The following is a 457,323-nucleotide window of genomic DNA, read 5'->3' on the forward strand; positions in this document are numbered from 1 at the left end:
GAAAGAAGGTCTCACGGCGCCCAAGCTTTCCGGGACCATCGTGTACCAGGCCCACTGTCACCAGAAAGCGTTGTTGAATCCGGAAGCCGGACACGAACTGTTCAAGCAGATGGGGCTTACCATAGTAGAGCCCCAGCAGGGATGTTGCGGTATGGCCGGCTCCTTCGGTTTCGAGAAAGGGAAATACGAGATATCGATGCGAATTGGGGAGATGGGGCTACTCCCCGTAGTCCGGCAGGCCACGTCCGGCGACTATATCGTCGCCGACGGTTTCAGTTGTCGCACCCAGATTCTGCAAGCCACCGACCGCAAGCCGCTGCACCTCGCCGAGCTGCTCCTGCTCGCGATGAACCACGCCAAGTAACCGGGACAGGTAACGGGACAGGTAACGGGACAGGTAACAGGACAGGTAACAGGACAGGTAACAGGACAGGTAACGGCGGCAGGTAGCTGCAGCAGGTAGCTGCAGCAGGTAGCTGTAGCAGGTGCTGTAGCAGATAGCCTCAGCAAGTAAACCTCAGCACTTTCACCGCCAACAGGTTGCGGGCCTCCCGGCCCGCAACTGTGCTCTTACCTCTTCCGTATCTCCCCCCTCTGTCACACAGAGGCTCACCAAGCCTCACACAGTCCCTCCTGACCTCCCATCATCCCCATGTCTCCCATCATTCTCATAACTCCCATTTTTCCCTTCACTCTCACCTTCCCATCACAGCCATTATAGTGTAAACTTTTTTACCGAACGATCGTTCGATTAACGGCCCGATGCCTCACTCCCAGCACGTTGCAGCATGAAACGGTGAAGCACCGCCCGCAATGTCACAACAAAGAGAGGAGTCAGACATGTCATCGAGAGCAAACACGACGGTACGGATGTTCGGCCTGCTGCACACCTTCAGGAAAGACCATGGTCTTCCTTCCCAGGCCGAGGTAGCAGTCCCCGAAGAAGGCTGTCCCGCATCAGCCATCGCCCAAGACCTCGGTCTTCCCATGGAGAAGATCGAAGCGGTGTTCGTCAACCACAAGGCGTATGCCCTGGACCACGAAGTGCATCCGGGCGACCAGGTTGCCTTCGTCCCCACCGGCGTTCCCGGCCCCGGCCGCATGATGCTCGGCATCCGTCACGCCCACAAGTAGACGTACACAGTGAAAACCGGCCGCCCATACAGCGGCGGCCGGCACCACTCCCCTCCCCTACAGCAAGTACTTTTTGCCTTTTCTCACTCCCGGTTTGCTTCCTTTCCTCTGATGTTCTCGAGCCTTGGCGCTGACGCGCTATGGCCGCAGGCCCTGTGACAGGTTTACCTTTCGTCTTTTGGGGTTGTTCTCAGATTTCCTCAGATTTTCTCCGTGACTAATGGTTTGCGTCTTTGATCCCCTGTCGTGATGTGATACCGTTGCTGCCCATGAAAGAGTTCCTGCTCCCCCATCTGATCTGTCCCACCTGCCTCCCCAAGGAGCACCGGCTTGAGCTGTCGGTCCGACGGCAGACCGGGGATGACATCATCGACGGCAGCCTCCGCTGTCCGGGGTGTGGGCGCCGCTTTGCCATTGAGGACGGCGTCGCCATTCTGCTTCCCGGCGCCGAGAACGAGGGGCACTGGCGTTACGAGGAGAGCGAGACCCTGAACCGCTATCTCTGGAGCCACTACGCCGACCTGCATGGCGCCGACGGCAACGCCGCGGCGATCGCAGCCTGGGCAGGCGCGCTGGGCCGTACCGGGGACATATCCCTCGACGCAGGATGCTCTGTAGGAAGGATTGTCTTCCAACTGGCGGCAGCGGGCGGCCCGGCCGTCGGCTGCGACCTCTCACTCAGCTTCGTAAAGGCCGCCCGCCGCCTGGCGCGCGACCGCCGGCTCAAGTATTCGCTCCCCCTGGAAGGGAACCTGCGTGAGACCTTCGAGATAGTCCTGCCCGAAACCCTCCCTTCCGACCACGTCGAATTCGTCGTCGCCGACGCCCTGCGGCTTCCCTTTGCCAAGGGGAGCTTCGGGCAGGTTTCCTCGTTGAACGTGCTGGACCGGGTCAGCTATCCACTTGCCCACCTCTACGAGATGAACCGCGTCAGCCGCGAGCGCGACGCCCGTTTCCTGTTGGCCTCCCCTTTTTCCTGGACCAGCAGCGACATCCCCGAGGAAAGGTGGCTGGGCGGCACCGCGACTGGCCCCTACGCGGGAAGGGCGGTCGACAACCTCCGCGCGCTCCTGGAAGGTAAGGGGAAAGTCCTCGCACCCCCCTGGCGCATCGCCGAGGCCATATCTGTGCAGTGGCACATGCGTTCCCACCGCAACCACTGCGAGACCTTCACCAGCGATACCCTCCTCGCCGTCCGCTGACCACTGAAAAAGTTCCGTAAAGAAGTAAGCGTTCCCACCTCTACCCCTTTCCGCCCGATGGTTCTCAGCTTCCCCTTCTGAGGGATTGCAGTTAGCCTTTTGGTTTTCTCAGATTTCCTCAGATTTTCTCGGGCCTCCGCGCTGAACGCTACGGTCCGCGAGCCTTGCCATTCGTTTGTGCTAGACTTGAACCTCGTGTTTTCATTCCGGGTGTCAAGGGGCTGCCAATGGCCAAATGGAGTGACATGGATGCCGTAGTGGTGGGTTCCGGGCCCAACGGCCTCGCCGCCGCCATAACCCTGGCCAGGGCCGGCATCTCGGTCACCGTCGTGGAAGGAGCCGCCACCTTCGGCGGGGGAACCCGCAGCGAAGAACTCACCCTCCCCGGCTTCCTGCACGATGTCTGTTCAGCCATCCATCCCTTGGGCGTCGCCTCCCCCTTCTTCAAATCGCTGCCCCTGTCCGAGTACGGCCTCGAATGGATCTATCCCGAAGTGCAGCTGGCCCACCCGCTCCCTGACGGAGAGGCCGCCCTGCTGTTCCGCGACCTCGATGAAACCTGTTCCATCTTGGGCAACGACGGTCCCTCCTATCGCCGTCTATTCCAGCCGCTGGTAACGAGCTGGGATGACCTCGCTCCCGACCTGCTGGCGCCGCTGCACTTTCCCCGGCACCCGATCGCCGCCGCGCTCTTCGGCGTCAAGGCGCTCTTCCCCGCGCACCTCCTGGCCCGGTTCTCCTTCCAGGAAGCCCCCGCTCGCGCCCTCTTCTGCGGCATGTCGGCCCACGCCTTTCTCCCCCTGCAGCATCCGCTGACCGCCGCCTTCGGCCTCATCCTCGGCACGCTCGGTCACGCCGCCGGCTGGCCGGTCGCCAGGGGTGGCTCGCGCAACCTCGCCGCCGCCCTGGCGAGCTACCTGCGCACGCTCGGGGGCGAGATAGTGACCGGATGCCAGGTCAAAAGCCTCGCTGACCTCCCCGCAGCCCGCATCGTCATCCTCGACGTAACCGAACGGCAATTCGAGTCCATCGCGGGGCCACGCCTGCCGTCAGGGTACCTGCGCCGGCTACAGCGCTACCGCTACGGCCCGGGTGTGTTCAAGATCGATTGGGCCTTGGACGGCCCCATCCCCTGGACCATGGCCGACTGCCGGCGCTCCGCCACCGTCCACGTCGGCGGCACCGCGGAAGAGGTTACCGCCGGTGAGGCCGAGGTATGGCGCGGTATTCACCCGGAGCGTCCGTTCGTGCTGGTGGCGCAGCCCACCCTTATCGATCCGTCCCGGGCACCGCGGGGCAAGCATACCGCCTGGGCCTACTGCCACGTTCCCAATGGCTCAACCGTGGACATGACAGCCCGGATCGAGGCGCAGCTCGAGCGCTTCGCGCCGGGATTTCGCGACCTCGTCCTCGCACGCCACACCCGCAATTGCCTGCAGTACGAAAGATACAATGCCAACATAATAGGAGGGGACATCAACGGCGGCGTTCAGGACCTGCGTCAGTTCCTGGCCCGCCCCAAACTGCTGGCACCGTACCGAACCCCGCTTCCCGGCGTGTACCTCTGCTCCTCGGGGACCCCTCCCGGCGGAGGCGTGCACGGCATGTGCGGCTACCATGCCGCGTCGCTGGCACTCAAAGACTTGGGGTGACTCAAACGCGTTTATGCGAAGAACGCAAGTCCCCGAAGGGCACGAAAAAAGGCAACACGGATTCGGTGCAATAGGTTTTGCGGTTCCAATCAAAGTGTTTTCTCGTGCTTCGCAAATACTCAGCGTACTTGGCGCCGTTCAGCCCACAGCATTGCACGGAGGCCGGATCCCCAGTGGAACCGGCCTCTCTTATTAGCGGCGGGCACCCCGTCGCTTAATGCCTTAGCCGTTGCTTCAATTTTATTAGAAAAATATAATCACAGTATCGGTGCACGACTGACAGCAGCAAAGGAGGTCACACATGAGAACCAAGCTTCTCGCCGCTGCGCTTCTGGTGCTGTTACTGTGGCCTGTATCGTCGTACGCCCACCTCTACGATTACGAATATGTCGGGCTCCCCTTCGACTGGTTCAACGGTTCCACCTACACACCCGCCGACCACGTCACCATATCGCTGCTCACCAACCATCCCTTGAGCTTCGGCGAACGCGGTTTCGCCGAAAACCAGAGTTCGGAGATGGTCTCGTTCATCATGTCGGACGGCTATCAGACCATGAACGTCGCCAACACCGGATTTTGCCAACTGCAGATCTTCGACGGTCTCAAGGCCGACGGAACCCCCTACGGCTGGTGGATCTGGCTCTCCGACACCTCAGACGGTACCGGAAACACTGTCTATTCTGAGAACTCGGTGGACGGATCCTATGATATCGGCATGTATGGAACCGATTTCGGCCGCAATTTCAACGATGGGACCTGGACTGTGTCCGTGAAATGCGACCCGAGCCCGGTTCCCGAGCCCACGACTGCGCTGCTGTTAGCCACTGGTTTCGCCGGCATGTGCGGCGCGACGTGGTGGCGCAGGAAAAGCGCGCGCAGATAACAGCCCCGAACACCGGGGCCGTTACCGCCAGTTTCCTCAAAGGAAGCTGGTTTTTTTGTGTTTTCTGGTACACTCGCGAGGTGGCGCCGCCACGGCGCACGGTCTGGGCATTCAATAGGAGGGATGAACAATGAGACGATCGATCTTGGGAAGCATGGCAACGTCGGCACTCGCCGCCATTGGCAGTATCGGTTCCCAGCTGCCGCGAGTGGGGGAAAAAGCGCCGGAATTCGAAGCGCAATCGACCCTCGGAACCGTCAGCCTCGCCGACTATGCCGGCAGGAAATACGTGCTGCTCGCCTTTTACTACGCGGACTTCACGCCGGTCTGAACCAGCGAAATGCAGGCTTTTCAAAAAGAGCTGTCCCTTTTTGAGGAGCAGGACGCCCAGGTCCTGGGCGTGAGCAGCGACACAGTGGCGACGCACGCGGAATTTGCCAGGGAGCACGGCCTCGCATTCCCGCTTCTGGCTGATGAAAACGGCACGATACAGAAACTTTACGGCGCGGGCCGCGCCACCTTCGTCATCGACAAGGCTGGCATCATCCGCCACATCCAGCGCGGCTTCCCCGACACCGCCAAACTCCTGGCCAACCTTGCTAAACTGCGGCAAGAAGAGGAAGTCACGCAATTGTAAAACTTCACTAAACAGCCTGTAACGTTCCTCTGTTACCTTCGCTGCAAACACGCGAACATGAACAGAGGAGAGTCGAATTTATGTGGAGAGACAACAGTGTCGATTTGAGGTTGAACCGGTTTTACGAGATGTCGGCGCGCGCCGTGCTGTGCCTCTTGATCATCGCCATCCTGCTTGCCATCGTAGCCGGCGTTGGCTGCACGCTCTACGACCTGCGCCTGGTTTTCCAGCAGGATTTCCACAGCGCGTCGAAACAGATCATGGTGGACCTGCTGACCGTGCTGGCCATCATCGAGGTACTCCGTACGGCCCTCGCCTATTCCACAGAAGGGCGGGTAAAGGTGACCTACATCATCGACACCGTGATCGTTACGGTGCTGACCGAAGTGATGGCGTTCTGGTACAAAGACATCGACTGGCAGGAAGTCGCCATGACCATTTCCCTGGTGCTTTCCCTGGCGCTGATCAGGATCGTGGCGGTGCGATTTTCGCCGGCGGGGTCACGGAGGGAGTTGTAACAATGACAGATCACGCGGGAGACAAGCGATCGGGAGGGGATCCGATAACCGTAGCAAGCTATGCCGGCTATAAGGCCGACGAGCGTCCCACCAGCTTCACTTGGCGGGAGCGCAGCTTCGAGGTAATCGACATCATAGACCGTTGGTACTACCAGGACGGTAACTACTTCAAGGTGAGAGTGGCAGACGGAGGGCAGCACCTGCTCCGGCACGATCTGAACCAAGACCGCTGGGAACTGGTGCCGCCCCGCGAGGAATGATCAACAACAATCAGCCCCTTTCATCGTCCCGGCTTGCTGATTAATTTCAATGTCAACTCCCTGAGCCTCCTGCGCGCCTCTTCGTCGTACGCCTGTTCCGCCGCCCGTTTCGGAGTCCCCTGGTCGAAGTAGAGTCCCGTCTTCCCCTGCAACTTGTCGTCCACCGCCAACCGCTCCAGGTAACGCGCCCCTTCCTCCACCGTGGTCCGTGCCGCCCCGAACCACTCCCGCACCATTTTAGTATCCATCAGCGATGCCGGATGCATGGCGTTGACCGCGATGCCTGTTCCCGCCACTTCATGGGCCAAGTCGAAGCTGAACATGATCAGCGCCAGCTTGCTTTGGGCATAGGCACGCATGCCGTCGTATCCCCTTTCCAGCATCACGTTGTCGAACTCCACTTCCTGCTGGGCGACCGAGGCGACGTTCACGATGCGCGCGGCGCCCACCTCTTCGGCACGAAGGCGCAGCAGCGGCAGTAGCCGGTAGCTGAGCAGAAACGGCGCCAGGTAGTTAACCGCAAAGCGCAACTCGAAGCCGTCCCGGCTGAACTCGCGCCGCTTGGGATCAGGCCCCGCGCCGACGCCGGCATTGTTGATAAGGACATCCAGGCCGCGCCAGTCGGCGGCGATGGAGTCGGCCAACGCCTCCACCTCGGCCAGCAAGGAGAGATCGGCATTGTAATAGTGCAGCCGGTCACTACCGGTGCTCGCTTTGATTGACTCGGTTACCCGCCGCCCTTTCTCCGGATCCCTGCCATGCAATAACAGCGTCGCCCCGAGGGCGGCGAAATCGGTGGCGACCTTTTCACCCAGGCCGTCGGTCGCACCGGTGATCAAGATGACGTATCCTTCAAGATCCTTCATGGCGGACCTCCTCGTTGAGGCCTACTGCTCCTAATTTATGTCGTTGCCGGAGTGCCAGACTGCCAGCCATTGCTGTTGCGGGGTCAGGCTGTTGCCGTACTGGACCATGACGCCGTCCCCCCGTTGATAGCTGCAAGACCAACCCGGCTTGTCGGCGCCGGGAAAGCTCGGGTAATCCCCCGGGTGCTCCTTGGCATCGTAGGGCGCCGAGTAGGTGCCGTCATCCTTGGGAGGCCGGCAGTGTTCGTCCCCCGTGTACCAGGTGGTTTCGGCCCCGGCACCCTGCGCTGCCATGAGCAGAGTGAATGCAACTACGTGCAACATGCTCTTCATGATAGACAACCTTTCCTGCCGCTGCCGGCACCCGCGCTGGCACCGCCGATGGCGAAGCCCTGCGGAGCGCCGGCAGCGGCATCACGAGTTACGATTTGATTTCCTTGGGTACTTGCGCGAAGGCCGCTTTAGCGCCTTCCCTGATCTCTTCCGGGGTCAGATCCCTGGTGTGAGTCGCCAACATCCAGTTGTAGCCGAACGGATCCTGAAGCGAACCCGCCCGGTCTCCCCAGAACATCTCCTGGACCTCCATTTTCTCGGTTGCTCCCGCTTCCAGGGCGCGCCTGAAGGCGGAGTCCACATTCTCCACGTAAAGGTAGAAACTGATCGGCGAACTGCCGAGAGTTTCCGCACTCTTGCAGTTTTCGCCGGGGAACTCGTCCCCCATCATGAGGATGGAGTCGCCTACCATGAGTTCCGCGTGCATGATCCCTTCTCCATCCGGCCACGGCATGGCGTATCTCTCCACGGCCCCGAAAGCGTTCTTGTAAAACTCGATCGCCTTGCGGCAGTCCTTGAACATGAACATAGGTGTGACACTGTGGAATCCTTCTGCAATAGGCTTAGTCATGACAAACCTCCTATCTGTCGGGCATTTCCCACGTCCCAACCTACTCAGGATAGGATTCGGTCAACACTATGTCAATAGTTGCGCCAGGGGATGCCGCCCCCCTGCCGCCGCTCCCCGGGCGCAGTTACGCCCCCGCCCGTTTCCGCACTGCTTCTTGTTGCGGTACCGACTCGACCAGTGCATGACGCCAGCTCAAAATCACGTGTAAAGGTTATTGCCGCATCTGCCGAAAAGGGATGCACTGTTACCCGGCCCCGTGACGCGTCTTCACCCAATGAAGGAATGCCACATGACTTGTATCCGATTGGCTGTAACAGCTGTCTTCCTGCTCGTGACTGTCCTGTCGACGCTCCTTTGCGACGCCGGCATTGCACAGACGAAGGTCCAGCTCAGCCTCGAGGAGCAGCAATGGCTCCAGCGACATCCGGTCATCAGGCTCGCCCCCGACCCCGATTTCAAGCCCATCGAGTTCTTCGACGAACAAGGCCGGTACCAAGGCGCCTCCGCCGACATGGTCCGGCTTTTGGAACAAAAACTCGGCATCACCATCACCGTGGTCCACCTGAAAAACTGGGACGAGGTGCTGGAAAAATTCAAGGCACACGAGGTCGACCTCCTCGGGGCCATGGTACGGACCCCCAACCGGGAGAAGTTCGCGCTGTTCACCGACACCCTGGTGACCGTCCCCGGCGGCATCTTTAGCCGCAGCGGTTCGCGGACCGACCTCACCCTGGCCGGCCTCAAGGGCAAAAAGGTGGCGGTGGTTTCCAACTACGCGTCCCACGACATCCTGAGGACCAGGTTCCCGGAGATCAAGCTCGAAGTGGTTCCCGATGTCGCCACAGCCCTGGCGAAGACCTCTCTGGGCATGGTGGATTACTACGTGGAAAACATGGCCAACGCCACCTTCTACGCGCAGCAGGCCGGCATCACCAACCTCCAACTCGCCGGCAAGACCGACTTCGATTACCGCTGGGGGATGGGGATACGCAAGGATTGGCCCGAGTTGCAGGGGATTCTTAACAAGGGGCTCGCTGCCATAGGCAAGGAGGAGCGCAGCCTCGCCCTGCAGAAGTGGCTCTTTGTCGACGCCCAGGGCTGGCGTCCCACCAGGACCTTCGTCATCGGCACCGTCGCCACCCTGCTCGCCCTGCTCCTGGCCGGAGCCGCCTACACCAACTACGCCCTGAAAAAAGTGGTGCGCAGCCGTACGGCGTCGCTGCAGGCCGAACTTGGCGAACGGAAAAAGGCGGAACAGGCACTGAAAGCCTTGTCGGTTGAGCTCGAGGACCGGGTCCGATCGCGCACCGCCGCACTGGAACGGGAGATCGCGGAGCGGACCAAATCGGAGCAGGAGGTCGCCGCCAGCGAACAGCGCTTCCGGCAGTTGTTCCAAAACGTTGCCGATCCGGTCTACATCGCCGACGCGGCCGGTAGGATACTCGCCGCCAACGACCAGGCCTGCAGCGAACTTGGTTTCACCAGGGAAGAATTGACCGCCAAAAAAATCGGCGACCTGGACGCCATCAACAACGACGACAAGAAGGTGGTCCAGCAGATCGAGAGTTTCCCAACCTCTTCCTCGGTCACCTTCGAAACGATGCACCGCCGCAAGGACGGCACCACGTTCCCGGCGGAAGTGAAGGTAAGACGCATCGATTTCGAGGACCGCCCCGCCATTATCGGCGTGGCCCGCAACATCTCGGAGCGCAAGAAGGCCGAAGAGGAGCGCATCCGGCTCGAACAGCAGTTGCTGCACGCCCAGAAGCTGGAGAGCCTCGGCGTCCTTGCCGGCGGCATCGCCCACGACTTCAACAACATCCTCACCTCTATCATCGGCAACGCCGAACTCGCCCAGCTCCGGCTCGCGCCGCTATCGCCCGCCGCGGAAAACCTGCAGCGGATCGAGGCCTCCGCCGTACGCGCCGCGGACCTGGCCCGGCAAATGCTGGCCTACTCCGGGAAAGGGAAGTTCATCATCGAGTCCATCGACCTGAACCGGCTGCTCCAGGAGATGGGGCACATGCTGCAGGTCGCCATCTCCAAAAAGGTGGTGCTGCGCTACAACCTGGCCGGGGAATTGCCGGCTATAGAGGTCGACGCCACCCAGATCAGGCAGATCGTAATGAACCTGGTCATCAACGCCTCCGAGGCCATCGGCGACCACGACGGCGTCATCGCCATCTCGACCGGCTGCGTCGAATGCAAAGAGGAGTACCTGAAGGAACCCTGGCTGATCGACCCCATCGCCGAAGGCTCCTACGTCGCCCTCGAGGTCACCGATACCGGTTGCGGCATGGACAAGGAAACCCTGGCCAGGATCTTCGATCCCTTCTTCACCACCAAGTTCACCGGCCGGGGCCTGGGCATGGCGGCGGTGCTCGGTATCATCCGCAGTCACCAGGGCGCCATCAAGGTTTACAGCGAGCCCGGCCGGGGGACGAGCTTCAAGGTATTGCTCCCGGTCGCGCAAGGCGCTGTTGCGGACGGGATCCCTGAGCCGAAAGCCGATAACTGGCTCGGCGAGGGGGTCGTGCTCTTGGTTGATGACGAGGAAACCATCCGGAGCACCGGCGGCGAGATGTTGCGCGAACTGGGCTTTGAGGTGATCACCGCCACCGACGGCTGCGAAGCCATCGAACTGTACCGGGATCACCCCGAAATCGTGCTGGTGCTCCTGGACCTCACCATGCCTCGCATGGACGGTGAGCAGTGCTTCCGTGAGTTGCGCCAGATGGACCGGTCGCTCCGGGTCATCATGTCCAGCGGGTTCAGCGAACACGAGGTGTCGCAGAAATTTGCCGGCGAGGGAATCGCCGGGCTAATCCAGAAACCGTACAAACTCTCTTCGCTGCGCGATACCATCCGGGCCACCGGCCTGGGCGCGTGCCCTGCGTGAGCACGCGTTTCCCCACCGTCCTCATCCGCCCCCCTGAGCGCATTGATTTTGGGAAAAACTCCAGTAAAGTTAAACATCCTGGCCTGTAAGGCCGGGACACCCACACGTGAGCAAGCCGGGGTTTATCGATGCCGACAGACAGTGTCCAAACAAGGGCAGGTGCCGCTTCGCCGCTTCGCGGCGTTTCCACCTGGGGAAGAGCGGTAAACCTGCTCCCCTACCTGGTGCTGACCCTGTCGCTGCTCATGACCCTTTTCTTTTGGCGTCAGTACGAACGCAGCCTTACCTCCCGCTTCCAGATCGCCTTCCATGACAAGAGCGTTGAGATCGTGGACCGGTTCATGAACCGGATGATCGATGACGAGCAGGTTCTGCGCGGAGCAGTGGGACTGTTCGACGCCAGCGACAGCGTCACCCGCGACGAGTGGCACCGCTATGCGCAGGCGCTCTCCCTGGATCGCAACTATCCCGGCCTGCAGGGACTCGGCTTCTCCGAGGTGGTGCATCCCCGGGACATGGGACGCCACGTCCTGCGCATGCGGGCGGAAGGGTTCCCGAGCTACCGGATCTGGCCCGACGGCGAGCGCCCCATCTACTCCGCCATCGTCTACCTGGAGCCGTTCGACTGGCGCAACCAGCGCGCCTTCGGCTACGACATGTTCTCGGAGCCCAACCGGCACAACGCCATGGCCCAGGCGCGTGATACCGGGGAAGCCGCCCTCACCAATCCCGTGTTCCTGGTGCAGGAAACCGAAAGGGACCGTCAAAAAGGTGTGCTGATGTACCTCCCGGTCTATGACCGGATGCTGCCGGCCGCAACGGCGGAGCAGCGCAAGGACGCACTGCTGGGTTGGGCCTACAGCCCGATCCGCATCAGGGATTTCATGTGGGCCACCTTCCCGAGACCGCTGCAAGGCATCGCCTTTCGCATCTACACCGAAAACAAGGTCAGCGATGCCACCCTGCTTTTTGACAGCAACGCCGACTGGAAGGTCAATATCCCACGGGACTACCGCCCCGCTTTCGAGAGCAGCCGCACCGTGAAGAAGTTCGGCCGCGAGTGGCTGTTCACCTTCCAGTCGCTGCCGAGCTTCGCGCTCGAGCAGGGCAAAAGCCAGTCGCGCAGCTACCTCGCCGGTGGGCTGGTCGTCAGCGCCCTTTTGACCGTAATCGCCTTCATGCTGCGCCATGCCCATACCAGCGCCATCAAGGCAGCGCAGGCCCTGAGGGAAAGCCAGGAGCGCTACCGCAAAATCTCCGAGGACAGCCCCGCCTACATCTGCACCTATCTTCCCGACGCCACCCTCACCTACGTCAACCCCGCCCTGGCCAAGGGCGCCTACATGGCCCAAGCCGAGATGACGGGCCGGAACTTTCTCGAGTTCCTGCTCCCCGAATACCGCTCGCCGGTACGTGGCTTCCTGGCCGAACTGAGCCCGGAGCACCCGACCGACACGCGGGAACTTGCCTTCTTTGGTCCCCGGAACAGCGTACTGTGGCATCAATGGACCAACAGGGGGATCTTTGACGAGCAGGGGAGACTGATCGAGGTGCAGGCGGTCGGGCAGGACATCACCGAGCGTAAAAAGGCTGAAGAAGAGCGGGTCCGCTACGAGCAGCAGTTGCTGCACGCCCAGAAGATGGAGAGCCTGGGCGTACTGGCCGGCGGGATCGCCCACGACTTCAACAACATCCTCATGGCCATCATCGGCAACGTCGACCTGTCGCTGATGAAGCTTCCGGAGGATTCCCCCATCGCGGCCAACCTGAAGAACATAGAAACGGCGGCTAACCGGGCAGCCTATCTCGCCAAACAGATGCTGGCCTACTCCGGCAAGGGCAGGTTCCTGATCGAGAAGGCAGACCTGAACCAGCTCGTCGAAGACCTGCGCCATGTGCTGGAAACCGCCGCCGGCAACACCGACCTCAAGCTCGACCTGGCCCGCCCGCTTCCGGTGGTGGAGGCTGACCTCAACCAGATGCGCCAGATACTGATGAACCTGGTGCAAAACGCCGCCGAAAGCATGGGCGAACCACAAGGAGAAATCACCATCCGCACCGGATCGGCAACGCTGGACCAGGAGAGTATCAAGGACCTGATCCTGGGCGAGAACATGGCGCAAGGGCTCTACGTGTTTTTGGAGGTGGTGGACAACGGCAGCGGCATGGAACAGGAGGTGGTGCAGAAGATCTTCGATCCCTTCTTCACCACGAAGTTCACCGGCCGAGGCCTCGGTCTGGCAGCGGTACACGGCATCGTGCGCGGACACCGGGGTGGCATCAGGATCTACAGCGAGCCGGGACGGGGCACCACCTTCAAAGTACTGCTGCCGGCAAGCGAGTCAGTCACCGAACCGGATCAGGCGGAGCCGGTGCAGGACAATTGGCGGGGCGAAGGGAAGGTACTGCTGGTCGACGACGAGGAAACGGTGCGCAACATCGGCACGAGGATGCTCAGGGAACTGGGCTTCACCCCCTTGACGGCCGCAAACGGCGAAACGGCCCTGGCACTTTACCGGGAGAACCCCGACGTGAAGGCCGTCCTCCTCGACCTCACCATGCCCGGGATGGACGGCGAGGAGGTTTTCCGGCAGTTGCAACAGCTCGACCCGAAAGTGCAGGTGATCATGTCCAGCGGCTTTAGTGAACAGGACGTAGTACAGAAGTTCGATGGCAAGGGCCTGGCCGGCTTCATTCAGAAACCGTACACGCTGAACGTACTAAGGGAAGTGACGCGAAAAGCGTCCTAGTGCCGGATTGAAGGCGAGCTGTGCCCCCCTGTGCACCGCCGGCGTCCCGGTGAACATTATCCCCTGGGATGCTTGATCCTGTTAGCCTCATTCTTATGGTAGATATCGAAGAAGATCACGCTGTTGTCGCCAACCTCACGGCAAAAGACGCACCGATCCTCCAGCTTCTTTCCCTCCTTCCGGCACTGTTCACACCAGTGGTAGATGAGCCGGTAGTCACGGCGCCCGACGTATTTCTTCAGCTTCCCCTGGTACTCGCCGTGCATCCAGCCATCGGCATCAGCCGGGTTGTCCAGGAGCCGGTCGATGACGTGAAGGATCCGGTCGTGACCGGGCGGGTCATGTTTCTGAATCTTGTCCATCTTGGCAGCGAAGCCGGGAGTGGGGAAAAAGGAAAAGCTAGGCATAGTCTCCTCACCTGCAAGAGTTTGGGTCGCTTTGGTGTGATTAAGCGGTTGCACCTGGAGTATGTTTCCCACAACGGATTTGCTGTGCCAGAGAAAGCGGAATCTGCCACGAAGCACCGAAGCTGCCCCGGCGCCCCCCCTTGCGAAGGGGGGACAGGGGGGATTTGAATTTCCCGAGAAAGCAAAGTTATGTGCCACGAAGCACTGCAGGTGCCCTCGAGTCCCCAAGGGGGATTTTGCCGTAAAGCTCCCGCCTAAGAAACAGTCACCAGCAGCGGGTGGTCAAACCCAGCCTCGGCGATAACGCGCTCAGCCTCCCCGCGTCCCTGCAAAGCGGCCCCAGCCAGATCATGGGCCCGACACAGCTGCACCAGCACCCCGAGGTTGCCGTAGAGCGAAAAGTCCAGCAGTGACCCCATCTGCTGTGCCCCCGCCTCTTCCAACTCCTTGCCGCTGTCCTGGAGCACCGCCACATAGTGGCTCGGGAACGAGACCACCTTGCGATCAAGTCCCGCCAGAAAAGCTTCCCGCTCCTGCGGCGCGACCTTGGAGAAATCGGCGCCGCACCAGGCACTGTCACGGGTAGATATGAGCGAACGGCAGGTGAGCGGGCGCACCGGGTAAACGCTGCAGGCTCCTTCGCCATTCAACAGCGGGCATCCCCCCATCTCGTCCCGGTGCAGGCGCAGGTACTGCGGCAGTTCAGCTACCCCCCGCACCAGGTCACGCAACTTCGCCGCGTAGGTCTCGACCGCCCGTCCCCGTTCCTCGTCCAGCACTCTCGCCACCGCCAGCGCCTCGGCGAAGCCGGTATGCACCGCGAGTCTGCAGCAGTTGCTGCATCCCTTGCCGCAGAAGACGGTACCGCCGCCGGAGCGGTAGTCGTCTACCCAGGATCGGACAAACATCTCCAGGAACATTTGCTGCTGCTTCGCTTGGTCGATCAGTTGCTGCAGGGTATCACCGCTTTTTGTCATACCATCCCTTCATTCTCAGTCTATGGAGCAGACTCTTGAGCAGTTGTCATCGCTTAATGGGTGGACCGCACTGCATCTGTGCAAATAGCATATCGGGCAGGATACGGCAAGCAGGAGCTGAGGAGAAGGCCAATCAACAAAAAGGCGCCGGATGCCAGCGCCCTTGTCGTCAGTTTGTTAGCAATGTTGACCACGAACGGAACTCGTGGCATCGCGTCCCCCCCTTTGCGAAGGGGGGACAGGGAGGATTTGCCTTATCCCCCCTCACCTCCCGACACTCATGCCGGCCTCAGGCGATCCCCCTGCCAAGTGCTTCTGCCCTGCTCAGCCCATCCGTCTTCAAAACGTCATCCTTGTCATGCAGCCCCGGCACGATCAGCGTGCCGCTGTCCTGCCAGCCCAGGAACTCGGCGATGAGCTGGTACGACTTGACGATCCCCTCAAACTTCCTCTCTTCCTTGTCCCCGCCGCTCACCAGCAGCACACACTCTTTGATTTTCAGCGGCCGTTTTCCAACGAAGAAGGAGTAGAGCTTGTCGATGGCCGGCTTCAATTGGGCCGGGAAGGAGTACCAGTACAGCGGGGTCGCCAGCACCAGGACGTCGGCCTGCTCCAGAAGCGGTGCCAGTTCCGCGAAATCGTCCGGGACGGAACAGGCGGTCCCCTTGCTGAAACAGGTCTTGCAGTCAATGCACCCCTTGATGTTTTTGTCCGCCGTCCTGAACTTGACTACGGAGTGCCCCGCCCGTTCCGCACCGGCGGTGAAGGCGTCGGCCAGTTTGTCCGTGTTGCCACCTTTGCGGGGGCTTCCGCTCAGTACGAGAATGTTTTTCGACATCTGAGATCTCCTGTAATCAATATACATGGTTTGGCTTGGTAACTTCTCCACGCTTACATTCGCAGGAAAAGCCGCAAAGGTCCACCTGAGAATATCGGAGTCTGTGCAGTGCCGACCACTAGCGGGTCAGATGGACTCGCGTCCCCCCCTTTGCGAGAGGGGGGACAGGGGGGATTTGCATTCGACAGCGGGGATTTGCTTTGTTTGATGGCGGCAGCCGCTTGCGCAGCCATGCCGGCCTGCTAACATTGGCCGTGGCTCATTTTTCACACGATACGCTACGGGAGGTCGCCATGAAAAAGCTGGCTCTGTCGTTATTGCTGCTGATGATCTGGTGCGGTCCGGCACGTGCCGACGACTGCCAGTGTCAGCCCATCGAGTATGAACAGCTGCTGGCCATGCCGGTGGGGGAGATCAAGGCCAAGATGGAGCAGTATGAAAGGCTAAGCCAAGAGTATATCCATGGCTCCTCGACCAACTGCTATTACACCTGCGTCACTGCATACGAGCGCTTGCACGCCGCCAAGGCCGAAAAGGACAGGGAACAGATGAAGGCGCGTGCCGCCAGGCGTGCAGCCCCGCCGGTGAGCGTGCCGCCGCAACGCCCGTTCTCATCCGAACCGGCTGGGCCGCCGTCCCGCCTGATCACCGGTCCAGCATCTCCCTGACCTTGCGCAGCAGTTCCAACGGCTGCACCGGTTTCATGATCAGCTCGATGCCTTCTTCGGACACCCCCCGGTTCTGGATGAAGTCCGCGGTATATCCGCTCGAATAGAGCACCTTCACCCCAGGCTGCAGCAGCGAGATCTCCTCGTAGGCCTCCTTGCCGTTTTTTTTCGGCATGATCATGTCCATGAGGATCAGCGCCACCTTGTCCCTGTTGGCAGCGAACTGCTCGACGACATCCCGCCCGTCCACCGCCTGGATCACCTGGTAGCCGTACAGGCTGAGGATGGAGACCACGAGCTCGCGCACTTCGGCATCGTCCTCGGCAAGCAGGATGGTTTCGCTCCCGCCGACCGGGGCCTGAACCTGCGCGTCCTGGACATCCGCCTCGCCCGCTTTGGGCTGCTGCAACGGCAGGTAGATCCTGAAGGTGGTGCCATGCCCGAGCTCGCTATAGACGTTGATGATGCCGCTATGCTGCTTGATGATGCCGTAGACGATCGCCATGCCGAGACCGGTCCCTTTGCCGACCTCCTTGGTGGTATAAAACGGTTCGAAGATCCTCTTGCGGGTAGCTTCGTCCATGCCACTGCCGCTGTCCGACACGGTCACCACGGCGTATCTTCCCGGCTCGGCCCGCCCCGACTCGTGATCAAAGGGCGACTCCACCGCCTGCAGCCCGGTCTCGATGGTCAGCATGCCCCCCTTGGGCATGGAATCGCGCGCGTTGGTGGCCAGGTTGATCAGCACCTGTTCGAGCTGTCCCACGTCGGCGTGCACGATAAGCTGGTCGCCGTAGGTCACCGTCTTTAAGTGGATGTCCTCCCCGATCACCCTCAGGATGAATTTCTTGAAGTTCTCGATGACCCCGTTCAGGTCCACTGATTCCAGGTGGATGACCTGCTTGCGGCTGAACGCCAGCAGCCCCTGGGTAAGCTGCGCCGCCCGTTCGGAAGAGGACAGGATGTGATCGACCCACTCCTCCTCTTTGTCGCCGAGGCTGTCGTTCATCTTGAGCATGTTGCCGTAGCCCGTGATCACCTGCAGGATGTTGTTGAAGTCGTGGGCGACGCCGCCGGCCAACTGTCCCACCGCCTCCATCTTCTGCGACTGGCGCAGCTGCTCTTCCAGGTGGATGCGCTCGGCAAGGATGCGGGATAACTTGATCGAGCTGAAACTGAGCGTGGAAATAACCTTGGTGAGTTCGGCGTAGAACTTCATGCCGGCCTCGGCCGCTTCCCTGCTGAACCGGGGCACACGCTCCAGCGCAGCCAGGTACTCCTTTTCGTCAAACCCGTAGCGCATCGCCTGTTCCCGGAAAACTTCCAGGTTGGGCGGATCGTCATCGTAGAAGAATTGCCCGATGAAAACGTTGCCGACATGCTTTCCCCCTACCTCGATCGGGGTCACCATGTCCCACATATTGTTCTTGCAGCGATAGAGTTTGTGGGTACCCACCGCAACCCCCCTCGTCAGCACGGTGTCGCTTTCCAGGCAGTTCTTGCAGGCCTCGGGATGAACCCGGTGGAACTTGGTGCAGATGTCCTGCCACCCTACCGATACCAGCACCTTGCCCGAAACATCGAGGACGGCCCCCAGCATCCCGGTGATCCGGTAAAAATCCTCCATCATGGCCTGCAGCGTCTCGGTGTCGATGATGTCCGACAGTTCCAGGGCGCCGATGTCACCTTCCGGTTCCAGGATCGCCTGCAGCTTGTGCCGGACCGTCTCCTCGCTCTCTTTGAGCGCGACCTCGGCCCTGCGCCGCTCCTCGACCTCCTCCTCCAGCACCGCGGTCTGCTCTTCAAGCAGCGCCGTCTGCTCCTGTAGCGCCTCCTGCGTCAGTTCCCGCTCCGCCAGCTGTTCCTCGAGCTCGGCACCTTTTTTCTTCAGCTCGTCTTCGAGCTGCTTGAGTTCGGTGATGTCGGTGGAAATACCGCAAAGCCCATATATGACACCATCTTCATCCTTAAGCGGGAGTTTCACGGTCCAGTAGCTGCGCGGCTGTTCATTCTCGGCCGCCAGGTTGGTTTCTTCCCTTTTCACCGTCAGCCCTTCCTCCAGCACCGGGGCATCACTCACGACGATCTCACGGACCGACTCCGGCGAGAAGAAGGCGGCGTCGGTCTTGCCCACGATCTCATCCTCGGGCTGGCTGAACAGCTCGCACACCTTGCGGTTGGCGTAGGTATAACGATACTGGGTGTCCTTTATGAAGATATAGGCGCCGACGTTGTCAAGTATGGTGTCCAGGCGCAGCTTGCTTTCGCGCAGGGCAGCCTCGGCCGCTTTGCGTTCGCGGTTGCGTTTGTAGAAGAAATAGACGGCAAGGCACGCCACCAGCAGTGCGAAGGGAAGCAGGTACTGCAGCATGTCCCGAAAGCTCGGTTCCTTGGTCTCGTAGACCCCGAACCACTTCTGGTACAGCTCGTCGTAATCCCCGTCAGCCTTGGTCAGCGCCAGTCCCTCATTCAGCGCGGCCAAAAGGTCCGACTCCCCCTTGTGAACGCCGAAGGTGAACTTCTGGGCGTAGCCGGCCTTGACATCGAGGGCCCGTACGTTGTCGATGTGCAGCTCCCGCAGCGTCTGCACCCCGACGAGCTTGCTGACCAGCATGGCGTCATGCTTGCCCGAAGCAAGGAGCTGCAGACCTTCCCGGGCGTCGTTGACCAGCACCAGTTGCTTTTGCCACCCCCTGGACACCGCGTACTCGTTGGCCAGGTCCGCTTTGAAGACGATGATGGACTTTCCCGCCAGGTCCGCCTCCGACTTGATGCGGGAATCCCCCTTGCGCACGAAGATGGCCCCGTTCACGGTGACATGGGGAACGCTGAAATCGGTGTAGCGGTGGCGCTCCTCCGAGGTGGCGATGTTGACCAGCACATCGACCTTGCCGTCCTTGAACTCCTGGAGCAGCTCGCCCCACGGCCTGACCCTGATGGTATATTTGAGCCCCGCCTCCCGGGCTACCTCTTTCCAGAGTTCCACGGCGAAGCCGCCAGCCGTATCGTCGGTACTGCCGGTGGAGAACGGTGGGAAATTCTCCTCGCTGCCGACCACCAGCGTTTTTTGGGAGTAATCGGCGGCCGGTGCCGTGGTGACGCAGGCGAGAAGGCATACGATGAGGATCAAACGTTTGAACATACCCAACCCTTTAGTCGATGCGACGTTGTAGCGACTAACGTACTGTCTCAGGGACTGATATAATCAGAGAGGTTTAAATCTTAATGAATTACCAACATAAGATAACAGGAAAAGCGAACTCGTAAAGCAAGTTCGCTTTTCCTGATTGAGAAAGAGGACGGGTTAATTATTTACAGGGAAGAAGGGATACAGGGGATACGCCATGACCAAAAAGTTTCTGTGGTTGAGTTGTTTGCGTGACTGCTTTTCAAAAGAGGTAGCGTGAAGAACTCCGCGTACCAGCCGAGAACGTGGAGAAGCCTCTCGGATAACAAACAAAAACCTCTCAAGGCGACATCGCGCCATCTCCGCGTACTTTGCGGAACTGCGTTCAAGCCATGCCTGGTTTACCCATAAGCCTTATTCCTTTCAACCCCTTCATCCCCTTCATCCCCGGTATGTGCGCCTTGTTCCTGGCTGTTGCCGAGTTGCGGGGAGGGACGGCCGAGGTGGAACCCCTGGGCGTAGTCGATGCCGACGCTTTGCACCGCCTGCAGGATTTCCTCCGACTCGATGTACTCGGCGATGGTGCTGATGTTGAATTCCTTGGCGAGAATGGCGAGCGTCTTCACGAAGGCCATGTCGCGGTAGTCGTTGAGCATGTTCCTGACGAAGACCCCCTCGATCTTCACGAAGTCGATGGGGAACTGCCGTATGTATTGGAACGAGGAGAAGCCCGATCCGAAATCGTCGATGGCGAACTTGAACCCCTGCGATTTCAGGTCGTAGACGAACTTCTCCAGCAGGGTCAGGTTCTTCACCGTCTCACGCTCGGTCAGTTCAAAGACCACCCTGCTGCGGTCGATGCGGTACCGGTCCGCGAGGGCGATGATGTTGGGCAGGAATTCGTTCAGGATCATCGACTTCGGAGAAAGGTTCACGAAGAGGTTGCCCTGGTATCCCTGCTCCTCGACCATGGCGAAGGCCTTCTCCAGGAGGATCGCGTCCAGCCTCCCCACGATGCCGAGGCTCTCTGCGGTTTCGATGAAGTCGCTGGCAGCGATCACCTCCCCGTTCATCTCGATGCGGCACAGCACCTCGCAGCACTCGGGCTGGCCCGGTCCGAGCGCGACGATGGGTTGGAAGTACGGCACCACCCTGCGCCCGTCGACCGCGTCCTGCACCATCCTGGCCTTTTCCCCAACCATCCTGAACACCTCGACGACGTCGTCGGCTGTGGGGATACTGACCCGGTTTTTCCCCTCCCCCTTCGCCTTGTAGGTCATGTTGTCCGCGAACAGGAACAGGTCCTTCTCAGTCACCGCGTGCAGCGGGAACATGGCCAGTCCAATGGAGGCGGTCGCCCTGGCCTTCGCCGCATCAGGAGTGGTGACATAGAGGTCTTCGGTGATGTTCCTGATCCGCGACGCCACCAGGGCCGCCTGCGTCTCGTCCGCCTCGGGAAGCAGGATCACGAACTCGTCGCCGCCGTAGCGGGCGAAGATGTCCCCTTTGCGCAGGGCCTGCTGCACCGCGTCGGCGAAAGCGGCCAGGTAGCGGTCCCCGATGGAGTGCCCCCAGGTGTCGTTGATGTGCTTGAAGTTGTCCAGGTCGATGACGAGGAGCGCGAAACTGTAGCCATGCCGGTCGGCCCGGCCAACCTCGTACGAGATCAGTTCCCAGAACACCCGTTGATTGAAGAGGTTGGTGAGGGGATCGCGGGTGGCGTAATACTCGAGGTCCTTGGTGTACTTGTGGATCGCCTTGATGGAGCCGATCACGTTCAACAGCGTGGTCAGGATGCTGTCGATCACCAGGCTGCGGGTCGAGTTCCATGCCGACTCGGACTGGACCCCGATTCCCACCACCCCGCCGATCTGCGGGGAATCGAGGATCAGCGACTTGGTCTGCAGCTCCAGGTCGCCATGTTCCAGGGTCAGCGGCGTGTGGTCGCAGGCCACGTTGTGGATCACCTGCAGCCCCGAGCTCTCCGCCAACCGTGCGTTCTCGCGCCGTATCTTGCGCAGCACCTCCTGCTCGACGTGCTTCTTGGTCGCCTCGCTGGGCTGGGAGCGCCAGAAGATCTCGATATCGTAGAGCTCCTCGTCAACCTGGAAGATGCAGAACAACATGTAGGCATCGACCACCTGGTTGATCTCGAGCAGGAGGCACGCAACGTGCTCCTTCCAGTCCCGGATCACCTCGGAGGTGATGATGAACTTCTCCAGCATCTGGATCTCGAGCTCCAGGATCTCCTTGTCCACCGACACCGCCCGTATCTTGTCCACCAGTTTGGACACCTCGCCGAAAATCCGGTCCAGTTCGGTGAAGCCTGGGGCCACGTCGGAAAACTCCAGGCGGGTCAGGTCGCGGATGCTGTTGACCTGGATCACCTTGTCCCCGAGTTCGTTGATGGAAGGAACCACCCGGGCGTTGACCAGGCGCGCGATGAACAGCGCCATCAGCACCGGGATGGGGGAAAGCAGCAGGAAGAGGAAGAAGAGTTTGTGCCGGGCCTCCCGCAGCATGGGCCCGATATCCTGCCGCACCTTGAGCGCGCCCAGCAGGGTTCCGGTACGGGCGTTGCCGTGACAGCCGAGACAGTTTTTCGTGGCGACCAGGGGGAAGATGGCCTCGACCACCCGCCCCTCCCCCCGTTCCAGCACGTTGCCGCTTTTGAACACCTGCTCCACGCCCGGGTCCGCCGGAAGCTCGACCCGCCCGTAAAGCGCCTCCACGACCGGCGTGCGATACAGTTCCACGGAATGATTCCCCAGCGCATCCGACCCGCCTGGTGCGTTGTAGAGGCTTAAGAGCTCCTGCCGGGTGGCCCCCTTCCCCATCAGCAGGGGAATGGAGTGATGGAACTGCTGCGCCTGGTCGTAGGCAAGCCTGATGGCGCCGCGTTTCACGGAGTCGAGATATACCAGTGAGGAGATGCCGAGGACGGTAGCGAAGCTGATGAAGGAAACAGCGAGAGACGATGCCAGTATGAAGGTGCGCAGTGACAGCCGGAAACCGCGCCTCTGCGCGGAGGACGACGGGCTACCAACATGCTCTGCAACTTCAAAGTTTTCTTCCAAGGTAATACAGGATGCGTTTTCCAATTTAAACAGGACCTTTTTTGTCTTATTTGAAACTGGAAAGGTTTATATCACGCGACCAACCTCATAGCAAGGAATTCCTATATTCAGCAATCATACTAAGCGGATATCTGGCAAAGTCTTGTTTTTTTTAGGGAGGCCTAAGCAGTGTTATTGCCCATCAACCGCGCGCTGCCCCCCCTGTCCCCCCCTTTTGCACAGGGGAGACAGGGGGGATTTGCCTTTAAGTAAACCCCGAGATTTACGGTGCCTTGACTATCTTCGTGAACAGGTAATCGTTGCCCGCCACGGGCGTATGGCAGCCGAAGCACTCCGCCACGAAGCTTTTATCTTTGCCGTACGGCTGCAACTTGTCGCCGACGAAACGGGCGAAGCCCCACCCTCCCGTCTCCTTGTACTTCTTAGCGTCCTTCACCATGAACTCGACCTGCGCGAACGCGCCCGGCTCAGTCGCCACCGGGAAGTTGGGGTGCTTCTCCGCCTTCCAGGCCACCTTGGCCAGCACGCTGCCGTCGGGAAGCGGCTTGATTCCCGCCTTCAGTGCCGCCACCGCGGTATCGTTTCCCGTTATCACCCTGATCTGCCCCTTGTCCTCCCGGTAGGAGGGAGCGACCACTTTCCAGGAGAGGTAGTCGGGATACAGCGCGATGCCGTTGGGAGCAACCGGGCGATCGGCGGCGAATACCGAACCAGCTACCGACAGGATTACGGCACAGACAATCAAGTTTTTCCTCATAGCGTCCTCCTTCATGCAAGATGGTGAGCGTGCACCTGACATAGGAGAGCAGTCGGATCGGGGTCGCCAGACACAGCCAACTTGGAAACAATAGCAAAAACTTCCCATGCGTAAAGAAGTCACTACTAAATCACCATGTACCTGGACTGCCCGCTTGATCATTACTTGAGCCACAACTCTCCTTTTGCATGTTGCAGTGCTTGGCGCCTCTGCGATCCGCCTCCCTGCGTTGAGGGTGAAGTTGAGGAGCCGTCTGCCCCTGCTGCAGTCTGTGTGGAAGTTGTGAACGGCAAAGTGCTAAAATACCGTCATAGATCCACACCTGAAGTCATTGCATTCGAGGAACAAGAGGGATGAAAACATGAAGACGACCACGTGTGCACAACTGAAGGAACTGTTGACCTCCGGCGCGCTTGTCATCGACGTCATGACGCCCGAGGATTACGCCGCCTGCCACCTCACAGGCGCCCATAACGCCTGCATTTACGAGATGGTGTTCCTGGACCGCATCGCGGAACTGGTACCGGACTGGAACACCGAGTTGATCCTCTACGACGCTACCGGGAGCAGTCTCACCGCCGAGGTGGCGCGTGAGCGCCTGGTCCAGGCGGGATATCACCATGTTTCCGTGCTGGAAGGAGGACTCGCCGCCATCAAAGATGCCGGTTTCCCCGTCGCGGCCGGTACGGAAGTTTGTGGCGACGCAGCGGTAGCGGACGGCAGTTATGTCATAGATGTACAGAAGAGCACCCTGGAATGGATCGGGCGCAACCTCAACAACCGCCACCACGGCACCATCGCCATGCAAAGCGGCGAACTGGTCATGCGCGGCGGCAGGCTGACCGCCGGTTCCATCGTACTGGACATGACCAGCATCGAAAACCGCGACCAGCAGGATCCGTACTGGCGCGATCTCCTGGTCAGGCACCTGAAGTCGGAAGACTTCTTCGCCGTCGAGCGCTTTCCCACCGCCACCTTCCGGCTCACACGCTGGGAGACCGAAAACGCCGATTTTTCCGAAGCCCCCGAAGGTACCGTGATCGGTGAACTCACCATCAGGGGCGTCACCCGTCCGGTCGGCTTTCCCGCCGTAGTGGCGCCCCAGCCGGACGGCAGTGTCAAGGCCCATGCCCACTTCGACATCGATCGAACCCTTTGGGACGCCGGCTATGGTTCCGCCAAGCTCTACGAACGTCTCGGCATGCACCTCGTGCACGACCTGGTCACCCTGGAGCTGTTCATCCTGGCGCTAAGAAAGTGATTATCGTGAGGAAGGAGTAGCGGAGAAAGAGTTGAGAACAGGTGAGGTTGATGTAGAGCGGTTTACAAATACCGCGAGCCACCGCTATTGCAGCCGAAGAACGCCGCACGTGAATCAGCGTCCCCCCCTTTACGAAAGGCGGGAGGGGGGGATGTGCATTTGCCTCTAGCCACAACAAACTAACTTCAACTTCCTACTGCGCGTCACTAGGATCGCTGACCGAAGCCTCATTCACGCCGCACCGGACCCCGTTGCAACTGCACCCCTTGCATCCCCCCTCATCGGAGCAGGGTCGACGCACCACGTTGTACAGTACGAACAGGATGGTCCCCATGAGTACCGCCGCGAGCAGGTTGGTCACCCCGAGGAGGCCTTCAGCCTGGAACATGTGTCCCCCCACCGACACCCCGCGTACGTCCGAGGCAGCGGCGGCGAGTTTTCCCAGCCCGAAGTAAGAGATAGCACCGATGGCTGCGATGGTGCAGGCGTTCATCAACTTGGTCATCATGTAGTGGCAGGAGAAGATGGAACGGCTGTCGGCAAGGCTGATGAGAGCACCGGTGGTGATGCAGAAGGCGGCGCTGGGAAGTAAAAGGTACTGGACCAGTTCGATGGTGGACTGGTTGAGGACGGCCGTCTCTATCCGCTGTGACGACGTCGTGTAGATGTGGAGCAGGTAAAGGAGACAGGCGCCGCTTCCGGCGAGGATGGCCGAGGAAAGCATGTGGGCCTGCTTGAGGGCCGCCTGGAGGGCGGCATACAGTGGCGATGGCAGAGAACGCATCATGGCATCCCTCAACGCCGTCGACCTCAATCCGCGTGCGACGGCTGCAGAACCGCAGGCCCATCCTGGGCCCAATTGACTTCGATTCTTCGCGTACGGGAATTGCGCGGATGCATCGGCTGGTGCAGGTTCCCTCTCGCCTTGCCGATAGCGTATACACTATCAGCTTTAATAAGTAAACAACAAACTGACTTCTCCAACCAAGGCCCCCTCCCCCACCGGCTAGAACCCGTTGTAGACGAGGTAGATGCCGACCAGCGCGACAATGGCGCCGCCGACCCGCTTGGACCAGGCCGAGAACCTCAAAACTCCTCTCGCCTTGGCAAACGACTCCACGAAGCCGGTAAAGGTGCCCGCCGCCAGCATTAACATGCAATGCCCCACCGCGTAGGTAAACAGCAGCGCGACGCCGTAAAGGACCTCTCCTTTCGTGGCGACTACCGTGAGCAGAACAACGAGGACCGGAGTGGCGCAGGGCGAAGAAACGACGCCAAAGAAAAGGCCCAGCAGGAAGGCGCCGATTGCTCCCCCCTGCCTGGGCCGGTAGTCGAACCGCAGCGGAAGCCGTAACTGGTAGAGCCCCATGAGTTGACCGCCCATGACCAGCGCCACGATGCCGGCAACGACGTACCACCGCCCCCCGACTGTGCCGAACATGGTACCGAACCAACCAGCGGCAGCTCCGAACGCGGTGAAAGTCAGCGACAGCCCCAGCACGAACGCGAGCGACAGCATGAAGGCACGCCGCCGCTCCCCGTCGGCATAACCGCCGACAAAACCGACCACGAGCGGAATGGTCGCCAGCACGCACGGCGACGCCGAAGACAGCACTCCTGCCAGGAACACCGCGCCGAAGGCGACCAGCGGATAGGCGGAGATGATCAGCCCGACGTCGTCGAGGATGGTCACCGCAGTCCCGCCGCCTTCAACTCTTTGACGATCTCCGCCTTCTCCAGCGCACCGACGTGCCGTTTCACCTCGCGCCCCTTGGCGTCGAAGAAGATCTGGGTGGGAATCATCTGGATCCTGAACCTTTCGGCAGCGGCCTGGTCAGCGTGGACGTCGATGAAGAGCACCGACGCCTTGCCCCGGTATTCGGTGGAGAGCTGCTCCAGCACCGGGGCCATCTTGCGGCATGGGATGCAGGTGCGCGCCCCAAGGTCGATGACGGTCGGTTTCCCCGATGCCAGCGCTTTGCGGATGACCTCGTCGGAAGCGGAAGGAAGTTCGGCATGGGCGGTTGCGGTGACCAGGAGCACTGCCGCGACGAGAAGCTGCCTCATGACAGCATCCCGACGATTTCGGCGACGGATGCAACCTTCCCCGAAAACTTGACCTGGCCGTCGACGACCAGCGCCGGCGTGCTCATCACGCCGTACTTCATGATGGTGGGAATATCCTGAACCTTGACCACCTCGGCGCTCTTGCCGCTCTCCTGCAACGCCTGCTTGGTGTTCTCGTACAGCGTCGTACACTTGGCGCAACCGGTCCCCAGCACTTCGATTTTCATCTTATTCTCCTTTTACAAAATGGCGTTGAACAGATAACCGACCACGATGATGGCCACCGCGACGGTACCGAAAAAGGTGGCCAGCAGCCGCGTTTTCAGGACGTTCTTCAGGATGACCGCCTCAGGGAAAGACAAGGCAGTGACCGCCATCATGAAGGCCAGCACCGTCCCGATGGGGAGCCCCTTTTCCATGAGGGCCTGAACGATGGGAATGATGCCGGCCGCGTTGCTATACAGCGGCACCCCGATGACGACGGCGACCGGCACCGCTAACGGGTTGCCCTTGCCCGCGTAACGAAGGAGGAGTTCCTCCGGTGCGTAACCGTGGATGAAGGCCCCAAGGCCGATGCCCACGACGACGTACGGCCATATCTTCTTGAGAAGTCCGATGGTGTAGTCGCCGGCATCGGCGAACTTCTCTTTCAAGCTCCGCTCCTGTATCTCGGAGGCGCCCACCTTGATCTCCCAGACGTAGTCCTGGACATAGCGTTCCATCTTGAGCCTGCCGATCACGATGCCGGCTAGGATGGCAACCACCACCCCTGAACCGATGTAGAGCGTCGCGATCTTCCAACCGAACAATCCCCACAGCATGATGAGCGCCACCTCGTTCACCATCGGCGACGAGATGAGGAACGAAAAGGTCACCCCCAGGGGGATGCCGGACTCAACGAAACCGATGAACAGGGGGACAGCAGAACAGGAGCAAAACGGTGTGACTATGCCCAGGAGAGCGGCAAGAATGTTGCCGACGTACTCGCGATTGTGGGACAGGATGCGCCGGGTGCGCTCGGGAGAAAAGTAGGAGCGAATCACCGCGACGGCATACACGATGGTGGTGAGCAGCAGGAATATCTTCACCGTGTCGTAGATGAAAAAGTCGAGCGCCTCCCCCAGGGAACTCCCGGGGTCCATCCCCAACGCGGTGAAAACCAGGTAGTCTGCTAGATCTTTGAGCATCTACAATCCTTGCCGTTCCATGGGATCGGAATTTCGTAAAATTCTATCCATCCGAATGGACGGATGTGTTGCGACAAAAAAAATCAGGCGCAGCTGGCGCCTTCGGAAAACGAGGCGAGTCTCTTGATGTCGTCCGCGATAGCCGGAATTTCCGGAAGCCGTGCGCGGAGCACCTCGGCGATGTCGTACTGCAGACTGTTGTCGGTGCAGATGGAGTAATAGATCCAGACCCCTACCCGCCTGTCGTTGACCCACCCCGCGCCTTTCAGGTAGGCGAGATGCCGTGACACCGTGGACTGGGGCAACTGCAGTGTCGCCGTGAGGTCGCAGACGCAGAGTTCACCGGCGCTGAGCAGGAGCGCCAGGAGCCGGAGTCGCGTTTCGTCGGCAAGGGCCTTGAACTGTTGCATCTGTTTTTTCATGATCGCTATTATATCCGGATATCCGGATATGTCAACAATACATCTTGGTTCACCAGCAGCCTGGAAACTCACGGGCAAATTCTGCCTCGGGAAAATATGAATCCGCCAGGAGGAATTGTAGACTAAAGTACCCACAATAAAGTGACGATAGGTATGGGTGGATCACTATGACTGAAAATTTCATGTTCGTTGCTACCAGGGAGGATTTATGACAAACCTCACAATCGCAAAACGGTTACTGCTTGGCTTTGGAACCGTGTCGTTGCTTCTGTTCATCGTTGTGGGGGCGGGAATGAAAGGGCTCTACAGCAGCGCCGACCAGTTGAGCAACGTCAACCGCATCAGCGGGCTCACGGCAAGTGCCGGCCAAGTGCTGCTCAACCTGCAAGGGATAGACGAAGAAATCAAGGGACTCATGCTGGCCGAGACACAAGCGGATCGGGATAAGATTGTTAAACACATTGAGGATCACCGCAAAGCCTACCAACAGGCACTGGACGCGCTGAAAAAGAACACGAAGACGCCCGACGGCAAGAAGCTGGTAGCGGAGTTGGACAGCGCACTTAAAGCCGGCACAAAGGTGAATGAAACACTTATGACCATTGCGGCCTCGGGAGACACCGCCAAGTTCAAGGCCGCCATTGCCAGCGAGGGAGAGCCGGCCCGGCAAAAATACGTAGCAGCGGCCGAAGCGCTGATGGACTACTACGCCAAGCGGACCGACTTGAGGGTCAAGTCTGCACAAGAAGCGGGTACTGCTGCCATTACCACCATGCTGATCACCGGGTGTATCGCCTTTTTACTCAGCGTCGGCATTTGTGCCTTCCTCACCTCGGGGATAAATTCGGCGCTGAAGCAGATAAGCAGCGCCATTGCCGTCATAACCGGTGGTGATCTCACCCGGCGCATCACCTACCACTCCAAGGATGAACTGGGCCGGTTAAGCGATCACATCAACGATTTCGTCGGCAGGATCCAGTCCATCATGCAGGATTTGTCCGGCGATGCCCACAGGGTGGCCACGGCGTCGACACAGTTGCAGGCAACGGCGCAGCAGATGGTTCAGGGAACCGAAGAGATCGTCGCCCAAGCCAATACCGTTGCCACCGCAGGAGAAGAGATGGCGGCGACCTCCAACGACATAGCGCAGAACTGTCACCTCGCCGCCCAGGGCGCCCAAGGCGCCAACCAGGCAGCGGTCGACGGCGCAGGGGTTGTCGAGGCCACCGTGGCCGTTATGGGAGTAATAGCCGACCGGGTGCAGGGGGCGGCGAGGACCGTGGAATCGCTCGGCGAGCGCTCCGACCAGATCGGGGCCATCGTCGGAACCATTGAAGACATCGCCGACCAGACCAACCTGCTCGCGCTCAACGCGGCCATCGAGGCGGCCAGGGCGGGTGAGCAGGGACGCGGATTTGCCGTCGTCGCGGATGAGGTGAGGGCCCTGGCCGAGCGCACCACGCGCGCCACCAGGGAGATCTCAGAGATGATACGCACCATCCAGGGGGAAACCCAGAGTGCGGTCCAGGCCATGGAGGATGGCAGCAAGGAAGTCGAGCGCGGGACGCAGCAGGCTTCCCGTTCCGGGCAGGCGCTGGAAGCCATCCTCGAGCAGATACACGCCGTCATGATGCAGGCGAACCAGATTGCCACAGCCGCCGAAGAGCAGACCGCGACGACGAGCGAAATCAGTTCCAACATGACCCAGATCACGAATATCGTGCAGGCAACCGCCCAAGGTGCCGACGAAACCGCCACCGCCGCTACGGCACTAGCCTCCATGTCGGTCAGGCTCCAGGACATGGTCCGCCAGTTCAAGGTGGCCTAGCCTTTATGGTCGGTATCGGCGACTTTTAGTCCAAGCTGATCTTAGCCGGGATTTGCGGACGAACCCTGAGCAGAAGTATGAAAGTGGCGAATGAACATCCTTCGCCACTTTTTTGTGCCTGCTTTTTGCCAGTTTGTATTTTTTTCTGAAGTCAGGGTGGGTTAAAACACGGTCCGTGAAATTTTCGCACTTTCATGTGCGCGTGAAATGCACTTACATATCGAAAAAACATCTTTGCGAGGTGAAATTTCAACTAAGTGTGTTTCAAACACCAGTCCGATAATTTTCCGCATTTTCACATGTGCGAGAATTTCACTCACCTGCGTTTAAAAAACATTTACATGACGTAAATTCAACTCAGTTTGTTTTTAGTTCCGGTCACTTTCGTTTTCGAATTTTACTCGTCGGGAAATTTCACCTGAGGTGAGCTTGAAAACAACTTAGTTGAAATTAAATGCAACTAAGTGTGGTTCAAATTCATGTCTGGGTGATTTCTGAATTATTAGGTGACCGGAAATTGAACTGACCTATGGTTAAGAAACTTTCTTCCGCCATTGATCACCAATGAGTGGGTTTCAAAAGGAGGTCTGAGAGGTTTTTCAATTATTTCTGCGGGAAAATTCGCTTTCAGTTGCTCGAAAGGCTTTAACCGGTTCTCCTAGTAATTCGTGGGGGCATAAAAGATGAAGCCCACGCAGCAGAACCGGTGGCACCACGTCCCCCCCTTTGCGAAGGGGGGTCAGGGGGGATTTGCTTTTTAAATTTAGATGCTTTTGGTGTGGAGAGCGGGGAGACGAGGCAGCTTCGGCCCGCCGTTGTGGCGGCAGGCCGAAGCAAGGGAGAAGGTAAAGCTTACAACACGATGATGGATACCGGCTGGGACCAAGGCCCCAGTCCCTCGGGACGATCGCTCCTCATCCTGACGTAATACTTGTTCGCGGGTTCCAAGTTCTTCTGGACGATCTTGCTGCAAGTATTGTAATGCCCCCCCGGGTTGTACCAGCTCTCTTCCGAGGTTGGTTCCCCTTTACAGAGGTTGATGAGGTACGGCCCGCCATTCCTGACGTGGGTTCCGATAATGGTGATGGCTCCAGACTCGTTTCTGACACGCCTCAACTCCAGACGGATCTCGACTTGAAGCGGAGACAGCGACCTCTTCCCACTCTTTTGGTGAGTTTCCCTCTGGGGCAGGTTCAGTTTACGGAGGATGGAGGGGTCCTTCTTGTGGATCGCAATGGTCTTCATGTAGCTGACGGAGGAGTGCATTTCCAGCTCTGAGAGATCCCGAATTGCCTGGCGCTGTTGCTGGAGCAGGCTGTCCCCGCGATCAGCGCCGATGCTCAGTTCTTTCATGGTTACCACATGATCCCGGAACCTCTGCCCGGCGTAGATGTGCCCCGGCCGGTTCTCGTTGTACTCTTTGCTGGCATCAAGCCCGTCCGCAAAATCATGTAGGGTCACGAAGTACTGGGCGTAGCTCTGCCTTCGAAAATTCAAGTCGAGGAAGTCGTACTGTTCTGGCATAGACACCTCCCAAGCAGGATTTATTAGCAAGTGCCAATATATCGAATCCCGCTGGGGTGTCAAGGAACTGAGTAGCACCTCCTCCGCCTTACCCCAACCTGCGATGCACCGGCAGCCCCCCCCCTAGGCTGTCAGGGCACACTCCACTCGAAACTCTGCATCCAATCTACGCCGCCGTCACCGCCGTCGGAACCGTTGTACTTGTAGGTGAACTTCAGCAGCATGCCAGGCTCCAGCGGTACCGGGAGTTTAACGCTGAAGGGAAAGGTCCCATCTTGCCTCACCTGGCGAGGTATGACGAAGCAGACCTTGCGCGCTCTGGTCGTGCCCGCGGCATCGACTGCCGCAATCCAGATCTCGATCCCTTCCATGAAGGCGTAGCGGAGATTTTTGCCGACTCCCTCCACCACCGTCTCCATTCCCGCCAGTTTGATCTCCCACGCCAACGCCATGTCGAACTGAGAATATCTATACGGCAGGGATTTCAAACGCTCGCTGTCCACATCGCTGGACGTGGTGCAACTGCTGCCAAAGATCGTTAACAGAATCAGCCAAAGCTTTCGCATGTACCTGTACCTCCTAGGCCAAGGCGACGGTAGCCAGCCTTACCCCTTCTGATTCTTGCTGGCCAGGAACCGGTACAGCGGAACCGGCATGAAGACCTTGCCGATTCTCCGGGCAAGATAGGCGGCCAGCAGGAAGGGAATGATGAGGACGTGCTCGTCGGTCATCTCCATGATGATGATCACCGCGGTGAGGGGTGCCTGGATGGCCCCGGAAAAGAACCCGACCATGCCGAGGAGCCCGCACACCTTGAAATTCTGCAGGTGGAACAGCTTAGCGACGGTGAATCCGAAGCCCGCCCCGATGGAAAGACAGGGAGAAAAGATGCCGCCAGCCATTCCGGAGAGGTAGGACAGGACAGTGGTGGCAAACTTGGCAATCCCTAGCCCGATGGGCCAGTCATCGATGGTGGAACTCTCGAGGAAGCTGCGGGTGACTTCGTATCCCGAACCGGCAGAGGCTCCATCGGTGAAGAAGCCGATTGCGGCGCAGACAATGCCGCAATAGAGGGCCCTCTTCCAGGGCTGAGCGGGGAGACCGAAGATCTGCGGGAAGGCAAGCAGCCGGGCAAATGCCCCTCCCATGATCCCTCCGACAACGCCGAAGACCAGGGTTTCCGGAACGAGCAGGTTGGGGGTAAGCGTGACGGCAGGATGTCCAAAGTAGAGGTAGTTCCCGGAGAGAGACAACGCCGCGATACCGGAGAGGATAACGGCGAGCATCACCATTTCCCGGAAACGCCCGAACGCCCCCTCGGTCACTTCCTCCAGGGCAAAGGCGATACCGGCCAAGGGCGCATTGAACGCTGCCGCGACTCCCGCCGCGGCACCTGCAGTCAGGAAGGTCTGGAAATCGACCTTGGGCAGAACCCTCCGTGTAACGCGCCCGAAAAAGGCGAAGACAGAGGCTGAAATCTGGACAGTTGGGCCCTCGCGCCCGATGGAAGCCCCGGCAATGATGCCGACGCAGCTCGATATCACCTTCACCACGGCGGTGCGCAGCGAAACCAGCGGGCTGTGCCATGGCGGCTCGACCTTGTCGCCGTGCGCACGGTCGATCGCTTCCAGCACCTGGGGGATGCCGCTGCCGCGTGATTCGGGCCCGAACTTTTGCACGATGAGCGTCGCAGCGACGAACAACAGCGGTGTGGCTGCGGTCATGAGATAGGTGTGGCTGTGAAACAAGGTGAAAAAGTAGGCCTGCGAAACGGAGATGAGACGTGCAAAGAGAACGGCAGCACACCCGACCAGCACGGCTGCCGTCCAGATGGTGAACTGCATGTAGCTTTTCTCGCGCAGCTTCCTCAGGTAGCGCAGGTAGTCCCTGGCTTGTTGGGGCTCTTTCCCCCCTACCCTCTCATGCTCTTCATTGTTCATAGTTCGACCTTCTGATTCCAGAATGAAAGTGGCAACGAGTTCACGCCACCTTGGCGCTGCTCCTCAACTGTATGACCAGGTTGCAGAGTTCGGAGCAGAGGATGCCGGCAAGCATCAGGACACACCCCAACAACCCGCGGGCTCCCAACACCTCGCCGAGGAAAAACCAACCCCAGATGGCAGCGAAGACGCCTTCGGCGCTCAGGATCACTGCGGTGTGCGCGGGATGGGCATCGCGTTGCGCCACCACCTGCATGGTGTAGGCAAAGCCCACGGAGATCAGGCCGCCGTAGAGGATGGGACGCCAGGCGGCAAAGACTGCAGCAAGGGTCATCGACTCGAAAATGAATGCGGTGATCAGGCTAAGAACCGAGCAGACCGCGAACTGCAGTGCGGAAAGTTTGAAAGGGTCCAGGCGTGGCGAGAGCCAGCCGATGAGGAGCACGTGCCCCGCCCAGAAAACGGCGCCGATCAGTTCCAGCAGATCACCAATGCCGATGGTGAAGTGGTCGGTGACGCTGAGGAAGAACAAGCCAATGGCAGCTAGGACGGCCCCGAGCCAGGTGCCGACGCCGGGCCGCTGTCCCCAGAACATCCCCAATAAGGGAACGAGGACGACGTAGAGACCAGTGATGAAACCTGCGTTACCCGCCGTGGTGTAGGCGATGCCGACCTGTTGCAGCGAAGCGCCCATGAACAGTGCGCCTCCCGCCATCAGGCCGCCGTGAAGCAGCGCGCGGTTACCCGCTTGCGGTAGGCTGCCGTGGTAAGGCCCTTGCCGGCGGCGATTCAGGTAGACCAGGGGGAGCAAAGAGAGGCTACCGAGCGCGAAGCGGACGCCGTTGTAGGAAAAGGGGCCCAGGAAATCGAGCCCCTTGCGCTGCGCGACGAAACCGCCGCCCCAAATGGCGGCGATGAGAAGGAGTAGGAGATCGGACTTGATGGTTTTGGACTGCATGCTGTTCCTTAGGCGGTAAAAGTGTCGCGGCGCGGTCGGCTAGTGTCCCCGCTTTTGCCTGTAAAGTCAAGGGGGACCGGGAGGGATGTCCCGGGGATCAGAAGTGTTTTTTTCTGAAGGCTTGGCCAAAGCCGGTTTTCAGGTAGTTCTCGAACGCGGCGGCTTTGGCGTCGTCGGTGAAACCGAGATAGGTGATGAGCTTCCAGGGGAGGTATTTGGAGGTGTGGGGGGATTAGCCAGCGTTGTGAGAGGCGAGGCGTGATTTCAGGTTTTTCGTGAGGCCGACGTAGTGCTCGTTGGGGTGGAAGAGGCTTTGGAGGAGGTAGACGTATTTCATGGGGGTGAGCCTCCGGGGTTGGGGGACGACGGAAGTTTACCCGATATAGCTTGAACGTCTAGGTGCTGTTGGGTTAGGCGGCTGCCTTTGCTTCGCTCGGCTTGCGGGGGAACTGAAAGGAACGACTGTGGGGGGTGCGGCATCACTTCGTGGCAAGGGTCCGCCTTCGCTAAACGCCGGCCTTCGTTTCACTGCGGAAGGCAGCTACGGTGGACAACCTTCGCCAAAAACAAAAGGCTTCGGATGACACTGGCGTGCCAACCGAAGCCTTGGCGAAGGTTGGTGGTGGCGTCTATAAAACAAATCACACAAATATCGGTTTTATAATGGTTAATTTGTTGGCGGCAAGGCAGCATACCCCCATTTATACCCCTAATATTTGGAGGCTAAAGCTCTGCAGGCGAGGGTAATAGCTGCTGCTGTGTCCATAATGGTGAATTTCTGTCATAGAAACTTCGCATTCCCTGATGATGGCTCCTAGGTACAACCCCACCCTATAGAGCGCACTACCCGGTGCCTCCCCGGTATGGCGTATATCGCTTGGCCTCATCCAATCCCCCCCGGTAGGACTTTCAAAAACTTGCTCTTTCAGCGCACTTATCTAAAAAAATTGAAATTTTGGGTCTCCAAATTTGAGTGTGGAATAGGGCTATAGCTAGCCGTCCTTGATGAAGGCTAACAAGGTGGAAATGTCCACTCCGTAGTTGATGACTAGCTCCTTGCTACTTTGGACCGTCCAACGGTTGAAGGATGACCAGATAGGTTCTGGTCAATCCGTATGTTGGGTACGCCGTTTAGACATTGAATGCATAGACATAATTATTGAAATAAAACCTATGGCTGTTAAAAATGCGCCAACAGATATGCTTAATCTGTCTCTATATGCCAGAACTACTAATATGCCAAGAAGGAAAAGAGTAGTTCCACTAATCACTAAGAACCAGTTAGTGAAGACACTAAATGTCATTATTTTACTAAAATTACTTTTGCCTTCATCAAATATTTCTTTGTAGGTAATGCGTACATCTGAAATTGGTAAATTTTTTATTATTAGATATGTGGAGATATATTGGGCTAAACTCAAAAAAAACATAACTATAATTAATAATTTCCATGAATGCTGTTTCATAAGGCCTGTTAGAAGCGGCACACTTCCTAGAGATAAAAATATCCACCTGCTGATATGAGAGACAACTTTTTGGTAAATTTGCTCCGAAACGACAATGCGCCCTTTGCCAAAACATCCGAAAGGATAATAGATACGAGTTCCTTCGGGGCTAGTTCTAAAAGCAGATTTTATTCTCATATCAACTAGATTCATATTTTTCTCCAAACTACTTATTGAGCGGCGTCTTTTCTGAATTTGGAGAAGCCTTTACGTGCGCAAGGGAGTCCAAGTTTTCTCATAGATACGCGCGCGGAGGCTACAAACCATAGTTAGAGATACTCACTTTTTTTTGGGTTTGGACCGCTTTGCATAGGAACAAACTACATTTAAGTTATATTCAGCAACCGTCTCTGGGAGAGCAGGCTCAAAATTAGGGTTTGGATTTGTATTTGAAACCGCTGTATTGTCATTACTATAGTCATGCACTGATAAATATCGGTACTCTCCAATGTCACAATTATATTCAATTTGGGACATTGTGTGGCTATAATTTTCATATGGTATACTTACATTGTCTGCGGAATGTCTTTCACGGCTCAAAATCGTCTTAGTATAAATTATGATAGTTCCACGTCCAGTCTTTGTCACTCTCGATGCATCAAAATACCCATTATACAATTTTTTCCAATCAGCAGCGGAGGATTCGGTAGCAATGAATAATAAACTTAACAGCAGCAAAAGAAATTTGTAGTTTAAGCTCATTTACTCCCCCTAAAGTATTACGGACGACAGATTTTACAAGGGACATATCCATTTTTGATAGCTTGATCGCGAGAGTCGAAACGTACTTTGTTGGCAGGGTTTATCCGTTTTGCTGAAGGGCAGTCATCATTATGGAATTTGTGCGTTTTTTTATTACCAACAAAAGCAAATGCTGAAGTTACAAAAAACAGCATGATGACAGTTGCTATGATAATTTTATGCATGCCACCTCCTATTTGAGTTTCTCGCTGCACACTTATGTGAAATTAGTTAGAGTAGTCCCATCTGGCAACTACATAGGATACTTTTTCCATTGCCCCACGCGAAATGCCAGATATCTTGCCAGATACTGTTGCTATTGTAGAACTATTAAGTAACTTAGCTGTACCAGTGGCTGTACCAAGAACCACGCCACTCTTTGACTTTGCTTCAAATATCATGTCACAGTAGTAAGGTGCATAGACCTCTCTATTAAATTTATAATTTACCATTGAAGTAACAGCAATATCATACGTTTGTTCACTATGTTTTGTGTCAATAACATTAGTAGTTGGAATGCATTCGATTGATACTGATTCAATTTGAGCAGTCGCTGTTTCGCCACTAACTCCAAATACTATTCCAGACTCTATTTTTGATGGGAACGCTTGTATTTTTGTGACATCTATGTTGCTTGTTAACCTTTCGATGTAATCGCATCCGAAAAAGAGCAGCAAGCAAGCGAATGTGGCAAATAGTCTCATCATAATTGCCTCCTTCTCCTATAGTACAGGGCATGGGCATTGGTAGCTTTATATCCTTGCCCATTCTCATTAACAATAAAAAACCGACTTACCTGTGAGAGGTAGCCGGTTTTTAGTGGTGTTTTGATGGTTAGCGTCCCATCCACACTTGTCAGGGTATTGGACCTAGATAAATATTTTCCTACTCAAGAGCGTTATGCTCACTCGCTCAAGATGCATTGAGTACGAATATTGTCATTTACCCTTGCGTGCTGCTCACTCGCTCAAGAGGGCTTGAGTGCTTTAGGCGCTCTCCCACTCAAGGCAGCTTGAGTCTTTATATTTCTATGCCATACCCTCCCATTTATAGGCGGGTACTCAGGCAGGGAATAGATAGGTTAGCCATGATGATTTCAGGTGGTATGCGCGGTTGCTCCGATTCTGGCTTTCTTGGCAGCTCTTGCCTTTTCAATGTTGGCGGTGTTCTTCAGTGGCGGCGTCCAAGTCTTCCAGCCGTCTTGCAGTTGGTAAAGGTTAGGTATTCCGTCCCCATTTGCAGTCCCTCCAGGTCGTACAACACAAATGAATCCCATTGTTTTTAAACCGTCTATGGCATTCTGAAATGACTGCGGGTTCATACCAAGTGTACGTTTAGCTTCACTGAAAGGAAACGGGAACACTGGACGCCCCGGAAGTCTGTCTTTCTCTGCGGCAGCAGCGTCAGATTTGGCAAGGGCTACAGTCAGCACATCGGTTTGCGATTTGGAAAGGTGCCTATATGCTGGGAACGTTACCATGTCAAAAATAAACACCCTTGCATACCAATTCAGCTTATGAGGTGGAGTTTTCTTTTTGCCCATTGTCACCCCCTCACGACTAAAAGCTGCTGTTTTAGGGTTTTGGTCATTGCCGTCCCCCCTTCGCCTGCCGATACAGCCAAGCCCGACAAGCTGAAAAGCGTTTAACAGGTTGTACAAGTTCGCCTGTGGCATAGGTGAAGACAATCGCCCTAGTAGCATCGTCATCACTGAATTCAAATGTCACAAGTGCTTTACCCGGTTGGCGTAATATCGCGGGCATCTTACCAGTTGCCGTCATAATGGTGGCGCTAAGGTCAATATCTGTGGTTTGGAATTCTGCCGGTCTGTTGGTCATGGCGTCTATACCTCCTCAACTGTTTCAATCAGTTTGAGAATGTCGGCGTAACGCCAAGCAGTTGTGCGTGGCCCTAGCTTAACTGATGCAGGGTATTTGCCGGATTTCACCCCTGCCCACCATGAGCTTTTGCATACGGGAATGAGCGTCAGGACTTCTTTGAGCCGGAGTAACCGGCAAGTGGCGGGATAGTTCAGTTCTGCGGTGTGCATGTTGTTGACCTCCAAAAGGCTTTTTGTGTCGCTTGGAAGTCAGGGTAATTCAGTAGTGTCCAAATAGATAAAGGGGGGGATTCCGTGGAAATTGAGGGGATTATTCCCCCTTGACATGGTGCCGTTTCTCCACCATTGCAACTCCATCGCGTAAAGCGTCACGCAGGTCGCTCACCAATATCTTTGACTGTTGGAAACAAATCTGCGCAACTCTCCAATAAATTGAAGCCTTCTCGGCTCCTGCCTGATTGTACGACGGGCGGCTAGCGTGAGTTGGGACGTGGATATTTTGAAGAGCTTGTGCAATGTCTGCTGCTAAAGTCGCTGGTATGTCAGAACGGTCTGCACCTCTTCCCGAGAGTTCTTCATTCGCCATATCAGAAGCTATCCGCACTATTCCAGCCAAGATCCGCGCCTGTTTCTCCGATTCAGCTTTAGAAATCCCTTGGCGCAGAAAGTAAACAGCACCTGCTGCGATGGGGATTTCTTCTAATCTTTTGGCAAATTCTTCTGCACTTTTAGCCGCTCTTGCAAATGATTTTTTTAGACCTTCTCGGCTAAGTTTGTCTTCCATTTCTTTAGTTGCCTTTGCCCTGCCTACAGCCATGTTAAGTGCTGCTAGCAGTTCAGACGCTTCTTCGCGTTGTAAGCCAACCGTAGCTAAAATTTCATCCTCTACCTCGGCAGATAAGGGGTTCTTTTCGAGTTCTTCAGTCCCGTAAGGCAGTCCCACAGATCACTCTCCTCCTGTTTTAGGCTTCAACTCGCTTCAGCGGCAACACCTTTGCCTCTGTTTTCAGACCTTGAAGGTAATCCGCCCAAACCTGCATCATCTTTTGGCGTTCGGTAAGGTGGGCCGTTCTGTTATAAGCTCTGCCGTTAGGATCTCGTACAGCATGAGCAAGTTGATGCTCAATGAAATCAGGACGGAACTGCAACACTTCATCGAGAATGGTACGTGCCATTGCACGGAAACCGTGACCTGTCATTTCGTCTTTGTCAAACCCCATCCTTCTTAAGGCAGCGTTTATAGCGTTGTTCGACATAGGACGCGCAAACGACCTCCCTGAAGGGAATAGGTAAAGACTTCTGCCTGTAACGACTTGCAGTTCTGTGAGTATGGCTATTGCTTGCGTGGAAAGAGGCACAATATGGGGCTGCTTCATCTTCATCCGAGAGGCGGGGATGTTCCATAATTTGCTGTCAAAGTCGATTTCAGACCACTCAGCTTGCCGCAACTCTCCGGGTCTAACAAAAAATAGTGCTGCAAGTTGCAAGGCGCATTTTACAGGGAACGTACCTTTATAATCATCTATGGCACGCAATAACGGTGCAACGGCTTTAGGGTTCGTGATTGCCGAAAGGTGGCTTTTCTTGTATGGGGGTAATGCTCCTTTGAGGTCTGCCGCACAATTTCTGTCTGCGCGTCCAGTGGCAACCGCATAACGGAAGATCTGGCCACAAATTGTCCTAATACGGTGAGCAGTTTCAAGCGCTCCCCTTGATTCTATGCGCCTTAGCATTGCAAGAACTTCAGGGGCTTTGATTTCAGAGATTGGCCGCGCCCCGATAACAGGGATAACATCTGCATTCAAGCGACGTAGTGTTGTAACAGAATGAGTTTCAGACCAGTCTGCAGAAAACTTATGGTGCCACTCTCGTGCAATCACTTCAAAGCTGTTTTCAGACGTGGCAACCATAGCTGCTTTTTTAGCCTTTTTAGCTTCAGAAGGATCAATACCATTCGCCAGCATCTTCCTTGCCTGTAAACGTTTTTCACGGGCCTCAGAAAGCGATATTTCAGGATAGGTGCCTATAGCGAGAACCTTCTCTTTACCGAGAAACCGATATTTGAGCCGCCAACACTTCCCGCCACTCGGAGTCACCAAAAGGTACATTCCGCCACCATCCGAAAGCTTAACCTGCTTCTCTGCGGGCTTTGCGGTTCTTACCTTCACTTCTGTCAACGGCATTGTCTTGCCCTCCTTTTGGGGGTATCCGTGGCGGGGTGGGGGTATTTAGTCGCAATTAATACCCCCGATACCCCCGGATGTCAATGCGTAATAAGATGTTTTGTTGGACGTAAAAAAGAAAAAAGCCCTCAATTTCTCAAGGGCTTTTCTTCTTCTCTGGTCCTTGGTGGACCTTCAATTGGTGGAGGTGGCGGGAATCGAACCCGCGTCCGAGAATCGTACACATAAGGCGTCTACATGCTTATACCTGTTTTTACTTTAGCCGCTCGGGACTCCACAGGCCGGGATTCCCGATTGCCGATTCCGCTAAATTTCGCCGCAGGGCCACGGACGCTCCCTGAAACTATCCCACTGAATGACGTTCTATCCCCACTCGTGGGAGAAGCGGAGTAGAACGTTAGCAGGTTATTAAGCTGCTAAAGCGTAATCGTAATTGTCGGCGCTTAATGCGTCCCGGATTGTTTAACGAGCCACCCGGACCTCGGCATGCAACCTTAGCTTCTTACCCCCGTCGAAACCTTTACACCCCCGTAAAACCTGAATTCTTTTATTTAGTCCCTATCCCTGGATCCGCGGTTTCTTTCTTTCAGCGCGACCACGACGTCGCGCCGCATGTCCTTCTCTTTCATGACTTCGCGCTTGTCGTAGTTCTTCTTGCCCTTGGCGAGCCCCAGCTCGGTCTTGACCTTGCCGTCCTTGAAGTACACCCGAAGCGGGATCAGGGTGTAGCCTTGCTCCCTTATTTTGGAGAAGAGCTTGACGATCTCCTTCTTGTGCAACAACAGCTTCCTCATCCGGTCGGGATCGTGGTTTTCACGGTTCCCGAAATCGTACGGGTTGATGTGGAAGTTGTGCAGGAAGGCTTCGCCGTTCTTCACCATCGCAAAGGAGTCGTTCAGGTTGGCCTTGCCGTTGCGCAGAGACTTTACCTCGGTCCCCTGCAGCACCATGCCCGCCTCGTAACGCTCCTCGATGAAGTAATCATGAAACGCCTTCTTGTTGTTGCAGATCAGCTTCTCACCCATAGCGATCCATAGTACCAGAATCGCCTGCAAAAGGACAGGGGGAAATATATAAGGGGTCTTTGGTCCTGCCTGCGAAAAACAAACCTCAAAAGTGAAATCTCAAGAACGTCTCCCTTTTACTTTTATGGCAACCAGAAACGACTTAAGTAAAAAGGCTTAGATACACCTAAAGAAGTGTGGATCGTAGACCGAAAAGGCAGCAAGCGGCTGGCCACGTACTTCGCTTGGATCCTCATCACCTACCCCACCCCACGCATTGAATAATCACGCACATAATCATATTTTAATTTACAAGCTACTACCCTTATCATATAACTCACTGACATCTTTGCTTAACTGTAATGCGCCGCTATTTCCGGAGGAACTGACGTGAGACGTCCTGCAAAACACGTACTTCTCTTCATACTTACCTTTCTTATCCTTGTCATGGCAGGCTGCGGAGGTGGCAGCGCTCCCACAGGGTCTACTGCTCCCCACACAATCTCTGGCGTGGCGGCCACCGGTGCACCGATCACCGGCACTGTGTATCTTAAAGACGCCGCCACGCGAGAGGTTTCACAAACCATCGCACCGGATGGCAGTTATTCCTTCGATGTCACCAATCTCACCGCACCGTTCATGCTCAAGGCAACCGGCACCGCCAACGGACAAAGCGTTACCTTGTACTCCGAGGCGAGCGGCCCGGGGATAACCAACATAAACCCGTTTTCACACCTGGTTCTGGCCCAGTTCGACCCGGCTGGTGCCTACGACTCAGCAACCGTCTCAAGCATGCAGAATTGGGGCGCGGCGTTCAACGGCGCGCTTCCTGCGCTTAAGACCGCCCTACAGCCAGTGCTATCTTCCTATGGCGTTGCCTCCGTTGACTTCGTACACGCTCCTTTCACTGCCAACCACCAGGGGCTGGATCTGCTCTTCGATACCGTTGCCATCACGTACGGCAACAACAGCCTCACCATGACCGACAAGTCGACCGGCGCCGTCATCCTGAGCACCCCGCTTTCGACCAGCGTAAGCAACTGGCAGTTCAACATGGCCAACGTACCGCGCATCGGGATGCAGCCCATGGGGACGGTGTTCCTCTACCCCGTCAGTACGTCGGTCATAGCCGGCGGGTCGGTTCAGTTTAGAGGCATCATCAAGGGGATGACCACCCCCACCGTCACCTGGAGCGTGGTGGAGGCCGGCGGCGGTTACATCAACAGCAGCGGACTCTATACCGCACCGATTGTCGCCGGGACCTACCATGTCATTGCCACTAACCCGGCTGACCCGGCCCAAAGTTCCACGGCTACCGTGCGGGTCATCGCCAAGAATTATGTCAACCTGCAAAGCGACGCCGGGGATTACATCGGCGGCGGCCAAAACTACAGTTACACCAGCAGCAACGCAATAATCACCGTCACCGGAAGCGGCGGCCTGCTCTCCGTCACGGTCACGGGACAGCAGTCGTGGCGTGGCAACTTCCAAGAATCCAGCTCCTTCAGCCAACTGCACACCGGCACCTACAGCGACGTACATCGGTATCCGTTCTATACGCCCGGCCTCGATTGGTCTGGCGAAGGACGGGGCAGCAACGTCTTGACCGGCTCCTTCACCATAGATCGGGCAGTCTATGTCAACGGCGCGCTCACCGAGGTCGACGCCAATTTCGAACAGCACAGCGAAGGGGCTCAACCGGCCTTGCGCGGACAGATTCACTGGACCAACCTGGACACCTCCACTGCCCCCGGCCCCATTACCCCCGTTCCTGCAGAACTTTGGCAGGCCGCGTCCGGCGCAACCCCGGCAACCGGCAACTACATCTACCTGGAGAGCGAGCCGGGCGACTATATCGGTGCCGGCAAGGCCTACACCTATACCGACACGCAGGTAGCCGTGAGCGCAGCAGGCGGTCATTTGAGCGTCAACACCGTGAATAGTCCCGATTCGTGGTGGGGGGATTTCCAGACGATGAACAGCATCACCCAGCTTCAGCCGGGATACTACGACAACCTGCAGCGCTATCCGTTTAACAACCCGGTGGAAGGTGGGCTCAGCTGGAGCGGGAACGGCAGGGGCTGCAACACCCTGACGGGATGGTTCGTCGCTGACAACGTAACATACAGTGCCGGAGTGCTGACGTCCATCGACCTGCGTTTCGAGCAGCACTGTGAAGGAGGCACCCCCGCCCTGCACGGCCAGATCCACTGGGCTAAGTGATGCAGCACAGGACTTGAGAGAGTTGCACAAAAAAGCCTCTGATCCCACGCCAGGACCAGAGGTTTTTTTACAGAAGTACAAGTGGCAGTACCCGTGGCAAAGAATCCTATTACGAATCACAATGACAACGACAGGAAGTACTGTATACTCTGACGCTAATCCGTCTTGTGAATTAGTTCAATAGCAGAGGCACCCCCTGGATGCTCAACTCACTACCAGCGCAGACTCCCACCCGCGATAAAGACAGTTTCTTCTCCAGCCTGGTGGTGGGAGTGGTGTTGGTGAATCTCTTTGCCTACCTCATGGTCGGCAACTCCCTCTTCAATAGCCGCAAGCACTATGACAGGCTGGCGGAAGTCTCCACCCAAAACCTCGCCAAATCCCTCGAAGCCAACTTCTCCGACATCCTGGACAAGATGAACATCGTTCTTTACTCAGTCAGGGAAGAGGCGGAAGAACAACTCGCGACGCGCGGCATCGATAAGAGCGTATTGAGCGGTTACGCCAAGCGGCAGATCCAGGTGCTGCCGGAGATCGATACCATCTCCATCACTGACAGCGCCGGCAACGTCCTCTGCGGCAGCGACGGCAGGACCACCTCGGTAAATATCAGCGACCGCGACTACTTCCGAAAACTCAGTAATGGCCCCGATCAGCAACTGGTGGTTTCCAACCTGCTCAAGGGGAAGGTGACGGGGAGTTGGAGGATCATCGCCGCCAGACGCTACAACAAACCGGACGGTTCCTTCGCAGGGGCGGTAATTGGGACCGTCGACGTCGCCTACCTCGACAACCTCCTCGCCCACCTCGATATCGGCAGGTACGGTGCGGTCGGTGTTCGGGATGCGGATTTCAAGCTGGTCGCCCTGCACCCTAAGGGGAAAGAGGCGGCAAGCCAGATCGGCTCCAACGTGATCTCGCAAAAGACCCGCGACATGATCCTGGCCAACCCGGTTACCGCCACCTATAAGACGGTCTTCGCGCGGGACAACAAGGAGCGCATGGTCACCTTCCGCAAGGTTGCCAAGTACCCCTATTACATCTTCGCCACCATTTCGCCGGTCGACTACATGACATCCTGGCGCAAGGAAGCCACGGTGGGACTGGTGCTGTTGTTGCTGTTCACCGCGATGACGGCGCTTTCGGCGCGTTACCTGTACAAGAGCAAGATGAACGCTCAGCTCCACGCCGAGGCGAAACGCTACGGCGACGAGATGAGGCAGCAAAACGAGGAACTCAATGCGGCGCTGATAAGGATCAAGCGCCTGGAGGGAATCATCTCGATCTGCTCCTACTGCAAGAAGATCCGCACCCAGGAAGACTCATGGGAGCAGCTCGAAACGTACTTCAGCGAGCATTCCGACGCCATGTTCAGTCACGGCATATGCCCGGACTGTGCTGGCGAGCAGCAGCGCGTCTTTCAGGAGGCAATTGCGTCACAGAAAGATGACACTAATTCCCCCTAAACCTGCACCAGTTGTCTGCCGATAACATTTCAGACAGTGATGACGTTTCGAAGACTCAGTCCGATTCAGCCCAGGCGGTGACACAGATGTTCTCCCGACTCTTCACGACCAGGCGATACGCCCTCTCTTTATGCTTTATCTGGGTGCTCCTCATCGCCGTATCGCTGGCATGGTTCTACGTACAGCATAAAAACAACCTCGACGAGGTCGCCAAGGCGCAGGCTCGCATCGCCTTCGAAAAGGACCTGCTGTACCGAAAGTGGGCGTCCCAGCACGGCGGGGTCTACGTCCCCGTCACCCCCCAAACCCAACCCAACCCCTACTTGGCCCATATCCCGGACCGGGACATCACGACACCCTCGGGGAAAAACCTTACCCTCATCAACCCTGCCTACATGACGCGCCAGGTTTTCGAACTGGCAGAAACAGAAAAACAGATGGCCCGGGGACACATAACCAGCCTCAATCCGATCAGGGGTGAAAACGCCCCGGATCCGTGGGAGCGTAAGGCGCTCGAGTCGTTTGAAAAAGGGGCCAAGGAGGCGAGCGAGGTGGTCACGGTCGGGGACCACCAGTTCATGCGGCTCATGCGCCCCTTCAAGGTGGAAAATTCCTGCCTGAAGTGCCACGCCGCCCAGGGGTACAAGAAGGGAGACATCCGCGGCGGCATCAGCGTGACGGTACCGCTTGCGGTTTTCTCGGTGGGCTCCGACCGCGTGCTCGCCAGCACTACGGCCACGCTGCTGGTGATCGGTATGGCTGGAGTATGCCTGATCCTGGTGGGGGCGAGAAAGCTTTCGGAGAGCTCGACGCGCCTGGAGGAGAAGAACGCAGAACTGTTGAATGAGGTAACTGAACGAGAGATCGCCCAGGAGCAGCTTCGGGAACAGGCCGTCCTTTTGGAGGAGGAAGTTGCCGAACGCCAGGCGGCCCAGGAAGAGGCTGTGGCCAACCAGAGACGGCTGCAACTGATCATGGATTCCACCCATGCCGCCATCTACGGCATAGACACCTCCGGCAGATGCACCTTCGCCAACCGGACCTGCCTTGAACTCACCGGTTACGACAACCTGGACGAGTTGCTCGGCAAGAACATGCACGACATCATCCACCACACCCTCCCCAGCGGGCTCCCCGCACCGGTGGCGCACTGCAGCATCTTCCGGGCCTTCACTGAAGGAGGGGGATGCACGGTGCGCGACGAGGTGTTCTGGCACAAGGACGGCACCTCTTTCCCGGTGGAGTACTCCTCGTATCCCATCGTGAACGACGGGGTCATCGAGGGGGCCGTGGTCAGCTTCGTCGACCTCACCGAGCGCATCGCCCTGGAGGCGCAACTGCGCCAGGCTCAGAAAATGGAGGCTGTGGGACAACTGGCGGGCGGCGTTGCTCACGACTTCAACAACGTGCTGCAGGTGATCAGCGGCTATGGAAGCATCCTGAAGCTCGATGAGCGGCTCGACGAGCGGCAGAAACAGGAAGTAGACCAGATCCTTTCGGCAGCGGAGCGGGCGGCGCAACTGACCAGGGGACTGCTGGCGTTCAGCCGCAAGCAGGTGATCACCCTGGCGCCGGTCAATCTCAACGACGTCGTGGAAAGCGTGCGCAAGTTCCTGGTGCGCATCATCGGCGAGGACATCCAGCTGAAGACGACGCCCAGCACCGGAACCCTCTACATCATGGCCGACCTGGGACAACTGGAGCAGGTCCTCATCAACCTGGCCACCAATGCCCGGGATGCCATGCCCAAGGGGGGCGTGCTCGCCATAGAAACGGGAAGCCAGGAGGTGGAATCCCCACTGGACCAGGAATCGGGGGAGCACAAGCCGGGGCATTACGCTGTGCTGACCGTCGCCGACACCGGTTGCGGCATGGATACCGAGACCTGCAAGAAAATCTTCGAACCGTTCTATACCACCAAGGAGGTCAGCAAGGGAACCGGGCTGGGGATGGCCATTGTGTACGGCATCGTGAAGCAGCATAACGGCTTCATCAACGTCTACAGCGAGCCCGGCCAAGGCACCACCTTCAGAATCTACCTCCCCATCTACCACTCCGACGGGGTCCGTGACCACCGTGACGGCAAGCCGGCCGCGCCGCCGCAGGGAGGGAGCGAGACGATACTGGTCGCCGAGGACGACGAAGGGGTGCGCGACCTGGTGCTGTCGGTATTGACGCGCTTCGGCTACCGCGTCATCCAGGCGGTGGACGGCCAGGACGCGGTGGAGAAGTACCTCGCACACCGGGACGATATCGACATGATCCTGATGGACCTGATCATGCCGCGCAAAAACGGCAAGGAAGCCTACGACGAGATCGCAGCGCAGGCCCCCGAGGCGAAGGTGTTGTTCGCCAGCGGCTACACGGCGGATTTCATCCAGAAGCGCGGGGTACCCGAGGAGGGAATCGACCTGATCATGAAACCGATCCAGCCGATAGAGCTGTTGCGGAGTGTACGGGAGATCCTGGACGCCTGACCGCAGGGCCCGGATTTACTGCAGGGGTACTCCGGCGAGATAAACCTGTTCCAGGCGTCCCCTGGCCAGAACGGTTGCCTCGATACCGGCGCCGGCATCGACGTTGCAGCCACCGAGGACCTGGAAGTCGGCGCGCTTGCCGGTTTGCAGCGATCCGGTTTCGGCATCGATACGCAGCGCCCGGGCGCCGCCCATGGTGGCCATGGCGAGAAGTTCCTGGCTGCTGAAGACGCCGGGGGCTACCTGCTGGAGGAAACGGAGTTCATCCCACAGGGAGAGCGAATCGTTGCTGGCCAGCGAATCGGTGCCAACCGCAAGTGGCAGCCCGGCTTCCTTCAAGAGTTTGTGGGGAGCACAGCCGACGAAGAGGCGGTCGTTGCTGCGCGGGCAGAGCACGACGCTCACGCCGCGCTCCTTGAGGATGGAGACATCGTTGGGGGTAACGTGGACCGCGTGCACAGCCAGGGTGGCAGCATCCAGCACGCCGAGTTCGTCGAGATAGCGGGTCGAGGTGGTGCGCATCGGGTGCGGCAGGTACTGTTCCCAATGGGCCATCGGGTAGAGCAGTTCGGCGATGTCGCCGGTGCTGTCATGCATGAAGGCTGCTTCTGCCGCCGTCTCGGAGAGATGAACCGCCTTGGGTGCGCCGAGCTTACCGGAAAGATCCTGCAGGCAGCGGAACAGCTTCGCCGAAACGGTGTGGGGCGTGTGCGGGGAAAGACCAGGCAGCAGCCCTCCCTGCAGGTTCGCAAGCGTTGCTTCCATGCGCGCCACCACCGTATCACATAACAAAGGATCGTGCCCGATCGCCTCCAGGAACAGCCTCCCGGTGAGTGCCGTGTCGCGGTACAGTGGCACTAGGGAAAGATCCGAGAGAATGTCCCCCACCGCGGTGGTGCCCGATTCCACACACATCCGCATCCCTTCACGCGCCGAGTGTTCCAGTTCTCCCGGCTCCAATGCCCGCTTTATTTTCACCACCTGCTGAATCCATTCCACGTAGCGCTTGGGGAGGTAGTCGAGCTCCTTGCGGACTTTCCAGGCGGGAAAGTGGGTCAACTCGAGATGGGTATGCGCGTTCACCATGCCCGGCATGATTACCGACTCGTGCAGGTCGGTGACCGGGGCGGAAAACTGTGCCCGCAACTCGTGCACCTTGCCCACCGCGACGATGCGCCCGTCTTTAACGGCCAGGGCGCCTCCCTCTATGGGCGGAGATGAAATGGGGAGCAGGTAGGAAGCAGCGTAGATTCTCATTTTGAAACCCCACAAAGCAAATAAGCTTTACCACAGAGGACGCGGAGGAGCACGGAGGGCACAAAGAACAGCCCACGAACAGATGCAGTTTAACAGGTACTGGGGATTTAGGTAAGACGAAGTTCAGGGGGGAGAGCAAATCCACCCAGAAAGGCAAATCCCCACTGCCCCCCCTTCCGTAACGGGGGGGAGCGCCGGGGGCATCGGCTGCGGGTTATGGAAAGTTAGTGGCGCTTGCAGACATCGCTGCGAGATGCAATGAAAAGGACGCTGAGGAATTTCCTTCCATCAGCGTCCTTCTTTTTCTACCTGGCGGTCGCGCGGCTAGTTCTTCCAGTGCACGCTTTTCAAGGTCGCCTGGCCGGCGGCTTCTTTGCGGGTGGGGAGCATCTTGTTCTTGTCGTCGACAAAAACCAGCTTGGGCTCGTGGGCAATGGCCTCGGCGTTCTCCATGTTGACGAAGCTGGCGATGATCACCAGGTCCTGCGGAGCAACCAGACGCGCCGCAGCGCCGTTGATGCAGATAACGCCGGAACCGCGCTCACCCTCGATGGCGTAGGTCTCGAAACGGCTGCCGTTGGTGACATCCCAGATGCACACAGCCTCGTACGGGATGATGTCGGCCGCTTCCATGAGGTCGAGATCGATGGTGATGCTCCCCTCGTAGTGCAGGTCGGCACCGGTGACGGTCGCGCGGTGAATCTTGCTCTTCAGCATCTTTCTATCCATATTCTTATTCCTCCCCTAGTACAGTGTTGTCGATTAATCGTACCGAGCCAACCCGCACGGCCAGTGCGAGCAGCGTTCTCTCATCTGCTGTCTGCAACGGAAGCAGGGTGTCCTGATCCCTGAACTCCAGGTAATCGATCTGCGCAGCGCTCTCGCGCTCGATCGGCGCCAGTGCCTTCTCCCTCAACACGGCGACGCTCTTCTCGCCGGCCCGGAAGGCGTCACGGGCGGCGGCGATGGCGCGGGACAGGCACAAGGCAGGCTCGCGCTCTTCCGGGCTGAGCCGGGCGTTGCGGGAGCTGAGTGCCAGGCCGTCGGCCTCGCGCACGATGGGCATCCCCACGATCTCGACATCGAAGTTGAAGTCCCGCACCATGCGCCGGATTACGGCGAGCTGCTGGAAATCCTTCTTGCCGAAGATGGCGACGGCCGGCATCACGATGTTGAAGAGCTTGGCGACCACGGTGGTGACGCCGCGGAAATGCCCGGGGCGGCTCGCGCCGCACAGCTCCGTGGTGAGCTCTTCCACGTTCAGGTAGCTCTGGTAGCCCGCCGGGTACATGTCGGCGGCCTTGGGAGCGAAGATGACGTCGACACCGGCGGCCTCGGCGACCTTCCGGTCGCGCTCGAAGTCGCGGGGATAGCTGTCCAGGTCCTCGTTGACGCCGAACTGGGTCGGGTTGACGAAGATGCTGACCACGACGGTCCTGGCGCGCTTACGCGCCTCCACCATGAGGGACGCGTGCCCCTCGTGCAGGTAGCCCATGGTGGGCACCAGGGCGATTTCGCCCCGCCTTTGCCGCGCGAACTGCTGCATCTCGGCAACGCTTTCGATGACTATCATTTGAAACAATGCCTCTCTTCGGGAAATGTGCCGCCCTTGACGTCAGCGATGTAATTGGCGACCGCCTCGCCGATGATCGGCGCAAGCTCGGCATAGCGCTTGACGAACTTGGGGGAGTACTTGCTGCACAGCCCCAGGATGTCGTGGATCACCAGCACCTGACCGTCGCAATGCGGACCGGCGCCGATGCCAATGGTGGGTATGGTGAGTTCCCCGGTGATGCGCTGGGCAAGCCCCATGGGGATTCCTTCCAGCACGATGGCGAAAGCGCCGGCCGCCTCGACGGCACGGGCGTCTTCAATCAGTTTCTCCGCCTGGGCGTCGCCCTTGCCCTGGACCTTGTAGCCACCCATGCGGTGCAGCGACTGCGGTGTGAGGCCGATGTGCCCCATGACGGGAATATCCATGGCGGTGATGGCGGCGATGGTTTCGGCGACGTTGACGCCCCCCTCGATCTTGACCGCGGCGGCGCCGCCGTCCTTCACCAGGAGCCCCGCGTTGAGACGGGCACTCTTCAGGTCGGTCTGGTAGGAGAGAAAGGGCATGTCGGCCACCACGAAGGCCTTGGGGCGCGCCCGCATCACGGCCCTGGTGTGGTAAATCATGTCTTCCATGGTGACCGGCAACGTGTTGTCGAAACCGGCGACCACGACGCCCACAGAGTCCCCCACTAGGATCATGTCGATCCCGGCAGCGTCGATGAGGCCGGTCATTGGGAAGTCGTAGCTGGTCAGGACCGTTATCTTTTCCCCTTCCGCTTTCATCCTGTGAAAGTCGAGAACGGTTTTGGCTTTGTGCATCTGCTATCCTGCTCCTCTGGTGGCGGTCGAATTTTTCGTATACAAGTAAACAGAACGAGGTACTAGCAACCGTAAACATCCCGCCCGGTTCGGCACCGGAGCACGCCCAGCCGCCCTTTGGGCAAAAAAAAGCGCCTTCGGTGAGGAAGACGCTGTAAAAAGGAGAGCGCGCACATAATTATGGCGCGGTTCTGCTCTGCTTATCGCTTCCCGTACCGGTTCCTTGCGAAATCCAGGCGGTATGTACGTACTGTCGGCGCTCTTGGCGGCTCCACTTATCTATAGCGGGCCAAACGCCGTTAGAAATTACCACAAACGTTTCGAGAAAGTCCAGACTTTTCTGCCTACTCCGCGCTCGCCCTGATCTGCTCGAGCTCCTGGACCACCTGGCCACTCTCCTGCTGGCGCTGCTCGATACCGTCGAAGATCGCTTCGGCCATCCTGGTGACGTAGTCGATGCTCCCTTTGATCTCGCCGCTGTCCGCGCTCTGACGCCCGGCGGCAGTGACCATGTCGTGGGTCATCTCCTTGACGTCCTCCAGGGCGCGGGCCACGGCCTTGGTCGCCTGTCCCTGTTCCTTGGAGGACTTGAAGACCTGCATGGTCATCGAGCTCACGTCTTCGATGGAACGAGTGACCATCTGCACGCTGGTAGCCTGCTCCTCGGTGGCGAGCTTGATCTGCTCGGTCATGTCCAAGGCCTTCTGCGAACTGTCGAGGATGCTCCCCAGGGAAGCGCCGGTCTGCTGCCCCAGCTTGACCCCTTTCTTGACCAGTTCCTTGGTGGTGGTGACGTTGTCCGCCGCGGTGCGGGACTCGGACATGATCTCCTCGATGATGCCGGTGATCTCGCCGGTGGACAGGCCGGTCTGCAGCGACAGGTTCCTGATCTCGTCGGCGACCACGCCAAAGCTCTTGCCATACTCGCCGGCCTGCGCCGCGATGATGGAAGCGTTCAGTGCCAGGAGGTTGGTCCTCTTGGTGATGTCGTTGATGACACTGACGAACCCTTCGATCCTGCCGCTGTTGGCGCTCAGGCGCTTAATCCCCTCGTAGGAGAGATCGACGGAGCGCTGGATCTCCGCCAAGGCCGATACCGTCTCCTGCACGATGTGGCTCCCCTGTTCGGCGTGTTCCTTGACGCGGTTGGAGAGGCTGTGGGAGTGCCCGGTGTTCTTCTCCACCTGCCTGAGGGTTGAGGTGATCTGTTCCATGGCGGAGACCGACTTATATACCGAGTCGGAGAGCGCATCCATGTTCTGGGTGATCTGGTCGGTGGCAATCGAGATCTCGGCCGCGGCAGCGCTGGCGCTGTCGACCGACTCCATGACGCCGTGGCTGGCGGTGTCGATCTTGAGGGCGCCTCCGGAAAGGGATTCGGCCGCGTTCATCAGGCGGTACAGGTTGGAGGAGAAGTTATCGCGCTTTTGCGAGAGATCGGAGAAGGTCCTCCCCAACTCCAGGGTGAGCCGGTCGATCGACTGCAAAAGGCTAATGCGCATCAGGGCAGCGGCAGCCTGGTCGGCGAAGAGGCGGATGGTATCCACGTCGGTGTCGTTCAGAGCGCGGTGGCTCTTCTTGTTGTCGAGGCCGAACATCCCGATGGTCTCGCCCTTGAGGATGATCGGGCAAAGGATGAAAGTGGAAGAACGCAGCGGCTCGATACCGTCGTAGGGAGACTGCAGCAGGTAGTCGGCGGGATACTTGGAGATGTCTTCCACGAAGAAGACCTGTTTCTCCGCGAAGCTCTTGTAGATTACTCCGGAACGGGCATCAAGCGGAACGGTGACCTCGGGGCCTACGGTGCTCTCGTTGCCGGCGCTGGCGGCGAAGTACAGGTTCTTGCGCTCGGGGTCGGCCATGAGGACGTTGACCCGCTCGTAGCCTAGCACCTCGTGCAGCCCCTCCACGCAGAGCGCCAGCACGTCGTCGCTGCGCACCGCCTTCTGGATCCGGCTGTTGATCTTGTGGAAGTTCTTGATGTTGTTGTCGAGGACCTTGTAACGGTTCTCGAAGAGTTTTTTCTGTCCGTCCACTTCCTGGACCAGCTGGTCCAGTTTTTCCCCTTTTTGATGCAGTTCGTCGATGGCCTTGCCGATGAAGTAGCCAACCACGGCGAGCACTACCGCGGTTCCGCCGCCCATATATACGTACAGCGCCATGCCTTGGGCGCTGTGGGTCATTTCGGAGAAGATCTGCGCGGAGAGGGGGAGGTTGGGATCGGAGAACATCAAAAGACGCAGGATTATCCAACCCAGGGGGGCCATGGCCCCGAGAAAAAAGCCGGCAAGCGCGTAGAGCTGGCTCCTGTTGGCTCCGGCGATCGGGTTCTTCATAGGTAAACCACCTCGTTGCGTTCTTTGCCGCTAGGTGCGGCCGGAGAAATTTTCCGCAGTCTAGTTCAGAGATTAGGCAAAGTCAACCATATCCTTAATTTACCTGCCGAGCATGATCCCCAATGCCTCCGCGTGGCGCACCATCTCGCCGGAGGGATCGATGAGGTTGAGGTTGCGCACGGCGTCCTCGATGTGAACCGAGGTGATGTGCCGCCCCTTGAGGCAGACCATTTGTCCGAAAGAACCGGCTTCGACCAGTTCCACCGCCTTCACCCCGAACCTGCTGCCGATGCAGCGGTCGAAGGTGGAGGGAGTGCCGCCGCGCTGCAGGTGGCCGAGGACGGTCACGCGGATGTCCATCTCCAGCACGCCCCCGAGCTCGCGCGACAGCGCTTCCCCTACCCCGCCCAGCCTCTCTACCACCGATTTGCCGCCGGCGCCCTCCTTGAGCACGCGGTTGCCTCCCCTGGGGTAGGCGCCCTCGGCAACAACGACCACGCTGAAGCGCCGGCCGCGTTTGCAGCGCGCGATGATCGCTTCTCTGATGCGGTCGATGTCGTAGGGGATCTCCGGGATGAGGATGACGTCGGCGCCGCCGGCAATGCCGGACTCGAGGGCGATCCAGCCGGCGTAGCGGCCCATCACCTCGAGCACCATGACCCGGTGATGGCTTTCCGCGGTGGAGTGGAGTTTGTCGAGGGCGTCGGTGGCGGTCTCGAGGGCGGTGTTGTAGCCGAAGGTGACGTCGGTTTCCAGGAGGTCGTTGTCGATGGTCTTGGGCACCCCCACGATGGGAACGCCGCGCCGCATCATCTCCTGGGCTATTTTCAGGGAGCCGTCGCCACCGACCACGATGAGCGCGGTGAGGTCGAGTTGGGCGATGCGAGAGCATACTTCGTCGGAGACATCGACCAGTTCCACCTTCCCCTCGCGCATGATGGGGAAGGCGAAGGGGTTGCCGCGGTTGGAGGTGCCGAGGATGGTGCCGCCGCGGGGCAGGATGCCGCGCACCTCCTCAAGCCCCAGGGGGCGGCACTTTTCCGGATGCAGGAAACCGTCGAAGCCGTCCTCGATGCCGACCACCTCCCAGCCGCGTCCAACCGCCGATTTCACCACGCCCCTGATCACCGCGTTCAAGCCGGGGCAGTCCCCGCCGCCGGTCAAAATGCCTATTTTCGTCGTCATGTGCCCCCCTTAAAGATGCTCGCGCCAAGGCGCAAAGGCGCCAAGCGGAGCGAGAAAACGAGATCGGTTTAACTTTGCGTCTTTGCGTGAAGCGGTTTACCGCAGCGCGTCGAGGATGGCCTGGGGCTCCAGGCGGTTGCGGGGATCGCTGTCGGCGTAGCTGGTGATGATTCGGCCATCCCGCCCCACGACGAAGGTGCCGGGCATGGGAAGCTCCCATGACTCATCGGCGTTGAACTCCGGAAGGTTTACCCCAAGCTTCCTATAGAGATCCTGGACCCAGTCGGGAAGCCGGTACACCAACCCGTAACTGCGCGCCACCGTGTTGCCCAAATCACTGAGCACCTCGTACTGCAAAAAGTTCTTCAACAAGGTCGCCTGCGACTTGTCCGGGCTCTGCGGCGAAATCGCCATCAGCGACGCGCCCCGCTGCTGGATCTCCGGCAGTATCTTCTGGTATGCCCTCAACTGAAGGCTGCAGTAAGGTCACCAGATGCCCCGGTAGAAGGTGACCACGGCCGGACCGCGCGCGAGGGCATCGGCCAGCGCCACCGGGATCCCCACGGCGTTGGGGAGGACGAAGTCGGGGGCGACGTCGCCCTCCCTGGGGACCTCGGCGGTGATCACCTTTTGCGCGATCTCAGCGTAGGCGCGCTCCAGTTGCTCCTTCACCTCCGGGGACAACCCCTTGCCCTGTTCCAATCGTTCGATCTGAGATCTGAGGTCCTGTTCCATGACACACCTCCGATTTTTTTCACCGCGGCCGGCACTTTCCGGCGACCGCGCCAGCGTTCCATTCTACGCGGATTCGAAAAAACGTCAATGTTTCTCCGTAATTCCACCTCCAAGGCACAGATTCAGACAATTGTATATTTTTGACCCAGGTCATAAACAATTTGGAGCGGGAGGGGTATTGTCAGATCATCAAGAACACGGGAGGAAGCAGATGGAATTCAAAAACGGCTTGGGCGATACGGCGATTCAAAACGTGATAGCGACTCACCCGGAGGTGGGGGAGATCCTGAACCGCTACGAGATCGGATGCGTCACCTGCAAGGTCGGCATCTGCCTCTTGAAGGATGTGGTTTCCATCCACGGTCTGTCGCAGGAGCAGGAGGCAGCGGTGGAAAAAGAAATAAATGACTATTTGGACGCAAAAGAGGAAAATCGCAGCGTCGCCTAAAAAAATCGAAAAGGCACACGCCACAACCAATAACGAAGACAACCATATACAAAAGGGAGAAGTGAACATGGCACATGCAGGATGCGGCTGCCCCGGCAGCATGGCAAGGGTTATCGAGAGGAACGAGGCAACCGAGCAGGAGAACACCGTGAAGGCGGCTTCCGAGCTGAGGCAATGGCCGGTGCAGCTGCACCTGGTCCCGCCGACCGCCCCCTGGTTCCAGGACAGCGAGGTTTTGATCGCCGCGGACTGCGTGGCCTTCGCCCTGGGGAGCTTCCACAGCGACCTCTTGAAAGGCAAAGCAGTGGCGATCGCCTGCCCGAAGCTCGATGACACGGCCCCGTACGTCGAGAAGCTGGCGCGGATCTTCAGCGAGAACAACGTGAAGAGCATCACCGTCGCCATCATGGAAGTCCCCTGCTGCCGCGGTCTGGATATGATGGTGCGCCAGGCGCTGGCACAGTCCGGCAAGGAGATCCCGCTGGAAACCGCGATCATCGGCATCAATGGCGAGAGGAGAAACTAGGCAATGAAACAGGACATCACCCAGAGGCTGAAGGACGAGCACCAGCTGATCTTAAGGATGCTCACCCTTTTGGAAAGAAACGCACGGCTCACCGAGGAAGGAAGCTTCAAGGATTACCAGTTCTACCTGGACGGCGTGGACTTCATCAGGAACTACGCCGACCGTTTCCACCACGCCAAGGAGGAGGATGTCCTGTTCGAAGCGCTGGTGGCCAACGGCATGCCCCGGGAGAACAGCCCGGTGGCGGCCATGCTGATGGAACACGACCTGGGGCGCGCCTACGTGAAGGCGATGGAAGAGGCGGCTACCAGGGCCTTGAACGGCGAGGCAGGCCAGGAAGAAGCCATCGTCGCCAACGCCAGAGGCTACCTGGATCTCTTACGCGACCACATCGCCAAGGAGGACGACATACTCTACCCACTCGCCGAGCGAATCCTGCCCGAGGGGGTGCGCCACGGCATCACCGCCGGGTACCAGAAGGCGGAAGAGAAGTCGGAGGTGGGCTTCGAGGAGCATTACCGCACGGTCGTGGAGAAGTACGAGAAAGGGTAAAACCTAACAGCGGAACACGGAGGGCACGGAGTAAGGCCACAGAGAACACAGCGTGAAAAAGGTTTTGGTCCCCCCCTAAACGCCTTTCCTCTGTGTTCTCTGTGCACCTCCGTGTCCTCTGTGTTCCGGGTATAAAAACAAAAAGGGCGGAGTCATTGACTCCGCCCTTTCTTTTTACCATTGCCGATTGCCAGCTATTCGAGGTTGTCCTCGATCCTGATGTAGGTGCTCTTGGAACGGATCACCTCGAAGGTGTCGATCTCGGCCAGAGCCTTCCTCACATCCTCCTCGCGCGCATCGTGGGTGGTGATCACGATGGGAACTTCGTCGGCGCTTCTTGCACTCTGCAGCATGGAAGCGATGCTGATGCCACGTGCGCCGAGGGCACCGGCGATGCGGGCCAGGACGCCGGGGCGATCCAGGGCCTGGAAACGGATGTAGTACTTGTTGACGATCTCGCCGATGGGTTTGATCGGCAGCGTGGTGACCTTGTCGTCCAAAAAGCCCAGCGGGGAGCAGCGGCGGGTGATGCCGGCGCACAGGTTGCGGGCGAGATCGACCACGTCACCGACCACGGCGCTCGCGGTGGCCTCCATACCGGCACCGCGGCCGTAGAACATGACCGGGCCGACGAAATCGCCGGTGAGCCTGATGGCGTTGAAGACGCCATGCACGTCGGCCAGCGGGTAGTCGATGGGGATCATGGTCGGGTGGACGCGCGCCTCGATCTGGCCGCCGTCCATCTTGCCGATGGCGAGCAGCTTGATGCGGTAGCCGAAGGTGTGGGCGAAGTCGACGTCCTCGGAGGTGATCGAGGTGATCCCCTCGGAATAGACGTCCTTCAGGTCGATCTTGGTGCCGAAGCACAACGACAGGAGCAGGCAGAGCTTGTGCGCGGTGTCGACCCCTTCAATGTCGAAGGTCGGATCGGCCTCGGCGTAACCCAACTCCTGCGCGCTTTTGAGGACCTCGGCGAAGTCGGCGCCTTCCTGGGTCATCCTGGTGAGGATGTAGTTGCAGGTGCCGTTGACGATGCCGAGTACGGTGGAGAAACGGTTGCCCGCCATGTTCCCCTTGATCGCGGAGAGGACCGGGATGCCGCCGCCGACCGCCGCCTCGAAGAGGACCTCGACGTTGTTCTTCTTGGCCGCGGCGTAGATCTCCTCGCCATGCACGGCCAGAAGCGCCTTGTTGGCGGTGACCACGTGCTTGCCGTTGCCGATCGCCTTGAGGGCAAAGCTGCGCGCCGGCTCGTAGCCGCCGATCAGTTCGATGACCACCGAGATCTCCGGGTCGGCCAGCACGTCGTCGGCGTTACGGGAGAGCGTGATCCCTTCGGTGGAGACGCCGCGGTCGGTGGTGATGTCCAGGTCGACGATGGTTTTCAGAGAGATCCGAGCGCCGGTCTTCTCGGTGAGGAGGGCGGAGTTTTCCTTGAGCAGCTTCACGACGCCGGCACCGATGGTGCCGAAACCTAGCAGGCCTACCTTAATCTCTTCCATATTCCCTCTTTGATCGAATTTCAGATTTTTAAAGCTAAGGCATTGAACAGGGATAAAAGGGATCAAAGGGATAACAACTGAAGTGAATCGCGCTAAAGCAAATTTCTGAAGCAACTCCCCCCTGTCCCCCCTTCGCAAAGGGGGGGACGTGAGACCCCTTTATTCCTGTTTGTTTTGGTTTATCCGGTTATTCCTTGTCGGTCACGGTGGAGGCGATTTCGTCGAGGATGCCGTTGACGAAGGATGCAGAATCGTCGGCGCCGAATTTCTTGGCGACCTCGATGGCCTCGTTCATGGTGACGTTCTTCGGGATGTCCGGACGGTACAACAGCTCGAACACGGCCAGGCGCAGGATGTTCAGATCCACGCGCGCCATGCGGGCCATGCTCCAGTGCTTCGATTTCTCGGCGATACGGCCGTCGATCTCCTGGAGGTGGCTGGCAACGCCGGCAACCAACTCGGCGGCAAAGGCATAGGCCTTGGAGTTGGTGGAAAGGGTCGGGTCCTCGCCTTCGCCGAAACTCTCGACGATGCGCTTGAGCGTGGTGCTCGGGTCCTGGGTCACCAGGTCCTTGGAGTAGAGCGCCTGCAGCGCCAGTTCTCTACCTTCTCTGCGTGTGGTCAATTATTTCATCTCCCTGAACAGGTTTGCAGTCTCGATCACCGTGACGGCAGCCTCGAAGCCCTTGTTGCCGGCCTTGGTGCCGGCGCGCTCGATGGCCTGCTCGATGGTGTCGGTGGTCAGCACGCCGAAGGCGACGGGGATGCCGGTCTCCAGGGAGACGTGGGCGATCCCTTTGGATACTTCGGATGCGACGTAGTCGAAGTGGGGGGTGGAACCGCGGATGACGGCGCCCAGGCAGATCAGGGCGTCGTAGTTGCCGGTCCGGGCCATCTTCTGCGCGGCCAGCGGGATCTCGAAGGCGCCCGGCACGCGGGCTACGGTGATGTTCTGATCATCGGCGCCGTGGCGCAACAGGGCGTCCAGCGCTCCCTCGAGGAGCCTTTCCCCGATGAAGCTGTTGAAGCGGCCGACCACGATGCCGACCTTGAGCCCTTCGGCGTTCAGTTTTCCCTCTAAATATTTAGGCATAATGACTCCAATAAAGAGTTAGATATTTTCCAGCAGGTGTCCCATCTTCTCCCGCTTGGTCTTCAGGTATTTCTCGTTGGCCTTGGACGGCTTGATCTCTATGGGTACCCGCTCGACGATGTTGATGCCGTAGCCCTGCAGGCCGATCAGTTTCTTCGGGTTGTTGGTCATCAGGCGGATCTTCTTCACGCCGAGGTTGACCAGGATCTGTGCCCCGATGCCGTAGTCGCGCAGGTCGGCCTTGAAGCCCAGGGCCAGGTTGGCCTCGACGGTGTCGTGCCCCTGATCCTGCAGCGCGTAGGCCTTGAGCTTGTTGGTGAGACCGATGCCGCGCCCTTCCTGGCGCATGTAGAGGATGATCCCCTTCCCTTCCTTCTCGATCTGCGCCATGGCGGCATGCAGCTGCTCCGCGCAGTCGCAGCGCACGGAACCGAACACGTCGCCGGTCAGGCACTCGGAGTGGACGCGCACCAGGACCGGCTCGTCCCCTTTAACCTCGCCCTTGACCAGGGCCAGGTGCTCGAGCTTGTCGATGTCGTTTTCGAAGGCGACGGCCCGGAAGTCGCCGAAGGAGCTGGGGAGCGCGACGTCAACGGAGCGCCGCACCAGCGATTCGTGCTTGAGGCGATAGGCAACCAGGTCGGCGATGGTGCAGACCTTGATGCCGTGCTCCTTGGCGAATTTCTTGAGTTCCGGCATGCGCGACATGGTGCCGTCTTCGTTCATGATCTCGCAGATGACGCCGGCCGGTTCGAGCCCTGCCAGGCGCGCCAGGTCGACGGAGCCTTCGGTCTGCCCGGAGCGGACCAGGACGCCGCCGTTTTTGGCGCGCAGCGGGAAGATGTGCCCCGGGCGTGCCAGGTCGGATGCCTGGGCGTTGGGCGCCACCGCGGTCAGAATGGTGTGGGCGCGGTCCGCGGCGGAGATGCCGGTGGTAACGCCCTTCTTCGCCTCGATGGAGACGGTGAAGGCGGTGCCGAAGGAAGAGGTGTTGTCCTGCACCATGGGGGGCAGGTCGAGGCGGTCGCAGCGCTCCGCGGTCATGGTGAGGCAGATCAGGCCGCGGCCGAAACGCGCCATGAAGTTGATCGCCTCGGGGGTCACACACTGGGCCGCCATGGTGAGGTCCCCTTCGTTCTCGCGGTCCTCGTCGTCGACCAGGATCACCATCCTCCCGGCTCTGATCTCCTCAATGGCTTCCTCTATGCTTGCTACAGACATTTATGTAACCTCTCCTCGTTCAGTATCGGTCGTCGGGATGGGAGTTTGATCCTTTCCCGCGGCCAAATTTGGTTGGACAACAAACCTTAGGGCGTTGACCATAACAAAATTTTCGTCCAAGTGGAAGCAAAAGCAGCTAGATAAAGCCGTTTTTAGTCAACAGGTCCATGGTGACACCGCCCGGCTTTGCTTCCTTTCCCGCCAGGAGACGTTCGAGGTAACGGCAGAGCAGGTCGGTCTCGATGTTCACCTCGTCCCCCACCCTCTTGGAGAGGAGCGTCGTCTTGGACGCGGTGTGCGGGATGATGTTGACGCTGAAGCTGTCTGGGCCGACCTCGTTGACGGTGAGGCTGATGCCGTCGATGGCGACCGAGCCCTTGGCGGCGATGTATTTCGCGAACTCCGCCGGGAACCTGAAGGAGAAGACGATGTTGTTGGCCACCTCGCGCCGTTCCGTGATGGTGGCGACGCAGTCCACGTGGCCGGAGACCAGGTGGCCGTCCAGGCGGTCCGACAGGCGCATGGCGCGTTCCATGTTGAGCGGCGCGCCGCTTTTCAGGTTCTTGAACGCGGTGCGGTCGATGGTCTCGGGGGAGACGTCGAAGGTGACCGCGCCGCCGCCTTTGCGCACCACGGTGAGGCAGGCGCCGTTGATGGCGATGGAATCGCCGATCCGGATCTCGTCCAGGGGGAGCGAGGTCTTGACCGTGAGGCTCCCCGACGCGCCGCGGCGCTCGATGGAGACCAGTTCGCCTACTGTTTCAATAAGACCTGTGAACATCAAAACCTCTTAAACCATTGGCCATGGTCCGCAAGCGATGGCTAATGGTTTTGCTTTTTTACCGGTGTTCCTTCCACCAGCAGGTCGACGCCGATGCGCCTTACCTTCACTTCTTCCAGCCGGATGGCGTCGGACATGAGCTGGACTCCCTCGCCGGCGAAGAGTCCCGTGCCGGCGCCGCCGACGAGCTTGGGGGCCAGGAACAGCATGCAGTGGTCGATGAGCCCGCCCCTCACGAAGGCGCCGGCCAGGTGGTGGCCGCCCTCCAAAAGGACCGACTGCACGCCACGCTCGCCGAGCTTCGCCAATAGGTCGTCCAAGTCGACCCGCCCTTCCTTTTCCTTGCAGACCAGCACCTCGACGCCGTGGGCCGCTAGCGCCTCGACCCGCGCCGTGTCCGTGCAACAGGTGGCGATGACGGTGGGCGCCTGCGACTTCAGGCTGAACAGTGCGGCGTGGCGCGGGATCCTGAGCGTCGAATCGACGATGACCCGCAGGGGGTCCTTGCCGCCGGGGACCCGGCAGGTCAGGAGCGGATCGTCCTTGATCACGGTGCCAACGCCGACCATGATGGCGTCCAACCTGCCGCGCAGCCGGTGCACCTCGCGCCGGGCCGCATCACTGGTGACCCACTTGGAATCGCCGCTGGCCGTCGCACTCATGCCGTCCAGGGTGAGCGCGCTTTTCAACACCACGTAGGGGCGCCTGGTCTGGATCCACTTGATGAAGGGGTGGTTCAGCTCCCGGCTCTCAGCCTCCAAAAGCCCCACCTCGACCTCGATGCCAGCGTCGCGCAGCATGCCGATGCCCCGGCCGGAAACGAGCGGGTTAGGATCGACCATGGCGACGAAGACCCGCCCGACACGCGCCTCGATGAGCGCCTTGGCGCAGGGAGGGGTCTTGCCGAAATGGGAGCAGGGTTCCAGCGTCACGTAGACATCGGCGCCCTCGGCGAGGGCCCCGGCCGCACGCAGGGCGTGCACCTCGGCGTGGGGCGTGCCCGCTTTTTTATGCCACCCCTTGCCGACGATGGCGCCATCTTTCACGATGACGCAGCCGACGGCAGGGTTGGGGGCGGTCTTGCCGACGCCCTTTCTGGCCTCGGTCAGCGCCAGACGCATCATTTTCAGGTGCTGTGCGGACATGTGTGCTCGTCTAGGTTGATTTCACTGCCGGGGCTTCCCCCTCACCCCTGCCCCTCTCCCGGAGGGCGAGGGGATGAATGCCACCATGCCGTCTCTGCCAGGAGGATAGCCGTCCACACTCCCTCTCCCCCCGGGAGAGGGTCGGGGTGAGGGCGCTGCAAACATAGCGGGGTTCACCCAGTTACTTCTTCAGCAGGTCCTGCAGCTCGACCATGAACTCGTTGATGTCCTTGAAGGAGCGGTACACGGAGGCGAAACGGACGTAGGCGACCTGGTCGATGCCGTGCAACTCGTTCATGATCCACTCGCCCAGGGTGGTGGTCGGGATCTCGCGCTCGCCGCTTTCCTGCATGCGGGTCTCCAGGCGATCCACCAGCTTCTCGATGGTCTCCACCGAAACCGGCCTCTTCTCGCACGCCTTCTGCAGGCCGTTCACCAGCTTCAGGCGGTCGAACGGCTCGCGCCGGCCGTCACGCTTGGTCACCAGGGGGAGCACTTCCTCGACCCGCTCGTGGGTGGTGAAGCGCTTGCCGCAGGACTCGCACTCGCGCCGGCGCCGGATGGCGGCGCCACCCTTGTCGGGACGGGAATCGACTACCTTGCTGTCGCTGAAACTGCAGAAGGGACATTTCATGGCTGCGACTCCTCGTACTTCTCGACGATGATGCCGGACTCGCGGATCATCTCCTCCGCCAGTTGATCGGGATAGCCGGAGAGGTAGACCACGCGCTTGATGCCGGCGTTGATCACCATCTTCGAGCAGATGATGCAGGGCATGGTGTTGCAGTACAAGGTGGCCCCTTCAATGGAGGTGCCGTGCTTGGCAGCCTGGATGATCGCGTTTTGCTCGGCATGCAGGCCGCGGCAGAGTTCGTGGCGCTCGCCGGACGGGATCCCCATCTTCTCGCGCAGGCAGCCGATATCAAGGCAGTGGGCGGTCCCCGACGGTGCGCCGTTGTAGCCGGTCGCCAGGATGTTCTTGTCCTTCACCAGGACGGCGCCGACCTGCCTCCTCAGGCAGGTGGAGCGTTTGGCAACCAGGCGTGTGATCTCGATGAAATATTCATCCCAACTCGGACGCACCATAACGAGCCCCTCTCATTTGAAATTTTGCCAGAATAGCGGTTTTCGCGAGCCCGGTCAAGCGGCGTGAGAGTACGGGGAGACTGATTCACATGAGGACGTTGCCGCAGCGCAAGTCACCGGGATCGTTTTCGTGGTCGAGCACGGGACACCCTCCGCCCCCGGTTCCATGCTGTGCAGGGCGAAGAGGAGGACGGCGCCAAGCCCGACGGTCCCCGCGGTGTGGAATACGGCGGCAATGCCGAGGCTTCCCTGCAGCAGCGCACCGCACAGGGGACCCGCTGCGAAGCCGAGGTTGAGCGCGGCGTTGAATGTTCCCACCGTCACCGCCATGCCGTGCCGCATCCCCTCTTCCACCAGAAGTGCGCTGCTGGCCGGTTGAGAGACGACGCTGCAGACGCCGATAGCCACGGTGAGTATGAGCATCTGGTAGAAACCGGGCGCCGCCGGGAGCAGAAAGTAGAGCAGGGAAACGGCGCTCCCCCCGGCAAGTACCAGCAGGCGGCGCGGCGCGCGGTCGGAGAGTTTGCCCATGGGACGCAGGAGCAGCGTCATGGCGACGGTACCGGAGGCGAGAATGATGCCGCTGCGCGCACCGGTCAGCCCGAGCTTCGCGGTGAGCAGGATGGGGAGAAAGGAGCCGGTGAGCGAGATCCCGAAGGCCCGGCCGAAGATGAAGGCGAGCAGCGCGCGGTAACTGCCGGGGCGATCCAGCTGCCAAAGCCGGAAAGCTGACGCTGCCTCATGTCGGCGTGCGTTGCCGGTACCGTGCCCACCGCCGGGGATGCCGCGCAGGGCGGCACAGAAAGCGGCGAGACACAAGAGGGCGACCGACATGAAGACGCCTGCGAAGCCAAAGGAGTCCTTGAGCAGGCCGCCGACCAGCGGCCCCAGGCACAACGCGCCGTAAAAGGAAATGTCGAAGGTGGCGAGAACGGTGCCGCGTTTTCCTTCCGCCGTGCAACTGCCGACCAGCGCCAGGAGCACCGGGCGGAACAGCGCGCAGCTCACCCCCTGCAGCAGGCGCAGCACGATGAGCGCCGGGACCGAGAGATTGTAGAGATAGCCCGTCGAGACCAGGAGGTAAAGGGCGAGGCTCACCAGCACCGCCCGGCGGTGCCCAACGCGATCCGACCAAGCGCCGAGCGCCGGGCTGCAGACGATCTTGGCGAGTGAATAGCAGACCAGCGGCAGCCCGAGCATGAGCCCACGCGCGCCGAGACTGAAGAGATAGGTCGAGAAGAAGGCGTCGGCAATACCGAAGCCGAGGGTTACGGCGAAGTTGACCAGGAACAGGATTCGCAGCAGATTGCGCTCCGGCATCTCGTTTACCCCCGCGCGGTGAGGAAGGCCTCGAAGAGCCGATCGTGTACTTCGATGTGCTCCAGCCAAAGCCGGCGGATCTGCTCCAGCTCGTCAGCAGGCGCCCCCTTCCCCAGAGCCAGGCGGTAGCGCAGCTTCGCCGTCCCGATGCTGATGGACTGGTGACACAGCCGGTGTTCCCTCGCCTTGGGGAAGTCCACCAAATCCATGAAGCGCTCCTCCGGCCCGATCTGGGTCAGCGTCGCCTTCACCAGTTGATCGAGCTCACCGCTCACGTCGCTTGAAGGCTGCCGGCGCAACTGGTCGAGCATCCGGTTCAGGTGGCCGATGATGCTTCTGTAGCGGCTGTCCCAGTGCAGGGGCTCGTGGTGCGGGTCACGCACGCTTGCGCTGTGGACCTGGCTGTTCGTTTCCATCCTTTCTTCCCCTTGGTGAAGGCGGGGGGAGAAATCCCCCCGCCGCCATTGCTGCGACGCCCGGCGGCTGCCGGGGCATCGGGATGTTAAAAGGTCATCTGCCACTTGGCGCCGGCGATCAGGGAACGCGGCTCGTTTTGCCCCAGGGAGTTCTTGAAGTCGTTGATGTAGTCGATCTCCGGGACGATGTTGATGTGCTTGCCCAGGGCATAGTTCAGGTTGATGAAGGACGCCATCCGGGCATCGGCATGCGCCATGGAGTTGTCATCGACCACGTAGGAGGCGCCGGCATAGACCATGGTGCGGTCGCTGGCGCGGTAGCCAACCTGGCCGAAGCCGCCAATGGTATGGGAATTCTTGCCGTGCAGGGTGTCGTAGTAGGCACCGTTGGCCTGGCCGGGGTTGGCCAGGGTGTTGCCGGTACCGTTGCCGGTGGCGGTGCTCATCAGGTCGCCGGTATTCTGACCGGTGAAGACGTTGTAGCTGAATTCCACCGGCGCGAGGTCCACCTTGCCGTGGAAGAAGGCGAGGTAGGAATAGATGTCGTGCTTGGTCGGGGTGGAGTTGTTGGTCGAGCTGGTCACCTTGTACACGTTGCCGGCGACGCCGCCGCCGTAGTTCCAGTTGTTGAGTTTCCCTTCGTAGCCTACGACCATCTTGGGGAGCATGGTGTCGTAGTCGGTGTAGGTGGCGGCATAGCTGTTGCCGGTCTGGCTGTAGGCGGCAGTAACGTCGGCGTTGGGCGAGACGTTGGTGGTGTTGTTGGCCTGGTTGCCGACGCGCGGCTGCATGGCGTCGACGTAGAAGCCGTTGTTCATGGTCACCTTGATGTTGGCGTAGCGGCCGTCCCAGAGCGAGCCGTAGCCGTTGAAGCCGCCGTCGCTGTCCCATACCTGCTGGGAACGGAACACGTAGGGGCTCGGCGTCTTACCGATGCGCAGCTTGCCCTCGCCGAAATCCCACTCGCCGTAGAGAAGCCGTACCTCCACCCCTTTGGAATACGCTTTCGGGTTGTACAGGCCGATCTCGGCCACGCCGGAGTATTCACCGTCTTTCACTTTCACCCCAACGAAGCTGTCGCCGAAGTTGTCCAGGCTGAAGTCGCTGTCGCGCCTTGAGGCGCCGGTGGTCGGGCTGTAGAAGGAGTTCTGGGTCCAGAAGGTTCCCAGCTTGATGTTGCCGTAGGCGTTGAGATCGATCGCCAGTGCGGGCGCGGAGCACGCGAGGGCTGCGGCAAAGGTCATGGCCGCGATGTTCATCTTCTTCATGGTACTGTTCCCTTTCGATTGGTAGTCGTTGAATTAGTTGCCATGCCATGCGCTGCCGTGGCGGGGTCACCGCCACGGCAGGTAAGAAGCTACTTGGTCATGCCGGCGTACTTGAGCGCGTTCTCGGCGGCGATACGTCCGGAGTTGATGGCGTAACCCGCGGTGCCGCCTCCCAAGAGCAGGTCGTAGCTGTCGCCGTACATGCCGCCGGAGTCGGTGCCGACCGCGTACAGGCCGGGGATCGGCTCGCCCTTGGCGTTGACCGCCTCGGTGTTGCCGCTGATCTTGACCCCGCCCAGGGTGCCCAGGTGACGCGGCAAGAGCTTGACGGCGTAGAAGGGACCGGTGGCGACGGGGCGCAGGTACTTGGACTTCTTGTTGAACTGGCTGTCCTCGCGCACGGCGGCGGACTTGTTCATGGTCTCGACGCTCGTCTTCAGGATCTTAGGATCCATGTTGAGCTGCTTGGCGAGGTCCTCGATGGTATCGGCCTTGAAGGCGAAGCCGCGCTTCCTGGTCAGCTCCTTGTTGAAGGACTCGTCGAATTTCACCAGCTTGGTCCCCTGCAGCACCCACTCGCCCAGCGGCATCTCGATCCCCTTCTCGACGGCCAGCTTCCTGGTGGCTTCGTCGAAGATGGAGTAGGCGGTGCCGCCGATCCTGGTGATGGCGTTGCCAGCGTAGGGCCAGAACTCGACGCTGGACTCGTCGACGTAGCGCTCGCCGCGCGGGGTGACCCAGAAGTAGGGCTGCACGGCCAGGGCGATCATCTGGTCGGCCGGGTGGAAACCGGGGAGACCCGGGCGGTACGCCTCGACGGTACCCATACCCTCGAGCTGCGCGCCGGCCTTTTCGGCCATCCTGATGCCGTCGCCGTCTTTGCCGATGTTGCCGACCGGGATCACGTCAGGGTATGCGACGTACTTCTTCATCATTTCCTTGTTGTTGGCGAAGCCGCCGGTCGCGATGATGACGGCCTTGGCCCTGACCTTCAGCTCCTCGCTCGACTTGTCCTTGGCCACAACGCCGACCACCTTGCCGTTCTCGGTAATGAGGTCGGTGCCCGGGGTCTCCAGGAGGATCTTGCCGCCGTGATCCACCACGTACTTCTCGAAGACGTTGATCATCCTCTGGCAGTGGAAGTCCCTCGGGTTCTTGTCCGGGTAGTCCGGGCCCGGGGCGATGACGTGCCAGGTGAGCGGGCCGCCGAAGCCGCCGACGCCGACGTACTCGATCTTCACGCCCAGGTTGTCGAGCCAGTCGATGGTCTCGGCGGACTTGTCCACGAAGTTCTTGGCCAGGGCGCCGTTGGCCTTCCAGTGGCTGTAGTTCATGATCAGCTTGAAGGCGAAATCCTTGCTGACGTCGATGCCGATACGCTTTTGCGGCTTGCTCTCCGCGGCGAAGACGCCCTCGCAGAAGCTGCCGGTGCCGCCCACCTTGGCCTGCTTCTCGAGCACAACCACATTCGCGCCCAGCTGCAGCGCCTGAACCGCGGCGGCCAGGCCAGACGTGCCGGCGCCCACCACGACTACGTCGGTTTTCATCTCCTTCTCAGCCATTGCCGGTGCGGCAAAGGCGAGCAGTGCGACGAGCACCGTCGCGATACCTCGAACTCTTCTCATCGATTCCTCCTCTTGATTCCCCTCAGGGGTTGGTGCGACGCGGTTTTGCCGCGTTCGGAACAGTTCGAGCTACTTGTCCTTGAATTCGAAGTCGCTGTGGCACTCCAGGCACAGGTACTCCGAAGGAGCGTGCACCCGGTGACACTTGAGGCAGGCCATTCTCCCCAGGTGGGAGTCGTGCGGGTTGTTGTGCATCCCCTTGGTACGCTCCGCCATCTTGTCGTAGCCGCCGTGGCACTCGAGACAGGCCTCGACGGCCGCAGCCGCCGTAGGTTTGTCCGTCTTGTGGCAGTCGGCGCAGCCGAGCCCCTCGGAGCCGTGTTTCCCCTTGATGTTCGCCGCCGAGGCCTCACCCTGCGGCAGGCACATCCCCGCCCCCAGTGCGACCAGCAGCGACAGCGCTACCAATACTTTCTTCCCCACGTGAACCTCCCATTCCTGTTGTTGGCTGATCATCATCGGGGCCCACTGCTGTGGAGCCGGCCCCGTTGCGTTGATTGTTGGCAAATAACGTGCTTTGCATGTGGGAATAGCAGCGAGCATGCCAGCAAAAACTCGATGGATATTCGGTGAGTTACAGTAAAGGCTCGTATACAACGTGGAAAATACCTATCATTATGATAAGGTGCTTTATTATTCTGATAGGCACAGGAGGCGGGGATGCAATCGGCGGATCTGGATTTACGGGAGCTACTATCCTTCCGTCCCGACGGGGGGACCATGTTTTTCATGGGGCGCAGGGCCATCATCTTCGATGCCATCGCCCTGGGGCTCTTGCGCAAAGAGTTAATCGATTCGCTGGGCGTGGCAGCGGCGCGCAGCATCCTGACCCGGTTCGGCTACGCCCACGGCAGGATGACGGCGGAGAGCCTGAAACTGGAGTTTCCCGACCTGTTCGCCGACAGCTGGACCGGACCCAAGTTGCACATGCTGCAGGGGATGGTCCGGGTGGAAGAGAACAAGCGCTCGGACGGCAGCGACGACGAACCGCTGGTCCAGTCCTTCTGGTACGACTCCTATGAAGTGGAGCAGCACCTGTTGCACCTGGGGCTTTCCGAGGATTCGGTCTGCTGGACCCTGACCGGCTTCGCCAGCGGCTACGTCTCGTACTGGAGGGGGGAGAAGGTCTACTTCATCGAGGACCGCTGCTGCGGCAAGGGGGACGCGGTCTGCCACGTCGAGGGGAGGACCAGGGAACAGTGGGGCGAGGCACTGGAACCGTATCTCCCCTACTTCGAGTCTGAGACCGGGGACGAGGTGTTCCAGAACCTGGCCAAGGCACTGAGGGACACCGAGGAGCGCCTGAAGAAACAGCGGCGCCAGATGTCGTGCCTCAGCCCTGGGGGCGAGGACTTCGGCTGCATCACCGCCCGCTCGGGCGCCATGCGGCAGGTGGTGGAGTTGACCCGGCGCATCGCCCGTGTCGATTCTTCGGTGATCGTAACTGGAGAGAGCGGCGCGGGCAAAGAGCGCATCGCACGGCTGATCCACGAAGAGTCGGCGCGCTCGGGTCGCCCGTTCGTGGCCGTTAACTGCGGCGCCCTCACCGAAACCCTCCTCGAGAGCGAACTTTTCGGTCACGCCAAGGGCGCCTTTACCGGGGCCGACCGGGACAAGATGGGACTCATCGAGGCGGCCCACGGTGGCACGCTGTTCCTGGACGAGATCGGCGAGATCTCCCAATCGATGCAGGTGAAGCTCTTGCGCGTGCTGCAGGAGCGGGAGGTGCGGCGAGTCGGCGAGAACAAGTCACGCCAGGTCGATATCAGGGTGGTCGCCGCCACCAACAGGAACCTCTCCGAGGAAGTGGGTACGGGGAACTTCAGGCGCGACCTCTACTATCGCCTGAGGGTGATCGAGGTGCGGGTCCCTCCCCTGCGCGAGCGCAACGAGGATATCCTCCCCCTGGCGCGCATCTTCCTGGAGCAAGCGTCCAAGCGCGCCGGGCGCAGAGTGACCGGGTTCACCCCGAAGGCTGCCGACCAGCTGTTGCGCTACACCTGGCCGGGTAACGTGCGGGAATTGCAGAATGCGGTGGAGCACGCCGTGGCGCTCTCCCTAGACACGCGGGCCGACCTCGAGGACCTGCCGGAAGAGCTCAGGTCGGCCCTGCCACGGCCGGGGGTCGTGGAGTCGGTGCGACCGCTGGAAGAGGTGGAGCGGGAATACATCCTGGCGGCGTTGAGGGTCACCGGCAACAACAAGGCACGTACGGCGGCCGAGTTGAACATCGGTGTCGCCACCTTGTACCGCAAGCTCGCCGAGTACGAGAAGCAGGGTTTCCTCCCCTGATGGCGGGAGGGAAAGTTCTTGCCCCCGGCGGCCAAAGAGTGTAAGAAGTACCTCTTTTTTCCGGAGGAGACTTTTTGAACATGAGCGCAACAGATACACCACAGTTACTTGAAATAGTTGTAGAAGAAAGCGGACTGCCGCGCGGCGGAGTGCTCGCCACGGTGGCGCTTTTGAACGAAGGGGGCACCGTCCCCTTCATCGCGCGCTACCGGAAAGAACAGACCGGCGAGCTGGACGAGGTACAGATCCGCGAGATCGAGGACCTGCTCAACTACCACCGCGAACTGGCCGAGCGCAAGGCGACCGTACTGAAAAGTATCGAGGAGCAGGGGAAGCTGACCCCGGAGCTCTCGGCACGCATCGCCACCTGCCGCAAGAAGACCGAGCTCGAAGACCTCTATCTCCCTTACAAGCCCAAGCGCCGCACCAAGGCTACCATCGCGCGCGAGCGCGGCCTGGAGCCGCTGGCGCAACTGGTCCTGGCACAGGAACTGACCACCGGTTCAGCGGCGGATGCCGCGGTGCCGTTCATCAACGAAGAACTGGGAGTCGCCGGCGCGGACGCCGCGCTGGAAGGTGCGTCACACATCCTGGCCGAGCAGCTCTCCGAGGACGCCGACCGGCGCGCCATGGTGCGCGACCTCACCCGCGAGCAGGGGGTCTTCTCCTCGCAGCTTCTCAGTGAAGGCGCCGACCGGGACGGCAAGTTCAAGATGTACTACGAGTACCAGGAGCCTCTCAAAACGATACCGTCGCACCGCATGCTGGCGATGAGGCGAGGCGAGAAGGAGGAGGTGCTGCGCCTCACCCTGCTCGCGCCGGAAGAAGAGATCGTGGCGCGCCTCAAGGGCGGGCTGATCAAGCGGGAGAGTATCTTTAAGGGCGTGCTGGAAGCTGTCGCGGCGGACGCCTACAAGCGGCTCATCGCGCCTTCCATCGAGGTGGAGTTGAGGCTCGAGGCGAAGACCAAGGCCGACGAGGCCGCCATTGCCGTCTTCGCGCAGAACCTGAGAAACCTGCTGCTCCTCCCACCGGCAGGAGGAAGGCGCGTACTGGGCGTCGACCCGGGCCTGAGGACCGGGTGCAAGCTCGCCGCCATCAGCGAGACGGGACGCTTCCTGGAGCAGACCACCATCTATCCGCACACCGGCGGCCCCAAGGCGGAAAGCGCCGGTGCGGAACTGGTGCGGCTTGTGGAGCGTCACGACCTGCGCCTGATAGCCATCGGCAACGGCACCGGCGGGCGCGAGACCGAGCTTTTCGTGCGCGAGGCGCTGCGTTCCGCCGGGGTAAAGGCGGAGACGGTCATGGTAAACGAGGCGGGCGCATCGATCTACTCCGCGTCCGAGATCGCCCGCGAAGAATTCCCGGAACTCGACCTCACCATCCGCGGCGCCATCTCCATCGGGCGCAGGCTCCAGGACCCGCTGGCGGAGCTGGTCAAGATCGACCCGAAGAGCATCGGCGTCGGCCAGTACCAGCACGACGTGAACCAGTCGCTTCTGAAGAAGGCGCTGGACGCGGTCGTGGAATCGTGCGTCAACTACGTCGGCGTCGATCTGAACAGCGCCTCGTGGGCGCTCCTCTCCTACGTCGCCGGTCTCTCCGAGAGCCAGGGACGCGCCATCGTGAAGCACCGCGACGAGAACGGAGCCTTCCCGACCCGGCAGGCGCTCCTGAAGGTCGCCCGGTTCGGACCGAAGGCGTTCGAGCAGGCGGCGGGCTTTCTGCGCATCCGCGGCGGAGACAATCCGCTGGACAACACGGCGGTGCACCCGGAGAACTACGCGGTGGTGGAGCGCATGGCGGCGGATCTCAACGTCACCGTGGCGCAGCTCGCCTCCGATCCCGCCCTTTCCGCGGGAATCAAGCTGGAGCGCTACGTCACCGACAGCATCGGCCTCCCTACCTTGCGTGACATCCTGGCCGAACTGAAAAAGCCGGGGCGCGACCCGCGCGAGCAGTTCCAGACCGCGGCCTTCCGGGACGACGTGGTCACCATAGCCGATCTGAAGGAGGGGATGATCCTGCAGGGGGTGGTCACCAATGTGGCGGCCTTCGGCGCCTTCGTCGACATAGGTGTGCACCAGGACGGGCTCGTGCACGTGAGCCAGTTGTCACACCGCTACTGCAAGGACCCGAACGAAGCGGTCAAGGTAGGCGAGATCGTCAAGGTGAAGGTGCTCTCCGCCGACCCGCAGACCAAGCGGATCTCGCTCTCCATCAAGCAGGCTGCGCCAGAACAGGTGCAAAAGAGCGCGGCGCCCAAGCAGCAGCCGAAAACCAAGGAGCAAAAGCCTGCCAACGACCTCTCCGGGTGGGAACGGGCGGGGTTCAGGATAAAGAAATAAAAAAAGAAGGGGCTGCCGGAATCATCCGACAGCCCCTTTTGCTTACTTCTTCTACTTATGCCCGACTAGCAGGCGCTTCTCAGCAGCTTGCGACCGGTCTTGAAGACGACCTCGACTTTGCCCGCCTGGCACGACGCTACGACGCCCGTCCCGAAAGTGGGATGGTTGATCAGCGTGTTGGCCTTGTACTTCCCTTCCATGCTGTAGGGGACCGCAAGATCCGGATCGAGTGGCTGGATCATCTCCTCCCAAATGGCCTCGTCCGATATCGCCGGGGCTTTGGCGGCCCTGGTGCGCGGTGCCTTTACCGCTTTTTCAGCCTTTGCTCCCTTCACGGTGGCGGCCTTTGGTTCTTTCGCAGGACGATGGTTGTGCTCGCTGCCACAGGTGTTGCATTTCACCCGCACCACCTGCCCCGCCACCATCGCCACGATGGTGTGGTTCAGCAGTGCCTTGCAACGCGTGCATTGCGAATCCACCATGTCTCCTGCCGTTAAAGCTCTTCTTTCCATTGGGCCTCCCTGACCTGTTTATGCTCAAACAAAAAAGGGCTTAACCGTCGGCGGCTAAACCCTTTCCATGCGTTATCTGATCGCGGCGGCACTCCCCGCTCATCTGCTACGTATCGTTGGTTTAAGCGTTCATGATATCTTCGATGTGCTGTTGAAATATAAGGGATTTCGGCCGGCGATGCAAGGGAAAAAACGGAAACGAAGGCACTCTGGGTGCGGCCCTACGGGAAAGGGTTTGCTTGATCCGGCGAGGTATGGCGGCGACAAAAAAGCAGGCGTGCTATCATCACGTCGAGCAGGATGGCGAGGTAACCACCAACGACGACGTCGCTCAAAAAGTGATAGTTGGTGGCGATCAGGGCAACGCCAAGCAGAACCGAGAGCAAGATGCCAAAGGGACGGGCCTCGGGATAGAAGCGCCAACCGGCGGCCAGAAGCGCCACGATGACCATCATGTGGCCGGAGGGGAAGCCATCACAGTGCTCTTTCATCTGGAACCAGTGAAAGCCGTAATCGCCGGGGTTGGTGAGCCAGTAGCGCGTATTGGACCTGCCGAAGGCAATCTTCAGCACTGTCTTGGCGACATAGGAGGTGGGCGCGAGCCAGAGAATCTCTTTGGCCAGCAGGGTGGCGCGATCGAGGATGCCCCGACCGGAGCGTAACACGTAAAAGCAGCAGGAGGCGGCAGTGGAGACCAACACCACCGTGAGCAGCAGGTCCGGAAGGTCCGACGTGGCACGGATCCAGTGCCGGTTCGAATAGAGGTGATCCCTGACGAAGACGGCAACCGGAATATCGAGATAGAACAGGCAAACGGCGGTGAAGGGAAGCAGTAAAGCCCCCATCACCGCCAGCCTGCGGGATGTCGCGTCAGTCACATCGGTCATGCAGATCCTGCCGTATCGTCTTGATGTTGAACACGCTACACCTAGCACAGATGCGGTTCAATATGAAGTCGAAACTGCAACACCCCAGCCTAATGGCTGTTGTGGGCGAGGCATTCGAGGCAGTTTCTGAAGGTGCAAACACCACAGGCATGTTCCATCAGCACCGGGATGTTGTTGGCCTTTGCCACCTGCATCGCCTCTATCTTGACGCGGTGCGAAACCTTGTTGGTGAAGATGACCATTGCGTCAGCTTTTCTAAGCTTCGCGGCTATGTTGGTTTCCGAGGTGCTGAAAAACTGAAGTTTAACCCCGGCGCGTTCTGCCTCTTCCAGGTAATGTTTTCCCAAGCGGTCCATTCCGCCGATCAGAGCTATACACATCGTGCCCTCCTCCGAGACACACACCTCGGTTTTGATATTCACTTTCACGATACAGCCAAAAAAGGGGTGACGTTCTGCCGGTACGAATCAGCGGCCGTAGTGGAACAATTCCTGAGGCACTCAAGAGGGTTGCATCCCGAAGCCAGGCGCTCAGACATCCTGCTGCGGCACTCGCGGTGGCATTCGGCCAGGCGCAGGCTCTGTTCAGGCTTGCCAAAGATCTTCCAAGGCCCCTGAACGGTGAAGGCAAGCGGCGCCCACCCCATGAAGCCGATCACGTCCTTCAGGGGGTACCCCAGGAAGACGCCAATCTCGTGCGGGAAGCCCTCACCCGTCACGCGCGTCTCCAGTTCGTCCAAAACGGCGTCGAAGTCGAAGACGTTCCCGTAACCGGCTTTCCCCAGGATGATGCGTACACTCTTCTGTGCGAGCAAAGCGCCCAGTGCCTCCTGCGAATAGAGCAGAAGCAGGACCGACGAACCGCGGTCGTCGAGAATGCGCACCTTGAGTCCGCTCTCTTCGAGGAGCGCGGCACCATGTTCTTTCCAGAGGAGGTAGAGGTTGCGACCGCAGGAACGGTGCTTGTTGGCGAGACAGACGAGGTTTGCGGGTTTGGCGCCTTGCAGCACTTCGGCGAGTTCCAATGCAAGGAAGGAGGCGAGACATTCTTCGTCGGTCGGGTAAAGCGGCGCGAACTCCTGCCAGGCAGCCCTTGACTTCGGGTTTACCCCAGGCGCACCGGCTGCGTTTACCGCCAACAGATCCTCTTTCACTCCAACAGCACCGTTCATGTCCCCTCCGAACTCCTGGTGCTGAGCATGCAAATCTCTCAACACTTTAACCACACTCACAACTAAACCGTCTACCAGAACCAGCCTCAAGATAATGAAAACCGTTATCATTTTTATAAAGAAGATAATCCCCTTTGTCAACAGCAAAATTTCTACGGGAGCTATTTGACTGGATGCTATGGAAGAAGATGAGGAAAGGCGGGACTTTGAGATTTGAAGATCGCCCGGCCTCTGCCGTTCGGCAAAGGCCAAGGCGTTTGTTGCTCTGTCATTTACCCCAAGGCTCAGTGAGCTGCAGGGATTTGTGCAAAGCTTCGTCTGCGGCAGCAATGTTGTCCGGTTGGCCGAGGACAGCCTCCACCCACTGATTGAGCGCATGCACGCGACGCACCTCGGGCACAGGGGAAGTCAGCAGCGACTCCAGCGCTGCGCTCTTCTCCTCGAAGTCGATATCCAGGTACCACAGGGCCAGCACGTAAGAAGCCATGCCCTGTTCGGACTTAAACCCTTTGCTCTCTGCCAGTTCGACCGCGGCCGCCAGGAATTCCAGGCGCTGGTCCCGCCCAATCTTGAAGTAATTGGTCAGGTCGCGCACCAATGCCGCGTCAAGCCTCTCCAGAAACTCCGCGCGCGCCACCTCGTTCATCTGCTCGATTCGAGTTTCCATGACACCTCCCCAGATGATGACTGCGGCCTGGGATCGCTACCGCCCGGACCGGTTCTGTTCAGGTTCTTTGGGGGGCTTTGGTTTCTCAGGTGAGGCCCGCGCAGAAACGGCCGGACTGCCTCCTTGGTTAATCAGCACATTGCTGCCGACGATGTTGACTCCCGCCGGGCTAATATCTATGAAGCTGTCTCCTACTTTCAGGCACACCTGAGTCAGGGATTCGATCACGATGTTTTTTGCTGAGAGGACAACTACCTCCTCCCCTGCCTGCAACGCGCACTTGGTTGCAACCTTTAGTTGCACGTCCGCGCCCAGTGAAAGGGAAAGGGTTCCGCCAATGGTTTCATTGCAGTCGCCTACAATTTCAACGTGCTGATCGCGCGACACCTTCTCCAGCCGGTCCCGGTTGACGATGAGGTGGCGATCCTGCCCAACCCACTCCACGGAGTCCTCATTCACACGGTTCACCTGCTCCCGCTGCGCGTGAAGGTACAGCTGCTCCTCACCTTTCTTGTCCTCGAAGCGCAGCTCATTGTGCCCTTGTCCACCGGGCGTCGAACACGACTTCAGACAGCTTTTGGTCTTCTCCGCGGGCAGTTGGTAGGGTGGCAGGTTCATCCCGTTATGAAGCTGGCCGATGATGACCGGCCGGTCGGGATCACCCTCCAGGAATTGAACCAGCACTTCATGACCGACACGGGGCAGAAATGTAGCGCCCCAACCGTTACCGGCCAGTGGCTGGCTCACCCTGATCCAGCAGGAGCTGCTGTCGTCGCCCTTCACTGCCCGATCCCAGAGAAACTTGACCTTTACCCGGCCGTACTGGTCGGTGTGAATCTCCTCTCCCGGCGGCCCCACGACCACAGCCGTCTGCGTCCCCTGCACGACCGGCTTTGGTGTAAGGCGTGTCGGGCGATATGGGGTCTGATGAGGTATGCAGACGAAGCTGTTGTGATAACTGGAAGAGGAACCTGTGGCGTATGCTTCCATCGCGTCATGCTTCACGGACACCAGGAGCAACTCCTTGCCCTCCCAGTTACTGTTGCAGTGATCTCTAAGCCTGAAGCGATAGCCGCTGGCAAAGGCACGACAATCGCTACTGCCGAACATAACGGTGGCCATTGTTTCTTCTTCCTCCATGCGGATCCTTGCCAGCCTGTCGCCTGCGCTCCTGCTGCCGTAGCAACCCGGAGCGTCATAGACCTCACATTTCGCCGTCTGTGTCTGGGCTACGGCGGGAGCTTCCGCTTTTAATCCCGTCCTTGGAATGGCGAAGTTGTAGTCATTAAGGGAGTACCTGCCGGAATGCATGTAGCGTGTGGTTTCCAGGGCGGTGATCACATCTTCGTTCCTGGTGCCGGTCGCGCTGGAACGCGATGAGGCGTTCTGCTGAAACGGACAAGGCGGATTGGCATCGGGAGAATCTGCGATGATCATCGTGTGCTTGCCGTCCTCATGCCGGAAAAAATAGAAGAGGCCTTCTTCCTCCAGAAGGCGGGACACGAAATTGAAGGCGGTTTCCCGGTACTGGACACAGAACTCTCTCTTGTCGTAACTCCCGCGCAGATCGAAGCGGTACCAGGAAAAACCATGGTTTTCGAATACCTGCTCCACAATCTCCGGGGTAGACCGGTTCTGGAAGATCCTTATGTCAGCACTTTTGCTAAGGGTCCAGAACCAGGGAACGAGTATGCATCTGTAAAAGGAAAAGCGGCTATCCTCACCCTCTTCACCGCCCGACCTGCCCTGGGTGAAACTGGCAATGGTCCCGTTCAGGTATCTCCTCCTGCCGTTAGTGAGGGTGATTGAGACAGTTGCGTTGCTGCCTGGAAGCGTTTGGAGTGGAATGGAGTGACGTTCGGAAAGTAGAGACAACTCAAAGCTGAAACTACGGGAGATCCCCTCCTCCCCGGTCAAATCCGTCAAGAGAAGTGCATCTTCCCCCAAAGTCGTGCGTATGGAAATGAGCCGGTCACGTTGTGTGAATGTCATGCTGTAAACCTCATTTGGTCGGGATCGAAGGTCACGAACGGGTCGGCATCAAGAACGGAGTCTGGCGCTTTGAGCCAGGTGGAACAGCCAAGCCTAGCTGCATCGGAAGTCACAACCCCGAGCCTACACCCGGGAACTTCCTCTCTCCTCAACATGAGCCTGGCCTCGAACTGGTATTCGGGTCCCACCAGGAACCTGACCAGTGAAGCTAGCTCTTTCAGTTTCCGGTCTGACGACAGATCGATGAAATCGTCGAAAGACATTGGCCCCAGACAAAGCCGGAAGGTAGATTCAATGTCGCAGGTCTGGCCGCCGCAGACGGCGTCAACACCGAGCTGGCAATTGTTCTGGCCCAGCATGGTCATCTCCGACGGCTCCAAGCCCACCATACGCGGTACAAACGACTCGACCTGGACATCCACGCTGAGGACATACTGAACGATCTGGGCAATGGTGCCGGCTGATGCTACCTGCCGACTTGCCAGCCCGCAAAACTGCAGCAATGCAGCCTCCGATGCTGAAAGCTTTTCCCGCAGTCCCTCGGTCCCCAGTCCGAGAAAGCTGAAGAGATGATTGGAGAAGACATCGCTGTTGTCGCTTTCCTTCTGTGGCAAAAGCGAGGTGCACTTCCACGCACGATAAAAGAGGGATACGAGGCGGTGGTGAAAGAGGTCGTAGAAGTCGCCCATTGCATGATCGTGCGCCCGTTCCCGCTCCAAAAGCAGTTCATGGTACCAATGCGGCAATACTCCCGCCGGACCGATTAGTCCCATCAGGGTAACTTCGACCTGGGTAGATCCGTCCTCACCGAAGGTAATCCCAGTGACGTCGCCTGCCGGAAAGGCAAATCCTTTCCTCACGGTGAAGCGGATCTTTTCCGTGTCTGGCGACGAGGCAGTTGCTACCTCGTGGCGGCCCCGCTGGATCCGCTCCAGCATACGAACCGTGGCAAAGAAGCCGCGGACAGATGGATTCGGCGCATGTACTCTCACAGCAGCACCTTGTCGCCGGTTCGGGCCGGCCACCGCTTGATGACCGCATCATTGCTTGCGCTCACGGCCACAAGCTGCACGAAGGAATTGATGGAAACGTACTGTCCCAGGAACCTCTCCAGAATCGACGCGAACAGGTAGACGCCGCTGCCGACGTACTTGTCCTCATTGAAGACAACCGTCACTTCCAATCCGCGGCAAAAGGCTGATCCTATTCTTCTGGTAACCGTGCGCGAACTCACTGAGACGATGCCGCTTATCTGGTGACGGGTGATAGAGGACGAGGCAAAGTCATAGAGGGACAGCAGTTGCTTCAGCGCTGCGGCACCTCCTTCTACGATGGAGATGTAATTCAGGGAGAGATGTGAGATCAGGCGACGTTGCTGCGAGCCATCGAGAAACGGACGTAAAGAGGGCGTCGGTTTGAGAAGACAGTTGATCGAGGTAATCGGGGCGGTGGACTCAGTCTCAAAGTCTCCGTTGGAATCGCCGAAAGGAATCCTGACAGGGAGGTCACGGTTGGAGCTGGTGACGCGGACCAAAACCGTTTCTTCCATCGGAACAGTGGCAGCATCGACAGGCTCACAAAGGGAAAGGAAAACCTCGGTGCCGGCGTCGTGCAGGCGCGAAGCCGGCCGCCGTTGAGACTGCCATACCCCTGCACTATCCTCTACGCCGTCCCCTGAAAACACCGGGCGGTAGCACTTTAGCTCACGAAGGGAAGTCGCCTCGTAAGTCATGACTTCATCGACACTCAGTACCTCGAAGGCCCCCTCACCTCTTACGTCAGGAACGATCCGGTACTCACTCTTGCCGTGGTTGTGCCTGATCGGCTCAGCAATCTTTTGGAAACTGTTGACGACGGGGGTCGCATAGAGGCAGAAAGTCTCCGGCCCAACCACCACGGACTCCGGCGCGTGCGTATCCAGGTAAAACAATAAATCGACGGCATCACCGGAGGCAGCACATTTCCAGAGTGCGGAGGTGCCAGTCAGATCGAGGAAAAGGAACTTGTGCGGAAAGGCGAAGTACTCGAGGAGCAGCCGATACCCAGGGAAAGACTGTTCCGGGTATGGCAGAAGTCCCTCATCTGAAGCGAAGCCAACAGGCCGCAGGCAAGCCGATGGCAGTTGCAGGGAATCAGCGGCCGAGGCACCGGGCGGCACATATTCAACAGAGCAAAGGTGATTCAGCAGCAACTGGTACAGCGGGAAAACGTGCTGGGGCTGACCGTTCAGATAAAACCGCAGCCTGTCCCCGGCAAAGGAGGCGCTGTGCAGCAACAAACGAACCCGCACCACCTGCTGCGCGCCTTTCACCAGCTTTACTGGCGCCTGCAAAGAGGCATCGATTACCTCCAACGGGCAGAGGGTGACAGGGTAGGTAGTCCTGAACTGGCAGGACACGCCGTCAACGGGTTTGGAGAAGAGAGGCGTCCCCTTGGGGACCTGGTAGCCCGCCTCCGGCACGTTCCTGAACAGGGGCGCGAACTTCACCACCGACAGAGACGGGATCGGCGCCGTCAATTGCGGATAGAGCACCTGTAACAGCGACTGGGTGATTTCCGGCACGCCGTCGTCGATCTTGCGCTGAATGCGGGCGCACAGGAATGCGAAGGCCTCAATGAGCCGCTCCGTGTGCGGGTCCTCGCACTTGCCGGGCTCGAGCAGTAGTCTCCCGGCGATCTTGGGATACTTTCTAGCGAAGTCGCTCCCCGTCTCACGCAGGAAGCTTAACTCTCTTTCGAAGTAGTCGAGGAAGTCATCGGACATGGGGACTCACGTGAGGATCGTGTAGGAGCCACTGTTGAGGTCGAAGTGGGTATCGAAGGCGGTGGAGACGGCTACCGGCTCTACCTGCAAGACGGCATCGATGAGGAAGCTGAGGCTACGCTCTCCTTGGAATTCGCCAAGCCTTACGGTCACATCCGTCAACCGCGGCTCGAAACTCTCCAGCAGTCGCACTATTTCCAAACGTATCGACTGCTGCACCCGGTGCGAGCGTGGGTTGTCGAGACTGAAATCACGGCTGCCGTAAGTGAGGATGGAGCGTTCCAGATGCGAAGGGAGGAGGACAGCCCCCTGCGAAGCCAGTCCCCGGTGCGACAGTCCCTTGTGCGTGGGGAAGGATCTGGTGTTGAACAGGTTCTCTAGGTCGCGCAGCACCGAGTCGATCAGCGACTTCACGCTGCTGCGGGAGGAGCAGGCGTTGCCAACCGGACCTTCCAGCCCATGGTCGATGAGCCTGTCCAGTAAGGATTGTCTCGGTTCCGGCTGGAATCGCATGTGCCCCCCCGCCACCTGCCACGTTACGATCAGACTTTCTTGTTGGTCTCCAGGTTCCATCCTGCGGCAACCTGTCCTCCGCCGGAGCCGTCGGAGCGGTTTTGCTGGGTGTAGGCGAGTTCGATCTTGCCGTAGTTGAAGGCGATCTCCTCAACCGGAATGGCTTCGCCGCCGTGGGCGCTGCCACCGGGGCGGTTCAGGCTGATGATCACGTTACTGAGCTTGTACTCCATGTATTTCAATTTGTCCCCGCCGGCCCGACAAATCTCCAGGGTTACGCTGGGGATGTGCCTGCCGGTGGCGCAGGCTTCGAACAACTTCGGGCTCGCCTTGTCCAGCACCTTGACGACGCTGAAGTCGGAGAAACTGGCGCGCTCTGCGGAAGCGCCGCCCGCACTGCTGGCGGTGCCGGAGGTGGGCTGGGTGACGGAGAAGTTGTAGGAGAGGACCTCGATCCAGTCCCTGTGCTTGTCGTCGCTGCTCTCTCCCGGTATTCCTTCTATCTTCAAGAATGCATCAAAGGCCATGACGTCCTCCCTTTCATGGTGATCTCAACTTCGGTCAGCTCGTCCGGGGCGAAGGGAGATTGGCGACGAGCCGCAAGGAAATGGTCAATTCATCCAGCTGATAGTGCGGCTTCAAGAAGGCAACCGCACGATAGCATCCCGGCCGCCCCGGCTGGTCAAACACCTCGATCCTGGCCTCCCGCAGCGGGAAGCGCGCCTTCATCTCCTGCCCGGCATCGTCGTCCAGGAGCACATAACGGCTGATCCACCGGTTTAGGTGATCCTCGACGTTCTTCCTGGTCCCGAAGCTGCCGATCTTGTCTCTCATCATTGCCTTCAGGTAGTGGGCGAAGCGCGACACGGAGAGGATGTACTGCAGCTGGCAGGATAGCCGGGCATTGGCGTTGGCGGCGTCGCTGTCGTAGAGCTTTGGCTTGTGGGCGCTCTGGACGCTGAAGAAGGCGGCCATGTCAGTTCCCTTGCAGTGCACCAGGGGGACGAAGCCGAGGTCGGCGAGCTCCTTCTCACGCCGGTCGGTGATGGCTATCTCAGTCGGGCACTTCGCCGCCAGTTCGCCCTCGCCGGTGTCGAAGGTGTGAATGGGGAGATCGGTTACCGCCCCGCCCCCTTCCACGCCACGAATGGCTGCGGTCCAGCCGTACCTGGAGAAAGCATCGGTGATGCGGCCGGCGAGACAGTAAGCGGCGTTGCCCCAGAGATAGTTGCCGTGGTCGCCGGCCACGTTCTCCTCGAACTGGAACGATTCCACCGGGTCAGTGTCCGGCCCGTACGGCAGCCGCATCAGCACGTGCGGCAGACATAGCGCCACGTACTTGGCGTCTTCGGACATCCGGAATGAGCGCCACCGGGCGTAGTCGGCTCCCTGGAAGACCTTGGCAAGATCCCGCGGCCCGTCCAGGTCTGCGTAGCTGTCCACGCCGAAGAGGGGCGACGACGCGGAGGTGATCAGGGGAGCGTGCGCCGCGGCGGCAACTTCAGACATCCGTGTCAACAGCGACAGGTCCTGCGGCGTGTTGCCGAACTCGTAGTCGCCCACAAGACAACCGTAAGAGGCGCCGCCGAAGCTGCCGAACTCCTCCTCGTAGATCTTCTTGAAGAGCGTGGACTGGTCGAACTCGGCCGCTTTCTCCATGTCTTTGGCGATGTCCTGCTTCGAGGCGTTCAGCACGCGGATCTTCAGGTTACTGCCCGTCTCCGCCTGGTGCACGAAATAGGAGAGCCCGCGCCAGGAGGCCTCCAGCTTCCGGAACTCGGGATGGTGAATGATCTCGTTCACCTGGTCGCCGATAAGGCGGTCGATCTCAGCGATCCGGGCATGGATCATTCGCTCGAGGTCGCCGCCGGGGACCATCTCCCCTGCCACAACCTGCTGCACCAGTTCGACCAGCATCTCCTTCGCGTAAGGCTTTTGCTCGTCGCAACGCGCCAGGCGCCCTTCGCTTACGATGAGATCGATCAGATCGGTGGCAGTGCCTGCTTCGGCGCACGCTACGCCCTTTTCTCGATTCAACTCTTCCATGGTTCCCTCCTTTTCAGGCGCTCTCGCCGCCAGCTCCGCTGCCGCCGAAGGGACGGTGGCAGATGGCCTTAAGGGCCTCGCCGCCAGCCAAAAGATCCTGCAGCAGTTCGTCCAACCGGTCGTTGCCGTCCAACCGGTTCAGTAGATCGGAGAGTCTTCCCCGCGCCTCGACCAGCTTCCGAAGCGGCTCCACCTGCTGCACCACGCGCTCGGGATGGAAGTCCTCCAGCGTGGTGAAGCGCAACTCGACCGCAAGCTGGGAGCCGTCGCTGCACAGCGTGTTGTCGACCCTGAAGGCGAGCCGAGGTTGGACAGCTTCCATGACGCGGTTGAAATTGTCCCGGTCGACTTCCACGAACTTCCTCTCCTTAAGCTTGGGCAGAGGAGGGTCCGGGGTTCCGGACAGGTCGGCTAGCACACCCACCACGAAAGGAATTTCCTTTACCTCCACGCCGTCCTCGACCTCGACGTCGTAGGTGATGCGGACCCGGGGCGCCCTCACTCTCTCCAGCCTGTGTTGCAGACTTTCTGAAATAGCCATGGTCTCTCCTCCTGCCGATCCCTAGTGGGGGTACGGCATTGCCTTGGTGACGTCGAGCAGACAGATGCGCTTGAACAGCGCGCGGGCAAGGTCGAGGTCGCTGTCGCGGGGGCCATCGGCTTGAAGACAGCGGTAGTAGGCGGCCAATACTTCGGCGATCCAAAGTGGCGACTCCCATCGCTCCAGATGTAGTTCCTCGATGGTTCCGTGCAACTCCTCCATGATCGGCCGGGCCAGGTCCGCCCTTCCCGCTTCAAGGCAAAGCTTGGCCATCAGGAGCCTGACCCGGTTGCGATCTCGCAACGACTCGGTGCCATTACCGGCGAAGAGCAGCATGGCCACGGCCTCCTGCAGCTGCCCCGCCGCGACCATGGCCAGCGCATCGCGCCACAACGCATGCTCAGGGAGCTCCCCGGCGCAATCGGCTGCAGCGGCTGCAGCAAGGTCCGGCACCGGGTGCAGGGCGGCCTCTTCCCCTTTGCTACCGTTCACAACGCGCGCCGCTTTGGTACGCCCTGCCGTCGGGGCGGGCGCCGCGTTGCCGGCATGGGCCCGGTAGAGCGTATCGACGAGCTTACTGCAACCGTCGATGGCCGCGGCAAGCTCGCCCACAGTCGGCGCCGAGGACACAAACTTATCCTCGAGCACCGTTGCCAGCCGTTGCACTCGTTGACTGCACCTGAGCAGCCCACCGCGCAGCGCGGCGGCATAACCTGCGCTGGAGCGAGCGACTGCGGCATCGAAATCCTCAGGACTCACCGCCGACTCGGCCAGGAGTTGGTCACGGCGGCTCTTCTTACACTCGTCGATTTCTCCGTAGCGGTCCTTGACCTCCGCCTCCGAGCCCACCTCCCGGGATTGCCGCCATTGAAGCCACGAGTAGCCGGGCGTGAGCGCCGGGTCGGTAAGCGGGATCTGCCGAACGTGTAAAGCAACTTTCCCGTCCAGGAACTGGAAAGGGGTGGCACGGTACTCCAGGTCCCCCTCCTCCGTCTGCGGATACACCGTTTCCCAGAAGCGCTCGGCAAGACCCGTGATCAGCTCGAGCCCCAACTCCAGACCGGCAAAACCTTCGGTGACGGTCAGCCCTTCGGCAAGCCACGCCGCTATCTGCAGGTCCTTGGTCTTTTCTCCCAGTGCTGCGGTAGCAAGAGAAATGGCCTTGTCCCAGTTCGCCTGTTTGACGTCGTGCTGCCAGTCCCCCATGGCAACGGCATCCTCGCAGCGGCGGGCCTCCATGATCTCCTCGTAGACAGTCGTGTAGCGGAGGTCGCTCCCGGCAGGGCTTTCTGAAGAGATGGGCAGCAGCAGCTTCTCTAGGCAAAGGTCCCTGATCATGGTGTCCCCCTAGTCCCAGCACTCCGCAATCTTCACTGGGACCCGCGCAGGGAGCGATTCTGCCGGCTGGGCAGCCAAGTCCCCCGCACCAAAGAGCTGGTAGTTGACCTTGATGAAGCGTACCCCCAACCGGTGCAGGGCCTCTTTTTCCTGGGGGAAGTTGGCCGGATAAAAGGTGTGTCGCCCCGCCGGGAAATCGCGCAGGAATTCCGCAAAGCCGCGGCTACCGGGGTATCTCCTGGTGAGCGTGGTGTCGCCGACATCGATCTGCAGCACGACATCACTGCAGGCCTCGGGCATGTAGACAAACGGCCTACTCACCGGGAAGTTCATGTTGACGATGGACTGCACCCCCGTGGCGCAATGCAGCTCCAGCCGCGTCCCCTGGGGCTTGATGCGCGCCTCTGCGTTGGCGTCGGTGGGGAGCCCCTTGATGGTGACGTTGTAGACCGGTTTGGGCGAGGCGGCTGCGGCAGCAAGCTTGGCCTTTCCCCCCTGCGCCAGGAAAGAATAGAACTCCGGCTTGAACGGTATCGAGCCGCCGAGCGCCGACTTCGGGAAGTAGCCCCGTGCCGGGCTCCAGCCGATGAAAGGGTTGACGTAGTCGCCAACGTATTTCCAGACCGGCCCGTCCTTGCCAAGAAGGTACTGCAGGGTCTGGGGATCCCGGCTCCCCTGCACCTCCTTCAGCACCGTCTGCTCCCACTGGGCCTGCAGGACGCAGGCGGTCTCCATGCGGATATAGGTGCCGTAGAAGGTGATGGGGCCGTAGATGAGACGGGTGAAGATCTCGTCGTCCTGCCCCCGCACGAGGAGCTGGTTCAGCCGCTGGGCGGCCTCTGCCGCCTGAAACAGCGGCGACTTGCCGGCCTCGCCAGAATCACTGAAGGCCTGCAGCGCCATCCGGTGCGCCAGCGCTCTCGATTTGGCCACTGGAGCTATCTGCGCGACCGCGTTCAGGTATTCCCTGGCTAGGTTGGCACCGTCGCCGTCGCTGGGGAGATCCTGTTTCTTGCCGCCGAGCCGGCCGATAGTCCCGGCCACCCTGCTGGCTTGCCCGGAAAGGGAAGAGGCAACCCCGGCAGGACCGGCGCTTTTCATGGCTTGGAACCGGTAGAGCTCCGCCACCCAGACCGGCAATGGTTCGGATGGATCGAAGGGCTGTAGCTCCGTAAGGGCGCGTCGCATGAAGTTGAAGTAGGGGCTCTGCTCCCCCGCCATGACGGCCGCCGCACTCTGCCACTCCTTAGGTGGCATCAGCCTTAGCGCACCGCTTGGCAACTGCGACGCGAAGGTCTGCCAGGCGTTGAAAGAAGCCCCGCGGTAGCTGCGCCAGAACTCCGCACGCGCCCGCTCCAGAACGCCGCGATCGGGGTACGCGGAGCTTAGTTCTCCGAGCAGGCTGGTTACCCGCTCTCTGCCGTTACGGGTGAAACAAGGGGCCAGCAGGGGTTCCCCCAGCAGCGTCCTGGACCCGCCCCAGAATTCCTGCAATGCAACCGGCCGCACCGTTTCCTCCCGGTCCGCGTACCCCAGCACCCAACTGAAGTCCGCACCTTTCAGGATCACCAGGCGCTTGAGCAGCTGCTGCAGCCGTTGCAACTCCTCGGACATCTGGGCAGGGTCGGCAAGCCAGGCGACGTAGGCGAGGTAAAGGTTGCCGGCGGCAGGGTCGGCCCATCCCTGTGCTTGCGACGCCAGTAGCTGGTAGGCCGGGGCCGGGCGCGCAGCCAGGTCCGTTTCATCCTCGCCAGCCAGCCTTCCTTTCAGGAGGTTGCAGCGCCGGCTCAGGTGCAGAACCAGGCCGCCGAAGGCGGCATCGGGGAGGGTTGGAGAGAGAGCGTCCAACGCGCCGGTCATCTGCGCATCGAACGGAGCCAACAGGTGTTTTCTGTATGCCAGGCAGTAACGTACTTTCAGGGCCTGCTCTACTTCGCTACTGCGGGTCAGACCGAAACGGGGCACCCACCAGTTCCGGTTCTTTTGTTCGACGTCGACAATAGCGCGCCGCATGGTCTCCAGCACGGCAAGATCGGCGGCGGTGTTCCCCTGCAACTGTGGCATGCCGGCCGACGCGACGGATGCCTGGCGCAACACCCCGACGTTCTTGACGAAGGCGATGGTCAGCATGGCACACAGCGAGACGCCCACCAATAGCCAGCATACCAGGGCCAGGTTGTCGGAGAGGCGTTGCCACTTCAGGGTGCGGGCACTGGGACTCCACAGCCCGCGATCCCGAGGGAGAACTTTTTCGAAGAAATCGTGGAGAAACGGCGCATGAGCCACGGCCGGGTGCTGCCCGTCGGCCATGGGGCGGGTGAGGGTTCGGACCGGTAGCGCGCTGCAGAGGAAGATGCCGCGGAGAAGCGGCGTCTCCTGGTAGTGGTTCTTGCCAAAGGCGGCAGGCATCAAGAGTTCGAGCCCCGGGCGCAACGCGCGCAAACGATCCGGGAAAAGGAGCAGACGGCCGGTCGGAGGCGTTGCCGCAGCACGGTGCAGCAGCAACAGACGCAACATGCGCAGCTGCCCGTCGATCAATTTCCAAAACCGCTCCAGCAAGCGTGGCACATCGCCATCGACCTCGCGATTCAAAAACCCCATCGGCTGGTCCAGGGGCTCAGGCGGCAGCTCCGCGCAGAACTCGCTCATGCCGCTGACCAGGTCGCACTTGGTGATGAGCAGGTATACCGGGAAAGTGACGCCCAGGTGGCGGATCATCTCCTCGATGCGGCTGCGCAGTTGCCGTCCCAGTTCCTCCAGTTGCACGGGGTCCCCGGCCGCCAACTGGTCGGCAGCCACGGCGACTATGACGCCGTTGATAAGCTCGGTCCTGCGGTACCTCTTCAGCAACGACAAAAAGGTGAGCCACTCCTCGTGATCCGAAGCCGGATCGATCGGCAGGGCATAGCGTCCCGCAGTATCGATCACGATCCCCTGATCGTAGAAGTGCCAGGAGCAGTTGGCCGTTGCCTCTCCTTCCGCCCCCTTGGAAAACGGCGACAACAACCTGGCCCCTCGCACCGCACTGGTCTTGCCCGAGCCGCTGGCGCCGACGACCAGGTACCAGGGCAGCACGTGCAACGGATCCCCTTCCTGCTTGAGGTGGGATGCCTTTAGGGCGCGCACCGCCGATCGAAAGTTCTGCTGCAGATCGAAAATCCGTTCCCGCCGCGCCGGTTCCACCGGCGATGGATCCAACCGGGCCGATTCCTCGTGCGCCGGGTGTGCCGACGGGTCTGCCGCGGCGGGTTCCGGCCGCTGTTTCTGCCGCGCGCGCAGAACGAGCTTTTTGAGCCCTTCCAGAGCCCCCCACAGCAAGAGCACGATTAAGGGCAGGAAGATGCCGATGCGCCACGGCCAGGAAAGGAGCGGGATCATCACCAGGGAGATCAGCATGATGGGAAGCAGCGCCGCGCCAAAGAGCACGTATTTACAATAGATGAGCCACTTCACGATGCACCTCCTCCGCTAGAGGTTCGGAAGCACCAGACCGTTCAGCACATACCGGTACACGAGGTACATGATGGCGAAGAGGATGACCGGCGCCGCCAGCAGGCCCGCCGACAGTGGAGTGATGGCGAAGTCGGTCTGCAGCCTGCGCACTGCGGTGACCGGCAGGTCAGGGAGAGCCCCAGGGCAAAGGGTAAGAGTATCCAGCGCGGGCACAGCGTCCGCTGTCCCCAGAAACCGCTTCAGTTGCGCGCACCTCAACTGCTCCAACAAATACTCCCCCTGCTCCCCGATGTAGCGGCCTCTGAAGCCAAGAGCGAGGCAAGTGCAATAGACTTCCAGCACCTCCTGCTGCTCCCCCAGGGCCTCCAAGCGTTGGAAAGCTTCCACGCCGGCATCGGTGGTCTTGTAAAAAACGCGCTGCAACTGCTCATGCTGCCAGAGTTGCCGGTCGGGCCACTGCGAGGCGAGCAGAGTCTCGTCAACCCAGGCGCAGACGATGAACCGGGCCTGGCCGAAGTGGTCGAGGTCGCACCCGGTACCCTGCGCCAGCGTTTCGGATTGTGTCAGGAGTTCCCTAATCTCCCCCTTCACCTGGGCATAGTCGGCTTTGCACTGTGGCAGTCCATTCCGGAACTCCACGACATGGGCCAGCAATGGCATAAAGCAGTCGATCAGTCTCATGGTCAGCCTCTGGTGACGATCATCAGCTCAACCTCCAGGACATCAGGCGCCTGATCCCAGAAAAGAGCTATGTTGTGCCACTTCTCGATTAGGTCCCACTGTTCGGAACGGCTGTCGATGGCGAAGTACAGGGACGAAGCCCGGCGTGGCAGCTCCGGAGGCGGGTTGGACATGGGCTCCAGGGGGACACCCGGCAAGGCCTGCGCGATCAGGAGAGGGAGTCTCTCACGCGCACCAAGCTTGGCGAGGCCGGTGAGGTAGGCCAGTACTGCAGCGGGGTCAGTTTCGGTAGTTACCGCAAGGTAGAAACGGTTCTTTCCTTGGAAGTGGGCGGGGGTGAGGTCCGCGGAATAGTAAGTGCCGTCAAAGCAGAGCCTGAGGGCATACTCGGGCCCGGTGCAAACCTGGTCCAGGAGCTTCAGGATCAGGTCATGCGCAGAGGCGAAGCAGCCGCCGATGTCTAGGTGGTTGTAGCCAGGGAGAAATGCGGCCCCACCGCCCTCCCCGTCCCCCAAGCAGGCGACGGACTCGTCAAAGCATGACAGTTCGGCCACGAGCTGTGCGAGGACGCCGTACACCTGCCAGGGGTGAACTTGGGCCAGGATAAGGTGATCAAGCTGGGCGAGGTAGCGGTTTACCGTCCTGAGGGCAAGGAGGTAAACCAAATCCTTCGAGCCGAATTCCGCCCTCTGGACGCCGCGCTGCTTCTTACAGCTTTCCATCTGGCGGCAACGCACCGCGACCAGGTCCCGTATCCCCAGCACCAACTCATTCAGCAGTGGCACGGCGGCGATGGTGAGACAGGGGGCGATGAAATCGGGGGCGATCTCCAGTTCGGCCCCGCGCCTCTCCAGCCGTGCCACGGGGAGCAGCAGGTAGTCGCCCAGCAGGTCTAGTTCGCTGTCCCAGAAGAGCTTTAAAGCATGGTCCATGTGCCGTACTTCCGCAGCGGGACCGCCAGCGTGCAGGTCGGGGCTGGAAGCGCCCTCGGCGGCTACCAAGTATCGGGTAGTGAATCCACCAGGGGCAACGCCCTGCTGCAGGACCGCCGCGTTTTCCGCCCGGGCCTGCCATTTTTTCAGTCCCAGATACACCGTCAGTGAGGCGCCCTTCCCCGGCGCCTCTTCCGGGATCAGCCGCGACTCGACTAACGCGTTACCGGGGAGTTCGACGTAGGTCCCGTCGGGAAACAAAAAGGCGCCACTGGTAACCTCGATTGATGGCAACCCTTTGGAGCTAGTCCTGACCGTAGCGCGGGAGATCCCCCAGAAGTTGGGCGCCAAGTGGCTCTGGTACGGGATCAGCAGGGAGTGCATGCTGCGGTCGACAAGCTGGAAATGCTGCGGCTGCAGGAACATGCCCTGGTGCCAGAAAATGGGACGCTGGGCCGTGTTCATTCCACCCTCGCACTGGTTATTTCCTGGGCGCCGAGGTCAAGATGAAGTAACCCCTGCGGACCGTTGTCCACAGTGCCAGAAGGTAGAGCGACCACTTCCGTCACCTTCCGCTTACTTGAGCTGTAATAGCCAGTGGCAAGCCCCAGGTAGCGGGTGCCGGCCGCCTTGTCGCAGCTTTGGCTGAGGGTCTGGCCCGGCTGCACGACCAGGAGTTGCGCGTTTACCACTGACGGGTCGAAACGGCCGCACTCCAAGAGTTTCGGCACTCCATCCTTGTGCTGCGCTAACTGCCTAAAACCTTCCGGCTCCCTGAGTTGATACAGGCACAGCAGCAGCGCGTGGGAGTTCCTGTCGTAGCGATTGAGCTGGGGATCCGCCTGAACTTTGAGCCGGATCACCCCGCCCGGTGAGGTGGACGTGCCGTTTTGCGCCAGCCGCATGTTCATCGAGCAACCAGCCAGTAATGCGAGAACAGAAACAGCGACAAGTATCTTAAACATGGCCACCCCCCATCGCACTCGTGGGCATGCCCAGACGGCAGGCTTCGGATGTCGCGCCCGAGGACAACGGAGAGGTTAGCATAAATTTATTAAGTGCAAACACCGGGGCGGGATTTTAATTTCTGCCACCGCCGACGGGACTTATGGTATAAACGAGGCTGGTTTGCGGATCACACAAGGGCGAGCAAAGCGGAGTCAGCAGTGATGCCGGATTTCGTGGCAGACGACATAACGGGCGTAATCCTGGTGGGGGGCAAGAGCCGCCGCATGGGGCGGGACAAGGCGTTCCTGCAACTATTGGGGAGGCCTCTCTTCGAGCGGGTACTCGACCTGTTCAGGGAGAGCTTCCCCGAGGTCGTGCTGGTGGGTGACCGTGGGGAGCGTTTCGCTGGCTATGACGTTAAGGTCCTCCCCGACCTTATCCCCGGCAGCTCCCTGGGTGGGGTCTACACCGCGTTGGCCGGCACCGACAGCGAATGGATCTTTGTATCTTCCTGCGACCTACCCTTCCCCAGCAAGGCGATCCTGCAGCATCTTTGCGCGCTCAGGGAGGGATGTGACGCGGTGGTACCGAAGACCAAGCAGGGATACGAGCCGCTCTTCGCACTGTATTCGAAAAGATGCCTGGCACCGATCCGAAACCTGCTGGAACAAGGTGAGTGTTGCGCCTACGCTTGGTACCCGCAGGCCAAGGTCAAGGAGGTTGGTCCCGAGGAGATTGCGCTTCTCGACCCAGCCGGCACGGCATTCCTGAATCTCAACACACCGGAAGACGTTATCAATACAGGAGGAATTACATGACGGTAAAGGCAGTATCCTTTGTAGCGAAGTCGGGGACTGGCAAGACCACCCTGCTGGAGAAGGTGATTGTGCACCTGAAAGCACGCGGCTACAAGGTGGGGGTCATCAAGCACGACGCGCACCGTTTCGATATCGATCATCCCGGCAAGGACAGCTACCGACTCACCGCGGCAGGCGCCGACACCATGCTGATCTCCTCACCGGAGAAGCTCGCCATCGTCAAGAAGCACACCCAGTCCCCTCCCATCGAGGAACTGATCGAGACCTATTTCAGCGACATGGACATCGTGGTCACCGAGGGTTTCAAGAAGAGCGGCATGCCCAAGATCGAGGTTAACCGCCAGGAGAGAAGCACTACGCTCCTCTGCCGCGGCGAGACCGACGATCCCACCTTGGTCGCGGTGGCCAGCGACGCCGACCTCGACCTCGACGTGCCGGTACTTGACCTGAATGACCCGAGCGCCGTTGCGGATTTCATCGAGGAAACGTTCCTGCAGTAACAGACATTCCCATAGCTGAAATGGAAAAGGGAGACCCGCGCGGGTCTCCCTTTTTGTTGCCACTGGTGCCCCCCGGATGCGGATCCTCCGGCAAGCAGCCGCGGGGGCGGGGCGGTCACCGGAGGGTCTGCTATTCCTGCTCTTCCATCAGTTGCCAAGCGGCGTAGCCGGACTTGCGCTCGGTGAGCCTGCGCCCCGACAACTGGATGGTCTTTCTGACCGGATCGGTCTTGATCGCGATATAGGCGCGTACGATGGCAGCGACAGTGGCCTCCTGGAGGGTGATGGTTGTGCCGTCGGCAAGCTTCAGCGTGGTGCGTAGGTGCCGATGCTGCTCGGGGATCTCAGCCACGACCTGCACCACGTCCTCGGTTCTCAGTACAATTTCCCCTTCGCTGAGCTGCATGGCCACGCTCCTTTGCCGCCGGGCGCAATGCAAAAACCCCGGGAGCCTTTCAGGCTACCGGGGTTTTGTTAATTAATTGGAGCGGGAAACGGGGTTCGAACCCGCGACTTCAACCTTGGCAAGGTTGCACTCTACCACTGAGTTATTCCCGCTCAACAGAGATCCTGTTTATAGCAAAAGCGGCTTCCCCAGTCAACCTCTTTTTTTAATGACATGAAAAATTTCGGCTACCAATGTGCTAAATGTCGTATCATATCGCGGACCATCAGCTATACTGCTCACATGAGTTGAGATGGCAGGGCCATAAAAGGAGATGCACATGGAGAACAGAAAGGCGGAGCTGATCGAGACGCTGCTCCCTAAGGATACCAACTCGTACGGAAACATCTTCGGCGGCGTGATCATGAGCATCATGGACAAGACCGCCGGCGTGGTCTGCTGGCGCTATTCCCGCAAGCGCGTGGTCACCGCCTGTGCCCAGCGCATCACCTTCCACACCCCCATCAACGTGGGAGAGGTGATCTACTCCCGGGCCACCATCATCTACGTGGGGCACACCTCCATGGAGGTCGAAGTGGTGGTGGAAGCGGAAAACGTAACTGACGGTGCCAAGCGACTGGCGGCCAGCGGGGTCTTCACCATGGTGGCCGTGGACGAGAACTGGCACCCCGCGCCGGTACCGCAGTGGCAACCGGTGACCGAGGCGGAACTGGAAAAGTGGCGCGAGGTGGAGAGAAGGAGAAAGAAAGGATGAGCCTGCGCATGCTCCTGCTGCTGCCAACGCTGTTGCTGCCGGGATGCGAGACGCTGAACGACGCCATGATCCGCCACATGCTGAAGGAACCGGGACTGAGCGGAAAGATCAGCGACCAGATCCGCGATGGACTGGAGAGACGGGAGAAAGCCCCGTCGGCGACGATACCGGAGGCGGCTCCCCCGTTCCTAGATCAGGGGTAGAGAAAGGACGCGGGGGTACGGGGAATGGTGGCGACGTCAAGATGGGTGACGCCCCAAGCCAGGAGTTCCACCGGTGCCGCATCTTGCAGTTCCGGCGGCGGGGACTGCCCCAGGAAGCGGAGTGCCGCGAACAGCCGCCTCCCCCCTTCCCGATCCAGGTCACACCCGGCGGCGAGGGAAACCGCGTTGTCGCGCTTGCTGAGCTTGGCGCCATCGGGGCCGGTGACCAGCGGCAGATGGTAATAGGAAGGCGTCGGGAAGCCGAAGATGCACTGCAGGTAGATCTGGCGTGGTGTTGAGGCCAGCAGGTCTGCCCCCCTCACCACCTGGTTGACACCCGATGCTGCGTCGTCGACCACCACGGCCAAGTGGTAGGCATATGGCCCGTCGGCCCGGTGAATGACGAAATCCCCGCAGGACGCAGTGAGGTGCTGGCTGTAGCGCCCCATGATCCCGTCGTCGAAGGAAATCACCTCGTCATAGACTTTGACCCGCAGCGCCCGCTCGACCTTCTCGGGCGGCAACCCCTCGCGGCACAACCCGGGATAGACCAGGCCCTCTTCATGCGGTGCCGAGGCGATCTGGGCTATCTCGCTCCTGGTGCAGCCGCAGGCGTAGGCAAGGCCTCGGTGCTGCAACTCTTCCGCGGCCGCCCGGTAATGCTCGGTGCGCCTGCTCTGGTACAGCACTTCTCCGTCCCAGGCAAAGCCGAGCTTCTCCAGAGTCCTCATCATGTCGTCGGCTATCCCCGGCACCACGCGCGGCAGGTCCAGATCCTCCATGCGCAGCAGCCAGAGACCTCCCGCCTTCTTCGCGATCAGGTAACTCCCAAGCGCGGCAACCAGTGAGCCGACGTGCAGCGGCCCGGTCGGGGACGGCGCGAAGCGGCCGATTATCTGAGATTTATCTGTGGCCATGAAACACCGAAAGCGATCGGCCACGGAGATGCCGAGGAAAACGTGCCCCCGAGGTGGGCTTCTCAGGAGTCCTCAGATTTTCTCCGTGGCCAATAGTCTGGTTTTAGAGGAAAGAGCAGCAGTAGTCGGAGACGGCGGAGACCTTCAGCTTGAAGCTCGAGTTCTCGGGAACCTCGAAAGCCTCGCCCCCCTTGATGGTGACCCAGTCCGGGGAACCGGGAAGCAGCACGGTCATCTCGCCGGACATGATCTCCATCAGTTCCGCGGAACCGGTATTGAAGGTGTACTCGCCGGGCATCATGATGCCCAGGGTCTTGCGGGACCCATCGGCAAAGAAAATGGTACGGCTGGTCACGCCGCCGTCGAAATAGACATTGGCCTCTTTGACGACCGTTACGTTGTTAAATTCAGACATAGCAACCTCCCTCGATGGTATGAAATTGGGCATAGAACCCTGTAGTACGCACTTCTGCTGCGGCTGACCGCCTCTACTGCTCCCACTCGCCGCTCTCCCAGCGCTCCAAGGCGGTTTGAGCTCGAAACCCCATAAGCCCCGGCTCGCGGGCTATGACGCTCAACCTGGCCACGCAGCGTTCGGGGGCCTCCCGCATGGCATACACGGCCACCATGCCGGCAATGACCGGATCGGGATCTTCGAGCAGGCGCAGTAAATCGGGCACGCCGCCTTCACGCTGCAGGGCATGGTAGTAGCGGTTGAGATCTGCAACTTCGGCGGCGGCCAGATCCTCGGCCATGGCTTCGAGAGCCTCGGCATGGCGCAGGGCCGCTTTGGCAAACCATCCCACCAGCTTTGTCACCTTCTCATGTTGCTGCAACCATTCCTCCTGCCCGCCTGTCGTCTACCAGGCCGCGAACGGTGAAGGTATCAGTTTTTCCGCATGCCTTCAAGGATAAAGACTCCGTCTATAGACACCACGAGGACACAACACTCACCGCATGAGACGCGAAAAAGGCGGGGGAAATCCCCCGCCTTTTTTGCTGCCCGTAGGAGCACAACTGCTTAGATGTCGAAGTACAGAGCGAACTCGAGCGGTACCGGACGCATACGGACCGGGTTGACTTCGGCTTCGGTTTTGTACTCGATCCACTTGTCGATGACGTCCGGGGTGAACACGTCGCCCTTGAGCAGGAACTCGTGGTCGTCCTTGAGGGCGTTGAGAGCCTCTTCCAGGCTGCCCGGAGCGGACGGGATGGTGGAGAGCTCTTCCGGGGACAGACCGTAGATGTCCTTGTCCAGCGGCTGGCCCGGGTCGATCTTGTTCTCGACGCCGTCGAGGCCTGCCATCAGCATCGCTGCAAACGCGAGGTAGCCGTTGCAGGACGGGTCCGGAGTACGGTACTCGATCCTCTTTGCCTTCGGGTTGGTGGAGAACATCGGGATGCGCAGGGAGGCGGAACGGTTACGGCTGGAGTAAGCCATGTTCACCGGAGCCTCGAAGCCCGGCACCAGACGCTTGTAGGAGTTGGTGGTCGGGTTGGTGAAGGCGCACAGGGCGCGGGCATGCTTGATGATGCCGCCGATGTAGTACAGAGCCATCTGGGAAAGCCCGCCGTACTTGTCGCCGGCGAAGAGGTTGGTACCGTCTTTCCACAGGGACATGTGGCAGTGCATACCGGAACCGTTGTCGCCGTAAAGCGGCTTCGGCATGAAGGTTACCGTCTTGCCGTTGCGGTTGGCGACGTTCTTGATGACGTACTTGAACCACTGCAGCTGGTCAGCCATGTCGACCAGCGAGGAGAAGCGCATGTCGATCTCGGCCTGGCCGCCAGTGGCGACTTCGTGGTGCTGGCACTCGACGCGGATACCGACCTTCTGGAGCTCCATGACCATCTCGTTACGGAGGTCGTTCTGGGAGTCGGTCGGGGCGACCGGGAAGTAGCCTTCCTTGTGGCGCGGCTTGTAGCCGAGGTTCGGGAACTCTTCACGGCCGGTGTTCCAGGCGCCTTCGGAAGAGTCGACGGCGTAGAAGGAGGAGTTGGCGTTGGAGTCGTAACGGACGTCGTCGAAGATGAAGAACTCGGCTTCCGGTCCGAAGTAAGCGGTGTCGGCGAGGCCGGTGGACTTCAGGTAGCTCTCCGCTTTCTTGGCGATGTTACGCGGGTCACGGGAGTAGCTTTCCTTGGTGATCGGGTCGAAGATATCGCAGATCAGGGAGAGGGTCGGCACCGCGGTGAACGGGTCCATCTTGGCAGTGGTCGGATCCGGCAGGATGATCATGTCAGAAGCGTGAATGGGCTGCCAGCCGCGGATGGAGGAGCCGTCGAAACCCTGGCCTTCCTCGAAGGTATCCTCGCCGAACTCGCTCATGGGCACGGTGAAGTGCTGCCAGATGCCGACGAAGTCCATGAATTTGAAATCGACCATCAGCACGCCGTTTTCTTTGGCAAACTCCACTACTTGTTTTGGTGTCATCTACTGTCTCCTTTCAAATTAAGTAAAGAATCAGCCAATTAGAGAGCGTCTTCGCCCCTCTCACCGGTCCTGATCCGGACTACTTCTTCTACGGGGGTGACAAAGATCTTGCCGTCGCCAATGCGGCCGGTCTTGGCGGCCTGCTCGATGGCGTCAACGACCTTGCTGACCACTTCGTCGGATACGATGATCTCCATCTTGATTTTCGGAATGAAATCGACCACGTACTCGGCGCCGCGGTAAAGCTCGGTGTGCCCTTTTTGACGACCGAACCCCTTCACCTCACCGATGGTGATGCCCTGGATACCGATCTCGTTGAGTGCTTCTTTCACTTCATCAAGCTTGAAAGGTTTTATGATTGCTTCGACTTTTTTCAAGGCAGTTATCCTCCGCTTGTCGTTCAGTGCGCCGCGAATTATAGATACCTTACTATAGAATTGCAAGTTCTAATAAACCGCGGTTTGGTGTTTGACAACTCTATTTGCAAGACTTTGGCCAACCGGTAGACAGCCAGCAGATACCTGACTTTACGGTAATTTAGCCAATCTAAGGGACTCGACGGTATCGATGGCGGCAACGCTGTTGCTTATAACTTAGGCAGGTAGCTGCCTGCAATATATCCGTTCGCCGCAGACATCAGTTAAGCGTTTTTTGTTAAGACGGTCCTACCTGTCGAACCCTACTGGCAAAGCTAAAATAGGAGCCCCTCACGGGGCCCCTACCTTCAGACACGTAAAGATCCAGGGATTACAGAACAAAAAGCATTTCCCTGTAGGTCGGCAGCGGCCAGTACTTGGCAGCGATGATCTTCTCCAGTGCGTCACCAGTGGTGCGCAGTTCGAGCATCTTGGCGAAGACGTTTGCCCTGAATGCTGCAGCCTGCTTCTCGGCATCGGCGATGTTCAGTGCGTCTTCCAGCGCCTTCTCCAGAGCCTTGGTGTTGGCGCTCATCGCGGCCAGCTTGTCACTGAGCTCTTCCAGCAGTTCCTTCTGGGTCGAGACGTCCAGCTTACTGGATACTGCAGTAACCGCATTGATGGAGGATGCCACCGTGGTCGCATACTCAATGGCGGTCGGGATGATGCTGTGGTTGGCCATGTCGATCATGGTCAGGGCTTCAATGTTCAGGGTCTTGACGTACTGCTCGACCATGATTTCGTAGCGTGCGTGAACTTCTTTCTCGTTGAAGACGTTGTGAGCAGCGAACACCTCCATCGCTTCTTTGGAGATCAGCTCCTTGAGTGCGTCAGGAGTGTTGGGAATGTTCGGCAGGCCGCGCTTGGCAGCTTCCTGGACCCACTCGTCGGAATAGTTGTTGCCGTTGAAGATCACGCGCTGGTGCTTCTTGGCGGTTTCCTGCAGCAGTTTGTCCAGGTCGGCGTCGAAGTTGGTCGATTTCTCGAGGACATCGGCGAATTCCTTGAGCGCCTGGGCAATGATGGTGTTGATGATGATGTTCGGGCCCGAGATGGAGAAGGAGGAACCGAGCATCCTGAACTCGAACTTGTTGCCGGTAAAGGCGAACGGCGAGGTCCTGTTCCGGTCGGTGGCGTCCTTGGGCAGTGCGGGAAGAGTGCTTACACCGATGTCCATGTGACCGCTCATTTCGGACGATTTCGCTACGCCTGCGACGATCTGATCGATGATGTCGGCAAGCTGCTCGCCGAGGAATACGGAAATGATCGCCGGAGGTGCTTCGTTGGCGCCCAGGCGATGGTCGTTGCCGGCATTGGCGCAGGAGCAGCGCAGCAGGCCGGCGTAGGTGTCGACAGCCTTGATGGTCGCCATGAGGAAGGTCAGGAACTGGGCGTTCTCGTGCGGGGTATGACCCGGCTCGAGCAGGTTCTGGCCGTCGTTGGAGCTCATGGACCAGTTGTTGTGCTTACCGGAGCCGTTGACGCCGGCAAACGGCTTCTCGTGCAGCAGGCAGACCATGTCGTGCCTGAGGGCGACGCGCTTGAGAACTTCCATGACCATTTGGTTGTGGTCGGTGGCGATGTTGGTGTTCTCGAAAATCGGAGCGATCTCGAACTGTCCCGGTGCCACTTCGTTGTGCTGGGTCTTGGCGGTAACGCCGAGCTTCCACAGCTCTTCGTTCACTTCCTTCATGTACCCCAGCACTCTTTCCTTGATGCTGCCGAAGTAGTGGTCTTCCATCTCCTGTCCCTTGGAGGACATGGCGCCGAAAAGGGTCCTGCCGGCCATCATCAGGTCGGGCCTTTTCAGGTAGAAGGACTTGTCGACCAGGAAGTATTCCTGCTCGGCGCCGACAGTCGAGGTAACCCTGGTGACATCGTTGTTGCCGAACAGTTTGAGAACGCGCACGGCCTGCGTGGAAAGCGCTTCCATGGAACGGAGCAGGGGGACCTTCTTGTCGAGGGCCTCACCGGTGTAGGAGCAGAAGGCGGTCGGAATGCAGAGAGTAACAACGTCAGCCTCTTCCCTCAGGAAGGCAGGCGAGGTGCAATCCCAGGCGGTGTACCCCCTGGCTTCGAAGGTTGCCCTCAGGCCGCCGCTCGGGAAAGAGGATGCGTCAGGCTCGCCCTTGACGAGCTCCTTGCCGGAGAACTCCAGTAGTGCCCCACCCTCCGACGGGGAAAGGAAAGCGTCGTGCTTTTCCGCAGTGATGCCGGTCATAGGCTGGAACCAGTGAGTGAAGTGCGTTGCGCCCCTCTCAACGGCCCACTCTTTCATTGCCGCTGCGACGACATCTGCGATGGAGGGATCCAGCGGCAGACCTTCGTCGATGGTTTTCTTGAGGTTCTTGAAAACAGCTTTCGGCAGTTTGTCTCTCATAACGGACTGGTTAAATACGTTTTGCCCAAACATCTCCACGGTACAGCCTCCTTTTTGTGCAGCAGTGTCTAAAAAATAAGCAGAACGCTTATCTACGTCTATGAAGTTCCAAGGCTTTACAGCATAATCAAGCCAAAGCACCCTATACCTAGCAAGAGAAGTGCCCACTCTGCCCCGCACCTGATTAAACTTAACACACCCCCTGACAGTCACGGGGACGGCGCATGCCAGGCAATGAGCAGCCCCCTCCCCGCGGCACAGTCGCCACTTGCCAAGCAGCGGCTGCCGTACTATAGTACCGGCTGCTGCAAGCATGGGATCAAGCACCAGTTCGGCCCGGGGATTAACGGTGAAGAAACAGGCAATTGCACAACGGCGGCAGGTAACAGCACGGCTGGCGGGTACACTCCTGCCGGCAGCGGCGCTGTGCGTGCTCTGGGTCGCGCCGGCGCAGGCGGACTTTTTCCGCTATACCGACGAGAACGGCGTTGAGGTCTTCACCAACACCCCGACCACCAACGGTGCGGTCCGAGTGCTGCGCGAAGCGAAGAAAACGAAACCCGGCCCGAAGGCGCAGCAATCTTCTAGCTACGAGGCACCTGATCTCTCGGGTATGGACGCCAAGCTTCCGGTACATGGAGTAATCACCTCCGGGTACGGCATGCGGCACGACCCGATCGACGGCGGGATGAGGCATCACAACGGTGTGGACATCGCGGTACCGACCGGCACCAGGGTGAAGGCGATTGCGGCAGGCAGGGTAATAGAGAGCGCCGCGCATGGCGGCTACGGGAACCTGGTGACCATACAACATGCCGACGGCATGGTCTCCATGTACGGCCACAACTCCGAGCTCGACGTCAAGGTGGGGGACCAGGTGGAGGCGGGGCAGACCGTGGCGCTGTCGGGATCTACCGGTAGATCGACGGGTCCCCACGTGCATTTCGAACTCTGGAAAAACGGCGTCAACGTGACGCGGAACTACCTCGACAACGGCGCCGGCATCCCCGAGGTGACCGGCAGCATCAGAAGCTACCTGCACAAGGACGGGTCACTCGTCTTCACCAACATCAACTAACTTCACATTCTCTTCTTCACATGTCTCGTCGCCGGTGCGTTCCAGGGATCGTCTGGCCAGGGATGCCTCGGGTAGCGACCTTTCAACTCCTTGCACACTTCACGATAGGCCCCGTTCCAGAAACTCTTCAAGTCCGCGGTGACCTGGATCGGCCGCCGCGCCGGCGACAAGAGGTGGATCAGGACCGGCACCCTGCCCCGCGCCAGACGCGGCGTCTCTGCTAACCCAAACATCTCCTGGAGCTTGACCGCCAGAAACGGCTCACCCTCCGCCGAGTACTCCAGCGCAACGCGGGACCCGCTGGGCACCTGCAGGTGCGTGGGGGCCTCCCGCTCCACGAATTGCTGCTGCCGATAATCGAGCAACGACTTCAACGGCTGCAGCAGATCTACCTTGGCCAGTTGAGCCAGACTCCTCACCCCCTGAAGGTAGGGAAGCAGCCACTGCCCCATGCTCCCGGCGAGCGCCTCGTCGGACAGGTCAGGCAACTCCTCCTCGGGAAGCGTACGGGCCAGGAAGCGGACCCGGTTGCGGTACTGCGCGGCCTGGCCGCTCCAGTTCAGCCCGTCGATGCCCGCGCCGGAAACAATCCCCTGCAACAGCGCCGCGACCACCTCTTCCTTCTCCGGGACCGCCGCCCGTTCGGAAAGGACCACGGCACCCAGCCGCTCCTCGTCGCGGGCGACCACCCTCCCCTCGCGCTCTTCCCAGAATACCCTGCGCTCACGCGTGATGCCGGCCGCACATCCGGACCGGATTGCCTCCAGCGACACGGAACTCGCCATGTGGATATCGGCCTCCCCCGCCCCACCCTCGACCTCGACGGCGACGATGAAGGGCTGCGCCCTGAGGTTACTGCGTGGGGAGAGCTTGGCGCCGGTGCCGTTGGCCATCAGGTATCGTCCTGATCCGGGGCTCCTCTCCCGGGCAACACGGTCGGGATAGGCCATCAGGAGCAGCCGCCCCACGGTGGCAGCATCGGCAGGCGTGGCGGCATCGGCCACGGCGACGGTGCCGCGAAAATAGGCAGCCAGCCGCTCCACCGTGCGCGCCCCCTGCGGGTCGCGCCGTTCGCGAAACGCGTCAAGGCGGTCCAGCAGATCGCTCTCGGAGATGCTGCCGCTGCCGCGCGGCAGGAGGTCGCGTTCGGAGAGTATGGCGGCAAGCGTGCAGGCAAGCGGAGCGTCCCCCACGGCGAGGGATCCCACCAGCATGGCGGCCAGGCGCGGGTGCATGGGGAGCGTCGCCATCCTGGCGCCAAGATCGGTGAGGGTGCCGCGCGCGTCGAGCGCGCCCAAGGCGCGCAAGAGAGCCCGACCTTCGGCAAGATGGGCGGCGGGGGGCGCATCGAGGAAGCTCAGCGAGGCGGGATCGGCCACACCCCACTGCGCCAGGTCGAGCGCAAGCGGAGCCAGGTCGGATACCTTGATCTCGGGGGGAGTAAAGGGAAGCAGCGCACTCTGGGTGTGCTCGGTCCAAAGACGATAACAGACGCCAGGGGCCACCCTGCCGGCACGGCCGGCGCGCTGCTGGGCGGAGGCCGCGGAGATGCGCATGGTGTCGAGGCGGTTCAGGCCGGTGGACGGGTCGTATCGGAGCTGGCGGGAGTAGCCGGTATCGACCACCACCCGCACCCCCTCGATGGTGAGGCTGGTTTCGGCGATGTTGGTGGCGAGCACCACCTTGCGGTGCTCGCCGGGAAGGATGGCCCGCTCCTGCGCGGCAAAGGGAAGGTCCCCGTAGAGGACGGCGATCATCACCTTGGAGCCGACCTGGGCCTGGAGGATGCTCTCGCAGCGCCTGATGTCTCCAGCCCCGGGCAGGAAGACCAGGACGTCCCCCTCGGTCTCGGCGAGCGCCCTCATCACACCGGCGCAGGCGGTTTCGGCGAGCCGTGTGGCGGGGTCGGCCTTGAGATAGCGGACATCGACGGGGAACTGGCGCCCTTCGCTGGTGATCAGCGGGGCGCCGCCCAGGAGCTTCGCTACCGGGTCGGCGTCGAGGGTCGCGGACATGACCAGCAGGCGCAGGTCCTCGCGCAGCCCAAGCTGGACGTCGCGGCAGAGGGCAAGGGAAAGGTCGCAGGTGAGGCTTCGTTCGTGAAATTCGTCGAAGATGACCGCCGCCACCCCTTCCAGGAGCGGGTCGCTCTGCAACCGGCGGGCCAGGATACCCTCGGTCACCACCTCGATGCGGGTGGCCTTGGAGACCTTGCGCTCGAAGCGGATGCTGTAGCCAACCGTCTTGCCCACCTCTTCGCCCAGACATTGGGCCATGTAGCGGGCGGCATTGACGGCGGCGAGGCGGCGCGGCTCAAGCATGATGATCCTGCCACCTGCCAAGAGCGGTGCATCGAGCAGGGCCAGCGGCACACGGGTAGTCTTGCCGGCGCCGGGAGGCGCCTGCAGTACGGCGACGTTTCCCTTTTGCAGTACCGCGAGCAGTTCCGGGAGTATGGAGTCGATAACGGCAGGTTTCAGCATGGGATCAGACGAGCAGGCGCAGCCCCTCGAGATCGACGCCGGCAAGCGTATCGACCACGCGGCAGGCGCCGGTCAGCCGCTCGGCAGGGTAGCTGTTGGTGACGGCCAGCACCTTCAACCCGGCGCCGGTCGCCGAGGTGATGCCAGCCGGGGTGTCCTCGACGGCAATGGAATCCGCCGCCTCGACCTGCCCCGGGAAACGCTCCTGAAGCCGCTGCACGGCGAGACGGTAACTCTCCGGGTCGGGCTTGCTCGCCGCGACTTCGTCGGCGGTCACCTTGACGTCGAAGGCGTCAGTCAGACCCAACTGGGCCAGAATCGGCTCGATGTCACTCTGGAGGGCGCCGCTGCAAAGGGCAAGCGGGAGATTGCCGGAGATGGAGCGGATCAATTCCACCACGCCCGGATATGGCCCGACACCACCAGAGACAATCTTGAGGAATGCCTCGGCCTTCCCCTTGATAAGCTCCTTGAGCTCCTGGTCGGAAAGGGGCCGACCGTGTACCCGGAAGGCCTCGCGGAAGGCATCGCGATCGTCAAAGCCGATGTAGAGATCGAGGTACTCCTGCCAGGAATAGCCCAGGCCAAGAGGCACTAGCAGTTCCTGGAACGCCTTGTAGTGCAACGGCTCGGTGTCCACGATGATCCCGTCGAAGTCGAAGATGACTGCCTTCAGCATGCGAAGCTCCTTACGTTAAGTGGATTGCGGCGTGTTAGAACTTGCCCAGCAGTGCCAGGGCGGGGGCCCCGTCGATGGCCATCGGGGCCACGGTGACGCTGCCGGCGGGGGCTGAACGATACCTGGTAACGGCGGCACCGGCCAACTCCCCGATGGCAGCACCCAATACTACATCGCTGGCCCAGTGCTTGGTCTGGTACACGCGGGAAAAGCCGGCCAGGCTGGCGGCGGCATAGCAGGCGGCCTGGCCGTAGAAACTGTCGGTCTTGTCGGCGACCACGTGTGCCAAGGCAAAGGAGCTCGCGGTGTGCATCGAGGGGAGGGAGTCGTAGCCTCCCTTGAACTGGAGCGGGCGGTAGCTCGAGCTGCTGTCGGTCTGGTACGGACGGCCCCGCCCGATCACCCCTTTGAGCACGAAGGTGGCGCCGTCGGCCAAAAGCAGTGCCTCCCCCATCTCCTCGCCAAGCTTCATGACCTTCGCCTGATCGGTCACCGCACCGGCGCCGTAGAAGGCGGCGGCGACGCCGAGATGGAGCAGCGGGTTGCTGACAGCGTTGCCGGCATCGGTGATACCCCTCATTACTCCGTGGTGCGGGCCGTCAAACTCGTCCCGGATCTTCTCGTCGAAGAGGTAGGTCAGGCCGAACAGACCGGCGGTCACGACGGTCCCGGTGAGGTAGGGATCGACCGGGCCCTTCAGGAACAGCTTCCCCTCTCCCGCGAAGCGCACCGCCTCTTCCTTGATGGCAGTGGTGCTGGTGAAGACGGTGTCGGCGGCATGAAGCGGCGTGACCAGTGCCAGTTGGCAGATGGTTAGCAAGGCGAGAAATACAGCGAATAGGCCGGCCCGGGGGCGGCGGGTGATGCCGAGAATGGCGGGTGCTGCAGACTGCTGCGCTGGCGAGGTTGTTTCTGAAACGGTCACTGTCCTGGTCATCGACTTTCTCCGTCCTTTATATTTATCTCACTCTTCGAGCAACTCCCGGGGGGAAACGGTGACCTCTGACTTGCGGCAGCACCGGCACAGCTTAAAAAAAAACAGCGCCCTGCTTCTGGCGCTGTTTTTAAGGTGGTGATCCCAAGGGGACTTGAACCCCTGTTACCGACGTGAAAGGCCGGTGTCCTAACCACTAGACGATGGGACCTAACTATGTAGCAGCTTGCAAAGAAGCTGGGGTTGATATGGCTGGGGTACAAGGATTCGAACCTTGGATGACGGAGTCAGAGTCCGTTGCCTTACCGCTTGGCGATACCCCATCGCGAGAGACAAGTTTAATACCAGAACCCGGTTGGCAAAGTCAAGCTTCTTTTTTCGCCCTGGCAGCCTCGGCCCCGGTTTCAATCGCCTTGACGTTGGCGGGGATGAACTTGTGGTTGCGCTCAGGAAGCGCCTGGGAAAGCGCCGCGGCCAGGGACGGGAGCTTTACCGCGTCGGTGAGGGCGGCGTAGGCACCCAGCGCCACCATGTTCACCATGCGCAGATCGCCCAGATCAGTGGCGATGTCGTTCATGGCAACCTGGACGACCTTTATGTCAGTCCGCCCCAGGCCAGAGACGTCGACCAGCGAGGAGTTGACGATAAGGACGCCGCCGGGGCGCACCCGGGCACCGAAGCGCTCCAGGGAGGCCTGGTTCAGCACCACCAGCACCGAGGGCTGCCCGACCACCGGAGAGCCGACCGCGCCGTCAGCGATCACGACCGTGCAGGTGGCGGAACCGCCGCGCTTCTCGACCCCGTAGGCGGGAAAGTAGCTGACGTTCTTCCCTTCATCTATAGCTGCATAGGAGAGCAGGTTGCCCGCCAGAAGTACCCCCTGGCCGCCGAACCCCGCTATCAAGACATCTTTACGCATCCGCGTCCCTCCAGAACATCAGAACCATTTACAGGTTCTATGTTCTACGTTCTAAGTTAGCTGCCCTACGCCTCTTCCTTCTTGAACACGCCCAGCGGGAAGTAGGGGATCATCTCCTCGCCGATCCGCGCATTGGCCTTCAGCGGGTTCATGCCCCAGTTGGTGGGACAGGCGGACAGTACCTCAACAAAGGAGAACCCTTTGCCCTGTGCCTGATACCCGAAGGCCTCGCGCATCACCTTCTTGGCCTCCAGAACGTGCTTGGGCGAGTCCACGGCTACCCGCGCGGAGTAGGCGACGCCGCCCAACTGCGCCATCAGCTCCGCCATCTTGATGGGAGAGCCGTCCTTCGACTTGTCGCGGCCGTAGGGGGAAGTGGAGGTCTTCTGTCCCACCAGGGTGGTCGGGGCCATCTGGCCGCCGGTCATGCCGTAGGTGGTGTTGTTAACGAAGACAACGGTGATGTCCTCGCCGCGGTTGGCGGCGTGGATGATCTCAGCGGTGCCGATGGCGGCCAGGTCGCCGTCCCCCTGGTAGGTGAAGACGAAGCTGTCCGGCCTGGCGCGCTTGACGCCGGTGGCGACCGCCGGTGCCCTGCCGTGGGGAGCCTCGACGACGTCGATATCGAAATAGCCGTACAGGAAGACGGAGCACCCCACCGACGCGACACCGATGGTGCGGTCCTGCACCCCATAGAGGTCCATGGCGTCAGCCACCAGGCGGTGGATGGTGCCGTGGTGGCAGCCGGGGCAGAAATGGGTCTGCACGTCCTTCAAACTCTGCGGTCTTTTAAAAACCTGTTGCATATCGATCAACCCCTTTCCCGGCCTAGCGTGCCGTCTCGTCGTAGTTCTTCCTGATCACTTCGAGCAGCTCCTCCGGTGACGGAAGGGAGCCGGCTCCCGGCGGCCTGCCATAGAAGGAGACCTGCGCGGCGGCGCCTACGCTGAGACGGACGTCCTCGACCATCTGTCCGGTGTTGAGTTCCACCACCAGCACCTTGCCGGCCCTAGCCGCGGTCTGCGCCAGCGCCTGCTCGGGGAACGGGAACAGGGTGACGGGACGGAACAGCCCCACCTTCATCCCCTCGGCCCGCGCCATGGTGACGGCGGTGTGGGCAATGCGGGACACGGAGCCGAAACCGGCGACGATCAAGCGGGCATCGGCCGTCTCGTACTCCTCGGACATGCACTCCTTCTCTTTCATCACCTGGTACTTGGCGTGCAGGTGCCAGTTGTGGGCCTCCAGCTCGCCGTCGCCCAGGAACAGGGACTTGACGACGCGCTGCTCCGCGCCGCTCTTGCCGCGCACCGCCCACCCCTTGGCCGGGAGCTCGCGCACCGGGCGCGGGTTGGGAATGAGCGCCTCCTTCATCTGCCCGATAACGGAATCGCCGAGGAGCATGACCGGGGTACGGTACAGGTCGGCCAGGTCGAAAGCGTGCATGGTGAGGTCGTACATCTCCTGGACGGAGTTGGGAGCAAGCACCGGAATGTGGTAGCCGCCGTGGCCGCCACCTTTCACGCACTGGAAGTAGTCCGACTGGGAGGCGTCGATGCCGCCAAGTCCTGGGCCGGAACGGGAGATGTTGATGATGACGCCGGGAAGCTCAGCTCCGGCCATGTAGGAGATCCCCTCCTGCTTCAAGGAGATGCCGGGACTCGAGGAGGAGGTCATGGCGCGCACGCCGGTAGCGGAGGCGCCCAGGAGCATGTTGATTGCCCCGATCTCGCTTTCGGCCTGGATGAACTCGCCGTTCAGTGGGGGGAGTTCGCGCGAAAGGTATTCCGGAATATCGCTTTGCGGGGTGATGGGATAACCGAAGTAGTAGCGGCAACCGGCTTCGACCGCGCCCATGGCGGCGGCCTCGTTCCCCTTGACAAAAAGCCGTTTAGACAATTGACCCTCCCACAGATCCTGCCTGCCGAGGCACGCCTCGGGCTGTCGACGCCGTCCGGGCCTGCGCCGGGCCGGGTCGATCAATAAGCAGGGAACACATTTTCAGTGTTTGAATTACTTGAAGACAGTTATGGCAACATCAGGACAGATTTCGGCGCAGAGAGCGCACCCGGTGCACTGCTCCTGATTGGGAGCCTCCGCCGGTGCATATCCCTGGATATTGACCTTTTCGCACAGCCTGATCAGCTTCTTTGGGCAAGCAATGGTGCAGATACCGCAACCCTTGCAGCGCATTTCGTCTATTACAATTCTCGGCATGCCTTAAGTCCCCTCATTGTCTCGTGGCCTGCTCAGGCCAAGCAATCAGCGCTGGAAAACTAGCAGAATTTTGTGAAGTCAGTCAACTTTTTTTGTTTACACAAGTGATTTATCACTTGCTTTTAAACCTTTGTATAGTTTAATAATAAGCGTCTCATTTGCGCACCCTAAAACTCTAAAAGGAGGAGCGAAACGATGGCATCATCACTGCTCGAATTGACAGCAACCATTGTCTCTTCACATGCCTCGGTTACAGAGATGTCAGGCGATGATTTGCTTCTTGAACTGCAGAAGGTGCATGGCGCCCTGCAGAAGCTCGAAGTGGAGACCGGCGAGGGGGTGGAAAGGGGCGAAGGCAAGGGCCCTGCCGTTCCCCTGAAGAAGGCCTTCCAGCCTGACCAGATTAGCTGCATGCTCTGCGGCAAAAGTGGGATGAAAACGCTGGCACGCCACCTGGCGCAGGTTCATGGCATCAAGCCCGGCGAGTACCGCAAGCAGTTCGGTATTCCCAGCAACCAGGCCCTGACCGCAAAGAACTTCTCCGAGGCGCGCAGACGGATGGCGCAGGAAAAGGGACTGGCGGACAATCTGGCCAAGGCGCGCGCCGTACGGGCGGCGAAGTTAGCGGCCAAAGGTGGTGCTGAAAAAAAGCCCGCGAAGGTGCCGCGCGCGCCGAAGCAGAAGCAACAGATGAGCGCTTGACCCCAAATGTGATGATACCTGTCTGCTTCCAGTGGGACGGCTCCGGGTTCCCTGAACCCGCCGATGGCGATGCCGAGGGGAGTGCTCCGGCATCGGCCTGAGTCCCACCTGTGCGTGCAGTTTTTAATATATCTATGAAAAAAGCCGCCCTCGGGCGGCTTTTCTTGTTATCACTGCCGGCATAGGTCAAACCTCACCTGCGCGGTGCGACCTTTCTCCTTGCCACGACTCCGGTTTTCCTGGGTCCGCGCCCGGTGCCGCTGGGCACCGTCTTGCGCTTAAGTTTGGACACCTCTTCCGCAGTGAGGTGCCTGAACTCGCCCGGCTTCATCTCACCGATCTCCAGGAAGTCGTAGCGCGATCTCTTCAGACGCACGACGTTCAGCCCCACCGCCTCGCACATGCGCCGCACTTGCCGGTAACGGCCTTCGTGGATGGTGATCGAGATCCAGGAGTTGTTGTCGCTTTCGCTCACCGGGAGCACCTTGGCAGGTGCGGTCATGCCGTCCTCAAGCTTCACCCCTTCGGCCAGCTTCTGGATCTGAGCCGGCGACACGTGGCCGCTCACCCGCACCAGGTACCCCTTGTCGACCTCGTGACTGGGGTGCATCAGCATGTTGGCGAACGTCCCGTCGTTGGTCAGAAGCAGCAGTCCCTCGGTGTTGTAGTCCAGGCGTCCAACCGGGTAGACGCGCTCCTTGACCCCCTTCAAAAGGTCCGAAACGATGGGCCGTCCCTCTGGGTCCTTCATCGTGGTCATGTAGCCGACCGGCTTGTAAAGAAGCAAGTAGACGCGCTTCTCGGCAACTGTGATCGGCTTGTCGTCCACGGTGATGGTGTCGGTGTCCGGGTCGGCCTTGGTACCCAGTTCGGTGACCACGACGCCGTTCACGGCGACCCGCCCCGCAGCTATGATGGTTTCAGACTCACGCCTCGAGGCGATTCCTGCCTGTGAAAGTATCTTCTGCAAACGTTCCTGCATCTATTCTCCTTGCCCGGTTGTCCCGGATTCTTAACGAAGCTAGTCATAACATGCTGCTGTAGCAACCGCAAGCTTTTACCCGACTCCGGCAATCCTTACCAGGCTCCCCCTCTCCACAACCAATCAGTTATTTTAGATTTTCAATCATTCTTTAATACCCCTGGTTGGTTCCAAACCAGGCGCCCCGCACCACGACTGCTACATCCTTTGACACTGCCATGCCCCGGAACAGCAAGCCGCGCACCGGCGTGGAGCTTCTCAGCACGGGAGGGGTTACGGTGAGGTCGCACCCTCCCGAGGTATCCGACCATGTCACGGTTAGCGGACCAGCCGGAGGCATCACCTTATAGAGCAGTGTTATTCTGGTTATTGCCTTGTTTCCGGCAACCTGATAAAAAGGTGGGCCGCCGTCTATGGCAACAGACACGCAAGGAAACAAGGAGTAGCAGCAGATGGATACCAGACAAGCAGCACTTACCAAGAACAAGACCATTGCCGGCGCCCTGTTGGTCGGCGCCGCCCTGCTTTTCATAGTGGCCCGACTCAACCACGGCACCGGCGCCTGGGGCTGGGTAGCCGCCTTCGCTGAGGCCGCCATGGTGGGCGCTCTCGCCGACTGGTTCGCGGTGGTCGCCCTGTTCCGGCACCCGCTGGGGCTCCCCATCCCGCACACCGCCATCGTCGCGGAAAAGAAGGAGAGCATCGCGGACAACATGGGGCGCTTCATCCAGGAGAAGTTTCTTGCCACCGAGGTCCTGGTGGAGCGGATGCGCAAGTTCGACCCCGCCCGGCACCTGTGCAACTACCTGCTCTCCCGCGACAATGCCGAAGGACTGGCGAGAGGGATAACCCGCCTCATCTCCGAATCCATCGACTTCCTCGAGGACGAGCGGGTCAGCAAGGTGGTGAGCGCCGCGCTGGGAGATCGCATCGACCGCTTCGACGCTGCAACCTCCGCAGGCAACCTCCTGGAAAGCCTGAGGAAGGAAAACAGACACCAGGTGGTGCTGGACGAGTTATTGAAGCGCCTCGGCGGATGGCTAGCGACACCGCAGTCGCAGGAAAAGGTAGCGGTGGCGCTCGACACCTGGGTGGAGACCGAGTATCCCCTGTTGAGCAAGTTCATCCCGAATCGTCCCCAGTTTTCCCGTAACGCAGGTGAAAAAATCGTCACGAAGGTGAGCGGGTTCCTCGACGCGGTCAACGCCGACCCAAGCCACGAGCTGCGCCTGGAATTCGACCGGGTCGTGGGGGATTTTATCCTGAAACTCAAAGAGGACGAGGGGATGCGGGCCAGGGTGGCGGAACTGAAGCAGGAACTGGTCAGCAACCACCAGCTTTCCGACTACGCCAAGGGCTTGGTCAGCGACCTGAAGAGTTGGATGGTGCAGGATCTGGGTCGTGACGACTCGAGCATCCAGCGAAAGATTGCCGACGCCGCCGTGGCACTGGGCGATACCCTCTCCCGGAGCGGCGAGCTGGGAGATTCCATCAACGAGCATCTGGAAGCCGTGGTGAGAAGGTACGCCGGCGACCTGAGGAGCGGCCTGGCCAAGCACATTTCAGGGACGGTGAAGGAGTGGGAGAACGAGGAATTCATCAACGAGATCGAGCTCAGCATTGGTTCCGATCTTCAGTTCATCAGGATGAACGGCACCCTGGTCGGTGGCATGATCGGCATCCTGCTGCATGCAGCGTCCTTGGTCTTAGGGTAAGCTGCATTCGTCTGTCCACGTGCCACACATAGCGAATCAGCCACCATGTCTGATCTACGATATGCCGACTCCAACTGATTCCTGTTGTACAACGAGAAGGGGGCATGGCTTGTAAGCCATGCCCCCTTCTCATTTTTTCAAGCTTCTTCGTTTTTACTCAGCGAAGCGGCTCATTTTTCTAAACTTCTGATACCGCTGCTCGATCAGCTCTTCTGCCGGTACCGCCTTCAGTTCCTTCAGGTTCCTGGAGAGCGCCTCGTGCAGATTCTTGGCCATTGCCTCGTGGTCGCGGTGAGCGCCGCCAGCGGGTTCGGGGACGATCTCGTCGATGACGTCGAGGTCCTTGATGTCCTTGGCGGTGAGCTTCAGGGCCTCGGCGGCCTGCGCTCCCTTGGTCCCGTCGGACCACAGAATCGCTGCGCACCCTTCCGGAGAGATGACGGCGTACACGGAGTGCTGCAGCATGAGGATCCGGTCGCCGACCGCAATGGCAAGCGCACCGCCGGAGCCACCCTCGCCCGTGATGACAACGATGATAGGCACGGTGAGGCGGGACATCTCCCTCAGGTTCCTGGCAATCGCCTCAGCCTGGCCACGCTCCTCGGCGCCTATGCCGGGGAAGGCACCCGGGGTATCGACGAAGGTGATGATGGGAAGCTTGAAGCGCTCGGCCATCTCCATCAGGCGCAGCGCCTTCCGGTACCCTTCCGGGTTGGGCATGCCGAAGTTGCGGAACACCTTCTCCTTGGTGTCGCGCCCTTTCTGGTGGCCGATCACCATGACCGGCTCGCCGTCCAGCTTGGCCAGGCCGCCCACGATGGCGTGGTCGTCGCCGAAGTTGCGGTCACCGTGCAGTTCCACGAACTCGGTGAAGATGAGGCTCAGGTAGTCGAGGGTGAAAGGACGGTTGATATGGCGGGCCACTTGGGCCGTCTGCCAGCGTGAAAGGTTGGCGAACATCTCTTCGCGCATCTTCTCGGCTTTCACCTCGAGTTTGGCGACCTCGGCGGAGAGATCGACCCCCTGGGTGGAAAATGCGAGCAGTTCCTGGATCTTTTTATCCAGCTCCGCCAGCGGCTTCTCAAAATCAAGATAGCTCTGCTGCAATGCCATATATCTCTATCTCCTTGCTTTCAAATAAAAATAACCACAACCGTCCTGAGGCTACTCGAAGGACACGGCATTATAGCCGAAGAGGTTACTCACTTCCACTGTTAATTCTTCACTGGCCGCCACTTTGTATACGTCGGAAAGACGGATGGTGACGCGCGAACTGTTCTCTATGTCGAGATGCAGGAAGCTGCGACAGATCCCCTGGTAGCGCGAGATGATCTCTTTGAGTGTCTTGAGCTTGCCGGGATCGGCTTCCTTGGCGTCGATGGTGAAGTTCACCCTGCGCGTCTCGCGCTCCACCAGGTCGCGCAGGAGCACGATGTCGCTGGCCATGATCTTGGCCCCCTTCTCGCCCTGCTCGACGGTGCCGGTGACGTGCACCGGGTCGTCCCCTTTGAGGAACTCGGAGCAGCGCGCGTAGACGTCGGAGAAGACGACCACCTCCAGCGAGCCGACCAAGTCCTCCAGGGTGATAAAGCCCATCCGGTCGCCCTTCTTGGTCATGATCTCCTTGAGACTCGCCGGGACGCCGCAGATCTTCACCTCGCTTTTGTCCTTCGCCTCGTTGATGGAGAAACAGTCCACGTTGGAGAAGCGGCGCATGTCGGCCACGTAGCGGTCCAGCGGGTGGCCGGTGATGAAGAAGCCGATGGCCTCCTTCTCGCAGCCGAGCCGGTACTTCTCGTCCCACTCCGGGATATCGGGGAGCCGGCTGCCGCCGCCGTTGGACCCACGCTGTATCTCGGCCATGCCGAAGAGCGACACCTGGGCGCTCTCGCGCTCCTGTTGCACGCGCTGGCCTTGCGCGACGGCGTCATCCAAGGCGGCCATAAGCTGCGCACGCCTGGCCTTGGTGCAGTCGAAGGCGCCGCTTTTGATGAGCGCCTCGATGACCCTCTTGTTGCAGCGGCGCAGATCGACCCGCTCGCAGAAGTCAAAGATGTCCTTGAAGGGCTCATTGCCGCGCGCCTCCAAGATGGCCTCGATGGCCCCCTCTCCTACGTTCTTGACCGCACCCAGGCCGAAGCGCATGGCAGTATCCAGAACGCGGAAGGAGCGCAGCGACTCGTTGATGTCGGGCGGCAGCACCTCGATGCCCATCTCGCGGCAATCGCCGATGCTCTTGATCACCTTGTCGGTGTTGCTCATGTCCTCGGTGAGGAGGGCGGCCATGAACTCCACCGGGTAGTGGGCCTTCAGGTACGCGGTCTGGTAGGCGACCAGGGCGTAGGCCGCGGAGTGCGACTTGTTGAAACCGTACTCGGCAAACTTGGCCATGAGGTCGAAGATGGCGGCGCACTTCTTGGAATCGAGGCCCAGCTTCTCGGACCCCTCCATGAACTTCAGGCGCTCCTTGGCCATCTGCTCGGCATCTTTCTTACCCATGGCGCGGCGCAGGAGGTCCGCGCCGCCCAGCGAGTAGCCAGCCAGGGAACGGGAGATCTGCATGACCTGTTCCTGGTAGACGATGACGCCGTAGGTGTCCTTGAGGACCGGCTCGAGCTGCGGCAGGTCGTAGACGGTCTGCTTGCGGCCGTGCTTACGCTCGATGAAGTCGTCCACCATGCCCGAACCGAGCGGGCCAGGACGGTACAGGGCGCAGACCGCGATGATGTCCTCGAAGCAGGAAGGCTTCAGCTTGACCAGGAGCTCCTTCATGCCGCTGGACTCGAGCTGGAAGACGCCGGTGGTGTTGCCGGCCTGCAGCAGCTTGTAGGTCTCGGGATCGTCGTCCGTCAGCAGGGTGATGTCGAAGTTGGGATCCTTGCCGTTACGGATGTGCTTGCAGGCGTTGTCGATGACCGTGAGGTTCTTGAGGCCGAGGAAGTCGAACTTCACCAGGCCGACCTTCTCCACGTACTTCATCGAGTACTGGGTGGTCAGCGAGCCGGTCTTCTGGTCCTTGTAGACCGGGCAGAAGTCCTCCATCTGCCGGGGCGCAACCACGAGGCCGGCCGCGTGGGTCGAGATGTGGCGGGCAAGACCCTCCAGGCGCAAGGCGACCGTCATGACCTCGTTCACCTTCGGGTCGGCCGCCATCAGCTCCTTGATCTTGGGTTCCTGCTCGATGGCCTTGTCCAGCGTGATGCCCAAAACCTCCGGGACCAGTTTGGCGATCTTGTCCACGTCGGCGAAGGTGAGATCGAGGGCACGCCCCACGTCGCGAATGACGCCGCGGGCAGCCATGGTACCGAAGGCCGCGATCTGGCACACCTTCTCCCTGCCGTAGCGCTCGACCATGTACTGGATCACCTCTTCGCGGCGGTCCTGGCAGAAGTCGACGTCGATATCCGGCATGGAGATACGTTCCGGGTTGAGGAATCGCTCGAACAGCAGGTTGTACGGCATCGGGTCGATGTCGGTGATCCTGATGCAGAAAGCGACCAGCGAGCCGGCCGCCGAGCCCCTGCCAGGCCCGACCGGGATGCCGTGGTCCTTGGCCCAGTTGATGAAGTCCGCGACGATCAGGAAGTAGCCCGGGAAGCCCATGTGCCTGATGCAGTCCAGCTCGATGCGCAGGCGGTCGTGGTAGGCCTGCTCCTGCTCCGGGGTCAGGTTCGGGTACTTGATCTTGATCTTTTCGAGACGCAGCTTGAGGCCTTCGATGGACTCGCGCTCGAGTTGCTGGTCCAGGGTTTCCCCCGGCGGCGCTTCGTATGCGGGGAAGTGGTAGGTCTTGAAGTCGAACTCGTAGTGGCAGCGCTCGGCGATCTTGACTGTGTTTTCCAGCGCCTCCGGGCAGTAGTGGAAATCCCGCGCCATCTCCTCCGGGCTCTTCACGTAGAAGGCCTCGGTGGAGAAGCGCATCCGGCTCGGGTCGCTCATGGTCTTGCCGGTCTGGATGCAGAGCAGGATCTCGTGCGCCTTGGCGTCGTCCTTGTTGAGGTAGTGGCAGTCGTTGGTGGCGACCAGCGGCAGGTTCAGCTCGCGCGCAATCTCCATCACGCGCCGGTTGGCGATGGTCTGCTCCGGGAGCCCGTTCTCCTGGATCTCCAGGTAATAGCTGTCCGGGAACATCTCGGCGTACCAGATGGCGGCGGCCTTGGCCTCGTCCATCTTGTTCCTGCCGGCCAGGTAAGCGACCTCACCCTGCAGGCAGGCGGAGAGACAGATGAGACCTTCCCGGTGTTTCTCCAGCAGCTCCTTGTCGATACGGGGGCGGCGGTAGAAGCCGTCCTTGTAGCCGGCGGAAGTGAGGTAGCAGAGATTCTTGAAGCCGGTCATGTTCTCGGCCAGCAGGATGAGGTGGTAACTGGTGACCGGATCTGCGGCGGTGGGGGCCTTCTTGTCGAGACGGGAACCGGGGGCGATGTAGACCTCGCACCCGAGGATCGGCTTGACCCCCTTGTCCTGGGCCTTCAGGTAGAATTCGAGCGAGCCGAACATGTTGCCGTGGTCGGTAACCGCCACCGCGGGCATGTGGTATTCCTTGGCCTTCTTGACCAGGTCACCTATGCGGATGGCGCCGTCCAGCAGGGAGTACTGGGAGTGCAGGTGGAGATGTACGAAATTGGCAGGTGAATCCATAAATCCAAGGCCCTAACTATAACCAAACGACTGAATTGAAAAGACAAAAGGAGCCGTGACTCAGCGGGCTCCAGTTGCTGATGATGAATAAAAATAAGGGAAGTTTTAGCACTAGGCGGCTGCCGATGTAAAGGCCAAAGTAAGACATCCTGTTGACAAAGCGGAGACATATAATTTAATATCAAATCATAAGAGGTCAAACGAATCAGCTTTTGCAAGGATTCGTGAAACTTAGGCAGGAGGATGCCATGATCACCATCAGAAGAGCGAACGACAGGGGCCATGCCGACCACGGCTGGCTCAACACCTACCACACCTTTTCCTTTGCCGATTACTACGATCCGCGTCACATGGGGTTCAGGAACCTGCGCGTCATCAACGAGGACCGCGTGAAGCCGGGCGTCGGTTTCCCCACTCATCCGCACCGGGACATGGAAATCATCTCTTACGTGCTGGAAGGGGCATTGGCGCACCGCGACAGCATGGGGACCGGCTCAGTCATTCGTCCCGGGGACGTACAACGCATGAGCGCCGGCACCGGTATAACCCACAGCGAGTTCAACCAGAGCAAGGACGAACCGCTGCACTTTTTCCAGATCTGGATACTGCCGGAGCGGACCGGGATCACGCCGAGCTACGAGCAGAAATACTTCTCGGACGATGACAAACGGGGCAACCTCCGGCTGATCGCCTCACCGGACGGGCGCGACGGGTCCGTCACCATCCACCAGGACGCAAGACTGTACGCCACGATCCTGGATCCAGGCGCGGAGATCGAGCATCGCCTCCCAGCGGGACAGCACTCCTGGGTACAGGTTGCGCGCGGCAAGGTGCTCGTCAATGGTCATCTTTTGGAGGCAGGTGACGGAGCGGCAATCAGTGGCGAAGATCTGCTGCGACTGACCGGGAAGGAAGCAAGCGAGCTGCTGCTTTTCGAACTGCCGTAAGTGGCACACGCGACACATAAAAAGGGGACAGGCCACTTTATTCTGAAAAGTAGCCTGTCCCCTTTTCTTTTCTTGTTTTTATACGAAAGACGTATGCATTGCTCCTCCCCCAGGTCGGGAGGGGGGAAATGCGTCCAAGTACAGGTTCCCCCTCCCTAACCCTCCCCCTCCCCCTCCAGGTGAGGGGACTACTAGACCAGGGAAATAGGGGACGGGCTCTGTGGCCCTAGGAGTTGCTAGGCCCCGCCGGTCATGGCAGCTTGGATGCTGACCGCATCGAGGGTGACCTCAACCTGGCTGCCGCCGTCCATGTTCTTCAAGGGCGCGGTGCCACGGGCCAACTCGTCGCCACCAATGATCAGGGTGAAGCGGGAGTTGAACTTGTCGGCGCGACGCATCTGGCTCTTCAGGCTCTTGCCTTCATAGTCGATTTCCACGGCAAAGCCCAGACGCTGCAGGGCACTCATCAGGCGGAAGGCTTCCGGATGCGCCTCATCGCCGAGAGCGGCAATGAAAAGATCCGGACGGCGGGAGAAGTCCTTCTCAGCCAGAAGCAGCGCAACGCGCTCGACGCCCATGGCGAAACCGATGCCGGGAATCTGCGGACCGCCGATCGACGAGATGAGTCCATCGTAACGGCCGCCGGCGGCGACGGCGCTCTGCGCGCCCAGCATGGTGGTCACCATCTCGAAGGTGGTCCGGGTGTAGTAGTCAAGCCCGCGCACCATGCGCTGATTGATGCTGTAAGGGGTGCCGACCAGTTCCAGATGCTTCCTGGTCTTGTCAAAGTGGTCGCTGCACTCGTCGCAGAGGTGATCGAGCATGGAGGGCGCACCCTGGGTCGCTTCCTGGCAGCCGGTCGACTTGCAGTCCAGCGCGCGCAGCGGGTTGGTGTCGTAACGGCGCTTGCAGTCGTCACAGAGCTTGTCGATGCGGTCCAGCAGGAACTTCTTGAGAGCCTCGCGGTAAGCGGGACGGCAGCAGGGGCAGCCCAGCGAGTTGATCTGCAGAGACGGTTCGGTGAGCCCCAGTTCCTGGAAGAAATGGGTCAGCATGGTGAGCACCTGGGCATCGACCGTAGGGGCCGCAACTCCGGTGATCTCAGCGCCGATCTGGTGGAACTGGCGGTAACGCCCCTTCTGCGGGCGCTCGTAGCGGAACATCGGCCCCATGTAGTACAGGCGCGCCACCGGGTCCAGGGCGTGCATCTTGTGCTCGACGTAGGCACGCATCACTGACGCGGTTCCCTCAGGGCGCATGGTGACCTTGTTGCCCCCCTTGTCTTCGAAGGAGTACATCTCCTTTTCCACGATGTCGGTAGCGTCGCCGATGGAGCGGCAGAAGAGCTCGGTTTTTTCCAGGATCGGGATCCTGATCTCCGAAAGCCCGTAAAGTTCGAAAACCCGGCGCGCCGTGGCCTCGATGTGCTGCCACTTCTCGACCTCGCCTGGGAGGATATCGTTGAAACCTTTAATGCCGGTGATTGCCACGGTTAATCCCTCTCCTCACTCACGAAATAAAACCAAAAAGCTGGATCTCTAACGCAAAGACGCCAAGCGCTAAGAAAATCTAAAGCGGGTAGAGCAAAACCTGCAGGTTCTGGACGTGCTCTTTGCGCCTCCGCGCCTTTGCGTTTAAAAACAAAAAAACCGGCGTAGACTACTGTCCGGTCCGCTGCAACATGCTGTGATCCCTTGCCAGCGTCAGGGCGGAGTCATCAGCCTGTCGGCATGAAACGCCCTGTTCTTGCCGGCGCTCTTGCCGCGGTACATGGCCTGATCCGCCATTTCCAGCAGTTCCGCCTTGGTGGTGGCGTCATCGGGGGCGCAGGCGTAGCCAAGGCTCACGGTGAGCTTGATGGCGAGACCATCGGCCTTGGCGAAAGTATGCGCCTCGATGGTCCTCCGGATACGCTCGGCGACTATGGCCGCCCCGTCCATCCCGGTTTCCACCAGGACTATGGTGTACTCGTCACCGCCGTAACGGATCACCGCATCGACGTCGCGCACGCTTTTTCTCACCAGGGAGCCTACCTCGCGCAGCACGCGACTGCCGATCAGGTGTCCGAAGTTGTCGTTCACCGACTTGAACAGGTCGATGTCGAGGAAAAGGATGCCCAGGTTGGAACCGTATCGCTCGCAGCGCTTAAGTTCCCGCTCCAGCACCACGTCCAGGTAGCGGTAGTTGTACAGGCCGGTTAGCTCGTCTATGTAAAGGAGATCTTTGGCGATGTTGTAACGGGCGGCGTTGTCCAGGGCCAGCGACCCCTGGTCGAGCAGGAAGGAGATGTGTTTGCGGTTTATGTCCCTGGGCAGCAGCACACCGGGGTCGTTAAACAGGATGATCACTCCCTGCAGCTCGGATCTCTGCCGCAGGTAAAGGCACATGGCCTCCGCTACTTCGCTACCGTATTCGGCGTCCTCGGGGAGGAAGTGCCTCAGGAGCATCAAGTTGGCGCTGCCGTCATCGCGCAGGTCGCACTCGCTGATTACGGCCTGGCCCAGCAGGTGCGCGTTCAACTCCTCGATTCCCTTCAACTCGCGCAGCGTGAGCTGCCCGTTGTCCATGAAGTAACCGAGTGCCCGGGTCACGCCGACTTCCTTTACGAGGGCATCGGTGAGCATCGAGTAGATGCGCTCGAGCTCCAGGCAGTTGGCGATGTTCTGGCTCACCTGGAACAGGTTGACCAATCCCTTCAGCTCCAGGTTCTCGTCGAGGAGCCTGCGCTGCTCCATGCAATGGGCAACGATGTGACGGAACTCGTCCGGGTTGATTGGCTTGATGAGATAGTCCGTGGCGCCATTTTTGAGGGCGTAAATGGCGGTCTCCACGTTTGCGTGTCCGGTGACCATGATCACCGCGGTGGCAGGATCAAGCCTCTTCACCTCCGAAAGGAGGTCGAGACCTGACACGTCGCGCATCACCAAGTCAGTGACGACGAGGTGGTACCCTCCCCTACCGATCATTTCCAGCGCATCCTCTCCGGAAGCGGCCACTTCGACGCTATAGCCATCTCCCTTGAGCAGGTCGGTGTAAACCTCTCGGAAAAAGCTGTCGTCTTCGACTAAAAGAATCCTTTCCATGCAAAGAATCTCCTGGATGGCCGGATATTACAGGGGGCAATGCCAGCATAAACTAGCAGATAGGACTCTTAAGTGTCAATTAAAATGCCCCCAAAGAGCCGATAATATTACCTCACCATCCGCATTGCAGACGGCCTCGATGGTGCCTTCGAGGTCGGTCCGGTAGGTCCTGACGCCGTGGCGCTGCAGTCTGACCAGCGTGTCGGCGGCGGGGAGATGGAAGGCGTTGCGGTACCCTGCGGAAATGACCGCGGCCGCCGGGTGCACCGCTGCTACGAAAGAGTCGCAGGAAGAATACCTGCTGCCGTGATGGGCGACCTTCAAGAGGTTGCACCGTTGCACGGCTCCCCGGTCAAGAAGTTCCCGCTCCTCCGGTGTGCCGATGTCACCGGTAAATAAAACCGAGCTCCTACCGTAGACAAGTCTGAATACCAAAGAAGATGCATTTGCATCCGCCTGCGACTCCCCCTCGCCGCCCGGCCATAAAAACTCAAGCAGAACGCCCCCCACCAGCAAAGGAGCCAGCCCCGCACCGACCTCCTGCACCGGAACCTCCCGTGAGGCCAGAATCCATTTCAATTGCTGCGACTCCGAGGCATCGATGGTTTGCCTGTCAACGAGGAACCGCCCCACGTCGAAGTTTGCGGCGAGGTACTGCACCCCCTGCAGATGATCAGGATGCCCGTGCGACAACACCAGGTAATCGATGCGTCGCACCGATAGGGCCCGCAGGGCAGGGAGCAACAAGCGAGACCCTACTTTGGTATCGGCGTCGGTGGCGTTGCCGCCGCCGTCGACCAGCATCCATTTCCCGTCAGGCAGGCGCACCAGCGTGGCATCCCCCTGCCCCACGCTCAGGAAGTACAGCCGTAGGGTTCCATCGGTAGCTTGGGCACCCGGCACGGCCCGCACCACGAGAGCGGCAACTAGCGCGATGACAGTCGGGTAACGCCACCCTCTCGACGTGAAAAAAGTGATGGCGCAAAGCACCAGACATGCCAGCAAGAGGTCCAGGCGGTCCGGGACGTAACCGGTAAAGACCGGGACCCGGGACAGCAACTCCACCACCCGATCCGACCAGCGCACCAGCGTCGCGGCGATGTGCAGCAGCACTGCGGCAGGCGCTTCCCAAAGAGAACCCAGGACGAGGGAGCTGAAGCCGAGGACAACGGCGCCGTAGCCCATCAGCGGCACCACCAGAAGGTTGGCGATCAGCCCCACCAGCGAAATCCGCTGGAAGTAGTAGGCGACATGAACGGAGGTGGCGAGAATAGCCGCCGCGGAAGCAATGAAAAGTAGCAGCATCCAGCGCAACGCTCTCCGAACCCTCTCGGGTGATGCCGGGAACGTCGGCGTCAGCACAGAGAGTCCCCAAATGGCAAAAAACGAGAGCTGGAACGAGACGTCGAATGCCAGTTGCGGTGCGGCGAACAGGATGGCGCAGGCAGCGAGCATGATGGTGTGAACAGGATCAATTTCCCTTTTCATTTGCAGCGCAGTCACGACGACGCAAATCATCAGCACGCTGCGTAGGGTGGCGGGCGCCTGACCGGACAGGAACAGGTAAAAGATCACCATGGGCAAAGAGGCCAGCATGACCAGCGGTCTCAACTTGAGGTGCAGGGCAAGCCACTCGGAGCGCCGCAACAGGTAATAGAGCAACTGGCACAGGGAAAGGAACACGATACCGACGTGGAAGCCGGAGATGGAAAGGATGTGGTTTACCCCGCTGCGAGCGAACGCCTCCTGCAACTGCTCCGGCACATCGCTCCGATCCCCAAGGAGCAGCGCCTTCAACACGCCCCCCTCAGCCCCGGGCTCAATTTTGGTGATGAAGGTTGCCAGCCTTTCCGCCAAGAGGTCGATGTTGTGCAGCCCCCCCTCCCCCGCACGTAGAAGCACCAGGTCATCGGTGGTCAGCACGAAGCCGGTCACGTGCACCTGCTGGTAGGCCAGCCTGCGCACCCAGTCGGATTCGCCGGGCAGCCCCAGGTTGCGCGGCACCCTGATCCGTGATGCGAATTTTATCCTGTCGCCTATGTGCAACGCGGGGCGCCCCTCTTTCACGTAAACCAGTAGCCGCCCCGATACCCTCTGCTCGCGACCGTCCGCTTGCACCCGTTCAACCTGCACATATACCCTGCTCCCCCCTGTGGAGCCGGGTTCCGGCCGGGCGTCCACGACCCCTTCGATAATTAACGGTCGGTCCGAGGCGAAACGCTCCAGACCGGGCAGCGACCTCAGGAACGGCTGCAGCGACAGTTGCCCCCATACGAAAAAGAGCAGGGCCAAAGCTATCAAGAAAGGGGATCGCGAGCGGAGGAAGGACGCGGCCAGAGTCACGCTAAGCAACGCAGGCAGGGACCAGGTCGGGGGGAAGGTATCAAACAGGTGCGTGGTGGCCAGACCCGTGATCAACGCGGCCAGCGGCACCATTAGAGGTCTCTCCAGGGATCACCTCCCTGCTTCCTGGCTGTGAGCGCCATCACCAAACGATTAAAAACAACACACGTTATAGCAGATGGCAAGGGTTGCACAATGGCACCTGTGCATTCCCCTCCTGCTGTTCAGAGTTGGCAACGCGCTTAACCATCTGAATTAAAAGATTATTTTTAAAGGCATCGGAGCCCTTGTGCAGGTTTCGCACAGATGAGCGATTTCCAAACACGTGAAAAAGAGGCGCAGCAACGACAAATTACAACAAAAATTCAGCGTGTTAGAACCCAGAGACCCGTGGAGCCACTTTTGGTACGCCAGTTGAAGAAGCAGGAGAAAACGGCATTACTACCGGGAGGACATCATGGCATATAGAGATCGCAGCACCAATGAAAGGTCTGGCTCTTTCGGTTATACCATCATGGAAGTACGCCTGAGGAAGAAGGGAGCGCCGGAAGGAACCCCGGACGACCTGCGCTTCATGACCGTGGACAGTCACTGGGACACGCTGCGCTTCGTCCAGGACAACATGGACCAGTGCGTGGGGAACGTGGTGCGGCTCAAGCGGAGCGAACCGGTGGGTCATACCGTGAATGAGAGCGCCAAACTGTTCCAGAAGAACCTGGAGCCACTAGTTTCGACCTTGGCAGCAACCCAGGGGCAGGGCGTCATGGACAAGCTCTCGGCCTCGCTGAAGAAGGCACTGCTGCTGATGGTGATGGAGCGTTACCAAAGCGACCGCGAGAAGGCCTGCCGCGTGCTTGGCATCTCCCGGGAGAAGCTGGAGAGCGAACTGAGGCTGTGCGGCGTGGCGAGATAGCGCCTAGTAGTATTCCTCGTGATACGAAGGGATCTCCGCATACCAGCGGGGGTCCCTTTTTGCATCCACAAGGGCGGCGTCCACGGTATCGATGAGACGCTGCCGGTCCTTGGGGTAGCTCCCAGCCAGACTGAGAAAATTGGAGACGTGGTTGGAGCGGAGGATGGTGCCCTGCGGCGCCAGCCGCTCCAGCATGGCGCGGGTCTCCAGCAGAATCTCCCCGTGGCTCAGCGGCTCGATCAGCTTCAGGAAATCGTCGTTGTGGCGCTGGAACATGGTGAGCAGGGAGAAGTATTCCGGCGAGAGTGCCGTGATCCAATCCGCGGTGGCGGCGGCGTGCTCGGCGCTGCGCTTTCTTCCCGCCAGTCCGAGAATCGCGGTGATGGAGAGTTTCATGCCGGCGGCCTTGGCCTTGAGGCACTGCTCGAGCATCTGGTCCGGCCCGAAACCCTTGTCGATTAGGTGCAGGGTTTCCGCATCGCCGCTTTCCAGCCCGTAGTAGAGGATTCGCAGTTTCCTGGCCCGCAGGGAGGCGAGATCCTGCTCGCTCTTTAGGTTGAGGCTGTTGGGCGAGGCATAGGCACCCACCCGGGTCAGCGCCGGGAACACCTCGTTCAGTTCATCAAGTATCCGCTCCAGCCCCTCCTGCGGATAGATCAAGGCATCGCCATCAGCGAGAAAGACGCGCCGGACACCGGGACGGTAGCGCGGCGGGATGGACCTGATCTCAGTGAAGATATCGTCCAGCGATCGAACCCGGAACTGCTTCATCTTGTACATGCCGCAGAATTTGCACCGGTTCTGGGAGCAGCCGATGGTGATCTGGAAGATGAGGCTCGCCGCCTCGGACGGCGGGCGAAAGAGCGGCTCGTGGTAGCTGAAGAACATGTGATGAATCCCCCAATTAGATACCAAGGAATTACACGAACTCCAACAAAACCGCAATTAACAAAAAAGGGGACGATAAAATCGTCCCCTTTTCTTTACTGCAGGAGCGGCCGCTTCTTACTTGAGGCGGTCGGCGTACATCGGGAAGCGCTTCATCAGCGCGTTCACCTGGGTCTTAACGGCAGCGAGTTTGGCCTCGTCATTGACGTTGCCCAGGACCTCGGCGATGAAGCCTGCCACCTGCTCCATCTCGGCCTCTTTCAGGCCGTGGCTGGTGGCCGCCGGGGTGCCGATGCGGATACCGGAGGTGATGAACGGCGAGCGGGTGTCGAAGGGGATACCGTTCTTGTTCACGGTGATGCCAGCGCGGTCGAGCGCTTCCTCGGCAACCTTGCCGGTCAGTTCGGTCTGGGAGAGGTCGACCAGCATCAGGTGGTTATCGGTGCCGCCGGAGGTGAGTTTGAAGCCACGGCTGGTGAGGCCGGCGGCGAGCGCCTGGGCGTTCTTCACGATCTGCTGCTGGTACTGCTTGAACTCGGGGCTGAGCGCCTCTTTGAAGGCAACTGCCTTGGCCGCGATGACGTGCATCAGCGGGCCGCCCTGGATGCCCGGGAAAATGTTGGAGTTCAGGGTCTTGGCCCAGTCCTCGCGGCACATGATCATGCCGCCGCGCGGTCCGCGCAGGGTCTTGTGGGTGGTGGTGGTCACGAACTCGGCGTAGGGGACCGGGCTCGGGTGCAGGCCGGCGGCAACGAGGCCGGCGATGTGGGCCATGTCCACCATGACTACCGCGCCCACCTTGTCGGCGATGCGACGGAAGGCTTCGAAGTCGATGATGCGCGGGTACGCGGAGGCGCCCACCACGATCATCTTCGGCTTGTGCTCGACGGCGAGACGCTCGCACTCCTCGTAGTCGATGGTCTGGGTCTCCTTGGAGACGCCGTAGGGAACGATGTTGAAGAGCTTGCCGGAGAAGTTGACCGGGGAGCCGTGGGTCAGGTGACCGCCGTGGGCGAGGTTCATGCCCAGCACGGTGTCGCCCGGCTTCAGCACGGAGAAGTAGACCGCCATGTTGGCCTGGGAACCGGAGTGCGGCTGGACGTTGACATGGTCGGCGCCGAACAGTTCCTTGGCGCGCTCAATGGCCAGGTTCTCGACCTTGTCCACCTCGTGGCAGCCACCGTAGTAACGCTTGCCGGGATACCCTTCAGCGTACTTGTTGGTAAGGACCGATCCCTGCGCCTCGAGTACCGCCGGGGAAACGAAGTTCTCCGATGCGATCAGTTCGAGGTTGAACTCCTGGCGCTCAGTCTCGTGCCTGATGACTTCCGCCACTGCCGGGTCGAATGTTTCCAGTACTGACATGTCTGACTCTCCTAGTGAAAAAGTGCTGTTGAAATGAGAAAACGGGACTCTGGGAGTCCCGTTCTGTGCTTTAGAATCGTTTGCCTTACCAGTGCCGCTTAGCTGATCCGCTCGCTTTTGGGTGATGCATCATCCCTTGAGCTCGCGCTCCACTTCAGCGATCTTGTCCAGCCGCTTCTGGTGCCTGCCCCCGGCGAACTCGGTGTCGAGCCAGGCTGCCACCATCTCGCGCGCCTTCGCGGTCTCCAGCACGCGGCCGCCCAACACCAGGATGTTGGCGTTGTTGTGCTCCTTGGCCATGGTCGCCATGAAGACGTCGGTGGCGAGAGCCGCGCGGATGCCGGGGAACTTGTTGGCCACGATGGACATGCCGATGCCGGTGCCGCAGACCAGGATCCCCTTCTCGGCGCTCCCCTCGGAGACACGGCGCGAAACCGCGATCCCGAAATCGGGGTAGTCGACGGAATCGCCGTTGTGGGTACCGAGATCTTCGCAGGGAAGGCCGCGCTCCTCGAGCAGTTTCTTGATCTCGTTCTTCAGCTCGAGGCCACCGTGATCGCTACCAAGGACTATCATGCCTAGACCCTCTTGAAGAGCAGCGACGCGTTGGTGCCGCCGAAGCCGAACGAGTTACTCATGGCGTACTCGAGCTTCGCCTCGCGCGCCGTGTTGGGCACGTAGTCGAGATCGCACTCGGGGTCCGGATCGGTGTAGTTGATAGTCGGAGGCACCACCGAGTTCTGCATCGCCATCAGCGAGAAGACAGCCTCAACGCCGCCAGCAGCGCCAAGCAGGTGGCCGGTCATCGACTTGGTCGAGGAAACCATCAGCTTGTAGGCGTGATCGCCGAAGACGGTCTTGATCGCGGTGGTCTCGCCGACGTCACCGAACGGAGTCGAGGTGCCGTGGGCGTTGATGTAGTCGACCTGCTCCGGGTTGATGCCCGCGGTGCGCAGTGCCATCTTCATGCAGCGTGCCGCACCCTCGCCACCCGGGGCGGGAGAGGTCAGGTGGTAGGCGTCGCCGGACAGACCGTAGCCCACGACTTCACCGTAGATCTTGGCGCCGCGCGCCTTGGCAGCCTCGTACTCCTCGAGCACCACGATGCCGGCACCCTCGGAGAGAACGAAGCCATCCCTGCCCATGTCGAACGGACGGGAAGCCGCGGCGGGGTTCTCGTTATTGGTGGAAAGCGCCTTCATGACGGAGAAGCCGCCGATACCAAGCGGGGTCACGGTGGATTCGGTGCCGCCCGCGATCATGGCGTCGGCATCGCCGCGCTGGATCATGTGGTAGGCGTCCCCGATGGAGTGCGTGCCGGTTGCGCAGGCGGAGACGGAGGAGACGTTGGGGCCTTTAGCGCCGTACTTGATGGAGATGTGCCCCGGAGCCAGGTTGATGATCAGCATCGGGATGAAGAACGGGGAGACCTTCTTGTACCCCCCCTCCAGTAGCGCGGAGTGGTAACGCTCAATGGCGGGCAAGCCACCCAGGCCGGCACCCACGAGGACGCCAACGCGCTCGGCGTTCTCCTCGGTGATCTGCAGACCGGAGTCTTCCATGGCGAAATGTGCCGCGGCCAGCGCGTACTGGATGAAGAGATCCATCTTCTTGATCTCTTTCTTGTCGATGAAATCCTCGGCAACGAAGTCCTTAACCTCGCCAGCGATCTTCACCGGCAGGTCGGAGGCATCGAAACGGGTGATGGGCGCGATGCCGGACGTGCCGGACACCAATGCGTCCCAGTTCTTGCCGTTACCGGTCCCCAGCGGGGAGACCACGCCTACCCCCGTGACAACAACTCTTCTCATACTCTGAACTCTCCTTAGGTACTGTTGACTCATGGCCGCCCGAAGGCGGCATGAAAAAGGGGAAGCATAACTCCCCCCTCTCTACTAGGTGTGATCAGTGATGTAGTCGATTGCGTCCTGTACCGACTGGATCTTCTCGGCGTCCTCGTCGGAGATCTCGATTTCGAACTCTTCCTCAAGGGCCATAACCAGTTCCACGGTATCCAGGGAGTCGGCGCCCAGGTCGTCCATGAAGGAGGACTCGTTGGTCACCTGAGCCTCGTCAACACCAAGCTGCTCAGCGACTATCTCTTTAATGCGTTTCTCGATCGAAGCCATTCAATTACCTCCATTTGATTGTAACGTTAGACGTTTTTAGATTTGTTGTGCCCAAGACTGCTATTTCATAGCATGAATCGCACAATTTGCAAAAGGTATTTTTGGCGCTGAAAGTAAAAACAACGCCGTTACCTGACTCACATGTACATGCCGCCGTTAACCGAGAGAACATGGCCGGTGATGTATGCCGCGGCGTCCGAAACGAGGAACAGGACCGCCCCCGCTATGTCATCCGCGCTGCCCAGGCGGCCCATGGGAATCTGCTCCTGGAGCGCTTCCCTGGTCTTCTCGGAGAGTTCCGAGGTCATGTCGGTTTCAATGAAACCCGGGGTAACCGCGTTGACGGTGACGTTTCTCCTGGCGAGTTCCTTTGCCACCGACTTGGTGAGGCCGATCATGCCGGCCTTGGAGGCGCAGTAGTTGGCCTGGCCCGGGTTGCCCATCTCGCCTACGACGGAGGAGACGTTGACGATCCTGCCGAAGCGCGCCTTGGACATGAGCTTTGCGGCCTCGCGGGTGCAGTTGAAGCAACCTTTCAGGTTCACGTCGAGAACCGCGTCCCAGTCCTCTTCCTTCATCCTGAGGAGCAGGCCGTCCTTGGTGATGCCGGCGTTGTTGACCAGGATATCGACCTTACCGAAGGCCTCCACCGACTGTTTGAAGAGGCTCTCCACCTCGGCGACTACCGAGACGTCGACCTTCACCGCGAGGGCCTTGCCACCCGCGGCGACGATCTCGTCGGCGGTCTTGGCGGCGCCCTGCTCGCTGGTGGCAGTCACCACCACGGCAGCGCCCTGTGCGGCGAGTTTGAGGGCGATGGCCCGGCCGATACCGCGGGAGGCACCGGTGACGACTGCTACCTGTCCGTTCAGGCTCATTACGCCACCTCCGTGATTGCTTTTACGCCTGCCGCGTCCTGCACGTTGACGCAGGCCGCTTCCTTGTCGATCCTCTTTACCAGGCCGGCCAGCACCTTCCCCGGGCCGATCTCGATGAAGTTGGTGACGCCGGCGGCGACGATGTTCTGGATGATCTGCTCCCACAGGACCGGTGCGCAAACCTGCTCCACGAGGAGCGGCTTGACGCGGGCCGCGTCGGAGTTTGGTTTCGCCTCGACATTAGTCACCACCGGGGCGGTCAGCGCGTTCACCTGCACCGCCTCGAGGGTCTGGGCCAGTCTCTCTGCGGCCGGCTTCATCAGCGCACAATGGAAGGGGGCGGAGACCGGAAGGAGCATTGCCTTCCTGAAGCCCTTGGCCTTGGCGATCTCGATGGCGCGGTTCACAGCGCCGGCGTGACCGGCGACAACGATCTGGCCCGGGGAATTGAAGTTGGCCGGGGAGACCACTTCACCCTGCGCAGCCTCAGCGCAGATTTCCCTGAGCACGTCGGCCTCGGCGCCGAGGATGGCGGCCATCGCCCCTACCCCAACCGGTACCGCGTCCTGCATGTAGCTGCCGCGGGCACGCACGGTCCTGAGCGCATCGGCAAAGTTAAGAGCGCCTGCGGCGACCAGTGCCGAGTACTCGCCCAGCGAGTGGCCGGCAACGAAGGACGGCACCAGCGGGGACTCTTCTTTAAGCACCCTGAATGCCGCGACACTGGCGGCCAAGATGGCCGGCTGGGTGTTCGCGGTGAGTTTCAGGTCCTCCTCAGGCCCTTCGAAGCAGAGCTTGGAAAGGGAGAAGCCGAGCGCGTCGTCGGCCTCCTCGAAGGCGACCTTGGCGGTCTTGAAGTTATCCGCCAGATCCTTCCCCATCCCGGCGTGCTGGGAACCCTGCCCCGGGAAGATGAATGCATAGGATTGCATAGGTAACCTCTTTTCTTTTGCTGTTGGGCGTGATCTTTCGCCAGATACGTCCGTCCATCCCCTCTCCCTCAGGGAGAGGGTCAGGGTGAGGGCGTCCGCAGCTGCAACTACTCAGTCCAGGGCAACTCCCTCACCCGCCCTTCGGGCACCCTCTCCCGGCGGGAGAGGGGGACTTTTTACCAGCGCACCAGTGCGGAGCCCCAGGTGAGGCCACCGCCGAAGGCGTCGAGCAGCAGCAGGTCGCCTTCCTTGAGACGGCCGGCGCGCACCGCCTCGTCCAGCGCGATCGGGATCGACGCCGCCGAGGTGTTGCCGTAGCGGTCCAGGTTGACGAAGACGCGCTCGCCGGTGATGCCGAGACGCTTGCCGACGGAGTCGACGATCCTCTGGTTGGCCTGGTGCGGTATGAACAGGTTGACGTCGTCGGGGGTGAGCCCGTTGGCCTCAAGTGCCTCCATGGCCACTTCACCCATGGAACGGACAGCCAGCTTGAAGACCTCGTTGCCCTGCATGGTCAGGAAGACCAGACCGTCGTCCACGTTCTGGTGGGTCGCAGGGTTGCGGCTACCGGCACCCTTCTGGTACAGGATCTCCCAGTAGTTGCCGTCGCTGTGCATGTGGGTGGAGAGGATGCCGTTGTCGCCTTCCTGCGCCTCGAGCACTACCGCGCCGGCACCGTCGCCAAAGAGCAGGCAGGTGTTGCGGTCGTTCCAGTCGACGATGCGGGACAGCACCTCGGCGCCGATCACCAGGGCCTTCTTAACCTGACCGGAGAGAATGAACTTCTGTGCGGTGGAGAGGGCGTAGATGAAACCGGAGCAGGCGGCGGAGAGGTCGAAGCAGAAAGCGTTGGTAGCCTTGAGTGCCTGCTGCACGATGCAGGCAGTGGCGGGGAACGGGAAATCCGGAGTGAGCGTGCCCACCACGATCAGGTCGATTTCCTCCGCCTTCACCCCGGCGGCAGCCAGCGCCCGTTCTGCGGCGGCGATTGCGAAAGTCGAGGTGTATTCCCCCTCGGCGGCTATACGGCGTTCCCGGATACCGGTCCTGGTGACGATCCACTCGTCGGTGGTGTCCACCATCTTCTCCAGGTCGAAATTGGTCAGCACTTTCTCCGGTACGGCGGAACCGGTACCGGTGATTCTCGGTCTAATCATGAAGCAACCCTTTCTGTGGCGTCCGGGTTTTGGCCGGTGCGCTCGCGAGTCTCACCGGGGAAGCTCTCGTTGAGCTTTTCAGCCATACGGCCATTGACCCCTTTGAGTGCGTATTCATGGGCAAAGCGGATCGCGTTCTTGATTGCCTTGGTATTCGAACCGCCGTGGCAGATCATCCCCACGCCGTTGATCCCAAGCAGAGGCGCACCGCCGTACTCGGCGTAGTCTACGGTCTTCTTGAAATTGTTGAAAGCCTTGCGGCTTAAGAGGTAGCCGATCTGGCACAGGAAGCTGCGCTTGATCTCAGCTTTGAGCATCTTGCCCACGGCATCGGCCAGGCCCTCGGAAAGTTTCAGCGCGACATTGCCCACGAAGCCGTCACAAACAACGACGTCGACCGAGCCGTTAAAGATATCGCGGCCTTCCACGTAACCAATGTAGTTGATGGGCTTGTCGCGCAGGAGGGCGCTGGTTTCCCGGGTGAGTTCGTTCCCTTTGCTGTCCTCCTCGCCATTGGAGAGCAGGCCAACCTTGGGCTTGTCCACCCCCATGACGAACTTGGCGTACACTTCGCCCATAACGGCGAACTGGACCAGGTGGATGGGCTTGCAGTCGACGTTGCCGCCGACATCGAGAACGAGGGTCTTACCGGTAACGGTGGGAAAGAGTTGGGCGATTGCGGCGCGGTCGATTCCCTTCATCCTTTTCAGAACGAACATGCCGGCCGCCATGGTGGCACCCGAGTTGCCGGCGCTTACCACCGCGACGGCCTCGCCACCCTTGACCAGTTCGAAGGCGACGCGGATGGAGGAGTCCTTCTTCTTGCGCACCGCGTCGGAGGCGGAGTCGTGCATGCCCACGACTTCGGAGGCATGCCAGAGTTCGATGTCCAGCCCCTTGCAGTCGTGGCGGGCCAATTCGGCCTGCACCTTTTCTACGTCGCCGACCAGAGTCACCGGGATGCCGAATTCTCTGGCGGCAGCTACCGCACCTTCTACTTCAACATGAGGGGCGTTGTCGCCCCCCATTACATCGACAGCAACTCTCATATTTCCCCTAGGGAGCGGATTCCGAACAGTCACGGCTTAGGTGAGACGAAATCCTAGAGCTCTTCAGCCTTCAGCACCTGACGTCCTTTGTAGGTGCCGCAGGACGGGCAGACGCAATGCGGCAGCTTCGGTGCCTTGCACTGCGGGCAGGTCGAAACGGTCGGAGCGGTGAGGAAATCGTGTGCACGCCTCATGTTCTTGCGCGACTTGGAGGTCTTCTTCTTAGGTACAGCCATGATGTTCTCCTTTTTACTTTTCTATCTTGATCTTCTTCAGGGCGGCCATTTTCAGATTTATCCCGCCGCGATCGCAGCCGCATTCTCCGGCGTTCAGGTCAGCTCCGCACTCGGGGCAAAGCCCGCGGCACGACTCGCTGCATAACGGTTTATAGGGTACTTCCAGCGCGACCTGCTCGGCGATCTCGGGATCCATGTCGATCTCGTCGCCGCTGTAGGTGGCCGAAATGAGTTCTTCGTCGGAAAGCTCGACTTCCTCGTCCAGCTCCTCACCCTTGCTCTCGGTGTAGAAGATGGTGAAGTCCGAGGAGATCGAGTAATCGTACTCGGCCAGGCAGCGGGAGCAGGTGAGGCGTACCGCGCTCTCCACCTTGCCGGCGGCCCTGACGTGGTCATACTCCCAGATCGCGGCGACCTGGGCGTTCACCGGTGCGGTGAAGACACACTCGCCCGCTTTTTCCATCTCTACCAAGGCCGGGAAGTGTGAGGCAGGCTCCGACTCCGAGAGGTCGAGCTGCTTCTTTTTCACCTTATCTATCTCTATCTTCAAAGGAAGATCTCCCCTTTTTCAAAGTTTCCCAGTATATAGATGGCGGTTTTTTTGTCAAGGTAAATCTAAAGACAGCGGCGGGGCCACAGGCAAGGCTTGAGCCTCTGTCACAACGTGCACTATCGCACCAGTTTCGGGTACCGGATCACTACCAACCGAGCCGGTAGTCAACGCTCACCCCGCTCTCAGAGTCGGAGAGAACGCCGATGCGCTGGGCGGCGCTCTCCACCAGGTAATCGAGGGCGCGCGCCTTCTTCTTAGGCAAGCGGATCAGCCGCGGCTCCCCCTTGATGCCACCGAGACGGGCCGCCTCGTCGATGGCGTCCTGCATCGAGCCAATGCGGTCCACGAGTTTCAGGGCGAGCGCCTGCTCGCCGGAGAAGATCCTGCCGTCCGCGATGCTCCTGACCTGCTCCTCCGGGAGCCTCCGTCCCTGCGCCACCGCTTTCACGAACTGCCCGTGGGTGGAGTCGATCACCCCCTGCAGCATCGCCTTTTCCTCGTCGGTCATGGTGCGCGCGGGAGAGCCGGTATCTTTGAACTTGCCGGTTTTGATGGTGAACGCCTTCATGCCGACCTTGTCCATGAGCCCTTCGAGGTTGGAGAACTTCATCAAGACGCCGATACTCCCGGTGATGGTGCCGGGGTTGGCGTAGATGAGGCTGGCAGGTGCCGAGACGTAGTAACCGCCGGAAGCCGCGACGCTTCCCATGGAGACCACCACCTTCTTGCTCTTGGCCAGGTCTTTCACCGCCGCGTAGATTTCCTGTGAAGGGCCGACGACTCCTCCCGGGGAATCGACCCGGAACACCACGGCCTTGGCGTGCTCGTCTTTCTTCATGGCCCGCAACTGGCGTATGGTTTCCTGGCCATCGACGATCACGCCTTTCAGTTCCACGATACCGACCCCGTCCCCTCCGGAGAGGGAGTCCTGGTCGCCAACCAGAGAGGTGACCACAGCGACGCAGGCGCCGAAAAGGAGGAACAGGCCTACAAAGAAGGCGGCGATCCACAGCAGTAATTTCTTCATGACTCCTCCGTCTCTCTTTTCCGACTGAAGCCTTTGAGAGCAAACACAAGGGCGAATATGTACCAGCCCTACAGGATCAAACGTTTACAGCTTATTTTGCTTGTCTTTTACTGAGACTCTGTCCTATATCTGAACAGTAGGGGGTGACGCAAAGGCATTGAGCGCGCCGCCAACAACTCTACACCATGCGGGTCACTCCGCAAAACCCAAATATCCGGTGGCGGGGGCTCGGCTGAGTGTCCCGCTGTTACCAAAGAGAGCTCGAAGAGGACGTATGAGAGTATTGGTTATCTCCGACAGCCACGGCAACTACGCCCACGCCTTCCGAGCCCACGAACTTGCCGGTCCTGTGGATCTCGTCGTTCATCTGGGGGATGGATGCGATGATGCTCGCATGCTGGAGGAAGTGCTGGAGGTACCGGTGCACCGGGTGGCGGGTAACTGCGATCTGGACCGGCGCGTACCGGCGGAACTCACACTAGAGCTTGGGGAGTGCCGGTTCCTGCTGACCCACGGCTACCGCCAGCACGTGAAAAGCGGTCTGTCGCAACTGATAGGGCGGGGGATGCAACTGGGAGCGTCGGTGGTGCTGTACGGTCACACCCACCTTGCCGACGTGCAGTCGACGGACGGGATGCTGCTGGTGAACCCGGGTGCCCTCAAGGAGGGGCTACCCGGGAGCTACGCCGTCGTCACGGTCGAAGGAGCCACGGCAAAGGCCGAGATCTTCCCTCTCTAGCAGCCACAGCCGCAGTTGTGGCAGACCTTGCGGTTCTCGTCGTCGGGAGCGACGGTTTCTGGCGCGAAAGCCATGCGGTTCACCGCGCGCCGGATGTCCTCCTGGAGGTCGAGGCGCGGGCTCTGGCCGATGACGTGGCCGATGCAGATGTTGCTGATCCCGTCCGACGGCGAAGCGATGCGAATGGAATTCAAAAGGTCGCCATAGCCGTTCACTTCAATCACCTGCCCGGGGTCCGCCCCCAGTTCCAGGGTGATGTCAAAGCGCTGCAGTTCTTGGGCCAGTTCCGCGAAGAAGATATCAAAGGTAAATCCCGAGAGGATCGATTCCCACTCAGGCTTGCTCTTGCTGCGTCCGTAACAGGTAAGTCTCATCTGCTTTGCCATGCTGTGTAGCTCCTAAAAACAGGGGCGAACCCCACTATTAACTCCCCGCTGCCTTTCTCTGCATCGAACTGAAGATCATATCCAGCACAGCCTTCTGCTTGGCCTCGTACTTATTGAGAACAGCCAGACAGGTTCCCATGGGAAACTGCTCGTGCAGGTAATCGGAATCGCGCCCGGACAGAATCACGATCCGGTTCTTGTCGATGCCGACCGAGAGGGCATAGCTAAAAATCTTGGACCCGTCGAGGGTGGGCATCTCCAGGTCGACTAGCAGGAGGTCGACCTTGCCCTGTCTGAGGATGGTCAGGGCGAGCAGGGGTTCGGTACAGGTTATGACGTCCAACAGCGGGTAGAGTGCGTGGATCTTGTCCTTGAGCGCCCCCACGAATGCCGCATCGTCATCAACGATCAAAATTCTTCCCATCAATACCTCTATCTATCTATTTAAGCACCCGGGTGGCGTTGGTCAGCACCGGGAACGGGACATTCAGCTCAAGCAGCCGCGCCGCTTTCAGGTTGACCACCAGGTCCACCCGCTTGGGGGTGATGACCGGCAAGTGAGATGCCTTTTTCCCGCTCAGGATGCGCGCCACGTAATCTGCGGCGAGCTGCCCCTGCTCGACAGGATCTGCCTCCAGCGAAACCAGCGCCCCCTTGTGAGCCGCTCCCGGCATCTGCGAAATCACCGGGATCTTCAACTCGTTGCAGCGATGCACGATCTTTTCGAAGGAGCGACAGCCGGCAGTGCACTCGGTAACGTACACGCAGTCGACCCTGGTGGCAAAGAGGGTGGCCAGGGCCGCGTCCAGCGCGGTCGGGGAGGCGACGTTGGTTTCCACCAGTACCACCCCCGATTGGGCGGCGACCTTGCGCGCTTCCTTTAACTGCGCCAAGGCGCCTTCCTCGCGGTTGGCAGAGATGATACCGAGGGTCTTGATCTGTTTCACTTGCATCGCGGCCTTGATCAGCGTCACCAGGGGGACCTTTGAACTCACCCCGGCGGCGTTGCGCCCGCTGGAGGTCATGCTCTTGGCGATCCCGGTCTCCACCGGACCATAGACGTCGGCAAAGACCACGGGGATGTCCTGCGCCTCGCGCAGGGCGGCCAAACTGGCGGAGGTGCCATAGGTGACGATGACGTCCGCACCGATGGCGTTGAACTTCCGGACGCTGTTGGACCAGGAGATGAGATCCGGGTTCGGGGTCTGGGTGATGACCTCGACGTTGCTCTGATCGTATCCCTTCTGCACCAATGCCTTCACAAACGCCTTGTGGGCCTCGCGGTAGCGCGGCAGGTCGCAGGTCAGCAACGCCGCAACCAGTTTTCCGGCCGCACGGGAGTCCGCCGCGGGGATCACCGCGCAAAGCAGCAGGAGCAGAAGTATGGAACGGACCAGTGTCTTGATAACTACCCCTTGGTCACCACTTTGCCGAGAGGCCGGCAACGATGGTGTGGACAGTGCCGCTGTAACTCTTGTAGGCGGACTTTAACTCGTTGTAGTCGCTCACCGAATACTCGAGCGTGGTGGAAAGGACGCTCGAGAAACGGTACTCGCCCCGTGCCGCAAGCGAGCTGATTACGGTGTCCTGCTCGGAAATCTCCTTGACCCCGGTGGTGCTGCCGGGGATCAGGGTAAAGGTGGTGTCGGTCGGCACAAAGGCAGCCGAGGACCTGATCTGCTGCGCCATCAACGAAAGGTCGCACTTTTCCCCCAGTGAATAGGAGGCATTCACGCCATAGACGTGGGACGTGCTGGTAAACTCCGAGGCGGCCTGGCTGCCGGTGAATACGCCGGTAAAAAGAATTCCCTGCTCCACCTCCTGGTGCAGATAGGAATAATTGGCCCCGACGGTGAGTTTTGGGATGGGCACCCACCAGACACCGATGTTAGCGTTCTCGCTGTCAACGTTGCGGGCTGTCAGTGGAGCAAGAGAGAACGTGTGCCGCTCGAAAGGGACATCTACCAGGTACTTCCTCACTTGGTCGTTTTCGTCACGACGCAGCACGGCATGACTGGTGATGCCCCAGCGATTGTTAAGCGTGTAGGTCAAAAGCAGCTTGGCCTCGTGGCGGGTTTCAAATGCCGCGCCGTAGCCGGGGTGATCGGCGCTGGCATAGCTGTAATGAGCACTGGTCCTGAGCCCCTTAATGGGACGATAGTAGGCCGACAGCGAGCCGGTGTGGGTGGAGGAGTTGTGTGGCAGCCCCCAGGTCGTTTCCGTCGGCACATCGCTCACGTTGTTTCTGCGCAAGAAGTCGCCACGGTACTCGCCGACCAGGGCGAGGTCCAGACGCGGCCGGTAGGAAACGGTGCCGGTGACGAGGTCGCGGGTGCTTTCAATGGGCGGTTTGGCTACCATGACCGGGTCGGCGAACGCAGTGTTGATGAGGGCGCCCCGGTTGCTGTAGTCAATTTCCTGGCGCCGGTATTTAAGGGCGAAGCTGTACTCACGGCTGGGGGTATAGACCAGGTCCCCGGCGGCATTCTGCAGGAAGGTCCTCATGTGGCGCGCACCGATGGTATCGCTCAGATCGGACAGGTTTTCGCGCCGCTCGAAGCTGTACGACCCGGAGCCGACCAGGCCTCCGGCCAGCGATGTGTGCAGTTTCAAGGTGTGGGAAAAGAAACTGCTGTCGGGATTTTCGTTGTGCTGCAGCGATCCGCCGAGGAAATCCGGTGTACCGCTGAAGTCGTTGCGTGCGGCATACGTCCCCACCGGTGTGGCAAGCCTGTCTTCGAAGTAGCGCGCCTTGAAGTCGTAAATCACGTCGACCGGGCCAAGGTGTGAATCCAATCCGACATGCCCTTCCTGAATCTGCTGGTTCACGCTGCGCGGCTGGGCATAGACGGTATTGGCGGCTCCCTCAAAGGCGGTATCTGCGAACCGCTGCTGGATGGTCCCCTCCTTTTGGTAACGCCAGTAGCCAAGATTCACGTGCAGGGGGAAGTTATGCAGCCGGTAGCGGAAGTCGGCCCGGTCCTGCACCACGCTCACCCCGTAGTTCGCCGTCGGGTCCTGAACCGCAGTGTAGGTGGCAGGGGTACCGGCATCGGTACGCCCACTGGTAAAGGAGGGGGAAAAGAGGATCTCCCGGTCCAGGTTGTGGTACAGGGACTCCGTCCTGAGGTGGAGGCGGTAATCACCCTTGTAGTCCATGAGCAAGTCGCCATGGTAGTCGTTCTCGTTCAGGTAGAACCCTTCCAGCTCCAGGTTGGTGTCCTTCTCCATGTGCCGGTAGAAGAGGCCGCCGCTGCGGCTGGACTTGAGAAAGCCGTACTCCAGCGCGCGTCCGCGGTAACCGTCGCCGAAGACAAAGTTGTAACCGAGGAAGCCGCCTTTGCGCTCCAGCACCTCCACCTGGCGGTCATCCTCCGGCAGCGGTGCCCCTTCGATATGCGGCTGCACCGGGGACGCATCGGCGGCCGGGGGCACTTCTCCGCCAACTACTGGCGGCTGCTCCGTGGCCGCGGGGGCCTCCGCGCCGGTCTGCCGCTCCTCTTCCGCGGCGTTGCCGGCCGATTCGTCGAAGGGGGCATCCTTTTCTGCTGCCGCTGTCGACTCCTGGCTCGCCACCGGGAGCGGCTCCTGCTCCGCAGCTGCCACGCCTCCGGTTACCAGCAGCAGAAGCAGCAGAGGCGAGACGACGGTTGATATGAGCGGTTTTTCCACCATCCGGCTCCTTTCCGTTACTGGCGCAGCGTCCCTCTGCCGGTGATGGCAGGCGAAGGGGTATCGGTGCCATGCACCTGGGAGTGACAGTCGGTGCAGCGATTGACGAAGAGTTGCTTCAGCCCTGGCGTGTTGGTGGCCAGGTGCCCGGTGTGGCACTGCAGGCACAGAAACGGCATCGCGGCATTCAGGAGGTTGTTATTCACCGACCCGTGCGGGGTATGGCAGTTCATGCAATTCTCGGTGACGTCCCCGTGCTCGAAGGCGAACGGCCCCTGTTTTTCCATGTGGCACCGGGTGCAGGTCTCCTTGGGGGTGTTGCCCCGGAGCAGGCGGTCCTGCGTCGAACCGTGCACTTCGTGACAGTCCACGCAGAACATCTTCTTCTCCCGCAACGGATGGTGCGAAAAGAGGGAGTTTTCCGCCTGCACCTCGGGATGGCAGCTGAAGCACATCTCGGACATCTGCTGCCGGCTCACCTTCTGCTGCGGTCCCTGGTGCAGCTTATGACAGTCGAAGCAACTTACCTCGTGCAATGCGTGCGGGCTGGCATTCCAGTGGGAGAGCACGGGCATGGAGGCGGCCGAGTGGCACTTCAGGCAGATCAGGGATTGGGCCTGGGGCGGCAGGTGCATGATATCCAGGAAGGTCGAGGTATCGCACTTCTTCTTGAGGCGGGTGTTCTCCTCGCGGTCGTCGCTTAAGTGGGCGATGGCGAGGCTGCCGGGGCCGTGGCACGATTCGCAGTTGACCAGCGGCAGCCCGGTTTCCGGCTTGATCTGTTCACCGTGCAGGCTGTGGCTGAAATCGTCGGTGATCTTGTCGTGGGCGTGGCACTTGGAGACGCAGTTGTTGGTGCCAACGTACTCGGCGTCGAGGCGACCTACGATCATCTTCTCGTAATCGCGGATGGGGAGGATGGGTTTGCTTTGCTTGAGGTCGGCGCAGGAGACCGAAAGAAGGGGGAAAAGCGCCATGAGGATCACGAATTTGCCGCGGCGCAGAAGAAGTGCTGACATCTATTCCCCCCTTATCCCCTTGGTCGTGGTGTAGATGAAACCGCGCACGATGGGATTTTCGCTATTCTTAATCTCACGCGGCGTGCCGACCTCGACCACGGAGCCGCCGTGCATCATGGCAATCCGATCCGAGATGTACAGCGCGAAGTTCAGGTCGTGGGTCACGATGACCGTGGTGTTCTTGGTGCTTTCCTTGAGCTTCAGGATCGTGTTGGCCAGCTCGTCCGTGGTGACCGGGTCGAGTTCGGCCGTTGGCTCGTCGTACAGGATCAGGTCGGGGTTCATCGCCAGCGAACGCGCGATTGCCACGCGTTTTTTCATGCCGCCGGAAAGTTCCGAGGTGCGCAGTTCCTCCTTGCCCACCAGTCCGACCATTTCCAGCTTTTGCTTGATGATCTCGCGAACCTGCAGCTCTTTGCAGACCCTTTTCTCCCTGAGCCACAGTCCCACGTTCTCCCCTACCGTGAGGGAATTGAACAGGGCGGAGGACTGGAACACCATGCTGTAGCGGTAATCGTGAGTCGCGGAGTGCCCCCCCTCGCCGAAGATGGGGAGGTCATCGATGTAGATCTCGCCGCTGTCGGGGGACTCCAGCTTCACAATGTGTTTCAAAAGAACACTCTTGCCGGTGCCGGACGGACCGATGATGCTGAAAGTCTCCCCAGCCTTGATCTCGAGGTTGACGTCCTTGAGCACGTGGTTGGGCCCGAAGGACTTGTTCAACTGTTCGATCCTGATGCCCACCCCCCTAGTGTCGTGCAGGTTCACTGCCCGGTGACCGTTGTCGGGGTGAAAGAAAGAGCCGGGGAGGCCGTGTTTAAGCTTCTCGAACATCAGTATCCTTGTGAGAACGAAGTGTCACGGCGGCCACCGTGATAAGTTCGGCTTTGCCAGTAAATACTGTCACCTGCCATTGCAAAGAAGCGCGCACATACTACCAGAGTTGTAAGCCCGCTGGCAAGGGGGAATATTTGAGGACACTTAACGTTTACACAATCGCACGGGACCGGTAACAGTTAGAAAAGGTAGGGCGAAGGGTTGTCGAACTCCCGCCTCACCCTGAAGATGTAGATGTTCATCAGGATCAGGGCGATGGACGCAAGCAGCGTCGAGGAAAGGAGATCTCCTTCGGGGACGGGGGCCTCGGCCAGGCGCGCGTATTCGGCCGCTGGAATCAGGGAGAGGTTGACCCATGCATTGCAGATGTCGAGCAGGTTGTAGCCGATCAGTAGCCACACGGTGAGACGCTGCCGCTTGAGCACCCCGAGCAGCAGGTACAGCGAGATCAGGCTGTCGCAAAAAACGAAGCGTTGGGCGGTCCCTCCCTGGTACAGAGTCCCCATGAAGGGAAAAGGGTTGCCGTAACTGGAGAAGCAGAGCAGCAGCGAGAACGAGGTGAGCAGGACCAGGGGCCACAGCGAGGCGGGGCGCCTGCCGTTTTCATCGGGCATGGGGCACCCCGCCGTTTTCGCTACCAAAACGAAGCAACAGTATCAACGCCGCACCGCCTTGACGTGCTCCTTCAACATGCAGCGGTCCATCACCACCTCAAGGCCCGCCTCGCGGGCGCGTTGCGCGGCCTCTTGGTGGACCACCCCTTCCTGCAGCCAGACCACCTTGGCTCCTTTGGCAATGGCCTGCTCCACGATTTCCGGCACGAACTCGGAGCGGCGGAACACGTCGACGATCTCGACCGGCTCCGGGATGTCGGCCAGGGTCGGGTAGCTCTTCTCGCCGAAGACCTCCGCGACGGCGGGGTTCACCGGAATGATGCGGTAGCCGGCCCGCTTGAGATAGGCGGCGACCTCGTGACTGGGCTTGCCGGCGTCGGGGGAAAGCCCCACCACGGCGACGGTACGGTACTTGGTCAGTATCTCTTTGATGTCAGGAACTTGCATGAGCACCTCCCTTGGAAACCGAGTCAGGATACATTGTTGTGACTGCGCGATGCCGACAGCTGGCGCCGAGCAAACGAAGCCAGGCGGTCAATTTCTTTCTCTGCGTCCTTCGCTGGTGTTTTGCAATCTTCAAGTAACCGCTTTCCCCGTCTACCGTTTGCGCATACCGCTCAGGGCGACGAAGAAGAAGATTACCGCCATTACGCCGGCGATAAAGATCCAATCTGCCGGGCTGAATCCGAACATGACTCCTCCTACTGTTCCAGTTGCTGCAGTGTGGCCTTGGCCTCTGCAAAATCGGGATTGATCTTCAGGGCCTGGCGCAGGTAGAAGCGGGCGTCACCGGCTGCGCCCAGGTCCTTGCAGCAGAGCGCCAGGAGGTACGGTATCTCGGCCATGGGGAACTCCAGGGCGAACCAGGCGTCGGCCATGACGTCGTTCAGGATGGCGGTCGCCTCCTGGTAGCCGCCGTCCTCACGCAGGGCCATGGCCCCCGCGATCGCCTCCAGGTAGTCCACCGCGGGCACCCGGGGCACCTCGCCCCGCTCAATCCGCTCCAGACGCGCCCTCAGCTCGGCCTGGGCTTTCGCCTCGACCTGGGGCAGGAGTGTGTTCCAGAGCGCGGCAGCCTTGTCGTACTTGCCCAAGAGGAACGAGACCTCGGCAAGGGTGGTGAGGCAGCGCGGCTGGTCACCACCCAGTTCACGGGCCCGGTCCAGGTACCCCTCGGCCTTGAACAGGGTGACCGTGGAGAGGTGAAGGGCGGAGAACCGGCAGGCCTGCTCCAAAAGGGTGGCACCGATCTCCAGCGGGAAGTGCGCATTCTCCGGCTCAATCAGGGCGAAGATGCGCAACAGCTTAACGCGCCGCTCCAGGTAGGGAACCTCGACGTCCTTTTCACCAAGCATCAGGATGTGGCTGGCCAGCTCGGACACGTAATGCGGGTATCCCTTGAGCATCTCCGCGTAGAGTTCGCAGCAGCGGCAGCCGGGGTCCATGCGTAAGGCCTGGTACACGCCGCGCCCGACAGCGTCGTAGCCGGGTAGTTGCCCCTCCAGCGCCTTGTAGTCGTCGTCCAAAAGCGGGATCTGCTCCGGCCCGATGGTGAAGGACACCTTGCCGTCCAACCCGCTCACCGTGGTCCCCGCGGGGGGACGGTAGTAGGTAATGCCAGTGAGGGGGGTCATCTCTCTTTCCATGAAACGCACTCCTTTTTCCGCTAACGCTCCCGCCCGGGAAACGTGTTGACACCGGCATGCACGCCGATGGTCTTGTAGATGCGCACCTCGTCCCAGGGCTCGTCGAGGATGCCGTCGTGGATGGCCCAACTGCGCCCCAGTACGCTTTTTTCCATTCCCGGCCGCCGGAACGGGGTGGAGCCGTCCAGCCTCCGGTACAGGATGCCGCCCGGTGCAAAGCCGGCGTCGATCTCCTGCATCAGTCTCTTGCCCACCGTATAGTCGAAGCCGTACTTCTCGTAGCGGATCGCGTTGTCGTAGGTGAGGGGCTCGCCGACGATGAGCTGCATCCCGAGCGCCTCAGTGAAGCGCTCGAGAAGAGGCAGAAACTCGCCAAACATCCTCAGGCCGCGCCGGGTCTGGTTCGGGAAGAGCCCTGCCTCCATGGCGCGTTCCTCTTCCGCCAGGTTGCGCCCGAGGGTCGCGAAGATGTTGTTTTTCCCGTGCTCGTCGAGGTCCACGTCGTAACGCGGCGCCGTCGGATCCGCTATGGTGCAGAAGGAGAGCTCCATCTGGCCGTGATGCGTATCGCAAAGCTCCAGGAAGAACACCGGATCACGGTCCTCGCAAGCCCGGCGGGCTACCAGGCGCAGAAAGCGCAGTCCCTCAGGTGCGATCACCTCGACGCTGCCCCGGTCCCGGATCAACTCCAGCAGGCGCTCGGGGAGAAGTGACCGGTAGATCGCCTCCTTCTCCACGGCAGGCAACCGGTTAATGTCGTACAGGGAGAAAAGCTGCCTTCCCCCGCTGTCGATCAACACCTTATGTCCGGTAGTGTTTGCCATAGTCGCCGATCAGGACCGGGAAGATGTGGTCGCGCACGTAGGCGATGCTCTTTTCCACCGCGTCGAGCGCCCGGTTGCGGTCGTCTTCCTCGGCCCAGTGCATGGCGTCGAGGAGCATCCGGTGCGGGTAGCCAAGCTGTGAGATCAATTCGACAAAGGAAGCGGGTAGCCGCGGGGCAAGCTCCCGGTCGTTCATGATGCCCCAGGCGATGGTCCAGGCCCGCGCCACGTTCATCTGGTCGTACCCCCCTCCCCCCACGGCGACCCAGGGGATCTCCAGGGCGCGCAGTTTCCTCATTATATAGGAATAGGCGTGGGTGGTCACCTCGAGACGGGTGAGCGGGTCAGTCCTGAAGGTATCCGCCCCAAGCTGGGTAAAGAGGACGTCCGGGTCGAAAGCGGCGATCAGGGGGAAGGCGACCTCGTCGAAGGCCTTCATGAACAAGGCATCGTCGGTGTGGGCCAACAGCGGGAGGTTAACCGAGTACCCCTGCCCCGCTCCCTCGCCGGTCTCGTTCTCGAACCCGGTCCCGGGAAAGAAGTAGACCCCGCTTTCGTGCAGAGAGATGGTGAGCACGCGGTCGTCACCGTAGAAGGCGTTCTGCACCCCGTCGCCGTGGTGGGCGTCCAGGTCCAGATAGACAACCGTCTTTCCCTGTTCCAGGAGGTAGTTGATGGCGACTACCGCATCGTTCAGGTAGGAGAAGCCTGATGCCCGCCCCGCCTGGGCGTGATGGTAGCCCCCCAGCGGGTTGAAGGCGGCATCGTACCCTTCATCGGCAACCAGGCGCGCCGCCTCCAGCGTGCCGGAGACCCCGAGGCAGGCCCAGTCGTAAACGCCAGGAAAGACAGGATTCTCCACGTCGCCGAGGCCGTAGCGGAAGTCCGCTCTTGGTTCCTCCGCCGCGCTGAACTCCCGCAACCGGTCCAGGTAGTCGGCGCGGTGCGCCCCCAAAAGCTGCGATTCGTTCACCGGACGGGGCCGCACCTCGGTCATGCCGGGGAGGCTCAGCAGTCCGTAAGCGCCCATCAGGTCACGCGCCAAGCGGTAACGCTGCACCTTGAACGGGTGCTGTTCACCATAGCAGTACCCGGACAGGTCGGTACAGGCGATGAGTGCGGTTTTGCGCGACAACGGGGAACCTCCGGCGAAAGTGTGGACAAATTTACCCGTTGGCTGTTTACAGGTCAACCTTTAAATCCTGCCCACGGCTTAGGCACTGCTGCCCATTTTACAGGCAAACTAGCGCGACGCTCTCATTAGCGAAGAACTGCCACCAATGTTATTTCAAAGAGATATCGGCTTGGCAAACTGCTTGCTTGTGTGTGGCGTTCTCCAACGACGGGGAGCGAGATACCAACGGAGGTAGCAAATGAACGGGATGTCGACGATGACGACTCTGGCCAACAGCAGTGATGTACTTTTCCTGATGCTCGGCGCGGTAATGGTGTTTGCCATGCACGCCGGATTCGCCTTTCTCGAAGTGGGAACGGTACGTCAGAAGAACCAGGTAAACGCCTTCGTGAAGATCCTGACCGACTGGTCCGTTTCGACCGTGGTCTACTTCTTGATCGGCTTCCCCATCGCCTACGGCATCAGCTTCCTCAGACCGGTAAAGGAACTGCTGGGGCCGAACCAGGGCTATGACATCACCCACTACTTCTTCCTGCTCTGCTTCGCAGCCTGCATCCCGGCCATCATCTCCGGCGGCATCGCCGAACGCGCCAAGTTTTGGCCGCAGGTCATTGCTGGCGCCATCTTCGCCGGCCTCACCTATCCCCTCTTCGAATCCCTGATCTGGGGGCAGAACTGCTCCAGCCTGCAGGGGCTCTTCAAACAGTTCGGCGGTGCCGAGTTTCATGACTACGCGGGTTCCGTGGTAGTGCACTCCATCGGCGGCTGGCTCGCCCTTCCCGCCGTCCTCATCCTCGGACCGCGCATGGGACGCTACATCAAGGGCAAATCTCATCCGATCCCGATCAGCAACATCCCCTTCCTGGCCCTAGGCTCCTGGATCCTCGCCATCGGGTGGTTCGGCTTCAACGTGATGAGCGCCGGACACCTGGACAAGATCTCCGGCATCGTCGCGGTCAACTCCCTGATGGCCATGGTAGGCGGCGTGCTGGCAGCCCTCATCGCCGGCAAGAACGACCCGGGCTTCGTGCACAACGGCGCTCTCGCCGGCCTCATTGCCGTCTGCGCCGGGTCCGACATCATGCATCCGCTGTTTGCCTTCGTGACCGGCGCCATCGCCTCGGTGATCTTCGTGTACGGCTTCCACATCGAGCAGGAGAAACTCAAGATCGACGACGTGCTGGGCGTGTGGCCGCTGCACGGCATCATCGGCTCCTGGGGCGGCATCGCCGCAGGCATCTTCGGGCACGAGGCCTTGGGCGGTATGGGCGGTGTCACCTTCGTCTCCCAGTTGCTCGGTTCGCTCTCCGCCATCGTCTTCGCCCTGGTCAACGGCTTCATCGTCTACGGCGTGCTCGCCAAGACCGTGGGGATCAGGCTGAGCCAGGAGGAAGAGTTCGCCGGTGCCGACCTCTCCATCCACAGCATCGGCGCCTACCCGGAGCAGCACATCCGTTAAACCACCGTCGCACGTTGCGCAACCCAATGAGGCCCCGAAACCGGGGCCTCTTTTTTTGTTTTGTATTTTTTAAAGAAGAATGTATTATTTGCGATGTTAATAAATTCTCATTACCGTAAAAGGCGTACCTTATCATGAAGATACCCTTGGGACAGTTGCTGGTTCAGTCCGGCATCATAACGGTAAAAACATTGGATCGCGCCCTGGCGCGGCAGCAAAGCTGCGGCCTGACGCTTGGTGAAGCGCTTCTGGAGATGGGAGTGATTACCGAGGATGAGTTGCGCGAGGCGCTGGGCCAGCAGGCCCAGGCACTGGCAGAGATGAAGATCCTGCTGGTGGACGACCACTCCGCCATGAACTGCGATGTGGAAGGTGCCCTGAAGAAGGAGGGATACCAGGTTTTCATTGCGCGGGACGGGGTGGAAGGGCTAAAAATCGCCTTCTCGCAAAAGCCTGACCTGATCCTGTGTGATGCCAGTTCCCCCAGGATGGACGGTTACGCCCTGATGCGCGCCATCAAGGCCAACCCGGCCAGTGCCGGAACTCCCATGATCCTACTTACCTCGAAGGCGTCCCCCGAGGAGGAGCACCGCGCGCTGAAAGCCGGGTTCCACGACTTCATCGCGAAGCCGGTGATGACCATCCGCGTGGTGTCCCGGGTGAAGCGCGCCTTCGAGATCATGGACAAGTACCACGAACCCGAGGTGGCTCCCCCCGCCTGATCAGATCGACCTGCTCACCCGGCAGCACCGCCTGTCGCTGCCGGGCCCCGTCATTTCAACTCTTCCTCCTGGTCAACTCAACCAACGCATCGGACAAGATCCCCAGCGCCTGTTTCAGTTCGGCATCGCTCACGTTCAGTGGGGGGATCAGGCGGACCACGTTACGCTGCAAGCCGCAGCCGATCAGGATCAACCCCTTGGCCAGACACTCGTCAATCAGGTTTTGGCACAGCCTGCCGTCAGCGGCGCCGGCCTCGTCCACGAATTCCACCCCGATCATGCACCCCATCCCCCGGACATCGCCGATGCTCGGGTTGTGCATGGCCACTTCCTGCAGGTAGGAAACCATCTTGGCGCCGGCCGCGCAGGCACGGTCTAGAAGCCCCTCTTCCTTGATCGACTGCAACGTCGCCAAGGCGGCCGCGCAGGAGACAGGGTTCCCCCCGAACGTGGAACCGTGCGCCGGGGAATCCCACTTCTTCATCAGTTCCTTGGATGCGACCACTGCCCCGAGCGGCAGACCGGAGGCGAGTGCTTTGGCGGTCACCAGAATGTCCGGCTTGACCCCGGCATGCTCGCAGCAAAACCACTTCCCAGTCCTGCCGACTCCGGACTGCACTTCGTCGAAGATGAGCAGGATGCCGTACTCGTCGCAGATCTTGCGCAACCCCTTGAGGTAAGTCCTAGGGGCCGGGTAGTAGCCTCCTTCCCCGAGGAAGGGCTCGACGATGATGGCGGCCACCTCCTCCGGTGGCACCTGGCGCTGGAAGAGCCGGTCCAACTCCTCCAGGCATCTGCCACCGCACGCCTCGGCGTTCATGCCGCACGAGCAGATGAAACAGGCGGGGTAGCTGACTTGGTACACGGAGGGAACCAGCGGATGGTAACGCCTGCGGTAGGCGGAGGAGCTGCTGGTGAGGGAGAGGGCCCCCATGGTGCGCCCGTGGAATCCCCCGGTGCAGGAGACGATTGCCTGACGGCCGCTGGTGTAGCGCGCCAACTTGAGGGCTCCCTCGACCGCCTCGGCACCGGAGTTGCCGAAGAACAGCATGTCCAGTCCGGCGGGCGTGACCGAGGTCAGTTCCTCGGCGGCCGCTACCGTTGCTTCGCTGTAGTAGATACCGCCGGCGTGGAGGTAGTGGTCCACCTGTTTCTTGACCGCCTGGATCACCTTGGGATGGTTGTGCCCCAAGTTAAGGACCGCAAGTCCGGAGGAGAAGTCGAGAAAGCGCCTGCCGTCGATGGAGACGACTTCCGTCCCCTTACCGTGGGCGATGGTGATCGGGTAATAGTGATGCGCCGGCGGAGCTATGACTGCAAATGCCCGTTGCACCATCCTGTCGTCTTCGGTCATCATGCACCCCCAGCTTTACATTAATAGTAACAAATGAAGGTTAGATGATAGCAGAGTCATGAGGGTGCGCAAGACGGACGCTAATGCTGCCGGAGAACTTTTTTTGCGGTTGTTGCAAATAAAAAAGATTAGACTACACTAACGTCTGCGCCGAAATCGCCGTTCAAAAAACCAATGAAGGACTAAAAAGGAGGGGCGATGTACAAGGAAAAAAGAAACTTCGCCAGGCTGGCCTTACACGCGAAAGCGAACCTTCACCAGGGCGACCGCACCATCGAGGGAGAGGTTGAAAACCTCAGCATGAAGGGGGTCTTCGTGACGGCGGCACACAAGCTGGAGCAGAACGACATGGTAGCCGTGACCATCTACCACACGCTGACGCCGCAGGTGCTCTGCGACCTAAAGGCGAAGGTGGTCAGGATCACCGACCAGGGGATGGGACTGCAATTTGAAAAGACCCTTCTCGACTGAGAAGGGTCCCGATATACCTGCCAAAAACAGGGGAGTTGGTCGAGGCCGCCGCGGCCTCAACAGATGCGGGGCAGCTGCTCTCCCGCCAGCATCTCCACTCCCCTCACTCCACCAACCAGGGTTTCCATCTGCACCTTGCCGGCTGAAGTCTCGGTGACCTCGCCGATGATGGCGGCATCCTTCCCCAGTGGATGGCGGTGCATCCGCGCCAGGGCTGCTTCAGCCTGGTCCGGCGCCACGAACGCCAGCAGTTTCCCCTCGTTTGCAACATAGAGCGGGTCGAGCCCGAGGATGGAGCAAACTCCCTTGACCCCCGGGTTGATCGGGAGGCTCTTCTCGTCCAGCGTGATGGTCACGCCCGACTGCAGGGCAATCTCCTTGAGGGTGGTCGCCACGCCGCCGCGGGTCGGGTCGCGCAGCACGTGGAGCGCGGGACCAAGCGGCAGAAGGTCCGCCACCAGCCCGTTCAGGGGAGCCGAATCGCTCTGGATACCGCTGTCGATCTCCAGCCCTTCACGAGCCGAGAGAACGGCGATGCCGTGGTCGCCGATGCAGCCGTTGACGATGACCTTGTCGCCCACCTGCGCCGAGGCGCCGTCTATATGCAGGTTGTGCTCCACGGCCCCGATGCCGGAGGTGTTGATGAAGATGCGATCCCCCTTCCCTTTCGGCACCACCTTGGTGTCTCCGGTGACGATGGCGACCCCGGCTGCTTCAGCAGCTTCGCGCATCGACGCAAGAATCTTCGCCAGTTCGGCCTTGGAGAAACCTTCCTCGAGGATGAAGCCGACGGAGAGGCACAAGGGGCGGGCGCCCATCATGGCCAGGTCGTTGACCGTGCCGTTGACGGCGAGGTCGCCGATGTTGCCGCCAGGGAAGAAGATCGGGTCCACGACGTAGGAGTCGGTGCTGAAGGCGAGTTTGATGCCGCCGATATTGAGCAGGGCCGCGTCGTTTTGGCCGGCGACCGGCACGCTGGAGAGCTGCGGGATAATCAGCTCGTCGAGGAGCTGGTGCGAAAGCCTCCCGCCGCTGCCGTGGCCCAGGAGGATGAGGTCGTTGTTCAAAGGGGGTCTCCTTTTTGGTCAGACTTGTCGGACCAGTCGGACTTGCCGGACTGGTCTGACAACAGAGTTTTTTCTTACCGGCCGTACTTGAAGGCGGCTGCGCAGGTTCCCTCGGAGGAGACCATGCAGGCGCCTACCGGCGACTCGGGGGTGCACTTGCCGCCGAAGAGCGGGCAGTCGAAGGGGGAAACCTTACCCTTCAGGATCTCGCCGCACAGGCACCCCTTGTGCTCCTTGAGCTCCTCCACCTGCACCGGGATGGCCAGTTCGGCATCGAACTCGGCATACTTGTCGGCGATCCTCAGCCCGCTGCCGGGGAGCACGCCGATGCCGCGCCAGGGGGCGTCGAAGGGAGTGAACACGTCGGCAAGCATCGCCTGTGCCTTGGCGTTACCTTCCCAACGCACCACGCGCGAGTACTGGATCTCCACCTTGCTCTCACCGGCCAACGCCTGGCGCACCAGCATCTCCACGCCCTGCAGGACGTCGGTCGGCTCGAAGCCGGTCACCACGCAGGGGACCCTGTACTCCTCGCACAGGAAGCGGTAAGCGTCGGCGCCGATGATGGCGCTGACATGGGCCGGGCAGATGTAGCCGTCCACCTGCAGGTCCGGGTCCGCGGACAGGATCGCCATCGGCTGCGGCATGGTCTTATGCGAGGCGAGCACGAAGTAGTTGGTAAGTCCCTGCGCCTTGGCCGCCAGGATGCTGCCGGCGATGGTCGGGGCGGTGGTCTCGAAGCCGACACCGAGGAAGACGACGCGCTTAGTTGGGTTCTTGGCGGCGAGCTGCACGGCGTCCAGCGGCGAGTAAACGACACGGATGTCGGCCCCTTTGGCCCGCTCTTCCATTAGCGAGGAGCTTGAGCCTGGTACGCGGAGCATGTCGCCGAAGCTGGTGATGATAACGTCGGGGAGGCGGCATAGCGCGATGGCCCGATCGAGGTAGCTGTTGGGGGTGACGCAGACCGGGCAGCCCGGGCCAGAGATCAGCTTCACCTGCGGCGGGAGCAGGCTTCTCAGGCCGAACTGGTAGATCGCCATGGTGTGCGTGCCGCAGACTTCCATGAAGACCAGGGGCTTCTCCACCCCCTTGGTCAGCTCGGCGATACGCCGCGCCAATCCCTGCACCAACTCTTTATCGCGAAAGCTGTCGGAGTAGTTCATCCCATCAACTCCGGCGAGTAGACTTCACGCATCAACTCCAGGGTTGCCTTTGCATCTTCCTCGTCCAGCTTGGAGATGGCGAAGCCGGCGTGAACGATGACGAAATCGCCCACTTTAACTTCCTGGTCCAGCATCATGAGGCTCGCTTCGCGCTTCACGCCATCGACCTCGGTCATGGCAAAGTCGCCATCAATGCTGATCACCTGCATCGGTACACCTACACACATCTTCGGACTCCTTTTTACAATATCCGCGTTCGTATCCGTTTCGTCTTTCAAGGTTTGCCTGGGTCCCCGCCCCCGGAGGGGGAGGAGCAAAAGCATTACTGTCTCCGAAAAAGGTTGCCTGCGATGACAGCTTGGCCGAGGGCGAGGCCGCCGTCGTTGGGCGGCACCAGCCGGTGGCAATAAACTCTAAATTCCTCGGCCGCCAACCGCTCCGCGACGTCCTCGGTCAACAGCCGGTTCTGGAACACCCCGCCGGACAGGACCACCCGATCCAGCCCTCTTCCGGTTCTGATCCGTCCGCACATCTCAACGATCCCAGCCGCGACGGTACGGTGGAAAGCACGGGCAATGTTGGAACAACTCCTGTCGGCGGCAAGGTCAGCGCAGATGGCGGCGATGGTCGGGCCGAAGTCAAGGACCTCCCCCCCCTCCCCTGTCACCACATACGGATACGGCTCGCTCGCACTCCCCGTTTCCGCCAGCGCCTCCAGCTCGATGGCGGCCTGCCCCTCGTAGCTGATCCGGTGCCGCACCCCAAGCAGAGCCGACACGGCATCGAAAAGCCTGCCGCAGCTCGAGGTGAGCGGCGCGTTGATTCCCTTCTCCAGCATCTTCAAAAAGAGCGATCGGTCAGCCTCCTGCACTTCATCGCAGACGGCCAGCGGCTGCCGGAACAGCTCGTCACCGTGTAACCGGTACAGCGCCGAGAGCGCCATGCGGTACGGCTCCTTGACCGCTGCATCGCCGCCGGGCATGCGCATCTGGGCTAAGTAACCGCGCCGCTGGAAACTTTTATAACCGCCGACCAGGAACTCGCCTCCCCAGATAGTGCCGTCGCTGCCGTAGCCGGTCCCGTCCAGGACCACGCCGATCACGTCGCCGTCAAGGCCGTTCTCGGCCATGCAGGACGCCATGTGTGCGTGGTGGTGCTGCACGGCGATGCACGGCAATCCCAGCCCCTGCCCGTACACCGTGGAGAGGTAGTCCGGGTGCAGGTCATGGGCTACGACGTCGGGAGTAATCTCGAGCAGCCGCTGCAGGTGCCCCGCGCTTTCCTCCAGCGACGACATGGTCGCTGCGTTCTTCAAATCGCCGATATGCTGGCTCATGAAGCCTTGGGGGCCGCGGGTGAGGCAGAGGGTTGCTTTCAGCTCCGCACCCAGCGCCAGCACGCTCGCCTGTTCGCCCGGAAGTGCCAGCGCACGCGGCACGTAACCACGCGAGCGGCGTAAAAAGAGTGGCTCGCCCCGGTACAGGCGAATTACCGAATCGTCGGTCCGCATGTGGATTTCGCGGTCGTTGGTCAGGAACAGGTCCGCGATGCCGGAGAGCATACGGAGCGCCTCGTCATCCCGGTAGGCGATGGGCTCGTCGGACAGGTTGCCACTGGTCATTACCAGCGGACGACCAAAGCCACGCGCCAGCAGGTGCTGCAAGGGGTTCCCCGGCAGCATGAACCCGAACCAGCCGTTGCCCGGAGCCACCAGCTCCGCAATCGGTGTCTGCAGCCGTTTCCTCGTCAGGACGATGGGCCGTTCCACCCCGGCGAGCAACCGTCCTTCCAGATCGGAGCAGTGCACGTAGCGGCGCACGGAGTCGAGGTCGGCGGCGAGCATGGCAAAAGGCTTCTCGTCCCGCTTTTTGCGCCGACGCAACAACCCGATCGCAGCCTCGCTGCAAGCGTCAACGGCGAGATGGTATCCCCCCACCCCTTTCACGGCAACGATGGCACCTTCTTTCAGTGCCTCGATTGTCTGCCGCAACGGATCCCCAGTCACGGCAACTCCCTCGCGATCGTAAAGGCTCAGGCGGGGGCCGCAGACCGGACAGGCATTAGGCTGGGCATGAAAGCGGCGATGCAGCGGATCGTGGTACTCGGCCAGGCAGTCATCGCACATGGCGAAGCCGGCCATGGTGGTGGCGGGACGGTCGTAGGGGATGCCAGTGATGATGGAATAGCGCGGGCCGCAGTTGGTGCAGTTGATGAATGGGTAGAGGTACCGGCGGTTGCCCGGTTCGAAGAGTTCGGCGAGGCAGTCGTCGCAGACGTCGCAATCGGGGGATATCTCGCCGCCCTTCCCCGCCTTGGCGCTGTCGAGGATGACGAAGCCCTCGCCACCGGCTGTCGTGATCTTCTCGAACTTGAGCGAGCCGATCACGGCCAGCGGGGGTGCTTCCTCGCGCAGTGCGTGGCTGAAGGCTAGCAGGTCATTCCCATCCCCTTCCGCCTCGATCTGGACTCCTTTGCCGGTGTTGCGCACCCAACCGGAGAGCCCAAAACGCAGGGCGAGACGGTACACGAAGGGGCGGAAGCCCACCCCTTGCACGATGCCGTCGATCTCCAGGCTGGCACGCTCGCGTGAGGTCATCTCGTTACCGAAAGGTCCGGACTAGGCCTTGGACCGCTCCATCCCTTTCTTGAGCCAGGCGTACCACTCGTCCATCCCCTGGCCGGTCTTGCTAGAGACCTCGAGGATGTGGATACCCGGGGAGACCCGGCGCGCCATCTCCTTGCACTTCTCGACGTCGAAATCGAGGTAAGGAAGCAGGTCGACCTTGTTGAGCAGCATGATGTCGGCGGCGTGGAACATCTGCGGGTACTTGAGCGGCTTGTCCTCGCCCTCGGTGACGCTCAGGACGACCACCTTGTGGTGTTCGCCCAGGTCAAAGGAAGCGGGGCACACGAGGTTGCCAACGTTCTCGATCAGGAGCAGGTCCAGGTTGTCCAGGTCGAAGCTCTCCGTGGCGTGCAGCACCATGTGCGCGTCGAGGTGGCAGCCGGCGCCGGTGTTCACCTGCTTGACCGGCACGCCGGTTGCGGCGATACGCATGGCGTCGTTGTCCGTCTGCTGGTCACCCTCGACCACGGCGCAGCGGCAGGTGTCGGCCAGATCCTTCAGCGTCCGCTCCAGGATGGTGGTCTTGCCCGAACCGGGAGAGGAAACGAGGTTCAGTACGAACAGCCCCTTCTCGCGGAACAAGGCGCGGTTGCCCGACGCCATCCTGTTGTTCTTGGCGAGGATGTCGGTCTCGATCACCACCTTCCGGGCAGGCTTCTCCTCGCCGGTATGCTCGTGGTGATGGTGGTGCTTATGCCCCTCTCCGTGGTGATGGCCATGGTCATGGTCATGCCCGTGATGGTGGTCGTGACCGTGGTGGTGCCCATGACCGTGTCCGTGATGGTCGTGGTCGTGGTCGTGGTCATGATCATGATCGTGGTTGTGGTTCGGGCCGCAGCCGCAGTCTACGCACATATCGTTTCAACCTCCGGATTAGGCGTCTTTCTTATCGCTCTTCTCGTTGATCTGGACCACGTCCTCGCCGTTCATGGCCTTCTTGAAGCCCCTGATGCTGCTCCCCAGCGCCTGGCCGAACTGCGGCAGTTTGCAGGGACCGGCCACCACCAGCAGGATGACGGCTACGATGATCAACTCGGGCAAACCAAATCCAAACATATCGTTCTCCTTTGCAACGCTGACCCGGAGCGCCGGATCAGCCGTTTTTCCAAAATCCCCTCTCCCTCCGGGAGAGGGCTAGGGTGAGGGCTTTGGCACAGGGCACATGATCAGAGCCGGCAGCTCCCTCACCCGCCCTTCGGGCACCCTCTCCCGGGGAGAGGGACGAGAGCTAGGCATCTTTCCTTTTCAGTTCAACGCCCACCTTGGCCAGTTCCTCGACCACCAGGGCCGCCACCTTCTCGAGCCCTGCCTCAAGGGGCGGGGTGAGCTGGTCGCCCGGGTCGAGCGACTTGGCAACGATACCAAAGAAGGTGAGGTCGGGCTTGGGTGCGTCGCGCATCTCAGAGATCAGCAGCATCTCCTGCAAACCGATCTGGTGCGGCGACATCTTGACCGGTATGTTCTTGAGCATGATGTCTTCGCGCTCGTAGCGGAAGATGTCACCCGGTTCGCCCTTGGCCTGCACCACGTCTACCAGGATGACCTTGTCGGCCTCCTCGAACTTGAAGTGCACCATAATGCCTAGGGTACCGCCGTCGTAGAGTTCGACGTTCTCCGGGATCTGGTAGTGCTTCTCTAAATGTCGTACGAAATGGACGCCGAACCCCTCGTCGGAGAGGATCAGGTTGCCAGCGCCATAGATGAGGACCTGCATGTAACCTCCAGAAAAAAGAAAAGGCCGGGGGGAAAACCATGGCTTGGAACTAGGGACTGGGGGCTAGCAAAACCAGGCTCTAAATTAAACGAGTACCGGCGGCGGCACAAGCTTTTTTCGCTGGTGCGCGCCCCTTAAGCCTTTTGGAATTGCCGATTTTTTGCAGCCCCCAACCCAAACTTTCCTAACCACTGTCTTCCGGTCCCGGCCCCTGATTCGGGAACGGAGGGGCCGGGAGCCAAGCAGCCGTTTTACCAGCCCCTACCCCCGGCACCTAGTCCCTGTTTTGCTACAGTACCTTGACCTTGGTGATCTCCGCCCCTTCCGGATCCACGGTGTGGACGGCGCAGGCGATGCACGGGTCGAAGGAGTGGATGGTACGCAGCACCTCGAGCGGCTTGCTGGCGTCGGCGATGGGGTTGCCCATCAGCGATGCTTCGTACGGACCCATCTCGCCCTTGTCGTTTCTCGGTGCCGCGTTCCAGGTGGAAGGAACGACGGCCTGGTAGTTCTCGATCTTCTTGTTCTTGATCACGATCCAGTGGGACAGGGTGCCGCGCGGAGCCTCGTGGAAGCCGACGCCGCGGTACTCGCCTTTCGGGATCACGGTGTGGTTAGCATAGGTCTGGTCGCCGGAAGCGATGTTGGCGATCAGCTTGTCCAGGTTCTCCAGCGACAGGTCGGCCATGACGTGGGCGCGAGCACCGCGGCAGAAGAGACGGCCCATGGTGGAGTGGATGTCCTTCATGGAGATGCCCAGGGTGGAAACGGCGCCGTCGACGAGTTTCTTGACCTTCGGGTTGCCCGCAGCGTAAGCGGCCATGATCTGAGCCGGCGGACCGACCTGGACCGGCTTGCCATCGAGGGTCGGAGCCTTGCACCAGGAGTACTTGCCGTTTTCTTTGAAGTCGGTGTAGTCCGGCTTGGTCTCGCCGTCCCACGGATGCAGGGTGCCGTTACCCTCGTACCAGGCGTGGGTGACGTTCTCCTTGATGTTCTTGATCAGGTAGTCGTCGCGGTGATCCTTGACCATCCTGATGCCGCCGATGTTGCCACCCATGACCACGCCGCCCGGGAGCTGGAACTTGGTGTTCTTGGTGTCTTCCGGGAACTCCGGCACCGCCATGTAGTTGGTGACGCCAGCGCCGTACTTGAACCAGTCCTTGTAGGCACCGGCTATGGCGAGGAGGTCCGGGTAGTAGACCTTCTGGACGAAGTCGCGGGTCTCTTCCATGAGGGTCCGCAGGTAGATCAGGCGCTCCATGTTAAGGGTCGCGATGTTCTCGGTGTTGATCGCGGTGGCGACGCCGCCAACCACGAGGTTCTGGATGTGCGGGTTCTTGCCGCCGAGGATCGCGGTGGCCTGGGAAGCCTTCCTCTGGTAGTCGAGGGCCTTCAGGTAGTGGGCGACCGCCATCAGGTTCACTTCCGGGGAAAGTTTCATCGCCGGGTGGCCCCAGTAGCCGGTAGCGAAGATGCCGAGCTTGCCGCCGGCCACGAAGGCCTTCAGCTTGTCCTGCACTGCCTTGAACTCCTTCTCGGAGTTGCCCGGCCAGTCGGAGATGCTCTGCGCGATCTGCGCGGTCTTCTTGGGATCGGCCTTCAGCGCGGAGACGATGTCAACCCAGTCCAGCGCGGAGAGGTGGTAGAAGTGGACAATGTGGTCCTGCACCGAGTGCTGGGCGATCATGATGTTACGGATGTACTGCGCGTTCAGCGGCACTTCCACATCAAGGGCGTGCTCAACGGCACGGATGGACGAGATGGCGTGTACGGTGGTGCAGACGCCGCAGAAACGCTGTACGAAGCTCCAGGCGTCCTCGGGGGCGCGCCCCTTGAGGATGACCTCGATGCCGCGCCACATCTGGGCGGAGGACCAGGCGTTGGTGACCTTGCCGCCGTTTGCTTCGACATCGATCCTCAGATGTCCTTCGATTCGGGTGATGGGATCAAGCGTGATTCTAGACATTTATTCCTCCAAAAGGCTAATTGCTTAATTAATGTTAGTGCGCGTGCGCCTCGGTCTGCGGCAGCTTCTCGGCTGCGCCCCCTTTGTGCTTCTTCGCGTGTCCCTTCTTCTTGTGGGCGCCGTGCAGGTCCATGTTGGGCAGAACCGGGAACAGGGCCACGAAGACCTTGTAGCCCAGGATCTCAAGGGCCACGATGCCGACCGTGATCATCACCTCGGCGAAGGAGGGGAAGTACTTCCACCCCTGGCCCGGGTTGAAACCGATCAGGTACACGTTGAAGCGGTACAGGGCGCCGCCTAGGACGATCATGGAGGCCGAGATGAAGAGCCAGCGTGCCGACCTTCTGCACTTCTTGACGAAGAGGATCAGCGAGCCGCAGGCGACCAGCAGGAACTCAGTCATGAACCAACCGGAGTAGAAGTCACCCTTGAGCGCCGCGTGGATCTGGCCGCGGTAGGAAAGATCGCCGATGACGACGGTCAGCCAGATCACGGTCACGAACGGGATCAGCCCGGCCAAGCCGGAGAGTTCCTCGATCTCATAGGGACGCTTGAAGGAGTAGCTCGAGATGATCGACTCCAGGATGGCGATGGAGTAGCCGATGAAGACGCAGTTCAAGAGGAACAGCAGCGGCAGGAAGCCGGTGTGCCAGAGCGGATGCAGTTTGGTCGAGGCGATGAGGAGCAGGCTCCCCAGCGAAGACTGGTGCATGGTCGGCAGCGTGATGCCCAGGACGATGAAGAAGATGAGGACCTTGTTCAGACGCGGGTTGAGCCAGGCAGCGCCCAGACGCACCATCTCCAGCTTGTCCTCCATGGTCTTCTTGTCCGGCGCGATCTTCGGGTGCAGCCAGTTGCGGATCGCGTTCATGCGGTCCCACTTGCTCTTCTCGATCGAGGTCAGGATCGCCGGGAGGAACTCGAGGATGAGGACCGTGGAGTAGGCCATGACGCAGAGCGCGACCTCGAACATGGCGGAGTTCGCCTGCCACTTGCTCGGGATGAAGAAATTGTAGGCGTTCCACGGACGGCCCAGGTCGACCATGACCGAGAAGCCGGCCAGGCCGTAGCCGAACATGGAGGTGAGGATCGCCGAGCGGATCATCGGGTGGTACTGCATCCTGTTCCTGATGTAGACCAGGATGGCGACCGCGTAGCCGCCGCAGGCGATGGCCGTGCCGGTAGCGACGTCGTAGGTGATCCAGATGCCCCAGGGGTAGCCGTCGCTCATGTTGGAGACGGCGCCGATGCCTTTCACGTAGCGCACGCCCACGAAGTAGAAGCCGAGCAGCACGATGGAGAGGAGGATGAAGAAGGATTTGGTAAAGATCTTACCTTCCAGCTTTTGGTATTCTTCACTGTGTCCCATTACTTACCCCCCTTCTTGTGATCGTCGTCGTGCCCCTGGTGTTTCTTCATGTTCTTCACCGCGATGAAGCAGAGGGTGCTGTACAGGGCCACTGGGGCGATGAAACCCTTGTAGATGGTGTGCTGGATCTTCTCGGAGAACTCGGCCGGGGCTTCCGGCTTGATCTCGGGGAGACCGAGCTTGTTGAACGGCATGGAGGCCAGGTAGAGGTGGTTGGTGCCCCCCCCTTCGTGCTCGCCGTAGACGTGGGCGACGTACTTGTCGGGCGCGTCCTTGAGCCTCTGATGCGCTTCCTCCAGCAGGTCCTTCCTCTTGCCGAACTTGATGGCGCCCGCCGGGCAAGTCTCGGCGCAGGCCGTGATCCCCTTCTCGCGCAGGTTGGTCGCCTTGCACAGGTCGCACTTGACGATCTGCGGCACCGCCTTCTCCCACTGGAATTTCGGAATGTTGTACGGGCAGGCGATCTGGCAGTAGCGGCAGCCGATGCAGGTGTTCTTGTTGTAGTCGACGATGCCGGAGACCTTCTCCTTGGTCATGGCCGAAACCGGGCAGACCGAAACGCAGGAGGGTTTTTGGCAGTGCATGCAGGAGTACTTCACGTAGCTCCAGCGCTTCTCGCTCTCCTTGAAGAGCTTGATAAGGGTACGGGTCGAGCCGGAGAGGTCGCTCGGGGCATCCCACAGGCCGTCCTCGTCGAACTTCGCCTTTTCGTAGGAGAGTGAGCCGTAGTCGGAATTGACCCTCTTGCAGGCCGACATGCACGCCTTGCAGCCGACGCACTTGGTGGCGTCGTAGAGCATGCCGAGTTCGTCGTTGTTGACCTGGAGTCCCTCGTTGGCCAGAGCGTTACCCGTGCCGCAGGCCAGAAGGCCCGCGCCGGTTGCGCCGGCCAGCTTCAGGAAATCGCGTCTACTTGTCTTTTTCATGGGCATCCTCCTGCGCCTCACCGCCCGGAAGCTTCTTGGCGAGCATCGCGCCGGCGCCAAGTGCCGCACCTGCCGCGAGACCGACGAAGCCGGTGGTCAGCGGGTCCGGACCCTTTCCTTTTTCCTTCAGGTCCACCGGGGCGTAGCTGTCGAACGGCGTCGGCTCGTGGATCTGCACCTTCTCGGCGATAGCGGTCTTGAAAAGGATGTCCGGCTCGGTGCAGCCGATGCAGGGGTGACCGATGGACACCGGCCAGGCGCCCACGTCGTTGAAGCGCTGTACGGAGCAGTTGGCGTAGGTGGCGGGACCTTTGCAGCCCAGCTTGTAGAGGCAGTAGCCCTGGGCGTGGGTCGGGTCGCCGTACGCCTTGGCGAAGCGGCCGGCGTCGAAGTGCGGGCGACGCTCGCAGTGCTCGTGAATCCTCCTGCCGTAGGCGAACTTCGGGCGGCCCAGCTGATCGAGCTCGGGCAGCTTCTTGAAGGTCAGGTAGTACAGCACGGTGGACAGGAAGTTGTAGGGGTTGGGGGGGCAGCCGGGGATGTTGATGATCGGCTTGTCCTTGATGATGTCCTTCACGCCGACCGCGCCGGTCGGGTTCGGGGAAACGGACTGGATGCCGCCGTAGGAAGCGCAGGTGCCGATGGCGATGATGGCCGCGGCCCCTTCGGCCGCATGCTGCAGCGATTCGAGGGCGGTCTTGCCGGAGACCTTGCAGAAGATGCCGTTCTGCTTGGTCGGGATGGCGCCTTCCACGACCAGGATGTACTTGCCGTGGTTGGCCTTCATGGAGTCATGGAGCGCCTGCTCGGCCTGGTGACCGGCGCCAACCATGAGCGTCTCGTGGTAGTCCAGCGAGATCATGTCCAGGATCAACGTGGAGATGGTCGGGTGGGACGAACGCAGCAGCGACTCCGAGCAGCCGGTGCACTCCTGGAAATGGAGCCAGATCACCGCAGGGTTACCGTTTTTCTCAACGGCCTCGGCCACCTGCGTATGCATGGCGAAGGGAAGCCCCATCATCGCGGTGGCGGTGACACAGGCCTTCATGAAACTCCTGCGGGTGACCCCTTCGCAAAACATCTCTTCTTTCATAACAAGCCTCCTCGAGATAAATCAAACCGCCCGTATACGGCAACACCCGTGCCAACCCGGTAAACAAAATTTGAAATTGTAATACATTGTAATCATTGGACAAAAAAAATGGCGCCTGCGGAAGCTCTCCGCACGGCGCCTTTGGTTGCTTCATTTTGTTGGGTACTTCTGTCCCGGTTTTGTATCATTTTGTCCCAAGGGCGGGACAAAAGGAGAAAAGGGTACGGGCACCTGAGGAGCCAGTCCCCGTCAGGCCAGCTCCAGTTCCTTCACCCTCAACTCCTCACCCGATACGATGGCGAGGCCGAAGGCGCCGCACCCGGGACAGGGGGAGAAGAGGCTTTGCAGGGGAAATTCGCCGTGGCAGGCGGGACAGGTCCCCCGGCCCGGCACCTCCTCGATGGTGAGCTTGGCTCCCTCCAGCAGGGTGCCCTTGGTGCAGGCCTCGAAGCAGAATTCCACGCTCTCGGGCACCACCCCGGACAGCTCCCCTATCTCGAGAACCACCTCTATAACTTTGCGCCCTGCGGCGTGTCCCTCGCATATCTCCACCACGCTCTGGGTTATGCTCATCTCGTGCATGCCCGCCTCCGATTTTAATGTGGAGGGATGATAGCAGATCGGACCGCGCAGCAAAAGGGGCTTTTCATGTGATGCACGACTGCAGCGTGAAGAAGAAGGTCGCCCCCCTGTCCACCTCCCCTTCGGCCCAGATGCGCCCGCCGTGGCGGTTTATAATACGCTGCACGGTGGTGAGGCCGATGCCGTTGCCGGGGAACTCGCTGGAGCTGTGCAGGCGCTGGAAGGCATGGAACATCCTTTCCGCGTTGGCCATGTCAAAGCCAATGCCGTTGTCCTTCACGAAACAGGTCTTGTCCGAGGCACTCTCCTGGGCTCCGAACTCGATACGGGCTACATCGCGCATCTGAGTGAATTTCCAAGCGTTTCTCAGTAGGTTCTTCATGGCGATCTCGAGCAGGTTCTGGTCGCCGAAGGTGCGGATCCTGGGCTGGATCAGGAACTCCACCTTGCGCTCCGGGGTCCCCTGCGCCAGGTCGGCCGCGGTGTCGCTGACGATCTCGGAGAGATCGACCACCTCCCGTTTCAGACTCAGGTAGGAGAGCTGCGAAAGTTGCAGCAGCGCCTCGATCAGGTCGTTCATGTGCTGGCTCGACTTGAAGATGCGCTCCAGGTAGTCCATCCCCTCCAGGTCGAGCATGCCGGCGTACTGCTCCTGCAGGGCACGGGTGAAGCCGCAGATCCTCCTTAAGGGAGCACACAGGTCGTGGGCCACCGAGTAGTTGAAAGCCTCCAGATCCCGGTTGATCGATTCCAGCCGTTCGGTCTGCTCGGTGAGCAGGCGTTCCACCTGCTGGGTCAGCAGGCTGATCTCCTCATTGTTGGGCCGCTCCTGGAGCATGTTGCGTATCGTCTCCAGGGAGGTGTGGACTGCCGATTTGAGATCTACCGCGTAAGAGGCGTTCAGCATGCTGGACGCTATTTCCTTATCTATGGTCAAATACCGGCCCTCCCCGTTGTTTCTCTTTGCCTTGTACGCATCGGTCATGGGGCACCCCCTGTTGACCTGCACCCCCCAAGGGGGCTCGCCCGGGGACGCCTGCCCGTGCACCTGGAACCGGCCGCTGCCGGTCTCCCGGGACGACGTCCCTACAAACTCAAAATCCCATTCCTCGCCACTGCCGCAGGCTCCCTCCTGTTACTTCAGCAGCAACCATGCCCACCTCCTCCGCCTGGCTACTCCCTGCTCTTTCAGCCACTTATTCGGATCAGCCTCGCAGCGGCACACCGGGGGCGGCAATAAAGGTTTACCTCTTTCATGGCGGATGGCGCCGGGGCCTTGCTGTGGGCGGGTGTCAGGCAGGCAACGTTTGTGGCAGGTGCAACGTTTGTTGCAGACGGGTCAGGCCGATTTCCTCCTGAGCCGGTTGTTGAGGGCTTGCCTGGAGATTCCTAGCAGACTCGCGGCCTCGCCCTGGTTACCGTTGGACATCCGCAGCGCCTCGCTGATCAGGTGCGATTGCGCTTCCTTTATGCTAGGAAAACCGTTGAAGATGACGGTGACGACCTCGTGCCCCTCCACGGTGAGCCCTTTGCCGAAGGGGACGCTCATGTTGGAACGGAAAGCCGCCACGGTAAGCGGACCCTTCTCGTGCAGGGCGACCGCGTCATAGACCATGGCCTGCAGCTCGCGCACGTTGCCCGGGAAGTGGTATTGCTGCAACAACCGCGGCAGCTCCAAGGGGTACCAGGGGCGTTTTTTGCCCATTTGCCGGGAAGCCAGGGTCACGAAATGCTCCAACAGCAGGGGAATGTCCCCCGGCCTCTCCCTGAGCGGCGGGATGTGGAGCCGGTGGCAACTGAGCCGGTAATAGAGGTCTTCGCGCAACTTTCCCTGTTCCAGGAGCAGTTTCAGGTCCCGGTTGGTGGCCACCACGATACCGGCGTCCGTTTTCGCCGCCACATCTGACCCCAGCGGCAGGTACTCGTGTTCCTGGATCAGCCGCAGCAGCTTCACCTGGGCCTCCTCGCGCAGGTCGCCGATCTCGTCCAGGAACAGGGTCCCCCCCGCGGCCTTCCTAATCAGCCCCTCGCGGTTTTCCTGCGCGCTGGTGAAGGCCCCCTTGCGGTGGCCGAAGAGGGTGTCGGAGAAGACGGCGTCGTCGAGTCCCGCCACGTTCACCGTCACTAGCTCTCCTTTCTTCCCCGAACAGCGGTGTACTGCCTCGGCGAACAGTTCTTTGCCGACGCCGGTCTCCCCGGTGATCAGCACTGGCTGGCCGCTGTGGGAGACTGCCTGAGCCCTTTTCATGAGCCTCAGCATCTGCGGGTCCTCGGTGACGATGTCGGGGAACGGCATGCGCCGCCAGCGCAGCCGGTGCTCCTCCGCCGGGGGACCGAGGGCACGGTCAATTGCCGCGAGGAAGAGCGCGTTGTCGATCGGTTTCAAGAGGTAGTCGCAGGCACCGGCGCGCATGCAGGATACCGCCTGCCCCACTTCCGCCATGCCGGTGATGATCAGTACCGGCAGGTGCGGGAACTCTTCCACCAGGCGCGGCAACAGGTCGCGGCCGGTCACGTTGGGCAGCGCCAGGTCCAGGACCACCAGGGCCGCTTCGTTGCGGCGCAGGTAGGGAAGCAGCCCATCGCCGTCATCGAAGGTCAGCACCGGCCCGACACCGTGTCCCTGCAAAAGTGCCCGGTAGATCTGCAGCATGTCCTGATCGTCGTCCACCACCACTACCGGCAGCGTCGCGTCCTTGCTTTTCATGACCAGCCTCTCTGCACGTATGGCGTCGCTAGACCTGGAAGTAGAGGGTCGCCCCCTTCCCGGCCTGCTCCGCGCTCCAAATGCGGCCCCGATGCAGGTTGCATGATGCGCTGTACCGTGGCCAAGCCGATACCGTGACTCCCCCGCTCGCTAGCGCTGCGCCCGGCCACTTCACGCAGGCTGGTGCTCAACCGGGGGCCGTTGTCACTCACATAGTAACTGCGCTCTCCCTCGACCTGCGCGGTGCCGAACCTGATCACGGGGTGTTTCACACCGATGGTGCAGTGCCATGCGTTTTCCAGCAGATGCTCCATCGCCAACCGCAGCATCTCCTTGTCTCCGGTAACGGTGACCCCGTCCTCGATCCGGAAGTCGACCGGGTGCTGGGTCTGGTCGCTGAGCTGAGCAGCAATCTCCGAAGCCATGGCGCTCAGGTCCACCTCCACCGGCTGCAGTTCCCCCGCCGTCACCGCCGTCATGCGCTCCAGTGCGGCGATGGATCCGGAAAGCTCGCACGCGACGGTGCTGATGCGTTCCAGGAGCTCCCGGCCGGGAGGGTCGAGCTGACCTTTATTGAGCTTTTGCAGTCTGCCACAATCGCTGGTAATCCGCTCCAGGCGCGTTCCCAGGTCCTGGGACACCGCCTGTCCAATTGCCACCAGTTCCGCGCTGCGCGTCTCCAGCTCCACCTTGAGGACCCTGAGCCCGCTCTCGGCCTGCACCCGCGAGGTCATGTCCAGCCCGACAATCCAGTTCACCCAGCCGGTGATGGGGACGTAGCGCGAGATGTTGGACCAGGAGATGAGCTTGGGGGAGCCGTCCTTGCAGCGCAGGTTCCATTCCCGCCCCCGGTAATCCCCCCCTTGCGGCGGGTGCGCCGATACCACGTCCTCGCGCAGTGCTCCGTCGACCTGGAGCAGCTCCAGCATTGGCTTGCCCATCACGTCCTCGCTCTTGAAGCCAGAGATGCGCTCGAATTCGTGGTTACAGGCGGCCAGACGATCGCCATTATCAAAGGCCATCATGATGACTGGCAGGTGCTGCAGGATGGTCTGCAGGCGCCTGCGGTTGGCCAGGAGCGCCTCGTCCTTCTCGTGGATCTGCTGCTCGTTGGCGCGCAGGGTATCCTCTTCCTGCCAGTTTTCGTAGATCTTGCGAGCGAGGGCCGCGTAGGCCTGCTCCAGTTCCTGCTTGACCCGTCCACTTTCCGCCTCCACCATGGTCATGCGCTGGGCGGCGGCGAGGAAGACGTCGAGCTCGCATACCGCCGCCTTCTTACGGTGGGGCAACCCCGGCGAAATGAAGAGCGGGTTCTGGCACACTCTGCCGCCGCTGACCACCCCCGGGTGGATGCGAGCCAGGTCCAGAAGCAGTTCCGGACTGAACAGGCGCCGATTGTACAGGCAAAGCAGGGCAGTGTCCTGCTCCTCGGCAAAGGTGGTCAGGTCACGTTCGAAGCGGTGCAGCAGCTCCAGCGACTTGGGATCTTTAAGTGCCCACCCCATGTCGCAGATGATCCGCGTTCCGCTGAAACCCTCGCTGGCGGCACCTGAGCAGATGTTGTGCAACAGCTCCATGACCCTGTCCTGCTTAAAGGTCCCTCCGGTCAGCCAGGCCTGCTTGATCGGTAGCAGGACCAAGGCGCCGGTGTCCTGTTTTTGCACCTCGACCACGCTTTGCAGCAGCCGCTCCAGTCTGTCCTGTGCGGCATGGAGGTAGACACAGCGCTCCCCTATCGCGATTCCCTTCTGGATAAAGGGGAGCACCAGGTTCAGCAGCTCTGTTTCGTCCTGGTACAGCAGGCAGAGGTGATCGTGGCTGTTGACGACTCCGATGTCCGCAATTTCAGGTGCGCTTTTCTCTTCTTCCATCGGGGTTATCTCCTTGCTCGGATTAACATTAAAAAATACCAACACAATATACTGGAATGGAACGTCTTTGCAATACGGCCACCGGCGAATTTAGTACCTGCCGGGGTCGGAACTCTTGTGGTAAGCGCGTTTTTTTGACCGAGGTCAAGGAAGGGGGAAAGGGTGTCGTGCTAGCTTGCGGCACGCTGGTGATCCAAAAGTAACGAGGGAGGAAAGATGTGCGATTGCGGTTCGGGTAGCTCCAGGGCTGGTGGCCCCTACGCTACCGGCAGGGAACTGGTTGAGTTTGTGCTGGCGGCGCACGGTGGGCAGGTGGCGTGTTCGCCGCTGCCGACAGCGCTGGAGGTGAGCTGCCAGGAGTGCGGCAGGGATTTCGTACTGCAGACCTTCGTGCAGGGTTGCCCCTCCTGCGGCGGCGTGCACGCGGTGTCACCGCCTAGGGCGAACGACCCTACGGCGGTGCAGTATGCGGGTGCCGACTTCGGTGCCGCAGCCTGAGTCGAGGCGATACGTGAAGACGGGGGCGAAAATTCGCCCCCGTCTTTTATTGTGTACCAAGGTGGCGGCTTGTGCCGACCGTGACTAGCGGCGGGGTGAGCGCTTCTGGCGCTGCCCGGCCCCGGGCTCCGGGCGGGACGCCAGGCGAGCCAGGAAGACTACGTGGCGCAGCCCCCCCCGGCCGGGACGGTCGCAGGTGACCGAGAAGCCGGCCTGGCGCAGGCGCTTTTCGAAGCCCTGGTCGTAGTTCTCGCCCCAGACGGCGAAGACGCCGCCGGGCTTCAGGGCCCCCTTGCTCAACTCGATGGCGATCTCGCCGTAGAGCGGGTCCATGATTTTGTCGGTCTTCGCGTGCGGCCCGGTGTAAAGGTCGAGCACGATGGCGTCGAAGCGGTTGTTGTTCATGGCGCTGCGCCTGATCACGTCCGCGACGTTGGCGATTTCCACCTCAACCCTCGGATCGTCGGCCGCCCCGTTGGTCAACGGCGCCAGCGGTCCGCGGCACCACTGCAGCACCACCGGGTTCAGTTCCGCGACCAGCACGCTCGCCTTCTCCGGCAACTGGTCCAGCACCGCCCGCAGGGTGATCGCCATCCCCAGCCCCCCCACCAGCACCCGCGGCGCCGCCGCATCCTTCAGGTGACCGCAGGCCACTTCGCCAAGGGCGACCTCGGAGCGATGCAGCGAGCTGTTCATAAGGACCAGCCCGTTCACGGTGATCAGGAAGTCCCGCTCGCCTCGTTGTCTTAGTTCCAGGACCCCGTCGCCGGTGGTCACGCTTTGCACTACTTTCCAGGGTACGGCCATGTATCTCCTCTTCTGATTATTTTTTCCAGTTGCGCCGCTGCGCCGCCTCTTCCAGGGCTTCTACCTCGTCCAGGAGTACCAGGTAGGTCTGGTACCGCTCCTCGCTGATCCCGCCCGAAGCGACCTCGTCGCGCACCGCACATCCCGGCTCCTGGCGATGTCGGCAGTCGTTGAAGCGACAGCGATGGTCCTGCAGCGCCTCGAAGCCGGGGAACCAGGCGGCGAGCTCGGGGACGGGTATGTCCACCAGCCCGAAATCGCGGAAGCCAGGGGTGTCGACCAGTTCGCCGCCGCCGGGAAGGGCGTGCAGGGAAGAGACGGTAGTGGTGTGCCGACCAGTCCAGTTGTAGTCGGAAAGCGCTCCCACCTTCAGGTTCAGCTCCGGGCAGAGCGCGTTCATCAGCGAACTCTTGCCCACCCCGGTGGTGCCGACGAAGGCACCCCGGTGCCCCTGGCGCAGGAACTCCCGCAGCGGCTCGATGCCGGCGCCGGTGACGGCACTCAAGGTGAAAAGTGGAACGATGCCGCCATAGACGCGGCCGGTGGCGTCACTCAATTCGGTGGATTCCGGGAGGTCGCACTTGTTGAAGACCACGAAGGGGGAAAGCCCTGCGGCACGGGCGGCGACGATGGCGCGGTCCAGGAATCCCGAGGGTGTGCCGGGAGCGAGCACCACGCCGAGCACGTCGAGGTTGGCGGCGAGAAGGTGGACGCCTCCCCTGGCGTCGCGCCGACTCAACTCGGTCCTCCTGGGCAGCCGGTGCAGGACCTCACCGCTTACCGTCACCTGGTCCCCGACGACGTGGCCGGAGTTGCGCTTCACCTTCACCATGCGTCGTTCGCCCGTCCCGAAAAGCACCTCGACGGCCACCCCGAAGTGGGAAACGATCAGCCCCTGTTCGGCCCCGCTCTTCCCCTGCTGATTCTTGTTCCCCATACCCCTCCATTTCGAAGTTTCAGGCAGTTGCGCCCCATCTCGTTTGCGGACAGGCTCCGAGAGTACGGCACGAGCGAAAAGTTGTCAACTAAAGCAAATTTGTGCCGATAAATGCGACAGATGCATCCAGTGAGAGCGGTTGACACCGGAGTCGTTTTGCACCATAGTTTGCCTTATGCAAGAGGCCCGATCCGCCGGTGCCAGAGCCCATTTTCACTACTAGATCCGAAGGGCGAATCAACGCCCCTCACATAGAGATCCAATCGGACGCAGGAACATCACTACCAGGCGTCCAAAGGTGGCTGCCATGAGTAAAGAGACAGTGGATGAAGCTATCGACATGTACGTGAAGGAACGGATGGTGAGAGGGAAAGAAATGGCCATTACCCATTTTCTGGCCAGCCTGTACCTCAAGGAACAAAGTGAAGGGATCATCGACTGCATGCGCAGGGTGCGGGGGCTCACCCGCTACTACATGGACCTCACCAAGGTGATGCTCAACCCCTTCAAGGGGCCGGAAGTAGCCTGGCTCTTCTCCATGGTGAACATCGCGGTCTACGCCTGCTTCCTGCTCTCGGTGGACGACCAGCGGATGCTCGGCATCGCGCTCCTCTCCGGGACCCTGGTGAACGGCGGCTACCTGATTCACAACATGACGAAAAAGTGGTGCGACATGCACGTCATGCTGGCCATCTACGACGAGATCGTGCAGATAGCCGACCACGAGCTGGAGACGTTGGCCTGAAGCGCCTGCGCCAGCTCGGCCAGGCTCCCCACCGCGATGTCGGTCAGCTCGGGCCAGCGGAAGGCGCGGGCAGGGTCGACATGAACGGTGCCGGCGCCGGCCGCGCGACCGGTCTGCAGATCGAAGGCGTAATCACCTACCATCACCAGTGCCGCTGCGGGAACTCCCCAGCGGCACGCCAGTTTGTGGATACCGTCCGGGTCAGGCTTGGCCCGGGCTTCGTCCCGCCCCAGCACGTCAGCCTCCCCGATGTAGTTCATGAGCCCGATATGCGCCAGGGTGGTCAGCGCGTTCTCCCTGGTATTGCGGGTGAGCACGCCGATGCGGGTGCCGCGGCCGTGCAGGAACTGCAGCAGCTCCAGTGCCCCTTCGGCCGGTTCGGTCCGCTGCGCCAGTTCCTGCTCGATCGACTGCAACAGCGCCCGCGCCCGCAGCCCCTCAGCCTCGGGGAGACCTTCCAGGTGCCCAAGAATGTCGCTCCCCTGCGGGACCCCCAGCACATTCCTGATGTGGGCGAAGTCGTGGATGGCGATGGTCAGCGTGCCGTCCAGGTCGAAAACCCAGTGTCGTTTCTGCAATATCCCTTGTGAGATGTCGTTGTCCATACCACCTTTGTAACAGATCCCGACAAATCTGGAAAGCCCGCTATCCCTGCACTGGGGCCTCTGCCGCCGCGCCGCTTTCGGACAGGGTTTCCAGGAAGCCCCCCACCGCGGCGTGGACGTCCTCGGACCCCGGGCCGGCCAGGATGCCGTGGCGCTGGAGCGGAAACCTCTGGTAGCTCTTCTGCTCGCTCCCCAGCATCTCGAAGAGCCGCTGCGAGCCGCGCGGGTCGACCACCGGGTCCCCCTCGGCCTGCAGCACCAGGACCGGCGTCCGGATCCCGGTCAGCTTGGGCTCCAGTTCGCTCATGAAGCGCTCCATGGCGCGCAGCGCGCGCACCGGAATCTTGCTGTAGTTCAATTCCGGGCGCTCCGGCACGCTGTCCACGAACTCCTTCTTGGCCCACTGGTAGCTGAAAACGTCCATGACCCGGTTCCAGACCGTGACCGCCGGTGCAAAGCGGGAGGAGATGTCCAGAAGCCGCTGCGGCGGGCAGACGGCGAACACCCCCGCCGCGTCCCCCACCCGGCTGGCGCAGTCGAGCGCCACGCCGCCGCCGAAGGAAAAGCCTCCCACCACCACCCGGTCGCACAGCGCCTTCATCAGGGCAAAGCCCAGGTCCACCGATTGCACCCAGTCGCTGCCGCTGCGAAGGGCAAGGTCCTCGGGGGAAGTGCCGTGCCCTTTCAGGCGCACCAAGTAGACCCAGAGCCCCTTCCGCTGCAGATAGTGCGCGAGCTCCAGCATCTGCGCTGGCACCGAGAGGAGCCCGTGCACCAGCACCACGCCCAGGCGGCGCGATTCACCCTTGAGCAGCACGGGCATCCCCACCTCGCTCTCCTTGCTTTCCCCCTCCCGGAAGTACTCGCGGTAGTCGGCGTCGAACTCCTCAAGGGCCTGGCGCTCAAGGAGCTGCGCCACCTTCCTGCGCACCAGCCAGACCGGCAGCCAGGCGGTCAGGTGCACATCGCGCTGCAACTGGGTGAGCGGGAGCACCTCGTTGGCGATGACGCCGATGGGGTTGTCGATCCGGGCGCGCTGCATCTCGAAGGGGGCCGAGAACTTGGCCCGGTCCTTCACCAGCATGCCGTCCCTGCACACCACCACCCCTTTCTCCAGCGCCAGTTCGCGGAACTCCCGGTACTTGTGATAGCGGTCGTCGGTCAGAAGCGGGACCTGGTCAGTGCTGAGGCTCTGGTGCAGCTTGCAGGCGGTATCGTGCAGGCAGACCTTGGTCAGCAGGAACACCCTGCGCCGGAAATCGTCCTCGTCGATAGCCTTGTAGGGATAGGCGCGCAGGAGGGAGGCGAAGAGATGGTCGTGGTTGACCGTGGTGAGGTCGTAGATGCTGCTCATGTAGCGCTGCATGAGGCGGTTCGCCTCGTGCTTCATCTCGTTGATGGACGGGAGCCGGTCATCGAAGCCGTAGCTCGCCGTGGAGACGATGTCGGCCTCGACCTCGCGGCTCCTCAGGTAGGTGGAGGGATCGATGGGGCTACCGAAGCGGATGTCGATGTCCACGCCGGAGAGCAGCATGCTCCCCTCGGTGAGGACCTCCTCCTTCAGGTGCTGGGGCGCCTCGCGCAGGAAGAGCTCAGTGAGCCTGCTGATCGCGTTTTCCCGGGCGCGCAGCGGGTAATAGGTGATGTTCACCGGGACAATGTGGCACTTCCCCTTCTTGAGAGGCCCAAGGTCGGGGATCTGGAACAGCCCCTGCAGCCGAGCCACCTCCTCCGGCGCCACCCCCTGCAGCCTCAGCATCCTCTGCCGGTAAAACTCGGTGCGCAAGGCGAGCGTCGCGGCGCCGGAACGGGGGCGCACCCCGCTGGAGGGAAGCAACAGTCGCTTGCGGAACAGCTCCTTGTCCTTCACCATGCGCCCCTCGGGGAAGATGATCCAGGAGGCCTCGCCGGTCAAGAGGGTCTTCACGATGACCCGGTCGCGGTCCGGGTTCCTGGTGGACACCGCCCCCATCAGGTCCAGGAAACGCCCAAGGGGGCCGGCGAACAGCGAGGCGTCAGCCAGGGACCAGACCGGGATCCTGGTCAGGCGATAGATGTGGTAGGGGAGCAGCACGGTCTCGATGCGGGTGAAGTGGTTCACCACGAAGATGACTGATCCTTCCGGGATGTGCTCCTTGCAATGGACGTTCACCCGCAGTTTGGAGAACCCCTGCAGCATCGCGATCATGCGACCGGTGGCGAGGTATGCCTTACGGTTCATGCTCTCTCCCGGGGAAGCTCCAGGGCGCGGCGCAGCCATCCCGGGCGGTTGGTCATGATAGAGTCGACGCCGAGGTCGACAAGCCGTGCCGCGCCCCGCGCCGAATCGACGGTCCAGACGTGGATCTCCAGCCCGCGTGCCCGCAGCTCACCGACCAGGGCGGCATCGAGGATGGCGCGATCACGGCTGGCCAGCCCGTCGGCGCCGATCTCGGCCAGGCGCGTCAGGACCTCACCGGCGGAAGGGTGCCAGCCGCCGCGCCAGCGGTAGTCGCACAGCCAGCAGGCGCGGTATGCCGGGAGGCGCTCCCTGAGCGCGGCCACCAGCAGGTGGTCGAAGGCGAGAAAGCGGATCTGCGCCGCGGCGACGCCGCTGCGGGAAAGGTCGGCGGCCAGGGGCTCGATGATCTCGGCGCCGCACTTGAGTTCGATGAACAGCCGCTTGCCGGCGGGGAGCAGTTGGAGCACCTGGGCCAGGGTCGGGATGGCCTCGCCCTGCCACGGGTCCCCCTTCCAGCTCCCGGCGTCCAGGCGCTGCAACTCGGCCAGGGTGGACTCGGCGACCTGGAGCTCCCCCCCCGTGGTGCGGGAGGTGCCGGAGTCATGCAGGCAGACGATGCTGCCGTCGCGAGTGAGCCGGAAGTCGGCCTCGATACCGTCCGCCCCTTGCGCGAAGGCTAGCCGGAACGAGGCGAGGGTGTTTTCAGGAGCGTCACGGGAGGCGCCGCGGTGGCCGATGATGAGCGGGGTGCTGGGCATGCTATCCTCACGTCGGAGTGATCAAACGTTCATTAGCATACCCGGCCACTGTCGGGAAAGCAAACGGCAAAGGGAAGGCCGTCCCTTTCACCCCTCACGCCGCAGGTAATGGCCATAGAGGGAGCTGGCGCAGATGGTGAGAAACTTGGTGAGGTCGCTGTCGCTCCTCGAGGTGAGGATGATGGGAGCGCGGGCGCCCAGCACCACGTTGGCCACCTCGGCACCCATGGTGAACACCCAGCTCTTGTAGAGGAAGTTTCCCCCGGAGATGTGCGGCACCACGATGATGTCGGCCTGGCCGGCCACCGGGTTGCCGGTGAGCCCCTTCTTGCGGACCGAATCGGGATAGAGGGCTAGGTCGTAGGAGAGCGGGCCGTAGACATCGGCCTGCGGCCAGTGGCGCTGGGAAAGTTCCTGTTCCAGCATGGTGGTGGGGATATTGGCGGAGGGGACTTCGTTCGCCTCCAGCAACGCCACCTTGGGGCGCTCGACGCCCAGGGCGCGCGCCACCTGGATGGCGTTGTCGATGATGTCGATGGCGGAAGCGGCGTCCTGGTGTGCGAAGAGTTCGGGGTTGATGGCGGGGTCGGTCAGGAAGATGAGCCGCTCCACGCCGGGGAGCTCGAAGATGCTCACGTTGGAGAGCCTTCTGCCGGTACCGATGCCGGTCTCCTTGGCGAGGACCGCCTTCATCAGGATGGCGGTGTTGATCCCCCCCTTCATGAGGAGATCGCCCTGCCGGGTCGCCACCAGCTCCACGCCGGCGCGTGCCGCCTCCCGCTCGTGGTCGGCACAGTCAGACACCGGGACGAAGTGGTACTGCTTCTCGAAGATCATGAGGTCGGCGCAGGAGTGCCGCACCCGCTCCGGGTCCCCCACCAGGAAGACCGACTCCAGGATTCCTTCCTCGATCCCCTTGTTCACCGCCTTGAGGGAGCCTGCGTCCGGGCAGACCAGGACCACCTTCTGGCGCGGGGCCAGTCGCGCCGCCTCGATCAGGCTCTTCATGCCGTGCCCCTTGGTGAGCTGCAGCATGGACTCGCCCTTGTAGAGCACGGCGACCAGCCGACAGGAGTCGCTGAGCGCGGTGAGCACGTGGGGCAGGAGGGAATCGAAATAGAGGGAATCGCCGGCCTCGAGGTGGAACGGTTCGCCGTCCACGGTGACCTGCAGCTCGCCGGAGAGGACGAACAGGAACTCCTCACCGGGGTGGCGGCTCAGGTCCGGCTCGCAGGCCGGGTCGCGGTACAGCTCCACCACGAAGGGCTCCAGGTGCCGGCCGGCGAAGGCCTGGGCCAGGCTCTCGTAGTGCAGGGCGTTACGCCGGTCCACGCCGACCCGCTCGTCCTTACCGGTCTTGACTGCCCGTTGCCGTGACTCCTGGTCCCCTCCCAGAAGGCGCGAGATGCCAACGCCCAGGAAGGTGGCAAGCCGCAGCAGTTCGGAGATGCCGGGGGACAGCTGGTCGGCCAGTACCCGGTCCAGGGTCTCCCGGTCCCACCCCAGCGCCTCGCGCACCTCGTCCATCGGCACGCCCTTGGCCGCTACCACCGCCCTCAGATTAGGCCCGATCTTCATCGGTTTCTCCCTGGTAACGGCGCGCCTCTTCGGTGCCGGCGAGTACCCTGAGCGCGCCGTCGACGAGCGCCTCGATCTCGAATTCGCCGGGGCGAACGAAAAGCGGCGCGATGAACTGCACCCGCTGCCGTATCCCCTCCATCACGGTCGCGCTGAAGGCAAGCCCGCCGGTCAGGACGATGCCATCCACCTCTCCGGACAGGGCGGCAGCCAGCGCGCCGATTTCCTTGGCGATCTGGTACACCATCGCCTCCAGCACCAGGGCCGCCCAGTGGTCCCCCTGCCTGGCGCTTGCCTCGGCCTCGCGCAGATCCACCGTCCCCAGGTAGGAGAAGACGCCCCCCTTGCGGGCCACGATGCTCTTCAACTGCTCGGTGGTGAAAGCGCCTCGTTCCACGAGCTGCAGCACCCCGATCACGGGCAGCCCGCCGGTGCGCTCGGGGGAGAAGGGGCCGTCCCCGTTGAGGCCATTGTTCACGTCCACCACCTGCCCCTTGCGGTGCGCGCCGACGGTGATGCCGCCTCCCAGGTGCGCCACGATCAGGTTCAGCTCCTGGTAGGGCCGCCCCAGCTCCCGCGCCACCTCGCGCGCCACCGCCTTCTGGTTCAGTGCATGGAACATGCTGCGCCGCTCGATGCCCGCCATGCCGGAGACGCGCGCCACCGGCCACATCTCGTCGATGACTGGCGGGTCCACCACGTAAGCGGGAACATCCAGGCGCGACGCCACGGCGTGGGCCATGACCCCGCCCAGGTTGGCGGCATGCTCCCCGTTCACGCCACGCATCAGGTCCGCCAGCAGGGGCTCTTCCACCAGGTAGACACCGCTGGGTACCGGTCGCACCAGTCCGCCCCGCCCCACCACCGCGTCCCAGCGCACCTGCTCCACACCGATCTCACGCAGGTAGCGGACCAGGTGCTCCATCCGGTAGTCCAGCTGTTCCATGACAGCGTGGAAGGTCTCGATCTCCCGGCGCGGGTGCTCGATGGTCGCCTTGACGAGCTTCCCCGCGCGCCGCACCCCTACCTTGGTCGACGTGGAACCGGGATCTATGGCCAGGATGTTCATGCGAACCTCGCTTGCCGAGCGTCAGTGGTCGCTCGTGGCGGTCAATGATTGCTTGTGGGGCCAGAGGCTGTTGTGGCGGTCAACCGTTGTTGGCGATCATAGGTTGCTTTTGGCTGCCATGGAGGAGATGTCGACGGCAAACACCGTCGTCGCGGCCAGGGTCGCCTCAGGGAACTTGAAACTGCCCGGGGCGTACTGAGCCATGATTATACCGAGCGCTTCGCACTTTTCCTGGTAACCGTCGATCACCCGCGCGGTGCCGAACCCAACCACGCTGCGGAACTTCATGGTGAAGTCGCAGGCCTTCTCCGCCGGCAGCACCGCTCCGTGCTCGACCACGGTGAAGCAGACCCGGTTGTTCTGCCCGATGATCTCCAGCTTGCGCCCCGCCGCGGCGCAGTGGAAGAACAGGGTTGAATCGCGGTAGCCGTAGTTCATGGTGACCAGGTACGGCTCCCCCTGTACCGCCAGCGCCAGCTGGCAGATGGTGCCTTTTTCCAGGATATCGTTGGCAACCTTTGCCGAGAGCTGACGATCCTTTCTTCTCATCATGTCATCCATCTCGTCCTCCTAGTTAATGCATCTTTATAGCGGCAGGCCATCCGGCGCAGTCACACCCAGCAGTCAGGGCGCATGATGCCTTCATTCTTCAATAATGTCTAGGCCTTTTGGAACAGCAACGGTACAATGGGGCTACCGCACAGCACCCCTTTCGTGCCCATAAAAGTTCTCGAACGCCTCGTCACCCAGTCGCACTTCACGGCTTTCGGCGCGGAGTGGGTACACTCAACGTCCCTCGCCGCCGGTAACGCCACCTGCCGGCGTGATTATAACTTTCCAATACATTTTTTTTGACTCAATTAAGCGCGTGAAGTGTCGATACATTGCATGGGTCCCGACTGCACAGCGGACCCTGGTCCAAGTCTAGCCTGATTGGTCGTTACCCATAGAGGACGCACCGACAGTCACCACTGAGAGAGGAGAGCAAACATGGCGGTCGAGACAATCACGGAAACTACCCAGTATCTGACCTTCAAGCTGGAGGACGAACTTTTCGCCCTGGACATCGGCAAGGTCCGCGAGGTGCTGGATTTCACCTCCATCACCAAGGTGCCGCAAACCCCCGACTACATGCGCGGTGTCATCAACCTGCGCGGCAGCGTGGTCCCGGTGGTGGACCTGCGGCTTAAGTTCGGCATGGCGATGGCGGAGCAGACGGTCAACACCTGCGTCATCATCGTCGAAGTAGAACTCGAGGGAGAGAAGGTAGTGATGGGAGCCATGGCCGACGCGGTCCAGGAGGTAATGGACCTGGAGCCGGACCAGATCGAACCGCCGCCGCGCATCGGCACCAAGCTGAACACCGACTTCATCAAGGGGATGGGCAAGCACAACGAGCAGTTCATCATCATCCTCGACATCGACAAGGTGTTCACCAGCGGCGAACTGGAGATAGTCCAGGAGCTGGAAGGGGCGGCAGCCTAACAGGCCTCCCGGTGACAGTGGGAAAAGGGCAGTCGCATCATGCGGCTGCCCTTTTTAGTTGGTCCCAAACAATAAAAAAAGCGCCGTCCCGAAAGACGGCGCTTCAATGGCAGGTCATCACAGGCGGCCCTCAGGCTGCCGATAGAATCAAAACTAGTACTGCTCGAAGTCGGCATCGCTGCCGTGCTGGTCGCCAAGATCGAAGTCATGCCCGCCCACTACCTTCTGTACGGTTTTAGTGCCGGGGGCGACCGGTTTGGAATGGGTCAGCCGCTTCCACTGCGTAGCAGCCTGCGGCAAACGCCCCGCCGCCTTGACTGTGGCCGGTCCCTTTTTCACATCCTCGACGCCCATTTTGAAGAAGGCGATGGCGCTCTGGAGCTGTTCGGCCTGGCTGGAGAGTTCCTCGGCGGTCGAGGCCATCTCCTCCGATGCACCGGCATTGTTCTGGATCACCTGGTCCAACTGCTGGATGGCCCGGTTGATCTGGTCAGCTCCCGTGTCCTGCTCCCTGCTGGCCGCGCTGATCTCCTGTACCAGCTCCGCGGTTTTCTGGATATCCGGAACCATCCTCGCCAGCAGGTCGCCGGCCTTGACGGCAATTTCCACGCTGCTGGCCGACAGTTCGCTGATCTCTGCTGCCGCCCGTTGGCTGCGTTCCGCCAGTTTTCTCACTTCGGAGGCGACCACGGCGAAGCCCTTGCCGTGCTCCCCTGCCCTGGCCGCCTCGATGGCCGCGTTCAGGGCCAACAGGTTGGTCTGGCGCGCGATCTCCTCGATGATGCCGATCTTCCCGGCGATCTCCTTCATGGCGGCCACGGTCTCCTGGACCGCAGCTCCCCCTTCCCGGGCGTCGTCGGCCGACTGCACCGCGATTTTCTCGGTCTGCATGGCGTTGTCCGCATTCTGCCGGATGTTGGAGGACATCTGCTCCATGGACGAAGACGCTTCCTCGGCAGATGCCGCCTGCTCGCTCGCCCCCTGCGACATCTCCTCGGCCCCGGCAGAAAGCTGCTGGCTGCCGGCAGTGACGTTGTCCGACGCGCTCTTCACCTCGGCTACAATTCCTTTCAGACGTACCACCATGGCGTTCAGCGCCGCTGCCAGCTGCCCGACTTCGTCCTTCTGGTCGATATCGACGCTCTGGGTCAGGTCCCCCCCTGCCACGGCAGTGGCGAATTCGACCCCGCGCCTGAGCGGCACGCTGATCATCCGTGCGATGACGATGCCCAGGGCCAGCCCGACCAGGACGCCTCCCGCCACCAGCGCTACCATCACCTTCAGGCTCGCCGGGTAGATCCTCGAGGCCTCAAGGGAGGAGTTTTTGGCGTGCTCCTCCTTGATACGTGCCAAATCGCTCAGCGTATCGTCGACGACCTTCTGTTTCGTGCGGGCCTCGCCAAAGGAGAGAATCACCGAGGGGGTGCTGTCGTTGAGCTTATCCCGAATCCCCAGGTCCATGACCTTCTGCTGCAGTGCGAACCACTCTTCGTTGGCGGCCTCCAGCTTCTTCATGGTCTCCTTCCCCTTCTCCGAGACAAAGAGCGGCCGCGCCTTGTCCAGCCATTCCCGGTACCCCGCCTTGTACTTGGTGAGGTTCTCGAGGTACTTCTCCCGCTCCTGCTGAGAAGTGGCGAGGAGGAAGTTCTTTTCCGCCCGCGACATGTAGACCAGGTTGATGTTGGCCTCCTTGATGTAGGAGACCCCCAGCAGTTCGTTCTGGTACATCTCATCGGCCATCTGGTTGATTGTCCCCATGTTGCGGATCCCGATGGCGCCGACCACCGCGGTTATCAATGCAACCGCTGCAAACGACGAGACAAGCTTGCTACCGACTCTGAGATTGGTGAACCATTTCATGATGCGCTCCGTCCTGCGGATGTGATGTAGCCGGCAAGGTACCTGCTGCGCGTGCGGTCGCGCCGACTGTCTCATGCTTCATCGACGGGAAGAGCACACGGTGAATCAGAAATGGGCCTGCTTCAGGCGGCATTTTGGCCTAGACGGCAGCGGACACAACGGAGGACGGGAACCGCAGGCGACGAGAGGGAGCAAGCGACAGCGAGGGGGCATGGGAGAGCGCGAAGAAAACGTGCAGCGCCGTGGAAGAAACCGGAAGTGGGGAGCGGCAACCGCCCCCAGGATCAATCGAGGGGAAGCAGCCCCTCCCGGATGGCAAACTTGGTGAGGCTGGCGATGTTGGTGAGGTTCAGCTTTTTCATGAGGTGCATGCGGTGGGTTTCCACCGTCTTCGGGCTGATCTGGAGCTGGGCGGCGATCTCTCGGGAGGTCTTCCCCTGGGCCATCAGCACCAGCACCTCTTCTTCACGCGAGGTGAGCGGCACCTTCCCCGCTGCCGTCTGCAGCTCGTGTTCGAGGACCCCTTGCAGGTGGGAACTGAGGTAGAAGCCGTTATCGGAAACGATGCGGACGGCCTCGAGGATCTCGTCGGAGGGGCAGCTTTTGACCAGGAATCCTTTGACACCGGCATCGAGAGCCTGGCGTACGGAACGCGCATCGCCGTACATGGAGAGCATCAGCACCTTCATGTCGGGAAACGCGTTCAGGATGCAGCGGCTTGCCTCGATGCCGTTGCCGTCGGGCATGACCAGGTCCATGAGGACGATGTCCGGCTGCACTTCGTAGGCGAGTCGCACCGCCTCCATGCCGCTGGCAGCTTGGGCAACGACTTCCAGCCCGGGTGTTTTCTCAAACATCGCGATCAGGCATTCGCGGATCAACGTATGGTCGTCGGCAAGGAGGATTTTGGTAGTCCGCATCGTGTCCCGGTAGTTGCTGCTTCGCGAGGAAGTTCAAGATCGCAAATGAGAGGCAACTCTAACAAATAGACACGGGTCTCGATATCAGGGTTTATATGAGATGCGGCGGAAATTTTCCTGAGGTAGTCAGTTGTCCAAGCTGGTGAACCCTTCCCGGATTGCGAACTTGGTCAGCTCGGCCACGGAGTGCAGCTTCAGTTTCTTCATGATCTGCTGGCGGTGGGTGTCCACGGTCTTGACGTTAATCTTGAGCAGGAAGGCGATGTTCTTGGCGTTGTTCCCCTCGGCGATCAACTGGAGCACCTCCCTTTCCCGCGGGGTCAGCGCCGCCTCACCCTGTTGCAGGGTGTCGGGAATCCGCTTGATGTAGTCGTCGATGACCACGCCGATGATGCCCGAGCAGACGTAGATCTCCCCCGCCGCCACGGACCGTACCGCATGCACCAGCTCCGCGGAAGTGCAGTCCTTGAGCAGGTAACCACGAGCACCGGCCCGGAATGCCTGGGCGACGAAACGCTTGTCCTTGTGCATGGAAAGGATCAGCACGCGCGCCGACGGGCACTCCACGCTGAGCCGCTGGGTCGCCTCGATGCCGTTCATGCCCGGCATGCTGGTGTCCATCACCACCACGCCGGGCGATGCCTGCGCGGCCACCTCGAGCGCTGTCCTGCCGTTGTCGGCGTCGGCGACCACCATGAGGTCGGGGAACTTCTCCAGGAGGATGCGTATCCCCTCCCGGACTATGCTGTGGTCGTCGACTATCATCACGCGTGTCATCGCGAACTCCCTGTGTAGATCGGATCGGCGCAGGCAAAGGGGACGCGGACCGTTACCTCGGTTCCGCCGGCGCCGGAACTGAATTCCAGTTGACCGCCGAGATGCTGCACCCTTTGCCGGATGTTGAACAGGCCGAAGCCGGACATGGCCCGGTCCCCCTCCGCCTGGGTCGGAAACCCCTTGCCGTCATCGGCGACCGTCAACTCCAGGTAATCGGCGCCTTGCCTGTTGGTAATGGAAACCTTGCCCGCCTCAGCGTGCTTGACCACGTTCACCAAAAGCTCGCGCGCCACGTGGTACAGGGTCCCCCCCAACTCCTCGTTGAGCTGACAAGTCAGGTCGCTCCGGACGGTTACCTGCAACTTGTGCTTGGCCTGGAACTGCTCCGCCAGCCAGTCCAGCGCGGCCTCCAGCCCGACCTCGTAGAGCAACGGGGGGCTGATCTGGAAGGTCAGGCTGCGCACCTCCTGGATGGTCCGTTCCAGCAACTGCTCCAACTCCCGTACCGTCCGGCCCGCCGCTGCGGGGAGTTTGAAATCCTGCCGGCAATCGCTGAGCTTCCGCTTGGCCAGGGCCAGGTTCTGCCCGATCTCGTCGTGCAACTCGGCCGCGATGCGGCGGCGCTCCTTCTCTTCCGCCAGCGACAGCTCGATGGCGAGGGAGCTCAACTGCTCCTGGTTGGTCAGCAAAAGTTCCTGCGCCTGCACCTGCTCGGTGATGTCCCGCGAAATGCTGTAGATGCCGCTTACACTGCCGTGGCGGTCGAAGAGCGGCCCCTTGGTGGAGAGAAAAACGCACGAACGGCCCGAGCGGTCGACCACCTGCTCCTGGAGCGTGGTACTGGTGGACGACGCCATAACCAGGTGGTCGTTTTCGCGCAGCACCTGCGCTATCTCGTCGGGGAAGAGGTCGCTGTCGTCCAGCCCCAGGATCTCTTGCACCGGTCTGCCGTACCACGTGGCGGCCTGGCTGTTGATGAGCAGGTAACGCCCCTCCAGGTCCTTGGCGTAGATCAGGTCCGGGGTGCCGTTCACCACGGCGTTGAGCAGGTCCTGTGTTGTCCTCGGCTCATGGTCCAACAGGTGAGACATGTTACGATGCTCCTGCCTTTGGGGTTGCCAGCAGATTCTCGATCGCCGCCAGCCCGGATACCGATGCCTGGCCCCGCTCGCGCGACAGGTCCAAGGCCACGCGGCCCAGGGCGCGGTAGATGAGCGCGAGTTCGTCATCGAAATTGTCCAGCGCGTCCAGTTGCCGGGCCACCACACCGGCGTCGCCGCGGGCGATGGGACCGGTCAGGGCGCGTGCGGTGCCGACGCGAAAAACGTTGTCCACCGTGCCACGCACCAGGGGCTCCATTACCAGCAGCGCGGTCTCGCGGGGTACCCCCCCTTTTTGGAAGGCCCTGAGCCCCGCCTCCATGAGGGCGGTGAGGTAGTTGCAGACCAGCACGGAGCCGGCATGGTAGACGGTCTTGAAGCGGGGATCGATGGGGAAGATCCTCCCGCCGATGGCGCCGAAGAGCTCTGCCAGGAACTGGCACGTCTGCGGGTCTCCCTCGATGCCGCACCAGGTCCCGGCGAAATCATCGACACAGACGGCAGGGTCGGCGAAGCTTTTCACCGGGTGAACACTGGCCACCTGTGCCCCCATGGCTCGAGCCGGCTGCAGGATGTCGCTTGCCAGCGAACCACTCAGATGGCACACCGTGGTGTCCGAGTCCAAAAGCCCGGCGCGGCACAGCCCTTGGGCACAAGCGGCAATGGCGTCGTCGGGACTGGCCACCAGGTACAAGTCGGCGCGCACGAGCTGGTCGAAATCGGCCACGGGACGCCCTGCGCCGATGAAATCGGCCGCGGCCTGCGCGCTCGCCGCTGAGCGGGTCAGGATGTCTTGAACGGCCGCCACTCCCGACTGCTGCAGCAGGCGCCCCGCGGTCTTACCGACGGCGCCACAACCTATCATGCTGAAGGTTTTCATCACCTCTCCCCCAAGTCCGGACAACTCGCTCAGGGTACGATACATCAAACGAGGATGTCAACGGTACCGGCGCTTGCAGCAGGTGAGTTACGCAAAGGATGAGAAAAGGGGACGCGAAAAGAAAACTCCCCCTCCGGTCGGAGGGGGAGTTTCTGGATGATGGGACAGGGGAGAGGCGCGGGGCCTAGGGCTTGCCGTCCATGTTCAGGCTGTAGTCGTCCCCCTCGACGCACTCGCTCTCTACCTGGAGAAACGACTCGGCCTGGGGGTCCTTGACGATCTCGACGACGCCGTGGTTGGCGGACCAGACCGTGCCGCAGACGCTGCATTCCGTGATCCCTTCGTTGAAACCTTCCGTGTGTAGGTTGGTGTCGACCTGCGCATGGTTCTTACATACCGGGCATTTCATGGCTCTCCTCCTCCCGCGGCAACTGCGGTCGCTGATCTCATGAGAGAGATTATGACGGTATTTCCCGGCGTGGCAAGCGAGAATTATGCGGTTTCCCCCTGCCTGGTACGTGCTGACTGGGGTGCTGCCTGGTGGGTACCGAGTGGTCGCCCGCGGTGCCGGCCGATGACGTCATCCTGTCAGGGCTGCACCACGGCCGGGGCCGCCGCTTTCTTGGGGCGGGGCGTTTTAGCGCGAGGGGCACCCGTGCGCCCCTTCCCCCTCCCCTTCTGCGCTTTCTTCACCGGCGGATGGTAGCTGGCCGGGTCGGCGGGGTGGAGGTCCTCGAAATGAGATGCAATGATCTTCCTGACCATACCGTCGCTGAAGCGGATGGTCGCCCTGACTTCGTCCACCTCGACAACCTTGCCGCTACCCCATTGCTGCGCCATTGCATGACTCACCACGCTGCCGCGTTTGACGATCATGATTTTACCCTCGCTGGTGACGTAGTTCGGTCCAGGGCGGACGCGTCGACACGCTCGGCCGGAACGGTCGAGGCTGCTGGCTGCGAACTTGGATCGATTGTTGGAAAGACTGATCAAGTGATCAAGAGACGTGACGGCTGCTGCAGAGAACTGGTACCCCGGAAAATGGGCACCATGAGAATATACACCGGAAACGGGAAATGGACAGGGGACGGGGATTTTTTCAAGGGACCCGTCAGCGCCCCGGTGCCCCGGCCTCGGCAGGCGACACGACGGTGGAGGTCGGGACCGGCCGCAACTGTTCGGGCGGTATCTGCGGCTCGCCCATGATGACCACCGCAGGTCCGCGCAGCCTCTGCAGGGCGCCGGTATCGCGCGCGCCCACCGCCCACTGGTAGAGCTTCTTGGCGTCCATGAGCAGGGGCTTGGCCGGCTCGCCGTAATAGGCCAGCTGCATCTCCTCGTCGGAGAGCCCAATGCAGCCGTGGGAGGCGGGATAGCCGGGGAGGTCGCGGCCATGGATCCAGTAGGAGGTCCAGCCGTCGTCCTTCTTGTCCACGTAGAAGCGTAAGCCGTAGTGCATCGGGTAGGGACGCTCCGTCCCCTCCACCGGGTAGAGGCTCGACTCGTGCACCGGGTCCACGGTATCGACGCGGTAGGTGCCGTTTCTGAGGCGGTACTCGTCCACCCCCACCGCGACCGGAGCGGAAAAGACCAGCACACCGTACTCGTAGGCGCCCAGGAACATCTCGTTCTGGTCGATGAGGATCAGCTGCGGCTCCTTCTCCGCCTCGTAATAGAACGGGGGCATCGGGTTGAACTCCTTGATGTCCTCCATGTGCTTGGGTACTTTGACCGACATACCGACCAGGAAATGGCGCCGGTCCATGCGGTTGAAGCGCAGCCCGTCCTGCCACTGCTTGCCGAAGATCTTGTACGGGCTGTCCTTGGCGGTGACTTTGACGCAGTCCCACTCGTAGAGGTAGTCGGTGGGGTAATGGATTTCGCAAAGGGATCGGACCTTGTCGGCGGCATGAGAGGGGAGGCCGGTAATGCCGAGGAGGATCAGCAGGGTGCAGAGTGTGCGCAGCAGCGGTTTCATCGTGCGCCTCGGTCCTTGGCCAGTGAAGCGGCTGGCCGCCGGTTGTGAGACGACTTCATTATACCAAACCTCTCATGAAACTTGAAGCAGCACCTGTAGTCATGAGAAACAAGAAGCCCCGGACCTGGACCCGGGGCTTTCGTTTGCGCAGGGTACCGCCGACCGGTCAAACGGTCGAGCGCAGCAGACGGTTAACCTGGCCCCAGCCGCCCTGGGCGCCGGTTGCCGCCATGAAATCTTTCACCGCCGGCTTCATATCCTTGGCGATCAGGCTCAGTTCGTTGTCCAGGTGCAAGACGCCCTTTCCGGTTACCGCAGGGCTGTCGGCGCTGGCGGCCAGGGAGAAACTGAAGCTCCTGCTGGTGAGTTCCGCGGCGTCCCCCTGGTAGCTGAGCGAGATCCCGTCCGGGCCCGCCTGGAAGGTCGCGGACTGCTGTTGAACGGCGACGTGGTCGTACTGAAGCTGCAGGCCGAAGCTCACTTGCTTGCCGTCGCTGGTGGCTATGGTCCCGCTGTACGACAGGGAGGCGGACTGCGCAGCAAGATCCGTTTCCTGGTAGCTCAACTGCTGTACCGTGCTGCCGGTGACCTGGTTTAAGAGGTCGCCCAGCATGTGCAGCGTGCTGTCCGAGACGGCAGAGGAATCCGCCGTCGCCTGCCTGGACGACGCCAGTGCCTCGTCAGACACGCTTACCTGGTCTTTACCTGGGTGACCGGAGGTCGTTTTTGCTGAAGGGGAGATACTTGCCTGCGGTGTCTGGGTGGCAAGGGGAAGAGTTGTTGCATTGCGCATGGTGGAAATTTCCATACCCTGTTCCTCCTTACGGTTTTGAGCACTACCATGCGTATCGGAAGAACCGGCCAACGGCTTAAACACTTTAACCGAAGGAGTCCATTGCCAAGGCAACGCCCTCACCCCCGCCCCTCTCCCGGAGGGCGAGGGGAGAAATGCTTGTTTAAGTAAAAAGCCCCGCCGGCAATAACTGCCGTGGGGCTTTTCCTTTGCTGGTACCGGCGTTCAGGTTACGGCGGGCACTGGGCGCACATCGACTTGAAGAGGTTGGTGCTCAGGTAGCGGTCGCCGCGGTCGGGGAGAATCACGACGATGGTGCCCGACTCCAACTCTTTCGCCAGCTTGAGCGCGCCGAAGACGGCGGCGCCGCCGGACATGCCGCAGAAGATACCGTGCTGGGCCGCCAAGAGCCTGGCCGTCTCGAAGGCATCGTCATCCTCGACCACGAGCTTCCTGTGGTAGGCATTGGCGTCGTAGATGGGAGGGACGATGGCCTCCTGCATGTTCTTGAGCCCCTGGATCTTGTGCCCCAGCACCGGCTCGACGCCCACAACCTGGACCTGCGGCGCCGTCTCGCGGAAGTACCGGGACAGCCCCATCAGGGTCCCCCCGGTCCCCATGCCCGCCACCATGTGGGTGATGGAGCCGTCGGTCTGCCGCCAGATCTCCGGCCCGGTGGTCTCGTAGTGGGCCAGCACGTTGTTGGGGTTGGCATACTGGTTGGGCATGTAGTACTTCTCGGGGTGCTCCTCGAAGATCTTGTGTGCCAGCCGAATGGCACCGTCAGTCGCCTCGCAACCGGGGGAAAGGACGATCTCGGCGCCGTAGGCCTCCAGCACGCTGCGGCGCTCCATGCTGACGCAGGCCGGCATCACCAGCTTGATGCGGTACCCCCGCGCCGCGGCGATCATGGCCAGGGCGATGCCGGTGTTGCCCGATGTGGGCTCCAGGATCACCTTGTCCACCGTCAACTCGCCGCTTTTCTCGGCCGCCAGGATCATGTGGCGGGCCGGGCGGTCCTTGACCGAGCCACCGGGGTTGTTCCCCTCCAGCTTGGCCATGATCCGTACGGCGGGGTTGTCATAGAGTGAGTCGATCTCGATCAGCGGCGTGGAGCCGATGGAATTTATCAAGCTTTGCCCTTTCAATGTACGCCTCGCTTTCAATCAAGGAATCGGACTATACCGGTTTACCGGACAGCACGGCAGCATAACACGCCAGCTCAGCATTCAACAAACTATAATTTCACTATCTTCTCCAGTATCAGCCCCGGTTGACACAGACTCATCTAACATCTTTTAATTTACAACACCTCAACCTTGCCATATATTCCCCACGTGCGGGCGCCGGCAACCGTCTCCGGAATCGTGGGGCCGTGTCAGCCGGGCTGCAAAGAGCCAGCAACGTGACTGGAGAGAAACCGCGGACACGGGTGTCGGTACCACGCGATGAGACAAAGGAGCGTTCGTGCAGGTGAAACGTTACAGATGGATGATGGCATTGTCGCTGATTGCCCTGGCCGGTTGCGCCGGTGGCCTGTCGGACTCCAGGGGGTCCTGGCCATGGGAGTATGACGGGGATTACGGGAAAGTCCGGACCGGCAACTACATTGGCCTGAGCGGCGCGGTGGCAACGTTCGATGCTCCGCCTGCCGCGGTGGCCAAGGCAGTGACCGCCAACGGCATGACGCCCGGTCTCGCCGCCGAGGAGAAGGTGGTGCCCCCAGAGCACGCAGCAGTCTCTACCGGTTCCTTGCCGGGGCAGCCCACGCCTGCCCGGTCCAAGCAGCTCTATGACTTCACCGTGCGGGACGTAAAGAACGTCCCTCCCGACTACCTGCCGCAAGGTTCGGCCGACACTACCCATGCCATTACGGCGGTCAACCACGGCATGGCCCCCGTCTCTGTCATCCTGAACATCGACCGGGAGCGATCCGAGAACCTGAAAATCGACATGCAGGTGCCGCTGTACGCGGTGGTGCCGCCTCAAAGCGAACAGGTCCTTTTCCAGGCCAGGCCCGAGCAGCGAGGGGCTTCCTACCGGGCGCGCGACGCCTACTCCTGGGGCATCGGTGTCTACAACGCCAAACATGACTGCCCGGAACGCTACCGTTTCCCCTTCAGCAGCGGCACAAAAGCCCGCGCCGTAGTGACCGAAGGAGAGGACACTTACGGGGACCGCTTTGCCATCATCTTCACCATGCCTGCTGGCACCACCGTTCTGGCGGCACGCAAAGGGGTCATCAGCAGGATCAAGGACAACAACACCATCGACATCCTTCACGACGACTCCACCATTGCCACCTACGAGCACATCGGCACGATCGGCAAGGACATCAGCGAAGGAAAGGCCGTCCCGGTCGGGGCGCCTTTGGGCGTGCTCAAGCAGATTGGGCAAAGGAACGAAGCCTACCTGCGCTTCGTGGTGTGGCGCCCGGAACCGCAGCATACCCCCAGCGGCGCGGCATCAGGCTCCTCCCCCGGCTTTACCGTGGTCTCCTTTCCAGTCGAGTTCTGCGCCGACACCGGAGCATGCTCGGTGTTGACCAGGAACCAGCCGGTACCGTTCGCCCCCCCAGCCAAGGGAAAACACAAGGCAAAGTCGTGAGAACTCTCTATTTGTTTTGTGTTTTACATTCGGTAAACAATACCTTATATTCCAACGATTGAATGTAACATGGGGGTTGAATGAAGGGTGTTGTCTTAGCCGTTGTTTTGTACGTTGCGATGTGTGTTCCGGCTTTTGCCGATGAGATCAAGATCGAGGGGGGCGGTACCGCAATCAGCACGGTGTTCCTGCCCATCAAGAAGAGATACGAGAAACTGCACGGCGATTACCTTACCATCGTGCAGTCTTCCGCGGTCAAGGGGCTGATAGCCCTGAGCGAGGGGAAAGTGGACATCGCAGCGGGCGCGCACCCGCTGGAGGACATTATCGCCGGGGCAGCGAAAGACGGCGTCATCCTGGACCCGTCCCAGTTTGTCTCCACCCAGGTCGGTGACAACGAGCTCGTGGTGATCGCTAACCGTGACAGCGAGGTGTCCCACCTGTCCAAAAAACAGCTGAAGGGGATCTTCACCGGCAAGATCAGCAACTGGAAAGTGGTGGGAGGCAAGGACATGGCCGTCACCGTGGTGTGGGGAAAGGAAACCGAGGCGCAAAACGTGCAGTTCACCCGCCTCGCGCTGGATGGGGAGCCGGTCACCGCGACCAGGCACGCAGCCACCACCTACCGCAATATTGCTGAAACCGTGGTGGCCCTGCCGGGGAGCGTGGGCGTGGTGTCCCACGAAATGAGCACCGCCGCCACCCGAACTATCGAGACCATCGCCATCGCCAGCCCGATCTACGCCATCACCAGGGGGAACCCCAGCCCCAAGGTTCAGTCAGTGATCGACTTCTACAAGACCGAGTACGGCTTCCTGAAGTAGGGGAGCCGGCGCTCAGGTACGGCGTGACAGCACCCGGTCCACCGACCATTTCCCGCCACCACCTATCATCAGCGCCAGCGCCATCCCCACCACCAGCAGGTGGTACTCGAACCCTTCGCCGGCCTGCTTGCCGGTCCAGTTCATGAAAAAGCCGTTGTGCAGGTGTATCAGTACCACGGCCACCACCATCTCGCCTGCCATCACCAGGGCCGCCACCCTTGTGGCCAGTCCGGCGATCAGCAGAAACGGCCCGACGAACTCGGTCAGCACCGCCATCAGACCGAAGAGGTAGGGGATGCCCATCATCCTGGTGAACATGTCCATGGCGCCGGAAAATCCGGGGCCTCCGAACCATCCCAGCACCTTCTGCGCACCGTGAGGGAACATCACCAGCGCAAGGAACAGTCTCAGTACCATCAAGCTTGCCGTATCCTCCGTTGCCAACACTCTTGCCCACATAGAGCCTCCTGTCCTTTAAACAAGTTAAAGAACACCAACGATACCATTCTCACTACTACCTGCAAGATGACAGATTGCCCCTCATGAATCATTCGGGCGCTGTCCGCCCCCTGCCCACAGCAATCACTCAAAAACACCATTAGCAACGCCACATTACTCATTAAAAACAACACCTCGTCTATCATCGTAGCATGAATCTTATTTCCCTTGGTCATTGAAAGCCGCAAATTTAATTTTTATAGGATAAAATTGCCATGACACACTAGAAATTCCTATATGGGATGATATAGGGATTGTCGTTTTGATAGATTTCTTCTCCGGGACATAGTGAGCAGCATGATGACCGACCACCAAAGACAGTCCCCACCAAAATGCAGACAGAAAACGCCCCTGGCGTTGTTTCTGAGACGACTGATCTGGCTCAGCATCCTGCCACTCATGCTGTTGTCGCTGTGGCTGGTGGTGGACACGCTGCGCGCCCGCCACCAGCAGGACCTGCGCCATGCCGCCATGCTGGCCGGCAACTTCGCCACCGACCTGGACCAGTTCCTCGCCTCCCGGATCGGCGCGCTCCAGATGCTGGGCAATTCGCCGCTCATGGAGGACAGGAGCCGATGGCCGGAGTTGTACCAGGAGGCCCGCGCCTACCAGAGCTTCTTCGGCAGCCACGTCATCCTTGCCGAGATCGGCCGTCCCATGCCGATGCTGTTCAACACGAAGCTCCCCCTGGGCAGCAAACTGCCTGCCTTGCCGATCCCCAAGGGGAAGGCCGCCGCCCCCGCCGCCGTCGCCTCGGGCAAGCCGGAGGTGGGAGACGTCATCGTGGGGCCGGTGAACAAGGTCCCGCTCTGCTCCATCGCGGTCCCGATACGGCGCGGCAACCACACCCAGTACGTGCTGCTCACCCTGCTGGAAACCTCGCTTTTGCAGCAGCGCATCGACCGGCGCCTCCTGCCCGCGGGGTGGTCTATTGCGGTGAAAGACAGCTCAGGACAGCTGATCGCGCGCCGCAGCGGGGCCAATCACCAGGAAACCGATGCGGCGAACCGGGTGGTGGTGAAGTCCGAACTCGCCCCCTGGACGGTGGAGCTGGAGATCCCGAAGGTCGCCTACCGAGGTCCCTGGGTGCGCTTCGCCATCCTGCTGGTGCTGGGGCTCCTGGTCACCACCGTCGCCGGTGTGCTCGGCGGAAGCATCGCGGCCGGCCACTTAGGCCGTGCGGTCCGGGGGCTGGTCCAGCCGGGCCCGGCACCGCCCACGAAAGTCGCGGAGATCGCGGAGATTGCCGAGGCGCGCGAGTTTTTGGAACAGGTGGCAGCTGCGAAACGTGAGAGCGAGGAGCGCCAGGAAGTCTTTATAGAACACGCCCCCGCCGCCCTCGCCATGTTCGACCGGCAGATGCGCTACCTCCATGTCAGCCAGCGCTGGCTCAGAGATTACGGCATGGAAGGACGCGACATCATCGGCATGTCGCACTACGAGATCTTCCCGGAAATCTCCGCGGAGTGGCGCGAGTTCCATAAACGCGGCCTGGCCGGTGAAGTCATACGCTCCGAGGCGGATCGCTTCGACCGCGCCGACGGCTCGGTGCAGTGGGTCCGCTGGGAGATCCGGCCCTGGCGCCTGGCAGGAGGGGGCATCGGCGGCATCGTCCTCTTCTCCGAGGACATCAGCGATCTCAAAAAGGCCCAGGACGAGATACAGAGCCTCAACACCGACCTGGAGCGGCGCGTCGAGCTGCGCACGGCCGAGCTGAAGGCGGCCAACCAGGAGCTGGACGCCTTCGCCTACGCGGTATCCCACGACCTGCGCGCGCCGCTGCGCGCCATGATTGGCTTCAGCGAGGCGCTGCGGGAGGACTGCGCGGCGCAACTATCCGAGGAGGGGCTCGACCACCTGCATGAGATTCAGACGGCGGGGTACCGGATGGGGGAACTGGTGGACGGGCTCCTGGTGCTGTCCCGCAGCCTTCGGGGCACCCTGGAGTGTCAGCTGGTCGACGTGAGTGCCCTCGCGCAGCGACTGCTCAAGGACCTGGAGCGCGCTGAGCCCAACCGGATGGTGCGGTGGCAAATCGAAGAGGGACTTCAGGTGAACGGCGACCCGCGCATGGTCGAGATGCTGCTGACCAACCTTTTGTCCAACGCCTGGAAATATTCCGCCACGGCGTCAACGCCCCGGATAACGGTCAGTTCCGAGCGACGCGACGGCAGGCACTTCATCACGGTAGCGGACAACGGCGCCGGCTTCGACATGCGCCACGCCGAACGTCTTTTCAAACCCTTTCAGCGGCTGCATCGCCAGGATGAGTTCCCCGGTATCGGGATCGGCCTGGCCACCGTGCAGCGCATCGTAAACCGCCATGGCGGCGCCATAGAGGCGGACGGGGAACCGGGCAAGGGCGCCACCTTCCGGTTCTGGCTCCCTTCATGACAGGAGGCATCGATGGCAGAACATAAGACCATTTTGCTGGTGGAAGACAACCCGCAGGACGAGAAGCTGATCCTGCGCACCTTGAACAGGATCAACCTGGCCAACGAGGTATTCGTGGTGCGCGACGGCCAGCAGGCGCTGGACTACCTGTTCCGTGAGGGGGATTTCGCCGGGCGCGCCGGGGGCGACCCCACCGTCGTAATGCTCGACGTGAATCTTCCGCGGGTGAACGGGCTGGAGGTGCTGGAGCGCCTGCGCCAGGACCAGAGGACCCGCCTGCTCCCCATAGTCATTCTCACCTCCTCCGACGAGGAGCAGGACCGCGTGAAGAGCTACCAGGAGGGCGCGAACAGCTTCGTGCGCAAGCCGCTCGATTTCGCGGAATTCGCCGAGACGGTGGCCCAGTTGGGGGTATATTGGCTGGCCGTGAACCAGGGGCCGAAGGTGGAGGCATGACAGGGGAGACGCTGAACATCCTGGTGATCGAGGACTGCGCAACTGACTTCAAACTGATCAAGCTCCAGGTGGAGGGGCAGGGTTTCGCCGCGACCTTCACCTGGATCGCGGACCGCGACCGGCTGGCGGAGTCCCTGCAGGAGAGCTGGGACCTGGTGCTCGCCGACTACAACGTCCCCCACATGGAGTTTGAAGAAACCCTGGAGACGATCAGGAGCCGGTACCCGGCGTTGCCGGTGATCCTCGTTTCCGGCAGCGTCGGCGAGGAGCAGGCGGTGGAACTGCTGAAGCGGGGTATGTCCGACTTCGTGCACAAGGACAACCTCCCCCGCCTCGCCCCCTGCATCACCCGCGCGCTCAAAGAGGCGCAGGAACACCGCGGCCGGGTGCAGGCCGAGGAAGCCCTCTTCAGCAGCGAGCGCAAGTACCGCTGCATGTTCGACAACGCCCCGGTCGGGGTGGGCATCGGCGAACTGGCCACCGGGCGTCTGGTCGAGGTGAATGCGGCCTGGCTCGAGATTCTCGGGTTCAAGCACGAGGAAGTGGTGGGCAGGACCGCGGTGGAGCTGGGCATCTACCTCAACAACGCGCAGCGCCTGGCCATCGTGCAACACCTGAAGGAAAACGGGCGCATGATCAACCAGCCCCTCAGGCTGCGCCGCAAGTCAGGCGAGATCGCCGACTTGCTCTGCTCCGCCGAGATCGTCGACATCGGCTCGACACCTTACATGCAATTCCTGCTGATCGACGTGACCGAAGAAATGAACATCAAGCGGGCCCTGGCTGCATCGGAGGAGACGCTTCGAAAGCTCTACGTGGCGGTCAACCAAAGCCCCACCGCCATCGTCATCACCGACCGCTACGGCACCATCGACTTCGTCAACCCGCGCTTCTCGGAGATGACCGGCTACAGCGCCGAGGAGATGGTGGGCAAGAACCCGCAGTTGTTGTGGGCGCAGCTGTGCAAGGGGGAGGTGTGGCAGGGGGACTTCTGCAACACCAGGAAGGACGGCACGGTGTTCTGGGAGCACGACATCATCTCCCCGATCAGGAACCAGGCCGGAGAGATCACCCACTACATGGCGATCAAGGAGGACATCTCGGACAAGCGCACCATGGAAGAGCAGCTGCGCCAGGCCCAGAAGATGGAGGCGGTGGGCCAGCTGGCCGGCGGGGTTGCCCACGACTTCAACAACATCATGCAGGTGATCACCGGTAACGCCTACCTGCAGAGCATGGAGAACCAGCTGCGCGGCATGGGCACCCAGCACCTGGACGAGATCATCAGGGCGGTGGAGCATGGCTCCTCGCTCACCAAGAGCCTGCTCGTCTTCAGCCACAAAAACGCGGTCGAACTCACCTACTTCGACCTGAACGAGCTGCTCGGCCAAAGCCACAAGCTGGCCAGCAAGCTGGTCACCGAGGAGATCGTCATAGCGCTGGAGCTGTGCGCCGAGCCGCTGCATATCCTCGCGGACGCCGGACTGGTGCAGCAGATCGTCTTCAACCTGGTCACCAACGCCCGCGACGCCATCTCCGGGCGCGGCAGCGTCACGATCAGAACCCGGCAGGTGGAGGCGGGGGGGGCTCCCCTGCCCTGCGGCTGCAGCGCCATTAGTGGCAGTTACGCCATGCTCTCGGTACGCGATACCGGGCACGGCATCCCCGAGGAGATCAGGGGGCGCATCTTCGAGCCCTTCTTCACCACCAATGAGATCGGCAAGGGGACCGGCCTGGGACTCGCCATGATCTACGGCACCGTGCAGCGCATGAACGGCTTCATCGCGGTCCAAAGCCCGGCTGAAGGGGGGACCGAGTTCGTTATCTGCGTTCCGCTGACGCCCCCGCCGGCAGTCGCGCCCCATTCCGAGGAGCAAGGCGCGGTGACCGGCAGCGGCGAGTTGATCCTGGTCGTCGAGGACGAGGAGGCCGTGCGCAGCGCCCTGACCCGCACCCTGGTTTCCGCGGGGTACCGCGCCGTTGCCGCCGGCAGCGGCGAGGAAGCCCTGACGCTGGCCAAGAGGAGCACCGGCATCGCCCTGGCCCTGATCGACATGATCCTGCCCGGGATCAACGGGATCGAGTGCAGCCAGGGGCTCAACTCCCTGCACCCGTCCCTGCCGGTCATCTTCCTGACTGGCTACGACAACGACATGCTGGCAGAACGGGGTATTTCGGCGAACGTGCTGCACAAGCCGATCCAGAGTACCCGGCTGGTGCAGCGCATCAAGGAAGTGCTAGAGGCGAGGGAGGAGCAGGGAAGGTAAAGGCTCTGCAGACATTCAGGGAAGCGGTGACTATGCAGCTACGAAGTGCCGCAGGAGACCTCGCGTCCTCCCCTTTGTAAAGGGGAGACAGAGGGGATTTGCTGTTCGGGTGGCAGCTAAGAGAAAAGCAAATCCCCCCTGCCCCCCCTTTTACAAGGGGGGAACGCTTGTTCACGTGCATCGGTTAGTGGGCTGTCTTCCCCGCGATTATCTGATGAACCGCGCTAATCAGGGGGTGGGGTCGGAGATGCCATATTCGTGCATCTTGCGGTACAAGGTCTTGCGGTCAATGTTGAGGGCGCGGGCGGCGCGGGATTTGTTGCCGGCATTGCGCGCCAACGCCTCTAGGATGCGCTCACGCATGGTCGCTCCGTCCGCGACGGCGGCAACATGAAACACCGGCGGCAGATGGTCGGGAAGGATCATCCTGCTCGGGCACATGATAAAGGCATGCTCCAGCGCGTGCTCCAGCTCGCGCACGTTGCCCGGCCAGGGGAAGCGGGTAAGCAGCCGCAGCGCCTCGTCGGAAACCCCGCTGATGTTGCGGCCAAGTTTCGCGTTCAGCCTACTGACAAAATGCTCCACCAGTAGCGGCAGGTCTTCCGGCCGCTCCCGCAAGGGCGCCACGATCAGTTCCACCACCTTGAGACGGTAGTAGAGGTCCTGGCGGAACCTCCCCTCATCCACGTCGCGCGCCAGGTCGCGGTTGGTCGCCGCGATGATGCGGACATCCACCTTGACCGGCGTTGCCCCCCCCACCCGCACCAGTTCCCGCTCCTGCAGCACGCGCAACAGCTTCACCTGCATCTGCGGCGAAATCTCGCCGATCTCGTCCAGGAACAGCGTCCCCCCATCGGCCTTCTCGAAGAGACCGGCTTTGTCGCGCAAGGCCCCGGTGAAGGCGCCGCGCACGTGACCGAAGAGCTCGCTTTCTAGAAGCGTTTCGGTGAGGGCCGCGCAGTTCACCTTGATGAAGGGGCGCTCGTGGCGACCGCCGTTGGCGTGCAGCGCCGCCGCCACAAGCTCCTTGCCGGTCCCGTTCTCACCGCGGATCAGCACCGTGGAAGGGACGCCGGCCAGGCGCTCGATCATCGAGTAGAGCATCTGCATCGCCCCGCTCCTGCCGATCATGCCGGAGAACGAGTTGCGCGGCGCCTGCTTCTTCTCCAGCTGGTACAGCGAACTCTCGTCCCTGACCACGATCACCGCTCCCTCGACCTGGCGGTCGGTGACCCGGCGTGGCGTGACCGACACGCTCACGTACTGCTCGTTGCCGAGCCCGCCGCACCTGAAGTAGCGGGTCTGCACCGGTTTCCTGGTGTGGATGGCGGTCTCAAGGGCACCGCGGCATTTCTTGTCGCAGCGTAAGGGGAGATCGTAAAAGGAGGTGCCGGCGGCGCCACTGTTGATGCCGCAGATAGTGGCGGCCGAGCTGTTGAAGTTGAGCACCTTGAGGTCCCGGTCCACCGAGATGATGGCATCCTGGACGCTGGTAAAGATGGCCTCAAGGTCGTTACGGAACCTGTCGTTTTCCTGAGACACCCGCCTGAATTCCAGGGCACGCCGCGCCACGTGGACGATCTGCTCCTTGTGCACCGGCTTTGAGATGTAATCGAAGGCACCCAGCCTGAGCGCTTCGGAAGCGCTCTCCACCATGGGGGAACCGGTGATCATGACCACCGGGCAGGGGTTGTCCCGACCGCGCACTGAGCGCAGCACGTCGATCCCCGACCCCTTGGGCATCATGATGTCGGTCACCACGAGGTCGTACTCGAAGGCGTCGAGCAGGGCCAGGGCCTCGGCCACGTCGGCCGCTTGGGTGACGAAACAGCCGAGCTCTTCGATGAACCGGGACAGTGTGGCACGGATGGCAGGCTCATCGTCGACGAGCAGTACCTGTAAAATCACGTTGCCTCCGCAACTACTCCAGTACAGGGTTTACAGTCATAGCCAAGGCATTTTCTGTCATTGGCAGCCGCTTCACTGCCTGTACCAGTAAGGCCAGCCGCCACGCCCTCTATCTGGGGTTAAAAGTCCGCAAAATCAGCGGGATGTATTACTCTTCGGCCATGCTTCCGCATCACTTTAGCCTTGGTATACGATTTCTATCAGATTGATGAGAGAAAACGGGTGTGGCATGCTGTGGCGCGCCCCAGCTTTGTGCGCCACAGTGTGTGGCGTGCCACGCTTTTGTATACTTCATTAGAAAGCCGTCGAGCCCGCTTTCACCCCCTGCCCATCTTTTTTCCCTACAAACACGCACAAATATTTCAACAACTTGGCGACCACCACGCGGTGGCACTCCCTCATTTTTTCCCACACAGTCAGCCGCGGGAGCGGATCTTGTACCATGCCGGGTAACCAAGGCAGCAAGCCTGAGACAAGAGAACGGGTCGAGAGCGAGCCATGTGCCGCCGACCGCAAGAGGAGGAAACCATGTTGACCGACGCACGCTGCTACCTGGAAGGGGAATGGACCATGGACCACGTCAAGGCACGTTCGCTCCAGCTGAGAAACCATCCGCTGTTCACCTTACCCTGCGACGGGGAGAAGGCGGCCTCCCGGCTGGTCATCAACGTAGAAGGGGTGACCACAATCGATGCCGCCGGCTGCCAGCTGCTGACCGTGTGGCTCTCCTGCCTGGAGTTCTTCGGCGTCAATCCGGCGCTCGAGAACCCGCCAGAGGCGCTGCTCGAAGCGGCTCGCCGCATGGGGTTCGACTACACACTCGAGCAGTACCTGGGCGACAAGTAAGGAGGAGGTGACCCGTGGTCGACCTGGCGCAATTTCACCAGCTCTTCTTTGACGAGAGCGAGGAACACCTGGCCGAGATGGAAAGGCTGTTGCTGTCGCTTCCGGCGGCGGGCTTCCCCGAAGAGGACCTGCACGCCCTGTTCCGGGCCGCGCATTCCATCAAGGGGGGGGCGGCCACCTTCGGCTTCCCGGAAGTAGCTGAGTTCACCCACGTGGCGGAATCGATCCTGGACCGGGTCCGAAACCACGAGACGGCGCTGGATACCCAGCTTTTCCTGGAAGCGCGCGACGTGATCGGCGAGCTGATCTCTTTCCACCGCGACGGTCGTCCCATCGACGGGATTCGGCTGAAAGAGGTGCGGGGCCGGCTGGTCGATGCCTCGGCAGAGAGCGAAAGTGAGCCGGCCCCGAAGGCCGAGCCGCCGCGCGAGTCGGTATCGGCTCAGCCCCAGTCCCTGACCCTGCTTTATTCCCCATCCCACGATATCTTCCGGCGTGGCGTCAGGTTCGACATGATCTTAGATGAACTGCGCGACATGGGGGAGGTCCAGGTCACGGCCGAAGGGACCCTCGCCCCGATCCTCACCCTGTGCGCCCCGGAACTTTGCCAGACCAGGTGGCGTATCCACTTCGCAGGGAGCGCCTCGGAGGAGGAAATCCGCGAGCTATTCGCCTTCTTCGCGGAACCGGAAGAACTGGCCTTCCTTTCGGAGCTCGAAGCGGCGCCCCAGGCTGTCGCGGTGCAGGGATACGGCGCAGGCCAGATCTCCGCACCGCAATACGCGGCCGGCAAGGGAGCCGAGACGACCACCGGCGCTGCTGCCAGCGAGGGGGGGAGCTTCCGGGTCGGCACCGCCAAGGTGGACGAACTGGTGAACCAGGTCGGGGAGCTGGTGATCACCCATGCCATCGTCAAGCAGCGGCTCTCCCTCATGGAGGGAGCCCAGTACCGGAACCTCCTCGATGACTTGTCCGCCATGGAGCGCACCATGCGCGGGCTGCAGCAGAGCGTGCTCTCCCTGCGCATGGTGCCGGTGGCGCAGCTCTTCGGGCGCTTCCCGCGCGTGGTGCACGACCTGTCCAGGAAACTGGGCAAGGAGGTCGAGCTGAAGACGGTCGGCGACGCCACCGAGCTGGACAAGACTTTCATCGAACTGCTCACCGATCCCCTGACCCACCTGGTGCGCAACTGCATCGACCACGGCATCGAGGGGCCCGAGGCGCGGCTGGCGGCGGGGAAACCGGCGAAAGGGACCGTGACCCTGAACGCGGCACACCAGGGTGGTCGCATCGCCCTCGAGGTCTGCGACGACGGCGCCGGTCTCAACCGGGAGCGCATCCTGGAGAAAGCGACCCTGCTGGGGCTCATCCCCGAGGGGAGCGAGCTCCCCGACGAGGAGGTCTGGAAGCTCATCTTCCTCCCCGGCTTCTCCACCGCGGCCGAGGTCTCCGACGTCTCGGGGCGCGGGGTGGGCATGGACGTGGTGCTCAGGAACGTGCAGAAACTGGGCGGCCGCATCACGGTCGCCTCCCGCCAGGGGGAAGGGTCGAGCTTCACCATCAGCCTGCCACTCACCCTGGCCATAATGGAGGGGCTGCACGTCCAGTCCGGCGCCGAGACCGTGATCATCCCGCTGGACGTGATAGTGGAATCTATTCCCCTGGACCACGGCTGCAGCCGCATCACCGGGGAGAGCGAGGTGGTCGAGTTGCGCGGCGACTTCATCCCCCTGGTCCCACTGGGGCCGCTGCTGAAGCTGCGCGGCGCCGAGGAGAGGGAGCGCATCGCGGTGGTGGTCGACGTCGGCGGCGAGCGGGTCGGCATTGCGGTGGACGGGTTGTTGGGAGAGCACCAGGTGGTCATGAAGAGCCTGGAGCAGAACTACGGCAGGGTCCCGGGGATGGCCGGCGCGACCATCCTGGGCAACGGCCGGGTCGCCTTCGTGGTCGACGCCGCCGAGATAACCGAACTTTGGAGAAGCAAAGGAGGATTCCATGATTACCAGCAATGACCGCCTGGCCGAGTTTCTCACCTTCACCGTCGGTGCCGGCGAGTACGGCGTCGACATCCTGAAGGTCCAGGAGATAAGGGGCTACGATCCGGTCACCGAAGTCCCCAACTCCCCCGCCTACATAAACGGGGTGATCAACCTCCGCGGCACGGTGATCCCCATCATGGACCTGCGCACCCGGCTGCAGCGCCGCGCTCCCGAGGTCACCCCGACCACCGTGGTGATCGTGGTCAACGTCGCCGGCCGCGTGGTCGGGATGGTGGCCGACGCGGTCTCGGACGTGGTCGGCTTCGCCCAGGGGGAGGTAAAGCCCCCGCCCGAGGTGGCGCCCGGCAGCGAGAGCGGCTTCATCAGCGGCCTCGCCAAGAACGGCGACAACCTCACCCTGCTCATCGACGTGGAGAGACTGCTCAACGAACCGTGCCCGGCGCACGCACCCAACTAAAGGAGGCATCACATGAACTGGACCAGGAATATGCAACTGAAAACAAGGCTCACCTTTTCCTTCGGCGTTCTCGGCGTTATCGCCGCCATCATCGCGGCCGTCGCCGTGTTCCAGATCCAGGCGCTGAACAAGAACCAGGCCGACCTGTACGCGGTCAACACCAAGCCACTTGGCGACCTGATCGAGCTCGGCATCCCCTACCAGCGCATGCGGGTCAACGTGAGGGACATGGCCCTGGTGCGGGAGCCCGAGATCAAGCAGGCGCGCCTGGCCACGGTGCACGAAATGGAAAAGCTCGTGGAAAGCAACCTGGCTGAATTCGGCAAGACGGTCAAGGCACCGGAGATCCGCAAGGAATACGACAACCTGAAGGGGGCACTCACCCGCTACGCCCCCTACCGCGAGGCGATCGTCGCCGCCGCCATGGCGGGGAACCAGGAAAAGGCGGTGGGCATCATGAACAACCGCGCCGTGCACAGCCTCGCCCTGGAGATCGACGCCTCCATCAAGCGTCTCACCGACCTGAAGATCAACCAGGCCCGGGTTAAGGCCGAGCAGAACGAGGCGGCAGGCGCCATGGCCATGAAGATCGCACTGGTGCTCGCGCTCGCCGCCTGTATCGCCTGCGCCATCTTCGCCATGCTCACCATCCGCTCAATCACCGCCCCCATCAACTACGCGGTCCAGGTGGCGAAAAAGGTGGCCGCCGGGGATCTATCCGCGGAGATAGTGGTGGACCGCGGCGACGAACTGGGCGTACTGCTGCAGGCCCTGGCCGACATGAACGCAAACCTTTCGCGCATCGTCTCCGAAGTCCGATCCGGCACCGATGCCATCGCGGCCTCCACCGGCCAGATCGCCGCCGGTAACACCGACCTCTCCCAGCGCACCGAGGAACAGGCTTCGGCCCTGGAAGAGACCGCCTCAAGCATGGAGGAGCTCACCTCGACGGTGCGCCAGAATGCCGACAACGCCCGCCACGCCGACCAACTCGCCGCCGAGGCGACCGCCGTGGCCGCCAAGGGTGGCGGTCTCATCGCCGAGGTGGTGCGCGAAATGGACCAGATCAGGGAGAGCTCGCGCCGGGTTACCGACATCATCACCGTGATCGACGGCATCGCCTTCCAGACCAACATCCTGGCCTTGAACGCCGCCGTGGAAGCGGCTCGCGCCGGCGAACAGGGGCGCGGCTTCGCGGTGGTAGCCGGCGAGGTGAGGAACCTGGCCCAGAAAAGCGCCGCGGCAGCCAAGGAGATCAAGGCACTCATCGAGGAGTCGGTGGCCAAGGCGGAGTCCGGGAGTAACCTCGTGGCCGGCGCCGGCCGCACCATGAACGAGATCGTCACCGGCGTGAAGAGGGTGAGCGACATCATGGCGGAAATCTCGGCTGCCTCGGCCGAGCAGTCTACCGGCATCGAGCAGGTCAACACCGCCATCAACCAGATGGACGACGTCACCCAGCAAAACGCCTCGCTGGTCGAGGAGTCGGCCGCGGCAGCGGTCGCGCTGGAAGAGCAGGCGCGCACTCTGGCCGAGATGGTGCGCCGCTTCAACGTGAAGGAAGAGGCAGCGTCGGTCTTTCAGGCGGCAGCGGCGATCCAGCCGGTGCCGGCAACGCAGGCCGTCCCGGCACGGGCAGTGCCGGCGCAGGGGGCCAAGGTACAGAAGCTGACCAGGAGCGTGCGACCCGTCGCCGTCGAGCCCGAAGCAACCGCGGTAGGCGCCGACTGGAGCGGGTTCTAAGAAAGCGAGGGGGCCATGGCGAACGAATTCCGGTTTACCGACAGCGACTTCCAGAAGATACGCGGCATGATCCGCGACCGGGCCGGGATCAACCTGGGCGAGCAGAAGAAGGCCCTGGTCTACAACCGCCTGGCGCGCCGGCTGCGCGCCACCTCGACCACCAGCTTCGCCCATTACATCCAGATGCTGGAGGCGGGCAACGGCAGGGAATGGACCGAGTTCACCAACGCGCTCACCACTAACCTGACCTGTTTCTTCCGGGAGCCGCACCACTTCCCGGTGTTAAGGGAGCACCTGCGCCGGCTGCACCGTTCCGAGATCCGGCTCTGGAGCTGCGCCGCCTCCACCGGGGAGGAACCCTACTCCATGGCCATGACGGCCCTGGAGGCCCTGGGCGGGAGGGCAAGCAGCGCGGTGAAGATCCTCGCCACGGACATCGACAGCGCCGTGCTCGAGGTGGCGGCACGCGGGGTCTACCCGGCCGAGCGGGTGGACCATGTCCCCCCCTACCTACGCCAGAAGTACTTCAGCCGGGTGGCGGGGGAAAAGGACCTGTACCAGGTGGCCCCCGAGGTGCGCAACCTGGTCACCTTCATCCCCTTCAACCTGACCGAGCGGAGCTGGCCGCAGAAAAGCAGGTACGACGCCATCTTCTGCCGGAACGTGCTGATCTACTTCGACGGCAGCCTGCAGCAACACCTGGTGCAGCGCATGACGGGGCTGCTCCGGGAGGACGGTCTCTTCTTCTCGGGGCACTCGGAGGCCTTCCTCGGTTTCGAGTGCCGGCTCCAGGCCCAGGGGCACACGGTGTACCGAATGAAACAGCAACAGGGAGCGTACCTATGACAAGGGTTCTGATAATCGACGATTCCGCGGCGATCCGCTGCGTGCTGCAAGAGATCATCAACGGCGAGGACGACCTCGAGGTGGTGGCCACGGCCACGGACCCGATCAACGCCCTGGACAAGATCCGCAAGTTCCGGCCGGACGTGCTCACCCTGGACGTGGAGATGCCGCAGATGGACGGCATCACCTTCCTCTCCCGACTCATGAAACTGCATCCCCTGCCGGTGGTGATGATCTCCTCGCTCACGAAGGAGCGCGCCGAGATCACGCTGAAGGCCCTGGAGCTGGGCGCGGTGGACGTGGTCGCCAAACCGACCCTGGGCATCCGGGAAGGGATGACCGAGATGGGACATGAGATCGTGGCCAAGGTCAGGGCGGCGGCAAGGGCGCGCCTGCCGCGGCGCAGCATGGTGCCGCCCCACCACGCCAGCGGAGAGGAGCGCCACTCGGCCGACGTCGTGCTCCCCTCAAGCCTCCCCCCGCTCATCTCCACCGAGCGCATCCTGGTGGTGGGCGCGTCGACCGGGGGGACCGAGGCGTTGAAGGACCTGTTGACCCCACTGCCGGCGACGCTCCCCCCCATCCTGATCGCCCAGCACATGCCCAAGAACTTCACCAGGAGCTTCGCCGCGCGACTGGACTCGCTGTGCCGCATGACGGTGCGGGAGGCCAGAGACGGGGAGCGCCTGCAGCCGGGGCACGCCTACGTGGCACCGGGAGACTACCACCTGATGGTGCAGCGCTGCGGCGCGGTCTACAACGTGAGCCTCTCGCAGGGGCCGGCGGTGAACCGGCACCGCCCCTCGGTGGACGTGCTGTTCCGCTCGGCGGCCAACAGCGCCGGGAAAAACGCCATCGGGGTGATCCTGACCGGCATGGGTGACGACGGCGCTGCCGGCATGAAGGAGATGCGCGACGCCGGGGCGGTCACCTTCGCCCAGGACGAGGCGAGCTGCCTGGTGTACGGCATGCCCAAGGAGGCGGTGCAGCGAGGGGGCGTGGCCGAGGTGGCCCCCCTGAACCTGCTGCCGCGCAAGGTGATGGCCGAACTGGCCCAGAGACGGATGTGAGGACAAAGGAGAACGACATGCCCAAAACGATACTGACCGTGGACGATTCGCAAAGCATCAGGCAGATGATGCGCTTCACCCTGTCGCAGCAGGGCTACCAGGTGATCGAGGCCGCCGACGGCGTCGAGGCCCTGGAGAAGATGAAGGGGGCCAGCATCGACCTCGTCTTCACCGACCTCAACATGCCGCGCATGGACGGGCTGGACCTGATCCGGAAGCTAAGGGCCGGCGGCACCAACCGCAATCTTCCCATCGTCATGCTCACCACCGAGTCCCAGGAGGTGAAGAAGGCGGAGGGAAAGAGTGCCGGGGCCACCGGGTGGATCGTGAAGCCGTTTCGCCCGGAACAGCTGCTCCAGGTGACCACGCGCCTGCTGGGTTCCTGACTCCCACCTTCCCTCTTCGCTCTTCCATCTTCCCTCTGCAGTCACTCCTCCCCCCGGAGGGGGGAGGTTGGGAGGGGGGAAGGCCTTCCCTGCACGCCGCTGCGGCCCCCCCCGCTCCAAAGCCCCTTCCCATCGCCCCTAAGCGCTCTTTTACCGGCTCTTTTTAATTTACATCACATAAATATTCACATATATTTCCCGCCAACGATCGAACTGCGGCATTGCGGAGGGCAGATATGGCACAGAACGCGATTGCGTTTGAGGAATACCTGAGGGGGCAGGAAATCACCCTGGAGAAAAACACGCACGAGGACAACACCCTGTACGTGATTCGCGAAAATATCGAGGAAGTGGGGCCGGTCTCTCTCATGGCCCTGTTCAATGACAGCGACAGGTATGTTACTCTTATCTGCTACAAGTATTTCGCCTTCCCGCCGGAGAAGAAACCGGTGCTGCTGGAGATGATCAACACGCTCAATGCCGAATACACCATGGTCAAGTTCGTCGAAACAGGGAACGCCGTCTCTGTCCAGGTGGTAGTTCCTTTCCATGACAACTTCTCCAGTGAAGTGATCGTCGACATGATCGCACTCATCTTCCGCGCCATCAAGGAAGAGCACCCGCGCATAGTGAAAGCTATCCAGTAATCACGAGTTGCCCCCCCTCCCAGCCTCCCCCCTCCGGGGGAAGGAGCCATGTCGGGGGCCGTCTTTCATAGTCAGTTTTCAGTTGTCCATTGTCATTGCCTTGCTTCTCAATTGCCTTACTGGTCTCACTTGTTTTTATGTTCCGCACTACTACGAGCTTCGACAGGAAACCGACCGCCCCCGGAGGAACATTGATATGGAGAAGGTCTCCTTTGTAATAGATGATGCGCTGGCGTCCATCGTTCGCGCGCCGCTGGTGACGCCGTTTCGCATCTCCACCGGCCAGCACGACGAACTGGAAAACGTCTTCATCCGTCTGCACGCCAGCGACGGCACCTGCGGTTTCGGCGAGGCCGCCGTCGCGACGCATATAACCGGCGAGACGGTTCACGAAACCCTGGAGAACCTGCAGTGCGCCGCCTCGGCTCTGCGCGGACGCAGGATCAGCGACCCCGCCGCGGTCTGCCGCGAGTTCGCCCCGGCGTTTGCCGGCAACCATGCGGCACTGGCAGCGCTGGAGATGGCGCTGCTCGACCTGTCCGCCCGGGTCCAGGGGATCCCGTTCTACCGGCTGTTCGCCCCGGTCGGCCCCATGCCGCAGCTCTCGTTCAAGACCGACATCACGGTGGTGATCGGTTCGGTGGCTGAGGCCCGCGCCACCGCACAGCAGTACGCAGAGCGCGGCTTCAACTCCTTCAAGATCAAGATCGGCAGGGACGAGGCAGAGGACCTGCAACGAATCCTGGCGGTGCGGGAAATGGCGCCGGGATGCGAGCTCATCCTCGATGCCAACATGGGCTTCAACGCGCAGCGCATGCTCGCCTTCCTGGAGCGCCTGGACACCCACGGGGCACGCCCGGTCCTTTTGGAGCAGCCGGTCCCGAAACAGGACTGGGACGGGCTTACTGAGATCACCGCGGCCCTGGAGGGAAGCGGCACCCTGGTCTGCGCCGACGAGAGCGTCGGCTCCCTCGCCGCGGCCCGTCGCGCAGTGGAGACCAACGCGGTCTCGGCCATCAACATCAAGTTCATGAAAAGCGGCATCCTGGAAGGGGCCGAGATCGCACGCCTCGCCGCCGCCAACGGCAAGCGGCTCATGCTGGGGGCCATGATGGAGAGCGCGCTCGCCATTACCGCTTCGGCCCACTTCGCCGCGGCGCTGGGCTGCTTTGACTTCATCGACCTCGACACCACCTTTTTCCTGAAGGGCGACCTGTCCCGTTCTCCCTACCTCGACGACAGCGGCAGGTTCGACCTGACCGCGGCGGGTAGCGGCATCGGCGTGGTGCTCGAGTTGCCATGATCAGCCATCCGCTGCTCATCGTCCTGACGCTGCTCGGCATCGAGGCCCTGGTACTGACGCTGTCGCGCCACGAGCGCACGGCGCGCTACTTCGACCTCTTGCCGGCCGTGTTCTGGATCTACTTCCTCCCCATGCTGGCGGCGACCTTCGGCATCATCGCCACCGACAGCCCGGTCTACGGCCTGATCCGGACCTGGCTGTTGCCGGCGAGCCTGGTGCTGTTGCTGCTGCCGGTGGACGTGAGGGCGATCCTGAGGCTCGGGCCGACGGCACTGGCCATGTTCTTCATCGGGGCGGCCGGCATCATCGTGGGCGCTGCGGCATCCTTCGCGCTGTTCCGGCCGGTGATCGGGTCGCAGTTCTGGTCCGGCTTTGGCGCCCTGTCCGGGTCGTGGACCGGGGGGAGCGCCAACATGATCGCGGTTAAGGAGGCGCTCGCCATCCCCGACGCAGTGTTCGCCCCCATGGTCATCGTGGACACCGTGGTCCCCTACCTCTGGATGGGGTTCATGATCGCCATCGTCGGACTGCAGCCGGCCTTTGACCGATGGAACCGTTCCGAGCGCGGCGTGCTGGAGCACTTGGGGGAACAGGCGGTGCAGCACCTGGCCAGTAAAGGCGGGCGCAGAACGCTCGGTGGCATCGCCGCCACTCTCGCCATCGCGCTGGCCGGAGGGGTCTTCTCGCACCTGTTAGCCGGGCAATTGCCGCAGATCCCGGACGTGATCACGCGCTACACCTGGACCATCATGATCGTCACCCTGCTCGGGATACTGCTCTCCTTCTCGCCGGTGCGCAAACTGGAGCGCGCCGGGGCCTCCCGCACCGGGTACGACCTGCTCTATTTCGTGCTGACCGCCATCGGAGCCAAGGCCTCGGTTGCCAGCATCGGCTCCGCGCTGGTACTGATCGCCGCCGGACTTTTGATTGTGGCGATCCACGCCGTCTTCCTGCTGGTCGGCGCGCGGCTTTTGAAGGCGCCCATGTTCCTGGTGGCAGCTGCCAGCCAGGCCAACGTCGGCGGCGTTGCCTCAGCGCCGGTCGTGGCCGAGGTGTACCACCCCGGCCTCGCTTCGGTGGGACTTCTGCTGGCCATCCTCGGCAACATCGTGGGCACCTGGCTCGGCATCCTGGCGGCACAGTTGTGCCGCATGTTCGTATGATCACACTGCGCCGCATGAAACTGCTTCTTGCCGGGACGGAGCTGGCCTGTGCCGCGGTGTCGCTCGCGGCCGCCTGGCAGGCCGAGGCTGCCATGGACAAGAGTGGTCTGGGCGACCTGGACCAGTTTGCGTTCTGGAACAGCATCGTGGGGCTCAGCCTGATGCTGTTCTTCCTGCTCTGGGTGGCGGCGGTACTGCTCGCGCTGTTCACCAGGCAGCGGGAACAGTACGCGAGCGCCCGACGCTACTGGAAAGAGTTGATTCCCGACGTGCTGGCCCCGCCGCTTCTTCTCGGCGCGGGATGGCTCGCATTCGCGTTGCTCCAGTGAGCACGATGAGGTTTGCATATGCACATGGTTAGGCTTGTACTGGCGGTGTTTTCCCTGCTTTGTCTGACGGCGACAACTTCCCACGCCATCTGGCCGGTTTATCACGAACCCGCCTTCGACGGCAGGGTGCTGGACTTCGACACCAAGCAACCGTTAGAAGGAGCGGTGGTGGTGGTCGTCTACAACAAGAGGTCGATCGGCGCGGAAAAAGGACAATCCTCCACGGTGATCAACATCAAGGAGGCGCTTACCGACAAGGATGGCAAGTTCCACATCCCCTCGTACACGACCATCATGGCCCAGCCCTTCACCCGGCAGGACCGCACCGGTTTTTTGATCTACAAGCCCGGCTACGCCAGCATCCAACTCCCCCTCAAGAACCATTTCATTGGCAAGGCGGCCGCCGACCGCGAGCTCTCACCCTGGTACGATCCGGTCCTGAGCGGGAAGTACAAGATCAGGCTGCGCAGCCCCGGCATCATTGAGCTACCGAGGCTTGCCAGCAAGGACGAGCGGCTCAGGAACCTGCCGGAGCTGCCGGATCAGTTGGATAACCTGGGCAAGCAGAAGAACCTGACCAGGCTGATCAACGAAGAGAAAAAGGAACTGGGTGAGCCTGCGTTCAACCCCTACAAGGTACGCCAGGACCTGCTGGCACCCGCCAAGGGGCAGAAGTAGACCAGAAAGCTTTTTCCACCGCAGCTATTTGCCCACAGCCATTCATGGAGCACCCCCGCCGCATGATCCGCCCGCATCTTTGCCGCCCCCTGTCCGTTCTCATCGTCACATTGTTGCTTGTCACCGCCCTCTTCCCGCAGGTAGTACTGGGCGCCGACATGGCCAGGCTGCGCGCCCTGGCCCTGGAGTTCGACGCGCTCAATACGCGCATCCGCGACAACCAGGTGGGCAAGGCCGAGGCCAGGGAACGCTTCACCGGCCTGGTCCAGGCCCTGTCGCAGGAATACCGCGCGGCGGGAGCTGCAGAGTACCCGGTAGAGAGTTGGTGCTTTCCGCTCAAGGGGTACGGCTACCGCGCTATCGGGGGGCGTGGCAGCGGCTACCAGCCGGGCGGCTACGACTACTTCGCCGGCAACCGGCACAGCGGGCACCCATCGCACGACATCTTTATCCACGACAAGAACCAGCGCGGTCTCGATGACCGGACCGGGGAGCCGGTGCAGGTACTCTCCATGACCGGCGGCGTGGTAGTCGCCGCCGAGAACGAGTGGCAACCCGGCAGCCGTCTGCGCGGCGGGAAGTACCTGTGGATCCTCGACCCGGCCACGCAGTCGCTGGTCTATTACGCCCACAACGCAGCGCTGCACGTGGCGGTGGGCGACCTGGTGCGTCCCGGCGACGTCATCGCCGAGGTCGGTCGCACTGGCTTCAACGCCTATAAGAAGAGATCGCCCACCCACCTGCACCTGACCCTGCTCTCCGTCGCCCGCGGTCTCCCCGTCGCCAGGAATCCGTACCGGACACTACTGACAACGAAGTCGACTGAGTGATACTTTCTCTGGAGCTTTTTACTCACTATCGGGTAAAATACTGCTCGACATAGCACACAGAGGAGGTAGTCGGATGATCTCAGCACTTTCGGCATACAAGGCGATGATACTGGAATCTGCCAACGGCAAGGAACCCGCCAAAGGGAAGAGCGCCGTTGCCGCCGCCGCTATGCCTGTCGGCAGCGAGGAAAGTTCTGCAGCCGATGCCGACCTGGTCAATATATCCACCTCCCAGGATGTCTTCAGCGCCGTCGACAGCTTCTTCAACCTGGGTGCCTCCAACCGCTTCGACGCCTTCCACAAGCTCTCCCCGCAGGACAAGGAACAGTTCGTACAGATCGTCGCCGACCTCGCCAAGGCGGGCTACATGGGGTACGAGGAGCTCGTGGTCAACAACAAGGTCGAACGGCACGATCTGGAAAACAAGATCGGCGACCAGCGCATCCGCGGTGCCAAGGTCTACGACAACGCCAAGGATAGCCACAGCTGATGAATGAAACCTTCATGACCGAGAAACCTTTGACCGTGTACCTCGCCTCCCCACTGGGCTTCAGCCGCGAAAACAACCCGTACCGCGAGCGGATCAAGGAGCGCTTGGATGGCCTCGGGTGTAGCGTCTTCGACCCCTGGGAGCAGGAGGAAGTGGCGCAGCGGATCGAGCAGGCCATGTCTATCGAGGACGGGGCGGAGCGGGCGCACGCGATCCAGGAGGCGGCCCGCTTCACGGGCGCGGTCAACGCGCGGGGACTCAAGGGAAGCGACGTCGTGCTGGCGGTCCTGGACGGCACCGAGCCGGACAGCGGCACGGTGGCGGAATTGGGCTACGGCGCCGGGATCGGGAAAAGGTGCTACGGCCTGCGCACCGACTTCCGGGACTGCGGCGATTTCCCCGGTGTGCCGCTGAACCTGCAGGTGCTCCACTTCATCGAAGAAAGCGGCGGCCGGCTGTTCAGGAAGATCGAGGAGATCGAGCTGTAACCCTGCGGCAACTTTCGGGGATTTTTCTCATTGACAGCGCTCACCGTTGCGGCTAGCTTGGCCGGACCATGAGCGACACCCACCACGATAGCAATCTTACCGGGCAGTTCCGCCCCCCCAATCACCGGCAGAGCATGCAGGTGCTCGCCTGCTGTGTCATCGGCTTCATCTGTTTCCTCGGGGCCTACATGCGCATCCCGGTGCTGCCGCTGCTGGCCAGCAGCATCGGCGCCGGCACCGCGCAGATCGGGCTCATCAACGCCGCCTTCATGCTCTCCGCCGGTATCCTCGCCGTGCCCTCCGGGCTACTCTCGGACCGGATCGGCATCAGGCCCGTTCTCATCACCGGCCTCGCCCTGATGAGCTGCGCCTCCCTCGTCATCCCGTTCTGCTATACCCCGCTCCTTTTGGGTGCCGTCTACCTCGTTTTCGGCATGGGGCTCTCCGCCTTCACCCCCACCATGATGTCCTCGGTGGCCCGCGTCGTGCCCCGCTCCCACGTCGGGCGCGCCTACAGCTGGTACACGACGGCGGTCTACCTCGCCATGACCTTCGGGCCCGCCAGCGGCGGCTGGTTCGGCAAGATGCTGGGGATCCGCGAAGTCTTCTTCGTCTCCGGAGGCCTCATCGTGGCTGCGCTCACTGCCGTCCTCTTTTTCCTCCCCCGCGCGGAGGAGCAGCCCCACGACGAGCACGCGGACGAGCTCCCGAGCGGTATCTTCTCTAACCGGCGGCTGATGGCGGCGCTGGTGGGAACGCTCGGGGGATGCTTCGGCTTTGGCATGTTCATCTCCTTTCTCCCCCTGCACGCCCGTGCCCTCGGTCTCAACGTGGGGCAGATCGGCGTCATCTTCGCGGCGCAGGCCCTGGTGAACGTGCTCCTACGCATCCCGTTCGGCCACCTGAGCGACCGGGTCGACCGGGGACTCATGTCGGGCATCGGCCTCGTGCTCTGCGCGCACGCCGTGGGCGCCGTTGGCTTGGCCCACGGGATGGCGACACTGCTGGTCTGCGCCTGCGTCCTCGGTGCCGGCATGGGGATCGGGTTCACCGCGCTTAGCGCCCTGGTGGTGGTCGTGATGCCGCCCAAGCAGCGCGGTCTCGGTCTGGGACTGTACAACAGCTGTATCTACCTCGGCATGATGTTAAGTTCAGCTACCATGGGCATGGTCATCAAGGCCGCGGACTTCGCCACAGGCTTTTTCACCGCCGGTGCCGTCACTTTTGTACTGGCAGTACTTTTCTCTTATCTGTACCGTGATACCATGTTGAGTCTGGCAAGGAAGGATCAGTAACAGTCCCAGACAGGAAGGATGGAGCATGCAACAGTACCTGGAGGCTACGAAGTACATCGACTGGAAACATCCAGCCATACTGGACAAGGCACAGAGCCTGTCGGCCGGAGAGCTGAACAAGACCGTGATCGCCCGACGCTGTTTCGAGTTCGTCCGCGACCAGATCAAGCACAGCTGGGACTACAAGTTGAACCCGGTCACCTGCCGCGCCTCCGAGGTCCTCGAGCACGGCACCGGCTACTGCTATGCCAAGAGCCACCTACTGGCCGCGCTCCTGCGCGCCAATGGCATCCCCGCCGGGTTGTGCTACCAGCGCCTGTCACTGCACGACGGCGGTCCCCCGTACTGCCTGCACGGCCTGAACGCCATCTGGCTGCCAGACCACGGCTGGTACCGCGTCGATCCCCGCGGCAACAGGCCCGGCATCGACGCACAGTTCGCGCCCCCCGACGAACGTCTTGCCTTCTCCATCAGCGAGCGGCTGGAAGCCGACCTTCCCGAGATCTGGCCTGAGCCGCTGCCGCTGGTGGTACGCGCCCTCACCGTGCACCAGACCGTCGCCGAGGTGTACCACAACCTGCCCGACATCGAACTGATCGGCAACTTCAATTCCGAGTCCATCACCTTCTGAATAAGGAGACCGAGATGAAACGACCCGCAGTATTGAGCGTAGTCGTCCTCGCTTTCACCCTGCTCATGGCCCAGGCAGCCTGCGCCGAACTGACTAGGCTCGCCGACCACGTCTACTCCTACGTCGGGAGCAACGATGCCTCCCCGGGGCACAGCTTCGCCGCCAACGCCGGTATCGTCATCGGCAAGGATGGCGTGCTGGTGGTCGACACCCTGATCTCGGCCAAAGAAGGGCAACGGTTCCTGGCCGACCTCCGCAAGGTCACCGACAAGCCGATCAAGTACGTGGTGAACACCCACACCCACCTGGACCACGCGCTGGGCAACTGCGTCTTCGCCAAGCTGGGCGCCACCGTCATTTCCCACGAGGCCGACCGCACTTACCTTGCCGCTAACGGCGCCGGCCTGTTGCAGCGTGCCGCCAACTACGGGCTCAAGCCCGAGGACATGGCGGGCACCGAGATCGCCGTCCCCACCCTCGCCTTCAGCAACGAAATGCTGCTCGACCTGGGCGGCGAGGAAGTGCGCCTTGTTCGCACCGCCCCCTCTCACACCGCGGGGAGCCTGGTGGTCTACCTCCCGGCGGAAAAGATCCTCTTTGCCGGCGACATCCTCTTCACCGACTTCCATCCCTTCCTGGCCGACGGCGACTTCGGCGGCTGGATCCGGAGCATAGACTCCATGCTGGCCATGGACGTCGACAAGGTCGTCCCCGGTCACGGTCCCCTTTCCAGCAAGAAGGATCTGCGGGACATGAAGGAATACATCCAGGTGTTCGACAAGAAGGCGACTGAGCTGGCAGCCAAGGGGAGCGACGCCGACGCCATCAGCGCCGAACTGTTGAAGACGCTCCCCAAGCGCACTATGGCGGAATGGATGGTGAGCTACAACGTGAAGAGCCGCTACCTCACCAAGAAGTAGCGACGGTTTTACAGAATTGAAGCGCGAAGGGGCGGCCTAATCGGCCGCCCCTTCGCTTTTACAGTCTGCTTGTCTGCTATCAGGTTCCACACCGGAAGGTGATCAATGTTTATCGCGTCAGAAGGCTTCCGTGGCGCAAGCTGCTACCTGAACTCCAGCTTGTAGTACAGGTCGACGCCGGACTCGGAGCCGCTCTGGGTCTCGAGCTGCAGGCGCTTGAAGATGTCGTAGCGCAGCCGGAACAGGTTCTGCCCCGTGATCAGGGAACGGCCGTAGCTGAGATAGAGCTCAGGGGTCAGGTACTTGCCGACGGAGAAGACGGACTCGCCGGCGGCGGGAGTCTTGGCGGAAATGGCGCCGGTCGGGGTGGTGGCGATCTCCTTGTATCCCATCCGGCCGGTCGTGGTGGTGTCGACCTGCTCCAGCCCCAGCGTGCTCAGGCCGAGCCGGTCCTTGATCTGGTCCTGCAACGACTCTGACTTGCCGAACGAGAACAGGCCGGCGGCCGCGGTGGCCAGCGCGCCCCCTTGCTCGTTGCTGGTCCCCATGGGGTGCCCGAGCACCATGTAGGCGAGGATGTCCACCTCGGGCATGGTGGGCTCGGAGTAGAGCTTAACCACCGGTGCGTTCAGGAAGCCTCCCACCGTCACCCCCGCCTTGACGTCCCCCACCGTGCGCAGGGCGAGCACATCGAGGGTGGGACGGGTCACCGGGTCGTTGACGTAGTAGATCCGGCCGCGCACGATCTCCAGGTTCATGCCGTAGGCGCGGTAGCGTCCCTTGACCACCTTGATCTCCCCGGAACTCTCGATCTTGTCGATGCCGTTAAGCACCAGATCCATGCTGCCGCCGAGCTGGGCGTCGATACCGGATGCCTCCACCCGCACCTTGTCCCCGAGCACCACCTTCACCTTCCCCTCCATGAGCAGCGGGATGACGGTCTCTTTGCCCTTGGGGGGAGCACCCTCGAACACCACGTCCTCGCTGGGCGCGACCACGTGCTGGGCCGGTGAGCCGGAAATGAGCATCTCGGGGATGCCGATCTCGCCGTTGATGGTGGCCTTCTTGGCGTCGCCGGCAATGGTCAGCTGGGGCGAGGTGTACATGGTGAGTTCGGGCAGGTACACGGTCTGGAACCGCTGCCCGCTCAGGGTGCCCTTGTAATCCTGCACCTGCCACCCCTTGAGCCGCATGAGCAGGTTGCCGACCAGCTCGCCGCCGCCGGAGAGCGCCCGCAACCGTTCGATGCGCATCTCATCGCCTTCCAGGCGCGCCAGCAGTTCCACGCCGGTGAGGGTGATCCCGGCGCTGGGGAGATAGGCGCCGGCATCGGCCAGCTGCAGGGTCCCGTTCAAGGTGGGATCGCCCCAGGTCCCCCCCGCCTTCAGGTCAACGCTGAGCGTGCCGCGGGTCTCTTGCACCAGCCCGGGGAAGAAGGTGTTGAGGAAGCCGTGCTCCTGCAGCGTCCCGGACAAGCTCACCTCCACCGCGCCGTTGGGGTTCGGTGCCACCGGCAGCCGGGCCGGGATGGGGAGCAGTAAGTCCCCCTTGGCCTGGCCGTAGTCGGCGAGGGAAAGATCGAGGTTGCCGGTCAGGGTCTCGCCGCGCCAGGCGAAGTTGAGCAGGGCCGAGCGGATCGCGGCGCTCGCCTCGCCGGTACTGCCCTGCCACCGGGCGATCCCCTGCGAGAAGCCGGCGTCGCCCGCCACTTCCAGCCGCTTGCCGGGGAGGAGCCTCCCCTTGGCGCTGCCGTGCAGTTCCCCGTCGATGTTCACCGTCCCGGGGAGCCACGGGCGCAGCAGGGCGGGCTTGATGTCGCTCCACTGGAGGCTGAAGTCGCCGGTCTCGGGAAGGGCGCTGCCGGCGGGGGAGTCGGAGGCGAGTGCGGCCTGAAGGCTGCCGCCGGTGTCGAGCCAGATGTCGGCGGCGGCACGGGTCCCTTTGCCGTCGGCGTCGACACGGAGGGTGAACTGGCGGCCGCTCACCTTTTCGCCCTGTGAGCGGTAGGCCCCGGTGGCATCGGCGCTGCCATGAAGCACCAGCGCGCCGCCGGGCTTGCCGGTGTCGCGCCGCTCGAAGGAAAACTGGGCCCGGTCGATGGAGGCATCGAACTCGTCCCCCTTGGCCCGCCAGAGGACACGGCCGCCGACCAGGGCGGTGTTACCGCTCAGGTCCAGGCGCCGCCCCGGCCGCAGCCGCCCCTGCACCTCCCCGGCGAGCCTCCCCTCCAGGGCCAGGTCGGGCGAGAGGTAGGGACGCAGCAGCGCGAGGTCGAGGTCGGCCCAGGCGAGGGTGAGGTCGCCGCGCGCGGGGACGGCGAGTCGGGCGGGTTCCTCGGAGTGGAAGGTGACGTGGGCATTCCCTTCCCCTTTTTCGAGTGCGAGATCAACGGCGGCGTCGACGCCTTGTGCCCCTCCCTGCAGCGTGGCCTGGAAGCGCTCCAACCCCACCCGCTTACCCTCGGTGACCACGGCCCCGGTCGCCTCGGTACGTGCCGTGACGGTGGCCCGTCCACCGGGGGCGAGGCGCAGGTCGAAGCTGCCGGACGAAGCCCCGGTGACATTCCCCTTGGGAAGCCAGACGTCGGCCCGGGCCAGGTTGAGGCCGCTCCAGCTGCCGGTAAAGGCGCCCGAGCGGTCGCGCTCCAGATGTCCGGCCAGTTCCAGCCGCTCGCCGGGGGCACCGTCGATGACCAGCGGCGTGGTGCTGAAACGCCCCTGTCCGATGGTGAGCCGCGCCGGTGCCGCGAGCGCGAAGGGGCCGACGCCGTCGCTGCCCGCAAAGCGGGAGAGTTCGCCGCGCCAGACGCCGTCGGCGTAGCCGCCCGCGGCGGCAAGATCGACCTTGGCCACGCGGGAGCTAAGCTGCGCATCGACGGTGTGCCGCTTGGAGGTGCCGCGTAGCGCGAGGGTGGCGCCGTCCACCGCGACCTCCCCGGCCCGAACGGTGGTCGCCGTTCCACTCAGGGAGACCGGGAAATCCTTTCCCTCCCCGAGGCTTGCCTGCAGGTCGACGCTGCCGGCTCGGACACCGCCCAGCACCAGGTCGTGCCCCTTGGCAGCGGCCGCGCCGGAGAGCATACCTTCGCGCCAGCGCAGCCAGCCGTCGGCGGCAACCGCCCCGGCACTCTGCGGGACCAGTCCGGAGAGGTCGGTCACGTCGGCTGTGAAATCAAAGCGCCGGTCGGGCTCGCCACTCCCCCGGAACCGGAACCCTTTGCCAGCCAGCAGCAGGCGCCGCACCGCGAGCTTCGCGCCGGCAAAACTCCCCTCCACTTCCCCGCTCAGGTCGTGCCCCTTGAGCCTGCTGTCCAGAAGGCGCGCCTGCACGTTCCCCGTCACCGGCCCGTGCTCCCGCTGCCCCACGACACCGGTCAGGTCGAGGTTCACCGTCCCTTTCCAGTCGGCGGCCAGCGCTTCCGGGTCGAGCCCCCGTCCGGACAGTTTCCCGCTCACCCGCCAGCCCCGGCTCCAGTCCACGTTGACCGCGCCGCGCACGCTCCCCTTGAGCCACTTGCCGGAGAGCGAGTTAAGGCGCATCCCGTTCTGGTCGCCGCGGTAGCGCGCCGCGAGCCCCATGCTCTCCCAGCCGGGTCCCTGGTTGGTGAGGTTGAAGGTGCCCAGGTAGCGGGACGGGCTCCCGGAGAAGGTGACGTCGCCGTCGAGCAGGGCGGGGTGATCGAGCTCCCGCTCCAGGTCGAGGTGGCCCGCGTGCAGGGCCAGCGCGAAGAGCGGTTCGTCCTTGGTGAGGGTCATGCTGCCGTTGCCGGTGAGAAGCCCACGGCGGTCGGGGCGCAGCAGCCGCAAGCCCCTGAAGTTGAAGCCGGTCCGGGTGATGCCCACTTCGCTGGTCACTTCCAGGCGCCCCTTGCCGCGGCGGCTGCCGGAGAGGGCGACGGGACCCGTCATTTGCTCGGGAGCCCGTCCCGGCTCAAGGCGCGCCTGCACCGACACCGCATCCAGGTCAGCCACCGGCTGCGAAGGCGCAAAGCGCAGGTCGAGACGCAGCGACGGACGCCGCAGGCCGGCGCTGAGCTCTACCGATGCCGTCCCCCGGGCCTCGGAGAGGCTCCCCCCTGAGACGGTGAGCACGCCGTCGCGCAGGGTGAGCCCCGCGGCAACCTCGCTCAACAGGAAGGGCTCAGCCTGCAGGTGGCGGTAGCTCATCTCCTTCAGGCTGAAGTGCTCCACCCGCGCCTCCAGGCGCAGCAGCTTTTCGTTTACCTGCGGCCAACTCAGTTCCGGGGCCTTGGCAACCAGCGGGGTATCATCCTGGATGCGCAGCGCCGTGAGGGAGAGGTCGTGCACCAGGAGCTTGCCGTGCACAAGGCGCACGGGCTCCCAGGAGAGGTCCAGGCGCTCGAGCTGCAGCGCCACCTTGGGGCGGTCCACTCGCACGCCCGTCAGGCGCACCCGGTCCCACAGCCGCCCTTCCACCTGGCGCACTGAGACCTTGGCGCCGGCAAGCCCCCCGAGGGTGGTGACGGCGAACCGGGCGCCCGAGCTGGTATCGAGCAGCCAGAACAGGCCGGCCGCCGGGACGACCACCAGCCCCAGCAGGGGGACCCCTATGTAGAGTGCCAGCCGCTTCAAAATTCAAACCCCACGGTGAAATGGACGCGGATCGGCGGTGAGTTTGGCTCGAGCGGATGGGCCAGGTACAGGTTGAGTCCCCCCACCGGTGTGTAGTAGTGGGCGCCTATCCCCACCCCCTGCATGAGCCTCATGTTGGCAAAATCGTTGAAAGCGTTGCCGACATCGTCGAAAATCGACACGCCCCAGTTCTTGAAAAGGGCCCGTTCCAACTCCAAGCTTCCCACCAGCAGGTGTTTCCCCCCTACCACCCGGCCGGAGGAGTCCTTGGGGCCAAGACTTTGATAGGCGTAGCCGCGCACGCTCTGGTCGCCACCGGCGAAGAAGCGGATCGACGGGGGGAGTTCCGCAAAGGGATCGGTCAACAGGCTGTATCCCGTGTTGATGCGGGCATGTAAGGTAAGGCGCCCGGGGATGGGGATCAGCGCGCTGGCGTTGCCGATGCCCTGGATCAGGCCGGTGTCGGAGCCTAAGTAGCGGTGGGCGCCGCGCAGGTCCAGGGAAACGCGGTAGCCGCTGGTCGGGCGGACCAGGTCGTTGAAACGGTCCTTGGAGAAGCGGAAGCCCGGCAGCACCAGCCTGGCCTGCGAGTTTACGCTCCCCACCTGGTAGTTTTCCTGCTGGATCTTGAGGTAAGGAGTGGCGACCTCGCCGCGCCCCAGGCCGAAGTTGTGGTCGACTTCCATGGCCGCCAGCCGGCTTTGATAGGTGGTAACAATTTCGCGCTGCAGGTTGAGCTGAATCGAGGTGGAGCTCCTGAGATCGCTGGCGCTGGGCATGGTGTAGCGCCCTGCAAAGCCCTGCAGGCGCTCCGCCACGTAGAGGCTCATGTCGAGGTCGTTGCCCTCGTGGGCGAGGTTCAAATCGCGATAGTGCACCGAGAACCTACCGCCGGTGTCGGTACCGTAGCCGAGACCGGGCCGCAGGGTGCGCCGCGGCGCGGCGGTCAACCGTACCAGAACCGGGACCTTGTGCTCCTTCGCCTCCTCGCGCTGAGGTGTCACCACTACCTGCCGGAAACGCTCGGAATTGGCGAAGTTGAGCTGGGTCTCCCCGAGCTTGGCGTACGAGAAGGGGTCACCCTCCTTGAAAGCGACGAACCGCTTCAGGTACACCTCGGGATACTCGGAGCCCCCCTCGATGTGGGTACCGTCGAAGTAATAACGCCCTCCGGTATCCATGGTGAGGCGGATACGGGCGGTGGCAAGATCAGGGGAAATTCGGATCTCGTGGCGTGGAAAGCCGGCGTCCAAGTAGCCTAAAGTCTGGGCCTGCGCCTGCAGCGCGCTCTTGCCCCGCTCGTAGTCGGGCTGCGACAGCACCTGTCCCTGGCTCACCGGAAAGGAGGCGGCCAGGCGGCGCAGTTCCTTCTGCTGCGCCCCCTCCCCCTCGAGCTTCAGGTCGACCTCGACCACGCGCACCGGCTCCCCGGGATCGACCGCAACCTCGACCCGGGTTTTACCGTCTTTTTCATCCCGCACCGCGGCGGTCACCTTGGCGCGGTAAAAGCCATACGGCTGCAGGGCGACCCGCGCCTTTTCCGGCGCTTGCCGTGCGAAGCGCTCCAGCCAGAGCCGGTCCACCTTGCCATCGCGCACAAGGCCATGCGGCAACTCGAGCGCCTGGCGCACGTTGTCCTGCGCGTCCCCCTCGACCCCGGAGACGGCGACCTCCACCGGCTCGGCAGCGCGGGCCGGCGCGGCCAGGCACGAGAGCAAGGCGAGCCCCAGGGCCAGACGGAGGTATGTAGCAAGGGTTCGGGACATGCAGCTCCCTGCACGATGGCAGCTCTCCAGCCACGTCATGGCGGCAGAAGATGGACTAGATGGGAAAGGCCTAACCTCTCCAGATTACGAACCCATGAAGTTTACCATGTCGAAACGCGATGTTGTGCTTTTGCAGACAATATCCGGCAGGCAGAGCTAAACCACGGGTCAAAACCATGACAGCGCGCCTCTTGCCTGTGAAAGCTCCACCCTATTCAAGGCTGGATAAGCACCATCACGACTGAGGTTACACAGTCACATGCCGCGTAATCCCCTTCCCTCCCCGCCCTCCATGTCAGAAGCGGGTGCGGCTGTCACAGTCTGCCGCCGCGCAACTCTGCTATAATGTGAGCAGCAGCCCAATATGCCGTTCACGAGGTAGGTCATGTCGCAAACAGATCCGCACGAGGAGGAGGCACCCCGTATCCGGCAGATGATCATCGAGGACCTGCCGGAGGTGTTTCACATCGGGGAGGAGGTCTTCACCGCGGAATACTCGCAAAGCCTCTACCGCACCTGGGACGAGTACGAGATCACCACGCTGTTCAACTCCGACAACGAACTGTGCATCGTGGCCGAGCACGAGGAGCGCATCCTCGGCTTCGCACTGGGTACCACGGTGAAGAAGCACCACTCGCCCTGGAAGTACGGCTACCTGGTGTGGCTCGGGGTGCGCCGCGAGTTGCAGAAGATGCAGGTGGGGGCCAGGCTTTTCAAGGAGCTGAAGAGGCGCTTTAAGGAACAGGGGGTACGCATGATCATCATCGACACCTCGGCCGACAACGAGCCGGCCATCCGGTTCTTCAAAAAGCACGGTTTCGACAACGTGCAGGAGCACCTCTACATGACGCTCAACCTCTCCAAGCGGCATAAGAAGAAAGCGGTGAAAAAGCCATGAGCAGCCGTCTCGAAGAGGTCATGGCCGCCATCGACCCGGTCCGGCTCAAGGGGATTCTCACCGACCTGATCGACATCTACTCCCCCTCGGGGAAGGAGGAGGACATCCAGCTCTACCTGGAGGACCTCCTCTCGCGGGCCGGCTTCACGGTCGAGCGCCAGGAGGTGGAGGAGGAGCGCTACAACCTGCGCGTTACCATGGGGGAGGGAGAGCCGAGGCTGTACCTGGTGGGGCACGTGGACACGGTCCCGGCCTGGGACCTGGAGGAGTTCGGGGCGCGTGAGGAGGGGGACCAGATCAGGGGACTGGGGAGCGCGGACATGAAGGGGGGGTGCGCCGCCATGGTGGAGACCTGGCTCGCCCTGGCCCAGGCGCTCAAACCGGCGCGGCGCCCGAACGTCGGGCTGCTGCTGGTGGTGGGTGAAGAGGAGAACGGCGACGGCAGCGCAGCGTTTTTGCAGGATAACCAGGCGCCGTGGGCGGTGATCGGCGAACCCACCGGCCTGTCGGCCTGCTTCGCGCACTATGGCTACCTCGAAGCGGGCTTCGTCACCCGGGGGGTGCGCAGCCATTCTTCGCTGCCGGAGTTGGGGCACAACGCCGTAGAGTCCATGCTGCGTGTGCTCCTGCACCTGGGCAAGGACACCCTGTTCAAACGGGGCGAGTCGGAGATCGTCTACTCCATCAGGGAGATGCGTTCCTCCCAGAAGGGATTCGTGGTGCCGGACCGGTGCGAGGCGTGGATCGATCTGCACCTCCCCCCGGAACGCGGCCCGGATTCCGTGGAGCAGGCCATCCGACGTATCACGGCCGAGGCCGGGCAGTTCATTCCAGGGCTCGATCTCTCGGTCGACTTCGACTTCGCCTCGGCCGGGTACAACCTGGGTACCGACAACCAGCTGGCCTGCATCCTGGAAGAGACCTACCAGCGCTTGGGCCTCACCTTGAAGTTCGAGGCTTTCCGCTCCCACTCCGACGGTAACCTGTTCCACGCTGCCGGATGCCGGCCGCTCATCCTGGGGCCGGGCGCGCTGGAGATCTCCCACACCCCCGAGGAACTGGTGAGTTTCCCGGAAGTGCTGGCCGCGGCGAGGATCTACGCGGCACTGTGCCTGGGGATGGACCAGTATGCGGGGCTCAGGCTGGAGCGCCGGGGAGCGCTGAACTGCTTCGACCGGCAGGCGAGCTGGATAGGATGTTCAGCGGAAAGGTGACCTGCCACATGGCGAAGTTGTTGCTCATCCCCTTGTGGCCACACCTGCAGTGGTTCATGGAAAAGCGACCAGCATGCGGCAGGCGCTGCAGAAGTCGCCATAGATGCTGGTGTCCATGGTGAAGGCGGTGATCGACTTCACCTTGATGCTGAAGGTGTCGAGATGTCAGCTGTTTTCAGCACTCCCTCCCGGTCATGTCTGACAGCTGGGAAGACATGATTATGTCGCGAATAAGCCATTCAAAATATGCCAATAACACCGCTGCTTGCCCACAAGACAAGACCAATGCCCCCCCAATATCCCGCCTTGTGATCCACCTCACCGAAAAGCCGCATGGGGCTTGCCTTCGCGCAAACTTGTGAGGTAAGCTCCCCCATCATCTCAACCAGAAGGCGGTACGCTGTGTCTCGAGTTTCATCCTCCGTTGTCGCACTATCCCTCATGCTGTTGCTGCTGTTTCCCGGATTTTCACATGCCGAGATCGTCAAGACCGGTGCCGAGGTCCTAAGCGAGCAGGGGTTCCTGCCGCTGCAGGGCAAACGCTTCGCCCTGATCACCAACCAGTCCGCCATGGTGGGAGACGTCCATCTGCTGACGATCATGGAGCACAAAGGGGTAACGCCCACGCTGATCTTCTCTCCCGAGCATGGCCTCAAGGGGAACGCCGAGGACGGCGTCAAGCTGGCCGACGACAACCAGGCCCCCATACCGGTTAAGAGCCTCTATGGCGCGGGCAAGAAGCCGCGCCCGGACGACCTCAAGGGGATTGACCTAATGGTGTTCGATATCCAGGATGCCGGGGCGCGCTTTTACACCTACATCTCCACCATGGGACTGGCCATGCAGGCCGCCGCCGAGGCCGGCATCCCGTTCCTGGTGCTGGACCGCCCCAACCCGCTGGGAGGGGACTACGTGGCAGGCTTCGTGAGGGAGAAGATACCGGGCAGCTTCACCTCCCTCTACCCCATTCCGCTGGCACACGGCCTGACGGTAGGGGAACTGGCGGAGATGATCAAAGGCGAGCGGATGCTCCCCGACCTCGACAAGCTGGACTTGCGGGTGGTGCGCATGCAGGGGTGGCGGCGGGAGATGCGCTGGCAGGACACCGGGCTGCGCTGGGTGGCGACCAGCCCCAACCTGGCCGCCATCGAGTCGGTACTGCTCTACCCCGGCACCGGCATGCTCGAGGGGACCAGCGCGTCCGAAGGACGCGGCAGCATGAGGCCCTTCCAGATCGCGGGGTGGCCGGGCATCGACGCCAACGCACTCGCCCTGCGCCTGAACGAGGAGCAGCTCCCGGGACTGCATTTCGAGCCGCTGCAGTTCACCCCGATCCGGCTCCCCGGCATCTCCAGCGCGCCCAAGTACCGCGACCGCCTCGTGGCCGGGGTGAGCATCGAGATCACCGACTACCGCAAGGTCGAGCCGGTGCAGACCGGGGTGGCGGTCATGGCCGCGCTGCAGGCGGCGCTTCCGGAGGCAAACCGCGCGCAGTTCTTCCGCGGCGGCATCGACGATATGGCGGGCTCCCCCGAACTGCGCAAGGGGCTCCAAGCAGGCGAGACGCCAGCCGCCATCGAGGCACGCTGGACTGCGGGGGTGAAGCACTTCCTGGAGCAGCGCAAGCCGTACCTGCTCTACTGATCCATCGATTCCTACGCTACGGCAAATCCCCCCCTGTCCCCCCTTCGTGAAAGGGGGGAACTCTTGTTCACGTGCCGTACTTCGTGGGCCAGCATACTCCTCGCTCCCCGTGTAACTCAAGGGAATCACTTGGGGAAGATACGCTGAACCTCCCACCTCTCACTTCTCTGAAGAACCAGAACTTCTTATCCACAGCACATATCCTTGGCACACCTAGACTTGCGGCAATGGGCCCAAAAAGAAGGGGTACCCTCTCAGGTACCCCCGGTGCAACTCTCATCGGTATCGGCCGCTAAAAAGCACCGATCACATGGCAGAAGGGAACTGCGTGCCCTAGGCGCCATTCTGGCACCGGTCCGGCCCTAGCCCGGCCTGCGCACTTCTGTGCCCCGGCATCCCTTCCATGTCAACGCTGTCACCTTTATCGCCAGGGTTGCGCCGGACTTGAGACTTTTCTGCACAGTCAGTGCAACGTGCGCCGGTGCTATTTGGTGGCAAATAATCCTCAATCTCTGGCCGAAAGTGCCGATATGGATGGCGATAAAAGAATAAGGCGACGGCGCCTTAGAATGAGGAACCACACATGAACCAAAAAACGAGACTGTCCTTTCAAACAAAGATACTGCTATTGGTCCTGGTGAGCTGCTGCGTACTGGGGGCCCCCACCGGTCTGACAGTGATGAAGCAGTTCTATGACCTCACCACCCGCTTCCACGAGTCCTACCGCGAGTCCCTCTACGCCAACTCCGATCTGCTGGCCAAGGCCGAGGTCCAGACCGCGGTCAGCCTGCTGCAGGAGATCAGCGACCGGCAGCAAAAGGGCGAGATCACCATAGAGGAGGCCAAGAAGCAGGGGGCCGACCTGCTCCGGGGGCTCAAGTTCGGCAAGGACGGCTACTTCTGGGCCGACACCTCAGACGGCACCAACGTGGTCCTCCTGGGTAAACCCGCGGAAGGGAAAAACCGCATGAACCTCCAGGACGCCAAGGGGAAATACCTGATCCGGGAGATCATCAAGAATGGCAAACAGCCCGGCGGCGGCTACACGGACTACCACTTCCCGCGGCCGGGGAGCGATACACCGGCTCCCAAACGCGGCTATTCCCTCTACTTTGCCCCCTTCGACTGGGTCATCGGCACCGGCACCTACGTGGACGACCTGGACGCCCTGGTGCAACAGGCCGCCGACGCCAACAAGCAGCTGATCCTCAAGGACGTGTACCTGGTGATAGCGCTTACCGTGGTAATCCTTGCCAGCATCTGCGTGGTCGCCATCCTGGTGGTGCGCAGGCTGATCGCCCATATCGGCACCGAACCGGAAGAGCTGGAGGAGATCGCCCAACAGGTGGCAGCGGGAGACCTTACCGTGCGCCTGGAGACCGGCAGGACCGGCATCTACGAGGCGATGCGGCGCATGGTCGAGGGGCTGCGCGACGTGATGGAAAAGGTGAACCGCAGTGCCCTGGACGTCTCCGCCGCAGCGGGGGAACTCAACGCCAACGCCCGCTGCATGGCCGACGACGCGGGCGCGGTGGTGAATCAAGCCGAGACGGTGGCGGTTGCCAGCGAAGAGATGTCTTGCACCAGCAACGATATATCCCGCAACTGCCACCTGGCCGCCGGCAGCTCCGGGCGGGCCAACGAATCGGCGCAAAGTGGCGCCGCCATCGTCAGGGAAACCGTTCAGGGCATGAACAGGATTGCCGACCACGTGCGCAACTCCGCCAACGTTGTCGAGCAGTTGGGGACGCGCAGCGACCAGATTGGCGCAATCGTAGCCACCATCGAAGACATTGCCGACCAGACCAACCTGTTAGCGCTCAACGCAGCCATCGAGGCGGCCCGCGCCGGAGAGCAAGGGCGTGGTTTTGCCGTGGTCGCGGACGAGGTCCGCGCCCTGGCCGAGCGTACCACCAAGGCCACCCGCGAGATCGGTACCATGATCAAGAACATCCAGCAGGAAACCAAGCTCGCGGTACGTGCCATGGAAGAGGGGGTCGAGGAAGTGACCCGCGGCACCGGTGAGGCGGCCCGCTCCGGCGAAGCGCTGGAGGACATCCTGGCCCAGATCAACGAGGTGACCAGCCAGATCAACCAGATCGTGACTGCCGCCGAGGAGCAGACCGCCACCACCCAGGAGATCACTAACAACATCCACCAGATTTCCGGCACCGTGCAGCAGAGCGCACGCGGCTCGCAGGAGATTTCCGCGGCATCGGAACGGCTCTCCGCGCTCTCAGGCGAGATGCAGCAGATGGTACAGAGGTTCAGGTTGTAACCGCAACTGGAAGGGGACTGGCTCCGCCAGGTGCCAGTCCCCTTCCCCTCCGCTGTACCCTTCCCCAACTTTCCCCACCTTTCCATTGGCATTCAGGCTCAGTCGTGTATCATATCCGCTATGCCAAATGCCAACCGTCACACTGACTCCCGCCTCAACATCGAAGAAAACGTGCCCCTGGCGCCGTTCACCACGTTGCGGATCGGCGGCCCGGCCCGCTTCCTTATCGGCGCCCGCACGCTGCGCGAACTCCAGGAGGCCTTGCGCTTCGCCCAGCAGGTGCACCTCCCCTTCTGCATCCTCGGGGGGGGAAGCAACCTCCTGGTCAGCGACGAAGGCTTCCCCGGCGTTGCGATACGGCTGCTGATGAACCGGGTCACCCGGTCCGGCGGCATGGTCCAAGTCCAGTCCGGCTTCGACCTGACCGCCCTGGTGCACCGAACCGTGGCCTGGGGACTGTCCGGGCTTGAGTCGCTGGCAGGCATCCCGGGTACCGTGGGAGGCGCGGTCCGGGGTAACGCGGGCGCCTACGGCGGCTCCATCGGCGACGCAGTGGCCACGGTCTCCGTCGTCGACACCGCGACGCTGAAGACGGTGACGTTGCGCCGCGACGAGTGCACCTTCGGCTACCGGGCCAGCCGCTTCAAGGGCGATACGCGGCTGATCGTAGTAGGCACACTGCTGGCGCTTACCCCGGGAGACCCGGAGGAGATCGGCGCCAAGGTTGCGCAAACGCTGGCGAAGCGGGAGGCGAAACAGCTTTCCTGCGACCAGAGCGCCGGCTCCTTCTTCATGAATCCGATAGTGGATGACGCGGAACTGATCAGTCAGTTCGAGGAGGACCAGGGGGGGCGCTGCCGGGAATGCCGCATCCCCGCCGGGTGGCTCATCGACCGGGCCGGGCTGCGCGACTTGAGGGTGGGGGGGGCGGCGGTGAGCCACAGGCACGCCAACTACCTGGTCAACACGGGATCGGCCACGGCGGCGGACATGGTGCAGCTGGCCAGGCTGGTACGCAAGGAAGTGCAGGTGAAACTGGGGGTGGTACTCAAGGAGGAGGTGAGCCCTCTCGGTGTGGTGATCTAAACGATGATGATCTAAACCGGTGCGGCCACCCGTCTGAACTCCGCCAGGGCCCGCTCCAGCGCCTCGAACAGTTCCGGCAGCCCCGGACGCTCCTGCTCCAGTTGCGCCGCCTGCTCCATCCGGAACGAGACGGCGCGCATCACCTCGGCCCCGATACTGGCGGCCGCCCCCTTGATGCTGTGGGCCTGCAGGCGCACCTCGGCATAATCCTCCACCTCGATCGCATGTCGCAAAAGAGTCATCAGCTTGTCCGTGCTTTCCAGGTACTTCTCCACGAACATCTCCACGAACTCGGCATCTCCCACCCGCCGTACCAGGCCTTCGCGGTCGAAGACGAGAACTTCCCCTTCAGGCGACTCCCCCTTTAGCGGCCTGCCCCCTGCGTGCTGCGGCTCGTCCTGCTCCGGCGCGTCGACCGGCCTCGCAGGCTGCACGGCGCCGGTGACTGGATCCGTCGCCGTGCAGCCTTCAGGACAGCTCGTGGCCCGTTCCGGGATCCAGCGCAGCAGCACCTCTGCCAGTTGCCGGCAGTCGAAGGGCTTGCTCAGGTAGTCGTCCATCCCGGCGGCGAGGCAAAGTTCGCGGTCGCCGGAGAGTGCGTTGGCGGTAAGTGCGACAACCGGCAGACGCCCTCCCCCTTCGCTCTCCTCACGGGCCCTGATGGCGCGGGTAGCTGCGTAGCCGTCCATGTGCGGCATCTGGCAATCCATGAAAATCAGGTGATACTTCCCCTCTCCCGAGGCGGCGACCGCCAGTTCGCCGTTGGCCACGATGTCCACCCGGCAGGCAAGCTGCCCCAGCATGTGACGCACCACGTCCTGGTTTACAGGGTTGTCCTCGGCCACCAGGATGCAGGCGTCGAAACATGGCTTCTCCCCGCCTTCCAACAGCACCGACTGCTGCGCCAGGCATTCCGGTGCTTCCGCGAGCACCTCCAGCCTTACACTGAACCAAAAGGTCGAGCCGACCCCATACTCGCTGGCGAGCCCCAGCTCCCCTTCCATAAGCTGGGCCAGTTGCCGGGAAATGGCCAAACCGAGGCCGGTGCCGCCGAAGGTCCGCGTGGTGGAGTAGTCCGCTTGGGAGAAGCTCTCGAAGATGTGCGCCTGGGCTTCCGGACGTATGCCGATGCCGGTGTCGGCCACCTCGAACTTCAGCCACCCTTCCCCCTGCTCCACCAGGGGGAGCACGGTCAGGCGCACCTCGCCGCGGCTGGTGAACTTGACCGCGTTGCCCAACAGGTTGACCAGGATCTGACGCAGGCGGACCGGGTCGCCGACCACGTAGCGCGGCAGGTCCGGGTCAATGCGCAGAGAAATGTCCACTCCCTTACGCTGCGCCACTGCTGCGAACATCTCCAGCACCCCTCCCAGCATGTCGTGCAGGTCGAATGGGGCAGGTTCGAGCTCCATGCGCCCCGCCTCGATCTTGGAGAAGTCGAGGATGTCGTTGATGATGGACAACAGCGACTCGCCCGAGTTCCACACCGCTTCGGCGAAACGGCGTTGCTCGCCAGCCAGCCCACTTTCCATGAGCACCCTGGTCATTCCCAGCACCCCGTTCATCGGGGTCCGGATCTCGTGGCTCATGTTGGCCAGGAACTGCGACTTGGCCAGACTCGCGGCCTCGGCCGCCTCCTTGGAAACCAGCAGCTCGGCCACGGTCTGGTTCAGCTCGCGGTTGGCTGCAGAGAGCTGCGCCGTGCGGCGCTGCACCTCCCCCTCGAGCTCCTGGCGCTGTGCCTCCAACTGCTGATCGCGCCGCTGGATCTGGACCAGCATCTCGTTGAACCCCTCGATCAGCGTCCCCAGTTCGTCGTTGCCCTCCTTTTGGGCGCGCATCGAGTAATTCTTCTCCGCCGAGACCGCCTTGATCACCTGTGCCAGGTGCGTGATGGGTGCCGAGATGAGCCGCTGCAGCCGCGTGGCGAGGAAGTACACCAAAAGCAGGGCGCTCAGCATCACCCCGGCCACCAGGAGGAAGAAGCGCGCCAGCCGGTCGGTGAACTCGCGGGGATCGGACTGCAGCACCACGGTGCCGATCTGCTGGCCGTCCAGCAGGATTCGGTAGACACCGTAGATGTCTTCGCCTATGGCCAGGGGGGAGCGGGAGTGTTCGAGGGTAGCACGGAAGCGGCCCGGGTCGATGCTGACCCGGTTCCCGGCGGTGACGGTGAAGGGAAGCTGATGTGCCGGCCGCCCCGGCGCCAGGTAACGGACCAGGACCGTGTCGTCCTGCATCACGATGAGGGCGGTGCGTATGTAGGGCTTGGCCCGCAGCGCGGCCAGGGTTTCCCCGGCGGCCTGCCGGTCGTTGAAAGCCACCGCGGCCGAGCTGTTGTTGCCGATGATCTCCGCCAGCGCCGTGAGTTCGGTCTGCATCTCGCTGCGGAAGCGGTTCGCTTCGTTGACGACGAACGCCGCTGAGACCAGCGCGAGCACCACGGCGTTGGTGAAAAGCAGCATCGCTATCAGTTTTCGTCGGATGGAAAGGTCGCGGAGCCGGTTGATCATCGAGTTTCCCATGGTGCCCAGGGCGCAACGCAGGGTGCGCCGCCCGGGGAGCTTGCTAATCCTTAGCTCATTAGTCGGCATCAGTCGCGGATTCTTTAGCGGCAAATGCCCGGCACCACGCTATCGAGAGGGTTCAGTTGGGGGCGACCTGCTTCAGCCATTCGACCTGCCGCGACGACAGCCCCTTGTCGAACATGACGCCAATCCCGGGTATGCTGCGGCACCCTCCCCAGGGGATACTCCAGCAAACGCCGGCTTCGATGGCCGGATCCCCGCCAAGTTCCGGAAAGCTCAACCAGACGCGGTCGGCCTTGGCGAAGGGGTTGGTGGTGTGCACGAAGGCGCCACCCTGGGAAATGTTGACGGTGAAGGTCTTGACCGTGAGGGCTCCGGGCAGGCCGTCCCGGGCGGAAAGAAGCAGGTTCAGGTAGCTGTCCTTCCTGGCGAAACGCCTCAAACAGCGAGCGGAGAAGGTGCCGCAGCTGTCCTGGACGAAGCGGGTCAGCGCGGCGTCGGGGTCGGCTGCGGCGGGGGAGTTTTCCTGCGGCCCCATGGTGATGCTCTGCAGCCTGGGGTCCCACTTGATGCGCAAGGTCGGATAGAAGTTGATGCAGTCGTACGCGATGCTCTTTTCTTCCTTGGAGCAGCGCACCAGGGTCAGGATATCGACCAGCAGCCCGTTGTAGGCCGACTCCACGGTCATGCGCAGCACCTCGTTGAAGTCGCCGGCGGTGTGGTAGCTGACCCCGATCCGGTCCAGGATCTGCTCGTAAGCCGACCTTGCCCCGGGCTCTCGCACCACCATCAGTATCCTGGTATCTGCCATCACGTCCGATCGCCCCTGTAACTGGGCCGGTGCCGGGCGCGCCTCTGCCCGGACACCGGCGCTGGAGTCCACGTCCCGGCCCGCTCTTATTTCTCCTCGGTAGCCTTGCTGAGTTCCAGGCGCAGCCACATAACGATCGAGATCTTCCTGGTGATCCCCATGGTCTACCTCCTTTTTGCCCCAGCCGTGTCGGCCCGCAGGCCTTATGTCCCGTCTAGTGCTCCGCCTGGGCCGCGCCGTAGTGAAACGACGACGTCATGCCGCGATCCTTGGCGACGACATGCCCCACTACCGCGATCCCGGCCACGATGACTGCAATGCAGCAATACCTCGTCCTCCTGGTGATCTTCATGAAAGCGCCTCCCGTTAGATTAATTTTGACCAACAATGAATATCACAGGGGGGAAGGTTGTCAACGGACGGCGCCGGTTCCAGCGCGGCGGGACGGGGGGGAGAGTTGTCGGGAAGGAGGCAAAAAAAAAGTCCCGGATTGCTCCGAGACTTTCATTACAGCGTTGGACGAGACCTTTTTAGACGCGGGTCACGTTGGCAGCCTGCAGCCCTTTGGGGCCTTTGACCACTTCGAAGGTGACGCTATCGCCTTCAGCCAGGGATTTGAACCCGTCGCCGGTGATGGCGGAGAAGTGAACGAACACGTCGTCGCCATTCTCCTGCTCGATGAAACCAAACCCCTTGCTGTCGTTGAACCACTTTACAGTACCGTTAACCATTTACTTTTACCTTCTCCATGCTTTCTGCTTGTTTTTATTGTCCGGGCCATTCCGGACCTTGGCCACCTTAGCAGCTTGCCTGTGACAATGCAAGCTATTTAAATTTTCTTGTTTTCCGGACCGACGGCTACGGCACGGTCAGGTTCACCACGGTGTCCCCCCCCTGTATGGTGAGGGTAGTGACCGCCAAAGCGTTGCTGGCCAGGTTGCGCACCCAGATCCTCTTGCCGGTTAGGGTATAGCTCTGCGGCTGGATGGTGAACAGGTTCGGGTCCGGGTTGATCACCGCGATGTCGGTGACTTGGTACTGCGCGCCGGACGGGTTGGCCGTGTCCTTGATGCTGACGGAGACCGGTACGGCCACGGCGTCGCTGACATCGGTATAGGTCATGGTGTAGGCCCCGTTTACCGTCGGGGGGGAGAACGCGCCCAACTGGACGAATTTCGTGGTGCTGACGAAGTCGGCGCTCTGATCCCCGATGGTGAGGGTGCTCGTGGTCGAGGTGCCGAGGACGGTCGAGGACTTGTGGGTCACGGTGACGGTGTCGCCGTTTTTCACGGTGCCGGCGCTGCTCGTGGCGGTGCCGCCGTTGATGGAATAGGTGCTGCCGGTCGCCCCGCTGACGCTGATGGGACTGGTGGCCGCGGTCAGCCCGCTGACCGTGATGGGGGCGGAGGTGACATCGACGTTCTTCTCGGTGCCGTTTATCGCCCCAATGGTGAAGGGATCGGGGGAGGTCGCGGACCTCACGTAGGGGGGAAACCACTCGACTCCGCAACCGGCGAAAGCAAACAGCAGCAACAAGGGGAGCATCCGCGCAAGGAATCGTAACAAGGAAAACTTCATGGCATGCCTCCCTGGTTAGTTTTTCGCAAAGCTCGGATAGTACTCAAAGGATGAAACGTTGACAAGAGATTTAACGGAGCTGGCGGGCGCTCTCCCAGTCCAGCGATGAGAGGACCTCACGCAACGCCGAGAGCTTGTAGGGCTTCTGCACGAAACCGGAAATCCCTTTGCCCAGGAACTTTCGGGACACCTCGTGCTCGCTGAAGCCGCTCGACATCACGACCCTAACCCGCGGATCCATCCGGCGCAGTTCCATCAAGCACTGTTCCCCGTCCATCTGCGGCATGGTCAGGTCGAGCAGCACCAGGACGATGTCGTTGCGGCTGCGGAAGATCTCTATTCCTTCGTACCCGTCCGCGGCGGTCACCACCTGGAACCCCAACTCGCCGAGCATGTCGCTACCGAGCGCCCGGATGGTGTCCTCGTCGTCGATCAGGAGGACGGTCCCGCTGCCGCGCCAGGTCTGCTGCGGTGCGGCAGCAGCATGTTGGAGCAGGGCCGGCTCGTCTTCCGCCGGAAGCACCACGGTGAAGGTACTCCCCTGCCCCGGCTGGCTGTCGACGCGGATCGCGCCCAGGTGGCCGCGCACGATGCCCAGTACCGCTGCCATTCCCAGCCCCCGCCCGGTGAACTTGGTGGTGAAGAACGGCTCGAAGATTTTGGCCATGAGGTCACGGTCCATGCCGCACCCGGTGTCGGACACCTTGACGTAGACGTAGCGTCCGGGCTGGAGCGCATCGGAGAGCCAGCCGCCGCCAGGGAGGGAGTCGGTGCACTCGACACTGCCGGTGGATACGGTGATGGTCCCGCTCTGGTCGCCGATCGCCTCCGAGGCGTTGATGACCAGGTTCATCAGCACCTGTCTGATCTGGGTGGCATCGGCGGTTACCGCAGGCAGAGGGCGACACAGATTGTAGACGAGTTGCGACTTCTTAGAGACGGAGACGCTGAGCATGTGCCCCATCTCCTCCACCAGTCGGTTCAGGTCCAGTTCCTCGGTTATGAAATGCCCCTTGCCGGAATAGGCGAGCATCTGGTGCGCCAGGTCCGAAGCCCTGGTCGCCGCCAGCTCGATGCGGTGCAGGTTGTCGACCACGGGGGAATCGGGGGTGAGCCGCATCAGGGCCAGGTCGGTGTTGCCGACGATGACGGTGAGGATGTTGTTGAAATCGTGAGCGATACCGCCGGCCAGGACGCCCAGGCTTTCCAGCTTCTGGGCATGCAGCATCTGCTTTTCCAGCTTCAGGCGCTCCTCCTCGGCCCGTCTGCGCTGGGTGATGTCGTGGGCGGACCAGATCACCCGTCCGCCCGGCATGGGGGTGACGTTGCCGGTGAACCAGACCTCCTCATCGTCGAGGGTGAGGGCGTAGTCGACCGTCACGGTCTTCCCGGAAGCGAGCGCCCTGCCGATGGTGGTGATGAAGAGATCGGACAGCTCCTTGGGGAACAGATCGGGAATTTTCTTGCCCAGCAGCTCGTCCGGGGGAAGATACAGCCTCTTGGTGCTGGTGGGTGCGATCTCCAGGTAGCGTCCTTCGGCGTCCAGCACCAGGATGACCTCGGTGAGGGAGGCAAAGATGGAGCGGAGCTTCTCCTCCGAGGCCTGCAGCGCCTCCTCGGCATGCCTGCGCTCGACCACCTCGGTCTGCAGCCTCGCGTTGGTTGCCTGGAGTTCGCGGGTCCGCTCATCGACCATCCGTCTCAAAACGATGGGCTGGCGTACCAGCCAGTAGGCCGTCAGCGCGCACAGGGAACTCAAGAGCAGTACCAGGGCCGCCTCTCCCAAGACCACCCGTTGCGCGTACCATCCCCCCACCGGTTCGACGGACAGGAGCCACTCCCCATTGGGGAGGGCGATGTGCTGGCTTACCGGGCGTTCCAAGGGCGCGCCATGGCTCCAGAAGACGTCCAGGGCCCCGGTATCGGGCTTGATCCGGCTGATCCGGTAGTTCAAGTCGGGAGTGAGCGTGGTCTGCAGGTGCACCGCCTCGAAGAAGCTCTCCAGGCGGATCATGGCGGCGGTGAAGCCCCAGAACTGTTTCTGCCCGTCGGAACCCTTGAGGTATACCGGGAGCCGCCCCATGAGCGCGAGTCCCCCCTGCACCAGTTGAAACGGGCCAGCAAGGGTGAGCGAACCGTGGCGCAACGCCTCGACGGCCTCTGTGTTGGCGTGGGACTTGTCCAGGAGGTTCAGGCCGATAGCCTTCTCGTTCCCCTGCAACGGGACGATTTCGGTGATGATGCCGCCGGGAACCAGCTGCAGAGCGGAAAGCCCAGGGTAGAGATCGAGCATCTCCCTGGCCAGTTCCTGAAAGTTATCGATGCGTCCGTTCCCCTGGCGGATCACGGCGGCGAGGGCGTAGGTGGAGGAAATGGAGCGGTTCAGGTACTCCTGGATGTCGTGGGCGGCGTTGGTGGTGAGGTCGGAGACAGCCTGGCGGCGGCTGTCCTGGCGCGTGGTCTCGAACAGCAGCATGGTGGAGCCGGACAGGAACAGGCCGACCAGGAAAGCAAGGAGCGTGACAGTCCAGACCCGGACAGTGTCCGCGGATGGCGGTGGTGACGGGGGGGGTGACGCGGTAGGCGCATGGCTCATGCGAGCGTTGTCCATGGGAACTCGACTGCTACGGGTTCGGTGCGGCAAAAAAGCGGCAACTTCCTGAATAACCGAAACTTCGCAGGAGTGCAAGCCTTTTCGGAGGCAAGCCCGTTCAGCCCATGCGGTCCAGAAGGCGCAGCAGTCCGTCGAGGATGGTCACCGGGTGGGGCGGACACCCCGGGATGTAGAGGTCGACCGGCAGCAGGCGGTCGACCCCGTCGTGGGCCGCGGGTGAGCCGATGAAGGGGCCGCCGTTGATGGCGCAGGCGCCACAGGCGACGACGAGCTTGGGTGCGGGGATGGCCTGGTAGGTCTGCAGCAACGCCTCGCGCATGTTCTCGGTGACGGGGCCGGTGACCCACAGGGCGTCGGCGTGGCGCGGGCTGGCGACGAACTGCAGTCCGAAGCGCCCGATGTCCCAGCCGATGGTGGAGAGGACGTTGCTGTCGGCCTCGCAGGCGTTACAGCCGCCGGCGACCACGGAGCGGAACTTGAGCGAACGGCCGAACAGGGCCAGCATCTTCTCGTCGAGCGCCTGGGCCAGCCTGCGCTCCTCCCCTTCCCGCACCACCAGGTCCTCGCGCCGGTTAACGGCCAGGCGGGCATCGTTGCCGTAGGAGATGGCGCCCTTGGGGCAGGCGTCGGCGCATTCTGCGCAGAACAGGCACTTGCCCAGGTCGACCGAGAGCCCCTTGCCGCACCCCACCGCCCCGACTGGGCAGGCGTCGGCGCAGAGACTGCAGTCCGGGGGGCAGAGGGAGCTTTTCAGCTCCGGGTAGCCGCGGAAGCGCTCCGGCAGCGGCAGCGGCTCTTTCGGGTACGCCATGGTGCGGTGCCCCTGCTTGATGCGGGCGAGGATGGCCTTGATCATGATGCGACTCCTGTCGATCCCCTACAGGTCGAACCCGCAGTAGGAAAGGTTGAAGCTCTTGTTGCACAGCGGGAAGTCGGAGATCTGCCCACCGCGCAGCGCCAACGCGAGCCCGGTCCAGTTGTGGAAGGAGGGGTCGGTCACCTTGTAGCGCTGGAAATTCCCCTTGGCATCGGTGAGTGCCACGTGGCAGATCTCGCCGCGCCACCCTTCAGTGAGCGCGATTGCGAGCTGGTCCCCCGCCACCTCGCGCACCGGGTTGGCCAAGGCCGCTCCGGGCAACTGGGAGAGTTGCTCCTCGATGAAGTCGAGGGACTTCTCGATCTCCAGCCAGCGCACCAGGGTCCGCGCGTAGACGTCGCCGCTCCTGGCGGTCTCCACCGGGATCTGGCTCATGCTGTAGATGCCGAAGGGATGGTCGCGGCGGATGTCCCGGTTCAGGCCGCTGGCACGAGCGGCAGGTCCCACCAGCCCCAGCTCGATCGCAGTCTGCTCGCTCACCACGCCGGTCCCCTCGAGCCGTGCCATTACCGACGGCGTATCCCAGAGGAGATCGATCGCGTTGTGCACCTCGTCACGGGCCACCTTGATCCGGTCGGCAAGCTGGCGCGCCCCCTCGCCGTCGAGGTCGAAACGCACGCCTCCCGGGAGCACCAGGTCGCGGCCGAAGCGGCTGCCGCAGATCCCCGCGGTCATGTTAAGGAAATCACCGCGGATCCTACCGCAGAACGAGGCGGTGGGAAGGTAGCCCACATCGCCGGCGATGGCACCCAGGTCGCCGGTGTGGTTGGCGAGCCGCTCGAGTTCCAGGGCGATGCCGCGCACTACCTGGGCCCGGGCCGGCACCCGCGTCCCGGTGAGCGCCTCGAGTATCATGGCGTAGGCGGTGCCGTGACCGATGGTGGTGTCCCCTGCCACGGTCTCCATCAGCTTGCGCTTGCGCTCGCCCGGGCGCCCCAGCATCATCCGCTCGACGCCCCGGTGCTGGTAGCCAAGCGAGATCTCCAGGTGCATCACCTCCTCGCCGAAGCACTGGAAGCGGAAATGGCCGGGTTCGATGATACCGGCATGGACCGGGCCGACGGCCACCTCGTGCACCTCCTCACCCTCCACGCGGTAGAAGTCCATGACGCCGATGGTGGGGGGTGCCTCGGGAATCTCGCCGGGGAGAGAGCCAAGCGCCGGGGCGAAGCGGACCGGCTTGGGCCAGGGGTGCCCCTCCAGGTCCAGGAAGAACTGCTCGGCGATCTCGCGTTCGAAGAGGTGCAACTGCGGCGCGTCAGCGACCAGCGAGTAGAAGCTTTTGCCGGTGACCAGGGTGCTCATGACGCCTATGGAGGCGTGGCTCTTGAAGGAAAGGAGGCAGAACAGGCAAACGCCGTCCTCCTCCTGCATGCCGAAGTAGGAGACCACACGCCAGCCGCCGGCAAGGGCGGAGAGCAGGGCTTGGGCGAAGCGTTCGGGCGCGTGGCGCGGAATCTCGCGGCGCGGCAGCACGCCGCCGTTCTGGGTGAAGACCATGGCCGGGCTCATGCCTCACCTCCCAAAAGCCGCGCTGCGTCGCGCAAGAGGTCCTGCAGCGGCGTCGGGATCCACAGCCCCAGCACCAGGACGAGCCCCATCAGGACCAAGGGGGGCAACACCGTGGGGACCGCATCCCGGTAGCGGGTCCGCTCCAGGTCCGGCGGCACCTCGCCCAGGACCACAGGGAGCACGGTGGAGGCCATGCCGATGAAGATCAGCGCCAGGAAGAGGAGGAATAGCCCGCCGGTCCAGTGGTTCCCCTGCCCGAAGGCGGAAGAGACAATCAGGAACTCGCTGACGAAGGGGGCGAAAGGGGGCGACCCGGTGATGGCAAGGAAGGCAGCGAGAAAGAGCGCCGCCGACCAGGGTGTACGACGGAGGGCTCCGCGCACAAACTGGGTGCTCTTGGAGTTGAAGGCGCGGTGGATGTTACCGCAGGCGAGAAAGAGCACCCCCTTGGTGAGGGAGTTGTTGATCATGTGCAAAAGCCCGGCGAAGAGTGCCCCCTTCCCCAGCCCCAACGCCACCGCAATGATGCCGACGTGCTCGACGCTTGAGTAGGCAAGCATGCGCTTGAAGTCGCTCTGGCGCGCCATGAAGACGGCGGCGAAGGCCATGGAGACGAGCCCCATGGTGAGGAGCACCTGCTGGAAGAGCGCCCCTTCTGTCGAGGCGGCCGCTACCTGGTACACACGCAACAGCGCCAGCAGGGCGCAGTTGACCAGCCCCCCGGCCAAGAGGGCGCCGACCAGGCCGGGCGCCTCACCGTAGGCGTCGGGCTTCCAGGTGTGCAGAGGGGCGAGCCCCATCTTTGAGCCGAAGCCGACCAGCAGGAAGATGAAAGCGGCATGGCGCCACCCCGGGTGCAGCGCCGCCGCGTCCCGGATCAGGGCCGGGAGGAGGAGGCTCACCTCCTGCTTGGCAACGATGGTGGAGTAGGCCAGGAAGAACAACCCCAAGAGGGCGATGGCGATACCGACCGAGCAGATCAGGAGGTACTTCCAGGTGGCCTCGATGGAGCGGGCGTTGTGGTTGAAGTAGATGAGCGGCGCCATGGTCAGGGTGGTGGCCTCCAGTGCGATCCACAAAAGCCCCAGGTGCTGCGAGATGACCACCAGCGAGGTCGCGGAAAGGCAGACCAGCAGCGAGGCGCACAGGATCCGATTGGGGCGCTTGAGGCGATAGCTCAGGTAGCCGACCGCGTAGAGGGAGCAGATCGTGAACAGCACGCTGTTGGCCATGAGCACGAGCTTGCCCAAGGAATCGAGCCAGATCCATCCCGCCGGGGACGGTGGCGGGGTGTGCACGAGGAGCCCGGCGCTCACGGCGAGGTGCGCCAGCGAGAAAACGGGGAGCACCCAGACGCGCCGGCGGTTGTCCGGGACAAGCCAGGAGAGCGCGGCGCCGAGAAGCGGAAGCAGGACCAGGGCCCACAACATGTCGCTATTCCTCCCTCAGCGCGGAGAGTCTCGAGGTGTCGATGCTCGAGAATTCGCGGCTGATGTGGTTGATGACGATCCCCATGACGAAGATACCGACCAGGAGGTCGAGGAGCGCCCCGGCCTCCACCATGACCGGCATGGCGTCGGCCAGAAGAAGGCCGAACAGGAAGATGCCGTTTTCCATGAGCAGGTAGCCCAGAACCTGCGAGATCGCCTTGCGTCTCCCCATGAGCACCAGAAAGCCGCTCATGAGGGTAGCGGCGGCCGCCGGCACGATCAGGAGCCCCTCGTGCTCCGGGGCGAGCGGGAGTTTGGCCGCGAAGATGAAGGCGAGCGAGGTGAAGAGCGCCCCCAGAACCAGCGACGGGATGTAGCCGATGAACGGAGAGAACTCGCGCTCGATCTCCGCCTTCTTGATGGCGCGGATGATCAGGACCGGGATCAGCCCCCCCTTGACCAGGATGATGCTCACCACGATGAAGCTGACGTGCCAGGAGAAGGGGTGCACCAGCGCCGGGAGCGTGCCGAGCAGCACCCCCTGCACCGCCACACAACGCACCGAGAAGGCGAGCCGGCTGGTGCCCAGGACGGCGAAATTGATCAAGAGACAGAGAACCAGCAGCTGGTCGGCCAGGGAATTCATATGGTCACCTCACAACCAGAACCAGGGAGAATGCGGTCAGGATCAAGGCCGCGACCAGGAGCTGCGGCACGCGGATCAGCCTCAGGCGCGCCATCACCGACTCCACCACCCCGATGGCGACGGCGAGGAGCAGCATCCCCCCCGCGAACACCACCCAATCCACGTAGGCGTTACCCGAGGCGAAAGGAAGCGCGATGTTCACGAAGAGCGCGCCCAGGAGGTAGAGCTTCAACGCGGCGCCGTAGAGGACGCAGCAGAAATAGGGACCACTGTGGTCCAGCACCATCACCTCGTGGATCATGGTGAGCTCGAGGTGGGTGTTGGGGTCGTCGAAGGGGATGCGGCAGTTCTCCGCCAAAAGCACGACGAACAGGCCGGCCAGCAGCAGGATCAGCGAGGCGCCGGTACCCATCCACACCGGGAGCGTCACGTGGTGCAACATCGGGGTGAGGCTCATGGCCCCGGAGAGCCTGGTCAGGGTGATCAGGGCGAAGAAGAGCGTCGGCTCGGCCAGGCAGGAGAAGCTCACCTCGCGGGCCGCCCCCATCCCCTCGAAACTGGAGGCGGTGTCGAGCGCCGCCGTCGTGGTGAAGAAGCGACCCAGGGCGAAGAGGTAGGCGAACAGGATCATGTCCCCTTCGAAGGAGATGGGCGCCGGGTGTTTGCCGAGCGGCACCAGGAGCGCCGCGAACAGGGTGGCCGCCAGCGTCACCACCGGCCCGGCCCGGAAGATCCAGGTGGTGCTGTCGGAGAGGACGATCCCCTTTTTCATGAGCCGTCCCATGTCGTAGTAGGGCTGCAGGAAAGGAGCACCCACCCGCCCGGCGAAGGCCGCCTTGGTCTTGCCGATCACCCCCAGCAACAGCGGCGGCATGGCCAGCACCAGTACCACGTGGAAGATTGTGTCGATCATGTCCAACTCCTGTGCCCCTCTAATGCACCCACAACAAAAGCAGCATCAGCGTCACGAAGATATAGAGAATATAGATCTGCACCTCGCCGTGCTGCAGTCTCCGCACGAAGGCGCAGCCGACGCCGAGCACGTTCAGCACCGGCAGCACCACCCGGTGCAGCAGGGTCTCCTCGGGATGGTAACTCAACCGCACGGTAGCCGGGGTGAGGCCGGTCACGGCCCCCATGGTGATTCGGGTGCGGATCAACGACCCCGAAAGAGAGGAAAAGAAGGCGCCGAAGGAGCTGCCGGTGTACTGGATACGCGGCGACGGCCGGAGATAGCCACAGCCCCAGGTGGAGGCGGCAGCGGTGCACCCACGGGTCTTCGCCTTCAGGAACAGGAACAGGGCCGTGGCGAGGCAGATGACTGAGCCTCCCGCCAGCGCGAACCAGACCGGCGCAATCGGGAGCACCGCGGCGTGGGCCAGGTCGGGGGCCAGCCCCCGGATGGCCGGCCGCACCAGCGCCAGGAAGAGCTGCGGGAAAAGGCCGCCGGTAAGGGCGAGGCAGGCGAGCAGGGCGATAGGGGCGAGCATGGTGCCGCTCGCCTCGTGGGCACCGGCAGCCTCGGCTGTTCGAGGCTCCCCCAAAAAGGCGATGCCGTAGAGTTTCACGAAGGAGATCACCGCGACGCCCCCGACCAGGGCCAGCACCGGCGCGCCAAGGGCCAGGAAAGGTTGCCCGGCGCGGGCCTCGCCGAAGAACCCGAGGTAGAGGAGCATCTCGCTGGCGAAGCCGTTGAAGGGGGGGAGGCCGCAGATGGCGATGGCGCCGCACAGGGTGAAGAAGGCGGTGTAGGGGAGCCGGCGCGCCAGCCCGCCCATCCGGTCAAGGTCGCGGGTGCCGGCGGCGTGCATGACACTGCCGGCGCAGAAAAAGAGCAGCGGCTTGAAGATGGCGTGGTTCAGCACGTGGAACAGGGCACCGGCAAGCCCCAGGAAAGCGAGCCGCTCGTTGCCAGTCCCCTGCCCGACGAGGAACATGCCGATACCGGCGCAGATGATGCCCAGGTTTTCGATGCTGCTGTAGGCCAAAAGCCGCTTGATGTCCTTCTGAGCCGAGGCGACGCAGATCCCCATCACGGCGGAGCTGAGTCCAGCGCCGATGAGCACCCCGCCCCACCAGAGCGGGCGCTCCGGGAAGAACGAGACCACGCGCAGGATGCCGTACACCCCGATCTTCAACATGACGCCGGAGAGAAGCGCCGAGACGTGGCTCGGCGCGTTGGCGTGGGCAGACGGGAGCCACAAGTGCAGCGGCATGAGCCCTGCTTTGGAGCCAAACCCCGCCAAAGCAAGCCAGAAGAGCGTGCCGGCCAAGCCCGCCCCCACCGCGAGCGAACCGGCAGCGGGAAAGCCGAAGCCGCCGGTGATCATGAACAGCGAGGCGAACAGGAACAGGAGTGCCGCCCCACCCAGGTGGCTCGCCACCAAGTACACCGTCCCCGCGCCGCGCACCTCACCCTCGCGATGCTCCGCCACCAGCAGGAAGTAGCCGGAAAGCGCCATGATTTCCCACGCCATCACGAACAGGGCGCCGTTACGCGACACCACCACCAGCGCCATGGCGCACGCCAGCAGACCGTAGAAAAAGGTGACACTTCGTTGGGAGCTGTGCGAGGCGGCGGGCCAGTAACCGAGGGCGTAGAGGGAGCCGGCGGGGAACACCAGGAAGATGGGGATCAGAAAGAATAGAGAGAGAGGGTCGAGGGCGACTTCGCAGGGGCCGAAAGGGAGGTTCCAGTTCAGAAGGAAGCTTGCTTCTCCTCCCCCGAGCAACAGGTAGAGAAGAGACGGTAGCGCGAGAAGTGAGCTGGCTAGCGCGGCTACCGAGGCCAGCCGTTGTCCGAGTGTCCCGTCTCGCAACACGAGACCGGGAAGCCCTGAACAGCCGGCTAGAGCTATTGCGCAAAGGACCAGGAAAGCCGGGTCCCGCATCATGTCAAAAAACAACATAACCCACCCTTTCGAACCAGGAACGGATCGTCATCTGCCCATCGAGTTTCAACCTCCAGCGCAACCGGGGATGCCGGCGACGCAGAAGGGGAGCAAAGCTGCCACAGCTGCCGCTTTTCCATTCAACTGTAACGACAGCGTGTCGATACTGTTTACAGGGGGCGACAGGGACCTCACCATACTCCCTGAAAATGGATTTGTCAAAAAAAGATTTTTAATGTTCTACAGGAGGATATAAAACAACAATACCGGCGAAGTGCCTTGTTTTCAAGCGGGTTGCCGCTATCATTAAACACTAGCTCCGCTTTTTGTTCGAACATTGTTATACAAAGCGAGACAGCGCGACGTTTTTCCCCACGCTGTCGAGAAATGATACATCTGGGTGAAAGGAGGGAGTCCGTGAAGAGTCATGTTTGGCGCCCGCTTTATGTGGTGCTGGTGGTGATCGCCCTGGTGCTGGTTGTCCGCAAGGTCCTGGTCCCGGCGGACTTCGGGATCGGCGCCAGGGGGTACATGTACGGCTGGCACCGCGCCGGCAACGAGCAGCAGTGGAAAGATGTGAAGGTGAAGTACAAGACCGCGGCCTTTTGCAAGGATTGCCATCCCGACAAGTACGATGAGATGAAGGAGTCGCCACATCGCAACATCAACTGCGAGAACTGTCACGGCCCCGCCCTCAATCACCCGGACGATCCCAAGTCGCTGACCATCGACCGCAGCCGCGAACTCTGCGCCCGCTGTCACACCCGTCTCCCCTACCCCAACAGCGGCCGCGGCATCATGAAGGGGATCGATCCCAAGACCCACAACGTCGGCCTGGACTGCGTCACCTGCCACTGGCCGCACGATCCCAGGAAGGAGGGGCACAAGAAATGATTTCGAGACGATCCTTCTGCAAGAAATCTCTCCTCATCGCGGGGGGACTGGCGATCCCGCTCTCGTGCCTGGAACTGTTTGATCCCAAGCGGCTGCTGGCCGAGAAGGACCAGAAGGGGCCGCGCTGGGTCTTCCTGGTCGATACCCGCAAATGCGTGGGGTGCGGCTTCTGCGTCAAGGGGTGCAAGGTCGAGAACGAGGTCCCCTACGACGCCAACGTGACCCGCACCTGGGTGGAGCGCTACGTCGTGACCAACGACGGCAAGACGCACATCGACTCGCCTAAGGGGGCGCGTGACGGCTTCCCCAACAAAGGGATCGACATCGGCCACGGCAAGCTGGAGGAAATCAAGGACGACGACATCGATAAGGCCTTCTTCGTGCCCAAACTCTGTAACCAGTGCGACAACCCGCCCTGCGTCCAGGTTTGCCCCGTGGGCGCCACCTACCAGACGGCGGACGGCGTGGTGCTGGTCGACCGGAGCTGGTGCATCGGCTGCGGCTACTGCATCATGGGATGCCCCTACGGGGTGCGTTTCTTCCATCCGGTGTTCCACGTTGCCGAGAAGTGCAACTTCTGCTACCACCGCATCACCAAGGGGATGCAGACCGCCTGCGTCGACAGCTGCGCCTTCGGGGCGCGCCGCGTGGGGAACCTCAGGGACCCCGAAGACCCGGTAACCAAGGTCATCATGACCGAGCGCGTCAACGTACTCAAGGAAGAGTACGGCACCAAGCCGCAGGTCTTCTACCTCGGCCTTTCCAAGGAGGTGAAATAGCCATGGTGCACGGAGAAGCCTGGACCATAAAAGAGTTTTTCACCTACCCCAACGAGTACATCTACTGGACCATCCAGATCGTCATGTACCCCTTCATGACCGGCCTGGTCGCCGGCGCTTTCGTGCTCTCCTCGCTGTACCACGTCTTCGGCGTGAAGCAGTTGAAGGGGATCGCGCGTTTCTCGCTGGTGTTTTCCTTCGCGCTGCTGCCGGTCGCCATGCTGCCGCTTCTGATGCACCTGCAGCAGCCGCTGCGCGGCATCGAGGTGATGATGACGCCGCACTTCACTTCGGCCATCGCCGCCTTCGGCATCGTATTCAGCACCTACGGCATGATCGTCGCCTCGGAACTCTGGTTCGTGTTCCGCAAGCACTTCGTGGAGACCGCGCTGGCGCTGAAGAGAGTCGAGGGGCGCACGGCGCTGCAGCAAGGGCAGTATGTCCTGTTTAGCGTGCTGACGCTCGGAGCCTGGGATGTCTCGCACGAGGCGCTCGAGGCCGACGAGCGCGCGGTCAAGAAGCTCGCCGCCGCCGGCATCCCGGTCGCCTGCTTCCTGCACGGCTACGCCGGCTTCATCTTCGGCTCAGTCAAGGCGAACGCGCTCTGGATGACCCCGCTCATGCCGGTCATCTTCATCTGTTCCGCGGTCGTCTCCGGCATCGCCCTCTGCATCCTGACCTACATCCTCACCATGGAGATCAGGAAGCAGCTGGCACGGCGGCACCGGCTCGCCCACCCCGAGCTCCCCTCGATGGAGGAGCTGAAGAGTGCGGAAGCCCATGTGGTCGCGATGACCTCGCGCTACCTGCTCATGTTCATGGTGGCGGCCATCACGCTGGAGCTTTTGGACCTGATCTTCAGGGGATACACGGCGGTGAAATCGTGGGACATCCTCAGGAGCGTCATCTACGAGCGGGATTTCGTGAACATCTTCGTGATTCAGTACGGACTGGGCAACCTCGTCCCCTTCGTGTTGTTCATGATCCCGGGACTGACCATCCGCCGGGCTGCGGTGGGGACCATGCTGGTACTGGTGGGTGTCTTCATGATGCGCTGGAACGTCGTCATCGGCGGGCAGGCCTTCTCGTCTTCATTCTCGGGATTCATGCACTACGTCCTGCCGATATGGCCGGACAGCATGGAGACACTAAAGGAAGGATTTTTCGGCGCCATGATCGTGGCGGTGGTTCCCTTCTGCATCTTCTACGTGCTGAACAAGGTAATGCCGGTCTTTAAGGAGACGCACTAAAAGGCAAAGAACGTTCAACGTTCTAGTTTCCAGGTTTTAAGCTTTAGGTTCTAAAGGCAAAACAAAGGCGGGCGAATAACTAATTCGCCCGCCTTGTTGTTAACAAGAGGAAAAACCGCTACCCGCTGGTGATGGCGAGCAGTAGCACCAAGGTCACGAAGGTGTAGAAGATGTAGATGTTCAGCTTGCCATGCTGCAGGCGGCGCACTGGCTGGGCCTTCTCGAACAGGTACTCGAGAAAAGGAAGATACCCCTTCTCAAGCACTGTCTCCGGAACGTGACTCTCGTGACTCGCGTGCCCCGGGAAAAGCTCCTTAACCTCTTCGCGATGCAGCACGGGACGGAGCACCAGCGCGAACCACCCTACCAGGATGGCCCCGAAAGAGGAGGCCGTGTACTGCATCCGCGGCGTCGGTCTGAGGTAGCCGCACCCCCAGGTCGGCGCGACAGGGACCGATAAACGGGCGGCACGCCTGGCGAAGAAGATCCACATAACCACCAGCAGCAGGATCATGGCTACCCCGAGGATCGATATCCAAACGAAGGGAACGTGGTTCGCGATCCCTTGCTGCAACTCGAGCGCACGGCCGTACTCGTGCAGGGCGCCGTTCAGGACCGGGACCACCAGCCCCGGCGCCAGCCCGATCAGGGCACAGCACGCGGCGATTACCCCCATTGGGGCCAGCATGCCGATACCCGCCTCATGCCCCCCCTCGTGTTCCGGCGAGCGCGGCGCCCCCAGGAACACCACCCCGTACACCTTGACGAAGCAGGCCACCGCCAGCCCTCCCACCAGTGCCAGCACCGGCGCCGCCAGCGCCGGCAGCGACGGCCCCAGGCCGACGGCAGCACCGATGGAGTTGAAGGCTCCCAGGTAGATCATCAGTTCGCTGACGAAGCCGTTCAAAGGGGGAAGGCCGCAGATGGCGACGGCGCCGACCAGGAAAAGAAGGGCGGTCTTGGGCAACCGGCGCGCCACGCCCCCCATTAGGTCGATCTCCCTGGTACCGGTGGCATGGATCACGGAACCGGCGGAAAGAAATAGCAGTGCCTTGAACAGAGCATGATTCACGACATGCAGGAGCGCCCCCGCCATCCCGAGCGCAACCAGCGCCTCCCACCCCTGGTTGGCGCCGATCAGCGCCATGCCGAGACCGATCAGGATGATGCCGATGTTCTCGATGCTGTGGTAGGCCAGAAGCCGCTTCAGGTCGTGCTGCCCGATGGCGTAGGCGACCCCGAGCACGGCGGAGATGCATCCCAGCACCAGTACCACGGCGCCCCACCACAGCGGCGGATCGTTGAAAGCGGAGAAGACGCGCATCATCCCGTAGATCCCGGTTTTCAGCACCACGCCGGAGAGAATCGCGGAGACGTGGCTGGGGGCGTTGGCGTGGGCCGAGGGGAGCCAGATGTGCAGCGGCATCACGCCCGCTTTCATCCCAAAACCGAATAGGGCGGTGAGAAAAATGGCCGTGGCCATGGGGCCTGCGGCAGAGAGGGAGCCGGGAGCGGGAAACAGGTAGGCGCCGGTGGCGGCGTTGAGGAGCGAGAAAGTGGCGAAGAGCGCCAGGGCCCCGAGGTGGGCGGTGATCAGGTAGAGCACCCCGGCCTCGCGCACCTCCTGCTTTTCGTCCTCGGTGGTAAGGGCGAAGTAGGCGGCTAGGGCCATCACTTCCCACCCCATCAAGAAGAGCATGGTGCTTCTGGCCACCAGCACCACGGTGAGGGCCGCGGACAGTAGTCCCAGGAAGAACGCAAGCTTACCGCCGTGTTCCGGGTGCTGCGCCACCGGCCAATAGCCGGCGCCGTAGACGGCGCAGCAGCCGGTGACGATGAAAATGGGGAGAAGAAAGAGTGCGGACAGTGCATCGACGCCTATCTCGAGCCCACCGAAAGGGAGCCCTGAGGGAAGGAGCCAGGTTCCGGGGACGGGGAAGAAGACCGCACCGAGGGCACCGGCACAACCGGCCAGCGATGCCATGACCATGAGGGCGACGCCGGCGCGCTGGGCGAGGCTCGATCCTTTGGCCAGCAACAGCGGCAGCCCGGAGGCAGCCTGGCAGCAAACGGCGAGCAACAACAGTCCAAGAGAAGTCGCAGGCTCGCCGGAGAAGGTCATGATCAGCTCCTCTTGCCGCGCTCGCAGCGCCGGGCGGCATCCATGATGGCCGCGGGATCACAGGCGTTATTGAGGATGCCCCGAAATCCCTGGTCGTGCAGGGCGTAGGCGAGTCGGGACAGGAGGTGCAGGTGCACCTTTACGGTTGGGCTGGTGATCAGGAACAGGATGCGCACCGGGATGCCGTCCAGCGCACCGAAGTCGATGGGGTGTTCCAAGAAACAGAGCGAGACCGCGGGCTTCGGCTTGGTCTGCAGCAGGATCGGGTTGCGGACGTGGGGAATGGCGATGCCGTCGCCTACCGCAGTGGTGCCCAAGGCCTCGCGGGCGAGGAGCACCTGGAGCAGGAACTCGGGATCAACCTGTGACGGAAGTTCCAGCAGGTTCACCACGTTGCGCAGCACGGAGAGCTTGTCGTCGCCGGGGACGCCGCAGTGAATGCCGCCGGCCTCCAGGGCCTGGGCCAGGGAAGGGAGATCTATGTCCGCCTGTACCGCCTCGAACAGTTCCGGGGGCACCTTGATGCCGTGCTCGGTCGCCCATTCCAGCAGGTCGATCCTGTTGATCTGGTAGGTGCCATGCACCAGCGTGGCGGGGAGCTTTTCCTTTTTGATCCACTTGACGACCGTGCTCTCGTCCTGGTGCAGCAGCGCGGCCACTTCTGAAGCCTTCATCAACATCGACTGTTACCCCCATTGCAGAACACGGAAAGGTATAGCACCGTTAAGATGAAGATGCAACGCCGTTAATGTCGGAAAAGCGAATGGTACCGCTCGTTTGGCGGCACGTTAGACAACAAAGAAGGTTCTACAGCAAATCCCGTGGGCGTCGGAAAATCTAGCAACCAGCACTACAGCTTACGTCACGTCCTCCCCTGTGCGAAAGGGGAGACAGAGGGGATTTGCCGTATGGTTAACGAGGTCCCCCTTCGGTTGTCAGCTGAACTGCAAGTCCCCCAGTCCCCCCTTCGAGCGAAGTGGGGAACGCCTGGGCAGAGGCATCGCTAGTGAGCAACATCCCCATCAGTTCCCACGAATTACCGGTAGTTCCTGGCAATTCCCGGCAACTCCTCACGGCAACTCACACTGGCTCAATCCCCCCGCTGAAACAAAAAAGCCCCCGGAGTATTCCGGGGGCTTTTTGTTGTCGCTGTTACTTCTTGGCGTGCTTCTCGCCGCCGGGGACGTCCTGGCCGCCTGCCGAGTGGCAGTCGCTGCAGTTCGCCTTGAAGAGCTCGTCACCGATATCGACCGGATGGACGAACTGTTTCACCGGTGCGCTGGTCACCGGGATGTTCTCCTGCTTCTGCCCCAGCACGGTGTGGCACATGTTGCAGTCCTTGGAGATCACCTTGCCCGCCGCGGTCTTATGCTTGCCGTCGTGGCAGCGGAAGCACCCCGGGGTGTAGAAGTGCCCGATGTGGTTCGGGTAGGTGTTCCAGGAGACCTTCATGGCCGGGAAGAAGTTCCTGTTGTAGATGTCCTGCACCACGGTCACGGCGTGGGCAAGCTCCTTCGCCTTGGCCTTGGCGACCTGCGGGTAATTCTTGTTGTAGTACTCAGGGAGTTCCTTGGCGATGGTCGCTTTGGCCTCTTCCTTGTTCTTGTAGGGCCTGGTCAGGATCTCCACCGCAGTCTTCTTCAGGTACGGCAGTCCCTGGTCGATACGCTTGGCCGCGAAGGCCTCGTCCATCTCGACACCCGGGGAACGGTAGACGTGAGCCGGACGGTTGTGGCAATCGAGGCAGTCCATGACGCGTTTCTGGGCCTTGGCGACGTCAGCCTTGGAGAGCGGCTTCTCGGTGTCCATGTACTCGGTGACAGTGCCGTCCTTCTCCTTGACCGCGATGTACGGGATGCTCATGCGCTGACGGTCCAGCGCGATGTAGGAAACTTCCTGGCCGATGTGCCAGTGGATGCCCTTGTGGTGCTCGCTCTTCGGGGTCCCGCCGATGTTGATCAGCATGTTGATCTCACGCGGCGTGTTCTCCTCGTTGGGAGCGTAGTGGTAGAACACCTTCTGGCGCCCGGCGTAGAATTTCTCCGGCCAGTGGCAGTGCTCGCAGGTGTCGCGCGCCGGACGCAAGTTGTCGATCGGCGTTTCAATGGTTTCCGGATAGGTGTGGGTCGCGACGGCATAGAGCTGCCTCATGCCGGAGATCTTGGCCTTGACGTACCAAGCGGCGCCAGGGCCGACGTGGCACTCGACGCATTTCACCTTGGCGTGCGGCGAGTTGGCCCAGGCGACGTGCTCGGGCTCCATGACCTGGTGGCAGAGCTCGCCGCAGAAGGTGGTCGACTCGGTGAACTCGTACCCTTTCAGGGAGGCTACAGAGACGATGAGTACGAAGCCGATGCTGGCGACAACGAAGAAGAGGAACAGATGGCGCTTATGCGCGTCGTTGAAGTCCACCCGCGGGAACGGCGGGATTTCCACGTCGGGATGCCTGCGCCTCTTTTCCCTGACGATGTAGGCGCCCAGCGGGACCAGAATGAGGCCCACGATGAGCATGCCCGGGAAGAGGAAGTAGGTCATCAGACCGAGGTACGGCTTCTCGACGCCGGTGATCCCCTCGTAAGAGAGGAAGCCGATGATCAGGCCCGTCGCGGTGACGGCCAGGATCATGCCGACCAGACTGACCAGGTTCCAGGCGTAGCCGGCATACTTTCTTAATGCCATAGTGTCGTCTCCTTGCGTGTTTACGTATGGTTCCAGGAAAATAGGGCAGAACCTTACTATCCGATATGACTTATGTCAAAAAAAACTATGTTAATGTATACGCGATATTTTAAAACAGCTATCTACAAAAAACCCGCAGAAATCACGTGAGAAACGAGACCACCACTCAGAGACACAGATGAAAAATAAAAAACAATGTTATAGTATCAAACAATCTAATACAATGCAAGCAACTACTCATGAGGAGGCCGACGCGGTGTCCCGACGTGGCTACGAGTCGTAGCCGAACTCCTTGAGCATGCGGCTGTTGTCGCTCCACTCGCCGCTCACCCGTACGAACAGTTCCAGGAACACCTTGGTGTCCAAGAGCCGCTCGATCTCCTGGCGCGCCTGGGAACCGATCTTCTTGAGCATGTCCCCCTTGCGCCCGATGATGATCCCTTTCTGGGAGTCGCGCTCGACGTTGATGGTGGCCTGAATCGCCACCACGCCGGTCTCCCGCTCCTTAAAGCTGTCCACCACCACCGCCGTCGAATAGGGGACCTCGTCGCGGGTCAGCCGGAAGATCTTCTCGCGGATGATCTCTGCCACGATAAAACGCTCCGGCACGTCGGTCAGGATGTCGTCCGGGAAGTAGCAGGGCCCTTCGGGCAACAGCCCGTGCACCAGCTGCACCAGCTGCTCGACTCCGTCGCCGGAAGCGGCCGACACCGGGATAATCTCCTTGAAGGGGTAGGTTTCCCCATAGGCGGCCATGCGCCCCAACAGATCCCCCTTGGGAATGAGGTCGATCTTGTTCAGCACCAGGATCACCGGGGACTCGACGCCCGAGAGGACCTCCTTGATCATGCCCGCTTCTTTCTCGGGATCGAAAGCGCCGTCAACCAGGAACAGGATCAGGTCCACCCCCTGCACCGAGGAGAGCGCCTCCTCGACCATGAACTTGTTCAAGCGGGTTTTGGCCCGGTGGATACCCGGGGTGTCCAGGAAGACGATCTGCCCCCCCGGCACGTTGTGGATCCCCTTGATCTGGTTGCGAGTGGTCTGCGGCTTGTCCGAGGTGATCATCAGCTTCTCACCCAGGATACGGTTCAACAGCGTGGATTTACCTACGTTCGGCCGTCCCACGATGGAGACGAAACCCGAACGGAATATCTTTTCAGACATCTTCTTAATGCCCTCCTGGCTCTTGTTGCGGTAATCGAAGCTCTACAACATACGGGAATTGGTACGGCAAGGAAAGCGTTCTTTGCGTCCGCACCGGTGTAAGGCGCACCGACACAGTATACCTCGAACCGGCGTTCTGCCTAGTGGCGGGGATACGACTCAGAACAGGCGGGCGTGCCGGCTGAGCCCGTCCCACTGCAGGGAAATGACATCGGGGGAGAGTTTGGCGTCCTCGCGAACCGTCGCCGCGACGCCGTAGCGGGTTGCCAACCGCTGCAGGTTGGCCCTTTTCTGCCCCACCAGGTCGGACACGCGGCCCGCCGGGGCGCCGAAGGTGACCGTGCTTCCGGCCGGGACATCCGCGAGCAGCTCGCACATGCGGTCGAAGCAGAGTTCGGACTCGACCAACTGTCCGAAAGCGGGATGGTAGGGGCCCGCCAGCACCACGCCGGGGGAGTCGAGCTCGGAAGTGGGCTGCAGTCCGAAGCGGATCACCGGGATCCCCGCCTGCCCGGCTGCCGCCAGCATCTCCTTGCACAGGGTCACGGCCTCGGCGAGGGATAGGGGCTGGTAGCTTCCCGCGCGGTAGCGCAGCGCCAGTTCGGTCCCGTCGATGACCAGGGTGGGATAGATGCGCAGAAAGGCGGGCGCCAGGTCGAGGGCGCGTCGCAGCGTGTCCAGCGAGCGTTGCGGAGTGTCACCGGGAAGGCCCGGCATGAGCTGGATGCCAACCTCGATGCCGGCCTCCTTGAGGCTTGCAACCGACAGCTCCACCTCGCTTGCGCCGTGGCCGCGTCCCGACAGCATGAGCACCTCGGGGTCAAGCGACTGCACACCCAGTTCTACCGTGGTCACGCCACACTGTTTGAGGAAGCGCGCTGTGTCCGGGTCGATGGCGTCGGGGCGGGTGGAGAGCCGCACGGACTGCAGGATGCCGGCGTGCAAAAGGGGTTGCAAGGGAAAGAGCAAGCTCTCCTGGTCCCGGCGCGGCAGCGCGGTGAAGGTGCCGCCGTAAAAGGCGACTTCCAGTTGCCGTGCCGGTGCCCCCAGGTGGTACTCCTCGATACGCCCCAGCATTTGCCGGGCGGTGGGCAGTGCCCCTGCCGCGCCGGCGACGCGCTCTTGGTCGCAGAAGACGCAGCGGTGCGGGCACCCCTGGTGGGAGATGAAAAAGGGGACCAGCAGCGGTCTCAACGCTCCCCCTTGAGGAGCAGCGTCGCGGCGCGAGCGGCATCCTGTTCAGCTTCCTTCTTGGTTCTGCCCACCCCCTCCCCCATCAATTCCTCGCCCAGGTACACCTCGACGGTGAAGCGGCGGTCGTGGTCGGGACCGGTGGCGTCTTTCAACTGGTAGCGCGGCAGCTCCCGGCGCAGGTTTCTTGCCTGCTCCTGCAGTTCGGTCTTAGCGTCCCGCCCCGAGAGCAGCTCCGGAGCGTCGAGTAAGGGCTCGAACAGGTCGTGCACCAAGCGCCGCGCCGCCTCAATGCCGCCGTCCAGGTAGAGCGCGGCGAGCAGGGCCTCCAAAGCGTCGGCCAAAAGCGAACGCTTGTTGCGCCCCCCACCCTTTTCCTCGCCGCGGCCAAGGCGCAACGACGCCCCCAGCTCCAGCTCCGCCGCGATGCGCCCCAGGCTCACCTCGTCCACCAGTGCCGCCCGCATCTTGGTCAACTCCCCCTCGCGACTTTCCGGGAAGCGCCGCAGCAAGAGATCGGAGAGCAGGAAATCGAGCACCGCGTCCCCAAAAAACTCCAGGCGCTGGTTGTCCTTGCCGCCCGCCTCGTTGACGTAGGTGCGATGAGTAAGCGCCTCCTGCAGCAACTCGGGATTGCTGAACCGGTACTTGATGCGCGCCTCGAGCCCCGCCAGGGTATCGTCCTGCTTTTGGTTCATGATAAGTGCCCGTACCTGTCCTTAATTTGAGGCAAATATAGACAAAGGGTGACGGCATGGCAATAGGGTTCTCCACGGCAGTTGCGCCGCAACGGCAGCGGCCGTACCTGACGGGGTCCCGTAAACCGGCACCAGTGGCGGCCAGGCCTTGCGCCACAGGCCTTCGCGGGGGCATTTAAATCTTGCATAATAATCACCCCTCCCATATAATTCAGTGATTTTATAGGGGATCATGAGACCATAGCCATGGGCTTTTTCATTACATTTGAAGGCGTTGAGGGGTGCGGCAAAACCACCCAGATGAGGCTCCTGAAGGAGCGTCTGGAGGCAGCCGGAGAGAAGGTGGTCGCCACCCGCGAACCGGGGGGATGTCCCATCGCGGACCAGATGCGCGCGATCCTGCTTGACGCGAAGAACAGTGCCATCACACCGCTTGCCGAACTGCTGCTCTATGCGGCGGCACGCGCCCAGCACGTCCAGGAGGTGATCGTCCCGGCGTTGGAGCGGGGCGAAACGGTGCTCTGCGACCGGTTTACCGACGCCACCGTTGCCTACCAGGGGCACGGCAGGGAGCTCGACCTCGACGTGATCCGCCAGTTGAACGCACTTGCCACCGGCGGTGTCCAACCCGACCTCACCGTGCTCATCGACTGCCCGGTCCAGGTCGGCCTCTCCCGCGCCCTGTCCCGCATCGAGGCCACCACCGGCGCACGCGAGGAACGATTCGAACTGGAGTCGATACGTTTCCACGAGCGGGTGCGCGAGGGGTACCTCTCGCTGGCGCAGGCCTTCCCCGAGCGTTTCGTGGTGGTGGATGGTTCCGGCGACGTGGCCCGCACCGAGGTGCTGGTAACGGCCGCCCTCAAGGACCGGCTGCCGCAGGGTGCACGCTAGATGCCCTTCACCGACGTCATCGGACAGGATCGGGCTATCTCCGTACTGAAGCGGTCCATCGCGCTGGAGCGGGTGGCGCATGCCTATCTGTTCTCCGGCATCGAGGGATGCGGCAAGAAAAAGACCGCGCTGGCCATGATACAGGCGGTATTCTGCGGCAAGGAAGACGCCTGCGGTGTCTGCCCCTCCTGCCGTAAGGTGGCCAGCGGCCAGCACCCGGACCTGCACATCCTGGAGCCCGACGGCGCCTTCATCAAGATCGACCAGGTCAGGGAACTGCAGAAGGAGCTGTCCTATCGCCCCTTCGAGGCGCCCAAGAAAGCGTGCATCATCGACGGCGCGGAGAAGCTGAACCTCGCCTCGGGCAACGCGCTGCTGAAGACCCTGGAAGAGCCTCCGGGGAACGCGCTCATGATCCTGATCACCGCCGAGCGCTCCGCGGTGCTGCAGACCATCCTCTCCCGTTGCCAGACGCTGGACTTCCAGCCGCTGCCGGCGGACACGATCGAGGAGCGGCTGGTGCGGGACCAGTTCCCGGCGGAAACGGCACGGGTGGCAGCTTCCCTTTCCGGCGGCAGCCTGAGCCGCGCGCTCGATATCGCCGGCGACGGCGTCATCGAGGGGAGAGTCAGCTTCCTGGAGCGGGTTTTCGCGCTGAACCTGAAGGATATCAACACCCTGTTCGCTACGGCGGAGGAACTTGCCGCGGACAAGGAAGGGCTGCCGGGATTCCTGGAGCTGCTCCTCTCCTTTCTCCGGGACGTGCTCATCTACCGTTCCACGCCGGACGCCCTGGCTAACTCGGACCTCGCGCACCTGGTGGCCCGGGAGGCGGAGCGCTGCACCGAGGCGGTCAGCATCGAACTAATCGAGCAACTGGTGACCCTGCGCCGGATGCTCGTTCGCAACGTGAACGCGAGGCTCGCGCTGGAGGTCTTCTTCATGCACCTCGCGCAGCGGTAAGACAGGCTTAACGCTTTTCAGCAGTACCGGCACACGAACCACAGGTTGACACAAGCCTGTTTTTCTCTTTGGAGGCATTTTTGGCAAAGATAGTAAGGATTCAATTCACCACCGCGGGCAAGCTCTACGACTTCAGCGCCGGCAAGGCTAACGTCAAGGCTGGGGATCGGGTCATCGTGGAGACCGAGCGTGGTAAAAGCATAGGACAGGTGGTCGCGGGTCCCATCGAAGTGGACGACGCGCTGGTCCCGGAGGGGACCAAGCCGGTGCAGCGCCTGGCGGAACTGGCCGATCTGGCAACACTGGCCGCCAACACAGCGAAGGAGAAGGAGGCGCACAAGTTCTGCCTGGCCCGGATCAAGGAGCGGGGCATGGACATGAAGCTCGTCAAGGTCGAGTACCTCTTCGACGGCTCCAAGGCCATTTTCTACTTCACCGCCGACGGCCGCGTTGACTTCCGCGAACTGGTCAAGGACCTGGCCCACGCCTTCCACACCCGCATCGAGATGCGCCAGATCGGCGTCCGCGACGAGTCCAAGATGGTCGGCGGCATCGGCATCTGCGGCCGCGAACTCTGCTGCTCTTCGTACCTCCGTGAGTTCGAGCCGGTTTCGGTGAAGATGGCCAAGGAGCAGAACTTGGCCCTCAACCCGAGCAAGATCTCGGGGCAGTGCGGCAGGCTGCTATGCTGCCTCTCCTACGAGTTCGACACCTACTGCTCGCTCAGAAAGGGACTTCCCAAGTGCGGCAAGCGGGTGCAGTGCGGCTGCCACGACGGCGAGGTGGTCAAGGTCAACGTACTGGAGCAGACGGTCACGCTGAAGACGGCCGACGATTCGCTGGTGACCCTGAAGGGGGAGGACATCGCCCCCGAGAACATCAGTGATCGCATCAAGAAACCGCCGCAGGGCAAAGGTGAACAGCAGGGGGGCGACAAGGGGAAATCCCAGGGCCCCGGCAAGCAACGCCGCAACAGGCCCGTCGACGTCAAGGAGAGAAAAAAGGAGAAACCACAATGAAACCGGCTTTTTACGTCACCACCCCCATCTACTACGTAAATGACGTCCCGCACATAGGGCACGCTTACACGACCCTGGCCGCGGACGTGCTGGCCCGCTACAAGCGGCTCAAGGGGTTCGACGTCTTCTTCCTGACCGGCACCGACGAGCACGGGCAGAAGGTCGAGAAAGCCGCCACCACCGCCGGCGAGACCCCGCTGGAGCTGGCGGACCGCGTCATGAAGCGCTTCCAGTCGCTCTGGGAGAAGCTGGAGATTTCCCACACCGACTTCATCCGCACCACCCAGGAGCGGCACAAGAAGGGCGTTTCCGTCCTATTCGAGCGGGTCATGGAGAAGGGCGACATCTACCTCGGCGAGTACGAGGACTGGTACTGCACCCCGTGCGAGACCTTCTGGACCGAGACCCAACTGATCGACTTCAAGTGCCCGGACTGCAACCGTCCCACCGAAAAGCTCAAGGAGGAGTCCTACTTCTTCAGGATGAGCAAGTACCAGGACCAGTTGCTGGCCCACATCGAGGCTAACCCGGACTTCATCCAGCCCAAGAGCCGCAGAAACGAGATCATCTCTTTCGTGAAAGAGGGCCTGCGTGACCTCTCCGTGTCCCGCACCACCTTCCAGTGGGGCATCCCGGTCCCGGGCAACGACAAGCACGTGGTCTACGTCTGGTTCGACGCCCTCACCAACTACATCACCGCGCTCGGCTACCCCGAAGAGGGGGGCAACTTCGACAAGTACTGGCCCTGCGACGTGCACCTGATCGGCAAGGACATCCTGCGCTTCCACACCGTCTACTGGCCCACCTTCCTGATGGCGGCCGGCCTCCCCATCCCGAAGAAGGTGTTCGCCCACGGCTGGTGGACCGTCGAGGGGCAGAAGATGAGCAAGAGCCTGCAGAACGTGGTCGAGCCGAACATGCTGATCGACAAGTACGGTGTGGACGCGGTGCGCTACTTCCTGCTGCGCGAGGTTCCTTTCGGTCTCGACGGCGACTTCTCGCACCAGGCGCTCATTCACCGCATCAACTCGGACCTGGCCAACGACTTGGGCAACCTCTTGAACCGCTCCACCGCGATGCTGGGCAAGTACTTCGGCGGCGTGCTGCAGACGCCGGGCGAGGAGACCGAGCTGGACAAGGCGTACCGGGAAAAGACAGTGGCCATGATCGAGCAGGTGGACAACTTCATCGAGGAGCTGGCCTTCAGCCGGGCGCTGCAGGCGATATGGGAAGTGATCTCCGCCGGCAACAAGTACATCGACGAGACCGCCCCGTGGACCCTGGCCAAGGATCCGGAGCAACGCGAGCGTCTCTCCACCGTCATGTACTACATGCTGGAGAGCCAGAGGGTGGTCTACACGCTGCTGTCCGCCTTCATGCCCAAGACCGCGCAGAAAGGCCTGTGCTGCCTGGGTTGGCCGGAAGAAGCCAGCGCCGAAGGGCTCGCTTGGGGCGGCCTGAAGCCCGGCACCGCCATCGCTAAGGCCGAGGCACTCTTCCCGAGGATCGAGGAAAAGGCGGAGTAAAACCGGACTCACGCAAAGCCGCAAAGGCGCAAAGAAAGACTGCAAAAACAAACAGGGATAAAGGAGATGCAGGGGAACAAAACCAATGCTTGGTTTTCATCCCTTTTATCCCTTTTATCCCTGTTATTGTTTCTAGCCTTGCTATGCTTCGCGCCTTGGCGGCTTTGTGTGAGGCGCCTCAGTTGTTGCCAGGGATCGGCCTCAACTCTCCCGGCGCGAACATGAAGAAGAAGCGCAGGATGCAGTACTTGTAGAACTCGGAGAACAGCAGCTTGAAGCTTCCCTGGTGGCTCCACCACTCTTCTTTCAAGTTGCTGGAGTCGACCGGGTGCGGGTAGATGGCCACGTCCTTGGGAAGCGCGTTCCGGAACAGGATGGTGGAGCGCTTCATGTGGTAACGCGAGGTGATCAGCTTGATGGAGGTCATCTTGTGCTTCATGATCAGGTCGCGCGCGTAGATGGCGTTCTCCAGGGTGTTGCGGGAATTCTGCTCAAGGTAGACGTTCCCCGCCCCGTCTCCCTGGTACAGTTCGCGCTTCTTCACGGACGGATCGACGCCGATCAGGAACAGCTTCTTTCCCTGCCCGGCCCGGTACAAGCGCACCCCCTCCTCCACCCGGCCGCGCCCGCCGGTCAACACCACGATGGCGTCACTCTTCACGTCGCGCGGCGTCAGGGAGAAGGTCTTGTAGACGAAGTCCACGAAAAGAACACTCAGAACGATCAGTATCAGCAACAACAGGGAGATCAGCCCCTTCAATAAAGCCATGATTTAGCACCTGAAAAAACAGCAACCCAGCCACTTTTCGCTTGCAACGGCTGTGTAATTCTGCTATTAGTAGCGACTTCAGTAATCACCGGAGGGTACAAAGAAATGTCCAGAATATGCGAGATTTGCGGTAAAGGCCCTAGCTTCGGGAACAACGTTAGCCACGCCAACAACAAGACCAGCAAAATTTGGCGCCCGAACCTGCAGAAGATCAAGGCCGTGAAAAACGGTACCGTCAGGAGCATCAAGGTCTGCACCCGCTGCATCCGCTCCGGTCACGTCACCAAGGCTCTCTAAGAAGATCTTCCGCACAGTCCCTAAAGCCGCGGCGCTCTGAGCGTCCGCGGCTTTATTTGTGTCTGCCCCTTCCCTAGCGGCAAAGAGCGGTGACCTCTATCTCCACCAGGACGCCGCGCGGCAACCCTTTCACCTCGACGGTGCTGCGGGCCGGCGGGTTCTCCTGGAAGTAGCCGCCGTAGATGCCGTTCACCGTCGCGAAATCCCCCATGCTAGCCAAGTAGATGGTGGTCTTGACCACGTCCTCGAAGCCCAGGCCCGCGGCCGTGAGCAGCGCGCCGATGTTCTTCATGACCTGCTCGGTTTCCGCCACGATGCCCCCCTGCACCACCTCACCGGTGGCGGGGTCGAGCGCAATGGCGCCGGAGAGGAAAAGGAACCCTCCCGCCTTGACTCCCTGGGAATAAGGACCGATGGCCTTCGGGGCCTGGTCGGTGCTGATGATTTCCTTCATGCCTTCCTCCTTGATGTCTTTTTCAAACTAGCTCTTCAGACGCTCCACCTTGATGACACCCTTCACCTTCATGATGGCAGCGAACACCTTCTTCAGGTGATCGAGGTCGGTCACGTCCACTTCGAACAGGTTCTCGCCCCGCTTGTCGAGCGTGCTCTGGATGGAGGCGCTGGAGATGTTGGCCTCGCAGTTGGTGATGGCGGTGGCGATGTTGGCCAGGATCCCCTTCTCGTCGTTGCACACGACGCGGATCTTGACCGGCAGCGCGCTCTTTTTCCCCTTGTTCCAGGCCACCTCAATGCGCCGCTCCGGCTCCAGGGCCATGGCGAACGGGCAGTCAGCGGTGTGCACGGTTACGCCGCGGCCGCGGGTGATGAAGCCGGTGATCTCGTCGCCGGGAAGGGGGTTGCAGCACTTGCCGAAACGCACCAGCACGTCCTCGACGCCGTTGATCTCGATGGCCGAGGACGATTTCCCCTTCAGGGCCCCGATCACCTTGCCGATGCGGGTTTCCTTCTGTTCCTTGGCCGCCTCTATCTTGTCAGCAGGCACCAGCTTGCCGACCACCTGGTTCGCGGAGAGCTTCCCGTACCCTACCGACGCCATCAGGTCGTCCTCGGTCTGGAAACCGAATTCCTGGGCCACCTTCTTCAGGTCGCCGCTCTTTTGCAGCTTGCTGAAATTTAGTGAGTAGCGGCGGAAATCCTTCTCGCAGATCTCGCGTCCGAGGGTGATGCTCCTCAGGCGCTCCTCGGTCTTCACCCAGGCCCGGATCTTGTTGCGCGCCCGCGAACTCTTGACGATCTTCAACCAGTCCTTGCTCGGGGTGTGGTGCGGCGAGGTGATGACCTCGACGATGTCGCCGGTTTTCAGCTCGTACTTTAAGGGCACCAGCTTGCCGTTCACCTTGGCGCCGACGCAGCGGTGACCGACATCGGTGTGCACCGAGTAGGCAAAGTCGATGGGGGTGGAGCCTTTCGGGAACCCCTTCACGTCCCCCTTCGGGGTGAAGATGAAGACGTCCTCCGGGAAGAGCTCGACCTTGACGGTGTCCATGAACTCCTTGGAGTCGTCCAGCTCCTGCTGCCACTCCAGGAGCTGGCGGATCCAGGTGAAGTGCCGGACCTCCTTCTCGTCGTACCCCTTCCCTTCCTTGTACTTCCAGTGCGCCGCGATGCCGCTCTCCGCAACCCGGTGCATCTCGACGGTGCGGATCTGCACCTCCATCCGCTCGCCGTAGGGACCGATCACCGTGGTGTGCAGCGACTGGTACATGTTCCCCTTGGGCATGGCGATGTAGTCTTTGAAGCGCCCGGGGATCGGCTTCCAGGTGGAATGGATGATGCCCAGCACCTCGTAGCACTCGCGGATGTCGTCGACAGAGACGCGGATCGCGATCAGGTCGTAGATCTCGTCGATGTCGACGTTGCGGCTCTGCATCTTCTTGTAGATGGAGTAGAGGTGCTTGGAGCGGCCGGAGACGTCACCCTTGATGCCGTGCTCCTCGAGCTGCTTCTTGATGATGTCCTTGACCGTTGCTACGTAGGACTCGCGCTCCTGCTTCTTCTTGGCGACCTTGCCGGCCAGGTCGTAGTAGAGCTGCGGCTCCAGGTAGCGGAAGGAGAGGTCCTCCAGTTCGCCTTTGACCCAGGAGATACCGAGCCGGTTGGCGATGGGGGCGTAGATGTCCAGCGTTTCCTTGGCGATGGTGCGCTGCTTGGGCTCGGGCTGGTACTGCAGGGTGCGCATGTTGTGCAGGCGGTCGGCGAGCTTGACCAGGATGACCCGGATGTCGTTGGCCATGGCGAGCAGCATCTTGCGGAAGTTCTCGGCCTGGCTCTCCTCCTTGGTCTTGAAATGGATCTTGCCGATCTTCGTCACGCCGTCGACCAGCTGTGCCACCTCGGCGCCGAAGAGCGACTCCAGCTCCTCGTGGGTGGTCAGGGTGTCCTCGACGGTGTCGTGCAGAAGGCCAGTCACCACGGCGGGAAGGTCCAGTTTCAGGTCCGCCAGGATCCCCGCCACCTCCATGGGGTGGATCAGGTAGGGCTCTCCCGAGAGCCGGGTCTGTCCCTGGTGCACCTTGGCGCAGAAGACGTAGGCCTTGCGCAACAGGTCCAGGTCCGCGCCCGGATTGTAGGAGGAGACCTTATCGAGTATGTCGTTGAGTCGTATCATCGCGTCCGTTTCATGCGGAAAAAGAAGGGGCTAACAGCACCGGGGCAGATGTCCCGTCAGCCGATAGCCCCAGCCGGTTTGAAAAAAAGGGAGACCGTTCATGCGTCTCCCTTTCGTCTGTTAACGACCTTTCTTGCCGATCTCGCAGCCGATCTTGCCGGCGGCGATTTCCCTGAGGGAGACGACCACGTTCTTGTTCGCTGCCCTGTTGTCGATGAGCGGCTTGGCGCCCTTGAACAGCTGCTTCACCCTCTTGGAGGCCAGCATGACCAGGAGGAAGCGGTTGTCCACCTTCTCGAGGCAATCTTCTACGGTAACCCTTGCCATAAGTGAAATCCCCTTTGTGATGTTAAACGTCTAAATCGTGAAGATCCTGGAAAGCCCTTGCAGCAGGCGACCGGTGCGGCACTGCTCGGCGACCAGCACGCTTTTCAGCTGCTCCAGGGCCTCGGAAAACTTGTCGTTGACGATGATGTAATCGTACCAGCGCGCTTCCTTGATCTCGCCGGAGGCGTTGTGGATCCTGCGCTCTATGACTTCCTGCGAGTCAGAGGAGCGGTTGTCCAGGCGGCGCCTGAGCTCCTCGATGCTGGGGGGGAGCACGAAGATGTAGACCCCTCCTTCGAAACGCCCTTTCAGCTGCCGCGCACCCTGGCAGTCGATATCAAGGATAAGGTCGATGCCCTCGGTGCGGGATTCCTTGAGGGTGGCGAGCGACGTGCCGTAGAAATTGCCGTGCACCTCGGCCCACTCGGCGAATTCGCCGGCCTCGACCATCCGGTCGAACTCTTCCTTGCCCACAAAAAAATAATCACGCCCGTGCACCTCTCCGTTCCGGGGAGGGCGCGTCGTGTAGCTGACAGAATGCCGCAAGTTGGGAAAGATGTCAATTATTTCCTTACAAAGCGAGGTCTTGCCCGCCCCAGAAGGGGCCGAAATCACGTACAATACGCCTTCACGTTTCATAGTTCACCCGTTGTACTGTCGGGATCCGCTACGAAAACAGGCCGGCGGAACCCCAAACTGTAAAGTTCCCCTACTCTATGTTCTGCACCTGCTCGCGGATCTTCTCGAGCTCGGCCTTCAACTCCACCACTAGCGCCGCCATCTGGGCGTCGTTACCCTTGGAGCCGATGGTGTTGACCTCGCGGTTGATCTCCTGGAGCAGGAAGTCGAGCTTTCTTCCCACTGGCTCGCTTTTGGCCAGGGTCTCGTCGAACTGGCGCAGGTGGCTTTCAAGACGTACCAGTTCTTCAGTGACGTCACACTTGTCAGCCATGACTGCGACCTCCTGAACCAGGCGCTCCTCGGGAAGGGACGCCTCGCCCAGCAGCTGCGCGATCCGCTCCTTGAGGCGCTGTCCGTACTCGGCCACCACCTGCGGGGCGCGTGCGGCGACCTGGGCGATCAGCTGGGCCAGGGTCTCTCGGCGTCTCTGGAAGTCAGCGTAGAGCGACTCCCCTTCGAAAAGACGCATCTCGTCCACCCGGCGCAGCGCGTCCTCCAGCGCGGACATCAGCTCCTGCGGCATATCTTCGAGGGTCGCCTCAGCCTCGGCCGCCACGGTGACCACGTCACGTTGCGACGCCACCAGCGCGAGATCCACTTCCCCGTGCAGCCCCAACGCCTCACCGATGGTCTGAAAGGCTTTCAGGTAGCCGCGCGCCAGCGGCAGGTTGGCCGTCGGCACGCCGAGCGCCACCGCGTTTTCCACCTGGATGAAGACGTCGATCTTGCCACGTACGAGCTTTTCACCCACCCGCTTCTTGATCTCGTTCTCGAACTGCAGCAGCACGCGCGGGAGCTTGACGGTGATCTCGCCATAGCGGTGGTTCACGCAACGCACTTCGACGACGAAGCGCCCCCCTTCGTGGACGGCCTCGCCCTTGCCATAGCCGGTCATGCTTTTTATCATGCCTTCTCCTTGTCCCGCTGTTTGCAACTTAACGGGATTGCCAAAGTTTTTGTTCCCAGCGCCAGGCGTCGGCGACAATGGTGTGCAGGTCGTTGTAAGACGGCGTCCACCCCAGCACGGTCCGGATCTTGTCCGCGACCGCGATGAGGCTGTCCGGGTCGCCGGGACGGCGCGGTGCCTCGTTGACCTTGAAGTCGACGCCGCTTACGTCCTTCACCACCCTAATCACCTCGCGCACGCTGCTCCCCTTGCCGTAGCCCACGTTGATCACGTCGGATGCGCCGCCGCGTCCCAGGTAGCTCAGTGCGGCCAGGTGGGCCGAGGCGAGGTCTTCGATGTGGATGTAGTCCCGGATGCCGGTGCCGTCGGGGGTATCGTAGTCGGTGCCGAAGATGGAGACACCGTCGCGCCCCCCCAGTGCAGCCTGGCAGGCCACCTTGATCAGGTGGGTCGCCTCGGGTGTTCTCTGCCCCATACGCGCCTGCGGGTCGGCGCCGGCTACGTTAAAGTAGCGCAGCGCCACGTAGGAAAAGCCATGGGCGAAGGCGGCGTCACGCAGCATCCACTCGCTCATCAGCTTGGAAGTACCGTAAGGATTGATGGGGGCGGGGCGGCTCTCCTCTGAGGCGCGCCCCCCTTCGGGCATGCCGTAGACGGCGGCGGTACTGGAAAAGATGAAACGCTCGACGCCGTGCTCCACGCAGACCTGCAAAAGGTTCAGGGTGTTCCTGGTGTTGTTGCTGTAGTACTTGAGCGGCAGGGTCACCGACTCCGGCGCGATGATCGCCGCGGCGAAGTGGAGTACCGCCTTAGCCCCGGTCTCCTTGAGCACCTGGCGGATATTGTCCTGGTCGGCGAGGTCCCCAACGATGAGGCGCTCGCCGTGCACCAACGCGTCGGCCGAACCGGTGGAGAGGTTGTCGTACACCACCACCTCGTGCCCCGCCTCGGAGAGCTGCCTGACCACGTGACTTCCTATGTAACCGGCGCCGCCGGTAACGAGTATGACGCTCATAGCAGGTACCTCCATGACAAAAGATAATGAAAGAGGGTCTAGCCATTGGACTAAACCCTCGGTACGCGGCAACCATACAGGACGGATCGTATTACATCAGCCCCATCGTCGGCCATAGCGCAGCGCTGATCCTCAAACGAGTGATTGCCACAGTTATAGCACCTACCCCACCCCAGCGCAACGCATAAATCTACTGAATAGACTCAGATTCTACTGAATAGACTCAGCATTCGCCAAGACGGGGACTGGAAAAGCTTGAATCAGCCCTCGGGGAGCAGACCCGGTTCATCCAGGCGGTGCACCTTCATCAGGTTGGTGGTGCCGGGGCTGGACAGTGGGCTCCCCATGGTGATCACCACGAGATCCCCCTTTTTGAGCCACCCCATGGCCAGCACCGCCGCTTCCACCGAGATGATCTGGGACTCGGTGTCCCCCTCGATGTCCACCCTGAGCGCGTGCACCCCGGCGTAGAGCGCGAGCCGACGGCGCACCTGCTGCGAGGGCGTCACCGCGATAATGGGCTGAGCCGGGCGGTATTTGGACACCAGCGCCGCGGTGCTGCCAGTCTGGGTGAAGGCGAGGATGGCGGAGGCCTTGACGCTCTCCGCGGCACGGCAGGCGGCCATGCCGATCACCTCGGATATGTTGGGGAGGCTGGTCTGGCCGTTGGGCGCCTTGCAGCACTGCGCCATGAGCTGGGGGTCGGTCTCGATGTCGCGGGCCACCTGCACCATCATGGATACCGCCTCGATCGGGTACTTGCCGGAGGCGGTCTCGGCGGAGAGCATGATGGCGTCGGTACCGTCCAGTATGGCGTTGGCCACGTCCGAAGTCTCGGCGCGGGTCGGGCGCGGGTTGTTCACCATGCTCTCCAGCATCTGGGTCGCGGTGATCACTGGCTTGCCGGCGTCGTTGCAGCTGCGGATGATGCGCTTTTGGATCAGGGGGACCTTCTCGGGGTTCAGCTCAACGCCCAGATCCCCGCGCGCCACCATGATCCCGTCCGAAACCCGCAGGATGGCGGCGAAGTTCAGGACCGCCTCGGGCTTCTCGATCTTGGCGATTATGCGCAGCGGCGAGCCGGCCCGGTCGATGATCTCCTTCAGTTCGACGACGTCCGAGGCCTCGCGCACGAAGGAGAGGGCGACGTAGTCCAGTTCCTGGTCCATGCAGAACTGCAGGTCCTCCTTGTCCTTTTCGGTAAGCGCGGGGGCGGAGACCTTGGCGCCGGGGAGGTTGATTCCCTTGCGGTCCTTCAGGAGCCCACCGGTCACCACCTGGCAGCGCACGTCCTCCCCGGAGACCTCAAGCACCTTCAGTTCCATCAGGCCATCGTCGAGGAGGATACGGTCCCCAGCCTTCACGTCGCGCGGCAGCCCCTGGTAGATGGTCGGTATGACGTTGTCCTGCCCCAGCACCTCCCTCGTGGTCACCACCACCTCGCTGCCGGCCAGCAACGGCATCGCCCCTCCGACCATGAGGCCGGTGCGGATCTTGGGCCCCTGCAGGTCTCCGAGGATGGCCACGGCGTGCTCGTGCTCCTGGGAAAGCTTGCGGATGTGAGTGATGACGGCGGCCTTGGAGGCGTAATCGCCGTGGGAGAAGTTGAGGCGGAAAACATCGACGCCGGCATGAATCAGGGCGTCCAGCATCTGCTCGGAATCTGACGCAGGGCCAACGGTGGCTACGATCTTGGTGCGACGAAACATGGGTTCTCCTGGTCGAGCAGGCGCTGGCGGGGACGGTGCAGGTGGACCGTCTCCCCCGCCTGGTGCCGGCTCGCGAAAGGGGGATGTGCTGTTTGAGGAACGACCCTAAATATCTACCCGAAATCGGGGCGGGACGCAATGCGTATCGGCAGGTTTTTGCTGGGAGTTTTGCCGGTCACCGCTTTTGCAGCTGGCTCCAGCGGAAGCAGTCGACGGTGTGGTCGTTCACCATGCCCACTGCCTGCATCATGGCGTAACAGATGGTGCTCCCCACGAAGCGGAAGCCGCGCCGCTTGAGGTCGCGGCTCAACCGGTCCGAGGTCTCTGTTCTGGCAGGGACCTCGGCCAAGCTGCGCCAGGCGTTCTGAATGGGGGCGCCGTCCACGAAGCGCCACAGGTAGGCGTCGAAGGAGCCGAACTCCTGCTGCACGCCGAGAAAGGCGCGCGCGTTGTCCACGGTGGAGCCAATCTTCAAGCGATTGCGGACGATGGCACGGTCGGCAATGAGCCGGGCTTGGTCGGCTTCCGAAAAACGGGCCACCAGTTCCGGGTCGAAAGAGGCGAAGGCGCGGCGGTACCCTTCGCGCTTTCTCAGGATGGTGATCCAGGAAAGCCCTGCCTGCGCCCCCTCCAGGGTGAGGAACTCGAAGAGGAGGCGGTCGTCGTGCACCGGCACTCCCCATTCGAGGTCATGGTAGGCACAGTAAAGGGGATCGCTCCCGGCCCAGCCGCAGCGGTTGGGGCTAGTCGCGTCCGTGACGGCCACGGTCGGAGTCCCTGTCTTCCCTGCGCTGCTCGTGCTCGTAGCGTTTCTGCTCCTGCCTCTGCTCCTTCTCGAAGCGCTTGTCTTCCTTTCTTTGTTCCTTTTCGAAACGCTTCTCTTCCTTTCTCTGCTCCTTGGCGTACCGCTTCTCGTCCTTTTGCTGTTCGTGACGCGCCTTCCAGTAGCCGCGGTCGCTGCGGTGCCTGCCCTGGTAATGTGCCCGGTCACGCTGGTAAACAACGTACTCGTGCGCCCGGTATTCCCTGATGCGCTCGATGCGGTAGCGGCGCAGCGGCGGCGGGAGTTCGCGGTACCTGACCGGGACCCAGCGGCCCCGGTTATCGGGAGAGCGGTACCAGCGCCCGTCGCGGAAGCTGAAATAGACGTTGTTGAGGTAGAAGAGGTCGTAGGGGACCCCCACCGCCACGTAGAAGCCCAGCGGCTGCGGATAGATGAACTGCACGTCCTCTTCGGGCTCGTCGTAGTAGGGGTCGGGCTGCACCGGCACCGGGGCAGGCGCCACCACGACCGGACGGGGGGCGGGGGCCGGGGCCACCACCACGGGGCGCGGCTCGTTACCGAGGTGAATGTTGACGTCTACTCCGACGTTGCCGGCCTGCGCGTGGGAGAGCATGAGCGGCAGGGCCACGGCCTGCAGCACGAGGGCGCGCGTAATCTTATGTATCATTGACATCTGTTCCTCCTTGGATGATGAGGTCAGCCTGCGACACTCAACGGTTTGCATCCTTCGTCCGGGGCGGCGAACCGCTTCATGTAGCCGGTGAAGTCCTCCCCCGGCATGGGGGAGGCGAAGTAGAATCCCTGCGCCTCGTCACAGCAGCGCTCCACCAGGAATTCGAGCTGGGCGTCGCTCTCGACCCCCTCCGCGATCACCTTGAGCTTCAGGCTGTGGGCCATGGAGATGATCGCCGCGGCGATGGCAGCGTCGTCGCTGTCGGTGACCAGTTCAGCGATAAAGGAGCGGTCGATCTTGATGGCGTCGATGGGGAAGTGTTTCAGGTAGTTGAGCGAGGAATAGCCAGTGCCGAAGTCGTCGATGCTCAATCGCACCCCCATCTGCTTCAGGGCCTGCAGCGCGTCGATATTCTTTTCGGCGCGCTCCATGATGACGCTCTCGGTAAATTCCAGCTCCAGCGAGCTGGGACGAACCCCGGTCTCCTCGATGACGCAGGCCACCGTCTCCAGGAAATCGGGCTGCCGGAACTGCCGCCCCGAGATGTTGACTGCGACCTTGAGCCCCGGGAAGAAGGCGTCCCACTGCACGGCATGCATGCAGGCCTCCCTCAGCACCAGGTCACCAAGTTCGAAAATGAAGCCGCAGGACTCGGCAATAGGGATGAACTCGTCCGGTCCGACCAGGCCGAACTCGGCGCTGTGCCAGCGCAGAAGCGCCTCCGCGCCGGTCAGGCGCAGGGTCTTCAGGTCCCACTGGGGCTGGAAATAGAGGTAGAACTCCCCCCGCGCCAGCCCCTGGCGCATCCCGTTCTCCAGCGCCACACGGCGCATGTTCACCTGGTTCATCTCCTGGGAGAAGAACTGGTAACCGGCCTTTCCCTCGCTCTTGGCCTGGTACAACGCGGCGTCGGCGCTGCGCAAGAGGCTCTCCACGTCGCGGCCGTCCTCGGGGAACAGGGCAATGCCGATGCTGGTGCTGCCGTAAACTTCCTCCCCGTCGATAAGGAACGGCTCGGTGAAGAGCGCCTGCAGCCTGGCGGCTGTTGCCGCCACCCCTTCGTCCCCTGGGACCGGGTTGATCACGATGACGAACTCGTCGCCCCCCAGCCGCGCCAAGGTGTTCGATTCGCACAGGCACCCCGCCAGCCGGGCCGCCACTTCCTGCAGGAACTTATCACCTATTTCGTGTCCCTTGGAGCTGTTCAGGTCCTTGAAGTTGTCCAAGTCGAGAAAGAGAAGCGCCAGCTCGCGCCGCTCGCGCTGGGCAAGGGCAAGTGCCTGGTGCAGACGGTCCATGAGCAGCGTCCGGTTGGGAAGCTTGGTGACGCTGTCGTAATAGGCGAGGGTCTCCAGTTGTTGCTCGCAAAGCTTGCGCTGGGTCATGTCTTCGCAGGCGGTCAGCATGCCCAGGTATTCGCCGCCGGCATTGCGGATCGGGAGCGAGGTGAGCTGAACCGGGAAGATCATACCGTCCTTGCGCAGGTTGAGTCCCTCGCGCTTCCAAAGCCCAGCGGTGCGCTGGTTGATGCGCCGGGCGGCTGTTTGCCCCTCGGGCGCCAGGACGCGCGCCGGCCTGCCGACCAGCTCTTCCCGAGCGTAACCGTGCATCTCCGCCTCGGCACGATTCACGTAGACGATTTTGCCCTCCCTGTCGCTGATGGTGATCCCCGCCGAGATGGGAAGGAAATCGATAGCCTCCTTCAGCATCGCCAGACGCTCCTCGTCCTGCTGCAGTGGGTTCAGCAACTGCAGGGAGCCGGAACCCAGCTGCAAACAGGTTGGTAGGTCGTTAGTCGCATCGTGCATGGGGTCTCTCCTGCCGCCGGCCTGGCCGTGGCATGAACGTCTGGATTGACATAAAAGGCGATGGTGAGGGAGTAGGTGGTAGCCAGCTCCCGTGGCAGGGCGCACGGGGCAGGCTTAGGACAACGTCATTAGAAGCGGGCAAAAAAAAACGGGTTGCCGGTATCTTAGCTGAACCTGTGCTAGATATTTCGGCAACCCGGCTGTCTCAGGGAGACCCTTGGGCTTTCCGTCCCACCCTCGCGGATGGTTTAGTATTATCGTTTATCTTTTTCCGGTGCTGTCCGTTCTGGCGCGCTTCGGAATAGGCGAGCCGCCCTTTCCCGATTGTCTCCGGCAGCCGTTGCTGCCCTTGCCATCGCGTAGAAGGTTTAACCAGATGGGGAGGGAAATGTCAAATGAAATCAACCTTAGGTAGGGAGGACCCTGGGCAGGTTTCCCCCAGGCCAAGATCCTCAAGGCAACCGAGACCAAGCGTTTCCGTCGGCTGGACAGCCAGGAGGACGTCGAGGCCAACGTGCGCATTACCGCGACGCACCAGGTACTCCCTCGGATGGTCACGGACAGCAAGTTCCGCGTCGACCTCTTTTCCAGGCTTAATGTCATGAACATCTGCTTGCCGAGACTTCGGGACCGCAAGGAAGACATCGAGTCGTTGGTGCAGTACTTCTTCGAGACGCTGAACGAGGAGTACGTCAGGTCGTGATCCACGCGGCGCCGGAGGCCCTGGAATCAGGGGACGACATCTCCGGGTTGGCGACGTGGCGCCCTGTGACGCAACAAAAAAAAAGGCCGCGCCTTTCGGTGCGGCCCGAAGGAACCGTAACTGCTAGTTGCTTAGCGTCCTGCTCCGCCACTGCCTCCTGTACCGCTGCCGGTGCCGCCCATGTCTCCGGTGCCGCCGGTCCCTGCGCCGCCGGGGCCCATGGTGCCACTGGGACCGCCCGTGGCCGGGGTACCGTAGTTAGGCTGCAGCCCGGTGGCCCCGGTGCCCGGACTTCTCCTGGTGTGTTTCCTGGTCCTTTTTTTGCTGCTTTTCTTTTTTTTCTTCTTGGTCTTGGTTTTGGGCTTGGCCGTTTCGGCACTCCCCTGGTCACTCTGGGTCCCGGTCGAAATGCCGGTCCCTTGGCCGCCGGAATAGCCCGAATCAGTTCCGGTCGTGTCTGCAGCCCAGACCATTCCAGCGAACGATACTGCTACCAGCGCGGCTACGATGGTGGATAGTACTTTTTTCATAATGATCCTCCTGAGTTTGATAAACAACCGACACACTATAGCACGTCATTAGTTTTTACCAATCATCGATAGGCTTTTTTCGCCAGCCCCGCTACCAGGTTTTTTCGACTCTCCCGCTTGACAGGTTAATCTCTTATAGTTATAAACGTCTAATCTAAATTCGCGCAAAAGGAGAGCGGCACGTTGAAAACGATGAAACCTTTCGATCTGGCCCACGAGCAGTATCAACTATTGATGGCAAAGTTTCAGACCACCAAGGATCTGCGGGAAAAGAATATACTCTTCAGACGGCTCACCAACCTCCTTGCAGTGATGGAATTCCTTATCTCCATCCATAAACCCCACTAACCGGCGTTAATCCAGGGGGCGTGTCAAGCGCTCCTTGGCTTCCGAGCCCACGCTTCTTTCAGACTTGCCTTACCACCAGTAGTGACATCCTAGTCAGAGTTCATGCTATAATGCTGTCAATCTTGGTGACAGGCTATGAGTATTCCCGCCGTTCGCACTACTTCCCCGCAACTTCGGACTGCACGCCTTTGGTTTGCCGCATCGCACTTCATTGCCATACTGCAACAGGAATTCTTCGCCCACTGGCACCGTGCCCTACGCAGGTTCGACCTGGACGAGGTGCATGACCTGCGCGTGGCGTCGCGCCGCCTGCGCGAGGGCCTTGCCCTGTTTTCCCCGATGCTGCCGGGGAAAAAGGTGTCCCGGCTTTCGCGCAAGGTGAAAAAGCTTACCGTTTTGCTGGGTGAGTTACGCAACGTTGACGAGGCGCTGCTTTTTTTCTCTGGTTTGGCCGGGGTGGAAACCGGTGCTGCCCCTGCTGCAACCGCGGAGCTGCTACGAACGCTGTCCAAGGAGCGGGAGACAGCCCAGAAGGATTTGACTGGGGTGCTGGCGGGGTTCAACGCGGGGAAGATGGAAAAGAATGTGACGGGATTGTATCGGAAGCCAAATCCGTTCAAACGGGACGGGGTGGACCCCTTCACCAAGATCGGCCCCTTTGCCGCAGATGCCCTGCACGCGCGGGTCACGCTGGTCGAGGAACTTTTCCCGGCCGCGCTACACGAAGGGGACGCTGTGGCGCAGCACAGGCTGCGTATCGCCTTCAAGAAACTGCGCTACCGGCTGGAGATCCTGGCTCCTCTGTTGGAAGACCAGGGCGAAGAATTGCGCCGAGTCCTCAAACGCTACCAGGACGTCCTGGGCAAACTGCACGATGTGGATGTTTTCGGGGAGATGGTGCTGCAACGGGTGACGACGGGAACGGGACAGGAAGAGCTGCTGCAGGCACTGGCGCAGCACCGGGCCGCGCTCTACGAGAGCTTTACCCAGGCGCACCGCGATCAGCCGCTGCCCCTCCTGATGAATCAGATCAGCGCGGAGCTTCGCCTTCCCCGTCGGTAAGACCCAACAGGAACGCAGCCGTAGCCTCGCAGACCCGGGTGGCAAAAGAGAGGTTGAGGGTGTCGATGGTATCGCTGTGCTGGTGGTAGTGGGGATTGCGGAAGTTGGTGGTGTCGGTCAGCATGATGGCAGGGTAGCCGGCATCCCAGAAGGGTGCGTGGTCTGACCTGCGGGTATCGGGGAGGAGTTCGCCGTTGCCCGGCACAACCAGGGGGACCACCGGGAGAGCAACCTGGAAGCTGTCAGCGGCCAGGGCAAACCGGGTGACCAGTCCCTGCGACAACTCGTTCCCGATCACGGCAAGAAAGTCGCCATGAGGGGGCACCTGCAGCGGCACCCCTGCGGGAGCGCGTTGAGGCACCGAGCTACCGGCGAAAGCCACCGATTCCAGCACCACCACGGCCTCGATTGCCCACCCCTGTGCCGCGGCCAGCGCAGCCAGTGCACGGCTTCCTCGAAGGCCGGTCCCGGTCTCATCCGCACCCGAGTTCTCCTCTAGGTTCACCCCGATGAACTGCAGCGTCACTTCCGGCTGCCACTGTTTGAAGATCGTGGCGAGTTCAAGCAACAGCGCGACGCCGCTTGCGTTGTCGTCAGCCCCCGGCGAACCGGCCACGGTGTCGTAATGGGCCAGCACCAGGACCCGCTGGTTCGGCCGGCGCTTCCCCAGCTTCGTCGCGACCACGTTGTGGTACTGCTCCCCGCCATTCTCGAAGCCATGCAGGTCCACGGCGTAGCCCAACGCCCGCAACGTGTCTTCCAGGTAGTCGCAGGCCCGCTGCAACGCGGCGGGCGCCGCCATCGGATGCCGGACCCCCTCCAGGAACTTCAGGTGCTGCTCGATTCGAGCCCTGGAGACAGCAGGGAGCACGCTACCCTTGCCCGCTCCAAAGGCCGACCTCACTTGAGCGCCTCGAGTTCCCGCTCCAGGTTCTGCACCCGGGCCTCGTCAGAGCGCACGTCCTCCAGTTTCTTGAAATAGGCGGCACGTGCAGCACCGGCCATAGAGAGGGCGCTGTTCTTGGTGACGTAGGGGTTCTTGGCGTCGCGGGCCTTTCCTTCGGCGAGTTCCTTCTGGAACTTCTTGGCTTCTTCCAGCGACGGCGTTCGTCCCTTGAGTACCATCCACCTATGATGCAGCTTCTGCAGTTCCTGCTTTTTACCCTGCAGGCCGCCGCGGATCTTCGCCAGTTCGCCGGAAAGCCTTTCCCTCTGCACGTTCTTCTGGTCGACGGGAACTGCTGTGCCTTCCTTCGCTGTGGACGGGATTGAAGAGGTCTCCTGCTTGGGCGCACTGGTCGCAGGCTTCGCGGCGCTTGCCGGGTCCACCTCCTGGGCACGCTTCAGGTACTTGTCCGGGATACGGTCCGTGTCGTCGGTGAAATGAACGGTACCGGCATCGTCGCGCCACTGGTAGGTGCCGCAAAAAACAAGCGCGGGTGCGGCAATGAGCAATACCGTGGCAACCATGGTCGTGCGTCGCATGTGTCCTCCGGAAGTGCAAGATCTGCAGTTCAAGGCTGAAGATAATATGCATGTGGCGCCATTTGTCAATTTTCTTTTGTCGCGTCTCATCTTCTCGCATCCCGGTGCTGCCGTGCCCGGTTGCCCAAAGCCGCAGGACGCGAAAGGGCCGGGGAAAGTCTCCCCGGCCCAATTCTGTCACCTTATCCCGGTACTTCCCGCAGGTAGCCGTCCCCCCTTCCCTTGCGGAAGGGGGGGACTGGAATAGCTTTATTGTCGCAACCGACTGTTGCTACTGCTTCCCTTCCTCGCCGAAGCTGAGCGCCGCGAGCTTGGTGTAGTAATCGAAGCGGTCCGCCGCCCAGGCGCTCGCTTTCTGCATCAGCTGCTCGGCCGCCTCGGGATTCATCTTCCTGAGCACCTTGTAGCGGTTTTCGCCCCCAGCGTACTCTTCGAAGCTGGTGGTGGGAGCCTTGCTGTCCAGCTGTAGCGGGTTCTTGCCCTGCGCGGCCAGGGCCGGGTTGTAGCGGTACAGCGGCCAATAGCCCGAAGAAACCGCCTTTTTCTGCTCGTCCACGCCGCGGGTCATGTCGATACCGTGCGCGATGCAATGCGCGTAGGCGACGATCAGCGACGGGCCGTCGTGGGCCTCGGCCTCGATGAAGGCCTTGACCACCTGGCCCGGGTTGGCCAGCGACACCGCCGCCACGTAGACGTGGCCATAGGCCATGGCCATCATGCCCAGGTCCTTCTTGGCCATGGACTTGCCGCCTGCGGCGAACTGGGCCACCGCACCGATCGGGGTCGACTTGGAGGCCTGCCCGCCGGTGTTGGAGTAGACCTCGGTGTCGAGCACCAGGATGTTCACGTTCTTGCCCGAGGCGATGACGTGGTCCAGGCCGCCGTAGCCGATGTCGTAGGCCCAGCCGTCGCCACCGACGCACCAGACCGACTTCTTGACTAGGTAGTCCGCGATGGGGAGCAGCTGCGCCGCAGCCTCCTCGTCACAGTTAGGCAGTGCCTCCTTGAGCTTGGCCACCCGTTCCCGCTGGGCCTCGATACCGGCCTGCCCGGACTGGTCCGCGTCGAGGATCTCGCGCATCAGCGGAGCGATGGACGTGCAGCCGCCGCAGCCGCAACCGGCCAGCTGCTCCAGAAGTTCCGTTGCCGCCTGGTGGAACTTGTCCACCGCGAGGCGCATGCCGTAGCCGAACTCTGCATTGTCCTCGAAAAGCGAGTTGGACCAGGCCGGTCCGCGCCCGTCGGCGCGCTTCGCCCACGGCGTGGTGGGGAGGTTGCCGCCGTAGATCGAGGTGCAGCCGGTGGCGTTGGCGATGAGAGCGCGATCCCCGAAGAGCTGGGAGAGGAGCTTCAGGTACGGCGTCTCACCGCAGCCGGCGCAGGCGCCCGAGTATTCGAACAGGGGGCGCACCAGCTGGCTGCCGCGCAGGGTGTCCAGCTTGACCAGCGCCGGGTCGAGATCGGGCAGCCCCAGGAAGAAGTGGTAGTTGGCCGCCTCGGCGGCGCGCAGCGGCGGCTGGAACTGCATGTCCAGCGCCTTGTGCCCCGGGTTCTCCTTGTCCTTGGCCGGACAGTTGTGGGCGCAGGCGCCGCAGCCGGTGCAGTCCTCGGGGGCGACCTGGAAGGTGACCTTGTGTTCCTTCAGCTCGGCGATCTTGGAGTCGGCGCACTTAAACCCCGCCGGTGCGCCGGCCAGAGCGTCGGCCGGGTAAGCCTTGACCCGGATGGCGGCGTGCGGGCAGACGAAGGAGCAGATGGCGCACTGGATGCAGAGCTTTTCGTCCCAGACCGGGATCTCCACCGCGATGTTACGCTTCTCGTACTGCGAGGTCGCGGTCGGGAAGGTGCCGTCGATGGGCATGGCGGAGACAGGGAGGTCGTCACCGAAACCGGCTATGATGCGCCCGGTAACCTCCTTCACGAAGTGCGGCGCGCCCGCCCCTACCGGCGGCGGCATGGTGATCGAGCTCCCCGGTGTGGCGGGGACAGCCACCTCGTGGATGTGCACCAGCGCCTGGTCAACGGCGGCGTTGTTCATGGCCACCACCTTCTCGCCTGCCTTGCCGTAGCTCTTCTTGATGGCTCCCTTGATCTCGGCGATGGCGCTCTCCAGCGGGATGATGCCGGAGATCTTGAAGAAGGCGGTCTGCATGATCACGTTGATGCGGGCGCCCAGACCAAGCTCCTCGGCGAGCTTGATGGCGTTGATGGTGTAGACCTTGAGCCGCTTGTCGATGATCTGCTTTTGCACCTCGACCGGCATCTTGTCCCAGACCTCCTGGTGGTCGAACGGGGAGCAGAGCAGGAAGGTGGCGCCCGGCTTCGCCTTGCCCAGCATGTCGTACTTCTCCAGGAAGGTGAAGTTGTGGCAGGCGACGAAGTCGGCGTTGTCGATCAGGTAGGGCGCGTTGATCGGCTTCTTGCCGAAGCGCAGGTGCGAGGTAGTGATGGTCCCGGCCTTCTTGGAGTCGTAGACGAAGTAGGCCTGGGCGTAGTTGTCGGTCGCCTCGCCGATGATCTTGATGGAGTTCTTGTTGGCGCCCACAGTACCGTCGGAGCCCAGGCCGAAGAACATCGCCTCGTAGGTCCCCTCCATCGCGGTCCGGAAGGAGCTGTCGTAGTCGAGGCTCGCGCCGGTGACGTCGTCCTTGATGCCGACCGCGAAGTTGCTCTTCGGCTGGTTCTCATTCAGGTTGTCGAAGACCGCCTTGACCATGGCCGGGGTGAACTCCTTGGAGCCCAGGCCATAGCGGCCGCCGACGATGACCGGGTAGCCGACGAAGTTGCTGAGGCCGGCCGCCATCCCCTCGCCGATGGCTGTGCGCACGTCGAGGTAGAGCGGCTCGCCCAGGGCACCCGGTTCCTTGGTGCGGTCCAGCACCGCAATGCGGCGCACCGTGGCGGGGAGCGCCTTGACGAACGCCTCCAGCGGGAAGGGACGGTACAGGTGGATCTTCACCACCCCCACCTTCTCACCCTGCGCGTTCAGGGTCGCCACGGTTTCCTGCACCGTATCGGCGCCGGAGCCCATAATCACGATCACCCGCTCGGCGTCTGGTGCGCCGGCATACTCGACCACGCTGTACTTGCGCCCGGTAAGCGCCGCGAACTTCTCCATCTCCTTCTCGACGATGCCGATGGTGGCCGGGTAGAAGCGGTTCACCGTCTCGCGCCCCTGGAAGTAGACGTCCGGGTTCTGGGCGCTGCCGCGGAGCACCGGGCGGTCCGGAGTGAGGCAGCGGGCGCGGTGTGCGTTGACCAGTTCGTTGTCGATCATGGCGCGCATGTCGTCATATGAGAGCGCTTCCACCTTCTGCACCTCGTGCGAGGTACGGAAGCCGTCGAAGAAGTGCAGGAACGGGATGCGCGAGCGCAGGGTGGCCGCCTGGGAGATCAGGGCGAAGTCCATCACCTCCTGCACGTTGTTGGAGCAGAGCATGGCCCAGCCGGTGGCGCGGCAGGACATGACGTCGGAATGGTCGCCGAAGATGGAAAGCGCCTGGGTGGCGATGGCGCGCGCCGAGACGTGGAACACCGTGGAGGTCAATTCACCGGCGATCTTGTACATGTTGGGGATCATCAGCAAAAGCCCCTGGCTCGCCGTGAAGGTGGTGGTCAGCGCCCCCGCCTGCAGCGCGCCGTGCACCGCACCGGCGGCGCCCCCCTCGGACTGCAGCTCGGAGACCAGCGGCACCGTGCCCCAGATGTTTTTCTCCCCCGCCGCGCTCTTCGCGTCCGAGATCTCCCCCATCACCGACGACGGGGTGATCGGGTAGATAGCAATCACCTCGTTGGTAGCGTGGGCCACGTGCGCTGCCGCGGTGTTGCCGTCTATGGTTACCATTTTTCTGCTCATGCTCTCGCTCCTCTTTACGTAATGCAGTAAATGCTGTTGCGGCGGCCGGCTAGGGCGCGCTCTGCCAGGGGACCATGTCCTGCAAGGCCTCCCGCATGAGGTCGGACACCTTCATGTTGACCTCTTTGGATATCTTCTCGATGGTCTCGCGCTCCTCGCGGCTCACCCGCACCGAGAGGACGTGATAGCGTGCATTATCTTTCTTTTTCATGTCGATCTCCGCCGCCACCTCCCGTGGCGCTCTATATCTCTATTTCGGTTGGTACACCTTGAGTAGCGCCTGCGCCATCTCGGCGGGGGTCGCCGCGACGCTGATGCCACACTCCTTCAACACCGCCACCTTCTCGGTCGCGGTCCCCTTGCCGCCGGAGATGATGGCGCCGGCGTGCCCCATCCTCTTGCCCGGGGGGGCGGTTACACCTGCAATGTAGGCCGCCACCGGCTTGGTCATGTTCTCCTTGACGAAGCGGGCGGCCTCCTCCTCGGCGCTGCCGCCGATCTCGCCGATCATGATCACCGCCTCGGTGTCCGGGTCCTCTTCGAACAGGCGCAGGCAGTCGATATGGCTGGTGCCGTTGACAGGGTCGCCGCCGATGCCGACGCAGGTTGACTGCCCGAGGCCGATGCAGGTGAGCTGCCAGACCGCCTCGTAGGTGAGCGTGCCGGAGCGGGAAACGACGCCGATCTTGCCGGGCTTATGGATGTAGCCGGGCATGATGCCGATCTTGCACTCGCCGGGGGTGATCACGCCGGGGCAGTTGGGGCCGACCAAGCGGGTCTTTTTCCCCACCAGGTACTGCTTCACCTTGACCATGTCGAGCACCGGGATCCCCTCAGTGATGCAGCAGACCAGCTCAATGCCGGCATCGACCGCCTCCATGATGGAGTCGGCGGCGAACGGCGGCGGCACGTAGATGACGCTCGCAGTGGCGCCGGTGGCATGAACCGCCTCGGCAACGGTATCCCAGACAGGGAAGCCGTCGATAACCGTCCCCCCCTTGCCCGGAGTCACCCCCCCCACCATCTGCGTGCCGTAGTCGCGGGCGCCCTGCGCGTGGAACAGGCCGGTCGCGCCGGTGATCCCCTGCGTGATGACCTTGGTCTCCTTGCCTATCAATATGCTCATGGCGTCCCCCCCTATGCGGCGGCCGCGACGGCGGCCACGATTTTCTGCGCTCCGTCGGCCATGCCGTCGGCGGCTACTATGTTGAGGCCGCTCTCGGCCAGAAGCTTCTTGCCCAGTTCCACGTTGGTCCCCTCGAGGCGCACCACCAGCGGCACTTGGATGCCGACCTGGCGCGCCGCCTCGATGACCCCGGTGGCGATCACGTCGCACTTCATGATGCCGCCGAAGATGTTGACCAGGATCCCCTTCACGTTCTTGTCCGAGAGGATGATCTTGAACGCCTCGGTAACGCGTTCGATGGTGGCCCCGCCGCCGACGTCGAGGAAGTTGGCCGGGTCGCCGCCGTAGTGCTTGATGATGTCCATGGTGGCCATGGCGAGGCCGGCACCGTTGACCAGGCAGCCGATGTTGCCGTGGAGCGAGATGTAGGAGAGGTCGTGCTGGGAGGCCTCGATCTCGTTGGGGTCCTCCTCGTCGAAGTCGCGCATGTCACCGATCTGCAGGTGACGGAACAGGGCGTTGTCGTCGAAGCCGAACTTGGCGTCCAGGGCAATCAGCTCCCCCTCGGCCGTGACCACCAGCGGGTTGATCTCCAAGAGAGAACAGTCGCAGGCGATGAAGGTGGCGTAGAGGTTGGTAAGGACCTTGACCGCCTTGTTGGTCAACTTTCCTTTGAGGCCCAGGGCAAAAGCGATCTTGCGGCACTGGAACTGGGTGAGCCCGACCAAAGGATCCACAGCCTCGGTGACGATCTTCTCCGGAGTGTTGGCCGCCACCTCTTCGATGTCCATGCCACCCTCGGTAGAGGCCATCACCGTGACGCGCGAGGTGCCGCGGTCGACCAGCAGGCTCACGTAGAGTTCGTTGGCGATGTTGCAGCCGTTCTCCACCAGCACCCGGTGCACCACCTTCCCTTCCGGCCCGGTCTGGTGCGTCCTCAGGGTCATGCCCAGCATGTCGCGGGCAATCATCTGCACTTCGCTCGAGGTCTTGGCCAGCTTGACGCCGCCCCCCTTGCCGCGACCGCCGGCGTGGATCTGCGCCTTCACCACCCAGGGGCCCTCGCCCAGACGCTTGGCCCATTCCCTGGCGCTGGCGCCGTTGTAGCAGACGTGGCCGTCGGGGACCGGCACGCCGAATTTTCTCAGGATCGCTTTTGCCTGGTACTCGTGGACGTTCATATTCCCTCCTTGAAGCCTTTGTTTTATTGAACCTGTCGAGAGAGCAACATTAACCAGTTCTTGTTTTATTTTGGTCGTTTTTCGGGGGTCAACGTCGCACCACACTCATATACTCCCATGATATAATTTTGGCAAACACTTTTATAATACTTTGGCAAAAAAATTGGTAAGACCAGAATTGTGTAATCAGACGCACCAAGACATGTTCTAAACTCCCGAACAATTTCAATCGAACGAATGTTTGAATAATAAGACTTTACGTTGACTTTATTGCAGATTAGGCGGGCCGGAGCCGGCGAGGAAATCGCAGTAGAACACATCTGGCAACGTTATTTGGTTACATTGTAATACAGGCATATTCGGAAGCGGGGTGAGGAGCAAACGACAAAACTCAAAAATAAAACACGCTGTAGACGAAACTGCTTCTTAGCACAAAAAAATCCCCCATCCCACCTCCGGAGAAGGGAACGGGGGACGTAGCGACGAAGCGGCGGCTACGGGTTTTGCGCGTCCACGACAGCGATGGCGGCCATGTTGACGATGTCGTTGACGTCGTCGCCGCGCTGCAGCACGTGCACCGGCTTGTTCATCCCCATGAGGATGGGGCCGATAGATTCGGCGCCGCCGAGACGGCGCAGCAGCTTATAGCAGATGTTACCAGAGTTGAGATCCGGGAAGATGAGCACGTTAGCCGGGGTCTTCAGCTTCGAGAAGGTGAAGCCGTCAAGCAGTTCCGGCACCACGGCTGTGTCCGCCTGCATCTCCCCCTCAACGACAAGGTGCGGGGCCCGCTCCTTGACCAGCTCCACGGCACGCCTCACTTTGCTTGCCTGCGGATGCTCCACAGAGCCGAAATTGGAGAAGGAGAGCATGGCGATCCTGGGCTCCACGTCGAGCATGGCCACCTTCTCGGCGGCGAGGATGGCGGTTTCCGCCAGTTCCTCAGCGGTCGGATCGATGGTGACCGTGGTGTCGGCCAGGAAATAGACTCCCTTCTTGAACACCATCATGTACAGGCCGTGCACGCTGGAAAGCCCCGCCTGCTTGCCGAGCACCTCTAGCGCAGGGCGGATGGTCTCGGGATAGTGAGTATCGATGCCGCCCAACAGGGCGTCGGCATGTCCCTTGTGCACCATCATGGTACCGAAGTGGGTGCGGGACTTGCGGCGCATGATGCGGCTGGCCTCGGAGCTGGTTATTCCCTTTCTCTGGCGCAGACGGTACAGCTCCTGCGCGTATTCCTCGGTGTGCTCGCTCTCGGTTGGGTCAACGATGGGCACCTCGAGGTCGAGGTTCAGGTCGTCCATCTTCTGCTGGATCTTCTTCCGATCCCCCACCAGGATCGGCTGGGCAATCCCCTCTTCCACGATGATCTGGGCGGCGCGCAGGATCTTCTCGTTGTCACCTTCGGGGAAGACCACCTTCTTCGGGTCGCTCTTCGCCTTGTTGATGATGGTGCGCATGATCTCCTTGGAGCGCCCCTGCGAGCACTCCAACTGCTCGATGTACTTAGCCATATCCTCGATAGGCTGGCGCGCCACACCGGTTTCCATGGCCGCCTGGGCAATGGCCGGTGCCACGTGCAAGAGGACGCGCGGGTCAAACGGCTTCGGGATGATGTAGTTCGGGCCGAAAGAGAACTTCTCGTTGCCGTAGGCCTTGGAGACGGAGTCGGGCACCTCCTCACGGGCAAGCTTCGCCAGCGCGTGCACCGCGGCAAGCTTCATCTCCTCGTTGATGGCGGTCGCGCGTACGTCCAGCGCGCCCCGGAAGATGAAGGGGAAGCCGAGCACGTTGTTGACCTGGTTCGGGTAGTCGGAACGACCGGTGGCCATGATCACATCGCCGCGCACCGCGTGCGCCTCCTCGGGCGTGATTTCCGGGTCAGGGTTCGCCATGGCGAAGATGATCGGGTTGGGCGCCATGGAGCGCACCATCTCCGGGGTGAAGGCTCCCTTGGCGGAAAGGCCGAAGAGGATGTCGGCGCCGTTGGCCGCCTCCTCCAGAGTGCGGAAGGGAGTGTCCGCCGCGAAGAGTTCCTTGTACTTGTTCATCCCCTCGGTGCGCCCCTTGTAGATGACCCCCTTGGTGTCGCACATGATCATGTTGTTAGGCTTGACGCCGAGGGCGATGGCGAGTTTCGCGCAGGAGTTGGCCGAGGCGCCGGCACCGTTGACCACGATCCGGATATCCTCGATCTTCTTACCCACGAGCTGCAGCGCGTTTAAGAGCGCCGCCGAGCAGATGATGGCGGTGCCGTGCTGGTCGTCGTGAAAGACCGGGATGTTCATGGTCTTTTTCAGTTCTTCCTCGATGTAGAAGCACTCCGGCGCCTTGATGTCCTCGAGGTTGATGCCGCCAAAGGTCGGCTCGAGGAGCTGGCACGCCTTGATGATCTCGTCCGGGTTCTCGGTGCCGAGCTCGATGTCGAAGACGTCGATGTCGGCGAAGCGCTTGAAGAGGACCCCTTTACCCTCCATGACCGGCTTGCCGGCCAGTGCGCCCAGGTTGCCCAGGCCCAGCACTGCGGTGCCGTTGGATACGACGGCCACCAGGTTCCCCTTGGCGGTGTACTTGTAGGCGTCGTCGGGGTTCTGCTGGATGGCGAGACAAGGCTCGGCGACACCCGGAGAGTAGGCAAGCGACAGGTCTGCCGCGGTCTGGCACGGTTTGGTGGCGATGACTTCGATCTTCCCTTTCCTACCGTTGGAGTGGTAGTCGAGGGCTCCCAATTTCTTGCTCATCTATCTATTCCTCCTCTTTCCGCCGATTTTAGGTTGAAAAAAAGAGGGCAGCAGCAACGGCGGTGCTAGCCCTCTCTCGCAAAGCCCCTCGCGGGGCGAAATGTAGCGGGGGGCGGACCGGCCGCCCCCCCACGCACGAAACTATGCCTCTTCCGGCTCCGGCTCCAGCAGCCCCATCTCGGGCTCTTCCTCGATTTCCTGGTGGTTGAGCACGCGGTTCATGCGCTCCTGATCGAGCTCGTTCTCCCAGCGGGAGACGACCACAGTGGCGACGCCGTTGCCGACCAGGTTGGTCAGGGCGCGCGCCTCGGACATGAAGCGGTCGATGCCGAGGATGAGCGCCAGGCCTGCCACCGGGATGGTCGGGATGGCGGCGAAGGTCGCGGCGAGGGTCACGAAGCCGCTGCCGGTAACGCCGGCGGCACCCTTGGAGGTCAGCATCAGCACACCCAGGATGGTGATGGTCTGGGTCATGGTGAGCGGGGTGTTGGTGGCCTGCGCCACGAAGATGGCGGCCATGGTCAGGTAGATGGAGGTGCCGTCCAGGTTGAAAGAGTAGCCGGTCGGGATGACCAGGCCGACCACGGACTTGGTGCAGCCCAGGTTCTCGAGCTTCGCCATCATGCGCGGCAGGGCCGACTCGGAGGAGGAGGTCCCCAGAACGATCAGGAGCTCTTCCTTGATGTAGGAGATGAACTTGAAGATGTTGAAGCCGCAGATCTTACCGATGGTGCCCAGCACCACGAAGATGAAGAGCAGGCAGGTGAGGTAGAAGCTCCCCATCAGCATGCCTAGCTTGGCCAGAGAGCCAAGGCCGAACTTGCCGATCGTGAAGGCCATGGCGCCGAAAGCACCGATGGGGGCGAATTTCATGATCAGGTTGACCACGCCGAACAGCGCGTGGGAGACGTCATCGATGAACTTGTAGATCGGCTTCCCCCGCTCGCCCAGGGCGGCGAGGGCCAGGCCGAAGAAGATGGCGAAGAAGAGTACCTGGAGGATTTCACCCTTGGCAAAAGCATCGACGACACTGTTGGGGATGATGCTCAGGGCGAAGTCGGCGAAGCTGTGCGACTTGGCGGCGGTGGCGGTGTAGGTGGCGAGCCCCTTGGTGTCCAGCTTGGTGACGTCGGCGTTCATGCCGACACCCGGCTGGATGACGTTGATCACCAGCAGACCGATGCCCAGTGCCAGGGTAGAGACCACCTCGAAGTAGAGCAGCGCCTTACCGCCGACACGTCCCACCTTCTTCATATCGTCCATGCCAGCGATGCCGGTAACCACGGTACAGAAGATAACCGGGGTGATGATCATCTTGATCATCTTGATGAAGCCGTCGCCCAAGGGCTTCATGGCGGCTCCGGTATCGGGCAGGTAGTAGCCCAGCGCGACACCGATCGATATCGCCAGCAACACCTGGAAGTACAGAACCTGGTAGAACTTCTTCGTTTTCATGGTCTCTCCTTTTGAGTGGTTCTCGTGAACCTCGATTATAGATCCGACAAAGGCGCAAGCCGATAACACTGTTTGACACTCCATATCAGCAAGAGAGGTACCAAGTGATCGTATACGGATGCAAGTGACCGTTTTTGCATCAGAAAATAATGTTTTACGATTAAGAGAGACCTGGAAAGGTATTAACCAAAGGAAACATCTTTGTTGTTGCAATGGGGAAAGTGTCTACAATTGCGCCGATTGCGGCCGCTTAACCATGGTTAAGGAGTTAACCAAAGTTAAGACCATTGGCCTCCTGGCGAGGGGTAAGGCGCGAGAAAGGCACCTTTTGTCGGAAACGGAGAGGAAAAAAAATGCGGCGACAGCGGCGAAGAGCGAGGGAACTCTTCGCCGCTTTGGCTACTTGCGCGACATCTTGAGACGCTTGTTGAGTGCTGGCGCGGAAATGCCCAGAAGCCGCGCCGCTATGGCCTGCACGCCATTGGCGCGGCTGATCGCCTCCTCCACCAGCAGCTCCGCTGCTTCCACGAAGGTGGGGAGCCTCTCGAAAGCAGCAAACGGGTTTTGAGTTTGGGAAGCTAGTGGCGCCGCGTCCCGACTTTGCCCGATCGCCTTCAGGAAGCTGTCCATGGAAAGGATGCGTTCCTTGTGCAGGCTGACCGCGTTGTAGACCATGCCGCGCAGTTCGCGCACATTGCCGGGGAAGCTGTAAGTGGCCAACACCTGGGCCAGTTCCTTAGGCGGGGTGGGCTTCTTCTTCCCCAGCGACTTGGCCGCCTCGTTCAGGAAGTAGTCGAGCAGGAGGGGAATGTCCCCCACCCTCTCTCGCAGCGGCGGGATGTTGATGCGGTGGGTGCAGAGACGGTAGTACAGGTCGCGCCGGAACTGGCCGGCGGCCTCGCGGGCGGCCAGGTCGCGGTGGGTGGCCACCACGATGCGCGCGTTCATGCGCTTGGGACGGTCCCCCCCCAGCGGGAAATATTCCCCCTCCTGGAGCAGGCGCAAAAGCTTCACCTGCGAGGCGATGCTCAGGTCCCCGATCTCGTCCAGAAACAGCGTCCCGTTGCCGGCCTGTTCTATCATGCCGGGGCGGGCCTGATCGGCGCCGGTATAGGCGCCGCGCACGTGGCCGAAGAGCGTGTCGGCGAACACCGTGTCGTCGAGGCCGGCCACGTTGACAGCCACCAGCGGTCCAGAACAGCCGCTCAGGGTGTGCACCGCGCGCGCCACCAGTTCCTTGCCCACGCCGCTCTCGCCGGTGACCAAAAGAGGCTGGTGACTCGGGGAGACCGCCTCCACGTAGTTGAACAGATCGTGCATGCGCGGGTCGGCGGTGACGATGTCCACGAAAGCCTCGGGGTGCTTCAGCTCGCGCGACAGCATCCGGTCCGACATGGTGCGAAACTCCTGCTGCAGTTCCAAGATGCGCACGGCACGCAGCACCCCGCTCACCAGGCGGTCCTCCTCGTCGGTCTTGACGATGTAGTCGAAGGCGCCCAGCTTCATGCAGCGCACCGCCGTTTCCAGCTGGTTCATGCCGCTCACGATGATGGCCATGATCCCGGGGTGGCTCTCTCCGATCTGTTGCAACAGCGTCTCACCGCAGGGCTGCGGCATGGTGAGGTCCAGGAGCACCAGGCCGATGCCGCCCTGGTCGAGGATCCCCATCACCTCGCGGCTTTCCTGGCAGGTGACGATGTTGTTGATCCCGGCGCAACTCTTGAGCGTGAGCGCGAACGACTTGAGCCAGGCGGGCTCGTCGTCGACGAGAAGGATGCCGAAGCCGGGGTAGAGGGTTTTTTTCATGATGCCGAACTCCTGTCGGGGACGGGGAAGGAAAGGGTCACCGTGGTGCCTGCCCCCGGGGTGGACTGGAACTGCAGCGAGCCGCCGTGATCCTCGATGATGCCGGCGGAAACGGAGAGGCCGAGGCCGGTGCCGCCGCTGTCGCGCTTGGTGGTGAAGAAGGGATCGAGCAGGTACGGCAGGTGCTCCTGCGCCACCCCCACCCCCTGGTCGGTGACCTGGAGCTGCACCTGTCCCCGATCCTCGTCATAGCTGGTGCCGACGAACACCCCGCACTCGCGGTTGGGCAGCGCCTGGCAGGCGTTGAGGACCAGGTTGACGATGACCTGCTCGATGCGCTGACCGTTGCCCAGGATCTGCGGCAGGGAACCATGCAAGGCGGTCTGGAAATGGTTGGTGGAGGAGCGGATGGTGGGATCGACCAGCCTAAGGGCCGTCCTGGCCACCGCGTCCAGGTCGACGAGCGACTTCTGCCCCATGTCCTTGCGGGCAAAATCCTTCAGATCGTTGACGATGCGCTTGATGCGCTGGGCGCCGTCCTGCATCTCGTCCAGGATACGCGGGATCTCTTCGCGCATCTCCGAGTAGGGCACCCCGCCCAGCATGAAGTCGCCGCGCTCACGGTAATGCTCCTCCAGGATCTCTTCCGCGTCGTCATGCACCCGCTTCAGCACCGGGATGTCCAAAAGGAGCAGACCATTGGGGTTGTTGATCTCGTGCGCCACGCCGGAGACCAGGGTTCCCAGCGAGGTCATCTTGTCGGCCTGGATCAGCTTGTCCTGGTGACGTTTCAACTCCTCCAGGGCCTTGTTGCGTTCGGCGACCTCCTGGGCCAGCGCCGTGGTCCGTTCCGCCACGCGCTTGTGCAGGGTCTTGGACCAGAGCGCAATCGCCGCCAGCACGATGAGCAGCGGGGCCAGGATCATCGCGCCGTACTTGAGGGCGAGTTCCCGGGTCACCCTGGGGGGATCGTTGACGCCCAACCAGCGGTTGTAGATCTGGGCGTACTGGCCGGTCTTGATGACGATGGCGAGCCCCTCGTTGAAGCGGGCCAGCAGTTCCTTGTCGCCGCGCTCCACCGCGTAGCAGTACTGTTCGCTCACCACCGCTTTCGCCACCGGCACCAGGTTGGACAGGCGCAGCTCGCGGATCAGGTAGATGCCGGGCAGTTGCGCCACCACCGCATAGTCCCCCTTCCCGGAAGCGAGCAACCGCAGCGCCTCGGCCGGCGTCGGGGTGAGCACCAGGTCCTTCTCAAAACCCATCTGCTTCAGGCGCTCGTGCATGATACCGGCTTGAAAGACCAGTACCTTCTTGCCGCGCAGTTCCTCCAGGCTCTTGACCGGTTTGGTGTCGCGCCGGGCGAATATGGCGTGGTGCACGATGGTGTGCGGCGGCGAGAATTCGACCGTGTTCAGGCGCTGCGCCGAATAGGAGAGCCCCTGCAGGATGTCGATGCTGCCGTTTTGCAGCCCGGCGCGCATCTCGGACCAGTTGCCGAAGACGAAGCGGACCTTCATCCCCATCACCTCGGCGATGGCGCGGGTCAAGTCAACGTTGTAGCCGGCTGGGTTGCCGTCCTTGTCGATGAATTCGTAGGGGGGATAGGCGCGGTCGCCGCCGACCACCACAGTGGCCGAGGTAGCCTGGTGCACCGGCTCGGGGATAAAATCGGCGCGCACGTAAAGGCACAGCGGGACCAGCAGCAGGAAAAAGACCAGGAGGGTTGTGCCGGGAAGAGCCTGGGTAAGGCGGAGAAACCTTGTGCCGAAGGATTGCTTTTTGCCTGTCAAGGCGCGGTGGACCACTGCTCCGTCCTTAAAGCTGGGATGTGGGCGTGCCGGCTGCCGGCCGGCAACGGGAAAGCCCATCACACTATCGCACGCATGAAGCACACAAGTCAATGAAGCTCATGAGAGCGGGGGCTGAATGAGAGGGGGACTGACTCCGCAGGTGCCAGTCCCCCTTGTGCCAGTCAGAGGTAAAGGGGACAGGCATCAGCCAGTCCCCTTTACAGTCGCGCCGCTACCAGTTCGGCTAGGTCGCGCGCCGCGAGATTCCCTTCCAGTCCGCCGGTCTTGATGCCGTCCTCGAACATGGTAAGGCAGAACGGGCAGTTGGAGACCAGCATCGGGGCATGCGTCTCTCCGGCCATCTGGACCCGCGCCGCGCTGATGCGGGTGCCCACCTTCTCCTCCGCAAGGATGCGCCCCCCTCCCCCGCCGCAGCAAAAACTCTCCATGCGGTTGCGGTCCATCTCCGCGATGTTGCCCCCCAGTCGCTGCAGTATCTCGCGCGGCGGCTCGAAGATGTCGGCGTAACGGCCGATGTAGCAGGAGTCGTGGTAGGTGCAGTCGAATGCATCGCCGGGGTTCAGCTTGAGGCGCCCCTCGTCCACCAGCTCGGCCAGGAAGGTGGTGTAGTGACGCACCGGAACATCCAGGCCGAGTTCGCGGTAGTCACGCGCCAGCGTGTTGAAGCAGTGCGGGCAGGTGGTGACGATGCTCTGCACGCCGTACCCCTTGATGCGCTCGATGTTCTCCTGGGCCATGGTCTGGTACAGGTACTCGTTACCCAGCTTGCGCGGCGGCTCGCCGCAGCACTTCTCCTCTTTGCCCAGGATACCGAGCCGGATGCCGGCCGCGGAGCAGATCTTGGCGAAGGCCTTGGCGACTTCCTTGTTCCTGCGGTCGAAGGAGGCGTAGCAGCCGACGAAGTACATCACGTCGAAGGGCTCACCGCTCTCAAGGGTGACCACATCCAGCCCCTCGGCCCAGGCGCCGCGCTCGGCCCAGGCGAGCCCGAAGGGGTTGCCGTTCACCTCGTAGTTGCCCATGGCCGTGCGCACCTCGTCGCCGGGGAACTTCCCCTCCATGAGCGCCAGGTTGCGGCGCATTTCAAGGATCTTGTTGACGTGCTCGATGTCGACCGGGCAGATCTCCTGGCAGGCGCGGCAGGTGGTGCAGTCCCAGAGCACCTCCTCGGTGACGTAGCGGCACAGGTCCCCCTGCGGCTCGTTGAGCGCCATCTCCCCCACCTGCTGCACCACCCGCATCGGCGAGAGTGGCTTTTCGGTGTTCCAGGCCGGACAGCGGTCCTGACAGCGCTTGCAGAGGGTGCAGGCGTCGGCGTCGTAGATGTCCTTCCAGGCCAGATCAGTGACCTTGGCAGTACCGTACTGCTCCGCGCCCTCGTCCTCGAGGTCGATGGTGGTGATGGCCCCCTTGGGGCGCAGATCGGTGAACAGGTAATTGGCCGGATCGGTAAAGAGGTGCCGGAGTTTGGTGAAGGGGATAGCGACGATGAAGGCCATGGCCAGGAAGAAGTGCCCCCACCACAGAGCCTTGTGCGTCAGGGAGATGGTGGTGAAGTCCATCCCCGCGAACAGGGGGGTGAGCAGCAGCCCGCCGGGGGAGAGCCGGGCCAGCTCCGGGTTCTGATGCACCTCGGTGGCGGCCATCCGGAGCGCCTCCACCACGAAACCGGTGACCAGGATGGTGAACAGGAGCGCGTGGGCCAGGTAGTCGTCCCTCTTGGTGGGGAGCGCCGGGGGGCGGACCAGGAAACGGCGAACGAACAGCCCGCCCAGCATGAGGATGGCGATGATGCCGGCCAGGTCAAGGGTGAGGGAATAGCCTTTGTAGAAGGTCCCCTTGAGAAAGGTCCACCCCGCGAGCGGCGCGGTGAAGTCGACTTGCAGCATGATGAGCAGCGTGCCGATGAAGAGGAGCAGAAAGCCCCAGAAAAAGAATGCGTGCAGCGTGCCCGGAACCTGGACCCGGAGCACCTTGGCTTGGGTCAGCGCGCCGCGCACCATGAGTTTCAGGCGCAGCGACAACTGGTCCAGCCGCTCTAGCGTTTTTCCCTGCCGGTACAGCGGCAGCCGCGACCGGAATCCCCAGGCACACCCTCCCACGGCGAGGAAGGCGAACAGGTACATGACCCAGATGAGGCCATGGTTGACGTTCCAGTAGATCTCGCGTGTCGCTTCCATACGGCACCTCTGCAGTTGCGGAATTGGCAAACTATATCCGAAGAGGGCGCTCCAGGATAGAGAAAATCTAATAGGCGGGTTTTTAGGCAGGATCAGCTAGACGTGGTTGCGCAGCATGAGTTCCGCCGGGTGAGGGGAGAGGTAGACCTGCTGGCGCAGGTACTCCTGACGGTACTTGGCGACGTAATGCTTGAGCATGGTCAAAGGCACCACCAGCGGCACCAGCCCGTCGTGATACTGCTCGATGAGCTGCAAAAGTTCCTGCTTTTCCTCGGCCGCGAGATCTTTCTTGAAGTACCCCATGATGTGCATCAGCACGTTGGTCTGCTTCTTCGCGGTCGCGTGCAGCTCCAGGGCCTTCATGTAGAGCTCCTGGTAACGCTCCAGCAGTTCTGGAAAGGCGATTTCCTTCCCCCTGGCCACCAGCGCCCCCAGTTCACGGTAGAGCTGGATGCTGTGCGACATGATCAGCAGCTTCTGGCAGGTGTGAAACTGCACCAGCTTGCCCAGGTCGGGCTTCTCGGCGAGAAAGTCTTTCCAGCGCCGGAAAGCGAAGACGCGCTCAATGAAGTTTTCCCGCAGCACAGGGTCGTTCAGCCTCCCCTCTTCCTCCATGGGGAGCTGCGGGAAACGGCGCGCCACTGCGGCGGCGAAGAGGCCGCTGCCGCTCAGCGGAGGCATCCCCTCCCGGTACACCTTGACCCGGAACAGCCCCGACGAGGGGGAGCCCTTCTTGAAGATGAAGCCACACAGGTCCTCGTGCGCCAGCTGCTCCACCTTGTTCCGGCAGAACTCGAGCATTTGGTCGGTCTTGTCGATGCGGGTCCGGTGCGTCATGAGCCGCGGCTGCTCCGGGTCCCCTTCCAGGCGCATCGCCTCGCGCGGCGTGGTCATGCCGCACTCCACCTCGGGGCAGACCGGCACGAAGCTGAAGAACCGCCCCAGCACCCCGGTGAGGTAGGGGTCGTGCTTATGGCCGCCGTCGTAGCGCACCTTCTCCCCCAACAGACAGGAGGAGACGCCTATTTTTATGGGTGCCCCGGATTCGGACATGAAGAACCTCCACTGTGCCTTTTAATTGGCCGGGAGACATTGTGGCAGAAAAACAGCCCCTGCGCCAGCAAGAAGGGAGGAATTTCAGAACAGCGGCGCTTCCTGGCAGAACAGCCCTTCGCCGATGCACAGCCGTACCTGCCGGGGAGGTTGCGGCATCCTCAGGTCGTGCCGGGAAACAAAGTTGGTGTTACGGTCCTGCAGAGGCTGCTGTTTGGGGTGGCGGTTTTCCCTCCGGTCGGGGGATGATTTGAGCGTCAAGAACACGGGGTTGCTCCTTTTGGGACAGTATAGGCAGACCCACATGTGTATGCAACAATTCAACCAAAGACATAACCACATGATTTAACGTCCCTACCCATGACAAAGCCATGCAAAATATTCGACAATGGCACAAAACAACATCACAACGTGTCGAGCCGTTGACAGAACCCGCCATCATAAAGAGGAAAGCCACCGCCGCTGCTACTGCCCCTTCATCCTCTCATACAACCTGCAACAATTGAACATTCAGCACTATCTGATATAAACCTATCTGTTGTGTTTCGTCATCATGCTGTGCAAAACGAAGCGGAGACATGCCGATGTTCGATTCGCTGCAGCAATGCCGTGCCCTGCTCGACGAACTCCCCCTGGCCATCTTCATCCAGGGCCCGGATGGAACGCCTCATTATGTCAATGCCGCGGCTCTCCAGATTTTCGGGATGGAGCGCGACCTGTTCCTGCAGCACAACACCCAATCACCCCAATGGCACCTCTGCACAGCGCAAGGGACGCCTCTTCCGCCCGACCAGCACCCGGCCATGTCCGTCTTCCAAGGCATACCCGCCCGCGAGGTCAACCTCGCCATCCACAACCGCCGCAGGGGGCGCCTGGTGCCTGTCTGCATGGAGGCCATGCCGCTCAACTCATGCGACTCAACCACCCCTTCCCACGTATGCGTCGTCTTGAGGGAGATCCACGAGACTGAAAGGGCGCTACAGGAGAGCGAGTCCCGTTACCAGGCCATGGTGCAGACCCAGGCCGAGTTCGTGGTCCGCTACCGGCGCGGCGGCGCACTTACTTTCGTCAACGACACCTATTGCCGCTATCTCCAGAAAGAGCGGGAGGAATTGCTGGGACAAAATTTTTACCCCTTCTTTTTCCTGCAGGACCGCGAAGCCCTGATCCGTTGCGTCGAGAGCATGACCGACCCAAGCCAGAGCCAGTCCCTCGAGGTGCGGGCATGGCTCCCGGACGGCCGCCTGGTATGGCAGAAGTGGAACGGCAGCATCATCCTGGACGACGCCGGCCAAGTAGTGGAATTCCAGGCCAGCGGCATGGACATCACCCGCAGCAAGCAGACCGAGGAGAGCCTTAAAAAAAGCGAGGAGCGCTACCGCTCCCTGTTCGACAACATGTTGAACGGCTTCGCCTACTGCAGGATGATACTTGACTCGGCGCTCCCCCTTGATTTCGTGTTCCTCGAGGTGAACCAGAGCTTCGAGCGACTCACAGGCCTGCGCGCAGCGGGAGGGAAACGGATGAGCGAGGTCCTGCCCGGCCTTTGGGAGTCCGATCCGGACCTGTTGGCCGCCTTCCGGCGCGTCGCCTTAAGCGGAAAGCCGGAGCAGATGGAGTGTTACGTCAATGCCATCAGCGAGTGGCTCTCGGTCTCCGTCTACAGCCCGGAACCTGGGTGCTTCGTCATCGTGTTCGACGTGATCACCAAGAGGAAGCGCACTGAAGAGTGCCTTGCCTTCCTGGCCCACTCCCACACCTCCGCCGCACCGGAAGAGCAGTTCTTCCACCGCCTGGCGCGCTACCTCGCCACCACGCTGGACATGGATTACATCTGCATCGACCGACTGGAGGAAGGAAACCTCTGCGCCAGCACCCTGGCGGTCTACTACAACGGCAACTTCGAGGAGAACGTCCGCTATACGCTCAAGGAGACGCCCTGCGGCGAGGTGGTGGGTCACAACGTCTGCTGCTACCGCGAGGGAGTGCGCCAACTGTTCCCCAACGACCAAGTGCTGCAGGATCTGAAGGCCGAGAGCTACCTGGGCGTGGTGCTGTGGAGTTCCACCGGGGTGCCCATCGGGCTCATTGCGACCATCGGCCACAAGCCCCTGTTGAACCGGGAGCTTGCAGAAGAGATCCTGCAGATGGTCAGTGGCCGGGCCGCCGCGGAACTGGAGCGCCGCCTCCACGAGGAAGAGCGTCTGAGGCTGGAGCAGCAGCTGCTGCATGCCCAGAAGCTGGAGAGCCTCGGGATTCTGGCCGGAGGGATCGCCCACGACTTCAACAACATCCTGACCGGGATACTCGGCAACTCCAGCCTGGGGCTGATGCGCATCGATCCCGCCTCGCCGGCGGTTGAGAACCTGCAGAACATAGAGAAGGGGGCGATCCGGGCGGCCGACCTGGCCCGGCAGATGCTCGCCTACTCCGGCAAGGGGATGTTCGTGGTCGAGCCGGTCAGCCTGAACGGCCTTTTGACCGAGATGGCCCACCTGCTGGAGGTCTCCATCTCCAAGAAGTCCCGGCTGGTGCTCGAGCTGACCCAGGAACTGCCACCGGTGCAGGCGGACTCGACACAGTTGCGCCAGATCGTGATGAACCTGGTCATCAACGCTTCCGAGGCGATCGGCGACCGCGGGGGCACCATCACCATTCGCAGCGGGCTGCGCCATTTTGATGAGCAGTATTTTAAAGGAGCTTGGTCCGAGAAGGAGATCAAGGAAGGGGACTACCTGTTCCTGCAGGTGGAGGACGACGGCTGCGGCATGGACGAAACGACCCTGTCGCGCATCTTCGACCCCTTCTTCACCACCAAGTTCACCGGCCGTGGCCTGGGGATGTCGGCGGTACTGGGGATCATCAGGGGGCACCGGGGCGCCATCAAGGTGGAGAGCACCCCCGGTCGCGGCACCACCTTCACCGTCATCCTGCCCGCCAGCGATCTGCCGGTACTGGACGTGGCTGCTGAGCAACAGCCGGCAACGGAGGAGACGTGGCAGGGGAGCGGGACCGTGCTGCTGGTGGACGACGAGGAGTTCATCTGCACCGTAGGTGCTTCCATGCTGGAACAGTTGGGATACCAGGTAGTCACCGCGCTCAGCGGCGCCAAGGCCGTGGAGCTGTACCGCGACCGGGGGGATGTGCGCTTCGTCGTTCTCGATCTGACCATGCCGCACATGGACGGGGAGCAGACCTACCAGGAGTTGAGGAAAATTGATGGAGAGGTGAAGGTGATCATTTCCAGCGGCTACAGCGAGCAGGAGGTGACCCGGAAGCTCTCCGGAGCGGGCTACCTCGCCTTCATCCAAAAGCCGTACAACATGCAGGCGCTCACCGAGGTAATGAAGCGCTGCGACACCCGGAGAAGGGGGCCCAGGGCCTCTGCTCTCCCCGCTACTTGAGCCCGTACTGCTCCTGCACCTCCGCCGGGGCCTCTTCGAACCCCTGGAACTCCATGGTGTAGCTGCCGCGCCCCTTGGTTGCGCTACGCAGCTCGGTCATGTAGCCGAACATCTCCGCGAGGGGAACGGTGGCCTTGACCAGCTCCAGTTCGCCACGCTGGTCCAGTCCTTCCACCCGGCCCCGTTTCTGCTGTAGCCCTCCGAGCACCTTTCCCAGGTATTCTGTCGGTGTCTCCAACTCCAGTTTCATGATCGGCTCCAGCAGCATGGGCGCCCCCTCCCGCGCCGCCAGTACCACGCCCCGCTGGGCCGCTCCTCGCAGGGCGAGCTCCGACGGTGCCGGTGCGCCCGTCTCCACCGGGACCTCCAGCACCCGCACCTCCAGGTCGGTCAGCGCGTACCCGGTAAGGCTGCCGCCGCTGCACGCATCCAGCAGGCCGTCCTGTACCGCCGCCAGTAGTTCGGCGGTGATCGGGGAGGCTGGGGTCGGGAGCACGGTCCTGATGCCGCTGTTCCGGGGAAGCGGGGCCAGGCGCAGCAAGAGCTCGGCAGGTTCCGGGCGCTTGTCCGCCAGCGCCTGGAACACCTCGTGCCGGGTCACCTCGCGCCTGAGCGTTTCGCGGTACACCACCCGAGGCCGCCCCGTTTTCACCTGCACGCCGTATTCGCGCCGCAGCCGGTCGATAACGATCTCCAGGTGCAATTCACCCATTCCGGTCAGGATGGTTTGCCCGGTCTCCTTGTCCTCATGCACCCGGAAGGTCGGATCCTCCCACTGGAAGAACTCCAGCGTTCCCAGGAGATGCGCCCGGTCCTCCACCCCCTTCGCCTCCACTGCCAGGGAGACCACCGGTTCGGGCACACTGACCCCTTCCAGGAGCAGGGGATGGCCGGGATCGCAGAGGGTATCTCCGGTCAGGGTCGACTGGCAGCCGGTTACCGCCACGATGTCGCCCGCTACCGCCTCGGCGACCTCCTCCCTTCGGTGCGCGTGCATCCTGAACAGGTGCCTGAAGCGCTCGCTGCCGCCGCGGCTGGCGTTCAACAGGGTGGCCCCGGCCTTCACCCGGCCCGAGTAGATGCGCAGGTAGGTGAGGCGCCGCCCCTCCTCCGCCATCACCTTGAAGGCCAGCGCGCGCAGGGGCTGACCTGGATCGCAGGTGAATCTCTCCGCCTCGCCGTCGTCGGGACGCCTCCCCACCATCGCCGGGAGGTCCAGGGGGGACGGCAGGTAAAGGCACACCGCGTCGAGCACCGGCTGCACCCCCTTGTTGCGCAGGGCCGACCCCAGCAGCACCGGAAAGATCTGGCACGACAGCGTCCCCTTGCGCAAGGCCCGCTGCAGGGCGGCCGCCGCCACCTTGTGTCCCTCCAGGAACTCCGCCATGACCTGGTCGTCGAAGTCTGCAACCACCTCCGTCAACTCCAGCCGTGCCTGTTGTACCGATTCCTGGTACTCGGCCGGCACCGGCGCCCGCAGCACCGTCCTGCCCAGGTCCTGGTCGGAGAAGGTGAGCACCTCTTCGCCGACCAGGTCGATCACCCCGCCGAAAGCGGTTTCGGTCCCCAGTGGCAACTGCAGCAAGGCTGCCCGCGCCCCCAGACGTTCCTCCATGTGCGCCAGCACGTGACCGTGATCCGCCCCCATGCGATCCATCTTGTTGATCAGGCAGACCCGGGGCACCCGGTAGCGGTCGGCCTGTCGCCAGACCAGTTCGCTTTGGGGCTGCACCCCCTCGACCGCACTAAAGATGGCCACCGCTCCATCCAGAACTCGGACGCTGCGCTCCACCTCGATGGTGAAATCGATGTGCCCCGGGGTATCGATCAGGTTGAGCCAGTGGTCACCCCAGCGGCAGGAGGTGGCGCTGGCGGTGATGGTTATGCCGCGTTCCTGTTCCTGCGGCATCCAGTCCATGACCGCTTGGCCGTCGTGCACCTCCCCCATCTTGTGTGTTTCTCCGCTGTAGAAGAGGATACGTTCCGTGACCGTAGTCTTCCCCGCATCGATGTGGGAGATGATGCCTATGTTTCGGATATGAGCTACGTCAGGGGCTGAAATCGTCGTTCTCCTTTGGACGCTAGCAATGGAACAGTGGCCCGAAAAGTTCAATGATATCCGACCATCTGCAGAAGTCAAAAAGGGAAGTACAGGTACTGCCGCCATCCTTTCTGTTACTTTATGTGCGCGGTATGTTGACATCCCATCCAGCATGCATTAGTTTTTACTAATTCAACTACACCAGTTGCCCCAATACCACACCTTAAGGAGGAAGTTGCCACAATGAAAACGATCAATCTTCTACTCGCTGCCACACTTTCAGCCGCCGTCGCCTTGAGTGCACCGCTCCCGCTGCAGGCCTCCCAGAACAAGGCCGACACCGCGAAGGCCGACAACACCAAGAAAAATAAGGAAGAGAACAAGGGCGCCACCGCCGACCAGCAGAAGGAGAACAAGACCGACCGGGAGATCACCCGCGAGATCAGGCGCACGGTGGTGAAGGACAAGTCCCTGTCCATCACTGCTCATAACGTCAAGATCATCACCAAGGACGGGCACGTAACCCTGAAAGGGCCGGTAAAGAGCGAAGGCGAGAAGAAGACGGTGGAAAAGGCGGCAGTCGCCGTGGTCGGCAAAGGGAGGGTTAGCAACGAACTGGAAATTGCGCCGCCCAAGGAGAAGAAAGAGAAGAAGGTTAAGAAGGAAAAGACCGACCAGAAAGACCAGAAGGAGCAGAAGTAGTTCCCTAGCAGGACCGTGTGCAATCGGGAAAAGGGGACAGGCTACTTTGACGCAAAAGCCTGTCCCCTTGTATCTATCAAATGAAAAAGGCCGGGCTGCATAGTAGCCCGGCCTTTGCCGTTGGTGCGGCCGACAGAGTTAGCGGTTGCGCCGCTCCTGCCTGCGGGCCACCAGCAGTTCCCACTGCCGCTGAACCTCCTCCGGCGCGTAGCGCTTGAAGAAGCGGGGGAAAAACCTGGCAATGAGCCTGTCTTCCCAGGTGAAAGTGGCGACCCAGCGTTCGGCGGGATCCTTATCGCGTCCTTCTTTCATGCTGCACCTCACATCACCAGCGTCCGGTCAGCTGCACCTGGCGCGCCGAAGCCTTCACCCACAGTTTGCCGTTGATCAATTCTCCGAGGACTGTGCCGGTCGCGGCTCCCAGCCCGTCTGCAAGTAAATCATACCAACTGAAGTGGCTCCCGGTAAACTCATCCCCGACTTCGATGGCGAAGCCCGGAACCATGGCCAGTCCAGTGGCTGCGATCACCCGCTTGGGCCGTTCCAGGTCCGTGGCGTGATATAGGACCGTGTCCGAGGCGAGGCCCAAGACGGCACCGCCGCTGAAATGGGAGATCTTGTCCCCTTCGAGTGCGTGGGCCGGCATGACAAAGAATAATGTGAGGAGAGCGATGGCCGTTTTCATAGCTGTAACCTCCTGTACCCGTGTGCCGCGTTCGATTGCACTCTGTGCCTACAGGAAAAGCCGATACAGGCCAACATTTTACCCAATTGCCGCTTCCTGACTACCGCCCACTGGCATTTTTATTGACTATTACTAATAATGCACAACAGCGCTCGGCCTTGCAGCATCGGGGTTTGTTGTATAATATCCGTTGTCGCAGCAACCAGCGATACCATTGGGCATTGAAGGAGCGACTATATGAACAAGCAAGAGATACTGGACTTTCTGAACTCCAACCCGATATTCCAAATGGCCACCGCCGACGGTGACACGCCCCACGTGCGAGGCATGCTTTTATACAGGGCCGATGAGAACGGCATCGTTTTCAACACCGGCAAGATCAAGGACCTTTACCACCAGTTGACCAAGAATCCCAAGGTAGAACTCTGCTTCAGTAACGGCATATTCGAGAACCTGATCCAGGTCCGCATCACCGGCACCGTAGAAGCGCTGGAGGATCTGGACCTGAAAAAGGAGATCGTAGCCAAGCGTGACTTCCTGAAACCGTGGATCGACAAGGTCGGCTACGATCAGCTTGCCGTGTACGTGCTGAGGAAGGGTAGCGCCACCGTCTGGACCATGGCCACCAACACCGATCCCAAGGAATACATCCAGCTCTAGACAAACAGTGACTGCGCAAACAAAGAAGGCGTCTCCATCGACGGAGCGCCTTTTCTCGTGCTGACTCGACTGACTCGACTGTTCGTCCCAGTGTGTCAGGTCGGCCATTTTGTATTGACAGGACAAATATCATTTTATTACCCTGTGAATAAGTAAAGGGGAGTAGTTATCGGTCACCGACAAGACCGATCCGTTTTTCGTCAATACGGCTTTCGGGCCCGGGAACGGAGCAAAGCAGCGCCAACAAGACCTTTATCCATGGCATAGGCCGGGGTAAAGGTTTTTTTTATACCCCGGCGACAGACACAATCGACGGAGGTACACAATGAAAAGGATGACAAAAGAGTTCGGCTCCAAGGTCCGTGATCGCATCCGCGAGTGGCTGGACGCCTTGTTACCCGTCGTACTCCCTCCGGTTCCAGTTCCAGTTCCGGTACCGGTGAAGGATGACAGGCGCAACCGCGGGTTCACAAGATGAGGTGACAGCCATGGAACTGCTGCTTGCGACATTTCTGGGCAAAGCAATCTGGATGTGGTTGGTTTTCGTGGCAGTGGTGGTGGCGCTTCTCGTGCTCGACCTGGGGGTGCTGCACAAGGACCAGCACGAGATTGGCGTCAAGGAGAGTCTCCTCCTCTCCTCGTTCTACATCACCATAGCGCTGGCCTTCGGTGGGTGGATCTGGTTTGAGATGGGGCGGGAACCTGCCCTGGAATACCTGACCGGGTTCGTGGTGGAGAAATCGCTGGCGATGGACAACATCTTCGTCATTGCTATGATCTTCTCCTTCTTCGCGGTTCCGCGCAAATATCAGCACCGGGTGCTCTTTTGGGGCATCTTGGGAGTGATTCTGCTGCGTGCCATCATGATCGCGCTCGGCGCTACCCTGGTTTCTCAATTCGGCTGGGTGCTGTACATCTTCGCGCTGTTTCTCGTGCTGACAGGGTACAAACTGCTGGTACTGACCGATGGGGCACAAGTGGTACTGGGGTCGCACCCGGCGGCACGTCCGGCTGCCGCCGCGCTCTGGCTGCTGGTCTGCGTCGTCCTCGGCTTCGCAGCACACGAAGGCATGGCACACAGCGCTGAAGGTATCGCAGTGCAGGGGACGGTGTACCTGTTAATTGCGGCAACCGCGCTCGCGGGGATCAAGATCGCCTACCTAACCCACCAGGAAGAGAAGGATCTGGAAGGGAACCCGCTCTTGACGTGGCTGCGGCGCCACCTGCGCGTCACCGACTCCATCGAGGGGCAGGATTTCACGGTGCGGGTTCCGGATGCGAAGAGTGGGAAACTGACCACCTTCTTCACCCCGCTGTTCCTGACTCTCTTGATGATCGAGATCGCGGACGTGGTCTTCGCGGTGGACAGCGTCCCCGCCATATTCGCTATCACCACCGACCCGTACATCGTCTACACGTCGAACATCTTCGCCATCCTCGGACTGCGCGCCCTGTACTTCGCCCTCGCCGCCATGATGGCGCGCTTCGCCTACCTGAAGTACGCACTCTCACTGGTGCTCATCTTCATCGGCTCCAAGATCTTCATATCGGATCTGATGGGGTGGCAGAAGTTCCCCGCCTCGTGGTCGCTGGCTGTTACCGTGACCCTGCTGGCCGGTGGCTTCGCCTATTCCATCTGGAAAACGCGCGACTCCGATGGCCGCGTCCGATGAACGGCAAGGGGGACTGGCCGCTACGCAGCCAGTCCCCCCTAAAACAGCCTCGCGTTCCGGCACTACGCCAGTTCGGTCATCTGGTTCACGGTCTTGTCACTGATCAGGTCGGCTACTGCCGCGACATAGGCCTTGAAGTGCGCCGAGTTCATGTGCTCCTCGAAAGCGGCATGATCCTTCCAGTTCTCATAGAAAACAAAGACTGCTGGATTGGCCTTGTCCTGGTGCAGGCGGTACTCGATGCACCCACTTTCCTGGCGGGTCGGTGCGAGCATCTTGATGACTTCTGCTTTTACCCCCTCGATGCAGCCGTCCTTGGCCGTCAGTTTCGCCACTATAGTTACTTTTGACATTGTTATCCCCTTTGTTTTTGAAATGCCCCGGAGGGCGTCGAGTGTCATTGTAGCAGGTCAGGTCCGGGCGGCGGCGATGATCTCATCCAACGTGAGCCCGCGGTTGGCCCAGAGGGGGAGTTGATCGACTGCGTCGAAGAAGGTGATCTCGTCGGCAAATTCCTGCTGCCAGGGGTTCCCGCCGGGAGCGAACTTGCCGCAGGGCACGAAGGTCACATAGCCGGGATACGCCTCGTCGACGTAATCGGGATCATGCTCGCCCGGCAACGGCGGCGAAGCCAGTTCCCCCTCCTTGATGGTCAGGGGGAAGAGCCAGCAGGCGGTCGGCTTGAAGGTCCACTTGTGCACCCCCAGCTCCATCGCAAACCCCTGCAGGAGGCACATGTGATCGCTGGTGGCGAAGACGCACCTAGTATGGTTGAAGTGGGCTGGGAAGGCATCCGAGGTGAAGGTAAAGGGACGGGTTGCGGTCTTTACCCCCTTGGTTCCGTCGGGCCAGGTCCCCTCGACGATGTACGCGGCGGGAAGAGTGTGGAAATGCTCCGGGTATCTCGCCACCACGGCCCGGATCAGTTCATCTTCCCCTGGCAGCAGGTAGACCCCGTCGTAGCAACAGAGCCCCTGGCAGGCAACCGGGTCACAGCCCTTGACCAGCATCGTCGTATCGTTGTCCATAGCTACTCGCGCGTTGCAAAGAAAAAGGGCTATGTGGTGAACATAGCCCTTCTTGCTGTTGTTGTTTTACCGTGGTGCCCGGAGCCGGGGTCGAACCGGCACGGCTGTGAGGCCGACGGATTTTAAGTCCGTTGCGTCTACCAATTCCGCCATCCGGGCCGATCCCGTCGTTGCTTGCTGCTAAAGGTTGTTCACGCGCTCCCGCAGATCTTTCCCGGTCTTGAAGAACGGGGTCTTCTTGCTCGGGATGCTGACGATTTCGCCGCTCTTCGGATTCCTCGCCTCGCGCGGTTCGCGGTCACGGATGGTGAAGCTGCCGAAGCCGCGGATCTCAACCTTGTCACCGTTGGTGAGAGCCTCGCTCATGGCGTCGAACACCATGGAGACCACAGCCTCGGAATCCTTGCGGGTCAGAGCGCCGCGTACTTCCACCAGTTTGTCGATCAATTCGCTCTTAGTCATGTAAACACCTCAAATATAAATCTATAAGATTATTCAGTCGGCGAAGTGACTGGTCTATTCCTCAGTGCTCTTCTTCAGCTTCTCCTTGAGGAGATCGCCGAAGCTGGAGGTTGCCTCACCCTGGCTCCCCATGTAGGAGGCCATTTCGGCTTTCTCCATTGCGGTCTGCAGCGCCTTGATGGAGAGGGCGATCTTCTTCTCGACCATATCCACGTTCAGCACCACTGCCTCGAGCTCGTCGCCCACGTTGGCGAAGTCTTTCGGAGAGGCGACCTTCTCGTAGGAGATCTCCGAGACGTGGATCAGACCTTCGATTCCTTCCTCGATCTCTACGAAGATGCCGAAGTCGGTCACGGAGGTTACCTTGCCCTTGACCTTGGAGCCAGGCTTGTACTTCCTGGGGATTTCTTCCCACGGATCCTGAACCAGCTGCTTGATGCCCAGGGAGAGGCGCTCGTTCTCGACGTCGATGTTGAGAACCACGGCCTGCACGGTCTGGCCTTTGCTGAACAGCTCGCCCGGGTGCTTGACGCGGCGGGTCCAGGAGATGTCGGAGACGTGAACCAAGCCATCGATGCCGTCTTCGATACCGATGAAGACGCCGAAGTCGGTGATGTTCTTGATCTGGCCTTCGATCTTGGTGCCGACCGGGTAACGCTCGCCGATCACGGTCCAAGGGTTGACCTCGGTCTGCTTGAGGCCCAGGGAGATCCTGCGGTTGCCCGGATCGACGCCCAGGATCACCGCCTCGACTTCCTCACCTACCTTGAGGATTTCGGACGGGTGACGCACGCGACGGGTCCAGGACATCTCGGAGACGTGTACCAGGCCTTCGATGCCGTCCTCGAGGGAGATGAATGCGCCGTAGTCGGTGAGGCTGACGACCTTGCCGCTTACGCGCTCGCCTTCCTGGTAGCGGTCGGCAACGTTGAGCCACGGATCGGGCACGGTCTGCTTGAGGCCCAGGGAGATCTTCCCTTTCTCGCGGTCGTACTTGAGCACCATGACCTTCACGGTGTCGCCTACCTTGACCATTTCGGACGGGTGGCCGAGGCGGCCCCAGGACATGTCGGTGACGTGCAGCAGGCCGTCTACGCCGCCCAGGTCGACGAACGCGCCGTACTCGGCGATGTTTTTCACTACGCCGTTGACGACATCGCCTTCCTTCAGGGTGGCCAGGGTCTCGGTCCTTGCCTTGTCGCGCTCTTCCTCGAGCAGCACGCGGCGGGACAGCACCAGGTTGCCACGCTTCCTGTTCAGCTTGAGGATGCGGAACTCGTAGGTCTGGCCGATGAAGCGATCCATGTTGCCGCCGGGACGCAGGTCAACCTGCGAAGCCGGGAGGAATGCCTCCACGCCGACATCGACGGTCATGCCGCCCTTCACCTTGCCGGTGATCTTGCCTTCGATGGTGCCGCCTTCGCCGGCAGCGGCGATGGCTTCCCAGGCAACCTGGGAATCGGCTTTCTTCTTGGAGAGGACCATGTGGCCGCGGATGTTCTCACCGCGCTCGAAGTAGACGTTGACTTCGTCGCCGACCTTGACGGTCAGTTCGCCGTTCTCGTCGATGAACTCGGCGATGCGGATGGCGCCCTCGGACTTGTAGCCGACGTCAACCAGTACCACGTCCTGCTCGATCTGAACCACGACCGCCTTGACGACTTCGCCGCTCTGCGGCTGCCTCAGACTGTCCTGGAAAAGGTCAGCAAACTCGCCACCCATTTCTGCCTGGTCCAGCTCCTCGTCATTATCGTGTAACCGCCTAATCGGCATATCTTTTTTCTTGAACGTACGTTTTTCATCACCCATTGAAACTGTTACCCCCTCGTGTAATCTCCATATAAAATCGAGCTAATTTAGCACATCGGACAAAAATATCAACCTATTTTATCCTTGTCGATGGCCGAAATTCTTTCCGTAACTTCGTCGATCAACCACTTCGGCGTCGACGCCCCCGCTGTCACCCCGACCCGCTGCACCCCCTCGAACCAGGCTGGGTCGATCTGGCCGGCGGACTCGATGTGGTGAGTGCGCGGCAAAAGCTCGCGGCAGATCTGGGCCAGGCGCCTGGTGTTGGCGCTGTTGAACCCGCCGATAACGATCATGCAGTCCACCTCGCCGGCGAGCTTCTTGGTCTCGTCCTGGCGCACCGCGGTGGCGTCGCAGATGGTGTTGTAGACCCGGGTCTCGCCGCCGCGGGCGAGGCAGGCCGCTACCACCTCGTTCAGGTGTTCGAAGGACTGCGTCGTCTGCGCCACCACACCCATCTTGGCCATGCGCGGCAGCCTCTCGACGTCCTTACCGGAGCTGACCACGTAGACCCGGCCGGTGGCATAAGAAACGATCCCCTGGACCTCGGGATGGACCGCGTCGCCGACCACGACCACGTCGTACCCTTCCCTGGAGAGGGTCGCCACGTGCTCCTGTGCCTTCTTCACGAAGGGGCAGGTGGCGTCGACGATCTCGAGGTTGGCGCGCACCGCGGCCTCCAACTCTTCGGCGGCGACGCCGTGGGAGCGGATGATCACGGTGCTGCCGTGTTTGATCTCGCCAACGTCCTCGACCGATTTCACCCCCATCTCCTCGAGCCGCTGCACCACCTGCGGCGAGTGGATGATCGGCCCCAGGGTGCACGTATCGCCCCCCTTGGAGGCCGCGTCGAAGGCGAGATGGGTCGCCCTTTTCACCCCGAAGCAAAAACCTGCGTGTTTGGCCAGTATCACTTCCATGGTTACCCCTTGTCGTCCTGCGCCAGGCGCGCACGTACGGCGTTTTCCATGACGGTCAGTACCTCCTCGATGGAGAGGCTGGTGGAGTCGATGGCAAGCGCGTCATCGGCCTGCCTGAGCGGAGCGTGCTCGCGCCCCTCGTCCTGCCGGTCGCGCTGGATCACCTTGGCGATGGTTTCCTCGAGCGTCGCCTGATCGCCGCGCGCGGCAAGCTCGAGATAGCGGCGGCGGCCGCGCTCTTCGGCGCTCGCCGAGAGGAAGAACTTCACTTCGGCATCGGGGAAGACCACGGTGCCAATGTCACGCCCCTCCAGGATGACGCCCCCCTTGGCCCCCATGGCGCGCTGCATGGTCAAAAGCGCCTCGCGCACCGGCTTTCGGGCCGAGATGGCGGAGGTGAGCAGGCCTATCTCCTCGGTGCGGATCTCGGTGGATACGTCCTCGCCGTTGGCAAGCACGCGGCAGCTCTCGCCGTCCCTCACGAAGGTGACCTCCAGGCCACGGCAGAGCTCGGCAAGTCCGGCGTCGTCATCGCTGGAGATGCCGGCGCGCTTGGACATGAGGGCTACCGCGCGGAACATGGCGCCGGTGTCAATGTGAATGTAACCGAGGCGCTGGGCCAAAAGCTTGGTTAGGCTGCTCTTGCCCGCCCCGGAGGGTCCGTCTATGGCAACGATGACGCCATTTTCTCTTACTGCACTCAACGCTGTACTACCCCCTCGAGAAGTTCACGGAAGCCGGGGAACGATGTGGCGATGCAGTCGACGTCGGAGATAGTGGTTTCCCCCTGTGCGACCAGCCCTGCCACCATCATGGACATGGCGATCCTGTGATCGCCGAAGCTGTCGGCGGCGCAGCCCTTGAGGGCGGATACGCCGGTGATTTCCATGCCGTCGGGGGTCTCCACCACGGTTACCCCGGCCCGCCTGAGATTGTCGGCCATGGCCTTGATACGGTCGGTTTCCTTGACCCGCAACTCCTCCGCGCCGCTTACCACGGTAGTCCCCTGGGCGAGAGCTGCTGCGATACAGATGGACGGGAATTCGTCGATGGCGCGCGGTACCACTTCGCCCGAGATCGCCATGGCCTTCAACTGAGCGTGGCGCACCCGGATATCCGCCACCGGCTCGCCGGTCTCGTCGCGCTCGTTCAAAAGCTCAAGGTCCGCCCCCATCCCCTTGAGGATGTCGATGATGCCGGTGCGGGTCGGGTTGATGCCGACCCCCTTGATGAGCAGTTCCGCACCCGGGACGATGGATGCCGCGACCATGAAGAAGGCGGCCGAGGAGATGTCGCCCGGGACGACGATGTCACGTCCGGTCAGTTCGGCGCCGCCGCGCACCTTGACGCCGCCGGGAAAGGTCTCGACGTTAGCGCCGAATGCGCGCAGCATCCGCTCCGAGTGGTCGCGGGACAGGTGCGGCTCGCGCACCACGGTCTCACCCTCGGCGTAGAGTCCGGCCAGCATGATGGCGGACTTCACCTGGGCGCTGGAAACCGGGGAGTCATACTCGATCCCTTTCAGCTTGGATCCCTGGATGGCGAGGGGGGCCTTTTCGCCGCCGGCGCGGCCGCCGATGCGGGCGCCCATCTTGGAGAGCGGGCCGACCACGCGTTTCATGGGGCGGGCGCGCAGGTACTTGTCGCCGGAGAGGACCGAGAAGAAGCTCTGGCCGGCCAACAGGCCGGTGAGAAGCCTCATCGAGGTGCCGGAGTTGCCGCAGTCCAGGACATCCGTCGGCTCCTCGAGTCCGTGCAGCCCCTTGCCCACGATGGTCACCGTCTCGCCGTCGTCGTCAATCTGCACCCCCATGGCGCGGAACGCCTCCAGGGTGGCCAGGGCATCCTCGCCGCGCAGAAAGCCGGAGACCTTGGTCACGCCGTTGGCGATGGAGCCGAACATGATGGAGCGGTGCGATATGGACTTGTCGCCCGGGACGCGGATCTCGCCGCGCACGCTCTTGGCGGGTTGAACGGTGTAGCTTTGCATGAAACACCTCGTATTTTTGTCGGACCTAGTCAGGCCTGTCGTCCTGGTCTGACTGGCCGGACCATCGGATTTGCCGCCTGCAGCCCGCCGCTAGAGAATGGCGTCCCGCTTCTGCTTGGAGTTCAGGAAGAACGCCTGCAGGCCATCGGCATCGCCCTCGTTCACCAGCGTGCGCAGTTTCTCCAGGTACACGGAGAAAAAGTCCATCATCTCCAGGATCGCCTCACGGTTGGTGAGGGCGATGTCGCGCCACATGACCGGGTCGGACGATGCGATCCGGGTGAAATCCCTGAACCCGCCGGCGGAAAAGGAAAGCAGGTCCCCGCCGAAACGGTCGTAGCCACCCACGGCGTTCACCAGTGAGTAGGCCACCATGTGCGGCAGGTGCGAAATGGCGGCAACCACCCGGTCGTGCTGCACGGGATCCATGAGCGGTACAGTGGAACCGGCCACCTTCCAAAGCTCGACCACCTTTTCCAACGCCCGCGGATCGGTGTTGGCGGTGGGGGTGACGATGCAGCGCCTTCCCACGTACAGGGTTGAGAACGAGGCCTCGACGCCGGAGTGCTCGGTCCCCGCGATGGGGTGCCCACCGACGAAGAAGGTCCCTTCCGGCATGAGCGGCTCACACGCCGACACCACGGTCTCCTTGACGCTGCCGCCGTCGGTGACGATGCAGCCGGGAGCCAGGTAAGGCGCAATCTCGGCAACCACTTTGGGTATGGTGCAGACCGGCGTGGCGATGAACACCAAATCGGCCCCAGCCACCCCTTCCCTGGCGTCGGTGGTGTAGCTATCCAGAACGCCCAGTTCAACGCCGCGCTTCAGGTTTGCTTCGCCGCGGCCCACGCCGACCACCTCGTCCACGGCACCCTTTTCACGCAACACGCGGGCCAGGGAGCCGCCGATCAGGCCTACGCCGATGACGACCATCTTCTTGAACTGGACCATTGCTAGATCCCCCTCACTGACGTGCCCGGGGGTACGAGCCCAGCACCTTCACGAATTGGCAGCAGGTCGACAGATCCCGTACCGCCTCGTCGACGGCGGGATCGGAGATGTGCCCGGAGAGGTCGAGGTAGAAGATGTACTCCCACGCCTTCTTCTTGAGCGGGCGGGACTCGATCTTGGAGAGGTTGATGCCGCGCTTGGCGAAGGGCTCCAGCATCCGGTGCAAGATACCCGGCTCGTCGCGTACCGAGAACATGAGCGAGGTCTTGTCGTCAGCGCTGGCCTCGGCCATCTTCCGGCCAATGACCAGGAACCTGGTGAAGTTGTTCACCTGGTCCTCGATGCGGGCCTTGACGATCTTGAGGTTGTAGATGGAAGAGGCGTACTCGCTGGCGATAGCCGCCGCGGTGTAGTCCTCGGCCACGATCTGGGCGGCGAGCGTCGTGGAGGCGACGTCGACCAGGGGTACGTTGGGGAGGTTCTCGGCGAGCCACTTACGGCACTGGGCCAGCGGCTGCGGGTGCGAGTAGACCTTCTTGATATCCTCGAAGCGCCCGGTCCTGGAGAGCAGGAAGTGGGACACCTCCAAAAGAACCTCGGCATTGATCTTCAGCTCGCTCTCCATGAACATGTCGAGCGTGTGCGAGATCATCCCCTCGGTGGTGTTCTCCACCGGCACCACGCCGTAGTACGCCTCACCCTTCTCAACCGCCTCGAAGACGGCGGGGATGGAGCGCTCCGGCGAAAGGGATGCCGACAGGCCAAAGTGCTGCATGGCGGCCAGATGGCTGAAGGTGGCGTTGGGCCCGAGGAAGGCGACCTTCAGGGGCTTTTCCAGCGCCAGAGACGCGGAGATGATTTCACGGAAAACGCCGTGCACCGCCTCGGCCGGGAAGGGACCGGGGTTCGCCGCGGTGAGACGGTCGTAGATCTCCCTCTCGCGGCTGGGCACGTGGAAGTCGCTGCGGTTTTCGGTCTTCACCGCGCCGACCTGCATCACGAGTTTGGCCCGCTCGTTGAGAAGTTCCAGGATGCGATCGTCTACCGCATCTATTTCCTGACGGAGTTTTGCCAGAGTCTGCTTTTCTTTCAAAGCTTTCGGTCACCTTTCAGGAGGGATAGTGGCTTTTTGCGGAGCTGATACTTATAAGGCACCCGTCGCAAATATGCAACTTATTTTCGCTTTCCTCAGGTCACCTCGGGGTGCGCCTCCGGGTTCATCGGGTTCATGCGGACCGCGAGCGAGAAGAGGTAAGGGTAGTCCTTCTGCAGGTGGGCCATGTAGGAAAGCCACTCAATGAGGAGGTAGGTGTGCGCCCGTTTGATGTCGCCGCTCAAGTGATCCATGTCGCTGGCCGGCAACCCGGCGAGAGAGCGGCGGGCCTGGAGTTCCTCGATGAGGTGGAACACGGCCCAGAGGAGATCGGTGAAGGAGTCATGCTCCAACAGGTTCGGGTTCTCCATGAGCGAGAGCATCACCCCTTTCTTCTCTGCCAGGAAGGTCCTGAGAGCGACGAGGTCACCGGCGCGGGAATCAGGACGAACCTCGTGTTCCTTGAGGAATTCCCGCGCCGCCCGGTAATCCTCCTCGCGCCAGCGCACCGTGACCCTGAGTTTTTTGGAGAGTTCCTCGCCGTCGGGGTAGAAGTCGTGCAGGTCCCGCAGCAGCGGAGAACCGACCTCGCTGAAGAAGATCCCGATGACCATGTTGAGCTTCTTGATCATCGCCTCGCGTTCGCGTTCCTTGAGCACGCGCTCTATCATCAGCGTCACGAAGAGGACGTAGACCGGGAGGAAAGCCACGTTGGACATGAAGTTGAAGCCGATCTCCTCGACGCGTGGGAACAGGAAGTAGTCGGCCAGGTACAGGGCCAGGGAGATCAGGAGCAGCAGCCAAACAATGCGGTCCTTGGGCAGACGAAGAAATCTCAAAAAAACCTCCAGCACGGCGCCTCACGCGAAGCCGCAAAGACGCCAAGAAAGTCAAAACATAGAAAGGAGAAGCGGAGGGCAATCTTATCTGCTTTCAGCCAAAAGGCAAAGATGAAAAAAGAGCAGTTCTTAGCGTCTTTGCGGCTTTGCGTGACGGCTTTGCGTGAGCAGGTTTATCCGATTCGCTTGAGGCCGTCGGCTATGCGGATGGTGGTGCCGCGCCAGGTGGGGAAGATCCCGGAGACGACTCCCACCGACAAGGCCGCCACTAGTTCCAGCATGATGGTCTCACTGGAAACGCTGAAGTAGGGGAAGAACTGGGCCAGTTCGGTCTCGATCCAGTGGGCCGCAGGGAAAGTCGCGGCCACACCGACCACACCTCCGGCAAGGGAAATCAGCACCGACTCCCCGAAGATGAGCCCACCCAGGTGTACCCCTTTGAAGCCCAGGGTTTTAAGGGTGGCGTATTCGCCGATCCGTTCGCGTGCGGTCATAGCCATGGTGTTGGCAGCCACGACCATGATAATGGCGATCACCATGTACGAGACGATCTGGATGGCGACCATGATCGCCTCGGTCATGGAGACGAAGCTCATGTGGAACGCCTTCTCCGTCTCGGTTAGCGTCTCCGCGAGCGAGTTCTTGAAGAGGGAGTCGATGGCGAGGGAAACTTCCGGAGCGAGCTCGGGCTTTTTCACCCCCACCACGAAATAGCCGACCTGATCGGCGCGGCGCGGGACGGTCTGGCGCATGGTTTCGTTGAGGTAGCTCCAGTGGAACAGCAGGATGCGCTCCTCGGTCGCTTTCTCCCTGCCGTGGTAGATGCCGCGCAGCACGAACTCCCACTGCCCAGGATAGATGGTCCCCTTCAAGGTGATCAGGTCGCCCACCTTCCAGCCGTAGGTCTTGGCCAGGCGCTCCCCGACGATGCATCCCTTGCGATCCAGAAGGAAATCGTTCTTCTCCTTGGGGGAGAGCATGAGTTCCGGATAGAGCTCCAGGTAGCCGCGCGGCTCAACGGCGTAGTTGGCGAAGAAGTTCTTCTGTTCCTTGTAGTAGGCGCCAAACCAGTTACCGTAGGAAACCGAGGTCACGCCGGGGACGCCGCGGATGCGATCCAGGTAGGAGATAGGGAGCGGGAAGACCAACGAGATGGAGTTGCGGGTGATTAGGCGCGTGTCCGAGGCGTGCTCGGCGCCGGCGTACCAAAGCCCGACCAGGGTGCGCAACAGGCCGAAGGCGAGCACCGCCACGGCCACCCCAACGATGGTGAGCACCGAGCGGAGCTTGTGCCGGAAGAGATTCCTGATGATGTATTTGAGGAGAAACATCAAAACCTCTAGGTGGCGCGCAGGGCCTCAACTATATTCATCCGCGAAGCGCGCACCGCGGGGAGTGCACCGCCGACAAAACCCATCACGGCTGAAAAGAGCAGCGACTTCCACACGATGCTGAAGTTGAGCGTGAACGAAAAGGCCAGCTCCGAAAAGGAGGCCCAGTTCATGGTGGAAATGGTGATGAGCTGCATGAACGATGCGGCAAAGACCCCGAGAAACCCGCCGCACAACCCAAGCAGCAGCGCTTCGATGATAAAGGCGGCTAGGATGCTCTTTCTCTGGAAGCCCAGGGCCCGCAAGGTCCCGATCTCGGTGACCCGGTTGGCGACGGCGGCGTACATGGTGATGGTCGCCCCAATCACGGCGCCGATGGAGAAGATGACGGTGAGCACCATTCCCAGGATGCGCAAGAACTTGGCCATCGCCTCGGACTGGTCCAGGTAGTACTGGGTCTCGCGCTTGGCCTCGACGGTGAGCCGCGGGTCGGACTCCACCCGCGCCTTGTAGGCGTCGAAGGCGCTAGGGTCCCGCATCCGGAAGATCATTGACGAGTAGACCGGCCGCCGGAAAGCCTGCATCATCTGGTCGCGGTCACCCCAGATCTCGGAGGAGAACCCGGTGGCCCCGGCATCGAAAACGCCGACGACGCGCCAGTCACGCATACCAAAGCGAAGGGTCTCGCCCAGCCCGCACCCCTTGAAGCGTTTGGCCACGCTCTCTCCGGTCACGACCTCGGCGGAACCGGGACGCGGCATGCGCCCCTCCTTCAGCCGGACCGCCGGGCGTAACTTCAGCGATGCAGCGTCGATGCCGCGGATGATGACGTTGGCGGGCTTGTCCCCCACCCGCTTCTTCAGGTTGATCAGGACCACCAGCTCCTTGGCCAGAAGCGGCATGCCGTCGGGCCCGATGGCGATCTCGGGCTGGCTCTCCAGGAGCGACGCCTGGTCGCGCTCCACGCCGCTTTGCACCTCTGAATTGGCGGATTTCCTGAGCAGCACCACGTTGTCGGGCGACCCGGTCTCCACCAGGGTCTTTTGCAGCCCCTCGGTCAGCATTAGCGTGGCGGCGAAGACGAACACCACCAGCCCCATACCGCTCGCGGTGAGGACGGTGGTGAGGCGCCGGGTCCAGAGGTTGCGGAAACTGTAGGAATAGGGAATGCCCATTTAGGTCACACTCAGCTCGCCCTTCTCCAGGTGCCGGATCAGGTGGGCCTTCTCGGCCGCGCGCGGGTCGTGGGTCACCATGATCACCGTCTTGCCGAACTCCCGCACCAGGCGGTCCATGAGCTGCAGGATCTCCTCTGCGGAGGCGCGGTCCAGGTCACCGGTGGGCTCGTCGGCCACCAGGATCTCGGGGTCGGTAACGATGGCGCGGGCGATGGCGACCCGTTGCTGTTGGCCGCCGGAAAGCTGGGAGGGGTAGTGGTCCATGCGGTCGGCAAGCCCCACCACGTTCAGGACCGCCTCCACGTGCTCGCGCCGCTCGCGCCGGTTCAGGTGGGTCAAAAGCAGCGGGAGTTCCACGTTCTCGTAAGCGGTCAGCACCGGGATCAGGTTGTAGAACTGGAAGATGAAGCCGACGTTGCCGGCGCGCCAACGCGCCAGGTCGCTTTCGCCCAACCCGGTGATCTCGACATCCCCCACCTGGACCGACCCTGCGTCGGCGCTGTCAATCCCGGCAATGAGGTTCAACAGCGTGCTCTTGCCCGACCCGGAAGGCCCCATGAGGGCGACAAATTCACCCCTGGCGATATCGAAGTTGATGTCGGTGAGGACGGGGATCACCTGGGTGCCCCGGCGGTAGGCCTTGGAAAGGTTTCTGATCCGGACAATCGGCTCGCTGGCTTCGGACATGGCTACTTTTCCGCCGTCTTGATGCGGCTGCCGTCACGCACCTGGTCCAGGGGCTTGGTGACGATGCGCTCACCCGCGTTGATGCCGGAGTTGACCTGTACCAGATCGCTGAGCTTGCCACCCAGCACCACCGGGGTCAGTACCGCCCAGTCCTTCACCACTTTAAAGACGTAGTCCTTGCCATCGCGGTGTACCACCGCCGTCGGAGGGAGTCCTACGCGCGGGGTCCCCTCCCCCTGCCTGAGCTCGCGCTCAAGGAAGGCGACCTTGGCGCTCATCTCAGGGAGAATGCGCCGGTCCTTGTCCAGGAAGCGGACCTTCACCATAACGCTCCCCTTGCTGCGGTCGGCGGTGGGGACGATGGTGTAGAGCGCGCCGCGGAAACGGACGTCGGGGAGGGCGTCGAGAACGATCTCGCACGGCTGCCCCACCTTGACCTTGCCGAGGTTCGCCTCCGACACGTCGGCCTCCACCTGCAGCGATCCCATGTCGGCCATGGTGACCACGGCGGCCTTGGCGTTGGCGGCGGCGGCCAGCGGCGAGACGATGTCCCCAACGTCCGCGTTCTTCGTGAGCACCACGCCGTCGAAGGGGGCACGGATCAGGGTATAGTCGAGGGATGCCTCGGCTCCACGCAGGGCGCTTTGCGCGCCGCTTATGTTGGCCTGGGCCGCGGCCACCGCGGCAACCGCCCGCTGGTAGCGCGCCTCGGCACTGTCGTAATCGGCCTGGGCGATGATCCCCTGCCCGATCAGTTCCTTGGCCCGGGACAGGGCGCGGGCGGCGTCGGTACGCTCCACCTTGGCCTGCTCCAGATTGTCACGCGCGGCCGAAAGCGCCGCCGACGCCTGTCCTTTCTGGGCGGCCACGTCACGGTTCTCCAGCCGGGCCAGCAACTGTCCCTCGCGCACCACGCTCCCCTCTTCCACGCCGAGCCATTCCAGCCTGCCGGTGGCCTTCGAGGAAACCGCCGCCTTGCGCTGGGCCACCACGTAACCGCTTGCATTCAAGAGAGAGATAGTCTGCGAGGGGTAGACCAGGGAGACGGTGGCAACTTCAACTTCGATGCTGCGCCTGGTCGCCAGGGTCCAGATCCCCAGCACCAGGGCCAAGAGCACCAGCGCCGCTATGATCTGGGTGCGCCGCTTTCTCGGGGTGCCGCCGGCGGGGGTAGAGGGTTGCTTGTCGATGGTCAATCTGTTCAGGTCATGTGCCATGCACGGTCACCCCGATTAGCGGATTCATAGAAGCGGAAGCTAACACATTTTCAGATGGGTGGGAAGCGGCAATGCGGCTACAGATCTTCTACCTGCAGGTCGATGATTTGCAGGTCCGGCCGCTCCGACACCAGCCAGTACTCCAGTTCCTGCAAAAGCTGTCTGGAGCGGGTGGCACTGTTGGCGACGGTGACAAAGCAGAGTTCGGCGTCGGCAGGTTGGTCGTTGAGGGCGCTTTCGGAACAGGCGACGTTGAACCTGTTACGCGCTCGGGCCAGGACGCTCTTGACTATAGCCCTCTTCTCTTTGAGCGTGCGGCTTGGCAGTAACAGCCTCATCTGCAGCAATGCCACGTGCATATCGGTCCCTCCTTTGACGAAAGACAATGCAGCGATTCTACCACATCGATATTGGTACAGAGCACGCACTGCCACTTATGAGCGTCATGAAGCTTCCCCCTCCCTAACCCTCCCCCTCCGGGGGCGGGAACTGTCCCCCCTCCCCCTGGAGGGGGAGGATTCTCCGCGTACTTTGCGTAACTTGCTTTTTTGCCTTGCCCCACAAGGGCAAAAGGTGTATCCATGCTGTCCCCGCTCACGAAGGACAAGAAATACAAGAAGGAGAATCATCATGGGCATTCTCGCCAACACAGTAAGTGTCTGCCACTTCAAGGTCCAGGGGGATCTCCCGCCGCAGGAAGAGCTTCACGCCTGGGTCACCAAGCAGCTGGCAGCGAACAGGTTCAACCCGATCGACCAAGGCACCGAAGAAATGTCGGTCGGCTGGGTGCACCTGGACGATCCCCGAATCGCCGAGTTCGACTCCCCCGCGGCCTGCTGCCGCGAGCATTACTTCATGTTCACGCTGCGCCGCGACAAGCGCGCCGTCCCCTCTGCGGTACTGAAGGCACACCTGGAGAAGGCCAAGGAGGAGTTTCTGGCCGAAAACCCGGGCTTCGCCAAGGTCCCCAAGCAGAAAAGGGAGGACCTCAAGGAGGCGGTGCACGCGATGCTCCTGTCGCAGACCCTGCCCACCCCGGCCACCTACGACGCGGTCTGGGACACCAAGAGCGGCATCCTCACCTTCAGCTCGCTATCGCCCAAGGTGATCGAACTCTTTGAGGACATGTTCAAGAAGACCTTCGAGGGGCTCAGGGTTTCCGCGTTCCATCCCTACGCCCGCGCCGAAAGTGTTCTCGACGACGGGAACAAGGTGCTGCTGGCGCAGGCCAACAAGGCCGGCGGCGACAACTACCTGGAGCTGATCAAGGAAAACCAGTGGCTCGGCACCGACTTCTTGCTCTGGCTCATGTACCAGACCATGAACGAATCGTCCGAGTACGCCGTCAACCAGCCGGGCGTTCTGCTCGCCAAGGAACCGTTCGTGGCCTACTTGGACGACCGCGTCGTGCTACTTGGCTCCGGCGAAAACGGCGCCCAGAAAATCACCGTAGCGGGCCCGCAGGACCACTTCAACGAGGTGAGAAGCGCGCTCTTGAACAAGAAGCAGATCACCGAGGCGACCCTGCACATGGAGGCGGGAGACGACCACTACAAGCTGACCCTGAAGGGGGAGCTGTTCCACTTCGCCTCCTTCAAGTCCCCGGCGGTCCAGTTGGAGAAGGACAGCACGGTGGACGAAGCGATGGAGCGGGAGGCGGTTTTCTTTGAGAGGATGCTGCTGCTTGAGAAAGGGACCCAGCTCTTCGACTCGGTCTTCGCGACCTTCCTGAAGCTGAGGCTGGGCAATCAGTGGGAAGAGCAGGCAACGGCGATCCAGAAATGGCTCAACGTCTGCACCTACTGCAACAGTCAGCTGGCGTAGGCCGCTTCGGCGGATCGACACCACAGGGTAAAACAAAAGGGCGCGGGGGAATTTCCCCGCGCCCTTTTTACGGCTGTAGCATCCCCTCCCCCGGAGGGGGAGGCTGACATCAATTACTCGTCTGAGCGGAGCGCCTTGACGATGCGGCCTCCGCCGACCAGTTCGTCGCCTTGGTAGAACACCACCGACTGTCCCGCCGTCACCGACTTCTGCGGTTCGGCAAAGAACACTTCGCCCAGCCCCTCACCCAAGAGCTTCACCCGGCACGCGATCGGCTCCTGACGATAGCGGATTTTGCAGGTGGTTTCGACGTAGTCCCCCTCAACAGGAACCACCCAGTTCAGGTCACAAGCCACCAGCCCAGGAGCGAACAAGCCCCCGACCTCGCCGACCACGACCTTCGCCTCGGCAGCGTCGATGGCGACCACGTACAAGGGCTCCTTCCAGGCGATGCCCAATCCCCTTCTCTGTCCGATGGTGTAACGATGGGTACCGTTGTGGCGCCCGAGGACGGTGCCGTCCACGTGCACGATTTCGCCGCTTCTGCCGGCGAGCCCGCCATCCTTTTCCAGAAAAGCAACGTAATCGTCACCGGGAACGAAGCAGATCTCCTGGCTGTCGCTTTTCTGCGCCACCGGGATACCGAACCCTTCGGCCAGCCTTCTCACCTCGTCCTTGCTCGGCATGTCCCCCAGCGGGAAAATCACCCGGGCCAGTTGCCGCTGGGTCAGGGTGTAGAGGAAATAGGACTGGTCCTTGGCGAGGTAGGCCGCCTTCAAAAGATGCCAGGTCCCGTTTTCGTCCCTGCTGGTCCTCACGTAGTGCCCGGTGGCAAGGTAGTCGGCGCCCAATTCCACCGCCTTGTCCAACAAGAGTCCGAATTTGACGTACTTGTTGCAGCGTACGCACGGGTTCGGGGTCTCCCCGGCAACGTACTGGGCACGGAAGTCGTCCATGATGAGGCGGCCGAACTCCTGCTCCAGGTGCACCTGGTGAAACTCTATGCCGAGATACTCGGCAACGATCTGGGCGTCCCCCTTGGCGTTCGGGTCCTCGCCTTCCCGGTTGAACAGCTTCATGTTGATGCCGATCACCTCCGCCCCCTGCTCTTTCAGAAGCGCCGCGACCGTCGATGAATCCACGCCGCCGCTCATGGCGACGGCTACCTTCTTGCCTTTATACTCTGCTGACATATCCGCTCCGTTGTGCTGCCGTGTGCTGCGCGTCCATAGTTGACCAAATCGCTGCCGCAAGGCAACCTTTTTCTCCTCAACGCCGATTCATCTCCGGCCGCAATACCGGCGCTCAAGTTCCAGCGCAACCAGCCGATTTGTATTGTTAAGGGCTGGCCGGGTGGATTAAAGTGACTCTTGGCCCGAGCCCAGCACAAGGAGAATCGTCATGCCCCTGTCGCTCACCATCAGGCGTCTGCTGACCAACCAACCTATCGACCTCCCGGTCTTCCACCCCATCGCCGTGCACATCCTGCACCTGCTGCAGACTCCAGACTTCACCATGACCCAGGTCACCGATCTCGCCAACGAGGACCAGTCCCTTGCGGGGCAGATCCTGAAGATGGCCAACTCCCCCATGTACATCGGCCGGGTCCGGACCGAGACCATCAAAGAGGCGGTGGTCAGGCTGGGTGGGCAGGAAATCGCTAACCTCGCCATGGCGGCCTCGCAGGCGAGCCTGCACACCTCGGAAAACCGGACCATCAACAGCTTCCTGCAATCGCTTTGGCTGCACAGCCACGCCTGCGCCCTGGGGAGCCGGTGGCTGGCGCGCCGCGCGGGATACCCGCAGCACGGCGACCAGGCGTACATGGCCGGGCTGCTGCACGACATCGGCAAGTTGTACCTGTTGAAGGCGCTGGAGCGACTGAACCAGATGGGGGTGGCGCACGCGGCGCTTGAGGAGGACCTGCTGCTGGAGATCTTCGCGGAACTGCACGTCGAGCAGGGTTGCCGGCTCATGGAACACTGGAACATGCCCAAGGTCTACTACAACGTGGTCGCCAACCACCACGACGACAACTTCGACACCCAGGACATCGTGCTGACGGTAGTGCGGCTGGTGAACACGGCCTGCAGGATGAGGGGGATCGGCCTGTTGCACGACCCGACCATCGATCTCGGCGAGCAGACCGAGGCGGCCCTGCTGCAACTTTCCGACGAAGAGATAGACGATCTGCTGGACGTGTTGGACGACTCGCAGGAACTGGTATTGTAAAAACCGGGGCTAGGGACTAGCCCCTGCCTTTGGCCTGCCCTTGGTACTCCAAGATAATGGGGAGATCGGCGTCCGCCCACTCCAGTTCCAGCATCCGCTCGGGGGGGAGCCAGGTCATGGCCGAGTGTTCGTGCAAGATGATCTCGCCGGAGACGATGCTGCAGACGTACGGATAGAGGGTCACGTCGAAGGTCGGGTAGCTGTGGGTGGTCGGTGTGAGCGCGCGCCCCACCGCTATCGCCACCCCCATTTCCTCCACCAACTCACGCTTCAGGCATTCCTCGCGCCCCTCTCCGGGCTCAATCTTCCCACCAGGAAATTCCCACCTCAAAGGCAGGTTCATGGACGCGCTGCGCCGGGCCGACAGCACCAGCCCGTCACGCTCGATGATGGCGCAGGCTACGTGGACGTGTTTTCGCTCTAGTTGTGTCATGGCGCAGCACTATAGCATCTTTGCCCGTCCAGACACAGCTAATTTGGGGTAGACAGGACGGGGTCGGCGTCCGGCAACACCAGCGGGATCTGCAACTGGAAAACCGAGCCGCCACCGGGGGCGTTTTCGGCCCAGATGCTGCCGTCCATCAACTCGGTCATGCGCCGCGCCAGGGTGAGCCCGAGGCCGAGGCCGGGATAGGAGCGGGTGATGGAACCGTCGGACTGGGTGAAGTCGCTGAAGATACGCTCCAGGTCGGCCTGCTCGATGCCAACGCCGGTATCCGAAATGGCAAACTGCAGCATCCGCTCCCCGGCGACTTCCTGCTGGCGCACCTCCAGCCCGACCGAACCGGCGGGGGTAAACTTCACCGCGTTGCCCAGCAGCATTGTGAGCACCTTGTGCAGCATCCCCTGGTCGGTTACCACCACTTCCGGCAGCGGGGGATCGACCTGGACCTTGAAGGTGAGCCCCTTGCCGTCGGCCATGGCCCGCCCCTCCATGATCACGGTGTCGAGAAAGCTCTTGAGACAGAACGGCGCCTTTTCCGGCGCCCCCCCCTCCCCTTCCAACCGGCTGGTCTCGATGAGATCTTCAATGATCCCCAATAGCCTCGCGGCTGACTTCTGGACCATGCCCAGGTACTTGCGCTTGTTGTCGTCCTCTTCCTGGTTGAGCACGAGGTCGGTCATGCCGATAATCGGGGTGAGCGGCGTGCGTAGTTCGTGGCTGACGCTGCGCAGGAATTCCTTCTTGGCGCGGTCCGCGGCACTGGCCAGCGTCTCCAGCAAGTCACGGTAGCGCTTCAGTTCCAGGTGGTTCTTGACCCGGGCCCGGACAATGTGCGGGCTGATCGGCTTGGTAAGGTAATCGATGGCGCCGAGCTCGAGCCCCTTGATTTCCTGCTCCTCCTCTATCATCGCGGTCACGAATATGATCGGGATGTCACGGGTCGAGGGATCGCCCTTCAAGATGCGGCACAACTCGAACCCGTCCATCCCCGGCATCATGATGTCTAAAAGGATCAGGTCCGGTTTGTCGGCGCGGATCAGTTCCAGCGCATCCAGGCCGCTGGTGGCAAAGAACAGTTCGTAGTCGTCTCCCAGGCTCTCGCTCAGGATCTCAATATTGGCGGGTGTGTCGTCGACTATCATCACCGTCTGGCGTTTCATGGCTACTCCCTGGTGTGGGTATGAACATCTTGCGCTGCCGGGAAAATGGCCAGCAGCTGGCGTGCCTTCCTGAAATCGAGTTTGTCCATGCAGACCTGCAGCGCCTGCAGCTCCTTGGCGAAGCTGCCGCGCGGTACCTCGCCGCAGAACTTCTCGAACTGGCGCTTGGCGTCCAGGCTGTTCCTGGCCAGCAGGCGCTCAAGCTTCGTCTTCTCGGCTGCGAAACGATCCGGGGCGAAGGTCCCTGCCGTTGACGTCCGAACCGGCCGCGCCGCCGGGGGGGGAGCCGACGCGGGTGCCGTCTGGTGTGCGGCGGCCCGGGCCAAGGCCCGGATCATGCCGTCGACCAGCAGCGACGGGCGCACCGAAACGGGGTACACCGCGCTCACTCCCCACTCATCCCCCAATTGCCGCACCGCTTCCAACTGCTCCGGCGGGACCGTGGCCAGCACCGGCACTTCCCGGTGGTACCGGCTCGAGATGCTGCGGGCAAGCTCTTCGAGCCCGTCCTCACCGGCAGTGTCGGCGTCGATCACCACCATGTCGAACGGGAACCGCCCCGCCGGCGCTTCCTTGAGCGCCTCGCTGGCCGCGGCAAAGGTCGGCACCGCTTCAAGGTCGATAGGCATCCCCTGCAACATCTCCGCGATCCCTTCCACCGATGCAGGATTGCCGTCCAGCACCAGGAGCCTCAGGTTGCGCAGTTCCTCTTTGCTGGACTCCGGGATTGCATTCCCGGCAGCCGGGACGGCGAAACCGACCGTGAAGGAAAAACTGCTCCCCGTTCCGGCAATACTCTGCACCTTCAGTTCCCCTCCCATCAGTTCGACCAGCTGACGGCTGATGGACAGCCCCAAGCCGGTGCCGCCGTAGCGGCGCGTGGTGGAGCTGTCGGCCTGGGTGAACGGCGTGAAGATCCTCTCCATCTGTTCGGGGGTGATGCCGATGCCGGTGTCCTGTACGCAGAAGTTGACCTGCACCACCCCATCCGCCTGCTCGACCGGCTTCACCGCGATCACGACTTCGCCCCGGTCGGTGAACTTGAGCGCGTTGCCGATCAGGTTGTTCAGCACCTGGGTGAGGCGCAGCGGGTCGCCGAGCAGTTTTCTGGGAAGCTCCGGAGCGAGCCGCATCTTGAAGTCGAGCCCCTTTTCCTGCGCCTTCAGGTGGTGCATGTCCGAGATGTTGCCGAGCACCTCCTGCAGGCTCAGTTCGGTCGTTTCCAGCTCCAGCTTGCCCGCCTCCATCTTGGAGAAGTCCAGGATGTCGTTGATGATGTTCAACAGCGTCCTGCTGGCCGAGCAGATCTTCTCGAGATACTCGCGCTGCTTGGGTATGAGCTCGGTCTTCAGGGCGAGGCGACTGAGGCCCATCACGGCGTTCATCGGGGTCCTGATTTCATGTCCCATGTTCGCCAGGAACTCAGTCTTGGCCTGGCTGGCGGCCTGTACCAGGTCGCGTTCCCGACGCAGTTCCTGGGCCTCCCGCTTGGCGGTGACATCCTCGATGACGCCGATCAGGTACTTGGGCTCCCCCTTGGGGCCGCACACCAGAGACTTGGTGAGATTCACCCACACCACGGAGCCGTCCTTCCTGAGCTGGCGCATTTCGATGCTGTAGTTGTCTATCTCTCGGTTGACCAGGCGGGAGAGCTGCCCCTGCTCGGCGGCCCGGTCGTCGGGATGGATGGTCTGCTCCAGGGTCCACCCCAGGAGCTCCTCCTGGGTGTAGCCCAGGATGTCGCAGAAGCGACCGTTGATCCGGATCAGGATGTCGCTCAGGGCAATGTGGCAGATGCCGACAGCCGCCTGCTCAAAGGTGTTGCGGAAGCGCTCCTCGCTCTCCTTCAGCTGCTCTTCGGCCTTCTTGCGGAAGGTGATGTCGGTCAGGACACCAAGCAGGGCATAGACACGGTCATGATCGTCCTTGAGCGGGATGAGGGCCTTACTGACCCAGTTGCCATCCCGTTCGCGCTGCTCATCTCGCTCGACGGCCGTCCCCGCCGCTATCACCCTCTGGTCTTCCTCCTGGCGTTTGCGGGCCAAGGGGGACTCGAACAGGTCGTAGTCGTTTTTGCCGAATATGTCGGCTGGCTCCAGTCCCAGTTCGCGGGCGAAGCTGGAGTTGCAGGAGAGATAGACCAGGTTGCAGTCTTTGAGGAAGATGCGCTGGGGCAGGTTTTCGATCAGCCCCCGGTAGCGCTTCTCGAAGAACAGCGCGCTCTCCGCCTCCTTGCGCTCGGTGATGTCGTGCACCACGCACACCACCCGGAGCGCCGTGCCGGAATAGTTGCGGAACACCTCGCCCACCACCGAGAGGTATCGATCGCTGCCGTCAGGACGGACAACGGGGAATTCCACGTCAAAGGAATCATCGCCCGCGAGCCCCCTTTCCACCACGGCCGTCATGGTTTCGCGCGCCTCGACCGGGAGCAGTTCCAGGAAATCGTCGCATGTCTGGGGCGCCTCCTCAAACGAGATCCCGAAGATGCGGCACAGCTCCTCGGAGCAGTCCAAACGGCCGCTGGCCACGTCCCAGTCCCAGCTCCCGATGTGGGCGATGCGCTGCGATATGCGCAACTGCTCCACGCTACGCCTCAGTTCAACCTCCGACTGGCGGCGCCACTTCAGGCGCAGGGCGTGCAGCCCCCCCACGAACACCATGGCCAAAGCTCCCACCGGCCCGGCCTGGGGGCGCAAGACCGCCGCGACCAGGACCAGCAGCACGCAGGCGCAGATGGCCAGGGCCAACGTGCTTCGGCTATGCATGGCTGCGGATCGGAAGATGAACAACATGGACTCCTTTGGCTACCGGAGGGGGTGCCTGATCGTGCCGCGGACCTGACATGGGCGCAGCGGTCGCCCCGCCGTCTGCAAGGGCATAGCCACATTATCGGCTCGACGCCCCAAAACATTAATGAAATTAGCGGGAATCGGCAGGAAATTATGGCCGTGCAGGGGGACCGTTACAGGGACTCACAAGCCATTGATCTGGGCGGTGCCGGCATCGACCACGGGTCCTTTGTCTGGGTTGCCTCGATATTTTGGAACGCTCTATGCTCTTTAATCGGGTAACCTGCCCGCACCGGGCAGTTTCAATCGTCGTAAGGGGGTGAAATTCATGGGAAAAGCGGTCATGCACATTCGCGACGAGGAGCTCCTGGAGAGCCTAAAAAACAGGCTGCGGGAGCGGGGGTTTGCTGAAATAATAGCGTCCGGCAGCGCCAGCGAGTTGCTGAGCGAGGCCCTGGTCAACCATCCGGAAGTGGCCGTAGTCGAATTCCGCGCCGGCGACCAGGACATCGCCGCTACGGTGAAAAAGCTCTGGGACAAGCTCAGCCTCCCGATCGTGATGATCGCGGAGAGTTACGACATGGAGGACGTGCAGACCTGGGGCGAGTCGGCGGTCTCCACCGTCCTGGCCAAGCCGGTTCGGGAGGAGGAGCTGGTGGCGGCGCTGGTCCTTTCCATCGCCGCGGCACGGCGGGTCGAGCGGCTCAAGGAAGAAGTATCGTCACTGAAGGAGAGCATCGAAAGCCGGAAGGTGATCGAGAAGGCCAAGGGACGACTGATGGAGCGCGACAAGCTCTCCGAGGCGGAGGCATTCCGCAGGATGCAGCGGCTCGCCATGGACCGCAGGATCTCTATGCGGCAGCTAGCCGACGCCATCCTGCTCACAGAGAGCATCGCCGGGTGAGACTAGATTCCCCGGCGAGGTAGCAGACAAAGAAACGGTTGACACCAGTGCCTCCCTTACCTATATTTCATGTTGGTAAAGGGGAGTAGCTATCGGTTGACACGGCAACCGACCCGTGTTCGTCAAGACGGCCGCATCGGCCCGGACATGGGGCATGACAATCCTGTCAGAGCAAGCAAGACCTTTACCCAGTGCACGCACGCCTGGGTAAAGGTCTTTTTATTTGACCAGGCGATCCGGCAAGGAGGTACGTCATGAACCGATTCAAAACAGCGGTCCTTCTCACCACCCTCACACTGATCATGGTGGCGCTAGGCAGCGCCATCGGCGGCCGGGGCGGGATGTACTTCGCCTTCTTCATAGCCTGCGCCATGAACCTCTTCTCCTACTGGTTCTCGGACAAGATCGTGCTGCGCATGTACGGGGCGCAGGAGATCACCGAGGCGGAGAACCCGGCCTTCTACGGCATGATCCGGAGGCTGGCCGTCCAGGGGGGACTCCCCATGCCCCGGGTCTACATCATCCCCTCGGAGAGCCCCAACGCCTTCGCCACCGGCAGGAACCCGGAACACGCCGCGGTGGCAGCGACCGAGGGGATACTGCGCATCCTGACTCCCGAAGAAATGGAGGGGGTGATGGCGCACGAGCTGAGCCATGTCGCCAACCGCGACATCCTCATTTCCAGCATCGCCGCCACCATCGCCGGCGCCATCTCCATGCTGGCCAACATGGTGCAGTGGGCGGCCATCTTCGGCGGGCGCAGGGACGACGAAGAAGGTGGGGGCTGGGGCGGCCTGGCGCTCGCCATCATCGCGCCCATCGCCGCCATGCTGATCCAGCTCGCCGTCTCCAGGAGCCGCGAGTACCTTGCCGACGAGAGCGGCGCGAGGCTGTGCGGCAAGCCACGCTCCCTGGCCAGCGCGCTCAGGAAGCTGGACCAGGCATCCCGGGCCCTGCCTATGTACGAGGCACGGCCGGCGACGGCGCACATGTTCATCGTCAACCCGTTGAGCGCTGGAATGCTGATGCAGCTTTTTTCCACGCACCCCCCGATGGAGGAGCGTATCGCCCGACTGGAGCAGATGGGGCATTAACCGGAGGGAGTTTTGACCAACAGAGAGATGATGTGGATCGCCTTCGCGGGGATCATCACCGTGATGTTCATCCTGGACCTCTTCGTCTTCAACAGGAAGAGTCACGAGATAGGGTTTCGCGAGGCGCTGACCTGGACGGCAGTCTGGGTCGGTCTGGCCATGGCCTTCAACGTCGGCGTCTGGTACGAGCTGGGGTCGGCCAAAGCCTTGGAATTCCTCACCGGCTACATCATCGAGGAGTCCCTCTCCGTCGACAACCTCTTCGTGTTCATCATGATCTTCTCGTACTTTAAGGTGTCGAGGGCGCTCCAGCCCAAGATACTGAAATGGGGGATCATCGGTGCGCTGGTGATGCGAGGCATTTTCATCGTGGTGGGGATAGAACTCATCGAGCGTTTCCACTGGATGATCTACGTGTTCGGCGCGGTGCTGATCTACACCGGTTTCAAGATGGCGTTCGGGGACGACGAGGAAGTCCACCCGGAGCACAACCCGCTGGTACGTCTGGTGCGCCGCTTCGTCCCCATCACCAAGCGGGCGCGCGGGGACCGCTTCTTCATCAGGAAGCGCGGCATCTGGGCCGCCACCCCACTGTTTCTGACCTTGGTCGTGGTCGAATCTAGCGACGTGATCTTCGCCGTCGACTCCATCCCCGCGGTGCTCGCGGTCACCCACGATCCCTTCATCGTGTACAGCTCCAACGTCTTCGCCATCATGGGGCTGCGCTCGCTGTACTACCTGTTGGCCAACGTCATGGAGATGTTCGCCCACCTGAAGCTCGGCGTTTCCGTGATCCTCGCTTTCGTGGGGTCGAAGATGCTCCTGTCGAACCTGGTCGAGATCCCGCTGCAACTCTCCCTGGGCGTCATCCTCGGCGCCCTGACCATTTCCATGCTCACGTCCGTAGTGGCGGCCCGCAAACACAGGTAAAGCAGAAAAAACATGACCTCAGCTGCCAAATGGGCTAAATGCCTCCACATCTCCTCTCCCTCCGGGAGAGGGCTAGGGTGAGGGGATGACAGCACTTGGCAGCGCCCTCACCCGCCCTTCGGGCACCCTCTCCCGGAGGGAGAGGGAACAGTACCCACCTTAAACTTTGTCGCGCTCTTCCTCTCTCTTCACAATGCGTACTTGGGTGATGCCGGTGCGGGTCACTTCCTCACAGGTCAGCAGGTACTCGCCCAACTCGACCTTCTCCCCCTGCTCGGGGAAGCGCCCGATCCGGTTCAGGATGAGCCCCGCCAGCGTGTCGTAGGGAAGATCATCGCCGAGGTCTACCTCCAAAAGATCCTCGAGATCCGAGATGGAGATCAGGGCGTCGACCAGGAAGCTCCCGTCCGCCAGCACCTGCACCCGGCTCGGTTCCCCCACGTCATGCTCGTCCTCGATCTCGCCCACCAGCTCCTCGAGCAGATCCTCCGTCGTCACGATACCGCTGATGCTGCCGTACTCGTCCACCACGAACGCCATGTGTACCCGCGTTTTCTGCATCTCCTTCAGCAGCTCGCTCACCTTCTTCCCCTCGGGGACGAACACCGGCGGGCGCACGATGGAACGGATGTCGAAGTCGGGCTCGCGCACCATGCGCCCCAATAGGTCCTTGCCATGGATGAAGCCGACCGTCTCCTCGATGCTGCCGAGGTACACCGGGTAACGGGAGTACATGTTGTCCAGCACTCCGTTCAGGATCTCCTCGTTGGAGAGGTTCAGGTCGAAGGCGACCACGCGGGTGCGCGGCACCATCACCTCGCGCACGGCGGTGTGGGTGAAGTCGAAGAGGTTGTCGATGAAGGTGTGCTCGGTCTCGCTAAAGATGCCGCTTTCATGCCCCTCGGCGACGATGTGCTGCACCTCCTCGCGGGTCATGAAGGCCTTCCCCTCACCCTTCAATCCGAACAGGGCCAAGGTGAACTTGGTGGAGTAGCTGAGAAAGGACACCAGCACCCCCGCCACCCGGGCCAGGGAGGTGATGGTCTTCACCACCCGCAGCGCGACCGGCTCGGCGTACTGCAACCCGGCAGTCTTGGGGACCAGTTCCCCGAGGATCAGTTGCAGGTAGGAGATGGCGCTAACCACGATGCCGATGGCGAGCGGTTCGGCGGCGTTGCGAACCATGGCGATGGGGGAGACCTGCAGCACGGGGCGAATGTAGTCTACGGCGATGACGCCGCCAACCGCCGAGGCAGTCGAACCTACTACGGTGACGCCGATCTGCACGATGGCGAGCAGGCGGTGCGGGTCGTTTTGCAGTGACTCCACCAGCGCGGCCCGCTGGTCCCCCATGGCGACCAACTGCGCGACCCTGCTTTTACGAATGGAGATGATGGCGAACTCAGCGCAGGAGAAAAATCCGTTCAACAGAATGAGGACGGCGATGACCAGCAGTTCGACGAAGACGGTATCCAATGCCCCTCCGGATTAGTTCATGGTCCGCCCGAAATTGCTCCCGGACGCACCAAAATTCAACAGTTGCTCATTTTCAACGCTAACGGCCACCTTGTCAACCTTTTGATGGACTAAACCCATGCTAGCGCCCGACATTCCCCCTCCCTCGAGGGCTGCACCGCCGAAGGGCTGGAACCTTCGCACTCCCCTCCAAAAACAAACAGCGGCCACCGCTGTGGTGGCCGCTGCCGGTAAGTCAACTTGCAAGGAGAGACTACTTGCCGATCTTGAACGAGAGCAAGAAACGCTCATCCCCGCAGGTAAAAGGCATCACCAATGATTCGGCGCTGGAGATGCTCTCCAGGGCGTAGTCATTGCCGTAGATCACGGTGGGTATGGAGAGGTTGATGTCGGCACCCTTGGGGGAGAAGATGTGCTTCACGTCCCCCCCGACCATGTTGGCGATCTCGCCCATGGCATCGTTGACATCCTCGTCCACTTCGGTCACGTCCATCCCCAGCATATTCGAGGTCACCAACAGTGCCAGCTTCTTCGGGCAGTGGATGGCCAGGATGCCGGAGTGACTGCCGGCCAGGCCCACCATGCTGGTCACCGTTTCATGGAAGGTCAAGACCGGCTCATCCAAGGGAGGCTCATCGGCCACTTCAAGCATCACCATGGTGGAGAAGACCCCCTTGGTGATGTTCGCAATGGTTTTCCTGACTTCGTCCTCGGTGGTGTTGGCCTCGCTGAGCACCGCTGCATCAAGCCCCATGTTCCGTCCTCCTCACCGCATCGATTAGGTAGCGTAGTCCAGCACCTGACTAAAGAAGATCAGGTAGATAAAGATGCGTATAAATGCATTCGGCATATATGCGCCGGTCTTTAGTAATTTTTTAACAGACCGGGAAGTCCCCCCGGGCCAAGGCATGGCAGAACTCCATGATACCCGACAGGTGGCGCTGCATGACCTCCCGTACCTTACCCTCCACATCTGCCACGCTACGCCGGGGTTCCATGACCAGTTGGGCGGTGGCCATCTGCGGCCGGTCCACCGGGTCGCCGATCCTGCTCAAGAGCATGACGTAAGCGCCCTCTACGCCTGCCACGGACGTGCAGATATCACGTGCCATTTGGTGTGACAGCACGTTGTAGATCTTGCCGACGTGGCTCATCGGGTTTTTCCCCGCGGCGGCCTCGGTGCCGATGGCGCGCGCGATGGGGATCAGGCCGTTGACGCGGTTGCCCCGCCCGACCTGCCCGGAATCGGCGTCCTCGGCCGAGGTGCCCAGGAGCGAGAGGTAGACGCCGGCAAGGCCGCGGCCTGCTTGGTCCAGCGTGTTGTAGTGCACCCGGATCCGCTCGAAGCCGCGGTGCTCCTGCTCTAGAAAGTCACGCATTTCCGTCTCGATGGCGTGCTTTCTCTCGAAGTACTCCCGTTCCGACCCGATGAATTCGGCAAGAAGCGGCATGGCGATGGTGAGATCGAGTTCGTCGCCGTTTCTGAGCCCCATGACCTTGACGTCTTCGCCGGTCTCCGGGAAGAGCCCCTTGAACCGCGCGCCGTTCAACTCTCGCTCCAGGGTGAGCACGGCTCGCTCGGTCGAGCTCAGGGGGTAGTAGCCGACGGCGGCCGAGGTGTCGTTCGCCCCCCTCACCTCGCCGGGGCGCGCGAAGATGTCAGTCAACTCCTGCGAGCCCGGTGCCAGCTTCAGGCGGTAGCTGACGTGGCGCTCCGGGTCCACGTGACGCAGGTTGCGCGAGATCCATCCTTTGGCCGCGCCGACCGCGATATCGTGCACCGGGATCTCCTTCCCTGCCAGGCTGAAGGTGGCGCGGTCGCCGATAGTCAACTCCATCGGCTCGATGACCTCACCGCCGCCAAAGCGCAAGTTGACGCGGCCGGCGGCCAGCAGCCCCTTGTCGATGTTGTGGTGCAGGATCGTACCGAACTCGGAGAGGTAAGCCTGGGACAGCGCGACCGAGATGGAGTCCATGATGCAATCGCAGATCTGGTCGGGGTGGCCGGTCCCCTTGCGCTCCACCATCTCGACTCGCTGCTGCGTCACCTGCGTGCCGTGAAATTGTTCCACCACCAACATGGTCTTCCCCTTTCCTCCCGGCGGGTGCGGGTACGGCCGCCGGGCAACCCGAAAATAGTAGCCGAAAAAGGTGGGGGCGCAATTGGAGGCGGCAAGGCCAGCATTCCCTCTCCCCGGGAGAGGGGATTATTTGGGAAAGGTTCGACTTTGGGCGGGATAGGAGCGGATGACGACGGAAAGGAATCAGAAGTGGCGGCGCACCACGAAGCCGCCGCGGGAGATCTTGTTCTGCAGCCACAGGCCGATCCAGAGTTTGATGAAGCGCCTGGTGACCGGGATCAGGAAGAAGATGCCGAGGAAATCGGTGAAGAAGCCGGGAGTGGTAAGGAGGACGCCCCCGACGAAGATGAGGGCGCCGTCGAGCAGCTGCGCGGCAGGCAGCCGTCCCAAGGAAAGCTCGTCGCGGATCTGGGTGAGCACCCTGGCCCCCTGGTGGCGGATCAGCCAGGCGCCCGTGAGGCTCATGAGCAGCAGGATGGCGACCGTGGCCGCACCGCCGATCACCTGGCCGACCTTGATAATCAGGTAGATCTCGATGACCGGCACGATCAGGAGAATGAGGAACAGTCTAAAGAACATGGCGCCCCGCTACTTCTTCATGTCGATGCCGTAGCTCTTGATCTTACGGTGCAGGTTGCTCCGCTCCAGTTCGATCGCCTCGGCCGTCTTCGAGACGTTCCAGTCGTTCTCCTCGAGCTTTTGCATGATGAACTCGCGCTCGAACTCCTCGCGCGCCTCCCTGAGGCTGGAGAGTTCCAGCACGCTGTCGAGCTTGCCCCCCGCCCCTTCCCGGCTGGCTGGCGAGACGAAGTCGTCGGGGAGATGGTTCATGGTGATGGTGCCGCCCGGGGTCATGATCACCAGGCGCTCCACGATGTTCTTCAGCTCGCGCACGTTGCCGGGCCAGTCGTAGCGCTTGAGCGATTCCATGGCCTCGGGAACGAAGCGCTTTCTCTCCCTCCCCTCCTGGTCGCAGAAGGTGTCCAGGAAGTAGCCGGCCAGGAGCGGGATGTCCTCGCGGCGCTCGCGCAGCGGCGGAACCTTGAAGGGGACCACGTTCAGCCGGTAATAGAGGTCCTCGCGGAAGGTGCCGTTCTTGATCTCCTCCTCGAGGAGCTTGTTGGTCGCGGCGACGATGCGCACGTCCACCTCGAGGGTCCGGGTGCCCCCTACCCTCTCGAACTTCTTCTCCTGCAGGATGCGCAGTACCTTGGCCTGGGTCTTGAGCGACATATCGCCGATCTCGTCCAGGAAGAGGGTGCCGCCGTCGGCCAGGTCGAACTTCCCTTTCTTCTGCGCTACGGCGCCGGTAAAGGCGCCCCGCTCGTGACCAAAGAGCTCGCTCTCGATCAGTTCCTCGGGAATGGCGGCGCAGTTGATTTCGATGAAGGGCTTGTCCCGGCGCTGGCTGTGGTAGTGCACCGAGCGGGCCACCAGCTCCTTACCGGTGCCGTTCTCGCCGGTAATGAGAACCGAGGCGTTGGTGGGGGCGACCAGCCGGATCTGCTCGGCCAGCTGCTGCATGGCGGGGGAGTTGCCGATCATCTCGTGCCCCTGCTGCACCTGTCCTCTGAGCGTCGCGTTCTCCTCCTTGAGCCGGTTCATGGAGAGCGCGTTCTCCACGGTGACCACCACCTTCTCCAGGGAGAGCGGCTTCTCGATGAAGTCGTAGGCCCCCAGCTTGGTGGACTTGACCGCCGTTTCGATGGTGCCGTGGCCGCTCATCATGATGACGTTCAAGGCCGGATGCAGCTCCTTCAGCCGCTTGAGGGTCTCGATGCCGTCCATCCTGGGCATCCAGATGTCCAGGAGCACCAGCCCGGGGAGCTCCTTCTGGCACAGGGCGAGCGCCTCGGTGCCGTCGGCGGCGCACACGGTGCGGTACCCCTCGTCCTCGAGGATGCCGGCCAGGGAGGAGCGGATCCCCTCCTCGTCATCGACTATGAGAATGGTATCGGTCATGGTGGTCCCTTCTATCCGGGCAGCCCTGCCTCTTTGGCCAGTTCGCGCCAAGCCGGTATGCTCCGCTCGATCATCCCCTTGTCGACGCAGTAGGCGATGCGGAAGAAGCCAGGGGCGCCGAAGCCGGCACCCGGCACCAGCAGGATGCGGTGCTTCTGCGCCATCTTCACGAACTCGACGTCATCGGCAAGCGGCGACTTGGGGAAGAGGTAGAAGGCGCCGTCAGGCTTGACCATGGAGAATCCCATGGAGTTCAGCGAGTTGTAGAGCAGGTCGCGCTTGACCCGGTAGGCCTCGATGTCGACCGAGACGTGCTGCAGCCCGGCCACCAGGCGCTGCATCAGGGCCGGCGCGTTGACGAAGCCGAGCACGCGGTTGGAGAACACCGCCCCTTCCATGAACTGGTCCACGTTCTTCATCCTGGGGCTCGCTGCCAGATAGCCGATGCGCTCGCCGGGGAGCGCCAAGTCCTTCGAGTGCGAGGTCACGATGACCGAGTTCTGGACGTAGCGGAAAATATTGGGCACGCTCTTGCCGTCGTAGGCGATGCGCGCATACGGCTCGTCGGAGATGACCAGGATCTGCTTGCCGAACTCCGCTTCCTTGGCGGCAATCATCTCGCCCAGTGTCTGCAGGCTTTCAGCCGGGTAGATGACACCGGTCGGGTTGTTCGGGGAGCAGATGATGATGGCGCGGGTCTTGTCGGTCACCGCCGCGGCAATGGCCGGGATATCGAGCTGGAAGGTCTCGCGGTCGGTCCAGACCTCGACCGGCACACCGCCGTGGTTGTCGATGTAGAAGCGGTACTCGACGAAGAAGGGGGTAAGGAGGATCACTTCGTCGCCCGGGTTCAAGATGGTCTTCAGCACCACGTTGAGGGCACCGCCGGCGCCGCAGGTCATCACCACCTGGCTTCCCTGCACCGGGAGATCGGACGCGGCGGAGAGCATGCGCGCCACGGCATTCCTGGTCTCGGGGTAGCCGGCGTTATTCATGTAGCGGTGCATGCCCGGGACCGGCTGTTTGGCCAGCTTGAGGAAGTCGTCATGGAACGCCGCGGGGGGCTCGACGTCGGGGTTTCCCAGGGTGAAGTCGTAAACCTTGTTGGCACCGAACTCCTTCCTGAGCTTCTCACCCTCCTCGAACATCTTCCTGATCCACGACGATTTCGCAATAAATCCGGCGATCTTATCTGCGACGGGCATGCATCCCCTCCTTGATTTTGGTGTCCAATTTTTTAACACATTCCGGAAACCGGGGCAAGGCGTATTCCCCCCGACGGTCAGGCCACCAAAGCACCATTCTAATATTTCCCTGCACCAGTCGAGACAATCATGCTATAGTGCGGCCCTTGCCTTGCCATACGACTTACGAAGGAGGGAACCAATGAAGAAGAATTGGCGCATCGAGACCCAGGCGATCCAGGAGGGGTTCGTCCCCAAGGACGGCGACCCGCGCATCCTGCCCATCTATCAGAGCACGACCTTCAAGTTTTCCAGCGCCGAGCACGTTGCCAAGCTGTTCGACCTCGAGGTCGGCGGGCATTTCTACACCCGGCTTTCCAACCCGACGGCGGAAGGATTCGAAATGAAGATCGCCGCCATGGAGGGAGGGATCGCGGCCATGGCGACTTCCAGTGGCCAGGCAGCCTCCACCATCGCCGTCATGAACATCTGCCAGGCAGGTCAGCACGTGGTCGCGGCCAGCACCCTGTACGGCGGCACCTACTCGCTCTTTGCCAACACCTTCCCGAAAATGGGGATCGAGGTAACCTTTGTCGATCCCGAAGCGGACGAGGCGACCATCGTCGCGGCCTTCCGCCCCGAAACCCGCTGCCTTTTCGGTGAGACCATCGGCAACCCGGGGCTCAACATCCTCGATTTCGACAAGTTCTCCCGCATCGCCAAGAAGATGCAGGTGCCCCTCATCATCGACAACACCTTCCCAACGCCGTACCTGTGCCGGCCGTTCGAGCACGGTGCCGACATCGTCATCCACTCCGCCACCAAGTACATCGACGGCCACGCCACCAGCGTGGGCGGCGTGATCGTGGACAGCGGAAACTTCGACTGGGGCAACGGCAAATATCCAGAAATGACCGAGCCCGACGAGAGCTACCACGGCCTGCAGTACCTGAAGACCTTCGGCAAGCTCGCCTACATCGTCAAGGCGCGCGTGCAGCTCATGCGCGACATCGGCCCCTGCCCGGCGCCGATGAACGCCTTCCTGTTCAACCTGGGACTGGAGACACTGCCGCTTCGCATGCAGCGCCACTCCGAGAACGCGCTCGCCATGGCCAAATTCCTGGAGAAGCACGAGGCGGTATCCTGGGTGAGCTATCCGGGACTGGAGAGCCACACGAGCTACGCCCGGGCCCAGAAGTACCTCCCCAAAGGCGCGAGCGGGGTGCTCACCTTCGGCATCAAGGGTGGCGCCGCGGCGGGCAAGAAGTTCATGGAGAGCTGCCAATTGGTGGCGCTGGTGGTGCACGTGGGCGACGCGAGAAGCTGCGTCCTGCACCCGGCCAGCACCACGCACCGCCAGCTTAGCGAGGAGCAGCAGATCGCCTCCGGCGTCACTCCAGACCTGATCCGGCTCTCGGTGGGCATCGAGCACATCGACGACATCATAGAGGACGTAAACCAGGCGCTGGCGGCAAGCCAGAAGTAAGGGGCTTGGACAAAGGCAAATCCCCCCTGTCCCCCCTTTCTCAAAGGGGGGACGCTAGGGCATCGACGGCGGTTGGGGGGGCAGCATACTCGACACTCCCCGCAGATCTCCGAAGAACACAAAAAGGGGCGAGTGGATTTTCCACTCGCCCCTTTCCATTCCTGCTTCAGCCATTCTTACCGCGGCCGGTTTACTTGCCGCAGCACTTCTTGTACTTGATGCCGCTACCGCAGCTGCAGGGATCGTTGCGCCCGATCTTGGGCGAGGTCCTCACGATCGGCTGTGCGGTTACCGCTTTGCCGTCGGTGAAGAGCCAGGTCTCCTTCTCCTTCTTGAACAGGGCGCGCTCGTGGTGCACCCGGTCCTGCCCCTGCTCTTTCCAGCGCGCGATGAACTCCACCTCGCCGGTGGTGTCGTCCTTGCCGCCGTCCTTGGTGGAGACAATCTCCAGCCCCTGCCAGTCGGACTTCTCCGCCCACTCGCGGGTACCCTCGGCGTCGTACCCCTCGCGGTGCTTGGGGTGGGTGCTCTCCAGTATGAAATCGGTCTCGACGTTGGCATACGCGGCGTAACGCGCGCGCATCAGCGCCTCTGCCGTCTCAGCGCGGCGCTCCCCCTTTATAATGGGGCGACAGCATTCGGCGTAAGCCACGCCGCTGCCACAGGCACACAGCTCCATCAGTTACTCCTCCTCATTGCTCTTTTTGTGGTGCTCTAATCAGATTTCGTAGTCAGCGGCGACCACCGAGGAGCAGACGCTCCTCATGTAGGCGGCCACTTCGTTAGCATGGTACGGATGCACCTGGTAGGCCTGCAGGTCCTCCAGGGAGTCGAACTTGGTGTACAGGGCGATGTCCGCGGAACGCTCCGAGCGGATCAGGTCCACCCCCACCTCGAGATGACGCAGCAATTCAACCTTGCCGTCCATGCTCAAAAGACGCTGCCGGGCAGCCTCGACGTTCTCAGCAGTAGCCTCTTTCAACTTGAAAAGCACTATGTGCACGATCATGTATAGCCCCCAGAATCAGTGATGACGTTCTCCGGATACCTGTAATACATCGGCGCCCGCCCCCCTGTCAACGATGGCAGTCCCGTAGACACAAAAAAGTTGTTGCGTGGTCGAAACAATGCTGCTATAAGGACCAACAGGATCAAAAAGGTCTTTTTTAAATTTTCATGCAATGGAGGATTAAATGACTGGCGCTTTGAGATTCATGAGTATAATTGTACTGGCGTTCTTAATGATGACCGCTCCCGTGCTGGCCGCGGAGAAGGTTCTGTTCGACAACGGGCACGGCCAACGTTTTCAGATTAAGGAGCAGGGACCGCTGCAACTGTCCGGACTGGCCAAAGTGATCCAGGCTGCCGGTCTCGAGGTCGGCACGGTGGACCAGCCCCTCTCCGACGCCACCCTTGCCGGCGCGCGCGCCCTGGTCATCAGTGGCGCCTTCAGACCACTTGACCCCAGCGAGGCCGATGCGGTGGCGAGGTTCATCCAAAACGGCGGTCGCGTTGCCGTCATGCTGCACATCGCGCCTCCCATGGCTACCTTTTTGGACCGGCTGGAGGTACGCTACACCAACGGCGTGATCCAGGAGCGCGAGAACGTCATCGACGGCAATCTGCTCAATTTCCGGGTTGTCCGCATGAAGGAGCACCCCCTGTTCAAAGGGGTAAACGACTTTGCCGTACACGGTGCCTGGGGGCTGATCAACCAGACCGACAGCGCACAGGTTATCGCGGCCACCGGTTTCCAGGCCTGGATCGACGTCGACCAGGACCAGAAACAGTCCAAGGAGGAAACGGCCTCCTATGGCCTGGTGGTTCTCGGCACCATGGGCAAAGGCTCCTTCCTCGTATTCGGCGACGACGCCATCTTCCAGAACAAGTTCCTGGAAGGCAATAACAAGATTCTCGCGGCAAATCTTGCCGCCTGGCTCAAATAGCGGCACCAACTACACCAACAAAAACAGGAGGGATTCAATGGCTCAGGCTCTGGAAATCTACAAGTGTGAAATGTGCGGCAATATAGTCGAGGTCTTCCACGCCGGCGGCGGCCAGCTGGTCTGCTGCGGTGAGGAGATGAAGTTGCAGAAGGAAAACACGGTCGACGCTTCCAAGGAGAAGCACGTACCCGTCATCGAGCGCGGCGCCGGGACCATCACCGTTAAGGTCGGTAGCGTTCCGCACCCGATGGAAAGCGCCCATTACATCGAGTGGATCGAAGTGATCGCCGACGGCAAGGTCTACCGCGCGCAGTTGCAGCCGGGTCAGGCTCCGGAAGCGACCTTCCCGATCACCGCCGCCGATATCAAGGTGCGCGAGTACTGCAACCTGCACGGCCAGTGGTCCGCCTAGACACGCACGGCACGCTTTAGACGCACGAAGGGGGGACGGCATGAAGCCGTCCCCCCTTTTTTTTATTGCAGCCGGCGGGAGGAAAATCCCCCCTGTCTCCTTTTCGCAAAAGGGGAACAATTGGTCACGTGCAGCACTCTGTGGTCAACATGGTCTAGGCTCCTCCGCAGTCCCGATGCGACGGCATCGTAAACTCACCCCAGCGCCCGTTGGCGGGGCCGGTTCAGGCCAGCAGGTGGCTCGCGACGTTGATGTTTTTCAAAAGCGGATCCACCGGAGCGATGATCGAGGCGTAGCGTGTCCCCCTCTGCGGGGCCAGGGTGACCAGCATCGGCGTCTCCAGCGCCTGCCCTTGGGCGTCGAGCAGGATCTTCACCGACGGCTCCGCGCACTCCATCGGGTGCGGCTTGAGCACCAGCGCGATTTCGTTGGTGTCCAGGCGCACCAGGCTCCCCACCGGGTATTCCCCCATCATCGACTCGAACTGCTCCACCAGTTCCATGTTGAGCGAGGAACCGGCCAGACGATGCATGATCTCCATGGCTTCCTTGGGGAGGGTCGGCCGCTGGTAGGTGCGCAGCGTGGTGATGGCGTCGTAGCAATCGGCTACCGAAACGATCTCGGTGTACAGGCCGAAGTGCATCTCGCGAGCCCACTCGGGGTAGCCGGTGCGGTCGTGGCGGATATGGTGCCCCAGCACCGCTTCCGCAACCGCCGGGGGAATGTTCTTCATCTTTTTGACGATCTCGGACCCTTCCTCGGCGTGGCGCTTCATCTCCTTGAACTCGGTGTCCGAAAGCTTGCCGGGGCTGTTGAGGATGGTCTTGTCGATCCTGGTCTTGCCGATGTCGTGCAACAGCCCCGCCGTGTTGATCTCGTGCAGCGCTTCTTTTTCCAGGCCCAGAAAGGCGGCCAAGGTGAGCGCCAGGATGCCGACGTTGACGGAATGGCTGAAAGTGTAGTTGTCGTAGTCCTTGATCATGGCGAGGCCGAGCAGAGTGGTCGGCTCCTCCATGGTGACCGAGACCATGTTCTCGACCACGCCGTTGATCCACTCGCCGCTGGGGATGCGGCCGTTGTCGATCTCGCGCATGGTGTCGCGCACCGCCTTGAGCGCGTCCCGGTAGATGGCGGCGGGGACCAGGGTTTCCCCCTTACCTTCCTCACCTTCCCCTGCGACCATCTCGTCGATACCGAGCCGGACGTTGCTGATCCCCTTGCGCTCGAGCTCGGCCGCAAAGGTATCGGCGCTCACCTGCCGGTTCGCCAGAAGCGCCGCAAAGCCGAACAGGTCGTCAGGGGTGACCCCGGGGTAGATGGTGACGGCGTCTATCCCCTTCTGCAGCAGGCGCTCGACCAGTTCGGTGACGGCGGCGTTGGGGGCGACCAGCAGGCACCCTTCGATGAAGAAGGTACCCTCCACCACCCCCAGGTGCAGTTCATGCCGCTCCCCCATCATCTCACCCATGAGCCCCACCAGTTCCTGCAGGGGCTGGCGTACCGCCGGATGCGCCAGGGGATAGAGCAGCACCGACTTGATGGAGGCAGTAAACAGCATCGCCGCGCGCTGCACGTCCTGCTTGGTGATCTCACTCATGTGTTGCTTCCCTTTGTGCCATTGCCTGCAGCGCCGCGGCAGCGGCCTCGGCCAACTCTCCGGTGCCCGAGGCATAGCGCTGCAAGAAGCCCCGCGCCTGCTCTCCGCCCAGGGCAGCGATGGCATCGACGGCGACCAACTTCTGCTCCAGGCGCCGGGTGGTACCGATCAGGCAGCGCCGGCGCACCAGCTTGAACAGCGCGTCCAGCGCGCGCCGATCGCCGATGCATCCTATCGCCCGCAGCGCCTCCATCTGGAGCGCGTGCAGCTTTCCCCTCAGGTCACGCTTCCCCGCCAACCGCAGCAGCGGTTCGAGCGCCGCCTGGTTCCGGCAGCTCCCCAGGCAGGAGATCGCCTGCAGCGCGGTTGCCTCGTCCCCCTCCTGCACCAGGGAGAGCAGCACGCCGGTAGCTTCCATGCCCCCGATACGCGCCAGCGCCCTGATGCTTTCCATGCGCACCCGGCTCTCCGGGTGATACGCCGTCAGCGCCAGTCCCTTCACCGCCTCACGGTTGCCGATCTCGGCGAGAATGGCCACCGCCATCTGCACCACCTGCGCCCTGGCGTCCTTGAGCAGCACCAGCAACTGCGGCTGCGCCTGCACCCCGATGCGGACCAGCGCAGTGCCCAGGGCCTTGCGTGCGGCCCTGCTGCCGCTCGCGGTCAGGCGCCGCACCACCGCGTCCACTACTTCGGGACCGGACAGCCTGAGCATGCGGCAGATGGCCTCCTTGGCCGGGAAATCGACATCCTCCAGGTGATTCAACAGGTGTTCCGCCATCTCCCCCAGGATGAGCTGCTGCAGCGCCGTGTGCGCCGCGTCGCGGCAGACCGTACTCTTGTCCGGATCCGCCTGCTGGTCCGCCAGGTGCGACAACACCACGTAGAGCCGGTCGCAGTTCCCCTCCAGTTTCAGCGGCAGGGCCTTTTTCAGCAGCAGGCGCGCCAGCTGCCGGTAGCGCTCCTCGTCGGTCTCGGCCACCAGAGCGGCCAGGATCTGGTCGATACCGGGCTCAGACGTCTGCCCGGCCGCGTTCCCCGGTGCCGGGGCGGCCTCGGCCGCGCGCTCCTCGATAACCTCGGCGCCACTCTCGCCCGCCTCCTCCTCGGTCTGTGCCACCGTTTTCTTGGTGTACACGGCGCTCACGTCGATCTGGTTCACCATGACCGCGGAGATGCCGTTGCGGGCCAGCATGCCGGCCACGCCCCCTTCCTCGGCGATCTTCTGCGGGGGCACCGCCAGCGCGGAAAGGAGGGCAGAGAGGTCCGTCTGGGACACCTCCGGAAGGAAGGTGAGTCGCTGCAGCTCGCGGGCGAACAGCTCCTGGGCCAGTGCCTTGGTCATCGGGTTGCTTTCGATGGTCTCCGGGCGCCCGGCAATGGCGAAGCCGCCGCGCTGCACGATCAGGGTGACCGGCGCGTGTCGGACCAGGTTGGTAATGGCCTCATAGGCAGAAGAGAGTATTTGCGAACGCAGGGGATGGTTTTCGGGATAGAAAGAAAAGGCCTTCAATGCCTTGGAGGTCTCGGCGAGCGCTTTCTGGCAAGCCGCACCGAGATCTTCGTTGTCTTCGAGTAAATTTCTTTGGTCTTCCGGCATTTTCCATTCCCGTTGATAGGACGCCAGATTCTAGCCGAGATAATGATAATTATCAAACCATTTTGCAGCGGCCGCCATGACCGCCTCGGCTATACTACTTCACCGTCGCTTTTACCATGCTCGCAGGTCCGCTGCCAACTCATTTCGCAGCAGGTGACAACTGGACATCTTTTTCAAAGCATACAGTTGCTCTTGATGCTATCGCAGATAGAATTAGGGGACGTTTTCGCTCAACAACCGCAGCCGAGGTAACATTGCCCAAAAACAGCAGCAGCAACCTTGACTCGAGGACCGTCCAGTCCGCCCTGGAGGCCCTGTCGCGCGAAACGAAGCAATCACGACTCGCCCGCGTCTTCCCCTTCCTCGGCCCCGCCTTCATCGCCAGCGTCGCCTACGTCGATCCCGGCAACTTCGCCACCAATATCCAGGGGGGCGCCCAGTTCGGCTACCTGCTGCTGTGGGTGATCATCGCCAGCAACCTGATGGCCATGCTGATCCAGACCCTGTCGGCCAAGCTGGGGCTCGCCACCGGCCAGAACCTTGCCGAGCACTGCCGCAACCAGTTTCCCAAGCCTGTCTCCATCGCCATGTGGGTCATCATGGAGGCGGTCGCCATGGCTACCGACCTGGCCGAGTTCATGGGGGCCGCACTCGGGTTCCAGCTCCTGTTCGGCATCCCGCTTCTGGCCGGGGCCATCCTTACCGCCCTGGCCACCATCGCCATCCTCGGCATGGAGCGCTTCGGCTTCAGGCCACTGGAGGCAGTCATTTCCGCCATGGTCGCCGTGATCGCCCTGTGCTACGTCGCCGAGATCTTCATCGCCAGCCCGAACTGGGGCGACATCGCCGGCCACGTGGTGCGCCCCGCATTCGCGGGGCGCGAGAGCGTGCTCCTCGCAACCGGCATCATCGGCGCCACGGTCATGCCCCACGCCATCTTCCTGCACTCCTCGCTGATGCAGGGGAGGATCGTGGTGAAGGACAGAAGGAAACTGCGCACCCTGTACCGCTACGAGATCATGGACGTGGTGATCGCCATGGGGATCGCGAGTTTCGTCAACATGTCCATGCTGATCATGGCAGCCTCCACCTTCTACGCCACCGGAAAGACCTCTATCGCCACCATCGAAGAGGCCTACCGGACCTTGGAGCCGCTCCTGGGCCCGGCGGCGAAGTTCATCTTCGGGGTATCCCTGCTCTTCTCAGGCCTCTCCTCCAGCAGCGTGGGGACCAGTGCCGGGCAGGTGATCATGCAGGGCTTCATCCAGCGCCACATCAGGCCCTGGATCCGGCGCGTGGTCACCATGGCCCCGTCCCTGTTCGTCATCGCCATGGGGTACGACCCGACCCGCACCCTGGTGATCAGCCAGGTGGTGCTCTCCTTCGGGCTCCCCTTCGCCATCATCCCGCTGGTGCTGTTTACCCGCCGCCGCGACCTGATGGGCGACCTGGTCAACAAACCGGTGACGACGGTCTTTGCCTCACTGGCGGCCACCCTCATCGTCGCCCTCAACATCTACCTGATTGTCGCAACCTTTTTCCCAGGATGATCGCCATGTTCAAGCACATTCTCGTCCCGATGGACGGATCCAAACTCGCCGAAGCCGCCCTCCCCGCCGCCCGTTTCATGGCCGAAAAGCTGCAGGCCCAGGTGACCCTCTTCCACGTGGTGGAGAAGGACGCCCCGAGCCAGGTGCACGGCCAGAAGCACCTGACCGGTCCCGAGGAAGCGGAACGCTACCTACAGGAGGTAGCCGCCACCTGGTTTCAAGGCATCCCCAAAGTCGAGTGTCACGTGCACGAGACCGAGACCCCGCTGGTCTCCGAGAGCATCGTCGCCCACGCCGCCGAACTGGGCCACGACTTGGTAGTGATGTGTTCGCACGGGCGCGGCAAGGCCTTTCACCTGCTCTTTGGATCCATCGCCCAGAAGGTGATCGCCGGAGGGACCCTGCCGGTGTTGATCACCCACCCCGACGACCGGGGCGAGCCCCCGCCGTTTTGCTGCTGCCAAATCCTGCTGCCGCTCGACACCGATCCCGAGCACGAGAAGGGACTGCCGGTGGTGAAATCGGTGGCACGCATCTGCAATGCCGACCTGCACATCACCACGGTGATCCCCACCTACGAGTCGCTACCTCCCGACGAGAAGGTGACGGCGCGCACCCTGCCGGCCACCGCGGCGCGCATGCTCGACCTGGAGGCCCGTGACGCCTCTGAGCACTTGCAGGATCTGGTGCGGGGGCTGGTAGCGGAGGGGATCCACGCCTCGGCCCACGTGCTCCGGGGAGATCCGGCCGAGACTATCGCCCGGGCGGCGCAGGAGGCGAAGATCGACCTCATGGTGCTCCCAACCCACGGCAAGACCGGCATGGCTGCCTTCTGGACCGGCAGCGTCGCCCACGGTATCTGCAGCCGCAGCAAGTGCCCCCTGTTGCTGGTGCCAATCTCCGAGCCCTCCGCCGGCGACTGAGCCTTCCGCTTCTTTCGCGGCAACCATGCAGCTAACGAGCAAAGGGGGAGGCCGCAACGGCCTCCCCCCCTTTCATTGCCAGTGACAACGGGCGTTCATCTGTCGTCTATTCCTTCTTGCTGCGCGTCTCTATTTCCTTCCCGACCCCTTGCACATGGTGCAGGGCACTTCCTCGACGTCGTATCCGGACTGCCGCGAAGCCATCAGGATTTTTCCTCTACCGTTGCATTTAGGGCATCTCGATCCAAGCATGGCGTACCTCCTCTGACAGTAGCTATCTTCTTCTGTGACAACAATTTTAGCAAAAAAGCGTAGAATGGAATAGCTACAACTGTACCGTGACTGTGAACACAGCCCTTATGAGAGAGCTTTCAAGGAGGTGACCACCATGGCATGCAACAAGGAAGGGCACAGCGAGCACATCTGCGCCCTGACCGCGCGAGGAGAGATAGAAAAGGTCCACCAGCTCACGCTGCAGCCCACCGTCGAATGCGGCAACTGCGGCGCCAAGGCGAAGGAGGTGGATGCGGTCTGCGACCCGGTGCAGCTCCCCGAGGCGGGATGGCTGGGAGACTGAGGCCGACAGCTAGCATGAAAAAAGGGGAACGTTGCAAGACGTTCCCCTTTTCTTTTGCGCTGTAACCACCGCGGCAGCCTTACTTTCCACTGCGGCGGGCGGCGTGGTTGCCGGGACGCTGAACGCCGGCGCGATGCCCTTCGCCTGTGCCCTGGCCGGCGGGGCGGTTGCCACCCTGGCGCGGCCCGGCTTGGTGCCGGTTACCGCCGGGGCCTCGCGATGCACCGGGGCCGCGGCTGCTACCGGGCTGGGCAGGTCTCCCCGCACCCTGGCCGCTCCTGGCTTCGGCGGGTTTGCCTTGGGCCGGGGCAGCAGGCTTGCCCTGGGCCGGTGCGGCGGACTGCTTCTTACGCTGCGGCTCGCGCGGCGGGCGGGCGAACTCCGCGTCCTTCTTGGGCGCAGGGACGGTGTAGTCGAAGCCTTCCACGCGGCGCCGCTCGATCTTGGCACCGAGCACGCGCTCAATGCTTCTCACCATCTGCTCGTCCTCGCCGGTCACCATGGTGAAGGCGTCGCCGGTCTTGGCGGCACGGCCGGTACGGCCGATCCGGTGCGTGTAGGCCTCCGGCGTGTCCGGGATGTCGTAGTTGATGACGTGCGAAATCAGGGAGACGTCGATGCCGCGGGCGGCGATGTCGGTGGCAACCATGATCTGGTAGGTCCCATCCCTGAAGCCGTCCAAGGCGGCCTGCCTGCGGTTCTGGGACAGGTTCCCCTGCAGCGAGGTGGCCTTGTAGCCCGCCTTTTCCAGCTGTTCCCCTACCCTCTTGGCACGATGCTTGGTCTTGGTGAAGATGAGCACGCTCTCGGTGTCGGTGTGCTTCAAAAGTTCGAAGAGAAGCGGAGTCTTCAGGTGCTGCCCCACCGGGTAAAGCGCGTGGGAGACGGTCGCCGCGGGGGCAGTGCGGCTCACCTGCACGGTGACCGGGCGGCACAGGATCTCGTGCGCCAGCCGGCGAATGTCGTCGGGCATGGTGGCCGAGAACATGAGGTTCTGCCTCTTGCCGGGAAGGGCACGGAGGATCTTTCTCACGTCCGGCAGAAAGCCCATGTCGAACATCTGGTCCGCCTCGTCCAGGACCAGCACCTCGACCTGGGAAAGGTTGACCGTCCCCTGGGAGATGTGATCCAAAAGGCGTCCCGGGCAGGCGACCACGATATCGGCACCTTCCTTCAGCTTCTTGATCTGGGTGTTGATGTTGACGCCGCCGTAGACAGTGATGCTTTTCAGCCGGGTCTGCTGCGCCAGCGCGTTGAGCGAATCATTGATCTGCTCCGCGAGCTCCCTGGTAGGGGCCAGTACCAGCGCGCGCACGTGGCCACGCGCGCCGTCGGCCAGACGATGCAGCAGGGGAAGGCCGAACGCGGCGGTCTTGCCGGTGCCGGTCTGGGCCAGCCCGAGCACGTCCTGGCCGGCTATGACGGGGGGAATTGCCTGCAACTGAATGGGGGTAGGGGTCTGGTACCCCACGGCCTCTACACCTGCCTGGACCTTGGGGTGCAAGTTAAACTGTTTGAAATCCACTGATACTCCTGTTTCTTGGTGTGACGCCACAAAAAACCCCAGAAGCCTGAAAGGCCCATGGGGTCCGTGACTCATTAGAGATTGAACTATAGCATGAAACGGGAGGAAAAGGGCTCAAATTTATCTAATGCTGCGTTTTACCGTCGGAAAGGCTTCTCCCTCCCGCCCTGCCCCTCCGGGGGAAGGAGGAGAGCCCGGAGGTCGCAGGTGCGGGAGAAAGTTGCCCAGCGCGGGATCAGTGGCGATCCCTGTCGTCGCGATGATCATCCCTGCGGTCGTCGCGGCGGTCATCCCGCCGGTTGTCGCGCCGATCCTCCCGGGCCCCGTCACGATACCCGTTGCGGTAGCCGTCGCGGTAGTAATCCTTACGTTCGCCCCAGCGCCCGTCGCGGCGCTCGGCCACCGGGCGGTACCAGTTGCCGCGGTAGTGGTCACGGTCGTTCAGGTAGGTGCGGTACTCGTAGTCGCGGTAGTAGCGGATCTGCTCGTAGCGATGCCGGTGCAACCCGTAGGGGAGGTAGCGCGGCGCCACATAGGTCCACGGTCCGCGGTAGCTGCCAGCCACGTACCAGTAGCCGTTCCGGTACTGGTAGTAGTTGCTGTCCATGTAGACCACGTCGTAGGGAAGCCCGACCGAGACGTAGAACCCGAGGGTCGGCGAGTAGATGAAGCTGGGGGGCTCGGCGTAGGCGACCGGTGCCGGAGGAGCCGGGTAGGCGACCGGCGGGGGCGCCACGGGCACCGGGGCGACGGCGACCGGCACGCCGATGTTGACGCTGAAATCCACCCTTGCCTGGGCCGTGGCGGCTCCGGCAAGTACGATGACGAATGCCAATGCGGTGAGCTTTTTCATGATCTTCTCCTTGCGGCCTCAGGCCGTCTTCCTTGCGTGACTGTTCCCGTACTTTGCATTTCCCGCAGCCGTGTTGTTCGCGGCCGGGTCCATTCATTCTTTGAGAACAAAGCTACCAGCACAATAAGGAACAATTGTGAAGCAAATATGGAATTTCCATCCTGCATAAAGATGCAATGGCACATTAGTCACAACTGTGCTAATACAAAGCTGTACCAATGACTTAAATGGTGGATGCTATGAAGGTAAAGATCAAGTACAGGCTCTTTTTCACCATGCTTGCCGCAACAGGAGCGGTGGTGATCAGCATGTTCCTCATCATGCAGTGGAGCATCGGGCACGGCTTTCTCGCCTACGTGAACACCATGGAGAAGGACCGGCTGCAGCGGCTGGCACACGTGCTTGAGCAGTCATACAGCCAAAACGGCAACTGGGATTTCCTGCAGCACGAGCCTTCCACCTGGTTCGACACGGTCGCCGCGACCCGGGAAGGGCGCGAGGGGGGCGAACCCGACCCCGGCCAGCGCAGGATGGGTCGGCGCGGTTTCATGAACCTGAGCGGCCAGGGGCAGCACCTACCGCAGCGCTTCCTCTACCGTTTCGAAGGGCGCGTGGTGCTGCTCGACCCCGACAAGCGCCTCATCCAGGGCGCCCCGGGCAACCTCGACACCGCACAGGTGAAGAAGCTGACCAGCGACGGCGAGGTGATCGGGTACCTGGCGCTACGCCCAAGACAACGGCTCACCGACACCTACCAGCTCCTCTTCGTGCAGCAGCAGAAGCTCACCATGGGACTGGTCGCCATCGTGATGCTGCTCGTCTCGGCGGCGCTGTCGCTTCCGTTGGCGCACCGCCTGGTCGAGCCGATCAAGCGACTGGCGGGTTCCCTGCACCGGCTCGCCTCGGGCGAGTACGACACCAGGGTCCCGGTGCACTCAAGCGACGAACTGGGGCAACTCGCCCGCGACTTCAACACCCTGGCCCTCTCCCTGGAAAACAACGAGCGGGCCCGCCGGCGCTACCTGGCCGACATCTCCCACGAACTGCGCACCCCACTTGCCATCCTGCGCGGCGAGATCGAGGCGCTGCAAGACGGGGTACGCCCACTGGGACCGGAGTCGATGCGCTCGCTGCACGCCGAGGTGATGCACCTGGGGCGGCTGGTCGAAGACCTGTACCAGATATCAATGTCCGATATCGGTGCGCTCAACTACCGAAAGGAACTGGTCGATCTGACCGAGATCCTGGAAGACGCGCTGGAACCGTTTGCCGCCAAGTTCCACCAGAAAAACATCGCCTTGCGGCAGGAACTACCGGACGAGGAGCTGACCGTTTTCGCGGACGGCGTACGCCTGAACCAGCTTTTCAGCAACCTCCTGGGCAACTCGCTCAAATACACTGACCAAGGGGGCGAGCTGTCGGTGCGGCTCTCCCGCGACGATGGCCGGGCCGTGGTGGAATTCGCCGACTCGGCTCCCGGCGTGCAGCCGGAGGAACTTGCCCGGCTCTTCGACCGGCTGTTCCGGGTGGAGAATTCGAGGAACCGGGCCCTGGGCGGCGCAGGTCTTGGTCTCGCCATCTGCAAGAACATCGTCGAAGCGCACGAAGGCACCATCACCGCGCACCCCTCCCCCAAGGGCGGGGTGCTGATCAGGATAGAACTGCCGCTTACCGGGAGCAGGACATGACACAGACCATCATGATCGTCGAAGACGAGGAAAAACTGGCCAGCCTGTTGGGGGACTACCTGAAGCAATCCGGCTTCGAAACCGTCTGGATCGCCAACGGCACCGAGGTGGTGCCCAGGGTGCGCGAGCGGCAGCCCGACCTGGTGCTGCTCGACCTGATGCTCCCCGGGCGGGACGGGCTGGAGATCTGCAAAGAGATACGCACCTTCTCGCAACTCCCCATCATCATGATCACGGCCCGAGTTGAGGAGATCGACCGGTTGCTCGGCCTGGAACTGGGCGCCGACGACTACATCTGCAAGCCCTTCAGCCCCCGTGAGGTGGTGGCGCGGGTGAAGACCGTGCTGCGCCGAACCGTGGAACCGCCGGCAGCGTCCAACGGCGGCCTGACGCTGGACCAGGATCGCTACTCCGCGCAGTGGCAGGGTCACGACCTCGACCTGACCGTGGTCGAGTTCAAGCTGCTGCACTTTCTCTACCTGAACCCGGGGCGCATCTACTCCCGGACGCAGCTGATGGACCGCATCTACTCGGACCAGCGCATCGTGAGCGACCGGACCATCGACAGCCACATCAAGAAGCTGCGCAAGAAGATCTCCGCCGTCGCCCCGGACCAGGAGCTGATCCACTCCATCTACGGCGCCGGATACAAGTACGAGCCCCCCAGTCAGAATTAGGGGGGGCTCCCCTCTCCCCCAAACTGTCACACCTCCTCGTTGCATCTTTCAAAGGTCATCCTGCCACGACTCACCCCTAAAGCTGTGCGTGCCTCTTTGTCACTGGGACCACTTTCCACCCATATCTCAAATCTTTACTTAAGAAAATCCCTCCGCCTCCGATATCCACATTAGTTCCCGGGAAAAGTGACAATCCCCCTAGCCTTGATACGCCAAGCCAGCGGGAGTTTCCGAAACTGCAAGTTCCAACAGGACCATGTCGTATGCGCCGCCACAGTCGATACGTCAGATAACTGAGACGTTACAGATAGGCGTTCTGCCTAAGGGGGGAATAAAATGCTCAAGAACATGAAGATCGGTACAAGGTTGCTGCTGAGTTTCGGGCTCGTCGTGTTGCTGCTCGTGGGAGTCGCCGGCACCGGTTACTGGGGGGTCAAGGACGGTGAAAACACGATGGTCAACGTGCTTGACGGTGAAGCCAAGATCGCCGAAAACGCTGCCAGGGCCAGGGCCAACGTCTTAGGAATGAGGCGCTATGAAAAGGACATGTTCCTCAACATCGCCGATGTCAAGAAGGTCGAGGAGTACTACGCCAAGTGGAACGAGGAGGCGACTAAGACAGCCGAGCGCGTAGCCGACCTGGAAAAGGTGGTGCGCAATAAGGAAGATGTGGAGCAGGTGAAGGTAATCAAAGATAACTTCCTTGCCTACAAGGCCGGGTTCGCCAAGGTGGCCGGTTCCATCCTGGACGGAAAACTGAAGAATCCCGCCGAGGCCAACGCCGCGGTGGGCGCGTTCAAAGACGAAACCCACAAGATGGAGAATACCGCCATCGTCATGGCCCAGGAGTCGAACAAGGTCATGGAGCAGGAGAAGGGCGTGGTTCAAAAGGCCACCCAGCGCGTCGTCACCCTGCTGGTCACCATTTCCATAGTTGCGGTGCTGCTTGCCGTCGCCCTCAGTTTCCTCGTGACAGCCAGCATAAAGAAACCGCTGCAGGTCGGCGTCGATACGGCGAACCGCCTTGCCGACGGTGACCTGACCTTTGAAATCGGCCAGACCGCGAAGGACGAAACCGGGCAGCTTCTTGCCGCCATGAGCATCATGCTGAACAAGCTCAAAGAGGTGGTGACCGAGGTGAAAGCGGCCACCAACTACGTGGCGCAGGGGAGCCAGGAACTCTCGTCCAGCTCCGAGGAGATGTCACAGGGGGCGAGCGAGCAGGCGGCCGCCGCCGAGGAAGCCTCCTCCAGCATGGAGCAGATGACCTCCAACATCAGGCAGAACGCCGACAACGCCATCCAGACCGAAAAGATCGCGGTGAAGTCTGCGGAAGACGCCAAGGACGGCGGCAAGGCCGTACAGGAAACCGTCCACGCCATGAAGGAGATCGCCAGCAAGATCAACATCATCGAGGAAATCGCCCGTCAGACCAACCTCTTGGCCCTGAACGCCGCCATCGAGGCGGCCCGCGCCGGCGAGCACGGCAAGGGTTTCGCCGTAGTTGCCAGCGAAGTGAGGAAACTTGCGGAAAGGAGCCAGAAGGCGGCAGGCGAGATATCCGAACTCTCCGCCAACAGCGTGAGCATCGCGGAAAAGGCTGGCGAACTTTTGGCCAAGATGGTTCCGGACATCCAGAAGACCGCCGAACTGGTCCAGGAAATCAGCGCCGCCAGCCGCGAGCAGGACACCGGCGCCGAGCAGATCAACAAGGCGATCCAGCAGCTCGACCAGGTCATCCAGCAAAACGCCAGCGCTTCCGAGGAGATGTCCTCCACCGCCGAAGAGCTCGCCTCGCAGGCCGAGCAGCTGCAGAGCACCATCGCCTTCTTCAAGACAGGAGACGAGGCCAGAACCAAGACAAGGTCGATCACCCATGCCAAAGCAAAGGATAAGCCGGGCGCTAAACAGATGACCGTGGCCAAGGTAGCGACTGTGCAGAGCGGTTCCGGACAGGTGGGCAAGGCCGTCGGGGCCGACTTGGAGATGGACGACGATTCTTTCGAGCGGTTCTAGAAACTGACCGACAACAATAACAAAGCCGGGTGCCCGGTGACCATGATGGTCGCCTGTGGCACCCGGCTTTTTTTGCGTCTTGCCATTGCCGCGGCTAGATGAGTTCCACCTCGCTCGCCCTGACGATCAGCAGCGCCTGCCGGAAATCCGCCGTCAACTGCTGCCGGTACGTCCTCCACCAGGCTCGGTCCAGTTCCTTGGTCATCACCTCGTAGATGACGATATCGTCCTGGACCGTGGTCTCCTTGGTCTCCTTCCAGAGCCCTCGCGCCGGAGAGCGCATGTAGGTGGTGATGCCGCCGAAGCGTTCGGAAAGTTCGTCGCGCACCTTGAGAAACTCGTCCTGGGTGAACTGGTTCCCGTCGTTGTCATACAGCGGCAGCAGGATCTGGATCAGGTGCATGTCGCCCCCGGGATTACGAAGTTTCTCGCACGTCCATGATCTCGCGGACGTGCGGCCGGATCGCCTCCACCAGTTTGTCCTTGGGAACCCCCTGCACCTTGAAGGTGTTGATCCAGGTGTCTGCCTGGTTGCCGTCGACCTCGCTGAAACCAAGGCCCACGATGTTGCCGCCGGCCTCGTAGATGGTCTTGGTCACGTCGGCGAGAGTCCCCTTGGCGCCGGTGGTGGCTACGGTGAGGCGCACCCCCTGGCGGCGGCCACCCAGGAGCTCGAGCAGGATGTTGAACAGGTCGGATTCCGTGATGATGCCAACCAGTTTACCCTCTCTCACCACCGGCAATCCGCCGATGCGGCGATCGACCATGATGCGCGCCGCCTCCTCGAGCGGAGTGTCCTCGGAGACGGTGATCACGTCCTTCGCCATGCACTTCTCCACGGTGAGCTTGGCCAGCAAGTCGTGAATCTCCCAGACGGCCAGCGAGGTGGCCGGCGACGGGGAGGCCTGGAACAGGTCGCGGTCAGAGACAATACCGACCAACTGCCCGGAGCGATCTACTACGGGGAGGCGCCGGATCTTCTTTTCGCCCATCAGACGCAACCCCTCGGTCACTGAGATGTCGGGAATGATGGTAATCGGGTTTTGAGTCATCCTGTCTCGTACAAGCATTGTGGCACCCTCCTAGGTTGGTAAATACAGCCGGCACCTTCGCTGGCTGAGAATGACATGATTGACGATTACCTGGGCAACAGTCCTTGCACCAGGTCGAGCACCGCCTTGTCGCGGTTCAACGTGTAGATGTGCACCCCGGGGACGCCGGCGGCCAGCAGTTCCTCGGCCTGCCTGCGCGCGTGGGCCACCCCGACCTCCTGAACGGCGGCTGCCCCACCCCGCCGGTCAGCCTCCTCCAGTTCGGCCAGGTAGGCAACTGGAAGAGTCGCCCCACACAGGGAGATGATGCGCTGGATCACCTTGAGGCTCACCACGGGGATGATACCGGGAATGATAGGCTTGTCAATGCCGATGGAACGGGCCTTCGCGACGAAATCGAAGTAGAGCGCGTTGTCGAAAAAGAGCTGGGTGATAGCGAAGTCGCCCCCTTCGTCGAGCTTAAGTTTCAGGTAGGAGAGGTCGTGTTCGGCATCGACCGCCTCCGGGTGCACCTCGGGATACCCCGCCACGCCGATCCCCATGCCGGGGTGGGACTCCTTGATGAAGGCGGCCAGGTCGGAAGCGTGCAAGAGCGTGCGGCAGGCGGAGAACTCCGGAGGTGCGTCCTTGGGCAAGTCCCCGCGCAGGGCCAGTACGTCGTTCACGCCAGCCTCGGCCAGGCTGTCCAGGAAGAGCTGCAGATCGCCGCGGTAGGCGCCGATGCAGGTCAGGTGTGCCATGGTGTCCAGGCCGTGCTCGTTTTTCAACCGGCTCACGATTTCAAGGGTATCCCCCTTGGTGCTGCCGCCGGCACCGTAGGTGACCGAGGCGAAGAGCGGCTTGAGCGCTGTCAGACGATCGACCACCTGGAAGAAAGCGGGCCACTCGTTCTTGTCTTTGGGCGGAAAAAACTCAAGAGAGATGAACTGACTGTCACGGTTCATCTTGTCTATTATCTTCATGTATGCTCCGTCTGCTGCCCGGCCTTCAGACGACGTTTTTGACAACGGCCGGATGACCGGGGCAGGCATCTTTGTCTCCTCGACAGCGGTGGGCGTGACTTTAGCATTTTTTTATAAGAAAAGCGACTGCGCCGTACCGTGTCGGCGACGCCGTTAAAATCGTGTCAGAAGAGAAAAAAGACGTTGCTCCGCCAGTTGCAAGAGTGCTATAAATACGAGATTCATGACCACAGGCTATCCTGTGGTCTTTTCATTTTGCACAGAAGGAGCACGCATGATCAGCGCATCAAACGTCACCCTGTCCTACGGCAAGAGGGTGCTGTTCAAGGACGTAAACATAAAGTTCACCCCCGGCAACTGCTACGGCCTGATCGGCGCCAACGGCGCCGGCAAGTCGACCTTCCTCAAGATCCTGTCCGGCGAGATCGATCCCGACAAGGGCGAGATCTCGGTCGGCAAAGGGAGGATCGCGGTCCTCAAGCAGGACCAGTTCGCCTACGACGAGCACACCGTCTTCAACACGGTGATCATGGGGCACAAGAAGCTGTACGAAGTGATGGCGGAGCGTGAGGCCATCTACTCCAAGGCCGAGTTCACCGAAGAGGACGGCATCCGTTCCGCGGAACTCGAGGGTGAGTTTGCCGAGATGAACGGCTACGAGGCGGAGAGCGAGGCGGCGGTGCTGCTGAACGGCCTCGGCATCCCGGAGGAACTGCGCGGCAAGCTGATGAAGGAACTGGAAGCGGGCGAGAAGGTGCGCGTGCTCCTGGCGCAGGCGCTTTTCGGCAACCCGGACGTGCTCCTTCTGGACGAACCGACCAACCACCTGGACCTGAAATCGATCTCCTGGCTGGAGGACTTCCTGTACCGTTTCCAGAACACCGTGATCGTGGTCTCCCACGACCGACACTTCCTGAACCAGGTCTGCACCCACATAGCCGACATCGACTTCGGCCGCATCCAGGTCTACGTCGGCAACTACGACTTCTGGTACCAGGCCAGCCAGTTGAACCTGAAGCAGCGCCAGGACGAGACCAAGAAGGTCTTGGACAAGGCCGCTGAGCTGAAGGAGTTCATCCAGCGCTTCTCCTCCAACGCATCGAAGGCGAAGCAGGCGACCTCCAGGAAGAAGCTCCTCGAGAAGCTGACCATCGAGGACATGCCGATCTCTTCCCGCAAGTATCCGTGGGTGGTGTTCAAACCGGAGCGCCCCTGCGGCGACATCATCCTCGAGGTGAAGGGGCTTACCAAGACCGTGGACGGCGTGCAGGTGTTCAAGGACCTGGACCTGATCGTGAGGAAAGGTGACAAGATCGCCTTCGTGGGGAGCAACTCCCTGGCCAAGACCACGCTGTTCCAGATTCTCGCTGGCGAACTGGAGCCGGACGCAGGGACCTTCCGCTGGGGCGTCACCATCACTAGCGCCTACTTCCCGAAAGAGAACGGCGACTTCTTCAAAGGGGACCTGAACCTGATCGAGTGGCTGGGACAGTACTCCCCGCCCACCGAGGGAGAGAGCTTCGCGCGCGGCTTTTTGGGAAGGATGCTCTTCTCCGGGGACGAAGCGACCAAAAAGACCAGCGTCCTCTCTGGTGGCGAGCGAGTGCGCTGCATGCTCTCCAGGATGATGCTGACCGGCGCCAACGCGCTCATCCTGGATGAGCCGACCAACCACCTGGACTTGGAGTCGATCACCGCCCTCAACAACGGTCTCATCTCCTACACCGAAGTAGTGCTGTTCGCCTCCCACGACCACGAGTTCGTCTCCACTGTGGCCAACAGGATCATCGAGATCACCCCGGGCGGCATCATCGACCGCGACATGAACTTCGACGATTACCTTGAGGACGCCGACGTCATCGCCGAGCGCGACAGACTGTGCAACGGGCACGCGGAGTTGAGCCTGTAAGGCGTAATCGAAAAGGGATAAAGGAAAAGGGGGCTCCGGTAAACGGAGCCCCCTTTTTTAATGCGGAAAAGCGGAACACAGAGGACACAAAGGAAAGCTGTAAGTTTCCCCCCCTAGAGTCTTTGCTCTGTGTCCTCTGAGATCCTCGGTGTCCTCTGTGATAAAGCTTTTTAGGTTTTACGCGCCGATCTTCAGGAAGTTCCTGACGCCGGTGAAGACGATCTGGGCGGCGAGCGCGGCGACAAAGAGGCCGGTCAGCTTGCTCAAGATGGTGATCCCCTTCTTGCCGACGATGTGCTCGATGAAGGAGGCGCAGACCAAGAGGATGCCGACGCAGAGGACGGCCATGGCGAGGGCGGCAAGACCCACAAAGACCTGCCAATTATGCTGCACCTCGGCGCCCATGACTAAAAGCGCGCCGGTAGTCCCGGGGCCGACGGTGACGGGTATCGCCAGGGGCACCACGGAGATGGCACCGCGCTTTTCGCTGGGAGGGGCGCTGTCGTCGCCGTGCACCATGTGCACGGCCGAGAGGAACAGGAGGCTCCCCGCCCCAATCCTGAAGGAGTCGAGCGTGATCCCAAACAGGGAGAAGAGGGTGTTGCCGAAGGAGTACAGGACGAAGCAGGCGACCATGACGGCGAGGGTCACCCTGACGGCGGTGGAGCGCCGCTCGCGGGCGGTGAGCTCGGGGGTCATGGCCAGGAAGGTGGAGAGCACGAAGAAGGGGGTGAGCAGGAAGAAGAACCTGATCCACACGGTGAAGAAAAAATCCGAATAAGCTTCCATCCTGTAGCTGTACTCTCCTTTGTTACCCGCCCAAAGCATTACCACAGAGGACACCGAGGTCCACAGAGGGCACAGGGGGAAAACTTGAATCGGGTTTAAAAACCTTCAAGCCTTTCTCTCAGTGTCCTCTGTGCTCCTTTGTGTCCTCTGTGTTCCGCTTGTGGGTTTGGTTTATTGCGCTATCTTCAGCACGATCTTGCCGAAGTGCTTGTCTTCTTCCATCATCCGGTGCGCCTCGACCACCTGGTCGATGGGGAACACCTTCTCGATGATGGGAACGATGGTGCGGTCAGCGAACTTGGGCATGGCGCGACGCACGAACTCTGCCGCGATTTCCCCCTTCTCGGAAACGGGACGGGAGCGAAGCACGCTGCCGATGATCTGCTGACGCTTCACCATCATGAGCGCCAGGTTCAGCTCAGCCTTGATGCCGGAGATGACGCCGATGACGACCAGTCGTCCCTTGTACCCCAACGAGTTCATGTTGGGGGCGAGGTACTTGGCACCGACGTGGTCCAGGATCACGTCCACCCCTTTCTTGTTGGTGAACTCCTTGACGGCCTCGCTGAAGTCCGGGGTCTCGCGGAAATTGATCACCAGGTCTGCGCCCAGTTCCTTGACCCGCTCGAGCTTCTCCGGGGAGGCGGTGACGATCAGCTTGGTGTTGGGCACCAGTGCCTTGCAGAGCTGGATGGCCGCGGTGTTGACCCCGCCGCCGCCGCCGTGCAGGATCGCGGTCTGGCCATCTTCGAGGCCGCCGATCATGAACACGTTGAGAAACGCGGTGATGTACGACTCGCAGATGCAGGCGGCTTCCTCGAAGCTGACGGTTTCGGGGATCGGCATCAGGTGATTGGCGTAGGCCACGGCGTACTCGGCGTAACCGCCGCCGCCGACCAGTGACACCACGCGGTCACCCACTTTCCAGCCGCTAACGCCTGCTCCAAGCGCCTCGACGACGCCGGCCACTTCGAGCCCCAGGATCTCGGAGTCGCCGGGCGGGGGGGGGTATTTTCCCTCGCGCTGCACCAGGTCGGGGCGGTTGATCGAGGTGGCGTGAACCTTGATCAGCACCTCGTTTTCCTTGGGGACAGGCTTGTCCACCTCGCCCACCTTGAGCACCTCGACGCCGCCGAAACCTTCCATCAGTACCGCTTTCATGGCCTTCCTCCTGTATCGAATTGAATTCATGGCAGCCGAGTGACTCGGCCACGATAGTGTATACGGCGCACACTATCTCAAAAATGTGCGCCCTTTATCAACGGAATTTTCTCAGGAGGAGGAAAAAATCAGCGGAATTTTATGGCAGTCCCGCGCGCGGTAATCTCGCTCTTGGGGAAGAAGATGTAGGTATCCATCTCTACTTTGACTTCGGGCAGGATCACGGCGTCGGCTCCGATCTTGGCCGCCTCGGCGCGTAGGGCATTGTTGGCCCAGCTGTAATCGGCGGGGGTGAGATCCTCCTTGTCGCCGTAGCGCACGCGGTGTACCTCGATGGTTCCCACTTTCTTGTAGGGACGCAGCAGTTCGTCCTGTGCCAGTACGGGCGGGGCATCGCTTCTGATAACCACCCTGGTGCAGCCGGCGGCGGACAGCATGAGGCACAGCAGCAAAAGCAGAGGCGAGAAGTGTTTCAGTGTCCGGTTAATCAGGTCCATGATCTCTCCCTAGCGGAGTTGAGTCCCCGCTCGATGCGGGATCAGCCACACAGTTTAGCTGCCATTTTCCCACTTTACAACACTCTTTTGGGCGTGCTAGTATTTCGCGTTTCATTCACAAACTGATCAGAAAGGAAGCAGCTCATGTCAGGCCATAATAAATGGAGTACCATCAAGCACAAGAAGGGCGCCGCGGATGCCAAGCGCGGCAAGATATTCACCAAGCTGATCAAGGAAATCACCGTTGCCGCAAAGCTCGGCGGTGGCGACCCGGATGGGAACCCGCGCCTGAGAACTGCTATCGATAAGGCAAAAGGCGAGAACATGCCCAAAGACAACGTCGAGCGCGCCATCAAGAAGGGCGTCGGCGGGATGGAAGGCGTGAACTACGAGGAGACCACCTACGAAGGGTACGGTCCGGGCGGCACCGCGGTGCTGGTGGAGGTCATGACCGACAACCGCAACCGCACCGTTTCCGACGTCAGGAGCACCTTCTCCAAGTGCAACGGCAACATGGGCGAGACCGGCTGCGTCTCCTGGCTCTTCGACAAGAAGGGACTCCTCGTATACCCGAAGAGCACCGACTTCGACAAGCTCTTCGAAGCCGCCATCGAGGCCGGTGCCGACGACGTGGCCGATGAAGACGAGCAGTACGAGGTCCTCACCGACCCGACCGCGTTCCACCAGGTGAAGACGGCGCTTGAGGCGGCAGGCTTCAAGCCGGAGTCCGCTGAGATCACCATGATCCCGCAGACCATGGTCAAGCTGGAAGGCAAGAACGCCGAGAACATGCTGAAACTGATGGACCGTCTCGAGGACAACGATGACGTCCAGAACGTCTACGCCAACTTCGACATCTCCGCCGAGGACATGGAAAAGATGATGTAGCAAAAGCAGGTTATTTTGTGGTACTAAGAGCGCGGGCATCCCCCCGCGCTTTTTTTATTCAGGATAAGGTTTAGACATGATTATTCTCGGCATCGACCCCGGCTCGCGCAAGACCGGTTACGGCCTCATCTCCAAGCAGGGCAACCGCCTGGTCCACATTGACAACGGCGCCATCTTCACCCAGAGCGCAAAAGACTTCCCGCAGCGACTGGAGAAGATCTTCACTGGCCTCTCCGCGATCATCGCCGAATACCAGCCGGAAGTGGTGGCTGTCGAGGACGTGTTCCTGGCCAAAAACGCCATGAGCGCGCTGAAACTGGGACAGGCGCGCGGGGCCGCCATCGTCGCCGCGGTCAACGTGGGGCTGCCGGTGCACGAGTACACAGCGATGCAGGTGAAGCAGGCGGTGGTGGGGACCGGCCGCGCCGAGAAAACCCAGGTGCAGCAGATGATCAAGGCTCTCTTGAACCTCCCCGAGGTGGCCCAGGAGGACGCCTCCGACGCCCTTGCCGTCGCCATCTGCCACGCCCACTCCGCCGGCATCAGCACCCTCTTGAAGAGCATCCGGTAGCGTAGGGCAGGCAGGCGCCGGCCCCATCGAGTTGGATCGTCTATCTCCGCCACTCCCCTCTCCCAGAGGGAGAGGGGAGTGTAAAGGTCCGGAAGAGCATGGATCGGCACCATACCAATTTCCCATCGAGGTTCAAATGATCGCCCTTCTCACCGGCAAGATCGCGCACAAGGCCCCCGACTACGTCATCCTGGACGTGAACGGCGTGGGCTACCAGGTCTTCATCCCCTTCTCTACCTACTACGCCCTTCCCGCCGAGGGGAGCATGACCACCCTGCAGATCCACACCTCCGTGAAGGAGGATGCCATCAACCTGTATGGCTTCCGCACCCAGCAGGAGAAGGAGCTGTTCCAGTTGCTGATCGGAGTTTCCGGCGTCGGGCCCAAGCTCGCCAACAGCATCCTCTCCAACAGCGAGCCGGCCGAACTCTCCGAATCACTGGTGAGCGGTAACATCGCCCGGTTGTCGGCTATCCCCGGCATCGGCAAGAAAACCGCCGAGCGGCTGGTGCTGGAGCTCAAGGAAAAGATCAAGAAGCTCGGAATGGCGGCGGCAGCACCCGGCGCCGCGGCCGCGCCCCCCAAGGCAGAAATCCGCGACGACGTCCTCTCCGCTTTGATCAACCTGGGCTACAAGGAGAACGTAGTACAAAAAGCATTGGCTGATTTGAAATTTCCCGAAGATGCTACCGTGGAGTCACTACTTAAGCTGGCGCTGAAGAAATTGATGAAATAACAACGCGCCGGAGCACGAAAATGCTCCGGCGCTAACAGTTTTTCGCTCTTATCACCAACGCTATTCACAGTACAATTTATTCCCTCCTCTAGAATTTCACCTTCTCTCCTCCCAGGTCTTCCCGCAAGCTTCATTGAAGCTGATACATAACGGGATATAATTTCGCAGACCACATACACTATTTGGCAAGGCGTGATCCTGAAGAGGAGAGACTATGCGCGCAGCATTCATGGCAGCGGTGGGTTTCTTGATGGTTTTCACAGTCCCTCTGACAGTACTGTGCGCCCCCCCCAAAGAGAGAAGAGGTTCGGTGACCTTTGCCATAAACATCAACTCCCCCCAGCAGGTTCAGGACGTCAAGATGTGGTTCCCCTACCCCACCTCAGACCTCAACCAGAAGATCGAGAACCTCCATTTCGACGGCAACTATTCCACCTTCACGCTTTCGCGTGAACCACAAAGCGGTGCACTGTACCTGTTCACCGAGTGGCGCGGTCCTCAAAAGGACCGTCACCTGACCGTCACCTTCGACGCCACCGCCCAGGAGCGCAAGGTAACCAGACTGGTCGAGCAGACAACACCCATCCCGCCCGAAGTCGCCAAGTACGTGAAAGCGGAATTCTGGATTCCGTCGAACGAGAAGAAAGTGAAGGCATTGGCGCACCGCATCACCGCCGGCAAGAAAGGCATCCTCAAGAAATCGCGCGCCATCTACGACTGGGTGGTCGACAACACCAAGCGGGATCCCAAGGTGCCGGGTTGCGGCGTTGGTAACGTCCAGGCCACCCTGGCCGCCCGTAGCGGCAAGTGCGCCGACATCAGCACCCTTTACGTGGCGCTGGCCCGCGCCGCCGGTGTCCCCGCCCGGGAAGTCTTCGGGTTGAGGCTTGGGCGCCCGGGACAGACCGACATATCAAACGGCCACCACTGCTGGGCCGAGTTCTACCTCCCCGGGACCGGGTGGGTGCCGGTGGACCCTGCCGACGTCACCAAGGCGGTCCTCGAAAAGCAGCTCACTCCGGCAGCCGCCAAACCGTACCGGGAGTACTACTTCGGTGCGGTCGACGAATTCCGTATCGTGCTGCAAAAAGGAGGGCGCGGCATCGTCTTCAACGAGGGGAACAAGGAGAAGGTGAACTACTTCATGTACCCCTACGCGGAGGTCGACGGCAAGAGCCTCGACTACTGCCGCCCTGACAGCTTCGCCTACACCGTGTCCTTCCGGGAACGCTGACATCCGGGGCCGCCCCCACGCCCTGGACAACAGTGCCGGACTCCCCGCCCTCCAGCAGAGGGTCAGCAGGAGCCCACATGCGCCTGAGCCTCAACATCTCCATCAACCTGATACTTCTGGTCGTCATACTGGCGCTGGGCAGCACCATCAGCTTTTTCTTCGTTTCTCAGCAGAGGGCGACCCTCCGCAATGACCTGGAGCACCGGGTGGAGATGGTTGGGCGCCAGGTGACCGGCGAGGTCTACGCCCCGCTGCAAAAGGGCGATCTGGGGCACGTCGGACACATCCTCGAGGCAGCCACCGCTGACCCGGAAGTCGCTTTCGTGATGGTGAAGTCCCTGGACGGGGAGGTGCTGGCGGCACGTTGGATGAACGAGGTAACCGGAGGCGTGAAGGAATACGACTTCCCCGTACGCGCCCGGTCCAAGGAAAGCGTCGCCCGAAGCGAGAGGACCTTCGGCACCATAACCTCCGTTGCCGGCGGGGGCCCGATCGCCGTGGTCGCTGTAGGCGTCGATCTGAACCCTCTCACCAAAACTGAGCGGGCACTGGTTATCCGGACCGCGATGGCGGTGGTACTGGGATCGGTCATCGCACTGACCCTTGGCCTCGCCATCGTGCGCAGGCTGCTCAACCGCTCCATCACTCCTTTGCTCGACGGCATCCGCACCATTACGTCAGGGGATTTCTCCAGCAGGGTCCAACCCGACCCACACCGGGAGATCGCGGAAATCGGCGCTGCTTTCAACGAAATGGCAGAACGTTTTTCGACCACGCTCATCTCAAAGCACGAACTCGAGGAGACCGTCACCAAACGCACCGCACAACTGCAGCGGGCCCTGGAGGAGCAGATCCGGGTGCGCGAGGCACTGGCCGAACGAGAAGAACACATCCGTCTACTCTTCAATTCCACGGCGGAAGCCATCTTCGCCATCAACCGCGATGGAACCTGCACCTTCTGCAACCCCGCCTGTGTCAGGGTACTGGGGTACGACGCCCCCGACGAAATCGTCGGCAATCACATGCACAGCTTCCTTGGGCACACCGCTTCGGATGGAACCGTCATTGAAGAACAGGATTGTCCTATCTGCCTGACACTCTCAGCCGGCCACGGCAGCCACAACGTCAACGAAATTTTCCGGCAGAAGGACGGTGCGGCCATCCCCGTCGAGTACTGGTCCCACCCCATTCTGCGGGACGGCAAGCTGGTCGGCTGCGTAGTCACCTTCCTCGATATCACCCAGCGCAACATGCTCGAGAGACAGCTGCTCCAGGCGCAGAAGCTTGAGGGAATCGGGGTGCTGGCGGGAGGAATCGCTCACGACTTCAACAACCTGCTCACCGCCATCATCGGCGGGGCCGAAATAGCACTCATGGACATCCCTCCTGACAGTAAGGGGGCCAAGGCGATCCACGGTGTCCTCGACGCAGCCACCCGTGCCGCCGATCTCACCCGGCAGATCCTCGCCTTCAGCCGGAAACAGGTCCTCACCATGAAGGAGCTGAACCTGAACGACGAGGTACTGTCACAATCCAAGATGCTGCGCCGCCTGATCAGCGAAGACCTCAAGTTCCAGGTGAACCTTACTCCCGAAGAGCTCTGCATAAGGGCCGACCCGGCACAGTTACAGCAGGTCCTTTTGAATCTCGCGGTCAATGCGCGCGATGCCATGTCACCCGGAGGGGGCATCACCATCGAGACCACCGCGGTGGTCCTGCAGCGCTCGGACCGTTGGCTGGAGGAGGGCATGGCGCCGGGCAGGTATGCCGTGATCTCGGTCAGCGACACCGGTGCGGGAATGGACGAGGAAACGAGGTCCCGCATCTTCGAGCCTTTCTTCACCACCAAGGCGCCCGGCGAGGGGACCGGGCTCGGCCTCTCCACCGTTCACGGCGTGGTCAAGCAACACCAGGGAAGCATCTCGGTGTACAGCGAGCTGGGCAAGGGAACCACCTTCCGCATCTACCTTCCCTGCGTCCAGAGGAGTGAGGCTGTGCAGGCCGTTCCTGAACCGGTGCCCGTTCCGCGCGGAGCAGGGAACATCCTGGTGGTCGAGGATGAAAAAGCGGTGCGCGACTTCCTGGAGAGTGCGCTCGAGGATAACGGCTTCACCGTGACCAGCGTGGGGAGCGCCGCGGAGGCGATCGAGGCGTGTGACGCAACACGTTACGACCTGATGGTGTCCGACGTGGTCATGCCGGGGATGAGCGGCCCGGACCTGTACCAGGTGCTCAAAGAGCGACAGCCGCAGCTCAAAGTGATGTTCATCTCGGGGTACCCCGCCAAATCGATTTCGTTGCAGGACATGCTCAAGTGGGATGCCCCCTTCCTCGCCAAGCCCTTCTCCGCCAAGGTATTCCTCGCCAAGACCCACGAGCTCATGAACTCCGCTGCGCCAGCCGGGCATGCCCCTTGACCTTTACCCTCAACTGTTATAATTTGGCTCCCTGCATTCAGGCGGCATAAGCCGCCGGCAAGGAGAGGTATGACCCGCTTTATCAGCGCCGAGAGATCCGAAGACGACCTCCTTGAAGCATCGCTGCGCCCCCGGGCGCTGGCGGACTACGTGGGACAGGAAAAGGCCAAGGGGAACCTCGGGCTCTTCATCGATGCCGCGCGCGGCAGGGGCGAGGCGCTGGACCACGTGCTGCTGTACGGCCCCCCCGGCCTCGGCAAGACCACCCTGGCCAACATCATCGCCTGCGAGATGGGCGTGAACATCAAGTCCACCTCGGGCCCGGTGATCGAGCGCCCTGGAGACCTGGCCGCCATCCTCACCAACCTCGAGCCGCACGACGTCCTCTTCATCGACGAGATCCACCGTCTCTCCCACGTGGTCGAGGAGATCCTCTACCCCGCCATGGAGGACTTCCAGCTCGATATCATCATCGGCCAGGGGCCGAGCGCGCGCACCATCAAGCTCGACCTCCCCAAGTTCACCCTGGTCGGCGCCACCACCCGCGCCGGGCTGCTCTCCTCGCCCCTGAGGGACCGCTTCGGCGTCATTTCCCGGCTGGAGTTCTACACCCACGACGAGCTTGCCTTCATCATCACCCGCTCCGCGCGCATCTTCGGGATGGAGATCGCGCCGGACGGCGCGCTGGAACTTGCGCGCAGAAGCCGCGGCACGCCGAGGATCGCCAACCGCCTGCTACGCCGCGTGCGCGACTTCGCCCAGGTGCGCGCCGACGGCGTGATCACCCGCGAGGTTGCGGACCAGGCGCTGGCGCTTTTAGAGATCGACGACATGGGCTTCGACACCATGGACCGCGCCATCCTGCTGACCATCATCGACAAGTTCGGGGGGGGACCGGTGGGGCTGGACACCATCGCGGCCGCCATCAGCGAGGAGAGCGACACCATCGAGGATGTCTACGAGCCCTTCCTGATCCAGAACGGTTTCCTGAACCGCACCCCCAGGGGACGCGTGGCCACCGCCGCGGCCTACAGCCATTTCGGCAGGATCGCTCCCGAGCCGCCGCAGGGAAGGTTGTTCTAGGCTATGCAGCTGATCTTCGATTTCCCGGTCGTGCCACGCTTTTGCTTCGAGAACTTCGTGGTCTGCGGCGGCAACAAGACCGCCTACCAGTTCGCCCAGAGGCTTGCCAGCGGCTCCGACGCGGAAAATCTCCTCTACATCTACGGCCCTGAAGGTTCCGGCAAGACCCACCTCTTGACCGCCCTTTCCAGCGCTATCGACGGCAGGTACTTCTCCTTCCGCGACGCCGATGCCCTGTACGGCACCAGCTACGGCAGCGAAGGCCCCTCGCGCCTTGCCGAGTACTTCGCCGGTGCCAAGGCACTCATCCTTGACGACCTGAACCTGCTACCGGACCGCCAGGAGTTGCGGGTTGAGCTTTGGGAACTATTCAACGCCTTCTACAGCGCCGGCAAGAAGATCGCCATCTCCGGTCTCACACCACCGAAAGAACTGCCCCACCTGGACGGGCACCTGACCAGCCGGCTGTTGTGGGGGCTGGTGGCGCGCATGGACGTCTCCGACGACGAGTCCCGGCGCATGATCCTGAAGAAGCTTGCCGAAGACCGGCAGATGACACTGCCCGACGACGTGATCGACGAGATGCTGTTGAAGGTTCGGCGCGACATCCCATCCCTGGTCTACGCGCTGGAGACCATCAACCGCACCGCCATCGCCACCAAGAGGAAGGTGAGCTTGAGACTGGCAAAAGAGATCTTCAAAAGTAGTTGAGGCAATCGACCAAGTAGGCCGCTGATCGGCTGCCGTCGGCGCCACGCCAACCACATCCCCCTCTCCCTGTGGGAGAGGGCTAGGGTGAGGGAGTTGCCAAAGGCAACATAACGGCTGCCGGCAGAGCCCTCACCCGCCCTTCGGGCACCCTCTCCCGGAGGGAGAGGGGATCCACGCCGCTATGAAAAAGGCTTCTGCAGGGACACCCGCAGAAGCCTTTTTATATTAGGAAACGAACGACTCCACCGTCAGCCGCCCTTCTTCGTCTCCAACTCCTCCCACCGTCCGTACGCCGCGGCGAGTTCCGCCTCGAGCCTGCCGTAATCGGCGGTGATGGCGGCTATGCCACCCGCCACCGTGTCGTAGCTGGCAGGATCCCCCAAGAGTTCCTGCACCCGGGCGAATTCCTGCTCCAGCACCTCGATGCTCCCCTCCAGCTTTTCCAACTCGATGCGCTCGGCGTAGGTGAGCCCCTTCTTGGGCTTCTCCACCTTGGCCGCCTGGGCCTCCTTCTTCTCGACCCGCTGTGCGGCCGCCTCAACACGGGCCGCCTCCTTGCGCTCCCGGTAGTTGGTGTAGTTCCCCTCGTAGAAGACCACCTTGCCATCACCTTCGAAGGCCAACACGCCGGTCGCCACCTTGTCCAGGAAGAAGCGGTCATGGGTTACCATGAGGACGCAGCCGGGAAAGGCGGAGATCGAGGCGTCCAAAAGCTGCAGGGTCGGGATGTCTAGATCGTTGGTCGGCTCGTCCAACACCAGCAGGTTGGAATCCTGCAGCATGAGTCTCGCCAGGATAAGCCGGCTCTTCTCGCCGCCGGAGAGACTTCCCACCGGGCGTCTGCGGTCCTCGCCGGAGAACAGGAAATCCTCGAGGTAACCGATCTTGTGCCGCTTCTCCCCGTTGGCGGTGGTCACATAGTCCCCTTCGCCGAAGAAGTCGTAGATAGTCTGGGTGGGATCGAGCACCTCGCGCAGCTGGTCGAAGTAGGAGATCTTGGTCTTCTTGCCGACCACGACCTTCCCCTGGTCGGGCTCCTCCTCCCCCATGATCATCCGGATCAGGGTGGTCTTGCCGCAGCCGTTGGGGCCGATCACGCCGATGCGGTCCCCGCGCTTCATACCGAAGCTGAGACGGTTCACCAGCGTCCGCTCGCCGTACCCCTTGACGACGCCGTCCAGTTCCAGGATGGTCCCGCCCAGCCCCTCCTCGGTGTTGAAGCCGATCTTCAGGTCGCGGCGCGCCGGGCCGGAGAGGCTCTCTTCCAGGGCGTTGTAGCGGTCGATTCGCGCCTTCTGCTTTGTGGAGCGCGCCGGGGGGCCGCGCCGGATCCAGTCAGTCTCGATGCGCAACAGGTTCAAAAGGCGCGAGCGGCGGCTCGCCTCGTTCATGAGCCGTTCTTCCCTCAAGGTAAGATAGGTGGAGTATCCCCCCTGGTAGGAGATGAGGGCGCCGCGCTCGAGTTCCAGCATCCGGGTCACCACCTGGTCCAGGAAGTAGCGGTCGTGGGTGATCAGCATGACCGCACCGGGATACGCCTTCAGGTGCTCCTGGAGCCATTGCGTGGTGTCGGCGTCCAGGTGGTTGGTCGGCTCGTCCAGGAGCAGCAACTCCGGCGCCTGCAGCAAGAGCTTGGCCAGTGCCACGCGGCGTTTGGTGCCGCCGGAAAGGGTGCCAATGATCTGGTTGGGGTCGGGAAGCTGCAGGTGGGTCATCATCTCCAGGACGCGGTGGTCGGTGTTCCAGCCGCCGTGGTGCTCGATCCAGACCGAGAGTTCCCCCTGGCGGGCGAGCAGCCGGTCCATGTCGGGAGGGTTGGCCGCCATCTTTTCGGAGAGCTCGTTGAAGCTCGCCATGGCGGCGCGAATGGCGGTGAGGCCGCTCTCGATCTCGGCTGCAACAGTGGCGCTGTCATCGAGCACCGGCTCCTGGCTCAGGTAGCCCACGGAGGCCCCGCGTTTCATGGCAATGGAGCCACCGTCGCGGTCCTCGGCCCCGGCAAGGATGGTGAGCAGCGTCGACTTACCGGCGCCGTTGGCACCGATCAACCCCACCCGCTCGTCCTCCCCCACCGCGAAGGTAACGCCGTCCATCAAAACACGCGGGCCAAAGCTCTTGGAAAGCCCGGTGATATCTACAACGTTCATAAAATCTCCAACAAATTCCTTAGTAGGCGGTGATCTAGGTTGGCGTCGATGCCGACGATCGCCACAGGCGTCTACAATCCCCTCTCCTTTCGGGAGAGGGGACCAGCGGAAGATTCATCTGTAATGTGGTTAGAATTTGAAAAAGTCGGCGAGCTTGCCGAAGATGGCAGCCGGACGGTACTTCTTGGGAATGGCGTAGGTGCCGTTTTTCTTGACCGGCACGGTCATCTGTCCCACCGGGGTATCCAGGTCGAGGCCGGCCACCAGTTGGTACGGGATCTTGTCCGGGTCCGGCTTGCGCTTCAGGATTTCCAGCAGGTCGGCATAGGTGATGCGGATCGGGATGCGGACGTCGGTCTCCTCGTTAGCGGGGAAATTGACCTCTTCCCGCGCGCCCCCCTTGGCCAGCGGCAGAGCCATGATCTTGATGTCATAGCTGTACCCCTGCAGCTTGACGTCGAAGCTGTTAGTGTTCTGCACCCGCAAGTAGAGTTCCATTCCCGCGCCGGTCGGATCGACCGAGACCACGTTCAGGTCCTGAACGGTAACCACCGGGGCGTTGACCAGTTTGCTGCACCCGGAAAAAAGGACGACGACCAACAAAAGGGCAAACAGTTTTCTCACAACAGACTCCTGAAAAAGCGGTAGCCCGGAAACAAAGCGGGCGGGTCCCCGAAAGAACCCGCCCACTATAGCACAACCAAACATCAAACAGCAAAAGGACTATCGGTTGACTGCCACCTGCTGCATCAGCATGCCCCTTTGCATCTCCCGCAGTATCTCCGTCCTGAAGCGCTTGCGGATCTTGTCGTAGGCCCTGGCCGCCGGCCCGGTGCCACAGTAGAGCCTCTTGGCGCGGCCCATGTTCCCCTTGGCCATGTCCAGCTTCTCGTGCAGTTCCTTCACGGCCGCTTCCGCGCACTTCTCGTCGTCCCACATGTCCTGCGGCGTGTAGCCGTGGCTTTCCGCCCGCTCCGGCATCAGCTGCCAGACCCCCAGGGCACCCTTGGGGGATACCGCTCTCGATGAGAGTTTGTGTCCGCCTGTTTCCGCCAGAGCTATCTCAGCCAGGTCCAGCGGCGTGAATTTGGTTCCTTCCGTCTTTTCATAGCAGATTTCAGCGAGCCACTTGGCCCGGGCCGGTGTAGTCCGGCGGGCAAACGTGGCGTAGATGGCCGGAACCAGCTTCTTCCTCCCGTCCAGTTCTGCCGCTCTGGGCAGATCCATCTGCACAGCGGGGGCCGAGGCGGGCGATTTCTCACCCTGCTTCTCGCTCCCCTCTGCCCAGGTCAGCAGCGCCCGGTCCGACTCCGACACCGAGGGAGTCACCGGTACCTGCGCCTGCTGCAGGTGGGACTGGTCGCACGATGCCGTCATCATGAGCAACGCGACCAGCAATGCAAGTTTTCGTTTCATAAATTGTTGAATGGCTTTTGCCGGCTTTAGGTAGAGATACTAAATGTCGGTAGTGAAGCCCGCGCCAATCATCTCCTTTCATTAGAATCACATTGGCTCGTTGCCAATCTGAGGTTATTAGTGTAATCAAATCCGACTAACATTGCAAGCCACACATTAGATTTATGCAATCATACCGAATAAAAAGGGAGCCCCGCCCAGCGGAGCTCCCCCACTAAAGCCTCGAATTTTCTATATTAAAGCTGCACCCCCATAACATCAGCCACGGTATGGATGTCCTTGTCGCCCCTGCCCGACAGACAGACGACGATGCTCTCATTGGCGGAAAGTGTCGGAGCCAGACGCAGTGCGTGGGCGACTGCGTGGGAAGACTCCAGTGCGGGGATGATCCCCTCTTCGCGGGTCAGCACCTGGAATGCGTCCAGGGCCTCGTCATCGGTGACGGAGACGTAGCTGGCCCGTCCAATCTCCTTCAGGTACGAGTGCTCCGGTCCCACGCCCGGGTAGTCCAGTCCAGCCGAAATGGAATGGGCATGGGCGATCTGACCGAATTCGTCCTGCAGGAGGTACGTTTTGTTGCCGTGCAGCACCCCGACGCTGCCGGCGGAAAGCGGTGCGGCGTGCTTGCCGCTGTCGATGCCGTAGCCGGCGGCTTCGACGCCGATCATCTGCACCGACTCGTCGTTGACGAAGGGGTGGAACAGCCCGATGGCGTTGCTGCCTCCCCCTACCGCCGCGATCAGGTAATCCGGAAGCCTCCCCTCGGCCTCAAGGTGCTGTGCCCTCGCCTCCTGGCCGATGATGGCCTGGAAGTCGCGCACCATCACCGGGTAGGGATGGGGGCCGGCGACGGTGCCGATGATGTAGAAGGTATCCTCTACGTTGGTTACCCACTGGCGCATCGCCTCGTTCATGGCGTCCTTCAGGGTCGCGGTGCCTGAGCTTACCGGGTTGACCTTGGCGCCCAGAAGCTTCATCCGGAACACGTTCAAGGATTGGCGGCGGATATCCTCCTCGCCCATGAACACCTCGCACTCCATGCCGAAGAGCGCCGCGACGGTCGCGGTCGCCACGCCGTGCTGGCCGGCACCGGTTTCGGCGATCACCTTGTTCTTGCCCATGCGCTTGGCCAAAAGGGCCTGGCCGATGGTGTTGTTCACCTTGTGCGCGCCGGTGTGGTTCAGGTCCTCGCGCTTCAGATAGATCTTGGCGCCCCCCATTTTGCGGCTCAGTTTTTCGGCAAAATAGAGCGGGTTGGGGCGGCCGACGTACTGGCGCAGGTAGTAGGCGAACTCCTCCTGGAACCCCTTTTCGTTGCGAAAATGGTTGTACGCTTGCTCGAGTTCGAGCAGCGCCGGCATGAGCGTTTCCGACACGTATCTGCCGCCGAAACGTCCGAAGTGACCACTGTTGTCAGGCGTGTCCAAAGCTGCCTCCGGTAGGTGTGTGAGGGGGACAGCATAGACTATTTGTCGATAAATTGCAAGCTTACAGAGCCTACCCCCCAGACAACCCCCCGCCGTTACAGGCTTTTAGCCGTTTATCTTTGCCTTATTTTTTGCTTTGAGCTACAAATATTCCCTGTCCTGGAAGCTCATTTTTGAGCTAAAAATTCGGCTCACCCTGTCCCTTTTTTTCCTGTGACAGAGTCCATTTTTGCTCCCAGAAAAGCATCCTTTTCGAGGTCACCGATGTCCTTGCAACAACCGTTTCATATAGTGCTGGTGGAGCCCGAGATTCCACCCAACACCGGCAACATTGCCAGGCTCTGCGGAGCGACCGGAACCATCCTGCACCTGGTCGGCAAACTCGGCTTCTCCACCGACGACCGCTACCTGAAGCGCGCCGGGCTCGACTACTGGAGCGAAGTCGACATCCGCTACTGGGACGATCTCGACGCCTTGAAGCACGCCTTCCCCGACGGGCGCTTCGTCTATACCAGTAAGAAGGCCCCGCAAAGCTACCTCCAGTTCGGGTTCCTGCCCGGCGACTTCATCGTTTTCGGCAAGGAGACCAAGGGGCTCCCCGAGGACCTCATCGAGGCGAACCTGCAGACCGCGGTGCGTATCCCGATCATCGGCAAGGTGCGCAGCCTGAACCTGTCCACCTCGGCGGGCATCGTGCTCTACGAGGCGCTGCGTCAGACCGGCGCCCTGGAGGGGGCGTAGGCATCCTATCAGTTTCCCCTCCCTTGCGCGAAGGCGGGAAGGGAAACAAAAGGAGAAGAAATGTTCGAGAAGAGAAGCAACGAGGGATACCAGCAGGTACTGCCGGGGATCCGCCAGAAAACCCTGGTGCACGGCGAGAAGACGCTGATGGTGGAATTCCTCCTGGAAAAGGCGGCGCTGCTTCCATTGCACAGCCACCCGCACGAACAGACCGGGTACCTGGTAAGCGGCCGGATCAGGCTTAGCATCGACGGGAACAAACACGAGGTACTGCCGGGGGACAGCTGGTGCATCGCGGGAGGGGCCCAGCACAACGCCGAGATACTGGAGGACTCCGTGGCCATCGAGGTGTTCTCGCCGGTGCGCGAGGATTATCTTCCCTAGATCAGTTGAAGTTGTAGATAACGAAACCAAAACTCACGGCGGTGACTGCGAAGGCGATCAGCGCCAGCAGGCCGTCGCGCGAGATGAGGGCAAGGCCGAAAGCGGACAGGGCCAGGCCCGCGCCATGCGCGGAAAACGGAACCAGCTCCATCATCGGCATTACGATGGCGATGGCAGCGCACACAAACGATATCAGGTAGATACTTCCTCCCTTGATCAGCACTGGCAGGCGGGGCTGCAACCAGCGGTCGATGAAGCGCGCCACAGGGCGCAGCCACCGGATTGCCTTCTGCACATGGTCTTTGCCTAGCGAGCGCCGCAGCAGCCACTTAGGGAGCCAGAAATGATCCCGGCGGAAAAATAGCTGCGCCGCGATCAGCAGTATAAGGAGCCCTGTCCCCGTCGGCACCCCCGGCATGCCGCTCAACGGCGACGCGGCGATGACCCCCACCATGAGCAGCAGCGGTCCGAAGGAGCGGTTGCCCACGGATTCCACAATTTCTCCCAAAGAGACACGCCCCTGGTCGTCTCCAGAATCGTGGATTCGATCGAGCATCTCCTGAAGAGTCGTAATCTCTTGCGTCATGCAGGGCCTCACAGGTGCCGCCGTAAAGCACACCCACGCTCCTCAGCGACACCAACGAAGATTACTTTGGCATATGTTAATGTCAAGAATACTGCCCTACCCCAAAATCCGTATACATATCAAGTAAATATAATCTATCCAGCGCCTTGACTGGGACCGCTGCCTCGTTATATTAAGCTGCACATTTTCAATAATGAGGAGGAAGAGATGTCGACCAAGGAGAATCTTGCCGAGGCGTTTGCCGGAGAGAGTCAAGCCAACCGTAAATATCTTGCTTTTGCCAAGAAGGCCGAAGCGGAGGGGCTGCCGCAGGTAGCCAAGCTGTTCCGCGCGGCGGCACACGCCGAAACCGTGCATGCCCATGCGCACCTGCGCGCCATGGACGGGATCAAGAGCACCGTCGAAAACCTCAAAGAGGCCATCGAGGGGGAAGGGTTCGAATTCCAGAAGATGTACCCGCCGTTTCTCGAGCAGGCCAAGCAGGAGGGGCACCGCGCCGCGGAGAACTCCTTTAAGTTCGCCCTCGCGGTGGAAGAGGTCCATCACGACCTGTACCAGCAGGCCCTGGCGGCGGTGCAAAACGGCGTCGACCTCGCCGACCGCCCCGTCTACGTCTGCGAAGTCTGCGGCAACACCGTGTACGACGAAGCCCCCGACAAGTGCGCGGTCTGTCTCGTCCCCAAAGACAAGTTCACCAGGATCGCCTAAAAAGAGAGGCGCCGCCAAAATCGGCGGCGCCTTTTAGTTTCAAGGGTTCCTGATGTTCACCCGCCCCGGCGTCGCCCAGTCGTTGTGCCCACCTTCGATCTCCCTGAATACCGCACCTGGCCTGCTCTCCGCAAGGCTCCTGGCGAATCTCTCCGGGATCACCTTGTCCTCCCTGGCGCCGAAGATATCCACCCTGCCCCGATACCCCTTGAGTGCCTCGATGTTGTCCCAGTCATCGGGAAGGAGTAGGCGCACCGGCAAAAACCAGTAGTGGTACTGCCCCACCCGGTGCAGCTTGTCGAACGGCACAACCAGCACGATCTTGTCCGGCGGCGGCTGTACGCCGCCCAAATAGCAGGCAGGGCCGCTGCCAATTGACTCCCCCACCACGCAGACCGGCGTGTCCGGGTACTGCTGCCGCAGCGACAGGTACCCCTGCCGAGCCGCCAGGTCCAGTGCCTCCTTGGAAGGGGAACCGGGGCGTTGGCCGTAGCCGGGGTACTCAAGGATATAGACACTGTCGTCTCTGGCGAACGAGGGGAGCGCGTAGGCACGGTCGCTGGCCTGTCCGCCGTTGCCGTGCAGCATGAGCCAGACGTTCCTGGGGCTGGGGACGACCCGCGCGTAGCCGATCACCTCCCCCTGATCGCGCCAGGGGACCAGCCCGTTGCTGCGATCGTGATGGGTGGGGAAGTACAGCAACTGCCGCTGCCAGGAAGCCCCGCTCAGCACGAGCGAAACCAGGGCAACAAGTAACAGCAGGCGAAATCGTCCCATGCCATGTCCCCCTATCCCCTCGTTAAAGTAAAGTAAACGGTGGCGCCCTGGTCCACCACCCCGTGCGCCCAGACCAAACCTCCGTGTCGCTCAACGATCCGTTTCACCGTGGCCAGCCCGATCCCCGTCCCCTCGAACTCGGCGCCGTGCAACCGTTGGAACTCCCCGAACAACTTGTCCTGATAGGCCATATCGAACCCGACGCCATTGTCCCTTATGAAAAAGGCTTCCCTGCCGTCGTGCTGGCAGCAGCCAAGTTCTATTCTGGCCCGGTCCCGCACGCTGGAGTACTTCCAGGCATTGCCCACCAGGTTTTCCAGCATCAACTCCAACAGCAAGCGGTCACCCTCGACATGTAGACCGGGCTCGATGAGAAAGTCGACCCGCCGCCCCGGCTCGGCATCCTGAAATTTACAGCTAACGCCGAAGGTAAGCTCGCTGAGGCTGACCGTGCCCCTGCTCAACTCGGAGCGACCGATGCGGGAGAGTTCCAGCAGCCCGTCGATCAGATCCCCCATCCTCTTGCTGGAGGTACGGATCCGCTCCAGGTATCCACGAGCCTCGGGCACCAGGTCGGCACCGAACTCCTCGAGCAGGATGGAACCGTAGCTGTTGATATGCCGCAGGGGTCCGCGCAGGTCATGGGAGACCGAGTAGCTGAACGCCTCCTGCTCCCTCATGGCAGTTTCCAGTCGCGCCGTGCGCTCCGCTACCCGCCGCTCCAGTTCCTCGTTCAACAGGCGCAGTTCCGCCGCCATGCGGCGGCTCTGGGTGACGTCACGGGCGATCCCGAAGAGACCAACCACCTGTCCCTGCTTGTTGTGCAGCGGCCCCTTGATCACCTCGACCACAAAGCGCCCCCCACAGCCGCCATCCAGCTCCCGCTCCCCCATCTGCGCCAGGTTACTCGTCAACACCTCCTGGTCCACCGTCATGACCGAACGCGCCACATCGGGGGGGAAGACCGCCGTGTCATCCCTGCCCAGCACCTCGTTCTGGGTCTTGCCAGTCATGTGGCAGGCCGCCGCGTTGAAGAGGAGGTAGCGGCCGCTGATGTCCTTGACAAAGACTGCATCGGTCGTCCCGTCGATCACCGAATTGAGCAATTCCCGGTTTTGCAGCAGCGCGCCTTCCACCGCGGTACGCTCCACGATGACGCGCTGCAGTTCCTCGTTCACGGAAACCAGCCGGTTTTGTTCTTTCTCGTAGTTTCTCAGCAGTGACCACAACATCACCGCGCAACACACGGTAGTAACGGCGAAGCCCACAATGTTGTCCGCGATACGATCGTGGTCCGACGCAAACGGCGTGACCCATTCTGGAAATCTCAGTTCCAGGGCCATCAGGGCAACGGCATCTGCCGTAGTCAGCACCAGAGGGAGCCAGCGTGCACGTCCCCTGAAAAAGATAGGAAGGTACATGAGCAGGCAGAAATAGTACAGGGGGAGACTTCCTTCCGATGCGCCGTTGGAAAACCAGATCAGGTTGAGCAGGATCAGGAAGAGGAAAAAGAAGGTCGTGGTATGGTAGCGCCCCCGAATGGCCTCACACAGAAGCAGCAGAGTGATCACTCCGAACGCGGCGACGCAGACGTTGATGTAGGCAGGGAGGTGCTGCAGGTAGTTGCTCGGGATGACGACGAAAAACGAGGCGACCGACGACGTGATGCACAGCAGCACAAAGAGGTGTTGCTCCATGGTGGAGCCCCCCCTCTTCCATATGCAGGACTTTATCCTTGCTATGTCAGATCGCATCTCGCTCATGTGTTACCTCGTGCGCCGCCAGAAGTGAAAGCGGAGAAACAGAGCGATAAAAATAACACATTAGCCACAACTGATAAACACTTATTTCCCTTAAGAGAGAAAGAGTTATTGCCGCAACTGGACAGGGTCAGTTCGAGCCAACTGTGACAGGGTCGGTAATGACAATGCGTGTGAAGAGTCATCACATTGCGGGCATAGCGGGAAGCTTGGCTCAGCGCCGCGTATCGACCTTGAGGTGAACGTACCAGTAAGCGAAAGCGACGAAGAGCACCCCTCCCAGGATGTTCCCCAGCGTGACCGGCAGGAGGTTGTCCTGGAAGAAGGCACCCCAGGACAGACCGGGGACCTCGCGCCCTAGTTTCCCCGCCAGCAGCAGCCCGGTGGGGATGAAGTACATGTTGGCGATGGAGTGTTCGAAACCGCTGGCCACGAAGGCCATGATGGGAACATAACAGGCAAGCATCTTGCCGGACACGTCGCGCGCCGCCGTGGCCATAAAGACGGCCAGGCAGACCAGCCAGTTGCACAGGATGCCGCGCACGAGGGCGACGGTGAACGGGAGCTGGCATTTCGCCGCCGCCACCTTGATGGCGTTGTCCGCGACGCTGCCGTTCATCCAGAGCTGTGACTCGAACATGAGACCGGCGAAGAACAGCGAACCCGCCAGGTTGCCGACAATGACGATGCCCCAGTTCTCCAGGAGCTGTCCCCAGGTGATCTCGCCGTGCAGCGCCGAGCTGGTGAGGAGGCTGTTGCCGGTGAAAAGCTCTGCGCCACAAATAACCACCAGCATGAGCCCCAGAGAAAAGACGCTCCCGCCTAAAAGGGCGGCCACGCCCCTGCCCGCGAATGCCGCGGCGTCCTGGGTGACGACCGTGGCGAGTTGCGCTCCGAAACCGATGTAGAAGCCGGCCAAGAGACTCAGGACGAAGGTACGCAGCCGCGACTGAGTCAGCACCCGCTTGCCGTTGTCGACGATGGTGCGCACGGTCTCGGCCGGAGTCAGGTACATCTTTTCCATTTAGCGTCCCCTCGGGCCGGCGACCTTGCGGAAGAAGACCAGCTGTGCGGTGATGTCCACGGCAAGTACGGCGGTGGTGCTGTACAAAAGCCAGGCGACGCGGTCGAAGTAGGCCAGGCAGTTAAAGAACATGTACAGGGCCACCACAAACGAGAGCAGCCTGCGGATGCCGCGTACCGATCCCTCGGCGCCCTCGGCACCGGTCCCTACCAGAGCAGCCAGCGCGGGGGCCGCGTAGTAGCCGATGGTGGCGTCAATGAAGGTCAAAAAGATGTTGGCCACGAAGGCGTAGGTAAGGTGCATATCACTCCCAGCGGCAGAAGCCGGCTGCGCCAGAAAGTAAGGCAAATCCCGTTTCAGATCAAGGAATAAACGGAGCTAGCGGGATAAAAAAAGGGCGGAAGGTTTCCCTTCCGCCCCGGGTTCTTCTTGATACGAGCTGCTTACTTGAACAGCGCCTTCTGGTACTCGCGGTTCAGTTTGGCGATGAACTTGACGTTGATCCCTTTCGGGCACGCCGCCATGCACTCGTAGTGGTTGGAGCAGTTGCCAAAACCTGCTTCCTGCATAGCCTCGGTCATGGCGCAGACGCGCTCGGCGGCCTCCGCCTGGCCCTGCGGCAGGGCTGCCAGCTGGGCAACCTTGGCCGAGGTGTAGAGCATCGCGGAGCCGTTGGGGCAGGCGGCGACGCAGGCGCCGCAGCCGATGCACTCGGCGGCGTCCATGGCGTAGTCGGCATCGACCTTCGGCACCAGGATAGCGTTACCGTCGGCAACACCGCCGGTGTGGCAGGAGGTGTAGCCACCGGCCTGCATGATCTTCTCAAGGGCATTCCTGTCGACGATCAGGTCTTTCTGGATCGGGAAAGCAAGGGCACGCCACGGCTCGATGTAGATGGTGTCGCCGTCGTTGAAGCGCCTCATGTGCAGCTGGCAGACGGTAGTGCGCTCCTGGCCGCCGTGCGGCACGCCGTTGATGACCTGGGAGCACATGCCGCAGATCCCCTCGCGGCAGTCGTGGTCGAATGCGATCGGGTCTTTGCCTTCTTTGATCAGGTGCTCGTTCACTTCGTCGAGCATCTCCAGGAAGGACTGGTCGGGGCTTACGTTTTTGGCCTCGTACTGCTCGAGCTTGCCCGGAGCTTTGGGGCCACTTTGGCGCCATACGTGTAGTGTGAGGTTCATTATTTATAACTCCTTACCGCCAGATGAACGTTCTCGAACGTCAACGGCTCCTTGTGCAGTTCGGGCTCCTTGTCGACACCTTTGAACTCCCAGGCTCCGACGTAGCAGTAGTTCTCGTCGTCGCGCTTGGCCTCGCCGTCCGGCATCTGGTGCTCGACGCGGAAGTGGCCGCCGCAGGACTCGTTCCTGTGCAGGGCGTCCTTGGCCATCAGCTCGCCGAACTCGAGGAAGTCCGCCACGCGGCCGGCGTTCTCGAGCTGCTGGTTGAGCTCCTCGCCTTTGCCGGTGACCTTGACGTTGTTCCAGAACTCCTCGCGCAGGACCGGGATGCGCTTGATGGCGTCTTTGAGGCTCTCCTCGCTTCTCGCCATGCCGACGTTTTCCCACATGATCTTGCCCAGTTCGCGGTGGAACTCGGAGACGGTCTTCTTGCCGTTGATGTTCATGAGGCGGTTGTTGTACGCTTTCACGTCCTCGACCGACTTCTTGCACTCGGGGTGATCCGCAGTTACGGTGCCCGGCTTGGTCTTGGCGAGGTAGTTGGCGATGGTGTAGGGGATGACGAAGTAGCCGTCGGCCAGACCCTGCATCAGCGCGGAGGCGCCCAGACGGTTCGCGCCGTGGACCGAGAAGTTTGCCTCGCCCAGGACGAAGAGGCCCGGGACGTTGCTCTCGCAGTTGTAGTCGACCCAGAGGCCGCCCATGGAGTAGTGCGGTGCCGGGTACATACGCATCGGCTGCTTGTAGGCGTTCTCGTCGGTGATTTTCTCGTACATCTCGAAGAGGTTGCCGTAGCGCTCGCGGATGGTGTGCTCGCCCACGCGCTTGATAGCTGCAGAGAAGTCCAGGTTCACGCCGCGGCCGCCAGGGCCGACGCCGCGCCCGTCGTCGCACTGCTCTTTAGCTGCGCGGGAGGCGATGTCACGGGGAGCGAGGTTACCGAAGGAGGGGTACTTCCTCTCCAGGTAGTAGTCGCGCTCGTCTTCCGGGATGTCGTTGGGGTGACGGTTGTCGCCCTTCTTCTTGGGAGCCCAGCAGCGGCCGTCGTTCCTGAGCGACTCGGACATGAGGGTCAGCTTGGACTGATGGTCGCCGGACTGCGGGATGCAGGTCGGGTGGATCTGGGTGTAGCAGGGGTTCGCGAAGAAGGCGCCCTTCTTGTGGGCACGCCAGTTCGCGGTGACCGAGCAGCCCATCGCGTTGGTGGAGAGGTAGAACACGTTGACGTAGCCGCCGGTAGCGAGTACGACCGCGTCGCCCACGTGGGTGCGGATCTCGCCGGTGATCAGGTCACGGACGGTGATACCTTTGGCCTCGCCGTCGACCACCACGAGGTCCAGCATCTCGGTGCGGGCGAAGAGCTTGACGGTGCCGGCTTTCACCTGGCGGGACAGTGCCGAGTAAGCGCCCAGGAGGAGCTGCTGGCCCGTTTGGCCACGGGCATAGAAGGTACGGGAAACCTGCGCACCGCCGAAAGAGCGGTTGTCCAGGTAGCCTGCGTAGTCGCGGGCAAACGGAACGCCCTGGGCCACGCACTGGTCGATGATGTTGTTGGACACCTGGGCCAGACGCCAAACGTCCGCCTCGCGGGCACGGAAGTCGCCACCTTTGATGGTGTCGTAGAACAGGCGGTAGATGCTGTCGCCGTCGTTCGGGTAGTTCTTCGCTGCGTTGATGCCGCCCTGCGCCGCGATGGAGTGGGCGCGACGTGCGCTGTCCTGGTAGCAGAAGGCTTCGACGTTGTAGCCGAGCTCACCCAAGGAGGCTGCGGCTGCGCCACCGGCCAGGCCGGTGCCGACAACGAGGACTTTGTACTTACGTTTGTTAGCGGGGTTAACCAGCTTCAGGTCGAAGCGGTGCCTGTCCCACGAGGTCTGAATCGGTCCTTTCGGACATTTTCCGTCGAGTATCACTTGAACCCCCTAAAGTTTCAATAAGCCGGCCAGGATGACCGCAGGAATCGAGATGTAAGCAAGCATGAGGAGGGCGGAGATGACCTTGCCGCCGGTACCGAAGGCCGGGATGGTCTTCTCGTTGTTCCACCCCATGGTCTGCAGGAAGCTCGGGATGCCGTGGGAGAGGTGCAGGAACAGCATCAGCATGGCGAACATGTAGGCCAGGGCGATGAGGCCGTGGCCGAAGCTGGTGACCACCATCCTGAAGACGTCGGGACGGTTGGCGGAGTCGAGGCCGACAACGATGTCGGGGGTGCCATGGATGGTGAACTGGAGCAGGTGGTACACGATGAAGCAGAGGACCAAAAGGCCGGTCCAGATCATGTTTTCGGAGGCGAAGCTCGCCTTCAGGTTCCTTTTCACAGCGTAGGCGCCGGGGTTGGCCGCCTTGTTCTCCAGAGTCAGCGTGACGCCGTAGGCGATGTGAACGGCGATGGCTGCGCCCATGAAGAGGCGGAAGGCCCAGACCAGCGGCGGCAGGCTGTGCAGATGCTCAGCGTAAGCGTTGATGCCGTTGGGGCCAAAGAAGATGGTGGAGTTTCCGATCAGGTGGATCAGGATGAAGATGATCAGGAGCTGACCCGTGATGGACATCAGGATCTTTCTTCCCACAGAGCTAGATAAGATTCGCATGTTTTTTGTCCCTTTGCCTTTTTTCGATTTCAAATGAGTTGGATTGCGTGCGTACACCGGAGGAGTACAAGTCCCGAAAACCCGGTCACGGGGCGGACTCGCGGTTTCCGCTTGAGGGGGATGGGGGACCGCGCCACGGGCTCAGTGTCTGCATTCGATCTCTCCTTTATTGAACTCACATTAGCAACAGTGGATGGTATCTATAACATAAAAATCGGCGGGTTGATAGACGCGCATATTAAATGCCGTTATACGAAAATGCAACAGTTTTTTGTATACAGCATACAATTAATGGTTCAGGCATCTTAGCCCCCTCTAAAGTGCACTAACCATGTTTTGAAATAACGCTTACGCGGCCGCATTGTTGCATTTTTTACCCCGCTCTGCTAATTAGGATAGGCACCCTCAGTAAAACATTAAAGCCAGGAAGGTTCATGATTTATAAACTGCTCAAGAAGGACCCCAAGTCCGGCGCGCGCCGCGGCGTGGTAACCACCGCCCACGGCGAGATCCAGACCCCTATATTCATGCCGGTGGCGACCCACGCGGCCATGAAGGCGATGACACCGGCACAGGTCAAGGAAACCGGCGCCCAGATCATCCTCTCCAACACCTACCACCTGCACCTGCACCCCGGCGAGGCCCTGGTGCAGAAGGCGGGCGGGCTGCACAAGTTCATGTGCTGGGACGGCCCGATCCTGACCGACTCCGGCGGGTTCCAGGTCTTCTCGCTGCCCAAGAAACGCATCACCGAGGAAGGGGTCTTCTTCCGCCACGAGGACACCGGCGAGGAGATCTTCCTTGACCCGGCCAAAGCGATCGCCATCCAGGAGGCCCTGGGCGCCGACATCATCATGAACTTCGACGAGTGCATCCCCTACCCCTGCGACAAGGCGTACGCGGAGCGCTCGACCGAAAAGACCATTCGCTGGGCCAAGCAGTGCATCGATGCGCACTCGCGCGAGAACCAGTACCTGTTCGGCATCGTGCAGGGAAGCGTGTTCGAGGACCTGAGGAAGCGCTGCGCCAAGGCATTGGTGAAGATGGACTTCCCGGGCTACGCCATCGGTGGCGTTTCCGTGGGCGAGGGTCTAGAACTTTTGAAACAGGTGGTGGGCTACACCGCGCCGCACCTCCCCGAGGACAAGCCGCGCTACCTGATGGGCGTCGGCCTTCCCGAGGATATCCTGGAGAGCGTCGAGCGCGGCGTCGACATGTTCGACTGTGTCATCCCGACCCGCTACGCGCGCAGCGCGACCCTGTTCACCAACCGCGGCCGGATCAGGCTTACCAACAAGAACTACCGACGCGACTTCTACCCAGTCGAGCCGAACTGCACCTGCTACACCTGCCGCAACTTCACCAGGGCCTACCTGCACCACCTGTTCACCTCGAATGAGGTGCTTTCGGCGATCCTGGCTAGTATCCACAACGTGCACTTCTACCTGAACATGATGGCCGAGATCCGCACCTCCATCGAAGAGGGGCGCTTCCTGGAATACAAGCAGCAGTTCCTGTCTGCGTACCTGAAGGGGAAATAGGAGACCGGCATGCGACGCAGCTTCGTCATCGCGGCAACTGCAATCGTCCTCTCCTGCGGCTGCTCCAAGCAGGAGCCGGCGCAGCCTCCCGCGCCGAAAAAGTCGGCGGCCCAGATGGAGCTCTTCGGCGAGGAGCTTTTCAACGAGCGCTGCCGGGACTGCCACATCGTCAAGGATAAGGGAGGCGTGGTCGGCCCGGAGCTGTCCCACGTCGGCAGCAAGCGGGACCGCCGTTTCCTGGAGCAGGTGATCCGCGAGCCCGCCAAGGTCTACCCCGGGACCGCCATGCCCCCCTACGACACCTTCTCGAAAAAGCAGATCGACTCTCTGGTCGATTACCTGAGCGGGCTCAAGTAGTCCCCCCCTCTTCCCCGTCCCCTCTCCCCCCGGGAGAGGGTGCCCGAAGGGCGGGCAAGGGCCTGCCCGTCAGCAGCATTTGTACAGACCGCAACGCCCTCACCCCGTCCCTCTCCCGAAGGGAGAGGGGGCGCAGCTCACATCGTCACAAAATCAATTCCTCACCGGAGAACCATCGATGTCCACCGAAACCACACAAGATCGCTTCGACCGTCTCATGGAGATCATGCGCAGGCTGCGCGCGCCGGGCGGCTGCCCCTGGGACGCCGAGCAGACCCACGAATCGCTCAAGCGCTACCTGCTGGAAGAATCCTACGAGGTCATCGAGGCGATCGACGCCAAGGACGACAAGCTCCTGAAGGAGGAACTGGGCGACCTCATCCTGCAGCCGATTTTTCACGCGGCGGTCGCCGAGGAGCGCGGCGCCTTCACCATGGACCAGGTACTGGACGCTATCAACGAGAAGCTGGTGCGCCGCCACCCCCACGTTTTCGGGGACCAGGTCATCGAGAACAGCGCTGCGCAGGTGGAGAGCTGGGAGAAGATCAAGAAGAGTGAAAAGGGGGATGAGCGCAAGTCCGCGCTGTCGGGGATACCACCGCACCTGCCAGCCCTGATGAAAGCGCAGAAGATCACCGAGAAGGCGGCGCGGGTCGGCTTCGACTGGGAACACACCGACCAGGTGTTCGCCAAGGTGATGGAGGAGTTGCACGAGTTCCAGGAGGCGATGGCAGCCGGGGACCAGCAGGAGATGGAATCGGAACTGGGCGACCTTATCTTCGCCATCGTGAACCTGGGTCGCTTCCTGTCGCTCGACCCCGAGGAGGCCCTCAGGAAGACGATCCAGCGTTTCACGCGACGTTTCAGCCACATCGAAGAGACCCTGCATGCAGGCGGTCGGAAACTGCAAGATGCCACCCTCGAAGAGATGGACCTGCTCTGGGAAGAAGCAAAGAAATTAGAGAAACGTTGAATCTAATTAATATTTTTGGGAGACCAGCGGCTTATCCACATTTTGTGTGGATAAGATGTGGATAACGGTGTTGACAAACAGAGAAACCTACGGCTTTTAAGCACTTTCCGCGTTCTGCATAAATATTGGCCACGACCATATTCGAACGAAAAATCAGTCACTTAGAACAGATTGTATACAAGCGTGGTCTATCGACCCCAGTAAAATTAAACACACCTAATTAGGTGGCAACCCCGGTGGAAATCCTGTGCATAACTGCCCGATTTCCGCCGGTCTCACGCCACCCTTGGCACCAGATCAAGGGACAACAGCCCCGCCCGTAATCCCCCCGAGTCGTCACCCGGTCATGACGCCACGCCCCCGCCCTAGATGACCGGGAAGGGGTCCATCGCGTCTATTTTTTAAGCAGTTTTCTCTTCACCAGGCGGATCACGTCACCGGCCTCCTCGCAACGCAGCAGGTGCGCCGAGACCAGGAAGATGACCATCCCAGCCAGAACCCCTCCCCCCAGCACACCCCCCTTGAGGAGCCTTTTCCCAGCCGGCGACCAGTCGATCAGGTGCATGATCCAGTACACCGCCACCGCCATCGGGATGGAGGCGATGATGCCTTTCATCCCGGCAACGGAGATGGCCCGGCCGCCGAAGGGGCCGATCTTCTTCCTCAGGAACCAGAGCAGGAGCAGCATGTTGCCCAGCGCGGAGAGCGACGAGGCCAGCGCCAGCCCGCCATGCTTCAATGGCCCCATCAGGATCAGGCTGAACAGCAGGTTGAGCAGAAAAGCGGCGAAGGCAACTGCCACCGGGGTCTTGGTGTCCTTCAGCGCGTAAAAGGCTGGCACCAGCACGCGCACCAGCGCCACGAAGGCGAGCCCCACCGAGTAATAAAGGAGCGCCGTGCCGCAGTTGACCGCCTTGGCGTAGTCGAAGGCGCCCCCCATGAACAGCAGCGAGAAGATGGGTGTGGCACAGAACATAAGCCCCACCATGGCCGGTATGGTGATGAACAGGGTAAGCCGGACGCCGTAGGAGAGCGATTCCTTGAGGGCGTCGATGTCTCCCATGGCGGCCTGCCGGCTCATCGAGGGGAGCACGGCCTGGGCCACCGACACGGTGAAGATGCCTTGGGGGAACTCGAAGAGGCGCTGGGCGTAGTAAAGGTAGGAAACGCTCCCCTCGGGCAGCAGGGACGCCAGGATGGACCCCACCGTGATGTTGAGGTAGTAGACCCCGACGCCGAACACCGAGGGACCCATGAGCAGCGTGATCCGCTTCAGGGCCGGATGGTCCAGGTTAAAGTTCGGCTTGATTGGAAAGCCCTTGCTGTACAGGACCGGCAGTTGCAGGAGAAGTTGCAGCACCCCGCCGATGAGGACGCCCACGGCCAGGGCGACGATAGGGACCTGGAAGCGGTCGTGCAGCAACAGGGCGGACAGGATCATGGAGATGTTCAGGAACACCGTGGAGATGGCCGGGGTGAAGAAATGGCGCAGCGTGTTCAGTATCCCCATGCACAGGGCGACCAAGCTCACGAAGAAGATGTAGGGGAACATGAGCCGGTTGAGCAGGATGGTCACCGAGAGCTTCTCCGGGTTGGACGAGAAGCCGGGGAACATCAGATGCACCAATTGCGGCGAGAAGATGATGCCGAGGGTGGTAATCCCGGCCATGACGATGGTGAGCGCGGTGAAGCAGACGTTGGCCAGCGCGCGGGTCTCCTCCTCCCCCTTGTTGGTGTGCCATTCCGAGAAGGTGGGGACGAAGGCGGAGGTAAGCGCTCCTTCCGCGAAGAAGCGGCGCAGCATGTTGGGGATCTGGAACGCGGCGAAGAAGGCGTCCGTGTAGAGGCCGGCGCCGAAGAGGCGGGAAACAACCATGTCGCGGATCATGCCCATGATGCGGGACAGCATGGTGGCTGCGCCCAAGACGCCTGCGGCGCGGGCTATGTTCTTCTTCTCAGACAAACAACCTCCTAAAACGCTCACGCAAAGCCGCAAAGACGCAAAGCGAGCTCAAAGCCGTACTTGGCGTCTTGGCGTCTTCGCGTGAGCGGCTTTATGCCTTTATCTGTTCATACGCCGGAAGTATTCCTCGCGGCAGAAGTTCTCCACATCCACCATGGCGGCGAAGGCCTCGCCAAAGCCTGCGCGCCCCAGCGTGAAGACACCGTGGCCATAGACGATGGCGGAACCGCTGGCGCCGATTACCGGCGGGACCCGCTTGGCCAGCCCACCGGCCCCGATCTCGCCCGCGACCACCGGTGTCCCCCCCAGGTCACGCACATGCGGACAGTCCTTCCAGCAATCCTTGATGACGCACTCCGCCTTCCTGTCGCAGAGCATGCTCATCACCACGGAAAACTTGGGATGGCCGTGCAGGATGACGCGGGCGCCGGTCTGCTCGTAGATCTTGCGGTGCGCCAAAAGCTCGCTCGACGCGGTGATCCCGGTGGTAGAGGAGTTGTCGGCGGGGACCGGGTCGATACACCCCTTCAACTCGTCCAGGCTCGCCGCGGTCTGGGAGATGTAGATGCGCTCGCCCGCCACCGCCGAGATATTACCGAAGAAGGAATCCACCAGCCCCCGTTCCACGGTGTAGCGCCCCACCCGCTCGATCTCGGCAAGGATCTCATCCTTCTCCAGGGAAAGGGCGTCGACGAAGTCGAGCCCCGAGGCGGAGAGCGGCCGCAACCAGTCCCTGCGGAAGGAGTCGAACGCCTCGCGCTCACCCGGTAGGCGGAACCCGTCGACGAGTAAGTCCTGCAGGTACTTCACGAAGGTGGAATGGAACACGGAGGAGTAGTTAATGAAGGCCTGCTCAACGGTGATGGCGCCGACAGCGACGATGCCGACACCCTCGACGATGACTCCTTTCCTGTTGCCGAGCAGTTTGGCCAGAACGGGAGCGGGATCGTCGGCAAGGTCCTTGCGGCGCAGGAAGGGGATGTCGTGCAGGAAGGTCCTGGTCTCGGTATCCTGCGGCACGATGCACTCCTCCCCCTGCCCGGCCCGGGCAATCAGGAAGTCGGCGAAGGGAAGCGTGGGGCGCGCGGCCACCAGCGCTAGGGAATTGAGGCGCGATAGCGTGGCCCCGGCCAGGGCGGCCAACTCCGGCGCACCGGCCGTGATCAGCACGTCGTCCTGCGCCGCGAAGGCGATGCCGTCGGCACAGGCCGAGCGGTCGGCAAGAAGCTTCCCGGTATATTTATAGATCTGGTCGCGCATCTGTCACCGTTTCAGGTTGGTTTCCTTGGCACACATCAGGGCAGCTCAGCGAGAAGGTCGCGGTCGCCGAAACGCCCTTCCTCGTCGAGGCCGCGGATGCGGTAGTACTTCTGTAGCTCTTCCTCGAAGCGGGCAAGGTCAATGGGGGGGACGTCGATCCCCTCGCCGGCACTCCCTGCTTCCTCGAAGAACCGGTGCGGCAGCGTGTCGTGGTCGTGGCTGAATCCGTTGGCGCAGTTGTAGAAACGCTCGGTGAGGTAGATCCGCTCGCCGATCGCCTTGAGCGACTCCGGCCCGTACTCGATGCCGGTCACCGCCGACAAGAGCTCCCCATACTCCTCCAGCGTCGCCCCGAAGAAGGCGAACTTGCAGGCAACCAGCGAATCGACCGCCGCGTTGACGTCTTCCGCGATCTTGATGATGCGGGCCTTGCCGGAGAAGGAGAAGCGGTCGGTGGGGACCGGCTTTCTCAGGATCTCATGCGAAATAGGATAGGCACGCAGATGGCAGCCGCCGCGGTTGGAGGTTACGTAGGCGAGCGCCATGCCGTAGGCGCCACGCGGGTCGTAGGCGGGGAGCTCCAGGGACTTCACGCTCATGGATAGCTCGGGCCTGCCGAGGATTTCTGCCATGCGCCGTGAGCCCAGGCTCAGCAGTTCGCCCTGGTCGTGCCGGTAGGCGATGTCGGCGAGGAGGCTCGCCACTTCGGCGGCGTCCGGGAAGCGCCCGCGCGCTTCGCCAAAGGCAGACAGGGTGGCCGCGGCCGAGATGGTGTCGAGCCCCAGTTCGTTGCACAGGGAGTTTGCCTTGACGATGGCGTGCAGGTCGGAGATGCCGTTCAGGGCCCCGAAGTGGTTCACCGTTTCGTATTCCGGCAACGCTTCCCCGGCAGCACTCGCCTTCTTGCACTGGATGGGGCAGCCGTAGCATCCTTCCTTCTTGGCGCCACACTCCTTGCGGATGGCAGGTCCGGAGTAGTTACCCGAGTCGGCAAAGAAGGTGGAACGGAAGTTCTCGGTGGGGGCCATGCGGCGCTGCGCCATCAGGTCGACCAGCGCCGGGGTGCCGTACTCGGCGATACCCAATCCCCCGAAGATGACCGGTGAGGCCCGGAACAGGCGCATGACGTCGCCGCGGGCAGCGTCGAAGCGTTCCTTGTCGGCGATGCCGGTCACGCCGTCGCCCTGGGTAGTGATCGCCTTGAGCCCCTTGGCCCCCATGACGGCGCCCAGGCCGCCACGGCCGATCGAGTTCCCCTCGCCCATCATGATGTTGGCGAAGAGGACGCCGTTTTCGCCGGCGGGGCCGATGGTGGTGACCGAGCCATGATCGCTGAGGGCGGCGACCGTCTCCTTCACCCCCTTGCCCCACAGCGACTGGGCCGGATGCAGCTCGTCCCGCGCGGGGTCGATGGAGAGGAAGACCGGCTTCGGGCTCTTGCCGGTGATGAAGACGGCATCGAGTCCGGCCGCCTTCATCCGCCAGGCGAAGCGCCCGCCTGCCGAGCAGTCGTAAATGGTCCCGGTGAGCGGCGACCGGGAGACGCAGGAGAGGCGCGCCGCGGTGGGTGAGTTGGTGCCGCACAGGGGGCCGACGGCGAAGATGAGCGGCAGGTCTGGCTCGAAGGGGCCGAGGCGAAAATAATCGCGCATCAGCCGGACGCCCAACCCGCGCCCGCCGAGGTAGGCGTGCAGGATGTCAGTGGGAATCTCCCTGCGCTCGCAGGTACCGCGGGTGAGATCGACATGCAGCAACTTTCCGGTCCAGCCGTACATACAAACCTCAAAAAACGGTTAGAAGCTTTACCACAGAGTACACAGGGGACCTACCCTTTAAAGCAGTTCCAGCTTCCCCTGCCGCTCCAGTTCTTCGACCACCTTCTTCACGTCCTGGGCGGCCTGCTTGGAGCAGACCAGCAGGGCGTCGGGGGTGTCCACCACGATTAGGTCGCTGACGCCGACAAAGGCTACCACTTTACCGTTGCCGTAGGCAAGACACTCCTTGGCCCCCACGGATACAGCACCAAGGGAATTAATCACCACGTGCCCCGCCGCATCGGCCTCCATCACCTCGGGCAGTGCACTCCAGCTCCCCACGTCGCTCCAGCCGAACGAGGCCGGAATTACCTGTACATCCTTGGCCTTCTCCATGACCCCGAAGTCGATCGACTCACCCTTGATGGCACCGTAGATCTCAGCGATCTGGGGCTTCAGATCGGAGATTTCCCAAACATCCGACTCGAAGGTGAGCCGCGCCAGGCCCCGGGACAGCTCGGGCATGTGCTGCGCGATCTGGTCCAGGATGGAGCAGGCCCCCCAGACGAACATGCCGCTGTTCCAGTAAAAGCACCCGGCAGCTAAAAACTCCACGGCACGTTCCAGGTTCGGCTTTTCCACGAAGCGCCGCACCGGTGTCGCCCCCGAATCGGCCGGCCGCGAGGCCTCGATGTAGCCGTAACCGGTCTCGGGGCGGGTGGGGGTGATCCCCAGTGTCACCAGTGCTCCGCTCACGGCCACCGAACGGGCGGCAGCCAGGGTGGCACGGAAGGTTTCCTCGTCCACGATGTAGTGGTCGGCGGGGAGCACGACCATGATCCCGTCCGGATCAAAGCGGGCGATGATGGATGCGGCCAGTCCGATGGCAGGCGCGGTATTGCGCCCGACAGGCTCCTCGATCACGTCGACCGGGACCCCCTCGATGTAGGCCAACTGCGCCCTCGTTTCGGCAGCCTGCAGCGCGTTGGTCACCACCATTACCCGCTTGGGATCCAGCGGCAGGACGCGTTCCACCGTCCGTTGCAGCATGGACTTGCCGCCGAAGACGGACATGAGCTGCTTCGGCGTGCTTTTGCGGGACAGCGGCCAGAACCTGGTGCCGGAGCCCCCGGCCAGGATGACGATGTACATAGGTTTCCTCCAATCGGCAATGATCCCCCACCTCAGGGGGAAAAGAAAAGGAAGTTACGCGCCGCCCTGCTTAATCCGGCGCATTTTCATCACGACCGCCGCGGGAACAAAAGAGAAAATGCTGAGCATGGCGCCCATCTTGGCGGACGAACCTAATTCGGAATCCGGGAAGGCCTCTCCGGCAACGAACAGTGCCACGGTGAAGCCGATGCCGGCAACCAGGCCGGTGGCAAGAAGTTCCCTCAACCCCACCCCTACCGGGAGCGGGAAACCGAGCCTGCTCCCCAGCAGCCCAAACCCGACGATGCCGATCGCCTTGCCAAAGACCAGCGAGGCCAGCACCAGCCAGGTAGCGGCGCCGACGGATCCGAAGGCAACGCCGGCGTTGACCAGCCCGAAGACGAAGAGCCCCAGGTCGACGAACAATTTCCAGTCATGTTCGAAGCGCGACAGCGGCGTGAGGTCGTCCGGGTCGATGTCGAACATGTGGCGTTTCTCCACCGACGGGTGCGGCAGGAACGGGACCACCAGGGCTAGCGCCAAAGCCGGGTGCAGGTGGGCCTCATGCAGCCCCAGCCAGCTCAGTGTTCCGCCGAAGATGAGGTAGGGCCAGTAACTGGCGACCCTGAAGCGGCGCAGCAGCCAGCAAAGAGCCAGCGCGGCGCCGCACAGCAGCAGCCATTGGGGCTGCACCGGGGCCAGCGGATCGCCGTAGAACAGGGCTATGATGACCAGTCCCACCGCATCGTCGGCTATGGCCAGGAGCAGCAGGAACGAGATGGCCGGATGCCCCTTGCCGAAGATGAACCGTGCCGCAAGCCAGGCCAACGCGATATCGGTCGCAGTCGGAATGCCCCAGCCCCGGGACAGCGAGGCGTCGCCGAAGGCCCTGTTCAGCAGCAGGTACATCGCGACCGGCCCCAGTATCCCCCCCACCGTCGCCAGCAGCGGATTGACGGCGCGCCGCAAGGGGTGCAGGTCGCCCCCCGGCAGACAGCTCTGGGTGATCTCGACGGCGGCGATGCCGAAGAAGAACGCCATGAACAGGTCGTTGGTGACGAAGTGAACAGAAAGACCCGCAAAAAGCGGGTCGTGCAGGAAGTGGTGGTACTGCTCCGGGGCCAGGTTCGCCCACAGCAGCGCGGCAATGACGCCGGCCGCCAGGGGAACGGAGAATTCCCTGAGCAGGCTCAGTTGTCTGTTCATTTAACCGATGGGCTCCACTTGGGCCTCGACGGCGCTCCCTACGGCGGCAGCCTCGACGCGGTCGTAGTCGTCCTGGAACCGGACGATGTCGTCTTCGCCCAGGTACTCACCGCTTTGGACTTCAATGATCACCAGCGGGATGACGCCGGGATTCTCAAGGCGATGCGTGGAACCAATGGGAATGAAGGTTGATTCGTTGATGTTGATGATCTTCATCATGTCACCGCAGGTAACCTTGGCGGTGCCGGACACCACGATCCAGTGCTCGCTTCTGTGGTGGTGCATCTGCAGAGAAAGCCTTTGTCCCGGCAGGACCTCGATGCGCTTGATCTTGTAGCCGTTGCTTTCGTCCAGGACGGTGTATGTTCCCCAGGGACGCTCGCCGCGTTCCATGTTGGCCTCCGTGTTTTCGTTGGGTAAAGGGGACAGGTATCTGCGGGGCCAGTCCCCCCGGCGCTATTTGCCGGGTCTCAGTTCCAGGTACCGCTTGAGCGCGTCCTGCCAGGGCTGCGGCACGAAGCCGGTGTCCTGCTGCAGTTTGCCGCAATCCAGCGTGGAATACAGCGGCCGCGGTGCGGGGCGATTCAACTGCTCCGTGGTCATGGGCAGCACCGCGACGTCGAGTCCGGCCAACCGGAAGATCTCCTTGGCAAACCCGTTCCAGGAGACAAAGCCGGAGTTGGCGGCGTGGTAGGTCCCCTGGCAGCCCTTGTCCAGCAGGGCCTTGATGGCCAGGGCGAGGTCGCGGGTCCAGGTGGGGGAGCCGATCTGGTCGTCCACCACGGTCAGTTCCTTCTTTTCCGCGCCCAGTTTCAGCATGGTCTCCACGAAATTCTTGCCGCCGTGCCCGTAAAGCCACTGGGTGCGCACGATCAGGTGATCGGGGTTGAACCAGGTGTTCATCTCGCCGCCCAGCTTGGACTCCCCGTAGACGCTGAGCGGACCGGCGAGATCATCTTCGACGTAGGGGGAGCCCTTCTGGCCGTCGAAGACGTAGTCGGTGCTCACCTGGACCAGCTTGGCGCCGATCTCCTTGCTGATCATGGCCAGAAAGCCGACGCCTTCGCTGTTGACCATCATGGCCTGTTCCGTGTTGGACTGGCAGCCGTCCACATCGGTGTAGGCGGCGGCGTTGATCACCACCGAGGGTTTCAGGGTGAGCAGCACCCGCTGCACCGATTCAAGGTCGGTGATGTCGATCTCGTCGACGTCGACCCCGCGCGCCACATCGCCGTACAGCCCCATCAACTCCTGCCCCAGCATTCCTTTACTGCCGACTACCAGAACCATCTAAACTCCCCCATAAGCTCGTTCCAGGTTCAGCGTTCGTGGCAGTGCCGCTACGGCCACCGTACCCTTGGGGCTTCGGAAGCGAAGGACAAGGATAGATGATAGCCCAGAACGATGAATTGTGAACCCTCAGATGTTGTAGCTGCCAAGCCCGACCGTTGAGTCTCTAACGGCTCACGCCGCTCCGTACTGCATCTCGTAGTATTCCCGGTAGGCGCCGCTCACCACCTCTTCGACCCACCCCTGGTTGGCGAGGTACCAATCGATGGTCTCGGCGATGCCGCGCTCGAAGGTGTAGCTCGGCTCCCAGGACAGTTCACGCTTCAGCTTGGTGGCGTCGATGGCATAGCGCCGGTCGTGCCCCTTGCGGTCCTTGACGAAGGTGATCAGCTCACGGCTCTCCCCCGCGGTGCGCCCGAGACGCTCGTCCATCAAGTCGCAGACGAGCTTCACGATATCGATGTTCTTCCACTCGTTGTTGCCACCCACGTTGAAGATCTCCCCCGGCTTACCCTGCTTGAGCACCCGCTCGATGGCGGCGGAGTGATCCTTCACGTGCAACCAGTCGCGCACGTTGAGGCCGTCGCCGTACACCGGCAGGGAGCGCTTCTTGAGGATGTTGTGAATCATGAGCGGGATCAGCTTCTCCGGGAAATGGTAGGGGCCGTAGTTGTTGGAGCAGCGGGTGTTCAGGGTCGGCAGACCGAAGGTCTCGAAGTAGGCACGCACCAGCAGGTCCGCCCCGGCCTTGCTCGCGGAATACGGGGAGTTCGGCGCCAGCGGCGTCTCCTCGGTGAAGTACCCCTCGGCACCGAGGCTGCCGTACACCTCGTCGGTGGAAACCTGCAGGAAGCGGAAGGCGGGAAGCTTCTCGGCGTGCAGCCGGCTCGCCTCCAGGAGGGTCTGCGTCCCGAGCACGTTGGTTTTCACGAAGATGTCTGGGCCGGTGATGGAGCGGTCCACGTGCGATTCGGCGGCGAAATGCGCCACGGCATCGACCTTCTCCTCGGCGAGCAGGCGCGCCACCAATTCGGCGTCGCAGATGTCACCCTTCACGAAGCGGTAGTTGGCGTTGCCCTCCACCGCGGTCAGGTTCTTCAGGTTGCCGGCGTAGGTCAAAAGGTCCAGGTTGATCACCCGGCAATCCGGGTTGCCCGCCATGAAGTGGTTGATGAAGTTGGACCCGATGAACCCGGCCCCGCCGGTCACCAGTAACGAGGTGGGTGTGAACACATCCTGCATAAACGCCTCCGGTCAGCTCTGTCTCGGCGCCAGGTGCTGCGGCGCCCTTTTCAGCCAACTTATTGTAGATACACCGGGGAAAGTGAAAGTGTCAACTTCTTACCCTCCCGGCAGCACGGTAACCTGACCTAGAAAGTCTGAATCGGACCGAGCGCTCCCAGTCCGGCCAGGGAGAAATTGACGGTGAACTGCTTCTCGCCGCTGACCTGGTGGCTGCTGACCCGGTCCGAGTAGGCGAGGATCACGCTCCAGCACTGCTGCCGGTACTCCACTGCGTAGCGCGATTCGAGGAAGCCTCCCCGGTCGAAGGAGTAGCGCCCCAGGACGTCAGCGGTGAGCTGGCTGGTGAGCGGGAAGGTGACACCGGCACCGAGGTAGTCGAGCTCGTCGCGGCTGTGCCGGTAGGTGACGCTGGCCTGGGTGCGCCCTTCCCCCTTGACCTGCAGTCCGAGGTTGGCGGTGGAAAGGACGTTGTCGGTGGTGTTGTAACGCCCGTCGACGAGCAGGGAAAGGTCCTGCACCGGGGTGATCACGCTCTCCAGCATCAAGTCGGTGAGGCGGTTCCCCTCGTCCACCAGGGTGAGCAGGTCGCGGCGCTGTCCGGAAAACTGGTACCCCTGGGAAAGCTTCAGGTACAGGATGTCGCGATACTCGTCGGGGATCCCTTCACGCACGTACTTGCGGGTGAAGGTATTGGCGACGGACCAGTAGGCGATGTTCTGCCCCAGCACCCGGTCGCCGTAGTCGTAGAAGGGGAGGTCCTGATCGCTGCGCCGCTGCACGTAGTTGTACTGCAGCGAAGGGACCAGCAGGTGCCGCAGGGTGCCGTTGTCGTAGATCCGCTCCAGGGGCAGCGACAGGGCGCCACCGCCGTCGGCCTGGCCGATCTGGCGCCAGCCGTTCTCGGGGGTGTCCCCGTGCGCGTTGTACAGGCGCTGCTGGAACGCGCCGAACAGGGAGAAGTCGACGATCCCGGCGGGCTTGGCGTAGTAGCTGACCCGGGGGTGCAGCACCAGGCGCTGCCCGGTCGGCCCCACGGCGTGCTCGAAGCTGGTCAGGCTGGAATCCATGGAGAAAAAGACCGGCCCGACCTTCTCACCGGCGGCAATGAAGCCGAAGGTGGGGAGGCGCTGCAGCGTGGCGCGGTTGTTAGGTGCCTCCAGGTCCTGGTCGTAGGTCAGCGCACCGAACAGGCCATAGCGCTGCCAGCGCCGGTCAAAGGAGACCGACGACTCCAGCAGCTGCCGGTTGTACTCGCCGGAGAACTCGCCGTAATCGAGGTAGTACTTGCGGTCCGAAACCATGTGGACGGTGGAGGCGAGGGTCAGTTCAGGCGTCAGCAGTTCCAGGTGCTTTTGCTGCAGTTCGCCGCGGAACTTCGACTCGTTGGTGTCGTAGATGCCGAAGGCACGCAGGCGCCCCTGGCTGTCGTTGGGGCGCAGGTACTGGTAGTCTACGCCGGCCCCGACACCGCGGGAACTCTCCAGGTCGAGGTCGAAGGTGGCTTCCTGGCTGGGGTCGATGGCCCAGTAGTAGGGCTGGTCCAGGTAGAACCCCTTCTTCGAGGAGTAGCCGAGCTTGGGGATCATGAGACCCGACTGTCGTTCCGTGTTGGCAGGAAAGATCAGGTACGGGGTATAAAAGAGCGGGATGTCGTCGACGTAGAAGACGGCGTTTCTCGCGGTGGCGTACTCCTCCAGGGTGACGTCGACCTTCTTCGCCTCAAAGCGCCAGCTCGGATGCTCCCCGTCGCAGGTGGTGAAGACACCGCGCTCGATCCGGTAGTCGTCGTCGCCGGTCTTCATCAGGCGCGGGGCACGCAGCCGGAAATTGGATTTCTTTATGAAGAGTTCTCCGTTCAGGAGTTCACCTTTCTGGGTGATCAGGTTCAGGGAAAGCTGGTCCCCCTTCATGGTGTCCCCTTCCCGCTCCAGCAGCACGTCTCCCTTGGCAAGGGCATCGCCGGTCAGACGACGGTAAATGACGCTATCCGCGAGCAGGGAAGCATCGCCCTGCAGGATCTGGACCTTACCTTCGGCATTGTAGCTGTCGGTCTCTGGATCCAGGAAAAGGGAATCTGCCTTGAGCGTCACATCCTTGGCAGGCAGGACTATCTTGTCCGATGTGCCCGTTTTGTCCGAAGACTTCTCGACAGGGGGCGCCTTCGTGAAAGACATCGCCTTGTCCTTGCCGTGGGCAAGGGTCGCTGACAACAGCAGGTATGTAACAAGCCACAAGGCTTTTGCAGGTTTCATCGGACTCCAACCAAAAGTAAGTTTCATCGCTGTGACCTGTCAGACTGAGTCCGACCGTCGGCCGCACCGCCTTTAACCTCGAAACGGCTCGAAGCTACGTGACTTGAGGTGGCTGCGCGCCTCACCCACGGTGAACAGGGAGCCGCAGACCAGGATCAGGTCGTCGTCCTGGGCCAGGTTGCGCGCCAGCTCGATCCCCTGCACCACGCTTCCCGCCTCCATCGCCTCCACCCCGGCACCGAAACAGTAGGTGGCCAGCTCCCCCGCAGGGAGGGCCCGCTCCAGGGCCGGGGCGACAGCAAAGACGCGGTCGGCCAGCGGCAAAAGCGGTGCCAGTATCCCGGAGAGCTCCTTGTCGGCCATTACGCCGACCACGAGGAAGAGCCGCCCGCGCGGGATATCGGCGAGCGCATCGGCCAGCGCGGCCGCGCCTGCCGGATTGTGCGCACCATCGAGCAAAAGGCGCGGCGGCCCGGGAAAGAGTTCCATCCGGCCCGGCCAGCGGGCGTTGGCCACGCCGGCTATCATCGCCTGGGGTGTTACCGGGAACCCCACCGCCCGCAAGAGTTCCGCCGAGGCGAGGGCAAGCGCCGCGTTGCCGCTTTGGTAGCGACCGTACAGACCGCAGGAAAGTGCGTCTAGCGTGACGCCGATGCCGCGGTAGTTGAGCAGGCCGTCCAGCCAGAAGGCGTCGAAAGACTCCCCCTGACGGTACAGCGGCGCATCGAGTTGGGCCGCCTGGTGCTCGATGATGAACTGCGCGTCGCGGTCCTGCCGTGCCGAGAGAATGGGCGCACCTGGCTTGCAGATCCCAGCCTTCTCCGCCGCGATATCCTCGATAGTTTTACCAAGATAATCGGTATGTTCCAGGGAGATGGGCGCGATGGCGCAGAGCACCCCCGGCAATATGTTGGTGGCGTCGAGCCGCCCCCCCATACCGGCCTCGAAGACCGCGATCTCGACGCCTGCTTCGGCGAAATGGAGGATGGCGAGCGCCGTCACAATCTCGAAAAAGGTGGCTTCCTCTGGCGCGGCTGCCATCACCATCTCGGCGAAGCGGACCACGTCCGCCTCCCCTATCTCGGTGCCGTTGACCTGGATGCGCTCGGTGAAGGAGATCAGGTGCGGCGAGGTGAACAGTCCCGTCCGGTAGCCGCCGGCCTTAAGGATGGAGCAGAGGAAGGAGGCCGTCGACCCCTTGCCGTTGGTGCCGACTACGTGGACCGCCTTGAAGGCGTCCTGCGGGTTGCCCAGGGCGGCAAGCAGACGGGTGATCCTGTCCAGCCCAGGCTTGATGCCGAAGCGGCCAAGGGCATAGATGTGCGCAAGCGTTTCGGCGTAGGTCATGACAGGCGGGGATTATAGGTAAAGAAGGTGAAAAAGTCCATATTAATCCCGGTCGCCGAGTTACCGCTCGGGCCAGGCCAGACGCAGCCCGAGGCCGATCAGGATGCATCCCGCACCCTGCCCGATCCTGTTCCCGGCGCCGGCGCTACGGTTGAGCCAACGCCCGATTTCGCCGGACAAAAGCGCGACCACCCCGAAGCCGAGCATGGTGAGCACGACGAAGGTGGTGCCGAGGATGAACATCTGCATGGGGACGCCCCCGCGCCCCCGGTCTACGAACTGCGGGAAGAAGGCGAGAAAGAAGAGCGCCACCTTGGGGTTCATGATGTTGGCCAGGATGCTCTGCCGGAAGATTACCCGGCTCTCAAGTTGCCCCGCGGCGCCGTCTGGGACCAGTGAGGTGCGGCTTTTGAGCATCTTGTAGCCGATGTACATCAGGTAGGCTGCACCGGCGTAGCGGACACAGGCGAACGCGGTCGCCGACGAGGTGATCAGGGCGGAGAGACCGACGATGGCGAAGAAGGTATGGGCGAAGTTCCCCAGGGCAAAGCCGGCAGCGGCGGCCAGCGCCGCCTTCCGCCCCTGCGCTACCCCGCGAGTCATCACGTAGATGATGTCGGGACCGGGGGTGAAGATGAGAACGGTGGAGGTGAAAGCGAACAGGGCCAGTTGGGAAAGGGAAACCATGGTGACCTCAGGTTAAGGTTAAGGTTAAGGTTAAGGTTGAGGTTGAGGAGCAGGTAAAAAGAAAGGTTAAGGCTGGGAAGGATGTAACCTTCTCGACCTTAACCTTTCCTTGCTACGGTCGCGGTTTACTCAACCTCAACCTTAACCTCGACCTGCTTTAGTTTCTGTAGAGCATCTTGAGAATGCTGGAGAGCTGCGCCTTCATCTTGCCGCGCTCAACAATGACATCCACCATGCCGTGGTCGAGCAGGTACTCCGAACGCTGGAAGCCCTGCGGGAGCTTCTGGCGGATGGTCTGCTCGATGACGCGGGGACCGGCGAACCCGATCAGCGCCTTGGGCTCGGCCATGTTGATGTCGCCCAGCATCGCGAAGCTCGCGGTGACGCCACCGGTGGTCGGGTCGGTCAGGATAGAGACGAAGGGGAGCCCCGCTTCGCGCAACTTGGCCAGCGCCGCGGAGGTCTTGGCCATCTGCATGAGCGAGAGGATGCTCTCCTGCATCCTGGCGCCGCCGGAGGCGGAGATGATGATGCACGGGGTCTTCTGCTCCAAGGCGCGCTCGATGCCGCGGGTGATCTTCTCGCCGACCACGCTCCCCATGGAGCCGCCCATGAAGGAGAAGTCGAAGACGCAGATCTGCACCGGGGTCCCTTCGATCTTGCCCGACCCGCAGACGATGGCGTCCTTGCTGCCACCCTTGGCCAGCGCCTGGTCGATGCGGTCCTGGTAGCTCTTGCTGTCCTTGAACTCGAGGAAGTCAACCGACACCATGCCCGCGTCGAACTCGGTGAAGGTCCCCTCGTCGATGAGGAGTTCGATCCTCTTCTTGGTGGAGATGCGGTAGTGATGGCCGCACTTCGGGCAGACGTTAAGGTTGCTCTCGATGTCCTTCGTATAGATGGTCTCGTTGCAGCTGACGCACTTCGTCCAAAGCCCTTCCGGAACCTTTACCTTGTGCTCCCCAGCCTTCGCCATCGGCGGATTATCCCTTTTGAACCAAGCCATATGTGCCCTCTTTTGGGGGAATGCCCCAAGCTGTTTTATTACGTCGTAAAACAGCGCTGATTCTTAGCAGATCGAACCTGCTATGTCAAACAAAACGGTGCGACGACGCCGCTAAACCGCTGAAAGAATAACCGATTATTTCTACGCTCCCTGCAGCACCCCTTGTTTTAAAGCGGAGACGAAAGCAGAGACCTCACGCAGCAGTTCCTCGCCCTGGTACTTCTCGAAATACTTGACCAGAGCGCTCCCCACCACCACGCCGTCGGCGACCTTGGCCACCTGGCCCGCTTGCTCCGGTGTGGAGATGCCGAAGCCGACCACGAGGGGAAGATCCAGCGCGTTGCGCACCTCGGTGACGCGGTCGGCAAGGGTATCGGCAACAGCGGTCCTCGCGCCGGTGACGCCGGTGACGGAGACGTAGTAGATGAAGCCCGAGCCTTGGCGGGCCACAGACTCGACACGCGAGGCGTCGGAGGTGGGGGTAAGGAGGAAGATCAAGTCCAGGCCGCAGCGGTCGGTATGCTCTTTGAGTTCGGGCGCCTCCTCGGGGGGAAGATCTACCACCAGCAGGGCATCCACGCCGGCCTTGGCGGCGTCGCAGGCGAAGCGCTCGGCGCCGTAGGTGAAGATGGGATTGAAGTACCCCATGAGGACGATGGGGACCTGGGTCCGGGTCCTGAGCCGGGTCACCAGTTCCAGGATCCCGGGGAGCGTGGTACCCGCTGCCAGTGCGCGATCCGAAGAGAGCTGGATGGTCGGCCCGTCGGCCATGGGATCGGAGAAGGGAACCCCCAGCTCGATCAGGTCGGCGCCGGCCTGCTCCAGTGCCAGCACGACCTTTTCGGTGCTGGCGAGGTCGGGGTCACCCGCGGTGACGAAGGTCACCAGCGCCTTTTCCCCGCGCCCTTTCAGTGCTGCGAATTTATCGGAAATCCTGCTCATGGTCACTCCTTTCAAACAGCAGAACACGTGCGACGTTCTACCGTTACTGTCGCACATGCACTTAACAGAGGTAGCAGCCGCGACCTCCACGGCAGGCCTCCCCTTATAACAAAAAAAGTCCCCCTCGGGGAGAGGGGGATTTGGTCGGTACTGCAAAAAATCGGTGGAATGTGTCCTAGATCTTGAACGCGTCCATCTCCTGCTTCAGCATCTCGGTCTGGCGGAAGAGCTTGTAGACTGCCTCGTCCATGACGCGGGTCGCCTCGAGGTTGGCGTCGGTGGCCTGCTGGATGTCCTCGACCGACATGACGATCTGCTCGGAGCCGCGGGTCTGCTCGTCGCAGGCGCGCTTGATGTGGCGAATCATCTCGGTGATGCTCTCGGTGGACTGGGCGATCAGGTTCCCCACCTTGTTCTGCTCGCGGGTGGAGGAGAGCACCTGGGAGGTCAGGCTCTTCATGTTCTCGACCGCACCCATGATCAGCTCGCTTCCCTGACCCTGCTCCCGGGTCGCCTTGGCGATCTGGGCCACCATCTCGGAGACCTGCTCCATCGCCTCGCGGATCATCTGGCTTCCCTTGGCCTGCTCGACCGTGGTACGCGCGATCTCGCTCACCTGGGCGGTGGCCTCGGTAACGCCGACCACTATCTTGGTGAGCGCCTCGCCAGATTTCTGTGACAACAGTTCGCCGTCGGCGATGGAACGCTCGGCCTGGTCGATGGCATCGACGGCGCGCTGGGTCTCTTCCTGCACGCCACGGATCACCAGGGAAATCTCGCGGGTTGAGCTGGAGGTGCGCTCGGAAAGTTCCTTGATTTCGTCCGCGACCACGGCAAAGCCCTTGCCGTGCTCGCCGGCCTGGGCGGCGATGATGGCGGCGTTCAGAGCGAGCAGGTTGGTCTGCTCTGCCACCTCGTCGATCACCGAGAGGATGTCGCCGATATCGGCGGCGCGCTCGGAGAGAGTGGTGATGACCTCGCTGGTAATAAGGGAGGCGCGCTTGATCTCCTGCATGCCGTTGATGACGGCGTCGACCGCCTCACGCCCGGTCTCGGCGTCGATGCGTACCGCCTTGGAGATGGCGGCGGTCTCGTTGGCGTTTCTTTCCACCTGCTTGATGGAGCTGTCCATCTCCATGACGGAAGAGGCGGTGGCGGTAGAAACCTCCATGAGGCTCACCACGCCGTTGCCGACCTGCTTGATGGAGGCGCCCATTTCGACGATGGAGGAACTCACCTCGTTCACCGACAGGGCCAGGTTCTCCATGTTTTGCACCACCTCTTCGACGCTGGAGGCCATCTCCAGGATGGAAGAAGAGCTTTCGGAGGCGGAAATGGAGAGGGAATCGACCCCCTGGGCCACTCCCTTCACCGAGGTATTGATCTGCACGATGGCAGCGGAGGTCTTGGAGACGCTCTCGGCCTGGGTCTTGGCGGAGCCGACCACCGAGTGGGAGGCCTTGGCCATGGTGTCGGAAATGCCGGCCAGCTCGTTGGAGGAGCGGGAAACCTTGCCGATCATCCCGGAGAGCTTGCCCACCATCTCGTTGAAGTCGCTTCCCAGCTTGCCGATCTCGTCGTGGATCCCCATCTCGACCCGCGCAGTGAGATCCCCTTCGGAGCCGCTGTTGACCGCCGCTCCCATCACCGAGAGGCGGGACACGATGTTGCGCGTGATGAGCAGGCCGAGCAGGATCGCCAGGGCCACTGCCACCAGGATCACCGCGGCGAAGGTGATCCCCGCGGACTGCTGAATCTCGGTGACCTGCTTGTTGGCATCCGTCATCCGGTTGCCAACTTCGACCAGGATATCGTCCAGGTCCTCCTTGGCCTTGTCGTTGGCGGTGGCAATCTCCTCGTTGGCGAGCTGGTTCAGCCGCTGGTCGGCCAGGGCGTCCTTGGCCGCCTGGCTCATCACCCCGGGGGGAACCCCTTTCATGAGCGCTTGTTTGCGCGCAACCAGCTCGTCAGCCACCTTCTCGAACTCGGCCCAGCTCACCAGGAACTGGCGGGTCCTCTTCTCGACCACGCTTCCCTTGGCCACCGGGAGCACGCCCAGCTTCTTGTTCCCTTCCAGGATGATCTGGGCCTGACTAAGCAGGGTGTCCCGCTTCATCTGGTAGTCGTCGATGTACTCCTGGAGCTTCTCCGGGTCGTTGGGGACCAGGGCGGCCTGCATCAGGCTCACGTGGCAGTACTTCTGGGTCACTCCCATGAGGAGCACCAGCTTTTGCTGTTTGGCGAGCTGCTCGAGGATGTTCTGGATCTGGCCGCCGACCCTCTTGATGTTAAGGGCACCGAAACCGCCGGTGAAGGCGACCAACAAGGCCATGATCAGGAAGGACCCGATCAGGCGGGTACGCAAGGTCAGGTCTTTCATTATAATTACTTCTCCGCTTCAGCGAGGAGGTAGTTCATCAGGTCCACGGAGGCCTTCACTTCGGCCTTGCTCATGTTGGAGTCGGGCTTTCTGAGCATCTTGATGCCGTAGGCCTTGGTCGCGTTGCGGTCGAAAGGCTGGCCGGAGATGGGGGCGACACCGGTCTGAATGGCAACGATGGTGCGCTCCAGGGTATGACATTTCACGCACTTGACCCTGACGATCTCGTAGTTGGCCTTCATGGCCGGCGGAAACCCGGAGGGGTCGAGACGCATGGCATCACCTTTGCCGATGACCTTGAGCCCGGCATGGGCGGTGGCAGCGGTTGCTGCGATAAGAAGCATGGTAACCAGGAGTTTTTTCATAATACGTCCTCCAAATTTTGTCGGCGGCGGCCGCCGTTTGGGCATGTCCGGACCGTCAGCTTACATGCTGAAGGCGATAGAAGCAAAGGCTATGTTGCCGGTTCCTTCCGGGGCAATGCTGTGAGTGTATTCAATGGACATCCGCACGTTCTGCAGCGGAGTGTAGGCGATGGCGGGGGTCAGGCGCTTGACGGTGCCGTCGCCGGTGTTCAGGTATTCGTAACGGAACACCGGAACGACGTTCACCGGTGCGCCCAGGTAGTACTCGCCCTCCAGGGTGTAGGCCCTGCTGTCGACTGCCGCGCTCATGAATCCAACATTGGTATCATGACCGAAGCTGCCGCTCCCCTTGAGGTGCAGCCGCTTGTATAGAATGTCGGCCTCGGCGCCGATACGGCGGAAGTTGTTCAAGTTCTGCGCGACGCCGTTGGCGTTGAACTCGCCGTTTTGCCCCCAGTAGCCGAAGCCCCCCAGGGTAACGCTCAGGTAATCCCAGATGCTGTCCTTCTCTAGGTCGACTTCGGGCTCCTGGCCCTTCAGGTCGGTGCCGCCGATCTTCAAGGAGATGTGCCCGTAGCCGTCTTCCCGATCCTGGCCGTTGCGATCCACAACGCCACCGGCGACAAAGAGGCGGTTACCCAGCAGGGCGTTCAGCTCCACCCCGTCCTCGGTGGCATCGCTGCTGAAAGGGGAGAGGCCGACGCGGTAGGTGGTGGACGCAAAGGAAGGAACCGGCAGGATGCGGTTGCTCTTTTTCCACAGCGAAAGTTTCGGCTCGAAGCGACCCACCTTCATGTTGACCGGGGAACCGAAGGCCTGGCGCCAGACCAGGAACAACTCGTCCAGATCGGGGTCGTTGCCGGGGGGAACGTTGGTGTTGTTAGCAGGATTGACGAGCGACGAAGACCGCTGCATCCCCTGGGAGTAGAGGTTGTAGGTGGCGAAGAAACCAAACAGGTCGCGGAAGGAGCCGCCGGCCTGCAAGGTAATCGACCTGGTGGAAAGATCGAGCTTGTTGCCGTCGGCGGCATGCTCGTCATAGGCAAGGTCAGCGGTCGCGGTAAGCGACAGCGGTATCTGCTGGGGCAAGCCAGAGATGAAGGACCACTCGTTGCCCGGCTCGGCACCTTGGGTTGCCCCTTTCGCCGCTTCCTTCTTGTGGGGGTACACGTACCCGTTTTTCAGGAAGGCGTCGCCGAATTCGTTGAGCTCGGGGTAAATAGTGTGACAGGTGGAACATTCAGTCTTGTGCTGCCGACTGAAGGCCGGGATGGCGTTTGCCGTGCCCGGGGCCAGCAGGGGCGCACAGGAGATACCGAGAAGGAACATGACCGCTACAGTATACTTTTTCAGAAACATAGTTGGTCTCCTACACTGCAACCAGCACTTAAATTAGATTAAATTAATACTATTAGAGCGGTTCAATCCCCTACCAAATGCATACTTGACGCAATTGGACTGGTGATTAATACAATATTGCAGAAGTGAAGTCAACTTAACAAAAAGGGAACCAAGGCTGCTGTGAGCTAACACTCATTTTTCTCTACTTTTTTGCTATAGAAGATGCTATAAGGTAGCGTCTTAAACCTTTGGGAGGGCACGCTATGCTGCTAAAAAGCCTTGTTTTCCTCGTTGTCACTACGCTCCTCGTGGCAGGGTGCGGAGGTGGTTCCGCCAACAACGCCACCGGAGTCTCGAAGCTTGCCCAGTCCCAAAAGTGCATGGACGCAAGCTGTCACGCCGGCTCGGTCTCACCGGGAACCGGCGCGTTGATCGTCCAGGAGTGGATGAACTCCACGCACAACACCCAAAACGGAGCGGGATGCGCCGACTGTCACGAGCCCCACCCCGGTCACCCGGAGTCCTGTGCCAAATGTCACGGCGGCGGTAGCGGCGTGGCGACGCAGAACCCGGATTCCGCCGGCAAATGCGACAAGTGCCACGGGCTCTCGCACCCCAACGACATCCAGGTGAGACTCGCGCCGCAGCATTTCGGCAACATGACCACGAGCATCAACAACAGCACCTACAGGGCCTCGTACCTGAGTTCCAATTACATCCGCAACTGCCGCAACTGTCATAACCCGCACGACCCGACCACGGCGATGGCGGCCAACGCCGAGTGGGCAGAGTCCGGACACGGCGACGTGCTCTCCGGAGCGAGAACCCGCTACGACTTTAAGACCCGCGGCAGCTACGAACCGTACAATCTGACCTACCAGTACTACTGTGTTCGTTGCCACACCTCCACCGGGTACATCAACTTCGTCACCAGCGGCTTCTCCGACGTGAGACCCTTCGCGGGCCCGGGATACGCGGTGGTGCAGAACTACCCGGTCAAGGTGGCACCCGGCGCCGCGCAACCCGCGGATGCACCGTCCCCGGACAAAACAAAAGAAGTTACCGCCTGCAACGTCTGCCACGACAACGGAGCCGGCCGGGCCTACAACTGGGCCACCCGCGTCGTGGGTGCCTACCGCGGCTATTACAACTTCTCGTCCTCCAACAGCTCTCCGACGGTCAAGCTCAATAACAGCGTCACCGTCTACCCCGACGTGAACGACTCCAACGTCTGCGTCCCCTGCCATTCCGGCCGCGGCATCGGTTCCATGATCTACGCCGCGCAGGCCTCCGGGATGGACTTCAGCAATACCTCTGCGCCGGGAGCACACGATCGCGCCGCGGCAACCCTTATCTTCCGGACCGGAGGGTACGAGTTCATCGGCAGGAACTACGTACCTGATTACTACCTGCACAGGTACATCGGCGTGGGGAACCAAAATGGCACCGGCAACAAAGGTCCCTGCGTGACCTGTCACATGAACAGCGCGGCCCCCCACAGCTTCCTCCCCGTTGATAAGGACAGCACCGGCACCATCACGGCCATTGTCAGCCAAACCTGTGCGCACTGCCACACCGGTGACCATGCCCTCTCCCCTGCCTTTCTGCAGAACGAGAAGAAAGGTTACGCAGCGGCCATCGCCATGCTGAACGTCCTGAAGACCGATCCGGCCCTGCCGGCCAACACACTGAATCCAACCCGTTCAAAGGTTAGGCCCCTGGCCAACAAGAACTCCGACTACAACGCGGCCTTCCCCGGCGGCGGGGCCAACACCATGGGAGCCTTCTTCAACTCCAGCCTGCTGCAGAACGACCCCGGTGCCTTCGCCCACAACCGTATTTACACCAAGAGGCTCATCTACGATTCCATCGACTGGTTGAGCAACGGCGTTATGGACAACGACGTGGAGAGCGCGATCAACAATGCGACCCTGGCGGTCAACAGCAATACCGGCAAGGTGTCCCTCAGTAACCCGATCCTGGGCGGGGACTACATCACGGCACGACTCCCGACCGTCGACTATTCGGCCGCCTTCGCTCAGGTCAAGGCAGACGCCATCACCTACCTGCTTGGCGGCCCCGGCGGGGGACGCCCGTAAGGGAAGAGTATGAAGATACTGCTGCACATCTGCTGCGCGCCCTGTGCCATCTACCCGGTCAAGGAACTCAGATCCGCCGGGCTCGATGTCACAGGGCTCTTCTTCAACCACAACATCCACCCGTACACCGAGTACAAGCTGCGCATGGAGGCCCTGAAGACCTATGCGAAGCTGGTGGAGTTGGAGGTGCACTACCGGGAGGAATACCTCCTGGAGGAGTTCCTCACCAACGTGGCCGGCGAGCCCCAGGGGCGCTGCGCTTACTGCTACCGCTCCCGCCTGGAGGAAGCCGCACGCACCGCCGCAGAGATGGGCTTCAAGAGGTTCACCTCCACCCTGCTCTACAGTCGCTATCAAAACCAGCAGCTGATCCGGGAGTTTGGTGTCAAACTTGGCGAGCGCTACGGCGTGGAGTTCCACTACGAGGATTTCCGCACCGGCTGGCAGGAAGGGATCAACCTCTCCAAAGAGATGGGGCTGTACCGTCAGAAATACTGCGGCTGCATCTACAGCGAAAAGGAACGCTACGTCAGGAAGTAACGAGCCAGGCGAAAATGTAAAGGGGACTGGCTCCTAAGGTGCCAGTCCCCTTTTTTAGTTTCACACAACAACGTGGCGGTGTCCTCCCCTCGCCCTCCGGGAGAGGGTGCCCGCAGGGCGGGTGAGGGCGATGCCACGAAGAGAGAGAGGCGCCCGCCGCTACGCCCTCATCCGGTCAACGCCCGTCAAAGGACACTCCATGCCCTCCTTCGGAAAATCCCTCATTGTCATCGGCCTGATCATCGCCGCCGTCGGCGCGCTCTTCACCCTTGCCGGGAAGATCCCGTGGCTAGGGCGTTTGCCGGGCGACATATACGTGAAGAAGGAGAACTTCACCTTCTACTTCCCGCTTGCCACCAGCATCATCATCTCCCTGCTGCTCTCCTTCATCCTCTGGCTGTTCCGGAAGTAATCCCGCCCCCCTCCCTAACCCTCCCCCTCCGGGGGCGGGAACACCGCGCCCTTTTTACCAAGGTCGGGAGGTTAAATTACTCCACAGCCCGAGAACCAGCGTCCCCCCCTTTGCGAAGGGGGGACAGGGGGGATTTGTCTTTATCTGCCATCGCCACGATCTTCCCTCCCTTCTCCAGGAGGAACAGATCGCCGCGCCAGCGCACCCGGTTGCCGATCAGCGACAGCGCCCACACCCCGAAGGAAAGCCCATCCCTCAACGGCAACAGCCACAGCCAGCGCGGCAGGAGCCTGTCCTTGACCAGCGATTGGCTGTAGCTGGTGCAGACCAGCGACCGCACCAGGTACAAAAGCGCCGCGGCGCCCCACCCCGCCAGGGAGAATCCTGAGATAAGCAGCGCGAGGAGCGCCCCCGGGAACGGCAGCGTGATCCCCGAAGCAAGGTACCCTCCCGGGCGGGAGACCCGCATGGTGCGACCCCAGCGCAGCTGCCGCGACAGCAGTTCGGCGAGCCTCTCGTCCCCGCGCATCATGCTCTCTACGAAGTAGGGCGACAGTTCCAGCCGGTAGCCGGCCTTGTGAATCATGTTGCCCAACTGGTAGTCGTCGGCGAGGTAATCGACCAGCGCCTCGAAGCCTCCGATCCGCTCCAGTGCCTCCCGGCGCACCGCCATCGACGCCCCTAGTGCAAAGGAAAGCCCCTCCAGCTTCAGCGCCGCCATCACGTTGGGAATCATCTCGCAGCAAAAGCCCAGCGCCTCGATGGCACAGCCGGTTCCCGCCACCTGCGAACTGCGGTACAGCGAGGTTACCAGCCCGACCTCGGGGTCGGCAAAGGAGGCGCAGACCTGGCGCAGGTACTGATCCTCGACCCTGATGTCGCTGTCGCAGACCACCAGAAGGGGGTGCTTCGCCTTGGCGTAGGCATGCATCAGGTTGCACACCTTGTAGTTGGCCCCGTGGATGGCGGGATCGACCACCAGCTCGATGTCCGTCTCCGGGTAGGTCGTCATCAGCCGCCTGATCACGGCAATGACGGGATCCTCAGGCGAAGCGACCGCAAAAACGATCTGGTAGCAGGGGTAGTCCTGGCGGCAGAAAGAGGAGAAGTTCTCGAAGCTGTCGCCGTCGAGCCCCCGGACCGGCTTCAGGATGGAAACCGGTGGCGCGTGGTCGGCCAGAGCGACAGGCGCGGCGAAGAAGCTGCGGCCGCAGAACAGAGTGATGCCGGCGTAGGCCAAGGCAGGTGCAACAGCTAAAAACGGGAGGGCTTCGCGCAGCATCAGCGGATCCTTTCGATCAGCACCAGGTACGGTGCCGTGTCGGGGCGGTTCAATTGCCGGTGCCGCCAGACGTTGAATCGGCCCGGGTGCAGCGCGGCAGCCCAGCCTTCGACGGCGGCCGCTTCCTCCGGGCCGCCAGCGTGACCGGTGTAGAGGGCGACGGTGATGATGCCGCAGGGTGCGAGCAGTTGCGCCGCCTGCCCAAGAGCGGAGACGGTATTGGCCGGGTCAGTGATCAGGGTGGTGTCGCCGCCGGGAAGGTAGCCGAGATTGAATGCCGCCGCCATGATGCCTTGCGGTACGAACTCGGCCGTCCGCTCGTGTCCCGCCTCGACGAGCCGCACCTGGGCCAGCCGTCCTTCCCGATCCAGCAGTTCGCGGGTGGCCGAGATGGCGCGCGACTGGACGTCGAAGGCCCAGACCATCCCCCCCTCCCCGACCAGTTCCGCGAGCAGGAGGGTATCAAGGCCGTTGCCGCAGGTTGCGTCCAGCACCTGGTCTCCCGGTCGCACCCGCTCCCTCAGGAAGTAATGCGACAGCGGCACCGCCCCGCGCAGCGTCTCCATGCTTGCTCCTCTTAGAACCTGCTCCTCTTTATAAATCATTGAACGCGCTTCGTGGCATTGGCGTCAGGTCTTTATTTTTTTGCCGCCAGCGTGAGCACCGCCGGCAGCGTCACCATGAACGCTATCTGGCAGGCAACCATCCCCAGCGACATCACCGCCCCGATGCTGAACACCCCCTGGTGCCGCGCCACCATGAGCGCCCCGAAACTGGCCATGATGGTCAGCGTGTTCAACAGCACCCCGACCCCGGTGGAGCTCAGGATCACACCCGCGGCACTCCCCTCCTCGCGCCGGTACCGGTTGATGATGTAGATCCCGGAGTCGACCGCGATCCCCAATACCAACGGCATCACGATGATGTTGGCCGAGTTGAAACTGATGCCGAAGAGCCACATGCCGCTCACCATGAACAAAAGCCCCACCAGTAGCGGGACCAGCCCGATCAGCGCGAATTTCACACTCCTAAAGGCGAGCAGCAGGATCCCGACGATGGCCACGAAGGCGTAGATGAAGGCGAGGCGATAAGAATCGCGCATGATGGTCATGGACTCGTAGACCATCACCGGCTCCCCGGTGGCATGCGGTTCCACGCTTCTCACCTCGTCGATGAAGGTCTTGAGCGGTTCGCGGTTGAAGATCTCCCCCTTGGGAGCGACCTGCAACATCAGCTTCCCGGTTTTCCCCACGAAACGGGAACGGAGTTCCTTCGGTACGTCCGCCTCGGTCACCGGCTTGGCCGTGAGACTCTGCTTGAGAAGCTCGATCTTGGCCGGGAGGTCCTTGAACATCCCCCCCTGGAAATCCTGGAGCATCCCCACCGCGTTCTTGTCCCGCTCCTTTTCCAGCCCGGCAAAAAACTTGTCCAGGGTCGCCACGAAGGCCGCCGCCTGCTTCGCTTCCGGGCGCCGCTCCTTCTCCAGCCGCTCCTTGAGCGCGACCGCGGCGTTCCTAAAGGCCTCGAAGACCTTGGGAAGCTCCATGAGCGAGAGGTTTTCCTCGTACGGTGCCGGCTTCACGTCGGCAAGCTCCCGTTGCAGCGCGGCCAGTTCCGCGAGCTTTTCCGGCTGGTGGTCCGGCACCAACGTGTTCAGGCTCACCACGTGGTCCACGCTCGGCAGCCGCTCCAGCTTGGCCGTTTTCGCCTGGGCGTCGGCGGCGTTATCGGCCATGACCACGGCGAAGTAGCCGCTGTTCTCCTTGCTTCTCATCAGCTTGTAGGCGTAGGTAACCGACTCCAGCCCCTTGGCCTGCAGGTTCATCAGGTTGTAGTCGAAGGAGACCCGTGACAGGGGATAGAGCGAGGCGACGCACAGCGCCAGGGTCAGGGCGATGACCAGCCGGGGACGGTCGAAGAGGAGCCGGGACAGCGCCCCGTGCTCGCTGGGGCGTGCCGTGGCGGCGGCGGTGCGTACCTTGCGGTAGCGCGCGAGGAGCACCAGCAACGCGGGGAGCACGGTGAAGGTGACCAGGACGCAGATGACGACCCCGCCGGCCGCGATGATGCCCAGTTCGGCGATGCCGCGGAAGTCGGTGAAGACGAAGGTGAGGAAGGCGGCGGCGACGGTGGCCGCGGCCATGATGATGGCCCACGTGTTCCTGGTCACCCCTGTTTCCAGGGCAACCATTTCACCCGCCCCCAGTTGCAACTCCTCCTGGTAGCGCAGCACCACCTGGATGCCGTACTCGATACCGATGCCGATCAACATCACGGCAAACACCATGGAGAGTATGTTCAGGTGGCCGACCGCGACGGTGGCGAACCCGAACGAGAGGGAGATGGCGACCAGCAGGGAAACCATGGCGGCAAAGACGTTGAGGACGCCGCGGAAGGCGAACAGGAGCAGGACCACCGTCAGCACCAGGGAAACCACGGTCGCCAGGGTGATGTCCTTCTCGCTGGTGGTCATCTCCTCGTGCTCGAGGACCGGGGTCCCGGTGAGCCCCACGCTGATCCCCTTGTATTCGGGCAGCGCCTTCAGGCGTGCCACCTCGGCGCGGACCACGGCTATGGCCGCCTTGGCGGGGACGAATCCCGCCATGTCCCGTACCGGGAGCGCGGTCAGTATCTGCTGGCGCCCGGCGCGCGCGAAGGCGGAATCCTGGTTCATGAAGACGCTTTCCATCGAGGGAGCGCTCCCCTTCCCGGTCCCGAAACTGGTGAAACCGGCGCCCAGCTTGTCCAGCATGAACATGATGCCCGGCAGCTGCTTCTCGTCGCCGGCCAGGTAGCGGTCGATGCTCCCGGTCATGTGGGTGAAAAGGGTCTGCACCGAGGGGGACGCAGAGAGCGCCCGCAAGGCTGGCGCCGCAAGGGTCAGGTTGCGGCGCAATTCCTTTATCTCGTCCAACGACATGAACAGCAGACCGTTGTCGCGGAAATAGGGGAGCGCGAAAGGATAGAAGACATCGGAGAAGTGAGCCCTGTCCTTGGCGAGCGTGTCGTGCAGGCGCGTGCCGAACTCTCCCACCTTCTCGGCATCCTGCCCCTCGATCACCACCACGATATCCTCCATGCTGCCGAACTCGGCTCGGAAGGCGCGGTAGTCGCGGTTGAAGGAGGTGTTCTGCGGCATCAGGTCATCGCGCCCGGTGAGAAACTCCATGCGCTGCGCAGTGAGCCAGATCGATAATGCCGAGACAATAAGTGCCAGGGTCAGCACCAGCCAGGGGCGGCGCGCCGCGAGGGAGAAGAGCAGGCTAGGTTTTGGGGCTTCATTCATAGTATCATTGACCTTTTCCGCACATAAAATTAAGCCCCAGCAACCTAGCACACACCGGCCGCACAATCAACTGCACCGACCAAAATCCCTGTTTTCATTAGGAAAAAAATCAAGTCACCGGAAAAAACAGTGTACCTTTTGTCAAATCCATGGTAGATTTCCAGCCTTGTAACTATGAGTAAAGCAGTTACACTGAGTTAATTAGCACCAATCCGGCAGAAAGGAGTATGTGGTGACGTCCCCCTTCAAGCACCCCATATCACATGCACTCACCTCATTCAGCGGCACCGTTAGTGAGCCGGAGTTGAACGTCGAACACAAGGCAGGGGCAACGGTCCACCAGTTCCCCCCCGCTCTCTGGAAGAGTAAACCGGGCAAGGCAAAGAGCCCTCTTGACCTCGCCATTGAAGGAAGCCGCGACTTCTTCTTCCGTGAACAGCTCCCCAAAGGATATTGGTGGGCCGAGCTGGAATCCAATGTCACCATCACCGCAGAATATATAATGCTGCTCCATTTCCTCGGGCTGGTCGATCACGAGCGCGAGCGCAAGATGAGCAACTACCTCCTCTCCAAGCAGACCGAGGAGGGATTCTGGACCATCTATTACGGCGGACCGGGCGACCTTTCCACCACCGTCGAGGCCTACTTCGCCTTGAAGCTCGCGGGCTACCCGGCCGAGCACCCGGCGCTCCAGAAGGCGCGCGCCTTCATCCTCTCCAAGGGTGGGGTGATCAAGTCCCGCGTCTTTACCAAGATCTTCCTGGCCCTGTTTGGCGAGTTCGACTGGCTGGGCGTGCCCAGCATGCCGGTGGAGCTGAACCTGCTCCCCAACTGGGCCTACATCAACATCTACGAATTCTCCAGCTGGGCCCGGGCCACCATCATCCCGCTCTCCATCGTGATGTACAAGCGGCCGGTGCACAAACTCCCCCCCGCGCAGCGCGTACAGGAACTGTTCGTGCGGCCGCCACGCGCCATCGACTACACCTTCACCAAGGAAGAAGGGATCTTCACCTGGAAAAACTTCTTCATCGGCCTGGACCACATGCTCAAGGTCTACGAGCGCAGCCCCATCCGCCCCTTCCACAAGCGGGCCATGGCCAAGGCCGAGGAATGGGTGCTGGAACACCAGGAGGAATCCGGTGACTGGGGCGGCATCCAGCCGGCCATGCTGAACGCGGTGCTGGCGCTGAGCGTCCTGGGCTACGAGAACGAGCATCCGGCGGTGGCCCAGGGGCTGAAGGCGCTGGAGCACTTTTGCATCGAGACTGAGGAGCAGTTGGTGCTCCAGTCCTGCGTCTCGCCGGTGTGGGATACGGCACTTGCCCTGAAGGCCCTGGTCGACGCCGGCGTGCCGTCCGACCACCCCTCGCTGGTGAAGGGCGCACAGTGGCTTTTGGAGCGCGAAGTGAGGCGCCCGGGCGATTGGAAGATCAAGTCCCCCGACCTCGAGCCGGGCGGCTGGGCGTTCGAATTTCTGAACGACTGGTATCCGGACGTCGATGACTCCGGCTTCGTCATGATCGCCCTGAAGGGGATCGAGGTGAAGGACCGCAAGGCGCTCGACGGCGCGGTGAAGAGGGGCATCACCTGGTGCCTGGGGATGCAGAGCAAAAACGGGGGCTGGGGCGCCTTCGACAAGGACAACACCAGGCACATCCTGAACAAGATCCCGTTCGCCGACCTTGAGGCGCTCATCGACCCGCCCACCGCCGATCTCACCGGCCGGATGCTGGAGTTGATGGGGACCTTCGACTATCCCATCACCTACCCGGCGGCGCAGCGCGCCCTGGAATTCCTGAAGAAGAACCAGGAGCCGGAAGGTCCCTGGTGGGGGCGCTGGGGGGTCAACTACCTCTACGGTACCTGGAGCGTACTGTGCGGCCTTGCCGCCATCGGCGAGGACATGCAGCAGCCCTACATCAAGAAGGCGGTCAACTGGATCAAGTCGCGCCAGAACATCGACGGCGGCTGGGGCGAGACCTGCGAGTCCTACCACGACGCCACCTTGGCGGGGATGGGAGAGAGCACGGCATCGCAGACCGGCTGGGCCCTTTTGAGTCTCATGGCGGCCGGCGAGGCCCACTCCTCCACCGTGGTGCGCGGCATCCAGTACCTGATCTCGACCCAGAAGCAGGACGGCACCTGGGACGAAACGCAGTACACCGGGACCGGGTTCCCCAAGTACTTCATGATCAAGTATCACATCTACCGCAACTGCTTCCCGCTCATGGCGCTGGGGACCTACCGCACCCTCACCGGCGCGGCGGAGTAGCGGCCGGATATGAAAGCCTTCGTCACCGGAGCCACCGGCTTCATCGGCGCGAGCATCGTGCGCGAGCTCCTGAAGGATGGCTGCCAGGTACGCGTGCTGGTGCGCCCCGGCTCGGACCGGCGCAACCTGGCCGGGCTCGACCTGGAACTGCACGAGGGGGATCTCTCCGAGCGCGAGCCGCTGGTCAGGGCACTGTCCGGATGTGACCTCCTCTTCCACGCCGCCGCCGACTACCGGCTCTGGACGCGGACGCCGCAAGCGATGTACGACGCCAACGTGCTGGGCACCCGCAACATCCTTTCCGCCGCACTCGCCGCGGGCGTTGGCAGGGTCGTCTACACCAGCAGCGTGGGGACGCTGGGCAACCCCGGCGATGGCACCCCCGGTACCGAGGAGACCCCGGTCGATTTCGTCGACATGGTCGGCGATTACAAGAAGAGCAAGTTCCTCGCCGAGCGTGCCGCCGAGTCATACCTGGAGAAGGGGCTGCCGCTGGTGATTGTGAACCCGTCCACCCCGGTCGGGCCGATGGACGTGAAGCCGACGCCGACGGGAAAGATCATCGTCGATTTCCTGAACGGCAAGATGCCCGCCTACCTCGACACCGGCTTGAACCTGATCGACGTCGAGGCATGTGCGCGGGGGCACCTGCTGGCGGCCCAGAAAGGAAGGATCGGGCAGAAGTACATCCTGGGGAACCGCAACCTCACCATGGCGCAGATCTTCGAGATGCTCTCGGCGCTCACCGGGCTGAAGGCGCCGCGGGTGAAGCTTCCCTACTACCCGGTCCTCATGGCCGCCTATGCCAACCATGCGCTCTCCGCGGTGACCGGGCGCGAACCGCTCATCCCGCTGGCGGGGGTGCAGATGGCGAGAAAATTCATGTATTTCGATTCCGGCAAGGCGCAAGCAGAGCTGGGGTTGCCGCAGACTCCCGTTGAAGACGCCCTGGAGCGCGCGGTGAAGTGGTTCAAAGACAACGGCTATGCCCCTTCGCCCTAAAGGGCTACGGGGCACAAGTGTCCCTTTGCCGTAAAGGCTACGGACCGTAAGACGTGGCCAAGGGTTTCGGGTTTTAAACGGTTTTTCAGAAGTTTCAGATGTTCTCCGTGGCCAATGGTTTTGTTCTTTAATCGTAGGGTTCTCAAGGAGATCCATGTACACACTGCTCAGCAAGATAAACGGTCCCGACGACCTGAAGAAGCTGGATGCCGAGGAGCTGGTGCTGCTCGCTGACGAGGTGCGCGGCTTCCTCATGGATACGGTGGCGAAGACCGGCGGACACCTGGCCTCCAACCTGGGCGTCGTCGAGCTCAGCATCGCTTTGCACTACTGTTTCGACTCCCCCAAAGACAACATCGTCTGGGACGTCGGCCACCAGGCCTACACCCACAAGATCCTCACCGGGCGCCGCGACAGCTTCCACACCCAGCGCTGCTACAAGGGGATCAGCGGCTTTCCCAAGCGCTCCGAGTCCCCCCACGACGCCTTCGGCGCCGGCCACTCCTCCACCTCGATTTCGGCCGGGCTCGGCCTTGCCGTGGCCCACACGCTGAAGGGCGACAACGCCCGTGTCATCTCGGTGATAGGGGATGGCTCGCTCACCGGCGGCATGGCGCTGGAAGCCCTCAACCAGGCCGGGCACCTGAAGAAGAACCTGATCGTGGTCCTAAACGACAACGAGATGTCCATCTCCAAGAACGTAGGCGCCCTCTCCTCCTTCATCTCCCGCAAGATGACCGGCACCTACTACCGCAGCCTCAAGAAGGAGATGGAGGGACTTTTGGCCGGCATCCCGGCCATCGGCGGCAACATCCTGCACTTTGCCAAGAAGGCGGAGAACTCACTCAAGGGATTCCTCACCCCGGGGACGCTCTTCGAGGCGCTCGGCTTCGAGTACGTCGGCCCCATCGCCGGGCACGACATCCCCACCCTCCTTGGAGTACTGGAGAACGTGAAGCGGCTGGAAGGCCCGATCCTGCTGCACGTCATGACCAAGAAGGGGAAAGGCCATGGTCCGGCCGAGGACATGCCGGACAAGTACCACGGCGTGGCCCCCACCAAGCCCGCCAGTGCTACCCCGAGCAAGCAGGCTCCCCCCTCGTATACCAGCGTCTTCGGTAACACCCTGGTCAAGCTGGGAGAAAAGGACGAGAAGATCCTGGCCATCACCGCGGCCATGCCCGACGGCACCGGGCTCACCCCGTTCGGGGAACGGTTCCCGGACCGGTTCTTCGACGTCGGCATCGCCGAGCAGCACGCCCTGACCTTCGCGGCGGGGCTCGCGGTGGAAGGGTTCCGCCCGGTCGCCGCCATCTACTCGACCTTCACCCAGCGCGCCTATGACCAGATCTTCCACGACATCTGCCTGCAGAAGCTCCCGGTGACCCTGGCTCTTGACCGCGCCGGCCTGGTTGGCGACGACGGCCCGACCCACCACGGCGCCTTCGACATCTCGTACCTGCGCCACCTCCCCGAGCTCACCGTCATGGCCCCCAAGGACGAGAACGAGCTGCAGCACATGCTGAAAACCGCTATCTACCTGGGCCGCCCGGTCTCGCTACGCTACCCGCGCGGCGCCGGATTCGGCGTGGCTATGGACAAGGAGCTGAAGTCGCTCGAAGTCGGCAAGGGGGAACTGCTGGTCGAGGGAACCGACCTGACCCTGGTCGCCATCGGCTCCACCGTCTATCCTGCGCTGGAGGCCGCCGCCATCCTGAAGCAGAAGGGCATCTTCGCCTCCGTGATCAATGCCCGTTTCGTGAAGCCCTTGGACCGCGACCTGATCCTTGCCGAGGCCGGACGCACCGGCTGCGTCGTTACCGTCGAGGAGAACGCCCTTCTGGGCGGATTCGGCAGCGCCGTCCTCGAGGCGGTAGCCGACGCGGGTCTCACCGGGGTGCGGGTGAAGCGGATCGGCATCCCCGACAGCTTCGTCGAACAGGGAAGCCAGGCCCAGCTGCGCGCCGACCTTGGGCTCGACGGCGCCGGCATCGCCGCCACCTGCCAGGCCTTCCTCAAGGGAGCCGGCAGCATTCATCCGCAACTAACCGTGGTAAAGTAGCAGCGTTTTCGTTACACTCAGGCAGCTAACGCGGGACAGGCTGAAAGCTTCATCTCCTCGGCCTGTCCCGCAGCCGTCTTTATCAGTCGTCAACCAAAGAACAGCCGGAAGGATACTCTACAATGCGTTTTCCGATGCGATTGAATTACGATCTCACCCGTTACATCATGGGCAACAAGATGAAGAAACAGGAGAAGTATCCCCTGGTCCTCATGCTGGAGCCGACCCACCTGTGCAACCTCGCCTGCTCCGGCTGCGGCCGCATCAGGGAGTACGCCGATACCATCCAGGAGATGATGAGCCTCGAAGAGTGCCTGGACTCCGTTGACCAGTGCCCGGCACCGGTGGTCACCATCACCGGCGGCGAACCGTTTCTGTATCCCCACATCTTCGAACTTATCGACGCCGTGCTCAAAAGGGGCAAGCACATCTACCTGTGCACCAACGCCCTGCTCCTCGAGAAGGCGCTCGATACGCTGAAGCCGCACCCGAACTTCGTGCTCAACGTCCACCTGGACGGCATGGAAGAGACCCACGACCGCATCCTCGAGCGCCCCGGTACCTTCAAGATCGCCATGTCCGCCATCAAGAAGGCCAAGCAGCTCGGCTTCAGGCTCTGCACCAACACCACCATCTTCAAGGAAACCGACCTGATCGAGATCGAGATGCTCTTTTCCCACCTGAGGGATATGGGCGTCGACGGCTTCCTGGTCGCCCCCGGCTTCGGCTACGAGGCAGTCGGTGAGAAGCTGTTCCTGGAGCGGCGCGAGATCCAGAAGAAGTTCGAAGCCGTGTACGAGATGAGCAAGCGTTTCCGCTTTTTCTCCACCCCGATGTACCTGAGGTTTTTGAAGGGGGAGAAGGACTTGCAGTGCACCCCTTGGGGCAACCCGACCCGCAACCCGCGCGGCTGGAAGGCACCCTGCTACCTCATCACCGACGAGCACTACGGCAGTTTCGCCGAGATGATGGAGAAGACCCAGTGGGACAAGTACGGCGTCGGCAAAGACCCGCGCTGCGCCCAATGCATGATGCACTGCGGCTTCGAGCCGACCGTCGTCGAGGAGATCGGCAAGAGCTGGAAAGAGATGTGGGAAATGTTCCTCTGGAACTTGACCTAAGATTGGTCCTCCATCAATCTTGAAAACAATAAGGGGCAGCCGTGAGGCTGCCCTTTTTTTGTTCGTTCACCATCGCACCGTCGACACGTTAAGCCTCAAAATCTAACGAAGCCGCCCAGCTCCTATATGTGACACGGCCGACAAGGAAGTAACGAAGTCATGGCTCTGCATAGGACTGAATTGAAGAAATGTGGAGTCAAGGATATAATCTCCCGTGTTGATGGCCTGAAGGGACTCTCTGACTAAAGTTCAATTTCACCAATACTGTTCTGTTGAGGCAATGCGTGCGCTACACTCTTAAAGACCTAATTGATGTTGCCAAACTTCAGGAGCTGCTTGATTCGCTGGATGAAGTCCACAGCCTCCCGTCTGCCATTATCGATACCGAAGGCACCATCCTCACTGCTACGGCCTGGCAGGACATCTGCACCAAATTCCACCGGGTGAACCCCACCACTGAAAAGAAGTGCATCGAAAGCGATCAGCATATTGGGGCCGAGTTGTCCGAAAATAGGGCTCATGTTATCTACCGTTGCCCGATGGGACTTGTCGATACAGCAACACCGATCATCATTGAAGGGAAACATCTTGGCAATGTCTTCACCGGCCAGCTTTTCATAGAGCCGCCCGATGAGTCATATTTCAAAGAGCAAGCCCATAAGTACGGATTTGACGAAAGTGAGTATCTGGCGGCGGTACGCAAGGTGCCTATATTCACGGAGGAGCAACTTCACAAGAACCTGGCTTTTATCGCCAAACTTGCCCGTATGCTTGCAGAACAGGGATTACAAGCAATAAGACAGCAAGAGGCCCTGCAGGCACTGCAAAAAAGTGAAGAGTTCAACCGGAGCATAATATCGAGCAGTACCGACTGTATCAAAGTATTGGACCTCGAAGGGCACATATTGTCACTCAGTGAGGGGGGGCAAAAACTGCTTGAAATGGAAGATGCAACCCCCTATCTAGGCCTCTCATGGGTAGATTTCTGGAAAGACGGCAAGGAAAGTGCCCAGCAGGTAGTTGATAAGGCGGCACGAGGAGATGTCGGCATCTTCAATGGCTATTGTCCCACCGCCAAAGGCACACCAAAGTGGTGGGAGGTTATCGTCAGTCCAATCATGGGTGCTGACGGTACCATTGAAAAGCTGCTGGCTGTTTCGCGGGACATGACTGAACGCAAACAAGCCAAAGACGAGCTTCAGCGCCTGAACCGGGAGCTTTCGGCTATCAGCAACTGCAATAAGATTCTTATACATGCACAAGACGAGCATGCACTTCTTAAAGACATCTGTACCGTTGTGTGTGAAAAGGCCGGCTATAGCTTTGCGTGGGTCGGTTTCGCGGAACACGACGAAGCCAAAACGGTTCGACCTGTCGCTTTTGCAGGAAATGAAGACGGGTATTTAGACGGCGCGAAAATATCCTGGTCTGATACCACGTGGGGGCAAGGCCCCACCGGAACAGCAATTCGCCAGACGGAAGCCATCTATACCCAGGATTTTGCAACTGACCCTCGCATGGCTCCCTGGAAAGAAAAAGCCTTGAGGCATGGTTTTCATTCGAGCATTGCCTTACCTCTCAAGGGGAAAAGCGGCGGAGCTTTCGGTGCACTTACAGTCTATTCTTCCGAGTCACACGCATTTACGCAGATAGAAATACAGATGCTGAGCGAGTTGGCCGACGATCTGGCTTTTGGGATCACGGTGTTGCGTGTCCGTAAAGAACAGGCATTAGCTGAAAAATCGCTTGCCGAATCCCAGAGCCTTCTTCACGGTATCATCGACAGTACAGCGGATTTCATCTGGTCCGTTGATCCTGTGACATTCAGTATTTGTTCATACAATCATGGTATCAGCGAATATTTCTTTAATAAGCTTGGCATCCACCTTGAAAAAGGTATGCGGCCGGAGGATCTTTTCCCCCCTGGTGAATATGTTCAACGCTGGCACGATTTATATAGGCGTGCTTTGTCTGAAACCTCTTTTACGACAGAATACACCACCTATGCAGGATCGATAATATTGGAACTAAGTTTCCATCTTCTCAAGAATGATAACGAAGTGTTTGGCATTTCAGTTTTTGGGAAGGACATCACCGAGCACAAACGTTCCACCCAGATGCTGACGCAAACACTTCAACTCTCCACTTTGCTTGCAGAGCTCTCTACTCAATTCCTGGACGTAACAGTACAGGAACTGGATCAAAGGATAATTGATTCCCAACGCAGTATCTGTGAATTGCTGAATTTTGACCTCTCAGCTATTTTCCAGCGACTGCCCAAAGGCGTACCTGGATTCAAGTTAACTCACTTGTATCGAAATCATGACGGTCCCGTGCCTCCGGAAACGCTTTTAGCGGAGGAATCTTTCCCCTGGATCGAGCAACAAGCACTTTCAGGCAAAATTGTTGCGCTCAATTCAATGGATGATGTGCCTGCCGAAGCAGCACGCGACAAGGAGAGCTTTGGCCATTACGGCATCAAGAGCTCGTTGGTCTTTCCGCTCAGCGACAAGGGAGCAAAAATTCTTGGCTCTATATCTTTTGCCATGGTTCGGGAGGAACATGTCTGGGCAGAAGAGCTTGTGAAACAGCTTCATCTTGCTGCGCAGCTCTTTGCAAATACGCTTTCACGGAAACATGCGGAGGAGGAGAAATTACATCTCGAAACACAGCTGCACCAGGCTCAGAAGATGGAGTCTATAGGAAGTCTTGCGGGTGGAATCGCCCATGACTTTAACAACAAACTGACTGCCATTCTTGGCTATTGTCAACTGGCCGATATGGAGCAAGACACTGCCCGACTGCAGGAATATTTTATCGGTATACGCAAGGCAGCAGAACAATCGGCTGATCTTACTCGGCAACTGTTAGCCTTTGCCCGCAAACAAACCATCGAACCTAAAGTACTTGATCTCAATGAAACCGTATCCGGGATGCTCAAGATGTTGCAGCGCCTTATTGGCGAGCACATCAATCTCAACTGGCACCCGGCACCCAACCTGTGGGAGGTAAAGCTGGACCCGTCACAGGTCGACCAGGTTCTTGCCAATCTTTGTGTCAACGCCAGAGACGCAATGACTGATGGTGGCACAATCACTATTGAGACCGGGATCAGCGTCATAGACGAGGAATACTGTGCCCAAAATGCCGGTTTTACTGTTGGCGAGTACGTGCGACTTTCCGTAAGCGATACTGGCTCTGGAATGGATAAAGAAACCTTGGCGCAGATCTTTGAGCCATTCTTTACTACCAAAGTCGTTGGAGAAGGTACAGGCCTCGGACTGGCCACCGTGTACGGCATCGTCAAACAGAATAATGGCAGTATCAACGTTTACAGCGAACCTGGCCTGGGGACCACTTTCACGATTTACCTCCCTCGCTACAGTGGAGCTGCCGTGCCGGCCCCGACGAAAGAAGCCGTCGAACCGGCGAAGCGTGGCCAGGAGACTATACTTTTGGTAGAAGACGACCTGACCATCCTGAATATTACCAAGTCGATTCTTATGAACCAAGGCTACACCGTGTTGGCTGCCAATTCGCCGAGCGAAGCCATTCGGCTTGCCAGTGAAAAAACCTGCCAGATCGATCTACTCATAACCGATGTTGTCATGCCGGAGATGAATGGACGGGAATTGTCAGCAAAGCTGAAGTCTATGTGTCCACAGCTTAAATGTCTATATATGTCAGGATATACAGCAAACGTCATCGCCCACCACGGAGTACTCGACGAAGGGCTGTATTTCATACAAAAACCGTATAACGTGAACTCTTTGGCCGACAAACTGCGCGAGGTTTTGGATAACAGTTAAAAGATGTCATTCCCCCCCTGTCACCTTCATTTCCACTTTATCCAGGGACACCTTCCCTTTCAGGTCGAAGCGGTATAGCTTCCCCGTCTTCCAGTCCTTGTCGAAGCGAAGGCGCATATCGCTGCGCCCCTTTCCCGGGGTGCCGTTGATGAAGACCTCGCCGTTTTGGTAGTGGAGTGAGATCGTGCGGGTTTCCGCCCCGGACTTGACTGTGAGCTCCCGGCTCTCGCCCTCGGCAATACGCACCGTGGCTTGCTCCACCTGCTGCTTCTTGCCCTGCACCTTCAACTCCCCCGCGAGGAGGGCGACCGCCACGGTGCGCGGAGGACGCACCGTCGCGGGGGCCGCCGGCTGACGCACCGGCGCTTGGTTACTAGGCTGGCCCACCGGTGCTTGGGTGGCCGTTTGACGCACCGGTGCAGGGGATGCGGGAGTTACCGGTTGAGGTTTTGGCCGCTCCTTCTCGACTATGATCGTAGGCGGAGGCGCTGGGCGTTCCCTTTCCCTGATTACCACCGGCGGCTCATCCCGCCTGATGACCAGTCTTGGCACCTCCCGCTCGAATCGAGAGGAACGGTCGTGGACCTGAACGAAGACATCCACTCCCCGTAACGCCAGGGGTCCGGAGGTGCCGGTGTCGGTATAGAGTTCTCCCCTCGCCCAGCGCCGCTCATAGGGAAAACGGAGTCCTTCGAAGGTAAGAGCACCACCGGCATAGGTTACGGTGAAATCCACCGCCCTCCCCTTGTGGTCGGCCACGCCGATCCTGCGGGTTTCACCGTCGGCAATGGTGAACGTCAAGGGTTCGTAGTGGTGGTGCCGGTCGCCGATCTTGATCTCCCCTCCTTGCAAGCGAACCCGGATCAGTTCCCCAAAGGCACCCTCACCCCTGTGTATTGCATCGATACGTTCCTGCCGCTCCCGCTCCAGCGCGGCCTGCCGTGCCCTTTCCCGCTCACGTTCCACCGCCTGGCGCCGAGCCCTCTCCTCCGCAGCCTGTCGGCGTTCCCGCTGATCCTGCTCGTACACCCGTATCGCCTCAATCCGCTCCGGTTCGCTCATCCGGTCCCAGGATTCTTGGGGTACGCCATACATGTACTGAGTGCAGCCCGCAAGCAGGGAAGCCAAGACAAGACAGGTGATGGATAGTTTTTTCATGATATGTATCTCCAGGCGGGCGTCCTCCCTATGTCCCTAGGCGGTCGCGTTGAAGCTCACTGCTTCTTGACTATGTCGACGGAGATTTCCACCGCTGGAATCTCCCCTCTGTTCTCAAGCCAGTGTGTGGTATTCCTATCCTCGGGCCAACCAACTCCCGGCCCGTACTCCGTCGCAGCCCCATTTCGATGGTCGGTAATTGTCCCTTGCAGGATATAGACCGTGCCCGGTCTGTCTTTATGGTCGTGTAATGGGCCGAAGACACCTCCGGGATCGATCGTCACCATTCTCATTCGGAGTTGGCGCCCCTCCATCCCCTCGATCTCCGGGCCGAGATCCACCGTTGCAAGTAACTGCACCGAAACACCTCTCGTTTCAGGAACCTCTTCATTGCTCATAGTGATCTCCTCTCTATACGCAGTTCCTAACAAAGAACAAAGAAGACATTGTCAATTTTTTTGAATTTCCCCTCGTTCCTTGCGCGTCTACTGACAAGTTTCATTATGACATCGGTTGCCTGATGATTGTTTTCCATTTTTCGGGTACAGCACGGCGCATATCACTTAGATATATCTCGTGGTGTTTTCCTGTCTTTTGACTGCCACCGCTTTCTATGAAGGAATGAACCTTCTCGATTGTGGGCCCTTCCTCCGTGAACGGCCCGATGTGCAATGTCTGTGCTGCTTTTCCCTCTTTGAAGGCCTCAAACCTTGCCAGGGACAGAGATGCCAGCTTTTTCTTCCGTTGCACTTCCTTTGTCGCCGCGTCTACCAACGCAGGTGTGATGAAATCCGGTTGCATAACCATCACGGTCCATTTCCAAAGTTCCTTTTTCCCTGCCGTGAATGCAAAAGGATCATCAGACCACCACAGCGCCTCGAGTGGCAGCACGCCGTAATCGATGCCCAATTCTCCTTTTTTCAGCATGAACTTGAGCGTATAGGAGAGCGAAAACAGGACCTCTACAGCATCCTTGAATGCTTGCGACGTATTCGGATCCCCTTCGCCGTCGACCATGAGGAAGTTCATCCCGGGGACGTCTACAATTTCGACCTTCTTTGCAGACGGACCGTAGAGGTGCTTTAACTTATTCAAGAAGTCCATCTTTCCCACGTTCACCTCCACTTTCTGCTCACGTCTGGACATGAGCGGAAACACCTCTTGGATGGTAAGTTGAGGACGATCAAGAAACCTCTGCAGTTAGGCACTTTAAATTAACGCCCCCCCCTGTTCAAGTTAATTTTCCCCACTGTTGTCCAGTCGAGGTCCTCCAAGCGCTTTGGGCAATTCACTTGCCACGTCGGGCGACTCGCTCTGCGTGATGAGTGACTCGCTCGGCGTGATGGGTGATTCGCTCGACGCGACGGGTGACTCGCTTGGCGCGACGGGTGACTCGCTTGGCGCGACGGGTGACTCGCTTGACGCGACAGGTGACTCGCTTGACGCGACGGGTGACTCGCTTGGCGCGACAGGGGACTCGCTTGGCGCGACGGGTGACTCGCTTGACGCGACGGGTGACTCGCTTGACGCGACGAGTGACTCGCTCGACGCGATGGGTGACTCACTTGCCGCGATGAGTGACACACTCAACGCGTTAGACGACTCACTTGCCGCGCCTGCCTTTGGAGGGGAGAAGATGGGTGGAAAATGAAGCAAAATGGCAGGGGGATGCCTAGCGGCATCCCCCGGTTTGAACTTCGGGGCATTGGCCCTTGTGGCGGAAGTTGGAATATTAAGCGGGGATACTGTTTTTGCCGTCTTCTTGCACGGTCTGAGTTGTTGCAGTTGCCTTCGACCTCGTGTGCGCCCTTCGTTCTTTGGCAAGATGGAAACCTGAGATGATGAGAATCTCTGGGTTACGCAGTGCCACCAGCTCCAGGAAAGATGCCACTTCATCCATCAAAATGACAAGTTTTCCCTGGCTCGCCTCGCGCTCCGCAATAACGACTTTGCTCCCCAGCATCGACTCGTGATAAAGTGCATCGTGCTTTTCCGATGCCGCCAGATACGCCTCCAGCACTGTTTGCCGCGCCGTCCAGAACGAATCAGGGAACCTCGTTTTGTCGGCTAATGCATTCCTTACACTCTGGTTGATCGAATGAAACTTCGTTGCCCCCGCGGTCCGGTAATCCCGCAGTATTCTTTGGGGTTGAGGAGTCACATCGCACCTCCTTTTTCGCATGCTTGAACAAGTAGTTTAATTAGCTGTGGCCAATCTTCCGCCTCGTCGAATACTACTATCCTGCGTGAGGTATGCAAGTGGAAGAGGCATAAATTTAACCGGCCGAGCATCCGCAGAAAATGCTCTCAGACGTGCGATGAACTTATCCACCTATCAAGCCATCTATGCCGTCGTTTCCCGCATCCCCAGGGGACAGGTGGCGACCTACGGGCAGGTCGCTGCGCTGGCTGGCCTGCCGGGACACGCCCGCCAAGTCGGCTATGCCCTCAGCGCGCTTAACAATCCTTCCGTCCCCTGGCACCGGGTCATCAACGCCAAGGGGGAGATCAGCCTGCGCTCCGGCGGGAGCGAGGGGGATGAACTACAGCGTGTGCGACTGGAAGACGAGGGAGTGCATTTCGACTGCCATGGGCGCATCCCGCTCGACCTCTACCGGTGGCGACCGTAATCCCCCCCCACGGTCGTGCCTGCACCTACACTGCTCACAGCCCCAGTACAGTCGGCCAGCCGAAGGTGGAAAACGCAGTGTGCAACAACCGATTGACACCATAGATAAAAATAATTAGAGTAGCCCCATCGTACTTCCCCTGTCTCTAACACGCAACAATGGCATTGGCATGTACAGCTTGTTCTGATCGGATCACTCCCTTGGAGGCTGCTGTGGATACCCATTTCGCTCCTGCCGAACGCACCACAAACGATCAACTACAAGAAGAAATAGCAGCCGTCACCACCAGCCCCATCATCAAGGAACTGCTCCACTCGATCGGCGGTTTGATAGCGGTACTGGATGGACACCGCCAGGTTGTCGGCCTCAACGACTCTTTCCTGAAAACGTTAGGCATCGACGACCCTGGTCCAGTGCTGGGACTTCGCCTGGGCGAGGTGCTGGGATGCGTGCACAGCAACGATGAACCTGCCGGTTGCGGGACCACGCGGTACTGCAGTACCTGCGGTGCCGTCATTGCCATGGTCGCTGCACTGAACGGCGAGGGGCCGACGGAAGAGTTGTGCTCGCTCAGCACTCTTAAGGATGAGACGGCGGCCGAGTACGCGATAATGGTTCGCGCCAGTACCCTGAAGCTGGAGGGACAGACCTTCATACTGCTCTTCCTGCACGACGTTACCCTGGAACATCTGCGCGCCGCCCTGGAGAGAACCTTTTTCCATGACATGGGCAACATGTTCACTGGTCTGCTGGGCGCGAGCCAATACCTGGTAAGGGAAGACAAGTCGGAGATGGCGGCGATGATCTACCGCGCGGCCCTGAGGCTGCACAAGGAACTCGAGATCCAGCGGTGTCTCTTCAAGAACGACTTCCTGGAATACCGCCCGTCACGCGACGACACAACGGCCGGCGAGCTTCTCGCCGAACTCCGTGGCATCTTCGACAAACACGACGCAGCCACGGAGAAGTCCATGCTGCTCCCTGAGTCGCTGCCGCTGCTCAGCGTGAAGACCGACAAGTCACTGGCCTTGAGGGTCATGTCGAACATGGTTCTCAATGCCCTGGAGGCAACGGAGGAGCACGGTGCGGTGAAACTGTGGTTCGAGCAGGAGCCGGACGCCTTGCGTTTTTGCGTCTGGAACGAAAAGGCCATCCCCGAGGAGGTGCAGTGCCGCATCTTCCAGCGCAGTTTCAGCACCAAGGATGGTTCCGGCCGGGGGGTGGGCACCTTCTCCATGCAACTGATCGGGGAGAAACTGCTGGGAGGCAAGGTCAGCTTCTCCTCCTCCACAACCCAAGGAACGCTGTTCAAGTTCCAGATCCCGGTTAACTGACCTCACACTCGATAACGTTCCCCCGCCCCGAAAAGGTTGTTCCTGCTTTCGGAGTGATACATGCCTCGCCTTCTTTGATAGCAAAGCGAAGACACGGTGCTATAGTCATAGCTGTGATTATTTCGCTATCAAGAGAGGAGAAGGTTATGAGCCAGTACCAGATAGCCATTATCGTAGGGAGCCTGCGGCGCGACTCGATCAACCGCAAGCTCGCCAATGCGTTGATCAAACTCGGGCCGGCGGATTTCTCGTTCAAATTTCTCGAGATAGGCGACCTGTCACTGTACAACCAGGACGACGATGACAACCAGGCGCAGTCTGTCGTGCGCCTGAAAAGCGAGGTAAAGGCGGCATCAGGTCTCATCTTCGTGACGCCTGAGTACAACCGTTCCGTGCCCGGCGTGCTCAAAAACGCCCTCGACAACGCCTCGCGCCCCTACGGCACCAGCGCCTGGACCGGCAAGCCCGCCGGCGTCCTGGGCGCCTCCATCGGGCAGATCGGCACCGCACTGGCCCAGCAGCACCTGCGCAACACCCTCGCCTACCTCGATGTACCCACCATGGGACAGCCCGAGGTGTTCATCCAGGTCAAGGAAGGCTTCTTCGACGCGGCGGGCGACATCACCAACCCCGACACCGTCAAGTTCCTGCAGGCATGGATGGACCGCTACGTCCAGTGGGTGAAGCGCCACGCACAGTGACCGTCGTGGCAACAAGCAACGCGGACTTTCGAAACGGCCCCCGGCGTAAGTTGGGGGCCGTTTCGAAAGCCGCGACGATGCAGCTGGACCGCGGAGGGCGAACATAGCGGGTTTCCTTTTATCGGCAAACGTGCTATTAGTGAGCGCTATCGAGCCCCCCTATGAGACGCAATCACACCGCTCATATTCGCCCCCGGACCTTCGTGATATTCCTGGTCACCCTCGCCCTGCTCTGTGCCGGTGCCCGGGTGCCCGACATCTCGCGTCCCCATCGCCCCAAGCCGCTCCATCGCGTCACCTTCGAGCTCCAACAGAAGAATATTTCGACTCAGCTGAAGCAGCATCACGATCTGGTCGCCGTGTTGCCGCAGGTGGTGGAATGTGTTTCCGCCCCCACGTACGGCGCCGTCATCCACGCCATCCCAACGCTGCATCCCTCATCCACGGTCATCCCCCACTCCGGCCGCGCTCCCCCAGAATTCCAAGGCTAATCCACAACTAGCATCGTGCACAGCTGGTGTCAGTGCAGGAACTGCCGCCCCTCGCCACCGCGCCCCGTGCCCGCGTTCGCCCGCGTGCCGCTCGGACCATCACGTCCGCACCGCGCTCCAGCATGCGTGTGCGGTCCCAGCTTCAGGCGCCGTATTGTGCGGTGTTGCGCCGTGTTGCGCCGCTCCGCCTGCTCCCGCCGGCCGGCTGACGGCCGGCGTCCGAGCTTTGGTCCGCGCATTTCCCGGGCCGGGCGACCACGCCTTATGGAGACCCCTATGAAGAGCTGTATGTTGATCTTTTTTTTACTGACGATTTCCGGGATCCGGACATCTTATGCCGCCTGCAACTGCGGGGACTGGATGGACAAAGGGGGATATTGCGTTGATTACGTCAAGTCCAGGATCCCCTCCTTTCCCATGCCGACCCGCGACGACATGCCAACCCTCAAAAACGTTGACATTGCCGAGGTCACCGAGGGGGATGTCGCTATCTTCGCCATCAAGAGCTACTGGCATGTCGCTTACGTGGAGAGTGTTCACCGCAACGCACAGGGCGAACCGCTGACGATAGATGTGAGCGAGATGAATTTCGGCAACGAGCCGTCCTTCGTCGAATTCAGGTCCAGATGGAAATTGGCGAGCAGGGACGAGTGGCAAAGAGCCCTTTGCTGCGGCATCACTGACAACTACGATGAAATCACGATGCGCAAGAACGTCGACGTGACGACCGTCCGCCAGGTCTGGTCACCCGACGATGCCGCGCGCGAAGGGACCGCCCAGGCTCGGTTCAAGGCGCTAATGGGAAGGGTAAAGGAAGTGATCAACAGCTTCCGTGAACTGGCAGACATCTAGGCGGAGTCCACCGCTGGGAGTCGGGGCCTGCCCGCAGCACGGTCAGATGACCCGCTTCGCCCCCAGGTAGCGTGGGCGGTAGTAGTCGCTGTTCATGTCGGAGATGGTGACCTCCCCTTTCCCGGAGGAGGCGTGGATCATCTTGCCGTCGCCAAGGTAGATGCCAACGTGGGACGGGTACTCCGCGTAGGTCTGGAAAAACACCAGGTCCCCTTTGCGCAGTTCGCCCGCTGGGACGTCACTGCCGACATTGATCTGCTCCCGGGCGGTTCGCGGCAGGTCGATCTGGTTGGCGTGGAATACCTGCTGCACGAAACTCGAACAATCGATGCCGTCCGCCCCTTCTCCGCCGAACCGGTAGGGCGTACCCAGGTAGCGCGCCGCGGTCGCGCCGATGTGGTCGACCTCGTCTGCCGTGTCGCTGGTCACCGGCGCACGCGCCGAGGGGACCGGTTCGCCTTCCGCCTCGGCCGTCTCCAACGCCGCGCTGCCGAGGTAGGTGCCGGGGAGACCGAGACCGTACCCGAATCCCGGTACCGACTGCGATGCAGCACCGGAGGCGGCATTTGATCCTGAGTCCGAAACCGCCAGGGCCAGCGTGCTTTGCATCATCTGAACCCGGAGCATTTCGGCCGCAACCCGTGGAGAAACCGTCTCCGTGTCGGACGCACCGGTAATGGACTGCAGCAGGGACTGAAATCCCGAAGAGGTGGCGGGAGCCTTCTTGTCCAGGCACGCGTCACGTGGTAACGCGATAGGGGATGTTGCCTGCAAGTAATTTATGGTCATGGTGAACTCGTCTCACGGCTGCCGCACAGCGAGGCGCCGCAGCAGGCGATTTTTTGACGCAGGGAGTCATCGCTCCGTCACCGCCAGTCGGTCTGGAGCACGGGACGGCCCCGGTTCAGTGGTCTTTTTTCAGCGCAGGAGAACCACGATGACTTTACTTTGCAATTTGGCAGCCAAGATAGGAAGGAAAGGAGTGGAGGGTGACAATGCCGGGCTTGGCCGGGGGCGGGAGAAGAATCAGTCGCCGAAGGCCTCGCTGTCGGAAATCTCCGCGGACTCGCGGGAGGTCTTCACGACCGTGCCTCGATAAAGAATATACTGCCGCTGGCAGGCGCAGGAATAGGACAACCGAACGCTCCAATGGGCCTGCACGTAAACCGGGTATTCGTTACGCAGCCCGCACTCACAGGTAAAACCATGCTCGTCGTGTTCTATGTTCGCCATGAAGTCCCCCTGCCCTGCCACAACATATATAATGAAGAGTTAAGCCTCACATCCAGTTCAGGTTTTTCTTCGTCATATCAACTATGGTAACATGAACGAGGCGCCGTCGGTCCCATTAAAAACGGGCCGATTTTTTATGTATACGATTCTATGCAGCTCCACATGAAAGTCAACGACGAATTGAAAAAGGTGGCTGTCCGCCACCGGCTTGTGCCCCGGCAAGGTGGGCGGCCGGCACGGTGACGTTCCGGGCAAATGCCGGTTGCTTTATTGGGGGGAGATAGTGTAATGTATTCAACGCCCTACACATAGGTGTCCGGCTGCCACCGGCGCCCCCAGATACAGATCGATACACGATAATACTAAACCACCCGCGAGGGTGGGGCGGAAAGCCCATTGGGTCTCACGAAGACAGCCGGGTTGCCGAAATATCTATTAGGCAACCCGGCTTTTTTTTATTCGGTAACCGAGTAGCGGATACTGGAGGTCTTATGCTGGCACTCGATAGTACCCAAGGCTGTATCGAAGTATCCGAATCCGACGTCGTCGATCTCTACCGCTCCGCCCCCATCACCCGCAGTTCCGACCAACGCACCGAGGCTATGGAGGCCTACATCTGCGCCATCAGGAGAAAAACGCTGGTGAAGGTGTACCTCGCGCTGGTGGTGAACGACCACAAAATCTACGTCTACTCCAGCCCCGGCAAAGGCAAACGGGAGCAGGAATATCCCGAAGAAATCGAAAAAAGCCTCAGCTGCGCCAGTGCCATGGGATTCAGCCCTGAACGGGTGGATCTCAGCTACAGCCCGGCCATGCGCGAGGTAGTGGTGCGCAACACCAAGGTCCTGCGCCTTCCCGGCAGCAAGGGGGCGGGCCTCAAGCACGGCCTGGCCGGTGCGCCGGTCCTCCCCATGCTCCTGAAAAGCGTGACCACCGCTGATGAACCTGCTGTGCAAAACACCCCCGCTCCGGCACCGATTGTCGCTGCGACGGCAGTGGCTGCGGTGCAAAAAGACGGTGGGGAACTGCTGGCAGCGCTGGCCCGGATGCAGCACGAGCACCAGACGCTGACGGCTGAGCGTGATGCCTTGGCCAGGCAACTGCAGCAACTCTCCACCCAGCAGCGCGAGACCGACAACGAACTGAGCGCTCTCCGCAAAGCCAGTGAGGACATAGCCGGGGCAAAAGACGCGCTGCGGTCCCAGCAGCAGACGGACGAGTTGCTGGCGGCGAAGGATGCCGTGATTGCCCAACTGCAAAAGCAGGTCGCCGAGCTGGCCCTTGAACGTGAGGCACTGTCGACTAAAAACGCCGAACTGTCGCGAACCCACGACGCGATGCTGGAAAACCTGGCCCAGGCCAGGCATGACATCGCCGCGCTCTCCGCGCAACGCGATGCGGCCTTGGCAGACTCGGGGGCGGCGCTGCTGCAGCACCGCGAAACCGTTTCTCAGCTCGACGAGGCCCGCCTCGAGGTGGAAAAGGTGTCCGGTGAGGCCGCCGGCGCCCGGCAACGGGCCGAGGCGCTGGAAGAGTCCACGCGGAGCAAGGATCAGGCACTGGACACCCTGCGCCGGGAACTGGCCGAGGCAAGCTCCGCACGGGATGCGGCGCTGCAGCGACTGGCAGCGCAGAGCGAACAGACGGGAACTGACGCCGAACTGGGGCTGTTGCGTCGGGAACTGGTGCAGGTCGGGGCCGAAAGGGACACCGCTCTCGCACGGCTGGCCGCCAGGGACGAACGACAAGCGCGCGAAGCCGAGGAGACGCAGGCGCACTTACGCAAGGAACTGGAACGGGCGCAGGGGGAAAGAGATGCCGCCCTGCAGCGGCTGGCGGACCAGGAAGAGCACCTGGATGCGGAACCGGCCGAAACACCGGGGCGCGTACCGGATGGGAAGCATGGGCAGCAAGAACAACCGGAAACGCTCCAGGAGGCCACACCCGCTACTCCCCGGGACGCCGCAGACAGTAACACCGGGTGCAGGCCGGGCGAGGAAGCCTTTCCGAGCCGGATCTTGCCGGGAATCCAGGATGTAAGTGCCGAGCCGCTGCCCACCTTCGCGGAAGGCGCCCTCCCCCCCTTCTCGGAGTTGCAGGCAGCGCACGAGATGGAACCTGCCTGGGATCGCACCGCGGACGTCGCGGAGCCAGGGGGAGAGGCCCCTTCGGAGCCAGCCCCCGCTGCCGAAAAAAGTCGCGCTGGTTTCTTCGGAGAGCAGGAAACGTCATTCGTCCCGCTGGGAGACCTGCAGAACGGCTTCTTCTCAGCCAGCGACGACGAACCGGTCCGCTTCTTGCTCGAAACCGGCCTGGACGCCATCGACTGCCCCTCCGCCGATGACGTCCTGGAACTGCACCAGTCCATCAACAACGCCTACCTGTCGCCGGAAGGGACCGGAGGACAGGAAAGCTGCCAGGGCTACATCTGCTCGCTGCGCAAGGGAGAGGACAAAGTCGTTGTCGCGGCGATCTACGGGACAACGAGCCACCGGACCAGGGTTTACCTGCCTGAGGCCCAGCCCCGGGACGAAGAGTCCTACGCCAGGACGGTGCGGTGTGCGATAAGCTTCGCTGAAGAGGTAGGGCTGATGATGGAGCGGGTCCCGCTCGAAGCGACCGGTCCGAAACGACAGGAGCGCCTCAAGCGGTGCCCGGCCTTGAGGTTGGCTTAGAAAGATTTTACGCTAGATCAAGCCTGCTTTCTCTTGAAAAGGAAGTCGCTCCACCGCTCCCCTGCCCTGGTGAGCGGCTGCTGCGACTTCCGAATCGGGTCACGCCCGATGTGGACCCACCCCGAAGACCGCTGAAACGCCACGATCCTGTTTTCCCGGATCAGGTAATCGAGCATATATGAAGGGACCTTCTTCTCTTCCCCGTTGTGAAAAATCACCGTGATACCCATACGGCTCTCCGTTTGGTAGGACTCCCCTTTCTGACCTAAATAGTCGAATTCGACACCCACCCCCTTCTTCATAAATCATGCCAGCCACTAAGCATTCTATCCCACGGACCTGACCGATTCAAGGTCTTATTGGGGCGGTTGCGCCGGTGCGCCACCCTCCTGCACATGGTCACGGGACAGGCCCCGGAGCGACCACAAAAAACGCGGCTCACCCTCTTGATATTTCATGAACAGCTGTTAAGTTTTCACTTTGCGTTTAAAAACTCTAATAATAATCAGGAGGTGTTCACATGATTGTGACGGACTATGACAGCTCATAAATCCCGCCCCTGACTGCCCCCCTCTAGCGCAAATCTGCTGTGGCTTTTTTTCCGGGTCCAGAAGCAGCCTTAATGCGACACCAGAGACAAGGAGGATTTATGCAAGAAAAGCTTTTGAAAAGGTTTTCCGCTTTCTTGATTGCATCGACCGCGGCCACCGCTTTGTTGCTGGGCGGCTGCGAAGGGGACCGGGGTCCCAGGGGCGAGCAGGGCCCTGCCGGCACCGGCGTTTTCACCAACCTGAGCTCCTCGACTGCCGATCAGCAGGCCAACATCACCTTCGACCAGCAAAACAGCACCGTCAACAGCGTCACCATCCAGAGTCCGCCGGTGGTGACCTTCACGTTGAAGACCGCCAGCGGGCAGCCGGTGGAGGGGATCGGCAGGAGGAACGCATCGGGGCAGCTGACCAACCTGGCCTTTACCATCGCCAAGCTGATCCCGGCCAGTAACGGCACCCCGTCGCACTGGGTCAGCTACATCGTGACCACCTTCCCCACCGACGGTTCGGCCCCCACCGCCACCAGGCCGACCAGGGACCGCGAGGGGACGCTGGTGTACCTGGGCAACGGCCAGTACCGCTACACCTTCGCCCGCGACATCAAGCTGATCCAGAGCCAGGTCAACGCCATGACATTCACCGGCAACAACCGCAGAAACGACCTGGGCGACCTCACCTACGACCCGAGCCTTACCCACCGCCTGGTGATCGAGTACGGCGGCAACATCGCCAACACCTCGCCGCAGCTGATCTACAAGAACGCCATCAACATCGTCTACGACTTCGTCCCGGCCACCGGCGCCAAGGTGACCTCGTCCACCACGGGCGCAGCCGAGCGTAACATCGTGCTCACCAAGTACTGCAACGAGTGCCACGGCAACCCGGGCGACCCCAACGACCTCAACCAGCAGGGGTGGGGCCTGGGCATCACCACGCCGCACGCCGGGCGTGTCGACACCCGTTACTGCGTAGTCTGCCACACCAGCCAGCGCGCCTACGGCAGGGCCATCTCCAATCCGACCAACGGTGTCTTCACCGGCACGACCTACGTGACTGCCGACCCCGGTGTCACCGACCCGTCCACCGGCGAGGTCCAGGTACTGGGCGAGTTCGTCACCCTGATCCACAAGCTGCACATGGGGAGCAACCTGACTCAGACCGGCTACAACTACGCCGGCATCAACTTTAACGAGATCGCCTTCCCCGAAAGTGCCGCCCTGTGCCGCAAGTGCCATCGCGCCGACACAGCGCAACAGCAGGCGGTCACCCCGCAGGGCGACAACTGGCGCACCATGCCCAACCGCAAGGCGTGCGGCAGCTGCCACGACAACATCGACTTCGCCACCGGAGCCAACACCACCGGCCCGACCCACCCGGTCTACACCAACGACGCGAGCTGCAACGCGTGCCACACACCGACGGCGATCACCGAATCGCACGCCCAGGCCCTGGTGAGTCCGCTCAACCCCGCAGCTCCCGCCGGCCTGACCAACTTCCAGTATGAACTCGCCAGCGCCACCGTGGACGGTAGCAACAACCTGGCCATCAGGTTCCGCATCCTCGGTAACGGCACCCCGGTCACCCTGGCGACCCCGGCCGCCGGGCTTACCACGGCCCTCCCCGGTTTCACCGGCAGCCCGAGCTTTATACTCGCATACGCGAAGCCGCAGCTCGACTCCGGCGGTGCCGTACCTGCCGACTACAACAACCTGGGCAAGGTGGCGGCGCAGCCTGACGTCGTCTCCATCACGACCCTGCTCAACACCAACAACGCGGCGACCGGCAACATCACCGGTCCCGACGGCAGCGGCTTCTACACCGCCACCATCAACTCCGCGTTCGCCTTCCCGGCGGGTGCACAGATGCGTGCGGTCGCGATGCAGAGCTACTTCTCCCAGACCGGCTTCGATGCGTCGATCGCCGGCCGCCACACCCCCGCCGTCATCGTCCCGGTCACCGGGGACGCGGTACGCCGCACCGTGGTCGATCCCGACAAGTGTCGCAACTGCCACGAGTTCTTCGAGGCCCACGGCGGCCAGCGCGTCTACCAGACCCAGGTCTGCGTGACCTGCCACAACCCGAACCTGACCACCTCGGGGCGCACCATCACGGATGCCAGGATGGCCGGCTTCGCCTTCACCCCGATCCAGCTCGGCATCCTGACTACCTGGGACCCGAACTTCGCTACCAACAGGGCCACCCCGGGGTACGCGCTCACCTTTCCCGAGTTCTCCAACAACTTCAAGGACCTGATCCACGGCATCCACGCAGGCGGGACCCGCACCAACCCGATCCGCGACGTACGTAACGGCCCGGGCACCGGCATCACCCTGATCGCCGGCGAAGAGGTCACCTTCCCCAACATGCTGGGCAACTGCGACGCCTGCCACGTCACCCAGCAGAGCTACACCCCGGACGTGATCGAGGCCCTGCGCCCGAGAGCGCTGCCGTCGACCCAGGTCGTCGCCGACGGAGCCACCCCGACCACCGCCACCATCACCGCGGCGCGCGCCACCGTCCCCAACCCGACGGACCTGGTGGTGGCGCCGGTAACCGCTGCCTGCGTCTCCTGTCACGACACCCCACTGGCCAAGGCCCACATGAACGCCAACGGCGCGCAGCTTGGGGCAGCCCTGGCCGGACCTTCCTACACCAACATGGGTGTCGCCCGCTCGACCATGCCGTCGGCCACCGAACAGTGCACCTTATGCCACGGCCAGGGCAGGGTCGCCGACGTGATCCCCATGCACGGGCAGAACCGCCCGGCACTGGTGCCGACCAGCCTCACTACGGGCAGTTCCGCCGCACGTATGATGAAGCTGCTGCTGAACTGGTGATGTTTTTGTTCTGACCCGCCGGGGGCGTTCGCGCCCCCGGTTTCATTTGCAACTGCATTTCCCCACCGGTAACCAGATCGAACCAAGAAAGGAGGAAATGTTTTGAAAATTAAAGAGAAAATAACGACACCGGCGCCCCCCGGCGCTCTCAAGGCGGTGGGGAGCATCCTGTTGGCATGCGCGCTGGTCATCTGCGGCCAGCAGGCCGCCGACGCCACCGCGATAAACGGCAATTCCGAGACCATCCTGCGCATGAGGGAAGGGGTGTTCGACGATCACCTTTTCCCGCTCTACGAATACCTGAACCTCTCCGCCAGCGACAGCGCCGGCCCCGGTGCCATCTCGCTTGAGATCGGCGGCTGGGGGCGCGTCGACCTCGGGGACCGCAGCTTCGAGCGTCGCACCGAGGGTGACATCCAGTACGGCTTCTTGAGCTATCGCGCCAACCGCGGCAACTTCACCGCCAACGCGGGGCGGCAGTGGGTGGTCGAGGGGGTGGCGACCGAGCGCATCGACGGGCTCTACCTGAGGACCGACCTGCTCGCGGGCTTCACTGCGGCAGCCTTCGTCGGCAACCCCGCGGTGACCGAGCCGGATATCGAGGGGGGCGACCTCATCTACGGCGGCCGGCTGGCCCACTCCATGTCCAAATACTACTCGGTGGGATTGAGCGCCCTGAGAACGCAGGTGAGCGGCGAAGGGATACGCGAGGAGGAGGGGGTGGACCTGTGGCTGCACCCGGTGGCCATGGTGGACATCACCGGTCGCTCCACCTACAACTCGCTCACCAGGGGATGGATGGAGCATGCCTACACGGCCAGCGTCACCCCCACCGATGCGCTCAGGCTCTCCGCGTCGCTGCAGAACGTCCATTACCAGGACTACTTCTACCAGGTCACCACCAACACGCTGAGCCTCACCAACGGTATCATCCTCCCCGGCGAGGAGATGTGGAACGTGGGGGGGAGCGTCGGCTTCAACGCCACCAAGAACATCGGCCTCTCCGCCGAATATAACCGCTACGAGTACGACCTGGCCGGCGATGCGGACTACTACGGCGTCACCGGCAACTTCAGCACCGGCACCGGGCTTGCCGCCGGGTTGTCCTTCCACCGCATGGACGGCTCGACCGCCCGGCTGCGCTACAACCAGTACCGCGCCTGGGCTACGCAGAAGTTCGGCCCCGCCGACTTGACCCTCGACTTCTTCGACGTCGATTTCGACAGCAGCATCAGCGGGCGGGAGAACACCTTTTCCCTGGCGGCTGCCGCCGGGTATGATTTCAGCCCAAACCTCAGGGTAGCAGCCGACGTCGACTACATCCGCAGCGCGGACTTCGATAACGAGCTGCGCGGCCTGATCAGGCTCAGCTACGCCTTCGGTATTGGAAAGGAGGGGAAATAGTGAAAAAGACCGCTTATGTAATGGTAATGGGAATGATGCTCTCCTTCCTTTACGCCTGTGCCAATACCAACAGTATCGCCCGCGTCCATCCCGAAGAGGTCAAGGGCCTGCCCAGGTGCGCGGAATGCCATACCGACCAGTGGACCGCGCTCAGCCACCAGGCCCAGGACTTCTACTTGAAGCACAAGATCTACGCGGCCCAGCAGCGCGACGCCTGCAACACCTGCCACAAGGAGTCTTTCTGTGTCCGCTGCCACGCACACAAGGAAGAGATCAAGCCCAGCGACAAGTACAAGGACCGGCCCGAACTGTCGCTGCCTCACCGGGGCGACTACCTCAGCCGTCACAGGGTTGAAGGAAGGATCAACCCCGCATCCTGCCTGAAATGCCACGGGCGGCAAAACAATGAGAGGTGCAAAACATGTCACAGGTAACCAGACCAACTCAAGCTCTTGCCATGCTTTGGTGCCTTTTGGTCCTGTCGCTTGTCGGCTGCGGGGATAACAACAACCACGCCAACTTCGATCCCGACAAGGGTGCCCATCCCAGCGACTGGCTGCCGGCACGACACGCGGTAGCGGCCATCGGACACCTCGAGGACTGCGCACCATGCCACGGCACAGATTTCAGCGGCGGTATCTCCAAGGTTGCCTGCACCCAATGCCATCTGGGCAACCAGGTCGACGTCCATCCGCTGGCATGGGACGGACGGGACTATGCGCTGCACGGCCAGTGGATCAGGCAGCGGGTGGCCGCCACGGGTATCGACCCCGGCGTCCTCATCACGGGAGCATTGGCGACCACCTTCCCGGACCAGGCCCGCGCCGCCACCCAAAGCTGCGCCACCAGTGTCTGCCACGGCACCGACTACCGCGGCGTGCCCAGCTCGGGGCCTTCCTGCTTCGACGACCAACCCGGCGGCGTCGATTCGAGCTGCCACGCCGGCAACGCCTTTTCCGTCCACCCCCTGAGCTGGTTCCCGGCGCGCTTCACGGTGCAGGCGGGGATTGCCATGCCGACCATCCTCCCGGCCCACGCCCCCTACGTCCAGACCTACGGCGCGGCCGAGTGCATCATCCCGGTCTGCCACGGCAACGGGTCGCCGCCGACCATCAACGTCGGCGTCGGCAGCACCAGGATCACCGGCACCACCCCGACGACGCCCAACTACCAGAACTTCGGCTACCCCGGCTTCGTCGGCTTCACTTCCGGGCGCACCCAGGTGACGGTGACCAACACCGGGCGTCTCTGCGCCGCCTGCCACATCTGACACCGGCCGAACCGGAAACGAGAAAGGGGGCTCCTGTCCAAAGACAGGAGCCCCCTTTTTTACGTCGTCCCAGCCCCGGGGTCACACCTCGCGCAAGGCGTAGGCGACCTCCTCGAGCTCTCGCGTCTGCCGCTCGGGATTCCATCCCAGTTCCGCCGCCATCAGCGCGACCACCTCGGGAGCCGCCGCGCGGGCAGCTTTGCGGTCGAGCAGGGCCAAGGTGACGCGCCGCTCCAGGAAGTCGAGCGCACGCTGCGCCATCTCGTTGTGCGTGGCGTAGAGTACCTCCCCCCTGAGGTAGGGGTGCCCCTGGATCAGCCTGCCCCCCAGTGCTCCGTGGCAGTACAGGGCCACGTCCAGGGCGCGGTCCCCGTAGGAGCGGTGCAGGTGCAGCGTGACGTCGGGAGGGAATCCGTGCTTGCGCTCCAATTCCTTGAACATTTCCTCGCCGAAATGCTCGCCGCCCGCCAGCATGATGCGGTCGGTGTGACATGGTTGCTGCGGCGTCAGCCCCGCGTGGTTCACCGCGAAATTGACGGCGTCCAGCGCCATCTTCCGGTAGGAGGTCCACTTGCCGCCGACGATGGTGATGAGCCCGGTCGGTGAGCAGCTGACGACGTGGTCGCGCGCCAGTTCCGCCGTGTCGGCGGTGAACGGGTCGTGCACCAGCGGCCTCAGCCCTGCCCACGATGCGGTGATGTCGGTGGGCTTGGCGCCCAGGTTGAAGTAGCGCCGCAGGTGGCGCAGCAGGTAGTCAACGTCCTTCTCCTGCGCCATCGGCACCTCGCTCGCCTCGGCCGGTTCCTCGGTGGTACCAACCAGGCAGTTTCCTTCCCAGGGGAGCACGAAGAGCACGCGGCCGTCGTCGGTCTTGGGGATCATGATCCCGGCCCCGGCGGGAGCAAAGCGTCCGGGGAGGATGATGTGGATGCCGCGGCTTACCCTGAGCAGGGAGGCGGCGGTGGGGTCGTCGAGGCGGCGCACGATGTCGGCGGAAGAACCGCAGGCGTTGACCACGCAACGGGCGCGGATCTGCCACGACGCCCCGACCAGCGGGTCCCGCACCACGGCCCCGGCCACCCGCCCCTTATCCCGCATGAGCGCCACGACTTCGACATAGTTGGCGATCACCGCCCCTTCCCTGGTGGCGGTCTGCGCCAGGGCCACGTTCATGCGCACGTCATTGAACTGGCCGTCGTAGTACTGCACTCCCCCCTTCAACCCCTCCTCCCGGATCATGGGGAAGCGGCGCAGCACTTCGCGGCGACCGACGAAGCTGCTGTGCCCCAGGCCCGCTTCACCCGCCAGCAGGTCGTACAGCTTGAGCCCCGTCCAGACGTAGGGCACTTGGGCCAGGCCGTAGAGTGGGGTGACCAGGGTGAGCCGGTGGCAAAGGTGCGGGGCGATCTTCAGGAGGATGTTGCGCTCGTGCAGCCCGTCGCGAACGAGGTTGAACTGTACCCGGTCCCGGTGCAGCACCGCCGACTCCAGGTAGCGCACGCCGCCGTGGATCAGCTTGGTGCTCTTGCTGCTGGTGCCGCAGCCGAAGTCGCCCCGCTCCACCAGCGCCACCGACAGGCCGCGGCTGGCGGCGTCGACCGCGATGCCGCACCCGGTCGCCCCCCCCCCGATAACCAGCATGTCGAAGGTGCGCCCGCTTTTCAGTATGTCCAGGTTCGCGTTCCGGTCCGTCACTTACCCCTCCAAAAGCAAAATTGGGTTCTTGGCGCAAAGCCGCAAAGGCGCAAAGGTAACTCTTTTGGACTGCAACCGCCCTCCCTAAGGGTTTGACTTAAAGGGCTTGCTTTGCTGTACCGGTTTTCTCTGCGACTCTACGTCTTTGCGTTAAATACGCCTTTGTCCTTAACACCCTTGCTGCCAGGGCCTTTCTTACTTAGCCCAACCAAGCGAGAGTTGCACGCATTTTTTCCAGCCGCGGCACATTTCCTCGCGGCGCTCCGGCGCGAGAGTCGGCTGGAAACGCCGGTCCAGCGCCCACTGGCTCCCGATCCGCTCCGTATCCAGCACCCCGGCCCCGATGCCGGCCAGGAAGGCGGCCCCCAGCGAGGTGCTCTCGGTACACCGGGGTCTCACTACAGCTGTCCCCAACAGGTCGGACTGGATCTCGAGCAGGAGGTCGTTGCGCGTGGCACCGCCGTCCACCCGCAACTCCCTCAGGGCGATGCCGCTCGCCCCTTCCATGGCGCGGATGGCGTCCACGGTCTGGAAGGCGATCGCCTCCAGGGCGGCGCGCGCCAGGTGCGCCCTGCCGCTGCCGCGGGTCAGGCCGGCGATTACCCCCCTGGCATAGGGGTCCCAGTACGGGGTGCCCAGCCCGGAAAGGGCGGGCACGAAGTAGACACCGCCGCTGTCGGCCACGCTGCGGGCCAGCGCCTCGACCTCTGCCGGGCCCGCAATCATCCCCAGCCCTTCCTCCAGCCACTGCACGGCAGCGCCGGCAATGAAGATGGACCCCTCCAGGGCATACTGCACCGGCTCTCCCGGGAGTTGCCAGGCGATGGTGGAGAGCACCCCCTCGCCGCCGGCTGGGCGGGAACCGCAGTTCATGACCACGAAAGCGCCGGTCCCGAAGGTGGCCTTGGCCATCCCCGGCGTGAAGCATGCCTGCCCGAACAGCGCGGCCTGCTGGTCGCCCGCCACGCCGGTGACGGGGATCTCCGCTCCGAGCACTTCGGCACTGGTAGTGCCGAAGTGGGCGGCACTGGCGAGCACCTCGGGGAGCATGGCGCGCGGCACCCTGAACAGCCGCAACAGCTCCTCGTCCCACGTGAGGGTCTGGATGTTGAAGAGCATGGTGCGGCTGGCGTTGGAAAGGTCGGTGACGTGGCTCCTGCCGCCGGTCAACCGGAAGATGAGCCAGGAATCGATGGTGCCGAAGCAGACCTCCCCCCGCTCGCAGCGGCCCCTGAGTCCCGGCATGGAGTCCAGCAGCCAGGTGAGTTTGCTGGCCGAGAAATAGGGATCGAGCAGCAGACCGGTGCGCTGCCGCACCATCGCCTCCGCCCCCTCCCGCTTCAGGCGTTCCGTGAACTCAGCGGTGCGCCGGTCCTGCCAGACGATGGCGTGATGCAGCGGTTTCCCCGTGGCGCGCTCCCAGATCACCGTGGTCTCGCGCTGGTTGGTGATGCCGATACCAGCCACGTCACCCTTGCCCGCCGCGCCAAGCACGCGGCGCACGCAGTCGAGCTGCCCGCGCCAGATCTCCTCCGGGTCGTGTTCCACCCAGCCGGGATTGGGGTAGTGCTGGGTGAGCGACTGCGAGAAGGTGGCGACAGCGTCGCCGTCGCGGCCGTACAGGGTGGCCCTGCTGCTGGTCGTGCCCTGGTCGATGGATAGGAGCTGGCTCACGTGTCCTCCTTTGCTATTTGAACCTGAAGATGAACCGGGTGCCGACCCGCTCTTCCTGGTGCTGGCCGGTGGCGGACCACCCCGTGACCGGGTCCTGGTCGTAGTAGAGCATGAGATCGGTGCGCGGCGTGAGGTGCACGCCCACCTCGCCGGTCCACCGCAGCGGCGCCCGGGTAGGGTTGCTGAAGTCGTAGCCCACATGCCCGCCACTCCCCGGCCGAGTGCCCATTTCCTCCCCGGTGCTCGCACCTGTGTTTTCGATGGTCAAGAGGGAAAATTTGGCGGCGGCAGAGAAATAGAGGGTTTCGGAAAGGGAAACCTTCCACCCTGCCCGTGCATGCACCCGGTGCATCGACTGCTCCAACCCGCCGTGCAGTTCCTGACCGGTGCCGCGGTAGCTGACCCCCAACTCCGGTTCCAGCACAAGGGCCGGAGAGGCCGAATAGGCAAGCCCCGCATTGGTCAAAAAGTGTGTGGTGTCGAACAAGGCCGTCGTGGCGAGAGGTTCGGAAAGGGTTGGGGAATCAAGGGGATTGGAGAGTTTCGGCGCGCCGAGGCCTGCCCCCTGCGACGGAGCGGCGAAAACGAGGACTGTCAAAATGGCAGCTATCGGGACTCTCATGCCGACAGTGTAACAAAAAGGTGTGACCGCTACACTGATATAATCTACTGTGTGTCAGCCTTCGCCGAGATTGTTTCAGAGGTGGGTGCATTCGTTTCAGTGTCAGCCGCTACCAGTGCGATGGTGACCTTTCCCAACGCGATGTGTGTTTCCACCTTCACCGGCACCCTCTGGGCATCGTCGGTGAGCCAGATGGTGACATCACCCGTCCTCTTGAAGATGCCATCGGTCTTCAGCACCGGTCGGATCACGATTGTATCTGCCTTTCTGAGCCCGGGGAGATCGATCCGCTCGCGCCGCAAGACCTCCACGGGGAGATCGGCGTAGGTGTCACTGTCGTAGACGTGGAGGTTTTCCGTTTTGCTCACCTCTAACGGGCGGTTGCGCAGGTAGTAGAGCCCGGAGATGATATCGGTTACATCGCTAGTGGGGACGGTCTCGTTGAGACTGCGGCTGGTGAGGCGATCAATCCAGAACACCTTCTTGTCGCGCAGCATCAGAGTGAAGCCCCGGTCGCTCCGGAAGCTCCCTTCCCGCTGCCTGATGCGGGTCAAGATGTAATTCCCCCCAATGTGACGCGTCTCGACCAGGTCGTCGACAGGGTAAATCCCCGAAAACGCGGCTGAGGATTTCACCTTCAGGGAAATCCGCACCTCCCCTTGCTCCCTTTTCGCCTCCAGTTCGGCGCTCCCCACCGGAACATTGAACATGCTGATCTGGTAGGTGAGACGCTCACGCGCCGCCGCCAGGAACTCCGCCGCCTGCCGCAAAGGGGGATGGACTAAGGGGGTAGCGGCCTTTTTCGCGACGGTGGGCGGTGCCACAGTTGCGGCCTTGATGGTCTGACCTGCGTTGTCTGGCTGTGCATCCGAGACGAGGGGGGAGGACGGTTCGACGGGAGGCGCCGATTCGCCGGTGGGTGAAGGTTGGCTCTGTGTCGGCAGGGGGAGGCTTTCCGGCTCCCTCGCCAGCGCAGCTTTTGGCGCCGTTACCGGCGCCGACGCGGACGTTGTCACCTCCGGCAGGTTCGTCTTGGGGACCGGTGCCATCTGCGGACTTGCCTGGGCCAGATCGACCATCACCGCCTGCAACGGCCCAACCGCATTGCCGAAGTTGTACCTGCCGTACTTCCAGAAGGGAAGTAGCAAGACCAGGTGCGCCACCACGGAAAAGGCGATGCAGGTCGGTGCGATGCGTTTTTTGTGGAGAGTGAGCATCATACTTTGCTTCCAGAAGGTCTGGCTGCCGCGGCGGCGCAGACCCTAGCGCCGTCAGTGAAGTGAAAAAGCCCCGCCTCTTTCGAGGCGGGGCGGGTACTGGTTCAGCTGATCACCGCTCGCTCACTACGGGCGCGCGGTGGAGTTCCAGGCACCGGTGCTACGGCTCCAGCCAATGAGGTAAACCATGGCCTCGGTGGTGCCGGTGGCAAGGGTGGTAAGGGTGCCGTCGGTGTAGGCGGTGGCGCCTTTGCCGTACACGGTCGGGCTGATAGCGACAGCGGTGGCGCCCACGGTGCCGTTGAGCGAACCGTCATCGAGGAAGTCAATGCTGTCGTAGAGAAGCCTGCGGGTGTAGGTCCTGGCGTGGGCGTAAGCAGCCTTGTCCTTGCTCAGGAACAATACGTTGGAAACGGCGCCCAGCAGCTTGGTCTTGTTGGTGTAAGGTGCCGAGCCTGCAACCGTGGTCCAGTCTGCAGCGGCAGCCGAACTCGGGGCAGTTCCGCCTGCCAGGTAGGCTGCGTAGTTGGCATCGTTGAAGGGAACCGTACCGTTTTTCTTGTACGCAGAGTACTCGCCGGACCTGTTTTTAGCCAACACGATGGTGGACTGATTGCTGTTGAAGACCGCTGCCGCGAGGGCCAGCGCATCCTGGAAGACTTCGGATTGCGGCTCGAGGAAGTAGGTCGCGAAGTCCGCCGCGGTGGCGATGGAGTGACCAGCCTCAGAGGTGTGGCAGTTGGAGCAGACTGCGTCGATGGTCTTCTGGTCCATCGCCAGGCTGTGGCTGCCGGTCAGGTGGCAGGTCACACACGGGCCCTCGGAGTCGAGGAAGCCGGCCACGAACTTGGTCGGGTTGTGGCTGTCGCCGTTGATCGCGGGGGTACCCAGTTTGCGGTGGGTACTGGTGACAGTACCGCCGTCAAGGTCAGCCTTCAGGGACTTCACGTAGGCGGTGCCGGTGGAGAGGTTGTAGAAGCCCTGCTTCACGTACATGGTGGCTGCCGCGGACGCGTGGTGCGAACCAAGAGTAGAGGCAGTCGCTGCATTTGCGGTCATCGCTGCAGTTACTGCGGCGGGGTCGGAGTTGCGACCATCGTGGCAGGTGATGCAGATGTTGGACTTGCCGACATCGATGAACCAGTTGTTTTTGCCTGCGTCGATCTGGTAGGCGGTCGGCACGTGCCCTTTGCTGGTCGCGGTGTATTTCGTGGTCGCAGTACCGTTGGCGGTCGCCAGCGGACGGACTACGCCGTTACCCGCATCGCTGTGGCAGCCCCAGCACATGACCAGCTCGCCGGTCGGGGGAGCGACGATGGTGGAAGAGACCGTAGTGGCCACGCCAGTTGTTGCGTTGATGGTGTAAGAGCCGCCAAGCGCCGGGTTAGCAAGGAACTGCACGAGGCCGGACGAGGTGTGGCACCTTGCGCAGCTTTGGCCGTTCTCGATCGGGATGTCGGCCACTGCGGCCATGACTGCGTCGACCTGAGCGATCCCCTGGGCAACGCGGACCGGGTCGGTCCTGGGCAGGGTGGTGTTGACCGGGTTAGCGGTCGCAGCTGCCAGCTTGGCAACCAGGATGCCACCAGCGTGACCGGACTGGGCCCAGTCGGTGTAGATGGTCGGGCTCGCGGTGGAGGTGCTGGAGTTGGTTTTGGACTCGTGGCCGTGGCAATCGAAGCAGGAGTTCTCGTTGGTGGTGCGCACGCCGTACCCTTCGATTTCCTCGGTGGTCGGGTCATCGTAGTGGGTGGAGGCGATTACCCTGTACCAGGAGGTCTCGTGGTGGCCAACCCGCACGGTGCCGGAAGTTGCGCTGCCCGAACCAGCCAGAGCGCCGGCCGGATTGATGTAGGTGTGGCACTGGGTGCAGAGGCGGTACTGGTCGCTTCCGCCGGCTACAGCGGCGCCTTTGACAGTGGAGGGCTGCCATGCGGAGTCGATACGCAGCTCGTTGGGCTTATGGGTCACGTGGCAGGTGTTGCACTTGATCGGAGAAGGCTCGGGGATCACGCCCGGGGCGTTTACCAAGGCATCCATGGTCGGGCCGTCGCCGGTGAAATGGAACTGGGCCGCGAGCACCGCGCCCTCATGGGTGTGGCAGCGCTGGCAGGGCTCGTTCTCTTCGTTCTCGATCGCCACGGAGAAGTGCTTCGAGCCGAGGTACTTGGTGACCACCGGATCAGCCGCGCTGTCGTGGCAGACCTTACATTGGTCCGGACCCGGCTTCGGATAGGGGATGGGGCCAACGCCGTTATGCTGGGCGCCACCGCCGTGGCAGTCCTGGCAGCCGATCTGGTTCAAAGCGTGGACAGACTGCGAGTAGTCGTCGTAAATCACGCGTCCGGTCAGCTTTTCGCGGGCGCTGCCATGGCACTGGGCGCAGAGGCTTTCGTCTACTTTGGCGACATCGCCAACCGTGAGATTGCCCTCTTTGTGGCTGGTACCGCAGCCGGTAAAGACGGCGGTCGTCAGTAGCGAGGCGATTACGGCTGAATACTTGAATACCCTTTTACTCATGCTCAATCCTCCTTCGTTGATTGGTTACACGCGATTAAAAAGTTCCCGGCAGGTGGCATTTCAAACACACCTTATTGCCGGCCTTGTCTCTGAAGTTAGAGCTGATGCCTTTCCAGTTGCGGGGGTGCGGATTGGTCTTGCCGCCAGAGTGGCACTGGATGCAGACGTCGCCTTCCGGATGACAGGTCTGACAGGACTGCAGGTTGCGACGCGCCTCAATGGCATGCTCACCCAAGGCCGGCGCGTACTGCTGGTTGTTGGGGCCGAGCATCAGGTGCGACTTGATCCTCATGCTCCCTTTGGGGAAGCGCGCATGGCAGGAGTTGCAGTACTTCTGGTCATGGCAGCGCAGGCAGCTTTGCGGGTTGTCCTGTGCCTTCAGCGGATGCAGGTTCACGAAGTCGCTTCTGTGGCTTTTGGGCACGTAGTCACGACCGAAGGTAGATTTGGTCAGATCGGCATTGATGCCACCGCCCTGGTGGCAGTCCAGGCAGTACGACTGGGTGTGGCACTGGCCGCAGTTATTGTTGCCCCTGCTGGCCAGGTTGCGATGGTTGCGCACCCAATCGCCATCGTGGTTGGGTGCAACGCCTTCGCCTTTATGGCAGTCGTTGCACTCGGAGACTTTCATCTCCGCGTATTCCTTGTGCTGCTGTTTCTCGGCCAACGCCTGTTGGGCATACAAGGCTGACATCAAGCACAGCATGCAAACAAACAACAATTTCCTCACAGTAGCACCCCCTTTCTAGAAATCGATATCGAACGTCAACCGGCCCGAGACGTTGTTGTCGTAACGCGCGTTGACATCGTCCTGGATGCGGCCGGAGACCGCCATGTTGCCCGCGACCTTATACTTGCCGCCCAACCAGTATCTGCGGGCCGTCTCCTCGCCGGTGAGCGAGTCGCGCTGGTAGACGTCGTAGGTGAAGCCACCGGCTACCTGGGAGACCTTGTTGAGGTCGTAATTGGCATCGATGATGAAGCCGTTAGTGTTGCCGTAATAGCCGTTGCGGTTGGCATACTCGACATTCACCTTGAGGGGCTCGATGGGGCGGATGCTGGCGCCCGCTTCGTAGACGTTGGCGTGGCCGTCATCGCCATACCATTGCCTGTTGTAACCGAGGTTGAGCGAAAGCTTGTCCCCCATGATGTAGTCAGCCCTGAACACAGCCTCCTGGTAATCGTTCACCGCAAAGACGGAGTAAATGGAGGTGGTGTCAAAGGTCGCATAACTCTTGTAGTACTCACCCGTGAAGATAAGGTCGGATCTGGGGAAGTACTTCAGCCCGCCCAGCACCTCGTTGAAAGCTTCGGCGGTGGTGTCGTATTTCGCGTTGCCGTACACTTTCAGGTTGTTCAGCAGGTACTGCTTGAAGGAACCGCCGACGATGTCCCTGGTAACGTCACCGCCGTCAAACTTGCGGAACCAGCTCAACTCGGCGTCCGTGGTCCTGAAGCCGGTCAGGTACGCGCTCAGGCCGAACACCGTGTTGCCGGCGTCCCCAGACTCGCCGTTCAGGCTGTACACCACGTCGTGACCGCCCATCACTGTGAAAGCCACCGGCCCCACGTTTTTCAGGTCTACCTGCGCACCATCGATGATGGCGTTGCCAGCAGCCAGATTGACGAACTGACGCCCGATCTTGAAATCGATCTTGTCGAACAGCCCGCGGTAGTCACCATAGAGGTAGTAGAGCCTGCCGGTCAGCCCTTCACCGTTGGTGAAATCCTGTGACCCCCTGCCGTAGCCATGGATCGAGAACTTTCCATCCTTGTCGATGTTGGTGATCGACAGCCGCAGATATTCGGCCAGCTCAATTTGACGACTGTCACTCAACAGTTCGTTGTTGAATGATTGGAACTGGGTGGAACTTCTGCCGTGTATTTCCGCAGCCCAACCGGCGGTAGCCGGGAGCAGGGAGATACACAGAAGTACTAGTGGAACCTGTTTGATCCCCATTAATTCAACCTCCTTTCCATTCGTTATTGCATCTCCAACTCTGTTTTTGCCCCGTTTTGTGGAAAAGCCGTACACCTCCTCATGATGTTTTAATGCTTACGTGCGCAGGACACACCGCCGCGTTGGTCGAGTTGCGACAAAGGACGGCAGCTACATTCTGTGTTCTGTATTTTCAGACTTAGTTGATACTGTTTATATGATCAGGAAAAACTTTGGGTCGGGTCTGTGTGGTGAGAGCAGCACAGCGGCCACCGTCACATTAACAAACTTTAAATAGAAATTAATAATCAAGACATTGGCATAACTTGCACTAATGTCAAAGTTACAACAGAAATTTGATTGCGCAAGTTCATGCTCATTATATTTGTGCTTATCATAAATTTTTCTTCAACCAGACAGCGAAAAATTAAACACTACCAATAATTTAAAACTTGAAGTCTATGACAGTTCTTGTGCCTCGGCTGCGCCCTCGTTCGGCTCGGTTTTGCAACCTTTGGGCCACGATACAATTTCGCTTGTGGCTGCTTTACTTACAGACATTGCGTCTGTATTACGAGTGTTCAAGTGACAAAATCATGACTGCAATGGTGCTACCAGTCCGGTATATTGACTCAGCTTTTTGTATCAGCGTTCTTTCTGTGACACAGGAATCCTTCTCGGCAGCCACCGTGGCAACTTTAGGAAGAATCGAAAGCAGCAGTAGATTTTCTTATAGAGAGTGGAAAAGGATCAGACGGGATGATGTGAGAACTAGGATTGTTACTGAGAGAGAATCACATTCAATTGTCACAGCGGACGTTTTTGGGGCAGACCGGGGAAGAGCGAAAAAGGTGGCGCGTGGCGGACGCGATGGAACGGGAACGGTGGCGTGAAGATCAGCCGCGTTCGACGCAGGCAGGAGGAGTTTTGACCAGGACAAGCAGCAGGAGCGCCGCGACGGCGGCGAGGAAAGCACCGTAAATAAAGGGGGCCATGGAACCGAAACTGTGCCAGATGAGACCGAAGAGGAGGCTCGCCGGCAGGGCACCCACACCGACGGCGAAGTTATACCAGCCAAAGGCGGCACCGCGTTGCGCAGGCTGCGCCATGTCTGCCAGAAACGCCTTCTCGACCCCTTCGGTAAGGCCGAAGAACAGGCCGTACACGGCAAAGAGGAGCCAGATCTGCCACTCGCTGCGGGCGACCCCGAAACCGAGATAGGAAAGGGAATAGACGCACCAGCCGGCCACGATCACCGAGCGTCTGCCGACGCGGTCCGAGAGCGCGCCAAACGGCATAGAGGAGAGCATCTTAACCAGGTGAAAAAAGGCCCACAGAAGCGGCAGCCGGTAGGAGGGCGTACCGACGGCTCCGGCCTTGAGCAGCAAGAAGGCATCCGAAGAGTTGCCCAGGGTGAACAGGAACAGGACCAGCAGGTACCTTCTCAGCCCCCCCGCCGGTAGCTTGGCCAGTTGCAGCCCCGTCTTTGGCTGCGGCGCGTGCTCGGTCTCGCTCACCTTCCACACGATGAGGAGCACGGCAATGAGGCCCGGGATCCCCGCCAGCCAGAACAACTGCCGCAGGTCCTTGACCACGTAGGCGAGCAGGAAGGTGGCCAAAAGCGGCCCCACCAGGGCGCCGGCGTGGTCCATGGAGCGGTGAAAGCCGTAGGCCTTGCCGCGCAGCGACGGGTCCACCGAGTCGGCGATGAGCGCGTCACGGGGCGAGGTGCGGATGCCTTTGCCGACCCGGTCGCCAGTGCGGATCAGCAGCACCGCCATGGGCGAGGTGGCGCTCCCCACCAGGGGACGCATCAGCGCCGAGACGGAGTAGCCCATAAGTACCAGGCGCTTCCTGCGGCGCACCCGGTCCGACATGATGCCGGAAAGAAGCTTTAACAGGGAGGCGGTTGATTCGGCAACGCCCTCAATGGCGCCGAGAAAGGCAGGACCAGCCCCGAGCAGGCCGGTGAGAAACAGGGGCAGCAACGGGTAGATCATCTCGCTGGAGACGTCAGTGAAGAAGCTGACCAGACCCAGTATGAAGACATTACCGGTTATGCCTTTGAACACGTTGCACCTCCGGCGTTCAGTCTAACCCATTACCAGGCAGTAACAACCCGTGCTCCAGCCGGAACAGTAATAATTAAAGCACATCAATTCTATTGACATTTGGAGCCGGATTTATTACCTATCTTTGAACCAAATCACAGGTAAAGGGAGGCAAAGACATGGACAGGAACATAGGGTTCATCGGCGGCGGCAACATGGCGGAGGCGATCATCAAGGGGCTTCTGGCCGGGGGCGTGCCGGCGGCGGAACTTGCCGTGTCCGAGCCGTCCGAAGCGCGGCGCAACCTGCTCGTGGAACGCTACGGTGTGCGGGTCCTCGCCGACAACGTGGAACTGTGCCGGATGAGCGACACCATCGTCCTGGCCGTCAAGCCCCAGGTCGCCCCGCAGGTGCTCGGCGCCCTCGGCACGGGTCTCACCGAAAAGCTCTTCATCTCCATCATGGCAGGGGTCAAAAGCGCCGCCATCGAGGGGATGCTCGGCTCCGGGGCGCGCGTGGTCCGGGTGATGCCCAACACTCCCGCTCTGGTGCTCCAGGGCGCATCGGCCATCTCCCGCGGCTACAACGCCACCGAGGACGACCTGGTGCTCACCCGCAGGATCTTCGACCTGGTCGGCACCACCTGCGTCGTGGACGAGAAACTGCTCGACGCCGTCACCGGCGTTTCCGGCAGCGGCCCGGCCTACGTGCTCACCTTCATCGAGGCGCTGAGCGACGCCGGTGTCAAACACGGCCTCACCCGCGACGTCGCCACCGCCCTGGCCGCACAGACCGTCTACGGCACCGCGAAGTTGCTCCTGGAGAGCCACGAGCACCCGGCGGTCCTGAAGAGCAACGTCGCTTCACCGGGTGGGACCACCATCGCCGCCATGCACTCGCTCGATCGCGACGGGTTCCGCGCCGCCACCATCAACGCCGTCGACGTCTGCGTGGCCCGTTCCAAGGAACTGGGGGAGAAATGAAGATAAGGGCGAGCCTGATCGTGCGCGGCAGGGTGCAGGGAGTGGCCTTCCGGCACCACACCGCCCGCACTGCTCAGCAGCTCGGGGTGAGCGGCTGGGTCCGCAACCTCTCCGACGGATCCGTCGAGGCCTGTTTCGAGGGCGAGGAGGCGGACGTGCTCGCCATGGTGCAGTGGTGCCGTAGGGGGCCGGAGCTGGCCCGGGTGGACGAACTGATCGAAAAGCGGGACCAACACACCGGTGAGTTCACCGGTTTCCAGGTAAGGGGGTAGTGATGTGTAAAGCAAGCGGTGGACCGTGGAAGCGCCTGGCCCTTTGGGCCGCCGCCTCCCTCCTTGTGCTCGTTCTCGCCACGCTGGTATCCGCCAAGGACCTGGACCTCGGCAAGGCGGTCAAAGTCGGCAACGGCAGGATCACCGTGATAGAGTTCACCGACCCGGATTGCCCCTTCTGCAAAAAGGCCGAGGCCTACTTCCAAAAACGCAGCGATGTCACCCGTTACATCTTCTTCATCCCATTGAAGATCCATCCCGCTTCCAAGGGAAAGGTGCAGTACATTCTCTCTGCCAAGGACAAGGAGAAGGCCTACCTCGATGTGGCGACGGGCAAGCTGGACAAGTGGAAGCAGTCCGAAGTGACGCCGGAGGGTATTGCGCTGCAGCAGGCGCACGAGCAGATCGCCAAGGAGCAGGGGCAGAATGCAACCCCCATCTTCATCATCTACGGCAGCGTCGTGCGAGGTTTCGATCTGAAGAAGCTGGAGCCGCTGCTGAAATAGCCGATGCACCGGAACGATTGAAAAAAACAAGAGCCACCATTGTACAATGGCGGCTCTTCGTGCAATGGAACAAATATTTCACTGATGACAGTTGCCCGTTATCAATGGTCTATCATCGGATCGGCCACCCCTTCTCGAACCCGTCCGGAAAGAAGCGCTCCTTGGTGCGGTTAAAGTAGCCATACTGGATCTTCGGAAAAGCCTTCTTCACCTCCTGCAACAGCTTGTACATGCCGATGCCACGCTCTTGCACCCCCATCCTTTCGTTGTAGAAGGCGGGATCTATGGAGAGGTTGCGCATCTGCAGCATGTCCACGCCGGTCTTTTCGATGAACTTCAACAGCGCCTCGACCTCGGACGGGCTGTCGGTCACCCCCGGCGAAACCAGGTAGTTGATCATGGTAAACAGACCCTTCTGCTTGGCAGCCTGGACCGATTCGACCACGTCGGCGAAGCGGTAACCCTTGGGTCGGTAGTAGTTGTTGTAGAACCCTTCCTGCACCGAGTTCATGGAGAAGCGCATCGAGTCCATGCCGGCGTCGCACAGCATGCGCACCCGGTCCGGCATTGAACCGTTGGAGTTGAAGTTGACCGTGCCGCGCGAGGTCCCGGCCTTGAGCCTTTTGGTCGCCTCGGCGATGGTGTCGGCCTGCATGATGGGATCCCCCTCGCACCCCTGCCCGTAGGAGACGATCGGCTCCGGCGCCTGCAACAGGTGCGGCAGCATGAGCTCCACGATCTCCTCGGGGGTGGGCACGAACGGGATGCGCTCATGGTTGGACGGGCAGCAGTCCGAGGGCTGCAGGCTGATGCATCCCAGGCAGCGCGAGTTGCACACCGGCGAGGTCGGAATGGGGGCCTCCCACCTGCGGAAGAAGAGGTTTTTGGCGGCGAAGCAGTGGTAGTCGACGGCGCAGCGCGACAGCTGCTCGATGAGCCGGTTCTTGGGAAACTCGGCCAGCATCTTGCGCACCAGCGGGTCGAGCTTCCTGTCATCGTAGTTCTTGGGGAGCCAGTTCTCGTTGTCGTCGACGCGGGTGGCGGCAACCACGAAGCACTCCTGCTCCTCGTCCCACCCGACCGCGGTGTAGGACCAAAGCGGCAGATGCACCTTCTTCTTGCTGTAGTCGCAGGCCGGCAGCAGGGTGCGCATGTATCCAGGAGCCATGAAGGCCGAAACGGCCTGGATCTTCATGTTGCGCCGTCCCTCCCTCACCTGGCTCAGGGTCACGAAGCTCCCCTGCTCCTCGTCCCACGCGATGGGAGGCGTGTCGGGTATGGTGAACAGGCGGCTGTCATCCGGCAGCGGGATCAGCTCGACCGACTCCGGCAACACCGCCTCGTCGGCGCTCATCCCAGCCATGGTGAGGTAGGGGTGGTCGTAGATGTTGCCCTGGCTGTCGGCGTAGAGCAGTTTCGGCAGTTTCTTGGTTTTCATGTCTATCCTGGTTTTGTTTTTTGTTGCGGCAGCCGCTTACAGTAGCAAAAAACGGTGGCGCGGGCAAGGGATGCATCCGCGTCCCGCTCCCGGCGCCGCTGCGTGCACGGCACCATTTTTCTGGCAACACCTCCGCTAATGGGCTACAATCCCCGCCCATGAAGATCCTGCTCACCACCCTGCACGCCAAGTACGTTCATGCCTCGCTGGCTCTCCCCTATCTAGCCTCGGCCTGTGCCACCCTGCCTGAACTGGAGTGGAACATCCTGGAACTTACCATCAACGAACTCCCCGACCAGTTGCTGGCCAAGCTCTACGCGGAGCGGGCCGACGTGGTCATGTTCTCCTGCTACATCTGGAATACGGAACTAACACTCAAGCTGGCCTCGGATCTGAAACAGTTGGCCCCGGAAACTTTCATCGTCCTTGGCGGCCCGGAGGTCTCCTTCGGCTCCTTCGACATGATGGTGCGCAACGCCGCCATCGACTGCATCGTGCGCGGCGAGGGGGAAGAGAGCTGCCGCGAACTGCTGGCAGCATTGAGCCGGGGGGACGCGCTGGAAGAGATCGCCGGCATCACCTACCGCGAGGGTGAGGAGGTCATCGCCAACCCCGAGCGCGGGCCGCTTGCCGACCTGGATACCATTCCCTCCCCGTTCGCGGCGGGACTGGTCGACCTGAAGAAGCCGCTGGTGTACTACGAGACCTCGCGCGGCTGTCCCTTCTCCTGTGCCTTCTGCATGTCCTCCATCGAGAACGGCGTGCGTTCCTTTTCCATGCAGCGGATCAAGGCGGATCTCACGCTGCTCATGGAGGCCGGGGTGCAGACCGTGAAGCTGGCCGACCGCACCTTCAACTTCGATGCGCGGCGTGCCAACGAGATCTGGCGCTTCGTGCTGGAGCATAACCGGGGCAGCAAGTTTCATTTCGAAATAGCGGCGGAGCTTTTGACCGAGGAAAACCTGGCCCTGCTGGCGCAGGTACCGGCGGGGATGTTCCGTTTCGAGATCGGCGTTCAGTCGGGAGGGGAGGAGACGCTGGCCAAGGTGGAGCGCAAATCCAGCCTGGAAAAGCTCTATGCCAACGTGGCGCGGCTCAAGTCCGCGACGGCTGTCACGGTGCACCTGGACCTGGTGGCGGGGCTCCCCGGCGAATCCCTGCCGGGATTTCTGGCTTCGGTGCAGGGGCTCTTCGCGCTCGAGGCGGACCACATCCAGGTCGAGCCGCTCAAGGTGCTAAAGGGGACGGCGATGCGGGGTATTGCCCGCAAAGAGGGGTACGCCTACGCGGAGGCGGCGCCGTACAAGATCCTGCGCACCCCGTGGCTCAGCTTCGAGGAGATCCGCCGCATCGAGGGGATCAGCCGCCTGCTCGACCTGGTTTACAACAGCGGCAGGTTCGCAACGACGCTGCAGGTGTTCGCTGCCGGGCAACCGCTGTCGCAGTTTTTCAACCAGGCAGCACAGTTCTTCGACTCCGCCGGGCTCTTCGCCGGCAACCTTTCCCTCGCCTCCCTTTTCGAGGCGCTCTGGCGCTACGCTGCCGAGGGGAGCGACGACCAGGTCCTGCAGCGCCTGCGCGATGCCCTCTGCTTCGACCTATGCCTGACCGGCTACCCCAGCGGCAACCTGCCCAGCTTCTTCACCCGTGGACCTGAACCGGAAGCGGGTGCGCCCCTGCGCCTCGAGTCGAAGCCGGGCGAGCGGGTCCGCTATTACCGCCGCACCTTCGCCAGGGACTACCGCTGCACCCCCTGGAGCGAAGAGCCCGCCACCATCACCTTCATCTACCGCTCCGCGGCCGGCGCGGGACTCCAGGTGCAGGTCCTGTAGCCCCCCACCCTCCGCCCATCCCTCCCCCGCGTCACCGCTTTCACTCCCCTTGCACTCCCGGTACTGCAGGCAATACTTGACGCTTAATTTATTCTCATCAAATAAAGCCGCAGCGGAGAGACCATGGAATACTTCACGGTTTGCTGCCAGCGCAGGGGAAGCGTTTCGGTGGACGGGATCTACCAAGGGGAGAACAAGGATGGCGACACGCCCCGGGTGTTCCGGTGCTGTGCCGGTCTGCACGACATCTCCCTGCAGTGCCGCGTTGGACAGAGCTGCAAGGAGATGACTCAGCGGGTGACCATCTGCGGGACCAATGCCATCGTCCCCCTGGTGGTCCGTTTCTTCTGCGACCTGCAGCAGTAGCGCCTCTACTGCGCGCTTTTCAGGATCTCCAGCACAAACTTCCAGTACCTGGCCACGCTCTCGATGTAGACCCTTTCGTCGGGAGAGTGCACCTTTTCCATGTTGGGTCCGAACGAGACCATGTCCATGCCGGGAATCCGCTCGCCGATGATGCCGCACTCAAGTCCAGCGTGAATCGCCTTCACCTCCGGGTCCTTCTGGTACAGGTTCCGGTAGCACCTTTGCGCCAGCTTCAGCAGGGGCGAATCAACGTTGGGCTGCCACCCCGGGTATCCTTCGCTCGTCTCTACCACCGCGCCGCCCAGTTCCAGGATGCACTGCACCGTCTCGACCACCTCGGTCAAGCGCGACGCGCTGGAACTGCGCTGGCTGGTGATCAGCACCAGTTTGTCCTGCTCCGTGGTGATCACCGACACGTTGGTGGAAGTCTCTACCAGCCCGGCAATGTCAGCGCTCATCCGCTGCACCCCACTGGGGAGCGATGCGATGGTCTGCAACACCTGCCGCTGCAGTTGCGGGTCCAGCACCGTTGCCGGCCCCGCTTCACTCGGCTCGAGGACCAGGTGCACGCCGGGATCGACCGTCGCCAGCTCGGCGGCAAAGGTCGCCCCCAGGTCCGCCACTACCGCGTGTGCCTGTGCCACCTGCTCTGGGGCGAGGCAGAGCACCGCGGCGCATTCCCTGGGAATGGCATTTCTCATGTTGCCACCGTTGATGGCAGCGACTCTCGCCCCGAGACCGGCCAAGCGCATGAGCGCCCGGTTCTGCAGCTTGATGGCGTTACCGAGCCCCTTGTCGATCTCCAGGCCGGAGTGCCCCCCCTTGAGGCCCTTCACCGTGAGCCGCAGCGCGACCCAGCCGGCAGGCGTCGGTTGCCGCAGCAGCTGCCATCTCCCCACTGTGTCCTTGCCGCCGGCACAGCCGATGTAGAGGGCGCCCTCTTCCTCCGAGTCGAGGTTCAAGAGCGACCGGCTCGACACCAGCGAGGGGCTCAGGTTCTTGGCCCCGGCGAGCCCGGTCTCCTCCTCCACCGTGAACAGCAATTCCAGCGGACCGTGCTCCACCGTCTGGTCCTCCATGATCGCCAGCGCGGTTGCCACGCCGATGCCGTTATCGGCGCCAAGGGTAGTTCCGTTGGCAGTCACCACCTCCCCCTGGCGCAGCAACTCGATCGGGTCGTTGAGAAAGTCGTGCACTTTGTCCGCGTTCTTCTCGCAGACCATGTCCAGGTGAGACTGCAGGCAGATGCTCGCCACCCGCTCCTTCCCCGGCGTGGCCGGGAGCTTCACCACGATGTTGCCGCTGTCGTCCTTGGCCCGCTCCAGTCCCAGTTGCCCGGCACGTTCCAGGATGTAGTTCCCGATCCGTTCCTCGTGCCCCGAGGGTCTGGGAATCGCCGCAATGGCAGCGAAGCAGTTCCAAAAGATCTGAGGTTCCAGGCCACGTATAGCGTCAGTCATGTCGGCTCCCGATTAAAGATTTCCCCTGCAATTGGTGCAGGAGTCAAACTACCTGCGGCTACGCTCCTCCAAGTGGCTCGGCTACAGTTTCTGCACCTTCGCCTTCACCCGCGCGAACTCCGGCGTCGAATCCGGGAGCCAGTTCTTGGCCGGCTGCGTGGCAATCTCCTGTTGGATGGCCGTGATCCGGTCCACCGTCTCCGGGTGGGACGAGAAATACTTGGCGATCGTGCCCGGTTGTCGCTCCTCGGCAGCGTCTAGCTTCTTGAAAAAGCTGACCATTCCCTGCGGGTTGTAGCCGGCCTTGTACATGGTCTCGATGCCGAGGTAATCGGCCTGGCTTTCCATTTCGCGGCTGTAGTACATGCCGCCGGCCTTGCCGAAGAGCTCGGCCGCCATCTGGGAAAGCGCTCCCCCCTGCCCTCCGAGCAGCAACGTGGTGATCAGGTTGTAGCCGTACTGCTGCGTCATCTGCCGGGTGCCGTGCCGGGCCACCACGTGGTTCATCTCGTGCGCCATGACCGCCGCCAGTTCCGTCTCGCTGGCCGCCGCCTTGATCAGACCGGTGTTGACGTAGGTGTGCCCGCCGGGGATGGCAAAGGCATTGACACTGTCATCCTTCACCACCTGGAAGGTGAAGGGGAAATCCTGCTTGCGCACCCCGGTCAGGAGCCTTCTCCCCACACCATCGATGTAGGCCTGCACCTCGGGGTCCCTTACCACCGGGTGCTGTTTCTCTACCTCCACCGCGAACTTGTCGCCCAGGTCCTTTTCCTCGGCAACCGAGACCAGGTTGAACCCGCCCACGGATGACTTGTTCACGGCGCAGCCGGAGATGAGGGAAAGAGTCAGCAGGACAGGCAGGAACAGCCGTTTCAGGCACTTCATGAGGTCGCCTCCAAGGAAGTTGGTTATATCATCGCAGGAATTAACGTTCGGCGGGGTCTCGCCACTCCACTGCACCAAATGCCCTGTCACTGACATAGGTGTAGACGAGACTTATAGTGCCTTCAGACCGATACTTGGTGGGAATAGTAACATAGTTCGTGTTCCGTATCGACTCGGAATATTGGACTCCTATGGCGTGGTTGCCGTGTACTCTTAAAGTCAGCCCCGCGTGCCCCCTGAAGACACTTTCAGAACCGTCATGATCAGGTCCCAAGCTGGTCACATAGTACCAGCGCCCGGTAAAGTCCACCATTGCCCTATCACCAAAGAGGAAGTTCGTCGCCAACAGTACCTGCGGCGTCATCCCGTAGTGATACCCCCGCTCCTCGGCCACCTCGGATTCGAGCCCCGTGGCGCCGAACCCCACCCCGCCGAGCAGCGATCCCTGGGCCGCCACGCCGGGGCCGATCCAGTACTGTCCCGTGGTCCCCAGGGAAAGGGCGGTGCTGGAGACCCTGAACAGGTAGGGAGATATGTAATCGTAGCTCCCGTAAAGCCCCCAGATGCCGCGATAGTCCCGACCCAACTCGTAGGTTTTCCCTTTCAACAGTCCCCTGATGGTGAGGGTGTCCACCAGGTTATGCTGCCGGGCCCTGGTCGAGACCTCGAAGTTGAAGTAGTCCAGGGGGCGGTTGTAGCTGTAGCCAGGTTTTCCAGGGAGCCCGTAGGCCATGGAAAACTCCACGATGCCGATACCGTCCTGGCTGGGCTCCTTGACCGGAGTGCTCAGGTTTTTCGAGTGAACGTCGATGCTGAATCCGCCCCGGCACAGCCACAACGTTGCCGGGCTATGGTTCGGGAAAACGGTGTCGAACCGCTTGCCGAACAGCAGGCGATTGACCGCGGTCGGCGGAGAAATAGCAGCGGCGGCCAACCGGTGCCCCAACGGAGGATTGGTGCCGCCGTCTTCCAAAACGAGGTCCGCCATCCGAAACAGCGCCTCTCCCAGCAAGGCTCCGGCATTGCCCGTCGTGATCAGGTCGTTGGTGGAGGGGCGAGAATTCTCGCCCGCCATTTCCCACAGGAAACTTCCCACGTTGCTGTACGCCAGCGATTGCCAGAAGTTCAGCCCGGCCGACCGGGACAGCCCATACATGGTGGCCCCTTCGTAGGGATGGCCAAACTGGTTGACCTTGAAAGTATCCTGGTCGAAGGTCCAGTCCTGGTGACTCAATTGGTGCCAGAACGTCGAGGGGTTGGTGGCGTAAGTCCTCTTCCCCTCCTCGGTCTCCTTATCATGAAAGGCAACCCTGTCGAGAGCGTTGAGCAGGACGATGAAAGCCGGGATTTCCAACGCGGGGACCAGGTAGCTCTTACCCTCTCCCGTCTCCCAGTTAAGATTCCGCTGTGGTGCGGCCGCCGTGTAAAGCTGGGGCATAGTGTCGGCCTGGGCGACATAATAGCCGGAGCGGCTGCGCAGATTTTTCCAACTGTAAAGGGAGGCGCCGTCCAGCGTGATCAGCCTGCCCAACTGTTGACCGGGAGGCTCCGTGGTTGCTGTGCTCGCACCGACGCGAGGGTCGACATCGGGTCCGGTCATGGCCAACAGTCGTCCCGGCACTGCCATAACCAGAAATACGGTCACAACTGCGACCAGCACGACAGAAGCAGATGCCGGCAAGCGTCTCATTGCGCCTCCCATGACTTAGAGACCAGCGGTCCGGCCCCGGGTTCAGGGGGGCCAGCCCTACAGCAGGTGAGTGCAAAACGTCGATAAAATTAACAAGCTATAATCTAACTACCCACTATTCATTGTCAAGGTCGCTTCTTTTGTGGCGATGTGCCAGGTTCAGCGCATAAAAAAAAGCCCCGACCAGAGTAACCGGCGGGGCTTAAATTGGCTGCGAGAATGTAGCTTTACAGCTTTCGGAAGGATTCCATCTCCCTGTGCACGGCGACGATGAGTTGGTTGATGGTTTCTATCTCGCCGAGCATCTTCTTGGCCTCCTGGGCGGTACCCTGGATCAGGCGATCGACCTCGGCCACGTCGTTGCGCAGCACGTCGCCGATGGCTATCTGCTCCATGCAGGTTTCCTTCAGAGCCTTCACCTTGTCGTTGTCATCCTGCACGCTCTGCATGTAGAGGCGGTTGCCGCGGACCTGCTCCTCGGTGGAGCTTGTTATCTTTGCCGACAGGGCGCGCATGCGCTCCAGGCTGCGGACGATCAGTTGGGCTCCCGTTTCCTCTTCCTGGATGGCGCGACTGAACTGCTTGACCCGGGTCAGGTTCTTCTCGGCTTCTTCGGTGATCAGCTTGCTGCCCGAGGCCTGCTCGTCCGTAGCAGCGGCGATCTGCTGCACCATGCGCGATGCCTCTGCGGCACTCTCTTCTATCCTGTGCAGCGCCTCGTCCGCCTTCTCGGACACGGTTACCCCTTCGGCAACCATATCCTTGCCCAGCCGGGCAGCAGTCTCGGCAGCAGCCGTTTCCTTCTGTATGTTGGCGACCAGTTCCTCGATCTCTTCCGTGGAAGCGGATGTTCTCTTGGCGAGGGCGCGGACTTCCTCGGCGACCACCGCAAAGGCCTTGCCTCGCTCTCCAGCCTGTGCGGCGATGATGGAGGCGTTGAGGGATAAGAGGTTGGTCTGGGCGACCACCTCCTTGATGACGTCGAGGAACTCGCCGACCCGCAGCGAATGCTGCGACAGCCGATTGATGGCATCGACGGAGCGGTCGCTGTGCTCTTCAATCGCGGTCATGGCCGCTATGGTGGCTGCCATCGCGTCCATCCCTTCAACCGCTTCGACACGTACCCTGTCGGAGCAGTCGGAGGTGCGCCGGGAATTGTCGCGGATTTCACCGATGGAGTTACCGATAGTGAGAATGGAGTGGTAGGTTTGTTCCGTCGAGGTGGTAAGGGCTTCGATATTGGAAGCCGTCCCCTTGATGCTCACAGCCATTTCTTCGATGGAAGCAGAGGTCTCCATGACCGAGGCGGAATAGTCCTGGATGCTGAGGGCGATGGCGTCGGTGGCGGCACTCATCTCGGTTGAGATGGACGCACGCTCGTCGGTACGCACGGCGATGTCCTCGATCTCCTTGAGCAGGTCCCGGAAGAAGGCGTTCATGTCGTCAACCGCCCCGATCGTTTCCTGCTCCCTGGCTGCCTGTTTTTCGTGGTTGTGTACGGTCTGGGTGAAGTCTGCGGTAAGGCGCCCGTGCCGGTTGGAGATGTCCGCTGCGAGTTTGGACACGTTTTCCACCATCACCAGGACCCGGTTCATCAAGGCCTCGTTGCACTCCATCAGTTGCTGCAGCTCATCGCCTGAGCCGGATACCGACACAGTGGCAGTTTCACCGGTGATCCGTCCCAGAATCTTCAGTTGCTGTTCCACGTAAAGCCGAAGCGCTTCCTTGATGATTTGGTAGCAAAACGTGCCGACGATGAATCCGGCAGCCAGACAGCCGAGCGCATACAGGGGGGCAAAGGCCTTGGCTCCGAAGAAAAGCCAGGAATAAAACGGGAAGATCACACCCATGAGCAGGCCGAAGCAGACCATGAATATGTATGTGCTGCGCAGTGAAGAGAGATATTTTCTGAAAAACATAGCTGCCCCAATCTAATTCAAATATGCCAATTACTACATAAAAAGTACATTACTGTCAATCCAATAGGCATGCCCCCCAAACTGATGTGACTCTAAGAGATAACAGCAGCGAGTGTGACTGTAAGCGATGGGGACTGTACAGATAAAGAGGGCCATTCGACTCTTCCCCCGGGTTTGCCTACCGAAGGGCCACGGCCAGAGGGAGGGAGAGGGGCAGGGGTGAGGACGCTGCCACAGTGAGAATCGACGGATCGCATCGATGACACGCCAGGGCTGCAAACGCAAAAAAGCCCCGTCTGGAATCAGACGGGGCTTTTTCAATTAAATTCCCTGCGGCGACCTACTCTCCCACACCGTTACCAGTGCAGTACCATCGGCCCTGAGAGGCTTAACTTCCGTGTTCGGGATGGGAACGGGTGTGACCCTCTCGGCATAGCCACAGAGAA

Annotated in this window: 415 protein-coding genes, 4 tRNA genes, 1 rRNA gene, 1 other RNA gene and 2 riboswitches (1 of these 423 cut by a window edge); of the genes, 133 read left to right on the forward strand and 288 right to left on the reverse strand. The window is 61.5% G+C overall.

All coding sequences use genetic code 11. From position 1 onward, the window contains the following. The 8 genes from K7R21_RS09255 to K7R21_RS09290 form a co-directional block, all read left to right on the forward strand. Window positions 1–364 carry the 3' portion of an FAD-binding and (Fe-S)-binding domain-containing protein gene (locus tag K7R21_RS09255; RefSeq protein ID WP_224982974.1) on the forward strand. The gene continues 2,534 nt to the left of window position 1, outside the view, so 364 of the gene's 2,898 nt are visible here — the last part of the coding sequence; its start codon lies beyond the left edge, outside the window; the stop codon is at window positions 362–364. A gap of 476 nt (window positions 365–840) precedes the next feature. After that, window positions 841–1,134, forward strand: a complete 294-nt coding sequence (locus K7R21_RS09260) for a MoaD/ThiS family protein (RefSeq protein WP_224982975.1) — start codon at window positions 841–843, stop codon at window positions 1,132–1,134. A gap of 269 nt (window positions 1,135–1,403) precedes the next feature. Then, a complete protein-coding gene (locus K7R21_RS09265) occupies window positions 1,404–2,336 on the forward strand; it encodes a class I SAM-dependent methyltransferase (RefSeq protein WP_224983431.1) in 933 nt (310 codons plus the stop codon). A 227-nt stretch (window positions 2,337–2,563) separates the two neighbouring features. Next, window positions 2,564–3,988 (forward strand): phytoene desaturase family protein, encoded by a 1,425-nt coding sequence (locus K7R21_RS09270; RefSeq protein ID WP_224982976.1) that lies wholly within the window; start codon window positions 2,564–2,566, stop codon window positions 3,986–3,988. Between the two features lie 301 nt (window positions 3,989–4,289). Further along, on the forward strand, window positions 4,290–4,871 hold the full coding sequence (locus K7R21_RS09275) for a PEP-CTERM sorting domain-containing protein (protein ID WP_224982977.1): 582 nt from the start codon (window positions 4,290–4,292) through the stop codon (window positions 4,869–4,871). A 130-nt stretch (window positions 4,872–5,001) separates the two neighbouring features. Then, window positions 5,002–5,508 (forward strand): peroxiredoxin family protein, encoded by a 507-nt coding sequence (locus K7R21_RS09280; protein ID WP_263630545.1) that lies wholly within the window; start codon window positions 5,002–5,004, stop codon window positions 5,506–5,508. Window positions 5,509–5,588: 80 nt separating this feature from the next. Beyond that, window positions 5,589–6,026, forward strand: a complete 438-nt coding sequence (locus K7R21_RS09285; RefSeq protein ID WP_224982978.1) for a phosphate-starvation-inducible PsiE family protein — start codon at window positions 5,589–5,591, stop codon at window positions 6,024–6,026. Between the two features lie 2 nt (window positions 6,027–6,028). Then, entirely contained in the window at window positions 6,029–6,286 is a 258-nt protein-coding gene (locus K7R21_RS09290; RefSeq protein ID WP_224982979.1) for a DUF6504 family protein, read from the forward strand. A 20-nt stretch (window positions 6,287–6,306) separates the two neighbouring features. Here K7R21_RS09290 and K7R21_RS09295 read toward each other — a convergent pair whose 3' ends face one another. The 3 genes from K7R21_RS09295 to K7R21_RS09305 all read right to left on the reverse strand — a co-directional run bounded on the left by K7R21_RS09295 (window position 6,307) and on the right by K7R21_RS09305 (window position 8,056). After that, the gene (locus K7R21_RS09295) at window positions 6,307–7,152 is read right to left on the reverse strand and encodes an SDR family NAD(P)-dependent oxidoreductase (protein WP_224982980.1); all 846 of its coding nucleotides are present in this window, start codon (window positions 7,150–7,152) and stop codon (window positions 6,307–6,309) included. 30 nt (window positions 7,153–7,182) lie between these two features. Beyond that, window positions 7,183–7,485 (reverse strand): hypothetical protein, encoded by a 303-nt coding sequence (locus K7R21_RS09300; protein ID WP_224982981.1) that lies wholly within the window; start codon window positions 7,483–7,485, stop codon window positions 7,183–7,185. Between the two features lie 88 nt (window positions 7,486–7,573). Continuing rightward, the gene (locus tag K7R21_RS09305) at window positions 7,574–8,056 is read right to left on the reverse strand and encodes a VOC family protein (RefSeq protein WP_224982982.1); all 483 of its coding nucleotides are present in this window, start codon (window positions 8,054–8,056) and stop codon (window positions 7,574–7,576) included. Window positions 8,057–8,345: 289 nt separating this feature from the next. Between K7R21_RS09305 and K7R21_RS09310 the strand changes: the two genes are divergently transcribed. Beyond that, the gene (locus K7R21_RS09310; protein WP_224982983.1) at window positions 8,346–10,955 is read left to right on the forward strand and encodes a PAS domain S-box protein; all 2,610 of its coding nucleotides are present in this window, start codon (window positions 8,346–8,348) and stop codon (window positions 10,953–10,955) included. Window positions 10,956–11,083: 128 nt separating this feature from the next. Next, window positions 11,084–13,705, forward strand: a complete 2,622-nt coding sequence (locus tag K7R21_RS09315; RefSeq protein ID WP_224982984.1) for a CHASE domain-containing protein — start codon at window positions 11,084–11,086, stop codon at window positions 13,703–13,705. A gap of 56 nt (window positions 13,706–13,761) precedes the next feature. Here the strand turns inward: K7R21_RS09315 and K7R21_RS09320 are convergent, their stop codons facing one another. The 3 genes from K7R21_RS09320 to K7R21_RS09330 all read right to left on the reverse strand — a co-directional run bounded on the left by K7R21_RS09320 (window position 13,762) and on the right by K7R21_RS09330 (window position 15,927). After that, window positions 13,762–14,112 carry a toxin gene (locus K7R21_RS09320; protein ID WP_224982985.1) on the reverse strand — a complete coding sequence of 117 codons (351 nt, stop codon included), beginning with the start codon at window positions 14,110–14,112 and terminating at the stop codon, window positions 13,762–13,764. Between the two features lie 254 nt (window positions 14,113–14,366). Continuing rightward, the gene (locus K7R21_RS09325; protein ID WP_224982986.1) at window positions 14,367–15,089 is read right to left on the reverse strand and encodes a YkgJ family cysteine cluster protein; all 723 of its coding nucleotides are present in this window, start codon (window positions 15,087–15,089) and stop codon (window positions 14,367–14,369) included. A gap of 289 nt (window positions 15,090–15,378) precedes the next feature. Then, a complete protein-coding gene (locus K7R21_RS09330; protein ID WP_224982987.1) occupies window positions 15,379–15,927 on the reverse strand; it encodes a flavodoxin family protein in 549 nt (182 codons plus the stop codon). A gap of 293 nt (window positions 15,928–16,220) precedes the next feature. Between K7R21_RS09330 and K7R21_RS09335 the strand changes: the two genes are divergently transcribed. Then, window positions 16,221–16,595: a hypothetical protein gene (locus K7R21_RS09335; RefSeq protein WP_224982988.1), complete on the forward strand. Its 375-nt coding sequence runs from the start codon at window positions 16,221–16,223 to the stop codon at window positions 16,593–16,595. On the opposite strand, the gene K7R21_RS09340 is transcribed toward K7R21_RS09335, so the two are convergent. From K7R21_RS09340 to K7R21_RS09350, 3 genes are all read right to left on the reverse strand, one after another. Beyond that, window positions 16,573–19,737, reverse strand: coding sequence for a PocR ligand-binding domain-containing protein (locus K7R21_RS09340; RefSeq protein WP_224982989.1), 3,165 nt, complete (start codon window positions 19,735–19,737; stop codon window positions 16,573–16,575). The genes K7R21_RS09335 and K7R21_RS09340 overlap by 23 nt on opposite strands. A gap of 386 nt (window positions 19,738–20,123) precedes the next feature. After that, a complete protein-coding gene (locus K7R21_RS09345) occupies window positions 20,124–22,799 on the reverse strand; it encodes a putative bifunctional diguanylate cyclase/phosphodiesterase (protein ID WP_224982990.1) in 2,676 nt (891 codons plus the stop codon). A gap of 262 nt (window positions 22,800–23,061) precedes the next feature. Beyond that, window positions 23,062–23,556, reverse strand: a complete 495-nt coding sequence (locus K7R21_RS09350; RefSeq protein ID WP_224982991.1) for a cytochrome P460 family protein — start codon at window positions 23,554–23,556, stop codon at window positions 23,062–23,064. Window positions 23,557–23,917: 361 nt separating this feature from the next. On the opposite strand from K7R21_RS09350, the gene K7R21_RS09355 reads away from it, so the two are divergent. Further along, window positions 23,918–24,817, forward strand: a complete 900-nt coding sequence (locus K7R21_RS09355; protein ID WP_224982992.1) for a YceI family protein — start codon at window positions 23,918–23,920, stop codon at window positions 24,815–24,817. A gap of 193 nt (window positions 24,818–25,010) precedes the next feature. Here the strand turns inward: K7R21_RS09355 and K7R21_RS09360 are convergent, their stop codons facing one another. From K7R21_RS09360 to K7R21_RS09385, 6 genes are all read right to left on the reverse strand, one after another. Continuing rightward, window positions 25,011–25,604 carry a hypothetical protein gene (locus K7R21_RS09360; RefSeq protein ID WP_224982993.1) on the reverse strand — a complete coding sequence of 198 codons (594 nt, stop codon included), beginning with the start codon at window positions 25,602–25,604 and terminating at the stop codon, window positions 25,011–25,013. A gap of 219 nt (window positions 25,605–25,823) precedes the next feature. Further along, on the reverse strand, window positions 25,824–26,510 hold the full coding sequence (locus K7R21_RS09365) for a cytochrome c biogenesis CcdA family protein (protein ID WP_224982994.1): 687 nt from the start codon (window positions 26,508–26,510) through the stop codon (window positions 25,824–25,826). Further along, on the reverse strand, window positions 26,507–26,884 hold the full coding sequence (locus K7R21_RS09370) for a thioredoxin family protein (protein WP_224982995.1): 378 nt from the start codon (window positions 26,882–26,884) through the stop codon (window positions 26,507–26,509). Before K7R21_RS09370 ends, K7R21_RS09365 begins: the two co-directional genes overlap by 4 nt. After that, window positions 26,881–27,111 carry a thioredoxin family protein gene (locus K7R21_RS09375; RefSeq protein ID WP_224982996.1) on the reverse strand — a complete coding sequence of 77 codons (231 nt, stop codon included), beginning with the start codon at window positions 27,109–27,111 and terminating at the stop codon, window positions 26,881–26,883. Before K7R21_RS09375 ends, K7R21_RS09370 begins: the two co-directional genes overlap by 4 nt. 12 nt (window positions 27,112–27,123) lie before the next feature. Continuing rightward, window positions 27,124–28,071: a permease gene (locus tag K7R21_RS09380; protein ID WP_224982997.1), complete on the reverse strand. Its 948-nt coding sequence runs from the start codon at window positions 28,069–28,071 to the stop codon at window positions 27,124–27,126. An 83-nt stretch (window positions 28,072–28,154) separates the two neighbouring features. Beyond that, window positions 28,155–28,493, reverse strand: coding sequence for an ArsR/SmtB family transcription factor (locus K7R21_RS09385; RefSeq protein ID WP_224982998.1), 339 nt, complete (start codon window positions 28,491–28,493; stop codon window positions 28,155–28,157). A gap of 208 nt (window positions 28,494–28,701) precedes the next feature. Here K7R21_RS09385 and K7R21_RS09390 point away from each other — a divergent pair, with 208 nt between their 5' ends. Beyond that, complete coding sequence (locus K7R21_RS09390) at window positions 28,702–30,321, forward strand: methyl-accepting chemotaxis protein (protein WP_224982999.1); 1,620 nt, start codon at window positions 28,702–28,704, stop codon at window positions 30,319–30,321. A gap of 852 nt (window positions 30,322–31,173) precedes the next feature. Here the strand turns inward: K7R21_RS09390 and K7R21_RS09395 are convergent. The 16 genes from K7R21_RS09395 to smpB all read right to left on the reverse strand — a co-directional run bounded on the left by K7R21_RS09395 (window position 31,174) and on the right by smpB (window position 42,037). Next, entirely contained in the window at window positions 31,174–31,845 is a 672-nt protein-coding gene (locus tag K7R21_RS09395) for a hypothetical protein (protein ID WP_224983000.1), read from the reverse strand. 131 nt (window positions 31,846–31,976) lie between these two features. Next, window positions 31,977–32,411 carry a hypothetical protein gene (locus tag K7R21_RS09400; RefSeq protein ID WP_224983001.1) on the reverse strand — a complete coding sequence of 145 codons (435 nt, stop codon included), beginning with the start codon at window positions 32,409–32,411 and terminating at the stop codon, window positions 31,977–31,979. Between the two features lie 39 nt (window positions 32,412–32,450). Then, window positions 32,451–33,785 carry a chloride channel protein gene (locus tag K7R21_RS09405; protein ID WP_224983002.1) on the reverse strand — a complete coding sequence of 445 codons (1,335 nt, stop codon included), beginning with the start codon at window positions 33,783–33,785 and terminating at the stop codon, window positions 32,451–32,453. Window positions 33,786–33,825: 40 nt separating this feature from the next. Beyond that, window positions 33,826–34,743, reverse strand: coding sequence for a DMT family transporter (locus tag K7R21_RS09410; protein ID WP_224983003.1), 918 nt, complete (start codon window positions 34,741–34,743; stop codon window positions 33,826–33,828). Window positions 34,744–34,975: 232 nt separating this feature from the next. Beyond that, window positions 34,976–35,080, reverse strand: coding sequence for a GIY-YIG nuclease family protein (locus K7R21_RS09415; protein ID WP_224983004.1), 105 nt, complete (start codon window positions 35,078–35,080; stop codon window positions 34,976–34,978). A 769-nt stretch (window positions 35,081–35,849) separates the two neighbouring features. Beyond that, window positions 35,850–36,401, reverse strand: coding sequence for a hypothetical protein (locus K7R21_RS09420; protein ID WP_224983005.1), 552 nt, complete (start codon window positions 36,399–36,401; stop codon window positions 35,850–35,852). Between the two features lie 126 nt (window positions 36,402–36,527). Beyond that, window positions 36,528–36,950: a surface-adhesin E family protein gene (locus tag K7R21_RS09425; protein WP_224983006.1), complete on the reverse strand. Its 423-nt coding sequence runs from the start codon at window positions 36,948–36,950 to the stop codon at window positions 36,528–36,530. A gap of 17 nt (window positions 36,951–36,967) precedes the next feature. Beyond that, complete coding sequence (locus K7R21_RS09430; protein ID WP_224983007.1) at window positions 36,968–37,174, reverse strand: Ada metal-binding domain-containing protein; 207 nt, start codon at window positions 37,172–37,174, stop codon at window positions 36,968–36,970. Between the two features lie 42 nt (window positions 37,175–37,216). Next, window positions 37,217–37,696, reverse strand: coding sequence for a hypothetical protein (locus K7R21_RS09435; protein WP_224983008.1), 480 nt, complete (start codon window positions 37,694–37,696; stop codon window positions 37,217–37,219). Between the two features lie 389 nt (window positions 37,697–38,085). Further along, complete coding sequence (locus tag K7R21_RS09440; RefSeq protein ID WP_224983009.1) at window positions 38,086–38,532, reverse strand: hypothetical protein; 447 nt, start codon at window positions 38,530–38,532, stop codon at window positions 38,086–38,088. 43 nt (window positions 38,533–38,575) lie between these two features. Beyond that, window positions 38,576–38,827: a hypothetical protein gene (locus tag K7R21_RS09445; RefSeq protein WP_224983010.1), complete on the reverse strand. Its 252-nt coding sequence runs from the start codon at window positions 38,825–38,827 to the stop codon at window positions 38,576–38,578. Window positions 38,828–38,832: 5 nt separating this feature from the next. Then, window positions 38,833–39,039 (reverse strand): helix-turn-helix transcriptional regulator, encoded by a 207-nt coding sequence (locus K7R21_RS09450; RefSeq protein WP_224983011.1) that lies wholly within the window; start codon window positions 39,037–39,039, stop codon window positions 38,833–38,835. Between the two features lie 100 nt (window positions 39,040–39,139). Further along, window positions 39,140–39,772 carry a hypothetical protein gene (locus K7R21_RS09455; RefSeq protein WP_224983012.1) on the reverse strand — a complete coding sequence of 211 codons (633 nt, stop codon included), beginning with the start codon at window positions 39,770–39,772 and terminating at the stop codon, window positions 39,140–39,142. A gap of 19 nt (window positions 39,773–39,791) precedes the next feature. Then, window positions 39,792–41,012, reverse strand: a complete 1,221-nt coding sequence (locus K7R21_RS09460; RefSeq protein ID WP_224983013.1) for a tyrosine-type recombinase/integrase — start codon at window positions 41,010–41,012, stop codon at window positions 39,792–39,794. Window positions 41,013–41,191: 179 nt separating this feature from the next. Next, window positions 41,192–41,542: a transfer-messenger RNA gene (ssrA, locus tag K7R21_RS09465) on the reverse strand. Window positions 41,543–41,563: 21 nt separating this feature from the next. Further along, window positions 41,564–42,037 carry an SsrA-binding protein SmpB gene (gene smpB, locus K7R21_RS09470; protein ID WP_199391107.1) on the reverse strand — a complete coding sequence of 158 codons (474 nt, stop codon included), beginning with the start codon at window positions 42,035–42,037 and terminating at the stop codon, window positions 41,564–41,566. A gap of 369 nt (window positions 42,038–42,406) precedes the next feature. Here smpB and K7R21_RS09475 point away from each other — a divergent pair, with 369 nt between their 5' ends. The 3 genes from K7R21_RS09475 to K7R21_RS09485 all read left to right on the forward strand — a co-directional run bounded on the left by K7R21_RS09475 (window position 42,407) and on the right by K7R21_RS09485 (window position 48,182). Further along, a complete protein-coding gene (locus K7R21_RS09475; RefSeq protein WP_224983014.1) occupies window positions 42,407–44,239 on the forward strand; it encodes a hypothetical protein in 1,833 nt (610 codons plus the stop codon). Window positions 44,240–44,439: 200 nt separating this feature from the next. Further along, on the forward strand, window positions 44,440–45,705 hold the full coding sequence (locus tag K7R21_RS09480) for a cache domain-containing protein (RefSeq protein ID WP_224983015.1): 1,266 nt from the start codon (window positions 44,440–44,442) through the stop codon (window positions 45,703–45,705). Window positions 45,706–45,791: 86 nt separating this feature from the next. Continuing rightward, window positions 45,792–48,182, forward strand: a complete 2,391-nt coding sequence (locus tag K7R21_RS09485; RefSeq protein ID WP_224983016.1) for an ATP-binding protein — start codon at window positions 45,792–45,794, stop codon at window positions 48,180–48,182. A gap of 15 nt (window positions 48,183–48,197) precedes the next feature. Here K7R21_RS09485 and K7R21_RS09490 read toward each other — a convergent pair whose 3' ends face one another. From K7R21_RS09490 to K7R21_RS20690, 7 genes are all read right to left on the reverse strand, one after another. Further along, window positions 48,198–49,439: an amidohydrolase family protein gene (locus tag K7R21_RS09490; RefSeq protein WP_224983017.1), complete on the reverse strand. Its 1,242-nt coding sequence runs from the start codon at window positions 49,437–49,439 to the stop codon at window positions 48,198–48,200. A 324-nt stretch (window positions 49,440–49,763) separates the two neighbouring features. Then, complete coding sequence (panD, locus tag K7R21_RS09495; protein WP_224983018.1) at window positions 49,764–50,168, reverse strand: aspartate 1-decarboxylase; 405 nt, start codon at window positions 50,166–50,168, stop codon at window positions 49,764–49,766. 4 nt (window positions 50,169–50,172) lie between these two features. Further along, complete coding sequence (panC, locus tag K7R21_RS09500; protein WP_224983019.1) at window positions 50,173–51,012, reverse strand: pantoate--beta-alanine ligase; 840 nt, start codon at window positions 51,010–51,012, stop codon at window positions 50,173–50,175. Continuing rightward, window positions 51,009–51,812 carry a 3-methyl-2-oxobutanoate hydroxymethyltransferase gene (gene panB / locus K7R21_RS09505; RefSeq protein WP_224983020.1) on the reverse strand — a complete coding sequence of 268 codons (804 nt, stop codon included), beginning with the start codon at window positions 51,810–51,812 and terminating at the stop codon, window positions 51,009–51,011. Before panB ends, panC begins: the two co-directional genes overlap by 4 nt. 344 nt (window positions 51,813–52,156) lie before the next feature. Next, window positions 52,157–54,148: a methyl-accepting chemotaxis protein gene (locus tag K7R21_RS09510; protein ID WP_224983021.1), complete on the reverse strand. Its 1,992-nt coding sequence runs from the start codon at window positions 54,146–54,148 to the stop codon at window positions 52,157–52,159. Between the two features lie 99 nt (window positions 54,149–54,247). After that, window positions 54,248–55,333 carry a 6-phosphofructokinase gene (locus tag K7R21_RS09515; RefSeq protein WP_224983022.1) on the reverse strand — a complete coding sequence of 362 codons (1,086 nt, stop codon included), beginning with the start codon at window positions 55,331–55,333 and terminating at the stop codon, window positions 54,248–54,250. Window positions 55,334–55,429: 96 nt separating this feature from the next. After that, the gene (locus K7R21_RS20690; RefSeq protein WP_263630546.1) at window positions 55,430–56,068 is read right to left on the reverse strand and encodes a peroxiredoxin-like family protein; all 639 of its coding nucleotides are present in this window, start codon (window positions 56,066–56,068) and stop codon (window positions 55,430–55,432) included. 211 nt (window positions 56,069–56,279) lie between these two features. On the opposite strand from K7R21_RS20690, the gene K7R21_RS09530 reads away from it, so the two are divergent. From K7R21_RS09530 to K7R21_RS09540, 3 genes are all read left to right on the forward strand, one after another. Next, window positions 56,280–56,516 (forward strand): hypothetical protein, encoded by a 237-nt coding sequence (locus tag K7R21_RS09530; protein ID WP_224983025.1) that lies wholly within the window; start codon window positions 56,280–56,282, stop codon window positions 56,514–56,516. A gap of 67 nt (window positions 56,517–56,583) precedes the next feature. After that, window positions 56,584–57,042, forward strand: a complete 459-nt coding sequence (locus K7R21_RS09535) for an iron-sulfur cluster-binding oxidoreductase (protein ID WP_224983026.1) — start codon at window positions 56,584–56,586, stop codon at window positions 57,040–57,042. Between the two features lie 3 nt (window positions 57,043–57,045). Beyond that, on the forward strand, window positions 57,046–57,594 hold the full coding sequence (locus K7R21_RS09540) for a hemerythrin domain-containing protein (protein WP_224983027.1): 549 nt from the start codon (window positions 57,046–57,048) through the stop codon (window positions 57,592–57,594). A 194-nt stretch (window positions 57,595–57,788) separates the two neighbouring features. On the opposite strand, the gene K7R21_RS09545 is transcribed toward K7R21_RS09540, so the two are convergent. The 13 genes from K7R21_RS09545 to K7R21_RS09605 all read right to left on the reverse strand — a co-directional run bounded on the left by K7R21_RS09545 (window position 57,789) and on the right by K7R21_RS09605 (window position 69,474). Then, window positions 57,789–59,096, reverse strand: a complete 1,308-nt coding sequence (locus K7R21_RS09545) for a homoserine dehydrogenase (RefSeq protein WP_224983028.1) — start codon at window positions 59,094–59,096, stop codon at window positions 57,789–57,791. A 187-nt stretch (window positions 59,097–59,283) separates the two neighbouring features. Continuing rightward, a complete protein-coding gene (gene nusB, locus K7R21_RS09550; protein WP_224983029.1) occupies window positions 59,284–59,721 on the reverse strand; it encodes a transcription antitermination factor NusB in 438 nt (145 codons plus the stop codon). Further along, entirely contained in the window at window positions 59,722–60,189 is a 468-nt protein-coding gene (ribH, locus tag K7R21_RS09555) for a 6,7-dimethyl-8-ribityllumazine synthase (RefSeq protein WP_224983030.1), read from the reverse strand. A gap of 18 nt (window positions 60,190–60,207) precedes the next feature. Next, complete coding sequence (locus K7R21_RS09560) at window positions 60,208–61,410, reverse strand: bifunctional 3,4-dihydroxy-2-butanone-4-phosphate synthase/GTP cyclohydrolase II (protein WP_224983031.1); 1,203 nt, start codon at window positions 61,408–61,410, stop codon at window positions 60,208–60,210. A gap of 136 nt (window positions 61,411–61,546) precedes the next feature. After that, window positions 61,547–62,191, reverse strand: coding sequence for a riboflavin synthase (locus K7R21_RS09565; protein ID WP_224983032.1), 645 nt, complete (start codon window positions 62,189–62,191; stop codon window positions 61,547–61,549). Between the two features lie 41 nt (window positions 62,192–62,232). Then, the gene (ribD, locus tag K7R21_RS09570; RefSeq protein ID WP_224983033.1) at window positions 62,233–63,336 is read right to left on the reverse strand and encodes a bifunctional diaminohydroxyphosphoribosylaminopyrimidine deaminase/5-amino-6-(5-phosphoribosylamino)uracil reductase RibD; all 1,104 of its coding nucleotides are present in this window, start codon (window positions 63,334–63,336) and stop codon (window positions 62,233–62,235) included. Window positions 63,337–63,517: 181 nt separating this feature from the next. Continuing rightward, entirely contained in the window at window positions 63,518–63,970 is a 453-nt protein-coding gene (gene nrdR / locus K7R21_RS09575; protein ID WP_183348112.1) for a transcriptional regulator NrdR, read from the reverse strand. Continuing rightward, a complete protein-coding gene (locus K7R21_RS09580; RefSeq protein WP_224983034.1) occupies window positions 63,967–64,422 on the reverse strand; it encodes a deoxycytidylate deaminase in 456 nt (151 codons plus the stop codon). Before K7R21_RS09580 ends, nrdR begins: the two co-directional genes overlap by 4 nt. Window positions 64,423–64,476: 54 nt before the next feature. After that, window positions 64,477–65,742, reverse strand: a complete 1,266-nt coding sequence (locus tag K7R21_RS09585; RefSeq protein ID WP_224983035.1) for an MFS transporter — start codon at window positions 65,740–65,742, stop codon at window positions 64,477–64,479. Window positions 65,743–65,747: 5 nt separating this feature from the next. After that, window positions 65,748–66,158 carry a hemerythrin domain-containing protein gene (locus K7R21_RS09590; RefSeq protein WP_224983036.1) on the reverse strand — a complete coding sequence of 137 codons (411 nt, stop codon included), beginning with the start codon at window positions 66,156–66,158 and terminating at the stop codon, window positions 65,748–65,750. 86 nt (window positions 66,159–66,244) lie between these two features. Further along, window positions 66,245–67,426, reverse strand: a complete 1,182-nt coding sequence (locus K7R21_RS09595; protein WP_224983037.1) for a hypothetical protein — start codon at window positions 67,424–67,426, stop codon at window positions 66,245–66,247. A gap of 89 nt (window positions 67,427–67,515) precedes the next feature. Beyond that, window positions 67,516–69,051 carry an FAD-dependent oxidoreductase gene (locus tag K7R21_RS09600; protein WP_224983038.1) on the reverse strand — a complete coding sequence of 512 codons (1,536 nt, stop codon included), beginning with the start codon at window positions 69,049–69,051 and terminating at the stop codon, window positions 67,516–67,518. 69 nt (window positions 69,052–69,120) lie between these two features. Beyond that, window positions 69,121–69,474 carry a cytochrome c3 family protein gene (locus K7R21_RS09605; protein ID WP_224983039.1) on the reverse strand — a complete coding sequence of 118 codons (354 nt, stop codon included), beginning with the start codon at window positions 69,472–69,474 and terminating at the stop codon, window positions 69,121–69,123. 237 nt (window positions 69,475–69,711) lie between these two features. Here K7R21_RS09605 and K7R21_RS09610 point away from each other — a divergent pair, with 237 nt between their 5' ends. Together K7R21_RS09610 and K7R21_RS09615 are read left to right on the forward strand one after the other, a co-directional pair. Then, window positions 69,712–71,343, forward strand: coding sequence for a sigma-54-dependent Fis family transcriptional regulator (locus tag K7R21_RS09610; RefSeq protein ID WP_224983040.1), 1,632 nt, complete (start codon window positions 69,712–69,714; stop codon window positions 71,341–71,343). Window positions 71,344–71,423: 80 nt separating this feature from the next. Next, window positions 71,424–73,694 (forward strand): Tex family protein, encoded by a 2,271-nt coding sequence (locus K7R21_RS09615; protein WP_224983041.1) that lies wholly within the window; start codon window positions 71,424–71,426, stop codon window positions 73,692–73,694. A 65-nt stretch (window positions 73,695–73,759) separates the two neighbouring features. Here K7R21_RS09615 and K7R21_RS09620 read toward each other — a convergent pair whose 3' ends face one another. The 17 genes from K7R21_RS09620 to tssJ form a co-directional block, all read right to left on the reverse strand. Beyond that, entirely contained in the window at window positions 73,760–74,206 is a 447-nt protein-coding gene (locus K7R21_RS09620) for a hypothetical protein (RefSeq protein ID WP_224983042.1), read from the reverse strand. A gap of 221 nt (window positions 74,207–74,427) precedes the next feature. Then, complete coding sequence (locus K7R21_RS09625; RefSeq protein ID WP_224983043.1) at window positions 74,428–75,093, reverse strand: phosphatase PAP2 family protein; 666 nt, start codon at window positions 75,091–75,093, stop codon at window positions 74,428–74,430. Window positions 75,094–75,182: 89 nt separating this feature from the next. Then, window positions 75,183–75,473: a DUF2325 domain-containing protein gene (locus K7R21_RS09630; RefSeq protein ID WP_224983044.1), complete on the reverse strand. Its 291-nt coding sequence runs from the start codon at window positions 75,471–75,473 to the stop codon at window positions 75,183–75,185. A 44-nt stretch (window positions 75,474–75,517) separates the two neighbouring features. Further along, on the reverse strand, window positions 75,518–76,264 hold the full coding sequence (locus tag K7R21_RS09635; protein WP_224983045.1) for a DUF3793 family protein: 747 nt from the start codon (window positions 76,262–76,264) through the stop codon (window positions 75,518–75,520). 268 nt (window positions 76,265–76,532) lie between these two features. Beyond that, on the reverse strand, window positions 76,533–76,931 hold the full coding sequence (locus K7R21_RS09640; protein WP_224983046.1) for a hypothetical protein: 399 nt from the start codon (window positions 76,929–76,931) through the stop codon (window positions 76,533–76,535). A 36-nt stretch (window positions 76,932–76,967) separates the two neighbouring features. Beyond that, complete coding sequence (locus K7R21_RS09645; protein WP_224983047.1) at window positions 76,968–78,923, reverse strand: type VI secretion system Vgr family protein; 1,956 nt, start codon at window positions 78,921–78,923, stop codon at window positions 76,968–76,970. Further along, complete coding sequence (gene tssG, locus K7R21_RS09650) at window positions 78,920–79,915, reverse strand: type VI secretion system baseplate subunit TssG (RefSeq protein ID WP_224983048.1); 996 nt, start codon at window positions 79,913–79,915, stop codon at window positions 78,920–78,922. The genes K7R21_RS09645 and tssG overlap by 4 nt, the downstream gene beginning before the upstream one ends. Beyond that, window positions 79,912–81,687, reverse strand: a complete 1,776-nt coding sequence (tssF, locus tag K7R21_RS09655) for a type VI secretion system baseplate subunit TssF (protein ID WP_224983049.1) — start codon at window positions 81,685–81,687, stop codon at window positions 79,912–79,914. The genes tssG and tssF overlap by 4 nt, the downstream gene beginning before the upstream one ends. A 6-nt stretch (window positions 81,688–81,693) precedes the next feature. Then, complete coding sequence (gene tssE / locus K7R21_RS09660; RefSeq protein ID WP_224983050.1) at window positions 81,694–82,200, reverse strand: type VI secretion system baseplate subunit TssE; 507 nt, start codon at window positions 82,198–82,200, stop codon at window positions 81,694–81,696. Window positions 82,201–82,229: 29 nt separating this feature from the next. Further along, a complete protein-coding gene (locus K7R21_RS09665; RefSeq protein ID WP_224983051.1) occupies window positions 82,230–82,727 on the reverse strand; it encodes an Hcp family type VI secretion system effector in 498 nt (165 codons plus the stop codon). Between the two features lie 34 nt (window positions 82,728–82,761). After that, window positions 82,762–84,246: a type VI secretion system contractile sheath large subunit gene (gene tssC / locus K7R21_RS09670; protein ID WP_224983052.1), complete on the reverse strand. Its 1,485-nt coding sequence runs from the start codon at window positions 84,244–84,246 to the stop codon at window positions 82,762–82,764. 13 nt (window positions 84,247–84,259) lie between these two features. Next, window positions 84,260–84,787, reverse strand: coding sequence for a type VI secretion system contractile sheath small subunit (gene tssB, locus K7R21_RS09675; RefSeq protein ID WP_224983053.1), 528 nt, complete (start codon window positions 84,785–84,787; stop codon window positions 84,260–84,262). Between the two features lie 21 nt (window positions 84,788–84,808). Continuing rightward, on the reverse strand, window positions 84,809–86,125 hold the full coding sequence (gene tssA, locus K7R21_RS09680; protein WP_224983054.1) for a type VI secretion system protein TssA: 1,317 nt from the start codon (window positions 86,123–86,125) through the stop codon (window positions 84,809–84,811). 9 nt (window positions 86,126–86,134) lie between these two features. Continuing rightward, a complete protein-coding gene (locus K7R21_RS09685) occupies window positions 86,135–89,578 on the reverse strand; it encodes a type VI secretion protein IcmF/TssM N-terminal domain-containing protein (protein WP_224983055.1) in 3,444 nt (1,147 codons plus the stop codon). A 15-nt stretch (window positions 89,579–89,593) separates the two neighbouring features. Then, window positions 89,594–90,259, reverse strand: a complete 666-nt coding sequence (locus tag K7R21_RS09690) for a DotU family type IV/VI secretion system protein (protein ID WP_224983056.1) — start codon at window positions 90,257–90,259, stop codon at window positions 89,594–89,596. Between the two features lie 2 nt (window positions 90,260–90,261). After that, entirely contained in the window at window positions 90,262–91,656 is a 1,395-nt protein-coding gene (gene tssK / locus K7R21_RS09695) for a type VI secretion system baseplate subunit TssK (protein WP_224983057.1), read from the reverse strand. Beyond that, on the reverse strand, window positions 91,653–92,156 hold the full coding sequence (gene tssJ, locus K7R21_RS09700) for a type VI secretion system lipoprotein TssJ (RefSeq protein WP_224983058.1): 504 nt from the start codon (window positions 92,154–92,156) through the stop codon (window positions 91,653–91,655). Before tssJ ends, tssK begins: the two co-directional genes overlap by 4 nt. Window positions 92,157–92,360: 204 nt before the next feature. Here tssJ and mobA point away from each other — a divergent pair, with 204 nt between their 5' ends. Both mobA and mobB read left to right on the forward strand, forming a co-directional pair. Next, window positions 92,361–92,957: a molybdenum cofactor guanylyltransferase gene (gene mobA, locus K7R21_RS09705; RefSeq protein ID WP_224983059.1), complete on the forward strand. Its 597-nt coding sequence runs from the start codon at window positions 92,361–92,363 to the stop codon at window positions 92,955–92,957. Further along, complete coding sequence (gene mobB / locus K7R21_RS09710) at window positions 92,954–93,457, forward strand: molybdopterin-guanine dinucleotide biosynthesis protein B (protein WP_224983060.1); 504 nt, start codon at window positions 92,954–92,956, stop codon at window positions 93,455–93,457. The genes mobA and mobB overlap by 4 nt, the downstream gene beginning before the upstream one ends. A 130-nt stretch (window positions 93,458–93,587) precedes the next feature. Here mobB and K7R21_RS09715 read toward each other — a convergent pair whose 3' ends face one another. Then, window positions 93,588–93,863 (reverse strand): hypothetical protein, encoded by a 276-nt coding sequence (locus K7R21_RS09715; RefSeq protein WP_224983061.1) that lies wholly within the window; start codon window positions 93,861–93,863, stop codon window positions 93,588–93,590. 77 nt (window positions 93,864–93,940) lie between these two features. Further along, window positions 93,941–94,015: transfer RNA gene (locus K7R21_RS09720), tRNA-Gly, on the reverse strand. Between the two features lie 167 nt (window positions 94,016–94,182). Here K7R21_RS09720 and K7R21_RS09725 point away from each other — a divergent pair. Next, window positions 94,183–94,617, forward strand: a complete 435-nt coding sequence (locus tag K7R21_RS09725) for an acyl-CoA thioesterase (RefSeq protein WP_224983062.1) — start codon at window positions 94,183–94,185, stop codon at window positions 94,615–94,617. After that, on the forward strand, window positions 94,614–94,820 hold the full coding sequence (locus K7R21_RS09730) for a hypothetical protein (RefSeq protein WP_224983063.1): 207 nt from the start codon (window positions 94,614–94,616) through the stop codon (window positions 94,818–94,820). The genes K7R21_RS09725 and K7R21_RS09730 overlap by 4 nt, the downstream gene beginning before the upstream one ends. Here the strand turns inward: K7R21_RS09730 and gluQRS are convergent. From gluQRS to K7R21_RS09760, 6 genes are all read right to left on the reverse strand, one after another. Next, window positions 94,811–95,737 carry a tRNA glutamyl-Q(34) synthetase GluQRS gene (gluQRS, locus tag K7R21_RS09735; RefSeq protein WP_224983064.1) on the reverse strand — a complete coding sequence of 309 codons (927 nt, stop codon included), beginning with the start codon at window positions 95,735–95,737 and terminating at the stop codon, window positions 94,811–94,813. The genes K7R21_RS09730 and gluQRS overlap by 10 nt on opposite strands. A 103-nt stretch (window positions 95,738–95,840) precedes the next feature. Next, window positions 95,841–96,152, reverse strand: a complete 312-nt coding sequence (ppnP, locus tag K7R21_RS09740; protein WP_224983065.1) for a pyrimidine/purine nucleoside phosphorylase — start codon at window positions 96,150–96,152, stop codon at window positions 95,841–95,843. A gap of 73 nt (window positions 96,153–96,225) precedes the next feature. After that, on the reverse strand, window positions 96,226–96,573 hold the full coding sequence (locus K7R21_RS09745) for a hypothetical protein (RefSeq protein ID WP_224983066.1): 348 nt from the start codon (window positions 96,571–96,573) through the stop codon (window positions 96,226–96,228). A 185-nt stretch (window positions 96,574–96,758) separates the two neighbouring features. Next, window positions 96,759–98,171, reverse strand: a complete 1,413-nt coding sequence (gene glnA, locus K7R21_RS09750; RefSeq protein WP_216510115.1) for a type I glutamate--ammonia ligase — start codon at window positions 98,169–98,171, stop codon at window positions 96,759–96,761. Between the two features lie 38 nt (window positions 98,172–98,209). Next, a complete protein-coding gene (locus K7R21_RS09755) occupies window positions 98,210–98,548 on the reverse strand; it encodes a P-II family nitrogen regulator (protein WP_129126904.1) in 339 nt (112 codons plus the stop codon). A gap of 370 nt (window positions 98,549–98,918) precedes the next feature. After that, window positions 98,919–101,000, reverse strand: coding sequence for a glutamine synthetase III family protein (locus tag K7R21_RS09760; RefSeq protein WP_224983433.1), 2,082 nt, complete (start codon window positions 100,998–101,000; stop codon window positions 98,919–98,921). Window positions 101,001–101,316: 316 nt separating this feature from the next. Between K7R21_RS09760 and K7R21_RS09765 the strand changes: the two genes are divergently transcribed. Then, entirely contained in the window at window positions 101,317–102,045 is a 729-nt protein-coding gene (locus K7R21_RS09765; protein ID WP_224983067.1) for a M23 family metallopeptidase, read from the forward strand. 2 nt (window positions 102,046–102,047) lie between these two features. On the opposite strand, the gene hrpB is transcribed toward K7R21_RS09765, so the two are convergent. From hrpB to K7R21_RS09810, 9 genes are all read right to left on the reverse strand, one after another. Next, window positions 102,048–104,528, reverse strand: coding sequence for an ATP-dependent helicase HrpB (gene hrpB / locus K7R21_RS09770; RefSeq protein ID WP_224983434.1), 2,481 nt, complete (start codon window positions 104,526–104,528; stop codon window positions 102,048–102,050). Window positions 104,529–104,532: 4 nt separating this feature from the next. Then, window positions 104,533–105,207 (reverse strand): HAD family hydrolase, encoded by a 675-nt coding sequence (locus K7R21_RS09775; RefSeq protein ID WP_224983068.1) that lies wholly within the window; start codon window positions 105,205–105,207, stop codon window positions 104,533–104,535. A gap of 34 nt (window positions 105,208–105,241) precedes the next feature. Then, window positions 105,242–106,144, reverse strand: coding sequence for a phosphatase PAP2 family protein (locus K7R21_RS09780; RefSeq protein ID WP_224983069.1), 903 nt, complete (start codon window positions 106,142–106,144; stop codon window positions 105,242–105,244). 133 nt (window positions 106,145–106,277) lie between these two features. Continuing rightward, window positions 106,278–106,352 (reverse strand) — tRNA-Glu (locus tag K7R21_RS09785). A 38-nt stretch (window positions 106,353–106,390) separates the two neighbouring features. After that, a tRNA-Gln gene (locus K7R21_RS09790) sits at window positions 106,391–106,464 on the reverse strand. Window positions 106,465–106,505: 41 nt separating this feature from the next. Beyond that, window positions 106,506–107,060: a 2-oxoacid:acceptor oxidoreductase family protein gene (locus K7R21_RS09795; protein ID WP_224983070.1), complete on the reverse strand. Its 555-nt coding sequence runs from the start codon at window positions 107,058–107,060 to the stop codon at window positions 106,506–106,508. Between the two features lie 65 nt (window positions 107,061–107,125). After that, window positions 107,126–107,866 carry a thiamine pyrophosphate-dependent enzyme gene (locus tag K7R21_RS09800; protein ID WP_199389179.1) on the reverse strand — a complete coding sequence of 247 codons (741 nt, stop codon included), beginning with the start codon at window positions 107,864–107,866 and terminating at the stop codon, window positions 107,126–107,128. Window positions 107,867–107,888: 22 nt separating this feature from the next. Beyond that, a complete protein-coding gene (locus K7R21_RS09805) occupies window positions 107,889–108,959 on the reverse strand; it encodes a 3-methyl-2-oxobutanoate dehydrogenase subunit VorB (RefSeq protein WP_224983071.1) in 1,071 nt (356 codons plus the stop codon). Window positions 108,960–109,073: 114 nt separating this feature from the next. Beyond that, window positions 109,074–109,277 carry a 4Fe-4S binding protein gene (locus K7R21_RS09810; protein WP_224983072.1) on the reverse strand — a complete coding sequence of 68 codons (204 nt, stop codon included), beginning with the start codon at window positions 109,275–109,277 and terminating at the stop codon, window positions 109,074–109,076. Window positions 109,278–109,472: 195 nt separating this feature from the next. Between K7R21_RS09810 and K7R21_RS09815 the strand changes: the two genes are divergently transcribed. Beyond that, window positions 109,473–109,979: a MucR family transcriptional regulator gene (locus tag K7R21_RS09815; protein ID WP_224983073.1), complete on the forward strand. Its 507-nt coding sequence runs from the start codon at window positions 109,473–109,475 to the stop codon at window positions 109,977–109,979. 193 nt (window positions 109,980–110,172) lie between these two features. Here K7R21_RS09815 and K7R21_RS09820 read toward each other — a convergent pair whose 3' ends face one another. Next, window positions 110,173–110,961, reverse strand: coding sequence for a pseudouridine synthase (locus tag K7R21_RS09820; RefSeq protein ID WP_224983074.1), 789 nt, complete (start codon window positions 110,959–110,961; stop codon window positions 110,173–110,175). Between the two features lie 452 nt (window positions 110,962–111,413). On the opposite strand from K7R21_RS09820, the gene K7R21_RS09825 reads away from it, so the two are divergent. Further along, on the forward strand, window positions 111,414–112,676 hold the full coding sequence (locus K7R21_RS09825; RefSeq protein ID WP_224983075.1) for a DUF445 domain-containing protein: 1,263 nt from the start codon (window positions 111,414–111,416) through the stop codon (window positions 112,674–112,676). A gap of 153 nt (window positions 112,677–112,829) precedes the next feature. On the opposite strand, the gene K7R21_RS09830 is transcribed toward K7R21_RS09825, so the two are convergent. Then, a complete protein-coding gene (locus K7R21_RS09830; RefSeq protein ID WP_224983076.1) occupies window positions 112,830–113,789 on the reverse strand; it encodes an acetyl-CoA carboxylase carboxyltransferase subunit alpha in 960 nt (319 codons plus the stop codon). Window positions 113,790–113,840: 51 nt separating this feature from the next. After that, on the reverse strand, window positions 113,841–117,317 hold the full coding sequence (dnaE, locus tag K7R21_RS09835) for a DNA polymerase III subunit alpha (protein ID WP_224983077.1): 3,477 nt from the start codon (window positions 117,315–117,317) through the stop codon (window positions 113,841–113,843). 248 nt (window positions 117,318–117,565) lie between these two features. On the opposite strand from dnaE, the gene K7R21_RS09840 reads away from it, so the two are divergent. Continuing rightward, window positions 117,566–118,264, forward strand: coding sequence for a pirin family protein (locus tag K7R21_RS09840; RefSeq protein ID WP_224983078.1), 699 nt, complete (start codon window positions 117,566–117,568; stop codon window positions 118,262–118,264). Window positions 118,265–118,500: 236 nt separating this feature from the next. Here K7R21_RS09840 and hisS read toward each other — a convergent pair whose 3' ends face one another. From hisS to K7R21_RS09855, 3 genes are all read right to left on the reverse strand, one after another. Beyond that, window positions 118,501–119,754 carry a histidine--tRNA ligase gene (gene hisS, locus K7R21_RS09845; protein ID WP_224983079.1) on the reverse strand — a complete coding sequence of 418 codons (1,254 nt, stop codon included), beginning with the start codon at window positions 119,752–119,754 and terminating at the stop codon, window positions 118,501–118,503. Between the two features lie 213 nt (window positions 119,755–119,967). Then, window positions 119,968–121,347 carry a GGDEF domain-containing response regulator gene (locus tag K7R21_RS09850; RefSeq protein WP_224983080.1) on the reverse strand — a complete coding sequence of 460 codons (1,380 nt, stop codon included), beginning with the start codon at window positions 121,345–121,347 and terminating at the stop codon, window positions 119,968–119,970. 75 nt (window positions 121,348–121,422) lie between these two features. After that, entirely contained in the window at window positions 121,423–123,783 is a 2,361-nt protein-coding gene (locus K7R21_RS09855; RefSeq protein ID WP_224983081.1) for a DNA internalization-related competence protein ComEC/Rec2, read from the reverse strand. 364 nt (window positions 123,784–124,147) lie between these two features. Between K7R21_RS09855 and K7R21_RS09860 the strand changes: the two genes are divergently transcribed. Then, complete coding sequence (locus K7R21_RS09860) at window positions 124,148–124,603, forward strand: hypothetical protein (RefSeq protein ID WP_224983082.1); 456 nt, start codon at window positions 124,148–124,150, stop codon at window positions 124,601–124,603. A gap of 3 nt (window positions 124,604–124,606) precedes the next feature. Here K7R21_RS09860 and K7R21_RS09865 read toward each other — a convergent pair whose 3' ends face one another. The 12 genes from K7R21_RS09865 to sppA form a co-directional block, all read right to left on the reverse strand. Next, window positions 124,607–125,491 carry a radical SAM protein gene (locus K7R21_RS09865; RefSeq protein WP_224983083.1) on the reverse strand — a complete coding sequence of 295 codons (885 nt, stop codon included), beginning with the start codon at window positions 125,489–125,491 and terminating at the stop codon, window positions 124,607–124,609. A gap of 117 nt (window positions 125,492–125,608) precedes the next feature. Then, window positions 125,609–126,856 (reverse strand): serine hydroxymethyltransferase, encoded by a 1,248-nt coding sequence (gene glyA / locus K7R21_RS09870; protein WP_224983084.1) that lies wholly within the window; start codon window positions 126,854–126,856, stop codon window positions 125,609–125,611. 129 nt (window positions 126,857–126,985) lie between these two features. Then, entirely contained in the window at window positions 126,986–127,432 is a 447-nt protein-coding gene (gene rpiB / locus K7R21_RS09875) for a ribose 5-phosphate isomerase B (protein ID WP_224983085.1), read from the reverse strand. Between the two features lie 2 nt (window positions 127,433–127,434). Beyond that, window positions 127,435–128,667 carry a beta-ketoacyl-ACP synthase II gene (gene fabF, locus K7R21_RS09880; protein WP_224983086.1) on the reverse strand — a complete coding sequence of 411 codons (1,233 nt, stop codon included), beginning with the start codon at window positions 128,665–128,667 and terminating at the stop codon, window positions 127,435–127,437. A gap of 84 nt (window positions 128,668–128,751) precedes the next feature. After that, a complete protein-coding gene (acpP, locus tag K7R21_RS09885) occupies window positions 128,752–128,985 on the reverse strand; it encodes an acyl carrier protein (protein WP_012531540.1) in 234 nt (77 codons plus the stop codon). Between the two features lie 137 nt (window positions 128,986–129,122). Further along, window positions 129,123–129,863: a 3-oxoacyl-[acyl-carrier-protein] reductase gene (gene fabG, locus K7R21_RS09890; RefSeq protein WP_224983087.1), complete on the reverse strand. Its 741-nt coding sequence runs from the start codon at window positions 129,861–129,863 to the stop codon at window positions 129,123–129,125. Beyond that, complete coding sequence (fabD, locus tag K7R21_RS09895; protein WP_224983088.1) at window positions 129,863–130,795, reverse strand: ACP S-malonyltransferase; 933 nt, start codon at window positions 130,793–130,795, stop codon at window positions 129,863–129,865. The genes fabG and fabD overlap by 1 nt, the downstream gene beginning before the upstream one ends. 176 nt (window positions 130,796–130,971) lie before the next feature. Beyond that, window positions 130,972–131,952, reverse strand: coding sequence for a beta-ketoacyl-ACP synthase III (locus K7R21_RS09900; protein WP_224983089.1), 981 nt, complete (start codon window positions 131,950–131,952; stop codon window positions 130,972–130,974). Further along, window positions 131,949–133,001 (reverse strand): phosphate acyltransferase PlsX, encoded by a 1,053-nt coding sequence (gene plsX / locus K7R21_RS09905; RefSeq protein ID WP_224983090.1) that lies wholly within the window; start codon window positions 132,999–133,001, stop codon window positions 131,949–131,951. Before plsX ends, K7R21_RS09900 begins: the two co-directional genes overlap by 4 nt. Window positions 133,002–133,054: 53 nt before the next feature. Beyond that, window positions 133,055–133,237 (reverse strand): 50S ribosomal protein L32, encoded by a 183-nt coding sequence (gene rpmF / locus K7R21_RS09910; protein WP_015721360.1) that lies wholly within the window; start codon window positions 133,235–133,237, stop codon window positions 133,055–133,057. A gap of 13 nt (window positions 133,238–133,250) precedes the next feature. Then, on the reverse strand, window positions 133,251–133,787 hold the full coding sequence (locus K7R21_RS09915; RefSeq protein WP_224983091.1) for a YceD family protein: 537 nt from the start codon (window positions 133,785–133,787) through the stop codon (window positions 133,251–133,253). 148 nt (window positions 133,788–133,935) lie between these two features. After that, a complete protein-coding gene (sppA, locus tag K7R21_RS09920; RefSeq protein WP_224983092.1) occupies window positions 133,936–134,817 on the reverse strand; it encodes a signal peptide peptidase SppA in 882 nt (293 codons plus the stop codon). A gap of 274 nt (window positions 134,818–135,091) precedes the next feature. Here sppA and K7R21_RS09925 point away from each other — a divergent pair, with 274 nt between their 5' ends. Then, window positions 135,092–135,556, forward strand: a complete 465-nt coding sequence (locus tag K7R21_RS09925; protein ID WP_224983093.1) for a metallophosphoesterase family protein — start codon at window positions 135,092–135,094, stop codon at window positions 135,554–135,556. Here the strand turns inward: K7R21_RS09925 and K7R21_RS09930 are convergent. The 11 genes from K7R21_RS09930 to K7R21_RS09980 all read right to left on the reverse strand — a co-directional run bounded on the left by K7R21_RS09930 (window position 135,553) and on the right by K7R21_RS09980 (window position 145,689). Continuing rightward, the gene (locus K7R21_RS09930; RefSeq protein WP_224983094.1) at window positions 135,553–135,942 is read right to left on the reverse strand and encodes a hypothetical protein; all 390 of its coding nucleotides are present in this window, start codon (window positions 135,940–135,942) and stop codon (window positions 135,553–135,555) included. The two genes, K7R21_RS09925 and K7R21_RS09930, sit on opposite strands and share 4 nt — an antisense overlap. Before the next feature lie 37 nt (window positions 135,943–135,979). Next, window positions 135,980–136,366, reverse strand: coding sequence for a response regulator transcription factor (locus K7R21_RS09935; protein ID WP_224983095.1), 387 nt, complete (start codon window positions 136,364–136,366; stop codon window positions 135,980–135,982). Between the two features lie 16 nt (window positions 136,367–136,382). Beyond that, window positions 136,383–137,312, reverse strand: coding sequence for an ABC transporter substrate-binding protein (locus K7R21_RS09940; protein ID WP_224983435.1), 930 nt, complete (start codon window positions 137,310–137,312; stop codon window positions 136,383–136,385). 49 nt (window positions 137,313–137,361) lie between these two features. After that, window positions 137,362–139,617 carry a hypothetical protein gene (locus K7R21_RS09945; protein ID WP_224983096.1) on the reverse strand — a complete coding sequence of 752 codons (2,256 nt, stop codon included), beginning with the start codon at window positions 139,615–139,617 and terminating at the stop codon, window positions 137,362–137,364. 14 nt (window positions 139,618–139,631) lie between these two features. Next, the gene (locus tag K7R21_RS09950; RefSeq protein WP_224983097.1) at window positions 139,632–140,633 is read right to left on the reverse strand and encodes a DmsE family decaheme c-type cytochrome; all 1,002 of its coding nucleotides are present in this window, start codon (window positions 140,631–140,633) and stop codon (window positions 139,632–139,634) included. Continuing rightward, window positions 140,634–141,467, reverse strand: coding sequence for an ABC transporter ATP-binding protein (locus tag K7R21_RS09955; protein WP_224983098.1), 834 nt, complete (start codon window positions 141,465–141,467; stop codon window positions 140,634–140,636). Between the two features lie 182 nt (window positions 141,468–141,649). Further along, complete coding sequence (locus K7R21_RS09960) at window positions 141,650–142,084, reverse strand: hypothetical protein (RefSeq protein WP_224983099.1); 435 nt, start codon at window positions 142,082–142,084, stop codon at window positions 141,650–141,652. A 42-nt stretch (window positions 142,085–142,126) separates the two neighbouring features. Then, window positions 142,127–142,531, reverse strand: coding sequence for a CoA-binding protein (locus tag K7R21_RS09965; RefSeq protein ID WP_224983100.1), 405 nt, complete (start codon window positions 142,529–142,531; stop codon window positions 142,127–142,129). A 254-nt stretch (window positions 142,532–142,785) separates the two neighbouring features. After that, window positions 142,786–143,730, reverse strand: a complete 945-nt coding sequence (locus K7R21_RS09970; protein WP_224983101.1) for a tetratricopeptide repeat protein — start codon at window positions 143,728–143,730, stop codon at window positions 142,786–142,788. A gap of 20 nt (window positions 143,731–143,750) precedes the next feature. Then, window positions 143,751–144,554 carry a hypothetical protein gene (locus K7R21_RS09975; RefSeq protein ID WP_224983102.1) on the reverse strand — a complete coding sequence of 268 codons (804 nt, stop codon included), beginning with the start codon at window positions 144,552–144,554 and terminating at the stop codon, window positions 143,751–143,753. Continuing rightward, a complete protein-coding gene (locus K7R21_RS09980) occupies window positions 144,532–145,689 on the reverse strand; it encodes an acetoin utilization protein AcuC (RefSeq protein WP_224983103.1) in 1,158 nt (385 codons plus the stop codon). The genes K7R21_RS09975 and K7R21_RS09980 overlap by 23 nt, the downstream gene beginning before the upstream one ends. Window positions 145,690–145,927: 238 nt before the next feature. Here K7R21_RS09980 and K7R21_RS09985 point away from each other — a divergent pair, with 238 nt between their 5' ends. Then, window positions 145,928–147,148 carry an ammonium transporter gene (locus tag K7R21_RS09985; RefSeq protein ID WP_224983104.1) on the forward strand — a complete coding sequence of 407 codons (1,221 nt, stop codon included), beginning with the start codon at window positions 145,928–145,930 and terminating at the stop codon, window positions 147,146–147,148. 134 nt (window positions 147,149–147,282) lie between these two features. Continuing rightward, window positions 147,283–147,870: a response regulator gene (locus tag K7R21_RS09990; RefSeq protein WP_224983105.1), complete on the forward strand. Its 588-nt coding sequence runs from the start codon at window positions 147,283–147,285 to the stop codon at window positions 147,868–147,870. Between the two features lie 55 nt (window positions 147,871–147,925). Here the strand turns inward: K7R21_RS09990 and K7R21_RS09995 are convergent, their stop codons facing one another. After that, entirely contained in the window at window positions 147,926–149,224 is a 1,299-nt protein-coding gene (locus K7R21_RS09995) for an aspartate aminotransferase family protein (protein ID WP_224983106.1), read from the reverse strand. A gap of 198 nt (window positions 149,225–149,422) precedes the next feature. On the opposite strand from K7R21_RS09995, the gene K7R21_RS10000 reads away from it, so the two are divergent. Further along, window positions 149,423–149,695 carry a PilZ domain-containing protein gene (locus tag K7R21_RS10000; RefSeq protein ID WP_224983107.1) on the forward strand — a complete coding sequence of 91 codons (273 nt, stop codon included), beginning with the start codon at window positions 149,423–149,425 and terminating at the stop codon, window positions 149,693–149,695. A 56-nt stretch (window positions 149,696–149,751) separates the two neighbouring features. Here the strand turns inward: K7R21_RS10000 and hypE are convergent, their stop codons facing one another. The 15 genes from hypE to K7R21_RS10075 all read right to left on the reverse strand — a co-directional run bounded on the left by hypE (window position 149,752) and on the right by K7R21_RS10075 (window position 166,785). Continuing rightward, complete coding sequence (gene hypE / locus K7R21_RS10005) at window positions 149,752–150,762, reverse strand: hydrogenase expression/formation protein HypE (protein WP_224983108.1); 1,011 nt, start codon at window positions 150,760–150,762, stop codon at window positions 149,752–149,754. Between the two features lie 74 nt (window positions 150,763–150,836). Continuing rightward, window positions 150,837–151,928, reverse strand: a complete 1,092-nt coding sequence (hypD, locus tag K7R21_RS10010) for a hydrogenase formation protein HypD (protein ID WP_224983109.1) — start codon at window positions 151,926–151,928, stop codon at window positions 150,837–150,839. Continuing rightward, complete coding sequence (locus K7R21_RS10015; protein ID WP_216498374.1) at window positions 151,925–152,155, reverse strand: HypC/HybG/HupF family hydrogenase formation chaperone; 231 nt, start codon at window positions 152,153–152,155, stop codon at window positions 151,925–151,927. The genes hypD and K7R21_RS10015 overlap by 4 nt, the downstream gene beginning before the upstream one ends. Before the next feature lie 95 nt (window positions 152,156–152,250). Further along, on the reverse strand, window positions 152,251–154,524 hold the full coding sequence (gene hypF / locus K7R21_RS10020; protein WP_224983110.1) for a carbamoyltransferase HypF: 2,274 nt from the start codon (window positions 154,522–154,524) through the stop codon (window positions 152,251–152,253). A 21-nt stretch (window positions 154,525–154,545) separates the two neighbouring features. Then, window positions 154,546–155,409 (reverse strand): hydrogenase nickel incorporation protein HypB, encoded by an 864-nt coding sequence (gene hypB, locus K7R21_RS10025; protein WP_224983111.1) that lies wholly within the window; start codon window positions 155,407–155,409, stop codon window positions 154,546–154,548. Between the two features lie 18 nt (window positions 155,410–155,427). After that, window positions 155,428–155,610, reverse strand: coding sequence for a twin-arginine translocase TatA/TatE family subunit (locus tag K7R21_RS10030; protein WP_224983112.1), 183 nt, complete (start codon window positions 155,608–155,610; stop codon window positions 155,428–155,430). A gap of 172 nt (window positions 155,611–155,782) precedes the next feature. Further along, window positions 155,783–156,268, reverse strand: coding sequence for a HyaD/HybD family hydrogenase maturation endopeptidase (locus tag K7R21_RS10035; RefSeq protein ID WP_224983113.1), 486 nt, complete (start codon window positions 156,266–156,268; stop codon window positions 155,783–155,785). A 289-nt stretch (window positions 156,269–156,557) separates the two neighbouring features. Next, the gene (locus K7R21_RS10040) at window positions 156,558–158,237 is read right to left on the reverse strand and encodes a nickel-dependent hydrogenase large subunit (RefSeq protein ID WP_224983114.1); all 1,680 of its coding nucleotides are present in this window, start codon (window positions 158,235–158,237) and stop codon (window positions 156,558–156,560) included. A 34-nt stretch (window positions 158,238–158,271) separates the two neighbouring features. Beyond that, entirely contained in the window at window positions 158,272–159,606 is a 1,335-nt protein-coding gene (hybB, locus tag K7R21_RS10045; RefSeq protein ID WP_224983115.1) for a Ni/Fe-hydrogenase cytochrome b subunit, read from the reverse strand. Continuing rightward, on the reverse strand, window positions 159,606–160,532 hold the full coding sequence (gene hybA / locus K7R21_RS10050; RefSeq protein ID WP_224983116.1) for a hydrogenase 2 operon protein HybA: 927 nt from the start codon (window positions 160,530–160,532) through the stop codon (window positions 159,606–159,608). Before hybA ends, hybB begins: the two co-directional genes overlap by 1 nt. Further along, window positions 160,516–161,625 carry a hydrogenase small subunit gene (locus tag K7R21_RS10055; RefSeq protein WP_224983117.1) on the reverse strand — a complete coding sequence of 370 codons (1,110 nt, stop codon included), beginning with the start codon at window positions 161,623–161,625 and terminating at the stop codon, window positions 160,516–160,518. Before K7R21_RS10055 ends, hybA begins: the two co-directional genes overlap by 17 nt. A gap of 249 nt (window positions 161,626–161,874) precedes the next feature. Next, on the reverse strand, window positions 161,875–162,207 hold the full coding sequence (gene hypA, locus K7R21_RS10060; protein WP_224983118.1) for a hydrogenase maturation nickel metallochaperone HypA: 333 nt from the start codon (window positions 162,205–162,207) through the stop codon (window positions 161,875–161,877). Between the two features lie 64 nt (window positions 162,208–162,271). Further along, a complete protein-coding gene (locus tag K7R21_RS10065) occupies window positions 162,272–163,192 on the reverse strand; it encodes a sensor histidine kinase (protein ID WP_224983119.1) in 921 nt (306 codons plus the stop codon). A 354-nt stretch (window positions 163,193–163,546) separates the two neighbouring features. Next, on the reverse strand, window positions 163,547–164,914 hold the full coding sequence (locus K7R21_RS10070) for a sigma-54-dependent transcriptional regulator (protein ID WP_224983120.1): 1,368 nt from the start codon (window positions 164,912–164,914) through the stop codon (window positions 163,547–163,549). Then, window positions 164,911–166,785: an MEDS domain-containing protein gene (locus K7R21_RS10075; RefSeq protein ID WP_224983121.1), complete on the reverse strand. Its 1,875-nt coding sequence runs from the start codon at window positions 166,783–166,785 to the stop codon at window positions 164,911–164,913. Before K7R21_RS10075 ends, K7R21_RS10070 begins: the two co-directional genes overlap by 4 nt. Window positions 166,786–167,001: 216 nt before the next feature. Between K7R21_RS10075 and K7R21_RS10080 the strand changes: the two genes are divergently transcribed. Next, window positions 167,002–167,283, forward strand: a complete 282-nt coding sequence (locus K7R21_RS10080) for a hydrogenase maturation nickel metallochaperone HypA (RefSeq protein WP_224983122.1) — start codon at window positions 167,002–167,004, stop codon at window positions 167,281–167,283. 84 nt (window positions 167,284–167,367) lie between these two features. Here the strand turns inward: K7R21_RS10080 and K7R21_RS10085 are convergent, their stop codons facing one another. Beyond that, entirely contained in the window at window positions 167,368–168,090 is a 723-nt protein-coding gene (locus K7R21_RS10085) for a spermidine synthase (protein WP_224983123.1), read from the reverse strand. Window positions 168,091–168,106: 16 nt separating this feature from the next. Continuing rightward, window positions 168,107–169,027, reverse strand: a complete 921-nt coding sequence (rsgA, locus tag K7R21_RS10090; protein WP_224983124.1) for a ribosome small subunit-dependent GTPase A — start codon at window positions 169,025–169,027, stop codon at window positions 168,107–168,109. 307 nt (window positions 169,028–169,334) lie between these two features. Between rsgA and K7R21_RS10095 the strand changes: the two genes are divergently transcribed. After that, window positions 169,335–169,772, forward strand: coding sequence for a GSU0071 family protein (locus K7R21_RS10095; RefSeq protein ID WP_224983125.1), 438 nt, complete (start codon window positions 169,335–169,337; stop codon window positions 169,770–169,772). On the opposite strand, the gene K7R21_RS10100 is transcribed toward K7R21_RS10095, so the two are convergent. The 6 genes from K7R21_RS10100 to K7R21_RS10125 all read right to left on the reverse strand — a co-directional run bounded on the left by K7R21_RS10100 (window position 169,721) and on the right by K7R21_RS10125 (window position 176,564). Continuing rightward, the gene (locus tag K7R21_RS10100) at window positions 169,721–170,377 is read right to left on the reverse strand and encodes an HAD family hydrolase (RefSeq protein ID WP_224983126.1); all 657 of its coding nucleotides are present in this window, start codon (window positions 170,375–170,377) and stop codon (window positions 169,721–169,723) included. The two genes, K7R21_RS10095 and K7R21_RS10100, sit on opposite strands and share 52 nt — an antisense overlap. A gap of 40 nt (window positions 170,378–170,417) precedes the next feature. Beyond that, window positions 170,418–172,598 (reverse strand): alpha/beta fold hydrolase, encoded by a 2,181-nt coding sequence (locus tag K7R21_RS10105; RefSeq protein ID WP_224983127.1) that lies wholly within the window; start codon window positions 172,596–172,598, stop codon window positions 170,418–170,420. Continuing rightward, window positions 172,595–173,356 carry a glycerophosphodiester phosphodiesterase gene (locus K7R21_RS10110; protein ID WP_224983128.1) on the reverse strand — a complete coding sequence of 254 codons (762 nt, stop codon included), beginning with the start codon at window positions 173,354–173,356 and terminating at the stop codon, window positions 172,595–172,597. Before K7R21_RS10110 ends, K7R21_RS10105 begins: the two co-directional genes overlap by 4 nt. A gap of 87 nt (window positions 173,357–173,443) precedes the next feature. Next, a complete protein-coding gene (locus tag K7R21_RS10115) occupies window positions 173,444–174,934 on the reverse strand; it encodes a phosphate acyltransferase (protein ID WP_224983129.1) in 1,491 nt (496 codons plus the stop codon). Next, window positions 174,918–176,003 (reverse strand): butyrate kinase, encoded by a 1,086-nt coding sequence (buk, locus tag K7R21_RS10120; protein WP_224983130.1) that lies wholly within the window; start codon window positions 176,001–176,003, stop codon window positions 174,918–174,920. The genes K7R21_RS10115 and buk overlap by 17 nt, the downstream gene beginning before the upstream one ends. Window positions 176,004–176,099: 96 nt before the next feature. Further along, window positions 176,100–176,564 carry a pyridoxamine 5'-phosphate oxidase family protein gene (locus tag K7R21_RS10125; RefSeq protein WP_224983131.1) on the reverse strand — a complete coding sequence of 155 codons (465 nt, stop codon included), beginning with the start codon at window positions 176,562–176,564 and terminating at the stop codon, window positions 176,100–176,102. Between the two features lie 429 nt (window positions 176,565–176,993). On the opposite strand from K7R21_RS10125, the gene K7R21_RS10130 reads away from it, so the two are divergent. Next, window positions 176,994–177,488 (forward strand): chemotaxis protein CheW, encoded by a 495-nt coding sequence (locus tag K7R21_RS10130; protein WP_224983132.1) that lies wholly within the window; start codon window positions 176,994–176,996, stop codon window positions 177,486–177,488. A 153-nt stretch (window positions 177,489–177,641) separates the two neighbouring features. Here the strand turns inward: K7R21_RS10130 and K7R21_RS10135 are convergent, their stop codons facing one another. The 10 genes from K7R21_RS10135 to K7R21_RS10180 form a co-directional block, all read right to left on the reverse strand. Next, complete coding sequence (locus K7R21_RS10135) at window positions 177,642–179,348, reverse strand: methyl-accepting chemotaxis protein (protein ID WP_224983133.1); 1,707 nt, start codon at window positions 179,346–179,348, stop codon at window positions 177,642–177,644. 284 nt (window positions 179,349–179,632) lie between these two features. Continuing rightward, window positions 179,633–180,268 carry a response regulator gene (locus K7R21_RS10140; protein WP_224983134.1) on the reverse strand — a complete coding sequence of 212 codons (636 nt, stop codon included), beginning with the start codon at window positions 180,266–180,268 and terminating at the stop codon, window positions 179,633–179,635. A 126-nt stretch (window positions 180,269–180,394) separates the two neighbouring features. Further along, window positions 180,395–181,045, reverse strand: coding sequence for a response regulator (locus K7R21_RS10145; protein ID WP_224983135.1), 651 nt, complete (start codon window positions 181,043–181,045; stop codon window positions 180,395–180,397). Further along, on the reverse strand, window positions 181,042–182,136 hold the full coding sequence (locus K7R21_RS10150) for a PAS domain-containing sensor histidine kinase (RefSeq protein WP_224983136.1): 1,095 nt from the start codon (window positions 182,134–182,136) through the stop codon (window positions 181,042–181,044). The genes K7R21_RS10145 and K7R21_RS10150 overlap by 4 nt, the downstream gene beginning before the upstream one ends. Window position 182,137: 1 nt before the next feature. Continuing rightward, window positions 182,138–183,025, reverse strand: coding sequence for a Rossmann-like and DUF2520 domain-containing protein (locus K7R21_RS10155; protein WP_224983137.1), 888 nt, complete (start codon window positions 183,023–183,025; stop codon window positions 182,138–182,140). Window positions 183,026–183,209: 184 nt separating this feature from the next. Beyond that, window positions 183,210–183,434, reverse strand: coding sequence for a hypothetical protein (locus tag K7R21_RS10160; RefSeq protein WP_224983138.1), 225 nt, complete (start codon window positions 183,432–183,434; stop codon window positions 183,210–183,212). A 179-nt stretch (window positions 183,435–183,613) separates the two neighbouring features. Continuing rightward, a complete protein-coding gene (locus K7R21_RS10165; protein ID WP_224983139.1) occupies window positions 183,614–183,901 on the reverse strand; it encodes a DUF3553 domain-containing protein in 288 nt (95 codons plus the stop codon). 235 nt (window positions 183,902–184,136) lie between these two features. Beyond that, window positions 184,137–185,003: a L,D-transpeptidase gene (locus K7R21_RS10170; RefSeq protein WP_224983140.1), complete on the reverse strand. Its 867-nt coding sequence runs from the start codon at window positions 185,001–185,003 to the stop codon at window positions 184,137–184,139. A 166-nt stretch (window positions 185,004–185,169) separates the two neighbouring features. Further along, window positions 185,170–185,811, reverse strand: coding sequence for a hypothetical protein (locus K7R21_RS10175; RefSeq protein ID WP_224983141.1), 642 nt, complete (start codon window positions 185,809–185,811; stop codon window positions 185,170–185,172). A 215-nt stretch (window positions 185,812–186,026) separates the two neighbouring features. Continuing rightward, a complete protein-coding gene (locus K7R21_RS10180) occupies window positions 186,027–186,944 on the reverse strand; it encodes a PLP-dependent cysteine synthase family protein (protein ID WP_224983142.1) in 918 nt (305 codons plus the stop codon). Between the two features lie 325 nt (window positions 186,945–187,269). Here K7R21_RS10180 and K7R21_RS20825 point away from each other — a divergent pair, with 325 nt between their 5' ends. Both K7R21_RS20825 and K7R21_RS10190 read left to right on the forward strand, forming a co-directional pair. Continuing rightward, complete coding sequence (locus tag K7R21_RS20825) at window positions 187,270–188,403, forward strand: peptidoglycan DD-metalloendopeptidase family protein (RefSeq protein ID WP_224983143.1); 1,134 nt, start codon at window positions 187,270–187,272, stop codon at window positions 188,401–188,403. Between the two features lie 80 nt (window positions 188,404–188,483). Then, window positions 188,484–189,227, forward strand: coding sequence for a substrate-binding domain-containing protein (locus K7R21_RS10190; RefSeq protein ID WP_224983144.1), 744 nt, complete (start codon window positions 188,484–188,486; stop codon window positions 189,225–189,227). Between the two features lie 12 nt (window positions 189,228–189,239). On the opposite strand, the gene K7R21_RS10195 is transcribed toward K7R21_RS10190, so the two are convergent. Next, a complete protein-coding gene (locus K7R21_RS10195; RefSeq protein ID WP_224983145.1) occupies window positions 189,240–189,686 on the reverse strand; it encodes a DoxX family protein in 447 nt (148 codons plus the stop codon). A gap of 396 nt (window positions 189,687–190,082) precedes the next feature. On the opposite strand from K7R21_RS10195, the gene K7R21_RS10200 reads away from it, so the two are divergent. Genes K7R21_RS10200 through K7R21_RS10210 form a run of 3 tightly spaced genes read left to right on the forward strand, consistent with a single transcriptional unit; the run spans window position 190,083 to window position 194,842 of the window. Continuing rightward, a complete protein-coding gene (locus K7R21_RS10200) occupies window positions 190,083–192,119 on the forward strand; it encodes a sensor histidine kinase (RefSeq protein ID WP_224983146.1) in 2,037 nt (678 codons plus the stop codon). A gap of 12 nt (window positions 192,120–192,131) precedes the next feature. Continuing rightward, window positions 192,132–192,575, forward strand: coding sequence for a response regulator (locus tag K7R21_RS10205; RefSeq protein ID WP_224983147.1), 444 nt, complete (start codon window positions 192,132–192,134; stop codon window positions 192,573–192,575). Then, window positions 192,572–194,842 (forward strand): PAS domain S-box protein, encoded by a 2,271-nt coding sequence (locus K7R21_RS10210; RefSeq protein WP_224983148.1) that lies wholly within the window; start codon window positions 192,572–192,574, stop codon window positions 194,840–194,842. Before K7R21_RS10205 ends, K7R21_RS10210 begins: the two co-directional genes overlap by 4 nt. A 228-nt stretch (window positions 194,843–195,070) precedes the next feature. Here K7R21_RS10210 and K7R21_RS10215 read toward each other — a convergent pair whose 3' ends face one another. Continuing rightward, a complete protein-coding gene (locus tag K7R21_RS10215) occupies window positions 195,071–196,750 on the reverse strand; it encodes a sigma 54-interacting transcriptional regulator (protein ID WP_224983149.1) in 1,680 nt (559 codons plus the stop codon). A gap of 528 nt (window positions 196,751–197,278) precedes the next feature. Between K7R21_RS10215 and K7R21_RS10220 the strand changes: the two genes are divergently transcribed. From K7R21_RS10220 to K7R21_RS10310, 18 genes are all read left to right on the forward strand, one after another. After that, complete coding sequence (locus K7R21_RS10220) at window positions 197,279–197,596, forward strand: STAS domain-containing protein (RefSeq protein ID WP_224983150.1); 318 nt, start codon at window positions 197,279–197,281, stop codon at window positions 197,594–197,596. Between the two features lie 14 nt (window positions 197,597–197,610). Beyond that, complete coding sequence (locus K7R21_RS10225; protein ID WP_224983151.1) at window positions 197,611–199,608, forward strand: chemotaxis protein CheA; 1,998 nt, start codon at window positions 197,611–197,613, stop codon at window positions 199,606–199,608. Beyond that, window positions 199,592–200,053: a chemotaxis protein CheW gene (locus K7R21_RS10230; protein WP_224983152.1), complete on the forward strand. Its 462-nt coding sequence runs from the start codon at window positions 199,592–199,594 to the stop codon at window positions 200,051–200,053. Before K7R21_RS10225 ends, K7R21_RS10230 begins: the two co-directional genes overlap by 17 nt. Before the next feature lie 12 nt (window positions 200,054–200,065). After that, entirely contained in the window at window positions 200,066–201,796 is a 1,731-nt protein-coding gene (locus K7R21_RS20830; RefSeq protein ID WP_318248343.1) for a methyl-accepting chemotaxis protein, read from the forward strand. Window positions 201,797–201,811: 15 nt separating this feature from the next. Beyond that, a complete protein-coding gene (locus K7R21_RS10245; RefSeq protein WP_224983153.1) occupies window positions 201,812–202,642 on the forward strand; it encodes a CheR family methyltransferase in 831 nt (276 codons plus the stop codon). After that, entirely contained in the window at window positions 202,639–203,712 is a 1,074-nt protein-coding gene (locus tag K7R21_RS10250; RefSeq protein WP_224983154.1) for a protein-glutamate methylesterase/protein-glutamine glutaminase, read from the forward strand. The genes K7R21_RS10245 and K7R21_RS10250 overlap by 4 nt, the downstream gene beginning before the upstream one ends. A gap of 17 nt (window positions 203,713–203,729) precedes the next feature. Beyond that, a complete protein-coding gene (locus K7R21_RS10255; RefSeq protein WP_224983155.1) occupies window positions 203,730–204,098 on the forward strand; it encodes a response regulator in 369 nt (122 codons plus the stop codon). Between the two features lie 236 nt (window positions 204,099–204,334). Then, the gene (locus K7R21_RS10260) at window positions 204,335–204,745 is read left to right on the forward strand and encodes a YbjN domain-containing protein (protein WP_224983156.1); all 411 of its coding nucleotides are present in this window, start codon (window positions 204,335–204,337) and stop codon (window positions 204,743–204,745) included. Between the two features lie 196 nt (window positions 204,746–204,941). Beyond that, window positions 204,942–206,048 carry an enolase C-terminal domain-like protein gene (locus K7R21_RS10265; protein ID WP_224983157.1) on the forward strand — a complete coding sequence of 369 codons (1,107 nt, stop codon included), beginning with the start codon at window positions 204,942–204,944 and terminating at the stop codon, window positions 206,046–206,048. Next, window positions 206,045–207,211 (forward strand): DUF819 family protein, encoded by a 1,167-nt coding sequence (locus K7R21_RS10270; protein WP_224983158.1) that lies wholly within the window; start codon window positions 206,045–206,047, stop codon window positions 207,209–207,211. The genes K7R21_RS10265 and K7R21_RS10270 overlap by 4 nt, the downstream gene beginning before the upstream one ends. Further along, window positions 207,208–207,540: a hypothetical protein gene (locus K7R21_RS10275; protein ID WP_224983159.1), complete on the forward strand. Its 333-nt coding sequence runs from the start codon at window positions 207,208–207,210 to the stop codon at window positions 207,538–207,540. The genes K7R21_RS10270 and K7R21_RS10275 overlap by 4 nt, the downstream gene beginning before the upstream one ends. 24 nt (window positions 207,541–207,564) lie before the next feature. After that, window positions 207,565–208,218: a carboxypeptidase-like regulatory domain-containing protein gene (locus K7R21_RS10280; protein WP_224983160.1), complete on the forward strand. Its 654-nt coding sequence runs from the start codon at window positions 207,565–207,567 to the stop codon at window positions 208,216–208,218. A gap of 62 nt (window positions 208,219–208,280) precedes the next feature. After that, complete coding sequence (locus tag K7R21_RS10285; RefSeq protein ID WP_224983161.1) at window positions 208,281–209,048, forward strand: M23 family metallopeptidase; 768 nt, start codon at window positions 208,281–208,283, stop codon at window positions 209,046–209,048. A 73-nt stretch (window positions 209,049–209,121) separates the two neighbouring features. Continuing rightward, window positions 209,122–209,538 (forward strand): hypothetical protein, encoded by a 417-nt coding sequence (locus tag K7R21_RS10290; RefSeq protein WP_224983162.1) that lies wholly within the window; start codon window positions 209,122–209,124, stop codon window positions 209,536–209,538. After that, the gene (locus K7R21_RS10295; RefSeq protein ID WP_224983163.1) at window positions 209,538–210,026 is read left to right on the forward strand and encodes a nucleoside 2-deoxyribosyltransferase; all 489 of its coding nucleotides are present in this window, start codon (window positions 209,538–209,540) and stop codon (window positions 210,024–210,026) included. Before K7R21_RS10290 ends, K7R21_RS10295 begins: the two co-directional genes overlap by 1 nt. Window positions 210,027–210,094: 68 nt before the next feature. Continuing rightward, window positions 210,095–211,321: an MFS transporter gene (locus K7R21_RS10300; RefSeq protein WP_224983164.1), complete on the forward strand. Its 1,227-nt coding sequence runs from the start codon at window positions 210,095–210,097 to the stop codon at window positions 211,319–211,321. A 25-nt stretch (window positions 211,322–211,346) separates the two neighbouring features. Continuing rightward, window positions 211,347–211,952, forward strand: coding sequence for a transglutaminase-like domain-containing protein (locus tag K7R21_RS10305; protein ID WP_224983165.1), 606 nt, complete (start codon window positions 211,347–211,349; stop codon window positions 211,950–211,952). A gap of 14 nt (window positions 211,953–211,966) precedes the next feature. Next, window positions 211,967–212,872, forward strand: a complete 906-nt coding sequence (locus tag K7R21_RS10310) for an MBL fold metallo-hydrolase (protein ID WP_224983166.1) — start codon at window positions 211,967–211,969, stop codon at window positions 212,870–212,872. 143 nt (window positions 212,873–213,015) lie between these two features. Here the strand turns inward: K7R21_RS10310 and K7R21_RS10315 are convergent, their stop codons facing one another. Both K7R21_RS10315 and K7R21_RS10320 read right to left on the reverse strand, forming a co-directional pair. Further along, window positions 213,016–217,464 carry a translocation/assembly module TamB domain-containing protein gene (locus K7R21_RS10315; protein WP_224983167.1) on the reverse strand — a complete coding sequence of 1,483 codons (4,449 nt, stop codon included), beginning with the start codon at window positions 217,462–217,464 and terminating at the stop codon, window positions 213,016–213,018. Beyond that, complete coding sequence (locus tag K7R21_RS10320; RefSeq protein WP_224983168.1) at window positions 217,461–219,230, reverse strand: autotransporter assembly complex protein TamA; 1,770 nt, start codon at window positions 219,228–219,230, stop codon at window positions 217,461–217,463. Before K7R21_RS10320 ends, K7R21_RS10315 begins: the two co-directional genes overlap by 4 nt. Before the next feature lie 385 nt (window positions 219,231–219,615). Between K7R21_RS10320 and K7R21_RS10325 the strand changes: the two genes are divergently transcribed. The 5 genes from K7R21_RS10325 to murB all read left to right on the forward strand — a co-directional run bounded on the left by K7R21_RS10325 (window position 219,616) and on the right by murB (window position 226,350). Beyond that, entirely contained in the window at window positions 219,616–220,128 is a 513-nt protein-coding gene (locus K7R21_RS10325; protein ID WP_224983169.1) for a GNAT family N-acetyltransferase, read from the forward strand. Further along, window positions 220,125–221,342, forward strand: coding sequence for a M20 family metallopeptidase (locus K7R21_RS10330; protein ID WP_224983170.1), 1,218 nt, complete (start codon window positions 220,125–220,127; stop codon window positions 221,340–221,342). The genes K7R21_RS10325 and K7R21_RS10330 overlap by 4 nt, the downstream gene beginning before the upstream one ends. 402 nt (window positions 221,343–221,744) lie before the next feature. After that, complete coding sequence (locus K7R21_RS10335; RefSeq protein ID WP_224983171.1) at window positions 221,745–222,986, forward strand: exo-beta-N-acetylmuramidase NamZ family protein; 1,242 nt, start codon at window positions 221,745–221,747, stop codon at window positions 222,984–222,986. A gap of 583 nt (window positions 222,987–223,569) precedes the next feature. Then, the gene (locus K7R21_RS10340) at window positions 223,570–225,264 is read left to right on the forward strand and encodes a methyl-accepting chemotaxis protein (RefSeq protein WP_224983172.1); all 1,695 of its coding nucleotides are present in this window, start codon (window positions 223,570–223,572) and stop codon (window positions 225,262–225,264) included. Window positions 225,265–225,384: 120 nt separating this feature from the next. Further along, a complete protein-coding gene (gene murB / locus K7R21_RS10345; protein WP_224983173.1) occupies window positions 225,385–226,350 on the forward strand; it encodes a UDP-N-acetylmuramate dehydrogenase in 966 nt (321 codons plus the stop codon). A gap of 11 nt (window positions 226,351–226,361) precedes the next feature. On the opposite strand, the gene K7R21_RS10350 is transcribed toward murB, so the two are convergent. The 12 genes from K7R21_RS10350 to K7R21_RS10405 all read right to left on the reverse strand — a co-directional run bounded on the left by K7R21_RS10350 (window position 226,362) and on the right by K7R21_RS10405 (window position 241,255). Further along, complete coding sequence (locus K7R21_RS10350; protein WP_224983174.1) at window positions 226,362–228,944, reverse strand: ATP-binding protein; 2,583 nt, start codon at window positions 228,942–228,944, stop codon at window positions 226,362–226,364. Window positions 228,945–228,996: 52 nt separating this feature from the next. After that, complete coding sequence (locus tag K7R21_RS20835) at window positions 228,997–229,761, reverse strand: PilZ domain-containing protein (protein ID WP_224983175.1); 765 nt, start codon at window positions 229,759–229,761, stop codon at window positions 228,997–228,999. A gap of 142 nt (window positions 229,762–229,903) precedes the next feature. Further along, window positions 229,904–230,041 carry a hypothetical protein gene (locus K7R21_RS10360; protein WP_224983176.1) on the reverse strand — a complete coding sequence of 46 codons (138 nt, stop codon included), beginning with the start codon at window positions 230,039–230,041 and terminating at the stop codon, window positions 229,904–229,906. A gap of 178 nt (window positions 230,042–230,219) precedes the next feature. Further along, window positions 230,220–230,420, reverse strand: coding sequence for a cold-shock protein (locus K7R21_RS10365; protein WP_216510223.1), 201 nt, complete (start codon window positions 230,418–230,420; stop codon window positions 230,220–230,222). A gap of 127 nt (window positions 230,421–230,547) precedes the next feature. Beyond that, a complete protein-coding gene (locus K7R21_RS10370) occupies window positions 230,548–231,267 on the reverse strand; it encodes a hypothetical protein (RefSeq protein WP_224983177.1) in 720 nt (239 codons plus the stop codon). A 70-nt stretch (window positions 231,268–231,337) separates the two neighbouring features. Next, a complete protein-coding gene (locus K7R21_RS10375; protein ID WP_224983178.1) occupies window positions 231,338–233,878 on the reverse strand; it encodes a response regulator in 2,541 nt (846 codons plus the stop codon). 100 nt (window positions 233,879–233,978) lie between these two features. Next, window positions 233,979–234,737 carry an NADH-quinone oxidoreductase subunit NuoB gene (gene nuoB / locus K7R21_RS10380; protein ID WP_224983179.1) on the reverse strand — a complete coding sequence of 253 codons (759 nt, stop codon included), beginning with the start codon at window positions 234,735–234,737 and terminating at the stop codon, window positions 233,979–233,981. Between the two features lie 21 nt (window positions 234,738–234,758). Next, window positions 234,759–236,270 carry a hydrogenase large subunit gene (locus K7R21_RS10385; protein WP_224983180.1) on the reverse strand — a complete coding sequence of 504 codons (1,512 nt, stop codon included), beginning with the start codon at window positions 236,268–236,270 and terminating at the stop codon, window positions 234,759–234,761. Continuing rightward, entirely contained in the window at window positions 236,267–237,700 is a 1,434-nt protein-coding gene (locus K7R21_RS10390) for a proton-conducting transporter transmembrane domain-containing protein (RefSeq protein ID WP_224983181.1), read from the reverse strand. The genes K7R21_RS10385 and K7R21_RS10390 overlap by 4 nt, the downstream gene beginning before the upstream one ends. 4 nt (window positions 237,701–237,704) lie before the next feature. Then, complete coding sequence (locus tag K7R21_RS10395) at window positions 237,705–238,346, reverse strand: hydrogenase (protein WP_224983182.1); 642 nt, start codon at window positions 238,344–238,346, stop codon at window positions 237,705–237,707. 4 nt (window positions 238,347–238,350) lie between these two features. Continuing rightward, entirely contained in the window at window positions 238,351–239,259 is a 909-nt protein-coding gene (locus tag K7R21_RS10400; protein ID WP_224983183.1) for a respiratory chain complex I subunit 1 family protein, read from the reverse strand. Between the two features lie 19 nt (window positions 239,260–239,278). Beyond that, window positions 239,279–241,255 carry a proton-conducting transporter transmembrane domain-containing protein gene (locus tag K7R21_RS10405; protein ID WP_224983184.1) on the reverse strand — a complete coding sequence of 659 codons (1,977 nt, stop codon included), beginning with the start codon at window positions 241,253–241,255 and terminating at the stop codon, window positions 239,279–239,281. Window positions 241,256–241,654: 399 nt separating this feature from the next. On the opposite strand from K7R21_RS10405, the gene K7R21_RS10410 reads away from it, so the two are divergent. From K7R21_RS10410 to nrfD, 3 genes are read left to right on the forward strand one after another with little or no spacing between them, the layout of a single operon-like run. Continuing rightward, the gene (locus K7R21_RS10410) at window positions 241,655–242,131 is read left to right on the forward strand and encodes a cytochrome C (protein ID WP_224983185.1); all 477 of its coding nucleotides are present in this window, start codon (window positions 241,655–241,657) and stop codon (window positions 242,129–242,131) included. Then, a complete protein-coding gene (locus K7R21_RS10415) occupies window positions 242,128–242,910 on the forward strand; it encodes a 4Fe-4S dicluster domain-containing protein (protein WP_224983186.1) in 783 nt (260 codons plus the stop codon). Before K7R21_RS10410 ends, K7R21_RS10415 begins: the two co-directional genes overlap by 4 nt. A gap of 2 nt (window positions 242,911–242,912) precedes the next feature. Beyond that, the gene (nrfD, locus tag K7R21_RS10420) at window positions 242,913–244,160 is read left to right on the forward strand and encodes an NrfD/PsrC family molybdoenzyme membrane anchor subunit (RefSeq protein WP_224983187.1); all 1,248 of its coding nucleotides are present in this window, start codon (window positions 242,913–242,915) and stop codon (window positions 244,158–244,160) included. A 118-nt stretch (window positions 244,161–244,278) separates the two neighbouring features. On the opposite strand, the gene K7R21_RS10425 is transcribed toward nrfD, so the two are convergent. The 6 genes from K7R21_RS10425 to rnc form a co-directional block, all read right to left on the reverse strand. Further along, window positions 244,279–246,282, reverse strand: a complete 2,004-nt coding sequence (locus K7R21_RS10425; protein ID WP_224983188.1) for a proton-conducting transporter transmembrane domain-containing protein — start codon at window positions 246,280–246,282, stop codon at window positions 244,279–244,281. A gap of 2 nt (window positions 246,283–246,284) precedes the next feature. Next, a complete protein-coding gene (locus K7R21_RS10430; RefSeq protein ID WP_224983189.1) occupies window positions 246,285–246,962 on the reverse strand; it encodes a PTS sugar transporter subunit IIA in 678 nt (225 codons plus the stop codon). A 472-nt stretch (window positions 246,963–247,434) separates the two neighbouring features. Beyond that, window positions 247,435–248,961 (reverse strand): cytochrome c3 family protein, encoded by a 1,527-nt coding sequence (locus K7R21_RS10435; RefSeq protein WP_224983190.1) that lies wholly within the window; start codon window positions 248,959–248,961, stop codon window positions 247,435–247,437. A gap of 270 nt (window positions 248,962–249,231) precedes the next feature. After that, window positions 249,232–250,128 (reverse strand): GTPase Era, encoded by an 897-nt coding sequence (era, locus tag K7R21_RS10440; protein ID WP_224983191.1) that lies wholly within the window; start codon window positions 250,126–250,128, stop codon window positions 249,232–249,234. A gap of 159 nt (window positions 250,129–250,287) precedes the next feature. Continuing rightward, window positions 250,288–251,322, reverse strand: a complete 1,035-nt coding sequence (locus K7R21_RS10445; RefSeq protein ID WP_224983192.1) for an elongator complex protein 3 — start codon at window positions 251,320–251,322, stop codon at window positions 250,288–250,290. Next, window positions 251,319–252,017: a ribonuclease III gene (gene rnc, locus K7R21_RS10450; protein ID WP_224983193.1), complete on the reverse strand. Its 699-nt coding sequence runs from the start codon at window positions 252,015–252,017 to the stop codon at window positions 251,319–251,321. The genes K7R21_RS10445 and rnc overlap by 4 nt, the downstream gene beginning before the upstream one ends. Window positions 252,018–252,263: 246 nt before the next feature. Between rnc and tmk the strand changes: the two genes are divergently transcribed. From tmk to metG, 4 genes are all read left to right on the forward strand, one after another. Further along, window positions 252,264–252,911: a dTMP kinase gene (gene tmk, locus K7R21_RS10455; RefSeq protein ID WP_224983194.1), complete on the forward strand. Its 648-nt coding sequence runs from the start codon at window positions 252,264–252,266 to the stop codon at window positions 252,909–252,911. Further along, a complete protein-coding gene (gene holB / locus K7R21_RS10460; protein ID WP_224983195.1) occupies window positions 252,912–253,874 on the forward strand; it encodes a DNA polymerase III subunit delta' in 963 nt (320 codons plus the stop codon). Window positions 253,875–253,954: 80 nt separating this feature from the next. Beyond that, entirely contained in the window at window positions 253,955–254,893 is a 939-nt protein-coding gene (locus K7R21_RS10465; protein ID WP_224983196.1) for a PSP1 domain-containing protein, read from the forward strand. Beyond that, window positions 254,890–256,419: a methionine--tRNA ligase gene (gene metG / locus K7R21_RS10470; protein WP_224983197.1), complete on the forward strand. Its 1,530-nt coding sequence runs from the start codon at window positions 254,890–254,892 to the stop codon at window positions 256,417–256,419. Before K7R21_RS10465 ends, metG begins: the two co-directional genes overlap by 4 nt. 178 nt (window positions 256,420–256,597) lie before the next feature. Here metG and K7R21_RS10475 read toward each other — a convergent pair whose 3' ends face one another. Next, the gene (locus tag K7R21_RS10475; protein ID WP_224983198.1) at window positions 256,598–257,188 is read right to left on the reverse strand and encodes a YdcF family protein; all 591 of its coding nucleotides are present in this window, start codon (window positions 257,186–257,188) and stop codon (window positions 256,598–256,600) included. Window positions 257,189–257,293: 105 nt separating this feature from the next. Between K7R21_RS10475 and rpmB the strand changes: the two genes are divergently transcribed. Beyond that, complete coding sequence (rpmB, locus tag K7R21_RS10480; RefSeq protein WP_012531640.1) at window positions 257,294–257,485, forward strand: 50S ribosomal protein L28; 192 nt, start codon at window positions 257,294–257,296, stop codon at window positions 257,483–257,485. Between the two features lie 73 nt (window positions 257,486–257,558). Here rpmB and K7R21_RS10485 read toward each other — a convergent pair whose 3' ends face one another. From K7R21_RS10485 to K7R21_RS10530, 10 genes are all read right to left on the reverse strand, one after another. Continuing rightward, window positions 257,559–257,939 carry a RidA family protein gene (locus K7R21_RS10485; protein WP_224983199.1) on the reverse strand — a complete coding sequence of 127 codons (381 nt, stop codon included), beginning with the start codon at window positions 257,937–257,939 and terminating at the stop codon, window positions 257,559–257,561. 27 nt (window positions 257,940–257,966) lie between these two features. Beyond that, window positions 257,967–260,117 (reverse strand): RelA/SpoT family protein, encoded by a 2,151-nt coding sequence (locus tag K7R21_RS10490; protein ID WP_224983200.1) that lies wholly within the window; start codon window positions 260,115–260,117, stop codon window positions 257,967–257,969. A gap of 120 nt (window positions 260,118–260,237) precedes the next feature. Continuing rightward, complete coding sequence (gene rpoZ, locus K7R21_RS10495) at window positions 260,238–260,444, reverse strand: DNA-directed RNA polymerase subunit omega (protein WP_015721519.1); 207 nt, start codon at window positions 260,442–260,444, stop codon at window positions 260,238–260,240. A gap of 30 nt (window positions 260,445–260,474) precedes the next feature. Continuing rightward, a complete protein-coding gene (gene gmk / locus K7R21_RS10500; RefSeq protein ID WP_224983201.1) occupies window positions 260,475–261,083 on the reverse strand; it encodes a guanylate kinase in 609 nt (202 codons plus the stop codon). 70 nt (window positions 261,084–261,153) lie between these two features. Continuing rightward, window positions 261,154–262,032, reverse strand: coding sequence for a YicC/YloC family endoribonuclease (locus K7R21_RS10505; protein WP_224983202.1), 879 nt, complete (start codon window positions 262,030–262,032; stop codon window positions 261,154–261,156). Between the two features lie 28 nt (window positions 262,033–262,060). Further along, complete coding sequence (gene galE, locus K7R21_RS10510) at window positions 262,061–263,047, reverse strand: UDP-glucose 4-epimerase GalE (protein WP_224983203.1); 987 nt, start codon at window positions 263,045–263,047, stop codon at window positions 262,061–262,063. A gap of 260 nt (window positions 263,048–263,307) precedes the next feature. Next, window positions 263,308–264,756 carry a pyruvate kinase gene (gene pyk, locus K7R21_RS10515; RefSeq protein ID WP_224983204.1) on the reverse strand — a complete coding sequence of 483 codons (1,449 nt, stop codon included), beginning with the start codon at window positions 264,754–264,756 and terminating at the stop codon, window positions 263,308–263,310. A gap of 175 nt (window positions 264,757–264,931) precedes the next feature. Continuing rightward, window positions 264,932–265,522 carry a DNA-3-methyladenine glycosylase I gene (locus tag K7R21_RS10520; RefSeq protein ID WP_224983205.1) on the reverse strand — a complete coding sequence of 197 codons (591 nt, stop codon included), beginning with the start codon at window positions 265,520–265,522 and terminating at the stop codon, window positions 264,932–264,934. Then, the gene (locus K7R21_RS10525; protein WP_224983206.1) at window positions 265,500–266,213 is read right to left on the reverse strand and encodes a hypothetical protein; all 714 of its coding nucleotides are present in this window, start codon (window positions 266,211–266,213) and stop codon (window positions 265,500–265,502) included. The genes K7R21_RS10520 and K7R21_RS10525 overlap by 23 nt, the downstream gene beginning before the upstream one ends. Before the next feature lie 23 nt (window positions 266,214–266,236). After that, the gene (locus K7R21_RS10530) at window positions 266,237–268,021 is read right to left on the reverse strand and encodes a putative bifunctional diguanylate cyclase/phosphodiesterase (protein WP_224983207.1); all 1,785 of its coding nucleotides are present in this window, start codon (window positions 268,019–268,021) and stop codon (window positions 266,237–266,239) included. A gap of 187 nt (window positions 268,022–268,208) precedes the next feature. Then, a riboswitch (cyclic di-GMP riboswitch) is annotated at window positions 268,209–268,284 on the reverse strand. Window positions 268,285–268,505: 221 nt separating this feature from the next. Between K7R21_RS10530 and K7R21_RS10535 the strand changes: the two genes are divergently transcribed. After that, window positions 268,506–268,724 carry a sigma 54-interacting transcriptional regulator gene (locus K7R21_RS10535; protein WP_263630688.1) on the forward strand — a complete coding sequence of 73 codons (219 nt, stop codon included), beginning with the start codon at window positions 268,506–268,508 and terminating at the stop codon, window positions 268,722–268,724. Between the two features lie 131 nt (window positions 268,725–268,855). Here K7R21_RS10535 and K7R21_RS10540 read toward each other — a convergent pair whose 3' ends face one another. Next, window positions 268,856–269,254 carry a hypothetical protein gene (locus tag K7R21_RS10540; protein ID WP_224983208.1) on the reverse strand — a complete coding sequence of 133 codons (399 nt, stop codon included), beginning with the start codon at window positions 269,252–269,254 and terminating at the stop codon, window positions 268,856–268,858. 183 nt (window positions 269,255–269,437) lie between these two features. Here K7R21_RS10540 and K7R21_RS10545 point away from each other — a divergent pair, with 183 nt between their 5' ends. Both K7R21_RS10545 and K7R21_RS10550 read left to right on the forward strand, forming a co-directional pair. Next, a complete protein-coding gene (locus K7R21_RS10545) occupies window positions 269,438–269,602 on the forward strand; it encodes a hypothetical protein (RefSeq protein ID WP_224983439.1) in 165 nt (54 codons plus the stop codon). A 135-nt stretch (window positions 269,603–269,737) separates the two neighbouring features. Next, a complete protein-coding gene (locus tag K7R21_RS10550; protein WP_224983209.1) occupies window positions 269,738–270,664 on the forward strand; it encodes a CHAD domain-containing protein in 927 nt (308 codons plus the stop codon). On the opposite strand, the gene K7R21_RS10555 is transcribed toward K7R21_RS10550, so the two are convergent. From K7R21_RS10555 to K7R21_RS10615, 13 genes are all read right to left on the reverse strand, one after another. Further along, on the reverse strand, window positions 270,633–271,568 hold the full coding sequence (locus K7R21_RS10555; protein ID WP_224983210.1) for a M28 family peptidase: 936 nt from the start codon (window positions 271,566–271,568) through the stop codon (window positions 270,633–270,635). The genes K7R21_RS10550 and K7R21_RS10555 overlap by 32 nt on opposite strands. Further along, window positions 271,565–272,149 carry a DUF4124 domain-containing protein gene (locus tag K7R21_RS10560; RefSeq protein WP_224983211.1) on the reverse strand — a complete coding sequence of 195 codons (585 nt, stop codon included), beginning with the start codon at window positions 272,147–272,149 and terminating at the stop codon, window positions 271,565–271,567. The genes K7R21_RS10555 and K7R21_RS10560 overlap by 4 nt, the downstream gene beginning before the upstream one ends. Window positions 272,150–272,420: 271 nt before the next feature. Next, window positions 272,421–276,005 carry a pyruvate:ferredoxin (flavodoxin) oxidoreductase gene (gene nifJ / locus K7R21_RS10565; RefSeq protein WP_224983212.1) on the reverse strand — a complete coding sequence of 1,195 codons (3,585 nt, stop codon included), beginning with the start codon at window positions 276,003–276,005 and terminating at the stop codon, window positions 272,421–272,423. A gap of 49 nt (window positions 276,006–276,054) precedes the next feature. Next, complete coding sequence (locus K7R21_RS10570) at window positions 276,055–276,216, reverse strand: DUF6290 family protein (RefSeq protein ID WP_224960374.1); 162 nt, start codon at window positions 276,214–276,216, stop codon at window positions 276,055–276,057. Between the two features lie 39 nt (window positions 276,217–276,255). Then, window positions 276,256–277,131, reverse strand: coding sequence for a succinate--CoA ligase subunit alpha (gene sucD / locus K7R21_RS10575; RefSeq protein WP_224983213.1), 876 nt, complete (start codon window positions 277,129–277,131; stop codon window positions 276,256–276,258). A gap of 11 nt (window positions 277,132–277,142) precedes the next feature. Beyond that, the gene (gene sucC / locus K7R21_RS10580) at window positions 277,143–278,339 is read right to left on the reverse strand and encodes an ADP-forming succinate--CoA ligase subunit beta (protein ID WP_404813646.1); all 1,197 of its coding nucleotides are present in this window, start codon (window positions 278,337–278,339) and stop codon (window positions 277,143–277,145) included. Window positions 278,340–278,806: 467 nt separating this feature from the next. Beyond that, window positions 278,807–281,056 carry an NADP-dependent malic enzyme gene (locus tag K7R21_RS10585; protein ID WP_224983215.1) on the reverse strand — a complete coding sequence of 750 codons (2,250 nt, stop codon included), beginning with the start codon at window positions 281,054–281,056 and terminating at the stop codon, window positions 278,807–278,809. A gap of 141 nt (window positions 281,057–281,197) precedes the next feature. Continuing rightward, a complete protein-coding gene (locus K7R21_RS10590) occupies window positions 281,198–282,511 on the reverse strand; it encodes a dicarboxylate/amino acid:cation symporter (RefSeq protein ID WP_224983216.1) in 1,314 nt (437 codons plus the stop codon). Window positions 282,512–282,910: 399 nt separating this feature from the next. Continuing rightward, the gene (locus tag K7R21_RS10595; RefSeq protein WP_224983217.1) at window positions 282,911–284,317 is read right to left on the reverse strand and encodes a sigma-54-dependent transcriptional regulator; all 1,407 of its coding nucleotides are present in this window, start codon (window positions 284,315–284,317) and stop codon (window positions 282,911–282,913) included. Beyond that, window positions 284,314–286,125 carry a transporter substrate-binding domain-containing protein gene (locus K7R21_RS10600; protein WP_224983218.1) on the reverse strand — a complete coding sequence of 604 codons (1,812 nt, stop codon included), beginning with the start codon at window positions 286,123–286,125 and terminating at the stop codon, window positions 284,314–284,316. The genes K7R21_RS10595 and K7R21_RS10600 overlap by 4 nt, the downstream gene beginning before the upstream one ends. 203 nt (window positions 286,126–286,328) lie before the next feature. Continuing rightward, window positions 286,329–288,311 carry a heterodisulfide reductase-related iron-sulfur binding cluster gene (locus K7R21_RS10605; RefSeq protein WP_224983219.1) on the reverse strand — a complete coding sequence of 661 codons (1,983 nt, stop codon included), beginning with the start codon at window positions 288,309–288,311 and terminating at the stop codon, window positions 286,329–286,331. 96 nt (window positions 288,312–288,407) lie between these two features. Then, entirely contained in the window at window positions 288,408–289,364 is a 957-nt protein-coding gene (locus tag K7R21_RS10610) for a YbgA family protein (RefSeq protein WP_224983220.1), read from the reverse strand. A gap of 84 nt (window positions 289,365–289,448) precedes the next feature. Next, entirely contained in the window at window positions 289,449–289,631 is a 183-nt protein-coding gene (locus K7R21_RS10615) for a hypothetical protein (RefSeq protein ID WP_224983221.1), read from the reverse strand. A gap of 317 nt (window positions 289,632–289,948) precedes the next feature. On the opposite strand from K7R21_RS10615, the gene K7R21_RS10620 reads away from it, so the two are divergent. Next, window positions 289,949–292,768, forward strand: coding sequence for a PAS domain-containing sensor histidine kinase (locus K7R21_RS10620; RefSeq protein ID WP_224983222.1), 2,820 nt, complete (start codon window positions 289,949–289,951; stop codon window positions 292,766–292,768). Here K7R21_RS10620 and fusA read toward each other — a convergent pair. Further along, window positions 292,761–294,830, reverse strand: coding sequence for an elongation factor G (gene fusA, locus K7R21_RS10625; RefSeq protein WP_224983437.1), 2,070 nt, complete (start codon window positions 294,828–294,830; stop codon window positions 292,761–292,763). The genes K7R21_RS10620 and fusA overlap by 8 nt on opposite strands. Window positions 294,831–295,052: 222 nt before the next feature. On the opposite strand from fusA, the gene K7R21_RS10630 reads away from it, so the two are divergent. Further along, window positions 295,053–295,511 carry a BON domain-containing protein gene (locus K7R21_RS10630; RefSeq protein WP_224983223.1) on the forward strand — a complete coding sequence of 153 codons (459 nt, stop codon included), beginning with the start codon at window positions 295,053–295,055 and terminating at the stop codon, window positions 295,509–295,511. Between the two features lie 138 nt (window positions 295,512–295,649). On the opposite strand, the gene K7R21_RS10635 is transcribed toward K7R21_RS10630, so the two are convergent. Next, window positions 295,650–295,823, reverse strand: a complete 174-nt coding sequence (locus K7R21_RS10635) for a hypothetical protein (RefSeq protein ID WP_224983224.1) — start codon at window positions 295,821–295,823, stop codon at window positions 295,650–295,652. A gap of 13 nt (window positions 295,824–295,836) precedes the next feature. Further along, entirely contained in the window at window positions 295,837–296,196 is a 360-nt protein-coding gene (locus K7R21_RS10640) for a VanZ family protein (protein ID WP_224983225.1), read from the reverse strand. Window positions 296,197–296,433: 237 nt separating this feature from the next. Here K7R21_RS10640 and K7R21_RS10645 point away from each other — a divergent pair, with 237 nt between their 5' ends. The 3 genes from K7R21_RS10645 to K7R21_RS10655 all read left to right on the forward strand — a co-directional run bounded on the left by K7R21_RS10645 (window position 296,434) and on the right by K7R21_RS10655 (window position 298,529). Further along, a complete protein-coding gene (locus K7R21_RS10645) occupies window positions 296,434–296,856 on the forward strand; it encodes a pyridoxamine 5'-phosphate oxidase family protein (protein WP_224983226.1) in 423 nt (140 codons plus the stop codon). Between the two features lie 325 nt (window positions 296,857–297,181). Beyond that, complete coding sequence (locus tag K7R21_RS10650) at window positions 297,182–297,334, forward strand: hypothetical protein (RefSeq protein ID WP_224983227.1); 153 nt, start codon at window positions 297,182–297,184, stop codon at window positions 297,332–297,334. A 10-nt stretch (window positions 297,335–297,344) separates the two neighbouring features. After that, window positions 297,345–298,529, forward strand: coding sequence for a TerC family protein (locus K7R21_RS10655; RefSeq protein WP_224983228.1), 1,185 nt, complete (start codon window positions 297,345–297,347; stop codon window positions 298,527–298,529). A 62-nt stretch (window positions 298,530–298,591) separates the two neighbouring features. On the opposite strand, the gene K7R21_RS10660 is transcribed toward K7R21_RS10655, so the two are convergent. From K7R21_RS10660 to K7R21_RS10735, 16 genes are all read right to left on the reverse strand, one after another. Next, the gene (locus tag K7R21_RS10660; RefSeq protein WP_224983229.1) at window positions 298,592–298,882 is read right to left on the reverse strand and encodes a putative quinol monooxygenase; all 291 of its coding nucleotides are present in this window, start codon (window positions 298,880–298,882) and stop codon (window positions 298,592–298,594) included. Between the two features lie 57 nt (window positions 298,883–298,939). Continuing rightward, entirely contained in the window at window positions 298,940–299,557 is a 618-nt protein-coding gene (locus K7R21_RS10665) for a hypothetical protein (protein ID WP_224983230.1), read from the reverse strand. A 72-nt stretch (window positions 299,558–299,629) separates the two neighbouring features. Beyond that, a tRNA-Leu gene (locus K7R21_RS10670) sits at window positions 299,630–299,716 on the reverse strand. Between the two features lie 21 nt (window positions 299,717–299,737). After that, the gene (locus K7R21_RS10675; RefSeq protein ID WP_015721554.1) at window positions 299,738–300,019 is read right to left on the reverse strand and encodes an integration host factor subunit beta; all 282 of its coding nucleotides are present in this window, start codon (window positions 300,017–300,019) and stop codon (window positions 299,738–299,740) included. A gap of 54 nt (window positions 300,020–300,073) precedes the next feature. Then, window positions 300,074–301,828: a 30S ribosomal protein S1 gene (locus tag K7R21_RS10680; RefSeq protein ID WP_224983231.1), complete on the reverse strand. Its 1,755-nt coding sequence runs from the start codon at window positions 301,826–301,828 to the stop codon at window positions 300,074–300,076. A 68-nt stretch (window positions 301,829–301,896) separates the two neighbouring features. Further along, window positions 301,897–302,748, reverse strand: coding sequence for a 4-hydroxy-3-methylbut-2-enyl diphosphate reductase (ispH, locus tag K7R21_RS10685; protein WP_224983232.1), 852 nt, complete (start codon window positions 302,746–302,748; stop codon window positions 301,897–301,899). A 2-nt stretch (window positions 302,749–302,750) separates the two neighbouring features. After that, entirely contained in the window at window positions 302,751–303,452 is a 702-nt protein-coding gene (gene cmk / locus K7R21_RS10690) for a (d)CMP kinase (protein ID WP_224983233.1), read from the reverse strand. After that, window positions 303,449–304,738 (reverse strand): 3-phosphoshikimate 1-carboxyvinyltransferase, encoded by a 1,290-nt coding sequence (aroA, locus tag K7R21_RS10695; protein WP_224983234.1) that lies wholly within the window; start codon window positions 304,736–304,738, stop codon window positions 303,449–303,451. Before aroA ends, cmk begins: the two co-directional genes overlap by 4 nt. Before the next feature lie 90 nt (window positions 304,739–304,828). Beyond that, window positions 304,829–305,689, reverse strand: a complete 861-nt coding sequence (locus tag K7R21_RS10700) for a prephenate dehydrogenase (protein ID WP_224983235.1) — start codon at window positions 305,687–305,689, stop codon at window positions 304,829–304,831. A gap of 13 nt (window positions 305,690–305,702) precedes the next feature. Further along, entirely contained in the window at window positions 305,703–306,782 is a 1,080-nt protein-coding gene (pheA, locus tag K7R21_RS10705; RefSeq protein WP_224983236.1) for a prephenate dehydratase, read from the reverse strand. 95 nt (window positions 306,783–306,877) lie between these two features. Further along, the gene (locus K7R21_RS10710; protein WP_224983237.1) at window positions 306,878–307,621 is read right to left on the reverse strand and encodes a hypothetical protein; all 744 of its coding nucleotides are present in this window, start codon (window positions 307,619–307,621) and stop codon (window positions 306,878–306,880) included. Window positions 307,622–307,794: 173 nt separating this feature from the next. Then, the gene (locus K7R21_RS10715; RefSeq protein ID WP_224983238.1) at window positions 307,795–308,952 is read right to left on the reverse strand and encodes an ABC transporter permease; all 1,158 of its coding nucleotides are present in this window, start codon (window positions 308,950–308,952) and stop codon (window positions 307,795–307,797) included. Between the two features lie 8 nt (window positions 308,953–308,960). Next, the gene (locus K7R21_RS10720; protein ID WP_224983239.1) at window positions 308,961–310,127 is read right to left on the reverse strand and encodes an ABC transporter permease; all 1,167 of its coding nucleotides are present in this window, start codon (window positions 310,125–310,127) and stop codon (window positions 308,961–308,963) included. After that, a complete protein-coding gene (locus tag K7R21_RS10725; protein WP_224983240.1) occupies window positions 310,128–310,817 on the reverse strand; it encodes an ABC transporter ATP-binding protein in 690 nt (229 codons plus the stop codon). 2 nt (window positions 310,818–310,819) lie between these two features. Beyond that, window positions 310,820–312,034, reverse strand: coding sequence for an efflux RND transporter periplasmic adaptor subunit (locus tag K7R21_RS10730; protein WP_224983241.1), 1,215 nt, complete (start codon window positions 312,032–312,034; stop codon window positions 310,820–310,822). 77 nt (window positions 312,035–312,111) lie between these two features. Next, a complete protein-coding gene (locus tag K7R21_RS10735; protein WP_224983242.1) occupies window positions 312,112–312,393 on the reverse strand; it encodes a DUF503 domain-containing protein in 282 nt (93 codons plus the stop codon). Window positions 312,394–312,664: 271 nt separating this feature from the next. Here K7R21_RS10735 and rdgC point away from each other — a divergent pair, with 271 nt between their 5' ends. Further along, window positions 312,665–313,858, forward strand: coding sequence for a recombination-associated protein RdgC (rdgC, locus tag K7R21_RS10740; RefSeq protein ID WP_224983243.1), 1,194 nt, complete (start codon window positions 312,665–312,667; stop codon window positions 313,856–313,858). Between the two features lie 113 nt (window positions 313,859–313,971). On the opposite strand, the gene mnmA is transcribed toward rdgC, so the two are convergent. Continuing rightward, the gene (gene mnmA, locus K7R21_RS10745; protein WP_224983244.1) at window positions 313,972–315,051 is read right to left on the reverse strand and encodes a tRNA 2-thiouridine(34) synthase MnmA; all 1,080 of its coding nucleotides are present in this window, start codon (window positions 315,049–315,051) and stop codon (window positions 313,972–313,974) included. Window positions 315,052–315,259: 208 nt separating this feature from the next. Between mnmA and K7R21_RS10750 the strand changes: the two genes are divergently transcribed. Further along, complete coding sequence (locus tag K7R21_RS10750; protein WP_224983245.1) at window positions 315,260–316,090, forward strand: HDOD domain-containing protein; 831 nt, start codon at window positions 315,260–315,262, stop codon at window positions 316,088–316,090. Between the two features lie 16 nt (window positions 316,091–316,106). On the opposite strand, the gene K7R21_RS10755 is transcribed toward K7R21_RS10750, so the two are convergent. Genes K7R21_RS10755 through K7R21_RS10765 form a run of 3 tightly spaced genes read right to left on the reverse strand, consistent with a single transcriptional unit; the run spans window position 316,107 to window position 320,490 of the window. Then, window positions 316,107–316,523 (reverse strand): (deoxy)nucleoside triphosphate pyrophosphohydrolase, encoded by a 417-nt coding sequence (locus K7R21_RS10755; RefSeq protein WP_224983246.1) that lies wholly within the window; start codon window positions 316,521–316,523, stop codon window positions 316,107–316,109. Window positions 316,524–316,561: 38 nt separating this feature from the next. After that, window positions 316,562–317,695, reverse strand: a complete 1,134-nt coding sequence (locus K7R21_RS10760; RefSeq protein WP_224983247.1) for a hybrid sensor histidine kinase/response regulator — start codon at window positions 317,693–317,695, stop codon at window positions 316,562–316,564. 2 nt (window positions 317,696–317,697) lie between these two features. Beyond that, entirely contained in the window at window positions 317,698–320,490 is a 2,793-nt protein-coding gene (locus K7R21_RS10765) for a PAS domain-containing hybrid sensor histidine kinase/response regulator (protein WP_224983248.1), read from the reverse strand. Window positions 320,491–320,815: 325 nt separating this feature from the next. On the opposite strand from K7R21_RS10765, the gene K7R21_RS10770 reads away from it, so the two are divergent. The 3 genes from K7R21_RS10770 to K7R21_RS10780 all read left to right on the forward strand — a co-directional run bounded on the left by K7R21_RS10770 (window position 320,816) and on the right by K7R21_RS10780 (window position 323,415). After that, window positions 320,816–321,391, forward strand: a complete 576-nt coding sequence (locus tag K7R21_RS10770; RefSeq protein ID WP_224983249.1) for an ANTAR domain-containing response regulator — start codon at window positions 320,816–320,818, stop codon at window positions 321,389–321,391. Window positions 321,392–321,645: 254 nt separating this feature from the next. Then, on the forward strand, window positions 321,646–322,485 hold the full coding sequence (htpX, locus tag K7R21_RS10775; protein ID WP_224983250.1) for a zinc metalloprotease HtpX: 840 nt from the start codon (window positions 321,646–321,648) through the stop codon (window positions 322,483–322,485). A gap of 12 nt (window positions 322,486–322,497) precedes the next feature. Beyond that, window positions 322,498–323,415, forward strand: a complete 918-nt coding sequence (locus tag K7R21_RS10780; RefSeq protein ID WP_224983251.1) for a TerC family protein — start codon at window positions 322,498–322,500, stop codon at window positions 323,413–323,415. A 159-nt stretch (window positions 323,416–323,574) separates the two neighbouring features. On the opposite strand, the gene K7R21_RS10785 is transcribed toward K7R21_RS10780, so the two are convergent. The 6 genes from K7R21_RS10785 to K7R21_RS10810 form a co-directional block, all read right to left on the reverse strand. Next, entirely contained in the window at window positions 323,575–324,891 is a 1,317-nt protein-coding gene (locus tag K7R21_RS10785) for a hemolysin family protein (protein ID WP_224983252.1), read from the reverse strand. A 253-nt stretch (window positions 324,892–325,144) separates the two neighbouring features. Further along, complete coding sequence (locus K7R21_RS10790; protein ID WP_224983253.1) at window positions 325,145–325,645, reverse strand: chemotaxis protein CheX; 501 nt, start codon at window positions 325,643–325,645, stop codon at window positions 325,145–325,147. Between the two features lie 121 nt (window positions 325,646–325,766). Continuing rightward, window positions 325,767–326,972: a methionine adenosyltransferase gene (locus tag K7R21_RS10795; RefSeq protein WP_224983254.1), complete on the reverse strand. Its 1,206-nt coding sequence runs from the start codon at window positions 326,970–326,972 to the stop codon at window positions 325,767–325,769. 183 nt (window positions 326,973–327,155) lie between these two features. After that, window positions 327,156–327,551, reverse strand: a complete 396-nt coding sequence (locus tag K7R21_RS10800) for an FxsA family protein (RefSeq protein ID WP_224983255.1) — start codon at window positions 327,549–327,551, stop codon at window positions 327,156–327,158. A 9-nt stretch (window positions 327,552–327,560) separates the two neighbouring features. After that, on the reverse strand, window positions 327,561–328,934 hold the full coding sequence (locus K7R21_RS10805; protein ID WP_224983256.1) for a sigma-54-dependent transcriptional regulator: 1,374 nt from the start codon (window positions 328,932–328,934) through the stop codon (window positions 327,561–327,563). 11 nt (window positions 328,935–328,945) lie between these two features. Beyond that, window positions 328,946–330,139, reverse strand: a complete 1,194-nt coding sequence (locus tag K7R21_RS10810) for a pyridoxal phosphate-dependent aminotransferase (protein WP_224983257.1) — start codon at window positions 330,137–330,139, stop codon at window positions 328,946–328,948. A gap of 181 nt (window positions 330,140–330,320) precedes the next feature. Between K7R21_RS10810 and K7R21_RS10815 the strand changes: the two genes are divergently transcribed. Beyond that, a complete protein-coding gene (locus tag K7R21_RS10815; protein WP_224983258.1) occupies window positions 330,321–331,604 on the forward strand; it encodes an O-acetylhomoserine aminocarboxypropyltransferase/cysteine synthase family protein in 1,284 nt (427 codons plus the stop codon). Window positions 331,605–331,794: 190 nt separating this feature from the next. On the opposite strand, the gene K7R21_RS10820 is transcribed toward K7R21_RS10815, so the two are convergent. Then, window positions 331,795–332,286, reverse strand: coding sequence for a YchJ family protein (locus K7R21_RS10820; RefSeq protein WP_224983438.1), 492 nt, complete (start codon window positions 332,284–332,286; stop codon window positions 331,795–331,797). Between the two features lie 36 nt (window positions 332,287–332,322). After that, window positions 332,323–332,613, reverse strand: coding sequence for a Dabb family protein (locus K7R21_RS10825; RefSeq protein WP_224983259.1), 291 nt, complete (start codon window positions 332,611–332,613; stop codon window positions 332,323–332,325). Between the two features lie 205 nt (window positions 332,614–332,818). On the opposite strand from K7R21_RS10825, the gene K7R21_RS10830 reads away from it, so the two are divergent. Together K7R21_RS10830 and K7R21_RS10835 are read left to right on the forward strand one after the other, a co-directional pair. Next, complete coding sequence (locus tag K7R21_RS10830; protein ID WP_224983260.1) at window positions 332,819–333,550, forward strand: DUF4350 domain-containing protein; 732 nt, start codon at window positions 332,819–332,821, stop codon at window positions 333,548–333,550. Between the two features lie 37 nt (window positions 333,551–333,587). Then, on the forward strand, window positions 333,588–333,962 hold the full coding sequence (locus K7R21_RS10835; protein WP_224983261.1) for a desulfoferrodoxin: 375 nt from the start codon (window positions 333,588–333,590) through the stop codon (window positions 333,960–333,962). 223 nt (window positions 333,963–334,185) lie between these two features. Here the strand turns inward: K7R21_RS10835 and K7R21_RS10840 are convergent, their stop codons facing one another. Further along, complete coding sequence (locus tag K7R21_RS10840) at window positions 334,186–335,559, reverse strand: HD-GYP domain-containing protein (RefSeq protein ID WP_224983262.1); 1,374 nt, start codon at window positions 335,557–335,559, stop codon at window positions 334,186–334,188. After that, window positions 335,552–337,159 carry a HEAT repeat domain-containing protein gene (locus K7R21_RS10845; RefSeq protein ID WP_224983263.1) on the reverse strand — a complete coding sequence of 536 codons (1,608 nt, stop codon included), beginning with the start codon at window positions 337,157–337,159 and terminating at the stop codon, window positions 335,552–335,554. Before K7R21_RS10845 ends, K7R21_RS10840 begins: the two co-directional genes overlap by 8 nt. 254 nt (window positions 337,160–337,413) lie before the next feature. On the opposite strand from K7R21_RS10845, the gene K7R21_RS10850 reads away from it, so the two are divergent. The 3 genes from K7R21_RS10850 (at window position 337,414) to K7R21_RS10860 (ending at window position 340,209) form a co-directional block, all read left to right on the forward strand. Further along, entirely contained in the window at window positions 337,414–338,709 is a 1,296-nt protein-coding gene (locus tag K7R21_RS10850) for an Nramp family divalent metal transporter (RefSeq protein WP_224983264.1), read from the forward strand. A 5-nt stretch (window positions 338,710–338,714) separates the two neighbouring features. Beyond that, the gene (locus K7R21_RS10855; protein ID WP_224983265.1) at window positions 338,715–339,632 is read left to right on the forward strand and encodes a universal stress protein; all 918 of its coding nucleotides are present in this window, start codon (window positions 338,715–338,717) and stop codon (window positions 339,630–339,632) included. A 388-nt stretch (window positions 339,633–340,020) separates the two neighbouring features. After that, window positions 340,021–340,209 carry a hypothetical protein gene (locus K7R21_RS10860; protein ID WP_224983266.1) on the forward strand — a complete coding sequence of 63 codons (189 nt, stop codon included), beginning with the start codon at window positions 340,021–340,023 and terminating at the stop codon, window positions 340,207–340,209. Between the two features lie 79 nt (window positions 340,210–340,288). Here the strand turns inward: K7R21_RS10860 and K7R21_RS10865 are convergent, their stop codons facing one another. After that, window positions 340,289–341,734 (reverse strand): DEAD/DEAH box helicase, encoded by a 1,446-nt coding sequence (locus K7R21_RS10865; RefSeq protein WP_224983267.1) that lies wholly within the window; start codon window positions 341,732–341,734, stop codon window positions 340,289–340,291. Between the two features lie 235 nt (window positions 341,735–341,969). Next, window positions 341,970–342,587: a hypothetical protein gene (locus K7R21_RS10870; RefSeq protein WP_224983268.1), complete on the reverse strand. Its 618-nt coding sequence runs from the start codon at window positions 342,585–342,587 to the stop codon at window positions 341,970–341,972. 239 nt (window positions 342,588–342,826) lie between these two features. Between K7R21_RS10870 and K7R21_RS10875 the strand changes: the two genes are divergently transcribed. The 3 genes from K7R21_RS10875 (at window position 342,827) to K7R21_RS10885 (ending at window position 346,968) form a co-directional block, all read left to right on the forward strand. Then, window positions 342,827–344,275 (forward strand): ATP-binding protein, encoded by a 1,449-nt coding sequence (locus K7R21_RS10875; RefSeq protein ID WP_224983269.1) that lies wholly within the window; start codon window positions 342,827–342,829, stop codon window positions 344,273–344,275. Further along, window positions 344,272–344,952, forward strand: coding sequence for a response regulator (locus K7R21_RS10880; RefSeq protein ID WP_224983270.1), 681 nt, complete (start codon window positions 344,272–344,274; stop codon window positions 344,950–344,952). The genes K7R21_RS10875 and K7R21_RS10880 overlap by 4 nt, the downstream gene beginning before the upstream one ends. Window positions 344,953–345,288: 336 nt before the next feature. Next, window positions 345,289–346,968, forward strand: a complete 1,680-nt coding sequence (locus tag K7R21_RS10885; RefSeq protein ID WP_224983271.1) for a methyl-accepting chemotaxis protein — start codon at window positions 345,289–345,291, stop codon at window positions 346,966–346,968. 94 nt (window positions 346,969–347,062) lie between these two features. Here K7R21_RS10885 and K7R21_RS10890 read toward each other — a convergent pair whose 3' ends face one another. The 3 genes from K7R21_RS10890 to K7R21_RS10900 form a co-directional block, all read right to left on the reverse strand. Beyond that, the gene (locus tag K7R21_RS10890) at window positions 347,063–347,371 is read right to left on the reverse strand and encodes a hypothetical protein (protein WP_224983272.1); all 309 of its coding nucleotides are present in this window, start codon (window positions 347,369–347,371) and stop codon (window positions 347,063–347,065) included. Window positions 347,372–347,384: 13 nt separating this feature from the next. Next, window positions 347,385–348,038 carry a CBS and ACT domain-containing protein gene (locus K7R21_RS10895; protein WP_224983273.1) on the reverse strand — a complete coding sequence of 218 codons (654 nt, stop codon included), beginning with the start codon at window positions 348,036–348,038 and terminating at the stop codon, window positions 347,385–347,387. 68 nt (window positions 348,039–348,106) lie between these two features. Further along, on the reverse strand, window positions 348,107–348,982 hold the full coding sequence (locus K7R21_RS10900; RefSeq protein WP_224983274.1) for a methylenetetrahydrofolate reductase: 876 nt from the start codon (window positions 348,980–348,982) through the stop codon (window positions 348,107–348,109). A 274-nt stretch (window positions 348,983–349,256) separates the two neighbouring features. Here K7R21_RS10900 and K7R21_RS10905 point away from each other — a divergent pair, with 274 nt between their 5' ends. Next, window positions 349,257–350,891, forward strand: coding sequence for an ABC-F family ATP-binding cassette domain-containing protein (locus K7R21_RS10905; protein WP_224983275.1), 1,635 nt, complete (start codon window positions 349,257–349,259; stop codon window positions 350,889–350,891). Between the two features lie 177 nt (window positions 350,892–351,068). On the opposite strand, the gene K7R21_RS10910 is transcribed toward K7R21_RS10905, so the two are convergent. The 3 genes from K7R21_RS10910 to K7R21_RS10920 form a co-directional block, all read right to left on the reverse strand. Continuing rightward, on the reverse strand, window positions 351,069–351,680 hold the full coding sequence (locus tag K7R21_RS10910; RefSeq protein WP_224983277.1) for a MarC family protein: 612 nt from the start codon (window positions 351,678–351,680) through the stop codon (window positions 351,069–351,071). A 171-nt stretch (window positions 351,681–351,851) separates the two neighbouring features. Then, on the reverse strand, window positions 351,852–352,841 hold the full coding sequence (locus K7R21_RS10915) for an NAD(P)H-quinone oxidoreductase (RefSeq protein ID WP_224983278.1): 990 nt from the start codon (window positions 352,839–352,841) through the stop codon (window positions 351,852–351,854). Between the two features lie 128 nt (window positions 352,842–352,969). Next, window positions 352,970–353,338, reverse strand: coding sequence for a hypothetical protein (locus tag K7R21_RS10920; RefSeq protein ID WP_224983280.1), 369 nt, complete (start codon window positions 353,336–353,338; stop codon window positions 352,970–352,972). Window positions 353,339–353,482: 144 nt separating this feature from the next. Between K7R21_RS10920 and K7R21_RS10925 the strand changes: the two genes are divergently transcribed. The 7 genes from K7R21_RS10925 to K7R21_RS10955 all read left to right on the forward strand — a co-directional run bounded on the left by K7R21_RS10925 (window position 353,483) and on the right by K7R21_RS10955 (window position 360,978). After that, the gene (locus K7R21_RS10925; protein ID WP_183349474.1) at window positions 353,483–354,226 is read left to right on the forward strand and encodes a YebC/PmpR family DNA-binding transcriptional regulator; all 744 of its coding nucleotides are present in this window, start codon (window positions 353,483–353,485) and stop codon (window positions 354,224–354,226) included. Between the two features lie 76 nt (window positions 354,227–354,302). Then, window positions 354,303–354,797, forward strand: a complete 495-nt coding sequence (gene ruvC, locus K7R21_RS10930) for a crossover junction endodeoxyribonuclease RuvC (RefSeq protein ID WP_199388954.1) — start codon at window positions 354,303–354,305, stop codon at window positions 354,795–354,797. A gap of 136 nt (window positions 354,798–354,933) precedes the next feature. Beyond that, the gene (ruvA, locus tag K7R21_RS10935) at window positions 354,934–355,533 is read left to right on the forward strand and encodes a Holliday junction branch migration protein RuvA (protein WP_224983281.1); all 600 of its coding nucleotides are present in this window, start codon (window positions 354,934–354,936) and stop codon (window positions 355,531–355,533) included. A gap of 310 nt (window positions 355,534–355,843) precedes the next feature. Further along, window positions 355,844–356,767, forward strand: a complete 924-nt coding sequence (locus K7R21_RS10940; RefSeq protein ID WP_224983283.1) for a transglutaminase-like domain-containing protein — start codon at window positions 355,844–355,846, stop codon at window positions 356,765–356,767. Between the two features lie 77 nt (window positions 356,768–356,844). Further along, window positions 356,845–359,184, forward strand: a complete 2,340-nt coding sequence (locus tag K7R21_RS10945) for an ATP-binding protein (protein ID WP_224983285.1) — start codon at window positions 356,845–356,847, stop codon at window positions 359,182–359,184. 69 nt (window positions 359,185–359,253) lie between these two features. Then, entirely contained in the window at window positions 359,254–360,267 is a 1,014-nt protein-coding gene (gene ruvB, locus K7R21_RS10950) for a Holliday junction branch migration DNA helicase RuvB (RefSeq protein WP_183349486.1), read from the forward strand. 3 nt (window positions 360,268–360,270) lie between these two features. Beyond that, window positions 360,271–360,978 carry a DnaA/Hda family protein gene (locus K7R21_RS10955; RefSeq protein WP_224983286.1) on the forward strand — a complete coding sequence of 236 codons (708 nt, stop codon included), beginning with the start codon at window positions 360,271–360,273 and terminating at the stop codon, window positions 360,976–360,978. Window positions 360,979–361,226: 248 nt separating this feature from the next. On the opposite strand, the gene K7R21_RS10960 is transcribed toward K7R21_RS10955, so the two are convergent. From K7R21_RS10960 to trpB, 4 genes are all read right to left on the reverse strand, one after another. Further along, window positions 361,227–363,125 (reverse strand): ABC-F family ATP-binding cassette domain-containing protein, encoded by a 1,899-nt coding sequence (locus K7R21_RS10960; RefSeq protein WP_224983287.1) that lies wholly within the window; start codon window positions 363,123–363,125, stop codon window positions 361,227–361,229. A 129-nt stretch (window positions 363,126–363,254) separates the two neighbouring features. Further along, the gene (locus tag K7R21_RS10965) at window positions 363,255–363,749 is read right to left on the reverse strand and encodes an LEA type 2 family protein (protein WP_224983288.1); all 495 of its coding nucleotides are present in this window, start codon (window positions 363,747–363,749) and stop codon (window positions 363,255–363,257) included. Between the two features lie 99 nt (window positions 363,750–363,848). Further along, on the reverse strand, window positions 363,849–364,541 hold the full coding sequence (locus tag K7R21_RS10970) for a transglycosylase SLT domain-containing protein (protein ID WP_224983289.1): 693 nt from the start codon (window positions 364,539–364,541) through the stop codon (window positions 363,849–363,851). 236 nt (window positions 364,542–364,777) lie between these two features. After that, window positions 364,778–365,968: a tryptophan synthase subunit beta gene (gene trpB, locus K7R21_RS10975; RefSeq protein ID WP_224983290.1), complete on the reverse strand. Its 1,191-nt coding sequence runs from the start codon at window positions 365,966–365,968 to the stop codon at window positions 364,778–364,780. Between the two features lie 264 nt (window positions 365,969–366,232). On the opposite strand from trpB, the gene K7R21_RS10980 reads away from it, so the two are divergent. Together K7R21_RS10980 and K7R21_RS10985 are read left to right on the forward strand one after the other, a co-directional pair. Continuing rightward, window positions 366,233–366,709, forward strand: coding sequence for a tRNA (cytidine(34)-2'-O)-methyltransferase (locus tag K7R21_RS10980; RefSeq protein WP_224983292.1), 477 nt, complete (start codon window positions 366,233–366,235; stop codon window positions 366,707–366,709). Between the two features lie 60 nt (window positions 366,710–366,769). Next, window positions 366,770–367,093 (forward strand): cupin domain-containing protein, encoded by a 324-nt coding sequence (locus K7R21_RS10985; protein ID WP_224983294.1) that lies wholly within the window; start codon window positions 366,770–366,772, stop codon window positions 367,091–367,093. Between the two features lies 1 nt (window position 367,094). Here K7R21_RS10985 and K7R21_RS10990 read toward each other — a convergent pair whose 3' ends face one another. Beyond that, a complete protein-coding gene (locus K7R21_RS10990) occupies window positions 367,095–367,679 on the reverse strand; it encodes an exopolysaccharide biosynthesis protein (RefSeq protein WP_224983296.1) in 585 nt (194 codons plus the stop codon). A 207-nt stretch (window positions 367,680–367,886) separates the two neighbouring features. Here K7R21_RS10990 and K7R21_RS10995 point away from each other — a divergent pair, with 207 nt between their 5' ends. After that, window positions 367,887–368,387 (forward strand): rubrerythrin family protein, encoded by a 501-nt coding sequence (locus K7R21_RS10995; protein ID WP_224983297.1) that lies wholly within the window; start codon window positions 367,887–367,889, stop codon window positions 368,385–368,387. Window positions 368,388–368,426: 39 nt separating this feature from the next. Here the strand turns inward: K7R21_RS10995 and K7R21_RS11000 are convergent, their stop codons facing one another. The 7 genes from K7R21_RS11000 to K7R21_RS11030 form a co-directional block, all read right to left on the reverse strand. Then, complete coding sequence (locus K7R21_RS11000) at window positions 368,427–369,164, reverse strand: alpha/beta hydrolase (RefSeq protein WP_224983299.1); 738 nt, start codon at window positions 369,162–369,164, stop codon at window positions 368,427–368,429. Window positions 369,165–369,175: 11 nt separating this feature from the next. Continuing rightward, window positions 369,176–370,861 (reverse strand): sensor histidine kinase, encoded by a 1,686-nt coding sequence (locus tag K7R21_RS11005; RefSeq protein ID WP_224983300.1) that lies wholly within the window; start codon window positions 370,859–370,861, stop codon window positions 369,176–369,178. 277 nt (window positions 370,862–371,138) lie between these two features. Then, window positions 371,139–371,948, reverse strand: a complete 810-nt coding sequence (locus tag K7R21_RS11010) for a formate/nitrite transporter family protein (protein ID WP_224983302.1) — start codon at window positions 371,946–371,948, stop codon at window positions 371,139–371,141. Further along, window positions 371,949–372,251 carry a hypothetical protein gene (locus tag K7R21_RS11015; protein ID WP_224983304.1) on the reverse strand — a complete coding sequence of 101 codons (303 nt, stop codon included), beginning with the start codon at window positions 372,249–372,251 and terminating at the stop codon, window positions 371,949–371,951. It lies immediately after the preceding gene. Between the two features lie 140 nt (window positions 372,252–372,391). Further along, a complete protein-coding gene (locus tag K7R21_RS11020) occupies window positions 372,392–373,132 on the reverse strand; it encodes a succinate dehydrogenase/fumarate reductase iron-sulfur subunit (protein ID WP_224983305.1) in 741 nt (246 codons plus the stop codon). Next, complete coding sequence (locus tag K7R21_RS11025) at window positions 373,132–375,045, reverse strand: fumarate reductase/succinate dehydrogenase flavoprotein subunit (protein WP_224983306.1); 1,914 nt, start codon at window positions 375,043–375,045, stop codon at window positions 373,132–373,134. Before K7R21_RS11025 ends, K7R21_RS11020 begins: the two co-directional genes overlap by 1 nt. 9 nt (window positions 375,046–375,054) lie before the next feature. Continuing rightward, entirely contained in the window at window positions 375,055–375,720 is a 666-nt protein-coding gene (locus K7R21_RS11030) for a succinate dehydrogenase cytochrome b subunit (protein WP_224983307.1), read from the reverse strand. A 434-nt stretch (window positions 375,721–376,154) separates the two neighbouring features. Here K7R21_RS11030 and tgt point away from each other — a divergent pair, with 434 nt between their 5' ends. The 3 genes from tgt (at window position 376,155) to mazG (ending at window position 378,591) form a co-directional block, all read left to right on the forward strand. Further along, the gene (tgt, locus tag K7R21_RS11035; protein WP_224983308.1) at window positions 376,155–377,261 is read left to right on the forward strand and encodes a tRNA guanosine(34) transglycosylase Tgt; all 1,107 of its coding nucleotides are present in this window, start codon (window positions 376,155–376,157) and stop codon (window positions 377,259–377,261) included. A 9-nt stretch (window positions 377,262–377,270) separates the two neighbouring features. Next, window positions 377,271–377,618, forward strand: a complete 348-nt coding sequence (locus tag K7R21_RS11040; protein WP_224983310.1) for a c-type cytochrome — start codon at window positions 377,271–377,273, stop codon at window positions 377,616–377,618. A 178-nt stretch (window positions 377,619–377,796) separates the two neighbouring features. Beyond that, on the forward strand, window positions 377,797–378,591 hold the full coding sequence (mazG, locus tag K7R21_RS11045) for a nucleoside triphosphate pyrophosphohydrolase (RefSeq protein WP_224983311.1): 795 nt from the start codon (window positions 377,797–377,799) through the stop codon (window positions 378,589–378,591). A 394-nt stretch (window positions 378,592–378,985) separates the two neighbouring features. On the opposite strand, the gene murJ is transcribed toward mazG, so the two are convergent. From murJ to K7R21_RS11125, 16 genes are all read right to left on the reverse strand, one after another. Then, entirely contained in the window at window positions 378,986–380,554 is a 1,569-nt protein-coding gene (gene murJ, locus K7R21_RS11050; protein WP_224983312.1) for a murein biosynthesis integral membrane protein MurJ, read from the reverse strand. Between the two features lie 99 nt (window positions 380,555–380,653). Next, window positions 380,654–381,814: a class II aldolase/adducin family protein gene (locus K7R21_RS11055; protein WP_224983313.1), complete on the reverse strand. Its 1,161-nt coding sequence runs from the start codon at window positions 381,812–381,814 to the stop codon at window positions 380,654–380,656. Between the two features lie 35 nt (window positions 381,815–381,849). Continuing rightward, window positions 381,850–383,589 carry an aldehyde ferredoxin oxidoreductase family protein gene (locus K7R21_RS11060; protein ID WP_224983314.1) on the reverse strand — a complete coding sequence of 580 codons (1,740 nt, stop codon included), beginning with the start codon at window positions 383,587–383,589 and terminating at the stop codon, window positions 381,850–381,852. Between the two features lie 57 nt (window positions 383,590–383,646). Beyond that, entirely contained in the window at window positions 383,647–384,720 is a 1,074-nt protein-coding gene (locus K7R21_RS11065; protein ID WP_224983315.1) for a mannose-1-phosphate guanylyltransferase, read from the reverse strand. Window positions 384,721–384,774: 54 nt separating this feature from the next. Further along, window positions 384,775–385,926: a Na+/H+ antiporter NhaA gene (locus K7R21_RS11070; RefSeq protein WP_224983317.1), complete on the reverse strand. Its 1,152-nt coding sequence runs from the start codon at window positions 385,924–385,926 to the stop codon at window positions 384,775–384,777. After that, the gene (locus tag K7R21_RS11075) at window positions 385,927–386,319 is read right to left on the reverse strand and encodes a phosphomannose isomerase type II C-terminal cupin domain (protein WP_224983318.1); all 393 of its coding nucleotides are present in this window, start codon (window positions 386,317–386,319) and stop codon (window positions 385,927–385,929) included. A gap of 63 nt (window positions 386,320–386,382) precedes the next feature. Next, window positions 386,383–387,216: a dTDP-4-dehydrorhamnose reductase gene (rfbD, locus tag K7R21_RS11080; RefSeq protein ID WP_224983319.1), complete on the reverse strand. Its 834-nt coding sequence runs from the start codon at window positions 387,214–387,216 to the stop codon at window positions 386,383–386,385. A 174-nt stretch (window positions 387,217–387,390) separates the two neighbouring features. Next, on the reverse strand, window positions 387,391–388,458 hold the full coding sequence (gene rfbB / locus K7R21_RS11085) for a dTDP-glucose 4,6-dehydratase (protein ID WP_224983320.1): 1,068 nt from the start codon (window positions 388,456–388,458) through the stop codon (window positions 387,391–387,393). A 128-nt stretch (window positions 388,459–388,586) separates the two neighbouring features. After that, window positions 388,587–390,713 carry an LPS-assembly protein LptD gene (locus K7R21_RS11090; protein WP_224983321.1) on the reverse strand — a complete coding sequence of 709 codons (2,127 nt, stop codon included), beginning with the start codon at window positions 390,711–390,713 and terminating at the stop codon, window positions 388,587–388,589. A 72-nt stretch (window positions 390,714–390,785) separates the two neighbouring features. Next, window positions 390,786–392,060 (reverse strand): bifunctional folylpolyglutamate synthase/dihydrofolate synthase, encoded by a 1,275-nt coding sequence (locus K7R21_RS11095; RefSeq protein ID WP_224983322.1) that lies wholly within the window; start codon window positions 392,058–392,060, stop codon window positions 390,786–390,788. Between the two features lie 60 nt (window positions 392,061–392,120). Beyond that, a complete protein-coding gene (locus K7R21_RS11100) occupies window positions 392,121–392,747 on the reverse strand; it encodes a LysE family translocator (protein ID WP_224983324.1) in 627 nt (208 codons plus the stop codon). 157 nt (window positions 392,748–392,904) lie between these two features. Then, window positions 392,905–393,753, reverse strand: a complete 849-nt coding sequence (gene accD, locus K7R21_RS11105) for an acetyl-CoA carboxylase, carboxyltransferase subunit beta (RefSeq protein WP_224983325.1) — start codon at window positions 393,751–393,753, stop codon at window positions 392,905–392,907. Window positions 393,754–393,894: 141 nt separating this feature from the next. After that, window positions 393,895–394,695, reverse strand: coding sequence for a tryptophan synthase subunit alpha (trpA, locus tag K7R21_RS11110; protein WP_224983327.1), 801 nt, complete (start codon window positions 394,693–394,695; stop codon window positions 393,895–393,897). Between the two features lie 175 nt (window positions 394,696–394,870). Then, window positions 394,871–397,075 (reverse strand): methyl-accepting chemotaxis protein, encoded by a 2,205-nt coding sequence (locus K7R21_RS11115; RefSeq protein ID WP_224983328.1) that lies wholly within the window; start codon window positions 397,073–397,075, stop codon window positions 394,871–394,873. Between the two features lie 5 nt (window positions 397,076–397,080). Next, entirely contained in the window at window positions 397,081–397,440 is a 360-nt protein-coding gene (locus K7R21_RS11120) for a cytochrome C (protein WP_224983330.1), read from the reverse strand. 60 nt (window positions 397,441–397,500) lie between these two features. Then, window positions 397,501–398,799: a cytochrome C gene (locus K7R21_RS11125; RefSeq protein ID WP_224983332.1), complete on the reverse strand. Its 1,299-nt coding sequence runs from the start codon at window positions 398,797–398,799 to the stop codon at window positions 397,501–397,503. A 245-nt stretch (window positions 398,800–399,044) separates the two neighbouring features. Between K7R21_RS11125 and K7R21_RS11130 the strand changes: the two genes are divergently transcribed. The 3 genes from K7R21_RS11130 to K7R21_RS11140 all read left to right on the forward strand — a co-directional run bounded on the left by K7R21_RS11130 (window position 399,045) and on the right by K7R21_RS11140 (window position 401,832). After that, window positions 399,045–400,880: a cytochrome C gene (locus tag K7R21_RS11130; protein WP_224983334.1), complete on the forward strand. Its 1,836-nt coding sequence runs from the start codon at window positions 399,045–399,047 to the stop codon at window positions 400,878–400,880. Between the two features lie 9 nt (window positions 400,881–400,889). Then, entirely contained in the window at window positions 400,890–401,420 is a 531-nt protein-coding gene (locus K7R21_RS11135; RefSeq protein WP_224983335.1) for an epoxyqueuosine reductase QueH, read from the forward strand. A 199-nt stretch (window positions 401,421–401,619) separates the two neighbouring features. Next, window positions 401,620–401,832 (forward strand): DUF2905 domain-containing protein, encoded by a 213-nt coding sequence (locus K7R21_RS11140; protein ID WP_224983336.1) that lies wholly within the window; start codon window positions 401,620–401,622, stop codon window positions 401,830–401,832. Window positions 401,833–401,908: 76 nt separating this feature from the next. On the opposite strand, the gene hpnI is transcribed toward K7R21_RS11140, so the two are convergent. The 3 genes from hpnI to K7R21_RS11155 all read right to left on the reverse strand — a co-directional run bounded on the left by hpnI (window position 401,909) and on the right by K7R21_RS11155 (window position 406,400). Then, the gene (gene hpnI, locus K7R21_RS11145; RefSeq protein WP_224983337.1) at window positions 401,909–403,114 is read right to left on the reverse strand and encodes a bacteriohopanetetrol glucosamine biosynthesis glycosyltransferase HpnI; all 1,206 of its coding nucleotides are present in this window, start codon (window positions 403,112–403,114) and stop codon (window positions 401,909–401,911) included. Beyond that, window positions 403,114–403,680 carry a tRNA (mnm(5)s(2)U34)-methyltransferase gene (locus K7R21_RS11150; RefSeq protein ID WP_224983338.1) on the reverse strand — a complete coding sequence of 189 codons (567 nt, stop codon included), beginning with the start codon at window positions 403,678–403,680 and terminating at the stop codon, window positions 403,114–403,116. Before K7R21_RS11150 ends, hpnI begins: the two co-directional genes overlap by 1 nt. Window positions 403,681–403,751: 71 nt before the next feature. Next, the gene (locus K7R21_RS11155; RefSeq protein WP_224983339.1) at window positions 403,752–406,400 is read right to left on the reverse strand and encodes an MMPL family transporter; all 2,649 of its coding nucleotides are present in this window, start codon (window positions 406,398–406,400) and stop codon (window positions 403,752–403,754) included. A 232-nt stretch (window positions 406,401–406,632) separates the two neighbouring features. Between K7R21_RS11155 and shc the strand changes: the two genes are divergently transcribed. The 5 genes from shc (at window position 406,633) to K7R21_RS11180 (ending at window position 416,669) form a co-directional block, all read left to right on the forward strand. Continuing rightward, window positions 406,633–408,675, forward strand: a complete 2,043-nt coding sequence (gene shc / locus K7R21_RS11160; RefSeq protein WP_224983340.1) for a squalene--hopene cyclase — start codon at window positions 406,633–406,635, stop codon at window positions 408,673–408,675. A 9-nt stretch (window positions 408,676–408,684) separates the two neighbouring features. Then, the gene (hpnA, locus tag K7R21_RS11165) at window positions 408,685–409,677 is read left to right on the forward strand and encodes a hopanoid-associated sugar epimerase (protein ID WP_224983341.1); all 993 of its coding nucleotides are present in this window, start codon (window positions 408,685–408,687) and stop codon (window positions 409,675–409,677) included. A 154-nt stretch (window positions 409,678–409,831) separates the two neighbouring features. Then, on the forward strand, window positions 409,832–411,739 hold the full coding sequence (dxs, locus tag K7R21_RS11170) for a 1-deoxy-D-xylulose-5-phosphate synthase (protein WP_224983342.1): 1,908 nt from the start codon (window positions 409,832–409,834) through the stop codon (window positions 411,737–411,739). Between the two features lie 122 nt (window positions 411,740–411,861). After that, window positions 411,862–412,860: an adenosyl-hopene transferase HpnH gene (gene hpnH, locus K7R21_RS11175; RefSeq protein WP_224983344.1), complete on the forward strand. Its 999-nt coding sequence runs from the start codon at window positions 411,862–411,864 to the stop codon at window positions 412,858–412,860. Between the two features lie 284 nt (window positions 412,861–413,144). Next, window positions 413,145–416,669 carry a PocR ligand-binding domain-containing protein gene (locus K7R21_RS11180; RefSeq protein ID WP_224983345.1) on the forward strand — a complete coding sequence of 1,175 codons (3,525 nt, stop codon included), beginning with the start codon at window positions 413,145–413,147 and terminating at the stop codon, window positions 416,667–416,669. Window positions 416,670–416,675: 6 nt separating this feature from the next. Here K7R21_RS11180 and K7R21_RS11185 read toward each other — a convergent pair whose 3' ends face one another. The 3 genes from K7R21_RS11185 to K7R21_RS11195 all read right to left on the reverse strand — a co-directional run bounded on the left by K7R21_RS11185 (window position 416,676) and on the right by K7R21_RS11195 (window position 418,973). Then, window positions 416,676–417,827 carry a hypothetical protein gene (locus K7R21_RS11185; protein WP_224983346.1) on the reverse strand — a complete coding sequence of 384 codons (1,152 nt, stop codon included), beginning with the start codon at window positions 417,825–417,827 and terminating at the stop codon, window positions 416,676–416,678. 56 nt (window positions 417,828–417,883) lie between these two features. Next, window positions 417,884–418,225: a cupin domain-containing protein gene (locus K7R21_RS11190; RefSeq protein WP_224983347.1), complete on the reverse strand. Its 342-nt coding sequence runs from the start codon at window positions 418,223–418,225 to the stop codon at window positions 417,884–417,886. A 103-nt stretch (window positions 418,226–418,328) separates the two neighbouring features. Next, window positions 418,329–418,973 carry a GyrI-like domain-containing protein gene (locus tag K7R21_RS11195; protein ID WP_224983348.1) on the reverse strand — a complete coding sequence of 215 codons (645 nt, stop codon included), beginning with the start codon at window positions 418,971–418,973 and terminating at the stop codon, window positions 418,329–418,331. A gap of 133 nt (window positions 418,974–419,106) precedes the next feature. On the opposite strand from K7R21_RS11195, the gene K7R21_RS11200 reads away from it, so the two are divergent. Continuing rightward, window positions 419,107–419,478, forward strand: a complete 372-nt coding sequence (locus K7R21_RS11200; protein WP_404813638.1) for a DUF6944 family repetitive protein — start codon at window positions 419,107–419,109, stop codon at window positions 419,476–419,478. Window positions 419,479–419,559: 81 nt separating this feature from the next. Here the strand turns inward: K7R21_RS11200 and K7R21_RS11205 are convergent, their stop codons facing one another. Further along, window positions 419,560–419,988: a hypothetical protein gene (locus K7R21_RS11205; RefSeq protein ID WP_224983352.1), complete on the reverse strand. Its 429-nt coding sequence runs from the start codon at window positions 419,986–419,988 to the stop codon at window positions 419,560–419,562. 157 nt (window positions 419,989–420,145) lie between these two features. Here K7R21_RS11205 and K7R21_RS11210 point away from each other — a divergent pair, with 157 nt between their 5' ends. The 5 genes from K7R21_RS11210 to K7R21_RS11230 all read left to right on the forward strand — a co-directional run bounded on the left by K7R21_RS11210 (window position 420,146) and on the right by K7R21_RS11230 (window position 423,835). After that, a complete protein-coding gene (locus tag K7R21_RS11210; protein WP_224983353.1) occupies window positions 420,146–420,457 on the forward strand; it encodes an MGMT family protein in 312 nt (103 codons plus the stop codon). 212 nt (window positions 420,458–420,669) lie between these two features. After that, the gene (locus tag K7R21_RS20840; RefSeq protein ID WP_224983354.1) at window positions 420,670–421,791 is read left to right on the forward strand and encodes a sensor histidine kinase; all 1,122 of its coding nucleotides are present in this window, start codon (window positions 420,670–420,672) and stop codon (window positions 421,789–421,791) included. A gap of 146 nt (window positions 421,792–421,937) precedes the next feature. Continuing rightward, window positions 421,938–422,492 (forward strand): NADPH-dependent FMN reductase, encoded by a 555-nt coding sequence (locus tag K7R21_RS11220; protein WP_224983358.1) that lies wholly within the window; start codon window positions 421,938–421,940, stop codon window positions 422,490–422,492. Window positions 422,493–422,653: 161 nt separating this feature from the next. Then, the gene (locus K7R21_RS11225) at window positions 422,654–422,983 is read left to right on the forward strand and encodes a hypothetical protein (RefSeq protein WP_224983359.1); all 330 of its coding nucleotides are present in this window, start codon (window positions 422,654–422,656) and stop codon (window positions 422,981–422,983) included. A gap of 360 nt (window positions 422,984–423,343) precedes the next feature. Beyond that, window positions 423,344–423,835, forward strand: a complete 492-nt coding sequence (locus K7R21_RS11230) for a hypothetical protein (protein ID WP_224983360.1) — start codon at window positions 423,344–423,346, stop codon at window positions 423,833–423,835. A gap of 42 nt (window positions 423,836–423,877) precedes the next feature. On the opposite strand, the gene K7R21_RS20845 is transcribed toward K7R21_RS11230, so the two are convergent. Both K7R21_RS20845 and K7R21_RS11240 read right to left on the reverse strand, forming a co-directional pair. Beyond that, entirely contained in the window at window positions 423,878–424,624 is a 747-nt protein-coding gene (locus K7R21_RS20845; RefSeq protein ID WP_318248344.1) for a C40 family peptidase, read from the reverse strand. Between the two features lie 237 nt (window positions 424,625–424,861). After that, on the reverse strand, window positions 424,862–425,068 hold the full coding sequence (locus K7R21_RS11240) for a hypothetical protein (protein ID WP_224983361.1): 207 nt from the start codon (window positions 425,066–425,068) through the stop codon (window positions 424,862–424,864). 351 nt (window positions 425,069–425,419) lie between these two features. Then, window positions 425,420–425,496: riboswitch (cyclic di-GMP riboswitch) on the forward strand. 63 nt (window positions 425,497–425,559) lie between these two features. Between K7R21_RS11240 and K7R21_RS11245 the strand changes: the two genes are divergently transcribed. Beyond that, the gene (locus tag K7R21_RS11245; protein ID WP_224983362.1) at window positions 425,560–427,743 is read left to right on the forward strand and encodes a hypothetical protein; all 2,184 of its coding nucleotides are present in this window, start codon (window positions 425,560–425,562) and stop codon (window positions 427,741–427,743) included. A 17-nt stretch (window positions 427,744–427,760) separates the two neighbouring features. Here K7R21_RS11245 and K7R21_RS11250 read toward each other — a convergent pair whose 3' ends face one another. Continuing rightward, window positions 427,761–427,973, reverse strand: a complete 213-nt coding sequence (locus tag K7R21_RS11250) for a GSU3473 family protein (RefSeq protein ID WP_224983363.1) — start codon at window positions 427,971–427,973, stop codon at window positions 427,761–427,763. Window positions 427,974–428,392: 419 nt separating this feature from the next. On the opposite strand from K7R21_RS11250, the gene K7R21_RS11255 reads away from it, so the two are divergent. From K7R21_RS11255 to K7R21_RS11270, 4 genes are all read left to right on the forward strand, one after another. Next, window positions 428,393–431,131: an OmcA/MtrC family decaheme c-type cytochrome gene (locus K7R21_RS11255; RefSeq protein ID WP_224983364.1), complete on the forward strand. Its 2,739-nt coding sequence runs from the start codon at window positions 428,393–428,395 to the stop codon at window positions 431,129–431,131. Window positions 431,132–431,233: 102 nt separating this feature from the next. Beyond that, window positions 431,234–432,535, forward strand: a complete 1,302-nt coding sequence (locus tag K7R21_RS11260; RefSeq protein WP_224983365.1) for a porin — start codon at window positions 431,234–431,236, stop codon at window positions 432,533–432,535. Further along, window positions 432,535–432,969: a cytochrome C gene (locus K7R21_RS11265; RefSeq protein ID WP_224983366.1), complete on the forward strand. Its 435-nt coding sequence runs from the start codon at window positions 432,535–432,537 to the stop codon at window positions 432,967–432,969. Before K7R21_RS11260 ends, K7R21_RS11265 begins: the two co-directional genes overlap by 1 nt. Beyond that, the gene (locus tag K7R21_RS11270; protein ID WP_224983367.1) at window positions 432,957–433,805 is read left to right on the forward strand and encodes a cytochrome C; all 849 of its coding nucleotides are present in this window, start codon (window positions 432,957–432,959) and stop codon (window positions 433,803–433,805) included. The genes K7R21_RS11265 and K7R21_RS11270 overlap by 13 nt, the downstream gene beginning before the upstream one ends. An 81-nt stretch (window positions 433,806–433,886) precedes the next feature. Here K7R21_RS11270 and K7R21_RS11275 read toward each other — a convergent pair whose 3' ends face one another. From K7R21_RS11275 to K7R21_RS11310, 8 genes are all read right to left on the reverse strand, one after another. Next, entirely contained in the window at window positions 433,887–435,500 is a 1,614-nt protein-coding gene (locus K7R21_RS11275) for a glycerol-3-phosphate dehydrogenase/oxidase (RefSeq protein WP_224983368.1), read from the reverse strand. A 195-nt stretch (window positions 435,501–435,695) separates the two neighbouring features. After that, the gene (glpK, locus tag K7R21_RS11280; RefSeq protein WP_224983369.1) at window positions 435,696–437,174 is read right to left on the reverse strand and encodes a glycerol kinase GlpK; all 1,479 of its coding nucleotides are present in this window, start codon (window positions 437,172–437,174) and stop codon (window positions 435,696–435,698) included. A gap of 13 nt (window positions 437,175–437,187) precedes the next feature. Beyond that, the gene (locus K7R21_RS11285; RefSeq protein WP_224983370.1) at window positions 437,188–437,772 is read right to left on the reverse strand and encodes a hypothetical protein; all 585 of its coding nucleotides are present in this window, start codon (window positions 437,770–437,772) and stop codon (window positions 437,188–437,190) included. 68 nt (window positions 437,773–437,840) lie between these two features. Next, complete coding sequence (locus K7R21_RS11290) at window positions 437,841–439,016, reverse strand: DUF3108 domain-containing protein (protein ID WP_224983371.1); 1,176 nt, start codon at window positions 439,014–439,016, stop codon at window positions 437,841–437,843. 123 nt (window positions 439,017–439,139) lie between these two features. Continuing rightward, window positions 439,140–441,533: a cytochrome c3 family protein gene (locus K7R21_RS11295; RefSeq protein ID WP_224983372.1), complete on the reverse strand. Its 2,394-nt coding sequence runs from the start codon at window positions 441,531–441,533 to the stop codon at window positions 439,140–439,142. Between the two features lie 34 nt (window positions 441,534–441,567). Continuing rightward, window positions 441,568–442,263 carry a cytochrome c3 family protein gene (locus tag K7R21_RS11300; RefSeq protein ID WP_224983373.1) on the reverse strand — a complete coding sequence of 232 codons (696 nt, stop codon included), beginning with the start codon at window positions 442,261–442,263 and terminating at the stop codon, window positions 441,568–441,570. Between the two features lie 15 nt (window positions 442,264–442,278). After that, window positions 442,279–443,493: a hypothetical protein gene (locus K7R21_RS11305; RefSeq protein WP_224983374.1), complete on the reverse strand. Its 1,215-nt coding sequence runs from the start codon at window positions 443,491–443,493 to the stop codon at window positions 442,279–442,281. A gap of 875 nt (window positions 443,494–444,368) precedes the next feature. Continuing rightward, window positions 444,369–445,544 carry an MFS transporter gene (locus tag K7R21_RS11310; RefSeq protein WP_224983375.1) on the reverse strand — a complete coding sequence of 392 codons (1,176 nt, stop codon included), beginning with the start codon at window positions 445,542–445,544 and terminating at the stop codon, window positions 444,369–444,371. 158 nt (window positions 445,545–445,702) lie between these two features. On the opposite strand from K7R21_RS11310, the gene proC reads away from it, so the two are divergent. Genes proC through K7R21_RS11325 form a run of 3 tightly spaced genes read left to right on the forward strand, consistent with a single transcriptional unit; the run spans window position 445,703 to window position 447,284 of the window. Further along, window positions 445,703–446,506 carry a pyrroline-5-carboxylate reductase gene (gene proC / locus K7R21_RS11315; protein ID WP_224983376.1) on the forward strand — a complete coding sequence of 268 codons (804 nt, stop codon included), beginning with the start codon at window positions 445,703–445,705 and terminating at the stop codon, window positions 446,504–446,506. After that, window positions 446,503–446,778, forward strand: a complete 276-nt coding sequence (locus tag K7R21_RS11320) for an acylphosphatase (RefSeq protein WP_224983377.1) — start codon at window positions 446,503–446,505, stop codon at window positions 446,776–446,778. The genes proC and K7R21_RS11320 overlap by 4 nt, the downstream gene beginning before the upstream one ends. Window positions 446,779–446,780: 2 nt before the next feature. Beyond that, window positions 446,781–447,284, forward strand: coding sequence for a thioredoxin fold domain-containing protein (locus K7R21_RS11325; protein WP_224983378.1), 504 nt, complete (start codon window positions 446,781–446,783; stop codon window positions 447,282–447,284). A gap of 112 nt (window positions 447,285–447,396) precedes the next feature. Here the strand turns inward: K7R21_RS11325 and K7R21_RS11330 are convergent, their stop codons facing one another. Beyond that, window positions 447,397–448,722, reverse strand: a complete 1,326-nt coding sequence (locus K7R21_RS11330) for a radical SAM protein (protein ID WP_224983379.1) — start codon at window positions 448,720–448,722, stop codon at window positions 447,397–447,399. Window positions 448,723–448,880: 158 nt separating this feature from the next. Here K7R21_RS11330 and K7R21_RS11335 point away from each other — a divergent pair, with 158 nt between their 5' ends. Further along, on the forward strand, window positions 448,881–450,554 hold the full coding sequence (locus K7R21_RS11335; RefSeq protein ID WP_224983380.1) for a B12-binding domain-containing radical SAM protein: 1,674 nt from the start codon (window positions 448,881–448,883) through the stop codon (window positions 450,552–450,554). A gap of 123 nt (window positions 450,555–450,677) precedes the next feature. After that, the gene (locus K7R21_RS11340) at window positions 450,678–450,920 is read left to right on the forward strand and encodes a hypothetical protein (protein ID WP_224983381.1); all 243 of its coding nucleotides are present in this window, start codon (window positions 450,678–450,680) and stop codon (window positions 450,918–450,920) included. Between the two features lie 5 nt (window positions 450,921–450,925). Here the strand turns inward: K7R21_RS11340 and K7R21_RS11345 are convergent, their stop codons facing one another. The 5 genes from K7R21_RS11345 to rrf form a co-directional block, all read right to left on the reverse strand. Then, the gene (locus K7R21_RS11345; protein ID WP_224983382.1) at window positions 450,926–452,380 is read right to left on the reverse strand and encodes an aminoacyl-histidine dipeptidase; all 1,455 of its coding nucleotides are present in this window, start codon (window positions 452,378–452,380) and stop codon (window positions 450,926–450,928) included. 81 nt (window positions 452,381–452,461) lie between these two features. Further along, on the reverse strand, window positions 452,462–453,268 hold the full coding sequence (locus tag K7R21_RS11350; protein ID WP_224983383.1) for a M48 family metallopeptidase: 807 nt from the start codon (window positions 453,266–453,268) through the stop codon (window positions 452,462–452,464). 40 nt (window positions 453,269–453,308) lie between these two features. Continuing rightward, window positions 453,309–454,958, reverse strand: coding sequence for a DUF3943 domain-containing protein (locus K7R21_RS11355; protein WP_224983384.1), 1,650 nt, complete (start codon window positions 454,956–454,958; stop codon window positions 453,309–453,311). Window positions 454,959–455,185: 227 nt separating this feature from the next. Beyond that, window positions 455,186–456,877, reverse strand: a complete 1,692-nt coding sequence (locus K7R21_RS11360) for a methyl-accepting chemotaxis protein (RefSeq protein ID WP_224983385.1) — start codon at window positions 456,875–456,877, stop codon at window positions 455,186–455,188. 327 nt (window positions 456,878–457,204) lie between these two features. After that, a 5S ribosomal RNA gene (rrf, locus tag K7R21_RS11365) occupies window positions 457,205–457,321 on the reverse strand. Window positions 457,322–457,323 lie beyond the last annotated feature (2 nt).

The sequence above is a fragment of the Geomonas agri genome (assembly GCF_020179605.1).
GTDB lineage: Bacteria > Desulfobacterota > Desulfuromonadia > Geobacterales > Geobacteraceae > Geomonas > Geomonas agri.

Excerpts from the sequence above, each read along its gene's own strand:
- K7R21_RS09260 (WP_224982975.1), top strand. The coding sequence starts at position 841 with ATGTCATCGAGAGCAAACACGACGGTACGGATGTTCGGCCTGCTGCAC.
- K7R21_RS09265 (WP_224983431.1), top strand. The coding sequence starts at position 1,404 with ATGAAAGAGTTCCTGCTCCCCCATCTGATCTGTCCCACCTGCCTCCCC.
- K7R21_RS09270 (WP_224982976.1), top strand. The coding sequence starts at position 2,564 with ATGGCCAAATGGAGTGACATGGATGCCGTAGTGGTGGGTTCCGGGCCC.
- K7R21_RS09275 (WP_224982977.1), top strand. The coding sequence starts at position 4,290 with ATGAGAACCAAGCTTCTCGCCGCTGCGCTTCTGGTGCTGTTACTGTGG.
- K7R21_RS09285 (WP_224982978.1), top strand. The coding sequence starts at position 5,589 with ATGTGGAGAGACAACAGTGTCGATTTGAGGTTGAACCGGTTTTACGAG.
- K7R21_RS09290 (WP_224982979.1), top strand. The coding sequence starts at position 6,029 with ATGACAGATCACGCGGGAGACAAGCGATCGGGAGGGGATCCGATAACC.
- K7R21_RS09295 (WP_224982980.1), bottom strand. The coding sequence starts at position 7,152 with ATGAAGGATCTTGAAGGATACGTCATCTTGATCACCGGTGCGACCGAC.
- K7R21_RS09300 (WP_224982981.1), bottom strand. The coding sequence starts at position 7,485 with ATGAAGAGCATGTTGCACGTAGTTGCATTCACTCTGCTCATGGCAGCG.
- K7R21_RS09305 (WP_224982982.1), bottom strand. The coding sequence starts at position 8,056 with ATGACTAAGCCTATTGCAGAAGGATTCCACAGTGTCACACCTATGTTC.
- K7R21_RS09310 (WP_224982983.1), top strand. The coding sequence starts at position 8,346 with ATGACTTGTATCCGATTGGCTGTAACAGCTGTCTTCCTGCTCGTGACT.
- K7R21_RS09315 (WP_224982984.1), top strand. The coding sequence starts at position 11,084 with ATGCCGACAGACAGTGTCCAAACAAGGGCAGGTGCCGCTTCGCCGCTT.
- K7R21_RS09320 (WP_224982985.1), bottom strand. The coding sequence starts at position 14,112 with ATGCCTAGCTTTTCCTTTTTCCCCACTCCCGGCTTCGCTGCCAAGATG.
- K7R21_RS09325 (WP_224982986.1), bottom strand. The coding sequence starts at position 15,089 with ATGACAAAAAGCGGTGATACCCTGCAGCAACTGATCGACCAAGCGAAG.
- K7R21_RS09330 (WP_224982987.1), bottom strand. The coding sequence starts at position 15,927 with ATGTCGAAAAACATTCTCGTACTGAGCGGAAGCCCCCGCAAAGGTGGC.
- K7R21_RS09335 (WP_224982988.1), top strand. The coding sequence starts at position 16,221 with ATGAAAAAGCTGGCTCTGTCGTTATTGCTGCTGATGATCTGGTGCGGT.
- K7R21_RS09340 (WP_224982989.1), bottom strand. The coding sequence starts at position 19,737 with ATGTTCAAACGTTTGATCCTCATCGTATGCCTTCTCGCCTGCGTCACC.
- K7R21_RS09350 (WP_224982991.1), bottom strand. The coding sequence starts at position 23,556 with ATGAGGAAAAACTTGATTGTCTGTGCCGTAATCCTGTCGGTAGCTGGT.
- K7R21_RS09355 (WP_224982992.1), top strand. The coding sequence starts at position 23,918 with ATGAAGACGACCACGTGTGCACAACTGAAGGAACTGTTGACCTCCGGC.
- K7R21_RS09360 (WP_224982993.1), bottom strand. The coding sequence starts at position 25,604 with ATGATGCGTTCTCTGCCATCGCCACTGTATGCCGCCCTCCAGGCGGCC.
- K7R21_RS09370 (WP_224982995.1), bottom strand. The coding sequence starts at position 26,884 with ATGAGGCAGCTTCTCGTCGCGGCAGTGCTCCTGGTCACCGCAACCGCC.
- K7R21_RS09375 (WP_224982996.1), bottom strand. The coding sequence starts at position 27,111 with ATGAAAATCGAAGTGCTGGGGACCGGTTGCGCCAAGTGTACGACGCTG.
- K7R21_RS09380 (WP_224982997.1), bottom strand. The coding sequence starts at position 28,071 with ATGCTCAAAGATCTAGCAGACTACCTGGTTTTCACCGCGTTGGGGATG.
- K7R21_RS09385 (WP_224982998.1), bottom strand. The coding sequence starts at position 28,493 with ATGAAAAAACAGATGCAACAGTTCAAGGCCCTTGCCGACGAAACGCGA.
- K7R21_RS09390 (WP_224982999.1), top strand. The coding sequence starts at position 28,702 with ATGACAAACCTCACAATCGCAAAACGGTTACTGCTTGGCTTTGGAACC.
- K7R21_RS09395 (WP_224983000.1), bottom strand. The coding sequence starts at position 31,845 with ATGCCAGAACAGTACGACTTCCTCGACTTGAATTTTCGAAGGCAGAGC.
- K7R21_RS09400 (WP_224983001.1), bottom strand. The coding sequence starts at position 32,411 with ATGCGAAAGCTTTGGCTGATTCTGTTAACGATCTTTGGCAGCAGTTGC.
- K7R21_RS09405 (WP_224983002.1), bottom strand. The coding sequence starts at position 33,785 with ATGAACAATGAAGAGCATGAGAGGGTAGGGGGGAAAGAGCCCCAACAA.
- K7R21_RS09410 (WP_224983003.1), bottom strand. The coding sequence starts at position 34,743 with ATGCAGTCCAAAACCATCAAGTCCGATCTCCTACTCCTTCTCATCGCC.
- K7R21_RS09415 (WP_224983004.1), bottom strand. The coding sequence starts at position 35,080 with ATGAAATACGTCTACCTCCTCCAAAGCCTCTTCCACCCCAACGAGCAC.
- K7R21_RS09420 (WP_224983005.1), bottom strand. The coding sequence starts at position 36,401 with ATGAATCTAGTTGATATGAGAATAAAATCTGCTTTTAGAACTAGCCCC.
- K7R21_RS09425 (WP_224983006.1), bottom strand. The coding sequence starts at position 36,950 with ATGAGCTTAAACTACAAATTTCTTTTGCTGCTGTTAAGTTTATTATTC.
- K7R21_RS09430 (WP_224983007.1), bottom strand. The coding sequence starts at position 37,174 with ATGCATAAAATTATCATAGCAACTGTCATCATGCTGTTTTTTGTAACT.
- K7R21_RS09435 (WP_224983008.1), bottom strand. The coding sequence starts at position 37,696 with ATGATGAGACTATTTGCCACATTCGCTTGCTTGCTGCTCTTTTTCGGA.
- K7R21_RS09440 (WP_224983009.1), bottom strand. The coding sequence starts at position 38,532 with ATGGGCAAAAAGAAAACTCCACCTCATAAGCTGAATTGGTATGCAAGG.
- K7R21_RS09445 (WP_224983010.1), bottom strand. The coding sequence starts at position 38,827 with ATGACCAACAGACCGGCAGAATTCCAAACCACAGATATTGACCTTAGC.
- K7R21_RS09450 (WP_224983011.1), bottom strand. The coding sequence starts at position 39,039 with ATGCACACCGCAGAACTGAACTATCCCGCCACTTGCCGGTTACTCCGG.
- K7R21_RS09460 (WP_224983013.1), bottom strand. The coding sequence starts at position 41,012 with ATGCCGTTGACAGAAGTGAAGGTAAGAACCGCAAAGCCCGCAGAGAAG.
- smpB (WP_199391107.1), bottom strand. The coding sequence starts at position 42,037 with ATGGGTGAGAAGCTGATCTGCAACAACAAGAAGGCGTTTCATGATTAC.
- K7R21_RS09480 (WP_224983015.1), top strand. The coding sequence starts at position 44,440 with ATGCTCAACTCACTACCAGCGCAGACTCCCACCCGCGATAAAGACAGT.
- K7R21_RS09485 (WP_224983016.1), top strand. The coding sequence starts at position 45,792 with ATGTTCTCCCGACTCTTCACGACCAGGCGATACGCCCTCTCTTTATGC.
- K7R21_RS09490 (WP_224983017.1), bottom strand. The coding sequence starts at position 49,439 with ATGAGAATCTACGCTGCTTCCTACCTGCTCCCCATTTCATCTCCGCCC.
- panD (WP_224983018.1), bottom strand. The coding sequence starts at position 50,168 with ATGGATAGAAAGATGCTGAAGAGCAAGATTCACCGCGCGACCGTCACC.
- panC (WP_224983019.1), bottom strand. The coding sequence starts at position 51,012 with ATGATAGTCATCGAAAGCGTTGCCGAGATGCAGCAGTTCGCGCGGCAA.
- panB (WP_224983020.1), bottom strand. The coding sequence starts at position 51,812 with ATGCACAAAGCCAAAACCGTTCTCGACTTTCACAGGATGAAAGCGGAA.
- K7R21_RS09510 (WP_224983021.1), bottom strand. The coding sequence starts at position 54,148 with ATGAAGAACCCGATCGCCGGAGCCAACAGGAGCCAGCTCTACGCGCTT.
- K7R21_RS09515 (WP_224983022.1), bottom strand. The coding sequence starts at position 55,333 with ATGACGACGAAAATAGGCATTTTGACCGGCGGCGGGGACTGCCCCGGC.
- K7R21_RS09530 (WP_224983025.1), top strand. The coding sequence starts at position 56,280 with ATGGAATTCAAAAACGGCTTGGGCGATACGGCGATTCAAAACGTGATA.
- K7R21_RS09535 (WP_224983026.1), top strand. The coding sequence starts at position 56,584 with ATGGCACATGCAGGATGCGGCTGCCCCGGCAGCATGGCAAGGGTTATC.
- K7R21_RS09540 (WP_224983027.1), top strand. The coding sequence starts at position 57,046 with ATGAAACAGGACATCACCCAGAGGCTGAAGGACGAGCACCAGCTGATC.
- K7R21_RS09545 (WP_224983028.1), bottom strand. The coding sequence starts at position 59,096 with ATGGAAGAGATTAAGGTAGGCCTGCTAGGTTTCGGCACCATCGGTGCC.
- ribH (WP_224983030.1), bottom strand. The coding sequence starts at position 60,189 with ATGCCTAAATATTTAGAGGGAAAACTGAACGCCGAAGGGCTCAAGGTC.
- K7R21_RS09560 (WP_224983031.1), bottom strand. The coding sequence starts at position 61,410 with ATGTCTGTAGCAAGCATAGAGGAAGCCATTGAGGAGATCAGAGCCGGG.
- K7R21_RS09565 (WP_224983032.1), bottom strand. The coding sequence starts at position 62,191 with ATGTTCACAGGTCTTATTGAAACAGTAGGCGAACTGGTCTCCATCGAG.
- ribD (WP_224983033.1), bottom strand. The coding sequence starts at position 63,336 with ATGTCCGCACAGCACCTGAAAATGATGCGTCTGGCGCTGACCGAGGCC.
- nrdR (WP_183348112.1), bottom strand. The coding sequence starts at position 63,970 with ATGAAATGTCCCTTCTGCAGTTTCAGCGACAGCAAGGTAGTCGATTCC.
- K7R21_RS09580 (WP_224983034.1), bottom strand. The coding sequence starts at position 64,422 with ATGGTGCGTCCGAGTTGGGATGAATATTTCATCGAGATCACACGCCTG.
- K7R21_RS09585 (WP_224983035.1), bottom strand. The coding sequence starts at position 65,742 with ATGCCGGAGCGCAATCTGCTGCGAATCCTGTTCCTGGTCAACTTCGCC.
- K7R21_RS09590 (WP_224983036.1), bottom strand. The coding sequence starts at position 66,158 with ATGGAAACGAACAGCCAGGTCCACAGCGCAAGCGTGCGTGACCCGCAC.
- K7R21_RS09595 (WP_224983037.1), bottom strand. The coding sequence starts at position 67,426 with ATGAAGAAGATGAACATCGCGGCCATGACCTTTGCCGCAGCCCTCGCG.
- K7R21_RS09600 (WP_224983038.1), bottom strand. The coding sequence starts at position 69,051 with ATGAGAAGAGTTCGAGGTATCGCGACGGTGCTCGTCGCACTGCTCGCC.
- K7R21_RS09610 (WP_224983040.1), top strand. The coding sequence starts at position 69,712 with ATGCAATCGGCGGATCTGGATTTACGGGAGCTACTATCCTTCCGTCCC.
- K7R21_RS09615 (WP_224983041.1), top strand. The coding sequence starts at position 71,424 with ATGAGCGCAACAGATACACCACAGTTACTTGAAATAGTTGTAGAAGAA.
- K7R21_RS09620 (WP_224983042.1), bottom strand. The coding sequence starts at position 74,206 with ATGGAAAGAAGAGCTTTAACGGCAGGAGACATGGTGGATTCGCAATGC.
- K7R21_RS09625 (WP_224983043.1), bottom strand. The coding sequence starts at position 75,093 with ATGACCGATGTGACTGACGCGACATCCCGCAGGCTGGCGGTGATGGGG.
- K7R21_RS09630 (WP_224983044.1), bottom strand. The coding sequence starts at position 75,473 with ATGTGTATAGCTCTGATCGGCGGAATGGACCGCTTGGGAAAACATTAC.
- K7R21_RS09635 (WP_224983045.1), bottom strand. The coding sequence starts at position 76,264 with ATGAACGGTGCTGTTGGAGTGAAAGAGGATCTGTTGGCGGTAAACGCA.
- K7R21_RS09640 (WP_224983046.1), bottom strand. The coding sequence starts at position 76,931 with ATGGAAACTCGAATCGAGCAGATGAACGAGGTGGCGCGCGCGGAGTTT.
- K7R21_RS09645 (WP_224983047.1), bottom strand. The coding sequence starts at position 78,923 with ATGACATTCACACAACGTGACCGGCTCATTTCCATACGCACGACTTTG.
- tssF (WP_224983049.1), bottom strand. The coding sequence starts at position 81,687 with ATGTCCGATGACTTCCTCGACTACTTCGAAAGAGAGTTAAGCTTCCTG.
- tssE (WP_224983050.1), bottom strand. The coding sequence starts at position 82,200 with ATGCGATTCCAGCCGGAACCGAGACAATCCTTACTGGACAGGCTCATC.
- K7R21_RS09665 (WP_224983051.1), bottom strand. The coding sequence starts at position 82,727 with ATGGCCTTTGATGCATTCTTGAAGATAGAAGGAATACCGGGAGAGAGC.
- tssC (WP_224983052.1), bottom strand. The coding sequence starts at position 84,246 with ATGGAAGAGTTGAATCGAGAAAAGGGCGTAGCGTGCGCCGAAGCAGGC.
- tssB (WP_224983053.1), bottom strand. The coding sequence starts at position 84,787 with ATGGCTATTTCAGAAAGTCTGCAACACAGGCTGGAGAGAGTGAGGGCG.
- tssA (WP_224983054.1), bottom strand. The coding sequence starts at position 86,125 with ATGATCAGGGACCTTTGCCTAGAGAAGCTGCTGCTGCCCATCTCTTCA.
- K7R21_RS09690 (WP_224983056.1), bottom strand. The coding sequence starts at position 90,259 with ATGAGACTGATCGACTGCTTTATGCCATTGCTGGCCCATGTCGTGGAG.
- tssK (WP_224983057.1), bottom strand. The coding sequence starts at position 91,656 with ATGAACACGGCCCAGCGTCCCATTTTCTGGCACCAGGGCATGTTCCTG.
- tssJ (WP_224983058.1), bottom strand. The coding sequence starts at position 92,156 with ATGTTTAAGATACTTGTCGCTGTTTCTGTTCTCGCATTACTGGCTGGT.
- mobA (WP_224983059.1), top strand. The coding sequence starts at position 92,361 with ATGCCGGATTTCGTGGCAGACGACATAACGGGCGTAATCCTGGTGGGG.
- mobB (WP_224983060.1), top strand. The coding sequence starts at position 92,954 with ATGACGGTAAAGGCAGTATCCTTTGTAGCGAAGTCGGGGACTGGCAAG.
- K7R21_RS09715 (WP_224983061.1), bottom strand. The coding sequence starts at position 93,863 with ATGCAGCTCAGCGAAGGGGAAATTGTACTGAGAACCGAGGACGTGGTG.
- K7R21_RS09725 (WP_224983062.1), top strand. The coding sequence starts at position 94,183 with ATGGAGAACAGAAAGGCGGAGCTGATCGAGACGCTGCTCCCTAAGGAT.
- K7R21_RS09730 (WP_224983063.1), top strand. The coding sequence starts at position 94,614 with ATGAGCCTGCGCATGCTCCTGCTGCTGCCAACGCTGTTGCTGCCGGGA.
- gluQRS (WP_224983064.1), bottom strand. The coding sequence starts at position 95,737 with ATGGCCACAGATAAATCTCAGATAATCGGCCGCTTCGCGCCGTCCCCG.
- ppnP (WP_224983065.1), bottom strand. The coding sequence starts at position 96,152 with ATGTCTGAATTTAACAACGTAACGGTCGTCAAAGAGGCCAATGTCTAT.
- glnA (WP_216510115.1), bottom strand. The coding sequence starts at position 98,171 with ATGACACCAAAACAAGTAGTGGAGTTTGCCAAAGAAAACGGCGTGCTG.
- K7R21_RS09760 (WP_224983433.1), bottom strand. The coding sequence starts at position 101,000 with ATGTTTGGGCAAAACGTATTTAACCAGTCCGTTATGAGAGACAAACTG.
- hrpB (WP_224983434.1), bottom strand. The coding sequence starts at position 104,528 with ATGCTGAAACCTGCCGTTATCGACTCCATACTCCCGGAACTGCTCGCG.
- K7R21_RS09775 (WP_224983068.1), bottom strand. The coding sequence starts at position 105,207 with ATGCTGAAGGCAGTCATCTTCGACTTCGACGGGATCATCGTGGACACC.
- K7R21_RS09780 (WP_224983069.1), bottom strand. The coding sequence starts at position 106,144 with ATGACCAGGACAGTGACCGTTTCAGAAACAACCTCGCCAGCGCAGCAG.
- K7R21_RS09795 (WP_224983070.1), bottom strand. The coding sequence starts at position 107,060 with ATGCGTAAAGATGTCTTGATAGCGGGGTTCGGCGGCCAGGGGGTACTT.
- K7R21_RS09800 (WP_199389179.1), bottom strand. The coding sequence starts at position 107,866 with ATGCAACAGGTTTTTAAAAGACCGCAGAGTTTGAAGGACGTGCAGACC.
- K7R21_RS09810 (WP_224983072.1), bottom strand. The coding sequence starts at position 109,277 with ATGCCGAGAATTGTAATAGACGAAATGCGCTGCAAGGGTTGCGGTATC.
- K7R21_RS09815 (WP_224983073.1), top strand. The coding sequence starts at position 109,473 with ATGGCATCATCACTGCTCGAATTGACAGCAACCATTGTCTCTTCACAT.
- K7R21_RS09820 (WP_224983074.1), bottom strand. The coding sequence starts at position 110,961 with ATGCAGGAACGTTTGCAGAAGATACTTTCACAGGCAGGAATCGCCTCG.
- K7R21_RS09825 (WP_224983075.1), top strand. The coding sequence starts at position 111,414 with ATGGATACCAGACAAGCAGCACTTACCAAGAACAAGACCATTGCCGGC.
- K7R21_RS09830 (WP_224983076.1), bottom strand. The coding sequence starts at position 113,789 with ATGGCATTGCAGCAGAGCTATCTTGATTTTGAGAAGCCGCTGGCGGAG.
- dnaE (WP_224983077.1), bottom strand. The coding sequence starts at position 117,317 with ATGGATTCACCTGCCAATTTCGTACATCTCCACCTGCACTCCCAGTAC.
- K7R21_RS09840 (WP_224983078.1), top strand. The coding sequence starts at position 117,566 with ATGATCACCATCAGAAGAGCGAACGACAGGGGCCATGCCGACCACGGC.
- K7R21_RS09850 (WP_224983080.1), bottom strand. The coding sequence starts at position 121,347 with ATGGAAAGGATTCTTTTAGTCGAAGACGACAGCTTTTTCCGAGAGGTT.
- K7R21_RS09855 (WP_224983081.1), bottom strand. The coding sequence starts at position 123,783 with ATGGTGCCGCTGGCCGCGTTGATCACGGGTCTGGCCACCACGCACCTG.
- K7R21_RS09860 (WP_224983082.1), top strand. The coding sequence starts at position 124,148 with ATGGCATATAGAGATCGCAGCACCAATGAAAGGTCTGGCTCTTTCGGT.
- K7R21_RS09865 (WP_224983083.1), bottom strand. The coding sequence starts at position 125,491 with ATGTTCTTCAGCTACCACGAGCCGCTCTTTCGCCCGCCGTCCGAGGCG.
- glyA (WP_224983084.1), bottom strand. The coding sequence starts at position 126,856 with ATGTCAGTACTGGAAACATTCGACCCGGCAGTGGCGGAAGTCATCAGG.
- rpiB (WP_224983085.1), bottom strand. The coding sequence starts at position 127,432 with ATGATAGTCCTTGGTAGCGATCACGGTGGCCTCGAGCTGAAGAACGAG.
- fabF (WP_224983086.1), bottom strand. The coding sequence starts at position 128,667 with ATGAGAAGAGTTGTTGTCACGGGGGTAGGCGTGGTCTCCCCGCTGGGG.
- acpP (WP_012531540.1), bottom strand. The coding sequence starts at position 128,985 with ATGGCTTCGATCGAGAAACGCATTAAAGAGATAGTCGCTGAGCAGCTT.
- fabG (WP_224983087.1), bottom strand. The coding sequence starts at position 129,863 with ATGAGCCTGAACGGACAGGTAGCAGTCGTCACCGGTGCCTCCCGCGGT.
- fabD (WP_224983088.1), bottom strand. The coding sequence starts at position 130,795 with ATGCAATCCTATGCATTCATCTTCCCGGGGCAGGGTTCCCAGCACGCC.
- K7R21_RS09900 (WP_224983089.1), bottom strand. The coding sequence starts at position 131,952 with ATGATTAGACCGAGAATCACCGGTACCGGTTCCGCCGTACCGGAGAAA.
- plsX (WP_224983090.1), bottom strand. The coding sequence starts at position 133,001 with ATGAGAGTTGCTGTCGATGTAATGGGGGGCGACAACGCCCCTCATGTT.
- rpmF (WP_015721360.1), bottom strand. The coding sequence starts at position 133,237 with ATGGCTGTACCTAAGAAGAAGACCTCCAAGTCGCGCAAGAACATGAGG.
- sppA (WP_224983092.1), bottom strand. The coding sequence starts at position 134,817 with ATGAAGAAATTACTGCTGTGGATCGCCGCCTTCTTTGTAGGCCTGTTC.
- K7R21_RS09925 (WP_224983093.1), top strand. The coding sequence starts at position 135,092 with ATGAGAGTATTGGTTATCTCCGACAGCCACGGCAACTACGCCCACGCC.
- K7R21_RS09930 (WP_224983094.1), bottom strand. The coding sequence starts at position 135,942 with ATGGCAAAGCAGATGAGACTTACCTGTTACGGACGCAGCAAGAGCAAG.
- K7R21_RS09935 (WP_224983095.1), bottom strand. The coding sequence starts at position 136,366 with ATGGGAAGAATTTTGATCGTTGATGACGATGCGGCATTCGTGGGGGCG.
- K7R21_RS09945 (WP_224983096.1), bottom strand. The coding sequence starts at position 139,617 with ATGGTGGAAAAACCGCTCATATCAACCGTCGTCTCGCCTCTGCTGCTT.
- K7R21_RS09950 (WP_224983097.1), bottom strand. The coding sequence starts at position 140,633 with ATGTCAGCACTTCTTCTGCGCCGCGGCAAATTCGTGATCCTCATGGCG.
- K7R21_RS09955 (WP_224983098.1), bottom strand. The coding sequence starts at position 141,467 with ATGTTCGAGAAGCTTAAACACGGCCTCCCCGGCTCTTTCTTTCACCCC.
- K7R21_RS09960 (WP_224983099.1), bottom strand. The coding sequence starts at position 142,084 with ATGCCCGATGAAAACGGCAGGCGCCCCGCCTCGCTGTGGCCCCTGGTC.
- K7R21_RS09965 (WP_224983100.1), bottom strand. The coding sequence starts at position 142,531 with ATGCAAGTTCCTGACATCAAAGAGATACTGACCAAGTACCGTACCGTC.
- K7R21_RS09970 (WP_224983101.1), bottom strand. The coding sequence starts at position 143,730 with ATGGAAAGAGAGATGACCCCCCTCACTGGCATTACCTACTACCGTCCC.
- K7R21_RS09975 (WP_224983102.1), bottom strand. The coding sequence starts at position 144,554 with ATGGCAAACACTACCGGACATAAGGTGTTGATCGACAGCGGGGGAAGG.
- K7R21_RS09985 (WP_224983104.1), top strand. The coding sequence starts at position 145,928 with ATGAACGGGATGTCGACGATGACGACTCTGGCCAACAGCAGTGATGTA.
- K7R21_RS09990 (WP_224983105.1), top strand. The coding sequence starts at position 147,283 with ATGAAGATACCCTTGGGACAGTTGCTGGTTCAGTCCGGCATCATAACG.
- K7R21_RS09995 (WP_224983106.1), bottom strand. The coding sequence starts at position 149,224 with ATGACCGAAGACGACAGGATGGTGCAACGGGCATTTGCAGTCATAGCT.
- K7R21_RS10000 (WP_224983107.1), top strand. The coding sequence starts at position 149,423 with ATGTACAAGGAAAAAAGAAACTTCGCCAGGCTGGCCTTACACGCGAAA.
- hypD (WP_224983109.1), bottom strand. The coding sequence starts at position 151,928 with ATGAACTACTCCGACAGCTTTCGCGATAAAGAGTTGGTGCAGGGATTG.
- K7R21_RS10015 (WP_216498374.1), bottom strand. The coding sequence starts at position 152,155 with ATGTGTGTAGGTGTACCGATGCAGGTGATCAGCATTGATGGCGACTTT.
- hypF (WP_224983110.1), bottom strand. The coding sequence starts at position 154,524 with ATGACCTCACGCGAGCGTGCCAGCCTGGAGATCGACGGCATCGTGCAA.
- hypB (WP_224983111.1), bottom strand. The coding sequence starts at position 155,409 with ATGTGCGTAGACTGCGGCTGCGGCCCGAACCACAACCACGATCATGAT.
- K7R21_RS10030 (WP_224983112.1), bottom strand. The coding sequence starts at position 155,610 with ATGTTTGGATTTGGTTTGCCCGAGTTGATCATCGTAGCCGTCATCCTG.
- K7R21_RS10035 (WP_224983113.1), bottom strand. The coding sequence starts at position 156,268 with ATGCAGGTCCTCATCTATGGCGCTGGCAACCTGATCCTCTCCGACGAG.
- K7R21_RS10040 (WP_224983114.1), bottom strand. The coding sequence starts at position 158,237 with ATGTCTAGAATCACGCTTGATCCCATCACCCGAATCGAAGGACATCTG.
- hybB (WP_224983115.1), bottom strand. The coding sequence starts at position 159,606 with ATGGGACACAGTGAAGAATACCAAAAGCTGGAAGGTAAGATCTTTACC.
- hybA (WP_224983116.1), bottom strand. The coding sequence starts at position 160,532 with ATGAAAAAGACAAGTAGACGCGATTTCCTGAAGCTGGCCGGCGCAACC.
- K7R21_RS10055 (WP_224983117.1), bottom strand. The coding sequence starts at position 161,625 with ATGAAAGAAGAGATGTTTTGCGAAGGGGTCACCCGCAGGAGTTTCATG.
- hypA (WP_224983118.1), bottom strand. The coding sequence starts at position 162,207 with ATGCACGAGATGAGCATAACCCAGAGCGTGGTGGAGATATGCGAGGGA.
- K7R21_RS10065 (WP_224983119.1), bottom strand. The coding sequence starts at position 163,192 with ATGACCGATGCGTACAAGGCAAAGAGAAACAACGGGGAGGGCCGGTAT.
- K7R21_RS10070 (WP_224983120.1), bottom strand. The coding sequence starts at position 164,914 with ATGAAAAGCAAGGACGCGACGCTGCCGGTAGTGGTGGTGGACGACGAT.
- K7R21_RS10075 (WP_224983121.1), bottom strand. The coding sequence starts at position 166,785 with ATGGAAGAAGAGAAAAGCGCACCTGAAATTGCGGACATCGGAGTCGTC.
- K7R21_RS10080 (WP_224983122.1), top strand. The coding sequence starts at position 167,002 with ATGTGCGATTGCGGTTCGGGTAGCTCCAGGGCTGGTGGCCCCTACGCT.
- K7R21_RS10085 (WP_224983123.1), bottom strand. The coding sequence starts at position 168,090 with ATGGCCGTACCCTGGAAAGTAGTGCAAAGCGTGACCACCGGCGACGGG.
- rsgA (WP_224983124.1), bottom strand. The coding sequence starts at position 169,027 with ATGGGGAACAAGAATCAGCAGGGGAAGAGCGGGGCCGAACAGGGGCTG.
- K7R21_RS10095 (WP_224983125.1), top strand. The coding sequence starts at position 169,335 with ATGAGTAAAGAGACAGTGGATGAAGCTATCGACATGTACGTGAAGGAA.
- K7R21_RS10100 (WP_224983126.1), bottom strand. The coding sequence starts at position 170,377 with ATGGACAACGACATCTCACAAGGGATATTGCAGAAACGACACTGGGTT.
- K7R21_RS10105 (WP_224983127.1), bottom strand. The coding sequence starts at position 172,598 with ATGAACCGTAAGGCATACCTCGCCACCGGTCGCATGATCGCGATGCTG.
- K7R21_RS10110 (WP_224983128.1), bottom strand. The coding sequence starts at position 173,356 with ATGCCCAGCACCCCGCTCATCATCGGCCACCGCGGCGCCTCCCGTGAC.
- K7R21_RS10115 (WP_224983129.1), bottom strand. The coding sequence starts at position 174,934 with ATGAAGATCGGGCCTAATCTGAGGGCGGTGGTAGCGGCCAAGGGCGTG.
- buk (WP_224983130.1), bottom strand. The coding sequence starts at position 176,003 with ATGAACATCCTGGCCATAGATCCCGGTTCCACGTCGACCAAGGTAGGG.
- K7R21_RS10125 (WP_224983131.1), bottom strand. The coding sequence starts at position 176,564 with ATGGATGACATGATGAGAAGAAAGGATCGTCAGCTCTCGGCAAAGGTT.
- K7R21_RS10130 (WP_224983132.1), top strand. The coding sequence starts at position 176,994 with ATGGCGGTCGAGACAATCACGGAAACTACCCAGTATCTGACCTTCAAG.
- K7R21_RS10135 (WP_224983133.1), bottom strand. The coding sequence starts at position 179,348 with ATGAAATGGTTCACCAATCTCAGAGTCGGTAGCAAGCTTGTCTCGTCG.
- K7R21_RS10140 (WP_224983134.1), bottom strand. The coding sequence starts at position 180,268 with ATGCGGACTACCAAAATCCTCCTTGCCGACGACCATACGTTGATCCGC.
- K7R21_RS10145 (WP_224983135.1), bottom strand. The coding sequence starts at position 181,045 with ATGACACGCGTGATGATAGTCGACGACCACAGCATAGTCCGGGAGGGG.
- K7R21_RS10150 (WP_224983136.1), bottom strand. The coding sequence starts at position 182,136 with ATGTCTCACCTGTTGGACCATGAGCCGAGGACAACACAGGACCTGCTC.
- K7R21_RS10155 (WP_224983137.1), bottom strand. The coding sequence starts at position 183,025 with ATGAAAACCTTCAGCATGATAGGTTGTGGCGCCGTCGGTAAGACCGCG.
- K7R21_RS10160 (WP_224983138.1), bottom strand. The coding sequence starts at position 183,434 with ATGAAATGCCCGGTATGTAAGAACCATGCGCAGGTCGACACCAACCTA.
- K7R21_RS10165 (WP_224983139.1), bottom strand. The coding sequence starts at position 183,901 with ATGATCGTCAAACGCGGCAGCGTGGTGAGTCATGCAATGGCGCAGCAA.
- K7R21_RS10170 (WP_224983140.1), bottom strand. The coding sequence starts at position 185,003 with ATGAAACCGCTGCTGCGCACACTCTGCACCCTGCTGATCCTCCTCGGC.
- K7R21_RS10175 (WP_224983141.1), bottom strand. The coding sequence starts at position 185,811 with ATGGAAATTTCCACCATGCGCAATGCAACAACTCTTCCCCTTGCCACC.
- K7R21_RS10190 (WP_224983144.1), top strand. The coding sequence starts at position 188,484 with ATGAAGGGTGTTGTCTTAGCCGTTGTTTTGTACGTTGCGATGTGTGTT.
- K7R21_RS10195 (WP_224983145.1), bottom strand. The coding sequence starts at position 189,686 with ATGTGGGCAAGAGTGTTGGCAACGGAGGATACGGCAAGCTTGATGGTA.
- K7R21_RS10205 (WP_224983147.1), top strand. The coding sequence starts at position 192,132 with ATGGCAGAACATAAGACCATTTTGCTGGTGGAAGACAACCCGCAGGAC.
- K7R21_RS10210 (WP_224983148.1), top strand. The coding sequence starts at position 192,572 with ATGACAGGGGAGACGCTGAACATCCTGGTGATCGAGGACTGCGCAACT.
- K7R21_RS10220 (WP_224983150.1), top strand. The coding sequence starts at position 197,279 with ATGTTGACCGACGCACGCTGCTACCTGGAAGGGGAATGGACCATGGAC.
- K7R21_RS10230 (WP_224983152.1), top strand. The coding sequence starts at position 199,592 with ATGATTACCAGCAATGACCGCCTGGCCGAGTTTCTCACCTTCACCGTC.
- K7R21_RS20830 (WP_318248343.1), top strand. The coding sequence starts at position 200,066 with ATGAACTGGACCAGGAATATGCAACTGAAAACAAGGCTCACCTTTTCC.
- K7R21_RS10245 (WP_224983153.1), top strand. The coding sequence starts at position 201,812 with ATGGCGAACGAATTCCGGTTTACCGACAGCGACTTCCAGAAGATACGC.
- K7R21_RS10250 (WP_224983154.1), top strand. The coding sequence starts at position 202,639 with ATGACAAGGGTTCTGATAATCGACGATTCCGCGGCGATCCGCTGCGTG.
- K7R21_RS10255 (WP_224983155.1), top strand. The coding sequence starts at position 203,730 with ATGCCCAAAACGATACTGACCGTGGACGATTCGCAAAGCATCAGGCAG.
- K7R21_RS10260 (WP_224983156.1), top strand. The coding sequence starts at position 204,335 with ATGGCACAGAACGCGATTGCGTTTGAGGAATACCTGAGGGGGCAGGAA.
- K7R21_RS10265 (WP_224983157.1), top strand. The coding sequence starts at position 204,942 with ATGGAGAAGGTCTCCTTTGTAATAGATGATGCGCTGGCGTCCATCGTT.
- K7R21_RS10270 (WP_224983158.1), top strand. The coding sequence starts at position 206,045 with ATGATCAGCCATCCGCTGCTCATCGTCCTGACGCTGCTCGGCATCGAG.
- K7R21_RS10275 (WP_224983159.1), top strand. The coding sequence starts at position 207,208 with ATGATCACACTGCGCCGCATGAAACTGCTTCTTGCCGGGACGGAGCTG.
- K7R21_RS10280 (WP_224983160.1), top strand. The coding sequence starts at position 207,565 with ATGGTTAGGCTTGTACTGGCGGTGTTTTCCCTGCTTTGTCTGACGGCG.
- K7R21_RS10285 (WP_224983161.1), top strand. The coding sequence starts at position 208,281 with ATGATCCGCCCGCATCTTTGCCGCCCCCTGTCCGTTCTCATCGTCACA.
- K7R21_RS10290 (WP_224983162.1), top strand. The coding sequence starts at position 209,122 with ATGATCTCAGCACTTTCGGCATACAAGGCGATGATACTGGAATCTGCC.
- K7R21_RS10295 (WP_224983163.1), top strand. The coding sequence starts at position 209,538 with ATGAATGAAACCTTCATGACCGAGAAACCTTTGACCGTGTACCTCGCC.
- K7R21_RS10300 (WP_224983164.1), top strand. The coding sequence starts at position 210,095 with ATGAGCGACACCCACCACGATAGCAATCTTACCGGGCAGTTCCGCCCC.
- K7R21_RS10305 (WP_224983165.1), top strand. The coding sequence starts at position 211,347 with ATGCAACAGTACCTGGAGGCTACGAAGTACATCGACTGGAAACATCCA.
- K7R21_RS10310 (WP_224983166.1), top strand. The coding sequence starts at position 211,967 with ATGAAACGACCCGCAGTATTGAGCGTAGTCGTCCTCGCTTTCACCCTG.
- K7R21_RS10320 (WP_224983168.1), bottom strand. The coding sequence starts at position 219,230 with ATGTCCCGAACCCTTGCTACATACCTCCGTCTGGCCCTGGGGCTCGCC.
- K7R21_RS10325 (WP_224983169.1), top strand. The coding sequence starts at position 219,616 with ATGTCGCAAACAGATCCGCACGAGGAGGAGGCACCCCGTATCCGGCAG.
- K7R21_RS10330 (WP_224983170.1), top strand. The coding sequence starts at position 220,125 with ATGAGCAGCCGTCTCGAAGAGGTCATGGCCGCCATCGACCCGGTCCGG.
- K7R21_RS10340 (WP_224983172.1), top strand. The coding sequence starts at position 223,570 with ATGAACCAAAAAACGAGACTGTCCTTTCAAACAAAGATACTGCTATTG.
- murB (WP_224983173.1), top strand. The coding sequence starts at position 225,385 with ATGCCAAATGCCAACCGTCACACTGACTCCCGCCTCAACATCGAAGAA.
- K7R21_RS10350 (WP_224983174.1), bottom strand. The coding sequence starts at position 228,944 with ATGCCGACTAATGAGCTAAGGATTAGCAAGCTCCCCGGGCGGCGCACC.
- K7R21_RS10360 (WP_224983176.1), bottom strand. The coding sequence starts at position 230,041 with ATGAAGATCACCAGGAGGACGAGGTATTGCTGCATTGCAGTCATCGTG.
- K7R21_RS10365 (WP_216510223.1), bottom strand. The coding sequence starts at position 230,420 with ATGGTTAACGGTACTGTAAAGTGGTTCAACGACAGCAAGGGGTTTGGT.
- K7R21_RS10370 (WP_224983177.1), bottom strand. The coding sequence starts at position 231,267 with ATGAAGTTTTCCTTGTTACGATTCCTTGCGCGGATGCTCCCCTTGTTG.
- K7R21_RS10375 (WP_224983178.1), bottom strand. The coding sequence starts at position 233,878 with ATGGACAACGCTCGCATGAGCCATGCGCCTACCGCGTCACCCCCCCCG.
- nuoB (WP_224983179.1), bottom strand. The coding sequence starts at position 234,737 with ATGATCAAGGCCATCCTCGCCCGCATCAAGCAGGGGCACCGCACCATG.
- K7R21_RS10385 (WP_224983180.1), bottom strand. The coding sequence starts at position 236,270 with ATGAGCCCGGCCATGGTCTTCACCCAGAACGGCGGCGTGCTGCCGCGC.
- K7R21_RS10390 (WP_224983181.1), bottom strand. The coding sequence starts at position 237,700 with ATGTTGTGGGCCCTGGTCCTGCTTCCGCTTCTCGGCGCCGCGCTCTCC.
- K7R21_RS10395 (WP_224983182.1), bottom strand. The coding sequence starts at position 238,346 with ATGAATTCCCTGGCCGACCAGCTGCTGGTTCTCTGTCTCTTGATCAAT.
- K7R21_RS10400 (WP_224983183.1), bottom strand. The coding sequence starts at position 239,259 with ATGATCGACACAATCTTCCACGTGGTACTGGTGCTGGCCATGCCGCCG.
- K7R21_RS10405 (WP_224983184.1), bottom strand. The coding sequence starts at position 241,255 with ATGTTGTTTTTTGACATGATGCGGGACCCGGCTTTCCTGGTCCTTTGC.
- K7R21_RS10415 (WP_224983186.1), top strand. The coding sequence starts at position 242,128 with ATGATTTCGAGACGATCCTTCTGCAAGAAATCTCTCCTCATCGCGGGG.
- nrfD (WP_224983187.1), top strand. The coding sequence starts at position 242,913 with ATGGTGCACGGAGAAGCCTGGACCATAAAAGAGTTTTTCACCTACCCC.
- K7R21_RS10425 (WP_224983188.1), bottom strand. The coding sequence starts at position 246,282 with ATGACCTTCTCCGGCGAGCCTGCGACTTCTCTTGGACTGTTGTTGCTC.
- K7R21_RS10430 (WP_224983189.1), bottom strand. The coding sequence starts at position 246,962 with ATGTTGATGAAGGCTTCAGAAGTGGCCGCGCTGCTGCACCAGGACGAG.
- K7R21_RS10435 (WP_224983190.1), bottom strand. The coding sequence starts at position 248,961 with ATGGCATTAAGAAAGTATGCCGGCTACGCCTGGAACCTGGTCAGTCTG.
- era (WP_224983191.1), bottom strand. The coding sequence starts at position 250,128 with ATGTCTGAAAAGATATTCCGTTCGGGTTTCGTCTCCATCGTGGGACGG.
- rnc (WP_224983193.1), bottom strand. The coding sequence starts at position 252,017 with ATGAACCAAAAGCAGGACGATACCCTGGCGGGGCTCGAGGCGCGCATC.
- tmk (WP_224983194.1), top strand. The coding sequence starts at position 252,264 with ATGGGCTTTTTCATTACATTTGAAGGCGTTGAGGGGTGCGGCAAAACC.
- holB (WP_224983195.1), top strand. The coding sequence starts at position 252,912 with ATGCCCTTCACCGACGTCATCGGACAGGATCGGGCTATCTCCGTACTG.
- metG (WP_224983197.1), top strand. The coding sequence starts at position 254,890 with ATGAAACCGGCTTTTTACGTCACCACCCCCATCTACTACGTAAATGAC.
- K7R21_RS10475 (WP_224983198.1), bottom strand. The coding sequence starts at position 257,188 with ATGGCTTTATTGAAGGGGCTGATCTCCCTGTTGTTGCTGATACTGATC.
- rpmB (WP_012531640.1), top strand. The coding sequence starts at position 257,294 with ATGTCCAGAATATGCGAGATTTGCGGTAAAGGCCCTAGCTTCGGGAAC.
- K7R21_RS10485 (WP_224983199.1), bottom strand. The coding sequence starts at position 257,939 with ATGAAGGAAATCATCAGCACCGACCAGGCCCCGAAGGCCATCGGTCCT.
- K7R21_RS10490 (WP_224983200.1), bottom strand. The coding sequence starts at position 260,117 with ATGATACGACTCAACGACATACTCGATAAGGTCTCCTCCTACAATCCG.
- rpoZ (WP_015721519.1), bottom strand. The coding sequence starts at position 260,444 with ATGGCAAGGGTTACCGTAGAAGATTGCCTCGAGAAGGTGGACAACCGC.
- gmk (WP_224983201.1), bottom strand. The coding sequence starts at position 261,083 with ATGAAACGTGAAGGCGTATTGTACGTGATTTCGGCCCCTTCTGGGGCG.
- K7R21_RS10505 (WP_224983202.1), bottom strand. The coding sequence starts at position 262,032 with ATGATAAAAAGCATGACCGGCTATGGCAAGGGCGAGGCCGTCCACGAA.
- galE (WP_224983203.1), bottom strand. The coding sequence starts at position 263,047 with ATGAGCGTCATACTCGTTACCGGCGGCGCCGGTTACATAGGAAGTCAC.
- pyk (WP_224983204.1), bottom strand. The coding sequence starts at position 264,756 with ATGTTTCGTCGCACCAAGATCGTAGCCACCGTTGGCCCTGCGTCAGAT.
- K7R21_RS10525 (WP_224983206.1), bottom strand. The coding sequence starts at position 266,213 with ATGTCAATGATACATAAGATTACGCGCGCCCTCGTGCTGCAGGCCGTG.
- K7R21_RS10530 (WP_224983207.1), bottom strand. The coding sequence starts at position 268,021 with ATGCACGATGCGACTAACGACCTACCAACCTGTTTGCAGCTGGGTTCC.
- K7R21_RS10540 (WP_224983208.1), bottom strand. The coding sequence starts at position 269,254 with ATGAAAAAAGTACTATCCACCATCGTAGCCGCGCTGGTAGCAGTATCG.
- K7R21_RS10550 (WP_224983209.1), top strand. The coding sequence starts at position 269,738 with ATGAGTATTCCCGCCGTTCGCACTACTTCCCCGCAACTTCGGACTGCA.
- K7R21_RS10560 (WP_224983211.1), bottom strand. The coding sequence starts at position 272,149 with ATGCGACGCACGACCATGGTTGCCACGGTATTGCTCATTGCCGCACCC.
- nifJ (WP_224983212.1), bottom strand. The coding sequence starts at position 276,005 with ATGAGCAGAAAAATGGTAACCATAGACGGCAACACCGCGGCAGCGCAC.
- K7R21_RS10570 (WP_224960374.1), bottom strand. The coding sequence starts at position 276,216 with ATGAAAAAGAAAGATAATGCACGCTATCACGTCCTCTCGGTGCGGGTG.
- sucD (WP_224983213.1), bottom strand. The coding sequence starts at position 277,131 with ATGAGCATATTGATAGGCAAGGAGACCAAGGTCATCACGCAGGGGATC.
- K7R21_RS10585 (WP_224983215.1), bottom strand. The coding sequence starts at position 281,056 with ATGAGCAAGAAATTGGGAGCCCTCGACTACCACTCCAACGGTAGGAAA.
- K7R21_RS10590 (WP_224983216.1), bottom strand. The coding sequence starts at position 282,511 with ATGAAAACGAAGAAGTTCTACCAGGTTCTGTACTTCCAGGTGTTGCTG.
- K7R21_RS10595 (WP_224983217.1), bottom strand. The coding sequence starts at position 284,317 with ATGAAAAAAACCCTCTACCCCGGCTTCGGCATCCTTCTCGTCGACGAC.
- K7R21_RS10605 (WP_224983219.1), bottom strand. The coding sequence starts at position 288,311 with ATGGAAGCGACACGCGAGATCTACTGGAACGTCAACCATGGCCTCATC.
- K7R21_RS10610 (WP_224983220.1), bottom strand. The coding sequence starts at position 289,364 with ATGTCCGAATCCGGGGCACCCATAAAAATAGGCGTCTCCTCCTGTCTG.
- K7R21_RS10620 (WP_224983222.1), top strand. The coding sequence starts at position 289,949 with ATGTTCGATTCGCTGCAGCAATGCCGTGCCCTGCTCGACGAACTCCCC.
- K7R21_RS10630 (WP_224983223.1), top strand. The coding sequence starts at position 295,053 with ATGAAAACGATCAATCTTCTACTCGCTGCCACACTTTCAGCCGCCGTC.
- K7R21_RS10635 (WP_224983224.1), bottom strand. The coding sequence starts at position 295,823 with ATGAAAGAAGGACGCGATAAGGATCCCGCCGAACGCTGGGTCGCCACT.
- K7R21_RS10640 (WP_224983225.1), bottom strand. The coding sequence starts at position 296,196 with ATGAAAACGGCCATCGCTCTCCTCACATTATTCTTTGTCATGCCGGCC.
- K7R21_RS10645 (WP_224983226.1), top strand. The coding sequence starts at position 296,434 with ATGAACAAGCAAGAGATACTGGACTTTCTGAACTCCAACCCGATATTC.
- K7R21_RS10650 (WP_224983227.1), top strand. The coding sequence starts at position 297,182 with ATGAAAAGGATGACAAAAGAGTTCGGCTCCAAGGTCCGTGATCGCATC.
- K7R21_RS10655 (WP_224983228.1), top strand. The coding sequence starts at position 297,345 with ATGGAACTGCTGCTTGCGACATTTCTGGGCAAAGCAATCTGGATGTGG.
- K7R21_RS10660 (WP_224983229.1), bottom strand. The coding sequence starts at position 298,882 with ATGTCAAAAGTAACTATAGTGGCGAAACTGACGGCCAAGGACGGCTGC.
- K7R21_RS10665 (WP_224983230.1), bottom strand. The coding sequence starts at position 299,557 with ATGGACAACGATACGACGATGCTGGTCAAGGGCTGTGACCCGGTTGCC.
- K7R21_RS10675 (WP_015721554.1), bottom strand. The coding sequence starts at position 300,019 with ATGACTAAGAGCGAATTGATCGACAAACTGGTGGAAGTACGCGGCGCT.
- K7R21_RS10680 (WP_224983231.1), bottom strand. The coding sequence starts at position 301,828 with ATGGGTGATGAAAAACGTACGTTCAAGAAAAAAGATATGCCGATTAGG.
- ispH (WP_224983232.1), bottom strand. The coding sequence starts at position 302,748 with ATGGAAGTGATACTGGCCAAACACGCAGGTTTTTGCTTCGGGGTGAAA.
- aroA (WP_224983234.1), bottom strand. The coding sequence starts at position 304,738 with ATGCAAAGCTACACCGTTCAACCCGCCAAGAGCGTGCGCGGCGAGATC.
- K7R21_RS10700 (WP_224983235.1), bottom strand. The coding sequence starts at position 305,689 with ATGGTCCAGTTCAAGAAGATGGTCGTCATCGGCGTAGGCCTGATCGGC.
- K7R21_RS10715 (WP_224983238.1), bottom strand. The coding sequence starts at position 308,952 with ATGTTTCTCCTCAAATACATCATCAGGAATCTCTTCCGGCACAAGCTC.
- K7R21_RS10720 (WP_224983239.1), bottom strand. The coding sequence starts at position 310,127 with ATGGGCATTCCCTATTCCTACAGTTTCCGCAACCTCTGGACCCGGCGC.
- K7R21_RS10725 (WP_224983240.1), bottom strand. The coding sequence starts at position 310,817 with ATGTCCGAAGCCAGCGAGCCGATTGTCCGGATCAGAAACCTTTCCAAG.
- K7R21_RS10730 (WP_224983241.1), bottom strand. The coding sequence starts at position 312,034 with ATGGCACATGACCTGAACAGATTGACCATCGACAAGCAACCCTCTACC.
- K7R21_RS10735 (WP_224983242.1), bottom strand. The coding sequence starts at position 312,393 with ATGCACGTGGCATTGCTGCAGATGAGGCTGTTACTGCCAAGCCGCACG.
- rdgC (WP_224983243.1), top strand. The coding sequence starts at position 312,665 with ATGGGCATTCTCGCCAACACAGTAAGTGTCTGCCACTTCAAGGTCCAG.
- mnmA (WP_224983244.1), bottom strand. The coding sequence starts at position 315,051 with ATGTCAGCAGAGTATAAAGGCAAGAAGGTAGCCGTCGCCATGAGCGGC.
- K7R21_RS10750 (WP_224983245.1), top strand. The coding sequence starts at position 315,260 with ATGCCCCTGTCGCTCACCATCAGGCGTCTGCTGACCAACCAACCTATC.
- K7R21_RS10755 (WP_224983246.1), bottom strand. The coding sequence starts at position 316,523 with ATGACACAACTAGAGCGAAAACACGTCCACGTAGCCTGCGCCATCATC.
- K7R21_RS10760 (WP_224983247.1), bottom strand. The coding sequence starts at position 317,695 with ATGAAACGCCAGACGGTGATGATAGTCGACGACACACCCGCCAATATT.
- K7R21_RS10765 (WP_224983248.1), bottom strand. The coding sequence starts at position 320,490 with ATGTTGTTCATCTTCCGATCCGCAGCCATGCATAGCCGAAGCACGTTG.
- K7R21_RS10770 (WP_224983249.1), top strand. The coding sequence starts at position 320,816 with ATGGGAAAAGCGGTCATGCACATTCGCGACGAGGAGCTCCTGGAGAGC.
- htpX (WP_224983250.1), top strand. The coding sequence starts at position 321,646 with ATGAACCGATTCAAAACAGCGGTCCTTCTCACCACCCTCACACTGATC.
- K7R21_RS10790 (WP_224983253.1), bottom strand. The coding sequence starts at position 325,645 with ATGGGGCTTGATGCAGCGGTGCTCAGCGAGGCCAACACCACCGAGGAC.
- K7R21_RS10795 (WP_224983254.1), bottom strand. The coding sequence starts at position 326,972 with ATGTTGGTGGTGGAACAATTTCACGGCACGCAGGTGACGCAGCAGCGA.
- K7R21_RS10800 (WP_224983255.1), bottom strand. The coding sequence starts at position 327,551 with ATGTTCTTTAGACTGTTCCTCATTCTCCTGATCGTGCCGGTCATCGAG.
- K7R21_RS10805 (WP_224983256.1), bottom strand. The coding sequence starts at position 328,934 with ATGACCGATACCATTCTCATAGTCGATGACGAGGAGGGGATCCGCTCC.
- K7R21_RS10810 (WP_224983257.1), bottom strand. The coding sequence starts at position 330,139 with ATGCCCGTCGCAGATAAGATCGCCGGATTTATTGCGAAATCGTCGTGG.
- K7R21_RS10815 (WP_224983258.1), top strand. The coding sequence starts at position 330,321 with ATGAAGAAGAATTGGCGCATCGAGACCCAGGCGATCCAGGAGGGGTTC.
- K7R21_RS10825 (WP_224983259.1), bottom strand. The coding sequence starts at position 332,613 with ATGATCGTGCACATAGTGCTTTTCAAGTTGAAAGAGGCTACTGCTGAG.
- K7R21_RS10830 (WP_224983260.1), top strand. The coding sequence starts at position 332,819 with ATGAGTATAATTGTACTGGCGTTCTTAATGATGACCGCTCCCGTGCTG.
- K7R21_RS10835 (WP_224983261.1), top strand. The coding sequence starts at position 333,588 with ATGGCTCAGGCTCTGGAAATCTACAAGTGTGAAATGTGCGGCAATATA.
- K7R21_RS10840 (WP_224983262.1), bottom strand. The coding sequence starts at position 335,559 with ATGAGTGAGATCACCAAGCAGGACGTGCAGCGCGCGGCGATGCTGTTT.
- K7R21_RS10845 (WP_224983263.1), bottom strand. The coding sequence starts at position 337,159 with ATGCCGGAAGACCAAAGAAATTTACTCGAAGACAACGAAGATCTCGGT.
- K7R21_RS10855 (WP_224983265.1), top strand. The coding sequence starts at position 338,715 with ATGTTCAAGCACATTCTCGTCCCGATGGACGGATCCAAACTCGCCGAA.
- K7R21_RS10860 (WP_224983266.1), top strand. The coding sequence starts at position 340,021 with ATGGCATGCAACAAGGAAGGGCACAGCGAGCACATCTGCGCCCTGACC.
- K7R21_RS10870 (WP_224983268.1), bottom strand. The coding sequence starts at position 342,587 with ATGAAAAAGCTCACCGCATTGGCATTCGTCATCGTACTTGCCGGAGCC.
- K7R21_RS10875 (WP_224983269.1), top strand. The coding sequence starts at position 342,827 with ATGAAGGTAAAGATCAAGTACAGGCTCTTTTTCACCATGCTTGCCGCA.
- K7R21_RS10880 (WP_224983270.1), top strand. The coding sequence starts at position 344,272 with ATGACACAGACCATCATGATCGTCGAAGACGAGGAAAAACTGGCCAGC.
- K7R21_RS10885 (WP_224983271.1), top strand. The coding sequence starts at position 345,289 with ATGCTCAAGAACATGAAGATCGGTACAAGGTTGCTGCTGAGTTTCGGG.
- K7R21_RS10890 (WP_224983272.1), bottom strand. The coding sequence starts at position 347,371 with ATGCACCTGATCCAGATCCTGCTGCCGCTGTATGACAACGACGGGAAC.
- K7R21_RS10895 (WP_224983273.1), bottom strand. The coding sequence starts at position 348,038 with ATGCTTGTACGAGACAGGATGACTCAAAACCCGATTACCATCATTCCC.
- K7R21_RS10900 (WP_224983274.1), bottom strand. The coding sequence starts at position 348,982 with ATGAAGATAATAGACAAGATGAACCGTGACAGTCAGTTCATCTCTCTT.
- K7R21_RS10905 (WP_224983275.1), top strand. The coding sequence starts at position 349,257 with ATGATCAGCGCATCAAACGTCACCCTGTCCTACGGCAAGAGGGTGCTG.
- K7R21_RS10910 (WP_224983277.1), bottom strand. The coding sequence starts at position 351,680 with ATGGAAGCTTATTCGGATTTTTTCTTCACCGTGTGGATCAGGTTCTTC.
- K7R21_RS10915 (WP_224983278.1), bottom strand. The coding sequence starts at position 352,841 with ATGAAAGCGGTACTGATGGAAGGTTTCGGCGGCGTCGAGGTGCTCAAG.
- K7R21_RS10920 (WP_224983280.1), bottom strand. The coding sequence starts at position 353,338 with ATGGACCTGATTAACCGGACACTGAAACACTTCTCGCCTCTGCTTTTG.
- K7R21_RS10925 (WP_183349474.1), top strand. The coding sequence starts at position 353,483 with ATGTCAGGCCATAATAAATGGAGTACCATCAAGCACAAGAAGGGCGCC.
- ruvC (WP_199388954.1), top strand. The coding sequence starts at position 354,303 with ATGATTATTCTCGGCATCGACCCCGGCTCGCGCAAGACCGGTTACGGC.
- ruvA (WP_224983281.1), top strand. The coding sequence starts at position 354,934 with ATGATCGCCCTTCTCACCGGCAAGATCGCGCACAAGGCCCCCGACTAC.
- K7R21_RS10945 (WP_224983285.1), top strand. The coding sequence starts at position 356,845 with ATGCGCCTGAGCCTCAACATCTCCATCAACCTGATACTTCTGGTCGTC.
- ruvB (WP_183349486.1), top strand. The coding sequence starts at position 359,254 with ATGACCCGCTTTATCAGCGCCGAGAGATCCGAAGACGACCTCCTTGAA.
- K7R21_RS10955 (WP_224983286.1), top strand. The coding sequence starts at position 360,271 with ATGCAGCTGATCTTCGATTTCCCGGTCGTGCCACGCTTTTGCTTCGAG.
- K7R21_RS10960 (WP_224983287.1), bottom strand. The coding sequence starts at position 363,125 with ATGAACGTTGTAGATATCACCGGGCTTTCCAAGAGCTTTGGCCCGCGT.
- K7R21_RS10970 (WP_224983289.1), bottom strand. The coding sequence starts at position 364,541 with ATGAAACGAAAACTTGCATTGCTGGTCGCGTTGCTCATGATGACGGCA.
- K7R21_RS10980 (WP_224983292.1), top strand. The coding sequence starts at position 366,233 with ATGTCCTTGCAACAACCGTTTCATATAGTGCTGGTGGAGCCCGAGATT.
- K7R21_RS10985 (WP_224983294.1), top strand. The coding sequence starts at position 366,770 with ATGTTCGAGAAGAGAAGCAACGAGGGATACCAGCAGGTACTGCCGGGG.
- K7R21_RS10990 (WP_224983296.1), bottom strand. The coding sequence starts at position 367,679 with ATGACGCAAGAGATTACGACTCTTCAGGAGATGCTCGATCGAATCCAC.
- K7R21_RS10995 (WP_224983297.1), top strand. The coding sequence starts at position 367,887 with ATGTCGACCAAGGAGAATCTTGCCGAGGCGTTTGCCGGAGAGAGTCAA.
- K7R21_RS11000 (WP_224983299.1), bottom strand. The coding sequence starts at position 369,164 with ATGGGACGATTTCGCCTGCTGTTACTTGTTGCCCTGGTTTCGCTCGTG.
- K7R21_RS11005 (WP_224983300.1), bottom strand. The coding sequence starts at position 370,861 with ATGGAGCAACACCTCTTTGTGCTGCTGTGCATCACGTCGTCGGTCGCC.
- K7R21_RS11010 (WP_224983302.1), bottom strand. The coding sequence starts at position 371,948 with ATGGAAAAGATGTACCTGACTCCGGCCGAGACCGTGCGCACCATCGTC.
- K7R21_RS11015 (WP_224983304.1), bottom strand. The coding sequence starts at position 372,251 with ATGCACCTTACCTACGCCTTCGTGGCCAACATCTTTTTGACCTTCATT.
- K7R21_RS11020 (WP_224983305.1), bottom strand. The coding sequence starts at position 373,132 with ATGAACCTCACACTACACGTATGGCGCCAAAGTGGCCCCAAAGCTCCG.
- K7R21_RS11030 (WP_224983307.1), bottom strand. The coding sequence starts at position 375,720 with ATGCGAATCTTATCTAGCTCTGTGGGAAGAAAGATCCTGATGTCCATC.
- tgt (WP_224983308.1), top strand. The coding sequence starts at position 376,155 with ATGATTTATAAACTGCTCAAGAAGGACCCCAAGTCCGGCGCGCGCCGC.
- K7R21_RS11040 (WP_224983310.1), top strand. The coding sequence starts at position 377,271 with ATGCGACGCAGCTTCGTCATCGCGGCAACTGCAATCGTCCTCTCCTGC.
- mazG (WP_224983311.1), top strand. The coding sequence starts at position 377,797 with ATGTCCACCGAAACCACACAAGATCGCTTCGACCGTCTCATGGAGATC.
- K7R21_RS11055 (WP_224983313.1), bottom strand. The coding sequence starts at position 381,814 with ATGCGCGACCAGATCTATAAATATACCGGGAAGCTTCTTGCCGACCGC.
- K7R21_RS11060 (WP_224983314.1), bottom strand. The coding sequence starts at position 383,589 with ATGTACGGCTGGACCGGAAAGTTGCTGCATGTCGATCTCACCCGCGGT.
- K7R21_RS11065 (WP_224983315.1), bottom strand. The coding sequence starts at position 384,720 with ATGTACATCGTCATCCTGGCCGGGGGCTCCGGCACCAGGTTCTGGCCG.
- K7R21_RS11070 (WP_224983317.1), bottom strand. The coding sequence starts at position 385,926 with ATGAACAGACAACTGAGCCTGCTCAGGGAATTCTCCGTTCCCCTGGCG.
- K7R21_RS11075 (WP_224983318.1), bottom strand. The coding sequence starts at position 386,319 with ATGGAACGCGGCGAGCGTCCCTGGGGAACATACACCGTCCTGGACGAA.
- rfbD (WP_224983319.1), bottom strand. The coding sequence starts at position 387,216 with ATGGTTCTGGTAGTCGGCAGTAAAGGAATGCTGGGGCAGGAGTTGATG.
- rfbB (WP_224983320.1), bottom strand. The coding sequence starts at position 388,458 with ATGCAGGATGTGTTCACACCCACCTCGTTACTGGTGACCGGCGGGGCC.
- K7R21_RS11090 (WP_224983321.1), bottom strand. The coding sequence starts at position 390,713 with ATGAAACCTGCAAAAGCCTTGTGGCTTGTTACATACCTGCTGTTGTCA.
- K7R21_RS11095 (WP_224983322.1), bottom strand. The coding sequence starts at position 392,060 with ATGACCTACGCCGAAACGCTTGCGCACATCTATGCCCTTGGCCGCTTC.
- K7R21_RS11100 (WP_224983324.1), bottom strand. The coding sequence starts at position 392,747 with ATGGTTTCCCTTTCCCAACTGGCCCTGTTCGCTTTCACCTCCACCGTT.
- accD (WP_224983325.1), bottom strand. The coding sequence starts at position 393,753 with ATGGCTTGGTTCAAAAGGGATAATCCGCCGATGGCGAAGGCTGGGGAG.
- trpA (WP_224983327.1), bottom strand. The coding sequence starts at position 394,695 with ATGAGCAGGATTTCCGATAAATTCGCAGCACTGAAAGGGCGCGGGGAA.
- K7R21_RS11115 (WP_224983328.1), bottom strand. The coding sequence starts at position 397,075 with ATGAAAGACCTGACCTTGCGTACCCGCCTGATCGGGTCCTTCCTGATC.
- K7R21_RS11120 (WP_224983330.1), bottom strand. The coding sequence starts at position 397,440 with ATGAAAAAACTCCTGGTTACCATGCTTCTTATCGCAGCAACCGCTGCC.
- K7R21_RS11125 (WP_224983332.1), bottom strand. The coding sequence starts at position 398,799 with ATGTTTCTGAAAAAGTATACTGTAGCGGTCATGTTCCTTCTCGGTATC.
- K7R21_RS11130 (WP_224983334.1), top strand. The coding sequence starts at position 399,045 with ATGCTGCTAAAAAGCCTTGTTTTCCTCGTTGTCACTACGCTCCTCGTG.
- K7R21_RS11135 (WP_224983335.1), top strand. The coding sequence starts at position 400,890 with ATGAAGATACTGCTGCACATCTGCTGCGCGCCCTGTGCCATCTACCCG.
- K7R21_RS11140 (WP_224983336.1), top strand. The coding sequence starts at position 401,620 with ATGCCCTCCTTCGGAAAATCCCTCATTGTCATCGGCCTGATCATCGCC.
- hpnI (WP_224983337.1), bottom strand. The coding sequence starts at position 403,114 with ATGCTGCGCGAAGCCCTCCCGTTTTTAGCTGTTGCACCTGCCTTGGCC.
- K7R21_RS11150 (WP_224983338.1), bottom strand. The coding sequence starts at position 403,680 with ATGGAGACGCTGCGCGGGGCGGTGCCGCTGTCGCATTACTTCCTGAGG.
- K7R21_RS11155 (WP_224983339.1), bottom strand. The coding sequence starts at position 406,400 with ATGAATGAAGCCCCAAAACCTAGCCTGCTCTTCTCCCTCGCGGCGCGC.
- hpnA (WP_224983341.1), top strand. The coding sequence starts at position 408,685 with ATGAAAGCCTTCGTCACCGGAGCCACCGGCTTCATCGGCGCGAGCATC.
- dxs (WP_224983342.1), top strand. The coding sequence starts at position 409,832 with ATGTACACACTGCTCAGCAAGATAAACGGTCCCGACGACCTGAAGAAG.
- hpnH (WP_224983344.1), top strand. The coding sequence starts at position 411,862 with ATGCGTTTTCCGATGCGATTGAATTACGATCTCACCCGTTACATCATG.
- K7R21_RS11185 (WP_224983346.1), bottom strand. The coding sequence starts at position 417,827 with ATGAAAAAACTATCCATCACCTGTCTTGTCTTGGCTTCCCTGCTTGCG.
- K7R21_RS11190 (WP_224983347.1), bottom strand. The coding sequence starts at position 418,225 with ATGAGCAATGAAGAGGTTCCTGAAACGAGAGGTGTTTCGGTGCAGTTA.
- K7R21_RS11195 (WP_224983348.1), bottom strand. The coding sequence starts at position 418,973 with ATGTCCAGACGTGAGCAGAAAGTGGAGGTGAACGTGGGAAAGATGGAC.
- K7R21_RS11210 (WP_224983353.1), top strand. The coding sequence starts at position 420,146 with ATGAACTTATCCACCTATCAAGCCATCTATGCCGTCGTTTCCCGCATC.
- K7R21_RS11220 (WP_224983358.1), top strand. The coding sequence starts at position 421,938 with ATGAGCCAGTACCAGATAGCCATTATCGTAGGGAGCCTGCGGCGCGAC.
- K7R21_RS11225 (WP_224983359.1), top strand. The coding sequence starts at position 422,654 with ATGAGACGCAATCACACCGCTCATATTCGCCCCCGGACCTTCGTGATA.
- K7R21_RS11230 (WP_224983360.1), top strand. The coding sequence starts at position 423,344 with ATGGACAAAGGGGGATATTGCGTTGATTACGTCAAGTCCAGGATCCCC.
- K7R21_RS20845 (WP_318248344.1), bottom strand. The coding sequence starts at position 424,624 with ATGACCATAAATTACTTGCAGGCAACATCCCCTATCGCGTTACCACGT.
- K7R21_RS11240 (WP_224983361.1), bottom strand. The coding sequence starts at position 425,068 with ATGGCGAACATAGAACACGACGAGCATGGTTTTACCTGTGAGTGCGGG.
- K7R21_RS11245 (WP_224983362.1), top strand. The coding sequence starts at position 425,560 with ATGCTGGCACTCGATAGTACCCAAGGCTGTATCGAAGTATCCGAATCC.
- K7R21_RS11250 (WP_224983363.1), bottom strand. The coding sequence starts at position 427,973 with ATGGGTATCACGGTGATTTTTCACAACGGGGAAGAGAAGAAGGTCCCT.
- K7R21_RS11255 (WP_224983364.1), top strand. The coding sequence starts at position 428,393 with ATGCAAGAAAAGCTTTTGAAAAGGTTTTCCGCTTTCTTGATTGCATCG.
- K7R21_RS11270 (WP_224983367.1), top strand. The coding sequence starts at position 432,957 with ATGTCACAGGTAACCAGACCAACTCAAGCTCTTGCCATGCTTTGGTGC.
- K7R21_RS11290 (WP_224983371.1), bottom strand. The coding sequence starts at position 439,016 with ATGATGCTCACTCTCCACAAAAAACGCATCGCACCGACCTGCATCGCC.
- K7R21_RS11295 (WP_224983372.1), bottom strand. The coding sequence starts at position 441,533 with ATGAGTAAAAGGGTATTCAAGTATTCAGCCGTAATCGCCTCGCTACTG.
- K7R21_RS11305 (WP_224983374.1), bottom strand. The coding sequence starts at position 443,493 with ATGGGGATCAAACAGGTTCCACTAGTACTTCTGTGTATCTCCCTGCTC.
- proC (WP_224983376.1), top strand. The coding sequence starts at position 445,703 with ATGGACAGGAACATAGGGTTCATCGGCGGCGGCAACATGGCGGAGGCG.
- K7R21_RS11320 (WP_224983377.1), top strand. The coding sequence starts at position 446,503 with ATGAAGATAAGGGCGAGCCTGATCGTGCGCGGCAGGGTGCAGGGAGTG.
- K7R21_RS11325 (WP_224983378.1), top strand. The coding sequence starts at position 446,781 with ATGTGTAAAGCAAGCGGTGGACCGTGGAAGCGCCTGGCCCTTTGGGCC.
- K7R21_RS11330 (WP_224983379.1), bottom strand. The coding sequence starts at position 448,722 with ATGAAAACCAAGAAACTGCCGAAACTGCTCTACGCCGACAGCCAGGGC.
- K7R21_RS11335 (WP_224983380.1), top strand. The coding sequence starts at position 448,881 with ATGAAGATCCTGCTCACCACCCTGCACGCCAAGTACGTTCATGCCTCG.
- K7R21_RS11340 (WP_224983381.1), top strand. The coding sequence starts at position 450,678 with ATGGAATACTTCACGGTTTGCTGCCAGCGCAGGGGAAGCGTTTCGGTG.
- K7R21_RS11345 (WP_224983382.1), bottom strand. The coding sequence starts at position 452,380 with ATGACTGACGCTATACGTGGCCTGGAACCTCAGATCTTTTGGAACTGC.
- K7R21_RS11350 (WP_224983383.1), bottom strand. The coding sequence starts at position 453,268 with ATGAAGTGCCTGAAACGGCTGTTCCTGCCTGTCCTGCTGACTCTTTCC.
- K7R21_RS11355 (WP_224983384.1), bottom strand. The coding sequence starts at position 454,958 with ATGAGACGCTTGCCGGCATCTGCTTCTGTCGTGCTGGTCGCAGTTGTG.
- K7R21_RS11360 (WP_224983385.1), bottom strand. The coding sequence starts at position 456,877 with ATGTTTTTCAGAAAATATCTCTCTTCACTGCGCAGCACATACATATTC.